This window comes from Pseudomonas sp. GW821-FHT02B10, from assembly GCF_059421865.1.
On sequence record NZ_JBWKVU010000002.1, the window covers coordinates 166829 to 616368 of the forward strand.

The window sequence follows — 449540 nt, forward strand, 5'->3', positions numbered from 1 at the left end:
CGCGCTGGACGCCGTGGTCGCCAAGAGCCAGGTCATCATTGCCCGCAAGCCGGCCTGAACCGGCCCCTGTAGCCGCTGCCGAAGGCTGCGCAAGGCCGCAGGGCCTCCCGCGATCTTGCGACCTTGCGCGCCCTTCGGTCGCGATCGCAGCCTTCGGCAGCGGCTACAGAGCCTCAGGCCTGTTGCACGAAAGTCAGGCGCACGGCGAAGCCGATCAGCAGGCTGCCGAACAGCCATTGCTGGACCCGCTGGGCGGCGCGGTTGTGCGCCAGCCAGCGGCCGATCCAGGTGCCGGCCAGGGCGTAGGCGCTGTCGAACAGTAACCCCACCAATACCAGCAGCAGACCGAGGCTGGCGAACTGCGCGGCCACGGGGCCGGCCTGCGGGTCGATGAACTGTGGCAGCAGCACCGAGCAGAACAGCAGCGCCTTGGGGTTGAGCAGGTTGGTCAGCAGGCCGCGGCGGATCGCTTCGCGCCAGCGCAGGGCGCTCGCGGTCTCGCCATCCTGCAGGCTGGGCAGCAAGTTGGCCCGCAGGCACTGCACGCCGAGCCACAACAGGTACGCGGCCCCGCCCAGGCGCACCACCTCGAAGGCCCAGGGCGCGGCCTTGAACAGGGTGGCCAGGCCCAATGCCGCCAGTGCCACATGACAGCCCCGGGCAATCGCCAGGCCCACCGCGGTGGCCAGCGCCAGGCTCTTGCCCTGGCGGGCGCCGGTTTGCAGCAGGAGGATCATGTCGGGGCCGGGCAGCAGATAGACCACCGCCAATGCCAGGAAAAACATCCACAGTTGCGCCACCTTGCCACCCCCTTTCGTTGTCGATTCGGTAGGTAGAGTCTAGGGCCGAAGGGCAGGGCAGGTGCTTGCGTAGTCAGCCAGCATGCAGGCGGAAATTGGCATAATCTTCCACCTGGACATGGAGTGACTATCGGAAAATGCCAAAAATGAAACTGGACGCCTACGACCGCAAGATTCTCGCCGCCCTGCAGCGCGACGGCCGCCTGAGCAACGTGCAACTGGCGGAGGAGATCGGCCTGTCTCCTTCACCCTGCCTGCGCCGGGTACGGATGCTGGAAGAAGCCGGGGTGATTCGCGGCTACCAGGCCAACCTCGATCGCGATGAAGTGGGCCTGGGGCTGACGGTGTTCGTCGGGGTCAAGGTCGAGCGGCACACCGACGAGCATTCCGAAGCCTTCCACCGGGCGGTGACGGCGCTGCCGGAGGTGCTTTCGGCGTTCCTGGTGTCCGGCGAGTCGGACTTCCTGCTGCAGGTGGTGGTGCCGGACCTGCGGGCCTATGACCGCTTTCTCACCGGCAGCCTGCTGAAACTGCCGGGCGTCAGCGATATCCGCAGCAACTTCGCGATCCACACGGTGAAAACCCCGGGTGCGCTGCCGCTGGGGCATTTGCCGACCTGACGCGATCATCTGTAGCCGCTGCCGAAGGCCTTCGGCGATCTTGAGAGCTTGCGCGCCCTTCGGTCGCGATCGCAGCCTGCGGCAGCGGCTACAGGGTCTACATCTGCGTCGCCATCCCTTCCACATCCATCGCTGCCTGGCGCAACGCCTCGGAGCGGGTCGGGTGCGGGTGGCAGGTCAGGGCGATGTCTTCGGCCGAGGCGGAAAACTCCATGGCCACGCAGTATTCACCGATCATTTCGCTGACGCTCGGTCCTACTAAATGCACGCCGAGGATTTCATCGGTCTGCGCGTCCGCCAGGACCTTGGCGAAACCTTCGGTCTCGTGGTTGATCTTGGCCCGGCTGTTGGCCGTGAAAGGGAACTTGCCGACCTTGTAGGCCCGGCCCTCGGCCTTGAGCTGCTCTTCGGTCTTGCCGACGCTGGCCAGCTCGGGTTTGGTGTAGATCACACTGGGAATCAGGTCGTAATTCACTTCGCCGGCCTTGCCGACGATCTGCTCGATGCAGGCCATGGCCTCGTCCTCGGCCTTGTGGGCGAGCATCGGACCGGACGTGACGTCGCCAATCACCCACACGCCGGGGGCCTCGGTGCGGTGCTGGCGGTTGGCGAGCATGCCGCGCGGGTCAGTGCTCAGGCCGACGTTCTCCAACCCCAAGCCCTGGGTATAAGGCCGGCGCCCGATGGCTACCAGCACGTAGTCGGCTTCCAGCAGCTCCGCCGTGCCGCCCGCGGCGGGTTCGATACTCAACTGCACGCCATTGGCCGAGGTGCTGGCGCTGCTGACCTTGGTGCCGAGCTTGAAGGCGATCCCCTGCTTGGCCAGGGCCCGTTGCAGGGTCTTGCCGGCTTCGCCATCGACCCCGGGGCAGATGCGGTCCAGGTACTCGACCACGGTCACCTGGGCTCCCAGGCGCCGCCAGACCGAACCCAGCTCCAGGCCGATCACCCCGGCGCCGATCACCACCAGGTGCCGGGGCACTTCGCCGAGGGACAGCGCGCCGGTGGAGTCGAGGATGCGCCGGTTGTCGATCTCCACCCCGGGCAGTGGCGTCGGCTCGGAGCCGGTGGCGATCACGATGTCCTTGGCCTGCAACCGGGTCTTGGCCCCGGCGCTGTCGGTCACCGTGACCTGGCCGGGGCCGTCGATATGGCCCCAGCCCTTGATCCAGTCGACCTTGTTCTTGCGAAACAGGAACTCGATGCCCTTGGTCAGGCCGGCCACGCTGTCGTCCTTCTGCTTCATCATCTGGGCGAGGTTGAGGCGGGGCTTGACCTCGATGCCCAGTTCGGCGAATTCCTTGCCCATGGCCGCGTCGTATAGCTCCGAGGCGTGCAGCAAAGCCTTGGACGGCATGCAGCCGACGTTCAGGCAGGTGCCGCCGAGGGTGGCGCGGCCCTCGACGCAGGCGGCCTTGAGGCCCAGCTGGCCGGCGCGAATGGCGGCGTTGTAGCCACCGGGACCCCCACCGAGGATGACGACGTCGTAGCTGCTCATGGCTGTTCTCCTGCAATCGGAAAAGAAGGCTTTAAAGGTAGTCGAGCGAAAAATTATGGCCGTAATATGAGCGCGTAAAACAACCCCGGTCAAGCACGCAATTGCGTCTTCCTACAGAAGAACCGGGGCGGGGGTGTTCAGGTCCACCAGTAGCGCACGAGATGGAAGAAGATCGGCGCGGCGAAACACACCGAGTCCAGGCGGTCGAGCATGCCGCCGTGGCCTTCGATCATGTGACCCCAGTCCTTCACCCCGCGGTCGCGCTTGATCGCCGACATGACGATGCCGCCGGCGAAGCCCAGCAGGTTGATCAGCAGGGCGATCAGGAACGACTGCCAAATGGTGAAGGGGGTAATCCACCACAGCGCGCCGCCGATCAGCGAGGCCAGGAGGATGCCGCCGACAAAACCTTCCACGGTCTTGGATGGCGACAGCCGCGGGGCGATCTTGCGTTTGCCGAAGAGCTTTCCACAGACGTACTGCAACACGTCCGACATCTGCACCACGATCACCAGATAGGCGATCAGCAACAGGTTGCGCCCTTCGTAGCCGGCGATGTCCAGGGTCAGCAGCGCCGGGACGAACGACACGCAGAACACCGCGATCATCAGCCCCCACTGGACCTTGGAGGCGCGTTCCAGGAAGTGCGTGCTGTCGCCGCCCAGGGACGCGAGGATCGGCAGCAGCAGGAACACATAGACCGGGATGAAGATCGAGAACAGCCCGTACCAGTCGAAGTAGATCAGCAGGTATTGCACCGGCAGGGCCAGGTAGAACGCCGCCACCAGCGCCGGGTAGTCGCTGCGCCGGGTCGGCATCAGGGTCAGGAACTCGCGCAGGGCGTAGAAGGACACCGCGTAGAACAGCAGGATCACCGCGCTGGTGCCGAGCCAGAAGGCGATACCGATCACCAGCACCATCACCCACCAGGCGTTGATGCGCGCATTGAGGTTGTCGATCACCGAGCTCGGCGCGCCACGGCTGCGCAGCTTGAGCAGAAAACCGATCAGCGAGGCCAGCACCAGTACCGCGCCGATCCCGCCGAACAACATCAGGGTTTGCCTATCCATCTCAAGAATGCTCCGGGGCCATGGCCAGCAGCGCTGCGCGGCTGCGTTCGAGGAAGTGCTCTTTGCTTTCGCCGTCCTCGAGGGACAGCGGCGCGCCGAAGCTGGTGGTGCATAGAAGCGGTAGGGGCAGGAAACGACCCTTGGGCATCACGCGGTTGAGGTTGGCGATCCACACCGGAATCACCTGGGCCTGTGGGTAACTTTTCGCCAGGTGGTAGAGGCCGCTCTTGAACGGCAGCAGGCCTTCCTCCTCCAGGTTGCGCGTGCCTTCGGGGAAGATGATCAGCGAATCACCGTTGGCCAGGGCGTCGAGCATTGGCTGCAAGGGGTTATCCACAGGCTCCTTGCGCTCGCGGTCGATCAGCACGCCATTGAACACGCGGTTGATGAGGTAGCGGCGCAGCGGGCGGGTCTGCCAGTAATCGGCGCCGGCCACCGGCCGCGTCACCTTGCGCAGCGCGGGCGGCAGCGAGGCCCAGAGCAGCACGAAGTCGCCGTGGCTGCTGTGGTTGGCGAAGTAGATGCGTTGCACCGCCTGCGGCCCGCAACCGAGCCACAGGCTGCGCGCCCCGGTGATGGTGCGGGCGGCGGAGGTGATGAGGGTGGCGACCAGGGGTTCGAGCATGAGAATTCCTTATCCGGCGACGGCCAGCCAGGGGCTGGCCAGGATGAAGCCCAGTGTCAGCAGTACTTGCGCCGCCAGCAGCCAGGCCTGGCGACGCAACAGGTTGAGGGCGCCGTGGTTGCGTTGTTGCCACGGGCGGCCGCCGGCATTCGCCGGTTGCAGGCCGAGGGCGCTCAATGCCTGGTCCAGGGCGGCGCCGCGTTCGGCCAGGGGCAGCGGGCTGTCCGCCACCCGCTGGAACAGCTCGGCATCGAAGGCCACCCGCAACGCCCAGTACTTTTGCAGCAAGCCCAGCACCAACAGGGCAACACTCAGGACGATGGCCCAGGGGGCGGACACGCCGAGCAACCACTGGCCGAGGCCGAGCAGGGCGCCGAGCAGGCTCAGGCCTGTGGATAACAGGTCCAGCGAATGCCCGCGGCGCAACAGGCTGGCCACCGCATGCAGTTCCATATCAGTGGCCATGGGCGCTCTCCTGGGCTGTGGATAAAGGCTCCAGGGCCTTGCGGTGCGCGGGTTGCAGGACGATCTGCGGGCGCGCGCGGCGGATCTGCACGATGGCCGCATCGACGCTGGCGGCGCGGCCTGTGTACAACAGCCAGGCGGCCACGGCGGTGGCGCTGCGCGAGTAACCCAGGGCGCAGCAGACCAGCAGCGGCGCGTGCTCGCGCAGGCTTTCAATGGCTTGCGCGGCCTCGCGGCATTGCTCGGTGGTGGGCGCGGTCAGGTCGAGCACCGGCACGCAGCGATAGGCCAGGTGGCGACCGTCCACGGACAGTTCGGCACACAGGTCGAGCACCGCGCTGAACGGGCTGTCCTGCAACTCGCCCGGGGTCGGGATGCGCCCCAGCCAGACGTTATCCACAACCTCGTCGGGCTGTGGATGCTGGCGTGTCCACAGCCGGGAATTGATCCAGGCCGCCGCCAGATAAGGTGCCAGCAGCCAGCGCGTGGCGTTGCCCAGGCGGCCGTCCGCGCCCTTCTGGAAACCCTTGGCGTCGAACAGCCCATAGTTCAGCGCCACTAGCAGCAGGGCCAGTGCCGGCCACAACAGCCACAGCCAGGCACCGGAAAAGGCCAAGGCCGGGATGGCAAGCGCCGCGGCGCCCACGGCATAGAACGACGCCAGGCGCCAGCGCTGGCGGTCGCGGGCCAGGCGCAGGTTGTGCAGCATCCCGGGGCGGTCCAGCGGCCACAGCCAGACGCACAGCCAGCCGGCCAGGGCGCCTGTGGGCACGTCGATAAAGTGGTGTTGATAAGTGGTCAGCACCGACACGCCGATCAGCGCGAACCAGCCGTGCACCAGCCAGCGCCAGGCGCCCTGGACATGCCGCGCGTAGCAGACCCACAGCACCACCAGCAGCGCGATGTGCAGCGACGGCGCCTGATTGAATGGCTTGTCGAAGCCGGCCAGCACGTCGAACAGCCAGCCGAACAGGCCATCCAGTTCCGGGCGCTGGAAGGTGAAACGCAGCGGCCAGAGCAGGAAGCAACTGACGGCGATGACTTGCGCGGTCAGCAGTCGCAGGGCGTGGCGCTTGAGTTCTTCGCGGCTGGTGGGCAACAGCAGGGAAAAGCCGTACAGCAGGTCGATCGACCAGTAGGGCACGATGCTCCAGGCCCAGAACGGCATCTGCCGCTCCCAGTCGAACACCAGGCTGCCGACCTCGGCGCGTTGCGCGGTGACCCAGGTGGCGAAGCCGTAGGTGCCGAAAAACAGTGGCGCCAGCAGCAACAGCCAGAGCACCGCGGGTTTCAGCAGGCCGGGCTCGCGGGTGTATGTCGCGGCGACCGTCATCATTGCACCCGCTGCGCCAGCGACACGCTGAAAATGCCCCACTGATCGACGCGCAGGGTGATCCGGCGGAACCCCGCGGCTTCCACCAGTTGGTCCATCTCGGCCTGGGTCCGGCGACGCATGACCCAGGCCTGGCCCGCGCGGTGGCTGGTCAGGGCGCGGGCGATCAGCTCCAGCTGCGGGTGCCACGGTTGCCCGGTGTAGACCAGGTAACCGCCAGGCTCCACGGCGGCGGCCAGGCCCGCCAGGGAATCGCTGACCATCGGGTTGTCGGCGAACAGCTCGTACAGGCCGGAGACCACCGCCAGCGTCGGTTTGGGCGCCAGGGCCGCGAGGTCGTCGCGGTCGAAGGCGTCGGCTTTGACGAAGCGGGCAATCTCGCCCAAGCCTTTCTCGGCGATCAACGCGCTGCCGTTGCGCACGTTGATGTCGCTGTAGTCGCGCAGCAGGATCGACTCCGGCAGCGGGCTGACGCCCTGCAAGGCTTCGAGAATGTAGCGCCCGTGGCCGGCGGCGATGTCGACGATGCGCACTTCGCGCTGCTCGGCGCGCAGTTTTTCCATGGCCAGGCGCAGCAGTTCTTCCACATGCAGCTTGCGTTGGCGAATGCCGCGCCAGCCGATGGAGTCCAGGTAGTTGCGGTCGATCATCCGGCCCAGGGCCGAGGTGCCGGTGGCTTGGTTGCGGTAGACGTAGTCCAGGGTGCTGCCGGAGTCGAAACCGGTGTCGAAACCCAGCTTGACCCCGGCCGAGAGCTGGCTGCCCAGGCGCATGCTGGCGCGGGTCATGCGCCAGTACAGGTCACGCAGGGAGTTGTGCGGCACGGGCGCCGCCAGCGCCTCGGACTCGGCGCAGGTCAGGCCCAGGCGGTCGGCGTCGAGCAGGGCCGGGCGGTTCAGCGGTCGCGCGAAGTTCTGCAGGATGAACCGTCGGGCGCTGGCGACGGCCGGGGCCCGGGCCTTCTCGCCGAGGGTGTCGTGGAAGAAGCCCGGCAGGATGTGTTTTTCCTTGTGCAGGCTGCCCAGGCGCTCGAAGAACTGTTCCTGGGGCCGGCGGTGGACAACGAAGTCGGCGCCGGAGATCAGCAACTGGGTCGGCACCTGGATCGCCTGGGCATCGGCCACCACCCGTTCGGCGGCTTCGTACAGGCCCAGCAGCACGTTCACCGAGATCGCCTTGGTGATCAGCGGGTCGCTGTCATAGGAGGCCACGCGCGCCGGGTCATGGCTGAGGAAGCGCGCCTTGACGTAGCTGTTGACGAAAAAGTTGCCGCGAAAACGCCGCATCAGCGCCAGGCCCGGGCGGGCGAAAGGCACGTAGAGCTTGACCTTGAACGCCGGCGACGCCAGCACCAGGGCGCGGATGCGCGGTGCGTAATCGTGGACCCAGGTGGCAGCAATCACCGCGCCGACGCTTTGGGCCACCACGGCCATGTGTTCTTCGTCGATGCCGTGGCTGGCCCGCAGGTGATCGCAGAAGGTCTGCACGTCGCGCACGCTGGTGGCGAAGCTCGGGCTGTCGCCACGGGCGCCGGGCGACTGGCCGTGGCCGCGGGCATCCCAGGCGAAGAAATCGAAGGCCGGCAGGTCCAGTTCGTCCACCAGGTGGGCGATGCGCGCGGAGTGTTCATGGCCGCGGTGGAACAACAGCACCGCCTGGCGCGGGGCGTCCGAGGGGGCGGCGGTGGCCGGCCAATGGCGGTAGAACAGCTCGACGCCGTCGTGGGTGGTGAAGGTCTGGTGGAGAGCTTCGCGCATGGCAACTTCCTTATTCCGAGGGGGCGTTTTGCTGCACTTCTTGTCGTTGGGTGTCTTGCTGTTGTACGTCGAGCAGGCCCTGGCGAACCCGGTTGATCAAGGTGTAGACCAACAACGCGGCGACCAGCGCCAGCACGCCGTTGATCCAGGCGGCGCTCAGCCAGCCCAGGGCGATGCCGGTGGCCAGCACGCCGAGCACGAACGCCCGGTCGCTCTTGCCCATGGGCCCGTCGTAGCGGCGCGAGGCGCCGATCATCGGCCCCAGCACGCCGGCGTATTCGCTGAATAGCGCCAGCAGCGTGACCAGCAGGACCAGCGGCAGGCTGACGCCGGCAATCAGCGCGAAGGGCAGGATCAGCGCGCTGTCGGCAATCACGTCGCACAATTCGTTGAGGTAGGCGCCCAGGCGCGATTGCTGGCCGAATTCCCGGGCCAGCATGCCGTCGATGGCGTTCAGCGCCATGCGCAGGATCATCCACAGCGGGATCAGGATGAACAGCCAGAGGTGGCTGGCGAAACTGGCGATCAGGGCGCCCACCAGCACCGAAATCACTCCCGCCAGCACGGTGATCTGGTTGGCCGTGGTGCCGTTCTCGTACAGGCGCTGGACCCATGGCCGCAGCAGGTTCTGGAAGCGCGGTTTGAGCTGGTAGATGGAGAGCATGGCTGGACGTTTCCTTGTCACAAAGTGGGCCACGGATTATGGCCCCAGATCTCGCGGGCTGGCATCAGCACAGCAGCGGTTTTCCCTGGGTTTGTGACGCGCCCATGGCAAATAAAGGCATAGGTAAGGGACGAAAATTTCACTACTATCGTTATATCGTAACGATTTGTGACAAATACAGCGGCCTGCCGGAGAGTTATCCACAGGCCGGAATGGATTAACGACCAGCGTTGGGGTGCTATGCAAGTCGATCTTGAGACTGAAGGGGCGGGGGTCGAAGCCTTGCCGAGGTTTCAGCGGGCGGCCTTTCACGAACGCCGTCTGAAGCGTTGGGGCATCGGGCTGGCGGGGCTGGCCGGGGTGGGGCTGGTGTTGGCGTTTTTCGTCGGCCTGTTTGCCCCGCAATCCTTATGGCCGGCGTTGCTGGTCAATCTGGCCGCGGCCTTGCTGGTGCTGATCGGCGGCCTGCAGGCGGCGGGCTGGGTCAGTGCCTGGCGCGCGCGCGCGTTGCGGGCGCCGGAGGTGGCACCGAGCCCAGAGCCGGTTGCGGATGAACCGCTACCCGACGACGGCTGGTACGAGCGGCTGCTGGAGGGCATCAGCCGGCGTTGGTCCAGTTTGTTGGCGCAGATCGGCGCGCCGACCTTGTGGTTGGGCGGTTGGGCCTTGCTGGTGCTGTTGGTGATCGAGCAGGCGTGGAACCTCGGCCTGCCCGCAGCGACCCTGGGCCTGGCGGGCAATGTCGGCGCGGTGCTGGCGCTGTTGCTGGCCTTCGGCTTGCTGGTGTTCGAGCGTCAACTGAGCCAGGAACACCCCGGCGAATGGCCGGAAGCCGCGTCGCTGGCACAGTTGGCGCGAGTGGCGATCATCAGCCTGGTGCTGGCGGCGCTGTGCCTGTTGTTCAGCAGCGACACGGCGCTCTGGCCGGTGCGCCTGGGCGTGCTGATCGGGGTATTGCCGGCGCTGGTGGCGCTGGAGTTCCTGCTGCGTGCGGTGCTTTCTCTGTTCAGCCCGCGTCGCGCGCAACTGGAGCCGCGCATGCTGGCCCACAGCGTGGTCGCCGACCTGTTGCGCTGGCCGCCGCAACCCTTGCTGGCCTTGCAGCACGAATTGCACAACCGCTTCGGCATCGACCTGCGGCAGATCTGGGCCTTCACTTATATGCGCCGCGCGTTCCTGCCGGTGCTGCTGGTGGTGCTCGGGGTGGGCTGGCTGCTCACTGGCCTGCACGAAGTGCCATTGCAGTGGCGGGGCATCTACGAGCGTTTCGGCAAGCCGGTGGCGGTCTTTGGCCCGGGTTTGCACGCGGGCCTGCCCTGGCCGCTGGGCCGGGTGCTGAGTGTCGAGAACGGCGTGGTGCACGAGCTGGCCACCAGCGTCGGCGAAGCGCCCAGCGTGATCGAACCGGCCTCCGCCGAGGGGCCGCCACCGTTGGTGGCCAACCGCTTGTGGGACGCCAGCCATGTCAACGACAAGTCCCAGGTGATTGCCAGCGGCGCTGCCGACAAGCAGAGCTTCCAGATCGTCAACATGGACGTGCGCTTCGTCTATCGCATCGGCCTGAGCGATCAGGCGGCCCTGGCGGCGACTTACAACAGCGCCGACATTCCGATGCTGATCCGCAGCACCGCCAGCCGCATCCTGGTCCACGACTTCGCCTCGCGCACCCTCGACGGCCTGCTGGGCGAAGACCGTACCAATCTGGCCGAGGATATCGGCCGCGCGGTGCAGGCCGACCTGGAGAAACTCGACAGTGGGGTGGAGATCCTCGCCACCGTGGTCGAGGCCATTCACCCGCCGGCTGGCGCCGCCAATGCTTATCACGGCGTCCAGGCCGCGCAGATCGGTGCCCAGGCGCTGATCTCCCGTGAGCGTGGCGCGGCCAGCGAGCAGACCAACCTGGCGCAATTGCAGGCCAGCATCGCCCGCGATCAGGCCCAGGCTACGGCCCATGAAGTGCAGGCCACGGCGCAAGCGGCCGACCTGCGGTTCAGCGCCGAGCAAAAGGCCTATGCCAGCGCCGGCCAGGCATTCGTGCTGGAGCAGTATTTGAGCCAGCTGAGCCAGGGCCTGCGCAACGCCAAGTTGCTGGTGCTCGATCATCGCCTGGGCGGCGCCAACGCACCGACCCTCGACCTGCGTACATTCACTTTGCCGACCGAGCCTTCGGTACCGGGTAACACCGCTCAGCCAGGAGCCGTCCATTGAGCCAGTCCCATTCCCACGATCATCAGGATCACGCCGGCCACGATCACGGCCACGGCGGCCATCACCACGGACACCATCATCACCACCACGGCGCGCCGGAAGAGGCGGGGCCCTTTCCCTGGCGGCGCATGGCCTGGGCGCTGTTGCTGGTGTTGTTCGCCGTCGCCGCGGCAAGCCTGGTGCAAGTGCGCTCCGGCGAAGCCACGGTGATTACCCGTTTCGGCAACCCGGCGCGGGTGCTGCTGGAGCCGGGCCTCGGCTGGCGCTGGCCGGCACTGTTCGAGGCGGCGATCCCGGTGGACCTGCGCCTGCGCACCACTTCCAGCGGTTTGCAGGATGTCGGCACCCGCGACGGTTTGCGCATCATCGTCCAGGCCTATGTGGCGTGGCAGGTGCAGGGCGATGCGGACAACGTGAAACGCTTTATGCGCGCGGTGCAGAACCAGCCGGACGAAGCGGCGCGGCAGATCCGCACCTTTGTCGGCTCGGCCCTGGAAACCACCGCCAGCAGTTTCGACCTGGCCAATCTGGTGAACACCGATGCCAGCAAGGTGCGCATCGCCGACTTCGAAGCCCAGTTGCGCAAACAGATCGAGCAACAGTTGCTGAGTACTTACGGCGTGCGTGTGCTGCAAGTCGGTGTGGAACGCCTGACCCTGCCCTCGGTGACCCTGACCGCCACCGTCGACCGCATGCGCGCCGAGCGTGAAACCATCGCCACCGAACGCACGGCCATCGGCAAGCGCGAAGCGGCGCAAATCCGTTCCGCCGCCGAGCGCGATGCGCGCATCGTCCAGGCCGATGCCACGGTGAAAGCCGCGGACATCGAAGCGCAATCGCGGGTGCAGGCGGCGGAGATCTACGGTCGCGCCTACGCCGGTTCGCCGCAGCTGTACAACCTGCTGCGTTCGCTGGACACCTTGGGCACTGTGGTGACCCCAGGCACCAAGCTGATTCTGCGCACCGACGCCGCGCCGTTCCGGGTGCTGGTGGACGGGCCGCCGACACTCGGCAATAAAGCCGCCGGGTCGCAACCATGAGTTTGGTTCCACGTGGAACACATGAACTTGGCAGCCCATGGATTCAGGCCGGTCGCCTGGCGTTTCTCGCCCTGTATGCGGTGACCGTACTGGCAGCCCTGGCCTGGGCGTTTTCCAATGTGCGGCAGATCGATCCGCAAAATCGCGCGGTGGTCCTGCATTTCGGCGCCCTGGATCGCATCCAGAACGCCGGCTTGTTACTGGCCTGGCCGCAGCCGTTCGAACAGGTGGTGCTGTTGCCCGCTGCAGACCGGGTGATCGAACGCCGGGTGGAAAGCCTGTTGCGTTCCGATGCGGCCTTAAAGGGCGACAAGGTGGCCAGCTTCGCCGTACCGCTGAGCGATGCCCTGGCCGGCTCCGGTTATCTGCTGACCGGCGACGCCGGGGTGGTGCAGCTGGATGTGCGGGTGTTCTACAAGGTCACCGAGCCTTATGCCTTTGTATTGCAGGGCGAGCATGTGTTGCCGGCGCTGGATCGGCTGGTGACCCGCAGCGCCCTGGCCCTGACCGCCGCCCGCGATCTGGACACCATTCTGGTGGCGCGTCCGGAACTGATCGGGGCCGACAACCAGGCCGCCGAGCGTCGCGAACGGCTGCGCGGTGATCTGGTGCAAGGCATCAATCAGCGGCTGGCGGATCTGGCGGCGACCGGGCAGGGGATCGGCATCGAAGTGACTCGGGTCGACGTCCAGTCCAGTTTGCCGGGGCCGGCGGTCAGCGCCTTCAATGCGGTGCTGACCGCCAGCCAGCAAGCCGACAAGGCGGTGGCCAACGCCCGCACCGAAGCCGAAAAGCTCACGCAAACCGCCAACGAACAGGCCGACCGCACCTTGCAGGTGGCGCACGCCCAGGCCGGTGAACGCCTGGCCAAGGCCCAGGCCGATACCGCGACCATCCAGGGTCTGGCCCAGGCGCAACGCAATGGCACCGACCCGGAAATGCTCCTGCGTATCTACCGTGAGCGTTTGCCGAAGATCCTTGGGCAGGCCGGCTCGGTGACCACGGTCAACCCCAAAGACGATTCCCGCCTGATCATTCAGGGAGCCCAACCATGACTGTTCACACCCATGCCGCCGCGCCGGCGAGCATGCTCACCTCTGCCGAACAACGCAGCGCCGCGCGCCAGCTGACCCTGGCCATGCTCGCGTTGGGGCTGCTCGGCCTGGGCCTGGTCTGGCGCTGGCTGGCCCCGGAGCAGACCGGCGTCAGCCAGTTGCTGCTGGGGTTCGCCTCGTTGCTGGTGGCGCTGCCGGTGATGCGTTCGGCCTGGTACAGCCTGCGCTACCCGAGCCTGCATGGCATCACCGACCAGTTGATCGCCCTGGCCATGCTCGGCGCCTGGGCCACGGGCGACCTGCTGACCGCGGCGCTGTTGCCGATCATCATGATCTTCGGCCACGTGCTGGAAGAGCGCAGCGTCATCGGCTCCCAGGAAGCCATTCATGCCCTGGGCCGCTTGACCCGCAGCCATGCGCGACGAGTGCAGGCCGACGGCAGCATTCTGGAAGTGGACAACGCCACGCTCAAGGCCGGCGATATCGTCGAAGTGCGCGCCGGCGACCGGGTGCCCGCCGACGGCCTGGTACTGTCCGGGCAAGCCAGCCTCGACACCGCGCCGATCATTGGCGAGTCAGTGCCGCTGGAGGCCGATGTCGGCATGCAGGTGTTCGGCGGGGCGATCAACCTCGACGGCCTGTTGCGCCTGGAAGTGACCCGCACCGGCCACGAATCGACCCTGGGCAAGGTCATCGCGCTGATGCAAAGCGCCGAGCGTTCCAAGCCGCCGATCACCCGTTTGCTCGAACGTTACGCCGGCAGCTACATGGTGCTGGTGTTGCTGCTGGCGGCGGTGACCTGGTTCATCACCCACGATGCCCAGGCGATGCTCGCGGTGCTGGTGGCGGCCTGCCCCTGTGCCCTGGTGCTGTCCGCGCCGGCCACGGCGATTGCCGGGATCGCCGTGGCGGCGCGGCACGGCATCCTGATTCGCAGCTCGGCGTTCCTTGAGGAACTGGCGGACCTGACCTCGCTGGTGGTGGACAAGACCGGCACCCTGACCTTCGGCACCTTGCGCCTGCAATCGATCGACAGCCCGCGGGAAGATCGCCAGGCCTTGTTGAACCTGGCGGCCAGTCTCGGTTCGGCCAGCAGCCACCCGGTCAGCCGCGCGCTGGCCGGCCTGGTGGCCCAGGAGCATTTCCTGGTGCTGTCGGATATTCGCGAGCGCCAGGGGCTGGGAGTGGTGGCGCAGACCGAGCAGGGCGAGGCCGCCCTGGGGCGTCCCGAGTTGTTCGGCCAGCTCGGCATCGCCACCACGGCGGTGCCCGAACATGACGGACCGATTGCCGGGCTGGCGCTGAACGGCGAATTTCTCGCCTGGCTGTTGCTGGCCGACAGCGTCAAGCCGGAAGCGCGTTTTGCCCTCGACGAGCTGCGCGAACTGGGGCTGGGTCGCCAGTTGTTGCTGACCGGCGACCGCCAGAGCGTGGCCGACAGCCTGGCGCGGGATGTCGGCATCGGCGATGTCGAAGCCCAGGCGTTGCCGGAAGACAAACTCAAGCGCGTGCTGGGGGAAATCGACAGCGGTTTCCGGCCGATGGTGGTGGGCGACGGGATCAATGATTCCCTGGCGCTCAAGGCTGGCGTGGTCGGCGTGGCCATGGGCGCGGGTGGGGCGGACATTGCCCTGGCGTCGGCCGATATCGTGCTGATCGGCAGCGACCTGCGGCGCCTCGGCACCTGTGTGCGCCTGAGCCGCCAGTGCCGCCAGACCCTGCAGGTCAATGTGATCATCGGCCTGGGCTGGACCCTGGCCATAGTCGCCTTTGCCGCGTTCGGCTGGCTCGGCGCGGCCGGGGCGATGATCGCGGCGGTGCTGCATAACCTCAGCACCTTGCTGGTGCTGGGCAATGCCGGGCGCTTGCTGCGTTTCCAGGAGCCATTGCTCAAGTTGTAGGGGCGTGGGCCGGGGCGGAAAAGCGCGGGTTTGAGCGTCTGGAGCTAGAATTAAACCAGGTCGAACTGTGCGCCCGCCTGGCGGTCATCTGTGAAGAGGGCCCTGCTTCCGGGACGGTCGGCTGGCTGTTCAGCAGGGATTGTTGCACTGCCGGCACTGATGAATTTCAGCTATCAGATCGATAGCCTGCTAATTTTTCAGTATGGTCTAACCTCACTCAGACGTCTGAAACAAGGGGGATAATCCATGCTCGCGCAACTTCCACCGGCCTTACAGAATCTGCAACTACCGCTACGCCTGCGACTCTGGGACGGCCATGAGTTCAATCTGGGGCCGGCGCCCAGCGTCACTATTGTGGTCAAGGACCCGCAACTGGTCACCCAGCTCGCCCATCCCACTCTCAACTCGCTGGGAGCGGCGTTCGTCGAGGGCAAACTTGAGCTGGAAGGCTCAATCAGCGAAGTCATCCGGGTTTGCGATGAACTGAGCCAGGCGCTGCTGGACGGCGAGGAAGAAGCGCTGCCGGTACGTTCCCTGCACGACAAGGCCACCGATGCGGCCGCCATCTCCTACCACTACGACCTTTCCAACGACTTCTACCAGCTGTGGCTCGACAGCGACATGGCCTATTCCTGCGCCTATTTCGAGACCGGCAGTGAAAGCCTGGAACAGGCCCAACAGGCCAAATTTCGCCACCTGTGCCGCAAGCTGCGCTTGCAGCCCGGCGAGTACCTGCTGGATGTCGGTTGCGGCTGGGGCGGGCTGGCGCGGTACGCGGCGCGAGAATTCGGGGCCAAGGTCTTCGGTATCACCCTGAGCAAGGAACAGCTGGCGCTGGCCAGGGAGCGGGTGATCGCCGAAGGCTTGCAGGACCAGGTGGAACTGCAACTGCTGGACTACCGCGACCTGCCCCAGGACGGCCGCTTCGACAAGGTGGTGAGCGTCGGTATGTTCGAGCACGTGGGCCACGCCAACCTGGCGCAGTACTGCAAGACGCTGTTCGGTGCGGTGCGCGAGGGCGGCCTGGTGATGAACCACGGAATCACCGCCAAGCACACCGATGGACGTCCCGTGGGCCGTGGAGCCGGCGACTTCATCGAGAAGTATGTGTTCCCCAATGGCGAGCTGCCGCACCTGGCGATGATCTCGGCCGAGATCAGCGAAGCGGGGCTGGAGATCGTCGACGTGGAAAGCCTGCGCCTGCATTACGCCCGTACCCTGGACCACTGGAGCGAGCGCCTGGAAGACAACCTGGAAGCCGCCTCCCGGCTGGTGCCGGAACAGGTCTTGCGCATCTGGCGCCTGTACCTGGCCGGCTGTGCCTACGCCTTCGCCCGCGGCTGGATCAACCTGCACCAGATTCTCGCGGTCAAGGCTCACGCCGATGGCAGTCATGAGCTGCCCTGGACCCGCGACGACCTGTATTACTCATGAAGCGCCGACGCTAGAGGATCGGTGAAATAAGCCGGGCGACCCGCATGCCAAGTTGTTGCAGGCGGTGGGTTTCCCGGCTTTCTTCTTTGGCGATTTCGCGGGAACGCTCGAAGTCGAGGTTGAGCATCTGTTCCACCTCCCTGGCGAAGGCTTCGTCCACGGTCAGCAACATCACCTCGAAATTCAGGCGGAACGAGCGGTTGTCCAGGTTGGCGCTGCCGATCGCGCTGATTTCGCTGTCGATCAGCACCACTTTCTGGTGCAGGAAACCCGGCTGGTAACGGAACACCCGCACCCCGGCGCGTACGGCTTCGAAGGCGTACAGGCTGGATGCCGCGTAGACGATCCGGTGGTCCGCGCGCGACGGCAGCAGGATCCGCACATCCACCCCGCGCAGGGCAGCCAGGCGCAAGGCGGCGAACACGGCCTCGTCGGGAACGAAATAGGGGCTGGTGATCCACACCCGTTCGGTCGCCGCGTGGATGGCTTCGACGAAGAACAGCGAGCAGGTTTCATAAGGGTCCGCCGGGCCGCTGGCCAGCACCTGGCACAGCACGCCGTCATCGGGGTAGGTGTCCGGCAGGATCAACGGCGGCAATTGCCGCGAGGCCCAGAACCAGTCTTCGGCGAAGGACTCCTGCAGGCAGGCCACCACCGGACCGCTGACCGAAACATGGGTATCGCGCCAAGGCGCCAACGGCGGTTTTTTCCCCAGGTATTCGTCGCCTACGTTATGCCCGCCGACAAACCCCAGCAGGCCATCCACCACCACTATCTTGCGGTGATTGCGAAAGTTGATCTGGAAGCGGTTGAGCCAGCCGCTGCGGGTGGCGAAGGCATGCACCTGGATGCCGGCGTCGCGCAGGGGCTGCACATAGGCGTGGGGCAGGGAATGGCTGCCGATGCGGTCGTAGAGCAGGTGGATCGCCACGCCTTCGCCAGCCTTTTTCAGCAGCAGCGCTTGCAGGCGTCGGCCAAGGTCGTCGTCGTGGATGATGAAGAACTGGATCAGCACCGCCGTGCGGGCGCGTTCGATGGCCGCGAAAATCGCGGCGAAGGTGGCATCGCCGTTGACCAGCAGTTGTACATGGTTGCTGGCCAGGCAGGGCATGCGGCCCAGCTTGGGCATGGCCCGCAGCGAGGTGTAGGCGGCGGAGGCGCGGGCGCTCAGGGCCTCCTCGATCCAGGGGCGCCAGTTCAGCTCGTTGATCGCCTTGCGCATCTCCAGGTTGGCCTGGCGCCGGGCCTTGATATAGGCATCGAAGGTGCTGCGGCCGAACACCAGATAAGGAATAAGGGTCAGGTACGGCATGAACAACAGCGACAGGGCCCAGGCGATGGAGCCTTGGGCGGTCCTGACGGTCAGCACGGCGTGGATGGCGGCGATCAGGCCGAGAAAGTGCAGGGTGGCAATCAGATAGCCAAAAATATGTGGGCCAAAATAATCCATGGGGACAGCCTTGCTCCTGAAGATTCAATGCTGGGGTCCGTATGAAAAGCGGCGTGCCGGGAGCCTTCGGCGCTGCGTGCAAACAGGCGCGACCTTGCTCGCCAACTCTTCGTTGCAGACCCTAACAGACCATGTTCGAGCATGATTGTCGCTAATTAATTCGCCATGCAACGCCGCTGCATTTTTGGCGTCTAACGGCCACTACTGTCTAGGAGTCATTCGATGAAGCTTCGTCTACTGGGTTTGGCCATGGCCGCCGTTGTCTCGCTTCCGCTGGCCGCGCAGGCCCAGATGCTGCAACCGGGCCTGTGGGAACTGACCACCAGCAACATGAAAGTTGATGACCAGAGCCTGCCGGACCTGTCGTTGATTCTCGGTCAGTTGCAACAACAGCTGACGCCCGAGCAACGGGCGCAGTTGGAGAAGCAGGGCGTGACCATGGGCGGCAAGGGCATCCGCGTGTGCCTGACGCCGGAGCAGGTGAAGTCCGACACCATCCCGCTGCAGGACCCGCAATCGGGTTGCCGCCAGGAGGTCACCGACCGCACCTCCAACCAGTGGAAATTCCGCTTCAGCTGCCCGAAAGCCCAGGGCTCGGGCGTGGCGAAATTCCTCAGCGATCGTGAGTTCACCACCAACGTCATCGGTACCTTCAATGCCACCGGCTTCCAGCAGAAGGGCAGCATGGACACCCGTGCGGTGTGGCTGGGGCAGGATTGCGGGACGGTCAAGCCAAGAGCCTAAGAGCATCGCGAGCAAGCTCGCTCCTACAGGGGATCGTATTAAACCTGTAGGCGCAAGCTTGCTCGCGATGGCGTCTGTCGCTACAACTCTATCCGCAAGCGCTCCACCACCTCGCTCACCGCCCACCGCCCCAGGTCCTCGCCATTGCGGCTGCGCAAGCTGACAAATCCCCCGTCCTTTTCCTTGTCGCCCACCACCAGCAGGTACGGCACCTTTTGCAGGCAGTGCTCGCGGATCTTGTAGCTGATCTTCTCGTTGCGCAGGTCGGCGCTGGCTCGCAGGCCCTGGCGCGACAGGCTGTCGGCCACCGACTGGGCATAGTCCGCCTGACCTTCGCTGATGTTGATCACCACCGCCTGCCGCGGCGCCAGCCAGCAGGGCAGGGCGCCGCTGTAATGCTCGATGAGGATGCCGATAAAACGCTCCAGGGAACCGAACAGCGCGCGATGCAGCATCACCGGGCGCTGGCGTTCACCGTGCTCGTCGATGTAGCTGATCTCGAAGCGTTCCGGCAGGTTGAGATCGACCTGCAGGGTGCCGCATTGCCAGTCGCGGCCGATGGCGTCGCGCAGCACGAACTCCAGTTTCGGACCGTAGAACGCGCCTTCGCCGGGGTTGATCCGGTAGTCGATCGCCATCGTCTCCAGGGCGCCGGACAAGGCACCTTCCAGCTGGTCCCACAGCGCGTCGCTGCCGATGCGATGGGCCGGCCGGGTGGAGAGCTTGACCGCGACGTCGTGGAAGCCGAAGTCGCGATAGATGTCGAACACCAGGGCGATGGTGCTCGCGCATTCCGCCTGCATCTGCGCCGGGGTGCAGAAGATGTGCGCGTCGTCCTGGGTGAAGTGGCGCACCCGCAGCAACCCGTGCAACGCGCCGGAGGGCTCGTAGCGATGCACCTTGCCGAACTCGGCGATGCGCAGCGGCAGGTCGCGGTAGCTTTTCAGGCCACGGCTGAAGATCGACACCGCGCCAGGGCAGTTCATCGGCTTGAGGGCGAACACCCGCTGGTCTTCGGTGGTGGTGCTGAACATGTGGTCGCGGTAGTTCTGCCAGTGCCCGGAGGTTTCCCAGAGGCCGCGGTCCATCACGTCGGGGGTGTTCACTTCCTGATAGCCGGCCTGGTCCTGGCGCTGGCGCATGTAGCCGATCAGTTGCTGGAACAGGGTCCAGCCCTTGGCATGCCAGAATACCGAGCCCGGTGCGCAGTCGTCGAAGTGGAACAGGTCCAGTTGCTGTCCGAGCTTGCGGTGGTCGCGCTTGCCGGCTTCTTCCAGGCGGGTCAGGTAATCCTTGAGGTCTTTCTGGGTGGCCCAGCAGGTGCCGTAGATCCGTTGCAGCGGGGCGTTCCTGGCGTCGCCGCGCCAGTAGGCGCCGGCGACCTTGGTCAGTTTGAACGCCTGGAGGATTCCAGTGAATGGCACGTGGGGGCCTCGGCACAGGTCTTCGAAATCGCCCTGGCGGTACAGCGACAGCACCTGGTCCTGCGGGATGTCGTGGATCAGCTCGGCCTTGTAGTGCTCGCCCAGGCTGGCGAAGTATTCCAGGGCGTCGTCACGGCTCAGCTCGCGCCGGCGCACCGCATGGTTGGTCGCGGCCAGGCGGGTCATGCGCGCTTCGATGCGCTGCAGGTCGTCGGGGGTAAAGGGCCGTTCGTAGGCGAAGTCGTAAAAGAAGCCGTCCTCGATCACCGGGCCGATGGTGACCTGGGCCGAGGGGTACAACTCCTTCACCGCCATGGCCAAAAGGTGCGCGCAGGAGTGACGCAGGATCTCCAGGCCCTCGGGCTCGCGGGCGGTGACGATGCTGACCCGGGCATCGCCCTCAAGCATAAAGGAGCAATCCACCAGTCGATCGTTCACCCGGCCGGCGACGGCCGCCCTGGCCAGGCCGAGGCCGATGCTCGCGGCCACCTCGTGCACGGAAAGCGGCTGGTCGTACTCACGTTGTGAGCCGTCGGGCAGGGTGATGTGAATCATCGGGTGTTCCTTGGTGTTCCAGGGGAGGGGGTCAGGGAAGGGATCAGCGGGTAAAACGCAGCGGCAGGCCCTGGCAGTTGTCGTACAGGCACCCGGCGTGCCAGGCCAGTTGCCCCGATACCAGGGTGGTGTCGACGCTGTGCCGGAAACGCTGTTCGGCGAAGGGCGTCCAGCCGCACTGGGCGAGGATCGGCTGCTGGGCCACGGCGAGGCCCTCGGGCTCGGGCCTGATCAGCACCAGGTCGGCCCAGTAGCCTTCGCGCAGGTAGCCGCGATCGGGAATGGCGAACAGGTCGGCGACCCGGTGGCTGGTTTTCTCCACCAGGGTGGTGATGGGCAGCACGCCGTCGGCCACCAGTTCCAGCAGGGCGGGCAGGGCGTGTTGCACCAGCGGCAGCCCGGCAGGCGCCTGGCGGTAGGGCTGCTGTTTCTGTGCCCAGGTGTGCGGCGCGTGATCGCTGCCGATCACATCCAGGCGGTTGCCGAGCAAGGCCTGGCGCAGGGCGTCGCGGTCGGCGCGGGTCTTGATCGCCGGGTTGCATTTGATCAGGTGCTTGAGGCGCGCGTAATCACGATCGTCGAACAGCAGGTGGTGCAGGCAGACTTCGGCGGTGATGCGCTTTTGCGCCAGGGGCTGGTCTTCGAACAGTTCCAGTTCGCGGGCAGTGGTCAGGTGCAAGACATGCAGGCGAGTGCCGTGACGCTTGGCCAGATCCACGGCCAGCGACGAGGAGCGATAGCAGGCTTCGGCATCGCGGATCAGGGAATGGGCCACGGCGGGAATCGCTTCGCCGAAACGCTCCTGCATGCGCCGTTCGTTGGCCTGGATGCTGGGCGTGTGTTCGCAGTGCGCCAGGAGAATGGTCGGCACCTCGGCGAACAACCGCTCGAGGACCTGCGGATCGTCCACCAGCATGTTGCCGGTGGAGGCGCCCATGAACACTTTGACCCCGGCCACCAGGCACGGATCGAGGGCAGCGACCGTGTCGAGGTTGTCGCGGCTGACGCCGAAGTGAAAGCCATAGTTGGCCACCGAGTGGATCGCCGCTCGGCGCTTCTTGTTCTCCAGCGCGGCCAGGGTCAGGGTCGCGGGCTGGGTGTTGGGCATGTCCATGAAACTGGTGATGCCACCCGCCACGGCAGCCCGCGACTCGCTGTGGAAGCTACCTTTCTCCGGCGCGCCGGGATCACGGAAATGCACCTGGTCGTCGATCATGCCCGGCAGCAGCCACTGGCCCTGGGCGTCGATCTCGGTGCGGGCGTTCTCGCCTTCGATGCTGCTGGCGATCTTGACGATGCGCCCATGGTCCACCAGCAGGTCGGCGTCGAACTCGCGTCCTTCATTGACCAGCCGGGCGTTGCGAATCAGCACGCTGTGCATGTTCAGAACTCGTTCTGCAGGGCTTTGTAACCGCGCACCAGATCGACGTTGGTGCGCGCCACGTCTTCGGAAAACTCCGAGGCGCTGACGCTGACCGGCGGGAACTGCGAGAGGTCGGTGTTGGGCCCGATACGGGTGGTGGAGGGCACGTAGAAGCCTTGCGGCAGGTCGCGGCCATCGACCACCGAGTTGTGTCGCACTACGCTGCCGTTGCCGACCGCGCAGTTGAACAGCACGCTGTTGAAGCCGATGAAGACCCGGTCGCCGACCGTGCACGGGCCATGGACGATCGAGCGGTGGGCGATGGAGGTGAACTCGCCGATGGTCACCGCCGCGCCGGATTTGGAATGGATCACCACGCCGTCCTGGATGTTCGAATTGGCGCCGATGACGATCGGGTCCATGGCGCCTTGCTCGTTGACTTCGTCGGCACGGATCACCGCATAGGGGCCGACGAAGACGTTCTCGCCGATCACCACCTTGCCGCAGATGATGGCGGTCTTGTCGACATAGGCCGACTCGGCGATGACCGGCAGATCGCCGGAGGGGTTCTTGCGAATCATGCTGGGGTTTCCTGTAGCGGCGCGCTGATGACCTGCACCGCGCCGTCGCGAATGGCGTTGTAAAAACAGTTGGGGCGCCCGGTGTGGCAGGCCGGACCTTGCTGGTCCACCAGCAGCAGGACGGCGTCGCCGTCGCAGTCCAGGCGCGCTTCGAGCAGACGTTGGCGATGCCCCGAGCTTTCGCCTTTGCGCCACAGTTGCCGGCGCGAGCGCGACCAGTAGCAGACCTGCCCGCTGGCCAGGGTCTCGGCCAGCGCCTTGCGGTTCATCCAGGCCAGCATCAGCACCTCGCCGCTGTCGTGCTGTTGGGCGATGGCGGCGATCAGGCCGTCGGCGTTCCATGGCAGGGCATCGAGAACGCTGGTGAGCGGCCAACGGCTGCCCAGGGGCGCGCTTTCCAGGTCGAGCATCGACAGTGGAGGGCGCTTGTTCATGGCTGGCTCAGGGCGTCGTACAGGGTGTTCAGGTTGTATTCGAACAGCCCGGTGAAAGTGCTGGCTGGCCCCTTGGCGGCGAGGGCGTCGGAGTACAGGGTGCCGCCGATATGGGCGCCGCTTTCGTCGGCGATCTGCTTGAGCAGGCGCGCGTCCTTGATGTTCTCCATGAACACCGCCTTGACCTTGGCGTTGCGGATCTGGGTGATCAGCGCCGCGACTTCGGCGGCCGAGGGTTCGCGCTCGGTGGACAGGCCTTGCGGGGCCATGAAGTCGATGCCATAGGCCTGCCCCAGGTAACCGAAGGCGTCGTGGGAGGTGACGATCTTGCGGTTGCCCGGCGGCAGCGCGCCGAACTTGGCCTTGGCTTCGGCCAGCAGCGCGTAGATCCGTTTCAGGTAGGCCTGGCTGTTGCGTTCGTAATCAGCCTTGTTCGTCGGGTCGGCGGCCACCAGCGCCTTGGTGATGTTGCCCACATAGAGTTCGGCGTTCGCCAGGTTGTGCCAGGCGTGCGGGTCGGGAACGGTCTCGCCGTCCTCATCCAGCGAGCGCGGGATCACTCCGCGACTGGCGGTGATCACCGGGGCCCGGGTGCCGGTACTGGCCACCAGGCGATCCAGCCAGGGCTCGAAACCCAGGCCGTTCTTGATGATCAATCGGGCCTTGAGCAGGGCCTTGGCATCGTCCGGTGTCGGTTCGTAGGTATGGGCGTCGGCGTCCGGGCCGACCATGTCGGTGATCTGGATGTGCTCGCCGCCGACCTGGCGGGTGATGTCGGCGAGGATGCTGAAGCTGGTGACCACAGCGAGTTTGTCCGCGGCCTGGGCGGGCGACAGCGACAACGGCAGCAACAGACTGAAGAGTACGAGTAGGGCGCGCATCGGGGAACACCTCATGGGGATGTGAGCAAAGGCGGGCGGCGCAGCAGGCCGTGCACCGGACCGAACACCACGGACAGCAGGTACAGGCCGCCCGCCACCAGGACGATGGCCGGGCCGCTGGGCAGCGAGTAGTGGAACGACAGCAACAGGCCGAGCCATACCGAGAGGCAACCGAGCAGCGCGGCAATGCCGATCAGCACCGGCAGGCGCCGACTCCAGAAGCGCGAGGCGGCGGCCGGCAGCATCATCAGGCCGACCACCATCAAGGCACCGATGGCCTGGAAACCGATCACCAGGTTCAGCACCACCAGGGTCAGGAACAGGCCGTGGGCGAGGGGGCCGAGGCGGCTGACGCTGTTGAGGAACAGTGGGTCGAGGGTGTCCAGCAGCAGTGCCTTGTAGATCAGCGCCATGGCCAGCAGGCTGAACCCGGAGACCCAGAGCATGCCCTCCAGGGTCGGCCCGTCCACCGCCAGGGCCGAGCCGAACAGCAGGTGCAGCAGGTCCAGGCGTTTGCCGGCGAGGCCGAGAATCAGCACGCCGCTGGCCAGGGAAATCGGGTAGATCGCGGCCAGGCTGGCGTCCTCGCGCAAGCCGGTGCGTCGGGTAATCCAGGCGGCCAGGCCGGCCATGCCGAGTCCGGCGCCAAGGCCGCCAAGCGTCAGTGCCGGCAGGCTCAGCCCGGCGAACCAGAAGCCCAGCGCCGCGCCGGGGAGGATGCCGTGGGCCACGGCGTCGCCGATCAGGCTCATGCGCCGCAGGATCAGGAACACCCCCAACGGTGCGGTGCTGCATGCCAGCGCCAGGCCGCCGAGCAATGCCCGGCGCATGAACACGAACTCGTGGAAGGGCTGCCAGAGCTGGGCGGCGGCGAGCATCAGGCCACCTGCATCTGAATGGGCTGGACGATCAGTTCTTCGCTGCTGCCGAACCGGCAACCGCTGGCCTTGATCAGCAGGGCCTGGGGGATGTGCTGGCGCACGGCGGCGAGGTCATGGCAGACCACGATTTGCGTGCGACCTTGCTGCTGCCAGGTGTGGATGTGTTTCCACAGCAGGGCCTGGCCCAGTTCGTCCAGGGCGGCGTGGGGTTCGTCCAGCAGCAACAGCGGGGAATCGGCGAGGCTCAGGCGGGCGAGCAGGGCACGCTGCAATTCGCCGCCGGACAAGGCCATCAACGCGCGTTGTTCCAGGCCGCTCAGGCACCAGTCTGCGAGCACCTGCTGCAAACGTCCGGCACGCTGTTGCGCGCTTTGCCGATCGCCCCAGAAACCGGCGGCCACCAATTCCTGCAGGGTGATGGGGAACTGCCGGTCGAGGTACTGCTGCTGCGGCAGAAAGGACAGGCCGCCACGGTGCGGGACCTGCAACTTGATCTTCCCGGCCAAGGGCTTTTGCAGGCCGGCGATGACTTTCAGCAGACTGCTTTTGCCCGAGCCGTTGGCGCCGATGATGGCGGTCAGGCTGCCGGGCTCCAGCTCAAGGTCGAGTGCCGGCGTCAGCGGTTGGCCGGGCGCGCCCCAACGTAGCGATTGCAGGCTGATCATGCGAGCTCCCAGTTCCAGCGGCTTTCCGCTACGGCGTCGTGGGCGTGCAGGCTTTCGGCGTGAACCACGCGCACCTGGAAGGCGCGGATGCCTGGCGAACGTTGCAAGGCGAGGTTCAGGCGGCGCGCGGCGTCTTCGCAGAACATCAGATTCTGCCCGTTGGCCAGGGCGAAGGCTTGTTCGTCGGCGCGTTTCACCGCGGTTTGCACGGCGGTGCCGAGGGCGGCTTCGGCGTCGTTGATCGCCGCCATCAACGGCAACTCGTCGAGAAAGTCATCCAGGCGCAACTGCAATTGCGCGGTGCTGCGCTGGCTGTGAGGTGTGGCGACTATGCCTTTCGAGGAGCCGAGCCAGGTCAGGATGTCTTCATGGTGCAGCGCCCGGTTGGCGAAATCATCGATGAATTGTTGCTGAATCAGCTGCCTGGAAAGCGCGGCTGAACAGGGGCACGTCGAGGAATAAGGCACCTCGATTTTTAGTTCCACGTGGAACATTGCGTTTTTCAGGTGCGCTTCGATGCTCACCGGATAGGTTTTCCAGCCGGCCAACGGGCTGATCAAGGCGGGGCGTTTCAGTAGCAGATCGGCATGAATTCGCAGGTAGGCACTGCTGGACAGCCCGTCGTGGCTGTCGAGAAAACGTTGTAGTACCTGGCGCATCAGGGCCGGGGTGAGATTTTCCTGTTCGAGCATTTCCAGCGCCAGATACAGGCGCGACATATGAATGCCGCGGGCTTCGCCGTCGTCGAGGCTGACGCCGGCATCCGCTGTTGCGCCAATCCGCTGGCCATCAAACAACACAGGTAAGGCAATGCCACACATGCCCACCCACTCAAGGGGCAGGGCCTGGCGTGCGGCCTGCGCGGCGATATCCGGCAGAGTCAGCGCATTCATGAGCAGGTCCATCGTTGGAAACAATTTGCCATGTTATATTATAACAATGCAGTCGATGAAACCTTTTTCCTGAACGTTTTTTTCACCAAGCCTTATCGAGTACGGATGCTCCTCAATCTGCGGTGTAAGTCATGCACAGACGTCAGTTGCTCAACCTGCTGTTGGCCAGCGCGGCCTTGGTTCTGCCTTTGGGGGTATCCGCCACCCAGATTCGCAACCTGCGTTTATGGAACTCGGCCGACAAGCTGCGCCTGGTGCTCGATCTGAGTGGGCCGGTGCACTACAAGACCTTCTCTCTCAGCGCGCCGGAACGGCTGATCATCGACCTTCGCGGCGCGCAGCTCAGTGGCGATTTCAGCCAACTGGCCCTGGCCAACACGCCGATTCGCTCAATCCGTTCCGGGCACTTTGGCCAGGGCGATACGCGGATCGTCCTCGACCTGGCCGAACCGCAGCGGCTCGACAGCTTTTTGCTGCCACCCCAGGACGGCCAGGGCCACCGCCTGGTGCTCGATCTGAGCAACGCCAGCCGCGTCCCGCAGCAGATCGCGGTGGTCGCTGCTCCCGCTTTGCCGCGTGAAACACCGGCGGACCGAGCGCATCCCAAGCGCGACATCATTGTTGTGGTCGACCCGGGTCACGGCGGCAAGGACCCGGGGGCGGTCGGCGCCCGTGGCGAACGGGAGAAGGATGTGGTACTGGCGATCGCCCAGCTGCTGGCCAAGCGGCTGAAGCGTGAGAAGGGCTTCGATGTGAAGCTGGTGCGCAACGACGATTTCTTCGTGCCGCTGCGCAAGCGGGTGGAGATCGCCCGCAAGCACAAGGCCGACATGTTTATCTCGGTGCATGCCGATGCGGCGCCACGCCTGACGGCGTCCGGGGCTTCGGTTTACGCGCTGTCGGAAGGTGGTGCGACGTCGGCCACGGCGCGCTTCATGGCGCAGCGGGAGAACGGCGCCGACCTGCTGGGCGCCACCAGCCTGCTCAACCTGAAAGACAAGGACCCGATGCTCGCCGGGGTGATTCTCGACATGTCGATGAACGCCACCATCGCCGCCAGCCTGCAGTTGGGCGGTACCGTATTGGGCAGCCTGGCGGGCATCACCACCCTGCACCAGAAGCGCGTGGAACAGGCCGGTTTCGCGGTGCTCAAGTCCCCCGACGTGCCCTCGATCCTGGTGGAGACCGGCTTCATCTCCAACAGTCGCGACAGCCAGCGCCTGGTCACCGCGCGGCACCAGCAGGCGATTGCCGATGGGCTGTTCGCGGGCTTGCAGAGCTACTTCCAGAAGAATCCGCCGGTGAACAGCTACATGGCCTGGTTGCAGGAACAGAAAAGAGCCCAGGCCTGACGCGGCCCAGGCTTCTGTAGGAGCGAAGCTTGCGTGCGATGAAGACGCTGCGGTGTATCAGCTATACGACGTAAGCGTCCATCGCGGGCAAGCCTCGCTCCTACAAAATGCTTTGCTTAGCAGCCAGTGATCCGGCTGCAAGTGAACTTGCCGCTGCTGCCGCCGGAGCTGGAAAAGCGGTTGCGGGTGGTCCAGCCGACGCGCTGGCTGTAGCCGACCCAGGCTTCGCCGTCGGAGGCCAGGCCGGTAAAGAAGGTCAGTTGGCCGTAGCGGCTGTTGGTCTGCGCCCAATAACGTTTGCCGGTGACCTCGAAACCCCGCAGATAGGTAGTACTGCCTGCGGCCGCGACGCTGTAGGCGTTGCCTTCGGCATCCACGCAGGCCAGCAGGTTGGCGCTGCGGGTGCAGGTGGCCAGGGCGCTGGGCACTTGCGCGATGGCGGTGTCCGCGACCAGCAGGGACAGGCTCAGCAGCGTGTATTTCAAGGCGTGGCGCATGGGGTTTCTCGGCTGGGGAGGCTCAAGCATCCCGCCCTTCGTCGCGGGCGGCAAGAGAGGGTTGGCTTATTTGTATTGTTATACTATAACATTAAATAAAGCCTGACCCGTGACCCACCATGACTGAACGCCCGATGACCGAAGCGCAACTTCTCGCCCAGCCCGAGGCGGACTACATGAACGATGTCCAGCAGGCTTATTTCCGTGAGCTGCTGCTGGCCCAGCGCGTCGAGCTGCAAGAGCGTATCGATGGCGAGTTCGAGGTGCTGCGCGAGCAGGAACCCCACAGCGACCCCGCCGATATCGGCAGCGCCGAAGAGCAGCGTCAGTGGCAACTGCGCCTGCTGGAGCGGGAAAAGAAGCTGCTGGACAAGATCGACGAAGCCCTCGAACGCCTGGCCCGTGGCGAGTACGGCTGGTGCCGCGAAACCGGCGAGGCCATTGGCCTCAGGCGCCTGCTGCTGCGGCCCACCGCCACCCTGTGTATCGAAGCCAAAGAACGCCAAGAGCTGCGCGAACGCCATCAACGGGCGATCTGACCCAGCCACCCAGCCCCCGATGAGGATCACCTGATGACCGACCGTCTTCCCGTTACCGTGCTGTCCGGCTTTCTCGGCGCCGGCAAAAGCACGCTGCTCAACTACGTTCTGCGCAACCGCGACAACCTGCGGGTGGCGGTGATCGTCAACGACATGAGCGAAATCAACATCGACGGCAGCGAAGTGCAGCGCGATGTCAGCCTCAACCGCGCCGAAGAAAAACTGGTCGAAATGAGCAACGGCTGCATCTGCTGCACCCTGCGCGAAGACCTGCTGGAAGAGGTCGGCAAGCTGGCCAGGGACGGGCGTTTCGATTACCTGCTGATCGAATCCACCGGCATTTCCGAGCCGCTGCCGGTGGCCGAGACTTTCACCTTTCGCGACGAAGCGGGGCAGAGCCTGGCCGATATCGCGCGGCTGGACACCATGGTCACCGTGGTCGACGGCATGAACTTCCTGCTCGATTACCAGGCCGCGGAAAGCCTGGCGTCCCGCGGCGAAACCCTGGGCGAGGAAGATGAGCGTTCGATCACCGATCTGTTGATCGAGCAGATCGAGTTCGCCGACGTGATCCTGATCAGCAAGATCGACCTGATCGGCAGCGACGAGCGCCAGGAACTGATCGCCATCCTCGAACGCCTCAATTCCCAGGCGGAAATCATCCCCATGGTGATGGGCGAAGTGCCGCTGGCGAAGATCCTCAACACCGGTCGTTTCGACTTCGAGCGCGCTGCCCAGGCGCCGGGCTGGTTGCAGGAGCTGCGCGGCGAGCATGTGCCGGAAACCGAAGAATACGGCATCGCCTCCAGCGCCTATCGGGCGCGCCGACCCTTTCATCCACAGCGCTTTTTCGATTTCATCAACCGCCCCTGGAGCAACGGCAAACTGCTGCGTTCCAAGGGCTTTTTCTGGCTTGCCAGCAAGCACCAGGAGGCCGGCAGCTGGTCCCAGGCGGGGGGGCTGATGCGTCATGGTTTCGCCGGACGCTGGTGGCGTTTCGTGCCGAAGCAGCACTGGCCGCAGGATGCGGAAAGCACCGCGGCGATCATGCAGAACTGGACCGCTGCCACCGGCGACTGCCGCCAGGAACTGGTGTTCATCGGCCAGAACATCGACTTCGCCCGGCTCACCGTCGAACTCGACGATTGCCTGCTGACGGACGACGAAATGGCCTTGGGCGCGGAGGGCTGGCGCCTGATGCGCGATCCGTTCGGCCCCTGGCATGAAGAGGTCGCCGCCTGATGCTCTACCAACCACTGTCCCCTGTGGGAGCGCACCTGCTTGCGAAGCCGCTCCTGCGGCCAATCCTGCACAAACCGATACGCCGCGAGGCTTGCGGCCCGGCCCCTATCGTCCTGGCCGAGGTGCTGGACGACGAGGTCAACCTGGCCCTGTGGCAGCGCCAGTTGCCGGCGCATATCGCCGATTTTGGTGCCTTGCTGCTGTCGCTGAACGAGCCGCTGGCCGAGTCGCTGTCGCTGGAACTCGACACCGAGGACGCCGAGCCGAACCTGCGCGGCCTGGCTTCTGGCTTCAGCGATCTGCAGGGCTACGATGGCTTTATCGCCGATGTCGCCTGGCTGGTCAGCGCCTTTGCCTGCCTGCTGGGCGCCAAGCGCGTCGGCCTGCGCCTGCGGGTGCTGGATAAGGCCATGTGTCCGCGCTTTCATGTCGACCATGTGCCGGTACGGCTGATCACCACCTATGCCGGCGCCGGTAGCCAATGGCTGCGCGAGGGCGCGATGGATCGTCGGCAACTGGGCCAGGCCGAGGCCGAACCCACGGATGCCGCGCTGATCCAGCAGATGGCCAGCGGCGAGGTGGCCCTGTTCAAGGGTGAGAAATGGCTGGGCAACGAGGGTTTCGGCCTGATCCACCGCTCGCCGCAACCGGCCCCCGGCGAGCGCCGGCTGATCCTCACCCTGGACTGGCTCGGCTGACCCTGTAGCCGCTGCCGCAGGCTGCGATCGGCTCCGCAGGAGACGTGCTCTTGAGGCCCTCGGAAGGCGCTGCGCGCCTTATCGCAGCCTGCGGCAGCGGCTACGGGAATTTCGCTGCCGCGGGTTAGCGCGTAGGATCAATCACCTCCTTTCCGAGCGTTCCCCCCATGCTGCACAACATCCCCACCCACGTCATCGCCGGTCCCCTCGGCGCGGGCAAGACCAGCCTGATCCAGCACCTGTTGGCGCAGCGTCCGGCCAATGAGCGCTGGGCGGTGCTGATCAACGAGTTCGGCCAGATCGGCCTGGATGCGGCGCTGCTGGCCCGGGACGAGGACGGTATCGCCCTGGGCGAAGTGGCTGGCGGCTGCCTGTGCTGCGTCAACGGCGCGCCGTTCCAGATAGGCCTGGGGCGCCTGCTGCGCAAGGCCCGACCCGATCGTCTGTTTATCGAACCTTCCGGCCTGGGGCACCCGGCGCAACTGCTACAGCAATTGCGCGAGGCGCCCTGGCAAAAGGTCCTGGCCGTGCAACCTTGCGTGCTGGTCCTCGATGCCCAGGCGCTGGCGGCCGGCAAGCCGCTGCCGCAGGCCCAACAGGAGGCGCTGCCCAGTGCCGGCCTGTTGCTGCTGAACAAGGACGAAGGGCTCGACGCGGCGCAGCGTCAGGGCATTCTCGAGCAGTTGCCGGCCTGTCCGCTGCTCTGGACTACCCGCGGGACCTTGGCGCTGGAGCGCTTGCCTGGCGTGGAGGCTCGCGCGGGGGCTGCCATTGAGGGCTTCGAAGTACCCAAGGGATTGGCACAGCTGCCGGCGATCTGGACCGATCCGGCCCGGCCCATCTGCCTGAGCCAGGCCCAGGAGGGCGGCTGGAGCATCGGTTGGCGCTGGCACCCGAGCCGGGTGTTCGATATTCGGTGCCTCGAGCAATGGCTGGCGAGCCTTGATTGGCGCCGGGCCAAGCTGGTGATCCACGCTGCGCAGGGCTGGGTCTCGGGCAACGCCCTGGATAACGCCGCGCTGCACTGGCAAGCCAGCGAGTGGCGCCGCGATTCACGTATCGAGCTGATCTTCAGCGAGCCGCAGGACGTGGCCACCCTGCAACAGTCCCTGGCTGAGTGCTGCCAATAATCCAACCCCTGCTTCTGTAGGAGCGGCCGGTCGACGCTCGATTGCCCGCGAAAAACTCGTCAACGATGACGCGTTTTGCCAGGAAAAATCGCCGCTTCGCGGCTATCGCGGGCAAGCCTCGCTCCTACAGGAGTGCATAGGCGGTTGGCCTTACTTGCTGCGTCCTTCGCGCCATTGGCTCAGTTCGATCACTTCGGCGCTGTGTGTCGGCACGGGTGGCGGCGCGGGCGTTGCAATCGGGTAGGGCGCCAGTTCGATCTGCGCGCTGTGGGCGCCGAACTGGGTGATGGTCCCCGCATGGCGGGTTTCGCCGGTGACGGTGAATTCGAAGGTGTAGATCCGGGCCAGGCGCCGGCGACCACTGGCGTCCCTGACGAAACCGATGCGCTTCAACGCCACGTTGCCGTCCAGCAGCTCGATATCGAGCCGCGCACAATGCTGCTTGACCCTCTCCAGCGCCCGCTCGCGCAGGCCGTGGTTGTGCCATAGCCAGGCGACGCCGGTCGCCAGCAGCATCAGCACGAAAATGTTTCCAAGGGTCAGCATGAGGTGCGCTCCAACGAAGTCGCACCAGCTTAACTGCGTCTTCGGTCTGTCGTACAGGTTGCGTTTAGTCGCATACTGCGCGGCTCGAATTTCAATCGTTTTACGGAATGACCCGAATGAAACGTACGCCTCATCTGCTTGCGATCCAGTCCCATGTGGTCTTCGGCCATGCCGGCAACAGCGCCGCGGTGTTTCCCATGCAGCGGGTCGGGGTGAATGTCTGGCCGCTCAATACGGTGCAGTTCTCCAACCACACGCAATACGGCCAGTGGGCCGGCGAGGTGCTGTCGCCGCACCAGATCCCGGAGCTGGTGGAAGGCATTGCCGCCATCGGCGAACTGGGTAACTGCGACGCGGTGCTGTCCGGCTACCTGGGCAGCGCGGCGCAGGGGCGGGCGATCCTCGGTGGTGTGGCGCGGATCAAGGCGACCAACCCCAAGGCCCTGTACCTGTGCGACCCGGTGATGGGCCACCCGGAAAAGGGTTGCAGCGTGCCCCAGGAGGTCAGCGACTTCCTGTTGGAAGAGGCGGCGGCTGTGGCGGATTTCCTCTGCCCCAACCAACTGGAGCTGGACAGCTTCGCCGGGCGCAAGCCGCAGTCGCTGTTCGACTGCCTGGCCATGGCCCGGGCGCTGCTGGCGCGTGGTCCGAAAGCGGTGCTGGTCAAGCATCTGGATTACCCGGGCAAGCTGCCGGACGGCTTCGAGATGTTGCTGGTGACCGCCGAAGGCAGCTGGCACCTGCGTCGTCCGCTGCTGGCATTCCCGCGTCAGCCGGTGGGTGTGGGCGACCTGACTTCGGGGCTGTTCCTGGCCCGGGTGCTGCTGGGCGACAGCCTGGTGGCGGCGTTCGAGTTCACCGCCGCGGCGGTGCATGAAGTGCTGCTGGAAACCCAGGCCTGCGCCAGTTACGAACTGCAACTGATACGGGCCCAGGACCGGATCACCCATCCACGGGTGCGGTTCGAGGCGGTACCGATCGATCTGTAACTAACGGGTTGCGCGGGGGCTTATCGCCAACAGGCTCGCTCGGTAAAAGCGAGCCTGTCTCGGACGATCAGGCGTCGGCCTTGATTTCCTGATAGCGCTTTTCCAGCTCCTGGCGGATCTGCCGGCGTTGCTGGGCCTGCATGAAGCGGCGCTTGTCTTCGCTGGTTTGCGGTTGCAGTGGCGGCACGGCGGCGGGTTTGCGCTGGTCGTCCACGGCTACCATGGTGAAGAAGCAACTGTTGGTGTGGCGCACCGAGCGCTCGCGGATGTTCTCGGTGACCACCTTGATACCGACCTCCATCGAGGTGTTGCCGGTGTAGTTGACCGAGGCCAGGAAGGTCACCAGTTCGCCGACGTGGATCGGCTCGCGGAAGATCACCTGGTCCACCGACAGGGTCACCACATAACGGCCGGCATAACGGCTGGCGCAGGCGTAGGCGACTTCATCGAGGTACTTGAGCAGGGTGCCGCCGTGGACATTGCCTGAGAAGTTGGCCATGTCAGGGGTCATCAATACCGTCATCGACAGCTGGGCGTTTCCGGGTTCCATAGCACACTCACGGGTTAAGGCAGGGGTTGCGGGGCGCACCTCTGCGGGTGCTTGGTCAGCGTTTCAAACCATCGATAACGGGACGCTGCGCCCGCGATCGCCGTCACGCGGCGATCTATCTGTTTCCATATATTGCACCGCCTTTCTGGCACAAGTCGCGATGTTAACCTTCAAAAGCCCGTCCCAAGGGCTTTTCCCGCTGGCCGGCAGGCTGCGCAACGCCCCCGCGCCGCCCGCAAGAACACGACCCCAAGGAGCCCCACGCCATGCATGCCATCAGCTTTATTCAGGACCTGGCAGTGATCATGCTGGTCGCAGGCGTGGTGACCATTCTCTTCCACCGGCTCAAGCAGCCGGTGGTCCTCGGCTATATCGTCGCCGGCTTCATCATCGGCCCGCACACCCCGCCGTTCGGCCTGATCCACGACGAAGACACGATCAAGACCCTGGCCGAGCTGGGGGTGATTTTCCTGATGTTCTGCCTGGGCCTGGAGTTCAGCCTGCGCAAGCTGTTCAAGGTCGGCGCCACGGCCTTTATCGCGGCGTTCATGGAAATCGTGCTGATGATCTGGATCGGCTACGAGATCGGCCGCTGGTTCGGCTGGAACACCATGGACTCGCTGTTCCTCGGCGCGATCCTGGCGATTTCCTCGACCACCATCATCGTCAAGGCGCTCAACGACCTGAAGATGAAGAACCAGCGCTTCGCCCAGCTGATCTTCGGCGTGCTGATCGTCGAAGACATCCTCGGCATCGGCATCATCGCCTTGCTCTCGAGCATCGCGGTCAGCGGCACTGTCAGTTCCGGGGAAGTGTTCTCCACCGTCGGCAAACTCTCGCTGTTCATGATCGTCGCCCTGGTCATCGGCATCCTGCTGGTCCCGCGGCTGCTGGCCTACGTGGCCAGGTTCGAAAGCAACGAGATGCTGCTGATTACCGTGCTGGGGCTGTGCTTCGGCTTCTGCCTGCTGGTGGTCAAGCTGGAGTACAGCATGGTGCTCGGCGCCTTCCTGATCGGCGCGATCATGGCCGAGTCGCGGCAATTGCTGAAGATCGAGCGCCTGATCGAGCCGGTACGCGACATGTTCAGCGCCATCTTCTTCGTCGCCATCGGCCTGATGATCGACCCGCAGATCCTCCTGCAATACGCCTGGCCGATCGCGGTGATCACCGTCGCGGTGGTGCTGGGCAAGATGCTGTCCTGCGGCCTGGGCGCCTTTATCGCCGGCAACGATGGCCGCACCTCGCTACGGGTCGGCATGGGCCTGTCGCAGATCGGCGAGTTCTCCTTCATCATCGCGGCGCTGGGCATGACCCTGCAGGTCACCAGCGACTTTCTCTACCCGGTGGCGGTCGCCGTATCGGCCATTACCACCTTGCTCACACCTTATCTGATCCGCGCCGCCGACCCGCTGTCGCTGAAGCTCGCCGCCGTGATGCCGACCCGCCTGAGCCGGGTGCTGGGCATGTACGGCGAATGGTTGCGCAGTATCCAGCCCCATGGCGAGGGGGCGCTGCTGGCGTCGATGATCCGGCGGATCTTGTTGCAGGTCGGGGTCAATCTGGCGCTGGTGGTGGCGATCTTCTTCTCCGGCGGTTATTTCGCCGCGCGCATCGGCGAATACCTGCAGGACTGGATCAGTGATCCGAGCTGGCAGAAGGCGCTGATCTGGGGCGGGGCGCTGCTGCTGTCTCTACCGTTCCTGATCGCCGCCTATCGCAAGCTCAAGGCCCTGTCGATGCTGCTGGCGGAGATGGGGGTGAAGCCGGAAATGGCCGGGCGTCACACCCAGCGCGTGCGCCGGGTGATCGCCGAGGTGATTCCGGTGCTGTCGCTGTTGGTGATCTTCCTGCTGCTGGCGGCGCTGTCTTCGAGCATCCTGCCGACCACCGAGCTGCTGGTACTGATCGCGGTGGTGACGGCGGCGGTGGCCGCGCTGCTGTGGCGCTGGTTCATCCGCGTGCACACCCGCATGCAGGTGGCCTTGCTGGATACCCTGGATAACCACAAGGAAGACAATGGGCACTAATTGCCCGGTGATACACAACTCAGCGGTCGGTCACGCCAGCGTCGCCAGGCTTCGACCCAGCCCTGGTCGTGGGTGACCCCGGGCAGGCTGACGGATTGTACGCAGAAGGCTTGCGTCCCCAGTGCCTGCCGATAGGCGGGGTAGAGGCTGGCAGGCACGCTGCGGTCGGCCTGGCCGAGCAAATGCCGTTGCGCCACCAGGGCCAGCTTGGGTGCCTGGTCCAGTGGCTCGAGGGAGCCGTGCAACGGGCTCAGCCCCAGCGCACTGACCCATAGCCGAGGGCTCAGGTTGCCAGCCAGGGTTTGCACCTGGGCAATATCGTCTCGCCGCGCGGCCAGCAACAGGGCCAGTGCCGCGCCACCGGAATAGCCGATCAGCTCGAAATCCTGATTGCCATAACGCCGCTTGAGGCGGTTGAGGGCCTGGTCGAGGCTGCGCAGTACCGCTGGGGAAAAGCGCTGGTCGGTCCAGATGGCCGCCGTGCAGTCGGCCGCGCTGACGAATTGGCAGGGGCGGGCCAGATAGACGCTGGGACGGGGATCGCTCAGCGCCAGTTGTACCATCAGCAGGTGCTGCGGACTGGGGTCGAGGCTGGGTTGGCGGGCTGTCGCCCAGGCATGGCCATCGCCTTCAAGGTAGACGCGCAGGCGGGGTTGTTTGGGTAAGTGCAGGGGCAGGCTGCTGGCGAGCGGGAAGGGTGAAGTGGGCAGGACTTCGACCTGATGGGCGTACTGCGTGCTCAGGTTTTGCAACTGAGCCATGGGCGACTGACAACCCGCCAGCAGGCTGCTGGCGAGTAGTGTCAATGCGGCGATCAACGGGGTGGCGCGACCGCTTGTGAACGTCATGCAACGGGTGGCAGTCGATCCATGCGCCTGCGCCCGCGGGGCGAAACCGCGCAAGGCCGATCAGCTTTCCAGCCAGACGTCCCGCGCCCAGTGCCACACCGATTCCCAGGATTCTTCGGTGATCAGCTCTTCTTCGCCGGACCACAGCACCACGGTGCCGTCTTCCTCGACGCAGTAGTAGTCGTCACCGTCCTGGCAGATCGGGATCAGTTCGCGCGGCACGCCCATGTCCCAGGCGGTGGCGGCCACTTCCGGCAGGTAGGTGTGGGATTGCGGGTCGGTCACGGTGACCGGCTCCAGGCTGCCGTAGACGACATCGCTCACGGTCAACAGGAACTCTTTGAAGACGAACGGGATATTGATGAACAGCTGTTCTTCGATTTCCACCAGCAGGTCTTCATCCGGCAGTTCCAGGGGAACGGGTACCGGTTCGTTTGCTTCACGGAGTTGCTCGATGACTTCTTCCACGGCCTGGGTCCTCTTAGCTCTATGGCGCGGTTTAATAGACGGCGGTTTATACAGTAGCTCGCTATAAGTGCAATCGTGAAATGCAAAACCCCGACCTGAGCCGGGGTTTTGCGATTACCGATGTGACACTGGAGAGAATCAGCCGTTCTGGCGGATACCTGCAACCAGCCAAGGCTGATTTTCGCCCTGGGCGCGCTCCATGTTCCAGCTTTCGCTGAACACTTCGCCCTGGTCGAAACGCGAGGTCTTCGACACGCCGGTGAAGGTCAGGGTTGCGATGGTCTTGTCGGCGCGGTCGTCGACGCCTTCCAGTTGCACATTGAGGTTGTCGATGTAGGTCGACTGGAAGCCGTCGCCCAGATCGGCACGTTCCTGCTTCAGGAATTGCAGCATCTGCGGGGTCACGAACTCGGCAATCTTGTCCATTTCGTTGGCGTCCCAGTGTTGCTGCAGGGACTGGAAGTGGTTGCGCGCGGCTTCGACGAAACGCTCTTCGTTGAACCAGGCTGGCGCGTTGATTACCGGACGGGCCGCGGCGGCAGGTGCAGCCGAACCACCGAAGATCGAACCGGAGGCAGGTTTTGGCTCGAAGGCTTCACGCTGCATCGGTGCGTGGCCGGCTGGAGCGTACTGCTCCTGCTGCTTGCGACGACGGGCGGCGATAAAGCGGAAGACCAGGAAGGCGATGACCGCCATGATCAGGATGTCGAAGATCTGCATGCCCTGGAAGCCGTCGCCCATGAACATGGAGGCCAGCAGACCGCCTGCGGCGATACCGGCCAATGGGCCGAGCCAGCGCGAGGCGCCGCTGGCCTTGGTGGCAGCGCCCGCGGCACCGGCAGCGCCGGCGGTCGCGGCAGTGGAACCCATGCCGGAAGAGGACGGAGCCATCTGGCTGGTCTGGTGGGTCGGCGCGGCGCCAGCGCTTTTGCCGCCACCGAAGCGCTTGGCGTTGGCGTCGAGGCTCATCGTCAGGCCGATGCACAACGCCATGGCGATGCTAAGAAAACGTTTCATAAAGGGAATTCCCATTTGTGGATGGCACGCGCGCCATGTTGCACAGGTGAAGTGTCACTGGCTAGCAGCAGAGTGTTTCGGGCTTTTGCCTGACAGCCACGGTTCAGCTTGGGTCGAGGCAAGTGGGCCCTGTACAGGTTTGTCCGTCGGGCGGATGCAACGGCTCAGTGGCCGGTCAGCCCGATTTCGCCCCATGCTGCGGGGCATGCTTCTGGTTCAGAAGCATCGCCCCGGCATGGCGAAGGAGGTCAAGGCGTCAGATGGCTTCGAGCTTGGCGTAGCCGAGCATCAGCCACTTGCTGCCTTCGCTGAAGTTCACCTGGACCCGGGCCTGGGCGCCGGCGCCTTCGAAGTTGAGGATCACACCGTCGCCGAATACCGAGTGGCGTACCGCCTGGCCGAGGCTGAGGCCGGTGTCCGGGATCTCGCTGCCGCCGAACAGGCTGCTGGTGCTCTGCGACTGGCCACCGCCGAACGGACGGCTGACGCTGTTGGACAGGCGCACTTCCTGGATCAGGCCCTTCGGTACTTCCCGTACGAAACGCGACACCTTGTTGTAGGTCTCGCTCCCATACAGGCGTCGGGTTTCGGCGTAGGTCATCACCAGGTTCTGCATCGCCCGGGTGATGCCGACGTAGGCCAGGCGACGTTCCTCTTCAAGGCGGCCGGGCTCTTCCAGGCTCATCTTGTGCGGGAACAGGCCTTCTTCCATGCCCACCAGGAACACGTAAGGGAATTCCAGGCCCTTGGCGCTGTGCAGGGTCATCAGCTGGATGCTGTCTTCGTGCTCGTCGGCCTGGGTGTCGCCGGCTTCCAGCGAAGCGTGGCCGAGGAAGGCCGCCAGCGGCGTCAGCTCCTGATCTTCTTCGGTGTGCTCGAAGTTGCGCGCGGCGCTGACCAGTTCCTCGAGGTTTTCTACCCGGGCCTGGCCTTTCTCGCCTTTTTCCGCTTCGTGGTAGGCGATCAGGCCGGACTGCTCGATAACGGTCTGGGTCATCAGGTGCAACGGCATCTCGGCGGTTTTCAGCGCCAGGTGCTCGATCAGCTCCATGAAGGCGCCAAGGGCACCGGCGGCGCGCCCGGTCACGCCTTTATTGGCCACCAGCTGGCGCATCGCTTCCCACATCGACACATGGCTGTGGCGCGCGTGTTCGCGAATCGCTTCGACGGTCTTTTCGCCAATGCCGCGGGTCGGCACGTTGATCACCCGCTCCAGGGCCGCGTCGTTGCCGCGACCTTCGAGCAGGCGCAGGTAGGCCATGGCGTTCTTGATTTCGGCGCGTTCGAAGAAGCGCTGGCCGCCGTAGATGCGGTACGGAATGCGCTCGCGCAGCAGCGCTTCTTCCAGCACCCGCGACTGGGCGTTGGAGCGATAGAGAATGGCGATATCGCTACGGGCCAGGCCGGTCTTCAGGGCGCTTTCGATGGTTTCCACCACGTAGCGCGCTTCATCGTGTTCGTTGAAGGCGGCGTACAGGTTGATCGCTTCGCCTTCGCCGCCGTCGGTCCACAACTCCTTGCCCAGGCGCCCGGTGTTATTGGCGATCAGGGCGTTGGCGGCCTTGAGGATGCCGGCGGTGGAGCGGTAGTTCTGCTCCAGGCGGATCACTTCGGTGTCCGGGAAGTCTTCGGAATACTGGTGAATGTTCTCGATCTTCGCCCCGCGCCAGCCGTAGATCGACTGGTCGTCGTCGCCCACCACCATCAGGCTGTCGCCGCCCTTGGCCAGCAGGCGCAACCAGGCGTACTGCACGGCGTTGGTGTCCTGGAATTCGTCCACCAGCACGTGGCGGAAACGCTTCTGGTAGTGCGCCAGCAGGCCCGGGTGGTCGCGCCACAGGTCCAGGGCACGCAGCAGCAGCTCGGAGAAGTCGATGACCCCGGCGCGCTGGCAGGCGGCCTCGTAGGCTTCGTAGATGCCGCGCATGGTGGCCAGGAACAGGTCGCCGCTGGCTTGAATGTGTTGCGGACGCAGGCCTTCGTCCTTCTGCCCGTTGATGAACCACTGGGCCTGCCGGGCCGGCCAGCGCTGCTCGTCCAGGCCGAGGTCGCGGATCACCCGCTTGACCAGGCGTTGCTGGTCGTCGCTGTCGAGGATCTGGAAGGTCTGGCTCAGGCCGGCCTCTTGCCAGTGCGCCCGCAGCAGGCGGTGCGCCAGGCCGTGGAAGGTGCCGACCCACATGCCGGCCGGGTTGATACCCATCAACTGCTCGATGCGCTGGCGCATCTCGGCAGCGGCCTTGTTGGTGAAGGTCACCGACAGGATGGAGTGGGGCGAGGCGTTCTCGACCTGGATCAACCAGGCGATACGGTGCACCAGCACTCGGGTTTTACCGGAGCCAGCACCGGCCAGGACCAACTGACGACCCAAGGAGGCGGCTACGGCCTGGCGTTGGGCATCGTTGAGGGAGTTCAGCAGAAGGGAGAGATCATCGCGCATCGGGGCATTCTAGGGGGCTGGCGCACACCGGGCAAACCAAGCTTTGGTTTAGCCGATAAAAGAACGCCGGGGACGACCGGTCGGTCACGGGCTGCAGCCGTTGGCCGGGCTTGGCTGGAGGAATTTCGCAGGGATCGGCGCTCGCGCGGATTTGCCGATTTTATGATTCCAGGCAGTTTGGTCCGGGCGGTTGCTTGTGTATGCTCCGGCGACGTTTCGGGCTCAATCATTATAAGAACACTGCCTATGACACTCAGCACTGGCCCGTCCGGACCCTTCGTGGAGCCTCGGGTTGTTCGCAAGCAATACGCCATGGAGATGGCGGTAGAGCGCACGCGCCTGCTTTATCAGGGCTCCCTGTTGCCCACCCTGTTCATGCTGCTCAACGGCCTGGTCTGCGCCTGGCTGCTGTGGAGCCCCGAGCGTTATTGGCTGGTCAGCGTGTGGATGGTCTGGTTGCTGGCCCTGGTCGCCCTGCGGGTGATCCAGGTGGCGGCGTTCGACTCGGCGATTCCCAGCCGCCAGGCGCAGCCGGTCTGGCGCCGCATGTTCCTGCTCGGCTCCGCCGTCAGCGGCCTGACCCTGGCCTGCGCCGGCATCGCCCTGATGCCCACCGACAATTTCCTGCAGCAGGCCTGGGTCTTCGGCCTGATCGGCGCGGCGATCCTCTCGGCCAGCGTGGCCTACGCGGTCAGCCTGCCGGCCTTCCTGTCCTTTACCTTGCCCTGTTTGCTACCGGCGATCGGCTACCTGTTCTGGGGCGGCGACGAGCAGCAGCGCGGCTGGGGCTGGCTGGGGTTGATCCTGCTGGTGTCGCTGAGCGTGGTGGCCTGGCAGGTCAACCGCCTGATCCAGATGGGCTTGCTGCGGCGTTTCCAGAACCAGGCCCTGATCGAGCATCTGCAACAGGCGCAGAGCCGCAGCGAGCAGCTCAACAGCGAGCTGTTGCGGGAAGTCGAGCAGCGTCGCCGCGCCGAAGAGCAATTGCGCGAAGCTCAGGTCGGCCTGGAAAGCCGAGTGGCCCAGCGCAGCCTCGAGCTGGACGCGGCCAACCAGGCCCTGAGCAAGAGCGAGGCACGCCTGGCCCTGGCCCTCAAGGCCAGCCAGCTGGGGCTGTGGGACTGGAACCTGCAGACCGACGAGGTCCATCACAGCCATATCAAGGAACTGTTCGGCCTGGAGCCGGAGTTCGTGCGGGCGATGCTCAGCCACCTCAAGCCGCTGCTGCATCCCGAAGACCTGCCGCTGCTCAAGCGCGCGCTGGTGGAGCACCTGAAGGGGCGCACCGAGGATTACCTGGTGGAATATCGCGTGCGGCATGCCGATGGCCGCTGGGTCTGGATCGAGGACCGTGGGCGCGCCGTGGAGCGCGGCCCAGGCGGGCGGGTGCTGCGCATGGTCGGCACCCGGCGCGATATCAGCGCCAGCAAGCAACAGGAAGAGCAGCGCCGCCTGGCGGCGATGGTGTTCGAGGCGGCCAGCGAGGGCATCGTGATCCTCGACCCCGATTACGTGCTGCTGGCGGTCAATCAGGCGTTCAGCCGGGTTACCGGTTACCAGATCGAGGACATGCTCGGGCGCAATATGGTCGACCTGCCGGGCAGCCGCGACGCACGGCGGCACTTTCCGGTGATTCATCAAGCCCTCGAACAGCACGGCAGCTGGCAGGGCGAACTGGTGGAGGCGCGCAAAAACGGCGAGCTGTACCCGCAGTGGCTGCAATTGAACGTGGTGCGCGATACGCGGGGAAAGGTCAGCCATATTGTGGGCTTCTTCGCCGATCTGTCGGCGCGGCGCGAATCCGAAGAGCGCATGCGCTACCTGACCCATTACGACGAGCTCACCGGCCTGGCCAACCGTTCGCTGTTTCGCGAACGCTTGCGCGAAGCCCATCAACGGATGCGCCAGGGCGGCCGCAGCCTGGCCCTGGTGCATATCAACCTGGACCGTTTCAAGCTGCTCAACGACAGCCTGGGCCACGACATCGCCGACCAGCTGTTGCAGAAAATGGCGCGGCGACTGGTCAACGCACTGCCGGAAGCAGACACCATTGCCCGCCTGTCCGGCGATGAGTTCGCGGTGCTGTTCGATGCCTACGGCAGCCTGTCGAGCCTGACCCGGGTGGCCACCCGCTTGTCGGCGAAGCTGCGCCTGCCGATCACCGTGGAAGGCCATGAGCTGGTGGTCAGCGCTTCCATGGGCATCAGCATGTTGCCTGACAGCGCGCGGGAAATTCCGGCGCTGATCAGCCAGTCGAACATCGCCATGCAACACGCCAAGCACCTGGGCGGCAACAACTTCCAGTTCTATACCGCCAGCCTGCAAGCCAGCACCCTGGAGCGCCTGCAACTGGAGAACCAGCTGCGCAAGGCGGTCGAGGAGCGCCAACTGAAGGTGTTCTACCAGCCGAAACTGTGCCTCGCCACCGGCCGCATGAACGCCGCCGAAGCCCTGGTGCGCTGGGACCATCCCGACCTGGGGCGGGTGCCGCCGGGGGACTTTATCGGCCTGGCGGAAGAGATCGGGCTGATCGGCCCGATCGGCGAATTCGTCTTGCGCCAGGCCTGCTGGCAAGCCTGCGAGTGGCAGCGCCAGGGGCTGCCGGCGATTCGGGTTTCGGTGAACCTGTCGGTGCATCAACTGCGCCAGGGCAAGCTGGTCAGCCAGGTGCGCAGCGTGCTGGAAGAGACCGGGCTGGCGCCGCATTTCCTCGAGCTGGAGCTGACCGAAAGCCATCTGCTCGACAGCGTCGAACACATCGTTTCCACCTTCCAGCAGCTGCGTGACCTGGGGGTGAAGCTGGCCATCGACGACTTCGGCACCGGTTATTCCTCGCTGAGCTACCTCAAGCGGATTCCGGTGGACTACGTGAAGATCGACCAGGCATTCATCCGCGGCCTGAGCGAAGGCAGCGCCGACGCGGCGATCACCCGGGCGATCATCGCCATGGCCCATGGGCTGTCGCTGAAGGTGGTGGCCGAAGGGGTGGAGCGTCCGGAGCAGCTGGCATTTCTCAAGGAGCAGAAATGCGATGAGGTGCAGGGCTACCTGATCAGCCGGCCGGTGGAAGCCGAGGGGCTTGCGGCGCTGTTGCGGGCCGAGACCCTGTAGCCGCTGCCGCAGGCTGCGATCGGCTGCGCAGCGGCCGCAAAAGGCCAGGAATATCTGAAGTTTTTACGAATACCGGCTGCCCGGCTCCAGCAGCTACAAAGAGCAGGCGAGGCTAAAACAGTGGGGCGCAAAGGTGATTCAGTTACGCATTGAGCAGGCAAAAAGCGAATTCATGTAGTATAACTACAAAATTGCTACATCCTTGGGCGTCTGCCCCATAACAATGAGTCCAGCCCTTTGAATCTGTTGCAGCACATTGCCCAATCACGCCATCTCTTGCGCAAGTCGGAGCTCAAGGTCGCCGATCATGTGCTGCTCGACCCTGCGGCTGTGATGCACAGTTCCATGGCCGACCTGGCCCACAGCGTGGGTATCAGCGAGCCGACCATCGTGCGCTTCTGCCGCGCCATCGGTTGCTCGGGGTTCCAGGACCTGAAGCTCAAGCTGGCCCAGAGCCTGGCCGCCGGGGCGAGCTTCGGCCAGTTCGCGATTCACGAAGACGATTCGGTCGCCGACTACAGCCTGAAAATCTTCGACACCACCCTGCACACGCTGATGGAGGTTCGCGAGAAGCTCGATCCGGTGGAGCTGCAACGGGCTGTGACCCTCATGTCCCAGGCCCAGCGCGTGGAGTTCTACGGCTTCGGCGCTTCCGGCGCGGTGGCGGCGGATGCCCAGCACAAGTTCTTCCGTTTGCTGCTGACCGCGGCGGCCTATTCCGACCCGCATATGCAGGCGATGTCGGCGGTGACCCTCAAGCCCACCGACGTGGCGATCTGCATTTCCCAGTCCGGGCGTTCCAAGGACCTGCTGATCACCGCCAACCTGGTGCGTGAAAGCGGCGCCTCGCTGATTACCCTGTGCCCGAGCCAGACGCCGCTGGCCGAGCTGTCGACGGTCAACCTGGCGATCGACGTGCACGAAGACACCGAAATCTACACCCCGCTGACCTCGCGCATCGCCCACCTGGTGGTGATCGACGTGCTGGCGATGGGCGTGGCCATGGCCCGCGGCCCGAGCCTGGTCAACCACCTCAAGAGCGTCAAGCGCAGCCTTCGCAGCCTGCGCCTGTCGCCCAAGTCGGTAAAAGCCCTGGACGACTAGCCCGGCCTTCCGTAGGAGCGAGGCTTGCCCGCGAAGAACGATGACGCGGTGGGCCAGAAGCCCAGCGGCGGGGCCTTCGCGGGCAAGCCTCGCTCCTCAGGCGGTGGGGGCAACTTTCATCATCCTGTAACCGACCCGCAGCCAAATCGTCATTGGCAGGCGTCATCGTGAAGCTCCCGTACTCGCATTGGGAGACTCGAAATGGCCCGGCCTTACGAAGAGAGCAGCAGCGCAGTCAAGACCCGTCGTCAACAGGAAGACCAGCGCCGCATGGAATTTCGCCGCGCGATCGAACATCGCTGTGAGCTGCGCCGTCTGCAGCAGGAAATCAACGACTACCCCGAGCTGGACGCCGTCAATTACTGGCAGGCAGCCTCGGCAGCTTCCCGTCAAAACGTTCAACAAGCCCGCTGATCTGCACCCGTTCGCTGCGGATAAACCCCAGGAACGCATGCGCTACCGGTGACAGGCGTTTTGCCTTTGCCTGCACCAGGCACCAGCTGCGATACAACGGCAGCTCTTCGACCGGCAACTCGACGAGTCCTCCGGTTGCCAACTCAAGGTTCAGGGCGTGGCGCGTCAACAGCGCCACGCCCAGACCCGCCAGCACACACTCGCGCTGCGCTTCGGCCGACGACACTTCCAGGGTCTGGGTGAAGTGCACGCGTTTTTCCTTGAAATACTCCTCGCAGGCCAGGCGCGTGCCCGAACCCTGTTCGCGCACCAGCAGGTTGTAGGGCTCCAAGTCCTGCAGGCGCAGCGGCCCGAGGTGGCACAGCGGATGGTCGGGCGGCGCCACGGCGACGATCGGGTTATTGAGAAACGGCAGGAATTCCAGGCCCATGTCCTGCGGGACCATGGACATGATCACCAGGTCGTCGCGGTTGTCCGAGAGGCGGCGGATCACCTGGCCCCGATTGACCACCGTCAGTTGCAGGTTGACCTCCGGGTGCTGGCGCTTGAAGGCGGCGAACAGGTGCGGCACGAAGTACTTGGCGCTGGATTCCACCGCCAGTTTCAGCTGGCCCTGCAAGGAGCCCTGCATGTCCGACAGTTGCATGTCGAGGTTTTCCAGGCGCCCGAAGATGTCGCGGCTGGCCCGTTGCAGCGCCTCGGCGGCCTCGGTCATATAGAGCTTCTTGCCGACGTAATCGAACAGGGGCTGGCCGATCAGCTCTTCCAGCTGGCGAATCTGCAGGCTGACGGCGGGCTGGGTCAGGGACATTTCGTCGGCCGCCCGGCTGTAGGAGCGCAGATCGCAGACCTCATTGAAAATCTGCAATTGGCGTAATGTCATACGCATCAAGGACTTACGCATTATCTAAGGTCTCGCGCCGAGGGCTGTCGGATCAACTATAAGTCTTTGCTTATGAGCGACCCAATAATTATTGATTTTTGTTAATTCATCGACAGGAATAGTGTGGGCCTGCGACTGGCTTGAAACATTTGGTCACGCGCCGACCCGGTCGAGGGTCTGTACGAAAAGTAGGCGAGCGAAGGTCAGGCAAGGCAAAAACAGGCGAGGAAGCGGAGTTTAGGGGCCTAAATGAGCATTCCGAGCCTGTTTTTAACGCAGCATGGCCTGCGTAGCGCCGAAGGCGCCCAGCGCGCAGCCACTTTTCGTACAGACCCAGCGGGTTGTTTGTTCCAACGGCTCAAGGGTACCTCCAAGTGATAAAAAAGATCCTGATCGCCAACCGTGGTGAGATTGCCGTACGAATCGTGCGTGCCTGCGCCGAGATGGGCATTCGCTCGGTCGCGATCTTCTCCGACGCCGATCGCCATGCCCTGCATGTGAAGCGCGCGGATGAAGCCCACAGCATCGGTGCCGAACCCCTGGCCGGCTACCTGAACCCGCGCAAGCTGGTGAACCTGGCCGTGGAAACCGGCTGCGACGCGCTGCACCCCGGCTACGGCTTCCTTTCGGAAAACGCCGAGCTGGCGGACATCTGCGCCGAACGTGGGATCAAATTCATCGGCCCATCGGCTGAAGTGATTCGCCGCATGGGCGACAAGACCGAAGCCCGCCGCAGCATGATCAAGGCAGGCGTGCCGGTCACCCCGGGCACCGAAGGCAACGTCGCCGATATCCATGAAGCCCTGAGCGAAGGCGACCGCATCGGTTACCCGGTGATGCTCAAGGCCACTTCCGGCGGTGGCGGCCGCGGCATTCGTCGCTGCAACAGCCGGGACGAACTGGAACAGGCGTTCCCACGGGTGATTTCCGAGGCGACCAAGGCGTTCGGTTCCGCCGAAGTATTCCTGGAAAAATGCATCGTCAATCCCAAGCACATCGAGGCGCAGATCCTCGGCGACAGCTTCGGCAACGTGGTGCACCTGTTCGAGCGCGACTGCTCGATCCAGCGCCGCAACCAGAAGCTGATCGAGATTGCCCCCAGCCCGCAACTGACCCCGGAACAGCGCGCCTACATCGGCGACCTGTCGGTGCGCGCGGCCAAGGCCGTGGGCTACGAGAACGCCGGTACCGTGGAGTTCCTGCTCGCCGACGGCGAGGTGTACTTCATGGAGATGAACACCCGGGTGCAGGTGGAACACACCATCACCGAAGAAATCACCGGCATCGACATCGTTCGCGAGCAGATCCGCATCGCTTCCGGCCTGCCGCTGTCGGTGAAGCAGGAAGACATCCACCACCGTGGTTTCGCCCTGCAGTTCCGGATCAACGCCGAAGACCCGAAGAACAACTTCCTGCCGAGCTTCGGCAAGATCACCCGTTACTACGCGCCCGGGGGGCCCGGCGTGCGGACCGACACGGCGATCTACACCGGCTACACCATTCCGCCGTTCTACGACTCCATGTGCCTGAAGCTGGTGGTCTGGGCCCTGACCTGGGAGGAGGCGATGGACCGTGGCTTGCGCGCCCTGGACGACATGCGTCTGCAAGGGGTCAAGACCACCGCCGCCTATTACCAGGAAATCCTGCGTAACCCGGAATTCCGTAGCGGCCAGTTCAACACCAGTTTTGTGGAAAGCCACCCTGAGCTGACCAACTACTCGATCAAGCGCAAACCCGAAGAGCTGGCCCTGGCCATCGCCGCCGCCATCGCCGCCCACGCAGGCCTGTGAGGAAAAGAACAATGAGCAAGAAGATTTTCGTTACCGACACCATCCTGCGCGACGCCCACCAATCGCTGCTGGCGACCCGCATGCGCACCGAAGACATGCTGCCGATCTGCGACAAGCTCGACAAGGTCGGCTACTGGTCGCTGGAGGTCTGGGGCGGCGCGACCTTCGACGCCTGCGTGCGCTTCCTCAAGGAAGACCCGTGGGAGCGCCTGCGCAAACTGCGCGCCGCGCTGCCCAACACCCGCCTGCAAATGCTCCTGCGCGGGCAGAACCTGCTGGGCTACCGCCATTACAGCGACGACGTGGTCAAGGCCTTCGTCGCCAAGGCGGCGGTCAACGGCATCGACGTGTTCCGCATCTTCGACGCCATGAACGACGTGCGTAACCTGCGGGTGGCCATCGAAGCGGTGAAAGCCGCCGGCAAGCACGCCCAGGGCACCATTGCCTACACCACCAGCCCGGTACACACCATCGAGGCGTTCGTGGCCCAGGCCAAGCAAATGGAATCCATGGGTTGCGACTCGGTGGCGATCAAGGACATGGCCGGCCTGCTGACCCCTTACGCCACCGGCGAGCTGGTCAAGGCGCTGAAGGCCGAGCAATCGCTGCCGGTGTTCGTCCACTCCCATGACACCGCCGGCCTGGCCGCGATGTGCCAGCTCAAGGCCATCGAGAACGGCGCCGACCACATCGACACCGCGATCTCCAGCTTCGCCTGGGGCACCAGCCACCCGGGCACCGAGTCGATGGTCGCCGCCCTTAAAGGCAGCGAATTCGACACCGGCCTGGACCTGGAACTGCTGCAGGAGATCGGCCTGTACTTCTACGCCGTGCGCAAGAAGTACCACCAGTTCGAAAGCGAATTCACCGCGGTCGACACCCGGGTGCAGGTCAACCAAGTGCCGGGCGGGATGATTTCCAACCTGGCCAACCAGCTCAAGGAGCAGGGCGCCCTGAACCGCATGAACGAAGTGCTGGCGGAGATCCCGCGGGTGCGTCACGACCTCGGCTACCCGCCGCTGGTGACCCCGACTTCGCAGATCGTCGGCACCCAGGCGTTCTTCAACGTACTGGCCGGCGAGCGCTACAAGACCATCACCAACGAGGTGAAGCTGTACCTGCAAGGTGGCTACGGCAAGGCACCGGGCGAGGTGGACGAGAAGCTGCGGCGCCAGGCCATCGGCAGCGAAGAGGTGATCGACGTGCGCCCGGCCGACCTGCTGAAACCGGAGATGACCAAGCTGCGCAATGACATCGGCGCCCTGGCCAAATCCGAAGAAGACGTGCTGACCTACGCCATGTTCCCGGACATCGGGCGCAAGTTCCTCGAAGAACGCGAAGCCGGCACCCTGACGCCGGAAGTGCTGCTGCCGATTCCGGAAGCGGGCGGCGTGAGCTCGGCCGGCGGCGAAGGCGTACCGACCGAGTTCGTCATCGACGTGCACGGCGAGACCTACCGCGTCGACATCACCGGTGTCGGCGTGAAGGCCGAAGGCAAGCGCCACTTCTACTTGTCCATCGACGGCATGCCGGAAGAAGTGGTGTTCGAGCCGCTCAACGAGTTCGTCGGCGGTGGCAGCAGCAAGCGCAAGCAGGCCAGCGCGCCGGGCCATGTCAGCACCACCATGCCGGGCAACATCGTCGACGTGCTGGTCAAGGAAGGCGACACCGTCAAGGCCGGCCAGGCGGTGCTGATCACCGAAGCCATGAAGATGGAAACCGAAGTCCAGGCGGCCATCGCCGGCAAGGTCACCGCCATCCACGTGGCCAAGGGCGACCGGGTCAACCCGGGCGAAATCCTGATCGAGATCGAAGGCTGAATTTCAATCCTTCATCGGTAACGTTTTACCTCGGGGGGGCTACGGCCTCCCTTTTTTTTGCCTGTTGCCCGGGGCGGCGGGGAGCGATGCGCGTGCCGCTACAGGCGGCTTGAGGGATATTTCCAGGCTGGAACGAACATCATGTAAGTGTATTTTAATGCACTTATTTCGTTCTGAATTTTATATATCTGTATTACAATGCACTTGAATGCCTTATGGTTCATTAAAAGTGCACTAAAATGCAGGTAACAAAGTGCTTCGGCTGACTTTGCAGCTCTACTGCGCAGGGGCATGGAGCGACGCCATGACCCTGACCTTCGACAGGCCCGAAGAGGGCTTCGCCAGCCCCTGCCGTTTTGGTTATGTCCAGCAGTACCTGGTGGATAACCTGGAGGCTGTCGCCAGCCCGCTGGCCAGGTCGGTCAGTGCGCAGATCCCATTGGGCTGGGAATCGTGGCGGGAAGAACGAGCCCCGGCCTTTCTCTATGACCTTGCCCCGGCGGCAGCGACCGGGCGCTTCCTGCTGCGCCAGATTGGCCATGAGCGGCCGGACGGCATGGGCGTCGAGTTGTTCCTCTTGAGTCGGTCCACCGCGGCGCCCATCGGCAACCTGCGGATCAGGGAGTCGCTGGCGGGCTTGCACAGGCGTCCGGCGCTGGGGTTTTCCCGGGACCAGGTGATTGCCCTTGATAATCGCTTTCTCGAGTACGCCCACGAGCAGGGCGCGGCGTTCGGCGGTACTGCGAGCATCGGCGGTGAGGCGCCCAAGCTGATGCTGACTCAAAACCGCGAGGGCCTGCTGTCCCCCGATGCGCTGCTCGACGATGCCTCGGCGGCGTGCCACTGGTGGGTGAAGTTTCCCCGTAACCCGGCCACGCAGAATGACGGCGACATCCTCAGGAGCGAATTCCACTATTACCGGGCGCTGCAACAGTTGGGCATCGATACGCTGCCGGCCGAGGGCCTGGCCCTGGAAGAAGGCCCCAGGCCCAGCCTGTGGATGCAGCGCTTCGACCGTCGGGTAACGCCGACGGGGGTGGAGCGCCTGGCGGTGGAGTCGATCTATTCCCTGGCGGGGCTGGTGGGCCATGGCCAGGGCATGCGGCACACCGAGGTGCTGGGGATCCTCGCCGAACTGTGGCGAGCCACGGGCCAGGAATCGGCGATCCCCGAGCTGGTGGCGGATTACCTGCGCCGGGACCTGCTCAACAAGATCCTCGGCAACTCGGACAACCATGGACGCAACCTCTCGATCATCCGCACCGACAGTCGGGTGCAGCTGGCGCCGATCTACGATCTGGCACCCACGGTCATGGACGATGAGGGCATTACCCGGACCATCAAATGGCCCGGGCGCATGGAAGTGGCGGGTGACGTGGACTGGCGCCTGGTATGCGCGAGCCTGAAGCCGCTGCTCGACCCCGAAGCCGCCCTGACGCGCCTGCGGGAGGATGCCGAACGGCTGCGGGCCTTGCCGGACCTGTTGCACGCCAGCGGCTTGCCCGACGCTACCCTGAATCACCCGCGCATTCACTTGCGCCACTTGGACCGACGCCTGCAGGAGTGGGGACTGCGATGAGTACAACCCTGGAAGAACGCGGCGCGCTGATCGACAACATCCAGCAGGAGCTGGCGGCCGGCCGCTTGCCGCTTGGCGATGCGGTCAGGCGCCTGCGAAGCGAAGTCACGGGGCTGCACCAGAGCCAGTTCGCCAGGATGTGCCGGATTTCCCTGCGCACCCTGATCCACATCGAACACGGTGACGGTAACCCGACCCTCAAGTCGTTGAACGCGGTGTTCAAGCCCTTCGGTTTGCAGATGGGGGTGCTGGCCGTGCAGAAAACCAGTCGCGCCCGCTCGCTGCTCAGTGATCTCGAGCGCCTGGAAAAAGGCCCGGGTACGCCCGGGCCCTCGGCCCCCCTCTGAGCCTCAGTCGCGCTGGGCGTAAGCCTTGCCGTAATGCCGCTCCATCCGCGCCTGGATCAGTTCCAGGCTGATCGACAGCAGCCAGTAGATGATCGCCGCGGCGCTGAGCATTTCGATGTAGCGGTAGCTGGAGCGGCCGTAGGACTGGGCCAGGAACATCACTTCCCAGACGCCCATCACCGAGATCAGCGACGAGTCCTTGAGCATCGAGATGAACTGGTTGGTGGCCGGCGGGATGATGGTGCGCATGGCCTGGGGCAGGGTCACCTGCCAGAAGATCACGCTGTCACTCATGCCCAGGGCCAGGGCCGCCTGACGTTGGCCGTGGGGCACGCCGAGGATGCCGGCGCGGAAGATCTCGCTGAGGTAGGCGCCGTAGTTCAGCGACAGGGCGATGATCCCCGCGGCGATGGCGCCCGGCACCACGCCCAGTTGCGGCAGGCCGAGGTAGATCAGCAGGATCTGGATCAGCAGCGGCGTGCCGCGAAAGAACGAGGCGTAGAAGCTGGCGATGCCAAAGGCCACGGCGCTTTTCGACAACCGGGCCAGCGCGGTGACGAAGCCCAGCAGCGACGACAGCACGATCGAGCAGAGGCAGAGGAACAGGGTCAGCGCCGCGCCTTGCAGAAACCCGTTGGGGGCCAGGGTGATGCCGAGCAGGTTGGGCAGCTTGTCGAGGATGATCGAGAACTTCAGGTCGAAGCTCAGGAAGAAACTGGCGAACAGGCCGAACAGCACCGCCCAGGTCAGGTACAGGCGGGCGCGGAAACCGAAGAGGCGTTTGACCCGTGGCCCGGCCAGCGTTTGCGGTGGCCGGGGCGGTTGCGAAAGAGAAGTCATTGGCTGATGTCGGCGCCGATCCATTTCTGCGAGAGCTTGCTCAGGGTGCCGTCCTGCTTCAGCTGGGCGAACACTTCACGGACCTTGGCATGCCACTGGGCGTCGCCTTTTTCGATGGCCACTGAGTTGGGTTCGGCGTACAGCGGCTCGCCGGCGAGCTTGAAGCGCGGGTCCTGGGCCAGGCGCGGCTGGGCCGTTACCAGGTTGGTGAGGATCGCGTCCAGGCGCACGCCAGCGCCCAGGCCGAGGTCCTGGAAGGCCACGTTGTCGGTGTCGTACGGGGCGATCTGCACGTTGTCGAACGGGTACTGCAACCGGGTGTCCTCGGCACCCTCGATCACCAGGTTCTTGTTCAGGTAGCTCTCGTAGCTGGACGCGCTGGTCAGGCCGACCTTCTTGTCGCTCAGGTCCTTGGCGCCGTGGATACGATCGTCCTTGGCGTTGACCACGATCACCGCTGGCGAGGCGTAGTACTGCACCGGAAAGTCGAAGACTTCGGCGCGGGCCTTGCTCGGGGTCATGGAGCAGATGCAGATGTCGTAGCGGCCGCTCCAGCGGCCGGCGGCGATCACGTCCCAGGACGGCGTTTCCAGGCGCAGCTTCACCCCCAGTTTGTCGGCCACGGCCTTGGCCACGTCGACGTCGAAGCCATCGAGCTGGTTCTGATCGTTGAGGAAGGAGAAGGGCGGGTAGCTTTCCATCAGCACGCCGACCAACTCTTTTTTCTGTTCGATACGGTCCAGGGTGGCACCGGCAAAAGCCTGGCTGGAGGCAGCAAGAATCGTCAGGCCCAGGGCCAGCAGCGGTTTGAATTTCATTGGAATCCCGGGCAGAAAAAAGGTTGTTATTAACTGAACGGTGCGTATTAAATAGTTATAAGAACGACTCAGATAGTGAGTTATTTTCATAAGCATATGAGAAAAAAGCATATGGGCGCAGAGAGCAGGGTAATTCTGGATGGCGGCATGGGTCGTGAACTGCAGCGCCGCGGGGCGCCCTTCCGGCAGCCCGAGTGGTCGGCGCTGGCCCTGAGCGAAGCACCGCAGGCAGTGGAAGCGGTGCATGCGGCTTATATCGAAAGCGGTGCCAACGTCATCACCAGCAACAGCTACGCGGTGGTGCCGTTCCACATCGGCGAAGCGCGTTTTGCCGCCGAAGGCCAGGCGCTGGCGGCCTTGGCCGGTGAACTGGCGCGGCGCGCGGTCCAGGCTTCCGGCAAGCCGGTGCGGGTAGCCGGTTCGCTGCCGCCGCTGTTCGGCTCCTATCGCCCGGACCTGTTCGAGGCCGATCGCGCCGCCGAGTTGCTGGCGCCGCTGGTCAACGGCCTGGCCCCGCATGTCGACCTGTGGCTGGCGGAAACCCAGAGCTCCACGGTCGAGGCGCGGGCGATCCACGCCGGCCTGCCCAAGGACGGCAAACCCTTCTGGCTATCGTTCACCTTGCACGATGAGAACCCTGACCAGGTGCCACGCCTGCGCTCCGGCGAGCCGGTGGCGGACGCGGCGGCGGTGGCCGCCGAGCTGGGGGTGGAAACCCTGCTGTTCAACTGCAGCCAGCCGGAAGTGATAGGCGCGGCGATCGACGCGGCGCGGGCAACCTTCGAGCGGCTGGGGGTGAAGATCCATATCGGCGCCTACGCCAACGCCTTCCCGCCGCAACCGAAAGAAGCCACGGCCAACGATGGCCTCGACCCGCTGCGCGACGACCTCGACCCGCCGGGTTACCTGCAATGGGCGGCCGACTGGCGGCAACGTGGCGCCACCCATCTGGGAGGTTGCTGCGGTATCGGGCCGGAGCACATTGCGGTGCTGGCGCAGCAGCTGGCCTAAACCGTGCGACTCCTTGATCTCCCGGCCACGCTCGATGCTCTATGTAGCCGCTGCCGAAGGCTGCGATCGAGCGGCACGCTCGCGGGGATCTTGCAACCGCCAAAGACCCTGCGGGTCTATCGCAGGCTGCGCCAGCGGCTACAGGGCAGTGCCAGGCACGATAATGCAGCCATTCCATGCTTTGTGTAGCCGCTGCCGAAGGCTGCGATCGAGCGGCACGCTCGCGGGGATCTTGCGACCGCCGGAGACCCTGCGGGTCTATCGCAGGCTGCGCCAGCGGCTACAGCGGCTTACCCCCGGCACTCCGCCAACCCTTTCAACTGCCCCGAGCCGCTCTGGTTGTCCTCGCTCAACCAGCGCTCGAACCCGGCGCCGACCTTCGGCCATTCGGAATCGAGGATCGAATACCAGGCGGTATCGCGGTTCTGGCCCTTGACCACCATGTGCTGGCGGAACACCCCTTCGAAACTGAAACCCAGGCGTTCGGCCGCATAACGCGAGCGGGCGTTGGCGTTGTTGCACTTCCACTCCAGGCGGCGATAGCCCAGGGCGAAGGCTTCCTTGGCCAGCAGGTACACCGCTTCGGTGCTCTTGGGCGAGCGTTGCATGGGTGCGCCGAAGGTGACGTGGCCGATCTCGATGCGGCCCTGGGCCGGGACGATCGACATCAGGCTGAGTAGGCCCTGCACCTGGCCGCTGGCCCGGTCGACCACGCTGAAGAAATACGGGTCGCTGTTGGCCGCGTGGTTGTTCAGCCAGTCATTGAAGGCGCTGCGTTCGGTAAAGGGCCCGTAGGGCAGGTAGTCCCACAGCTTGGGATCGGCGCCCGGGCCCTGGAAGGCGTGCCACAGGTCGTCGGCGTGGCGCGCCGGGTCGAGTTTTTCCAGGCGGATAAAGCGCCCTTCGAGCAGGGTGGTGGACGGCGGCGGCACGCCTTTCCAGTCGGCGAGTGAGGTCGGCATGGGGTTCTCCTTGAACGCTTAAAGGGCTTTGCGAAATTGAATGAAACCCGGGCGTTCGGCGATCCGCTCGTAGAGCTGGATGGCAGTGGCGTTGGTTTCGTGGGTCAGCCAGTGGACCTTGCAGCAGCCGTCGACCTTGGCGGTGGCGTAGACGAATTCGATCAGTTGGCGACCGACGCCGGTGCCGCGTTGCTCCGGGACCACCAGCAAGTCCTGCAGGTAGCAGGAGTTCTCGATGCTCCAGTTGGAGCGATGGTAGATGAAATGCACCATGCCCACCGCCTGCTCGCCGTCCCAGGCCAGGGCGGCGTGGGTCGGCTCGGCGGGATCGAGGAAGCGCTGCCAGGTGCTGCGGGTGACCGCGTCGGCCAGCTCGGTCTCGTAGAAACGCAGGTAGGCCTGCCACAGCGGCAGCCAGGCTGCGTGGTCAGCGGCGGTGACGGGACGAATCTGGATCTGGCTCATGGCTGCTCCTGGCGCATCAGTTGGGAAATGCTCTGGTCATGGGGATCGGCGCTGGCGGCCAACCCTTCGCGCACGCCGGCGATGTCGGCGGCGGTGCGGTTCTGGCTGAGTTTGCGCTTGCCCTCCAGGCGCTGGATCGGCAGGGCGAAGCCGACGATGGCGCGCAGCATGCTGTCCATGAACTCGGCGGGGGCGTCCTCGAATTTCCAGGGGCTGGCGCGGCCGGCTTCATGCTGGTCGGTCAGGGCGCTGACCACTTCGCGGATGCGCTGCGGATCGTGGAACACCTCGGCCACGCCGTAGGCATGCACGCTCACGTAGTTCCAGGTCGGCACCACTTTGCCGTGCTCGGCCTTGCTCGGGTACAGCGACGGACTGACGTAGGCTTCGGCGCCCTGGAAGATCAGCAGCGCCTCGGCGCCGCTGGCCAGTTCCTGCCATTGCGGGTTGGCCCTGGCCAGGTGGCCGTAGAGGGTGCCGTACGGGCCCTGGTCCGGGGCGAACGACAGCGGCAGGTGATTGGCCTGCAGGCCGCGCTCCCCGTAGGTCACCAGGGTGGCTAGGCGGGTTTCCCCGATCAGCTGGTGCAGGGTGGGCAGGTCTTCTTCGGCGAAAGCGCGGGGTAGGTACATGGAAAAATATCCTTGGCGAATGGCTGCATCCTAGGCAGGCTATTGGTCTGTTGTAAGAGCCATCTTCAGTCATTTTCATAGGTCCATTGGCGGGTCCATTCAGCCGGCCGGGGGGAGTCCATGAACAGCCCGACATTGCCGCTTTCCTTCAACCCCGCCGGTATCGAGCTGGACCGCGACCAGGGGCTCAGCCGCCAGCTGTACCAGGCGCTGCGCCAGCGGGTGCTGGACGGTCGGCTGGCCAGCGGCACGCGCCTGCCGGCCAGCCGCGACCTGGCGGCGGCCCTGGAGATTTCCCGCAACAGCGTGGTGCGCGCCTACGACCAGCTGTACGCCGAAGGTTTTATCGAAGGCCGGGTGGGCGATGGCACCTATGTGGCGCAATTGCCCGAGAGCCGGCTGCCGATCAAAAAGTCGGCGAAAAATTTATCCACAAAAGTATCCACAGGGTTATCACCAGGCTTACCCACAGGGTTATCCACAAAATGCGCGGATTTACCTGGGATTACATCCAGTAACGTTATCCATAGCGAGGCGTTGGAGCGGGTCGAACAGCACCATTTGGCGACTCCGCAAAGTGGTCCGCCACGGGCTTTTCGGGTGGGGATTCCGGCCTTCGATCTGTTTCCGTTCGAGGTCTGGGTCAAGCTGAATGCGGCTTTCTGGCGCAAACCGGATCTGGGCCAGCTGTGTTATGGCGATTCGGCCGGCGAGGAGCGCTTGCGTGGATTGATCGCGGCCTACTTGCGCAGTTCGCGCGGCATGCAATGCACGGCTGAACAAATTGTGATCACCAGTGGTGCACAACAGGGCATAAGCCTTTGTGCACAGTTGCTGGTGAACCCTGGCGACGGCGTGGCTGTGGAAAACCCCGGCTATCGGGCGGCGGGGCATGCCTTTGCGATTGCCGGCGCGCGCCTGCACGGGGTGGCGGTGGATAACGAGGGCTTCGACTGCGGGGCGCTGGCAGCCCTGAGCGATTGCCGGCTGGCCTACGTTACGCCGTCCCATCAGTACCCCACTGGGGTCACCCTGAGCCTGGCCCGGCGCCTGGAACTGCTGGCCTGGGCCGAGCGCACCAACGGCTGGATAGTCGAGGACGACTATGACGGCGAGTACCGCTACAGCGGCGCGCCTCTGGCCCCCTTGGCGGCGCTCGACCGGCAGGGCCGGGTGCTGTACGTCGGCACCTTCGGCAAGGTCGCGTTCCCGGCCTTGCGCCTGGGTTACCTGGTGCTGCCGCCGGCACTGGTGCAACCCTTCGCTCAGCGCCGGGCGGTGGATGTGCGCCATTCCGAGGTCAGCACCCAGGCGGTGATGGCCGAGTTCATGGCCGCCGGGCATTTCCAGCGGCATATCCGGCGCATGCGCCGCGCCGCCCTGAGTCGGCGCAACGCCTTGCTGGCCGGCTGGCCTGTGGATATCCCCGGGGTGGGCAAGTTACCGAATGTGGCGGCGGGCCTGCACCTGACGATCCCGGTGCAGAGCCTGGCGCGGGAGCGCGAACTGGTGGAAAAGGCCGCCGCCGTGGATGTCGAGATCAACGGCCTGAGCAACTACTGGCTGCCGGACTCGCCCCAGCCGGCGGACCAGCGCGCTGGCCTGGTGCTGGGCTTCGCCGCGGTGCCCGAGGCCGATATCGTCTGTGCTCTGGAGCGTCTGCGCCGGGCCTGGGGCGTGTGACGGCTATACTCGCGGCCATTGTCTTTGTCGAGAACCCTTATGAGCCTGACTCTTTCCGCAACGCCCGAACGCAAGTTCGGCGCGCCTTTGTTCGCTTTGATCGTGCTGCTGGCTGGCGCTGTATTCCTGCAGGCCCAGGCTGGCTCGCGCCAGGTGTGGCTGTTGCTGCTGGGCGCGGCCCTGGGCCTGACCCTGTATCACGCCGCCTTTGGTTTCACTTCAGCCTGGCGGGTGTTTATCCGCGATCGTCGCGGCGCCGGCCTGCGGGCGCAGATGGTCATGCTGGCGCTGGCGGTGCTGCTGTTCTTTCCGGCCCTGGGCGCGGGCAGCCTGTTCGGTTCGCCGGTCACGGGGCTGGTGGCGCCGGCCGGGGTCTCGGTGATTGCCGGTGCGTTCATCTTTGGCATCGGCATGCAACTGGGCGGTGGTTGCGCGTCCGGCACGCTGTTCACCGTGGGTGGCGGCAACGCGCGGATGCTGGTGACCTTGCTGTTTTTCATCTGCGGTTCGCTGATCGCCACCCACCATGTGGACTGGTGGTTCGCCTTGCCGTCGCTGCCGCCGGTGTCCATCGTGCAGCGCTTCGGCGTGGCGCCGGCATTGGGGCTCAGCCTCGGTCTGTTCGCCCTGATCGCCCTGGTTACGGTACGCCTGGAGAAGAGCCGCCACGGCACGCTGGAAGCGCCGGTCGACAGCGCGCACCAGGGCTGGCGCCGCCTGCTGCGCGGGCCCTGGCCATTGGTGTGGGGCGCGGTCGCCCTGGCCCTGTTGAACTTCGCCACCCTGGCGCTGGCCGGACGGCCCTGGGGCATCACCTCGGCGTTTGCCCTATGGGGCGCCAAGGTCGCCAGCGGGCTGGGGGTGGATGTCGGCAGCTGGGTGTTCTGGCAGGGCGCGGCGAACGCCAAGGCCCTGGCCGCGCCGGTGTGGCAGGACATCACCAGCGTGATGGATATCGGCATCGTCTTCGGCGCCTTGCTGGCGGCGGGCCTGGCCGGGCGTTTCGCGCCAAGCCTGAAGATTCCCGCGCGCTCGCTGGTGGCGGCGGTGATCGGTGGTTTGCTGCTGGGTTACGGTTCGCGCCTGGCCTACGGTTGCAACATCGGCGCCTACTTCAGCGGCATCGCTTCCGGCAGCCTGCACGGCTGGCTGTGGCTGGTGGCGGCCTTTATCGGCAACGGCGTAGGCGTGCGCCTGCGGCCGTGGTTCTTTGCCGAGGAGCGTCAGCCGCAAGGGATGACGGGATGTTGAAACGCCGTGTATCCAAGCTTTTGTAGGAGCGAGGCTTGCCCGCGAAGGGCGTAAACGATGGTGCGGTATAGCGGCCAGATCGCCGCTGCGCGGCTATCGCGAGCAAGCTTCGCTCCTACGCAAGAACCGGGTAATCAGGTCCCGGCCTTGATCTTGGTCCAGGCCCGGGTCCGTGCCCGTTCCGCGTCGCGAGGTAGCGGCCGCAGGGTGTACAGCGTGCTCATTGCCGCGTCGGTCGGGTACAGGTTGGGGTTGTTGCGGATCGACGGATCGACCCGCTCAGTGGCGTCCCTGTTCGGGTTCGGGTAGCCGACGAAGTCGCTGACCGGGGCGATCACCTTGGGTTGCAGCAGGTAGTTGATGAAGGTGTAGGCATCGTCCGGGTTCTTCGCGCCTTTGGGAATCGCCAGCATGTCGAACCAGATCGGCGCCCCTTCCTTGGGCAGGCGCATGTCTACCACCACGCCGTTCTTGGCTTCCTTGGCGCGGTTGGCGGCCTGGGAGAAGCTGCCGGAATACCCCACCGCCACGCAGATATCGCCATTGGCGATGTCGGCCATGTACTTGGACGAGTGGAAGTAGGTGACGTAGGGGCGGATCTTCAGCAGCAGCGCTTCGGCCTTGGCGTAGTCCGCCGGCTGCTTGCTGTTGGGGTCCAGGCCCAGGTGCTGCAGGGCCAGCGGCAGGATCTCCGACGGCGAGTCGAGCAGGGCTACGCCGCACTGCTTGAGCTTGCTGATGTTCTCTTCCTTGAAGATCAGGTCCCAGCTGTCCACCGGCGCGTTCTCGCCGAGGGCGGCCTTGACCTTGGCTGGGTTGAAGCCGATCAGGATGGTGCCGTACATGTAGGGCACGGCGAACTTATTGCCCGGGTCGTTGGCCTCGATCAGCTGCATCAGCTTGGGATCGAGGTGGTTCCAGTTCGGTAGTTTGCTGCGGTCCAGCGGCTGGAACACCCCGGCTTCGATCTGCTTGGCGAGGAACACGTTGGACGGCACCACCACGTCGTAGCCGGAGTTGCCGGTCAGCAGCTTGGCTTCCAGTGCCTCGTTGGTGTCGAAGATGTCGTAGACCAGCTTGACCTGGCTGTTCTCGGCCTTGAAGTCTTCCAGGGCCTTGGGGGTGATGTAGTCGAACCAGTTGTAGACGCGCAGGGTGCGTTCTTCAGCCTGTGCGGCACCGCCCAGCAGCGCCGCGCAGAGCGCGGGCAAGAGGTAGCTTTTGAGCCTGTTCATGTGGCGGGTTTCCTTCACTGGGCGTTTTGAAAGCCTTCGAGAACGTTGACGGCATTGATGCCGATCTCTTCCACCGCGTAGCCGCCTTCCATGACGAACAGCGTCGGCGTGCCCAGGGCGGCAATGCGTTGCCCCATGGCCAGGTAGTCCGGGCTGTCGAGCTTGAACTGTGAGATCGGGTCGTCCTTGAAGGTGTCCACGCCCAGCGATACGACCACTATGTCGGCGCCATAACGGCGGATTTCCTCGCAGGCCTGTTCCAGCGCCGCGCTCCAGCTGTCCCAGCCGCTGCCGGCGGGCAGTGGGTAGTTGAAGTTGAAGCCCTCGCCGGCACCTTCGCCGAGTTCGTCCGCATACCCCAGGAAGAACGGGAATTCGGCTTCCGGGTGGCCGTGGATCGAGGTGAACAGCACGTCGTTGCGTTCGTAGAAAATCGACTGGGTGCCGTTGCCATGGTGATAGTCGACGTCGAGGATCGCGACCTTCTTGTGGCCCTGGTCAAGGAAGGCCTGGGCGGCGATGGCCGCGTTGTTCAGGTAGCAGTAGCCGCCCATCAGGTCGCCGGCGGCATGGTGTCCCGGTGGCCGGCACAGGGCGAAGGCACTGCGCGCGCCGCGCTGGATCACCGCCTGGGCGGTCAGGGCGACTTGCGCGGCGCTGTAGGCCGCCTGCCAGGTGCCGGCGGTGATCGGCGCGCCGCCGTCGAAGCTGTAGTAGCCGAGCTGGCCGTGCAGGCTGGTGGGGATCACGCTGCGCAGGGTGCGCGCCGGCCAGGTGTAGGGCAGCAGGTCGCCGTCGATGCCCTGGGCGGCCCAGCGGTCCCAGGCGCCCTTGAAGAAGTCCAGGTAGGCGCGGCTGTGGATGCGTTCGATGGGCCCCAGGCCGAAGTCCCTGGGCGCCTCGACCGGGCCCAGGTTGCGATACTTCACGCGGTCCAGCACGTGGTCGGCGCGCGACGGCATTTCGAAGCAGGGCATCAGTTGCCCGTCGATCAGTTCGCAGCGGCCGTGGTGCAGGTGGTGATCGTCCGAGTAGATCGTCAGCATTTCTTGTTCTCCGCAGGCTGGTTCGGTGCTCACAGTCTTGCGGCGCCGGGGCTTTTGGAGAACGACAGGAGCGGCCAAAAGGGGATCGATATGGCCAAAACCTGTGTCCGCAATTCGCCCCTTGAAACAACACGGCGCCCCATTGCGGGGCGCCAGCGGGGTCAGCTTGCGGGCGGCGCTTGATCGAAGCGCTGCAGCACCTGGAGCATGTCCTCGCGTTTTTTCCGGGTGAGAATACCCAGCAGCAGGGCGCGGCCGTTTTTCTCGCAGCGCTGGCCGGCATTCGGATCGGCGCCTTTCTCCAGCAGCAGGGTGAACATGTCCAGGGTCTCCTGCTGGCTGACAGTGGGGGACTTGTCGTCGGCGGAGGTCTTGTCGGCGACGAACGTCAGCAGGCTCTGGCCGCCGGGTTGCTGGTTGGAGCAGGTGCCACGGCCGTAGTTCAGGTTGAGATTGGCCCCGGCTTCGATCAACTGCCTCATGGCCGTGTAGTTGTTTCCCCAGAACGCCCGGTACAGTGCGGTTTCGTTGTCATCCACGGTGCGCAGTTCGAGGTTCTGCGGGTGTTGCAGCAGCCAGGTGAAACCTTCGAGGTTGCGCTTCTGCTCGGCCAGTTGCATCAGCGGGGTGTAGCCCCGGCTGTTTTGCTCGTCGATGGCGACGCCGGCTTCCAGCAGGAACTTCAGGCGCCCGCCCTGGTTCAGGTCGGGGCTGTCCTTGAGGTCGCGCTCCATGGCCTGCAGGGCCAGGGTGGTCCATTTGTACTGGCCGCTGGTATGGGCGCCGTGGGCCAGCAGCAGTCGAGCGATCTCCAGGTTTGGCGCGTCCAGGGCGTGCAGCAGGGCACTGCGCCCGTCGTCGGCCATGACTTCGCCACTGACGCCACTGGCCAGCAAGCGCCGGACCTCGGTCGCGTCGCCGGCATCCACAGCGGCCACCAGCGGCCAGAAGCCCTGGCACGCCTGCGGGTTGGCGGATTTCAGGCCCAGGCGCTGCAATACGCGCGGCGGCACGCTCAACTGGCGTTGCAGGCGCAGGCCGCAATACAGCCGATAGCGCTCGATGGCGCGGCCCTGGTGGATGTTGTCCAGCGGCCGTTGTTCGAACTGGGCCCAGTCCAGGTCGGCCAGGTTGAGGTAGGTCGGCATGCGCCCGGGCTCCCGGCGCAGCACCTCCAACAGCCAGGGGCGGGCGGTTTTCAGCTGGCCGGCCTCGCTGGTCCAGTAGGCGATGTCGTTGAGCAGGCCCGGGTATTCGCTGCGGTCCTGGGCCATGGTGCGAAAGTCATGGGCGGCGAAGAAGTCTTCCACCTGGCGGATGCCCGGCCCCTTGTCCTTGGCTTTGCGCAGTTGCTCGTGGAGTTCGCGGAACCGCGCCCAGACGTCGTCCGCCGTGGCCGCTGGCGCATAGGCATTGAAGGTGATCGGGCCCGTGCCGCTGCTGAAGGGCCGGAACCACGCAGGAAAGCGCTGCAGGGCGTACAACCACTGTTGCTCGATCTCGGTGCCGATCGGTTGCAGCGGCGTGAAGTCCATTTGGGTCAGGTCGCGGCGGTGACTGACGGCCAGCATCGGCTGCTTCGGATAGCGCTGGTCGATCAGCAGATAACGCTGGCTGAGCTGCCAGTCCGGGCTGATGCAATTGAAGCTCAAGGGCGTCAGGCTCAGCCCGACTTCGAGCTGATTGCTCGGCGGCCAGTTGTCCGAGACCTGGATCGGGTCGTCCGGCGAGACGCAGGCCCGCAGTTCCTCGGGGCTGAACAGCGGCAAGGGCGGCGACTTGTAGATGCGCTGCTGGTACTGCGCGTCCTGGTAGGCGTTGAGATAAAACAGCCCGCGGTACTGGCTGAGCACGATCCGCGCCGGCAGCTGCTCAAGGCCTGGCAGGGGGAACGGCTTGATCTGCAGGGTGGCGGTTTCCGGCTCGTCCAGGACGATACCGCGGGAGACTTGCCACCATTTGATCTTGGCCAGGTCCAGGTCGAATGCCTGGACGGCGGGGGCGATGGCGAGCATCAGCAGCACCAGGCCGCTCGCGCAAAAGCGGATGTGCCTGGCAACGATGCCTGTAAAGAAGTTCACGTTTGCAGTCCCTTGCCGGTATGAAAGGCCGGCAATGTAATGCAATCGGCGGTTTTATGCCGGGGTTTGTGTCAGGGCCGGAACTGGCTCGGGGCGACGCCGCTCCAGCGCACGAAGGCATGGCGGAAGCTCGCGGTTTCGCTGAAGCCCAGGGCTTCGGCGATGCGGTAGATCGGCAGGTCGTCCTCGCAGAGCATCTGCTTGGCCCGCTCGAAGCGCAGCTCGTCGAGCAGTTCCTGATAGCTGCACCCCAGGTCCTTGAGGTGCCGGCGCAGGGTGCGGGCCGAGCAGTTCATCTGTTCGGCCAGACCTTCCAGGCCCGGCGCGGCGTCCAGTTGCGCCGCCAGCAGCTGGCGGATGCGCCCCAGCCAGGCCTGGCGCCCGGTGAATTCGGTGTTCTGCTTGCGGCAGCGTTCGGCCATGGCCTGGTGGGTGATGGCGTCCGCCAGGGGCAGCGGCTGTTCGAGCCAGCGCCGGTCGAAGGCGAAGGCATTGCAGGTTGCATCGAATTGCAGCGGGCAGTCGAAGCGCTCGGCATAGCGGCGCTGGTAATCGGGGGCAGGGTAGTCGAAGCGGGCACCGCGCAAGGGCAGCGGATGGCCCAGCAGGTCGTCGCAGATGACCTTCATCGACACCAGGCAGAACTCGATATTGAAGGTCGCCAGCGCCGGGTTCTCGCGGTAATCCGCGGCGGTCAGCCAGATCAGCTCGCCGTCCGCCTCCAGGCTCAGCTCGAAAAGTGTTCCCAACAGCGCCGGATAACGCAGCGCCAGGCGCAAAGCGTCACCTAAGGTGGCACTGGTGAGCAGGGCATAACCGAGCATGCCGTAGCTGGAGACGTGCATGCGCCGGCCCAGCTCCAGGCCGATATCCCGTTGCAGGGCCACGGCGTTGGCGCACACCAGCATTTCCTGGTTGGTGGTGATGCGGGTGTCGGCGCGGCTCAGGTCGGCGGCGTTGATGCCGCTGCCGGCCAGCAGCGCGTCGCTGGGCAGCCCTTGGTCCTTGAAGGTGTTGAGCACCAGCGAGACGGCGTTGAGGGTGGTGAGGTGGGAATGCAGCATGTCCGTTTCCAGCTCGGGGGATGCTGAAAACGGAGCAATTTGTATGCCGCGCTACGTTTCTGCAGGAGCGGCCGGTCGACGTTCGATTGCTCGCAATAGCCGCGCAGCGGCGGTCTATCAGCTACACCGCATCATCGTTGACGTCCTTCGCGGGCAAGCCTCGCTCCTACAGGGGAATTCGGCAGGAGCGAGGGGAGGGATCAGCTCAGCTCGCCGCACAGGTCCAGTTCCACCAGGCGCCGCACTTCGGCGCTGTCCAGGCCGGCGCCCAGCAGGGCGTTGAGCTTGCCGAAGGCCGCTTCGCGGGTCATGCCGCCACCGGACAGTACGCCGACGCCGCGCAGGCGGCTGCCGGCCTCGTAGATGTCCAGCTCCACGCCGCCTTCATGGCATTGGGTGATGGCCACGATCACGATGCCCTGTTCCCGGGCGCGTTGCAGGCTGGCCAGGAACTGCGGGTTATCGCTCGGCCCGGTGCCGCTGCCGAAGCACTCCAGCACCAGCGCCTGGATGCCGCTGCCCAGCAGGGCGTCGAGTTGTTCGGCGGCGATCCCCGGCACCAGCGGCAATACACCGACCCTGGCCAGTTGCTTGGCCTGGCGGTAATCCAGCTGCGCTGGAATCGAGGTCGCCTTGGCTGCGCCACCCTGGCGCTGCAACGCCGCGAACGGATGACGGCCGAAGCTGCGGATCTTCGCGCAGCGGGTCGGCGCCAGCAGTTCACCGTGGAAGTACAGGTGCACGCCCGGCGCCAGGCCCTGGCCGAGGGCGACCAGGGCGCCGCCGAGGTTTTCCCAGGCATCGCTGTCGGTCACCCCGGCCGGCAGCATCGAGCCGGTGAACACCACGCGGGCGGGCAGGCCCAGCAGCTGGAAGCTCATGGCCGCGGCGCTGTAGGCCAGGGTGTCGGTGCCGTGCAGGATCAGCACGCTGTCGCAGCCTTGCACGTCGACCGCATCGACCACGACTTCGCGCAGGCGCTGCCAGTAGGCGGGGGTCATGTTGGCGCTGTCGATCAGCGGCGCCATCTCGCGAAAGCGCCAGTCGGGCACCACCAGATCGGGCTGGCTGTGCAGGTAGTCGCGCATCCGCGCCTCGAAACCCGAGGCCGGGGCCAGGCCGTGGGCGCTGGCCTGCATGCCGATGGTGCCGCCGGTGTAGAGCACCATGACGTTCTGCGCGGCAGGATAGGTGTTGGCATTCATTGGGGAGTCTCCGGAACGATGACAGCGTGCGGTCGAGCATGACGCCGACCGCAGGGAGTGTCACGTCGGGCGCAAGACATGCGCCCGGTTTTTACCCGATCAGCGTTGCGCTGCGGGAATACCTTGCGGCTGAACGTCGGCCTCGGCAGCAACCGACGGGCTGGTCGGCCAGGCCTTCAGGTCCAGGTCCAGATCGGTAAATTTGCTGGAGTCGAACACTGGCTGGCTGATGCCGGCGCGGCGCTGCTCGTCGTAGTCGCGCATCACGCGCAGGCCGACCTTGAACAGCATGGCCAGGGCCACCAGGTTGACGAAGGCCAGGCAGGTCATGGTGATGTCGGCGAAGGCGAACACGGTCGACAGGTCCTGCATCGAACCCCAGACCACCAGCGCCAGCACCAGGCCGCGGAAAGTCATCAGCGCAGCGCGGTTGCGGGTGAGGAACTGCAGGCTGTTCTCGCCCAGGTAGTAGTTGTAGAGGATGCAGGTGAAGACGAACAGCGACAGCGCGACGCTGACGAACATGCGGCCCCAGTCACCGACGACGGCGGCCAGCGAGTTCTGGGTCAGGACGATGCCGTCACCTTCAAAGCCCGGGGTGTAGAAGCCCGACAGCAGGATCAGCAGCGCGGTGCAGGTGCAGATCACGAAGGTGTCGAGGAACACGCTGAAAGCCTGGACCACGCCTTGGGCGCCCGGGTGCTTCACGGCGGCCACGGCGGCGACGTTCGGCGCACTGCCCAGGCCCGCTTCGTTGGCGAATACGCCACGCTTCACGCCCATGACAATTGCGCTGCCGAGCAAGCCGCCGAAGGCCGGGTCGAGACCGAAGGCGCTCTTGAAGATGGTTTCCAGCATGGCTGGGACCTGTTCGATCTGGGTGCCGATCACGTACAGGGTCACGCCGATATAGGCCAGAGTCTTGATCGGTACCAGCAGGTCGGACACCGAGGCGATGCGCTTGATACCGCCGATGAAGGTGATGGCCAGCAGCACCGCCAGGACGATACCGGTGTGTTGTGGGTCGAAGGCAAAGGCGTTCTGCAGCGAGTGGGTCACGGTGTAGGACTGCAGGCCGATGAAGGCGAAGCCGTAGGTGACCAGCAGCAGGATCGAGAACACCACCGCCATGCCTTTGAGCTTCAGGCCGTGCTGGATGTAGTAAGCCGGACCTCCACGGTACAGGCCGTCGCCATCGGCGCGCTTGTAGACCTGGGCCAGGGTACATTCGAAGAAGCTGCTGGACATGCCGACCAGTGCGGTCACCCACATCCAGAACACCGCACCCGGACCACCAAGGGTCACGGCGATGCCGACACCGGCGATGTTGCCTGCACCGACGCGGCCGGCAAGGCTGAGCATCAGGGCCTGGAACGAGCTGAGTTGCCCGGCGCTGCCTTTGAGGCTGTCGCGGAACACCGCGAACATGTGGAAGAAGTGGCGCAATTGAACGAAACGCGAGCGGATCGTGAAGTAGCTACCGAGCCCGACAATGAGCACGATCAGTACTTTCCCTGAGAGGAAGTCGTTGATGACTTCGAGCATGGAGTATTCCTCGCTGTTTTTTGTAAAGGCAGAAGCTGGGCGGTCCGAAACATCGAGTTACACACCGTCGCGCGGGCAGCACGACAGGTGGGCCGAGTGTTCGTCCCGGTTCCAATTCGCGGGTTGTTATTAGTTCGGGTTTCCCGTGAGGTTGAGCCTCGTTACCGACGGCTGCCTACGTGAAGAGGGGGCGCACTATACCGGTGCGCGCGCCCGCCGTCTGCATGTAGCGCGTCGAGCCGAGGAACGGCAGGCGGGGAAAGGGGCTGAATCGGTTCTTGCGCGAGCGCCTCGGCACGCTTTATCGCCTCCGTAGGAGCGAAGCTTGCTCGCGATGAACGTCAACGAAAATGCGGCGCGGTCCGGCAGGCCTCAGAAGTAGTAGCCGATATTGACGCTGGTCCGGTAGTACCACTGGTTGCTGCCCACCGAGCTGGTGCTGGTGAAGCCGCTGCCGTTCTCCGCGCCGCCGTAGGGGTTGGCGTTCCGGGCCCAGGAACTGCGCGCCCACGGTGTACATCTGCGAGTCGTCCCAGCCTCTTTGGTTTTTCATCATCCGGCTGTAGCCGCTGCCGAGCTGGCGAGGCTGCGAACGGCACCGCAGGGGCCGCCATCCGGGCGCTGCGGTGCATCAATGGAAGCGCGGTTGGCAGGTTTTGCGGCTGCTGCGCAACCGATCGCAGCCTCGCAGGCTCGGCAGCGGCTACAACAGCCGTTTTGCAGCCTCTCAGCGGTTTTGTGGGTTTGGCAACTGCCGTACAGCCTTTGCCTCGCAACGATTACGTAGCAATTACGTAACCGTTACGTAGTAATTACATAGCGCGCTAGAGATCCAGCACCAGGCGCCGGCTCTTGCAGCCGGAAACGCAGACCATCATCGATCGGTTGGCTGCCCGTTCGGCCTTGGTCAGCACGCCGTCGCGGTGGTCGATCTCGCCTTCCACCACCCGCGTTTCACAGGAGCCGCAGACCCCTTCGCGACAGCTGTGGTCGATGTCGCAGCCGGCTTCGAGCAGCACATCCAGCAGGCTCAGGCCGGGTTCCACGGACAGGGGCTTGCCGGACTTTTTCAGCTCGACGCTGTAACTGCTCTGGGCGGGCATTTGCTCAAGAACTGTTGCAGTCCTTGTTGATATGCCTGGGGCTGCATGAGGTCACTGTGTTTGGCGATGTGATAGGCCAGGCCCTTATGTTCCAGTTCGGCGCAGGCCACGGCGTAGAAGTCGGGCGTTTCCCGCAGGTGCGCGATCTGCTCCCAGGCCAGCGTGCTCTTGCCGCCCTTGGCGTTGCTCAACGTAAAGCCCCGGTCGTCGAACGCCAGGCAATAAATGCCTTCGGCGGCCTTCAGGGGCGCGCGCAACCTGGATTCGATCAAGCGTTGGTTCAGCCCGCGCAACGGTGGGTGGGGCTTGGCAGGCTTGGCGGCGATACGGGCTTGCAGGTGCTGGAGCCAGCGCTCGCAATAGCGCCACCAGAGCGGGATGAAGACCAGCGCGAACAGCGCCAGGGCGATGAGCTTCTCTGGCGTGAAGCGCTGCTCGGGGAAATAGATCGCCAGGGCGCCGCCGACCAGGCACAGGACGAGCAGCAGGGGCCCGAGCAGGCGGCTCTGCCAATGGGCGACGCTGCCCATGATCCGCGCCTGCTGCTGATCATGCTCGAGCATTGCCTGCCGCAGTTTTTCGGCGAGCCTGGTTTCGGTGTGTGCGGGGGTGATGCTGAACTGCAGTTCCATGGGGGCTGATTCCGATGTCCATGTTCGGTTGAGGGCGGCAGTCTAGCGGTTTGGGCAACGCCCGGCCGCTCGCCGCTCAGGCTGGAAACTGCTGTATATGTTGTTCCACCCACTGGAACAGGCGCTCGTCGAGCAGCGCTCGGTAGCGGTTGTAGGCGTCCTGATGGCTGTGGAAGAGCGGGTCCTGATTGATCCACGCGGCCAGCGCGGCAGGGCTGTCGCTCCCGGCATGGCTCGCCCTCAGGTGTTTCTGTCGCTGATTGGCCTGTTCCAGGGTGTCCGCCAGGGCGTCCAGTTGCAGGTGCCTGAATTGGGCGATGACCTGGGGCAGGTGAAAGTGCAGGGCACTGTCAAAGCCTTCCCAGTCCTCAAAGGTCAGCCACTCGTGGAGCACCATGAAGCAGCGCGGCGCCGGTGCCAGTTGTTCCAGTGGCTCGAAGGCCAGCCAGTACTGGCGCGGCAGTTGCTCCTCGGTTTCGATGGCCTGGGCGATCAGGTCCAGGGCCCGGCCCTTGTCTCGGTGATGTTTGCGCAGGATGCGCTGGGTCAGGGTGAAGCGTGCTTCTTCTATAGCGTGCAGGGCACGGTTCAGGTCGTAGCCGGCGTTGTGCAGGTGTTCGCGGGCTTGCTCGCGAGGCAGGCCGGACTTGTCCACCAGTAACTGCAACAGCTCGGACTTGTAGAGCTCGGCGGCTTGCTGGGGATTGCCCGCGCAACGGGCCAGCAGGGTTTGGGCGTGGTGCAGGCCGATGGGGATCAGGTTGCGCAGTTGTTGAAGGGCCTGGATGTGCGTCGGGTCCATCGACGGGATGCCTTGGTATTCATTGCCGGTCGCGGCGGGAGGTCGATTATCTACCCTGATGGCCGGTTGTGCTTGGCCAAAGCCTGGGCGAAGTATCGCGAAGGCCTGGATCTGTAGCCGCTGCCGCAGGCTGCGATCGACCGCGAAGCGGGCGCGGCGGTTTCAAGGGCAGGTAAAGGAGCAGGCAAAAAAAAGGGCTTGGAGAAGAATCTCCAAGCCCTCAAAAGGTGAGAGGTGTCTAGTCCCTCGACCTGGTGAGCGGTGCCCTGTGGCCAGGGCGGGCGTTGGTCAGGCTTTGAGCGGGACCAGACGCGGGGCAATCATGTTTTCCGGGCGCAGGATGTCGGCGAGCATGGCGTCGTCGAGCAAGCCTTCTTCGCGCACCAGTTCCAGTACGCCGCGGCCGCTTTCCAGGGCGATGCGGGCGATACGGGTGGCGTTTTCATAGCCGATGTACGGGTTCAGCGCGGTGACCAGGCCGATCGAGTGCTCGACCAGTTCGCGGCAGCGCTGCTCGTTGGCGGTGATGCCGGTGATGCAGTGCTCGCGCAGCATGTCCATGGCGCGTTGCAGCAGGCGGATCGAGTCGAAGATCTTGAAGGCGATCAGCGGCTCCATCACGTTCAGTTGCAGCTGGCCGCCTTCGGCCGCGATGGTCAGGGCCAGGTCGTTGCCGATGATCTGGAACGCCACCTGGTTGACCGCTTCCGGGATCACCGGGTTGACCTTGCCGGGCATGATCGAGCTGCCTGGCTGACGCGCTGGCAGGTTGATCTCGTTGATCCCGGTACGCGGGCCGCTGGACAGCAGGCGCAGGTCGTTGCAGATCTTCGACAGCTTGACTGCGGTGCGCTTGAGCATGCCGGAGAACAGCACGAAGGCGCCCATGTCGGAGGTGGCTTCGATCAGGTCGGCGGCCGGTACCAGCGGCTGGCCGCTGATGGTGGCCAGGCGCTGGACGGCCAGGGCCTGGTAACGCGGGTCGGCGTTGATGCCGGTACCGATGGCGGTACCGCCCAGGTTCACTTCGGTCAGCACTTCCGGCGCCAGGGTCTTCAGGCGGGCCAGGTCTTCGCTCAGGGTGGTGGCGAAGGCGCGGAACTCCTGGCCCAGGGTCATCGGCACGGCGTCTTGCAGCTGGGTACGGCCCATCTTCAGGACGTGGCTGAATTCTTCACCCTTGGCGGCGAACGACTGGATCAGGCTGTCGAGGCTGGCCAGCAGCGCGTCGTGGCCCAGCAGCAGACCCAGGCGGATCGCGGTCGGGTAGGCGTCGTTGGTCGACTGCGCCATGTTCACGTCGTTGTTCGGGTGCAGGTACTGGTATTCGCCCTTGCTGTGGCCCATGGCCTCCAGCGCGATGTTGGCGATGACTTCGTTGGCATTCATGTTGGTCGAAGTGCCAGCGCCGCCTTGAATCATGTCCACCACGAATTCTTCGTGGAAGTCGCCGCGGATCAGACGGGCACAGGCTTCGCTGATGGCAGCGTGCTTGGCTTCGCTCAGGTGACCCAGCTCGCGGTTGGCGTCAGCAGCTGCCTGCTTGACCATTGCCAGGGCCACGACCAGTTTTGGGTAGTGCGAAATCGGAACGCCGGAGAGGCGGAAGTTGTTCACCGCTCGCAGGGTCTGGATGCCGTAATACGCTTGAGCAGGTACTTCGAGTACGCCAAGCAGGTCTTTTTCTGTGCGGAAAGATGCAGCGGAGGACATGATAGAAATCATCTCGATATGGACCCGGTCTGTGCCGGAACGCTGCGAATCCTAGGCCTGCGGGAAAATTTGGGCCAATGCTGTTAAACACTGGCCTATGCATAAACGGCATAATGCCCATGTGACGCCGCTTGCGCGGCAAGCGTGTGACCTAAAATGGTGCGTTCCCCGGGAGGACGTGATGAATCTGGAAAGCAAATGGCTCGAGGACTTCAGTGCCCTGGCCGCCACCCGCAGCTTCTCGCAGGCCGCCGAACGGCGCTTCGTGACCCAGCCGGCTTTCAGCCGGCGGATCCGCAGCCTGGAAGCGGCGCTGGGGCTGACCCTGGTCAATCGCTCGCGCACGCCGATCGAACTGACGGCGGCGGGGCAGCTGTTCCTGGTGACCGCGCGCACGGTGGTCGAGCAACTGGGCGAGGTGCTGCGGCACTTGCATCACCTCGAAGGCGGGCAGGGCGAAGTGATGCAGGTCGCCGCGGCGCACTCCCTGGCCCTGGGTTTCTTCCCGCGCTGGATCGCCCAGTTGCGTAACGAAGGCCTGAACATCGCCACGCGGCTGGTGGCGACCAACGTCGGCGACGCCGTGCATGCCCTGCGCGAAGGCGGCTGCGACCTGATGCTGGCCTTCTATGACCCGGACTCGGCCATGCAGATGGACCCGGAAATCTTTCCTTCGCTGCACCTGGGCCAGACCGAGATGCTGCCGGTGTGTGCGGCGGATGCTGCCGGCAAGCCGCTGTTCGACCTGGAAGGCGAGGCCAGCGTGCCGCTGCTGGCGTACAGCGCCGGGGCGTTCCTCGGGCGTTCGGTGAACCAGCTGCTGCGCCAGCGCAACCTGCGGTTCACCACGGTCTATGAAACCGCCATGGCCGACAGCCTCAAGAGCATGGCCCTGGAAGGCCTGGGGATTGCCTGGGTGCCGCACCTGAGTGTGCGCGCCGAACTGGCCCGCGGTGAACTGGTGGTCTGCGGCGGCGCGCAATGGCATGTGCCGCTGGAGATCCGCCTGTACCGCTGCGCCCTGGTGCGCAAGGCCAACGTCCGGTTGCTGTGGCGCAAACTCGAAGGTGGCGCGGCGCAGGGCACAGGCAACACCTGACCTGTAGCCGCTGCCGAAGGCTACGCTCGCTCTGGGCGGCACTCCGTCGCAGGGGCCGCAAAACCTGGCGACGCGGTCTGTCTGAAGGCGTGGGATTACCCCCTTTGCGCCGGCTTCGCCGTCGATCGCAGCCTGCGGCAGCGGCTACAGGAATCTGGCAACGATCCTGGCCCATGCTGACTGACCCCGAAGTCAATAAAACCGCCGCTTTGCGCCTGAAACATGGTGTATGACAGATGGTCGGCAAAAGTGCGTTTAATGCACCTTTTTCGGTATACTGCGCGGCCTTCGGCCGGTTCGTCCGGCCATAATTCGTACATTCAAGCCACGCATTCTGCGTGGCTTGTTGTTTTTGACGCGCCCGCGGGCGCCCAGAGAGAAGAGGCACGACGATGAGTGCATTGGTTGGCGTGATCATGGGCTCCAAGTCCGATTGGTCCACCCTTAGCCACACCGCCGATATGCTGGAAAAGCTCGGCATCCCTTACGAGGTGAAAGTGGTCTCTGCCCACCGCACCCCGGACCTGCTGTTCCAGTACGCCACCGATGCCGAAGCGCGTGGCATCGAGGTGATCATCGCCGGTGCCGGTGGCGCGGCCCACCTGCCAGGCATGTGCGCGGCCAAGACCCACCTGCCGGTGCTGGGCGTTCCGGTGCAGTCGTCGATGCTCTCGGGCGTCGACTCGCTGCTCTCCATCGTGCAGATGCCCGCGGGCATTCCGGTCGCCACCCTGGCCATCGGCAAGGCCGGCGCGATCAACGCCGCGCTGCTGTCGGCGAGCATCCTTGGCGCCAAGCATCCGCAATTTCATACTGTGCTGAAAAAATTCCGCGCTGAGCAGACAGACAGCGTCCTGGACAATCCAGACCCACGCATCGCCTGAGGTTTTTGACGATGAAGATCGGTGTAATCGGTGGCGGCCAACTGGGTCGCATGTTGGCTCTGGCGGGCACTCCGCTGGGGATGAACTTCGCTTTCCTCGACCCGGCTCCGGACGCCTGTGCCGCTGCCCTGGGCGAACACCTGCGAGCCGATTACGGCGATCAGGATCACCTGCGCCAGCTGGCTGACGAAGTGGACCTGGTGACCTTCGAGTTCGAAAGCGTGCCGGCGGAAACCGTGGCCTTCCTGTCGCAGTTCGTCCCGGTCTACCCGAGCGCCGAAGCCCTGCGCATCGCCCGCGATCGCTGGTTCGAGAAGAGCATGTTCAAGGACCTGGGGATTCCGACCCCGGCGTTCGCCGACATCCAGTCGCAAGCCGACCTGGAGGCCGCCGTGGCCAGCATCGGCCTGCCGGCCGTGCTGAAAACCCGCACCCTGGGTTACGACGGCAAGGGCCAGAAAGTCCTGCGCAGCCCTGAAGACGTGGTCGGCACTTTCGCCGAGCTGGGCAGCGTGGGGTGCCTGCTGGAGGGCTTCGTGCCGTTCACCGGCGAAGTCTCGCTGATCGCCGTGCGCGCCCGCGATGGCGAAACCCGCTTCTACCCGCTGGTGCACAACACTCACCACAGCGGCATCCTCAAGCTGTCCGTGGCCAGCAGCGATCACCCGCTGCAGGCCCTGGCCGAAGACTACTCCAGCCGCGTGCTCAAGCAGCTGGACTACGTCGGCGTGATGGCGTTCGAGTTCTTTGAAGTCGACGGTGGCCTCAAGGCCAACGAGATCGCGCCACGGGTGCACAACTCCGGGCACTGGACCACCGAAGGCGCCGAGTGCAGCCAGTTCGAGAACCACCTGCGGGCTGTCGCCGGCCTGCCGCTGGGTTCGACCGCCAAGGTCGGCGAGAGCGCGATGATCAACTTCATCGGCGAAGTGCCGGCGGTGGAGAAAGTCATCGCCATCGACGATTGCCACCTGCATCACTACGGCAAGGCCTTCAAGGTCGGGCGCAAGGTCGGTCACGCCAACCTGCGCTGCAAGGACAAGGCAACCCTCGAGGCGCAGATCCTCAAGGTCGAAGCGCTGATCGCCGAATAACTTCCTTAGGCCGCGGTGGAACCAATCGGGGCCGCCGTTCTCTGATGGCAGGATGCCAATGCGCTAACTAGGCTTTGGCATACCTAACTCATACAGAGGGAAATGCCATGGGAATTATTGGAACCATCTTTATCGGCTTGATCGTTGGCCTGTTGGCTCGCTTCCTGAAACCGGGCGATGACAGCATGGGCTGGATCATGACCATCCTGCTCGGTATCGGCGGTTCGCTGGCAGCCACCTACGGCGGCCAGGCCCTGGGCATCTACCAGGCGGGTCAGGGCGCGGGCTTCATCGGCGCGCTGGTTGGCGCGGTCGTGCTGCTGGTGATCTACGGCCTGGTCAAAAAGAACTGATTTAGCGACAAAGCCCTCTCTGCTGCGCAGGTAGAGAGGGCTAGAATGCCCGGCGTTGTCTTGTCCCTTTCTTGCCGAGCTCCTCCATGCGCCGTCTTCTGTTGACTCTTGTTCTGCTGGGCCCGGGCCTGGCTCATGCCGGCGAACTGCCGGAAACCGACTGGCTCGAACTGATGCCCAAGTCGGACCAGAAAGCCCTCGAGCAAATGCCGGAAATCGATCACAACTCCCCCGAAGCCAATGGCACCTTTACCGAAAAGGGCGGCCTGAAGCAGAGCAAGGGGTTGCCGGCGGTGATGTATTCGACCAAGACCGTGCCGGCCATGAACGGCAAGGACATCCGCATCGGCGGTTATCCGGTGCCGCTGGAGTCCGATGCCAAGGGGCGCAGCACCCTGTTTTTCCTCGTGCCTTACCCGGGCGCCTGCATCCATGTGCCGCCACCGCCGCCCAATCAACTGGTGCTGGTGCGTTTCCCCAAGGGCGTGAAGCTGGACGATATCTACACGCCGCTGTGGGTCACCGGCCACCTGAATATCGAGACGGTCAGCAACGACCTGGCCGACGCAGCCTATGCGCTGGATGCGCAGAAAGTGCGGGTGGTGCAGGAGTCGGATCTGTAAGACGTGATGCCTTCCCCGTAGGAGCGAAGCTTGCTCGCGATGGACCTCAACGATTACGCGGTTTCACTGAAATCTTGCGGTGTGTTGGCCACGTATCGCGAGCAGGCTTCGCTCCTGCAGAAGAATCCGGCGGTTACAGCGCTACGCTGGTAACGCTCACGCCCAGGGTATGACTGGCACCCGGCGCCAGGGTCACCACGTCATCCATCACGTTGGCGGTCTCGATGCACAGCATGCGTTGCCAGCCATCGTCGGCCATGTCGCTGAACTGCTCGGCGCGAGCGATCCACGGGTTCCAGATCACCGCCGAGCGCGAGCCGCTGCTGGTCAGCTGGATGCGCCGCTCCCAGGCCGGGTCGACGATGCTCAGCTGTGGCGGAGGGTCGAGGTAGATACGGTCGGTCTCGCCGGTGAAATGCAGGTCGCCGGACTGCTGTGCAGTTTTCCAGTCATCCAGGGTCTCGATGTAATTCAGGCCGTCCAACCCTTCGACATGCACCTTGCGCACATCGCTGACCGCGAAGTAGCTGTGCAGCGCCTGGCTGATGGTGACCGTGTCGTCGCCCAGGTTGTGGCTGGTGAGGTTGATGTGCAGTTGGTCGTCGAGGCGGATGCTCAGCTTCAGCTCGACCTGGTGCGGCCAGCCTGGCAGCCCGCCTTCGGGGATCGGCAGTTGCAGCTCCACCAGCAGGCTTTCGCCTTCGGCCTGGATGCCCAGCAGTTCCCAGTCGGTGGCGCGGACCAGGCCGTGGGCGCCGGCCGGCTCGCTGCCCTGGCGCATGGCCTGGACGCTTTGCGGGTTGCGCGCGAAGTTGCCGAACCACGGCCAGCACACCGGAACGCCGGCGCGGATGCTTTTGCCGGTCTTGAACACGGCCTCGTCGTTGAGCCAGATCAGCGGCGGTTGCCCGGCCAATTGATAGCTGAGGATGTGCGCGCCTTGCTGGGCCACCAGCAGTTCGGCCTGACCGTGGCGGATGCGCCAGCAGTTCAGTTCATCCAGTTTCACCGTTTCAACGTGAGGGGTAGGCATGGTGCTGTTCTCGTTCAAAAGCAGGGCTGCTATGGACCACGTAACAGCCGCCGGGTTTAACCCACGCCGAATTTAACGGGCCCTGGGTGGAACCGAGCGGGTGCGGCCACTGCCGTCGATGGCAACGAACACGAACACCGCCTCGGTGACCTTGCGCCATTCGCTGGACAGCGGATCGTCGCTCCAGACCTCGACCATCATCTGGATCGAGCTGCGACCGATTTCCAGGGTCTGGGTATAAAAGGAAAGCTGCGCGCCGACCGCGACCGGCACCAGGAATGCCATGCGGTCGATAGCGACCGTGGCGACACGCCCGCCGGCCACGCGACTGGCCATGGCGGTACCCGCCAGGTCCATCTGGGCCACCAGCCAGCCGCCGAAAATATCGCCAAAGCCGTTGGTTTCGCGGGGAAGCGCGGTGATTTGCAAGGCCAGGTCGCCTTGCGGGATCGGATCTTCTTGTTCGAGCTCTATCATGCCGGGGGTGCCTCTGACCCGTGACTCTTCATTGGTACTTCAGGTGAATAGCCGTCTTGAGGAAAAACGATTCAGCCCGAACATACTACGTTCGTCACGTTCTTCGTAAGGCGTACTAAAGGGAAACTCTGCGAAACCGGCTGGCCCAGTCGGCGCCTGGGGCGCCCAGCGGCGTTTTCGCACAGCAACCCTTGCCGGGGCGGCGTTGCTCCAATGCCTGCGAGTATATCGGTCGACAGGCTCGGCGACGACCATCCGGTTCTGATTTTGATTGTCAATTGTGCCCGTCTATGTGCTTTTTCGAACAATTTGCTATCGTGCCGAACCTGCCAGGCCACAACCAGCGCTGTTGCGGCTTCCAGAACCGACTATAAGAGAAGCCCTTGCCATGACCACTGTGCCTTCGAGCGTCGCGCAGCCCGCGCAACCTGCTCGTCCGTTGACCCGCAATGACTACAAGACCCTGTCGCTGTCCGCCCTGGGCGGCGCGCTGGAGTTCTACGACTTCATCATTTTCGTGTTCTTCGCCACGGTGGTCGGCAAGCTGTTCTTCCCGGCGGATATGCCCGAGTGGCTGCGCCTGATGCAGACCTTCGGCATCTTCGCCGCCGGCTATCTGGCCCGGCCCCTGGGCGGGATCGTCATGGCGCACTTCGGCGACCTGCTCGGGCGCAAGAAGATGTTCACCCTGAGCATTTTCATGATGGCGGTGCCGACCCTGATCATGGGCCTGCTGCCGACCTACGCGCAGATCGGCATGTGGGCGCCGATCCTGTTGCTGCTGATGCGGGTGATCCAGGGCGCGGCCATCGGCGGTGAAGTACCGGGCGCCTGGGTGTTCGTTTCCGAGCATGTGCCGCAGCGGCATATCGGCTACGCCTGCGGCACCCTGACCTCGGGCCTGACGGCCGGCATTCTCTTGGGCTCGCTGGTGGCCACCGCGATCAACAGCATCTATACCCCGGGCGAAGTCGCTGATTACGCCTGGCGGATTCCATTCCTGCTCGGCGGCGTGTTCGGCCTGTTCTCGGTGTACCTGCGCCGCTGGCTGCACGAAACCCCGGTGTTCGCCGAGCTGCAGCTGCGCAAGGCCCTGGCCGAGGAAGTGCCTCTGCGCGCGGTGCTGCGCGACCACCGCAGCGCGATCATTCTTTCGATGCTGCTGACCTGGCTGCTGTCCGCCGGGATCATCGTGGTGATCCTGATGACCCCGACCGTGCTGCAGACGGTCTATCACTTCACCCCGACCACCGCCTTGCAGGCCAACAGCCTGGCGATCGTGTTCCTGAGCCTGGGGTGCGTGATGTCCGGCGCGCTGGCCGACCGTTTTGGCGCCGGCCGGGTATTCGTGTTCGGCAGCGCGTTGCTGCTGGCGACTTCCTGGACCTTCTACCACAGCCTGCTGGATCACCCGGACTGGCTGTTCCCGTTGTACGCGCTGACCGGCCTGCTGGTGGGCACCATCGGCGCGGTGCCGTATGTGATGGTCAAGGCCTTCCCGGCGGTGGTGCGCTTCAGCGGCCTGTCGTTCTCCTACAACCTGGCCTACGCGATCTTCGGTGGCCTGACGCCGATGGTGGTGACCGCGCTGCTCAAGGAGAGCCCGATGGGCCCGGCCTATTATGTTGCAATTATTTGCAGCATCGGGATCCTGGTCGGCCTGTACCTGTGGAAAAAGGGTCGCTGATCCCGGCCTTGCGCACGCCCCTGTAGCCGCTGCCGCAGGCTGCGATCGACCCGAAGGGGCGCGTCGGTCTTCTACGCGCAGAAGGGCCTGCGGCCCTATCGCAGCCTTCGGCGGCGGCTACAAAACGCTCTATAAAGAAAGGCCAGCCTTCCATCGCGAATGCTGGCCTTTCATCTAATTGTCATATTTCAGCCATAGAGTGTTCACACGGCCTACAGATACTTGGCCCGACTTAACACACCCTATCTGCTAGGAGTAAGGCATGAAACTGAAGCGTTTGATGGCGGCAATGACTTTTGTCGCTGCTGGCGTTGCGACTGCCCACGCGGTTGCCGCTGTTGACCCTGCTATCCCGAGCTACACCAAGACCACTGGTGTGTCGGGCAACCTGTCCAGCGTCGGCTCCGATACCCTGGCCAACCTCATGACCCTGTGGGCCGAGCACTACAAAAAAGAATACCCGAACGTAAACATCCAGATTCAGGCCGCTGGCTCCGCCACCGCGCCACCTGCGCTGACCGAAGGCACCTCGAACCTGGGCCCGATGAGCCGCAAGATGAAGGACACCGAACTGGCTGCCTTCGAGCAGAAGTACGGCTACAAGCCAACCGCCATCCCGGTTGCCGTGGACGCCCTGGCGGTGTTCGTGCACAAGGACAACCCGATCCAGCACCTGACCATGGAACAGGTTGATGCGATCTTCTCGTCGACCCGCCTGTGCGGCGCCAAGGCCGACGTCAAGACCTGGGGCGACCTGGGCGTGACCGGCGACCTGGCCAACAAGCCGGTCCAGCTGTTCGGTCGTAACTCGGTATCCGGCACCTACGGCTACTTCAAGGAAGAAGCCCTGTGCAAAGGCGACTACAAGCCTAACGTCAACGAACAGCCTGGTTCGGCTTCGGTGGTCCAGTCCATCAGCTCCTCGCTGAACGGCATCGGCTACTCGGGCATTGGCTACAAGACCGCCAGCGTGAAGACCGTGGCCCTGGCCAAGAAAGGCAGCAGCGACTTCATCGAAGACACCGAAGAAAACGCCCTGAACGGCAAGTACCCGCTGTCCCGCTTCCTGTACGTGTACATCAACAAGGCCCCGAACAAGCCTCTGGCCCCGCTGGAAGCCGAGTTCGTGAAACTGGTTCTGTCGAAACAGGGCCAGGAAGTGGTAGTGAAAGACGGCTACATCCCACTGCCAGCCAAAGTCGCCGCCAAGGCACTGGCTGACCTGGGTCTGCAGGAAGGCGCTGCAGTCGTAAAGAAGTAACACCCTAGGTCCGGGCCTGTCCCGGACCTTGTAGGAGCGAGCTTGCTCGCGACATGATGGCGAGGCCAACGCAGCATCTGTGTCTGGCGGCTCCCATCGCGAGCAAGCTCGCTCCTACACCCCTCAATTTTCGATCCGCTGCCAGCTCTGCTCCGCGGCGGATTTGTTGCGTCACTGCATTGTCATCTTTTTGTCATACAGGATCGCTAGGGTGTGCGCATGAATGATCTGGCCAACTCCACCATGACTCCGACTTCTCCCCCCAAGCGCATTGACTTCAATACGCCTGAGCTGCAACGCAAGCGCCGCATCCGCGCGCTGAAAGATCGCCTGACCCGCTGGTACGTCCTCGTTGGCGGTCTGGCCGTGCTGGCCGCGATCACCCTGATCTTCTTCTTCCTCGCCTATGTCGTGCTGCCCCTGTTCCAGGGCGCCGACCTGACCGCCAAGGACCCGCTGACGCCAGCCTGGATGCAGGACGCCGGCAAGCCGCTGATGTTCTCCCTGGAAGAGCAGAACCAGGTCGGTATGCGGGTTTCCGACAAGGGCCAGGCGCTGTTCTTCGACATCGACAACGGTGCCGAGCTGCGCCGCGTCGACCTGCCGATCCCGGCCGGCACCACTGTGACCGCTATCGGCAAGGATCAGCCGGGCAGCCCGCTGGTGGTGGTTGGCCTGTCCAACGGCCAGGCGCTGGTGTTCCGTCACACCTATAAGGTCAGCTATCCGGAAGGCAAGAAAACCATCTCGCCGGCCATCGAATACCCCTACGGCGAAACCCCGATCGTGCTGAACGAGCAGGGCGGTGCCCTGGAGCACGTCAACCTCAACGCCACCGATTCGGCGCTGGTGGTGGCCGGTTCCAGCGGCGCGCAACTGCACGTGCTGCAGCTGACCCGCGAAGAAAACATGATGACCGGCGAGGTCACCAGCGAGCAGAACCGCATCGAGCTGCCGCAGATGACCGAACCGGTCAAGGCCATGTACATCGACCCGCGCCAGCAGTGGCTGTACGTGATCAACGGGCGTGCCCAGGCCGACGTGTTCAGCCTGCGCGACAAGAGCCTCAACGGTCGCTACAAACTGCTGGAGGATGCCGATGCCGAAGTGACGGCCAGCACCCAGCTGGTGGGCGGTATCTCGCTGATCATCGGTACTTCCAAGGGCGGCCTGGCCCAGTGGTTCATGGCCCGCGACCCGGACGGCGAACTGCGCCTGAAGCAGATCCGTACCTTCCAGATGGGCACCACGCCGATCATCGAAATCACCGCCGAAGAGCGCCGCAAGGGCTTCGTCGCCCTGGACGCCTCGGGCAAGCTCGGCGTGTTCCACAGCACCGCGCACCGCACCCTGCTGGTGGACCAGGTGGTCGAGGGCGAAGGCCTGTTCGGCCTGTCGCCACGGGCCAACCGGGTGATCGTCGAAGCCGGCGGCAAGCTGCAACCGCTGGTGCTCGACAACCCTCACCCGGAAGTGTCCTGGAGCGCGCTGTGGAGCAAGGTCTGGTACGAGAACTACGACGAGCCTAAATACGTCTGGCAATCGACCGCGGCCAACACCGACTTCGAACCCAAGCTGAGCCTTTCGCCGCTGACCTTCGGTACGTTGAAGGCAGCGTTCTACGCGATGCTGCTGGCAGCCCCGCTGGCGGTGGCCGCGGCGATCTACACCGCTTACTTCATGGCTCCGGGCATGCGCCGCAAGGTCAAGCCGGTGATCGAGCTGATGGAAGCGATGCCGACGGTGATCCTCGGCTTCTTCGCCGGCCTGTTCCTCGCGCCTTACGTCGAAGGTCATCTGCCGGGCATCTTCAGCCTGCTGATGCTGCTGCCGATCGGCATCCTGGTGGCCGGTTTCGTCTTCAGCCGCCTGCCTGAGTCGGTGCGCCTCAAGGTGCCGGATGGCTGGGAAAGCGCGATCCTGATCCCGGTGATCATCTTGGTGGGCTGGTTCTCGCTGTACATGAGCCCGTTCATGGAGAACTGGTTCTTCGGCGGCGACATGCGCATGTGGATCTCCCATGACCTGGGCATCACCTACGACCAGCGCAACGCCCTGGTGGTCGGCCTGGCCATGGGTTTTGCGGTGATCCCGAACATCTACTCGATCGCCGAAGACGCCGTATTCAGCGTGCCGCGCGGCCTGACCCTGGGTTCCCTGGCCCTGGGCGCCACGCCGTGGCAGACCATGACCCGCGTGGTGATCCTCACCGCCAGCCCGGGCATCTTCTCGGCGCTGATGATCGGCATGGGCCGCGCGGTCGGCGAAACCATGATCGTGCTGATGGCCACCGGCAACACCCCGGTCATGGAAATGAACCTGTTCGAAGGCCTGCGCACCCTGGCGGCCAACGTCGCGGTGGAAATGCCGGAGTCGGAAGTCGGCGGCAGCCACTACCGCGTGCTGTTCCTCTCGGCGCTGGTGCTGCTGCTGTTCACCTTCGTCATGAACACCCTCGCCGAGCTGATCCGTCAGCGTCTGCGCAAGAAATACTCGTCGCTTTAAGAAAGGTAGAAGTCTGTGAAACAGAACTCCCTGAATGGATGGTTCAAGAGCGGCGCCCCGGGCGTCTGGATCAGCGGTGGCGCGGTGTCCATCGCGGTCATCATGACTATCGGCCTGTTGGCGGTGATCGCCGTGCGCGGTCTGGGCCACTTCTGGCCGGCGGACCTGGTGCATGCCCACTACGACGTGCCGGGCCAGGCCAACCACCTGGTCATCGGCGAAGTGGTGCAGAAAGAAGAAGTGCCGCGGGCACGCCTCAAGAGCGCCGGCCTGCCGGTGCCGGACGAAGGCCCCGAGTTCATGACCCGCGAGCTGATCAAGGTCGGCAACCGTGACCTGAACGGCAACGACTTCACCTGGATCGTCGGCGACTGGCTGACCAACCAGACCACGCCGCCGGAGCTGATGGCCATCGAGCGGCGCGAGTGGGGCAACTTCTACGGCTACCTGGTCAACGTCAAGCAGGATGGCAAGGTCATCGCCGAAGGCGAAGCGGCCTGGCCGGAACTGCAGGCGCGGATCGAGCGAGTGAACAAGCTGGCGGCCCAGCTCAAGACCCTGGAGAAAGTCGACATCGGCGCGATCAACGCCGGCCTCGAGCGCATCCGCCTGCACGGTCGCAAGCTGGAACTGGACGGCAAGCTCGATGCGGCCGCCCAGGCCGACATGGAAAGCGAACGCGCCGAGCTGAACGCCCGTTACCAGGACGTCGAGGCCCGCCTGAGCGACCTGCACGCGCAGTTCAACCGTGACAGCCTCACCGCCCGCGACGCCAACGGCAAAGAGATCGAGATCAGCCTGGGCAAGGTGGTGCACGCCTACCAGCCGAACGCCATGGGCACCTTCACCAAGCTGGGTTTCTACTTCAGCAAGGTCTGGGAATTCCTCAGCGACGACCCGCGTGAAGCCAACACCGAGGGCGGTATCTTCCCGGCGATCTTCGGTACCGTGATGATGACCCTGATCATGGCGATGATCGTCACCCCGTTCGGCGTGCTGGCCGCGGTGTACCTGCGTGAATACGCCAAGCAGAACACCCTGACCCGGGTGATCCGCATCGCGGTGAACAACCTGGCGGGCGTGCCGGCCATCGTCTACGGTGTGTTCGGCCTGGGCTTCTTCGTCTATGTGCTGGGCGGTTCCCTCGACCGCTTGTTCTTCCCCGAAGCGCTGCCGGCGCCGACCTTCGGCACCCCGGGCCTGCTCTGGGCTTCCCTGACCCTGGCGCTGCTGGCGGTGCCGGTGGTGATCGTGGCCACCGAGGAAGGCCTGGCGCGGATTCCCCGCACCGTGCGTGAAGGTTCCCTGGCCCTGGGCGCGACCAAGGCGGAAACCCTGTGGAAGATCGTGCTGCCAATGGCCAGCCCGGCGATGATGACCGGCATGATCCTCGCGGTGGCCCGCGCCGCCGGTGAAGTGGCGCCGCTGATGCTGGTGGGTGTGGTGAAACTGGCGCCGTCGCTGCCGGTGGACGGCAACTACCCGTACCTGCACCTGGACCAGAAGATCATGCACCTGGGCTTCCATATCTATGACGTCGGCTTCCAGAGCCCCAACGTCGAGGCCGCGCGGCCGCTGGTGTACGCCACGGCGCTGCTGCTGGTGCTGGTGATCGCGACGCTCAACCTGTCGGCAGTGTGGATTCGTAACCACCTGCGCGAGAAATATAAGGCGCTGGATAGTTAATACCGCTCCTACAGAACGGCAACACCGCTGGCCCATTTTGTGAGGCCAGCGGCTCATTGAAATGAATTTGTTAGCGTAGGGAGTGACCCATGCAGCAAGAAGCACATACCCACGGCATCAACATGTCGGCCCTGGGCCGCGACAAGCAGAGCCTGAACCTGGACCAGGAAACCGTGGCCATCGAAGTCCCGGGCCTGAGCCTGTTCTACGGTGAGAAACAGGCGCTGTTCGACGTCAGCATGAACATTCCGAAGCAGCGCGTGACCGCCTTCATCGGCCCGTCCGGCTGCGGCAAGTCGACCCTGCTGCGTACCTTCAACCGGATGAACGACCTGGTGGACGGCTGCCGCGTGGAAGGCGAGATCAACCTCTACGGCAACAACATCTACCGCAAGGGCGAAGACGTGGCCGAGCTGCGCCGCCGCGTGGGCATGGTGTTCCAGAAGCCCAACCCGTTCCCGAAAACCATCTACGAGAACGTGGTCTACGGCCTGCGCATCCAGGGCATCAACAAGAAGCGCATCCTCGACGAAGCCGTCGAGTGGGCCCTCAAGGGCGCGGCGCTGTGGGACGAGGTCAAGGATCGCCTGCATGAATCGGCACTCGGCCTGTCCGGTGGTCAGCAGCAGCGTCTGGTGATCGCCCGCACCATCGCCGTGGAACCGGAAGTGCTGCTGCTCGACGAACCGTGCTCGGCGCTCGATCCGATCTCCACCTTGAAGGTCGAAGAGCTGATCTACGAACTGAAATCGAAGTTCACCATCGTGATCGTGACCCACAACATGCAACAGGCCGCGCGTGTCTCCGACTACACGGCGTTCATGTACATGGGCAAACTGGTGGAATTCGGCGACACCGATACGCTGTTCACCAATCCGGCGAAGAAGCAGACCGAAGACTACATCACCGGTCGTTACGGCTAGGAAGCTGTTGTTGCTCACTGAACTGACGCTGCGGTCCACCGCACCTTACCGGACGCTCCAAGGACGCCAACCATGATTAGTAAAGAAGGCCTCACGCATCACATCTCCCAGCAGTTCAACGCCGAGCTCGAGGAGGTGCGCAGCCACCTCCTGGCGATGGGCGGGCTGGTCGAGAAACAAGTCAACGACGCCGTCACCGCGCTGATCGAAGCCGACTCGGGGCTCGCCCAGCAGGTGCGCGAGATCGACGACCAGATCAACCAGATGGAGCGCAACATCGACGAAGAGTGCCTGCGCATTCTCGCCCGTCGCCAGCCGGCGGCTTCCGACCTGCGCCTGATCATCAGCATCTCCAAGTCGGTGATCGACCTGGAGCGCATCGGCGACGAATCGACCAAGATCGCCCGTCGCGCCATCCAGCTGTGCGAAGAAGGCGAAGCCCCGCGCGGCTATGTGGAAGTGCGGCATATCGGCGACCAGGTGCGCAACATGGTCCGCGATGCGCTGGATGCTTTTGCCCGCTTCGACGCCGACCTGGCGCTGTCGGTGGCCCAGTACGACAAGGTCATCGACCGCGAGTACAAGACCGCGCTGCGCGAGCTGGCCACCTACATGATGGAAGATCCGCGCTCGATCTCGCGCGTTCTGAGCATCATCTGGGTCCTGCGCTCCCTGGAGCGGATCGGCGACCACGCGCGCAACATCTCGGAACTGGTGATTTACCTGGTGCGCGGCACCGATGTGCGCCATCTGGGCCTGAAGCGGATGAAGGAAGAAGTTGAAGGCACCAGTGCCGAAACCGCTAATGTTCCGGGTGAAGCTGACGATAAGTAAGGTTGCCCGAGAGAAGCGCCCGGCCCTTTGGCCGGGCGTTTTTGTTTATGGGGATTTAACTTGAAAAGCAGCGCCCGCGAACGAAAAGTCCCGGCGTGACTGAAGAGTTTTGGCAAAGTGCCATCAGTAAAGCGTTATGCTAGCCGGGATTTTTAAAGGGGTGGTCGATGAGTAAGGTAAGTGTGTTGGTGGTGGATGACGCTTCGTTCATTCGTGACCTGGTGAAGAAATGTCTGCGCAACTACTTCCCTGGCATCAAGATCGAGGACGCCATCAACGGCCGTAAAGCCCAGGCCCTGCTGGCCCGTGAAGCCTTCGACCTGGTCCTGTGCGACTGGGAAATGCCGGAAATGTCCGGCCTGGAGCTGTTGACCTGGTGCCGCGGCCAGGAGGCGATGAAGGCCATGCCGTTCATCATGGTCACCAGTCGCGGCGACAAGGAGAACGTGGTGCAGGCGATCCAGGCCGGCGTCTCCGGCTACGTCAGCAAGCCGTTCACCAACGAGCAGTTGCTGACCAAGGTCAAACAGGCGCTGAACAAGGTCGGCAAGCTCGACACCCTGATGAACAGCGCGCCGACCAAGATGAACTCGGCGTTCGGCAATGACTCCCTGAGTGCCCTGACCGGCGGCAAGGCCGAAGTCATCGGCGCCGCGCCGGCGGCTGCGGCGGTCAATCCGTTTGCCAAGCCTGCCGTGGTGTCCGCTCCTGCTCCCGCTGCAGCCCCGTCTCGTGGGTTGCTCAACAGTCCGCCGGTGAAGGCGCCGGCTCCTGCCGCCGCTGCGTCTGCTGGGGGGCGTGGCCAGGGGCAATTGCGTCTGCCCAGCGGTACCCAGCAGTGCGTGATCAAGGCGCTGAGCATCAAGGAGGCGCTGTTGGTGGTGAAACGCACCGACACGCTGCCGCAGGTGCTCGACAGCGCCGTGCTGGACCTGGAGCAGGGCGACAATGCCGAAGTGGCGCGCCTGAACGGCTACCTGCATGCGGTGGTGGCCTATGAGCCAAAGCCGGACAGCGAGTGGTTGCAACTGACCTTCCGCTTCGTCGACCAGGATGCGCAGAAGCTCGACTACATCTCCCGTCTGATCGCCCGCGGCACGGCGCAGAAGCACTTCGTCCCCGGCGCCTGACGGGTTCCTGCCCCCCTGTTTCACGGGCAGCCACGCTTGCGTAGGAGCGAGGCTTGCCCGCGATAGCGTCCGCTCTGACGCTGCATTCTCGGGACCGCTGGCCCGACCCCTGTAGCCGCTGCCACAGGCTGCGATAAGGCCGAAGGCCTTCAACGATCTCAAACCTCAGCGCCCGTTTCGTCGGAGTGCTGTCCCACTCCAGCATCAGTCCGCGTTTGAATGTGGCGCGAAACCTGCTGCAAACACTTTCCTGTACCACGCTTTTGCATGCTGACGAGGGTGATCTGGGGCGTGTCACTCAGGCGCTGTATCTGTTGCTGGATGATGGTTGTGATGTGTTGCAGGCGGCGCAGTGCAAGGCGTTGGGGGAGGGGGCAGTGGTTTGATGCCGTGTGTCCGATTCTCGGTTTTTCAGGTTGATTTATATCTGTACTGATATAGGTTGTGATCTGTGCTTTTGGCTTTTCTTGTGCCTGGCCACGCTTTGAAACAACCCGGTCGCGCGCTGTGGCGGTCGGGTTGTTTAACCTCTCTGGGTCAGTAACGGGAGAGGTTCGATGCCTAGGCACAAGGATGTGGTGTTTGTCGGGAGCGCGCTCCGGGACCTCCGGGCTTTTCCGCTGGATGCGCGAAGGGCCGCGGGTTTTCAGCTGGATCTGTTGCAGCAGGGCGAGCCGCCCTATGACTGTCGGTCGATGAAAACCGTGGGGCCGGGGGTGTTCGAGATCAGGATCAGTGAGGATTCAGGAGCGTTTCGGGTGTTTTACGTGGCCAACCGGCCCGCGGCCATTTATGTGCTGCACGCCATGCGCAAGACCACCCGCAAGACCGAAGCGCGGGACATCGAGCTGGCTCGGGCCAGACTTCAGGAGATAAGTGCACGCCATGACCGATCACATGCATACCGAGCGTTTCGCCAGTGTCTGGGACGCGCTCGAAGGTTCGCCTCAGGAAGCCGCCAATATGCGCCTGCGCTCCAAGCTCATGCTGGAGCTGGGCAAGACCATCAAGGCCTGGGGTGTTTCGCAGAAGGAGGCCGCCAGGCGGCTCAATATCACCCAGCCGCGGCTCAACGACGTGCTCAGCGGCAAGATCAACAAGTTTTCCCTGGATGCGCTGGTCAACCTCTCCGACGCCGCGCACCTGGGCGTCGATATCAGTTTCAGTCCGTCGGCAATGGAACCTCTGGTGCAGGGTTGATTCATACAAAGTCCACGTCGGGCTGCTAGCCTGACTTCAGGCTTTCCTCAGAATCTTGCCCATGTTCATGCACCTGCTGTTTTCCTGCGGTCTGTTGCTGGCTGCCACCTCGGCCATGGCCATGACCATCTACAAGTCCACCGACGCCAACGGCGTGGTGTCCTACAGCGACCGTCCGTCGCCGGGCGCCCAGGTGTTCGTGTTTCGCGATCGCATGGTCGAGCACCTGGAACGCCAGGTGCGTCTGGACGTCGAGAAGAGCTGGGGCGTGGACAGCGTCTTTGTGCGTAACGACCTGTATGCGCCGGTGGAGATCGAGCTGGGGTTTACCGGCCTGAAGAACATCCGCAGTGCCCCCAGGCAGCCGATTCGCCGGGTGCTGCCGGCCCGCAGCCGACAGCGCCTGGCGCAGCTCACGGCCATGCAGGCGGGCAAGCCGCTGATCTATGTCCCGCAGTTTCGTTACTCCCTGGGCGACCCTGCGGGCGCCGCCCAGGCTTATCGTTACCCGCTGCCCTGGCGTGGCGGCCCCTTTCGCCTGACCCAGGGCGCCAACGGCCGGTACAGCCATTTCGGCCCCAAGAGCCGCTATGCCATGGACATCGCCATGCCCGAGGGCACGCCGATCATCGCGGCGCGTGGCGGGGTGGTGGTGAAGACCGAGAACCGCCAGAGCGGGCGCGGCACCGACCCTTCCGGCAATTTCGTGCGGGTGTTGCACAACGACGGCACCATGGGGGTGTACCTGCACCTCAAGCGCGGCTCGGTAAGCGTGCGTGAAGGCCAGCGGGTCGTGGTGGGCAGCCCGCTGGCGTTGTCGGGCAACACCGGCAACAGCAGCGGCCCGCACCTGCACTTCGTGGTGCAGCGCAATACGGGGCTGGGGCTGGTGTCGATTCCCTATCAGTTCAACCAGCCCATCGGCAGCCTGCCGAACTTCGCGCTGGGCAAAAAGTAGTCATGTAGCCGCTGCCGAAGGCTGCGATAAGGCCGAAGGCCTTCAGCGATCTCAAGATCCTGCGCCCGCTTCGTCGGAGTGCCGCCCAGGTGATCGCAGCCTTCGGCAGCGGCTACAGGGTGATCGGCGGAACAGGTGATAATCGGGGGAGGGGATCGCGAGCAATCGAGCCTCGACCGGCTGCTCCTACAGATGAACGCGGTTCATTTGTAGGAGTGAGCTTGCTCGCGATGAGGTGTCAGACCGTGCTCAATCGAGCATCAACACCTTGGCCAGGACGATTTTCGGGCCTTTCATCTTCTTGATGATGATGCGCAGGCCTTCGACCTCCATGACCTCTTCTTCTTCCGGTACCCGTTTCAGGGTCTCGTAGACCAGGCCGGCGAGGGTTTCGGCCTCGATATGGTCCAGGTCGATGCCCAGCAGGCGTTCCACCTTGAACAGCGGGGTATCGCCGCGCACCAGCAACTTGCCGGGCTGGTAGGCGAGGATGCCGCGCTCGGCCTTGCGGTGTTCGTCCTGGATATCGCCGACCAGTACTTCCAGCACGTCTTCCATGGTCAGGTAGCCGATGATCTTGCCGTCGGCTTCTTCCACCAGGGCGAAGTGCGAACCGCCTTTACGGAACTGTTCCAGCAGCTGCGACAGCGGCATGTGCCGGGAAACGCGCTCCAGCGGGCGGGTCAGCTCGGCCAGGTTGAACGATTCGGGGATGTGGTCCAGCGCCGCCAGTTCCAGCAGCAGGTCCTTGATGTGCAGCAGGCCGACGAACTCGTTGCGCTCGCTGTCGTAGACCGGGTAGCGGCTGAACTTGTGGCGGCGGAACAGGGCGAGGATCTGCTTCAGCGGCGCGTTGAATTCCACGCTGATCAGGTCTTCCCGGGAGTTGGCCCAGTCCACCACTTCCAGCTCGCCCATTTCCACGGCCGAGGCCAGTACGCGCATGCCCTGGTCGCTGGGGTCCTGGCCCCGGCTGGAGTGCAGGATCAGCTTCAGTTCTTCGCGGCTGTAGTGGTGCTCGTGATGCGGGCCGGGCTCGCCCTGGCCGGCGATGCGCAGGATGGTGTTGGCGCTGGCGTTGAGCAGGTAGATCGCCGGGTACATCAACCAATAGAACAGGTACAGCGGCACAGCGGTCCATAGCGACAGCAGCTCGGGCTTGCGGATGGCCCAGGACTTGGGCGCCAGTTCGCCGACCACGATGTGCAGGTAGGAAATGATGAAGAAGGCGGTAAAGAACGACACGCCCTTGACCACTTCCGCCGAATCCACGCCCACGGCGCTGAGCAGCGGCGCCAGCAAATGCGCGAAGGCCGGCTCACCGACCCAGCCCAGGCCGAGGGAGGCCAGGGTGATCCCCAGCTGGCACGCGGAAAGGTAGGCATCCAGCTGGCTGTGTACGGTGCGCAGGATCTGCCCGCGCCAGCCGTTCTTGTGGGCGATGGCCTCGACCCGGGTCGAGCGCAGTTTGACCATGGCGAACTCGGCGGCTACGAAAAAGCCGTTGAGCAGAACCAGGAGCAGTGCAAAAAGAATCATGCCGAAGTCGGCGAAAAGAGACGCGAGGGTAAAACCAGGGGAAGGGTCCATGATGGAGTTTTGCGGGTTCCGTGTATTCGAAAAAGAGAGAAATGCGCGGCGCAATGGCCGGCGCAAGCCAGCCAATGTAGCGGCTGGCAGGGCGATTGCCTAGTGGTGCGTGGCTGTCACCGCTGGTCGGTCAGGGTGTTGGCACGCAATCTTTTCACCTGGGCCGGGGCGAAATGGCAGGTAAAAGTGCTGCCGTGGCCCGGTACGCTGCTGATCTCCAGGCGCGCCCGATGGCGCAGCAGCACATGCTTGACGATGGCCAGGCCCAGGCCGGTGCCGCCGGTGTTGGAGTTGCGGCTGGAGTCGACCCGGTAGAAGCGTTCGGTCAGGCGTGGCAAGTGCTTGCTGTCGATGCCGATCCCCGAATCCTGCACGCTCAGGTGCGCGCCTTGCTCGTCGCCCCACCAGCGGATGCGGATGTTGCCCTCGGCCGGGGTGTATTTCACAGCGTTGAACACCAGGTTGGAAAAGGCGCTGCGCAGTTCCGCCTCGCTACCCTTGAGCTGGATCTGCGCGTCGGCTTCCAGGGTGATGCGCTGGTTGCGCTCCCCGGACAGCGCCTGGGCATCGCTCTTGATCGACTGCAGCAGCACGTCGATCGGCACCGGCTGGTTGTCCGACGGGTAGTCGGTGGCTTCCAGCTTGGCCAACAGCAGCAGGTCGTTGAGCAGGGTCTGCATGCGCCCGCCTTGCTGCTGCATCTGCTGCAGGGCGCGGCTCCAGCGCGGATTCACTTCCTCGACGTTATCGAGCAGGGTTTCCAGGTAGCCGCAGATCACCGTCAGCGGCGTGCGCAGCTCGTGGGAGACGTTGGCGATGAAGTCTTTGCGCATCTGTTCCAGTTGGTGGATGCGGGTCACGTCGCGCACCAGCATCAGGTGTTCGTTGTTGCCGTAGCGGGTGATGTACAGCTGGATGCGTACCCGGTCGTTGGTCGGCGAGGGGATTTCCAGCGGCTCGTTGTAATTGTCCTGCTCGAAATATTCCTTGAAGCGCGGATGGCGCACCAGGTTGGTCACCGGTTGGCCGCTGTCCTGCGGGGTCTTCAGGCCCAGCAGGGTTTCCGCGGCGCGGTTCCACCATTCCAGGTTGCCGTCGCTGTCGAGCATGATCACCGCGTCTTTCAGGGCCGCGGTGGACTCCTGGACCCGGTCGATCACCGCTTGCAGGCGCCCGCGCACCCGTTGGTCGCGGCGTTGCAGGTGGTAGATGCTGTCGAACACCTCGCCCCACAGACCGTAGCCATCGGGCGGTGCTTCATCGGGTTGGTGCAGGCGCAGCCATTCGTGCAGGCGCAGCAGTTGCTTGAGGGTCCAGGCCAGGTAGATCCCCAGGCCGATGGCCAGGCTCCAGCCGTAGTAACCGCTGATTAGGCCCACCAGCAGGCAGCCGGTGACCAACAGCAGCATGTGGCGAATCAGGGTGCCATGCCAGTTCTGGTTCACTTAACACGCGTCCTTGTAAGCGTCTGGCGAATAAGGGGCCGGCTTCAGGCCTTGGTGGAAAAACGGTAGCCGGTGCCGCGCACGGTTTGTACCAGATTCTCGTAGGCATCGCCCAAGGCTTTGCGCAGGCGGCGGATATGCACGTCGACGGTACGCTCTTCGACATAGACGTTGCCGCCCCAGACCTGGTCCAGCAACTGGCCACGGGTGTAGGCGCGTTCCTGGTGGGTCATGAAAAATTGCAGCAGGCGGTATTCGGTCGGGCCCATCTCGGCCGGTTTGCCGTCGATGGTCACGCGGTGGCTGATCGGGTCCAGCAGCAGGCCGCCGACTTCGATCGGTGCCTCGCCGTCGGTCGGGCCAGCGCGGCGCAGCACGGCCTTGAGGCGCGCGACCAGCTCGCGAGGGGAGAATGGCTTGGTGATGTAGTCGTCGGCGCCGACTTCCAGGCCCTGGATCTTGTTGTCCTCTTCGCCCTTGGCGGTGAGCATGATGATCGGGATGTCACCGGTCAGCTCATCGCGTTTCAGGCGCCGCGCCAGCTCGATGCCGGAGGTGCCGGGCAGCATCCAGTCGAGCAGGATCAGGTCGGGCTTGCGGTCGACGATGATGGCATGGGCCTGCTGGGAGTTCTCCGCCTCCAGGCAGTCGTAGCCGGCCATTTCCAACGCAACGGCGATCATTTCGCGAATGGGCGCTTCGTCGTCAACGATCAGAATGCTCCTGCCAACCATGCTTAATCCTCTTGTCATTTAACTGTCTTGCGCCGCATTAGATAACGGAATTATTGCAGTCGTGTGACAGTATTTTAGGTGCTGGTGCGAGGGCTGCATTCGTGGACTAAGCTTTGGGTCCGAATCCTGACAACCACCAAAGAAGGTTTCCATGACTCAACACACGCAATCCTGGAAAGCCCTGTTGCTGAGCGCTGCGCTGGCCCTGCCGGGGCTGGCGTTCGCTGCGGAACCGGCGATGACCAAAGACGGTATGTTCGTCGACCACAAGGGCATGACCTTGTACACCTTTGCCAAGGACAGCGGCGGCAAGTCCATGTGCAACGACAAGTGCGCCGCCAACTGGCCGCCGCTGATGGCCGCCAGCGGCGACAAGGCGATGGGCGAGTGGACCGTCATCAAGCGTGACGACGGCTCCATGCAGTGGGCCTACGACGGCAAGCCGCTGTACACCTTCGTGATGGACAAGAAAGCCGGTGACATGACCGGCGACGGCAAGATGGATGGCGCCTGGAAAGTGGCCAAGCCTGATTGATCGTAGTGTTTCTTCGCGGGCCAGCCTCGCTCCTACAGAAACGGTAGGTATGAGGCTGGCCTGCGATAACGGTCCTCAGCGAACGGCGTAATCCACGACTATCCCCAGGAAAATCGCCAACCCCGCCCAGTGGTTATGCAGGAAGGCCTTGAAGCACTTCATCCGGTCGCGATCGCGGGTGTACCAGAACTCCCAGGCAAAACACCCGGCCGCCACCAGCAAACCCAGGTGGAACCAGATACCCAACTCGAAACGCGCGCCCGCCAGCAGCAGGCACACCAGCGCCAGGCCCTGCAGGGTCAGAATGATCACCCGGTCGGCTTCGCCGAACAGGATCGCGGTGGATTTCACCCCGATCTTCAGGTCGTCGTCGCGGTCGGTCATCGCGTAATAGGTGTCATAAGCCACGGTCCACAGCAGGTTGGCGATGTACAACAGCCAGGCGGTGGCCGGCAGCTCGCCGGTTTCGGCAGTGAAGGCCATCGGGATGCCCCAGGAGAACGCCGCGCCCAGCACCACTTGCGGGTAATAGGTGTAGCGCTTCATGAAGGGGTAGCTGGCCGCCAGGGCCAGGCCGCCCAGCGACAGCCAGATGGTCGTCGCGTTGGTGCACAGCACCAGCAGGAAGCTGATGAACATCAGCACGGCGAAGAACACCAGGGCTTCCCTGGAACTGATCTTGCCGCTGACCAGCGGGCGCTGTTCGGTGCGTTTCACGTGGCCGTCGACCTTGCGGTCGGCCCAGTCGTTGATCACGCAGCCGCCAGCGCGGGTGAGGGTCACGCCGAGGACGAAAATCACGATATTGGCCAGCGATGGCGAGCCTTCGCCGGCAATCCACAGGGCCCAGAGGGTCGGCCAGAGCAGCAGGTAGATGCCGATCGGCTTGTCCATGCGGGTCAGCTGGATAAAGTCCCAGGCGCGTGGATTCAGGTGGTTGAGGGATTTGAGCAGGCTCTGATACATCAGCGGTTCTCCGGCTGGGCGCCGACGGCGCTCCACAGGGACGGCAGGAAGATTTCGGCGACCAGCACGCTCAGGGCTGCGCGATCGAAGCGCGAACGGCGGGCCCAGAGGTCATCGGCCTGCACCTCGTCGGGCAGCCACGGGCGTGGGTAATGGCAGACCTCGATGGGGCGGCGCTGAAAGGCCTGGTCACAGAACAGCAGCTCGCCCAGGGAGCGGCTGCCCAACTCGTCCATGTTCAGCCCGCCATCTTGCAGGGCACTGCGGGCCGCCACGCTGCGGGCGAATACCCAGGCCTGGCCGTGACCGCGCAGATACACCTCGCGTACCCAGCCCTGGCTGCCTGGCTGCAGGTCCAGCGCGGCGCATTCGTCGGCGCGCAGGGGCTGCCAGCCCTCGACCAGCGGCGTCACGCTGAAGCCGTCGTTGGAGAGACGGGTCAGGCGCCGGGTCAGCGAACCTTCATCGAACAGCCAGTCGAGGGTCTGTACGTCGGGGAGGGGTGTCAGCCGGCTTTGCGAGAGCCAGTCCGGGGTGGAAAATGCAGAGATTGAGTGCGGCACAGTGGGTCATTATTGGCAGCAAATGAGGCCGCGAGCTTAGCATGGTGCCAGGCGATTTTTCCGCAATGGAGCGGCCGCCTGCAGCGAACGTGCTTGCATCCGTCGGTGCTCATCAGTACAAAACGCGCTGGGCCGGACACGCCCCCTGGCGTCATCCAGAGTCGATTCATCGACCATCCCGCCGGCAACAGCCTGAGAACCTGAGGAAACGCGTAAATGAAAAAGTGGCAATGTGTGGTCTGCGGCCTGATCTACAACGAAGCCGATGGCTGGCCGGACGACGGAATCTTGCCCGGTACCCGCTGGGAAGACGTGCCTGAAGACTGGCTCTGCCCGGATTGCGGCGTCGGCAAAATGGATTTCGAAATGATCGAAATCGGCTGATCACACCCTGTGATCCCCTGAACCTGAAGGAGTAAGGAATGAACGCACCTGTCGTCATCGTGGGCACCGGGCTGGCCGGCTACAACCTGGCCCGGGAGTTTCGCAAGCTCGATAGCGAAACGCCGCTGCTGCTGATCACCGCCGATGACGGGCGTTCCTATTCCAAGCCGATGCTGTCCACCGGCTTCGGCAAGAACAAGGAAGCCGACGGCCTGAGTATGGCCGAGCCCGGCGCCATGGCCGAGCAATTGAAGGCCGAGGTGCGCACCCATACCCGCATCAGCGGCATCGACCCTGGCCACAAGCGCCTGTGGATGGGTGAAGAGGCGGTGAACTACCGCGACCTGATCCTGGCCTGGGGCGCGGAAACCGTGCGCGTACCGGTGGAGGGCGATGCTGGCGACCTGATCTTCCCGATCAACGACCTGGAAGACTACGCGCGCTTTCGCGCGGCTGCGGCCGGCAAGCGCCGGGTGCTGCTGCTGGGCGCCGGCCTGATCGGTTGCGAGTTCGCCAACGACCTGATCCTCGGCGGTTATGCAGTGGACCTGGTGGCGCCTTGCGAGCAGGTCATGCCGACGTTGCTGCACCCTGCGGCCGCCGCCGCGGTGCAGGCCGGGCTGGAAAGCCTGGGCGCGCGCTTCCACCTGGGGCCGGTACTCAATCGCTTGCAGCGCACGGCGGATGGCCTCGAGGCACATCTGTCCGACGGTGAAGTGATTGCCTGCGATCTGGTGGTGTCGGCGATCGGCCTGCGTCCGCGCATTGACCTGGCCGCCGCCGCGGGGGTGATGGTCAACCGTGGGGTGGTGGTCGACCGGCATCTCAAGACGTCCCACGCCAACATTTATGCCTTGGGCGACTGCGCCGAGGTCGATGGGCTGAATCTGTTGTACGTCATGCCCCTCATGAGTTGTGCGCGAGCGCTGGCGCAGACCCTGGCGGGTAACCCGACGGCAGTCAGCTATGGCCCGATGCCGATCACCGTGAAAACCCCGGTTTGCCCGCTGGTGGTTTCGCCACCGCCACGCGGCCTGGAGGGCGTGTGGACGGTCGAAGGGCAGGGCGCCGACATCAAGGCGCTGTGCCGCGATGCCAGCGGCAAACTGCTGGGCTATGCGCTGACCGGGGCCGCGGTCATGGACAAACTGGCCCTGAACAAAGAGCTTCCCGGCTTGTTGGCCTAAATACCGGTCGTTCTGTCGGAATAATCATGTGTTTGCCACTACAAAGGTCGCGCAGAGACTGGCGCCACTCCTAACTGCGTGCCATCCTCACACCCGTCTGCCGCAGAGTAGAGCCTGCGGCGCCTTGGGCGCTGTTCTGGAAGAACAGCACGGACATAACAACAAAAAACCGTCAAAGAGGCTTCACTATGCGTAAACCAGAACTCGCCGCTGCAATTGCTGAAAAAGCGGATCTGACCAAAGAACAAGCCAACCGCGTTCTCAATGCCGTTCTCGAAGAAATCACTGGCGCCCTGCATCGCAAAGACAGCGTCACCCTGGTAGGTTTTGGAACCTTCCTGCAGCGTCACCGTGGCGCCCGTACCGGCAAGAACCCGCAAACCGGTGAGCCGGTGAAGATCAAGGCCAGCAACACGGTAGCTTTCAAGCCAGGCAAATCGCTGAAAGACAGCGTCAATCCATAACTGTTGCGAACTCCCTCGATAGCAGGGAGAACCGTATTGAAAAATGGGCAAGCCGATAACTCGGATGCCCATTTTTTATGGATGGTTGTTCGGCATATAAAGAACGGGAATGCATGCAGCAAGTTTCGCGGGAACTACATCTGTATTGCTCAAAAAACATACAGACTGTTTGATGGCAAACTATCGTCTTGAGTGACATCATATTGGTGGCACTTTACAAAGTTAGAGGCGTCCACGACTGCACTCTTTCATAAAAGTTCAGGATTAGGATTTATTTCCGTACCCGGCACTTTCGATTCTGCCTGGCATTACCCCTTAATCATTGAATCGCTCTCTGGTTTATATCGCGCAAGGCTCTGGCCCGCGGCTTCTGGCGTTGCTGGTTGGAATAGGGATTCAACTGGTTGTCTAGGGGGAAACCCTGCCATATATAAGGCAATCTCTTACGAACAGCCGATGACAGTTCGTCTTGTTGTTTGAGGGGATGCTTGCTAGTGGCCATCATACTGATTACGATGCGCGCTCTTGAAAGAGCAGGACTCAATTGGATGAGTACCAGCAATTGCTCTTCGATACTGTCCAGCCCGCGAAAAAAGTCTCGCGTGCGTATAGACCGTAATCTCAAAAAAGGCCATGGATGTCCTACTCAAGTAAACTTTCTGCCCATTACCTCGAACTCGCCAAAGCCTCTGTTTCCAAAGAGAGTTTTGCGGGCGAGGACGTTCGCTTCTCCAGCGAATACGAGGCACTGGAAAGTGAGCTGGGCAAAGCCCAATCCATGCACGAAAGCGGTCAAATCGACTGGCTGAAAATCCTCGAAAACAGTGAAGCGCTGCTGCGTACCCAGTCCAAGGATCTGCGGGTGGCCGCCTGGCTCACCTGGGCGCTGTATCAGCGTGAATCCTTCCCTGGCCTGCTGGCCGGCCTTGGTCTTCTGCAGCACCTGTGCGAACAGCATTGGGCGCAGATCCACCCCGCCAAGCTGCGTACCCGGGCTGCCGCTGTCGGCTGGCTGGTGCCGCGTCTCGAGCAGGTGCTGGGCGAAAACATCGCGATCAAGGAGCAGTTGCCGCTGTTCCGCCGCCTGGTGGAACACCTGGAAGGGCTCGATGCCGCGCTCACCGAGCATCTGGGTGACAATGCGCCCTTGCTGCTGCCGATCTGCCGGCGGCTGTCGACCATGGTCCAGCGCGCCGCCGACAACCAGCCAGAACCCGGCGCCGTGGGCGCGGTGGTGGCGCAGGTCAAGCAGGCCGCGACCCAGCTGTTCACGCCTGGCGCGCCGATCGACAACGAGAAGGAAGCGCAGAAGGCCCTGCGTGCGATGCAGGAAAACGCCCGCCCACTGAGCGCCTGGTGGCTCAAGCAGAAGGCCACTGACGTACGCGCCCTGCGCCTGAACCGCACCATGCTGTGGTTGCCCATCGATGCCGTCCCGGAACGCAACGCCGAGCAGATCACTGCGTTGCGCGGGCTGCCGGCCGACAAGCTCAAGACCTACCAGGAGCGTTTTGCCAATGGGCAATACGCCGACCTGTTGGTGGAGCTCGAAGCCAGCCTGGCCAGGGCGCCGTTCTGGTTCGACGGCCAGCGCATGGTCTGGGAATGCCTGCAGGGGCTGAACGCCGACCAGGCGATGCGCGAAGTGGAGTTTCACTTCGCACTCCTGTTGCAGCGCCTGCCGGGGGTGGTCGAGTTGCGTTTCCACGACGGCGCGCCTTTCGCCGACCCGGCCACCCGCGGCTGGATCAGCGCCCATGTCATGCCCCATCTGCAAAGCGCCAGCGCGCCGCGCAAGGTCGAAGCGACCGCCATCCAGCCAGCCTGGGAAGAAGCCCTCGAAGAGGTCTTGCCGATCCTGCGCAAGGACGGCCTCAAGGCCGCCGTGCAGGTCCTCAAGCAAGGCCTGCAGAACGCCCATGGCGGGCGGGTGAGATTTTTCTGGCAGTTCAGCCTGGCGCGGCTGTGCTTCATGGCCAAGAAATACGAGCTGGCCAAGACCCAGCTCGAAACCCTCGATCAAGAATTACTGAGCTCGGGCCTGCATGCCTGGGAGCCGGATCTTGCGTTGGAAGTGCTGCACCTCCTGCATAGCTGCTGTGAGTTGTTGCCGCAGAACCACGCAGTGCGAGAACGCAAGGAAGAGATTTATCGCAGGCTGTGCCACCTCGACCTCGAAGTGGTACTCGAATAGGCCCCAGGGCCAACAACCGCAAGGAGAAAAGCCATGGCCAAAGAAGGCTCGGTAGCCCCCAAGGAACGCATCAACGTCACCTTCAAACCCGCCACCGGCGGTGCTCAGGAAGAGATTGAACTGCCGTTGAAGCTACTGGCAATCGGTGATTACACCCAGCGCGTGGACGAGCGCAAAGTGGAAGACCGCAAGCCGATCAGCATCGACAAAATGACGTTCGACGAAGTGCTGGCCAAGCAGGAGCTGAGCCTGACGCTGAGCGTGCCTAACCGTCTTCAGGAAGAGGGCGACACCGAAGAGCTGGCGGTCAAGCTGCGCGTCAACTCGATGAAGGACTTCAACCCGGCCAGCCTGGTCGAGCAAGTGCCTGAGCTGAAAAAACTGATGGAACTGCGCGACGCGCTGGTGGCCCTCAAGGGTCCGCTGGGTAACGCCCCTGCATTCCGTAAAGCCATCGAAGGCGTACTCGCCGACGACGAATCGCGCGGTCGTGTACTCGGTGAGCTGGGCCTGAACGCCGCAGCCACCGAAGCCTGAGTCTCTATCAGTCAAGGAAGCCAAACACTATGAGCACTAGTGCAGCACAACAGAAAAGCAACGAGAACGGCGAGTACAGCATTCTCGACAGCATCATCGCCGAAACCCGCCTGACTCCGGACGACGAAGCCTACGACATCGCCAAGCGCGGCGTGTCGGCCTTCATCGAAGAGCTGCTCAAGCCTCAGAACAATGGCGAGCCAGTCAAGAAGGCCATGGTTGACCGCATGATCGCCGAGATCGATGCCAAGCTCAGCCGCCAGATGGACGAAATCCTGCACCACGAAGACTTCCAGTCCCTGGAATCGGCCTGGCGTGGCCTGCAGTTGCTGGTCGACCGCACCAACTTCCGCGAAAACATCAAGATCGAAATCCTCAACGTCTCCAAGCAGGACCTGCTGGACGACTTCGAAGATTCGCCGGAAGTGATGCAGGCCGGCCTGTACAAGCACATCTACACCGCTGAATACGGCCAGTTCGGTGGCCAGCCGGTGGGCGCGATCATCGCCAACTACTTCATGTCGCCAAGCTCGCCTGACGTGAAGCTGATGCAGTACGTGTCCAGCGTTGCCTGCATGTCCCACGCGCCGTTCATCGCCGCGGCCGGTCCGAAATTCTTCGGTCTGGAAAGCTTCACCGGCCTGCCGGACCTCAAGGATCTGAAGGATCACTTCGAAGGCCCGCAATTCGCCAAATGGCAGAGCTTCCGCCAGTCGGAAGACTCGCGCTACATCGGCCTGACCGTACCGCGCTTCCTGCTGCGCAACCCGTACGATCCGGAAGAGAACCCGGTCAAATCCTTCGTCTACAAGGAAACCGTTGCCAACAGCCACGAGCATTACCTGTGGGGCAACACCGCGTACGCGTTCGGTACCAAATTGACCGACAGCTTCGCCAAGTTCCGCTGGTGCCCGAACATCATCGGCCCGCAGAGCGGAGGCGCGGTGGAAGACCTGCCGCTGCACCACTTCGAAAGCATGGGCGAGATCGAAACCAAGATCCCGACCGAGGTACTGGTCAGCGACCGTCGTGAATACGAACTGGCCGAGGAAGGCTTCATCTCCCTGACCATGCGCAAAGGCAGCGACAACGCGGCGTTCTTCTCCGCAAGCTCGGTGCAGAAGCCGAAGTTCTTCGGCATCAGCGCCGAAGGCAAGGCCGCGGAGCTGAACTACAAGCTCGGCACCCAGCTGCCGTACATGATGATCGTCAACCGCCTGGCTCACTACCTCAAAGTGCTGCAGCGCGAGCAACTCGGTTCGTGGAAAGAACGTACCGACCTCGAGCTGGAACTCAACAAGTGGATCCGCCAGTACGTCGCCGACCAGGAAAACCCGAGCGCCGAAGTGCGTGGCCGTCGTCCGCTGCGCGCCGCGCAGATCATCGTCAGCGATGTGGAAGGTGAGCCGGGCTGGTACCGCGTCAGCCTGAACGTGCGCCCGCACTTCAAGTACATGGGTGCCGATTTCACCCTGTCGCTGGTTGGCAAGCTGGACAAAGAGTAACCAGGAGCTAGGTCATGACCGGATACGGCAGCCTTTTCGAACGCCTGAGTGGCGAGGCCGACAAACGTGTCGGCTGGAGCCGCGAGGTTTCCGCCATGGCGTCGGTGGCTGCCCATCTGGGCAAGATGCTCAGCACCCGTGCGGGCAGCGTGCAGACGCTGTCCGATTACGGGTTGCCCGATCTCAACGACATGCGCCTGAGCCTGCACGACGCCCTGAGCCAGGCCCGCCTGGCCATCGAAAGCTTCATCGAAGCCTACGAGCCGCGTCTGAGCAACGTGCGTGTCGTTTCCCTGCCGCGTGATCACGACCAGCTCAAGCTGGCTTTCAATATCGAAGGCCTGCTTGAGGTGGACGGGTTCAAGCGCCAGGTCAGTTTTTCCGCGCGCCTGGATGGCAGCGGTCAGGTCAAGGTCAGTTAAGGAGACGAGGATGTCAGGTAAACCCGCAGCACGCGTCAGCGACCCTACCGCCTGCCCGCTCCCCGGCCACGCAACCAATCCGATCGCCGCCGGTTCCGGCGATGTATTCTTCGACGGCCTTGCGGCCGCCCGCCAGGGCGATGCCTCGGCCTGTGGCGGAGCGATGTCCGGCGGCCTGGCGACCACGGTGCTGATCAACGGCAAGCCGGCGGCGACTGTCGGCTCGGTGGGCACCCACGGCAACACGGTCACGGCCGGCTCGGGGACGGTGATTATCGGCAATTCGCATTCGGCGGCGCCGTTTGTTCCACCGACTCCATTGATGCTTTTCTCGCATTGCCAGCATGTTGTGATGGAGGACCAGGATGGAAATCCACTTCAGGATATTCCTTACCTGATTACAACTGCCAAAGGCGAAGTTATTTCCGGGCAAAGTGATGCTATGGGTAGAACTCAGCTTATAGGAGGTAAGGAAGGAGAAACCTTCGACTTCCACGCAGCCATTGATGGAGTATCGGCGTGAGTGCGGAAGTGCTATCTACTTTAATGGCTCGATCTATTGCCTTGACTCCAAAGGCAGAGCCAACACCAAAGAAAGTTACCTACAAGGTGTTTTGGAAAACGACAGCTCTTTGGACTGACGTGGATATTGCTGCTTATCATGATGAAGCACCATTGATTGCAGAGAAACTAATCAGTGAACAGTATTGGGATAAGAACGGGGCGATAAGCAATAATAAATTCACATGTGAAGACTTTGCTCTAAGGATGCTCTGCGAGTTTTCAGCTAAGAGAGGGCTTCCCGTAAAACTGAAAACGGGTGTCAGAGTCTATAGAGATATGGAGAATTATAACGCTGCTGAACATGATCGCTATGCTTCAAATATGTATGGCTTCTCAGAAATGGTCATGTTGACTTACGGCGCTCCAGATATGCAAAAGACGGGTGAGAATACCTTGCCCGTAGTAGCGGCAGAAAACTTGATGCCAGGCGATATTCTTGCTCAGGCTCTAGATCGCCCAGGAGATATTGCGCACCATATTCAAGTCGTGGTCGGAGTAAGTGCCACAAGAATTGATATAAGGCAGGGAGATACAGGTGGTTGGAGCACCCGCCCTTATACAACCTTCAAAAGAATGATTGGTTCTAATATGGCTGATCCTCAGAATGATGGATATGCAGGCCTGGCGATTGGAAAAGGATTTTACGAAAAAAAGCCGGTTGGGTGGAGCTTTCATAATTTGGTTAGAAACTCGACGCGTGAAGATTTTCTGAAAATCTTCCAACTCTACCGCTGGAATTTCATGGGGTTCAATAAGTGATGGATCTTAAAGGTTATTTGGCGGTGTTGGCGGATAGTGACCTGTTTGGTGTTTTGGCAATAGTCTGTTTTTTTGTGGCGATTAGTGGCCTGTTTGCTGATGTTAGAAATTCTAAGTGGCATAGGGTTTTAGCTTTTTTGTGTCTGATGTCTATTCCGTTGCTTGAGGTGGTTGGTAGCTACTTCGCTAATTTGCCCCCGGCCTGAATGCTGATTTTGGGTGGGCTGAATGAATATGGAAGGCTACTTTACAGGGTTGTTTGATAATGACTGTTTCGGGATTCTGGCGCTTATTTGTTTTGTGGTTAGCGGACAGGCCAAGGTCAGTTAAGGAGGCGACGATGTCAGGTAAATCCGCAGCAGGTGTCGGCGACCCGACACCTGCCTGCTCTGGACGGTCAATTATCGGGAGCTTGCAAATCGGCTTTATGACGAAGGGCTTCGTTGAAATGATGCGATATTTCGTTATCTTCATTTCTCTTGTCATGCTGTCTCTGAGCTTTATCGAACCCAAAGCCCCGTGGAGAATTAGTTTCAACTTTATGGGCTTGTTGCTCCCTCAGGTGGCGTATACATTTTTTTTCGTGGTTTGTATTTTTCTTTATTTTCCGATGATAGTTGTCGGTCTTTATTATTTTGTAAAAAGTGCAGTTCGTTTGGTCAGGTTTCGAGATCTCAGGGGTGGGTTCGAGCCGTTTACTTTGTTTGCGCTCATCGTGGTGAGTTTGAGCCGGTTCGGTGATTGGGTTGTTTATGAGATTTTCTAAATTCCAACCTTGTCGCTGCAATCAATGGGTGTCCCGTGAATTGTTCTAACGGGCCAATGCCAGCCATTGCTGCACCCTCGATGAAGGGTAAGGCGTTCAGGTTGCTCAACGCATTCCTTTGCTCAGTCGGCTTGCTGGCGATTCTGCTGCTGTTTGCGCTGCTGTTTACCTGGCAGCGGGATACCCCGCCAAAACTGTTCGCTCATCCCAATGCATTGTGGGTTGGCGCTGAGGATGGTGGCGTGTTCGTCGAAATCGCCAAGGCCGAGGCACCGGATTATTACGTCGAGATCCGGCACGAGAATGGGGACATCTGGACTGAAGGTTGGATCCGGTACGACGGCAAAGATGGCTTTCCGCTGAGTGCCGCGGCCATTACCGGGTTTGGTGGTGAGGCGCTTTATCTACAGACCAGCGTTGCGATTACCTCTGAAAAAGCGGGGGCGCAGTAATCATGGGAGAAAGGGATCGCATGCTCAGTGCAGGCCGCCGTCGCTTGCTTGTCACAGCCCTCTGGATTCCGCTGGCCGTTCTCCTGCTTATGCTGCTGGACGAGTGGCTGAGTGGCGTTCCCTTGAACGTCGAGATGTTCGAGGCCCATGCGTTGAGCATGGGCATTGTGGCGTACATCGCCTTTGCCCTTCTGGAAATGCGCCTGCTGCGTGGCAAGAGCGAGCAACAAATACTCGCGCGGGTCTGGCTCGGGCCGTTGGTGTTTCTCCCTTTCTATGCTGTTCCGTGGATGCTTTTCCAGTTGGGAAAAATGCTTAGCGGTGCTGCCAGTGACGTAGCAATGATGTTCGGTTGGCTGGTGTTCATTCCGTGTGTGCTCATCGTGGGCTACGTGGTTTCCGGGCTGACGGTTGCGCTCTACAGGACGGTTTATTCATGAGATTCAATACCAGGCAGGTAACCCGTGTCCTTTAACCACTACTACCAAAGCGAACTCACCGCGCTGCGCCAACTGGGTCGCCGTTTCGCCGAGCGTAGTCCGGCCCTGGCGCCGTTCCTGGGCCAGGCCGGGCGGGACCCGGATGTGGAGCGCCTGCTCGAAGGTTTCGCCTTCCTCACCGGTCGCCTGCGACAGAAGCTCGACGACGAGCTGCCGGAGCTCAGCCACTCGTTGATGCACTTGCTGTGGCCGAACTACATGCGGCCGTTGCCGGCGTTCAGCATTTTGCAGTTCGACCCGCTGAAGCAGTCCGGGCCGGCCCTGCGCGTGGAGCGTGATACGCCGGTGGAGAGCAAGCCCATCGATGACGTGCGCTGCCGCTTCCGCACCTGCTACCCGACCGAAGTCCTGCCGCTGGACCTGACGGCGCTGAATTACTCGGTGAAAGGCGACGGCGCGCTGCTCAGCCTGCGCCTGGAGATGAGCTGTGACGGCCACCTCGGCGAGCTGAACCTCAGCCGCCTGCGCCTGCACCTGGCGGGCGAGCGCTACATCAGCCAGATGCTCTACCTGAGCCTGCTGCGCAACCTCGAAGGCATCGAGCTGGTGCCGCTGGGCATGGACGGCAAGCCGTTCCCGGGTGTCAGTGGCAATGCCATGTCGTTCAAGATGCCCGGCAACCGCGTGCAGCCGGTGGGCTTCGCCGAGGAAGAGGCGTTGATCCCGTATCCGCTGAATACCTTCCGCGGCTATCGCTACCTGCAGGAGTATTTCGCCTTCCAGGACAAGTTCCTGTTCGTCGACCTGAACGGCCTGGACCTGCTCAAATCGCTGCCGGAGGACACCCTCAAGCAGTTGCACGGCCTGGAAGTGCGCTTCGACATTCGCAAGAGCGGCATCCAGCGCCTGCGGCCGACCCTGGACAACGTGAAGCTGTATTGCACGCCGATCGCCAACCTGTTCAAGCACGACGCCCTGCCGATCCGCCTCGACGGCAAGCAGGACGAGTACCTGCTGCTGCCGGCCGAATACGACCTGGAAAACTGCGGCGTGTTCTCGGTGGAGACCGTGACCGGCTGGAAGCCCGGCGGCCTGGGCTACCAGGAATACGTGCCGTTCGAATCCTTCGAGCACGACCCGAGTTTCGACGTCCCGCAAAGCCGCCCGCACTACAGCATCCGCCAGCGTTCCTCGCTGCTGCACGACGGTCTGGACACTTACCTGAGCTTCGGCATCCGCCACACCGAGGCCCACGAAACCCTGTCCATCGAGCTGACCTGCACCAACCAGAACCTGCCGCGCCGGCTCAAGCTCGGCGAGATCAACCAGGCGTGCGAGGAAACCCCGGAGTTCCTCAGTTTCCGCAATATCACCCCGGCCACCTCGAGTTACGCGCCACCGCTGAACCGCGACTTCCTGTGGAAGCTGATCAGCAACATGTCGCTCAACTATCTGTCGCTGGCCAACGTCGATGCGCTCAAGGTGATTCTCGAAACCTACGACTTGCCGCGCTACTACGACCAGCACCTGGAAAAGGTCAGCAAGCGCCTGCTGGGCGGGCTCAAGTCGATCCGCCACGAGCATGTCGACCGGCTGCATCGGGGCCTGCCGCTGCGCGGTTTGCGCACCGAGCTGACCATCGATCCGGAAGGCTATATCGGTGAAGGCGACATGTTCGTCTTCGCCTCGGTTCTCAACGAGTTTTTCGCTCTTTACGCCAGTCTCAACTCGTACCACGAGCTGCGGGTAAAAAGTACACAGGGAGAGGTGTACCAATGGACACCACGCATGGGTCTACAGCCCCTGCTTTAAGTGGGCTGACCCGGGTCATTCGCGAGTACTCGCTGTTTCAGGCCGTGCTGCTGGTGGTGGACCGGCTGCGCGATTCCCACCCGGGCCTGAGCGAAGAGGATCTCTACGACCAGCTGGAATTCCAGGCCAATCCGAGCCTGGGTTTCCCTGGCAGCGACGTCGATCGCGTGGAGTTTTTCGAAGAGCACGGGCAGATGCGCGCGCGCCTGCGGTTCAACCTGATCGGGCTGTTCGGCTCCGGCTCGCCGCTGCCGGCGTTCTACGGTGAACAGGCCCTGGGCGACAGCGAAGACGGCAACCCGACCCGCAACTTCCTCGACCTGTTCCACCATCGCCTGCAACGGCTGATGCTGCCGATCTGGCGCAAGTACCGCTACCGCGCCAGCTTCAAGAGCGGCGCGCTCGACCCGTTTTCCGCCCAGCTGTTCGCCCTGATCGGCCTCGGCGGCGAGGACATCCGCAAGGCCAAGGAGCTGAACTGGAAGCGCCTGCTGCCGTACCTTGGCCTGCTCAGCCTGCGGGCCCACTCGGCGGCGCTGATCGAGGCCGTGCTGCGCTACTACTTCAAGCATGCGGACCTGGTGATCGAGCAGTGCATCGAGCGCCGGGTGGAGATTCTCGAAGAGCAACGCAACCGCCTGGGCCGCGCCAACAGCCAGCTCGGCGAAGACCTGGTGCTGGGCGAACGGGTGCGCGACCGCAGCGGCAAGTTCCGCATCCATATCCGCCAGCTCGACTGGCAACGCTTCCACGAATTCCTGCCGATCGGTTTCGGCTACCAGCCGCTGTGCGCGCTGGTGCGGTTCACCCTGCGTGACCCGCTGGACTACGACATTCGCCTGGTCCTGCGCCAGGAAGAAATCCGCGAACTGCGCATCGGTGAGCAGAACGCCTGTCGCCTGGGGTGGACCAGTTGGCTCGGCCGCGAACGCGCGGACGGCGTGGTGACCCTGGGCAGCAAAATTCATTAAGGACAGATGACATGATCAACGTAGACCTGCAGCAACTGATCCAGGCGCTGGACGCCGAAACCCGCCGTGACCTGGAAAGCTCCGCCGAACGCTGTGTTGCCCGGGGCGGCAGCAAGATCCTGGTCGAAGACCTGCTGCTGGGCTTGCTGGAGCGCCCGCAAGGCCTGCTCGCACGCGCGTTGCAGGACGCCGAAGTGGACGCCGGCGAGCTGAGCGCGGCGCTGCAATCGCGGGTCGAGCACAGCGCCTCGCGCAACCCGGTGTTCGCTCCGGAGCTGGTGCAGTGGCTGCAGGACGCCTTGCTGGTGGCCAACCTCGAACTGGGCCAGAGCCAGGTCGAGCAGGCGGCGCTGATCCTCGCGCTGCTGCGCAACCCGATGCGTTACGCCGGTAGCCGCTACCAGCCATTGCTGGCCAAGCTGAACATCGAACGGCTGAAGGATTTCGCCCTGTCGCAGAAGGAAGAGCCGGCCAGCGGCAAGCCGGCGGCGCCGGGCGAATCGCTGTTGCAGCGCTTCACCCACAACCTGACCCAGCAGGCGCGCGAGGGCAAGCTCGACCCGGTGCTGTGCCGCGATGGCGCGATCCGCCAGATGGTCGACATCCTTGCCCGTCGCCGCAAGAACAACCCGATCGTGGTCGGCGAGGCCGGTGTCGGTAAGACCGCGGTGGTCGAAGGCCTGGCCTCGCGCATCGCCGCCGGTGAAGTGCCGCAAGTGCTCAAGGGCGTCGAGCTGCTGTCGCTGGACATGGGCCTGCTGCAAGCGGGCGCCAGCGTGAAGGGCGAGTTCGAGCGCCGCCTCAAGGGCGTGATCGACGAGGTCAAGGCTTCGCCTAAGCCGATCATTCTGTTTATCGACGAAGCCCACACCCTGATCGGCGCCGGTGGCAACGCCGGCGGTTCCGACGCGGCCAACCTGCTCAAGCCAGCCCTGGCCCGTGGCGAGCTGCGCACCATCGCCGCCACCACCTGGGCCGAGTACAAAAAGTACTTCGAGAAAGACCCGGCCCTGGCCCGTCGCTTCCAGCCGGTGCAGTTGCACGAGCCGACCGTCAGCGAGGCGGTGACCATCCTGCGTGGCCTGGCCCAGGTCTACGAGAAAAGCCACGGTATCTACCTGCGCGACGACGCGGTGGTGGCCGCGGCCGAACTGTCGGCCCGCTACCTGGCCGGCCGCCAGCTGCCGGACAAGGCGGTGGACGTGCTCGACACCGCCTGTGCCCGGGTGCGCATCAGCCTGGCGGCGGCGCCGGAGAGCCTGGAGCGCCTGCGTGGCGAGCTGGCCGAAGGTGGCCGTCAGCGTCAGGCGCTGCGCCGCGATGCCGAGGCCGGCCTGGTGATCGACCAGGAAGCCCTGGACGCGCTGGAGGCCCGCCTGGCCGAGGCCGAGGCCGAGCAGCAAGCCCTGGAAACCCTGTGGAGCGAACAGCGCACCCTGGCCGAGCGCCTGCTCGAACTGCGCCAGCAACTGGCCAAGGCCCGCGAGGCCGCGGCGGTCGAGCCGACCGTCAGCGTTGAAGAAGATGCCGAAGGCACGGTGATCGAAACCCTTGCCGCTGAAGTGGAAGAAGGACAGAGCGTCGAGGCGCTGGAAGCCGCGCTCAACGAAACCCATCGCGCCCTGAGCGATGCCCAGAGCCAGGAGCGTCTGGTCAGCTTCGAAGTCTGCCCGCGCCTGGTGGCCGAAGTGATCAGTGCCTGGACCGGCGTGCCGCTGACGCAACTGGCCCGCGAGCACAACGCCAAGGTGGCGAGTTTCGCCACCGACCTGCGCGCGCGCATTCGTGGTCAGGAGCAGGCGGTGCATGCGCTGGATCGTTCGATGCGCGCCACCGCCGCCGGCCTGAACAAGCCGGACGCGCCGGTGGGCGTGTTCCTGCTGGTGGGCCCGAGCGGCGTCGGCAAGACCGAAACCGCCCTGGCCCTGGCCGACCTGCTGTATGGCGGCGACCGCTTTATCACCACCATCAACATGTCCGAGTTCCAGGAGAAGCACACCGTGTCGCGCCTGATCGGCGCGCCTCCAGGCTACGTCGGCTACGGCGAGGGCGGCATGCTCACCGAGGCGGTGCGGCAGAAACCCTATTCGGTGATTCTGCTCGACGAGGTCGAGAAAGCCGACCCGGACGTGCTCAACCTGTTCTATCAGATCTTCGATAAAGGCGTGGCCAACGACGGCGAAGGGCGCGAGATCGACTTCCGCAACACGCTGATCCTGATGACCTCCAACCTGGCCAGCGACCGCATCAGCGCCCTGTGCGAGAACGGCGAGCGGCCGAGTGCCGAGACCCTGGAAGAGACCATCCGCCCGGTGCTCAGCAAGCACTTCAAGCCGGCGCTGCTGGCGCGCATGCGCGTGGTGCCGTACTACCCGGTGGGCGGCCCGGTGCTGCGCGAGCTGATCGAAATCAAGCTGGGCCGTTTAGGTGAGCGCCTGAACCGTCGCCAGCTGGATTTCACTCACTGCCAGAACCTGGTCGACCACTTGGCCGAGCGCTGCACCCAGAGCGAAAGCGGCGCGCGCCTGATCGACCATCTGCTCGATCTGCACGTACTGCCGCTGGTAGCCGACCGCCTGCTGGACGCCATGGCCACCGGCGAGAACCTCAAGCGCGTGCACGCGACGCTCGACAGCAGCGGCGGCGTGACCTGCGAGTTCGCCTGAGGTGGGTGTGATGTTCACTCGTGTACCGCAACCGCTGATCTACGCCGAGGCGCTGCTGGCGCAGTTCGCCAGCCTGTCGCGGGCGGCCGACGGTGGCGCGCTGCTGGGCGATTTCGTGCGCGGCGTGGCCGGGCTCAGCGGTTGCGAGCTGAGCCAGCTGTACCTGCTCGATGCCACCCATACCCGGCTCGGCCTCAGCGCCGAATGCCTGGGCGGCATCCTGCAACCGCGGGAAGCGGCAAGCCTGCCGGCGGACTACAACGGTGAGCAGCTGCTGCAGTTCGCCCTGTGCCAGAACCGCGTGGTGAGCCTGGTGGGGCTGAGCGGCAGCCTGCACGAAACCAGTTTCCTGCCGGCCCGGGACACGCCCTGGCAGTCGCTGTTGTGCGTGCCGCTGGTGAACACGCAAAAGGCTGTCGAGGGCCTGCTGCTGTGCGCCAGTCGCGAACATGTCGACCTGCAGGGCTTCGCCGACTCCATGGGCCAGCTGGGCTCGTTTGTGCTCGGGCAATTGCACCTGCTGCAACGCCTGCGGCGTCCGGTGGGCGACGCGGCGCCGGTGGCCAGCACCCCGGTCAGCGCCAGCGGCTACGGCTTGATCGGCAACAGCACGGCCATGCGCCAGACCTACCAGTTGATCAGCAAGGTGCTGCACAGCCCCTACACCGTATTGCTGCGTGGCGAGACCGGTACCGGCAAGGAAGTGGTGGCGCGGGCCATCCACGACTACGGCCCGCGGCGCTCCCAGGCGTTCATCGTGCAGAACTGCGCGGCGTTCCCGGAGAACCTGCTGGAGAGCGAACTGTTCGGCTACCGCAAGGGCGCCTTCACTGGCGCCGATCGCGACCGTCCGGGGCTGTTCGACGCGGCCAATGGCGGCACCCTGTTGCTGGACGAAATCGGCGACATGCCGCTGTCCCTGCAGGCCAAGCTGCTGCGCGTGCTGCAGGAGGGCGAGATCCGTCCGCTGGGTTCCAACGACACCCACAAGATCGACGTGCGCATCATCGCCGCGACCCACCGCGACCTGGCGGTGCTGGTCAGCGAGGGCAAGTTCCGCGAGGACCTGTACTACCGCCTGGCGCAATTCCCGATCGAGCTGCCGGCCCTGCGCCAGCGCGAAGGCGACATCCTCGACCTGGCCCGGCACTTCGCCGACAAGGCCTGCGCCTTCCTCCAGCGCGACCCGGTGAGCTGGTCGGAAACCGCCCTCAATCACCTCTCGGGCTACACCTTCCCGGGCAACGTGCGCGAGCTCAAGGGCCTGGTGGAGCGGGCGGTGCTGCTGTGCGAAGGCGGCGAGCTGCTGGCCGAGCATTTCTCCCTGAGCATCGAAGCGTTGCCGGAGGAACCCGGGCTGAACCTGCGCGAACGCCTGGAGAAGGTCGAGCGTCATCTGCTGCTCGATTGCCTGCGCAAGAACGATGGCAACCAGACCCTGGCGGCCCGCGAGCTGGGGTTGCCCAGGCGCACGCTGCTGTACCGCCTCGGGCGGCTGAACATCAATCTTGGCGACTTCGAGGGGTAGCGCGACATGACTTTCCCCAGCGCCTTTTTCGTTTCGCCAAGCGTCGCCCGCAAGGGTCGGCGCTTTGTGCATTGTCTACCCATGGAGATCCTCTGATGTCTGTTCGTCACTGGCAAGCCGCCCTGCTGGCTCTGATCGTTCTCAGCGGCCTCGGCGGCTGTAGCGGCAATTACAAATTCAACGACAACACCTATCGCCCATTGGGTGATCCGCAGGCGGTCAATCGCGGCAAGTGACCGCAAGGAGCATCATCATGGAACTGGTTTTCGAAATGCTGAACACCAAGCAGTTCGTGCCCACGGAGTTGAGCAGCAAAACCTTCAAGCAGGCCGGCGGGGTGATCGGGCGGGGCGAGGATTGCGACTGGATCATTCCGGACCGCAAGCGTCACCTGTCCAATCACCACGCGATCGTCAGCTACCGCGACGGTACGTTCTTCCTCACCGATACCAGCAGCAACGGTATCCAGGCCAGTGACAGCGGCGCGCGCCTGCGCAAGGGCGAGCCGCAGCGTATCGAGCACGGCAGCGTCTATGTGCTGGGGGATTTCGAGATCCGTGCGCGCCTGGTGCGCGATCCGGCGACCTTCGACGCTGAAGTCGGGCGTCCGCAGGCCGCTGGCAGCATCATTCCCGATGACGCATTCCTCGACCTCGACCCGCTCAACGCGCTGGACCAGCAGGAGCGGGTGTATTCGGAAATCGACGAGCTGACCGCGCTCAACACGCCGCGCCAGGAACCACGCCAGCGCGCGGACTATGCGCGCATCGACATGGAAAGCCTGCTGGTGCCGGAACTGGTGGCGCAGCCCGAGGCGCCGGTCGCCGTCGAGCCGGCCCCGGTGGAACGCCAGAGCGAAGGCTTCTGGGAGCATTTCGGCGCGGCGCTGGGGGTGGACCTCAAAGGCCTCGATCACGACGCCCGCGAAGCCCTGGCAATCGATGCCGCGCGCCTGCTCAAGCAAAGCATCGGTGGCCTGCAGCAGAGCCTGCGCACCCGCAGCGAGCTGAAAAACGAACTGCGCCTGGCCCTGACCACCGCCCAGGGCGGCAGCAAGAACCCACTGAAGTTCGCCGTGGACGCCAGCGAAGCGCTAGGAATCCTGCTGCAAGGTAACAAGCCCGGCCAGCTGCCGGCCGAGCAGGCGATCTCCCGCGCCTTCCGCGATTTGCAGGCGCACCAGGTGGCGCTGCTGACCGCCAGCCGCGCGGCCGTGCGCGGCACCCTCGAGCATTTCTCGCCGCAGCAGCTGACCCTGCGTTTCGAACGCGACAACAAGCCGTTGCTGGCCACCTCCGGCAGCCGCTGGAGAGCCTACAACCGCTATCACCAGGCCCTGCGTCAGGACGATGACTGGAGCGAACGCCTGCTGGCCCGTGACTTCGCCCAGGCCTACGAAGAACAGATCCGCCTGATCTCCACCCTTCACACCGAACACCAAGGATGATGCGCATGTCTCGCTGCTCGACCCTGTTACTCAAGACGCTGGCCATGCTGACCGCCCTGGCGTTGCTGGCCGGCTGCTCGTCGCTGTCGCCGTACTCGACCATGACCAAGCTCAACCTCAAGCTGACCGCCAGCGACCAGCTCAACCCGGACCTCAACGGTCGCCCGTCGCCGATCGTGGTGCGGCTGATCGAGCTCAAGCATCCGGTGGCCTTCGAGAACGCCGACTTCTTCAGCCTCTACGAGCGCGCCAAGGAGTCCCTGGCGCCGGACATGGTGGCCAGCGAAGAACTGGAACTGCGTCCGGGTGAAACCGTGGAACTCAAGCTCAGCGTCGAAGAAAGCAGCCGCTACGTCGGTGTGCTGGCAGCCTACCGCGATATCTCCGAAGCCCAGTGGCGCTACGTGGTGCAGCTCACTCCGGTGGAGCTGACCGAAGCCGATCTGACCCTCGACCAGGCCGGTATCCGCACCAGCAACGCAACGCTCGCCAAGGCGGACAAGTAATCATGAACGTGCATAAAGTCATTTGGCAGGAAGGCATGTTGCTGCGCCCGCAGCACTTCCAGCACAACGATCGCTACTACGACTACCAGATGAAAACCCGCACCCAGTTGCTGGGCAGTTATTCCTGGGGTTTCCTGAGCCTGGAGATCGACCTGCAGTTCCTCAACATGGGCAAGCTGGTGATCAGCCAGGCCTCCGGCATCCTGCCCGACGGCAGCCTGTTCGAGCTGGGGGGCAACACCGAGCCGCTGGCCCTCGACGTGCCGCCGAACACCGGCAACACCCCGGTCTACCTGGCCTTGCCGCTGGTGACCGGCAACCACATCGAGTCGCGCCGTCCGGAGCAGTCCGATGTGCTGGCGCGCTACACCGCCTACGAGGCGGAAGTGGCCGACTCCAACGCCGGCGACGATTCCAGCAGCCAGGTCAGCTGCGCCCGGCCGGACTTCCGCCTGCTGCTGGGCGAGCAACAGAGCGACCAGGCCTATGTGAAGCTCAAGCTCTGCGAAGTCCTCGACACCACCCCCGACGGGGTGATCAGCCTCGACCCGGACTTCGTGCCGACCTTCATCCACGCCCATGCCTCGAGCTACCTGCTGTCGTGCCTGAAAGAAGTGATCAGCATGCTCAGCCACCGCGGCGACACCATCGCCGACCGGATCCGCTCCAACGGCAAGGTCGGCGGTGCCGAAGTCGGCGACTTCATGATGCTACAACTGATCAACCGCACCGAACTGCTGCTGCGCCACTACCTGGGCCTGGAGCAGGTGCACCCGGAAGAGCTGTATCGCACGCTGCTGACCATGCTCGGCGATCTGGCGACCTTTGCCAGCGACAGCAAGCGCCCGCGCCTGGACAGCCGCTACCAGCACAGCGATCAGGGCGCGAGCTTTCGCAAGTTGATGGACGCGATCCGCCAGGTGCTGTCGATGGTGCTCGAACAGCACGCCATCGAGCTGGTGCTGCAGGCGCGTCAGTACGGGATCATCGTGTCGCCGTTGCACGACCACAAGCTGCTGGGCTCGGCCTCGTTCGTCCTGGCCGCCAGTGCCAACTGCGACTCCGAAGAACTGCGCCATCGCTTGCCGGCGCACCTCAAGGTCGGCCCGGTGGAGCGGATTCGCCAGCTGGTCAACCTGCACCTGCCGGGGATCAAGGTCAAACCCTTGCCGGTGGCGCCACGGCAGATCGCGTTCCACTCCAACAAAACCTATTTCATCCTCGAACTCAGTTCCGAAGACCTGGCGCAACTGGAGCGTTCCGGCGGTTTCGCCTTCCACGTGTCCGGCGAATTCGCCGAGCTTGAACTGAAATTCTGGGCCATCAGGAACTGACCGACATGATCAAGGACATGGAACACAACCAGGACGATAAGACCGTCCTGCTCGATCGCCAGGGCCATGGCCCGGCGCAGAGTCCGCTGACCGATTTCGCCGCGCCGCCGCGCTTCGAGCAACTGGAAGAACGGATGATCTACGCCGCGCGCCTGCGCCCGGCCGAGGCCTTCAACATCAGCCTGAACGCGCTGGTGGCGGCGGCCTCGGACCTGTTGTCGGAAGTGGTGCGCCTCAAGCACAGTGACACCCGCGAAGACCTGTACGCGCTCAACGAGCGCCTGACCTCGGCCCTGAAGCTGTTCGAGGTGCGCGCCCTGCACAACGGCGCCGAAAGCAGCCAGGTCATGGCCGCCCGCTACGTACTGTGCACCGTGGTCGACGAGGCGGTGGTCACCACCCCGTGGGGCAATGAAAGCGAGTGGTCGCAGATGAGCCTGCTCAGCAGCTTCCACAACGAGACCTTTGGTGGCGAGAAGTTCTTCCAGCTGCTGGACCGGCTGTCGAAGAACCCGGTCAAGCACCTGCCGATGCTGGAGCTGATGTACCTGTGCCTGTCGCTGGGCTTCGAGGGCAAGTACCGGGTCATGGCCCGCGGCATGCTCGAACTCGAAGGCATTCGCGATGCGCTGTACCGGCAGATCCGCCAGCTGCGTGGCGACGTGCCGCGCGAGCTGTCGCCACACTGGGAAGGCTTGCGCGACAAGCGCCGCAGTCTGGTGCGCATCGTGCCGTGGTGGATGGTCGCGCTGTTCACGGTGGTCTGCCTGGTGGTGATGTATTCGGGGTTCGCCTGGGTTCTGGGCGAGCAGCGCGAGACCGTTCTGCAACCTTATCAGCAGCTTGACCCGGCCGTGGTCCAGCCCCAGCCGTAATACAGGGATGTGTGATGAAAAACTTCTTCAAGAAAGTCGGCGCCTTCCTGCGCAAGACGTGGGTCTGGACGCTGTTGCTGGTGCTGTTTGTGGCACTGCTGGTGTGGTTCGTCGGGCCGCTGCTGGCGGTCAACGACTACAAGTTCTGGGAAAGCGCGACCTCGCGCCTGCTGACCATCAGCGTGCTGTTCCTGATCTGGGGCCTGACCATGGTCTTCGTCAGCTGGCGCGCCGGGGTCCGCAAGAAAGAAATGGAAGACAGCGAAGACGGCCAGGAACGCCTGCGCCGCGAAGAGCTGATCGACGAGGAACAGAAAGAGCTGCGCAGCCGCTTCAAGGAAGCCATGCGCACCCTCAAGACCTCCAGCCTGTACCGCGGGCGCAGCGAGCGCTGGCGCAACGACCTGCCCTGGTACCTGCTGATCGGTCCGCAGAGCAGCGGCAAGACCAGCCTGCTGGACTTCTCGGGCCTTGAGTTCCCGATCAACAAGATCGACCGCAAGCTGACCCGCGATACCGTCGGCACCCGGCATTGCGACTGGTACTTCGCTGACCATGGCGTGCTGATCGACACCGCCGGCCGCTACCTGACCCAGCCTGATGCGGAAGTCGATGGCAGCGCCTGGAGCACCTTGCTCAACCTGCTGCGCAAGCGCCGTCGCGGGCGTCCGCTCAATGGCGTGCTGGTGACCATTCCGGTGGAGCTGCTGCTGAGCGGCAACGAGCAGGATCTCGAGACCCTGGCGCGCCAGGTCCGCGCGCGCCTGCAGGACGTGCATCAGAAACTGCATGTCGATGTGCCGGTGTACCTGGTGCTGAGCAAGGCCGACCAGTTGCTGGGCTTCGACGAGTTCTTCGACCAGCTGAGCCGCGAGGAAAGCGACCAGGTGCTCGGCACCAGCTTCCGCAAGGAACAGAACGGCACCGACGTCGCCGTGCTGCGCCAGGAGTTCGAAGAACTGCTGCGGCGCCTGAACAGCCAGGTGATCATGCGCATGCACCAGGAGCGCGACACCCAGCGCCGTGGCCGCATCCTCGACTTCCCCCACCAGTTGGGCCAGATCGGCGAGCGCCTGTGCCTGTTCGTCGACATGGCGTTCACCGGCAACCGCTACCAGCGGGCCAGCCAGCTGCGCGGTTTCTACCTGACCAGCGCGCCGCACCTGACCGAAAAGCTCGATCCCGACACCGCCAGCATTGGCGCCAGCCTGGGCATGGCGGCCGGCGTGCTGCCGACCCTGCGCAGCGGCCGTTCGCGCTTCATTCACCACCTGCTGAGCCGGGTGATTTTCCCCGAGGCCGACCTGGCTGGCCTGGACAAGCGCGAGCGTAATCGCATCCATTGGGGCCAGCGTGCGCTGTACGTTGGCGCGCTGGTGGCCCTGGCCTTGTTCGGCCTGCTCTGGGCCGGCGGTTTTTCCGCCAACTACGAGCGCCTGGAAAACCTGCGCTCCCTGGCGCAGAACTGGAACCAGCAGCGCACGGCCCTGACCGCCCGTGACGATGCGATGGCGGCGCTCAAGACCCTCGACACCAGCTTCGAAGCCACCAAGGTGTTCCCGGCCAAGGGCGACGTCTCGCTGCACGAGCGGGTCGGCCTGTACCAGGGCGAGGAAAGCAACCCGGTGGTGCTCAGCGCCTACGAGCGTGAGCTGCAAGCGCAGCTGTTGCCACGGGTGGCGCAGATGCTCGAAGGGCAGATCCGCGGCAACATGCGCGACCGCGACCGTCTGCTCAACAGCCTGCGGGCGTACCTGATGCTGAACATGCAGGACCGTCGCGATCCGTCCTGGCTCAAGGACTGGGTGGCCAGCGACTGGTCGACGCGCTATGCCGGCAACACCGCGGTGCAGAACGGTCTGAACGCGCATTTCGAACGCCTGCTCAAGCTGCCGTTCAGCTACCCGCTCAACGACACGCTGGTGGCCCAGGCGCGCCAGGTGCTGCGCAGCGAGTCGCTGGCCAATGTGGTCTACCGCGTGCTGCGCGAACAGGCGCGGAGCCTGCCGGAGTACCGCCTGAGCCAGCATCTGGGGCCGCAGGGCAGCCTGTTCGTCGGCACCGACTACGCGATCCCGGGCTTCTACACCCAGCAGGGTTACCAGCAGTATTTCTCGGTCCAGGGCACGGCGCTGGTCACCGATATCCTGCGTGACAACTGGGTGCTGGGCGAAGGCAGCGGCATCAGCGGCATGGACCTGCGCCGCCTGATGGTGGAGCTGGAGCAGCTGTACTTTCGCGACTACGCCAACTTCTGGAGCGAAGCGGTGGGCCAGGTCGGCCTGCAGCCGTTTAACGATGCCGGCGAAGGCGCCGATCAGGTCGCCGGCCTGACTTCAGCCAACTCGCCGGTGCTGCAACTGCTGGTGGAAGTGCGTGAGAACACCCGCTTCCAGGCCATCGCCGAAAGCGCCGAAGACGTGACCGCCGCGGCGGACAAGGCCGCCGAGAAAGGCGGGGCGCTGGGCAAGGTCGCGGCGGCTGCCGCGGGCAAGGCCCAGGAAGCTTTGGCCAAGAACCTGCCGGACACCGCGAAGAAGTCGCTGCAACGTCGCTTCGAACCGCTGCACCGCCTGCTGGATGACAACAACGGCCCGGCGGCGGACCTGACGCCAGCGCTGCAAGCGTTGAACGACCTGCAACTGCAACTGGCCGGCCTGGCCCGTGCCAGCGCGCCCGAGCAGGCGGCGTTCGAAATGGCCAAGACCCGCATGAGCGGCCAGCGCGATGCCCTGAGCAACCTGCGCAACGCCTCGGTGCGCCTGCCGCGTCCGGTGAGCGTGTGGTTCAACGTGCTGGCGGAAGACACCTGGCGCCTGGTGCTCAACGACTCCTACCAGTACCTGAACCAGCGTTATCAGAGCGAGCTGTACAGCTTCTATGGCAAGGCCATCAGCAAGCGTTATCCGTTCAGCGCCCACAGCACCAGCGATGTCGCCATCAGCGATTTCCGCGAGTTCTTCAAGGCCCAGGGCATCGCCGATCGTTTCTTCGAAACCTACATGCGGCCTTTCGTCAGCGGCGATCCGGGCAACTACCGCCTGCGCAGCATCGACGGCCACAGCCTGCCGATGTCCAAGGTCTACCTCGACCAGATGGCCGCGGCCCAGGTGATCCGCCAGAGCTTCTTCTCGGAGAACCCGGCGGAGCCGCAGGTGCAGTTCAAGCTGGAGCCCTACACCCTGGACCCGGCGGTGAGCCGTTCCGAGTTCCGTTTCGGCGACAAGACCATGGAATACCGCCACGGCCCGATCGTGCCGGTGTCCTTCAAGTGGCCGACCGATGCCGAAGACGGCCGCACCAGCCTGGTGCTGGACAAGATGGCCGGGCGCCCGGTGGGTATCGAAAAGAACACCGGCCCCTGGTCGCTGTTCCGTCTGTTCGACCTGATGCAGACCGAGTACCTGACCGGCCGTGACGTGCTGGTGCTCAAGGCCGACCTGGGCGGCCTGCGCGCCAACTATCTGCTGATGAGCCAGCGCACGCCGAACCCGTTCGACATGGGTGTGCTGCGTACCTTCCGCATGCCGGTGCAGCTCTGATGCTGGTTGCCAGTACCTGGCGCAGCGCTGCGCGCACCGACCCGGGCAAGGTTCGGGCGCGCAACGAAGATGCCTTCCTCGACTGTCCGGAGCAGGGGCTCTGGGTGGTCGCGGACGGCATGGGCGGGCATCAGGGTGGCGACATCGCCAGCCAGTTGATCGTCGCCAGCCTGGCCGAGTTGCCGGCGCAAGACAGCTTCGACGAGCGGCTCAAGGGCCTGCGCCAGTGCCTGCACTGGCTCAACCGGCGCCTGGGCCAGGAGTTGACTGTCACCGCCGAGCGCCACGACAGCATCATGGGCAGCACCGTGGTCGCGCTGTTGCTGGAAGGCGACCGCGCGGCGTGCATCTGGGCCGGCGACAGCCGCTGTTACCTGTGGCGCGGGCAGCGTCTGTACCAGCTGTCCAAGGACCATTCGCTGCAGCAGCAACTGATCGACGAGCAACAAATGAGCGTCGAGCAGGCGCGGGCCCATCCGGCGGCCAATGCCCTGACCCGGGCGGTGGGCGCCAGCGAGCAGCTGACCCTGGATGTGCTGGAGCTGCAGGTCTACCCCGGCGATGCCTTCCTGCTGTGCAGCGACGGCCTGTACCAGGGCCTGACCAGCGACGCGCTGGGCAATGCCTTGAGCCTGGCTTCGCCGCAGGTGGCGCTGGAGCGTCTGTTCGACGGCGCCCTGCGCGGCTCGGCGCGGGACAATCTGACAGCCGTGGTGATCCGCCAATGAGTGATCTCAAATCCGGTCTGGATAACATCCTGATGAGCGAGGAAGAGGCCAGCAACCTGACCTATTTCGCCTTCGCCAAGGCCAATGAGGCGCCGCGTCCCGTGGCGCCCAAGGCCAAGGGCAAAGGCCGCAACCGCTCGAGGAACCGCCCCCGTTCCAAGGCCCAGGCCGTGGCGCCTGTGGGCGGGTTGCCGGACGTATTGGCCGGACGTTACCGCCTCGAGCGCCTGCTCGGGGCCGGTGGCATGGGCGCGGTCTACCGCGCGCGGGACCTGCTGCATGAGCAGTTCGGCGATCCCGACCCTTACATAGCGCTCAAAGTCATGAGCGAAGAATTTTCCGAGACGCCGGATGCCAGCGCCTTGCTCTACAGCGAGTTCGCCCTGACCCGACGCCTGCGCCACCCGAACGTCGTGCGCCTGCACAGCTTCGAGGTGGACACCCAGTGCCAGCGCGCCTTCATCACCATGGAGCTGATGCGCGGCCTGACCCTGGACAAACTGCTCTGCGAGCGGCCGTTGGGGCTGCCGTGGGAAGAGCTGCGCGATGTGGTGCGGCCACTGCTCGATGCCCTGGCGTACAGCCACGCTCGCGGTGTGCTGCACGGCGACCTGAAGCCGAGCAACGTGATGCTCTGCGAAGACGGCGTGCGGCTGTTCGACTTCGGCCTGAGCCAGGCCGAGGAGGGCATCCTTCCCGGCCTGCCGCAACTGAGCCGCAGCCGCTTCAACGCCTGGACGCCCGGCTATGCCGCCCCCGAATTGCTGGAGGGTGGCGCCTTGTCGGCCAGCGCCGACCTGTACGCGGTGGCCTGTGTGATCTATGAACTGGCCTGCGGCAAGCACCCGTATCGCCGGTTGCCGTCGACCCAGGCCCGCGACGAACGCCTGGACCGCTCGCTGCAGGCGCCCAGGCATCTCCCCAGACACTGTTGGCCAGCCCTGCGCGCGGCGCTGGCCCTCGACGCGGCGGAGCGCACCATTTCCGCCCAAGCATTGCGCGACGCCATGCGCGCGGATTCGTCCTGGCTGCAACGCTGGTTCCATCGGCGTAACGGATGACCATCGAACAGGGAGCAAGCTATGTTCAATCCTTCCAATGAAACCCACTTCAGCCTGACAGTCGACGACTTCCAGGGTGACTTGCAGGTGCTGTCTTTCGAGGGGATCGAAGGCATCAGCCAGCCGTTCCGTTTCGATCTGGAACTGGTCAGCGAGAACCCCGACCTGGACCTGGAAACGCTGCTGCACAAGCAGGCTTTTCTGGCGTTTGATCCGCAAGGTAGTGGCATCCACGGCCAGATCTACCGCGTGGCCCAGGGCGATGCCGGCAAGCGCCTGACCCGCTACAAGGTGTCGCTGGTGCCGCAGTTGGCTTATCTCGAACACCGCACCAACCAGCGCATCTACCAGCAGCTGTCGGCGCCGAAGATCATCGCGCTGATCCTCGAAGAGCACGGCATCCAGGGCAACGCCTACCAGTTCCAGCTCGGCACCCCGTGCCCGGACCGCGACTACTGCGTGCAGTACGACGAAACCGATCTGCACTTCATCCAGCGCCTGTGCGAAGAGGAAGGCCTGCATTACCACTTCCAGCACAGCCCGCAGGGCCATCTGCTGGTGTTCGGCGACGACCAGACCGTGTTCCCCAAGCTCGGCCAGCCCACCGCCTATATCCAGGGCAGCGGCATGGTCGCCGACGAGCCGGTGATCAAGGGTTTCAACCTGCGCCTGGAAACCCGCACCCGCCGCACCACCCGCCGCGACTACGACTTCGAGAAGCCGCGCCTGCAACTGGAAGCGGCCTATAAACCCGAGACCGACAGTGAAGAGCCGGACCTGGAAGACTACGACTACCCGGGCCGTTTCACCGACCGCGCGCGCGGCAAGTTCCTGAGTCAGCGCGCCCTTGAACGGCACCGTGCTGACTACCAGCAGGCCGAAGGCTGGGGCGACCAGACGCGCCTGGTCAGCGGCCATTTCCTGGAACTGTCCGAGCACCCGCGCAGCGAGTGGAACGACCTCTGGCTGCTGACCCACATCGTTCATGAAGGCAAGCAGCCGCAGGTGCTGGAAGAGTCGGTGACCAGCGACACCACCGACAACAAGGATGACTTCCACCAGGGCTATCGCAACCGCTTCCTCGCCACGCCCTGGCAGGTGTTCTACCGTCCGGCCCTGAACCACCCGAAACCGCGGGTGCTGGGCAGTCAGACCGCGGTGGTCACCGGGCCCAAGGGCGAAGAAATCCACTGCGACCAGTACGGCCGGGTCAAGGTGCAGTTCCACTGGGACCGCGAAGGCAAAGCCGACGACAAGACCAGCTGCTGGCTGCGCGTGTCCTCCAGCTGGGCCGGCGATCGCTACGGCGCCCTCGTCATCCCGCGCATCGGCATGGAAGTGCTGGTGACCTTCCTCGAAGGCGACCCCGACCAGCCGCTGATCACCGGCTGCCTGTACCACAAGGAACACCCGGTACCGTACGCCCTGCCGGCGAACAAGACCCGCACGGTATTCAAGTCCATGAGCTCGCCGGGCGGCGCCGGCTACAACGAACTGCGCATCGAAGACAAAAAAGGCGCCGAACAGATCTTCATCCACGCCCAGCGCGACTGGGACGAAAACATCGAGCACGACCAGAAAATCCGCATCGGCCACGAACGCCACGACACCGTGGAAAAGAACACCTACACCGAACTCAAGGCCGAAGAACATCGCATCACCCACGCCGACCGCAAGACTGAAACCCGCGTCGACGACCACCTGACCGTGGGCAAAAACCAGCACATCAAACTCGGCACCGCCCAGCTGACCAAAGCCGGCCAGGAAATCCACCTCAAGGCCGGCGCCAAGATGGTGATCGAGGCCGGCAGCGAACTGACGATCAAGGCCGGGGGCAGCTTTATCAAACTCGATGCCGGCGGCGTCACGGTGGTGGGGCCGGTGGTGAAGATCAACGCGGGGGGAGCGCCGGGGAGTGGGACCGGGATTGGGATCAAGATACCCGGTCTGCCAGGGGCGGCGGATAGGGATAAGGCGGGGAGTTTGATGGATGAGGCGTTGGTGAATGCGGTGGCAGAGCAGGCTAAGCGCAAGCCGAAACGGATGCTCAATTTTTCTGGTTAACAGGCCTTGAAAAGCGCCCAAGCCACCAAGGATCAGGATTCAGGTAAGTAGTTATGGCAGAGACAACAACCAGCAAGGTTGAAAAGTGGGCATACCCTCTGAAAGCCGAGGCTTCAGAGGTCACAGACCTAATGCAGTATTACAAGGCTTTGGCCAAGGCCAAGGATGGGTATTACCCGCTCGGCTCCAATGGCTTATGGCACGGCGGTATTCACTTCGATGAGGACACCGGATTAGTTGCAGACAAGGCCGAAGTCCGTTGCATTGCCGATGGCGAGGTGGTGGCTTATCGAATCGACGAAAAGTACCCGACCTCGAATTACGGTTCGACGCCGTCGGTGTTCTCAACCGGTTTCGTGTTGGTAAAACATCGTCTTGAGTTGCCTGCGCCTCCCGCTCCAGCGGGCAGCCCACCACCACCAGCAGCCGGTCCAAGTCTGACCTTCTTCAGCCTGTACATGCATTTGCTGGACTGGGAGGGCTACAAGGCCAACCCTACCCTTAAGAGGCCTGCCTTTTGGGGTAAAGACACTTATCAAGTCAAAGCAAATGCGCCAGACAAGTCATTAGGGCTGCGAGTTCGTAGCGGCAACTCAGGACAGACCTCGGTATTGACGGTTCTACCCCGTGGCACCACGGTGAACACTAAACCTGCTCCAGCAACACAAAAGTGGCTCGAAATCGTCAGCGTGACCCCTGAAGTCGCAGCTCTGCCAGCGAATACAGGTTGGGTGTTCAAAGGTGAAATGCAGCATCTTTCCGGAGATATTTATTTTGTAGGAGAACAGGCCAAGGACGCCCCTCCAGAGCAGAAAACCGGGGCGAACATCCGCAGTGCCACGGCAAGAGGGCTACCTATAGGTTTTTTACCTACAGGCACGCAAATCAAAATCAGCAATGAACAAGCTTCTGGCAAATATCGCAAGCTACTGGAAATTGTCACCGGCGAATCCATCCCTGCGTTAACACCGGGTGCAGATGGAACATTGCCTGGGTATGTCTGGCTTGACTCTCTTGAGGCAAAAAGCGAACCCAAAACCCCTGGGGTGATTGTCCCATTGACGCCAGTTCATAAAATCAGAGCTGGTGAACTTATAGGGCATGTGGGCAAGTATCAAAACCATTCGGACCCGGCCCCGAAAAACTTGCTGCACCTGGAAGTGTTTAGTTGTGAGGACATCAAGGCTTTCATCGACCAGACCAAAGAGCAGGCCGTCAGACTGCCAGCAACAGAAAAGACACTGGTCAAAATCCTGCCACACACCCCGCTGATTACTCATGTGCCGGGTATGAATGCTACCAACCCCCCCAAAGCGAACGATGCTAGCAAAGAGGTCGGTTATGGTCTGCTCATTCCTGTGAGCGTATTGGAAGCCCTGCCAGCAGAGAAAAAAATCAAAGCTCCGGTGGTGATGGATGGAGTCACTACCTATACGCAGTGGTGGCACCTGGAAGGGCTACTCGCCGATGCTCAAGGAGAGAGCATCGACGGTTGGTTTGCCGAGCCTAATACCACGTTGTACCGCCACTCGCCTTTTGAATGGGAAGGTTTCACCTTCATCGAAGAGACTGGGAGCAATGTCGATCACTATGCGGCTTTCCTTCATGCACAAGAAAATATGACGGATGAAGAGCGCAAAACTTACCAACCTAATATTGTGACGGCCGGAGGAGGGCCGACAACACAGGCTCTTTACACCACCCTTGACCGAAATGGCGACAAGAAACTTCCACCAGAAGAGATAAGTGATGCCCTGAGTAAGCCTTGGTTCGCCCAGCCGATTTCGCAGATGGTTGTCAAATATGAGAGTGAGTGGGACTACAAGCCGGAGAAGTGGGACTCTTTAGATGAGTTGATAGGGCATAGCGAATCGGCTCCGCATAAGGAGTGGGTTGCCGAGAAGGCGCGGATTGAGAAGCTGAGCTGGTGGAAAGAAGTGGCAGGAAAGGAAGCGCTAAGTCCAGATGGCAAGGTTCTGCATATACACCCCTTAGGACTAATAGGAAGTTTTGATCGTAAAAAACGATGTGTTTGTAATGCTGTGGTGAAGGTGACGAGATGGAAAACCCATTTCGGTCCTGTGGTCTGGGGAGAAGGGAAGTTGGGTGATGCTTCTCAGTGGAGTGCTATAGAGGCTGCTGGTGAAGTAACTGCGTTTGAGAAAAAAGTAATTACTGTTATGTGTGAGAATGAAGGGAAGATAAATGCTGTTCAGTCATATGATAGTGAACTCATAACTGCAGGAGCGATGCAAAAAACGATTAATCCACAGGGCGCTGGCGAACTTCCGGCTCAAGTGGCAAGGTTCAAAAGTTTATACCCTGATGAATATGTAGAGCTATTTGAGAATCAAGGCTGGCATCTGGATCTAAGTTCGGATGATCCGAAAATGTACTATCAAGACTCTGCATTTTCGAACGGGGAGAAGCTTGAGGGTGCCCAACTTAAAAGTAAGTTAAGGGTTGGCTGCGAAGAAGCAACTTATGGGAATGTAATTCAGTGTAAGCCAGTGTCGGTTATGGCTTGTGCTATAGGCTCTCCGTCATATGTTAAGCTTCAGATTTTGGACTTTATAAAACGCTTGAGAGAGGTCCTGCTCAAAACTCCGAGTACATATAATTTTACGGTTGGGCAACTATTTTTGTCAGCGCTTGGACAAGCTACAGCTTTGGACGAAAATGTGAATCGACCTAGCAACGTTGTAAAGAATCTGAAAAAAGCGTTGGATAAGTTTTTCCTGGAAAACCCGAATGTTAGCAAGGACATAACAACTTGGGGGAGTAATCATGCAGACTATGAGCGAAAAATTACCGAGATTTATGGGCCTGGCCGTCCTGGAATGACCGAGCCAGCGGATAGATATAACAAGATAAAGGCGGCATTGAATGTTTAATAAATATCATACAGTAACGTTGCTGGTTTTACTGTTCGCCCGCTTGAGCCATGCAGATACGGAACCTTTGGATATTAATGGGGGAAACGATAGTGCGCTGAGGTTCAGAAATTTTGACGAAAAATACGGAGGTTGGAGGGACATAGAATATAAAGGTGTTGCAGGTGCATTCAATATATATATGGTTCCTAGCAAGATGGCACCTTCAGAAGAAGGTATCGTAGCCAACTCAGACATAGATATGGTTTCCCCCGACAAAAAGTATGTGATAGTTCAACGAACAAATGCCGGAGAGGTAATCGACGAAGAGGGTAATAAAATAATGTCCTCGCAGGCGTACTGTGATGCAGTATCGCTGGAAACTGGTTGTGTCAAAAATGTAGGGTCAGCCCTTCAATGTGATGGGGCGTGGCAAGGACAGAAATGGAAAATTACAACAGGAGAGACTTTTGATTTTTCTAAAGGAGGCATGTCTCCACAATATTTACTATCTGAAGTAGCTAATGTGTCTTCGAATGAGTCTCGCTCGGATTCATTAAGAGATTCGCTTTTTATGGGGGTGCCTTCTTATATGGCGTGCTATCCGCCAGAAAAAAGCATCTCTGAATATAACGATATAGGATTCTATTTTGCGCAGGGCGGCGAGCATTTGTTGGCGATGCAGATTTACAGTCGGTTATTGAGCTTGGCTCCTGATAGAGTGCCATTGAAGCTTAATGTTGCTGACTCTCTTTGGGCGTTGGGTAAGCATGATGAGGCGAAGCCATATTATATTGCCTATAGGGAGGCGATGTTAAAAAAAGGAGGGGTAAGTAAAATTCCTAAGCGAGTTGTAGAGCGCCTGAATTAGTGTTGATGGATGTTTTTGTGGGGCTTATGTTTCGTAGTTACATGTTAGGGGCGGCAGAGAGGTTGATTTGATGAGGTGTTTACTCTCTATATTTGTATTGTTCTTTTGCAGTCCGGCTTTCTGTGGCTCCACAGAGAGCCAATTGGATTGTAAGGCTGAGAGTTCGGAGGAGGTTCGGATTACGCTCTCCTCTGACAGAGATATCTTTTCTATAAAGAACTCAGAAAGAGGGTGCGGCTCAGAATATACATATAGAGAATGTTCAGATGGAACGAAAGGGTTTCTTGTGATTTCCTCTCCAGGTAGTGACGACCTTGGTCTTAATGCTCAAAATATGATTTATTTTGTTTTGCCTGGAAGTAAAGAGGCAAACTACATTGGCGATATCCCAGCCAGTGCAACGGAACTTGAGGATGGGACTTATCAAAATATTGTTCAGTCCGGTGGATCTGTATTTGAAAGTGTTTACAAGCTCGGTAGTGAAAAGATCACTATTTTGTCGCCGAGTAGAGAGTTGATAATTTCTGACACGCAATGTGTTTATCAGAAAAAAGATAGTAAAGTCTGCAAGGAAATGTCGGGGAGCTTTAAGAAGCCTTTATGTGTAATAAATTATGGGGGGCGTAAGCTCGTTTCTGATATTAATGAGTGTTCTGGTATGAATTAAGGTTAATAGGTTGTCTGGAATTGTACTAGGCAAGCCATTAGCGTTAATGACTTGCCTTCTATGTGTTAAATACCCAGCGAGTACTATTTTATCGATCTGGCGAAATGGAGTTTGAAATGTCATCCACTACGGCTTTACCCATTTCGCACAAGTAAAAAGCCGGCCAAGCATAGCGTTCTCCCTGCGGCTCCATCGCGGCATCGAGCATGAGCTTTTTGGCGTAGTAGAGCAGGTTGGAAGCATGCTCCAGAGCTTCCTGAACTGGAATATCCGGATTGACGCGGAACAAGCTTTGTTCTTTTTCGCCGCAGTCGGCGAAGGTGACGATACCGATGGTTTTGATGGAGGACGTCATTGCGCACCTCCAATTTTCGGCAGGGAATGGGTTTTGAATGGGGTGGTGATGTACATGGCAGTAACTCCGTTTACTGGGTTATAGCCGCCACTTCGTTACCAAGCGAATGGGTGGCAGCTGTACGCAGGTTGGTAAACCGGGGTAAACGAGCCCGGCAGACCCGAAGGTCTCCCGCGCACAGCTGCCATAACGAAAATGCAGGCGCAAAAAAAAGCGCCAGCATTCGTTATGGAGGGCGCTTACGCGCCGTTTACTCGTCGGGTTACCAAGCCCGGCCGCTGATTTTGCAGCGACGGCGGAAGGATAGCGGGGAGGCTGGGCAGCTGCAATGACAGGATTACCGCATTTTATGACGATGTATTTTCGACGTGTTCAGTGGGCTTTGGCGGCAGTGTCAGGCAGATCTTTGTGAGTCGCGTATCAAATTAGGAATCATCCTGCCGATGCTCGGTGTTTTCCTACAATCGTTATGCGTTCTACTTGATAGCGTCTGTATTCTGAGGACCACCTTTTCATAGCGCCACCGATGTCATGGATGATCACCAAGCAGGGAGCAAGCTATGTTCAATCCTTCCAATGAAACCCACTTCAGCCTGACGGTCGACGACTTCCAGGGTGACTTGCAGGTGCTGTCTTTCGAGGGGATCGAAGGCATCAGCCAGCCGTTCCGTTTCGATCTGGAGCTGGTCAGCGAGAACCCCGACCTGGACCTGGAAACCCTGCTGCACAAGCAGGCTTTTCTAGCGTTTGATCCGCAAGGCAGTGGCATCCACGGGCAGATCTACCGCGTGGCCCAGGGTGATGCCGGCAAGCGCCTGACCCGCTACAAGGTGTCGCTGGTGCCGCAGCTGGCCTACCTCGAACACCGCACCAACCAGCGCATCTATCAGCAGTTGTCGGCGCCGAAGATCATCGCGCTGATCCTCGAAGAGCACGGCATCCAGGGCAACGCCTACCGGTTCCAGCTCGGCACCCCGTGCCCGGAGCGCGATTACTGCGTGCAGTATGACGAGACCGACCTGCATTTCATCCAGCGCCTGTGCGAAGAGGAAGGCCTGCATTACCACTTCCAGCACAGCCCGCAGGGCCACTTGCTGGTGTTCGGCGACGACCAGACCGTGTTTCCCAAACTCGGCCAGCCCACCGCCTATATCCAGGGCAGCGGCATGGTCGCCGACGAGCCGGTGATCAAGGGGTTCAACCTGCGCCTGGAGACCCGCACCCGCCGTACTACTCGACGCGATTACGACTTCGAGAAGCCGCGCCTGCAACTGGAAGCGGCCTATAAACCCGAGACTGACAGTGAAGAACCGGACCTGGAAGACTACGACTACCCGGGCCGTTTCACCGACCGCGCGCGCGGCAAGTTCCTCAGCCAGCGCGCCCTCGAACGCCACAGCGCCGACTACCAGCAGGCCGAAGGCTGGGGCGACCAGACCCGGCTGGTCAGCGGCCACTTCCTGGAACTGTCCGAGCACCCGCGCAGCGAGTGGAACGACCTGTGGCTGCTGACCCACATCGTTCATGAAGGCAAGCAGCCGCAGGTGCTGGAAGAGTCGGTGACCAGCGACACCACCGACAACAAGGATGACTTCCATCAGGGCTACCGTAACCGCTTTCTCGCCACGCCCTGGCAGGTGTTCTACCGTCCGGCCCTGAACCACCCGAAACCGCGCGTCCTCGGCAGCCAGACCGCGGTGGTCACCGGGCCCAAGGGCGAAGAAATCCACTGCGACCAGTACGGCCGGGTCAAGGTGCAGTTCCACTGGGACCGCGAAGGCAAAGCCGACGACAAGACCAGCTGCTGGCTGCGCGTGTCCAGCAGCTGGGCCGGCGACCGCTACGGCGCCCTGGTCATCCCGCGGATCGGCATGGAAGTGCTGGTGACCTTCCTCGAAGGTGACCCCGACCAGCCGCTGATCACTGGCTGCCTGTACCACAAGGAACACCCGGTGCCTTACGCCCTGCCGGCGAACAAGACCCGCACGGTATTCAAGTCCATGAGCTCGCCGGGCGGCGCCGGCTACAACGAACTGCGCATCGAAGACAAAAAAGGCGCCGAACAGATCTTCATCCACGCCCAGCGCGACTGGGACGAAAACATCGAGCACGACCAGAAAATCCGCATCGGCCACGAACGCCACGACACCGTGGAAAAGAACACCTACACCGAACTCAAGGCCGAAGAACATCGCATCACCCACGCCGACCGCAAGACTGAAACCCGCGTCGACGACCACCTGACCGTGGGCAAAAACCAGCACATCAAACTCGGTACCGCCCAGCTGACCAAAGCCGGCCAGGAAATCCACCTCAAGGCCGGCGCCAAGATGGTGATCGAGGCCGGCAGCGAACTGACCATCAAGGCCGGAGGCAGTTTTATCAAACTCGATGCCGGCGGCGTCACGGTGGTGGGGCCGGTGGTGAAGATCAATGCGGGGGGCTCGCCGGGGAGTGGGACCGGGATTGGGATCAAGATACCGGGTCTGCCAGGGGCGGCCGATGCGGACAAGGCTGGCAGCCTGATGGAGGAGGCGTTGGCCAACCCGGCGAAAGAAACCGTACCGGGTCAGCTGTGCATTCGTATTTCCCCGTTGCCCAACATGCCGGGGTATCCGGATGAGCCCTATCAGCTCTACGCCGATGGCGCACTGATCGACAAAGGCTTCAGCGACGAGAAGGGCAATGTGCTTTTCCAGCATATTCCCGGTACCCGCAACTATTCGGTGGAAACGGTGAACGGACACCGTTTCAACCTGGACATGAGCGAAACCTCGACCGAACAGACGCGCCAACGCAGTGAGCGCCTGGGGCGTGAGGGATATCGCGACTTCCCGGGCGCGGCGGCCTCTCTGGAGGCGTTGAGCAGCAGTGAGGCGTTCCGCCAATTGTGGGCGGATCAAAGCGAGCAGAAAGAGTAAAGGAAGCACTCCATGACATACCTCGATCAGAAACTGTCGATCTCGCTTGAAGAAAGCGCCGCAACCCTGACTTCGGATTGGTTCGCCCACAAGAACAATCCGCTAAGCCCGCCACGTCCGGCAGGCAACGTGGTGACGCCGCTGGTGTGTGGCGAGGAAGCCTTCAAGAAGGTCTATGAATGCATCCAGGCAGCTACGAAAAGCATTGACCTTATCAGTTGGGGCTTCGACCCGGGATTGCGTCTCGACCGGGCCTCGACCGACAGCCCCAGTCTGGGAAAACTGCTCAGGCAGAAGGCCGAAAGTGGTGTCGAGGTACGGGTACTGATCTGGAACAACCGGCTGGCCCAGCTCGGTGAAAACTCGGTGATCGGTGAGGGCTGGAGCGGCGCCGGCGGAACATCGATGGGTTCTGGAATGACCGCGGGCAAGCCGGCTGACACCAGCGCCCTGGGTGAAAAACGGAAAAAGCTCCTGGAAAAACAGCAGCAGGAGCAGGCACGCCTGGAAAAACTTCCGGCAAACGACGAGGCCGGCCGACGAGCCACGCGCGACCGTCTGATCGACATCCAGCAAAGCCTGGATGCCCTGGACAGCGGCTACACCAAGGGCCGTGATTCGGGAGGGACGGTTCAAGCCCCGAACGAACAGGTCGAGACCCGAGATTGGTATCGCTGGGTACACAGCCGCGAAGCCCGCAATATCGAGTTTCGTACGCGGGACTTCAAACTCGTAGGAGAGTTGACCTACGACGATCAAAATGGCCTGCGCATGCATTGGGGGCGCCTTGCCATCCTGTGGCGACTGCTCAAGGACGAGTCTCACGATGTGCCCTTCATGCAGATGCTGGCCCTGAGCCTATTTCCCAGCCATCACCAGAAAACCCTGGTGGTCGACTACATGGACCCGCAAAAGGCGAAAGGTCTCGTAATGGGCCACAACCTGCAGCGCAACTACTGGGACACCACCGCCCACGCCTACGACGATGCAGCCGGCAAGCGCGATCTGGGCTTCGGCCCCTGGCAGGACCTTTCCCTATTTGTACGCGGCCCGGTGCTATTCGACCTCAATCACAACTTCTGCAATGCCTGGGACAAGAGCAGCAGCTGGATACGCCGGGTCTTCAAGGGCACCCTGAATCACGAGCGCTCGTCGGTCAAACCACTGAGCCTGATCCTCGATGGTGGAGAGCCCGCGCAGATTTGCCGGACTCAACCGGAAGAAGGCCCGGAAAAAACCATTCTCGAGGTATATGAAAAGGCCCTGGGCAATGTGCATCAGTACGCCTATATCGAGAACCAATACTTCCGCTACAAACCGCTGGCCGAACGCCTGAAGAAAGTTGCCGCCGACTACGTCGCTGCCGGCAAACAACAGGACTTGCACCTGTTCGTGGTCACCAACAACCCGGAGAGTGGGCATTTCTCCAGTTCCACCTACGAGATGCTCGACACCCTTGGCCAGGGCGAACTGATGCCCCTGGCCCACCGCGACCTGCTCTACGATCAACGTCAGCTTGCCTATCGCCAGCGCGAACTGAAGGCCCGCGACGAATCGCCGACACGCGATCAGGAGCTGGCCAAGGTACAGACGCAAATGCATGAGCAGGGTATCGATCCGAGTCGCGCCGATGAACTCCTGGCCATGGACCCCAACAAACACTACAACCAGGCCGCGGCTCGCGAACTGGAGCCGGAGATGCTGCCGCCCAAGGGGTTGAAAATCATTGTCGCGACTCTGGTCAGTTGCAAGGACGGCGGCGAAACCGCTACTCCCAAGACGCGCGAGCAGCGCCAGACCGAACGCGATATCACCGAACATCTCGGCCCGGAACAAGGAATGGCGCAGTACAAGTCCATCTATGTACACAGCAAGCTGCTGCTGGTAGACGACCTGTTCTTCACCCTGGGCTCCGCCAACATCAACGAGCGCAGCCTGAACTCCGACTCCGAACTGAATATCGCCATGCCAAGCCCGCAAACCACCCGGACCTGGCGGGAGCGGTTGTGGGGGATGCATTCGGGGATGGGTATTAGTAAGAAGACCCCTTTTTTAATCGATAATATTCAGGATGACTTTGAAGCCTGGGAACAGGTGGTAAATAAGAACTGGAAAAACCAGAAGGAAAATTTACCACTTAAAGGAAATTTAGTTAGGTTCTGGGACTTGGTGACGCCTTATGCGACAGCTGTTGATTAATTTAATAATTGTATTTTTTACCTTTCTTTTTGGGGGCGTTGCCATGGCTTATGATTTCAAATGTGCTCATGAAAAAGACACTGCTCCACCTCTGGATCAACAGGCAGATCAGTGGTTTAAACAGGCTCGTTCTATAAGTAAAGAGCGTTTGCCTGATTGGCCTAAAGTAGCGCAGCTCTATCAACAGGCTGTCGAAAAAAACCATTGGAAAGCCATGCATAATCTTGCTGAGTTGTATCTGCGTGGGGATGGTGTACCCAAAGATACAAATAAAGCTATTGATTTATACCTAGATATGGTCAAGCTTGAAGTTCCGCTAGGTTATTACGATATGAGTGTAATGACTCAGAGAGGTGTTGGAGTTGTGCGGTCTGAGAAAGACGCAATGATGTATTTGCTGAAAGCGGGGGATATAGGTAGTCCATTAGCCCAGGTTAGACTGGGAAATATTTATATCTATGATCTAAAAAAGAGAGATCTAGGTGTTTCTTATTTGCGCTGCGCTGCGCATCAAAACGATGCAAGCGCAAATTACGAATTGGCTGAGTATTATGAAATTGTAGATAAAAACTATCCTGTGGCAATGCACTATTACCAACAAGCGGCTGCTTTGGGTGAGCGTAAAGGAGCTATGGCAATAGAGCGAGTGTTTAAAGATGGAGAGTTCTCCTATCAGCAAGATAAAAAGACAGAAGATGCCTATTACAAAATATCCAGAGAACTCGCCAAGAATCCAGATTTACGTTTCCCAAATCTAGCCAAAGACTACCCACTACCACCGAATCCTGTACAGGGCTATCACGCGGACAAAGACATCAACTGGAAGCCGGCCGGACGTGATGACGATTATTAAAGCACTGCTGGCTGTTGTGCTATTGGGCAGCAGTGGTTTTTCCATGGCATACGATTTCAAGTGTGTTCATGAAAAAGACACTGCTCCACCCTTGGACCAGCAAGCAGACCAATGGTTTAAACAAGCTCGGGTACTTAGTAAAGAGCGTCCGGCCGACTGGAGCAAAGTGGCCAGCCTGTATCAGCAGGCTGTAGAAAAGAACCATTGGAAAGCAATGCACAATCTTGCAGAGCTATATTTACGCGGTGATGGTGTCTCGAAAGATACAAATAAAGCTATCGATCTTTATATGCGAATGGTCGAACTTGAGGCTCCGTTGGGTTACTACGATATGGGTGTGATGGTACAGCGGGGTATAGGGGTTACTCAGTCCGATAAGAATGCAATGCAGTATTTAATCAAGGCAGGAAATTTAGGTAGCCCTCAAGCTTTAACTCACATTGGATATTTGTATGTATACGAAAAAAATAATGATCAGCTAGGGTTGAAGTTTCTTAAGTGTGCTGAAAAACAAAATCATGCAGATGCTGCCTACAAACTGGCATCTTACAATAGTAATATTGATAAAAATTATCCGGTTGCAATGCATTATTATCAGCGGGCTACTGCGTTGGGCATGCGGAAGGCAGCATTGGTAATTGAAAGCACTTTTGCAGATGGCGACCTTGGTTATATAAAAGATGAAAAAATAGCACTTGCGTACAGTGATATTTCCAGTCAGCTGTACAAAAAGCCCGAACTTCGCTTTCCTGATCTAGCTAAAGAGCACCCACTTCCAGCGCATCCTATTCAGGGTTATCACGCGGACAAAGACATCAACTGGAGACCAACCGGACGTGATGACGACTATTAAGAGAAAGCCAATAGCGAGAAACATCCCGAAAAAATAGCTTCAACGAGCCTATGCGAAGTATCAACGCGCGACTTATGGGCCATCCCGATGAAGGAGCCGCACAATGCATAAAATATTCACGGTACTGGCGATCGTGCTGCTAGCGATCTCGATACTCAGCGCTTTGCTCGGGCTGGCTGGCATTGCTAGTGGGGCAAGCGGCAGTGGGGGCATTTCCGATTCCGTTGACGTTGCGTTCCTGATTGCCAAAGTGCTGCTCGCCTTGAGCCTGTTGTCTGGAGTGCTGGCTATTGCCTGGCCGAGGAGTGGATGAGGATCAGGTTTCAGGATTCACAGGGCTATAAGCGGACCGCTTCTCGCCCGATTTGTAAGGTTGCTGGTAAACGAGGGTGACTTGGCAGTCATAATCCCCAATAACGCACTCATCTTCCCTTAACATTGCATAACTGTGGCGTTCCCCTCCGAAGCCGCTACACTGCGCCAGCCGTTCATTTTTCCTTTGGGGCTTTGCGCATGAAATTTCGTTTTCTTCTGTGGATGCTGGGGCTGTTGATGGGCAAGGCCAGCCGGACCAATCCGGCGTTCCAGCAGCAGTTGGGTGACAAGGAATTGGTGTTCCAGCTGCAGACACTGGATGGCAAGGTGGCGCGGCATTTCCGGGTGAAGGACCAGCGGATTACCAGCAAGTCCGGGGTGTACCCCGAGCCGGCGTTCGCCATTGCCTTCAAGGATGCGGCCTATGGTTTTGCCACGATGCAGGCGAAGAACAAGCAATTGGCCTTTATGACCGGGATTCAGGACAAGTCGATCCAGATCAAGGGCAACCCGGCGCTGGTGATCTGGTTCCAGGGGCTGACCAAGTACCTGAAGCCGAAGAAGGCCAAGCCGAAGGCTTGAAGGCGAGCGGTATACACGCCGCAAGATGATCGCGGGCAAGCCTCGCTCCTACAGGAGCGGGGCTTTTTTCTGGGGTCAGTGCTGGCTGAACTGCGAGGCCAGTTCGCGCAGCAGCACTTCGGCTTCGAGGACTTTGCTGACCACGTCTTCGGCTTTGTCGCGGGACAGGCCGAGGCGTTCGAGCAGGGCGTCAGGGATGTCTTCGACGGGGCCGGAGCCGATGCCGCGGCTGCGCAGCAGGCGCACGGCCAGGCACACCAGGTTCGGGTATTCGGCGTAGGCGCCGTCGTAGCTTGGGTCGTGCTGGAAGCGCAGGGCGGTGGATAACTCGTCCGGCATGTCCCAGTAGCGCATCAGCCAGGCGCCGATCTGTTCGCGGCTGATGCCCAGCAGGTGCTGTTCGACGTAGCTGTGGCACAGGTGCGGGTTGACCTCCAGGTGGCGGCAGATCAGCGAGAAGTGCGGCGGGAAGACGTGGGCCAGCAGCAGGTAGCCGAAGTTGTGCAGCAGGCCTGCGAGGTAGGTCAGGCCGGCTTCCGGGCGCTGGGCACGCGGCATGGCGCGGGTCAGGCCTTCGATGACGGCGGCGGTATAGATCGACTGCTGCCAGTACGGCGTGCTGTGTTGCGGGTGGTCCTTGGGCAGGCTCAGGGTCTTGCCCAGGGCCAGGCCCAGCGCCAGGTTGATCACCAAGTCGAAGCCCAGCACGCGGACGATGGCGTCTTCCACCGAGCGTATTTTGCCCGGCGAGGCGTAGTAGGGTGAAGCCGCCCAGCTCACCACTTGCGCGGCCAGGGCCGGGTCGGTTTCCACCACGCCGGTGATGTCGTCGATGGTGGCGTTGGGGTCGACCCGCAGCTTGATGATCTTCTGCGCGGTTTCGGCCAGCGGCGGAATCTCGATGGTCGCTTCCAGGCGTTGCTGGATGCGCCGGGCGGTGAAGGCCTGCATCGCCTGGGTGATTTCCTCGCGGTCGTCGTCCGGACGGTCGAGGTTCGGGCGGATGCTGCTCAGGGCCTCGCCGAAGTTGCCGGCGCTGGCCTTGCTCAGCATGCTCTTGAAGGCGTCGCTGGTGATTTCCAGCAGCAGGCCCGGCTCGCCGGAGTTGATCAGCAGGGTCGGCTCGCGCAGCAGGCTTTCTTCATACAGGCAGGGCGAGCTGGTGAGCGCCGGCAGGCCGGGCAGCAGGCTCAGGTTGTGTTTGCCGAGCATGCGCTCCAGGCGTTCCGTGGAGACGGCGGTCAGGCGGCGGCCGGTCAGTTCGGCGAGGCGATTGAGGTCCAGCAACTGGCTCTGTGGGAACAGCACCATCAGCGCACCGACGGCGTCGTCCAGCAGGACGGCTTGTACCTTGCGCGCGGCCGGCAGGCCAGGATGGTCGAGGACTTCCGTGAAGCCGATGTTCAGCTTGCCGAGCAGCAGCCGGATTACAGACGGAGCGTGCGGGGCTGCGGTGGCGAGGGCAACTTCTGTCATGGTCTGTATCCGTTTTCAAACAATTTCAGGAGTATAACCAGCTTGATCGGGGCATTCGCCCCTTAACTGAGACGCTGCTCACACTTGGCCGTATTGCTGTCCGTGGCGCAGCCAGCGCTCCAGCAGCGGGCTGACGTGGTGCGGCCAGCGCTCGAGCAAGGCCTGGGCGGCATCGCGCACGGCCGGCAGCAGGTCGGCATCGCGCATCAGGTCGGCGACCTTGAATTGCAGCAGGCCAGTCTGGCGGGTGCCGAGCATCTCGCCGGGGCCGCGCAGTTCCAGGTCCTTTTCGGCGATGACAAAACCATCGTTGGTTTCGCGCATGATGCCCAGGCGCTGGCGGCCGATCTGCGACAAGGGAGGATGGTAGAGCATGACGCAATGGCTGGCGGCGCTGCCCCGACCAACGCGACCGCGCAACTGGTGCAGCTGGGCCAGGCCCAGGCGCTCGGGGTTCTCGATGATCATCAGGCTGGCGTTGGGCACATCGACGCCGACTTCGATCACGGTGGTGGCCACCAGCAGCTGCAATTCACCGGTTTTGAACTGGCCCATGACCTCGGCCTTTTCCGTCGGCTTCATGCGCCCGTGGATCAAGCCGACCCGCAGTTCGCCCAGGGCGCTGCTCAGGTCTTCGTAAGTGGTTTGCGCGGCCTGGCAGGTCAGCTCTTCGGATTCCTCGATCAGCGTGCACACCCAATAGGCCTGGCGCCCTTCGGCGCAGGCGGCGCGCACCCGCTCGATGACTTCGACGCGCCGCGAGTCGGTCACCAGCACGGTGTTCACCGGCGTACGGCCAGGGGGCAGCTCGTCGAGGATCGAGGTGTCCAGGTCGGCGTAGGCGCTCATCGCCAGGGTCCGTGGGATCGGCGTGGCGGTCATGATCAGCTGGTGCGGGCACAGGCGTCCGCCCACGCCTTTCTGGCGCAGGGCCAGGCGCTGCTGCACGCCGAAGCGGTGTTGTTCGTCGATGATCACCAGCGCCAGGTTCTTGAACTGCACTTCGTCCTGGAACAGCGCGTGGGTGCCGACCACCATTGGTGCTCCGGCGGCGATCTGTTCCAGGGCGGCTGTGCGGTTCTTGCCCTTGAGCTTGCCGGCCAGCCAGGCGACTTCCAGCCCCAGCGGTTCGAGCCAGCGCTTGAAGGTGATGAAGTGCTGCTCGGCGAGGATCTCGGTGGGTGCCATCAGGGCCACCTGATAGCCAGCCTCCAGCGCCTGCAGGGCGGCGAGGGCGGCGACCACGGTCTTGCCGGCCCCTACGTCGCCCTGGATCAGCCGCAGCATCGGCTCGGGTTGGCTGAGGTCGTAGGCGATCTCGTTGCCGACCCGTTGCTGCGCGCCGGTGGGTGGAAAGCCGAGGTTCTTCAGGTACAGCGCCGGCAGCCGGGTGGCCTTGGGCAGCGCCGGGGCGAGTTGCGAGCGCAGGCTTTCGCGTAGGCGCTGCTGGGACAGCTGATGGGTCAGCAGCTCTTCGAACGCCAGGCGATGCTGGGCCCAATGGTGACCCAGGGCCAGTTCGTCGACATCGGCGTCGGCCGGCGGGTGATGCAGGTAACGAATCGCATCGTCCAGCGGCGCCAGCTGGTAATCCCGCGCCAGCTCTTGCGGCAGCCAGTCCGGCAGGCTGCGCGGGCCGAGCAGGGCCAGGCTCTGCTGGCACAGCATGCGCAGGCGCTGCTGGGTCAGGCCTTCGGTGAGCGGGTAAATGGGGGTCAGGGTCTGGTCCACGGGCGGCGGTTCATCGCCGCTGATGGCACGGTATTCCGGGTGGTAGATTTCCAGCCCCGAGGCGCCTGGGCGGGCTTCGCCATAACAGCGCACGCGGGTGCCACGCTTGAGGCCTTCCTTCTGCGCGTTGCTGAAATGGTAGAAGCGCAGGCTGAGCCCGCCGGTGCCGTCCTGCAGGCGCACCAGCAGGCTGCGGCGCTTGCCCATCACCACGTCGGCGCCGCTGACGGTGCCTTCGATCACCGCGTCCTGCCCGGGGCGCAGCGCGCCGATCGGCACCACGCGGGTACGGTCCTGATAACGCAGGGGCAGGTGGAACAGTACGTCCTGCAGGTTCTCCAGGCCGACCTTGGCCAGCTTCTCGGCCATGGCTTCGCCGACGCCCTTGAGTGCCGTGACCGGCACATTCGACAGCTCAGTCATCGCGACGGCTTAGCTCGCGGCAGGCGGCTTGGCCACCGAACACAGGCGGATCGAGTCGGCGAGGATCTCGATGGCTTTCGGCCGCGGGAAGCTGGCGCGCCAGGCGATCGCCACGGTGCGGAAGGGCACGGGCGCGGTCAGCGGCCGCACTTCGATCACGCCTGGAGCGTAGTGATGGCTGTCCACCGCCGAGAGCGGCAGGATCGAGACGCCAAGGCCGGAAGCGACCATATGACGGATGGTTTCCAGGGAGCTGGATTCCACCGTGGTGTGCTTGGCGCCGTCGTTGCCCTTGGTCAGGGTCGGGCAGGCTTCCAGGACCTGATCGCGGAAGCAGTGGCCTTCGCCCAGCAGCAACAGGCTCTTGTCGTTGAGCAGGTTGGCGTCGATGGTCTCTTTCTGGGTCCAGGGGTGGGTGCTGGGCATCAGCACGTAGAACGGTTCGTCGTACAGCGGCAGGGTCAGCACGTCGGCTTCGTTGAACGGCAGGGCGATGATGATCGCGTCCAGTTCGCCGTTGCGCAGCTTGTCGCGCAGCACATGGGTGAAGTTCTCTTCGATATACAACGGCATCTGCGGGGCGACCCGGTGCAGTTGCGGGATCAGGTGCGGGAACAGGTACGGGCCGACGGTGTAGATCGCGCCGACCTTCAGCGGGGCGGTCAGCTGGTTCTTGCCGGCCTGGGCCAGTTCGCGAATGCCCTGGGCCTGTTCGAGGACCTTTTGCGCCTGGGCGACAATGCCTTCGCCGACCGGCGTCAGACGTACCGCACTCTTGCTGCGCTCGAAAATCAGCACACCGAGTTCGTCTTCAAGCTTCTTCACGCCCACCGACAGGGTCGGCTGGCTGACATGGCAACGCTCGGCCGCGTGGCCGAAGTGCTGCTCTTGGGCGAGGGTAACGATGTAGCGTAATTCAGTAAGAGTCATAGCGGACGTCCATGAGGTTGCGGGCCAAGCATACCGGCTGCAATCGATAGACGCACGTTATCAGACTCAATGCTCGCTGTGACACCGGGCAATGCATGCCGGTCATGCCTGGAAAAGCAAAAAGGCACCTTTGGGTGCCTTTTTGCTGGGGATTGCCTGGGCGTCATGCTCAGCGGCGACGTTTCTCCAGGGAGTAAACGAAGGGCGCGACGATCTCGATCGAGCCGTTGTTGAGCATGTCCGCCGGTGGCTTGGGCAGCGGCTGGGCGCGGCGGATCATTTCCAGGGTGGCCCGGTCCAGATCGGCGTTGCCCGAGCGTCCTACCAGTTCATAGGACAGCACGTTGCCTTGCGCGTCGACCACGAAGCGCAGCCGGTTCAGGCCTTCCTTGCCGCGCGCCTGGGCACCCGGCGGGTACTTCTTGTACTTGGCCAGGTGCGCCAGCAGCGTGCCTTGCCAGCTTTCCTTGGCGGCGATCTGGGCCGGCGACGGGCCCGGAGCAGGTGCCGAGGACGGTGCCGCGGTGGGCGTCGGCGGAGCGTCGCTAGGCTTCTCTTCGCTCGGCTTTTCCTTCGGCGGTTCCGGCTTTTTCTCCACCGGCTTGGGCGGTTGAGGCTTGGGCTTGGGTTTGACCGGCTTGGGCACGGAAATCGTCGGTTTCGGCGCTTCCGCGAGTTTGGGCAGCGGCAACTCTTCGACCGGAGCCGGCGGCTGCGGTGGCGTCACGACCTTGGGCGGCGCGGGAGGAGGCGGTGCCGGAAGCGGCGCCAGCTCGACCATCATCGCCTGCGGTGGCAGCTCGACCGGCATGGGGGAGCTCCAGTTGAGCGCGAGCAGGATCGCGACCGCATGGACCCCCAGTACGATGGCCAGGCTACCGCTGTAACGCGTCAGTTTTTGGCGCGTCGTGATCATTTCTTGGTAGCCGTCTCAAGTCCGACCAGGCCGACCTTCAGGTATCCGGCGGCCCGCAGGGCATCCATCACGCTCATCAGGTCACCGTAATCCACGCCTTTGTCGGCCTGGAAGAAGATCGTCGTGTCTTTCTTGCCCTGGGTCTTGGCGTCGAGGGTGGCGCCGAGGGCTTCGGCCTTCACTTCGTTGTCGCCGAGGTACAGGCGTTGGTCGGCCTTGACGCTGAGAAACACCGGTTTCTCGGGGCGTGGTGCCGGTTTGGCCGTCGAGGCCGGGAGATCGACCTTGATGTCCACGGTCGCCAGCGGCGCGGCGACCATGAAGATGATCAACAGCACCAGCATCACGTCGATAAACGGCGTGACGTTGATTTCGTGGTTTTCGGCGAGATCGTCTTCTGCGCCTTCTTTCAAATGCAGGCCCATGGCGGATTACCCTACTTTGGCCACATGAGGTTGCGCAGAGCGCTCGGCGGTCGGCAGGTGATCGAGATCACGGCTGACCAGCAGCAGGACTTCTGCGGAAGCGTCGGAGACCTGGGCCTTGTAGCCGGCGATGGAGCGGGCGAAGACGTTGTAGATGACCACCGCCGGAATGGCCGCGACCAGACCCAGGGCGGTTGCCAGCAGGGCTTCAGCGATGCCGGGGGCGACGACGGCGAGGTTGGTGGTCTGGGTTTTGGCGATGCCGATGAAGCTGTTCATGATGCCCCACACGGTACCGAACAGGCCGACGAAGGGCGCGGTGGAACCGATGGTGGCGAGCACGCCGGTGCCGCTGCTCATGTTGCGGCCGCAGGCGGCTACCAGGCGCTCGAGGCGGAAGCTGACGCGTTCCTTGATGCCTTCTTTCTCGCGGCTGTTGGCCGACAGGCGCATTTCTTCCAGGGCGTCGTGGACCAGCAGGTTGGCCAGGGTGCCTTCTTTGGCGGCGGTGACGCTGGCTTCCTTGAGGGTGGTGGCTTTTTTCAGGTTGAGGATTTCACCGCGCAGACGACGCTTGGCGCCCATCAGCTCGAAGCCTTTGGCGATCCAGATGGTCCAGGTGATGATCGAGGCGATGGCCAGGCCGATCATCACGAGCTTCACGATGATGTCGGCGTTCTGGTACATGCCCCACGGGGACAGGTCGTGGGCCATGCCCAGGGAGTTGTCCGCTTCGAGGACTTCAGGTGCATCAACGGCTGCTTCGCCTTCGGCAGGTGCCGGCGCTGCAGCGACCGGAGTGGCTACCGGCGCCGTGGCGTCGGCCGGCGCGTGGGCTGCCGCAGGTGTCGCGGCGCCAGCCGGGGCCTGCTCATCGGCGAAGGCCGCGGTCGGTGCCAGCAGCAGGCTGAACAGCAACGCTGCGGCCGCGCTCATGGCGCGCAGCGGGCTTGGGCGTTGGGTTGGCGAAGCGGAGAATTGATTGCGTGTCATGCTGGCCGGACCTGAGAGGGAAAAGGGTAAGTGTCCTTCTAGGCCTCGCAGGGCCGAGAACAAATGGGTCGTCATTATTGCAACTAATTCTTGTTAACAGAAGTAATAGAGTATCTTTTTTTCTTTGATTGCTAGCCGCTCGTCCATTGCCGACGCTAGTCTGTGCCTTTCTGATAGGAGTTTTCTGATGTCCGCCCCTTCTGTTCTGATCGCTGGCTGCGGTGATGTCGGCAGCCGTCTGGCGAAGCAACTGCTGGCTGAAAACTGGCGGGTCTACGGCCTGCGGCGCACGGTTTCGCAATTGCCGGAAGGGGTGATCGGCGTGGCGGGCGATCTTTTCAGTGAGCAGTGTCCGCCAGCCTGGCCCACCTCGTCGCTGGATTACCTGGTGTACAGCGCGGCCGCCACCGAGCATGACGAGGCGGGCTATCGTGCGGCCTATGTCGAGGGGCTGACCCATGTCCTGGGCTGGCTCAAGCAGAACGGGCAGTCGCCAAAACGCTTGCTGTTCGTTTCCAGCAGCAGCGTATACGGGCAGAAAAATGGCGAGTGGATCGACGAGACCTCGCCGGCCCAGGCCGACGGCTATTCCGGGCGGCTGATGCTCGAGGCCGAGCAAGTGGCCTTGCAGAGTGGCATTCCAGCCAGTCTGGTGCGGTTGACCGGGATTTACGGCCCGGGGCGGGAGTGGCTGTTGAATCAGGTGCGCCAGGGTTATCGCGTCGCCATCGATCCACCGCTGTATGGCAACCGCATTCATGCCGACGATGCCGCGGGGTTGCAGGCCTTCCTGTTGCAGGCCGATCGGCGCGGCGTGGTGCTTGAGGATTGCTATATCGGGGTCGACGATGCACCGGTGCCTTTGGCCGAGGTGGTGGGCTGGCTACGGGAGTACCTGGGCGTGACCGAGTGGGCGGACAGCTCGAGCGTGCGGCGTTCCGGCAGCAAGCGCTGCAGCAATGCCCGCGCCAGGGCCCTGGGCTGGGCGCCGCGTTATCCGAGTTTTCGCGAGGGGTATGCGCAGATTATCGAAGGGTAGGGCTGAGCCGCATCATGGATAAAGAAAAAGGAGCCTTTCGGCTCCTTTTGCTGGATCACTGTTTTTCCAGTAGCCACTGGCGCGTACCCGGGGTGAGGGAAGGTACCTCGTTCGCCTGGGAGGCGTTGATGGGCTGGAAGATCTCCAGTTGCTTGCCGTTGCGCGCAAAGATCCACGGGTTGCCCTGGCCGTTGAGCTGCAGCCACAGGTTGTCGTAGCCGCCGCTCATCGAGGCGCAGTCGCCGGCGAGGCACAGTGCGTATCGATCGGCGCCCGGCAGGCCCATGACCTGGCCGTTGGACTGGAACAGCACGGTGCCGCCTTCGCCCGGGCCGTTGACGATTTTCCATTCGCCGCCCAGGTAAGCCGAGTACAGCGCGCGCTCGAAGTTGGCGCCCAGTGGCGCGCCTTCCGGGGCCGGGTCCTTGGGACGATCGAAGACCTGTTCCGGCTCGTTGTCGTTGGCTTCTTGCAGCAGTTGTTTGCCGTCGCGTTTCAATTCGCTGGCGGAGCTGCCGTAGAAATCGATTTTCCAGGCGCCGGATTCTTCAGCCAGCACCTTGCCTTCGACGTTTTCGAAGCCGTTGGTGTAGCGCGCCTGGCTGGCCTTGGTGTTGACGTCCCATTCAAGGTTCGGGCCGTAGCCTTGCAGGGCTTCGCGCAGCGGTCCGCCTTTGGCGGCGGCGTCGATGGCGACCTGGTTGATCCAGGTACCACTGATGTCACGGTCGGCGGGATCGCTGGCGCAGCCACCGAGGAACAGGGCGCACAACGAGAGGGCTAGCGCTTTGCGCATGAGGAAATCCTTTCAGAACGGAGACGGCGCGGCCTGGGTAGCCGCGCCGGACGTGTTACTCGATGACCAGGATGGCATCCATTTCAACCTGCGCGCCTTTTGGCAGGGCGGCAACGCCGATGGCGGCGCGGGCAGGGTAAGGCTGCTGGAAGTACTTGCCCATGATCTCGTTGACCTTGGCGAAGTGGCTCAGGTCGGTGAGGAAGATGTTGAGTTTGACGATGTCCTTGAACGAACCACCGGCGGCCTCGGCCACGGACTTGAGGTTCTCGAATACCTGGACGGTCTGGGCTTCGAAGCCTTCCACCAGTTCCATGGTCTTTGGATCGAGCGGGATCTGGCCGGACATGTAGACGGTGTTGCCTGCCTTGATCGCCTGGGAATAGGTGCCGATCGCGGCGGGTGCCTTGTCGCTGGTGATAACGGTCTTGGTCATGAATGACTCCTTGTAATGGGCGGGCTATATAGCGAGCTATGCACGCATGCGAGTGATGCGAATGACCCCGGTCAGGGCGCGCAGTTTCTTGATCACGCGAGCCAGGTGCACGCGGTCGTGCACGCTGACCACCAGTTGGACCACGCTGATGCGACCATCCCGTTCGTCCATGCTGATTTTCTCGATATTGCCGTCGGCCGCGTTGACGCTGCTGGCCAGCAGGGCGATCAGGCCGCGCTGGTGCTCCAGCTCGACGCGCAGTTCGACGTTGAATTCGCCGGTGACATCCTTGGCCCACGAAAGCTGGATGCATTTTTCCGGGTTGTGGCGGATTTCGCTGATGTTGCGGCAGTTGTCCAGGTGCACCACCATCCCTTTGCCCGCGGACAGGTGGCCGACAATCGGGTCACCCGGGATCGGCGTGCAGCACTTGGCATAGCTCAGGACCAGGCCTTCGGTACCGCGAATGGCCAGCGGACCTTCCGGGCTTGGCAGCTGTTCGCCTTCGCCGAGCAGGCGGCGGGCGACCACATAAGCCATGCGATTGCCCAGGCCGATGTCTTCCAGCAGGTCTTCGATCAGCTCCAGGCGGTACTCGGTGAGCATTGCTTGCACGCGTTCGGCGGGGATCTTTTCCAGCGAGCTGTCAAAACCGTTGAGCACCTTGTTCAGCAGGCGTTCGCCCAGGCTGATGGACTCGGAGCGGCGTTGCAGTTTCAGTGCGTGGCGGATGTGGGTGCGAGCCTTGCCGGTGACCACGAAGTTGAGCCAGGCCGGGTTGGGGCGTGCGCCCGGGGCACTGACGATTTCCACGGTGGAGCCGCTTTGCAGCGGTTCGGACAGCGGCGCCAGGCGGCGATTGATCCGACAGGCGATGCAGCTGTTGCCGACGTCAGTGTGTACCGCATAGGCGAAGTCCACTGCGGTGGAGCCTTTGGGCAGCTCCATGATCCGGCCTTTCGGCGTGAACACGTAGACCTCGTCCGGGAACAGGTCGATCTTCACGCTTTCGATGAATTCCAGGGAGTTGCCGGCGCGTTGCTGCATCTCCAGCACGCCCTTGACCCATTGGCGAGCCCGGGCGTGGGTGCCCTTCGGCTGCTCGTCGCCGCTGGATTTGTACAGCCAGTGGGCGGCGATGCCGTTGTTGGCCATCTCTTCCATTTCGCGGGTGCGGATCTGGATCTCGATCGGCACGCCGTGCATGCCGAACAGCGTGGTGTGCAGCGACTGGTAGCCGTTGGCCTTGGGAATCGCGATGTAATCCTTGAAGCGACCCGGCAGTGGCTTGTACAGGTTGTGTACGGCGCCGAGCACGCGGTAGCAGGTGTCGACCTTGTCGACGATGATCCGGAACGCGTAGACGTCCATGATCTCGTTGAAGGCCCGGCGTTTGCCACGCATCTTTTTATAGATGCCATACAGGTGCTTCTGGCGGCCGCTGACCTCGCCCTGGATGCCGTCGATGGCCAGGCAGTGGCTCAGGGATTCTTCGATCTTGTTGACGATTTCCTTGCGGTTGCCCCGGGCGCGCTTGACCGCCTGGTAGATCCGCGCGGAACGCATCGGATGCATGGCCTTGAAACCGAGGTCTTCGAATTCGATGCGGATGCTGTGCATGCCCAGGCGGTTGGCGATGGGCGCGTAGATCTCCAGGGTTTCCTTGGCGATCCGCCGGCGTTTTTCGCCGGACAGCACTTCCAGGGTGCGCATGTTGTGCAGGCGGTCGGCCAGCTTGACCAGGATCACGCGAATGTCGCGCGCCATGGCCATGGCCATCTTCTGGAAGTTTTCCGCTTGGGCTTCGGCCTTGGTCTCGAAATTCATCTGGGTCAGTTTGCTGACCCCGTCGACCAGTTCGGCCACGGTTTCACCAAACTGCGCTTGCAGCGCTTCCTTGGCGATACCGGTGTCTTCGATCACGTCATGCAGCATGGCCGCCATCAGGCTCTGATGGTCCATATGCATGTCGGCGAGAATGTTTGCGACCGCTAACGGGTGCGTGACGTACGCCTCGCCGCTGCGACGGCGCTGACCGTCATGGGCTTGTTCGGCGTAGAAATACGCTCGGCGGACCAGATTGACCTGGTCCGTGCCGAGATAGGTCGATAAGCGATCGGCGAGGGCGTCTATGCTCGGCATGATGACTCCTGCCGTAAGCTGTGATCCCGCGCCGTGCTACGTCGACCAGGCATAGGCTTAGACGGCCTCGTTGGACTCGTCCTCGAATGCAGCAAAAAGCGGTTCATCTTCAACGATTTCGGCTTCGGCGATAGCTGCGTAGTCGATCAGGCCTTCAGCGATTTCGCGCAGGGCGACGACGGTAGGCTTGTCGTTTTCCCATGCTACTTTCGGCTCTTTGCCGCCGGTTGCCAGTTGACGGGCACGCTTGGTAGAGAGCATGACCAGCTCAAAGCGGTTATCCACGTGTTCTAGACAGTCTTCAACGGTTACGCGGGCCATGGTCTTCCTCGTAGCAAATGCAATATGCGCGCTGCCCGGATGGGCGAGCGGACTCAACAGTTTAAAAAATCACCAGCGATTAGGGAAGCGCTGATTTTTTAACCAAGCTTTCCGGCCCGCTACAAGTGCCAATGTAAAGCCCTTGCAGCGGTTTTGGGAAGTGCTATTCAGCCCAGCAATTCGGCGAGCAATTTGCCGAAACGCTGCTGCTGGCGCTTCTGCTGCAGCTGGTTGGTGCGGAAAATCGCCTTCAGATCGTCCAGCGCATGGGCGAAATCGTCGTTGATGATCAGGTAGTCGTAGTCGACGTAGTGGCTCATCTCGCTGACCGCTTCGCGCATCCGGCCTTCGATGATCTCGTCGCTGTCCTGGCCGCGGTTGGTCAGGCGCTGGCGCAAGGCCTGCTGGGACGGCGGCAGGATGAAGATCGAACGAGCCTGGGGCATCAACTTGCGCACCTGCTCGGCGCCTTGCCAGTCGATCTCCAGGATCAGGTCGTGACCTTCGTCCAGGGTCTGCTGCAAGTGGCTTTGGGAGGTGCCATAGAGATTGCCGAAGACTTCGGCGCGCTCGAGGAAGTCGCCGTGTTCACCCATCTTCACGAACGCTTCGCGCGAGACGAAGTGGTAGTTCACGCCGTCCACTTCGCCCGGGCGCATGGCGCGGGTGGTGTGGGACACGGAAACGCGGATCGACGGATCGGCGTCGATCAGGGCCTTGACCAGGCTGGTCTTGCCCGCGCCCGAAGGGGCGGAAATGATGTAGAGGGTGCCGGTGCTGTGGTTCATGTCGGGGTAGCCTTACTCAATATTCTGTACTTGTTCGCGCATCTGCTCGATCAACACCTTGAGGTTGACCGCAGCCTGAGTGCTGCGCGGGTCGAAGGCCTTGGAGCCCAGTGTGTTGGCTTCGCGGTTGAGTTCCTGCATCAGGAAGTCCAGGCGCCGGCCGGCGGCGCCGCCGGACTTGAGCACGCGGCGAACTTCGATGATGTGGGTGCTCAGGCGGTCCAGTTCTTCGGCGACGTCGCTCTTCTGGGCGAGCAGCACCATTTCCTGTTCCAGGCGCGTGGGGTCCAGCTCGGCCTGCATGTCGGCGAAGCGGTCGAGAACCTTCTGGCGCTGGGTGGCGAGCATCTGCGGGACCAACTCGCGCAGGGTCACGACGTCTTCCTCGATGGAGGTCAGGCGGTCGTTGATCAGGCGGGCCAGCTCCGCGCCTTCGCGCTCGCGGCCGCTCTTCAACTCTTTCAGCCCCTGGTTGAACAGGCTCAGGGCTTCGTTGTTCAGCGCCTGCGGGTCGCTGGCATCAGCCACCAGGACTCCGGGCCAGGCCAGCACTTCCAGTGGGTTCAGCGCCGCCGGTTGTTTGATCAGGCTGGCAACGGACTCGGCTGCCGCCACCAGTTGCGCGGCGCGCTCCCGGTCGACCTGCAGTGGTTTGCCGGTGGTTTCTTCGGTGAAGCGCAAGGTGCATTCGAGCTTGCCGCGCGACAGTCCCTGGCGCAGCGCCTCACGGACCGCGCCTTCCAGGTCGCGAAAGGATTCCGGCAGGCGCAGGTGCGGTTCCAGGTAACGGCTGTTGACCGAGCGCAGTTCCCAACTCAGGGTGCCCTGGGTGCCGGCCCGTTCTACCCGGGCGAAGGCGGTCATGCTGTGCACCATGGAGGTACCTCCGATACAGGTCCGCCGCCAACCGCGGAGGGTTGCACGGGCCCGATATGAATGAATTGAAGCCGACAGGCTGCGAAGGCGCAGGATTGTAGCGCAGTGCGGTGGATGCTCCCAAACTGCGGGTGTGACAAAGCGCTGCGGGGCGACCGGAGGGCCGTTCCAGAGGCGTCGCCGACGGGCCGGGGTTTTTAGAACTGCCCAGGCAGGGCCGCGGGCTCTATAATGGTCGGCAGTTTTCCGTCCCCGTACAGGTATTTCCCTATGAAACGTCCAAGTGGTCGCGCTGCCGATCAGCTCCGCTCGATCCGCATCACCCGCAACTACACCAAACACGCCGAGGGATCTGTACTGGTCGAGTTCGGTGATACCAAAGTGATCTGCACGGTCAGCGTCGAGAACGGCGTGCCCCGCTTCCTCAAGGGCCAGGGCCAGGGCTGGTTGACCGCCGAATACGGCATGCTGCCGCGCGCCACCGGTGAGCGTAACCAGCGTGAAGCCAGTCGCGGCAAGCAAGGCGGCCGCACCCTGGAGATCCAGCGTCTGATCGGTCGTTCCCTGCGCGCTGCGCTGGACATGACCAAGCTGGGCGACGTCACCCTGTATGTCGACTGCGATGTGATCCAGGCCGATGGCGGTACCCGTACCGCGTCGATCACCGGTGCCATGGTGGCTCTGGTGGATGCGCTGAAAGTGATCAAGAAGCGTGGCGGCCTGAAGGGCGGCGACCCGATCAAGCAAATGATCGCAGCGGTGTCCGTGGGCATGTACCAGGGCGAGCCGGTGCTGGATCTGGATTACCTGGAAGACTCGGCGGCCGAGACCGACCTCAACGTGGTCATGACCAGCACTGGCGGTTTCATCGAAGTCCAGGGCACTGCCGAAGGCGCGCCGTTCCAGCCGGAAGAACTGAACGCCATGCTGGCGCTGGCCAAGAAAGGCATGAGCGAGATCTTTGAATTGCAACAGGCAGCCCTGGCTGACTGATTGCCCGGTAGCTTTCAGCAAGGAGAGCCGCATGAACGACGACCAGCTTCCGCAACCTGTCCCGAGCCATGAGGTGCGTCAGTGGGCGATGTTCTGTCACCTGTCGGCCTTGCTGGGCATCTGGATTCCGTTCGGCACCCTGATCGGTCCGTTGGTGCTCTGGCAGATGAAGCGCGAGACCGATCCGTTCATCGATGCCCAGGGCAAGGAAGCGCTGAACTTTCAGATCACCGTGGCCCTTGCCTCGCTGGTCTGCTTCCTGCTGATGGTGGTGCTGGTGGGTTTCCTGCTTTTTGGTCTGCTGGCGATCGGCGCCCTGGTGCTGACCATCATCGCCGGGGTCAAGGCCAATGAAGGGGTGGCGTACCGTTACCCGTTTACCTGGCGATTGATCAAATAGGCCGAGCGCCCACAAAAAAGCCGACACTGATGTCGGCTTTTTTGTGGCTGCGAAAAGACGCTTAGATGGTCAGCGTCCAGTCGTAGTCCACGATCAGCGGCGCGTGCTGCGAGAAGCGCGGCTGGCGTGGCAGGCGTGCGCTGCGCACGAAGCGACGCAGGCCCGGGGTCAGCAGCTGATAGTCGAAGCGCCAGCCCAGGTTGAGCATCTCGGCCTGTTCGTTGTCCGGCCACCAGCTGTATTGATCGCCTTCGCGGCTGACTTCGCGCAGGGCGTCGACATAACCCATGTTGCCGACAATCTCGTCCATCCAGGCACGCTCAGGCGCCAGGAACCCCGGAGATTGTTGGCTGTCACGCCAGTTCTTGATATCCAGCTTCTGTTGCGCCACGTACAGCGAGCCACAATAAATGTACTCGCGACGTTTGCGCCGCTGTTTATCCAGGTAACGGGCGAAGTCGTCCATAAGCTTGAACTTCTGGTTCAAGTCTTCATCGCCGTTCTGCCCGGAAGGAAGCAGCAAGGTCGCGATGCTGACCTTGTCGAAATCGGCTTGCAGGTAGCGCCCGTAGCGGTCGGCCGTCTCGAAGCCGAGACCGCTGATGACAGCCTTCGGTTGCAACCGCGAATACAAAGCCACACCGCCTTGGGCGGGAACTTCGGCATCGCAGGCATAAAGGAAGTAGCCATCCAGTTGGAAGGCTGGATCGTCCAGTTCAAAGGCGGAGGCGCGGGTGTCCTGCAGGCAGATGACGTCGGCATTCTGTGCTTGCAGCCAACTGAGCAAACCTCGCTCCACTGCAGCCTGAATACCATTGACGTTCACACTGATGATCCGCATAAATGGCCCCAAAAATCACGTGCGTGTATGATACCCGAGGTCTACCTAATTAGCTAAATCCGTGGTATTTGGGGCTTTTTCATGCAGGCGTATCAGCGCGATTTCATTCGTTTTGCCATCGATCGCGGGGTTTTGCGCTTCGGTGAGTTCACCCTGAAGTCCGGGCGTACCAGTCCTTACTTCTTCAATGCCGGCCTGTTCAACAGCGGCTCGGCCCTGGCGCAGCTGGGGCGTTTTTATGCCGCGGCGATCGTCGACAGCGGTATTCCCTTCGATGTGCTTTTCGGCCCGGCGTACAAAGGTATTCCTTTGGCTGCGGCGACGGCCGTGGCCCTGGCCGAGCATCATCAGCGCGATCTGCCATGGTGTTTCAACCGCAAGGAAGCCAAGGCTCACGGCGAAGGCGGCAGCCTGGTCGGCGCGCCATTGACTGGCGATGTGCTGATCATCGACGACGTGATCACCGCGGGCACCGCGATTCGCGAAGTGATGCAGATCATCGAATCCCAGGAAGGCGCCAAGGCGGCGGGTGTGTTGATCGCCCTGAACCGTCAGGAGCGTGGCAATGGTGATTTGTCGGCGATCCAGGAAGTCGAGCGCGACTTCGGCATTCCGGTGGTGAGCATCGTTTCCCTGACCCAGGTCCTGCAGTTCCTGGCGGACGATCCGGCGCTCAAGCAGCATCTGCCGGCGGTGGAAGCCTACCGTGCGCAATTCGGCGTCTGAGTATTGTAGGAGCGAGGCTTGCCCGCGATAGCGGTCTGACCTGATGCATCGCTATCGCGGGTAAGCTCCGCTCCTACAGAAGGCGCAATAAAAAGCCCCCGCCTGGCTTGCCCAGGCGGGGGCTTTTTATTGCAGCGCTTAAGGACGCTTGCGATTGCTGATCAGGGTGCCGACACCGGTATCGGTGAAGATCTCCAGCAGAATCGCATTGGGTACGCGACCGTCGATGATCAACGAGCTGCCCACGCCACCCTGTACCGCTTCCAGCGCGCAGCGAATCTTCGGCAGCATGCCGCCGTAGATGGTGCCGTCTTCGATCAGGGCGTCGACCTGCTGGGTGGTCAGGCCGGTCAGGACCTTGCCCGACTTGTCCATCAGGCCGGCGATGTTGGTCAGCAGCATCAGCTTCTCGGCTTTCAGCGCCTCGGCCACCTTGCCGGCCACCAGGTCGGCGTTGATGTTGTACGACTCGCCGTTGGCACCGACGCCGATCGGCGCGATCACCGGGATGAAATCACCTTTGACCAGCAGGTTCAGCAGGTCGGTGTTGATGCCGACCACTTCGCCTACGTGGCCGATGTCGATGATTTCCGGGGTGGTCATTTCCGGCGTCTTGCGGGTGACGGTGAGCTTCTTCGCGCGAATCAGCTCCGCGTCCTTGCCGGTCAGGCCGATGGCGCTGCCGCCATGGCGGTTGATCAGGTTGACGATGTCCTTGTTCACCTGGCCGCCGAGGACCATCTCCACCACGTCCATGGTCGCCGCGTCGGTGACGCGCATGCCATCGATGAAGTGGCTTTCGATGGACAAGCGCTTGAGCAGGTCACCGATTTGCGGGCCGCCGCCATGCACGACCACCGGGTTGATCCCGACAGCCTTCATCAGCACGATGTCGCGGGCGAAGCCGGTCTTCAGCTCCTCGCTTTCCATCGCGTTGCCGCCGTATTTGATCACCAGGGTCTTGCCGACATAGCGGCGAATATAAGGCAGCGCTTCGGACAGGACCTTGGCGGTATTGGCGGCGGCATCGCGTTCGAGGGTCATTCAGGGCTCCGGCACTTCAATAAAGGCGCTTGAAGAAAATCAAAACGGTAGTTGGAGGTCAGGTGCAACACGTTTCAGCTGGGTGTGGAACACATCCTTGATGCGCTGCAGTTCGGCTTCGTCATCGGCTTCGAAGCGCAGTACCAGCACCGGTGTGGTGTTGGAGGCGCGAACCAGGCCCCAGCCTTTGGGGTAGTCGACTCGTACGCCGTCGATGGTGGTCAGGTCGGCGCCTTCGCCCCATTGCGCGTCGTGCAGCGCATCAATGATGCTGAATTTGCTCTCTTCGGTCACATGGATATTGATTTCCGGCGTAGAAATATCGTTCGGGAAGGTGGCGAACAGCTCTTCCGCGTTGGATTTTTCCTTGCTGAGGATCTCCAGCAGCCGCGCGGCGCTGTAGATACCGTCGTCGAAACCGAACCAGCGTTCCTTGAAGAACACATGTCCGCTCATTTCACCGGCCAGCAACGCGCCGGTCTGCTTCATTTTCTTTTTGATCAGCGAGTGACCGGTCTTCCACATGAGTGGGCGACCGCCATATTCCTTGATCAGCGGGATCAGGCGGCGGGTGCATTTGACGTCGAAGATGATTTCCGCGCCCGGGTTGCGCGCTACGACATCCTTGGCGAACAGCATCAACAGGCGATCGGGGAAGACGATGCTGCCGGTGTTGGTCACGACGCCAACGCGGTCGCCGTCACCGTCGAAGGCCAGGCCGATATCGGCGTTGGTCTCGGCGACCTTGGCGATCAGGTCTTCCAGGTTCTCGGGCTTGCCCGGGTCCGGGTGGTGGTTGGGGAAGTTGCCGTCCACTTCGCAGAACAGCGGGATGACTTCGCAATTCAGCGCTTCGATCAGCTGAGGCGCGATGACGCCGGCCGCGCCGTTGCCGCAATCGACCACCACTTTCAGGCGACGGGCGAGTTTGACGTCGGCAGTGATTTCCTTGCCGTAGCGATCGAGGATGTCGACCTTGGTGATGCTGCCCTGGCCGCTGCTCAGGTTGTTGGTCTTGAGGCGATCGTGCAGGGCCTGGATCTGTTCGTTGGCCAGGGTGTCGCCGGCAATGACGATCTTGAAGCCGTTGTAGTTCGACGGGTTGTGGCTACCGGTCAGCATCACCCCGGATTTGCCAGCCAGCACATTGGCCGCGTAATACAGCGCCGGTGTCGGTACCAGGCCGACATCGCTGACGTGGCAACCACTGTCGTGCAGGCCCTGGATCAGTTGCGCCACCAGCTCGGGGCCGGACAGGCGACCGTCACGGCCTACGCAAACGTTGGGTTCGCCCTGGGCCAGGCTCTCGGAGCCAATGGCGCGACCGATCCAGTAGGCGGTTTCAGCGTTCAGGGTTTCCGGAACGGTTCCGCGAATGTCGTAAGCGCGAAAGATGCTTTCAGGGAACTTGGGTACGACTTGGGCTGCATTGCTCATCACTGGGGGTGCTCCGTCTAAAAGGGGGCAGGACAGGCCGGAATACTGACCGGAAGGCTCAAACTGAAGGGTATGACGGCGTTTTTGCCCTTGGGTTCATGGTGCAAAAATGCCATCTGATGAGCGTCAGCTCTTTTCAATCACCTTGTACCGTGATTCCGGGTGCTTGAGTCCGCGAATAAATCTGCTGAGTTTTTTGTGCTGAAACACAACCCACCAATCTTAGGCGAGCCGCTGGCGCGGCCCGGTTTTTTTGCTCAATGGCTGCCGGAGTGACCGAAACCGCCCGCGCCGCGCTGGCTTTCGTCGAAGGCTTCGACCACTTCGAAGTGCGCCTGGACCACGGGTACCAGTACCAACTGGGCAATGCGTTCGCCCACCGCGATGTTGAAGGCGGTCTGGCCACGGTTCCAGCAGGAGACCATGAGTTCGCCCTGGTAATCGGAGTCGATCAGGCCGACCAGGTTGCCCAGGACGATGCCGTGCTTGTGACCCAGGCCGGAGCGCGGCAGGATCAGCGCGGCGAGGCCTGGGTCGCCGATGTAGACGGATAGGCCGGTAGGAATCAGCAGGGTCTGGCCCGGTTCCAGGAGGGTGTCCTGCTTGAGCATGGCGCGCAGATCGAGGCCGGCGGAGCCTGGCGTGGCGTACTGCGGCAGGGGGAATTCGTTGCCGATGCGTGGGTCGAGGATCTTGGCTTGTAAAGCGTGCATGCGAGTTAAACCTGGTTCAGCCGTTCGGCGATGAAAGAGATCAGTTGGCGGGCAATCTTGCCCTTGCTGGTCTGGGCGAAGAGAGTTGCGTGCAACTCCCGGTCAATCACGCTGCAGGCATTTTCCTCGCTGTTGAAGCCAATGCTCGGGTTGGCCACGTCGTTGGCGACGATCAGGTCGAGGTTCTTGTCTTTGAGTTTGCGTGCAGCGTAGTCGAGCAAGTGTTCGGTTTCAGCGGCGAAGCCGACGCTGAACGGACGGTCGGGGCGGGTGGCGATGGTGGCCAGGATGTCCGGGTTGCGCACCATCTGCAATAGCAGGCCGTCACCGTTCGTAGGGTCTTTCTTCAACTTCTGTGGGGCGACGACTTCCGGGCGGTAGTCCGCGACCGCGGCCGAGGCGATGAACAGGTCGCACGGGATAGCGGCTTCACAGGCAGCGAGCATGTCGCGGGCGCTGACTACGTCGATCCGGGTCACGCGATCCGGGGTCGGCAGATGCACGGGACCGGTGATCAGGGTCACCCGGGCACCGGCTTCGACCGCGGCTTCGGCCAGGGCAAAGCCCATTTTCCCTGAGCTGTGGTTGGTGATGTAGCGCACCGGGTCGATATTTTCCTGGGTCGGGCCGGCGGTGATCAGCACGTGTTTGCCGGTCAGCGCCAGGTGCTGGAAGCAGTCGGCGGCGCACAGCGCCAGATCGTTGGCTTCGAGCATGCGGCCCAGGCCGACGTCGCCACAGGCCTGGCTGCCGGAAGCCGGGCCGAAGACCTTCAGGCCACGGCTTTGCAGCAGCTGGGTGTTGGCCTGGGTGGCAGGGTCGCGCCACATGGCCTGGTTCATGGCCGGGGCGATGGCGACGGTGGCGTCGGTGGCCAGGACCAGGGTGGTCAGCAGGTCGTCGGCGATGCCTTGGGCCAGGCGGGCGATCAGGTCGGCGGTGGCCGGGGCGATCAGCACCAGGTCGGCCCATTTGGCCAGTTCGATATGGCCCATGGCGGCTTCGGCCGCGGGGTCGAGCAGGTCCAGGTGGACCGGGTGCCCGGACAGGGCCTGCATGGTCAGCGGGGTGATGAATTCACTGCCGCCACGGGTCATGACCACACGTACTTCCGCGCCGTGGTCGAGGAGTCGGCGAACCAGCTCGGCGCTCTTATAGGCAGCGATGCCGCCGCCGACGCCGAGAACGATGCGTTTCCGATACAGCCGCTGCATAGGCCTGCCTTTCAGTTCAATGATTGCTGCGTGTAACACCCCCTCCCCAGGGGAAATTCCACGCAAAAAGATGGGCTAAGATAGCACAGCGACCGCTATGGAACAGCGGCGCCCACACACATGGAGGTGCTATGAGCATTCGCGACTGGCCTGCGGCGGAGCGCCCGCGGGAGAAGCTTCTCGAGCAGGGCGCGCTGGCCCTTTCCGACGCTGAATTGCTGGCGATTTTCCTGCGCACCGGGGTCGCCGGAAAAAGCGCGGTCGACCTGGCGCGACACCTGTTGCATCAGTTTGGCAGCCTGCGTGGTCTGCTCGAGGCGGACCAATTGACCTTCAGTCGGCAGCTTGGCCTGGGCCCGGCCAAGTTCGCGCAATTGCAGGCGGTGCTGGAAATGGCGCGCCGGCATCTGGCGGAAAAACTCAGTCGCAATTCGGTGCTGGAAAGCCCGGTGGCGGTCCGCGACTACCTCAAGGCGATGTTGCGCCATGAACCGCATGAGGTCTTCGGTTGCCTGTTTCTCGACTCCAAGCACCGGGTGCTGGCGTTCGAGGCGTTGTTCCAGGGTTCCATCAACACCACCAGCGTCTATCCGCGGCAAGTGGTCAAGCGTGCCCTGGCGCACAACGCGGCCGCGCTAATCCTGTGCCACAACCATCCTTCGGGCGTTTCCGAGCCGAGCCAGGCGGATCGGGTGCTGACCCGCAGGCTCACGGAGGCGCTGGACCTGGTGGATGTGCGCGTACTCGACCATTTCATCGTCGGCGAGGGCGAGCCGCTGTCGATGGCCGAGTACGGCTGGATGTAGCTCGCGGCTCAGGGCTTGAGGCTGACCTTCGAGTAGTCCTGGCGACCGAACGGGCTGACCTGATACCCATGGACATCCTTGCGCGTCAGGGCGAAGGCGGTCGGGTGGGCAAGCGGTAGCCACAGGGCCTGCTGCTGGATCTGGGTTTGCGCCTGCTGGTAAAGCTTGCTGCGCACGCCCTGCTCGGTGGTGGTCTTGCCGGCGGTGATCAGCTTGTCCAGGCCGGGGTCGCAGTAGCGGGCGAAGTTGGTCCCGGACTTCACCGCCGCGCAGGTGAACTGCGGGGTGAGGAAGTTATCCGGATCGCCGTTGTCGCCGGCCCAGCCCATGAACAGCAGGTCGTGCTCGCCGGCCTTGGCCCGACGGATCAGCTCGCCCCATTCGATCACGCGGATCTCCGCCTGGATCCCGACTTGTGCCAAGTCTGCTTGCAGCTGTTGCGCGCCCAGGCTCGGGTTGGGGTTCAACAAACTACCGGAAGGGCGGGTCCAGATCGTGGTCTGGAAGCCGTCTTTCAGGCCGGCCTTGGCCAGCAATTGGCGGGCCTTCGCCGGATCATGGGCGTAACCCGGCAGCTCCTTGGCGTAGCTCCAGGTGTTGGGCGGGAAGGGGCCGTTGGCGGGTTCGGCGGTATTTTCGAAGACCGCTTTCAGGTAGTTGGCCTTGTCGAAGGCGAGGTTGATGGCCTGGCGTACTTCAGGTTTGTCCAGCGGTGGGTGCTGGCTGTTGATGGCGACGAACGCGGTCATGAAGGCCGCGGTTTTCTCGACCTTGAGCGCAGGCTCCTCAAGCGCGGCGGTCACGTCCAGCGGCTTGGGCGACAGGGCGATCTGGCATTCGTTGCGGCGCAGCTTCTGCAGGCGCACGTTGGCGTCCGGGGTGATGGCGAAGATCAGCGAATCCACCGCCGGCTTGCCGGCAAAATAGTCGGGGTTGGCCTTGTAGCGGATCGATGCGTCCTTCTGGAAGCGGCCGAACACGAAGGGGCCGGTGCCGATCGGCTGGCTGTTGAGCTTGTCCTGGGTGCCGGCTTTGAGCAACTGGTCGGCGTATTCGGCGGAGTAGATCGACGCAAACCCCATGCTCAGGGTGGCGAGGAAGGTCGAATCGGCGTGGTCGAGGGTGAAGCGCAGGGTCAGCGGATCCAGGGCGTCGATCTTCTTGATCAGCGCCGGCAGCTGCAGCGACTGGGCATGGGGATAGCCGCTCTGCGCCACTTTATGCCAGGGGTTGGCCGGGTCGAGCATGCGGTCGAAGCTGAACTTCACGTCTTCGGCGGTCAGCTCGCGGCTCGGATTGAAATACGCGGTGCGATGAAACTTCACTTTCGGGTGCAGCTTGAACACGTAGGTCAGGCCGTCGGCCGAGACTTCCCAGCTGTCGGCCAGGCTCGGTACCACCTTGCCGCTGCTGGCGTCGAACTCCACCAGGCGATTCATCAGCACGTCGGCCGAGGCGTTGGTGGTGGTCAGCGAGTTGTACTGCACTACGTCGAAACCTTCCGGGCTGGCCTCGGTGCACACGCTTAATGCGGCGGCGTGGGCCAGCGGGCTCAGAAGAAGAGGGGCGAACAGGAGCGGGAGGGCAGCGAGGCGCATGTTTGGCTTCCTTTGCAGATCGAAGGCCCATCTGCGAGTGCAGTCTGGAAAAAGGCTTACCCTAGTGGCCCCGTTGAAAAATGACTATCCCCTTTTTTCGCTCGTGGGCCGGATACGTTGGCATTTATTGCGGCGTCGAGCCTGTTGGCGGTCGGCAGTCATGGGCACATTAGGCATAAATTGACAGAGGTTTTTTCCATATATTGACGTGGAACGAGCGGGGCGGCGGCTGTGCTGGGTGATTTTGCCGCCTGTTTCATCCTCGGAGAATTTATTCTGCGACGAGTGGTCAGCCATGGCGCCAGCCTTTGGTGCAGGCATCCGGAGCAAGAAAACAGGGACTTTTCGAAATCCAAAGCACACCGGCTGTTGTTGCTACGGGGTCTTTCTGGTATAAAGCAGCGCTCTTTTCTAGGGGCCCGGTTCCTTCGCTTGTAGGTGTAGCCGGTAAGACCCTAAAGAAACGCGGCGCCTGGCGCCAAATGACTGAGAGATTAAGCGGCCAACCCATGCCGGGTTGGGCATGTGGTTTTAGAGGGCTGAGGCATGTCGAGAGTCTGTCAAGTTACCGGTAAGGGTCCGGTGACTGGGAATAACATTTCCCACGCAAACAACAAAACCCGTCGTCGTTTCCTGCCGAACCTGCAGCATCACCGCTTCTGGGTTGAGTCCGAGAAACGTTTTGTGCGTCTGCGCGTATCTGCCAAAGGCATGCGTATCATCGACAAGCGTGGCATTGATGTCGTGCTGGCCGAACTTCGTCGCGATGGCAAGGTTTAAGGGAGCTAATCATGCGTGAATTGATTCGTTTGATTTCGAGCGCCGGTACTGGTCACTTCTACACTACCGACAAGAACAAGCGCACTACTCCGGACAAAATCGAGATCAAGAAATATGATCCGGTTGTTCGTAAGCACGTGATCTACAAGGAAGGCAAAATCAAGTAATTGATTTTTCTTCTGACAAAAAAACCCGCCTTCAAGCGGGTTTTTTTGTGCCTGCGATTCAGGCTTTCGGTTCGAAGATCACATAGATCTTGCGGCACGGTTCCAGCACCTCCCAGGTGCCGCGAAAGCCTGCGGGAATGACGAAGCGATCACCGGCGCGCAAGGTCTTGGCATTGCCTTCGCCGTCACGCAGGACCGAAACCCCCTGCACGATCTCGCAGTACTCGTGCTCGGTGTAGTTCACCGTCCACTGGCCGATCGCGCCTTCCCACACCCCGGCGTTCATCTGGCCGCACGGGCTGTTGTAGTGGTTGAAGACGGTCTGCTCGGGGTCGCCCTTGAGGACTTTTTCCTGGGCAGGGCGATACCGCTCGGCCGCAGTGTTGGCCTGATTGAAGTCGACGATGTCCTGGATGCTCATGCTGGTATTCCCCCCTGATTGCGCTGCGAATGGCTGGAAAGCCCAAAGTCTATGTTTATTAAAATGAACATAGCAATGGCGTTTGCCTGGCCACTGTCAAATATATTGAAACTTCGGGTGCCGCTGGTTTAGGGTGGTGAATGCCATGGGCCGAAGCAGGCTGGCCGGGCAGAATTCCTGAAGGTGCCGACATCGATCGCGTGGCGCCTGTATCCAACAAGAGGAGGACACTCGCATGACCACCCTGACTCGAGCCGATTGCGAACAACGCGCCCGCGAGCTGAAAATCGAAGGCCGTGCCTACATCAATGGCGAATACACCGCCGCCGTTTCCAACGAAACCTTCGAATGCATCAGCCCGGTCGATGGCCGTCTGCTGGCGAGTATTGCCAGCTGTGACGCCGCCGACGCGCAACGCGCCGTGGAAAACGCCCGCGCCACTTTCAATTCCGGCGTCTGGTCGCGCCTGGCGCCGGCCAAGCGCAAAGCCACTATGATTCGTTTTGCCGGCCTGCTGAAGAAGCATGCCGAAGAACTGGCCCTGCTCGAAACCCTGGACATGGGCAAGCCGATCAGCGACTCCCTGGGTATCGACGTTCCCGGCGCGGCGCAAGCGCTGAGCTGGAGCGGCGAAGCCATCGACAAGATCTACGACGAAGTCGCCGCCACGCCCCACGACCAACTGGGCCTGGTGACTCGCGAGCCGGTGGGCGTGGTCGGCGCTATCGTGCCGTGGAACTTCCCGTTGATGATGGCATGCTGGAAACTCGGGCCGGCGCTGTCCACCGGTAACTCGGTGATCCTCAAACCGTCGGAAAAATCGCCGCTGACCGCTATTCGCATCGCCGCGCTGGCCGTCGAGGCTGGGATCCCGGCCGGGGTGCTCAACGTGCTGCCAGGTTATGGCCACACCGTGGGCAAGGCCCTGGCCCTGCACATGGACGTCGATACCCTGGTGTTCACCGGTTCGACCAAGATCGCCAAGCAGTTGATGGTCTACTCCGGCGAATCGAACATGAAGCGCGTCTGGCTGGAGGCGGGCGGCAAGAGCCCGAACATCGTGTTCGCCGATGCCCCGGACCTGCAGGCCGCGGCCGAATCCGCGGCCAGCGCCATTGCCTTCAACCAGGGCGAAGTCTGCACCGCCGGTTCGCGCCTGCTGGTGGAGCGTTCGATCAAGGATAAATTCCTGCCGCTGGTGATCGAGGCCCTCAAGGCCTGGAAACCGGGCAACCCGCTGGACCCGGCCACCAACGTCGGCGCGCTGGTAGATACCCAGCAGATGAACACCGTGCTGTCGTACATCGAGTCCGGTCATGCCGACGGCGCCAAGCTGGTGGTGGGCGGCAAGCGCACCCTGCAGGAAACCGGCGGGACCTACGTTGAGCCGACCATCTTCGATGGTGTCAGCAACGCAATGAAGATCGCCCAGGAAGAGATCTTTGGCCCGGTGCTCTCGGTCATCGCCTTCGACACTGTGGAAGAAGCCATCCAGATTGCCAACGACACGCCTTATGGCCTGGCCGCGGCGGTATGGACGGCCAATATCTCCAAGGCTCACCTGACCGCCAAGGCGCTGCGGGCCGGCAGTGTCTGGGTCAACCAATATGACGGCGGTGACATGACCGCGCCGTTCGGCGGCTTCAAGCAGTCGGGCAACGGTCGTGACAAGTCGCTGCATGCGTTCGACAAGTACACCGAACTGAAGGCGACCTGGATCAAGCTGTAATTCAAGGGGCGCGGATATCGGGCGTCTGAACAGACGCCACCCCGCGCACCGTTAGCCGATCCATATCGCAGCCGGACTTTCCGCAGGGGAGGTCCGGCTGCGTTGTCTCTGTATTAAAAAAACCATCCACAGGAGCGTGGAAATGCGCTGGGCAACTTATTTCGCCGTTTTGGCGGCTGTCCTGAGTGTGGGGCTGGCCTTGGGCGTGAGCATGCCGCTGGTGTCGTTCCGCCTGGAGAGCTGGGGGTATGGGCCCTTTGCAATCGGCGTGATGGCCTCGATGCCGGCGATTGGCGTCTTGCTCGGGGCGAAGGTGTCCAGCCGCCTGGCGGCACGCTTCGGCACGGCGGGGCTGATGCGCCTGTGCCTGTGGGGCGGGGCGATCTCCATTGGCCTGCTGGCGCTGTTGCCGAGTTATCCCCTGTGGCTGGTGCTGCGGCTGATGATCGGCGTGGTGCTGACCATCGTCTTCATCCTCGGCGAAAGCTGGATCAACCAGTTGGTGGTGGAGCAGTGGCGCGGTCGCCTGGTGGCGCTGTATGGCAGTAGCTATGCCTTGAGCCAATTGGCTGGCCCGCTGCTGCTGGGCGCCTTGGGCACCGAGCATGACTACGGTTTCTGGGTGGGCGTCGTGCTGCTGGTGGTGTCGCCTCTGTTGCTGATGGGCCGCAGCGGTGCGCCGAGCAGCGAGTCTTGCAGCGTGACCTTCGGTGATCTGTGGCGCTTCTGTCGTGGCCTGCCGGCCATTGGCTGGGCGGTGGCGCTGTTCGCCGCGTTCGAGGCGATGATCCTGACCCTGTTGCCGGTCTATTGCCTGCGCCAGGGGTTTACCGAGGACATCGCCCTGGCGATGGTCAGCACCGTGGTGGTGGGCGATGCCTTGTTGCAGCTGCCAATCGGTGCCCTGGCCGACCGCGTATCGCGGCGCGCCTTGTTCGCCGGCTGCGCGGTAATCCTGCTGCTGTCGAGCCTGGCCATTCCGTTGCTGCTCGATACCCTGCTGATCTGGCCGCTGTGGGTGTTGTTCGGCGCCAGCGCCGGGGGCCTGTTCACCTTGTCGTTGATTCTGATCGGCGAGCGCTACCGCGACGATGCGCTGGTGCGCGCCAATGCCCACGTCGCTCAGCTGTGGGGCATCGGCTGCCTGATCGGGCCGCTGGTGGCGGGGGCGGGCAGCCAGTGGGTCAGCGGGCATGCCTTGCTGTTGCTGATGGCGGCCGGGGCCCTGGGGCTGATTGTGCTGTTGTTGCGCGAAGGCGCGTTTGGCGCGGCCCAGCCACAAACCCTGTAGCAGCGAGGTTTGCCCGCGACAAGGGGCTGACAGTCAACCGCCTGGCTGAGTGTGATTCCGCTATCGCGAGCCAGCTCGCTCCGGCGGGCGCTCAGAGCATCCGTTCGAGGCCGATGGTATTGCTCATCCAGGCATTGAAGCGCCGCCACCAGTTGCCTGGCTCGCGGGTCAGGGTGTGCAGTTGCTGGTTGTCTTCGGTGACCCAGACCAGCTTGCCGTCCTGCAGTTTCGCCTCGTAGCTCAGGGCCGGCGCCATGCCTTGCAGCGCCAGGCTGCGAACGCGCTCGGCCAGCTCGGGGCTGTCCACCAGCACCCCGACCTCGGTGTTCCACAGCACCGAGCGCGGGTCGAAGTTGAAGGAGCCGATAAAGGACTTCTGGCGGTCGAAGATGATCGCCTTGCTGTGCAGGCTGGAGTCCGAGCCAGGATACGACGCACTGTGGAACAGGTGAGGACCGCTGCCGCCGCCGTTACCGGGTTGGCGCCGCAGTTCGTAGAGTTTCACGCCGTGTTGCAGCAGCGCCTTGCGATACGGCGCGTAGCCGCCGTGGACCGCCGGTACGTCGGTGGCTTCCAGGGAGTTGGTCAGCAGGCTCACCGCAACCCCGGCGTCGGCGCGTCCGGTGAGGTAGACCAGGCCTGGCTGGCCGGGGACGAAATAGGCCGAAACCATCATCAACTCTTTACTGACGCTCTGTAGCTCCGGCGCCAACTGGGTGGTCAACAGCAGGTGCGGGTCGGGTTCACCCTTGGACAGGACCTTGCTCGGGGCGTCCCACAGCGCCTGGTTCCAGGCCCAGATCAGCTCTTTGCGCCAGACGTCCATGCGCGGCTGGGTCCGATAGGCCTTGAGCTCCTGGAACAGGGCATGCTCCTGCTGCTGGGCGTCGTCCAGCGATTGCTGCAGGCGCAACCGGGTGTTGGCCAGCTCCCTGGCCGATGGCAGGCGCGACATAAACTCGCCGATGGGTTTGCTCAGGGCGCTGTTCCAGTACTGGTCGAAGCTGTGCCCGAGCTGTTCGGCCACCGGGCCGATACCGAGGATGTCGATGTCGGTGAAGTTCAGGTTGGGTTCGGCGTCGAAGTACTCGTCCCCCAGGTTGCGCCCGCCGACGATGGCCGCGCTGTTGTCCGCCAGCCACAGCTTGTTGTGCATGCGTCGATGTTGCAGCGACAGGTTGAACAGACGCCCCATGGCACGGGTCACGCCAGTGCTGCGCCCCAGGTGCAGGGGGTTGAACAGGCGGATCTGTATCCGCGGATGGGCGGCGAGGGTGGCCATGATCTGGTCCAGGCCGTCGCTGGTGGTGTCATCCAGCAGAATGCGGATGCGCACGCCGCGGTCGGCGGCCTTGAGCAGTTCGTCCACCAGCATCCGGGTGCTGATGCCGTCATGGACGATGTAGTACTGCAGGTCGAGGCTGCTTTGGGCGTTGCGGATCAGTTCGGCGCGGGCCATGAAGGCTTCGCTGCTGTCGGACAGCAGGCGAAAGCCCGAACGTCCCTGATAGGGGGCGGCCTGGGCCTGGATCAAGCGACCGAAGGCCGAGTCGGCGGCCGGCAGAGCCTGGCTGGGCTCGCGAGGCACATCGAGGCTGACGCAGCCGCTCAGGCACAGCGCGATCAGCATAAGGAAGGCCAGGGCCTGTCTGGATCTCAAGTCAGCTCATCTCGAATCGCTGCGATGGTCTAGCTGTGACGCCGGTTTCACAGGAAAAGGTCAGTCCGTTGCGCAATCTTCAGCCAGCAGCTTGATGGCGGCTGCGCCGACTTTGCGCACGGCTTCCTCGATCTGTGCCGTTGGCTTGGCAGCGTAGTTCATCCGCAGGCAGTTGCGGTACTTGCCCGAGGCCGAAAAGATGCTGCCCACGGCAATCTGCACGCCCTGGCCGAGCAGCGCGCGGTTCAGGCGCAGGGTATCGAAACCTTCCGGCAGTTCGACCCACAGCATGAACCCGCCCTGCGGCCGGCTGGCGCGGGTACCCGTGGGGAAATAGCGGCTGACCCAGTCGATCATCAGGTCGCGATTGCGCTGGTACTGGGTGCGCATGCGCCGCAGGTGCGGCTCGAAATTGCCGCTCTTGAGGAACTCGGCGATGGCGATCTGCGGCTGCGGCGCGGTGGAGCCGGTACTGATGTATTTCATGTGCAGCACTCGTTCCAGATAGCGCCCGGGGGCGACCCAGCCGATGCGCAGGCCCGGCGCCAGGGTCTTGGAGAAGGAGCTGCACAGCAGCACCCGGCCATCGTCGTCGAACGACTTGATGGTCCGCGGGCGCGGGTAGGTGTAGGACAGCTCGCCATACACATCGTCTTCGATGATCGCCACGTCAAAGCGCTGGGCCAGGGTCAGCAGGGCCCGCTTGCGCGACTCCGGCATGATATAGCCCAGCGGGTTGTTGCAGTTGGGGGTCAACTGTATGGCCTTGATCGGCCATTGCTCCAGGGCCAGTTCCAGGGCGTCGAGGCTGATGCCGGTGAGTGGGTCGGTGGGGATTTCCAGGGCCTTCATGCCCAGGCCCTTGAGGGTCTGCATGGCGCCATGGAAGCTCGGCGAGTCGACGGCGACGATATCCCCGGGCTCGCAGGTGGCACGGATGCTGGTGGACAAGGCTTCGTGGCAGCCGGTGGTGATCACCAGGTCGTTGGCGCCGAGCTGGCAGCCGGAATCGAGCATCAGCCGCGCCAGCTGTTCACGCAGTTCGTGCACGCCGTAGATGGTGTCGTAATACAGACCGGGCATGTCCTGGCGCCGGCTGATGCGGGCGAGCCCGCGCAGCAGGGGCTTGAGGGTCGGGCTGGTGACGTCGGGCATGCCGCGGCCCAGCTGGACGATATCCTTGCGCGGCACGCTGCGGATCAGTTCCAGCACCTGGTCCCACTGCGAAATCTCCACTGGCCGCTGCGCCGGGCGACCCACCGCGGGCAGTGCCGGCAGTTCGCGGCTGACCGGCACGAAGTAGCCGGACTTGGGCTTGGGCGTCGCCAGGCCGCTGTCTTCCAGCACCCGATAAGCCTGCTGCACGGTACTCAGGCTGACCCCGTGTTCGACACTCAAGGCCCGTACTGACGGCAGTCGGTCACCGGGGCGATAGAAGCCTTGTTCGATACGTGTGCCCAGCAGTTCGGCGAGATTGACATACAGGGTCATGGCGCAGCCTCGGGGTGATTGAATCGGGTAACCAGTACAGATGGCGCAAAATTACAGGATTCAGCCCGGATAGGGGAAATTCTGTATGGAAATAATAGCAGTGCTTTGAATCTGTAATGGTTTCTGGCGCCCGCGCATGATGTCTGCTCATAGCGACCCAAGTAAACAGGAGCAGCAAAAATGAACGGCTTGAGCGATGTGCGTTTGTCGTTACACAGTCAGGAACTGGCGGCTGGGCAGGAGCGGGCAGCAGGGGCGATGTCCGTCCACAATGCGCCGTCCGGCCTCGGTCTCTGGGGCCTGTACTGGCACCGACTGCGTACACGCAAGGCGCTGCTCGAGCTGACCACCGAACAGTTGCGCGATATCGGCCTGAGTCGCGAACAGGCGCGGCAGGAAGGGCTCAAGCCGTTCTGGCGGCTGTGAAAATCCCGCTGGCTTGTAGCCGCTGGCGCAGCCTGCGATCGGTTGCGCAGCAACCGCAAAGGGCCGCAACCGATTTCACAGGAAACCGGATGCGGCCTTTTTTCGCCTGCTGCGCAGTCGATCGCAGCCTGGCGGCAGCGGCTACAGGTTTCAGATCAGTTCTTTCAACCGATGCCAGAGCATCCCCAGCGCCAGCAGCGGCGAACGCAGGTGCTTGCCGCCTGGGAAGGTGATGTGCGGGACCTGGGCGAACAGATCGAAACCACCGCCCTGCTGGCCGCTGATGGCTTCGGCCAGCAACTTGCCGGCCAGGTGCGTGGCATTCACGCCGTGGCCCGAGTAGGCCTGGGCGTAATACACATTGGGCTGGTCTTTTAGACGGCCGATCTGTGGCAGGCGGTTGGCGCCGATGCCGATCATGCCGCCCCATTGATAGTCGATCTTCACCGCCGCCAGTTGCGGGAACACCTGCAGCATCTTCGGCCGCATATAAGCGGCAATGTCCCGCGGGTCGCGGCCGGAATAGTGGCAGGCGCCGCCGAACAGCAAGCGCCGATCGGCCGAAAGGCGGTAATAGTCCAGGGCCACCCGCTGGTCGCAGACCGCCATGTTCTGCGGCAACAGGGCGTGGGCCAGCTCTTCGCTCAAGGGTTCGGTGGCGATGATGTAACTGCCGGCGGGCAGCACCTTGCCACCCAGTTGCGGGTTGAGATCGTTGAGGTAGGCGTTGCAGCCCAGCACCAGGGTGCTGGCGCGCACCGAGCCCTGGGCGGTATGGACCTTGACCTGCGGCCCGTAATCGATGCGGGTCACGGCCGAGTGTTCGAACAGGCGCACGCCCAGTTGCTGCGCGACCGCGGCTTCGCCCAGGGCCAGGTTCAGCGGGTGCAGGTGCCCCGAGCCCATGTCGATCAGGCCGCCGACGTAACGGTCGGAACCCACCACGCTGTGCATCTCGTTGGCTTGCAGCAGCCGGGTTGCATGGCGATAGCCCAGGTCGCGCAACTCCTGGGCATCTTCGGCGAAACCTTCGAGGTCGCGCGGTTTGTTGGCCAGGTCGCAATAACCCCAGGTCAGGTCGCAGGGAATCTGGAAATGCTCGATACGCTGGCGGACGATTTCCACCGCTTCCAGGCCCATCAGTTTCATCTGGCGTACGCCGTCTTCGCCGATTATTGAGGCGAACTGCTCGAGGCCGTGACCCACTCCGCGAATCAGTTGCCCGCCGTTGCGCCCGCTGGCGCCCCAGCCGATCTTGCGCGCTTCCAGCAGAATGACGCTGAGCCCGCACTCGGCCAGCTCGATCGCGGTGTTGAGCCCGGAGAAGCCGCCGCCGACCACGCATACGTCCGCCTGGTGCTCGCCGGCCAGCGCCGGATAATCGGGCTGGTGCAGGCTGCTGGCGGCGTAGTAGGAGGCGGGGTGCGAATGGCCTGGCCCCGACGGCTGAACACGGGTGTTCATGTGGATCATCCTGATTCGTGTGTTTGGAAAATTTGACGGAGCATAAGCCGGACCTTTCCGGTGCGGCAACATTGGTCGGCCAGTGCTGTCTGCCACAAGGCTTTTAAGGCAAAATCGCGGCCTCTCCAGACTCCCGGTAAACGCTTCGATGAGCTGCAACAGCCAGAAAATCCGCACGCTCCGACAGCAGATCCCTTCGTTCGAGTGCGTGCCCGGCTGTCACGACTGCTGTGGTCCGGTCACCACTTCGACCGAAGAGATGTCGCGCCTGCCGCGCAAGACCCGGGCCGAGCAGGACGCGGCGATGGAAGAGCTGAACTGTGTGCACCTGGGGCCCAATGGCTGCACGGTGTATGACGAGCGGCCGCTGATCTGTCGCCTGTTCGGCACCACGCCGAGCCTGCCATGCCCCAATGGCCGGCGCCCGGTGGAGCTGATCCACCCGCGGGTGGAGAAGCAGATCCATGAATACATGGCGAGCACCCGGCAGGTGCTGGTCTGACCCGAGGCCATCGCGGGCATGTAGGCGCGAGGCTTGCCCGCGACAGCGATTGCCCTGACGACAGGGCCTGCGGGCCGTTGTGATCAATCCGGAATCGGCAGGCTCAGGCTCTCTTTCACCTCTTCCATCACGATATAGCTCTTGGATTCACGTACGTGGGGCAGCTTGAGCAGGATGTCGCCCAGCAGTTTGCGGTACGAGGCCATTTCGGAAATCCGCGCCTTCACCAGGTAGTCGAAGTCCCCCGACACCAGGTGGCATTCCAGTACATGCGGCAGTTTCAGCACGGCGCGGCGGAACTCCTCGAAGGTGTCGCCGGACTTGTAGTCCAGGCTGATTTCGACGAATACCAGCAGGCTACCCTTGAGGTGCTGCGGGTTGAGCCGGGCGTTGTAGCCCATGATGATGCCTTCGCGCTCCAGGCGGCGGACCCGCTCGGTGCACGGCGTGGTCGACAGCCCGACCTTTTCCCCCAGCTCGGTAAAGGAGATGCGCCCATCGGCTTGCAGGATGCGCAGGATATTGCGATCTATCTTGTCCAGCTCACGCTTTGTCTGGTGGTTGGTACGCATAGGGGATGCGCCTCCGTGAAAAGGGTTTTTGCCGAGAATTCTCGCCAAATATAGGCGTTTATATAGTGAAAAGCACTGGTCGTTGCTTTTTATACTGCGCGCATCTTCGCTCTGAATAACAAACGTCAGCGGTTATCCGCGATGAGGGATATGAAAATGCGCGTTCTGGTCTTGGGTAGCGGCGTGATCGGTACCACCAGTGCCTACTATCTGGCCCGTGCCGGTTTCGAAGTGACCGTCGTCGACCGTCAGCCGGCCGTTGCCATGGAAACCAGTTTCGCCAACGCCGGCCAGGTTTCGCCGGGTTATGCCTCGCCCTGGGCCGCGCCGGGCGTGCCGCTCAAGGCCATCAAGTGGCTGCTGCAGCGTCACGCGCCGCTGGCGATCAAGGCCACCGCCGACATCGATCAATACCTGTGGATGGCGCAGATGCTGCGCAACTGCACCGCTGCCCGCTATGCGGTGAACAAGGAGCGCATGGTCCGCCTGTCCGAGTACAGCCGCGACTGCCTCGACGAACTGCGCGCGGAAACCGGCATCGCCTATGAAGGCCGCAGCCTGGGGACCACCCAGCTGTTCCGCACCCAGGCGCAACTGGATGGCGCGGCCAAGGATATCGCCGTGCTCAAGGAGTCCGGCGTGCCTTTCGAACTGCTGGACCGCGAGGGCATCGCCCGCGTCGAGCCGGCCCTGGCCAGCGTGACCGACATCCTGGCCGGCGCCCTGCGCCTGCCGAACGACCAGACTGGCGACTGCCAGATGTTCACCACGCGCCTGGCGCAAATGTGCACCAAGCTGGGTGTGGAATTCCGCTTCGACCAGGACATCCAGCGCCTGGACTTCGCCGGTGACCGCATCAACGGCGTCTGGATCGACGGCAAGCTGGAAACCGCCGACCGCTACGTGCTGGCCCTGGGCAGCTACTCGCCACAACTGCTCAAGCCACTGGGCATCAAGGCCCCGGTGTATCCGCTCAAGGGGTACTCGCTGACCGTGCCGATCACCAACCCGGCCATGGCCCCGACTTCGACCATCCTCGACGAAACCTACAAGGTCGCGATCACTCGTTTCGACAACCGTATCCGCGTTGGCGGCATGGCGGAAATCGCCGGTTTTGACCTCTCGCTCAACCCGCGTCGGCGCGAAACGCTGGAGATGATCGTCAACGATCTTTATCCTCAGGGCGGCGATCTGTCCCAGGCCAGTTTCTGGACCGGCCTGCGTCCTACCACTCCGGACGGTACGCCGATCGTTGGCGCCACGCCCATGCGCAACCTGTTCTTGAACACCGGTCATGGCACGCTTGGCTGGACCATGGCCTGTGGTTCCGGTCGTCTGCTGGCCGATCTGATGGCGAAGAAAAAGCCGCAGATCAGCGCCGAAGGTCTCGATATTTCTCGTTACGGTAATCCTCAGGAGCCTGCAAAACATGCCAATCCAGCGCCAGCTCACCAATGAGCGCATGAGCCAGATCGTCGTCCACAGCGGTACCGTGTATCTGGCCGGGCAAGTCGGCGACGACCTGAACGCGGGGATTGAGCAGCAGACCCGTGAAACCCTCGCCAACATCGAGCGTTTGCTGGACCTGGCCGGCACCGACAAGTCGCGCCTGCTGTCGGTGACCATCTACCTGAAGGACATCGATGCGCACTTCGCCGGGATGAACAGCGTATGGGACCAGTGGCTGCCGAAAGGCGTCGCCCCGGCCCGCGCAACCGTCGAAGCCAAGCTCTGCGAACCGGAAATCCTGGTCGAGTTGTCCGTCGTGGCCGCTCTGCCTTAAGCAAGATCCCTCTCCCGGTGCTGTTAATGGATGGCTCACGCCATCCGCCAGCGCCGGTTTTTTCTTCCCACATGACCGCCTAGAAGTCTGCCGCCATGCGTCCTGCCCGTGCCCTGATCGATCTTCAAGCCCTGCGTCACAACTACCAACTGGCCCGCGAAGCCTCACCGGGCGCCCGTGCGCTCGCGGTGATCAAGGCCGATGCCTATGGCCATGGCGCGGTGCGCTGTGCCCAGGCGCTGGAAGCCGAGGCCGACGGCTTTGCCGTGGCCTGTATCGAAGAAGCCCTGGAGCTGCGTGCGGCGGGGATTCGCGCGCCGATATTGCTGCTTGAAGGCTTTTTCGAGGCCGATGAGCTGGACCTGATCGTCGAACATGATTTCTGGTGCGTGGTGCATTCGCTGTGGCAGCTGGAGGCCATCGAGCAGGCCACCGTCGCCAAGCCGCTGACGGTATGGCTCAAGCTGGATTCGGGCATGCACCGCGTCGGCCTGCATCCCAAGGATTACCAGCCGGCCTATCAGCGGCTGCTGGCCAGCGGCAAGGTGGCGAAGATCGTATTGATGAGCCATTTCGCCCGCGCCGACGAGCTCAGCTGCAGCAGCAGCGACGAGCAGGTTGCGGTGTTCGAGGCGGCGCGCCAGGGTTTGTCCGCCGAGATCAGCCTGCGCAACTCGCCGGCCGTGCTCGGCTGGCCGCACATCCCCAGCGACTGGGTGCGCCCCGGCATCATGCTGTATGGCTCGACCCCGTTCGAAGAACCGCATCCACTGGCCGCGCGCCTGCAACCGGTGATGACCCTGGAGTCGAAGGTGATCTGCGTGCGCGAACTGCCGGCCGGCGAGCCGGTGGGGTACGGCGCCAAATTCGTCACGCCACGGCCAATGCGGATCGGCGTGGTGGCCATGGGGTACGCCGACGGTTATCCGCGGCATGCGCCGACCGGTGCGCCAGTGCTGGTGGCGGGGCAGCGTACCCAGCTGCTCGGCCGGGTTTCCATGGACATGCTGTGCATCGACCTGACCGACGTGCCAGAAGCCGGGCTGGGTTCTACCGTCGAGCTGTGGGGCAAGAACATCCTCGCCAGCGAGCTGGCGGCCGCGGCCGACACCATCCCTTATCAGCTGTTCTGCAACCTGCGCCGGGTGCCACGCGTCTATTCTGGGGACTGAGCGGCACAGCGCATTGCCGAAAGTCGCCTTGCCCCCTGGGATTGGGGCCCAAGTGTTGTAAATACTGAACGCTATCGCCATGATAACGCTCAACTACAACAACGCCTGATCCCTAGGAGGCTGCCGCATTGGACGTCGGTGAACGACTGCAATCCATCCGTAAACTCAAAGGCCTTTCCCAGCGTGAACTCGCCAAGCGCGCGGGCGTCACCAACAGCACCATTTCGATGATCGAGAAGAACAGCGTCAGCCCCTCGATCAGTTCGCTGAGAAAGGTTCTTGGCGGCATTCCCATGTCGATGGTCGAGTTTTTCTCGGAAGAAATCCTCCAGGAAAAACCCACCCAGATCGTCTACAAAGCCAACGAGTTGATCGATATTTCCGATGGCGCGGTGACCATGAAGCTGGTGGGCCGGGCGCATCCGAGCCGGGCGATCGCTTTTCTCAACGAGATCTATCCGCCGGGCGCCGATACTGGTGAAGAGATGCTCACCCATGAAGGCGAGGAAACCGGGATTCTCGTGGAAGGACGCCTGGAGCTGGTGGTGGGTCTTGAGACATTCGTGCTTGAAGCCGGTGACAGCTACTATTTCGAAAGCACCAAGCCGCACCGTTTCCGTAATCCTTTCGATGCACCCGCGCGACTAATCAGCGCAGCCACGCCCGCGAACTTCTAGTAGAAGAGGCGTCCTGCAAGGATTGCAGCGGTGCCCGAAGCAGCATTTCGCCTCTCTCTAATCCCCCTTTGAATCTAGGGTTGTTTCAGAGTGGCGGGCTAACCGCTATACTTGCGCCCGCCCGCGAAACCGTGGCCGTGGGCGTGACTAGCCACCATTGAGGGTGTACGCGTGAACCTAATTATGAAAATGCTGGCTGCACCAGCAACCGTATTGGCCCTCTGGGCTGTCAGCGCTCAAGCTGCGACCAACGACGACATTGCCAAGCGCCTCGAGCCGGTTGGCCAGGTCTGCGTCCAGGGGCAGGAATGCAAGGGTATGGAAGTCGCTGTTGCCGCCGGTGGCGGTGGTGCGAAGACTCCAGACGAAGTGATTGCCAAGCATTGCAATGCTTGCCACGGCTCCGGCCTGCTGGGCGCGCCGAAAATCGGCGACGCCGCTGCCTGGAAAGAGCGCGCGGATCACCAGGGTGGCCTCGACGGCATCCTGGCCAAGGCCATTACCGGTATCAACGCGATGCCGCCTAAAGGCACCTGCGCCGACTGCTCCGATGAAGAGCTCAAAGGCGCCATCCAGAAGATGTCCGGTTTGAAATAAGCACGGATCTTGCGCAAAAAAGCCGCTCACGAGCGGCTTTTTTCATGCCTGCGATTCGGCCGCTACTGTTCATTGCAGCAAAGACCCGGCAAGCTCGGTCCAACCTCAAATTCATGGAAGGTTCTGGAGGATCGGATGGTGCAGTCATGTTCTATCGAGCTGGCGGTCGATGAGGTCCTGGCACGCTTGCCGGCGCATATTCACCTGGGCATGCCCCTGGGGCTGGGCAAACCCAACCGCTTGGCCAATGCCCTGTATCGTCGCATCGCACAGCTGCCCGAACGCCAACTGACCATTTACACCGCCCTGAGCCTGGGCCGCCCGCCGCTGGGCGATGGCCTGCAACGGCGCTTCCTCGAGCCTTTCATCGAGCAGGTCTTCGGCGACTACCCCGAGCTGGAATTCCTCGCCGACCTGCACCGCAACCAGGTGCCGGCCAATATCCATATCGAACAGTTCTTCATGCAGCCCGGCAGCCTGCTCAACAGCCCGGCGGCGCAGCAGGATTATGTCTACAGCAACTACAGCCACGCCGCGCGCGACATCAATGCCGCGGGCCTGAACCTGGTCGCGCAACTGGTGGCCCGGGACCCGCAACAGGCCGACCGCCTGAGCCTGAGTTGCAACCCGGACATCACCCTCGACCTGTTGCCGATGATCGCCGAGCGGCGTGCCGCCGGCGAAACCATCCTGCTGCTGGGCCAGGTGCATCGCGACCTGCCTTATATGCCGGGCGACGCCGAAATCGACGCCACCACCTTCGACCTGTTGATCGACGAAGAGGAGGGCAGCACGCTGTTTTCCACGCCGAACATGCCGGTGGGGTTCCAGGATCACTTTATCGGCCTGCACGCCAGCACCCTGGTGCGCGACGGCGGCACCCTGCAGATCGGCATCGGCTCCATGGGCGATGCATTGACGGCGGCGTTGCTGGCACGCCAGGCGGACAACGACGGTTATCGGGCGCTGCTGGCGGACCTGGAGATCCAGGGCTGGAAGCCGCTGATCGAGCGCGAAGGCGGGGTGGAGCCTTTCGCCAAGGGCCTGTATGGCTGCAGCGAGATGTTCGTCAACGGCCTGCTGGCCCTGGCCGATGCCGGCATCGTACGGCGCAAGGTCTACCCTTCGGTGGCCCTGCAGCAGCAGGCCAACGCCGGGACCCTGGATGAAAACCAGGCGCTGGGCGGGGTATCGGTACATGGCGGTTTTTTCCTCGGGCCGCGCAGTTTCTACCAGCGCCTCAGGGATCTGCCCAAGAGCAAGCTCGGCGAGTTCAACATGACCGCCATCAGCTACATCAACGAGCTGTACGGCCACGAAGAACTCAAGCGCCTGCAGCGCCTGGACGCGCGCTTTATCAACAGCTCGATCATGGTCACCCTGCTGGGCGCCGGGGTGGCGGATCAGCTGGAAGACGGCCGGGTGCTCAGTGGCGTCGGCGGACAATACAACTTCGTCGCCCAGGGCCATGCGCTGCGAGGCGCGCGCTCGATCCTGATCCTGCGCAGCTGGCGCGAATCCGCGGGCCTGGTCAGCTCCAACATCGTCTGGGAATACGGCCACTGCACCATCCCGCGGCACCTGCGGGACATTGTGGTCACCGAGTACGGCATCGCCGATCTGCGCGGCAAGACCGATGCGAAGGTCATCGAAGCGCTGCTCAATATCAGCGACTCGCGTTTCCAGCCGGGCCTGATCGAACAGGCGCAGAAGGCCGGCAAGCTGCCCAGGGATTTCCGCCTCGATCCGCGTTTTACCGACAACCACCCGCAACGCCTGCTGGCGATCCAGGCGCGGCACCGGCACCTGTTCCCGGAATATCCGTTGGGCAGCGACTTCAGCGCAGAGGAGCGGGATTTGCTGCGGGCGCTGAACTGGCTGAAGAGCAAGTTCAAGCTCAGCGAGATTCTCGAATTGGGCAAGGCGGCGCTGGATGCCCCACCGCCCGAGGCGTTTCCGGCGCATCTGCAGCGGATGCAGCTGGTGAAGCCCGATGGTTGGCGCGAGGAGATCTATCAGCGTTTGCTGCTGGCGGCGCTGCGGGAGACGGCGCAGGCATGAGGTAGACGCCTGGCGGCGTCATCGCGGGCAATCGAGCGTCGACCGGCTGCTCCTACAGAAGCGGGTGGTCTCTGTAGGAGCGAGGCTTGCCCGCGATCAAGAGGCGAAGCCTCTTAGATAAAGGTCACCACGCCATCGGCCAGGGACTTGACCCGGGCCAGGGATTCCACGCGGTAGCCTTGCGCGTCCAGTTCGGCGCGGCCGCCCTGGAACGACTTCTCGATCACGATGCCCAGGCCGGCCACGGTGGCGCCCGCCTGCTTGATGATCGAAATCAGCGCCTGGGACGCCTTACCGTTGGCCAGGAAGTCATCGATGATCAGCACGCGGTCGCTGCTGGTCAGGTGGCGCGGGGAAATCGCCACGGTGCTTTCGGTCTGCTTGGTGAACGAGTACACGGTCGCCGACAGCAGATTCTCGGTCAGGGTCAGGGACTGGTGCTTGCGCGCGAAGATCACCGGTACGCCCAGGTTCAGGCCGGTCATGATCGCCGGGGCGATGCCCGAGGCTTCGATGGTGACGATCTTGGTGATGCCCGAGTCCTTGAACAGCGTGGCGAATTCGTCGCCGATCAGCTTCATCAAGGCCGGGTCGATCTGGTGGTTCAGAAAGGCGTCGACTTTCAGGACCTGGTCGGAAAGCACGATGCCTTCTTCGCGGATTTTCTTGTGCAGTGCTTCCATGAAGCTTTCCTCTGTTGACGCCTTGTGCGCCTGAGCTCTGATAAAAGGTGTTCGGTTAAAAATGCTGCGGTTAAAAAATGGCCAATTCTAGCGCTTTAACATCGCCCGTATATCCGCCAGTGCGTTATTGCCGCGAACGGCTTTGACTTCGGTCGGGGTGTCGTCGTTGCCTTCCCACGCCAGGTCGTCCGGCGGCAGTTCGTCGAGGAAGCGGCTGGGCGCGCAGTCGATGACTTCACCGTACTGCTTGCGCTTGGCGGCGAAGGTGAAGGCCAGGGTCTGGCGCGCGCGGGTGATGCCCACGTAGGCCAGGCGGCGTTCTTCCTCGATGGTGTCGGCTTCGATACTGGAGCGGTGGGGAAGGATTTCCTCCTCCATGCCCATGATGAACACATAGGGGAATTCCAGGCCCTTGGAGGCATGCAGGGTCATCATCTGCACGCCTTCGGCGCCGTCTTCCTCTTCCTGCTGACGCTCCAGCATGTCGCGCAGCACCAGTTTGCCGATGGCGTCTTCGACGGTCATTTCGCCGTCTTCGTCTTTTTCCAGGGTGTTCTTCAGCGCTTCGATCAGAAACCACACGTTACCCATGCGGTAGTCGGCGGCCTTGTCGCTGGAGCTGTTGGTGCGCAGCCAGTTCTCGTAGTCGATGTCCATGACCATGCTGCGCAGGGCGGAAATCGGGTCTTCGCCGGCGCACTGCTCGCGCACCTTGTCCATGAAGCGCTTGAAGCGCGCCAGGCGGTCGGTGAAGCGGCTGTCCAGGTGCTCGCCCAGGCCGATTTCGTCGGTGGCGGCGTACATCGAGATCTTGCGTTCGGTGGCGTAGTTGCCGAGTTTTTCCAGGGTGGTGGAGCCGATTTCCCGGCGCGGCACGTTGATCACCCGCAGGAAGGCGTTGTCGTCGTCCGGGTTCACGATCAGGCGGAAGTAGGCCATCAGGTCCTTCACTTCCTGGCGCCCGAAGAAGCTGTTGCCGCCCGACAGGCGATAGGGAATCTGGTGATGCTGCAGCTTCAGCTCGATCAGCTTGGCCTGGTAGTTGCCGCGATAGAGGATCGCGAAATCGCTGTAGGGCCGGTCGGTGCGCAGGTGCAGGCTGAGGATTTCCATGGCCACGCGCTCGGCCTCGGCGTCCTCGTTGCGGCAGCGGATCACGCGGATCTCGTCGCCATGGCCCATCTCGCTCCACAGCTGTTTCTCGAACTCGTGGGGGTTGTTGGAGATCAGCACGTTGGCGCAGCGCAGGATGCGGCTGGTGGAGCGGTAGTTCTGTTCGAGCATCACCACCTTCAAGGACGGGTAGTCTTCCTTGAGCAGCATCAGGTTTTCCGGGCGGGCGCCGCGCCAGGCGTAGATCGACTGGTCGTCGTCGCCCACCACGGTGAACTGGTTGCGCTTGCCGATGAGCATTTTCACCAGCAGGTACTGGCTGGCGTTGGTGTCCTGGTATTCGTCCACCAGCAGGTAGCGCACTTTGTTCTGCCACTTCTCCAGGATGTCGGCGTGTTCCTCGAACAGCTTCACCGGCAGCAGGATCAGGTCGTCGAAGTCCACCGCGTTGAACGCCTTGAGCGTGCGCTGGTAGTGGGTGTAGACGATGGCCGCGGTCTGCTCCTTGGGGTTGCGCGCGTTTTCCAGGGCCTGGGCCGGCAGGATCAGGTCGTTCTTCCAGGCGCCGATCATGTTCTTGATCTCGTCGACGCCGTCGTCGCCCGAGTATTCCTTTTGCATGATGTCGGTCATCAGGGCCTTGACGTCGGTCTCGTCGAAGATCGAGAAGCCCGGCTTGTAGCCCAGCCGCACATGCTCCTTGCGGATGATGTTCAGCCCCAGGTTGTGGAAGGTCGACACGGTCAGGCCGCGGCCCTCGCCACTGCGCAGCAGGGTGCCGACCCGTTCCTTCATCTCCCGCGCGGCCTTGTTGGTGAAGGTCATGGCGACGATGTACTGCGCGCGAATGCCGCAGTTCTGGATCAGGTGGGCGATCTTGCGCGTGATTACACTGGTCTTGCCGGAGCCAGCACCGGCGAGCACCAAAAGAGGGCCGCCGACGTAGTTCACGGCTTCTTGCTGCCGGGGATTGAGTCGGGACATGACGAAAAAAGGGGTCTGTAGCGAAATGGGCGGGCATTTTAACAGGATGGACGGATTCTGCTGCTCTCTCCGACTTGTGACGCAGCACGCTATCTAAATTTGCCGGTTTTGATACTTTCCCTCAGGATGCGCGCTGAATATGCGTCTAATGTTCGAGTTAGAGCGGTACAAGAAATTGCGTTTGATAATCAATATCATTTGTCATTGTTTATCTACGCGTCATAATGCCCGCCGCCAACTTCTATTACAGAGTCTAGGGAGCTAGCTTGTCCAAGCCTGTCGAACCCTTGCGCTTGCTGCTGCTGGCCGAAGAGCCGGCGTGGGCAGCGTTGTTGCGCGAGTGTCTCGCTCCGTTGGGAGACTCGGTGGTGCTGATCAGTGCGCCGACCTGGGAATCTGTCAGCCGTCTGTTCGATGAAGACCGCTCCGCGATTCTGTTAACCGTTCCCCAACTGCAACCGGCTCCCGGTCGTTGCAGCCTGCCCACGGTATTGCTGCTGGAACAGGAGCCGCTGAACACGCCCGCCGGCGCCAGCGACTGGCTGGTGAATAAAAACCTCACTGCCGATACGGTGCGCCGTTGCCTGCGCCATGTGCGCGAGCGCGGGGTGCTGGAAAACACCCTGTTGCGCCTGGCCGAGCAGGACCCGCTGACCGGCATCGCCAACCGTCAGGGCTTCCAGACCCTGCTGGCGGCGCGCCTGGCGGAAAACGAAGGACGCGGGCTGGCGCTGGGGCACCTGGACCTGGACAACTTCCGCCATGCCAACGATGCGCTGGGCCACCAGGCCGGCGACCGGTTGATCCTGCAAGTGGTCTCGCGGCTCAAGAGCCAGCTTGAGGCCGGCGACCAGCTGGCGCGCCTGGGCAGCGACGAATTCGCCCTGCTGATCGATACCCGCCGGGCGCCGCAGCGCGCCGAGTGGATGGCCGAACGCATCGCCGAAGTCATGGCCGAGCCGTACTGGATCGATGGCGAAAGCCTGCTGATCGGCTGCAGCCTGGGCATCGCCCACGCGAGGGCGAATGCCGGCGCCGACCCGCTGATGTGGCACGCGCACATCGCCATGCAGCAGGCCAAAAGCACCCAGGGCTGTACCTTTCATATCTTCAACGAACGCATCAATCGCAATGCCCGCAGCCTCGCCGACCTGGAAAGCGAACTGCGCCGGGCCTTGCGCCGCGACGAGCTGGAGTTGCACTACCAGCCGCGCCTGAACCTGCATGACGGGCAGATCGTCGGTCTGGAGGCCCTGGTGCGCTGGCGCCACGGCGAGCGCGGGCTGTTGCCGCCGAGCGAGTTCGTGCCCCTGGCCGAGCAGAGCGGCCTGATCGTGCCGCTGGGCTACTGGGTGATTTCCCGGGCGCTGCGCGACATGCAGGCCCTGCGCGAACGCGGCCTGGCGCCGCTGCACATGGCGGTCAACCTGTCGTTCCGCCAGTTCCAGGACAGCCAGCTGCTGTCGACCCTCAGCCGGCTGATTGCCGAGCGTGGTGTCGAGGCGCAATGGCTGGAATTCGAGTTGACCGAAACCGCGGTGATGCGCCGCAGCGACCTGGTCAAGCAGACCATGGACGCGCTGGGGCGGCTGGGGGTGCGGTTTTCCCTGGACGATTTCGGCACCGGGTTCTCGTCCTTCGTGCACCTCAACAGCCTGCCGATTGCCTTGTTGAAGATCGACAAAAGCTTTGTCGGCGGCATGGAGCAGCGCGAAGAGAACCGCAAGCTGGTGCACGCCATGATCAACCTGGCCCACAACCTCCATCTCGAGGTGGTGGCCGAAGGCGTGGAAACCCCCGAGCAACTGGCCTTGCTGCGCAGCTTCGGTTGCGACCAGGCGCAGGGCTACCTGATCAGCAAGCCGCTGCCGCTGACGGAACTGGTGGAGTATCTGACCTTCGGCAGGAGTCAGCAGGTCCTGGTCGGCGAGGTCATCTGACGGCACCCTGCCGTAGTGGCAGGAGAACCTGCCGCTACAGGGAATCCCGGGCGGCCTGGAAGTTATCCCGAGCGGCAGGCTCCGCACCTTCCCGGCGAATCATCCGGCGCATCTTCCATTCGAAAGCCAGGGTCAGGCTGATGGCGGCGCACGCCAGCCCCGATGCCAGGCCCCACCACACACCGGTCGCGCCCCAGCCCAGGGTGAATGCCATCAGCCAGGCCGCCGGCGCACCGATCAGCCAATAGCAGCCCAGACCCACGAGGAAGGTGGTCTTGGCGTCCTTGAGCCCGCGAATCGCGCCCATGGCGATGGTCTGCGTGCCATCGAACAGCTCGAACCAGGCCGCGACCGCCAGCAGGCTGACCGCGAGGTTGATCACGTCGCGAAAGGCTGGGTCGTTATGGTCGAGGAACAGCCCGATCAACTGGTTCGGCAGCAGCCAGAAGACCATGGCGAAACCCAGCATGGCCGCGCCGCCAAAGGCGATCCCGACCCGGCCGGCCATACGCGCGTGCAACAGCTGCCCGGCACCGTAGTGCTGGCCGATGCGCATGGTGATCGCGTAGGAGATCCCGGCCGGCACCATGAAGGCCACGGAAACGATCTGCAGGGCGATCTGGTGCGCCGCCAGCTGGGTGCTGCCCATGGTGCCCATGCATAGCGCGGCGAAGGCGAACAGCCCGACTTCCACCGCGTAGGTGCCGCCGATGGGCAGGCCCAGCCGCCAGAGTTCCCGCAGGTAGTGGCGATTGGGCCGCGCCAGGCCCTGGCGCAGCGGGTAGGCGGCATAGGCCGGGTGGCGCTTGATGTGCCAGGCCAGCGCCAGGGCCATGCAGTTGGCGACGATCGCGGTGACCAGGCCGATCCCCACCAGGCCCAGCTTCGGCAGGCCGAACATGCCGGTGATCAAGGCGTAGTTGAGCAGGAAGTTGGCCACGGTGCCGGCCAGGCTGATGACCATCACCGGCGTGGCGCGGCCGATGGCGCTGGTGAAGCCGCGTAGGGCCATGAAGCTCAGGTAGCCGGGCAGGGCGAACGGCAGGATCAGCAGGAACTGGCCGGCGGACTGCACGTTGGTTTCGGTCTGGCCGAACAGCAGCAACACCGGCTTGAGGTTCCACAGCAGCAGGCCGGCGACCAGCGCCATCAGCCACGCCAGCCAGAGGCCGGCCTGGGTCAGGCGCGCGGCGCCTTCGATGTCGCCGGCGCCCTGGCGAATCGCGACCAGGGTGCCGACCGCTGCGATCACGCCGATGCAGAAGATCGACACGAACGAATAGGTGGCCGCGCCCAGGCCACCGCCGGCCAGGGCTTCCGGGCTGAGGCGGGCCATCATCAGGGTGTCGGTCAGCACCATCAGCATATGCGCCAACTGTGAGGCGATCAGCGGCCCGGCCAGCCGCAGGATGGCCCAGAGTTCGGTGCGTGCTGGATGCTGCATGGTCATCGGTCTCGATACGGGGGAGGCAGTTAAGAGGGTTGATTCTCGGCGCTCTGGGCGACTTTCACAAAGGGATAAAAACGATTGGTGGCATGATTAAAACTCATGCTTGCGGATTCTGGTAAGTTGGCGCCATTGCGCCTGTGGAGTGCTGCCATGCCCCGTCGTCTTCCGCCCCTGTATGCCTTGCGCGCCTTTGAAGCCGCGGCGCGATACAGCTCGTTCACCCGCGCGGCCGAGGAGCTGTCGATCACCCAGAGTGCGGTCAGCCGGCATATCCGCACCCTGGAAGACCACTTCGCCTGCCGGCTGTTCCAGCGCAGCGGGCGCAACCTGCAACTGACCGAAGCCGCGCGCCTGCTGCTGCCAGGCATCCGTGAAGGCTTCACCGCCCTCGAGCGCGCCTGCGATACCTTGCGCGCCGAAGACGGCATTCTGCGCATGAAGGCGCCCTCGACCCTGACCATGCGCTGGCTGCTGGCGCGCCTGAGCCGCTTCCGCCATCTGCAACCGGGCAACGAAGTGCAACTGACCAGCGCCTGGATGGACGTCGACTCGGTGGACTTCAACCAGGAGCCCTTCGACTGCGCGGTGCTGCTGAGCAATGGCCACTTTCCGCCGGACTGGGAGGCCAGCTACCTGTTTCCGGAACTGCTGATCCCGGTGGGCGCGCCGAACCTGCTCAACGACCAGCCGTGGGATGTAGCGCGGCTGGCGGCCACCGAGCTGCTGCACCCGACCCCGGATCGCCGCGACTGGCGCAACTGGCTGGAGCGCATGGGCCTGTCCGAGCAGGTCTCGCTCAAGGGCGGGCAGGTCTTCGACACCTTGGAACTGGGCATGATCGCCGCGGCCCGCGGCTATGGGGTTTCCATGGGCGACTTGCTGATGGTGGCCGAGGATGTGGCCCAGGGACGCCTGAGCCTGCCCTGGCCGACGGCGGTGGCCAGTGGCGAGAATTACTACCTGGTCTGGCCCAAGACCCGGCCTGGAGGTGAACGTTTGCGCCGCCTCAGCGATTTTCTCCAGAACGAGGTCCGCGCCATGCAATTGCCCGACGTAGAGCGTCTCGGCTGAAACGATGAAGGCCCCGTGACCAGGGGCCTGCGCGATACCCATCCAACGCGCTCAAGTATTGATCGGCGCCGCCGAATCCTTGGAAGTGGAACCTTCGTTCTGAAAGGTTTCGACATCTCATTCTTATTAGAACCATTGCCGAGCGTGTGACGCGATCAGGACGATCCGGTCTCTCGGCCAGGAGCTGTCATGCCTCAACCTCGTGCCCGGATCGCCTCGCAGCTTGGTCTCGCACTCGCCGTGGTACTGGCGATCGTGATCAGCGGCAGTACTGTCTTCGCCCTGCGCTCGCTGGACGCCGCCAACCTCGCCACCCGGGAAGAACACCTGGCCAGTGAGGCACGGCTGCTGGCCGACCAGCTCAATACCTTCCACGGCACCCTGCGCGAAAGTACCCAGCGCCTGAGCGGGCTGTTCGAAAAGCGTTTCAGCGGCGGCCTGAGCCTGCACCCGGACCAGCCGGTGACCGTGGCCGGTACCCAGACCCCGGGCCTGCACCTGGGTGATGTTGTGCTGAACAACAATTTCGAGGAGGTCGACGAGTTCAAGCAGATGACCGCCGGCGTGGCGACGGTGTTCGTGCGCAGCGGTGACGACTTCATCCGCGTCAGCACCTCGCTGAGTAAGCAGGACGGCAGCCGCGCCATCGGCACCCTGCTGGACCACGCGCACCCGGCTTACCAGAAACTCATGGCGGGGCAGAGCTATGTCGGCCGCGCGCTGCTCTTCGAGCGCCTGTACATGACCCAATACACGCCGGTGAGGGACAGCGCCGGCCAGGTGATTGCGGTGCTGTTCGTCGGCTTCGACTACACCGACGCGCAGAACGCCCAGTTCGACAACCTCAAGCGCTTCCGCATCGGCCAGACCGGTTCCCTGGCGTTGCTCGACGAACAGCAGAAGTGGCTGGTGCCGCCGGCCGGCGTGCAGGCCCTGGAACCGGCGGGGGCGACCATCGCTGAACTGGCCAGGCAGCCGGGCAAGGGCCACTTCTGGAGCGACAAGAACGAGGACTTCTACAGTGTCGCCGTCCCTTTCGAAGGCGGGCCCTGGTCGGTGGTGGCGAGCATGCCGAAGGCCGAGATTCGCGCGGTGACCTGGAGCGTCGGTCTGCGGCTGGTCATCGGCAGCCTGTTGGCAATGCTGCTGGCGGTGGGCGCCACGGTCTGGCTGCTGCGCAGCAAGCTTGCGCCGCTGGGCGACCTGGTGCGCCAGGCCGATGCCTTGGGTAAAGGCGACCTGAGTGCGCGCCTGAATGTCTCCAGCCAGGATGAGATCGGCCAGTTGGCAGGCAGCTTCAACCAGATGGGCCAGGCCCTGTCGACCATGGTCGAGCACATCCGCAAGGCTGCCGCGGAGGTCAATGGCCGGGCCCAGGCGTTGTCCGGGTTGTCGGGCGGGGCGTACGAGGGTATGGAACAGCAGTCGGGCGAGATCAGCAGCATGGCCGGGGCGGTGGAGGAGTTCAGCGCCACCTCGCTGAATATCGCCGACAACATGGGCAACACCGAGCGCCTGGCCCAGGAAAATGCCCAGCAGACCCGGATCGGCCGCACCTCGATGGAGGAAGCCTCGGCGTCGCTGGAGCAGATCGCCGGCGCCTTGAACAGCACGGCCACGGTGATCAACACCCTGGGCCAGCGCTCCGAGGAAATCGGCGGCATCGTCGGGGTGATCACCGCGATTGCCGACCAGACCAACCTGCTGGCGCTCAACGCCGCCATCGAAGCCGCGCGCGCCGGCGAACAAGGCCGCGGCTTTGCCGTGGTCGCCGACGAGGTACGCAACCTGGCTTCGCGCACCCGCGAAGCCACCGACGAAATCTCGGGGATGATCAACAGCATCCAGCAGGAAACCGGCAACGCCATCGCCACCATGGAGCAGGGCAATGTGTTGATGCAGGAAGGCCTGTCGCGCAACGCCAATGTCGCCTCGGCCCTGGCGCGCATCGACGAGCAGAGCCGCTCGGCCGGCCAGCAGTTCGCCGCGATCACCACCGCGACCCAGGAGCAGAGCAGCACGGCGACCCTGCTCAGCAGCAACCTGCAGAGCATTGCCCTGGCCAACAGCGAACAGCGCGAAGTGGTATCGAACCTGGCGATCACCGCCAAGGAGCTGGAGAAGCTGGCGGCGGACTTGCGCCAGGAGGTCGACCGCTTCCGTTGATAGCGGTTGCGTGGCCGTTGGCCACGGCTGGGGAGGTAGATTGCAAATGCGCGGGGCTGGGCTAAACCATAGGGGCGATTTCCCTACAGGATGCCTTCCCGGCAGGAGCTGACATGTCCCGTCTCACTGGTTTTGCCCTCCGTACCGCCGTGCTGCCCCTGGCATTGGCCAGCCAGATGGCATCCAGCCAGGAGGCCGTGGGATTCATTTCCCCGGCTTCCTGGTACACCGCCTTCAACGCTATCGCCCAGGTGGCATGCCATAACTGCTACGAAAAACAGTACGCTGGCACCTTCACCAGCGTGCTCGACAGCGTGCGCACCCTGGAGCTGGACTTCTGGGACCAACGCGATGCGGTCACCGGAGGTTCGCCCCGCCACTGGTTCGTACGGCACAACCCCGGCAGCCTGTTCCAGTCCGGCAATGACAACAATTGCACCGGCGACGGCAACGGCACCAACGACCTCGAGGCCTGCCTCAACGACATCAAGCTCTGGAGCGACAGCCATCCCGGGCACTTCCCGATTACCCTGATCCTCGACAAGAAACAGGGCTGGTCGAAGGAAAGCTCCGGGCGTACGCCGAAAGACTTCGATGACCTGGTCAGCCGGATTTTCCAGGGCAAGCTCTACACCCCGGGCGACCTGGCCCAGCATCTGGGTGTCAGCAGCAGTGCCTTGCAGGGCTCGCTCAAGGGCAAGTCCTGGCCGACCGCCAGCCAACTGCAGGGCAAGGTGCTGCTGGTGCTCAACCACTCGGAGAACCAGAAACTCTCGCAATACGCCGAGGCCCGCACCACGAGCGCCAAGGTGTTCATTTCCCCGGTCACCAACGGCCAGAACGATGTCAGTGGCGAGGTCAGCGGCATGTCCAGGACGTCGTCCGGCTACGTGGCCATGAACAACATGGGCAAGGGCGACAAGCAGTGGGCCGCGCAAGCCTTTGTCTACAGCCACATCGGTCGGGTGTGGGGTGATGACGGCGTGTCGTTCACCCAGCACATCGCCGAGAAGGTCAATCTGTCAGCGTATTACAAATTCGCCGAGGCCAAGGATGGCAACGGCTATCGCATCCGGCCGTTCTGAGGTTTCAGCGGGGCTCGGCCGGTTCGGCAAGCCCCGGGTCCACCCGCTTGCCGATATCCCGCAGGCGCGCCAGTTGGTCGACCATGGTCGGCGCTTCATCCAGGCTGCTGACAAAGGTCCACAGGTAGGTCATCACCGCATACACATGCCCGGCCTTGACCCTCTCGGTCAGGGCCAGCTGGCTGATGGCGATCACGAACAGCAGCGCGGCCGCCGAGCCAAGCAGCAGATAGGCCGCCGCCTCGCGGTCCGACAGCCAGATCCGCAGCCGCGACAGTACCCGGTAGTGCCGTTGCAGGGACGTGGCGCCGACCTTGGCCACCAGGCCGATTTCCTTTTCCAGCCGGTCGTTCAGGCGCTCATGCAGCTCCTGATTGCGCCGGGCAAAACGCGGCAGCAGGGTGACGCATAGCAGCAAGGCCACCAGGCAGGCCAGGCCGACCCAGGGTTCGATCACCAGCAGCATCACCGCCGCGCCGACAATCGAGACCAGCGCGGTGGCGATGGTCGGAACGTGTTTCTCGAAGAAGTCGACGAACTCCCGGGCCAGCACCACCCGCGCCGCGGCGGTGGAGGTGCTCTGGTTCTGCAGGCGCTGGTTGAGGATCACCGGCACCGCGAGGTCGGCGTAGATCCGCGTGAAGGTGCGGGTATCCACCGCCCGCCGCGCGGCCCCGACCACCCAGAACGCCAGCACCACCAGGGCATAGACCAACGCGCTGCCGGCATCGCCGCGAATGATCGAGTCCACGGCGAACCCGGCAAACAACGGGTAGGCCAGCAGCAATGCGTTCTCTAGTGCCACCAGCGACAAGGTGCAGAACAGCTTGCCGGGGTAGGCGCGGGCGATGGCTTTCAGGGTCTGGCTGGCGGATTGCTGGCCGATTTTCTTGCTTTCATCGATCAGGATTTGTGGGGTAACGGCTGGCATGAGTGCACCGGAGGGAAGATAAGCGCTATTATTGAGCGACTGCTCAATAATATTTGAGCAGTCGCTCAAAACGCAAGCGCCGTCCATCTACCGGCGCCCAGAGGTAATGCCCGAATGTCCCGTACCGACCGCAAAGACCAGATCATCGCCGCTGCCCTGGAGCTGTTCCACAGCAAGGGTTTCGCCGATGTTTCCACCCGCGACCTGGCGGACCACGCCGGCTTGTCCCGCAGCCACATCTATCACTACTTCAGCGACTGGAATGAATTGCGTCACGAAGCTTTCGTGCGTTTTGCCAACGAGCAACTGGACGCTGTAGGCGCGCCCCTGGTTGGCTTGCCGCCGCTGGAGGCCCTGCATGGATTCCTGCGCGATTGCCTGCCGGTTTCTGCCGAAGACAGCTGGGCGCTGTGGCTCGATGCCTGGGATGAAGCCATGCACGACACCGCGCTGGCCGAGGCCTACCAGAGGGTGGATGAGCAGTGGCAGGCCCTGCTCGCCAGCATCATCGAAGCCGGCGTGCAGGCCCAGGTTTTCCGATGCGCATCACCCGCACGCGCAGCCCGGCAGATCTTCGCCCAGATCATGGGCTATGCCGACGGCCTGTTGCTGCGACCCTCGGCCGAGGCCGCCGCAGCGGCGATGGACGAGGTGATGGAAGTGGTTGAGCTGTTATTGAAGATTCGCTGAGCCCTGGAGAGGCGTTCGAGTGTGCCGGCCTGTTGCGGAAATTAGGTTGCTGAAACGATTCATCAGCGCTATAAAAATCCCACAACTCCAATAAAGGCATACGCCCATGACTCCGCTCCGACTGCTGGTCGTTCTTTCCGCGTTCACCGCTGCTTCCCACGCCATGGCCTGGGACTATGTCCTGCTCGATACCGACAAGGCCGCCCAGGATTTCCATATCACCAGCCAACAGCTGGGAGTAAAGACCGAACAACCCTTTTCCGTGACCCTGCGCACCCTGCATGGCGGGCGGCAGGAAGGGGTGAGCATTGTCGACATCGACAACGGTGCGATGAAGCTCTCGGTGGTGCCGACCCGTGGCATGAACGTACTGCAGGCCTCCGTCGGCAAGGTGCGCATGGGCTGGGATTCGCCGGTCAAGGAAGTGGTCAACCCGGCGTTCATCGAGCTTAACGGTCGCGGCGGCCTGGGCTGGCTGGAAGGTTTCAACGAACTGGTGACCCGCTGCGGCTATGAGTGGGTCGGGCATCCGGGGATGGATAACGGTGAGCTGCTGACCCTGCACGGTCGCGCGGCGAACATCCCGGCGAACAAGATCACCCTGCATATCGACGAGAAGCCGCCGTACGCCATCAGCCTGCGCGGCGAGCTCAAGGAACAGGCGTTCAAGAAAGTCGATTTCTCGGTGGCCACCGAGCTGGTGACCGAGCCGGGCAGCGTCAGTTTCGCCCTCAACGACACCCTGACCAACAACGGCGACTATCCGAAGGAATACCAGGCGCTGTATCACAGCAACTTCAGCACGCCGTTCCTCGAAGAGGGGGCGAAGTTCGCCGCTGCGGTGAAGCAGGTGTCGCCGTTCAATGACAAGGCCAAGGGCGACCTTGCCGATTGGCAGACCTACCGCGGCCCGACCCGGGATTACGACGAGACCGTCTACAACGTGGTGCCGTACGCCGATGCCCAGGGCGACACCCTGACGGTGCTGCACAACAAGGCCGGCAGCCTCGGTGTGGCGGTGGGCTTCAATACCCGGCAGTTGCCGGTGTTCTCCCTGTGGAAAAACACCGATACCCAGGGCCAGGGCTACGTGACCGGCCTGGAACCGGGCACCAGTTTCTCCTACAACCGTCGCTACCAGCGCCCGTTGGGCCTGGTGCCGACCATCGAGGCCAGGCAGAGCAAGCAATTCCAGATCCGCTACAGCCTGCTGGCCGACAAGGCGGCTGTGGATAAGTCCCTGGCCGAGATCAGCCAGATCCAGAACGGTCGGCAGACCGAAGTACGGCCGACGCCGCTGGTGGACCTGAGCAAGGAGTGATTCTCCTCAACTCGCGGCCGGCCGGTATTGCAGCGCTTCGGCCAGGTGCTCGCGGCTGATCTGCTCGGCCTGCTCGAGGTCCGCCAGGGTACGGGCGACCTTGAGCAGGCGGTGGGCGGCGCGCAGGGACAGGGTCAGGCGTTCGCAGGCGGTTTCCAGCCAGCGCTCGTCGGTTGTGGATAACTGGCAATGCCGGCGCAGGCCCGGCAGGTCGAGAAAAGCATTGGCGCAACCCTGGCGCCGTTGTTGCCGCTCCCTGGCGCGGGCCACCAGGGCCGCGGCTTGCGCGGTGTTATCCCCAGCCTGGGGCTTGGGGTTGAGGGCGGTGCTTTCCCGGGCCACGGTCAGGTGCAGGTCGATGCGGTCGAGCAGCGGCCCGGAGAGTTTGTTGCGATAACGCTGGATCTGCTCCGGGGTGCAGCGGCAGCGGCCACTGGGCTCGCCAAGATATCCACAGGGGCAAGGGTTCATCGCCGCCACCAGCTGGAAACGCGCCGGAAAATGCACCCGGTCGCGAGCCCGGGCGATGACGATCTGCCCAGACTCCAGCGGTTCGCGCAGCACCTCCAATACCTTGCGATCGAATTCCGGCAACTCATCGAGAAACAGCACACCGTGGTGGGCCAGGGTAATTTCCCCGGGTTGTGGTTTCGAGCCTCCGCCCACCAGGGCTGGCCCTGACGCAGAGTGGTGCGGCTGGCGAAACGGCCGCTGCGGCCAATGGCTCAGCGGAGTGTGGCTGGTGACCGACTGGATGGCGGCCACTTCCAGGGCTTCCTGCTCCTCCAGCGGCGGCAACAGGCCGGGCAGGCGGCTGGCCAGCAAGGTCTTGCCGGTGCCCGGCGGACCACTGAACAGCAGGTTGTGCGCACCGGCCGCGGCTACCAGCAGCGCGCGTTTGGCGGCCAGCTGGCCCTGTACTTCATTCAGGTCGGGGTAGGGGCGGTTCTGGTAGAGCAGACCGTCCGAAACATAGGGTTCGATCGGTGTATGGCCGTTGAAATGCGCAACGGCTTGCAGCAAGTGCTCGACGGCGATCACCTTCAGTCCTGACGCCAGGCAGGCTTCCTCGGCATTCGCGCGCGGCACCATCAGCGTGCGTCCGGCCTGGCGCGCGGCCAGGGCTGCCGGCAGCACACCGCGCACTGGACGCACCGCGCCGGAAAGCGCCAGCTCGCCCAGGCATTCGACGTCCTCCAGGGCCAGGGTCGGCACCTGCACGCTGGCGGCGAGAATGCCCAGGGCAATGGCCAAATCGAAGCGCCCGCCGTCCTTGGGCAGGTCGGCCGGGGCGAGGTTGAGGGTGATGCGCCGGGCTGGAAAATCGAAGCCGGCATTGAGAATGGCGCTGCGCACCCGGTCCTTGCTTTCCTTGACCGCCGCTTCAGGCAGGCCCACCAGGGTCAGGGCCGGCAGGCCGTTGGCCAGATGGACTTCGACCGACACGGCCGGCGCTTGCACGCCGGTCTGGGCACGGCTGTGGACAATGGCCAGAGACATGACTCGTTCCTTGAGGCTGGGAAACCGCGTCCTGCGGTTGTGCAAGCCTAGCCCCGGCCGGAGCATCGCCGCGCCGGAAAATCGGCTCAGGATGTTGCGGCGAGTGGCTCAGCCGCGCCAGTCGTGGGACCAGCCCGGTTGGGCGATGCGCTGTTCGTACAGGGCGATGTCCGACTGATTGTCGACTTCCACCCAACCGCCGCGAATGGCCACGGTGGCGATAGCGGTGCCGGCCTGGAGCAGGGCGCGCAGCAGGCTGGTCATGTCCAGTTTGTCGATCTGCTGCTCGCTCATGCCGGCCAGCAGCGCCTGGACCTGGCTCCAGCCCGCGGGGGTGAATTTCAGCAGGCCCATGTACTGGCCTTCGATTTCCTCGTGGCTGGCGACCCTTTCACCGATACCCAGCAGTTGGCCGGCCTGTTGGCGGAAGCTTTCGGCATCGCTGAGGGGGTCGTCGAAGCGCGTCGACCACAAGTCCCACCACTCGAGGTCGTAGGTGATGCTCAGGGGCGCCTGGGAGGCCATCAGGTCACGGACGATGTCCGGGCGATAGACGATGTCGCCGTAGCACACCAGGGTCGGTTCGCTGGACAGCAGGGCGTCGGCACGTATCAGGCTGCGCACCATGTTGCTGCTGGCCCAATACGGGTTGTACAGCCGGCTCTGGCCGTAGCCTTCAAGGGCTTCGCTGCAATAACCGCTGACCAGATGCACCTCGTCGACCCCGGCGTTTTCCAGGGCTTGCAGCTGCCATTCGAGCAGCGGCTTGCCAGCCAGGCGGGCCAGGGGCTTGGGTTGCGCGGCGGTCAGGTGTTTCAGGCGGGAGCCGCGGCCGGCGGCGAGAATTACGGCTTTCATGTCAGGTCACTCAAAGAGCCATTGGCACAGTTGTCGATCGGCTTCGTCCAGCGCTGCTTCGCGCTCGGGATGCCACATGATGCCGGCCACCTTGAGGTGGGTATGCACCAGGGCCTCGCAGGTTCCGGAAGCGTCCAGGGCCCAGGGGCGCAGGGCGGCGGGCAACGGGTCGAGCAACTGTTTACCGTGGAAGGAATTGACCGAGCGCGAAGCGGCCTGGCCTTGTAGCCAGGGCAGCTCGTCGGCGGCCAGCAAGGTGATGAGGTGGCGTTGCGCGACGTGCACGTCGCGATCGGCATCGGCCAGCCGGCCGCCGAAAAAGCTGTGGATCAGTTGCAACCCGCGGCAGACCCCCAGCACCGGCAGCCGCTCGGCCACGCAGTGGGCCAGCAGCGCCTGCTCGCTCTGATCGCGCAACGGGTCGCTGCCGAGATCATCGCCGCCGCTGAAGATCACGCCTTGCACGCCCTGGGCCCGGGCATAGGCCACGGTGTCTTCGCCCAGGTTGGGCAGCAGCAGCCATTGGTGGCCGCAGCCGAGCTCGGCGAAAAAGCGGTACCAGTCCCTGGCCAGGCCATCGCGCGGTTCGTCGTAGGCCTGCGGGTTGCAGGTTCTCAGGGTGATGCCGAGACGTTTCATGGTTGCACCGGGCTCAGGGTCTTGTCGCGACAATTGAGGGCGATGCGCGGGCTGCGCAGGATCCGGTTGAACAGCTGTTCGCCGCAGCCGATGGCCGCCGGAATACCGAACTCGGCGCAGCGGATGGCCATGTGCGAGTTGGCCCCGCCGTACTGGGTGACCAGCCCGGCGATGCCGCGGGTGAAGACCCAGTCGTAGCCGGGGTCGGCATTCTCGATGCAGACGATCTTGCCCTTGAGCGGCGCCGAGGCCGGGGTGTCCTGGCGCAGTTCCATGCCGATGGCTTCGACGTTCTGCCGGGTGATGAAGTTGGGCAGGCTGCGATGCAGCGGCGCGACGAACACATCGTCGACCGCGCTGATCAGGTGCCCGAGCTTCAGCGAGATGCCCTGTTCATAACTGCGCCGCGCCTGGCTGGCCGACTCCAGCAGAACCCGGTCGGTGTCATCCATCAGTGGCGCGGTGAGGCTGTCGAGCAGCGGGTGGATATCGAGAAAGGACAAGTCTTCTCTGGCCAGGCCGACGTCGGCGCCCCAGCTCACCAGCAATTGCAGGGCATCGGACAGGTCCCGGGTGAACACCAGCTTGGCGTATTCCCGGGCCTGGATGGCCTGGCTGGCATAGTCCAGCAGGTGTTCGGTCGACAGCGGCCAGCCCTGCTCGTCGATCAGCCGTTGCAGGGCCTGGCGTTCTTCGGGTTGCAGTTGGAATGCCGTCTGCGGGCTCTCGCCGTGACCCAGCTCGACGGTCGCGGCAGCGAACAGGTCGTGGCGCTCGTCGTAGCGCAGTGAGGTGATGTCGTAGGTGCCGGGGCGCAGATGACCGAACTTGGCGACGAACGCCGGCAGGGTACGGGCATCGGCGCAGACCTGGGCGTATTCGCGCGTCAATTCGGTGGTGACGGTGTGGATCGACTGCTTCCAGGCCAGCAGGCGCTCGTTGCTCAGGGCGCCTCGGCGGCAGGCCGAGCGCAGCAGAGCCTCGGCGATGAACGCATGCCGGGCGAGCATGGCGAACGGCAGCGTGCCTTGCTCGCGACAGTCCAGCAGCAGGCGGTGGATGCTGTCGAGGTCGGCCGGCAGGGCGTCGAGGCGCCGGCTTTGCTGCCGGCGCTCATGGGTGCGCACCCGATCGAGCAAGGGCGGCAGCGCGCCGGTTCCCTCACCGCTCAGCGCCCGCAGCGTCAGTTGGTCGAGGGCCGTGCGATAGGCCCGTTGTTCGACGGCGCTGAGGCTGTCGCCATAACGCTCGGCGAAGTCGGCATCGAAGGTGAAGTCCAGGCAGGTCTGGACGATTTCGAACTCGACCTTGTCGTGCCATTGCGGATGGGCCTGCAGGCGCTGCAGCCAGGCATTGACCAGGCGAGTGCACAACCCCGGTTCCAGGCCCGCGGGCAGGAATGAGTTGAAGCTGCAGCGCACGTCGATATACGGGTGATGGCCGAGCATCACCATCAGGGCCTGGTGTCGCGGGTGGTGGTAACCCATCAGGGCGCGGGCTTCGCGCCAGGTCGAATCCGTCACCAGGCGCCGATACAACGAGGCCGCCAGCGGGCGCGGGGTGGTGCCGATGATTTCCGCCGGATTCCAGTCAGGCATCACCCCCAGCAGGGTGCTATCGCCATACAGGCCGGCCTGGGGCGCCAGGCGTTTGGCCAGGAAGCGCTGGATGTGCTCCAACTGGCGCGCCACCCGCCGTTCGGTGACCGGGTGCCAGGTGTTGCACAGGGTGATGCGCCGCACCTGCAGGACATAGACCTGCTGGTGGTGGTCGACGGCGAACTCGATGTCCAGCGGCACGTTACCGCAGAGCGTTTCCAGCTCCCGGCAGGCATCGATCACTGCCTGCAAGCGCGGGGAACGCAGCTGGGCGCTCTCGGTGTCGCGGTACACCAGCACGGTTTTCTGGATGCCCTGGCCGCCGGTAATGGTATCGGTCAGGCCGCTCTCGTCGTCGTAGTTCACCACGTAATAAGGGGCGCCATGCTCCAGGTCGTGGGTCATCACCACGCCGCTCATCTGGATCGAGGTCAGCATCGGCTGGATCAGGATCTGGTTGTCCTCGCAGCGGTGCTCGGCAAAAGACGCGATCACCTGTTCGATGGCGACGCTCAAGGCCCGAGGGTTGGTGATACTGACATTCAGGCAACTGGTAAACAGGCCGGCCATGGAACTGTTGACGCTGTCTTCGTTCTGCGCGCTGCTGCGCACGATCACGAAAAAGCCGTCAGGCTCCAGCCGGGCAATGTTCTGCAGCACGTCAGCGGGATCGTCCCGCCACTGCCGGGCGGTGAAAAAGTACAGCGGCAGGATCTGCGAACGGGTGACCCGCGGCTGCAGGCGCTCCAGGGTTTCGGACTTGGTCCCGAAACGAACGATGTTTTCGGCGACCGGGTTCATGGCGCGTCCTTGTGTTTGTCCACCGCCAGCAGGGCCAGGTGTTTGAGCAACGGGTGAATGATGAAGTAAGGCGGCTTTTCGGCTTCGGCCGGCAGGGGCCACAGGGCTCGGGCGCCTTCGCGCCGCCAGTGGCCGAGGACTTCCACCAGCAGGTCGGCGCGGATCGCATTGTCATACAGGTAGTCGACATCCATGCCCGGTGGGGGCAGGGGATAGGTCTTGCGCGCCAGCACCGGGCCGGTGTCGATCTGCTCGTCGAGCAGCAGGGCGCTGGCGGCGCATTCACGCTGCTCGATGATCTGGTAGTACAGGGTGGTGCTGCCACGATAGTCCGGCAGCCAGCCGGAGTGGATATGCAGCACCGGGTAGCGACTCAGCAGGGCCGCCGGCACCAGTTGCCCGCCGTAGCCGGAGTAGACGACCAGGTCCGGCGCCTGGCGGTCGATCAGCGCGAGCAGTTGTGGATCGTCGAGGGCCTGGGCCGGGCACACCTCGTGGGGCCAGTCCAGGGCCGCCAGGCAGGTGTCGAGGTCCTGGCTCAGGTCCGGGCAGAACAGCTCTGCGAGAGGCTGTACCTGCAGCTCGCGGGTGGTCTGTAACGAGCCGCCGCCCTGGCCGTAGACAATCACCGCTTCAGGTTCGATACCGGCTGCCGCCAAGCCTTGCAGGTAGGCGACCGAGCGTGCGGTGCGGGCGCAGAGGATCAGCAGGCGAGCGCGGCTCATAGGCCGGCCTCCCGGGCGACTGTGGCCAGCACCTGTTGTTCCTGGGTCAGCAGCCAGGCCAGGTAGGCGCCCTGGTCCGGGGCGAGGCGGCCCTGCTGCGACACCAGGGTATCCGTCAGCTTGAGCAGGCCGCTGAGGTAGTAGGCCGCGCCGCTCGCCTGCCAGCCGTGCAGCATGCACTCGGCCAGCAGCAGGTAAGGCTGTACGGACCCATAGCTGCCATGGGGCAGCGGACGGTGCGGAGCCGCGGCTTCATAGCCGGTATACAGGCGTTTGCTCACTTCGAATTTCTTCAGCAGGCGCGGCAGCCAGTAGGTCGCCAGCGGGCCGGAGACGCCCGCGCCCGCGCGCATTTCCAGGCACAGGTGGCCCAGCAGCGCCGTGCTGTCCCCGGCGTGCGCCGGGCCTTGCGGATACAGCGCAGGCAAGGCTGGCGCCGGCAGGTGGGCGCATGCAGCCAGGCGCGAGGCGCGCCAGGCGTCGACGAAAGCTTCACCCTGGAAACTGCTGTAGCGATAGGTCTGCGGGGTTTCCAGCAGGTCCCCGTCGCTGTAGGCGTAGTTCAGCATGATGGTGGATACCCACAGAGCTGGCGAATGCGTTCCACATAGCCCGGGATGTCGTCGGGTTCGTGACGGTTATGCAGCACCAGGTCCGGGCGTTGCGGCGGCGGGTACTCGATGTCCACGCCCACCACGTTGCTCTGTTCGCCTCGCAGGGCGGACTGGTAAAGCCCCTTGTTGTCACGGCTGATCAGGGTGCTCAGCGGCACATCGACGAACACTTCACGGTAGCTGGAGAAACGCTGGCGGTTGTCGTCGCTGATGTCCTGGAACATCGACAGGATGCAGCAGACCACATCGATGCCCTGGCTATCGAGCCAGCCGCACAGGGCCTGGATCCGCTCGGCGTTGACCCGGCGTCCGGCGACGCTGTAGGCGTCCGCCTGCTGGTCATGGCGGAACAGCGCGCGAATCTCGTCGCCGTCGACGAACACGGTCTGCGGCCGTTGCGCTTTCAGGCTGGCATACAGGGCCCGGCCAATCGTGGTTTTGCCCGCGCCCGACATGCCGACCAGCCAGATCACCATGCTTTCACCCCTGCTTGAGTATGTTTTCGATGTTGCGCAGCGCCAGTACCGCCAGCTCCGCCGAGAAACCATAGCTGGGGGCGAAGTAATGGCGACGCAGGCGCTGACGGACCGCGGCCTGCCGTTGCCAGAGGCTCTCGTCCCCCAGCAGGTCGGCCAGTTGCCAGCGCGCCTCGGGGTCGAGGTTGACGATGTCGTTGCGCAGCAGTACATCGGGCGATTCCTCGCCGGTCAGCGCGTCCTGCTCGGCGTCCGGTACGTTCAACAGCAGCAGGTTCTTGTCCAGGTACAGGGCGCCGAACGCGGTTCCGCCGTAGTCCGAAACCACATAGTCGGCGCAACGGAACAGGCTGAGGTTGTCGTAGACGCGGGTAATCACCGCGGTGAACGCGTATTGCTCGAGCAGTTTCAGCGCCCCGGGATCGGTTTCAACCGACAGCGGATGGGTCTTCACGATGACGTTGTAGCGATCGCACAACCCGGCCATGGCGTCGGCGAAGCGGCTGATCGACGACAGCTCCAGCCAGGTCGGCAGCCACAGCACGGTCTTTTTCGTCGGGTCCAGGGCCAGGTCCGCCGGATGCTGGCCTTGCAGCGAGGTTTCGCGGAAATAAGCGTCGTAGCGCGGGTAGCCCATCTGGAAGGTCACGGCATCGCAGCATTCGCGCAGGCGCTCGGCCTGCCAGGGGCCGAAGCACAGGATCAGGTCGTAATGCCGGTTCCAGCTGGAGAAGTTGTGTTTGTACTTGCCCAGGGCGTACATGAAGCGCACCTGTCGATGGCCCAGCGCCTTGATCATCGGCTGCGAGCCGTGGTCGTACATGCTGTGGTTGGAGACCACCACGTCATAGCGGTGATTGGACTTGATCACATCCAGGCTGCCGTGACAGCTGTAACCGAGGCCGCCGATCAGTTCGCGGCTTTGCGCGCGCTCTTCATGGGTGCCATGCAGGACCACATCGAAAGCATCGGCCCCCAACAGGCTCCAGACCGCCTGATAGTGATTGAGCATCTCGGCGGTATGAACGAAGAAGGCCAAGCGGCTGAAGGGTTTTGGCGCGGTCATAGGGCTACCTGGTGCACAACAAAGAATAAGTCGAGGCAAGCGTTGGCGTTGCTTGGCGGTGTCGTAGGGCATGGCTCGCCCAGAGGGTGGCCAGGATCGCAAACGCTGGACATGTTATCGGCGGAGCAGGCGGGAAATGAACGGGCAGGGCGGAAAATCTTTACTGGCGGGGCCGGCTCGACCGGCGGCAGGCACTGCACGGTCGAGCCTATGCACAAGGGCGCGGTCGAGGTGGTTATTGCTCGCTCGGGTTGAGCTTGGCTTCCAGCTCGGCGACCTTCGCCTCCAGGCTTTCCAGGCGGGCCCGGGTACGGGCCAGGACGACCATCTGGCTGTCGAATTCTTCCCGGCTGACCAGGTCCAGCTTGCTGAAGCCGCTTTGCAGCAGGGCCTTGAACTGGCTTTCGATTTCGGCGCGGGGCAGTGGGGTATCGCCGCTGAACAGGCGGGCGGCATGGCCGCTCAGGGCATCGAGGAGGTCTTTGGGCGCGAGCATGGGAAGTGTCCTGAAAACAATGGCGGGCAGTGTATCACGCACTGTCTATAGTCAATTGGCAGGCGGGGATGCACGCTTTTCGCGCATCGCGCCGGGCAGTGGCGCACTGTTGTTGTGCGTATCCGTGGCGATGATGGCGAAGTGGTTTCTGTCGTGGCGGCCAAGGGACTGAAATCAGTGGGTTTTCGCGAGATGGCAAGGTTTCTGCTTAGTCCCCGATGACCCATGCACTGATGCAGTCGCTGTGACGAATGCAGTGCGGCAGGCGGAGCGGGGAAGTGTTTCGTCAGCAGCGGTTAGCTGGCGTCGGTCTGGTCGAGGAAGGCCGACGATGCGTTACAAAGCCAGGCACTGCGCTTAGACTTGAGTCGGGTTTGTTTTCCTGGGGCAAGTCCACCAATTCGGGAGAAAGTTTCATGAAGCTAGTCACTGCCATCATCAAGCCGTTCAAGTTGGACGACGTGCGCGAGTCGCTGTCCGAGATCGGCGTGCAGGGCATTACCGTTACTGAGGTCAAAGGCTTCGGCCGGCAGAAGGGGCACACCGAGCTGTATCGCGGCGCGGAGTACGTAGTCGACTTCCTGCCCAAGGTGAAGATCGACGTCGCCATCGACGACAAGGATCTTGATCGGGTCATCGAGGCGATAACCAAGGCCGCCAACACCGGCAAGATCGGTGACGGCAAGATCTTCGTGGTCAATCTGGAACAGGCTATTCGCATCCGTACCGGCGAAACCGATACCGACGCCATCTAAGCCGCCCCAAACCCAACGCCCCAGGAGAAAACAATATGACTCTGCGTAAAATCGCAGGGCTAGGAGCCCTGTTGTCCCTCGTAATGCCTGGCCTGGCCATGGCGGCGGACGAAGTGGCAGCCCCAGTCCTCAACTCCGGCGACACTGCCTGGATGCTGACCTCGACGGCCTTGGTGCTGTTCATGACCATTCCCGGCCTGGCGCTGTTCTACGGCGGCATGGTGCGCTCGAAAAACATTCTTTCCGTGATGATGCAGTGCTTCGCCATTACCGGCCTGATCAGCATCCTGTGGGTCATTTATGGCTACAGCATTGCGTTCGACACCACCGGCATGGAGCAGGGCGTCGTCAACTTCAACTCCTTCGTCGGCGGCCTGGGCAAGGCCTTCCTGGCCGGCGTCACCCCGGCGAGCCTGACCGGCCCGGCGGCGCTGTTCCCCGAGGCGGTGTTCATCACCTTCCAGATGACCTTCGCCATCATCACCCCGGCGCTGATCGTCGGTGCCTTCGCCGAGCGGATGAAGTTCTCCGCCATGCTGATCTTCATGGCCATCTGGTTCACCCTGGTCTACGCGCCGATCGCGCACATGGTCTGGTCCGGCAACGGCGGCCTGATGTGGGACTGGGGCGTGCTGGACTTCGCCGGCGGCACCGTGGTGCACATCAACGCCGGTATCGCCGGCCTGGTGGCCTGCCTGGTGCTGGGCAAGCGTAAAGGCTTCCCGACCACCCCGATGGCGCCGCACAACCTGGGTTACACCCTGATGGGCGCGGCCATGCTGTGGATCGGCTGGTTCGGCTTCAACGCCGGTTCCGCCGCCGCCGCCAACGGCACCGCCGGCATGGCGATGCTGGTAACCCAGATCGCCACCGCCGCCGCGGCGTTGGGCTGGATGTTCGCCGAATGGCTGACCCACGGTAAGCCAAGCGCCCTGGGCATCGCCTCGGGTGTGGTTGCCGGCCTGGTGGCGATCACGCCTGCCGCTGGCACCGTAGGCCCGATGGGCGCCCTGGTGATCGGCCTGGCAGCGGGCGTGGTGTGCTTCTTCTGCGCCACCACCCTGAAACGCAAGCTGGGCTACGACGACTCCCTGGACGCCTTCGGCGTGCACGGTATCGGCGGTATTCTCGGCGCGATCCTCACCGGCGTGTTCGCCGCGCCATCGCTGGGCGGCTTCGGCACCGTGACCGACATCGCCGCGCAAGTGTGGATCCAGTGCAAAGGCGTGGGCTTCACGGTGATCTACACCGCGATCGTGACCTTCATCATCCTCAAGGTGCTGGATGTGGTCATCGGGCTGCGTGTCACCGAGGAAGAAGAGTCGGTCGGCCTCGACCTGGCGCAACACAACGAGCGCGGTTACAACCTGTAATCTCGCCAGAAAAAATGCCCGGCTTGCCGGGCATTTTTTTGTCTGCGTTTTGTCATTGAGAGACGGCTGAAAGGTTTTTTCCAGAGCTTGTCAGCCAGTTTGATGACTGCTTTTTTTTCGGGTCAATGACTTACAGCATTGGAGGAATATTCGGCACTTTGTTTTTTCCCAGAGCGCGCTAGAATGCGCGCCGAATGTGCGGAGAACTGTATGTGGCAACAGACTCTGATTACCCTGCGGGCAAGGCCCCGGGGCTTTCATCTGGTAACGGACGAGTTGCTCGCCGGCCTGCCTGAACTGAAGGCATGTCGGGTCGGTCTGTTGCATTTGTGGCTGCAGCATACCTCGGCCTCGTTGACCATCAACGAGAATGCCGACCCTGCGGTTCGTCGTGACTTCGAGCGTTTCTTCAACTCCCTGGTGCCTCAAGGCATGGCCGGGTATGAACATGACGACGAAGGGCCCGATGATCTGCCGGCGCACTTCAAGGCCAGTTTGCTAGGCTGTCAATTGAGCTTGCCGGTCTCGGCGGGTCGCTTGGCGTTAGGCAGCTGGCAAGGCGTTTATCTGGGCGAGCATCGCGATCATGGCGGTGCCCGCAAAGTCCTTGCCACCTTGCACGGTGATAAGGCATAAGCCGCTGGTTATCAGTGGATGTTGATTTTTTTCCAGCGGCCTTCGACAGTCGGCTCAGCTGGGCTATAACTAATCTGCTTTTCGCAAGTCATGAGGTAGAACATGAGCGACGATGATCTGGAAAACGACGACCTCGAAGTAGGCGACGAAGACGAAACCGAAGAAGGTCTTGAAGCGGCCGCCGACGATGTGGCGGAAGACGATGGCAGTGATGTTCCTGCCCCGACCGCCAAAGGCAAGGCCAAGGCTGCCGTCTCGGTAGACGAGCTGCCGAGTGTCGAAGCCAAGAACAAAGAGCGTGATGCACTGGCGCGCGCCATGGAGGAGTTCCTGGCCCGTGGCGGTAAAGTGCAGGAAGTCGAGGCCAATGTGGTTGCCGATCCGCCCAAGAAGCCTGATAACAAGTACGGTAGCCGGCCTATCTGAGCGCCTGCCACTTGCTTGCTGAAAAAGCCCGCCGTCGCTGCGGGCTTTTTCATGGGCGCTTGTTGGCGAGAGTGCGGTGTTGCAGTGATTGCGACAGCGTCCGATCAGGCGCCGTTGTGCCAGTGCGCCAGCAGTTTCGGCAGCTCGGTCAGGCTGCGGATTTCCGCATCCGGTAACCGGTCCGCCTCCCAGGCCTTGCCGGCCGGGTTGAACCAGATGGCCCGCAAGCCGGCCTGCTGCGCCCCGGCGATGTCGTCGCCCGGGTGGTCGCCGATGTGCACGGCGGTGTCCGGTGTCGCCTCGCCCCGTTGCAGGGCTTCGTGAAACAGCCGTGCATCGGGTTTGGCGATGCCGATGTCTTCGGCGCACAGGGCGAACTTGAAGTAATCCGCCAGCCCCAGGCGGCGCACGTCGGCGTTGCCATTGGTGACCACGCCCAGCGCGAAGTGGTTGGCCAGCGCTTCCAGGGTCGGCTGCACCTCGGGAAAGATATCCAGCTGATGCCGCGCATGCAGGAACACTTCAAAGCTCTGGTCGGCCAGGGCATTGGCCTGGCCCTGGTCGTAGCCGGCTTCCTCCAGCGCATGAAACAGCACCCGTCGGCGCAGCGCGCTGATGCGGTACTTGAGCCCCGGCTCGTTGCTCAGCACCCGCTCACGGATGGTCCAGAGATGCTCCACCGGTACGCCGCCCAGTTGCGGAGCGTGGTCGGTCAGCCACTGGCGCAGCACGGCTTCGGCGCTGACGATCACGGGCGCGGTATCCCACAGCGTGTCGTCGAGGTCGAAGGTGATCAGCTTGATCGTCATTACTCACCGCCTTTGTTGCGTTTGGCCCGTGGGTGGGCGCTGTCGTAGACCGCTGCCAGGTGCTGGAAGTCCAGGTGGGTATAGATCTGGGTGGTCTTGATATCCGAGTGCCCCAGCAGTTCCTGTACCGCGCGCAGGTCCTGGGAGGATTCCAGCATGTGGCTGGCGAAGGAGTGTCGCAGCATGTGCGGATGCAGGTTCTGTCCCAGCTCGCGCTCGCCGGCGGCCTTGACCCGCAGCTGGATCGCCCGGGGGCCCAGGCGCCGGCCCTGCTGGCTGACGAACACCGCGTCGTCCGGCGGATTGCTCAGCGCCCGCAGCGGTAGCCACAGCTGCAGTGCCTCGCGGGCCTTCTTGCCAATCGGCAGGACCCGGGTCTTGCTGCCTTTGCCGTGGACCTGCACCAGGCCATCGGCCAGGTCCAATTGTTCGAGGTCGAGGCTGGTCAGCTCCGACAGGCGCAGGCCGGAGGAATAGAATAGCTCGAGAATTGCCTGGTCGCGGTGCGCGAGGAAATCATCCTCCACCGCGCCATCGAGCAATTGCAGTGCGCGATCGGTGTCCAGGGTCTTGGGCAGGCGGCGCTCGCCCTTGGGTGGCGCCAGGCCGTTGGCCGGGTCGTGATTACACAGGCCTTCGCGGTTCAGGTAGTGGTACAGGCCGCGTACGGCGGAGAGCAGGCGCGCCAGGCTGCGAGAGGATTGGCCCTGCTGGTGCAGGCGCGCAATCATGCTGCGCAGGCCCTGGATGTCCAGGTCGGACCAGCTGCAAACCTGCTGCTTGGCACAGAAGGCCAGCACTTTTTCCAGGTCGCGGCGGTAGGCTTGCAGCGTATGGGGCGACACTTGGCGCTCACTGCGCAGGTGCTCGCAGTAGGCGTCCAGTTGTCGTTCCATGGTCAGCGAACCGAGCGTAGCGAGTGAGTGAAGCGCGGCAGCACGCGGCCCATGACTTCGGCGATATAGCTGAGGAACAGCGTCCCCACCGAGCTTTTGTAGTGCTGCGGGTCGCGGCTGGCGATGGCCAGCACGCCGTGAATGCCCTGATGGGCGATAGCGACCACGGCGCTCGAGCCGATCTGCTGGCGCTGCTCTTCGCCGAACAGGAAGTCCAGCTCATGCTCGCGCAGGCTGCCGCTGATGCTCTTGCCTTCGGTCAGCAAGCCGCCGATGGCGGTCTGGGCATCGGCCGCGGTGACCCAGCGGCCCACCGGCATGGCACTGTCACTGAACAGGATCAGGCTCACGAAAGGCACCTGGAAGTCCTGGCGCAGGCTGTCTTCGACGCTCATCACCACGTCTTCCAGGCTGTTGGCATCCATCAGCGCGAGAATCAGGCGCCGGGTCTTCTCGAAGAGCCGGTCGTTGTCCCGGGCCACGTCCATCAACTGCGAAAGCCGGTGACGCATCTCGATGTTGCGCTCGCGCAGGATCTTCATCTGCCGCTCCACCAGCGAGATGGTGTCACCGCGCTGATGGGGAATGCGCAACGCCGGGAGCAGTTCTTCATGCTCGACGAAGAAGTCCGGATGAGCCTCCAGGTACGCGGCGATCGCCGCCGCCTCGAGGTTTTCGGCAGGAGATTCGTCGGGCTGTTCGGCTGGAACCTGAGGCTGATCAGTCATGGTTTTCGCTCATTCAAAGACGCACCTGTCCTTCGTATACGCGCACTGCCGGGCCGGTCATCTTCACCGGTTGGCCAGGGCCTGCCCATTCGATGGACAGGCGCCCGCCCGGCAGGTCGATCAATAGCGGCGAATCCATCCACCCCTGGCTGATCGCGGCCACTGCGGCGGCGCAGGCGCCGGTACCGCAGGCCTGGGTTTCCCCGGCGCCACGTTCCCAGACCCGCAACTGCGCGCGCTGACGGTCGATGACCTGGATGAAGCCGACATTGACCCGGGCCGGGAAGCGCGGGTGATGTTCGATCTTCGGTCCCAGCTCATGCACCGGCGCGCTGTTGATGTCGTTGACCCGCAGCACCGCATGAGGGTTGCCCATGGACACCGCGGCCAATTCGACGGTCTGGCCATCGACTTCGACCTGGTAACTCAGGGCCTGGGCCGGCGCCACGAATGGAATCTGCTCGGGTACCAGGCGCGGCGCGCCCATGTCGACGCTGATCTGACCGTCGTTGCGCACATCCAGTTCGATGATGCCGCTTTTGGTCTCGACGCGGATCTGGCGTTTGGTGGTCAGGCGCTTGTCCAGCACGAAACGGGCGAAACAGCGCGCACCGTTGCCGCATTGCTCCACTTCGGAGCCGTCGGAATTGAAGATCCGGTAGCGGAAATCCACATCCGGATTACTCGGCGCCTCGACGATCAGCAACTGGTCGAAACCGACTCCGGTGTTGCGATCGCCCCATTGCTTGGCATGTTTGGGCAGGATGTGCGCGTGCTGGCTGACCAGGTCGAGGACCATGAAGTCATTGCCCAGGCCGTGCATCTTGGTAAAACGCAGCAGCATGGTTTTACTCCGGCAGCAGGCTTTCGCCAGCAAACAACTCGGCTACCGTCTCGCGGCGACGCACTTCAACAGCCTGTTCACCATCGACCAGCACTTCAGCAGCGCGACCGCGGGTGTTGTAGTTGGAGCTCATGACGAAACCGTAGGCACCGGCCGAATGCACGGCCAGCAGGTCGCCCTCTTCCAGGGCCAGCTGACGTTCCTTGGCCAGGAAGTCGCCGGTTTCGCAGATCGGGCCGACGATGTCGTAGGTACGTGCCTGGCCATCGCGCGGGCGTACGGCGCTGACGTCCATCCAGGCCTGGTACAGGGCCGGACGGATCAGGTCGTTCATCGCCGCGTCGACGATGGCGAAGTCCTTGTGTTCGGTGTGCTTGAGGTACTCGACCCGGGTCAGCAGTACCCCGGCGTTGGCGACGATGAAACGGCCGGGTTCGAAGAGCAGTTCCAGGTCGCGGCCATCGAGGCGTTCGCGCACGGCCTTGACGTAGTCGGCGGCCAGCGGTGGCTCTTCATCGCGATAACGCACGCCCAGGCCGCCACCGAGGTCGATGTGGCGCAGGTAGATGCCGCACTCGCCCAAGCGGTCGACCAGGTCCAGCAGACGGTCGAGGGCATCGATGAAGGGCGCCAGGGTGGTCAGTTGCGAGCCGATATGGCAATCGACGCCGACCACTTCCAGGTTCGGCAGCTGTGCCGCGCGGATGTACACGTCTTCGGCATCGGCGATGGCGATACCGAACTTGTTTTCCTTCAGGCCGGTGGAAATGTACGGGTGGGTGCCAGCATCGACATCCGGGTTGACCCGCAGCGAAACCGGCGCGCGAACCTTGAGTTCGGCGGCAACCTGTTGCAGGCGTTCCAGCTCGTCGCTGGACTCGACGTTGAAGCAGTGCACGCCGACTTCCAGGGCGCGACGCATGTCGTCACGGGTCTTGCCGACACCGGAGAAGACAATCTTGTCGGCCGCGCCGCCAGCGGCCAGGACGCGTTCCAGCTCGCCCCGGGAGACGATGTCGAAACCGGCGCCCAGACGCGCCAGGACATTCAGTACACCCAGGTTGGAGTTGGCCTTTACCGCGAAGCAGACCAGGTGCGGCATGCCGGCGAGGGCATCGGCGTACGCGCGGTACTGCGCTTCGATATGCGCTCGGGAATAGACGTAGGTCGGCGTGCCAAAGCGCTCGGCAATGGCGGACAACGCTACACCTTCCGCGAACAGCTGCCCGTCGCGGTAGTTAAAAGCGTCCATGGGGTTCCCTTAGTTGGTGTCGTGCTTGTGCGACTGCGAGTGACCTTGGTCTTCAGGGGATTTGCTGTCATCGGGAAGATACAGCGGGCCTTTTTGACCGCAGGCAGTGACAAGGCAGGCAACCGCGACGAGCGCAGCAAGGGAAGAGATCAGGCGCTTCATGGCGAAATCCTTGAGAATGCGTTAATTGCGCCCGAGTATACCGGCCACCCGACGGCTTGCCTATGCGCTGGAACACCCGTCCGGCGGGCCTTTGCCCCGGGCACGGGCGCTGGGCGCGGCGGTTGCGGGGATATTTTCTCTGCCGCCCGCGCCCTTGATCGGTATCCTTTGCATTCGCCCGGATGCGCCCGTATCTTGCGGCGCTTGAGCGTGAGTAGACACTTTTCGAGGTTCCCGCAATGAGTTTGACTGAAGCCCGTTTCCACGACCTGGTCGATGCCACCCAGCAGACGCTGGAGGACATTTTCGAGGAGAGTGACCTGGATATCGATCTGGAGAGCTCCGCCGGTGTGCTCACCGTCAAGTTCGAAAACGGCAGCCAGGTGATCTTCAGCCGCCAGGAGCCGCTGCGTCAGCTGTGGCTGGCCGCGCGCTCCGGTGGTTTCCACTTCGACTACGACGAAGAAAGCGAGCGCTGGATGTGCGACAAGAGCGAAGAGCAGCTGGGCGAAATGCTCGAGCGCATCGTCCTCGAGCAGGCCGATATCAAGCTTGAGTTCGAAGGGCTCTGAGACTGTGACGCCAACCGCCCCGGCGCGCCCGCCCAAGCCGCTGTACAGCAATGTCAGCCCGGCCGTGGCCTCGCCCTGCATCAGCCTGTGCCGGCTGGATGAGGAAAAAGTCTGCAAGGGCTGTTTCCGGCATGTGGAAGACATTCGCGAATGGCGCTCGGCGGACGATGAGCGACGGCGAGTCATCTGTCGTCAGGCGCTGGAGCGCAAGCGGGCTGCGGCGCCCGGTATGGGCTAGCCCGGGCACAAAAGCCCGGCGGCTTGTTTATTTGTGCTGCTGTGGTAGTGTCCGGTTACGCCTCGCCACATCGAGGCCAGTGAAAACCCCGTCTTATCTGGACGGGGTTTTGCTTTTTTGTGCCGAAAAAAGGAGTCTGCCTGGATCATGAGCACCGCACCTTCCATCATTCTCACCCGCCTCGACGTGCAGCGTCTGGAGCGCCTGATCGACAGCCTGGACGACACGCTGCCTGGCGTCATTGCGTTGCAGACCGAGCTGGATCGCGCCGAAACCCTGGTGGGCCACGATGAAGTCCCGCCTGGTGTCGTGACCATGAATTCGCGTGTGCATTGCCGCGAAGAGGGCAGCGGCAAGGACTATCACCTGACCCTGGTGTATCCGCAGGACGCCAACGCCGACGAGGGCCGGATCTCTATCCTGGCGCCGGTGGGCAGCGCCTTGCTCGGTTTGCAGGTCGGGCAGTACATCGACTGGCCGGCGCCCGGCGGCAAGACCCTGAAGCTGACCCTGCTGGAAGTGGAATACCAACCCGAAGCGGCTGGCGACTTTCACCTCTGAAGGGCGCCGCTGACCGGCTAGACCTGCTCGAGCGCGTCGTTCAAGGCGCGCTCCAGGTCGGCCTTGTAGCGCAGGTAGAGATTGCTTGAGCCGTGGTGCTCACCGAGCAGGCCGGACAGGTCCAGGTCGGTGATATAGCAGCGATAGCGCTCGGTTTCGCGACGCTGGCCGACAATCTCCTGGGCGACCGCGGCGAACAGCTGGTCGCCATGCTCCAGCTCGGAAAACTCCCGTTGATTGCAATACAGAGTGACCTGCACCTGCCCCGGTGCGGCTTTGCCGATGATGCCCTGCACGTCATAAAAGGCTTTGTTCGCTGGTGTCTGGGGTGCCGGGCGTGGCTCGATTCGACGGGCCCTTGTGCTGCCTGAGGGCAATATCTGGTAATACAAAATATCCAGCGGCACCAGAGCCTGGGAGGCCTCCATCGGCAGTTGGGCATCGCGCCGGTAGAGAATCGACTGCAGGAAGCGTTGCAGGGGGACCAGCAGGCTCTGTTCGTCGTGGTAGGGCAGGCGTTGCTGCCAGAGCGCATCGAATTCATCCAGCACGTATAGCTCGGCCTGAGCCTCGACGACACGGTAGAACACCTGGATGCAATCAGGCTGGCCCATCGGCAGGATCAGCGCCAGGTCGTGTTCTTCCAGGGCCATCGGGTCCAGGTGCAGCGGGCTGTAGCTCGACTGCTCTTCGCCGAGGTAGTTGATCAGCGCCGGCAGGCTTGCCAGCGCCACATGATTGACCTGGCCCGGCACCAACTCCAGCACGTGGTAATGCTGCTGGACCTGGATCAGGTAGCGGTGGTTGAGCTGGCTGAGCAACAGGTTCTGCGCCGTGTCGAACAGCTCTTCGACCCGTTGGGCGATGAACTGCGCGCGGTTGTGGCAGAAGCAGCGCACTCGCAGCTTCGGTTGCTCAGGGCCGCGCGGCAGGTTGTTGAGGTAGTCGCGCAGGCAGTCGAGCAGGGCATGGGCGCCGTCGTAACGGCCGACTAATACCTCGTTCCAGCTGTTGAGCGTCACCTGGTCGAGGGTCAGCACCAGGTTCTCCCGCACCCCGGCGTAGCTCAAAGAGTCGGTGCGCTCGGTGGTCATCAGGATGTTCAGGTCGCGGTGATGCTTGAGCGGGTCGCGGCCGACATTCACCAGGATCAGCACTTCGCTGGGCACGCTGCTGTGCAGCAGGCGCTCTTCGCTGACGGTGCCCAGGGGCAGGGCGATGGTCTGTTGCAGGCTGCCCAGCAGATTGAACAGTTCGAACTCGCTCAAGTCGCTGCTGCCCGGGTGCAGCGCCAGGCGCGTGCTGCTGTCGATCACGCCGTTGCGATGGCACCAGGTCAGTAGCTCCAGCAGTTCGCGGCTGCGCTTGATCGGCGCGAAGTGTTCCCACTCCAGGGCATTCAGGCTGCCGTTGTACAGGCCCCAGTGGGTTTGCCCCGGTTCTTTCTTGTTGGGCGACTGCACCAGCGTCAGGGTGTCTTCGGCCAGGTCCGGGGCGATGCCGGGGTTGATGAATTCGATCTTGCCGGCCTTGCGTTCAAAGGCCGCGTACAGGCGGCGGCCGAGGATATTCAGGTCGCGCTTGTTGACCAGGCCGAGGGTCTGCTCGCTACGGGCGAACTGGGTCAGGAAGCGGTAGCTGTAGTTCAGTTCGTTGACCAGGGCCCGGCGTTCGGCGCTGACCTGGCGGACTTTCCACTGGCTGCGGCTGTCGAGCATTGCCAGCTGGCGTTGATCCCAGCCCCATTCGTGGGCCAGCCGTTCGAGCAGCGAGCGCTGCCAGCTCGGGTTGCGCGCGCCGTTGTTGCCGGTGAGCTTGCGGTTGACCTTCAGATACAGGCTGCGCCGTACCAGCTCCAGGCGCTCCGGTTCGCCACGGGCCTTGAGGTATTCCTCGATGCGCCGGTAGACCACGATGTACGGGTCCAGCTCGTCGAGGTCCAGGCGATTGGCGAACACCGCCTGCTTGAAGCGCAGGCTCAGGCATTCCACCCGCGGGTGTTCGCTGGCGTAGACCTCGGTCAGCAGCAGCTTGAGCACCGACTTGTACGGCGACTCGATGCCCTTGAACAACTGCCAGAGCCCGGCGCCGATGAATTCGCCCGGCGGAATATGGGCCAGATGGCCAAGGTCGAGGTTTTCGTCGGCAGGGATGAAACGCTTGGACAGCAGTGTATGGGTGTACTGCTGGTAGCGGGCTTCTTCGTACACCGGCACCAGCCACCACAGTGGCGTACGCCCGGCCAGCCAGATGGCCGTGCGATAGAACTCGTCCAGCAGCAGATAGTGCTGAGTGGTGCCGCAATCGTCCGAGCTCAGCTGGGTGTCGCGATCGCCACGGACGAAGCGGCTGGGGTCGATCAGGAAGAAGTGCGCCTCGGCGCCCTGGCTGGCAGCCCAGGTTTCCAGCAGCAGGCATTTCTTGCGCAGTTCGGCGAGTTCGTTTTCGCCGAGGTCGGGCGCATGGCAGACCCACACATCCATATCGCTCTGGTCAGCCTGGGCCAGGGTGCCCAGGCTGCCCATCAGGAACAGGCCATGGATAGGTCGCGGTGCATTGCCGGGCCGGACCTTGTAGGAAAACGAGCGAGTCAGGCGCTGGGCTTCGTTGAGCGTTGAGGTGTCGGGTTCGTAGTTCGACAGCCCGGCGGGTGTGCCGCCCGACACATAACCCGGCAATAACGGGTGGTTGACGTGAAAGAACAGCGGCAACAGGTTGAGCACCAGTTGCTGGCGCGGCGATAACCCCTCCATGGCCCGATCCAGACGCCCTTCGTTGAGCTTCAGAAAGCGCGCACGCAGCTGGCTGAGAACCTTGCGATCGATTCCCTCGTCCAGATCTGGGCGGATTTCATGGGTGCGGGTCATTCAAACAGGCTCGCGAAGCTTGAACGTGGGAGGTCTTATAGGTGGAGGAGTTTACAGCCAGTCGAGGGCGAGCTTTAAGCTGAATTTTATTTTTGACGTCAGATTTCCAGCGGGCAACTGGAGCTTGCCCGCGGAATCCGACAGGCGGGGATTCCGAGGGCCGTAGGGGAAAGCGTTCAGGCGGCTTCTTTGACCGTCAGAATGGTCAGCAGGCCTTGGGCATGCTCGGCGGCATCGCGGCCCAGGCTGGTCAGGTAACCACCATCGGGCTGGGTAATGAGCTCTTTTTCGAACAGGCGTCGTGCGGCGGCGATAGCTTGGGGGGCAGCGGTCTGATGGATTTTCAGGCCTTCCTGGGAACTGTCCAGGTTGAAGAGTGCAAGGATTTCCAGTTCGGCAACCAACTCAGGGGTATACGACATAAGGACTCCAGACTTTCTAGGAATTAGACGACAGCGTCCTTAAGGTGACCGCAGTTGGGCAGCCTGTCCAGTGTCCGCTGCGGACTTTTACGCCTCTGGGCGGCGGTATTTGGCCGCAGGGCGCGTACCAGTGTAGTCAAGGCTCGCCATCGCGCCGGCCAGGGGCGGACGCGAGGCGTGGCGGGCTTATTTCTTCTCGGGCGGCAGCTCGGGCAGGGCGCGCAGCGCGGCTTCGTACCATTGGGTGTCGAACGCGCGGTCTTCTTCGAGGATCGCGTCGATTTCCACTGCCAGGACGTGAGCCATGAGGTTGAGGATTTCGTCACGCTCATAGCCGACCAGGGTCAGCTTGTTGAAGGTGGCCTTGGCCGCGGGCGGGTTGTCGCTTTCGATCTGGTTTTCGATCGCTTCGATCAGGGTGTTTTCGGTGAACGCTTCTTCGTCGCTGTCGTCGTTGCTGGTACCGGGGGTTGGCTCGCTCATGGCAGGCTCCTCAAGGAAAGGTCGCCAGTTTACCCGTATTCAGGAGCCTGATGCTGCTGGCCAGTCGGCTGTCGAGGTTCTATAAGAGTGGCTGCCAACCCCGCACCCGGCCTGGAGGCTATGTGATGCTCAAGCTTTATGGATTCGCCGTCAGCAATTACTACAACATGGTGAAACTGGCATTGCTGGAAAAAGATCTGCCTTTCGAAGAAGTGCCGTTCTACGCCGGGCAAAGCCCTGAGGCGTTGGCCATCAGCCCGCGCGGTAAGGTGCCGGTGCTAAGGGTGGAGCAGGGCTTTATCAATGAAACCAGCGTGATCCTCGAATACCTTGAAAGCCAGCCTGGGCCGGCGCTGCTGCCCAGTGACCCGTTCGCGCGTGCCCAGGTGCTGGCGCTGGCCAAGGAGATCGAGCTTTACATCGAGTTGCCGGCGCGGGCCTGTTATGGCGAGGCGTTCTTCGGGATGGCGGTCCCCGAGGCTATCAAGGAGAAGTCCCGCAACGAGCTGGTGCAGGGGTTCGCCTCGCTGGCCAGGCACGGCAAGTTCGCCCCTTATGTTGCGGGCAGCAGCCTGAGCGTGGCGGACCTGTATTTCCTGTACAGCGTGAGCCTGGCCTGCGCGGTAGGGCAGAAGCTGTTCGGTGTGGATTATCTGGCCGAGATACCGGCAGCCAAGGCCTTGATGGCACGCCTGGAGCAGATGCCCAATGTGCAGCGGGTCGCGGCGGACAAGGACGCGGCGATGCCGCAGTTCCTGGCGATGATCGCCAGCAAGAAGTAGGAAGGTTTCAGGTCGCTGACTGCGGGCAAGCCATGCTCTTAGCAGGAGCGTGGCTTGCCCGCGCTAGCTTTTAGCGGCTGCTCAGCAACGCCTGGCCGCGAACCGCCGCCGCCTTGACTTGAGCCGGGGCCGTGCCGCCGATGTGGTCACGGGCGTTGACCGAGCCTTCCAGGGTCAGCACGGCAAACACGTCCTGGTCGATCTGGTCGCTGAACTTGCGCAGCTCCTCCAGGCTCATTTCCGCCAGGTCCTTGCCGGTCTCCACGCCATACTTCACGGCGTGGCCGACGATCTCGTGGCAATCGCGGAATGGCAGGCCACGGCGCACCAGGTAGTCCGCCAGGTCGGTGGCGGTGGAGAAACCGCGCAGTGCCGCTTCGCGCATCATCGCGTGCTTGGGCTTGATCGCCGGGATCATGTCGGCGAAGGCCCGCAGCGAGTCGCGCAGGGTGTCGGCGGCGTCGAACAGCGGTTCCTTGTCTTCCTGGTTGTCCTTGTTGTAGGCCAGGGGCTGGCCCTTCATCAGGGTCAGCAGGCCCATCAGGGCGCCGAACACGCGGCCGCTCTTGCCACGAACCAGCTCCGGAACGTCCGGGTTTTTCTTTTGCGGCATGATCGAGCTGCCGGTGCAGAAACGGTCGGGCAGATCGATGAACTGGAACTGCGCGCTGGTCCACAGCACCAGCTCTTCGGAGAAGCGCGACAGGTGCATCATGGCCACGCTGGCGGCGGCGCAGAACTCAATGGCGAAATCGCGATCAGACACATTGTCCAGCGAGTTGCCGCCGACGGCGTCGAATCCCAGCAGCTGGCAGGTCAGCTCGCGGTCGATCGGATAGGTGGTGCCGGCCAGCGCGGCGCTACCCAGAGGCATGCGGTTGGTGCGCTTGCGGCAATCGACCAGGCGCTCGTAGTCGCGGCTGAGCATCTCGAACCAGGCCAGCATGTGATGACCGAAGGTCACAGGCTGCGCGGTTTGCAGGTGAGTGAAGCCCGGCATGATGGTGCCGGCTTCGCGCTCGGCCTGTTCCAGCAGGCCTTTTTGCAAGCGGGTGATTTCCGCCAGGATCAGATCGATTTCGTCGCGCAGCCATAGACGGATATCGGTGGCCACCTGGTCGTTGCGGCTGCGGCCGGTGTGCAGCTTCTTGCCTGTGACGCCGATGCGGTCGGTCAGGCGTGCTTCGATGTTCATGTGCACGTCTTCCAAGTCGACGCGCCAGTCGAAGGTGCCGGCCTCGATTTCGCCCTGGATGGTTTTCAGGCCGTCGATGATGCTGTCGCGTTCGGCATCGGTCAGTACGCCGACCTTGGCCAGCATGGTGGCGTGGGCGATCGAGCCCATGATGTCGTGACGATAGAGGCGCTGGTCGAAGGTGACGGAGGCGGTGAAGCGGGCGACGAAGGCGTCGACGGGCTCACTGAAGCGGCCGCCCCAGGACTGATTGGTCTTGTCAGTGCTCATGAATTCGCTCGTGATCGGCTGGAAGGGAAATGAGGTGAAAAGTTGCCGCGGATAATAACAGGGTTGCCAATCCTGTAGCTGGCACCGGTCGGCAGGTTTTTATTTCTGCCATGGGGGCCGTGGGCGCTTGTCGCCGACCTCGGGCGCGCAGAGACTAGGCGAGCGAAGGTGGGGTGCGAGGAGTGATGTAACGATATTTATCGATAGAGCAATATCGTCTTGGCAACCGTCTACAGTTGGACTGAAGGAACAGCGCAATCCCGGATGTTTCATCGAGTCTGGTCGCTGATCACACAACCGTTGTCGCATGCGCTCCGGTCCCGCCGCCATCTCGCGATTCGCGAGGGAGGCGGTCGGGGTGGAAGCCGACTATAAGAGAGGGGGTGTTTGTGTCCTGTATCAGCAGTCCCCATGACCATGTCGTGCAGTGGCGGGCCTTGAACGGTATCGAGCAGGCCCGGGTAAATAATGGTGCCCGTCGTGGGGCACTTTTTGGCCCTCGCACTAGTCTTAGCGTGGATCGCCGTGACGGACGTCACTTCACCTGTCTACGCTATCCTTGTGCGAGACTCACGCAGGAATCCAGCGCAATATGAATGTCCTGATCGTTGATGACGAACCCCTAGCCCGCGAGCGACTGAGCCGCATGGTCAGTGAGCTTGAGGGATACAGTGTCCTGGAGCCCAGCGCCACCAATGGCGAAGAGGCATTGGCCCTGATCGACAGCCTGAAGCCGGATATCGTGCTTCTCGACATCCGCATGCCGGGTCTCGATGGCCTGCAGGTTGCCGCCCGTTTGTGTGAGCGCGAAGCGCCGCCAGCCGTGGTGTTTTGTGCCGCCCCTGATGAATTCGCCCTCGAGGCTTTTGATGTCAGCGAGGTAGGTCACCTGCTCAAACCGGTGCGTTCCGAGCATCTGCTCGAGGCGCTGAAAAAGGCCGACCGCCCCAACCGGGTCCAGCTGGCGGCCCTGACCCGGCCCGCCGCGGAAAGCGGCAGCGGCCCTCGCAGCCATATCAGTGCGCGGACCCGCAAAGGCATCGAGCTGATCCCGCTGGATCAGGTCGTCTATTTCATTGCCGACCACAAATACGTGACCTTGCGCCATGAAAGCGGCGAAGTCCTGCTGGACGAACCCCTGAAGGCGCTGGAGGACGAGTTTGGCGAGCGCTTCGTGCGCATCCATCGCAACGCCCTGGTGGCCCGTGAACGCATCGAACGTCTGCAGCGTACGCCGCTGGGGCATTTCCAGCTGTTCCTCAAAGGTCTCAATGGTGATGCGTTGATCGTCAGCCGACGGCATGTGGCCGGCGTGCGCAAGATGATGCAGCAGCTCTAGATCCGGGCGGCCGGGCGGGTCATGCGCCCCGCCCGCAATGTTCCTGCAGCCAGGGAGGGGCTGTAGTTCCTGATACAAGTCAAAGCTGATTTGGCTGAGCTGTTATCATCTGCCGTATTTTCATCAGTACGGATTGATTCATGTCCTCTCGCGAAATCCGCATCGCTACCCGCAAAAGTGCCTTGGCCTTGTGGCAAGCCGAATACGTCAAAGCTCGTCTGGAAGCCGCTCACCCGGGGTTGATCGTGACGCTGGTGCCCATGGTCAGTCGCGGCGACAAGCTGCTCGACTCGCCGTTGTCGAAAATCGGCGGCAAGGGACTGTTCGTCAAGGAGCTGGAAACCGCGCTGCTGGAAAACGAAGCGGATATCGCCGTGCATTCGATGAAAGACGTGCCCATGGACTTCCCTGAAGGCCTGGGCCTGTTCTGCATCTGCGAGCGTGAAGACCCGCGCGATGCCTTTGTCTCCAATACCTATTCCAGTCTCGACGACCTGCCCGTGGGCAGCGTGGTGGGCACCTCCAGCCTGCGTCGCCAGGCGCAGTTGCTGGCTCGTCGTCCGGACCTGCAGATCCGCTTCCTGCGCGGCAACGTCAATACTCGCCTGACCAAGCTCGACGCCGGTGAGTACGACGCCATCATCCTGGCCGCTGCGGGCTTGATCCGTCTTGGCTTCGAAGATCGCATCAGCTCTTCGATCAGCGTCGACGACAGCCTTCCGGCTGGCGGCCAGGGCGCGGTGGGCATCGAATGCCGCACGGCCGACAGCGAGATCCATAAGCTGCTGGCGCCACTGCATCATGTCGATACCGCGGATCGAGTCACCGCCGAGCGGGCCCTCAACAAGCATCTGAATGGCGGCTGCCAGGTACCGATCGCCTGCTATGCGGTACTCGAAGGCGATCAGCTGTGGCTGCGTGGCCTGGTCGGCGAACCGAGCGGCGGTGTGCTGCTCAGCGCCGAGGCCCGTGCTCCACGTAGCGCTGCGGCGGCGCTCGGCGTGCAGGTCGCGGAGGATCTGCTGGCCCAGGGCGCCGACGATATTCTGCGCGCGGTCTATGGCGAGGCTGGCGAAGAGTGAGCGACTGGCGTGTGCTGCTGACCCGGCCCACGGACGAGTCGGCGCTGCTGGCTGAGGTTCTGGGCGAAGCGGGGGTGTTCAGCAGCAGCCTGCCATTGCTGGAAATCCAAGCCCTGCCTTTTGGCGATACCCAACGCGCCAGGATGCTTGAGTTGCACCGGTACTGCGCGGTGATCGTGGTCAGCAAGCCGGCCGCGCGAATGGCCGTGCAACTGCTCGAGCAGTTCTGGCCGCAGCCGCCGAGCCAGCGCTGGTTCAGTGTGGGCGCCGGCACGGCGCAGATTCTGGCCGATCACGGCCTGGATGTTTTTTTTCCCGAGCAAGGCGATGACAGCGAAGCCTTGCTTGAACTTCCCCAGTTGCGCGAGGCTATTGCACGGCCCGACCCGCGGGCGCTGATCGTGCGCGGGGAGGGTGGCCGAGAGCTGCTGGCTGAGCGTTTGCGCGGCCAAGGTGCTAGTGTCGATTATCTGGAGCTGTACCGCCGCGACCTGCCGCGCTATGCCGACGGGGTCCTGATACAACGCATCCGAGCTGAACGCTTGAATGGGCTGGTGGTCAGCAGTGGGCAGGGTTTCGAGCACTTGCAGCAGTTGGCCGGCGAGGCCTGGCCACAGGTGGCGCGGCTGCCGTTGTTTGTACCGAGCCCCCGAGTTGCCGAGATGGCGCGTGCCGCCGGGGCCGAGAAAGTTGTGGATTGTCGTGGCGCCAGCGCCGCGGCCTTGCTAACGGCGCTACGGGAGCAACCCGTGCCCGTTCTCTAAACGCAAAGGATGGATACGTGAGCGAAACAGCCTTGCCTAAAGATGATGTCCAGCCGGTAATCGATGCACCGGCTGAACCCGCAACCCCTGCTCCGCAGCGCCGTGGCAACGGGTTGGCGATCCTCGCCCTGCTGCTGGGGGCGGCCGGCGTCGCTGCCGGCGGCTGGGGTGTCTGGCAGGTGCGCAGCCTGCAGGCCAACAATCAACAGCAGCTGGGGCAGTTGCAGGCCCTGGGTGACGAGGCGCAGAGCCTGAAGCTCAACGAGCAGCGCCTGACGGCGCGTCTGGAGCAGTTGCCGGCGGCCGATGAGCTGGAAGAGCGCCGCCGTCTGGTCGCGCAGTTGCAGGGCGACCAGCAGCGACTCAGTCAGAAGCTGGAGAGCGTGCTGGGTGCCAGCCGTAAGGACTGGCGTCTGGCCGAGGCGGAACATCTGTTGCGTCTGGCCAGCCTGCGTCTTTCGGCCTTGCAGGACATCAGCAGCGCCCAGGCCCTGGTGCAGGGGGCCGACGAGATCCTGCGCGAGCAGAACGATCCCGGTTCTTTCGCCGCGCGCGAACAGCTGGCCAAGAGCCTCGCGGCCCTGCGCAGTACCGAACAACCGGATCGCACCGGGCTGTTCCTGCAACTGGGCGCACTGCGCGATCAGGTGACCGAGCTCACCGAGCTGGCCCCCGAGTACCGCGACCGTGGCGATTCGTTGCTGGGCCTGACCGCCGACGGCGACGGCGCCAGCCGCTGGGCGCAATGGTGGGACCAGATCTCGCGTTACATTCGTATCGACTTCAACGCGGACAAGAATGTGCGGCCGTTGCTCGCCGGGCAAAGCCTGACGCAGGTGCGCCTGGCCTTGAGCCTGGCCCTGGAGCAGGCGCAATGGGCGGCCCTGAACGGCCAGGCGCCGGTGTACACCCAGGCCCTGGCGGAAGCTCGCGACGTGTTGAAGGGCAACTTCAATCAGGACAATCCGCAGAGCAAACTCATGCTCGAGCGCGTGTCCGAACTGAGCAAACAGCCGGTCACCGTGCAGACGCCGGACTTGGCCAAGACCCTGAGCGCCGTTCAGGCCTACCTGGAGCGACGCAACCTGAGCGCTGAAGAGTCGGTGAAACCACTGGCCAAACCTGCTGCGAATGCCCCGCAGGAGACCAGCCCATGAAGCGCCTGTACGTGATTCTGTTCCTGGTGATCGCCGCCTCGGGATTGCTGGGGTTGGCGATCGCCGAGCATTCCGGGTACATCCTGATTGCCTATGACAGCTTCCGTTATGAGTCGAGCCTGTGGGCGACCCTGGCGCTGGTCGCTGTGATCTGGCTGGTGATCTGGGGTATCAAGGCACTGATCGAACTGGTGATGGCCTCCAGCGGCGTGGTCAATCCCTGGTCGCGGCGCAACCGCAGCCGTCGCGTGCAGATTGCCATCGAACAAGGCCAGATGGATCTTGCCGAAGGCCGCTGGGCCAGCGCCCAGAAGCACTTGCATCGTGCCGCAGAAGCCGAGCGCCAGCCTCTTTTGTACTACCTCGGCGCGGCGCGGGCGGCGAACGAGCTGGGAAATTACGAGCAGTGCGACAGCCTGCTGGAGCGTGCCCTCGAGCGCCAGCCCCAGGCTGAGTTGGCGGTGGCCTTGAGTCATGCCCAACTGCAGACCGATCGCGGTGATACCGAAGGCGCTCTGAGTACCCTGCAAGCCATGCGCGAGCGTCATCCGCACAGTGTCCAGGTGCTGCGGCAGTTGCAGCGTCTGCACCAGCAGCGGGGCGATTGGTCGGCGGTGATCCGCCTGCTGCCCGAGCTGCGCAAGGACAAGGTCCTGCCCGCCAACGAACTGGCCGAGCTGGAACGTCGGGCCTGGGGCGAGAACCTGACCCTCGCGGCACATCGCGAAGAGGACGGTACGGTCGGCCTGCAATCGCTCAACCGCGCTTGGCAGCAACTGACCGCGGCTCAGCGTCAGGAACCGCAGCTGGTGCTGGCCTACGCCGAGCAACTGCGGCAATTGGGCGCCGGGGCCGAGGCCGAAGAAGTGCTGCGCGTCGCTCTCAAGCGCAAGTACGACAGCCATCTGGCGCGGCTTTACGGCTTGCTGCGGGGCAGTGACCCGGCGCGGCAACTGCAGTTCGCCGAGCAGTGCCTCAAAGACCACCCGAACGACCCGAGCCTGCTGCTGACCCTGGGCCGCCTGTGCCTGCAAACCAGTCTCTGGGGCAAGGCGCGGGACTACCTGGAAAGCAGCCTGCGCCTGCAGCGCAACCCTGAAGCCTGTGCTGAGCTGGCCCGGTTGCTGGCGCAGCTGGGCGATACCGAGCGCAGCAACCAGCTGTTCCAGGAAGGTCTGGGGCTGTTGGACGAGCGCCTCCTGGCATCGCCGCTGCCGGTGCCCGCCAGGGTATAAACCCGCAAGGCTGGGCCGTCCCCGGAGGGGCGGCCCGTCCCGCGACGCCCCCCCGATCTGGCCTCTGTACCGGTTTGCCGCGCTCGATCTTGTCATGGCGCGCCTTGAAAGGGCCGAGCGCTTTCTCTACCGTGGCAGCCTGTTTCTTCCGTTGTGGATACACCATGTCGCTGGCCGGCTCACGCTTGCTGTTCTCCCTTGTGTTTTTTACCGGTGCCTTGGCCCTGTGGGCTTCGTTTCACCTGGAGTTCGGGGTTGGGCTCGAGCCTTGCCTGTTGTGGGTGGCGCAACGTTTCTTTGCGTTGCTGTTGACCTCGATCAGCCTGGTCGCGGCCCTGCAGGGGCCACAATACCCGACGAGTGCCCTGTACTGGCTGCTTGAACTGTTCTGCAGCCTGGCGGGTGTCGTTACGGCAGGGCGCCATGTGTTATTGCAGAACATTCCTTCGGATCAGTTGCTGGCGTGCTTGCCGGACATGCCGTTCATGCTCGGCAACCTGTCCTGGGGGCGTGCCTTGCAGCTGGTTTTCACCGGGACCGCGCAGTGCGCGGAGGTCACCTGGACGTTGCTGGACATGAGTGCCGCGGAGTGGAGCCTGCTGTTTTTCATCGCTGTGATGATTTTGAGCGCCTATCGTCTGGCGCGGCTTCTACCATGGGGCCGGCGCAGGGCGGCCGCGACCTGAGTCGTCGATTTGCGATGGGGCGCAAGATTAAACACTTGTATGAACTTTATCTCCTGCGTACCTTGAAGCGGCTGTCGAGCGGGCATAATCTGGCCCGCACGTGTCACCGCAATTACGTTGCTCGATGCTGTTCTGCCTGGCCGGATGCTGATGTTCAGTCCAGTGGCGGATTCAGAGCGGCATGACCCATAAGGGAAGAGAGATCGCCATGCTCGAAAGTTGTCAGAATGCTCAGGAACGCTGGGGTGGAGTGCATCTGCTGATCGATCGCTGGTTGCAGGAGCGTCACGAACTGGTTCGGGCCTATGATGCTCTCGGCGCGGAGCCTGAGACGCTGGCTGAAAATCGACAGCCGCTGCAGGAGTTCTGCGCAATCCTGGTGGACTACGTCTCCGCCGGCCACTTTGAAATCTACGAGCAGTTGACTGGCGAGGCCAAGGCCTTCAATGACCAGCGCGGGCTCGAGCTGGCCGAAACCATTTATCCACGGATCGATGTCATCACTGAAAAGCTGCTGGCGTTCAACGATCTGTGCGACGAAGGAAAATGCGTGGCGGAGAAGTTCAAGGAGCTGGGTGGTCTGCTGCATGAACGCTTCGAGCTGGAAGATTGCCTGATCGAAGTGCTGCACAACGCTCACAAGGAAGAGGCCGCCGTTCAGGCCTGACTTGCCGCGAAAGCTTTACCGAAACGGTGCGCATTGCGCACCGTTTTTCGTTTCTGCGCCCCCTAACCGGTAGCCCCCAGCAGCTCGATTTCAAACACCAGTGGCGTGTAAGGCGCGATCAGGTCGCCCGCGCCATCGGCGCCGTAAGCCTGGCCCGAAGGAATCACCAGGCGCCACTTCGCCCCTGTCGGCATCTGTTGCAAGGCGCTGCGCCATCCGGCAATCACACTGTCCAGGCGAAACCACTGCGGCTGCTGATTCTGATCGAACACTGTGCCGTCAGGCAGGCGTCCGGTGTAGCGAACCTGTACCGAACCATTGGCTCCCGGCCGTACTCCGTTGCCGGGTGCCAGCTCGGTCAGCAGGATGCCGTTCTCCAGTTCGCGTACGCCCGGCTTGGCCTTTTCGGCCGAGAGAAAACGCTGTTCGTTTTCCAGCGCCACTTCGATTCGCGGCTTGTCCGCTTGCTCGCCGACCTGTGCTTCATGCTGGGCGAGGATCTGTTCGATACGCTCGTCCTTGAGTGCCAGGGGCTTGCCTTGGTAGGCCTGTTTCAAGCCCTCCACCAATGCCTGGATCTGCAGGTCCGGCACCTCCTGGCGCAGGCGCTCACCGAGGCTGGCGCCCAGGCTGTAGGCGAGATCGTGAGCATCGTTTTTCTGCGAATCTTCGGCGGCCTGAGCCAGTGGCAACAACACACACAAGGATAAAAAAAGGTAACGCGACATGGGCGTTCTCCGGCCTGAGACAAGGTGGATTATGCCAGCGTGGATGTGGCGGCTGGTGAGTAACTTTCTTGTGCGCGAAGAACATTTTCGATCCTCTGCAACGCATGGCATTCGATACTGTCAACATGCCCTAGCGGCGGTAGCAGCAGAGGTCTAGTATGAGCCGCAACTCACGTCAGCCAGGAGGTAAACCATGTCGGCCAATAAGAAGCCTGTAAATACTCCGTTGCATTTGCTCCAACAGCTTTCGAGCAGCCTGCTCGAACATTTGGAAAACGCTTGTTCCCAAGCCTTGGCTGATGCTGAAAAACTGCTCGCCAAACTGGAAAAGCAACGCGGTAAGGCACAGGAAAAACTGCACAAATCGCGCACCAAATTGCAGGACGCCGCGGCGGCCGGCAAGGCCAAGGCACAAGCCAAAGCCAAGGACGCAGTGAAAGAACTTGAAGACCTGCTCGATGCACTCAAGGCACGTCAATCCGAAACCCGCGCCTACATTCTGCAACTCAAGCGCGACGCTCAGGAAAGCCTGAAACTGGCCCAGGGCGTCGGTCGTGTGAAAGAAGCCGCAGCCAAGGTGCTGAGCACTCGCTCCGCCAAACCGGCCGCCGCTCCAGCACAGAAAGCCGCAGCCAAGCCGGCGGCAAAAGCACCGGCCAAACCTGCCGCTAAAGCACCGGCAAAAGCTGCCAGCAAACCGGCTGCCAAACCTGCCGCCAAGCCAGTGGCAAAAACCGCCGCAGCCAAACCTGCAGCTGCCAAGCCAGCGGCTAAACCGGCTGCTGCAAAAGCACCTGCGAAACCTGCTGCCAAACCTGTTGCGAAAACGGCGGCTGCCAAACCGGCTGCAGCGAAACCCGCTGCCAAGCCAGCAACAAAACCAGCGGCCAAACCCGCCGCCAAGCCAGCGGCTAAAACCGCAGCGGCCAAGCCTGCTGCTGCCAAGCCAGCGGCTAAACCGGTAGCGGCAAAAACGGCTGCGAAGCCGGCCGCCAAACCGGCTGCGGCCAAAGCTCCGGTGAAGGCAGCAGCGAAACCCGCGGCCAAACCTGCAGCTAAACCTGCAGCAGCCAAGCCAGCGGCTTCCACTGCCGCCAAGCCAGCAGCCGCTAAACCGGCTGCAGCCAAACCAGCCGCCAAGCCTGCGGTGAAACCTGCTGCCAAGCCGGCTGCAAAACCAGCCGCGAAGAAGCCAGTCGCCGCCAAGCCTGCTGCTGCCAAACCGGCCACCGCTCCAGCGGCCGCCAAACCAGCCACCCCGGCAACTCCGGCAGCCAAGCCTGCGGCACCGGTCTCTTCGCCAGCTCCAGCGGCGACTGCTGCGCCAGCTCCGGCTCCGACTGCCGCTCCCGCCAGCACCACGCCAACCAGCGCTTCCTAAGCGTCGGTCACCGCGACGCGCAGCGCCTGCAGCGCGTCGCGGTTGAGGTTGGCGGCTTCGGCCGCCAGTCCTTCCAGCCAGTCCGTCAGATCCTGCGCTTCACCCTCCGACCATTCTCCCGCCAGCGCCTCCAGGCGCAGCAGCAGTTGCCGCTCGGCCTCCAGTTCCAATGCCTTGACCTGTTCGCGCAAGATCGCCAGTTCCGGATCCGCGCTCGCGGCCGGGCGCCATTGCGTGCGCAGCTGGCGCAGCGGCCTGACGACTTCGTCGTGCCAGGGCTGGCCCAGGGTTCGCAGCTGTTGCAGGCGCTGCGAAGTGCAGGCCACCCCGCGTGCGCCGAGCCAGGCCGCGCAGAGTAGAAGGCAGACATTGGCCCCGGCCGCCTGAAGGTTCAGGCAGGCTTCTTCGACGCCCGGGCGGGCGTAGGTCTTGAGGGTGAAGCTCCACAGGTCAGAGGACATAGTGCTACTCGCGCCAGTTGCGAACGAAGCTGGTAGACTCCGCCGCCATTATGATTCGACTTCAGAACCTGACTTTACAGCGTGGTCCGCAACGTCTGCTAGAAGACGCCGAGCTGACCCTGCACGCCGGCCAGAAAGCCGGCCTGATCGGTGCCAACGGCGCCGGCAAATCCAGCCTGTTCGCCTTGCTGCGTGGCGAGTTGCACCCGGATTCGGGCGACTGCTTCCTGCCCGCCGACTGGCGCATCGCCCATATGCGCCAGGAGGTCGATACCCTCGAGCGGCTGGCGGTCGACTACGTGCTCGATGGCGACCTGCGCCTGCGCCAGGTGCAGCGTGAGCTGGCCGCCGCCGAAGCGGCCCATGACGGTGCGGCCCTGGCGCGCCTGCATGCCGAGCTGGACAGCGCCGACGGTTATACCGCCGACGCCCGGGCGCGCAAGCTGCTGGCCGGCCTGGGTTTCAGCAACGAGCAGATGGACCGCCAGGTCGGCGACTTCTCCGGTGGCTGGCGGATGCGCCTGAACCTGGCGCAGGCGCTGATGTGCCCGTCGGATCTGCTGTTGCTCGACGAACCGACCAACCACTTGGACCTCGATGCGATCCTCTGGCTGGAGGACTGGCTCAAGGGCTACCCCGGCACTTTGCTGCTGATTTCCCACGACCGCGATTTCCTCGATGCCGTGGTCGACCATGTGGCTCATGTCGATCAGCGCAAGATCACCCTTTATCGCGGTGGCTACAGCGCCTTCGAGCGCGCCCGTGCCGAACGTCTGGCGCAACAGCAGCAAGCCTACGAGAAGCAGCAGGCGCAGCGTGCGCATATGGAAAAGTACATTGCGCGCTTCAAGGCCCAGGCCACCAAGGCCCGCCAGGCCCAGAGCCGGATCAAGGCCCTGGAGCGGATGGAAGAGCTGTCCGCCGCCCACGTCGACTCGCCGTTCGACTTCGTTTTCCGCGAGTCGGAAAAGATCTCCAGCCCGCTGCTCGACCTGTCCGATGCCCGTCTGGGTTACGGCGAGAAGACCGTGCTGGAGAAGGTCAAGCTGCAACTGACCCCGGGTGCGCGCATCGGTCTGCTCGGCCCCAACGGTGCGGGCAAGTCGACCCTGATCAAGAACCTCTCCGGCGAGCTGTCGCCGCTGGGCGGTCGCCTGACCCGCGGCGAGAATACCGTGGTCGGCTACTTCGCCCAGCACCAGCTGGACTCGCTCGATGCCAAGGCCAGCCCGTTGCTGCATTTGCAGCGCCTGGCGCCGACCGAGCGCGAGCAGACCCTGCGCGACTTCCTCGGCGGTTTCGACTTCCGCGGCGCGCGTATCGACGAGCCGGTGCTGAATTTCTCCGGTGGCGAAAAGGCGCGCCTGGCCCTGGCCCTGATTGCCTGGGACCGCCCGAACCTGCTGCTGCTCGACGAACCGACCAACCACCTGGACCTGGAGATGCGCCTGGCCCTGACCATGGCCCTGCAAGAGTTCAGCGGCGCGGTGCTGGTGGTCTCCCACGACCGTCACCTGCTGAAAAGCACCACCGACAACTTCTACCTGGTGGCCGACGGCAAGGTCGAAGAGTTCGACGGCGACCTGGACGATTACGCGCGCTGGCTGGTGGATTACCGCCAGCGCAACGCGCCGGTCAGCACGACCACGGTCAACCCGGACAAAACCGACAAGAAGGCCCAGCGCCAGGCTGCCGCGGCCCTGCGCCAGCAGCTGGCCCCGCACAAGCGCGAAGCCGACAAGCTGGAAACCGAGCTGGGCAAGGTCCACGAGCGGCTGGCGAAAATCGAAGCCAGCCTCGGCGACAGTGGTATCTACGAAGCCGCGCGCAAGGACGAGTTGCGTGATCTGCTGGCCGAGCAGGCCAGGCTGAAGGTGCGCGAAGGCGAACTGGAAGAGGCCTGGATGGAAGCCCTGGAACTGCTGGAAAGCATGCAGGCGGAACTGGAAGCCTTGTCCTGATGGAAGCGTTCAAGTTGCCTGTGCCTATCACGTGGGTCGAGCCGCTGTGGGTCACCGTGCAAATCCTGCTGATCCTGCTGGCTGGCTACGTCACCCAGCGGTTTGTCGCGCGCTGCCTGACCCGCCTGGGTGAACGTTATCCGTTCCCGCCGCAGTTGCTGATGCCACTGCGCGGCGGCTTGCGCTGGCTGATCATGGGCAGCGCGCTGATCTTTGTCCTGGAGCGGCTCGGGGTGTCGGCGACGGTGCTCTGGACTGCCCTGTCCGGTTTTGTCGCTGTGGCTGCGGTGGCCTTCTTCGCCATGTGGAGCGTGCTGTCCAATCTGCTCTGCGCCATCCTGATCTTCACCGTGGGCCCGTTCCGCATCGGCGATGTGGTCGAACTGGTGGACACCCTCGACAAACCGGGCATCAAGGGCCGGGTGGTGGCAATCAACCTGCTGTACACCTCGTTGATCGAGGCCGAGGAAGCCGGCACCGGCGGCGTCATGGTGCAAGTGCCCAACAGCCTGTTCTTCCAGCGTTCGGTGCGCCGCTGGCGCGGTAGCGATGCGCTGTCGATAGGCTCCGGCGAGAAATAGTCCTCCTGCGCCGTCTCTGTAGCCGCTGCCGAGCATCGCGAGGCTGCGATCGGCTGCGACGCAGACATGCTCTTGAGATCGCAGGAAGCTCCTGCGGACCTTAGCGCAGCCTTCGGCAGCGGCTACAGTTGGCCGGCGATGTCTGTCCGACAAAAATCTATGGTCATCCGCCCGCCGGCGCATTAGCTTAGGCGTCTACGACGAATTCGAGCCGAGGTGTGCGATGGTTCTTGAGACATGGCTGGCGTTTTTTGCCGCCTGCTGGGTGATCAGCCTTTCCCCGGGGGCCGGCGCGATTGCGTCGATGTCCTGCGGTTTGCAATACGGTTTCTGGCGCGGTTACTGGAACGCCCTGGGCCTGCAACTGGGCCTGGCCATGCAGATTGCGATTGTCGCCGCCGGCGTGGGGGCGATTCTCGCGGCATCCTCGACCGCCTTTTACGCGATCAAATGGTTCGGCGTGGCTTACCTGGTCTACCTCGCGGTCAAACAGTGGCGCGCGCTGCCCAGCGACCTGAGCGACGACTCCGCGATCCGACCGATCGGCAAACCGCTGGCGCTGGTGTTCCGTGGGTTCCTGGTCAACATCAGCAACCCCAAGGCTCTGGTGTTCATGCTGGCGGTCCTGCCGCAGTTCATCGATCCCCACGCACCGCTGGTGAAGCAATACCTGATTCTCGGTGCGACCATGATTGCCGTCGACCTGATCGTCATGGCCGGCTACACCGGCCTGGCCTCCAAGGTCCTGCGCCTGCTGCGCACGCCTACCCAGCAACGGCGCATGAACCGCACCTTCGCCGGTCTGTTCCTCGGCGCCGCCGGGTTGCTGGCGACCATTCGCAAAGCGCCGGTCTAAGAGGCTGGTCACATAAAAAAGGCGCCCATCGAGGGCGCCTTTTTTGTGCGTGCGCCTCAGGGGATCCGAGAGCATGGGCTAGTCCCGGCCACGCCCGGATTTATTTCATCTTTGTTCAGGAAACCCCGGACCCCAGGCGATTCAAGGCTTTGGCCCTGTACGAGGTACGACTGCGCCTGGGTATCGCGTGTGACAACGCTTGAGTGAAACTCATTGGAAGTGAACAATGTGTTACTTCGTATTTCCATTTGAGATTCGTTCATGACTGCCCCCTCCCGTTTCCTGGCGTGGCTCGTGCTGCCGGTATTGGCCCTGTGCAGCGCCAACCTGCTGGCGGACACCGTAGAAGGCGCGCCCAAGGCGCTGCACCTGCTCGACTACATTGGCGCGGACTACCCTCCGACGGTCGAGGCGGGCAAGGTCATTGACGACTCCGAGTACCGTGAACAGGTCGAGTTTCTCGGTGTGTTGCAGGGGCTGGTCGCCGATTTGCCGGCCAAGCCGGAGAAGGCCGAGCTGGAGCAGGGCATCGCCAGCCTGAACGATGCGGTCAAGGCCAAAGCGGACGGCGCCCTCGTCGCCCGCCAGGCGCGGCAGCTGGGCGCCAAGCTGGCGGTGGCCTATGAGGTCAGCCAGGCGCCGATCATCACCCCGGATCCGAGCCGTGGCGCGCCTTTGTATGCCCAGCATTGCTCGGTGTGTCACGGCGACACCGGTGCCGGCGATGGCCCGGCTGGGGTCGGCCTGACGCCGCCACCGGCCAACCTGCGGGATGCGGCGCGCACGGATCACCTGAGCCTCTACGCGATCTACAACACCCTCGGCCTGGGCGTCGAAGGCACCGACATGCCGTCGTTCGCCGATCAGCTGGATGACCGCCAGCGCTGGGACTTGGCGACCTATATCGCCGGCTTCACTGCCGACCCGGCCGCGGCGAAGGGCGACAAGAGCTACAACCTCGCCGACCTGGCCCGCCAGACCCCAAGCGAAGTGCAGGCCGCCGAAGGCCCGCAGGCCGCGGCCACCTTCCGTGCCCAGCGCGCCCAGCCGCCACAGGTCAAGCGTGGCCCGGCGCAACTGCTCGACTACACCGCCTCGACCCTGGACAAGAGCCTGGCCGCCTACCGCGCCGGTGACCGCGAACAGGCCTACGACCTGTCAGTGGCGGCGTACCTGGAAGGCTTCGAGCTGGTGGAAAGCTCCCTCGACAACGTCGATGCCAATGTGCGCAAGGACACCGAGAAAGCCCTGATGGCCTACCGTCAGGCGCTGCAGGACGGCTTGCCGGCAGAGCAGGCCGAGCAGCGCCTGGCTGCCGCCAAGGCCAAGCTGAAAGAGTCGGCGGGCCTGCTGGGCAGCGACGGCCTGAGCTGGTCCCTGAGCTACATTTCCGGCCTGCTGATCCTGCTGCGCGAAGGCCTGGAAGCGATCCTGGTGCTGGCGGCGATCCTGGCCTTCCTGCGCAATACCGGCCAGCAATCGGCGGTACGCAGCGTCAACGTCGGCTGGGGGCTGGCGTTGCTGGCCGGCCTGGCGACCTGGGCGCTGGCGGCGTATGTGATCGATGTCAGCGGCTCCCAGCGCGAGTTGCTGGAAGGCGCCACGGCCTTGTTCGCCAGTGTCATGGTGCTGTGGCTCGGCGTGTGGATGCACGACCGCCGGCACGCCGCGGCCTGGCAGGACTACATCAAGAGCAGCCTGGTGGGCGGTGGCGGCCGTTTTGGTTTTGCGGTGCTGGCGTTCTTCTCGGTCTATCGCGAGCTGTTCGAAGTGATCCTGTTCTACGAAACTCTGTGGCTGCAGGCCGGCCCGGCGGGCCATAACGCAGTGCTGGCCGGCGGCGCCACGGCGCTGGTGCTGCTGGTCGGCCTGGCCTGGGTGATCCTGCGCGGTTCGGCCAAGCTGCCGCTGACGCTGTTCTTCGGCATCAACGCGGCGTTGCTGTGCGCCTTGTCGGTGGTGTTTGCCGGGCATGGCGTCAAGGCGCTGCAGGAGGCTGGAATCTTCGGTACGCGGCCGGTGGCGTTCTTCGACTTCGACTGGCTGGGCATTCACGCCGATGCCTACTCGCTGACGGCCCAGGCGGTGGCGATCGTGGCGATCATCGTGCTCTACAGTCGCAGCCGCATCGCCGAGAAACGGCGGACCCAGGTTTCCTGAGGCATCCGCTTCGCTCATTATCGCGGGCAAGCCTTGTTCCTACGGTTCATCGAGAACCGTAGGCGCGAGGCTTGCCCGCGATGCTTTTCAGGAGGAGTCACGCAATGCGTGTGTGGATCGATGCCGACGCCTGCCCCAAGGCGGCGAAGGATCAGGTGGTGAGGTTTGCCCTCAAGCGCCAGTTCGAGCTGGTGCTGGTGGCGGGGCAGCCACAGATCAAGCCGGCCTTTGCCTGCGTCAAGCTGATCGTGGTGCCCAGCGGCCCGGATGCGGCTGACGATTATGTGGTGGAACACGCGGTGCCGGGCGAACTGGTGATCTGCAGCGATGTGCCCCTGGCCGACCGGCTGGTGAAGAAGGGCGTCGCCGCTCTCGACCCGCGGGGCAAGGAGTTCGATGCGCAGAACATGGGCGAGCGGCTGGCGGTGCGTAACCTGTTTACCGATCTGCGCGAGCAGGGGCAGGTCGGTGGCGGGCAAGGCGCTTATGGGGATCGCGAGAAGCAGGCCTTCGCCAATGCCCTGGACCGGATCCTGACGCGGCTGGCGCGTCAGGCCTGACAATTCCCGCGAGGGCGCTTGCCGCTCGCCACGGCTTTTGGGTTACTCGTCGTTTTCGTGGGTCAGTTCCAGCACCCGATCCACCAGCTTATTGATGCCGGCCGCGGCTTCGCTGATGGACTGCGCGAGCATGTAGGCCGGGGTGCTGACCAGCTTGCGCGCCTTGTCCTCGATGATGTCGCCGACGGTGCACTCTGCATGGGTCGCGCCCATCTTGCTGACGGCGGCCGCGGTGTCGGCGTCGTTGCCGATGGTGCAGGTGACGCCCGGGCCATAGATCTTCGCCGCCAATGCCGGCGAGATGCAGATCAGGCCCACCGGCTTGCCGGCTTCGGCGAAGGCTTCGGTCAGCGCCAGGACATCCGGCTGGACCGTGCAGCCGGCCCCTTCCACGGCGAAGTTGGAAAGGTTTTTCGCCGCGCCAAAACCGCCAGGCACGATCAGCGCGTCGAAGTCTTCGGCGTTGGCCTCGCGGATGTCTTTGACCTGGCCGCGGGCGATGCGCGCCGATTCCACCAGGACATTGCGCGACTCGGGCATCTCTTCGCCGGTCAGGTGGTTGATCACATGCAGCTGGGCGATGTTCGGGGCGAAGCACTGCACCTGGGCGCCACGCTGGTCCAGGCGCAGCAGGGTGATGACGCTTTCATGGATCTCGGCACCGTCATAGACGCCACAGCCGGAAAGGATCACTGCAACTTTTTTGCTCATGGTTTTTTCTCCAGATTCATGGCGTTAAATGTCCACTAATTTGTTGCCCGTTGCCATAGGGTTATCCCGTCGCCCGACCTAATCTTCGATCAGGATTGCGATCAGGTCGTGTGATGAATTTCATTCTGTATGCGGTGCCGTTCTTCTTCGTGCTGATAGTCCTCGAGCTGCTGGCCGACCGCTGGCGGGGGGAACAACTATCGGGTCGCGGACGCTCTCTACATGGATCGCAACTACGGCGGCGTGTTCATTATTTGGGACCGGCTGTTCGGCACCTTTCAGGAGGAGGACGACAACGAGCCGGTGGTCTTCGGCGTCACCACGCCCCTGGCCAGCTGGAACCCGGTGTGGGCCAATCTGCAGTTCTATGCCCGGTTGCTGACGATGCGCGGTGTACGCGGCTCTTGGCAGCTACCTGATGAACCTGGGCGACAGCCTGCCGGTCGCGGCCCTGGTGCTGGGCTGGAGCGCCGTGGCCTTTGGTCTGTTCGTATTGGGGTGGTGCTGGAGAATCGCCCGTGGGCGCTGAAGAGGGAGCTGCTGCGGCTGGCGTCGGACCTGCCGCTGGTGTGGCTGGCGCCTCTGGTCGGGCTGTGGCCGGCCAGCGCCTTGGGCTGGGTCGGCCTGATCAGTTACAGCCTGCTCAGTGGCATTGCGTTTTACTGCTGCCGGGGTCGTCTTACTCGACTGGCGTCTTAGACTTGCAGCAATCGCTCTGCTCGTTCTGCTTGACCTGTTCGGCTTCGTAGATCGCCTTGGCCAGTCGCGCATTCTTGAAGCGGCGGCGCAGCCACAGGGCAAAACCCAGGACCAGCAAGGCGCCGAGTACCCACAGTTCGTACTTCTTGATGCTGCCCAGCATGCCTTCGAGCACGGCGCCGAAGTGATAGGCCGCGGCGGCCAGGGCGGCGGCCCAGATCGCCGCACCGATGCCGTTGAGCAACAGATAACGTCCCGGCGGATATCCCGACAGGCCGATGGCCACCGGCATCACGGTGCGCAGGCCGTAGACGAAGCGGAAGCTCAGCACCCAGATGTCCGGATGCTTGCGGATATGCTCTAGCGCCCGATCGCCCATCAATTGCCAGCGCGGTTTGCGCGCCAGTAGCTTGCGCCCGTGCTTGCGTCCCAGGAAGTACCACAGCTGGTCGCCGGCATAGCTGCCGAAGAACGCCACGACCACCACCAGGTTGATGTCCATGTATCCGCGAAACGCGAGGAAGCCGGCCAGGACCAGGATGGTCTCGCCTTCGAAGAATGTGCCGAGAAAGAGGGCGAAGTAGCCGAATTCCTGAAGAAATTGTTGGAGCATTGTCTGGATGCTGGCGAAATGAACGCGCAGCCTAACCCTTCGGGCCCATGGAGGAAAGTATCCAAATGTGTCTCGACGTGAACAAATGCTGGCTGGACAATAGCTGCGACTACCGGTCACAGGGTTAAGCACAACTGTCATCCGTTCGTCATAATGGGCGCTTATAACTGTCACGCTCGCCCGCCTGTGCGGGCTCAGGAGTCTGTCGTGAGCTTTACCCCAGCCAACCGTTTGTTTCCCGCCACTCGCCTGCGTCGCAATCGCCGTGATGATTTTTCTCGTCGCCTGGTGCGTGAAAACGTCCTGACCACCGATGACCTGATCCTGCCGGTATTCGTGCTCGACGGTGAGAATCGTCGGGAAGCGGTGGCCTCGATGCCGGGCGTCGAACGCCTGACCATTGACCTGTTGCTGGAGGAAGCGGCGAAGTGGGTCGAGCTGGGGATTCCCGCGCTGGCGTTGTTCCCGGTGACCCCGGCGGATCTCAAGTCGCTGGACGCCGCCGAAGCCTGGAACCCGGAAGGCATTGCCCAGCGCGCCACCCGCGCGCTGCGTGAGCGTTTCCCTGAACTGGGGGTGATCACCGACGTGGCGCTCGACCCGTTCACCACCCACGGTCAGGACGGCATCCTCGACGAAGAAGGCTATGTGCAGAACGACATCACCGTCGATGCACTGGTCAAGCAAGCCCTGTCCCATGCCGAAGCCGGCGCCCAGGTGGTCGCGCCTTCGGACATGATGGACGGCCGCATCCAGGCGATCCGCGAAGCCCTGGAGCTGGCCGGGCATGTCAACGTGCGGATCATGGCCTATTCGGCCAAGTACGCCAGCGCCTATTACGGCCCGTTCCGCGACGCGGTCGGCTCGGCGCTGAACCTGGGCAAGGCCAACAAGGCCTCCTACCAGATGGACCCGGCCAACAGCCACGAAGCCCTGCATGAAGTGGCCGCCGACCTCGCCGAAGGCGCGGACATGGTCATGGTCAAGCCGGGCATGCCGTACCTGGACATCCTTTGGCGGGTCAAGGATGAATTCAAGGTGCCAACCTTTGTCTATCAGGTCAGCGGCGAATACGCCATGCACATGGCGGCGATCCAGAATGGCTGGTTGAGCGAAGGGGTTATTCTCGAATCCTTGACTGCCTTTAAACGCGCGGGTGCCGATGGCATCCTGACTTACTTTGCCGTTCGTGCTGCTCAATTGTTACGAGAGCAAAAATAGCCCTCCCAGGAACACGCGATGAATACCGAAGGACTCACTGAAGTTGCCGTAAAAGAAGCTCAACCCGTGGTCGAGCAGGTCGTTGAAACACCACCGGAGCTGGAAGCCCCGCCGGTGCAAGCGGACGCACCGCATGTGGCGATGCCGACCCTGGTCATCCCGAGCCTGGATGACAGCAGCCTGTATATCCATCGCGAGCTGTCGCAACTGCAGTTCAACATCCGCGTGCTGGAACAGGCGCTGGATGAGTCCTATCCGTTGCTGGAGCGCCTGAAGTTCCTGCTGATCTTCTCCAGCAACCTGGACGAGTTCTTCGAGATCCGCGTCGCCGGCCTGAAGAAGCAGATCACCTTCGCCCGTGAGCAGGCCGGTGCCGATGGCCTGCAGCCGCATCAGGCCCTGGCGCGCATCAGCGACCTGGTGCACGGTCACGTCGACCGCCAGTACGCGATCCTCAACGACATCCTGTTGCCGGAGCTGGAGAAACATCAGGTCCGCTTCATCCGTCGCCGTTACTGGACCACCAAGCTCAAGACCTGGGTTCGTCGTTACTTCCGCGACGAGATCGCGCCGATCATCACCCCGATCGGCCTCGACCCGACGCACCCGTTCCCGCTGCTGGTGAACAAGAGCCTGAACTTCATCGTCGAACTCGAAGGGATCGACGCCTTTGGTCGCGATTCCGGCCTGGCGATCATCCCGGCGCCGCGCCTGCTGCCGCGGATCATCAAGGTGCCGGAAGAAGTCGGCGGCCCTGGCGACAACTATGTGTTCCTCTCGTCGATGATCCACGCCCACGCCGATGACCTGTTCCAGGGCATGAAGGTAAAGGGCTGCTATCAGTTCCGCCTGACCCGCAACGCCGACCTGGCGGTGGACACCGAGGACGTCGAAGACCTGGCCCGCGCCCTGCGCGGCGAGCTGTTCTCCCGTCGTTACGGCGATGCGGTGCGTCTGGAAGTGGCCGACACCTGCCCGAAACACCTGTCCGACTACCTGCTCAAGCAGTTCAACCTGAGCGAGACCGAGCTGTACCAGGTCAACGGTCCGGTGAACCTGACGCGCCTGTTCAGCATCACCGGCCTGGACAGCCACCCGGAGCTGCAATACACGCCGTTCACCCCGCAGATTCCCAAGCTGTTGCAGAACAGCGAGAACATCTTCAGCGTGATCAGCAAGCAGGACATCCTGCTGCTGCACCCGTTCGAGTCCTTCACCCCGGTGGTCGACCTGCTGCGTCAGGCGGCCAAGGACCCGCACGTACTGGCGGTGCGCCAAACCCTGTACCGCTCCGGCGCCAACTCGGAAATCGTCGATGCGCTGGTGGATGCGGCGCGTAACGGCAAGGAAGTCACCGCGGTGATCGAGCTGCGCGCGCGCTTCGACGAAGAGTCCAACCTGCAACTGGCCAGCCGCCTGCAAGCGGCCGGCGCGGTGGTGATCTACGGCGTGGTCGGCTTCAAGACCCACGCCAAGATGATGTTGATCCTGCGGCGCGAAGCCGGCGAGATCGTACGCTACGCCCATCTGGGCACCGGCAATTACCACGCCGGCAACGCCCGCCTGTATACCGACTACAGCCTGCTGACTTCCGACGACGCCTTGTGCGAGGACGTCGGCAAGCTCTTCAGCCAGTTGATCGGCATGGGCAAGACCCTGCGCATGAAGAAGTTGCTGCACGCGCCCTTCACCCTGAAGAAGGGCATGCTCGACATGATTGCCCGGGAGACCCAGTTCGCCCTGGACGGCAAGCCGGCGCACATCATCGCCAAGTTCAACTCGCTGACCGATCCGAAGATCATCCGCGCGCTGTACAAGGCCAGCCAGTCGGGCGTGCGCATCGACCTGGTGGTGCGTGGCATGTGCTGCCTGCGTCCGGGGATCGCCGGGGTGTCGCACAACATCCATGTGCGCTCGATCATCGGCCGCTTCCTGGAGCACACCCGGGTGTTCTACTTCCTCAATGGCGGCGAGGAGCAGATGTTCCTGTCCAGCGCCGACTGGATGGAGCGCAACCTCGACAAGCGCGTCGAGACTTGCTTCCCGGTCGAGGGCAAGAAGCTGATCCTGCGGGTCAAGAAGGAGCTGGAAAGTTATCTCACCGATAACACCCACAGCTGGAGCCTGCAGTCGGACGGTCGCTACATCCGCAACACCCCGACCGGCAACCAGAACCCGCGCAGCGCCCAGGCCACATTGCTGGAGCGCCTGAGCAACCCGGTGCTGGCGGTGCGCTGAGCCCGGGGCTTATTCAGCCCATGAAAAAGCCGGCTTGCCGGCGATGGTGCCCTTTAGAAGGAGCCCATCGCCGGCAAGCCGGCTTTTTTGTGCGGGGCGTTTCAGTGCACGTTGAGGGTGATCCCGACCCGGGTCAGCCATTCCGCTTCCAGGGCGAAGTCGGCCTGGGTCAGCTGGTTCTCGTCCAGCCAGTTTGCCGGGAACATCACCTCCAGGCTGTCGCCGGCGGCGTGCAGCTTCACCTGGGGCATTTCCTGGGTGCCGCGGATATGGTGGAACAGGATGGCGAAACGCAGCAGCACGCACAGGCGGATCAGCTTGCTGCCTTCCTCGCCGAATTCGGCGAACTTGTCCTTGGGAATGTTGCGACGGTGGCCGCGTACCAGTAGCGCGAGCATTTGCTGGTCTTCGCGGGAGAAACCGGCGAGGTCGGAGTGCTCGATCAGGTAGGCGCCGTGCTTGTGGTAATGGTAGTGGGCGATATCCAGGCCCACTTCATGGACCTTGGCGGCCCAGCCCAGCAGTTCGCGCCAGACGCCGTCCTCCAGATCCCAGTCCTCGGCCACCTGGTCGAAGGCGTGGAGCGCCTTGCGCTCGACCCGGGCGGCCTGTTCCAGGTCGACGTGATAACGCTCCATCAGCGAGCCCAGGGTGCGCTCGCGCACGTCTTCGTGGTGATGACGGCCCAGCAGGTCGTAGAGCACGCCTTCGCGCAGGGCGCCTTCGCAATGGTCCATGCGCTGCAGTTCGAGGGCGTCGAAGATGGCTTCGAGAATCGCCAGGCCGGCGGGGAAGATCGCCCGACGATCCGGCTTGATGCCTTCGAAGTCGATTTTCTCGGCATCGCCCAGCTTGAACAGCCGACGCTTGAGCCAGGCCAGGCCTTCGGCGTTGACTTCGCCACTGCCGTGGCCGCCGGCCTTGAGCGCCAGGCCGATGGCGCGGATGGTACCCGAGGAGCCGATGGCTTCATCCCAGGTCAGGCGATGCAGGGCGTGTTCGATGCTCATGATTTCCAGGCGCGCTGCGGTGTAGGCCTGGGCGTAGCGCGCCGGGGTGATCTTGCCGTCGCGGAAATAGCGCTGGGTGAAGCTGACGCAGCCCATCTGTAGGCTTTCGCGCAGCAGCGGCTCGAAGCGCTGGCCGATGATGAATTCGGTACTGCCGCCGCCGATGTCGGCGACCAGGCGCTTGCCCGGGGTATCGGCGAGGGTATGGGACACGCCCAGGTAGATGAGGCGGGCTTCTTCACGACCGGAGATGACTTCCACCGGGTGGCCGAGGATTTCCTCGGCGCGGCGGATGAATTCGCCGCGGTTGCGGGCTTCGCGCAGGGCGTTGGTGCCGACGATGCGTACCGCGCCTAGGGGCATGCCGTTGATCAGTTGGGCGAAGCGCTTCAGGCAATCGAGCCCGCGTTGCATGGATTCTTCGTTGAGTTGACGGTCTTCGTCGATCCCGGCGGCCAGCTGAACCTTTTCACCGAGCCGCTCGAGAATGCGGATTTCATTATGGTGAGCCTTGGCCACGACCATGTGAAAGCTGTTGGAGCCCAGGTCGATGGCGGCGATCAGGGACAGATTCTTGGCTTGGGTTTGCGGCATGGTTTGGGGGTCTCGGTCGATAACCTTGCCATCCTGCCACGATCAATCGCTCGCGCCAACGCGCAGTGTCCAATGCGTTGATTCAACGCATGAATCCTTGCGCCACAGCTCCCTGTAGCCGCTGCCGCAGGCTACGACCGCCTGCGCAGCAGGCGCTGTTCTTGAGGGTCCAGGAAGGCCCTGCGGGCCTTGTCGCAGCCTGCGGCAGTGGCTACAGGTAGCATCAAGCGCTTTCATTGGTCCCGATGAAATTCGCCAGTTCCGGCGTCTGCGGGTTGGCGAACAGCACTTTCGGGTCGCCCACTTCATGCACCTTGCCCTGGTGCATGAACACCAGCTTGTCGCCCACTTCCCGGGCGAAACGCATCTCGTGGGTCACCATGATCAGGGTCATGCCGTCCTTGGCCAGCTGGCGCACCACGCTCAGGACTTCGTTGACCAGCTCCGGGTCCAGGGCCGAGGTGATCTCGTCGCACAGCAGCACCTTGGGCGACATGGCCAGCGCCCGGGCGATCGCCACCCGCTGTTGCTGGCCGCCGGACAAACGGTCGGGGAAGGCGTCGAACTTCTCCTCCAGGCCGACCCGTTTCAGCATCTCGCGCGCCAGTTCGGCGGCCCTGGCCTTGGGCACCTTTTGCACCACTTGCGGGGCGAGCATGACGTTCTCGCCGACGGTCAGGTGCGGGAACAGGTTGAACTGCTGGAACACCATGCCGACCTTCTGCCGCAGGCTGCGCAGGTCGGCGCGGGCGGCGTCGAGGTATTCGCCGTCGACTTCGATGACCCCGTCGTTGATCGATTCCAGGCCGTTGAGGGTGCGCAGCAAGGTGCTCTTGCCCGAGCCGCTGCGGCCGATGATCGCCACCACCTGGCCTTCCTCGATACTGAGGTCGATGCCCTTGAGCACATGATGGTCGCCGTAATATTTATGCAGGGCGGAAATTCTAAGCAGAGGCATGCAGTCTCCTTTCCAGGTAGCGCGCACTGAGGGACAGGGGGTAGCACAGCAGGAAGTAACCGAGCGCTACCAGGCCGTAGACCATGAAGGGCTCGAAGGTGGCGTTGGCGAGCATGCCGCCGGTCTTGGTCAGCTCGGTGAAGCCAATGATCGAGGTCACCGCGGTGCCTTTGACCACCTGCACCGAGAAGCCCACGGTAGGCGCCACGGCAATCCGCAGCGCCTGCGGCAGGATCACATGGCGCAGCTGTTCATAAGGGTTGAGCGCCAGGCTGGAGGAGGCTTCCCACTGGCCGTTGGGGATCGAGTCGACGCAGCCGCGCCAGATCTCCGCCAGGTAGGCGCTGGTGAACAGCGTCAGGGCGATGGCCGCCGCCAGCCAGGGCGAGATATCCACCCCCAGCAGGGCGATGCCGAAGAACACCAGGAACAGCTGCATCAACAGCGGCGTGCCCTGGAACAGCTCGATGTACAGGCGGGCGAAACCGCTGGGGAAAGCCTTCTTGGAAATGCGCAGGGTCATGATCAGCAAACCGATCAGCCCGCCGCCGACAAAGGCCACCAGCGACAGCAGCAGGGTCCATTGCAGGCCGGTCAGCAGGTTGCGCACGATGTCCCAGAAGCTGAAATCACTCATTGGCTGCTCCTCGCGATATAGCGGCGCCCGACCCAGTTCAGCAGCTGCCGGATCAGCAGGGCCATGCACAGGTAGATCAGCGTGGTCAGGGCGTAGGTTTCAAAGGCGCGGAAGTTGCGCGACTGAATGAAGTTGGCGGCGAAGCTCAGCTCCTCGGTGGCGATCTGCGAACACACCGCCGAACCGAGCATGACGATGATGATCTGGCTGCTCAGGGCCGGCCACACCTTGCCCAGCGCCGGCAGCAATACCACATGGCGGAAGGCTTCCAGGCGCGTCATGGCCAGGGCCGCCGCGGCCTCCAGTTGGCCGCGGGGGATGGCCTGGATGCCGGCGCGAATGATTTCAGTGGAGTAGGCGCCCAGGTTGATCACCATCGCCAGCACCGCCGCCTGCCACTCGGATATCTGCAGCCCCAGGGACGGCAAGCCGAAGAAGATGAAGAACAGCTGCACCAGGAACGGGGTGTTGCGGATCAGCTCGACGTAGACGCCGAAGAGGGCCGAGAAGGGCTGGATCTTCCAGGCCCGCACCACCGCGCCGACTATGCCCAGGCCGACCCCGAGCAACGCGCCGATGGCGGTCAGCTCAAGGGTGAACAGGGCGCCGCGCAGCAGCAGGCTGGTGTTTTCCAGCACCGGTAGAAAGTCGAACTGATAAGCCATGGATAACCTCCGCGACCGCGATCAGAGGCCAGCCGGCAATGGCTGCTTGAGCCACAGCTGGGCGTTCTTTTCCAGGCTGCCGTCGGCCTTGGCGGTGGTGAGGATCTGGTTGACCTTGTCCAGCAGCTCCGGCTGGTTCTTGTTCACGCCGACATAGACCGGGGAATCCTTGAGCTTGACCTTCATCGCCGGGATGCGTTTCGGGTTGCGTTCGCTGATGGCGACCATCACCACGTTGCCGCTGGCGATCAGGTCGACCTGGCCGGCCAGGTAGGCGGCGATGGTCGAGTTGTTGTCCTCGAAGCGCTTGATGGTCACGCCTTGCGGGGCCACGGCGGTCAATTCGATGTCTTCGATGGCGCCACGGGTGACGCTGATGGTCTTGCCCTTGAGATCGTCGAGGGTGGCGACTGGTGCTTCGGGTGGGCCGAATACTGCCAGGTAGAAGGGCGCGTAGGCCTGGGAGAAGTCGATGACCTTCTCGCGCTCCGGGTTTTTGCCGAGGCTGGAGATCACCAGGTCGACCTTGCCGGTGGTCAGGAACGGAATGCGGTTGGTGCTGTTGACCGGGGTCAGTTCGAGTTTGACCTTGAGCTGGTCGGCCAGCAGTTTCGCGGTGTCGATATCCAGGCCGCGGGGTTTCATGTCCGGACCGACCGAGCCGAAGGGTGGGAAATCCTGGGGCACGGCCACCTTGAGGGTGCCACGGGCGACGACATCGTCCAGGCCGCTGGCGTGGGCGGGCGTCTGACTCAGCAGCAGGCTGGCAAACAGGGCAGAGAGCAGGGCGCTGAAACGCTTGGTCATGGCAAATCTCCGGATTCACGGGAAGTGATTTCTGCGCAGCGACACAGCACAGCCCGTGCCAAACGCCGGAAAAAGCCCTGGAGCGCCGGGTTTTGCTGGCGTCCTTCGGTCTTACTGGTCTGAACAGTTGATGGCGTTTCTGCCCCCTTATCGAGCGTCCGGAGAGGCGCCCGAACCCCCTTGGGGCACGACTTGCCGGGCTCGGCGAATAGCTTTACAACTAGCCTTTTCCTGGACCGGCCAGCCTGCATTCTATGAACTCGATCTCCCGCGCCGTACCCGAGGTGGCGCTGCAAGCCATCCGCCAATTGATCAACGAGCGCGGCTTCGGCCCGGGCGATGCACTGCCGTCGCAGCGCGATCTGGCTGTGCAACTGGGGGTCAGTCGGGCTTCATTGCGCGAGGCGCTGTCGTCCTTGAGCGCCTTGGGGGTGATCAGCGTGCAGCCCGGCAAAGGTGTGTTCGTGCAGGCCGCGGAATCGCCGGTCAATGGCGCGGGGCTGAGCTGGCCGTTCGCGGCCCAGGCGTCGCCGACGGATATCTTCCAATTGCGCTACGCCCTGGAAGGCTTCGCCGCGGGGCTGGCGGCCGTGACACTGACCGCCGATGAGCTGGATGCGTTGCAGGATAATGTCGAGGCCATGCGCAACGAGCTGCGGGGGGCGGATTTCGAGGCGGCGGCGCGGCTGGATTTCGAGTTTCACCAGAAGATCCTGCAAGCCAGCGGCAATCAGGCAATGGTGAGCATTCTCAGCACCAGCGCCGAGATCTTCCTGGAGAGCCAGAAACTACCGTTCATCCGGCCCGAGCGGGCCATGGAAACCTGGCAGGAGCACCGCAAGATCCTCCGCGGGCTGGCCCGGCATGCCTCTGGGGCGGCGCAGAAGGCCATGCAGGAGCATGTGCGTGGCGCGGCGTTGCGCACCGGAATCGCCTTTGTTACCCCCGCATAGTTTCCAGTTGAGCTATACCCAAATTCATCGGGCACCATAGCGAGAGTCAATCAACTCCGGCTTCCTGAACGCGGGAAGGGCGGCTATGATGGGCCACGTTTTTTTGCTTACAACCTGGAGACTTCCATGAGCAGCGATCTTATCAAACACGTTAGCGACGCTAGCTTCGAGGCTGACGTACTCAAGGCCGAAGGCGCTGTACTGGTCGACTACTGGGCTGAGTGGTGCGGCCCATGCAAAATGATCGCTCCGGTCCTGGACGAAATCGCTGAAACCTACAAAGGCAAGCTGACCGTTGCCAAGCTGAACATCGACGAAAACCAGGAAACCCCGGCCAAGCATGGCGTGCGTGGTATCCCGACGCTGATGCTGTTCAAGAACGGCAACGTCGAAGCCACCAAGGTCGGCGCACTGTCCAAGTCGCAACTGGCTGCTTTCCTCGACGCCAACATCTAAGCGTCGTTGTAAATCGCATCAAAAAAGCCCCGTAAATAGCGGGGCTTTTTCATTATTCAGGGCTAGACGCTCAGAAACTCAGGTGTTACATTCGGCCCCGCACTGGTTTCTCCTCTGCCCCCTGCAAGCCGTCGCCGACGCTCTCCTTTTCGAATAAGTACGCGATCCTGTCGCCTTCTCCGCGGCGCGGCATCATTAAGCCAAAAGCTTAATTTCCCCCCTCCATAAATGATTACGTCATTCCTATATGAATCTGACTGAACTCAAGCAAAAGCCGATTACCGAACTGCTCGAATTGGCCGAACAGATGGGCATAGAAAATATGGCCCGTTCGCGCAAGCAGGACGTGATTTTCTCCCTGCTGAAAAAGCACGCTAAAAGCGGCGAGGAAATCTCCGGTGATGGCGTGCTGGAGATCCTCCAGGACGGCTTCGGCTTTCTTCGCTCCTCCGACGCCTCCTATCTGGCCGGCCCAGACGATATCTACGTCTCCCCGAGCCAGATCCGTCGTTTCAACTTGCGCACCGGTGACACCATCGTTGGCAAGATCCGCCCTCCAAAGGAAGGCGAGCGTTACTTCGCACTGCTGAAGGTCGACACGATCAACTACGATCGTCCCGAGAACGCGAAGAACAAGATCCTGTTCGAAAACCTGACGCCGCTGTTCCCGACCGTGCGCATGAAGATGGAAGCCGGCAACGGTTCCACCGAAGACCTGACCGGTCGTGTCATCGACCTGTGCGCCCCGATCGGTAAAGGCCAGCGCGGTCTGATCGTTGCTCCGCCGAAAGCGGGCAAGACCATCATGCTGCAGAACATCGCGTCGAACATCACCCGTAACAACCCTGAAGTTCATCTGATCGTGCTGCTGATCGACGAACGTCCGGAAGAAGTGACCGAGATGCAGCGCACCGTGCGCGGCGAAGTGGTCGCCTCCACCTTCGACGAACCGCCAACCCGCCACGTGCAGGTTGCCGAGATGGTGATCGAGAAGGCCAAGCGCCTGGTCGAACACAAGAAGGACGTGGTGATCCTGCTCGACTCCATCACCCGTCTGGCCCGTGCCTACAACACCGTGATCCCGAGCTCCGGCAAGGTGCTGACCGGTGGTGTCGATGCCCACGCCCTGGAAAAACCGAAGCGTTTCTTCGGTGCCGCGCGGAACATCGAAGAAGGCGGCTCGCTGACCATCATCGCCACTGCGCTGGTCGAGACCGGCTCGAAGATGGACGAAGTGATCTACGAAGAGTTCAAGGGTACCGGCAACATGGAGCTGCCCCTGGACCGCAAGATCGCCGAGAAGCGTGTCTTCCCGGCCATCAACATCAACCGTTCCGGCACCCGCCGCGAAGAGTTGCTGACCGCCGACGACGAGCTGCAGCGCATGTGGATCCTGCGCAAGCTGCTGCATCCGATGGATGAAGTCGCCGCCATCGAGTTCCTGGTCGACAAGCTGAAACAGACCAAGACCAACGATGAGTTCTTCCTGTCGATGAAACGCAAGTAAGTCGAGCGGGACCGCAAAAGCCGGGGAAACCCGGCTTTTTGCTATCTGATTATTGAGGAACGGCAGTTCACTGTTCTGAACAGTCGGGTTCGGCGCTAAACTGCCAGCCCCGAACGCCACGGCCAAAACGAGGCTCACGCATGCAGTATCGCGACTTGCGCGACTTTATCAGCGGTCTGGAACAGCGCGGCGAACTCAAGCGCATCCAGGTTCCGGTGTCCCCAGTGCTGGAAATGACCGAGGTCTGCGATCGCACCTTGCGTGCCAAAGGTCCGGCCCTGCTGTTTGAAAACCCCACCGGCTACGACATTCCGGTGCTGGGCAACCTGTTCGGCACCCCGGAGCGCGTGGCGCTGGGCATGGGCGCCGAGGCGGTCAGCGAACTGCGGGAAATCGGCAAGCTGCTGGCGTTCCTCAAGGAGCCCGAGCCGCCCAAGGGGTTCAAGGATGCCTGGTCCAAGCTGCCGATCTTTCGCAAGATCATTTCCATGGCGCCAAAAGTCGTCAAGGATGCCATCTGCCAGGAAGTGGTCATCGAAGGCGATGACGTCGACCTGGCGATGCTGCCGGTGCAGACCTGCTGGCCGGGCGATGTCGGCCCGCTGATCACCTGGGGCCTGACCGTCACCAAGGGGCCGAACAAGGACCGGCAGAACCTCGGTATCTATCGCCAGCAGGTGATCGGCCGCAACAAGGTGATCATGCGCTGGTTGAGCCACCGTGGCGGTGCGCTGGATTACCGCGAATGGTGCGAGAAGCACCCGGGCCAGCCGTTCCCGGTGTCCGTGGCCCTGGGCGCCGATCCGGCGACCATCCTCGGCGCCGTGACGCCGGTGCCGGACAGCCTCTCCGAATACGCCTTCGCCGGCCTGCTGCGGGGCAACCGCACCGAGCTGGTGAAATGCCGCGGCAACGACCTGCAAGTGCCGGCCACCGCGGAAATCATCCTGGAAGGGGTGATCCATCCGGGCGAGATGGCCGACGAAGGCCCGTATGGCGACCACACCGGCTACTACAACGAAGTCGACAGCTTCCCGGTGTTCACCGTCGAGCGCATCACCCACCGGATCAAGCCGATCTACCACAGCACCTACACCGGTCGTCCGCCGGATGAGCCGGCGATTCTCGGCGTGGCGCTGAACGAAGTATTCGTGCCTATCCTGCAGAAACAGTTCCCGGAAATCACCGACTTCTACCTGCCGCCCGAAGGCTGCTCGTACCGCATGGCGGTGGTGACCATGAAGAAGCAGTACCCCGGCCACGCCAAGCGGGTAATGCTCGGTGTCTGGTCGTTTTTGCGACAGTTCATGTACACCAAGTTCGTTATCGTCACTGACGACGATATCAACGCGCGCGACTGGAACGACGTGATCTGGGCCATTACCACGCGCATGGACCCCAAGCGCGATACGGTGATGATCGATAACACGCCGATCGACTACCTCGACTTCGCCTCACCGGTCTCCGGCTTGGGCTCGAAGATGGGGCTCGATGCCACGCATAAATGGCCCGGTGAAACCACCCGCGAGTGGGGCCGGGTGATCGTCAAGGATGAGGCGGTGACCCGCCGGATCGATGCCATCTGGAATCAGTTAGGAATAGATTGATGCGTGTAACCTTGCAGCCCTCCGGAGCGGTGCTTGAGACGCTGCCCGGCGAGCGGATTCTCGATGCGGCGCGGCGCCTGGGCTATGAATGCCCGCAAAGCTGCCGCAATGGCAACTGTCATGTGTGCTGCGCCCTGCTGGTGGAGGGCCGTGTCCTGCAGGCCGGCGATGTGCGCGATCATGGCGAGTTCTACACTTGCATTGCAGAGCCGCTGGAAGACTGCATCGTACTGTGGGATGGCGTCCTTGCGCTGGGAGAACTGCCGGTGCGCAGTCTGTCGTGTCAGGTCACCGAGTGTCTGGAAGTCGGCGGCGATGTCTGGCGGGTCCGTCTGCGGGCGCCGGCCGGCAAACCACCGCGTTATCACGCTGGCCAGTACCTGATGCTCGAGCGGGAGAATGGCGAGAAGTCGGCGTTCTCCCTGGCCTCGGCGCCGCACGCCGGGCGCGAGCTGGAGCTGCACGTACTGGTGCGCGAAAGCAGTGCACAAAGCTTGATCGAACAGTTGCAACGCAACGGCAACGTGCGCGTCGAGCTGCCGTTTGGCGATACCCATCTGGCCGAGCTACCGGACGGGCCGCTGGTGCTGATCGCCGCCGGTACCGGCATGGCGCAGATGCACAGCCTGATCGAGCATTGCCGGGCCAAGGGCTTCAAATACCCGGTGCACCTGTACTGGGGCGTGCGCCGACCGGACGACTTCTACCAGATCGAACACTGGGACGAATGGAAGAAGCTGCCCAACCTGTTCCTGCACAAGGTGGTCAGCGACCTCTGTGGCTGGGAAGGGCGCTGCGGCATGCTGCACGAGGCGGTGAGCGAGGACATTGCCGACCTGTCGGCGGTGCATGTCTACGCCAGCGGCTCGCCAGCGATGATCTACGCGACCCTCGACGCGCTGGTCGACGCGGGCATGGATGCGCATCAGATGCGCGCGGATGTATTTGCCTACGCTCCTCGGTCCTGAGTTCTCGGGGCTGTCCCTCGTTATAACTTCCTATATAGCCCATCGGTATTTATTTAATTAGATAAATGCCGGTAGGTTATATGTCACGCATTATTGAAAGTTAAAACTCTTCGATGGCACTTAACTTGCCTTGAAACATATGTGTCTTGGAGTTACAGCCGTGCGTTCTATTAAGTAATTCTTTATACGCGGGGAGCCGAACGCTATTCGCCATGACAGCCATTGAATCCAGTTTTTTGAATCTGGCTTACCCTCCGCGGCTCGACCTGGGGCCGCAGCTCACCCACGAACAGCTTCTCAGCTCGATGCAATCCACCATGGCGCGCCACAAGGGCGGACCGGTCTGGCTGTTTGCCTACGGTTCGCTGATCTGGCGCCCCGAATGTTCGGCGGTCGAGCGCATGCGCGGGCGGGTGCATGGCTACCATCGCGGTCTGTATCTGTGGTCCCACGAGCACCGTGGCACGCCGGAGAAGCCGGGGCTGGTCTTTGGCCTGGATCGTGGCGGTTCCTGCAGCGGCTTCGCCTACCGCCTGCCGCAAGAGCAGCTGGAAACCTCGCTGTATGCGCTGTGGCAGCGCGAGATGCCATACCCGTCCTATCGCCCGCACTGGCTCAACTGCCGTCTTGAAGACGGTAGCCGGGTTCAGGCCCTGGGGTTCGTTCTGGAGCGACACCTGCCCAGCTATGCCGGCAACCTGCCGGACCATGTGCTGAGCCAGGTATTTGAAAACGCCTGCGGGCGCTACGGCACTACTCGCGATTATGTCGAGCAGACCGTGCACGCCCTGCGTAGCCACGCCATGCCAGACCGTAATCTGGAGGCGCGGCTCAAGCGCTGTAAGTCAGCCACCCACTAAGCAATGGCTTCGCGACTCTGGCTGGCGACCTGTTTGTGCCACAAGGTCGGGGCCAGGAAGGCCATCGACAGCAGGCAGGCGCCTACCAGCAGGACAAAACCGCCGTCCCAGCCGAAATGGTCCACGGTGTAGCCCATCGCCGCGCTGGCCGCGACCGAACCACCCAAATAGCCGAACAGACCGGTGAAGCCCGCGGCGGTGCCGGCGGCTTTCTTCGGCGCCAGTTCCAGGGCCTGCAGGCCGATCAGCATCACCGGGCCATAGATCAGGAAGCCGATGGAGAACAGCGCGATCATGTCGATAGTCGGGTTGCCGGCCGGGTTCAGCCAGTACACCAGGGTCGCCACGGTCACCAGGGCCATGAACACCATGCCGGTCAGGCCACGGTTGCCACGGAAGATCTTGTCCGACATCCAGCCGCACAGCAGCGTACCCGGGATCCCCGCCCACTCGTAGAAGAAGTACGCCCACGAGGTTTTATCCACGGTGAAGTGCTTGGCTTCCTTGAGGTAGGTCGGCGCCCAGTCCAGTACGCCATAGCGCAGCAGGTAGACGAAGACGTTGGCCATGGCGATGTACCAGAGCATTTTGTTGCGCAGCACGTATTTGACGAAGATTTCCTTGGCGCTGAATTCTTCTTCGTGGCTGGCGTCGTAGCCTTCCGGGTAGTCGTTCTTGTACTTCTCGATCGGCGGCAGGCCGACCGATTGCGGGGTATCGCGCATGGTGACGAAGGCGAACAGCGCCACCATCAGGGCCACGGCGGCCGGGACGTAGAACGCCGCGTGCCAGTCGTTGAACCAGCCCATGCCGAGCAGGAACAGTGGGCCGATCAGGCCGCCGCCGACGTTGTGCGCCACGTTCCATACCGAAACCACGCCGCCGCGTTCCTTCTGCGACCACCAGTGCACCATGGTCCGTCCGCTTGGCGGCCAGCCCATGCCCTGGGCCCAGCCGTTGATGAACAGCAGGATGAACATCATGGTCACGCTGGACGTGGCCCAGGGCGCGAAACCGAAAATGAACATCACCCCGGCCGATACCAGCAGGCCGAAGGGCAGGAAGTAGCGCGGGTTGGAGCGGTCGGACACCAGGCCCATGAGGAACTTGGACAGGCCGTAGGCGATGGCGATCGCCGACATGGCCAGGCCCAGCTGACCGCGGGTGTAACCCTCTTCGATCAGGTACGGCATGGCCAGGGAGAAGTTCTTGCGCAGCAAGTAGTAGCCGGCATAGCCGATGAAGATCCCGGCGAAGATCTGCCAGCGCAGGCGGCGGTAGGTACTGTCTATTTTTTCGTCAGGCAGGGGCGCCTGATGTGCGGCAGGTCGAAAGAAAGCAAACATTCAAGAGCTCCAAATTTCTTGTTTTGACTGCGGATGCGAATGTTACAGTTTCGTTACCGAAAATAGCACTGCATCTTATCTGGGAGCACGCAACGCAGGAGCATTTGCATGTTCTTTTACGAACATGTCGCTTAAAGACAAGTAGGGGGCGTTTCTGGTGCCGGCGGCTGCGGTTGGGGAGAAGAGCGCTTGCTCGCGAGTCGCCGTTGCGGCTGACGGTCAGCCCGTTATCGCGAGCAAGCTTCTATAAAGCGGAAGGGATTCAGCGAACCTGGACCACCACCTTGCCCACCGCCTTGCGCTGGCCAAGATCGTTGATGGCGCTGGCGGCGTTGCTCAGCGGGTAGACCTGCGAGACCAGCGGTTTCAACTTGCCTTCGGCGAACCAGCCGAACAGCTGCTGGAAGTTCGCCGCGTTGTCCTGGGGCTGGCGCTGGGCGAATGAACCCCAGAACACGCCGATCACCGCGGCGCCCTTGAGCAGCGCCAGGTTGACCGGCAGCTCGGGAATGCGCCCGCTGGCGAAACCCACCACCAGCAGCCGGCCGTTCCAGGCGATGGCACGGATGGCCTGGTCGAACAGGTCGCCGCCGACCGGGTCGTAGATCACATCGGCGCCCTGGCCGTCGGTCAGGCGCTTGATCTCGTCCTTCAGGCTGGTTTCGCTGTAGTTGATCAATTCGTCGGCGCCGGCGGCCTTGGCCACCGCGAGTTTCTCGGCGCTGCTGGCGGCGGCGATGACCCGGGCGCCCATGGCCTTGCCGATTTCCACCGCCGCCAGGCCGACACCGCCGGAAGCGCCGAGCACCAGCAGGGTTTCACCCGGCTGCAGGTTGCCGCGCTGCTTGAGGGCATGCATCGAGGTGCCGTAGGTCATGCTGAAGGCGGCGGCGGTGTTGAAGTCCATCGACGCTGGAATCGGCAGCACGTTGTAGCCTGGTACCGCCACTTCCTCGGCGAAGCTACCCCAGCCGGTCAGCGCCATGACCCGGTCGCCGACCTTGAGGTGGCTGACCTTCTCGCCGACGGCGCCGACCACCCCCGCGGCTTCGCCACCGGGCGAGAACGGAAAGGGCGGCTTGAACTGGTATTTGCCCTCGATGATCAGCGTGTCCGGGAAGTTCACCCCGGCCGCGTGCACCTGCAGCAGGATCTCGTTCTTCTTCGGCACAGGACTCGCGACGTCTTCCAGCACCAGCGTTTCGGCGGGGCCGAAGGCTTTGCACAGCACGGCTTTCATCAGGGCTATTCCTTTGGGAGTGATGGCCGATAAGTGTAGGTGGGTGAATAACGCGGTCAACGAGCATGCCCCGGCCTGATAGCCAGCCATAAGCTTTGTGCTTGGGCACAGGCGCAGGGGCCTTTATGCTAGACCGCCTACCGGATAAGGAGCGAATTGTGAAAGCGTGGATCATGTTGATGCTGGCCCTGTCTCTGCCGATGGCAGCCATGGCCGAGGAAGCCAAAGAGGGCGAAGCACCGAAAGTCAGTTACATCAGCCTGAACCCGCCGTTCGTGGGCAACTACGGTCTGGATGGTGGCCCGAAGCTCAAGGTCTACAAGGCCGACGTCGCCCTGCGGGTGACCGGCGATGCCGCCGCCCAGGCGGTGAAGGCCAACGAGCCGTTGATCCGCAACCAGCTGGTGGCGCTGTTCGCCCAGCAGACCACGGAAACCATGAACAACGTCGAAGCCAAGGAAAAACTGCGTCAGGAAGCCCTGAAGCAGACCCAGCAGGTGATGAACGACGAAACCGGCAAGCCGGTGGTGGAAGACCTGCTGTTCAACAACCTGATCATCCAGTAATGCTGGATCTGTAGGAGCGAGCTTGCTCGCGATAGCGATATTGCAAGCTCCGCCGCACTTCAGCCTGGCGGCTGATCGCGAGCAAGCTCGCTCCTACAAGTTGGCCCCTGAGGCAACCTCAGGACGCCAGGCTCTTGCGGAACCGCGCCAAGGCGATGCCGAAGAACAGCAGGCCGATCACCGCCAGGGCTAGCAGGTCTGGCCAGACCACTTCAATGCCGGCGTCGCGAAACAGGATCGCGGCGCTGAGGCTGACGAAGTGGGTCGACGGCGAGCCCTGCATCACCCATTGCAGCCACTGGGGCATGCTGTCCAGCGGGGTACTGCCGCCCGATAGCAGCAACATCGGTATGATCACCGGAATCGCCAGCAAGCCGAATTGCGGGGTCGAGCGCGCCAGCGTGGCGAGAAAGATCCCCAGCGCGGTGCTGGCGAACAGGTAAAGCCCGGTCACCGCGAGGAACAGCGCCAGCGAGCCGGCCAGCGGCACGCCCAGTACACCCTTGACGATCACCTCCAGCGACACCCAGGTGCAGAGCACCACCACCAGCATGTTGCTCCAGATCTTCGCCAGCATGATTTCCAGGGCAGTCAGCGGCAACACCAGCAGATGGTCGAGGGTGCCGTGCTCGCGCTCGCGCAGCAGCGCCGTGCCGGTCAGGACAATGGCCAGGATGGTGATGTTGTTGACGATCTGAATCACCGCGAGAAACCAGCCGCCCTGCAGATTGGTGTTGAACAGCGCGCGACTGGTCAACAGTGCGGGCATCCGGCTCGCCGGGTCGGCCTGGTTGTAGTTGAGCAGTTCGCGCTGGAAAATCCGCCCGATATAACCGGCGCCCATGAAGGCCTGGCTCATGGCCGTGGCGTCGACATTCACTTGCACGCTGGGTTGGCGCCCGGCCAGCAGATCGCTCTGGAAGTTGGCCGGCACATTGATGACGAAGGTGAACTGGCCGCTGTCCAGAACCTGGTCCAACTGGTTGTAGGGCAACTGCACCGGGCTCTGGAATTCCGGCGGTTGCAGGGCCTCGGCCAGCTGGCGCGAGAGCTGGCTGTGGTCTTCGTCCACCAGCGCCACGCTGGCGTTGTGCACGCCGATCACCGAACCGGCCGCCGGCATGTAGATGGCCACGGTGAAGGCGTACAGCAGAAACAGCAGCAACACGCTGTCGTGTCGCAGGCTGGTGAGCTCCTTGAGGCCCAGGCGCAGGATGTGGTTGAACCGGTGCATCAGGCCTCCTGTTTTTTCAGCATCGCCAGGCTCAGCCCGGTGAACCCGAGGAAGAACCCGAACAGTACCAGGCACTGCGGCCACAGCTGGCGCAGGTCCAGGGCCTTGGTGAAGGTGCCGACGGCAATGTCGAGGAAGTAACCGGCGGGGAACAGCTGCCCCATCAGCGCCGCGGCGCCGTCCAGCGACGAGCGCGGCACGATCAGCCCGGAGAACTGGATGGTCGGCAGGCTGGTGATGATCATGGTGCCGAGGATCGCCGCGATCTGGGTACGGGTGAACGCGGAAATCAGCAGGCCCAGGCTGGTGGTGGCCAGCACATACAGCAGGCCGCCGAAGGCCAGGGTCAGGCCGCTGCCCTTGAAGGGCACGCCGAACAGCCAGCGGTTCATGGCCACCAGCAGCGCCAGGTTGATCAGGCTCAGGCCCAGGTAGGGCGCCTGCTTACCCAGGAGAAACTCCAGGCGCTTGAGTGGCGTAGCGTAGAAATTGGTGATCGAGCCCAGCTCCTTCTCGCGCACGATGCCCAGCGCCGTGAGCATCGCCGGGATGAACGCCAGGATCAGCGCCATCACGCCAGGGCCGATGGCATTCACGCTGACCACGTCCTGGTTGTAGCGAAAGCGTGTTTCCAGGCGGGCCGCGGGTGCTCGCCCCAGGGCCGGGCTGCTGTGTTCGGCGAGCAATTCGATATTGGCCTGATGCACCGCCTCGACATAGTTGCGGCTGGTCTCGGCGCGAAACGGCATGCCGCCGTCGAGCCAGGCGGCCACCGCGGGCTGGCGCCCGGCGTACAGGTCGCGACCGAAACCGGGGGGAATCTCCAGGGCCAGCTTGATCTCCGAGCGTTGCAGGCGCCGATGCAGTTCGGCGGCATCGCGGATCGGCTGCTGCTCCTTGAAGTAGCGGGAGCTGCGGAAGGCTTCCAGGTAAGCGCGGCTTTGCGGGGTCTGGTCCTGGTCGTAGACGGCGAAGGCGAGGTTTTCCACGTCCAGGGAAATGCCGTAGCCAAAGATCACCATCATGAACAGCGCCCCGAGCAAGGCGAACCCCAGGCGCACCCGGTCGCGCAACAGCTCCTTGCCTTCGCGGGTGGCGACGGCGATCAGGCGCGCCAGGCGCAAGCGCCGACTGTCGCTGTGAATGGCGCTGCTGACTTCGGGCTGGGCGGTCGCCGGGGGAGCAGGTTCCGGCGTGCCCTGGGCGTCTTCCAGGCAGCGGACAAAAGCAGCTTCCAGGGTTTCGCCGGCGAACTGTTGCTGCAGGGCGGCCGGTGTATCGCAGGCCAGTACCTTGCCGGCGTGCATCAGCGAGATGCGGTCGCAGCGCTGGGCTTCGTTCATGAAGTGGGTGGACAGGAAGATCGTTACTCCCTGTTCCCGCGACAGCTCGATCAACAGCCGCCAGAAGTCATCGCGGGCCGCCGGGTCCACGCCCGAGGTCGGCTCGTCGAGAATCAACACTTCCGGGCGGTGCAGCACCGCCACCGCCAAGGACAGGCGTTGGCGCAAGCCCAGGGGCAGGGCGCCGGAGGGTTGATCGGCGATCTCCTGGAGAGTGAAGCGGCGGATCAGCTCTTCGATCCGCGGGCCGCTCTCGGCCTTGGGCAGGTCGAACAGCCGGGCGTGCAGCACCAGGTTCTGGCGCACGCTGAGTTCGCCGTACAGCGAAAAGCTCTGGGACATGAAACCCACGCGCTTGCGGGTGGCCAGGTCCCTGGCGTCCACCGGATTGCCCAGCAGCCTGGCGCTGCCTTCGGTGGCCGGCATCAGCCCGGTCAGGACCTTCATGGTGGTGGTCTTGCCGCAGCCGTTGGAGCCGAGAAAGCCGAAAATCTCGCCCCGGCCAATGGCGAAGCTGACCTTGTTCACGGCCGTGAAGTCGCCGAAACGCAGGGTCAGCTCATGGGCTTCGATAGCAATTTGCTGGTTGTCCGTGGTTCTTGGCGGGATCACCAGCGGCTGGTTGTCGTGCCCGCTGTCGCCTTGAAAGTGGGTGAAGGCATCGTCGAGCTTGCCGCTGGGCGTGGCGATGGCCAGTTCCCGGCTCAAGCCCTGGGCAATCAGCCGGCCGCGGTCGAGCATCAGGCAGTGCTCGAACTGCTCGGCTTCCTCCATATAGGCGGTGGCCACCAGCAGCGTCAGTTGCGGGCGCTGGCGGCGAACCTCGTCCACCAGTTCCCAGAAGCGCCGGCGGGACAGCGGATCGACGCCCGTGGTGGGTTCGTCGAGGATCAGCAGGTCTGGCTCATGGATCAATGCGCAGCACAGCCCGAGCTTCTGCTTCATCCCGCCGGACAGCTTGCCCGCGGGCCGTTCGGCGAAACGCAGCAGGTCGGTGGCCAGCAACAGGTTATGCATGCGCTGTTCGCATTCGGTTTTCGACAGGCCGAACAGGGTGGCGAAGAAGCGAATGTTTTCCTCGATCGACAGCTCGGGATACAGGTTGCCGCCCAGGCCCTGGGGCATGAAGGCGATCCGCGCGTACAGGCTGCTGCGATGGCGGCGTTGTTCGATGGAGCCGCCGAGCACCTGCAGTTGGCCCTGCTGCAGCTTCTTCACCCCGGCGATCAAGCCCAGCAGGCTCGACTTGCCGGCGCCATCCGGGCCGATCAATCCGCAGCGGGTACCGCCGGGCAGGCTGAAGGCGAGGTCGACCAGGGCCTGCTGCGAGCCATAGCGGTGGTTGATGCCCGTGGCCTGCAGCGCCAGTTCGTTCATTGCAGGTTGGCCGGCCAGTCCACGGTCGCGGTGCGCACGTAACCGGCGCCGGGCATACCCGGCTTGGCCTGCGGTACGGCGCTGGGCTGGGTCAGTCGCAGCTTGACGCGAAACACCAGCTTTTGGCGCTCATCGCGGGTTTCCACTTCCTTGGGGGTGAACTGGGACTTGGCCGCGACGAAGCTGATCTTCGCCGGCAGTGGCTGATCGGGCAGGGCGTCGAGCAGGATCCGCGCCTCGCTGCCGACAGCCAGGCGCCCGGTCACCGAGGCGGACAGGTAGAGGTTCATGTACTGGTCGCTCGGGTCGATCAGCAGCAACACCCGGCCGCCGGCGCCCAGCACTTCGCCCGGTTCGGCCAGACGCAATTGGATGATGCCGTCGATGGGCGCGCGCAGGCTGCTGTCGTCGATCTCGCTGGTCAGCTGGGCGACCATGGCCTTGGCCGAGCCAATGGCGGCGCGCACCGCGGCGACCTGGGCCTGGGCTGCCTGGACGGCGGCGTTGCCGGTGTTCAGGCGCGCCTGCTGCTGGTCGATGATCTGCTGGCTGGCGTAACCACGGTTGAACAGTTCCCGGGAGCGCTTGAGTTCCTGGTTGGCCAGCAGCAGTTCGCTCTGGCGCAGCTGCACATTGGCTTCGGCCGCCGCGAGGTTTTCCCGGGTGCGCACCACGTCGGCCTCGGCCTGGGCGCGCTGGGCCTCCAGGGTGCGGGTATCCATGCGGGCCAGCAGCTGGTCCTTGGACACTCTGTCGCCTTCGTCGACGAGCACTTCAGCCAGGCGTCCGGGCGTCTTGCTGGCGATCTGCACTTCGGTGGCTTCAAGCCGGCCGTTGCCGATGCTCAGGCCTTCGGGCAGGCGGTCCAGGGTGGACTTCCAGTAACCAAAGCCGCCCGCGATCAGCAGCAATGCCAGCAAGGCGAAGGCAAAAAGGCGGGAGGAGCGGTGATTCGTCGGCATTGGGGACATCCCTGCGGCAGTAGCGTCCTAGTCTGGCGGCTCAAGCCGTTGGGCGACTTGATGTCCGTCAAATGAACGGGCAAGCCTAGTACGTTGTGCGCGGGATGCCTGCCTGAGTATCGATTGCGGCCTGTTCAGCGCAGCGCGAGTACTGCCGCCCACTGTTCGGCGGTCACTGGCATCACGGACAGCCGGCTGCCTTTCTGCACCAGGGGCAGTTCGGCGAGGGCGGTTTGCTGCTTCAGATAATCCAGGCGCAGCACCTTGGGGAAGGTTTCGACATGGGCGACGTCGACGGCGCTCCAGGCGTTTTTCTCGGCGCTGGCCTTGGGATCGAAATGCGGGTTTTCCGGTTCCAGGGCGGTCGGGTCGGGGTAGGCGGCCTCGATGATCCGGCCGATCCCGGCGATGCCCGGTTCGGGACAGCTGGAGTGATAAAAGAAGAATTGGTCACCCACCGCCATGCTGCGCAGGAAGTTTCGTGCCTGGTAGTTGCGTACGCCGTCCCAGCGCGCCTGTTTCTTGAGCGCCAGACCCTCGATCGAGAGTTCTTCCGGTTCGGATTTCATCAGCCAATAGGCCATTTTCTGTGCTCTCCAGAGGGACATGGGCAAGTTGTCGGGCAATTTTATGACAAACCGACAGTCGGTTGACGCCAGCATTTGCGTGTCGGTTCACGTTATCGCAGAATGCCGGGATTTTAAGCTTGACGCTGCTGCACGGCCTGTTATGGAAACCGTCGCTGTCATCGTGTGGGATTTGCCTGAGGGGGGCAATCGATGCAACGCAAACCGGATTTACTATGGATTTTGGTTATTTTGTTCGGTTTGGGCGTAGTGACAACCGGTTATGCGCAGAGTCTGTGGGCCAACAAGACCGACGCACCGGTCGAGCTCGCGCAACAGCAGCAGCCTTACAAGCGTTGATTCCTTCTACGGCGCCGCTCTCTCCTGGTGGCGCCTATTTCGCGAAATACCATTTCTTGTCAGTCACCGTTGCTTGCAGCGGTACATCCCAGCTCGCCTGATCCAGTTTCGCGACTTTCTGACATTCGTGGGCCAGCCCCAGTAGCGTCGGCTTGCGCCAGCTTTTGCGCCGCGCCAGATAGGCCAGGCTGCGATCATAGAAACCACCGCCCATTCCCAGGCGTCCGCCCGCCTCATCGAAGCCGACCAGCGGCAACAGCACCAGATCCAGGGCCCAGACCTTGCGTTGCCGGGCCAGGCTCACCCGTGGCTCGGGAATGCGGAAGCGGTTGGGGCGCAGCTTTTCGCCGGGGCGAACCCGCTGAAACACCATCTTGGTCCGTGGCCAGGCGCTGAGCACCGGCAGATAAGTCGCCTTGCCCCGGCGTTGCGCGGTCAGCAGCAGCGGGCGCGGGTCGATTTCACCGTCCATGGGCAGGTAAAGAGAGATGTGTTTGGCTCGGCGGAACAACGGATGCTGCGCCAGTTGCCGATACAGCCCACGAGAGGCCTGGCGTTGTTCGCTGGCGGTGAGGGCGCGGCGGGCTTTGCGCAGTATGCGTCGAAGTTGCGGGCGGGAAAGCGGCGCCGGTTCGGTCATGGTCGCTCGGGTCCGGGAGGAGTACGGCAGGACAGCGTACCAAATAACCCCTGATCGAAAAAAACGGAGCCGAAAAAAATGGAACTGAAAAAGCGGAGCCCCAAAAAAACAATGCCAGCTATTTGCATAGCTGGCATTGGCATGGAATTCAGGCTCCCCGGATGAACCGCTGTCGACTTAGCCCTTGAACCCGAAAGTTCAAGGCGGAAGATGCAGTAGGCGTTAAGGCTTTCCGTCTAGCGGACATGCACACCGGCCCAACGTGCAACTTCCAGGGTAGTGCGAATCGGCTCAGGGACATCGCCAACTGGCAAGCACCCCAGGGAGTGGTGGGGATTATACCGCAACCACCCTCAGGAATCAGCCTTGGTTGTATCGGTGTCGGTGGCGAGCACCAGATCCACGCGCTCGAGCAGGTCGCGCACCTGTTCGCGGGTCGAACCGCTGGCTTGCACGTCAGGGCGGTCCTGCTTGTGCAGCAGATCGTGGGTGATATTGAGGGCGGCCATCACCGCGATACGATCGGCGCCAATGACTTTGCCGCTGCTGCGGATCTCGCGCATCTTGCCATCCAGATACCGGGCGGCGCTCACCAGATTGCTACGCTCTTCCTGGGGGCAGATGATCGAATACTCTTTGTCGAGGATCTGCACGGTAACGCTATTGCTTGAACTCATGAGTCTTGCTCCAGGGCCTTGAGGCGCGAAATCATCGATTCGACCTTACGCCGGGCGATTTCGTTTTTTTCAATGAGGTGCGCGCGTTCCTCGCGCCAAGTCTTTTCCTGAGCTAATAAGAGTGCGTTTTGACTCTTTAGTTGCTCGACCCGGCCAATTAGCAGTTCGAGTCTAGCCATCAGCGCTTGCAGATCGGTGTCTTCCATTGGATCCCACTGGATTTGTCTGATGAGTGGCAACTGCCTGGGCAAACGAGTTGACGGCCTCGATGGTCTTGGCGCGTCTGCCGATGCTAGGATACAAGGCCTCCATTCTAGACATTGCGCCGCTTGGCGCCTAGCTGCCCATGCCCATTCAGAATTCCCCGTACAACGCCTTCGCCACCCTGCTCAGCAGCAGCGGTCACCCTGTCTCGCCCGCCGAATTGCATGGCCTGTTGCTGGGGCGCAGCTGCGCCGGCGCCGGCTTCGAAGTCGACGGCTGGCTGATCGACGCCGCCGAGCTGCTCGAAGGCGAGCCGCAGGACAATGTTCGCAACGCCTTGATCGGCCTGCAGGAAATGGTCAAGGGCGAGCTGACCAGCGACGACATGACCGTCGTCCTGCTGTTGCCCACCGACGACGCCCCGCTGGCCGAGCGCGCTGCGGCCCTGGGGCAATGGTGCCAGGGTTTCCTCACCGGCTTCGGCCTGAACTCCCGCGACAGCAGTGCCCTGAGCACCGAGGCCACGGAAGTGCTGCAGGACCTGGCGGCGATCGCCCAGGTACAGGACGCGCTGGAAGAGTCCGACGACGGCGAAAGCGACTACATGGAAGTGATGGAATACCTGCGGGTCGCCCCGCTGCTGCTGTTCACCGAGACCAACAAGACGGTTGAACCGGCCGCCAAGCCTTCTCTGCACTGATCGCTCGATAGGGAAATCCGTCTGCCCATGATCCATATCCCGAAATCGGAATACACCCGCCGCCGCAAGGCGCTCATGGCGCAGATGGAACCCAACAGCATCGCGATCCTGCCGGCTGCCGCGGTGGCGATCCGCAACCGCGACGTCGAGCATGTCTACCGTCAGGACAGCGATTTCCAGTACCTCAGCGGTTTCCCCGAACCCCAGGCGGTGATCGTGCTGATGCCCGGTCGCGAGCATGGCGAGTACATCCTGTTCTGCCGTGAGCGTAATGCCGAGCGCGAACTCTGGGACGGCCTGCGGGCTGGCCAGGAGGGCGCGATCCGCGATTACGGCGCCGACGATGCCTTCCCCATTACCGACATCGACGACATCCTGCCGGGCCTTATCGAAGGCCGCGACCGGGTGTATTCGGCCATGGGCAGCAACCCCGAGTTCGATCGCCACCTGATGGAATGGATCAACGTGATCCGCTCCAAGGCACACCTGGGCGCCCAGCCGCCGAACGAATTCGTTGCCCTGGATCATCTGCTGCACGACATGCGTCTGTATAAATCGGCGGCGGAAGTGAAGGTGATGCGCGAGGCCGCGCGGATTTCCGCCCAGGCCCATATCCGGGCCATGCAGGCCAGCCGCGCCGGCCTGTACGAGTTCAGCCTGGAAGCCGAGCTGGACTACGAGTTCCGCCGGGGCGGGGCGAAGATGCCGGCCTACGGTTCGATCGTCGCCGCCGGGCGCAACAGCTGCATCCTGCATTACCAGCAGAACGACGCGTTGCTCAAGGACGGTGATCTGGTGCTGATCGACGCCGGTTGCGAGATCGATTGTTATGCCAGCGATATCACCCGCACCTGGCCGGTGAATGGCAAGTTTTCCGCCGAGCAGAAGGCGATCTACGAGCTGGTGCTGGCCTCCCAGGAAGCCGCCTTTGCCGAGATCGCGCCGAACAAGCACTGGAACCAGGCCCATGAAGCGACCGTCAGGGTGATCACCTCCGGGCTGGTCAAGCTGGGTCTGCTCGAAGGCGAGGTGGACGAGTTGATCGCCAGCGAAGCCTACAAGGCGTTTTACATGCATCGCGCCGGCCACTGGCTGGGCATGGATGTGCATGATGTCGGCGAGTACAAGGTCGGCGGCGAATGGCGGGTGCTGGAAGTCGGCATGGCCCTGACGGTCGAGCCGGGCATCTACATCGCGCCGGACAATCAGAACGTGGCGAAGAAATGGCGCGGCATTGGCGTGCGCATCGAGGATGACGTGGTGGTAACCAAGCAAGGCTGTGAAATTCTCACCGGTGGCGTGCCCAAGACCGTGGCCGAGATCGAGGCCCTGATGGCCGCCGCCCGGAGCTGCGCAGCATGAACCGGGTCAATCTGGCGATCATCGGCGGTGGCCTGGTCGGTGCCAGCCTGGCCCTGGCCTTGCAGGCCGGCGCCAAGGAGCGCGGCTGGAAGATCGTGCTGATCGAGCCGTTCGCTCCGGGCGATACCTATCAGCCCAGCTACGACGCGCGTTCTTCGGCGCTGTCGTTTGGCGCGCGGCAGATCTATCAACGGCTGGGTGTGTGGCAGGAAATCTCCCGTCGCGCCGAGCCGATCAAACAGATCCATGTCTCCGACCGTGGGCGGTTTTCCACCGCGCGGCTGTCGGCCATGGAGGAGGGCGTTCCCGCCCTCGGTTATGTGGTGGAAAACGCCTGGCTCGGCCAATGCCTGTGGCAGGGGCTGGACAAGGACGTGGTGAGCTGGCGCTGCCCGGCCGAGGTCACGCGCATGGAGCCGCTGGAAGACGGCTACCGCCTGACCCTCAACGATGAAACCAGCCTGGATTGCGAACTGGCGGTACTGGCCGACGGCGGTCGCTCGGGGCTGCGCGAGCAACTGGGGATCGGGGTGAAAAAGCGCCCCTACAACCAGAGCGCGCTGATCGCCAATATCACCCCGAGCGAAGCCCATAACGGCATGGCCTTCGAGCGCTTCACCGACGACGGCCCGATGGCCCTGCTGCCGCTGCCGGACAACCGCTGCGCGCTGGTCTGGACCCGCCTGGGCATGGACGCGCAGCGCCTGGCCGCGCTGGACGAACGCAGCTTCCTCAGCGAATTGCAGGGGGTATTCGGTTATCGCCTGGGAACCCTGAAACAGGTCGGCGCGCGACATCTTTACCCGCTGGCGCTGGTGGAGGCCGAGGAGCAGGTGCGTCCTCACCTGGTGGTGCTGGGCAACGCCGCCCATAGCCTGCACCCGATTGCCGGGCAGGGTTTCAACCTGTCGTTGCGCGACGCCCAGGCGCTGGCCGATGCCTTGCTGGTCAGCCCGACGCCGCCGGGCGATTTCAGTATCTTGCAGGCCTACCGCGAGCGGCAGCGCCTGGACCAGGACCTGACCGTGGGCTTCTCCGACCAGGTCACCCGGCTGTTTGGCAGCAAGCTGCCGCTGGTGTCCCTGGGGCGCAATATCGGGCTGCTGGGCCTGGACCTGCTGCCACCGGCCAAACGCTGGTTCGCGCGGCAAGCCATGGGCCTGGGTACCCGTCCCGATGCGTGAGTGGCTGAGCCCGCGACCGGGCATGGAAATCCAGCACAGTGTCGGCAGCCAGACAGCGCGGTTCGACAAAACCCTTTACGTGCGGCTCAAGCCGCAAGCGAGACAGGCTTAAAGCATGGAAATGCGTGCAGATCTGCTGATTGTCGGGGCCGGAATGGTCGGGAGCGCCCTGGCGCTGGCGTTGCAGGACAGCGGCCTGGAAGTGCTGCTGCTCGATGGCAGCCCGCTGAAGGTCAAGCCCTTCGACGACGAAGCACCGTTCGAGCCGCGGGTGAGCGCATTGTCGGCGGCCAGCCAGCGGATTCTCGAGCGCCTGGGTGTCTGGGAAGGGGTGACCCGGCGGCGCAGCAGCCCGTATGCCGAGATGCAGGTCTGGGATGGCAGCGGCACCGGGCAGATTCACTTTTCGGCCGCCAGCGTGCATGCCGAGGCGCTGGGCCACATTGTGGAAAACCGCGTGGTCCAGGACGCGTTGCTGGAGCGCTTGCATAACTGCGACATCGGCCTGCTGGCCAATGCCCGCCTGGAGCAGATGCGCCGTTCCGGCGACGACTGGCTGCTGACCCTGGCCGATGGCCGCAGTCTGCGCGCCCCGCTGGTAATTGCCGCCGATGGCGCCAATTCGGCGGTGCGGCGCCTGACCGGCTGCGCTACCCGCGAATGGGATTACCTGCATCACGCCATCGTCACCAGCGTGCGTTGCGCCGAGCCGCACCAGAGGACCGCCTGGCAGCGTTTCACCGACAACGGCCCGCTGGCGTTCCTGCCGCTAGAGCGCGACGGGCTGCACGATTGGTGTTCGATCGTCTGGTCGACCACGCCCAGCGAGGCCGAACGCCTGATGGCGCTGGACGACAGCGACTTCTGCCGAGAGCTGGAACGCGCCTTCGAAGGCCGCCTGGGCGCGGTGTTGAGCGCCGATCCGCGACTCTGCGTGCCTTTGCGTCAGCGCCATGCCAAGCGTTACGTGGCGCAAGGCCTGGCCCTGATCGGCGACGCGGCCCATACCATCCATCCGCTGGCCGGGCAGGGGGTCAACCTGGGCTTCCTCGATGCCGCGGTGCTGGCCGAGGTGCTGCTGCAGGCGGCCAGCCGCGGCGAACACCTGGCCGACACCAAGGTGCTCAGCCGTTACGAGCGGCGGCGCATGCCGCACAACCTGGCGTTGATGGCGGCGATGGAAGGCTTCGAACGGTTGTTCCAGGCCGATCCGCTGCCGCTGCGCTGGTTGCGTAATACCGGGTTGAAAATGGTCGACCAGATGCCCGAGGCCAAGGCGCTGTTCGTGCGCCAGGCGTTGGGCCTCAGCGGGGATCTGCCGGAACTGGCCAAGGCCTGACCGTTATCGCGAGTAGTCGAACCGCTCAACCGGCGGCTCCCGCAGGGGCCGCGCGGACATGTGTGGGCGCGCGTCTGCTCTGAACCCCACGCTGGCGATGCATCAGCAACATCTCGTAACGCCTCGGTCTCCGGTTCAGTTTGAGAAGCTAAATAGTAGTCCTTATCATTTACTCCCCTTTGATTTCGAGAGACCGCTCCCATGTTGGCACCGAAGCGTCTACTGACCGCCCTGGCCCTCACCCTCATTGGCGGCACTGTCCAGGCAGCCGACGAAGTGGTGGTCTACTCCTCGCGTATCGACGAGCTGATCAAGCCGGTCTTCGATCTCTACACCCAGAAAACCGGGGTCCAGGTGAAGTTCATCACCGACAAGGAAGCGCCGCTGATGCAGCGGATCAAGGCCGAGGGCGAGAACGCCACCGCCGACCTGCTGCTCACCGTCGATGCCGGCAACCTGTGGCAAGCCGAGCAGATGGGTATCCTGCAGCCGTTCACCTCCAAGGTGATCGACACCAACATCCCCCTGCAATACCGCGCCGCCTCGCACGCCTGGACCGGCCTGAGCCTGCGGGCGCGGACCATCGCCTACTCCACCGCGCGGGTGAAACCGTCCGAACTGACCACCTACGAAGCCCTGGCTGACAAGCAGTGGGAAGGCCGCCTGTGCCTGCGCACGGCGAAGAAGGTCTACAACCAGTCGCTGACCGCGACCCTGATCGAAACCCACGGCGCGGCGAAAACCGAAGAAATCGTCAAGGGCTGGGTCAACAACCTGTCCACCGACGTGTTCTCCGACGACGTCGCGGTGCTCGAGGCGATCAGCGCCGGCCAGTGCGACGTGGGCATCGTCAACACCTACTACTATGGCCGCCTGCACAAGCAGAAGCCGGATCTGCCGGTCAAACTGTTCTGGCCGAACCAGGGTGACCGCGGCGTGCACGTCAACCTGTCGGGCATCGGCCTGACCAAGCACGCACCGCACCCGGAAGCCGCCAAGGCCCTGGTGGAGTGGATGACCACCGAGGAAGCGCAGAAGATCTTCGCCGACGTGAACCAGGAATTCCCGGCCAACCCGAGCGTGCCGCCGTCCGCCGAAGTGGCCGCCTGGGGCAAGTTCGTGGCCGACACCCTGCCGGTGGAAGTCGCCGGCAAGCGCCAGGCCGAGGCCATTCGCCTGATGGACCGTGCTGGCTGGAACTGATCCGCTGGTTATACTGCGCCCCGCCTTTGCGGGGCGTTTTGTTTAACCGGTTCGTAATTGCCTTTTATTGATCCATCTCGTTCGAGAGTCTTTCGTGGCCCATCCCGCCCAACGTCGCTGGTACCCGCTGGTTTTTGCCGTCGCCGCCCTGGTGCTGCTGCCGCTGAGCGTGCTGCTGCTGTCGTGGCAGGTGATCGACCAGCAGATCTGGTCGCACCTGTGGGAGACCCAGATGCCGCGCCTGCTGGGCAACACCCTGACCCTGGTGCTGGGCGTCGGCGTCGGTGTGACGCTGCTGGGTGTGAGCCTGGCCTGGCTGACCAGCCTCTGCGAGTTTCCCGGAAGGCGCTGGCTGGACTGGGCGCTGATGCTGCCCTTTGCGATTCCGGCCTACGTGCTGGCCTTTGTCTTCGTCGGCCTGCTGGACTTTTCCGGCCCGGTGCAGACCCTGCTGCGCGAATGGTTCGGCACGGGCCTGCGCCTGCCGCGGGTGCGTTCCACCGGCGGGGTGATCCTGGTCCTGGTGCTGGTGTTCTATCCCTATGTGTACCTGCTGGCGCGCACTGCGTTCCTGGCCCAGGGCAAAGGCCTGATGGAAGCCGCGCGCGTGCTTGGGCAGACGCCCTGGCAGGCGTTCTGGCGCGTGGCCCTGCCCATGGCGCGGCCGGCCATCGGTGCCGGTGTGGCCCTGGCGCTGATGGAAACCCTGGCCGATTTCGGCGCGGTGGCGGTGTTCAACTTCGACACCTTCACCACCGCCATCTACAAGACCTGGTATGGCTTCTTCAGCCTGTCCAGCGCCGCGCAGCTGGCCAGCCTGTTGCTGCTGGCGGTGATGCTGGTGCTGTACGGCGAGCGTCGCGCCCGTGGCGCCAGTCGCTCCGGCAACGAGCGGCCGCGGGGCAAGGCGCTGTATCACCTGCATGGCATCAAGGCCCTGGCGGCCACCAGTTGGTGCGCGTTGGTGTTTGCCTGCGCCTTTGTCATCCCAGTGCTGCAACTGGTGGTGTGGTTCTGGCAGCGTGGCCGTTTCGACCTCGACGAGCGTTATGCCGGGCTGATCCTGCACACCCTGTACCTGGGCGCCATGGCGGCCCTGATCACGGTCAGCGTGGCCCTGCTGCTGGCGTTCGCCCGACGGCTGGCGCCAACCCGGGCGATCCGCTCCGGCGTCAGCCTGGCCAACCTGGGGTATGCCTTGCCGGGTTCGGTGCTGGCCGTGTCGATCATGCTGGCCTTCAGTTATCTGGACCGCGAACTGGTGATTCCGCTGTCGGGCTGGCTGGGTGGAGCGGGCAAGCCGTTGCTGCTGGGCAGCCTGGCGGCGTTGCTGCTGGCCTATCTGGTGCGGTTTATCGCGGTGGCCTACGGGCCGCTGGAAAGCAGCCTGGCGCGGATCCGCCCCTCGTTACCGGAAGCGGCGCGCAGCCTGGGGGTCAGCGGACCGCGACTGTTTTTCAAAGTGTATCTGCCGCTGTTGCTGCCCGGCACCCTGAGCGCGGCGCTGCTGGTGTTCGTCGATGTGCTCAAGGAAATGCCCGCCACCTTGCTGATGCGCCCGTTCGGCTGGGACACGCTGGCGGTGCGGATCTTCGAGATGACCAGCGAGGGCGAGTGGGCGCGTGCCGCGTTGCCGGCCCTGACCCTGGTCCTGGTGGGATTGCTGCCGGTGATCGGACTGATCCGACGCTCCGCTCATCGAATCGGTTAGGTGCCAGTGTCACACCTTGCGGCTACAATGCGCGGCATTCGGTGTGGTCGATCTTTCTGATCGGGTCTTTTGAATTGTCTGAGAGCCATCTATTTCAAGGCTTCCAGCTCATACAGCGACCGCCCGCACCTTCGCCACGCCCGGAAGGAGAAACCCATGGGACAGCGCACGCCTCTGTATGACCTTCATCTCGCCCTGGGCGCGAAGATGGTCGATTTTGGCGGTTGGGATATGCCTCTGCATTACGGCTCGCAGGTCGAGGAGCACCATCAGGTGCGACGCGATTGCGGGGTTTTCGATGTATCCCACATGACCGTGATCGATGTCGACGGCCCCCAGGCCAAGGCCTGGCTCCAGCACCTGCTGGCCAACGATGTCGAACGCCTGCAAAGCCCCGGCAGGGCCTTGTACAGCGCCATGCTCAACGAGCACGGCGGTATCGTCGACGACATGATCGTCTACCGCACCGAAGCCGGTTACCGGCTGGTGGTCAATGCCGCCACCCGTGACCAGGACATGGCCTGGATGCAGGCGCAGCTGGGCGCTTTCCAGGTGCAACTGCACGAACGCTCCGAGCTGGCGATGCTGGCGATCCAGGGGCCCCACGCCCGCCACAAGATCGCCGAGCTGGTGACCCAGTCGCGCGGCACGCTGATCCAGCAACTCAAGCCCTTCGAAGGCCAGGCCGATGGCGACTGGTTCATCGCGCGCACCGGGTACACCGGTGAGGATGGCCTGGAAATCGTCCTGCCGGCCAACCAGGCCCCGGCGTTCTTCAACGATCTGGTGGGCGCGGGGATCTCGCCGATCGGCCTCGGCGCCCGCGATACCTTGCGCCTGGAGGCCGGCATGAACCTGTACGGCCAGGATATTCACCAGGAGGTTTCACCGCTGGTGGCCAACATGGCCTGGAGCATCGCCTGGGAGCCGGCGTCGCGAAAGTTCATCGGGCGCACCGCGCTGGAGGCCGAGCGCGCGGGTGGGGTGAAGCACAAACTGGTCGGCCTGGTGCTGGAAGAACGCGGCGTGCTGCGTGCCCATCAGGTGGTTCGCATCGCCGATGTTGGCGAAGGAGAGATCACCAGTGGTAGTTTCTCTCCTACGCTTAGCAAATCGATCGCCCTGGCGCGGGTGCCCATGGCTACCGCCGACCGCGCAGAAGTGGAAATCCGTGGCAAGTGGTACCCGGTCCGGGTGGTAAAACCGACCTTCGTGCGTCATGGCAAAACCTTGATCTAACTTATTTTCGGCGGGATCTACCGCTGACATTTCTTCTTGAGGACACAGAACATGAGCGATATCCCTGCTGACCTGCGTTTTGCCGAAAGTCACGAATGGGCCCGTCTGGAAGCCGATGGCACCGTGACCGTGGGCATCAGCGACCACGCTCAGGAAGCCCTGGGCGACGTGGTGTTCGTCGAGCTGACCGAAGTCGGCAATGTCTTCGGCGCTGGCGACCAGGCCGGTGTGGTGGAATCGGTGAAGGCCGCTTCCGACATCTACGCGCCAGTGGCCGGCGAAGTGATCGCGGTCAACGAAGACTTGAGCGGCAGCCCGGAACTGCTCAACAGCGACCCGTACGGCGCCTGGATCTTCAAGCTCAAGCCGGCCAACGCTGCTGATCTTGAGAAGCTGCTCGACGCAGCCGGTTATAAGGCCGCTATCGGCGAATAATCCCTGCCAGACGCGAATCCGCTACAAGAGCGCCGTGTTGCCCTTATCGGGTACGCGGCGTTTTTCGTTTGCAGGCGACCTCTTTGGGGCTGGCCTAGCGGCGGAGTGATCTGGCCCGCAGTACGGCTTTGTTCACCCTGATGTGAAGCGCTTCCACTTCTTCTGCCGTCAAACTCGCCGCGGGTTCGCCGCTAACCCAGGTGCCCTGATTGGTGTAGGTGACGGTTTTGGTTTCTCCGTCGTTCACGCTGATGTTGTAAGGGCTGGACAGGCTGCTGGGGATCAGCGAACCCGCCGCTTGGGCCGGACCGAACCATAGTTGAAACTCGTTTTTGGGGGTCATGGTGGTGATGCCTATATTCATGCCCCCTGAGCGGTTCACCCAGAGACTAAGTCCGGTAGAGTCCAACAATATATTGCTGGGGGTGGCTGGAAGTTCGTTATTTATTGAAACATCTCCTGGCGTTCCAGCATTCCTTGCCGGGCTGAATACACCATATTGATCCAGGGTGGTTATCTGGCCTGTGTTGATGGGTAGGTTCTTTCCGCCTGAAGTAAAATTGATGTCTCCTTCTTGCAGCGGTGTGTTGGTGAAATTCACCATGTAGGAATCATTGGTGATATTAAAGATATTCTTGTATTGATAAGTCGGTTGGTTGGGGGCGGCGAATGGCGGTTTTGAAAGCCAGATGACAGTGAAGGAACTGTTTACTTTCTTGGCCAGGTAGAGGCTGTAGTTATTTACCTTTTGTGCAACAAGTTGCTCTTCTTCAATATAGACAATTATGGTTTGCTTACTCATGGCTAATCTCACGCTCATCCTGTGGATGATTTATATACAGAGTCTCGACCCCACCTGGCCCGTTCAACCATGAGTTCGACATCATCAATAAAAAACCCTGTAGATCTACGATATACAGGGTTTTTCTTGCATGAGCGCAACGTGCGAACGGAAGACTGCCAATGGCATCGCGCAGTGCTCTAAGTCCTTCGCGCAACCGATGCTCGATCCGCCCGGCGGACTATGCCGCGATCCCGAGCCTGGCGTGAAGCGCCCTGACTTCAGAGGCGCTCAGGACTCTGGCCGGTTCGCCGGTCACCCAGGTGCCACTGTCGGTGTAGGTGATGGTGACGCTGCCGCCATCCTGCAGGGTCGCTACATAGGGGTTGGACAGGTTGGTGGCGATCAACGAACCGGTTTCCTGAATGTTGCCGAACCAGAGTTGATATTGGCTCTTTGGGGTCAGTGTCGCAGTGCCGATGTTCATGCCGCTCTGACGGTTCACCCAGATGTTGTTGCCGTTGGAATCCAGGAGGATTTCATGCGGATTGCCTTGCAGCAGGTTGTTGATGAGAACATCTGAGGGTACGCCGCCATTCTTGGCCGGAGTGAACACGCCGTTCGCATCGAGCGTCGTGGTCTGGCCGGTGCTGATGGGCAGGTTTCTCCCGCCGGAGGTGAAGGTGACATCGCCACTGCTGACCGGGTCATTGGTGAAGTTGACCATGAAGGACGGGGTAGCGATATCAAAGGTGTTTCTATATTGGTAACTAGGATTGTTGACTGTCGCAACGGGGCCTTTTGATTGCCAGATGACCGTAAAGTCATTGTTTACTTTCTTGGCCAGATAGAGGCTGTAGTTGTTGTTCTTTTGCGCAATCAACTGCTCTTCTTCGATGTATACGATTATTTGTTGGCTGCTCATTTTTTGAACTCCATTTCGAGTAAATTGAAACATGGATTTTTGTAACGGTCTTTGCAACTGCGTAATGGCCTGTTGTCTCCAGGGCGCAGTCATAAGTAAACATAGCAGGCGGAAAGTTGGCCTATAGAATGATTGGCTATTGCTTTGAAGTCGTCTGTATTTCGGAAATTTTATGTATGGGTTCGTGCTGATTTATCATGTGCTTATGTGTACGGTTAAAGTGAGTGCCGCCGGGAGTCTGGTTTTTGGCGCAAAGGATCAGACAAGTGGGCACTTATATAACTATTGGGAGCTGTATTTATTGCTGAAATAAAAACGCCCAATACGGAATATTGAGCGTCTTGAATAGTGCAGAAACCAGCCGTTCAAGGGCTGGGTATTTATTTATGTCTCTTGCAAGACAGCCTTCACCGTCGCTACCGAGCGTTCGACATCGCCCTTGCTCATGGCCGTGAACATCGGCAACGAGACGATCAGCCGTCCCACCCGTTCCGCCACCGGGAACATCCCCTCCTTGAAACCGCGCTCGCGGTACAGGCTCAGCAAGTGAATCGGCGGGTAGTGATAGCCGATGCCGATCCCGCGCTCCTGCATCTGCTCCATAAAGGTCGCCCGCGCCGGTTTGCCGTCATGCCGCTCCGGCAGTACCAGCTGGAACAGGTGCCAGTTGCTGTTGCCGAAGTCCGCCGGGGGCAGCTGGGCGCCGTAGCGGGTTTCGAAGTCGCTGCCCAGGCATTCGAAGTAATGCCGGGCCAGTTCGCGGCGATGAGCGGTGAGGGTTTCGAGGTGGGCGAACTGGCCCAGGCCGATGGCGGCCGCGACGTCGGTCATATTGAATTTGCCGCCCAGCACGTCCACGTCCAGGCCGTCGAAGCCGTGGCGGGTCACGCCCTGCAGTCGGTACTTCTCCGCCAGGCGAGCCTCTTCGGCGGTGTTCAGCACCAGGGCGCCGCCTTCGCTGCAGGTGACGTTCTTGTTGGCCTGGAAACTGAAAGACACCAGGTCGCCGCCAGCGCCGATGCGCTCGCCATTCCAGCTTGAGCCCAGCGCCTGGGCGGCGTCTTCCACGACCCGCAGGCCGTGCTTGCGCGCCAGGGCGTAGAGGCGCGCCATATCGACCGGCAGGCCGGCGAGAAACACCGGGATGATGGCTTTGGTCCGGGGCGTGATGGCCGCTTCCACCTGGGCCAGGTCGATGTTGCGGGTGATCGGGTCGATGTCGGCGAACACCGGGGTGGCGCCGACTTCGAGAATCACGTTGGCCGTGGCCACCCAGGAGATAGGCGTGGTGATGACTTCATCGCCAGGGCCGATGCCGGCGATACGCAGGGCGATCTCCATGGTGCAGGTGCCGGAATTGAAGGTGCGCACCGGGCGCCCGCCGCAGTACTGCGAGAGTTGCGCCTCGAAGGCCTGGACCTTGGGCCCGCTGGTGATCCAGCCCGAACGCAGCACTTCGCCGACGCTGGCGATGGTGGCTTCATCGATGGTGGGTTTGGAAAACGGCAGGAAAGGCAGCTGGCTCATGACGATGGGATACCCGATAAACAGTGGTCGAGGCAGGGCGGCGGGCCGCGCCGGAGTCGAGCATCATGCTACCGGTTCGCCCGGGGTGCCACACCGTCGGCGTGCGGGATCGGCTGCTATGCTGCTTTGACCGTGTTCCATCGACGCCGAGCGCCGCCTGAGAGAGAGCCCGTCATGTCCCAGTTGCCGTCCTTGAGCCAGTTACGCGAACCCAATGCCTTTCTGCGGCGTCACCTCGGGCCCGACGCCGCCGAGCAGCAAGCGATGCTCGACAGCCTGGGCCTGGGCAGCCGGGTCGAGCTGATCGAACAGACCGTGCCGCCGGGCATCCGTTTCAACCGTCCGCTGGACCTGCCGCCAGCGCTGGACGAGCAGGCCGCCCTGGCCAAACTGCGCGGTTACGCCGAGCAGAACCAGGTCTGGACCAGCCTGATCGGCATGGGTTATCACGGCACCCTGACCCCCACGGTGATCCTGCGCAACGTGCTGGAAAATCCCGGTTGGTACACCGCCTACACGCCCTACCAACCGGAAATCGCCCAGGGCCGGCTCGAAGCCCTGCTCAATTTCCAGCAACTGACCATCGACCTCACCGGCCTGGAGCTGGCCAACGCCTCGCTGCTGGACGAAGCCACGGCCGCCGCCGAAGCCATGGCCCTGGCCAAGCGCGTGGCCAAGTCGAAAAGCAATCTGTTCTTCGTCGACCAGAACTGCCATCCGCAGACCCTCTCGGTGGTGCAGACCCGTGCCGAAGGGTTCGGCTTCGAACTGGTGGTCGACAGCCTGGACAACCTCAAGCGGCACCAGGTGTTCGGCGCTTTGTTGCAATACCCGGACACCCACGGCGAGATTCGTGACCTGCGGCCGCTGATCGATCACCTGCACGCGCAGCAGGCGCTGGCCTGCGTGGCGGCCGATCTGTTGAGCCTGTTGCTGCTGACGCCGCCGGGCGAGCTGGGGGCCGACGTGGTGTTCGGTTCGTCCCAGCGCTTTGGCGTGCCCATGGGCTATGGCGGGCCCCACGCAGCGTTCTTCGCCAGCCGCGAGGAGTACAAACGAGCGATTCCGGGACGGATCATCGGCGTGTCCAAGGATGCCCGGGGCAACGTGGCGCTGCGCATGGCCCTGCAGACCCGCGAGCAGCATATCCGTCGCGAGAAGGCCAACTCGAATATCTGCACCGCCCAGGTGCTGCTGGCCAATATCGCCAGTTTCTACGCGGTCTATCACGGCCCGGAAGGCTTGCGGCGCATCGCCCAGCGCGTCCATCGCCTGACCTGCATCCTCGCCGCCGGCCTTGAGCGCAAGGGCATCGAGCGGCTGAACCGGCAGTTCTTCGACACCCTGACGCTGGAGGTCGGCGGTAGCCAGACGGCCATCATCGAGAGCGCCAAGGCCGCGCAGATCAATCTGCGGATCCTCGGACGCGGGCACCTGGGCCTGAGCCTGGATGAAACCTGCGACGAGAGCACCGTCGCCCGGCTGTTCGATGTGTTCCTCGGCGCCGACCACGGGCTGGACGTCGCGCAACTGGATGCTGAAACCCTGGTCCCGGGCATCCCCCAGGACCTGCTGCGCAGCACGTCTTACCTGAGCCATCCGGTGTTCAACAGCCATCACAGCGAAACCGAGATGCTGCGCTATCTCAAGCAGCTGGAGAACAAGGACCTGGCGCTGAACCAGTCGATGATCCCGCTGGGCTCCTGCACCATGAAGCTCAATGCCAGCAGCGAGATGATCCCCATCACCTGGCCCGGCTTCGCCAACCTGCATCCCTTTGTCCCGCCGGAACAGGCCCTCGGCTATTCGCTGATGATCGAGGAGCTGGAGCGCTGGTTATGCGCCATTACCGGCTTCGATGCGATCTGCATGCAGCCCAACTCTGGGGCCCAGGGCGAGTACGCCGGGTTGCTGGCGATCCGCAAATACCACGAGAGCCGCCAGCAGGGAGAGCGCAATATCTGCCTGATTCCCGCCTCGGCCCACGGCACCAATCCTGCCTCGGCGCAGATGGCCGGCATGCAGGTGGTGATCGTCGATTGCGACGCCGCCGGCAACGTCGACCTGCAAGACCTCAAGGACAAGGCGCAGATTGCGGGCGGACACCTGGCGTGCCTGATGGCCACTTATCCTTCGACCCACGGGGTGTACGAAGAGGGCATCAGTGAGATCTGTGAGGTGATCCACAGTCACGGCGGCCAGGTGTACATGGACGGCGCCAACCTCAATGCTCAGGTCGGGCTGACGCGGCCGGCCGATATCGGCGCCGACGTTTCCCACATGAACCTGCACAAGACCTTCTGCATTCCCCACGGCGGCGGTGGCCCGGGCATGGGGCCGATCGGCGTGCGGGCGCACCTGGCGCCGTTCGTGGCCAACCACCCGGTGGTGGCCATCGACGGGCCGCTGCCGCAGAACGGCGCGGTCAGCGCGGCGCCCTGGGGCAGCGCCAGCATCCTGCCGATCAGTTGGATGTACATCGCCCTGATGGGCCCGCAGCTGGCGGATGCCAGCGAGGTGGCGATCCTCTCGGCGAACTACCTGGCCGAACACCTGAGCGGGGCCTTTGCGGTGCTCTACAGCGGGCGCAACGGCCGGGTCGCCCACGAATGCATTCTCGACCTGCGGCCGCTCAAGGCGCAGACCGGCATCAGCGAAGAGGATGTGGCCAAGCGCCTGATGGACTACGGTTTCCACGCGCCGACCATGTCGTTCCCGGTGCCGGGCACGCTGATGGTGGAACCCACCGAAAGCGAGTCCAAGGCTGAGCTGGACCGTTTTATCGAGGCCATGCTGAGCATTCGCGCCGAAATCGCCCAGGTCCAGGAAGGCAACTGGCCGGCCGAAGACAACCCGCTCAAGCGTTCTCCCCATACCCTGGCGGACATCGCCGGGGTCTGGGAACGGCCCTACAGCATCGAGCAGGCGGTGATCCCCAGCCCCCACGCCAGGGCGCACAAGTACTGGCCGACGGTGAACCGGGTCGACAATGTCTACGGCGACCGCAACCTGTTCTGCGCCTGCGTACCGGTGGATGCCTATCGCTGAGCTCGAACGGCGGGCAAAAAAATGCCGCTCTCGTGAGCGGCATTTTTCGTTGCGTCAACCTGGCTACAGGCTGGCGGTCACTGGGCGACGGCGTTTTTCGCCAGGATCGCGTTGGCCAACTCCATGTCGGTGGCCTGCAGGCCCGGGTTGTCGGCACGGACTTTCTGCATCGCGGCTTCCAGGTACGGACCGCGGATGTTGCCTTCGCTGGCGACGAAGCTGCTGGCGTCGTCCTGGGCGGCGCCGATCAGCTTGTGATCCTTGGAAGTCAGGTAGGTGGACGCGGTGGTGGCGCCGGTGGAAAGGATGTTACGCCAGAAGCTGTCGGCCATTGCCGAACCTACAGGCAGGGAAAGCAGGGCCAGGGTGGCGACAGCTGTTTTGAGACGCATGGTGGGTGACTCCAACTAGGGGGGAAAACTGAGCCCTTTGATAGGCGTTGGCCCGATTGAGTTCCCTGCTGCTCCAACAAGCTTTCGCCTGTGTGGACAGGGGCTGAGCGGTACTTCGGCGTTGAGTCGGCGCACTGGAACGCAGCAGTCGCATTTGTCACCATGGGCGACTTTCTCGACTGCACGGATGCTTGCCTTGATTTTTGGCGCGATGATGTATGGAACCCTGCTGAACCTGGTGTTGCTGTCCTTTATCGGACTTCCCTTACTGTTGATTGCCTTGCTCATTCCGGCCTGCCGACACCGGATGCGTCGGCAGCCCCTGCACTTCGGTGTACTTGCAGGGGTATGCGTAATCATCGTGGTTTGCGTACTGTGGAAAATCCACCGGGACAATCAACTGAATGAGGCGCACCACCCGCAACTTGAGCAGGACGTACAGCTTGATGGCTTGCAATTGCCCGCAGGTGCCAAGCTGAATCTGGGAACGCTTGAACCTCTGGATGCGCAAGGCCGGCCGCAACCCTATGGTCTTCGCAGCCTTGTTTACGCCGAGTTCGCTGCACCACACAGGATCAACGGCGTAGAGGTTACAGAGTTGCAGATGTACGGCAGCGGCCCTCTCTCAAAGATGCTGCTGAGCCGTGACCAGGTCGTTGCGGGCTGGCCCTGCGCCGGCGGCACCTGGGTAACGCTGGACATTGCCGACGCGGACCGCTTGCAGCCCAGTCGCTGGCGCTTCTCTGCCTGCACCCTGGTGACCGGAGCCGATGTGGCAGGAGTGAAGTGGCCGGACTCCAGCGAGGTCAGGCGGTACGACGGCAGGTTCAGCATCGACACCATTGGTCTGGCTTCACCGGCGGTGGTTATCCAGGGGATAGCGCTGTCGGACCTGAGCCTGGACCTCGACGAGCAGCGGCAACCCGGACGTTGGCGTGGGCAACTGGCGCAAGACCTGACCCTGGGCGATTGGCACTACCCCCGCGGCATGAGGGTTCGCCAGGACACGCCGGGGACCCTGATGTTCAGCCCGAGCAAGTCGGACTGCGCGCAGAACCTGCGTACGGGGGAAGCGCTCGACGCCGGGCGCTCGATACAGCAACGCCGTGATAACGGAGCGGTGCTGTGGATCAAGCCCAATGCCGGATTGGGTGTCGCCGACTGGTAGCGGGCCGCTGCGGGCTGTCGTCGGCGGTATCTTTTCACGGGTGGCCCGGGCCCTTCTTACAACTGAAAACGCGTCACCGAGGTCTGCAGGGTGGCGACGGAGCGCTCCATGTGTTCGACCGTCGTCGCCAGTTCATGCATGGCCTGGCTGTTGCGTTGCGCAACCTGATTGATCATCTCCACCTGTTGCGCCACTTCGCTGCTGGCCTTGGACTGCTCGCCGATGGTGTGGGAAATCTCCTCGACCATCAGCGCCGAGCGTTGCGCGCCTTCGCGGATTTCGTTGATCGAGGTGCCGGCCTGCTGGGCCATGCTCACCCCGTCGTTCACCCGGCTGACCCCGGTTTGCATGCTGCGCACCGCCTGGCTGGTGGTTTCGCGGATGCGCTCGATCATGCCGGTGATTTCCCGGGTCGATTGCGCCGTGCGCCCGGCCAGGCTGCGCACTTCGTCGGCGACCACGGCGAACCCGCGCCCGGCCTCGCCGGCGCGGGCTGCCTCGATCGCGGCGTTCAGGGCCAGCAGGTTGGTCTGCTCGGCGATGCTGTTGATCACCTGGATGATCGAGTGGATTTCCTCCGAGGATTGGCCAAGGGCGGTGATGCTTTGCGACGACTGATTGACCGCCTCGGCAATGTGGGCCATGCCATCGACCACCCCAAGGATGACCTGGCCGCCGCTGCCGGCGAGGGATTGCGACTGTGCCGAGATGTCCTGAGCGTTACGCGCATGCTCGGCCACCTGGGCGATATTGCTGATCATCTGCTCCATGGCCGCGGCCATGCTGTTCGCGCCCTGGGCCTGCTCGCTGGCCCCGCTGGCAATGCCCTGGGAGGTCTGGCTCAGGGTGTGGGAGGTGCCTTGCAGGCCTTCGCTTTCGCGGCGAATGGTGGTGATCATGTCCCGCAGGTTGCTCTGCATCTCGCCCAGGGCTTTTTGCAACTGCCCGGCCTCGTCGTCGCTGTCGACGCTGATCGGCAGGCTGAGGTTGCCCTGGGCGATGGCCCGGGCCGTGGCAACCGATTTTTCCAGGGGACGCAGTACCGAGTGTAATAACCGGCGAGTCAGCAGGCAGAGCGCCAATACGGCCAGCAGGCTGCCGCCAACCAGCCACCAGCCGGCCTGGTGCACGGCTTTTTCGCTGGCTTCGCGAGCCTGTGCGGTACTGGTTTCGATCTTGCTGCTCAGGGCCTCGTTGCGGCTTTCCACCTCGCTGAAGCTCTTGGCGAACGCCGGCATTGCCGCGCGGGCGGCGACAGGGTCGCGCAGCGCCTGTTCGGCAATCTGTTGCGCGGCGCCAATGTAGTTTTCCAGCACCGGCTGCAGCTCGCCGATGGCCTGGCGAATGTCCGGCGCCAGGGGCAGCCCGGCATTTTCCGCGAGGGCCTTGCGGAACCACTCGCCATGTTCGCGCAGGTCGCTTCTGATCTGCTCGCCCTCGCTGGTAGCTCCGGACTGGCTGGCGAAGGCAGCCAGCACATCGGCCCGCAGCGCGTCGTGCATCATGTCGGCTTCCAGGTGATTGCGCAGCGCGCTGGCATTGAGCTGGCTGTCCGCCAGCGCTTGCGCCAGTCGCACCTGGCCCCACCAGCCGATGCTGGAGACGAGTGCGATGGCCAGCACACTGACCGCTCCGGAGACGATCATTTTCTGACGGATGTTCATGCCCGTTCCCTGCTTGCTTGGACGTGTGGCTAAGCGTAGTCCAGAGGCACGGGAAGCCACTGGCGAGGGGCCTTATCGCTGCTCGCTTTGTGGCGTGACCCGCAATATTTCCTCGAGGGTGGTCAGCCCGGCCGCGACTTTCTGCGCCCCGGACAGGCGCAGGCTGCGCATGCCTTCCAAGAAGGCCTGGCGGCGTATGGCGAGCAGGTCGGCGTCGGCGCTGATCAGGGCTTTGAGGCTGTCGCTCAACTGCATGATTTCATATACCCCGGCGCGGCCCCGGTAGCCGGTATCGCGGCATTCCAGGCAGCCGGTGGCGCCGTGGGCATGGCTGGGCAGCGGTGCCTGCCAGGGCCGGGTCAGGCTTTGCCAGTCGCCTTCGTCCAGGGTCAGCGGGGTCTTGCAGTGCGGGCACAGGGTGCGCACCAGGCGCTGGGCCATGACTCCCAGCAGCGTGGCCTTGATCAGGTAAGGCGCGACGCCCAGTTCCAGCAGGCGGCTGATGGCGCCGGGCGCGTCGTTGGTGTGCAGGGTCGACAGCACCAGGTGGCCGGTGAGCGCGGCCTGGATCGCCATCTCCGCGGTTTCCAGGTCACGGATCTCGCCGATCATGATGATGTCCGGGTCCTGGCGCATCAGCGCGCGCACGCCGCTGGCGAAGGTCAGCTCGATGTTGTGCTGGACCTGCATCTGGTTGAACGCCGGCTCGACCATCTCGATCGGGTCCTCGATGGTGCAGAGGTTGACCTCCGGCGTCGCCAGTTTCTTCAGGGTGGTGTACAGGGTGGTGGTCTTGCCCGAACCGGTGGGGCCGGTGACCAGGATGATGCCGTTGGGCTGGCGGGTCATTTCCTGCCAGCGCCACAGGTCGTCGCTGGAGAACCCCAACTGGTCGAAGTCCTTGAGCAGCACCTCGGGGTCGAAGATGCGCATGACCATCTTTTCGCCGAAGGCGGTGGGCAGGGTCGACAGGCGCAATTCCACTTCGCCGCCTTCCGGGGTCTTGGTCTTGACCCGGCCGTCCTGGGGTTTGCGTTTTTCCGCGACGTTCATCCGGCCCAGGCTTTTCAGGCGGCTGACTACGGCCATGGTGACCTGGGGCGGGAACTGATAGACGTTGTGCAGCACCCCGTCGATGCGAAAGCGCACGGTGCCTTGTTCGCGGCGCGGCTCGATGTGGATATCGCTGGCCCGTTGCTGGAACGCGTACTGGAACAGCCAGTCGACGATGTTGACGATGTGCGCGTCGTTGGCGTCGGGCTCCTGATCGCTGGCGCCGAGGTTGAGCAGTTGTTCGAAGTTGCCCGGGGCGTGGCTTTTCTGGTCGGCGCTGGCGCCGGTGACCGACTTGGCCAGGCGAAAGAACTCCACGGTCAGGCGCTGGATTTCCACCGGGTTGGCCACCACCCGCTTGATCGGCAGTTTCAACACGTGGGTCAGGTCGGCTTCCCAGGCACTGACATAAGGCTGGGCGCTGGCCACCGTGATCGCCTCGGCGTCGATCGACACCGCGAGGATCTTGTGGCGCTGGGCGAAGGCGTAGGACATCAGCGGCGTCACGGCGGCGACGTCGATTTTCAGCGGGTCGATGCGCAGGTACGGCTGGCCGGCCTGTTGCGCCAGCCACAGGGTCAGGCTTTCCAGATCCAGGCGCCTGCCGGGCCGGCTGAGGTCGTCCAGGTGCTGGCTGGCGAGAAACTCCAGCGGATGCAGCTGGCTGTTGGCGGCATTACGACGGGTGGTCAGGGCGTGTTCGGCCGAGTCCTGGCTGATGAATCCCTGGGCGACCAGGTCGCGCAGCAGGTCGTTGAGATCCAGCCAGTGGTCCTGGGTAACGAGAGGAACGGACATGCGGGCTCCTTGTGAACAATCCGGCAGCAGGCGGGTTAGATGCGCCTCTGACCACGCAATGCCAAGAATAGTCCCGGGATGGCGACCGCCAGTCGCCCAAGCGTTGCAGGGTTTTGCCTGGCGCCCTCAGCCGGCGGCCTGCAACGGCTCGCGCTCGGCCAGTTGCAGCTGTACCGAACACACGCTGATCAGGTTGCGCAGTTTTTCCGCGATGACCTGCGCGCGGTGCCAGCTCAGGCCGTCGAGCAGCACTTCCATCAGCAGCGAGCCGTCCTGCTGTTGCACCTGGACCTGCTGCGGCAGCAGGGACTGCAGGGCGAAATGATTGAGCACCCGGCACAGCACATCGGCTTCGGCGTCGGTGACCAGTTGGTAATGCACCCGGCAATGGGTGTTGGCGACATTCCACACATCGGCGCGGGAACTGACGGCTTCGAGAGAGGGCATGGGGTTCTCCAGATCAATGGAGAAATTTTTACATTCGGTTGTGGGTATTTCTTATCTAAGATGAACGTATTTTCCGGATTATCGAATTGGATAATTCGTCCTTAAAGATTATTGAGGGTTTTCTATGCATAGCGAGCTGGACGCTTACGACCGCCGCATCCTGGCGCTGCTGCAAGAGGACGCTTCGCTGTCCAGCGCGCAGATCGCCGAGCAGGTGGGGCTGTCGCAGTCACCGTGCTGGCGGCGGATCCAGCGGCTCAAGGAGGAGGGGGTGATCCGTGGCCAGGTGACCTTGCTCGACCGCAAGAAGATCGGCCTCAACACGCAGATCTTCGCCGAGGTCAAACTCAACGCCCACGGCCGTTCCAACTTCACCGAATTCACCGAGGCGATCCGCGGTTTTCCGGAGGTGCTGGAATGTTATGTGCTGATGGGGGCGGTGGATTTCCTGTTGCGCATCGTCACGGCGGACATCGAGGCGTATGAGCGTTTCTTCTTCGAGAAACTGTCGATGGTGCCGGGGATCCAGGAAGTGAATTCGATCGTGGCGCTGTCGGAGATCAAGTCCACGACCAGCCTGCCCGTCCTGCGTTGATGCAGTTGGCGCTATCGCGAGCAAGCTCGCTCCTACAAGGGGTTACCGCCAACCTGTAGGAGCGAGCTTGCTCGCGATCAGGACGTTACATACGCAGCAAGGTCTTCCATGCGCGGTTCTGGAACACCGTGATCGCCTGTTGCTTGCGGGCATCCAGGGTTTCGTCGGTGATCGGCTCGTTGGCCAGTTGCGCCAGCTTGTTCAACTCGCCGTACAGGCGATCCAGCTCCGGGATCTCCAGCACGTTGCGTGCGTGATGCAGCCAGGACTGGATGCGTTCGATGCGCGGCAGTTGCTCGGCCAGGTCTTCCGGTTGCTGCTGGTAGCGTGGCAGTTGCAGGGCGCTGGCTTCGTCGGCCAGCAGGCGCGGCAACCAACTGCCCAGTTGCGCCGCACCCTGACGGTTGCCACGGGTATTGCGCTCGGCGGTCCAGCTGCGGGCCAGCAACCAGCGTGAGGTGTTCAGTGAGAACAGGCCCCAGCGCACGTCCTGCAGCTCTTCGATGAACTGCTCGGGCGCGGCCTTGCGCACGTCTTCGTCGTCCAGGCCGGCTTGTACCAGCGGACGCCAGTCTTCCAGCAGGCCGTCCAGCGACGCGCGCAACTCGGCGGTCGCCTGGCGCGGCGCGGCCTGGCCCAGGCTGCTGACCAGAGCGCGCAGTTCCGCCAGGTTCTCGACCCAGTCCTGCAGCAGACGCCAGTGACCGTTGAAGCGATATTGCTCGGCCAGGCGCTGGCTGCTGCCCAGCAGGTGCCAGGTCAGCGCGGCGAAGGCGTCGTCCAGCGGCGTTTGCGCACTCAGCTCCGGAGCGGGCAGGCTCAGGGAGTAGCTGTTGGCGTCGAACAGGCGGTAGCCGCGCTCGGCCTTGCTGATGTCGCAGGGCATCAGCGGCAGGGTGGCGGCCAGCTCGGCGGCCAGCTCCAGCAGGGCGGCCGGTTCGCCTTCGCGCAGTTCCAGTTCCAGCTCGCAGATCTCTTCCTTCTGCTTGCCGGCGATCACATGGCCCAGGTCCAGGGCGGCTTCGATCACCACCTTGGCCTTGCCGCGGCCCCAGGCGATTTCCGCGCGTTCGCGGACGAAATCGGTGGTGAAGATCGGCTTGAGGGTTTTCTTGTCCAGCTCGGCCAGTTGCTCGGGCCAGCACTCGCCGTCGAGTTTCTTCAGGTCGAGCTTGGCTTTGGCCAGGTGCCAGTCGTACTCGTTGCGTTCCGACAGGCCGGCGACGCTCTGGCCGCGGGTCTTGAGGGTCTGGATCACTTCTTCGCCGTCGCGGCGCAGGCGCAGGGCGACCTTGGCGTGGGCCAGGTCGCGCTCGGGCGTGTCGAAGTACTGGTTCATCAGTTCGCGGTGTTCCCAGCCACTTTTGTTGCGTTTTTTCAGGAGCGGGTGCTCACGCAGGGCGGCGAGGGTTTCGCGGCTGACGCGGAGTTTGATTTCGGTTTCTTTCTGCATGGCCGGAAAATCCAGGATCGGGAGCGCAGCCGGGGGAAATGTGTGGCTGCCAAGGCCGTGCAGTGTACAGGACTCGCCGCGTCGAGGTGCCGTGGCGGTTTATTCCTGTCGCAGGATGGCTCTATGATGGACTTCATCTTGGAACCCGGGAGCCAGCGCATGCCATTGCCGTCCATGAAAGAGCAGTTCGCTGCGCTGATTGCCACACCTTCGGTCAGCTGTACCCAGCCGGCGCTGGATCAGTCCAATCGTGCGGTCATAGACCTGTTGGCGAGCTGGCTCGGCGACCTGGGTTTTGCCTGCGACATCCAGCAGGTCAGCCCCGGCAAGTTCAATCTGCTCGCCAGCTTCGGCAGCGGCCCCGGTGGCCTGGTGCTGGCCGGACACAGCGACACCGTGCCCTACGACGGCGCGTTGTGGCAGACCGACCCGCTGAAGCTCACCGAGGTCGACGGACGCTGGGTCGGCCTGGGCAGCTGCGACATGAAAGGCTTTTTCGCCCTGGTCATCGAGGCGGTCCGGCCGCTGCTGGACCAGCCTTTCAAGCAGCCATTGCTGATCCTCGCCACCTGTGACGAGGAAAGCTCCATGGCCGGCGCCCGGGCCCTGGCCGAAGCCGGCCGGCCACTGGGGCGCGCCGCGGTGATCGGCGAGCCGACCGGGCTGCGGCCGATCCGCATGCACAAAGGCGTGATGATGGAGCGCATCGATATTCTCGGGCGCAGCGGCCATTCCTCCGACCCGAGCCTGGGCCATAGCGCCCTGGAAGCCATGCACGATGCCATCGGCGAACTGCGCGGCCTGCGCCTGGCGTGGCAGCGCGAATTCCGCAATCCGCAGTTCAGCGTGCCGCAGCCGACCCTGAACCTTGGGTGTATCCACGGTGGCGACAACCCGAACCGGATCTGCGGTCAGTGCTCGCTGGAGTTCGACCTGCGGCCGTTGCCGGGCATGGACCCGCAGGCGCTGCGCGCGGCCATCCGACAGAAGCTGGTGCCCGTGGCCGAGCGGCATCAGGTGAAGATCGACTATGCGCCGTTGTTCCCCGAAGCGCCGGCCTTCGAGCAGGCCGAAGACTGCGAACTGGTGCGGGTGGCCGAACGCCTGACCGGCCATCGCGCCGAAGCAGTGGCGTTCGGCACCGAAGCGCCTTATCTTCAGCGCCTTGGCTGCGAGACAGTGGTGCTGGGCCCGGGCGACATCGCCTGTGCTCACCAGCCGGGGGAATACCTCGAAATGTCACGCTTGCAGCCTACCGTGCATCTACTACGTGAACTGATTAACCATTACTGCCTGACGCCGGCCTGATTTCTACTAAATCACCGACAGCCAAGCCCGTACCTCAAGGAGAGCGAGCGTGTCGCCAAGCCTGTTCCGACGATAACCACCAGCCCGCTGTGCGTTTTCCCGTTTCGTCCTTTTATAGGCTGCTTCTTATTTACAGGCTCAGGTTATGCCCGATTACGTCAATTGGCTTCGTCACGCTTCTCCTTATATCAATGCCCACCGTGACTGCACCTTCGTGGTCATGCTGCCCGGCGACGGCGTAGAACATCCGAACTTCGGCAATATCGTCCATGACCTGGTGCTGCTGCACAGCATGGGCGTGCGCCTGGTGCTGGTGCACGGCTCGCGTCCACAGATCGAAACCCGCCTGGCCGCGCGCGGCCTGACCCCGCATTACCACCACGGCATGCGCATCACCGATGCGGCGACCCTGGAGTGCGTGATCGACGCCGTCGGCCAGTTGCGCATCGCCATCGAAGCGCGGCTGTCCATGGACATGGCGTCCTCGCCGATGCAGGGTTCGCGGCTGCGGGTCGCCAGCGGCAACCTGGTGACCGCCCGGCCGATCGGCGTGCTCGAAGGCGTCGACTATCACCACACCGGCGAAGTGCGCCGGGTCGATCGCAAGGGCATCAACCGCCTGCTGGACGAGCGCTCGATCGTACTGCTGTCGCCCTTGGGTTACTCGCCGACCGGGGAAATCTTCAACCTCGCCTGCGAAGACGTCGCCACCCGCGCGGCCATCGACCTGGCTGCCGACAAACTGCTGCTGTTCGGCGCCGAGCGTGGCCTGCTGGATGAAAGCGGCAACCTGGTGCGCGAACTGCGTCCGCAGCAGGTGCCGGCGCATTTGCAGCGTCTGGGCGGCAACTATCAGGCGGAACTGCTGGATGCCGCGGCCGAAGCCTGTCGGGGCGGAGTAGGGCGCAGCCATATCGTCAGCTACGCCGAAGACGGCGCGCTGCTGACCGAGCTGTTCACCCGTGACGGTGGCGGTACGCTGGTGGCCCAGGAGCAGTTTGAACTGGTCCGCGAGGCGGCCATCGAGGACGTCGGCGGTCTGCTGGATCTGATCAGCCCGCTGGAAGAGCAGGGGATTCTGGTGCGGCGTTCCCGCGAGGTGCTGGAGCGTGAGATCGAGCAGTTCAGCGTGGTCGAGCGCGAGGGGATGATCATCGCCTGTGCCGCGCTCTACCAGATCGCCGACTCCGACGCCGGGGAGCTGGCCTGCCTGGCGGTGAACCCGGAATACCGCCACGGCGGTCGCGGCGACGAACTGTTGGAAAGGATCGAAACCCGGGCCCGGGCCCAGGGCCTGAAAACCCTGTTTGTCCTCACCACCCGTACCGCCCACTGGTTCCGCGAACGCGGTTTCGCACCTAGCAGTGTCGAGCGCCTGCCTTCTGCGCGGGCCTCGCTGTACAACTACCAGCGCAACTCGAAGATCTTCGAAAAAGCCCTCTGAGCATCACTCCCTTCGGCAACCCGCTCTTGACAGGAGCGGGTTTTTGCTGAGCCCGCGCGCAAGCGATTTGTGTTTCAGAAAAATAAATTCGCGTGACACAAAAACTGTAACAAATTGACGCGACCATCGGCGCGAAGCCATTATTGCGTCGCCTTTTTGATACTGGTTGACGTATCTGGCTTATGTTTTAACTGATCGATCTAAAGATCAGCGGGGAAATACCATTCAGGAATCAGACGGTACGCCGATACCTTGTGCCACGGCTCGAGCAGGCATACCTGGCGATATTCCCGAACGGTATGAAAAAGAATGAAATAATTCTTTTTGGGATTATGAAAAACTCATTACCCTGCAAGGAGCAAATCATCGCGATTAGACCTTGGTCGTAGACACAGTTGGTTACGATTGACTTATGAGTCACGGTCTGGCGCTAATCGCCCACCGATGGACCCGGGGCATCAGACCCTGGGCCTGAGTACACAAGAATTAGAAACGAGAGGAGCGAAACATGAACAAGTCCACCTTGGCCCTGGCTGTGGCCGTTGGGGTTCTGGCGCAGCAGGCAGGCGCCGCCGGTTTCATCGAAGACAGCAAGGCCACTCTGGGTCTGCGTAACTTCTATATCAATACTGATAACCGTGATGCCGATACCAAGGCGTCCGGCGCACAGAACAAGCAGGAAGAGTGGGGCCAAGGCTTCCAGCTCAACTTCATTTCCGGTTACACCGAAGGCACCGTTGGTTTCGGTCTCGACGCCATCGGCCTGCTGGGTATCAAGCTGGACTCGGGCGGCGGCACCAACGGCGCCTCTGCTACTTCTTACGGCGGCACCGTCTTCCCGAGCGAGTCCAACGGCAAAGCAGTCGATAACTACTCCAGCCTGGGCCTGACTGCCAAAGCCAAGATTTCTCAGACTGAGCTGAAGCTCGGTACCCTGCAGCCAAAACTGCCAGTCATCGTGACCAACGATGGCCGTATGCTGCCGCAAACCTTCCAGGGCGGTCAGATCACCTCGAACGACATCAAGGACCTGACACTGGTTGGCGGTCAGATCGAGCATGCCAAGGGTCGTAACTCCAGCAACAACGAAGAACTGTCGATTGCCGGCGCCAACGCGCACACCGCTGCTGGTCGCGACAGCAACAAGTTCATCTACGGTGGTGGTGACTACAAGATCACTAAAGATCTGACCGCTCAGTACTACTACGGCAACCTGAAAGACTTCTACAAGCAGCACTTCGTTGGCCTGCTGCACAACTGGGCTATCGGCCCGGGTGTATTGAAGTCTGACCTGCGCTACTTCAACAGCCGCGACGACGGTGCCAACGGTCATGACTCGGCCTACTACACCACCGGTGACTACGGTACCGGCATCACCAAGGGCAAGGTTGATAACAACCTGATCAGCGGCCTGTTCCTGTACTCGGTTGCCGGTCATACCTTCGGTGGTGGCTACCAGGTCAGTAACGGTGACAGCGATTTCCCTTGGCTGAACCAGGGTGACGGTTCGTCGGCTTACCTGACTACCGACATGCAGATCGCCAAGTTCGCCCGTGCTGGCGAACGTACCTGGCAAGCTCGCTACTCCTACGATTTCGCCAAGGTAGGCGTGCCCGGCTTGACCGCTGGTGTGATCTATCTGCGTGGCGATAACATCGACACTTCCGGCAAAGAGGGTTCCGTTACCCCTCAGCGGACTGTTTCGGCGACCAACGCCAGCGAGTGGGAACGCGACCTGACCGTGGCCTACGTGATTCCGGAAGGTCCACTGAAAAACCTCGGCCTGACCTGGAAAAACGCCATGTGGCGTAACGACATTCCGGGCCAGCGCTCGCAGGACGAAAACCGCCTGATCGTCAGCTACTCGATCCCGCTGTTGTAATCCGACGTTAAAACCTCGCCCGGCGCAATGCCGGGCGAGGTGTTGTCATCCAGGTCGGACCCACCCCCGTAGGTCCTCCCCGAAACCCCTCTTTACAGCTACTCAAGGCCTTCTCGAACCTTGTCGAGGATGGTGTGCCCTGGGCGTGCGCGAATCCAGTGAAGAGATTTTTAATATTCCTTTACAGTCTAAATAAATCGATATTTATTCTTTTTAAATATTCCCAGGCGCAGGCACAGTAGGGCTCATAACGCACTCACAGGAGCAGCAACATGAGCCTCAGACTTGGCGACATCGCCCCCGACTTCGAACAGGATTCCAGTGCCGGCAAGATTCGCTTCCACGAGTGGCTCGGCGACAGTTGGGGCGTGCTGTTTTCCCACCCGGCGGACTTCACCCCGGTGTGCACCACTGAGCTGGGGTTTACCGCCAAGCTCAAGGATCAGTTCGCCGAGCGCGGCGTGAAAGCCATTGCCCTATCGGTGGATCCGGTGGACTCGCACCACAAGTGGATCGAGGACATCAACGAAACCCAGAACACCCTCGTCAACTTCCCGATCCTGGCCGACGCCGACCGCAAGGTCTCGGACCTGTACGACCTGATCCACCCGAATGCCAACGACACCCTGACCGTGCGTTCGCTGTTCGTCATCGACCCGAACAAGAAGGTGCGCCTGACCATCACTTATCCGGCCAGTACCGGGCGCAACTTCCACGAGATCCTGCGGGTGATCGACTCGCTGCAGCTCACCGACAACTACAAGGTGGCCACCCCGGCCAACTGGCAGGACGGTGATGAAGTGGTGATCGTGCCGTCGCTCAAGGACGAAGAGGAAATCAAGAAACGCTTCCCCAAAGGCTATCGCGCGGTCAAACCCTACCTGCGCCTGACTCCACAGCCGAATCGCTGACCCAAGACCGTAGGAGCGAGCGGGCGGCGATCCGGCTTGCCCGCGAAAAGCGCGATTCGGCGCGCTGGGTCAGGGATGACGCTATCGCGGGCAAGCCTCGCTCCTACGGGGCCGTATCCACAAAGCAGGGGTTTTAAGGCCGTTTCGACGGCCTATTTTTTTGCCTGGAAAATGGCTTTTCTTATATTCAATTAAAGAATAAATAAATGAAAAAATAAGATTTATGGATATATAAATAGACTGTTAAGGTCTGCTCAGCTCAGCGAGATCGCAAACCGCGAATCGCTCATTACCGCTAAAGGAAACCTCTGCATGCTGGTCGTCTCACTCGGTGGCAGTCCCAGCCAACGCTCCCGCTCCGGGGTGCTGCTGGAACACGCCAAACGCTGGTTGCAGCAACAAGGTGTGGAAGTGGTCGACTATCAGGTCCGGGATTTCCCGGCCGAGGACCTGCTCCATGCGCGCTTCGACAGCCCGATGGTGATCGACCTGTTGCAACAGATCGAACAGGCCGACGGCTTGCTGATCGCCACCCCGGTCTACAAGGCATCGTTTTCCGGCGCGCTGAAAACCGTGCTCGACCTGCTGCCGGAACGCGCCCTGAACCACAAGGTGGTGCTGCCGATGGCCACGGGCGGCAGCATCGCCCACATGCTGGCGGTGGACTACGCGCTCAAGCCGGTGCTGTCGGCCCTGAAGGCCCAGGAGATGCTCCAGGGCATCTTCGCCGAGGACAGCCAGATCGCCTACGGCGAAGGCAGCGCTCAGGCGCAGCTGGCGCCAGCGCTGGAGCAGCGTCTGCGCGAAGCCCTGGAACAGTTCCACAGCGCCATGGCGCGGCGTCCCAAGCCGCTGGACCCGAATCTGTTGAATGACCGTTTGTTGAGTGCTCGCTGGAGCATTTGAGTCCTACCCGAATCTGAAGTACTGGCCTTACTTAGCCGCCAACGGCCTAGCAGGTGCAGCCAAAACCCAACAGCAAAAAGGAGAGCGCCATGCGCCCTGTGATTTTGCGTCGTGGTCTGGTCGCTCTGTTTGCTGCGGCTGTGTCCTTCGGCGCCATCGTTCAAGCCCAAGCGGCCGAAACCCTGCGTATCGGCTATCAGAAATACGGCACCCTGGTGCTGCTCAAGGCCAAGGGCTCGCTGGAGAAGCGCCTGGCGGAGCAGGGCGTGCAGGTGCAATGGACTGAGTTCCCCGGTGGCCCGCAGCTGCTGGAAGGGCTGAACGTCGGCTCCATCGACTTCGGCGTCACCGGCGAGACCCCGCCCGTATTCGCCCAGGCCGCCGGTGCCGACCTGTTGTACGTGGCCTACGAGCCACCGGCGCCGACCAGCGAAGCGATCCTGGTCCCCAAGGATTCGCCGATCAAGTCGGTGGCGGAGCTCAAGGGCAAGAAGGTGGTCCTCAACAAGGGCTCCAACGTGCACTACCTGCTGGTCCGCGCCCTCGAAGACGCCGGCCTCAAGTACAGCGACATCCAGACCGTGTTCCTGCCGCCCGCCGATGCCCGCGCCGCCTTCGAGCGTGGCAGCGTCGATGCCTGGGTGATCTGGGACCCCTATCAGGCGGCGGCCGAGAAGCAGCTGCAAGCCCGCACCCTGCGTGATGGCAGCGGCATCGTCGACAACCACCAGTTCTACCTGGCGACCAAACCCTACGCGCAACAGCATCCCGAGGTGATCAAGACCCTGGTGGAAGAAGTGCGCGCGGTGGGCGAGTGGTCCAAGGCCAACCCGGACGAAGTGACCCAGCAGGTGGCGCCACTGCTCGGCCTGCCGGCGGACATCACCCTGACCTCGGTGAAGCGCCAGGGCTATGGCGCGCACTTCCTGACCCCGGACGTGGTGGCGGCCCAGCAGAAAATCGCCGACAGCTTCCACCAGCTCAAGCTGATTCCCAAACCCCTGAGTATCAAAGACGTGATCTGGACGCCTCCAGCCGCCGTTGCCAAAGCGCCGTAACTCGATCCCCTTAGGAGACAACTCCATGAGCCTCAATATTTTCTGGTTCCTGCCCACCCACGGCGACGGCCATTACCTTGGCACCGCCGAAGGCGCTCGCGCCGTCGACCACGGCTATCTGCAGCAGATCGCTCAGGCGGCCGACCGCCTCGGTTTCGGCGGCGTGCTGATCCCCACCGGACGCTCCTGCGAGGACTCCTGGCTGGTGGCGGCCTCGCTGATCCCGGTGACCCAGCGCCTGAAGTTCCTGGTCGCCCTGCGCCCCGGGATCATTTCTCCGACGGTGGCGGCGCGCCAGGCGGCGACCCTGGATCGCCTGTCCGGTGGCCGGGCGCTGTTCAATCTGGTGACCGGCGGCGATCCGGACGAACTGGCCGGCGACGGCCTGTTCCTCAGCCATGAAGAGCGCTACCAGGCTTCGGTGGAATTCACCCGCATCTGGCGCCGGGTGCTGGAAGGCGAAACCGTCGACTACGACGGCCAGCACATCAGCGTGAAGGGCGCCAAGCTGCTCTATCCGCCGATCCAGCAACCGCGTCCGCCGTTGTACTTCGGCGGCTCCTCGGAAGCCGCGCAGGACCTGGCCGCCGAGCAGGTGGACATGGTCCTGACCTGGGGCGAACCACCGGCCGCGGTGGCCGAGAAGATCGAGCAGGTCCGGGCCAAGGCCGCCAAGCAGGGGCGCAGCGTGCGCTTTGGCATTCGCCTGCATGTGATCGTGCGTGAAACCAACGCCGAGGCCTGGCAGGCGGCCGAGCGCCTGATCTCCCACCTGGACGACGACACCATCGCCCGCGCCCAGGCGTCCCTGGCGCGCTTCGATTCGGTCGGCCAGCAACGCATGGCGGCCCTGCACGGCGGGCGCCGCGACAAACTGGAAGTCAGCCCCAACCTGTGGGCCGGCGTCGGCCTGGTGCGGGGCGGCGCGGGCACCGCGCTGGTCGGCGATGGCCCTACCGTGGCGGCGCGGATGCAGGAATACGCGGACCTCGGTATCGACACCTTTATCTTCTCCGGTTACCCCCACCTGGAAGAGTCGTACCGGGTGGCCGAGCTGCTGTTCCCGCACCTGGATATTGAACGTCCCGAGCTGCCCAAGGGCGCCGGCTACGTCAGCCCGTTCGGCGAAATGGTCGCCAACGACATTATCCCCAAAGCTGCGTCCCAGAGCTGAGGCGTGGCCATGAACAGACAAACCTTGTTCCATCGCCTGGCGCCCTGGGCCCTGCCGCTGCTGTTACTGGCGGTGTGGCAGTTGTCGGTCTCGGCCGGCTGGCTGTCGACGCGAATCCTGCCGGCACCCAGCGCGGTGATCGAAGCCGGGGTCGGCCTGGTGCGCAGCGGCGAAATCTGGACCCACCTGGCTATCAGCGGCTGGCGCGCGGCGATCGGTTTCCTGATCGGCGGCGGCATCGGCCTGGCCCTGGGCTTTATCACCGGCCTGTCGAAGTGGGGCGAACGCCTGCTGGACAGCTCGGTGCAGATGATCCGCAACGTGCCGCACCTGGCGCTGATTCCCCTGGTGATCCTGTGGTTCGGCATCGATGAGTCGGCGAAGATTTTCCTGGTGGCCCTGGGCACTCTGTTCCCGATCTACCTGAACACTTATCACGGCATCCGCAACGTCGACCCGGCGCTGGTGGAAATGGCGCGCAGCTATGGCCTGTCCGGCTTCGCCCTGTTCCGCCAGGTGATCCTGCCGGGCGCCTTGCCTTCGATCCTGGTGGGCGTGCGTTTCGCCCTGGGCTTTATGTGGCTGACGCTGATCGTCGCGGAAACCATCTCCGCCAGCTCCGGCATCGGTTATCTGGCGATGAACGCCCGGGAGTTCCTGCAGACCGACGTGGTGGTGCTGGCCATCGTCCTGTATGCCGTGCTCGGCAAACTGGCGGACCTCGCCGCGCGCGGCCTGGAGCGTGCCTGGCTGCGTTGGCATCCGGCCTATCAAGTGGCCAAGGGAGGTGCGCAATGACGGCTCAACAACCTCCACGCCTGCTGCGTGGTATTCCGCTGGCGGTGCGCAAGCTGCAAAAGACCTTCGGTTCGCGCCAGGTGCTGCGCGAGATCGACCTGCATATTCCGGCCGGGCAATTCGTTGCGGTGGTCGGCCGTAGCGGCTGCGGCAAGAGCACCTTGCTGCGCTTGCTGGCCGGCCTCGACAAACCCACCGGCGGCGAATTGCTGGCCGGTGCCGCGCCGCTGAGCCAGGCCATCGAGGACACCCGCCTGATGTTCCAGGAGGCGCGCCTGCTGCCCTGGAAGAAGGTCATCGACAACGTCGGCCTGGGCCTCAAGGGCGATTGGCGCCCGCAGGCCCTGGAAGCCCTGGAGGCGGTGGGCCTGGCCGATCGCGCCAACGAGTGGCCGGCCGCCTTGTCCGGTGGCCAGAAGCAGCGGGTGGCCCTGGCCCGGGCGCTGATTCACCAGCCACGCCTGTTGCTGCTGGACGAGCCTCTGGGCGCGCTGGATGCCCTGACCCGGATCGAGATGCAGCAACTGATCGAGCGCCTGTGGCAGCAGCATGGCTTCACTGTCCTGCTGGTGACCCACGACGTCAGCGAAGCGGTGGCGGTGGCCGACCGGGTGATCCTGATCGAAGAAGGCGAGGTCGGTCTCGACCTGCTGGTGGAGCTGCCGCGCCCACGGGTGCGCGGCTCCCATCGATTGGCGGCGCTGGAAGCCGAAGTACTCAACCGCGTGTTGTCGCTGCCCGGGGCGCCGCCCGAGCCGGAACCCGTTTCACCCTTGCCCACGCAATTGCGCTGGGCTCAGTAATAACCTCACACCCTCTACCACGACAGGAATCAACATCATGACTATCAAGGCCATCAACGTTCGCAACCAGTTCAAAGGCACCATCAAGGAAATCGTCGAAGGCGACGTGCTCTCGGAAATCGACGTGCAGACCGCCTCTGGCATCGTCACGTCGGTGATTACCACCCGTTCGGTGCGGGAGCTGGAGCTGGCGATCGGCAGCGAAGTGATCGCGTTCGTGAAATCCACCGAGGTATCGATCGCCAAGTTGTGACCGGTGCGCGACAACCGGCCCCGGATGGCGTGAGCCCTTCGGGGCTTTTTTGTGGGCGCTGACGGCTGTAGCCGCTGCCGAGCCCTGCGAGGCTGCGATCGAGGTGGGCGGCATTCCGACGCAGCCTTTGCAAGCTTGGTATCGGTGGTTTATCCGAGGGCATGCATGGCCTGGTTTTGCGGCCGCGTTGCGGCCGGACGCAGCCTCGCGAGCTCGGCAGCGGCTACAGGGGCGTGCGCTTTGGCAGGTAAGGCGGCAGGTACAGCCCCAGGTAGGCATCGAACACCCGCATGCCTTCCTCGGCCATGCGCTCAGTGATTTGCCCATGCTGCTGGACCGAGCGCGCGTAGACGCGGTCGCCCAGTTCCATGGCCAGGGCGAACACATCGACGTCCGCGGGCAGCGCTGGCAGCTGGAAGTGCTGGTCGAACAGCTTGTGCATCAGGTCGCCCAGTTCGATGTCGTGCTGGCGGTCGGCCTGGGTGACCTCGGTGAGGCCATGCTGGGCCAGGATCAACTGGCGGGCCGCGGCGTCGGCGCTGTAGATGGCGAGCATGCGCTGTTCGACCAGGCGCGACAGGTCGTGCCAGTTGCCCAGGGCTGCGTGGTCGATGGGTTCTTGCAGGCAGGCGCGGAACGCGGCGTGGACGTCGGCGGTCAGGGCTTCGAGCAGGGCGGGAACGCTGGCGAAGAAGTGGTAGACCGAGGAGGGCGGAATCTCCGCGCGCTCGGCCACGCTGTAGATCGACAGGCTGGCCACGCCCTCGGCGGCAAGCAGGGTGCGGGCGGCATCGAGTATCGAGTCGATCCGGGCCTGGCTGCGTGCGCGGGGTTTGCGGGGGGTGGCTACGCGTGTCATGGGAGTCTCCTGCGGGGCAGCGGGCATTGTACGCGAGGTCATGAGGCATGGTCAGGCGCGATCGTTGTAGCCGCTGCCGCAGGCTGCGACAAGGCCCGAAGGGCCTTCCGAGGCCCTCAAGAGCGCGTCTCCTGCGGAGCCGGTCGCAGCCTGCGGCAGCGGCTACAGCGGCCATAAAAAAACGCCACGGGCCTTTGCGGCCGGTGGCGTTTTTTTGCTGTAGCCGCTTACACGGTGTGCAGGTACCAGTTGTACTCGAGGTCGGAGATCGAGTGCTCGAACTCCTCCAGCTCGCTTTCTTTACAGGCCACGAAGATATCGATGTATTTCGGATCGATGTACTTGGCCATGACTTCGCTGTCGTCCAGCTCGCGCAATGCATCGCGCAGGTTGTTCGGCAGGCTCTGCTCGTTCTGCTCGTAGGAGTTGCCTTCGGTTGGCGCGCCCGGTTCCACCTTGTTGACCAGACCGTGGTGCACGCCCGCCAGCACCGAAGCCATCAGCAGGTATGGGTTGGCATCGGCACCGGCGACACGGTGTTCGATGCGCACGGCATCGGAAGAACCGGTCGGTACGCGGATGGCCACGGTACGGTTGTCCAGGCCCCAGCTCGGCGAGTTCGGCACATAGAATTGCGCGCCGAAACGGCGGTAGGAGTTGACGTTCGGGCAGAGGAAAGCCATCTGCGCCGGTAGGGTCTCGAGCACACCGCCGATCGCGTGACGCAGTGCGGCGTTCTGCTCGGGATCCTCGCTGGCAAAAATATTCTTGCCGTCCTTGTCCAGGACCGAAATGTGGACGTGCAGACCATTACCCGCCTGGCCTGGGTAAGGCTTGGCCATGAAGGTGGTGTCCATCTCATGGTCGTAGGCGATGTTCTTGATCAGACGCTTGAGCAGTACCGCATAGTCGCAAGCCTTGATCGGGTCAGCGACGTGGTGCAGGTTCACTTCGAACTGCGCCGGAGCACTTTCCTTGACGATGGCGTCGGCCGGGATGCCTTGTTCTTTCGCGCCTTCGAGAATGTCCTGCAGGCAGTCGACGTACTCGTCGAGGTCGTCGATCAGGTAGACCTGGGTCGAATGCGGGCGCTTGCCGGAGATTGGCGAGCGGGGCGGCTGTGGCCGGCCATTCACGTTCTCCTGGTCGATCAGGTAGAACTCCAGCTCGAAAGCCGCGCAGATGGTCAGGCCCAGCTCGTCGAACTTGGCAACGACTTGACGCAGCACTTCGCGCGGGTCGGCGAAGAAAGGGTCGCCTTCGAGTTCGTGCATGGTCATCAGCAGTTGCGCGGTGGGGCGCTTCTGCCAGGGTTCATTGCACAGGGTATCGGGGATTGGATAGCAGATTCGATCGGCGTCGCCGATGTCCAGGCCCAGGCCGGTGCTTTCCACCGTCGAGCCATTGATATCCAGAGCAAATAAAGAGGCCGGCAGGTTGATGCCTTTCTCGTAAACCTTGTGGAGGCTGGTGCGTTCGATGCGCTTGCCGCGCACCACACCATTCATATCCGCAATCAGAAGGTCAACGTACAGAACCTCAGGATGTTCCTTAAGGAACGCGTTCGCTTCGTTAAGCTGAACGGCACGCGGGGGTACCGACATGATGCAACACCTTTGTTGTTAAAAATATCAATCATTGATCTTTTCAGGTTTCAGTCAACCCGAACGGCATGCCGAAGTCAAGCGAGGCCTTTTTTGCCCTAAAAAAGCGCCTGTGGGGCATTTTTGGGGCGCTTTTCTGGCTTCGGAGGGCTTGGCCGCCGCAGCCTTGAGCGGGCCGTGTTGTATTTTTTACGGGGGTGTTGTGTAAAAAAATGAACAAGGCTAAGCTCGATTTAAACCCATAACAGCAATAATACCGGGGTGTTTCATGTCTCGCCTGCCGTTAATCGGCGTCACCGCCTGCTCCAGGCAGATCGGTCTGCATGCTTATCACATCAGTGGCGACAAGTACGTCCGCGCAGTGGCAGTAGCCGCCAAGGGCGTGCCCATGATCCTCCCGTCCCTGGCCGATATTCTGAGCCCGTCCGATATTCTGGACGGTCTGGATGGCATCCTCTTTACCGGTTCACCCTCCAATATCGAACCTTTTCACTATAGCGGTCCCGCCAGCGCGCCGGGAACCGCGCACGACCCTGCCCGTGATGCCAGCACCCTGCCGCTGATCCGCGCCGCGGTGGCGGCCGGGGTTCCGGTACTGGGGATCTGCCGCGGTTTTCAGGAAATGAACGTGGCCTTCGGCGGCAGCCTGCATCAGCGGGTCCACGAAGCCGGTCCGTTCATGGACCACCGTGAGGACGATAGCCAGCCGGTGGAAGTGCAATACGCTCCGGCCCATGCGCTGCATGTGCAGCCGGGCGGGGTGCTGGCCGGCCTCGGCCTGCCGGCGCAGATTGAAGTCAATTCGATTCATGGCCAAGGCGTTGAACGTCTGGCGCCGGGCCTGAAGATAGAGGCCCTGGCACCCGATGGGTTGATCGAAGCCTTCTCCGTCGAGGGGGCGCCGATCGAGGGAGGCAAGGCTTTTGCTTTGGGGGTGCAATGGCACCCCGAATGGCAGGTAAGCTCTAACCCGCACTACCTCGCCATCTTCCAGGCATTTGGCGATGCCTGTCGCAAGCGGGTCATTCAACGCGACGCCAATGCGTCACAAAAACCTGGCTTATAAGAGCCAGGAAACTCACGCCTAGAGGCATTTATGAGTAACAACCTCGACCAGCTCACCGATTGGTTGAAAGACCACAAGATCACAGAAGTCGAATGCATGATTGGCGACCTGACCGGGATTACCCGGGGCAAGATCTCGCCGACCAACAAGTTCATCGCCGAAAAAGGCATGCGCCTGCCCGAGAGCGTGCTGTTGCAGACGGTGACCGGCGACTATGTCGAAGACGACATCTATTACGAACTGCTGGACCCGGCCGACATCGACATGGTCTGCCGCCCGGACCAGAACGCGGTATTCCTCGTGCCCTGGGCCATCGAGCCGACCGCCCAGGTGATCCACGACACCTACGACAAGCAGGGCAACCCGATCGAGCTGTCGCCGCGCAACGTACTCAAGAAGGTCCTGAAGCTCTACGCCGACCACGGCTGGCAGCCGATCGTGGCGCCGGAGATGGAGTTCTACCTGACCAAGCGCAGCGACGACCCGGACTACCCGTTGCAGCCACCGGTCGGTCGCTCCGGGCGCCCGGAAACCGGTCGCCAGTCGTTCTCCATTGAAGCGGCCAACGAATTCGACCCGCTGTTCGAGGACGTCTACGACTGGTGCGAACTGCAGGAGCTGGACCTCGACACGCTGATCCACGAAGACGGCACGGCGCAGATGGAGATCAACTTCCGTCACGGCGACGCCCTGTCCCTGGCCGACCAGATCCTGGTGTTCAAGCGCACCATGCGCGAAGCCGCGCTCAAGCACGAGGTGGCCGCCACCTTCATGGCCAAGCCGATGACCGGCGAGCCGGGCAGCGCCATGCACCTGCACCAGAGCATCATCGACATCGAGACCGGCAAGAACGTCTTCTCCAATGAAGACGGGACCATGAGCCAGCTGTTCCTCAACCACATCGGCGGCCTGCAGAAGTTCATCCCCGAGCTGCTGCCGCTGTTCGCGCCCAACGTCAACTCGTTCCGCCGCTTCCTGCCGGACACCTCGGCACCGGTGAACGTGGAGTGGGGCGAAGAGAACCGCACCGTGGGCCTGCGTGTGCCGGATGCCGGGCCGCAGAACCGTCGGGTGGAAAACCGCCTGCCGGGCGCCGACGCCAACCCTTACCTGGCCATCGCCGCCAGCCTGCTGTGCGGGTTCATCGGCATGGTCGAAGGCCACAACCCGAGCGCGCCGGTGGTCGGCCGCGGTTACGAGCGCCGCAACCTGCGCCTGCCGTTGACCATCGAGGACGCCCTGGAGCGCATGGAAAACAGCAAGACCATCGAGAAGTACCTGGGCAAGAAATTCATCACTGGCTACGTCGCGGTCAAGCGGGCCGAGCATGAAAACTTCAAGCGCGTCATCAGTTCGTGGGAGCGGGAATTCCTGCTCTTCGCCGTCTGATGCGCGGGGCGCCGCCGTCACTGGCGGCGCCCTCACCGGAAAATCAGGAGAGTTCCAATGACCAGCAACAACCCGCAAACCCGTGAGTGGCAAACCCTCAGCAGCGAGCACCACCTGGCCCCGTTCAGCGACTTCAAGCAATTGAAGGAGAAGGGCCCGCGGATCATCACCAACGCCGAGGGCGTTTATCTCTGGGACAGCGAGGGCAACAAGATCCTCGACGGCATGGCCGGGCTGTGGTGCGTGGCCATCGGTTATGGCCGCGAAGAACTGGCCGACGCCGCCAGCAAGCAGATGCGCGAGCTGCCGTACTACAACCTGTTCTTCCAGACCGCCCACCCGCCGGCGCTGGAACTGGCCAAGGCCATCTCCGATGTGGCCCCCAAGGGCATGAACCATGTGTTTTTCACCGGCTCGGGCTCCGAAGGCAACGACACCATGCTGCGCATGGTTCGCCACTACTGGGCGATCAAGGGCCAGCCGAAGAAGAAAACCATCATCAGCCGCGTCAACGGCTATCACGGCTCCACCGTGGCCGGCGCGAGCCTGGGCGGCATGACCTATATGCACGAACAGGGCGACTTGCCGATCCCGGGCATCGTGCATATCCCGCAGCCTTACTGGTTCGGCGAAGGCGGCGACATGACCCCGGACGAGTTCGGGATCTGGGCGGCCAACCAGCTGGAAGAGAAGATTCTCGAAGTCGGCGTCGATAACGTCGGTGCCTTCATCGCCGAGCCGATCCAGGGCGCGGGCGGCGTAATCGTGCCGCCAGAAAGCTACTGGCCGCGGATCAAGGAAATCCTCGCCAAGTACGACATCCTGTTCGTCGCCGACGAGGTGATCTGTGGGTTCGGGCGGACCGGTGAGTGGTTCGGTAGCGATTTCTACGACCTCAAGCCGGACATGATGACCATCGCCAAGGGCCTGACCTCCGGCTACATCCCCATGGGTGGCCTGATCGTGCGCGACGAAGTGGTGGCGGTGCTCAACGAGGGCGGCGATTTCAACCACGGTTTCACCTATTCCGGGCACCCGGTGGCCGCCGCCGTGGCCCTGGAAAACATCCGCATCATGCGCGACGAAAAAATTATCGAGCGCGTCAAGGCAGAAACGGCACCGTATTTGCAGAAACGCCTGCGGGAACTGAACGATCACCCGCTGGTGGGTGAGGTTCGCGGAGTCGGCCTGTTGGGCGCCATCGAGCTGGTTCAGGACAAGGCCACCCGTGCGCGGTATGTCGGAAGAGGCGTCGGCATGATCTGCCGGCAGTTCTGCTTCGACAATGGCCTGATCATGCGCGCCGTGGGCGACACCATGATCATCGCTCCGCCCCTGGTGATCACCAAGGAGGAGATCGATGAGTTGGTGAGCAAGGCCCGCAAGTGCCTGGACCTGACCTTGAGTGCGTTACAGGGCTAAGTGCTAGGCTCTGAGCGGAGTACCCCGCGGTACTTCGCTCGGGGCGGCCATAAAGGATGGGGTCTTCTGTTGAAAGCCCGCCTTGGAACTTGCCAGACTACCGCCTGTTTTTAGTTGCCTGGCAACCGGTCGCTGAACACAAGGTTAAAAAGAATAATTGGAGCATGACGCATGAAGGCAATAGGTATGAAGAAAGCTGGCAAGACCCTCCTCGCCATGTCCCTGATGGGCGCGATGGCGGCAGTGGCCCAGGCAGACGACAAAGTGCTGCACGTTTACAACTGGTCCGACTACATCGCACCTGACACCATCGCGAACTTCGAGAAAGAGTCCGGGATCAAGGTGGTCTACGACGTTTTCGATAGCAACGAGACCCTGGAAGCGAAACTGCTGGCAGGCAAGTCCGGTTACGACGTGGTCGTGCCGTCGAACAACTTCCTGGCCAAACAGATCAAGGCCGGTGTTTATCAGGAGCTGGACGTCTCCAAGTTGCCCAACTGGAAAAACCTGAACCAGGATCTGCTCAAGGCGGTTTCGGTCAGTGACCCGGGCAACAAGCACGCTTTCCCATACATGTGGGGTTCCATCGGCATCGGCTACAACCCGGAGAAGGTCAAGGCTGCGCTGGGCGTCGACAAGATCGATTCCTGGGACACCCTGCTCAAGCCCGAGAACATCGCCAAGCTCAAGGGCTGCGGCGTGAGCTTCCTCGACTCGCCAACCGAAATGATCCCGGTCGCCCTGCATTACCTGGGCCTGCCGACCGACAGCCAGAAGAAAGACGACATCAAGAAAGCCGAAGAGCTGTTCCTCAAGATCCGTCCTTCGATCACCTACTTCCACTCCTCCAAGTACATCTCGGACCTGGCCAACGGCAACATCTGCGTAGCGGTCGGTTACTCGGGTGACGTGCAGCAGGCCAAGTCCCGCGCCGCCGAAGCCGGCGACAAGGTAAAAGTCAGCTACGTCATTCCGAAAGAAGGCGCCGGCACCTTCTACGACATGGTCGCTATCCCCAAGGATGCGGAAAACGTCGAGGGCGCCTACAAGTTCATGACCTTCCTGCAGAAGCCTGAAGTCATGGCCGGCATCACCAACGCCGTGCGTTTCCCGAACGGCAACGCCGCCGCAACGGCACTGGTAGAAAAAGACATCACCAGCGATCCGGGCATCTACCCGCCAGCCGACGTGCAGGCCAAGCTGTATGCGATCGCCGATCTGCCGGCCGCCACCCAGCGTGAGTTGACCCGCAGCTGGACCAAGATCAAATCCGGCAAATAAACCGGTTTGAGGCAGCAACCGCTGGCTGTCGTCCCCGCGAGGGCGGTCAGCGGTGCAATTAAATGACAGAAAGTTTTGCTGGATCGGTTTATCGAAGGTAAGTTGCGCGCCGGTTTTGTTGCCGGGCAGCTCTTGGCTGTCATGTAGTGCGGGCAACTCAGGCCCAATTGTTGAGAGGACCTCCACTTGCCTATTTCTTTATTTTGCAAAGCCATGCTGGTGGGCGCCGGGCTGACGCTGGCCGTCAGCGCTTATGCCGCGCCGACCGTGCATATTTATAACTGGTCTGACTATATCGGTCAGAGCACATTGGCGGACTTCGAAAAGGCCACCGGCATCAAGCCGCTGTACGACGTGTTCGATTCCAACGAAACCCTGGAAGGCAAGTTGCTCGCCGGTCGTACCGGTTATGACGTGGTCGTGCCGTCCAACCACTTCCTGGGCAAGCAGATCAAGGCCGGGGCGTTCCAGAAGCTCGACAAGGCGCAGTTGCCCAACTATTCCAATCTCGATCCGGTGCTGCTCAAGCGCCTGGAAAAGAACGACCCGGGCAACCAGTACGCCGTGCCTTACCTGTGGGGCACCAACGGCATCGGCTACAACGTCGAGAAGGTCAAGGCCGCGCTGGGCGTGGACAAGATCGACTCCTGGGCCATGCTGTTCGAGCCGGAAAACATCAAGAAACTGTCGAGCTGCGGCGTGGCTTTCCTCGACTCCGCCGATGAAATGCTCCCGGCGGTGCTCAACTACATGGGCCTGGACCCCAACAGCCAGAACCCCGATGACTACAAGAAGGCCGAAGCCAAGTTGCTGGCGGTGCGGCCTTACGTGACCTACTTCAACTCCTCGAAATACATCTCCGACCTGGCCAATGGCGAAATCTGCGTGGCCGCGGGCTTCTCCGGCGATGTGTTCCAGGCCAAGGCGCGCGCCGCCGAAGCCGGCAAGGGCATCGAAATCGCCTATGTGATTCCCAAGGAAGGCGGCAACCTCTGGTTCGACATGCTGGCCATTCCCAAGGACGCCGGTAACGTCAAGCAGGCCCATGCCTTCATCAATTACCTGCTCAAGCCTGAGGTGATCGCCCAGGTCAGCGATTCCGTCGGTTATGCCAACCCGAACCCCAAGGCGGGCGAGCTGATGGACCAGTCGGTCCGCAAGGACGAAGCCGTTTACCCGGCGCAGGAGATTGTCGACAAGCTGTACGTCAACTCAGAGTTGCCGCCCAAGATCCAACGACTCATGACCCGCAGCTGGACCAAGGTCAAGTCGGGCAAATAGCGTCAATCGCTCAAACTATCCAGAGTTCGCCCGCATGGGGTGAACTGCAAATTCTGTTGGGAGTTTCGTAAATGGCAGTTGCCTCCGGCGCCTACAAGAAAGCCCTCGAGGGCGACCAGACACCGAAGCAGGTGTTGGTCAAGATCGACCGGGTCACGAAGAAGTTCGACGAGACGATTGCCGTGGACGACGTGTCCCTGGAAATCAAGAAAGGCGAGATCTTCGCCCTGCTCGGCGGTTCTGGCTCGGGTAAGTCCACCCTGCTGCGGATGCTCGCGGGGTTCGAACGGCCCACGGAGGGGCGCATCTACCTGGACGGTGTGGACATCACCGACATGCCGCCCTACGAGCGGCCGATCAACATGATGTTCCAGTCCTACGCCTTGTTTCCGCACATGACCGTGGCGCAGAACATCGCCTTCGGCCTGCAGCAGGATAAGATTCCCAAGGCCGAGATCGATGCCCGCGTGGCCGAGATGCTCAAGCTGGTGCAGATGAGCCAGTACGCCAAGCGCAAGCCGCATCAACTCTCTGGCGGCCAGCGCCAGCGCGTGGCCCTGGCCCGCTCCCTGGCCAAGCGACCGAAACTGCTGCTGCTCGACGAACCGATGGGCGCCCTGGATAAAAAGCTGCGCTCGCAGATGCAACTGGAGCTGGTGGAGATCATCGAGCGCGTCGGCGTGACCTGCGTGATGGTGACCCACGACCAGGAAGAAGCCATGACCATGGCCGAGCGTATCGCGATCATGCACCTGGGCTGGATCGCCCAGATCGGCAGCCCGATCGACATCTATGAGACCCCGACCAGCCGCCTGGTCTGCGAATTCATCGGCAACGTCAACATCTTCGAAGGTGAAGTGATCGACGACGCCGAAGGCCACGCCACCATCACCTGCAAGGACCTGGACCGCAACATCTACGTGGGCCACGGCATCAGCACCTCGGTGCAGGACAAGTCGGTGACCTACGCCATCCGCCCGGAAAAACTCCTGGTGACCCCGGACATGCCGACCTGCGAATACAACTGGTCGAGCGGCAAGGTGCACGACATCGCCTACCTGGGCGGCCACTCGGTGTTCTACGTCGAGCTGCCGAGCGGCAAGCTGGTGCAGTCGTTCGTGGCCAACGCCGAGCGTCGCGGCGCGCGTCCGACCTGGGGTGACCAGGTGTACGTCTGGTGGGAAGACGACAGCGGCGTGGTACTGCGCTCATGAACATGCGAAAGCTCAAGCGCCGCCTCAATCGAATAATTCCCGGTGGCCGTCAAATGGTCATCGGGGTTCCGTTCCTCTGGCTGTTCCTGTTCTTCATGCTGCCGTTCTTCATCGTCCTGAAGATCAGCTTCGCCGAAGCGGACGTAGCCATTCCGCCGTACACCGAGATCTACAGCTTTATCGACCAGAAGCTGCAGGTGCTGCTCAACCTGGGCAACTACGCGATGCTCGGCGACGACGAGCTGTATATCGCCGCCTACCTCGGCTCGTTGAAGATGGCGTTCTTCAGCACCCTGCTGTGCCTGTTGATCGGCTACCCGATGGCCTATGCCATCGCCAGCGCCCGCAAAGAGCTGCAGACCGTGCTGGTGCTGCTGATCATGATGCCGACCTGGACCGCGATCCTGATCCGCGTCTATGCCTGGATGGGCATCCTCAGCAACAACGGCCTGCTCAACGGCTTCCTGATGAGCATGGGCTTGATCGACGAGCCGCTGCAGATCCTCAACACCAACCTGGCGGTGTATATCGGCGTGGTCTATTCGTACCTGCCGTTCATGATCCTGCCGCTCTACGCCAACCTGGTGAAGCACGATACCAGCCTGCTGGAAGCCGCCTCGGACCTGGGTTCGAGCACTTTCAACAGCTTCTGGAAAATCACCGTGCCGCTGTCGAAGAACGGCATCATCGCCGGCTGCATGCTGGTGTTCATCCCGGTGGTGGGCGAGTTCGTGATCCCGGAGCTGCTCGGCGGTCCAGAAACCCTGATGATCGGTAAAGTGCTCTGGCAAGAGTTCTTCAATAACCGTGACTGGCCGGTGGCTTCGGCCCTGGCAGTGGTGATGCTGGCGATCCTGATTGTGCCGATCATCCTCTTCAACCGCAGTCAGGCCAAAGAAATGGAGGGCAAGGAATGAAGCGCTTCAGTTTCTCGAACCTGATGCTGGTGGTGGGTCTGGTGTTCATCTACCTGCCGATGCTGATCCTGGTGATCTACTCGTTCAACGCCTCCAAGCTGGTGACGGTCTGGGGCGGCTGGTCGGTGAAGTGGTACGTCGGCCTGCTGGACAACTCGCAACTGATGGGCTCGGTGGTGCGCTCCCTGGAGATCGCCTGCTACACCGCGATCGCCGCGGTGGCCCTGGGCACCCTGGCGGCCTTCGTCCTGACCCGTATCACCCACTTCAAGGGCCGCACGCTGTTCGGCGGCCTGGTCACCGCGCCGCTGGTGATGCCGGAAGTGATCACTGGCCTGTCGCTGTTGCTGCTGTTCGTGGCCATGGCGCAGATGATCGGCTGGCCGCAGGAGCGTGGCATCGTCACCATCTGGATCGCTCACACCACGTTCTGCGCGGCCTATGTGGCGGTGGTGGTGTCGGCGCGTCTGCGCGAGCTGGACTTGTCCATCGAAGAGGCGGCCATGGACCTGGGTGCGCGGCCGTGGAAGGTGTTCTTCCTGATCACCATCCCGATGATCGCCCCGTCGCTGGCGGCCGGCGGCATGATGTCCTTCGCCCTGTCCCTGGACGACTTGGTGCTGGCGAGCTTCGTCTCCGGCCCGGGTTCCACCACCTTGCCGATGGAAGTGTTCTCGGCGGTGCGTCTCGGGGTGAAACCGGAGATCAACGCGGTGGCCAGCCTGATCCTGCTGGCGGTGTCGCTGGTGACCTTCCTGGTCTGGTACTTCAGCCGCCAGGCCGAAGAGCGGCGCAAGCGCGCCATCCAGCAAGCCATCGAAGAGGCCGCGGCCGATTCCTGGAAGCAGCCGGACGTGCGCCGCGCACAGGCCCCGGAAGCGGCCTGATACGCGACAGCCGCAAGGCGTTGACCGCAACAAGACATCGCCCCTGTTCAGGGGCGATGTCGTTTTCGGGGGGGGCCCCGGCCTTGAGTGCCGCGTCGACTGGATCGCCAGCCAAGCTGGCTGCTGCGGGTCAGGCGTCGTTCATCACGGGGGTTACTGCGCCGTCCGCGCCGGCAACAGCTTCAGGGTGCTGTGGGTATTGGCCGTGACCTCTTCTTCGTTGAAGTGCGCCTGTTGGTACACCCCTTCGATATAGGCCTCGGCCTGATCCTGATAGTGCTTGTCGAACAGCACGCCGCTTTGCCCGACCGGGTTGATGCTCAGGCTGTGGGCCGGATCGGCGAAGTCGATCAGGCGCCGGGTGGACGGACCATAGGTCACCGGCCAGGGCGCGGGGCCGATCTTGGCCGATTGATTGTTCGGCACTTCGTGGGTGCCCGGCGCGGCGAACGGGCCGACGTTGAACACCCGGTCCAGGGGCTTCTGCAGGCCCAGCGGATGGCCGTGGGTCAGGGTATGCGCCTGGCCCCACAGCCATTTTGTCGAGTCGTCGCCAAAGGTCGCCTTGAGATGAGCGAGGCTGGCGCGCCAGGCGACCCTGACGGTGTCGGCGCGGCTTTCCTGGCCCAGGGTGTTGCGGTTGTCCCACCACGGCGAGTCGGCGGAGGCGGCGAGGCGTGGCAGCGCGGCGTCGATCACCCGGGTGGACAGCAGGGTGTCGAAGAAGGCGTCGCCCAGCTCGTCATGGAAAGCGGCATCGGTGAGGTTGAACAGGAACTGGTTGAACAGGGTGGCGCTGGTGGAGTCCAGCGGGTAGTCGCCTTTCCACTGCGCCAGTTGCTCCACCAGCTTGAGCTCCTGCGGGTCGCTCACTACTTCGCGCAGGACTGGCAGCAGCGGCGCCAGCAGGCGCGGGCCATAGGCGGTGGTGGTGCCCAGCTGGAGTTTCTGGCTGGCGTCGATATCCCATTTCACGCTCTTGTCGCTGAGCTGGCGGTCCAGTTGCTGGCCACGGTCGGCGAGGTTGTAGTAGCCGGGAATCTCCATGCCGGTGGGTGAGACCGGCTGGAAGTTGGCCGAAACGATATAGCCGCGCGCCGGGTTTTCTTCCTGGGGGTTGGCGCTGAACGGGTAGAAGCCCTCTTTGTCCGCCAGCGAAGTGCTGCCGTCGAGGATGAACGTGCCCTTGGCTCCGATCGGGCGTTTCGGCAGCAGTGCCGCGGCCCACCAGCCGATGTCGCCCTTGGCGTTGGCCCAGACGATGTTCAAGCCCGGCGCCTGGACCTTGGACGCGGCACTGCGGGCCTTGGCCAGGGTGTCGGCGCGGTTGAGCTGGTAGAAGCCGTCGAGGATCGGGTTCGGCGTTTCGAGGAAGGCCCACCACATGGCGATTGGCGTCTTGCCGGCATTGGCCCCGAGCACGTCGTTGACGATCGGCCCGTGGGGCGACTGGCGCAGGATCTGGGTGACCGGCGGCTGGCCCTTCACCGCGATCTGCTGCTCGCTGTTGACCAGGTCGACCCACTTGCCGCGGTACCAGACCTGGTTGGCGTTGTTCGGGTTGACCTTCTCGGCGATCAGGTCCAGATCGTCGTTCTGGAACATGGTCAGGCTCCAGCCGAAGTCCAGGTTGTGGCCGAGAAAGGCGAAGGGCACCAGCGCCTGGTGATGACCGTAGAGTTCGAAGCCCGGTGCCGACAGCTGGGCCTCGTACCACACCGACGGCACCGCGAAGCGGATGTGCGGGTCGCCGGCCAGCAACGGTTTGCCGCTCTTGGTGCGGGTGCCCGACACCGCCCAGGCGTTGCTGCCCTCGAATTGCGGCAGGCCGGCGTCGGCCAGGGCCTGCTCGCTCAGCCGGGCGATGGCGCCCAGGTCCTGCCAGTCGCTGGTGGCCAGGCTTGGCGCCAGCAGGCCACGGCCCTTGACCAGGGCGCCCTTGGGCTGCCAGTCGAGGTCGAAGACTTTCAGGTAGTCGCTGCCGAGCTGGTCGCGCACGTAGGTCAGCAGCGGTTCGGTGCGGAAGGCCGCGGCGAAGCTGTAGGCCATGTAGCCGGCGACGCTGATGCTGTCTTCGGCGGTGAAGGAACGCTTGGGAATGCCGAGGACATCAAACTCGATCGGTTGCGGATGGCTGTTCTGATACTGGTTGACCCCGTCCAGGTAGGCTTGCAGGCCCTTCCAGGCAGGGGACTGGCGATCCAGCCCGGCGACGTAGCTGTCGGCGCGCTCGCGGATGCGCAGGCTGCGGAACAGTTTGTCGGTGTCGAGCAGTTTGGGGCCGAGTATCTCGGCCAGCTCGCCGCGGGCCAGGCGCCGCATGACTTCCATCTGGAACAGCCGGTCCTGGGCGTGGACATAACCCAGCGCGCGGTACAGGTCGGTTTCGTTTTCCGCGCGGATATGCGGCACGCCGCGCTCGTCGTAGCGCACCGTGACCGAGCCCTGCAGGCGCTCCAGCTCGACCTGGCCCTGGCGCGACGGCTGCTTGCTGTACAGGTACCAGCCCCCTCCCGCGGCAAGGGTGAGGATCAGGACGACGAGTACGGTCAGGCTGCGTTTCATGGCGACTCCTTGTTCTTTCTGCGATTTGCCTGCCGTGGGGAAGGCAAACATTTAGCACAGGCCTTCTGTGCCGGGCATCCGTTGTCTGCGAAAAGTCAGGAATGCCTTAATCCGTCTGTTTCGGCCATGGACAATAACAGCCCACCGCCAAGGTGTGGGTGGCGCTGACCGCGCGGCCTTCGTGCAGGGCCTGGAGGATAGGTTCGATAAAGCTGTTGCTGGAATTGCAGGTCAGGCCTTCGCTGTAGGGGCCGAAATAGGCCAGGGTGCCATTGCGGTCCCAGATCGCCACGGCCGGGCTGGCGGGGATCTGCTCCGAGCCGGGCAAGCCGTCGAGGATTTTCAGGCGGCTCAGGGTGGCGGGCAACTGGCTGTGGCTGCCGGCCTTCTGTACTGAGTAGAACTCCACGCCCTGCGGGCCGTAGTGTTCGATCAGCTCAGCCAGGTGCTGCTGGTTGCCGACATTGCACGGGCAGGCCGGGTCCCAGAAATGCACCAGGCGGATGGCGCCTTTGCCGGCCAGACCGGGCGGCAGTTGCAGCGGGTCGCCGGAAAACACCGCGGTGTGTTCGCTGAAGGTGCGCAGAAAACGTCCCTGGAACCAGTCGTAGGCGACCCACAGCACCCCGGCGCACAGGAGGGCGAGCAGGCTGGCAAGCAGGGTCGTGCGGTAGGGCAGACGCATACGGATCATTCCTCGAAGGTCGCGTAGCTTGCCATGCTTGCCCCGACAGATGAATATCGCAGGCCGATAAAGCCTGTTTCGCGTTCCGCGCCACCCTGGGAAACCCCTTATGCCTGCGACCTTCGACCCCGACCTTCTGCGCGCCAGCCTGCGGCCCCTGGCCGAGGCGCAGCCGCTCTCGGCCCAGGCGCAGGCCTATCAGCGTTTCTATGGGCTGGATCTGCCGGTCAAGCGTGGGCTGGGGCGTTTCGCGGTCGGCGGTTTTGAGGTGGTCGGCCAGGTCTGGTGGCCCGAGCAGCCGGTGGCGACCTTGTTTCTGTTGCACGGTTTCTACGATCACATGGGCTTGTACCGGCATGTGATCGAGTGGGCGCTGCAGCGGCAGTGGGTGGTGATTGCCTGCGACCTGCCGGGTCATGGCCTGTCCAGCGGCGAGCGCGCCAGCATCGATGATTTCGCGGTGTACCAGGCGGTGCTGCAAGGCCTGTTCGACGAAGCCCGGTCCCTCGATCTGCCCCAGCCCTGGCACCTGTGCGGGCAAAGCACGGGCGGGGCGATCGTGATCGATCACTTGCTCAACCAGGGCACGCGGAGCCCGGCCCAGGGCCAGGTGATCCTGCTCTCGCCGCTGGTGCGCCCGCGTGCCTGGGGCTGGTCGAAGCTCAGCTATTACATGCTCCGGCCTTTCGTCAAAGGCATCGCCCGGCGCTTCAGCGAGAACTCCACCGACCCCGATTTCCTGCCGTTCCTGCAGCGCGACCCGTTGCAACCCCTGCGCCTGCCGACTGCCTGGGTCGGCGCGCTGGCGCAGTGGATCAAGCGCATCGAGCTGGCCCCGCGCAGCAGCCGGCAGCCGCTGATCGTTCAGGGGCAGGCGGACATGACAGTGGATTGGCAGCACAACCTGCAGGTGATCCGGCAGAAGTTCCAGCAGCCGCAGGTGCTGATGCTGCCCGAGGCGCGGCATCACCTGGCGAACGAGGCGGCGCGCATTCGCCAGGAATACTTCGCCTTCCTGAACCAGCATCTTTGAAGGTATTCACGCGCCTGTAGCCGCTGCCGAAGGCTGCGATCGACCGGCACGGTCGCGCCGATCTTGCGACCACTGAGGTCCTACGGACCTATCGCAGCCTGCGGCAGCGGCTACAAGAGGTGTTTAGGGCGCAAGGCTCGAAGTGCTCTGGCCGACGGCCAGCCCGGCGCGGATCGCGGCGAGGGCGGCCTGGTAGTAGGCCTTGCCTTCGGCGGACTCGGCGAAGTTGGCGAACTCTTCCAGCTCGGGGTCGGACAGGTCGCGATAGACGTACAGCAGGGTGTTGTTCAGGTCGTTGCCGATCTGCGCCATCAGCCGCTGGCGCTGGCCGTTGAGCATGTTCTGCGCCTGGCCGGCCCCCAGCAGGCCGGGGATCATCTGGCTCAGGCTGTCGGCAGCCACCCCGGCGATCGCCAGGCTGACTTCCGCGCCGGCTTCACGGGCCGGCAGCGCCTGGGCCAGGTGGCCGATAATCAATTGACGGGTATCGCTGGCCTGCATCTTCGGCAGGCCTTGGGCATTCTTCGCCAGTTGGTCGCGGCGGGTCGCCAGCAGTTCGGCGGCAACGATCTTGCGCCCCAGCGGCGACTGGAAAAACGCCAGGGCCGGTTTCGGGTCGGCGAGATTCTGCCGCAGCTGCGCCTGGGCGCGGCGATCCATGGCCTGCGGCGCGAAGCGCTGGTTGCTGTTATTGACCAGGGCCTGATAGACCGCTGGCGGCAGGCTATTCTGGTAACGCTGCTGGGCGGCGGTAAGAGCATCGTTGAAATGCGCGCGTTGTTCCGGCCAGCCGGCGACCTTGTACAACTGGTCGTGGCCGTCTGCCCAGGCGGGCAACACACAGAACATCAATAGTGAAAAAAGCAAACGGCGCATAAGGACTCCTGTCGGCAGCCCACTATTCTCCGGGGCGAGGCGATGGTTGTCGAGAATTCGTATCAGGTTCAGTACGCAAACTGTCCGATCGAACGACGAACAGAGGCGGCGCCAGGCTGCTTGGTCAGAATTCTCTCGCGGATCTGTCGGATTCATCTGGGTGTGGATACTATGCGCGCCATGCAAATACCCTCTGATCACCCCCTGCTGTTACGCATTGTCGATGACCTGGCCACCCGTGGCTGGTCGCAGCAGAACATCTTCCTGCCAGAAGCCCTGACCCTGGAGCTGGCGGCCGAGTGCCGTAAGCGCGCGGCCGAAGGCGAGCTGGCGCCGGCGGCGGTTGGCCGTGGTCCGGCGCAGGAGATTCGCGAGGGGATCCGTGGCGATCATATCCAGTGGCTCGAGCCCGGCCAGGCCGACTGCTGCGATACCTACCTGGGGTTGATGGACAGCCTGCGCGAGGCGCTGAACCGCGGGCTGTTCCTCGGCCTGGAAGACTTCGAAAGCCATTTCGCCCTGTACCCGCCAGGGGCGTTCTACCTCAAGCACGTCGACCGTTTCCGCGACGATGACCGGCGCATGGTCTCGGCGGTGATCTACCTCAACCAGGACTGGCTGCCGGAGCAGGGCGGCCAACTGCGCATGTACTTCGATGGCGAGAGCGAATACGACGTGGATCCCGCCGGCGGCCGGCTGGTGGTGTTCCTCTCCGGCGAGGTGCCCCACGAAGTCCTGCCCGCGACCCGGGAGCGCCTGTCCTTGACAGGCTGGTTCCGCCGTCGTGGCAACGAGCCGTTCTGATCATGCACAAGATCCTGGTCAGCCGCTGCCTGTTGGGCCACCGCGTGCGTTACGACGGGGCGGCCAGCGGGCCGTTCGATCAATTGGCGCGCTGGCAGGCCGAGGGCCGGGTGGTTGCGCTGTGCCCGGAAGTCGCCGGCGGCTTGCCGACGCCACGGGCGGCCGCGGAAATACCCGGCGGGCAGGGCGGTGAAGTGCTCGATGGCCTGGCGCGGGTCATCACCACCGAGGGCGAGGATGTCAGCGCCGAGTTCCTCAGCGGCGCCCGGCAGGCGCTGGAGCTGGTACGCGAACACGGGATCCGCATCGCCGTGCTCAAGGCCAACAGCCCGTCCTGCGGCAATCTGCTGACCTATGACGGCAGCTTCAGCGGGGTCAAGGTCAGCGGCGAGGGCGTCACCGCCGCCTTGCTCAAGCGCGCCGGGGTGCAAGTGTTCAGCGAGCTGGAACTGGCCGAGGCCGCCGCGGCCCTGGCGGCGCTCTAGCCCCTGTAGCCGCTGCCGCAGGCTGCGAAAGGTCCGCAGGACCTCGGCGATATCAAGTTTTCCGCGGCTGCAGCCTGCGGCAGCGACTACAACATCAAGGCTTGGGCGGCTTGCTCGCATCCATGCCGAACCATTTTTCCGACAACGCCATCAGCCGGCCATCGGCCTTGATGCGCTGCAGCGCGCCGTCGAGGCTCGCCTGGAACGCCGGGTTACCTTTCTGGAACGGGATCGCCAGGCTCAGGGTCGGCCCGACCTTGGCGCCTTCCTTCACCGGCAAGCGGCTGTCGCGAATGGCGTAGGGGATCAGCAGGCGGTCGCTGATGGCCGCGTCGAGCTGCTTGTCGGCCACATCCTTGATGGGTTGCTGGGCGTTCGGGTAGCTGCGCAGGTCGATGCCTTCAACGGTGCGTGCCTGCTCGGCGAACTGGCTGCCCTGGGCCACACCGAGGGCCTGCCCCTGGAGCGCCTGCAGGCTGCCCAACGCGCGCGCTTCTTCCTTGCGTACGATCAATTGTGCACTGGAATAACTGTAAGGCTCGCTGAAGTCGAAACGATCCTTGAGTTCCGGGGTCATTGCTACGTGATTGATGGCGATGTCGTAGCGGCCGCTTTCGACGCCAGGTAGCAGGTCGGCAGCGTCGGCGACCACGAAGTCCGCCCGCACATCCAGTTCCCGGGCGAGCAGTTGGCCCAGCTCGACTTCGAAACCGGTGAGTTTGCCGTCGTCCTTGAAGTTGAAGGGCGGGGTATTGGCCTCCAGCGCGATACGCAGTTCCCCGCGATCGTTCACATCGTCGATCAGTTCGGCTTGAGCGTAAGTGCTCACAAGAGGTAGCAAAAGTATCAGGCCAGGCAGGAAACGCATGGTCACTCCTTGAATTTATATGTGCGATGCGCTGTTCAGGCTCGCTTTGCTATGGTGTTGATTGCCCTTCGACAACGATATGCCACGAAGTTGTCATAACCGTACCGATTTTGCGGAAAAACTGGAGAATAGAATGAAAACCTTTATATCTCGTGCTGCATTGGCCGGCCTGATGCTGGGGGCTTCGATGCTGGCTTCTGCGGATATGCCTCGCACCAAGGCGCCGGAAGGCGCTTCTGTATTTATCGTCACCCCGGTCAATGGCGATACCGTGGCCAAGACCTTCAAGGTCAAGTTCGGCGTCAGCGACATCTCCCTGGCGCCCGCCGGCGACCAGACTCCGCACACCGGGCACCACCACCTGCTGGTCGACGTCGACAAGCTGCCAGCGGAAAACATGCCGATCCCGGCCGACGCCCAGCACATCCACTTCGGCAAGGCCCAGACCGAAACCGAGCTGACCCTGGCCCCGGGCAGGCACACCCTGCAGCTGGAGCTGGGCGACAAGAACCACGTGCCGTTCGACCCGCCAATCGTTTCGGAAAAGATCACCATCACCGTCAAGTAAGCGCGGACGGTAAAAACTGCCTGTAAACGAAACTGCCTGTAAATAAAAAGGGAGGCCCCAGGGCCTCCCTTTTTATTGCCAGCGAGTGCTTAGAACAGCACGCGGCTGCGGATGGTGCCGTTGACGTGTTGCAGCTTCTCCTGCGCCAGCTCCGAGTATTCGGCGTCGACGTCGATCACCACGTAGCCAACCTTCTCGTTGGTCTGCAGGAACTGACCGGAGATGTTGATGCCGTTTTCGGCGAAGACCTTGTTGATCTCGCTCATCACACCCGGGATGTTCTCGTGGATGTGCAGCAGGCGGTGCTTGCCAGGGTGAGCCGGCAGGGCCACTTCCGGGAAGTTCACGGACGATACCGAAGTACCGTTGTCGCTGTACTTGACCAGCTTCTCTGCCACTTCCAGGCCGATGTTGGCCTGGGCTTCGGCGGTCGAGCCGCCGATGTGCGGGGTCAGGATCACGTTGTCCAGGCCGCGCAGCGGGCTTTCGAACTCTTCGTCGTTGGAGCGTGGCTCCACCGGGAACACGTCGATGGCGGCGCCGATCAGGTGCTTGTCCTTGATCGCTGCGGCCAGGTGGTCCAGCTCGACCACGGTGCCGCGGGCGGCGTTGATCAGGATGCCGCCTTTCTTGATGGCGCGGATTTCCTTCTCGCCGATCATCCACTGGGTGGCAGCGGTTTCCGGAACGTGCAGGGTGACGATGTCGGACATGCCCAGCAGCTCGTGCAGGTTGCCGACCTGAGTGGCGTTACCCAGTGGCAGCTTGGTCACGGTGTCGTAGAAGAACACCTGCATGCCCAGGCCTTCGGCCAGGACCGACAGTTGGGTGCCGATCGAGCCGTAGCCGACGATGCCCAGCTTCTTGCCACGGATCTCGAAGGAGTTGGCCGCGCTCTTGATCCAGCCGCCACGGTGGCAGGAGGCGTTCTTCTCCGGGATACCGCGCAGCAGCAGGATCGCTTCGGCCAGCACCAATTCGGCTACGGAACGGGTGTTGGAGTACGGTGCGTTGAACACCGCGATACCGCGCTCGCGAGCCGCGTCGAGGTCGACCTGGTTGGTGCCGATGCAGAAGCAGCCAACAGCGACGAGCTTCTTCGCGTGATCGAAGATTTCTTCAGTCAGTTGGGTGCGGGAGCGAATGCCGATGAAGTGCGCATCGGCGATCTTTTCCTTCAGCTGGGCTTCCGGCAGAGAACCGGTGAGGTACTCGATACTGGTGTAGCCCGCGGCCTTGAGGACGTCGACAGCCGATTGGTGGACGCCTTCGAGAAGAAGGAACTTGATCTTGCTCTTATCGAGAGAAGTCTTGCTCATCTGCGTAAACCTGTGTCCCGGAGAAAAATGGCAGGAAATGGTCAACAGATGCTGACCCGGACGGCAGGAAAGCCGTCGCCGCAGAACGCCCTTCGGCACTATTCTGCGGGGGGTCGTATGCTAGCATACGGACCCCGCGAAACACTCGTTCCTGCGACGTGAAGCGTTCTCAGGATGACCATGAATTGTTCGAGAGTTCTGTCGATGACCAATCCTGCGCTGATTGATGAGCTGAAGACCCTGGTCGAGGCTGGCAAGGTCCTGACCGATGCCGACTCCCTGAATGCTTACGGCAAGGATTGGACCAAACACTTCGCCCCGGCGCCGAGCGCCATCGTCTTTCCCAAGACCATCGAGCAGGTCCAGGCCATCGTGCGCTGGGCCAACCGGCACCAGGTCGCGCTGGTGCCGTCCGGCGGCCGTACCGGCCTGTCGGCTGCCGCGGTGGCGGCCAATGGCGAAGTGGTGGTGTCTTTCGACTACATGAACCAGATCCTCGACCTGAACCTGACCGACCGCACCGCGGTCTGCCAGCCGGGCGTGGTGACCGAGCAGTTGCAGAACCGCGCCGAAGAAAGTGGCCTGTATTACCCGGTGGACTTCGCTTCCGCCGGTTCCAGCCAGATTGGCGGCAATATCAGCACCAATGCCGGCGGGATCAAGGTGATTCGCTACGGCATGACCCGCAACTGGGTGGCTGGCCTGAAAGTGGTCACCGGCAAGGGCGACCTGCTGGAGTTGAACAAGGACCTGGTCAAGAACGCCACCGGCTACGACCTGCGCCAGCTGTTCATCGGCGCCGAGGGCACCCTGGGCTTCGTGGTCGAGGCCACCATGCGCCTGGAACGCGCGCCGAACAACCTCACGGCGATGGTGCTCGGTACGCCGGATTTCGACTCGATCATGCCGGTGCTGCATGCCTTCCAGGGCAAGCTCGACCTGACCGCCTTCGAATTTTTCTCCGACAAGGCCCTGGCCAAGATCCTCGGCCGCGGCGACGTCCCGGCGCCGTTCGAGACCGACTGCCCGTTCTATGTGCTGCTGGAGTTCGAAGCCAGCAACGAGGACGTGGCCAACGACGCCCTGGCCACCTTCGAGCATTGCGTGGAGCAGGGCTGGGTGCTGGACGGCGTGATGAGCCAGAGCGAGCAGCAACTGCAGAACCTGTGGAAATTGCGCGAGTACATCTCCGAGACCATCTCGCACTGGACCCCGTACAAGAACGACATTTCGGTCACGGTGTCGAAGGTGCCGGCTTTCCTGAAGGATATTGACGCGATCGTCGCGCAAAACTACCCGGACTTCGAAGTGGTCTGGTATGGCCACATCGGCGACGGCAACCTGCACCTGAACATCCTCAAGCCGGACGACCTGAGCAAGGACGAGTTCTTCGCCAAGTGCGCCACCGTCAACAAGTGGGTGTTCGAAACCGTCGAGAAGTACAACGGCTCGATTTCCGCCGAGCACGGGGTGGGCATGACCAAGCGCGATTACCTGACCTACAGCCGTTCGCCGGTGGAAATCGACTACATGAAGGCGGTCAAGGCGGTGTTCGACCCGAACGGCATCATGAACCCGGGCAAGATTTTCGCTGTTTGACCTAAGGGTCACTCAAGCAGCGGTACCTGATGAACCAAACGAGCAGGAGTCGGTAATGAGCTATCAGCACCAGTATGTCGACGGTACCCGTATTCATTTCCCGGTCGGCAAGATCGTGTGCATCGGGCGCAACTATGCCGAGCACGCCAAGGAACTGGACAATCCGGTGCCGAGCGAGCCGCTGCTGTTTATCAAGCCGGGCAGTTGCGTGGTGCCGCTGGAAGGCGGTTTTGCCATCCCCACCGAGCGTGGCTCCGTGCATTACGAGGCGGAAATCGCGGTATTGATCGGCAAGCCACTGTCGACGCAGCCCAGCCGCGAAGAAGTGCTGGATGCCATCTCCGGTTTCGCCCCGGCCCTGGACCTGACCCTGCGCGACAAGCAGGCCGAGCTCAAGGCCAAGGGCCTGCCCTGGGAAATCTCCAAGTGCTTCGACGGCGCCTGCGTGCTGGCGCCCTTTGTGGTCGGCAGTACGTTCCCGGACCTGACCGACATCAATATTCGCCTGACCATCAACGGCGAGGTCCGTCAGGACGGCAACAGCAGCATCATGCTCAACCCGATCGTACCGATGATCCAGTACATGGCCGGCTGTTTCTCCCTGCAGGCGGGCGACGTGATCCTGACCGGTACGCCGGTGGGCGTCGGTCCGCTGAACGTGGGCGACGAGCTGGTGCTGGAGCTGCCGGGCGTCAGCCGCTTCGAGAGTCGCGTTAGCTGATCCAGTGGTTTTCGACGCGAGGCCCGCCTGCAATGGGCGGACCTCTTCAGCGAAAGTACCGGCGCTGGGGCATTTCCGACCTTTTGCCGTTTTTTTCACATCCGTTCTGGATAATTTTCCGATTACAGACGTCTGAGTCTGCCCCGATGTGCTATTACCCATAGCTGGTTTTCTGGAACGCGCTCCCATGTCCGTGCCTCACACCCCCGAGCTTCACACTGTTCGCCGCCGCGGATTGTTCGCCATGCGCTGGTATTCCTGGCTGTTGCTGGCGGGCATCGTGAGCTATGGCATCGCGATCGCCATGCACTGGGACGACCGTGGCTTGCTCTGGGTGCTGGAGCGTTTCGAAACCCCGGCCGAGCGTCAGGAAAGTGTCTGGCTGCCGGATTACCGCGCGGTGATCGACGCCAAGGTACTGCCGGGCATGGAGAAGGACGAGGCCTCCGACCTGGCCTACAACCCGCAGACCAAGACCCTGTTTGCGGTGATGGGCAAGAACCCGTTCCTGGTCGAGTTGAACCTGCAGGGCGATGTGCTGCGCAAGATGCCGCTGGTGGGCTGGAGCAACCCGGAAGGGGTGACGGTCATGGGGAACAGCCTGCTGGGGATTGTCGACGAGCGCGATCACCTGCTGACCATCGTCAAGGTGGATGCCAATACCCGCGAGCTGAATATTTCCGACTTCCCGAAATACGACTTGGGGCCTTCGCAGGACCAGAACAAGGCATTCGAGGCCGTGGCCTGGGATGCGCGTAAGCAGCAGTTGCTGCTGGGCGAGGAGCGTCCGCCGGCACTGTTCACCTGGAACAGCGACGGCAGCCAGACCCTCAAGGGGGACAAGCAGAAACTGGAAAGCGATGAGCTGGACCTGCGCAACCTGTCCGCCCTGAGCATCGACCCTCGCACCGGTCATACCCTGGTGCTGTCCGCCGATTCGCACATGTTGCTGGAGCTGGACGAAACCGGCGAGCAAGTCAGCTTCATGACCTTGCTGGGCGGTTTCAATGGCCTCAAAGACACCATTCCGCGGGCCGAGGGCGTGGCCATGGATGAGCAGGGCAACCTGTACATGGTCAGCGAACCCAATCTGTTCTATCGCTTTGAGAAGCACTGATTCAGAGGTTTCTGGCGGCAAAAGGCCATAATCCGGCATACGCCCGCTGCGATTAAGTTTAAATTCATCCGGCCGTGATATTTCATCCGCCTGATTTGTATTTGAGCTTGCCAGCATGCGTCGACTCGCCTATCCCAAACCGCTGTTCCTCCTCCTGTGTTTTATCGTGCTGGTGCTGCTGGGCATTGCCGGGCAGCACCACCGTTACTTCGAGCGCCTGTGGTTCAACTGGCGGGTCATGTCGCAGCCGGCCAACACCGATGCCATTGGCCTTGATGGCTATCGGGTGACTCTCGAAGCACAAAAGATCGAAGGCCTGGATGACGTCTCGGCGCTGACCTACGATCCGGTGCGCAAAAGCCTGTTCACCGTGACCAACAAGAATGCCGAGCTGATCGAGCTGTCGCTCGACGGGCGCATCCTGCGGCGTATCGCCCTGACCGGTTTTGGCGACCCGGAAGCGGTCGAGTTCATCAGCGCCGACACCTATGTGATCACCGACGAGCGCCAGCAGCGGCTGATCAAGATCCATCTGGAGGAGGACACGGTGTTCCTCGACGCGGCGGACGCCGAGCAGATGACCCTGGGTGTGCACATGAGCGGCAACAAGGGCTTCGAGGGCCTGGCCTACGATTCGGTGGGCAAGCGCCTGTTCGTCGCCAAGGAACGCGACCCGATGCTGATCTACGAGGTCAAGGGTTTCCCGCATTACGACCCGGAGAAATCCTACGCGGTGCATGTGGTCAACAACCCCAAGCGCGATGCCGGGTTGTTCGTGCGTGACCTGTCCAGCCTGCAATACGACGAGCGCACCGGGCATCTGCTGGCGCTGTCGGATGAGTCGTGGCTGGTGCTGGAGCTGGACGTGGATGGCCGGCCCCTGAGCACCATGTCGCTGCGCAAGGGCCGGCAAGGCTTGCAGGCCACGGTGCCGCAGGCCGAAGGCATTGCCATGGACGACGACGGCACCCTGTACCTGGTCAGTGAGCCGAACCTGTTCTACGTCTTCAAGAAACCCGCCCCGTAACCCTGTAGCCCTGTAGCCGCTGCCGAGCCCGCGAGGCTGCGCCCGGGCGCGCAGCGGCCGCAAACCAGACAACCCGATCCTCCCAGACAGTCCGCATGCACCGGATCAGCGAGGACTGCGTCCTCGATCGCAGCCTCGCAAGCTCGGCAGCGGCTACAAGGATCGGCTAAAGGCTACCGCTCAAAACTGCCACTGCACGCCGAGGGAGTAGCCGGTCTGGCTGCCTTCGGCATGACCGATCCGGCCGTTGACCTCGGCGTACAGCCCCAGCTGTGGGGTGATCGCCAGCTGGCTGCCGAGCTGGGCGCGGCCGAAGCTCTTGTCCACGCCGCCCAGGCGAGCCACGCGCACTTGACCATCGGCGCGGCTGGTCAGGTCCAGGTCGTCCAGGCGGCCATCCGCCAACTCCTTGACCCAGGCCAGGTCGCCATAAGGCAGCAGGCTCATGCCGTAAGGCAGGGCCACGGCACCGCGAACACGCCAGCCGAGGCTGGCTTCCAGCGAATCGAATGACTGCTCCTCATAACTCAGCGCCGTGCGCAGGTCCTGCTTCTCGTGGAAGCGGTCGATGCGGTAGTGGGTGTAATCGAGGCCGGCGAAGGGGCCGCTCTTGATCGCACCGAAGTCGAAGTCGTAACCGCCGAGCACGCGGGCGCCCAGGGTCAGGGCGTCGGTATCGCCCGTCAGTTTCTGGTTCAGCAGTACCGGGCCGCCGTTGGCCTGGATCACCAGGTTGCGCTTGGATTCGAAGCGGGTGCGACCGACGCTCAGGTCGCCGGCCAGCCATTGCGGGCCGCCATCGTTGAGCAAGGCGTAGACCGCCGCCTGCCAGGTGTCGCTGTCGAGCTTGCCGCGGTGCTCGAGCTTGTCGCGACCGTTCTGGTAGCTGAGGCTGGCGCCGACATTCAGGCTCGAATTGAGCTGGTAGTCGCCCAAGGCATGCACCCCCAGCCGACGCGCCTCGGGATTGGGCGCGCTGTCGAAACCGCTGTCGGGGCTGTATTCGCCGTCGATGCCGATCTCGCCATCGAAACTGCCGACTTCCCGGCCCATCGCCTGCAAGGTCAGCCAGCGCCGGTCGTGCAGCCGGACCATGGCCTGATGCTGGCGTTGCAGATGATCCTGCTGGTTGCGCGCCACAGCGCCGCCGGAGGCGGTGGAGGCCAGCAGGTCGGCGTTGGTCAGCTCCAGGACCAGGCGGCTGAGCAGGCGCGAGTAATCGCGCAGGCGCTGGTCGATGCGTTCCTGGCCGAAGGCGTTGGTCAGCACCGCCTTATTGTCCTCGGCGGGATCGTGCCAGGTGGAGCCGCCGGGGATGGCCGGGTTGGTGGTCTGGGTGTAGCCGTCCAGGTCGCCGATTTCCCAGTTGGTGGCCTCGATGTAGAGAATCGGGATGTTCAGCCCTTCGAAGGCTTCGCCGTCGCTGCAGCAACCGGTGCCCGCGGGGTATGCCGGGTCGAGGCCGGGGTTGGTGAACAGATTGATCTGCAGTTCCCTGGCGATCTGCAGGGTATGTTCGCGCAACGAGGCCAGGGCCGGGTTGGCGCTGCTGTTCTGTCCGGCGTGGGCATACATCATGTCGCCGGTGATCAGGCTGTCGAGGTTGATCATGGCCAGCATGTTGGCGCGCTGGCTGGCGCTGAGGGAATCGACGAACGCCCTGGAGCCGCGCAGGCCTTCCTCCTCGGCGCCGAAGCCGACCACCTGCAAGCCGTTTTCCAGCTGCAGCCCGCCGAGGTTGCGGGCGATTTCGGTCAGCACGCTGGCGCCGGAGCCGTTGTCGTCCAGGCCTTGCAGGGTCGGGCGGCCGAAATAAGTATCGAAGTGCGCGCCGACCACCACGTATTGCGGCTTGGTCCCGGCGGCGTAGGCCACCACGTTTTGCGAGCTGCGGCTGTTGCCGCCGGCGGTCCAGGAAAAGTCCTGGCGGCTGATGCCGTAGGCGCTGCCCATCTGGCTTTGCATCCAGTCGGCGGCACCGGCGAAGTTGGCGGTGCCACGGTAGCGGCCGGGGTAGTCGTTGATCAGTTTGTCGAGGGTGGTGGCGGCGTGTTCGCCGTATTCATAGGCGAAGGCCTGGGTGGACAGCAGAACGCTGGCGAGACTGACGGCAAGCGTGAGGGGCTTGAGCACGGTGATCTTCCTTGAGGGATGAAAAAACGGGGCAGTTGCACAATGCGCGCCTCATTCCTTGGGCGACCTTGTATTGGCGCATTGCTTAAACCGAACGTCGCCTGGCGTTAATTTGTAACGGATTTGATACCGGAAGTCGTGGGCCGCACTGAGACCTGGTGCGCGAATTCGGATATTTCTGCGGCTAAATGCAGCGAAAAGTAGCAGTAGTGGCGAGGTTGGTGCGGGAGGGCAGGGCGGGGCTGGACGGGAGAGCTTTCGCCCCCGCCATTGCGGCGGGGGCGAAATCGGCGGCATCAGGCGGTGAGGGTCTTCACGCCGTCGCGGGTGCCCAGTAGCAGCACGTCGGCCGGGCGGGCGGCGAACAGGCCGTTGGTGACCACGCCGACAATAGCGTTGATCTGCGCTTCCAGCTCCACCGGATTGGTGATCTGCATGTTGTGCACGTCAAGAATGATGTTGCCGTTGTCGGTGATCACGCCTTCGCGGTAGACCGGGTCGCCACCGAGCTTCACCAGCTCGCGGGCCACGTGGCTGCGGGCCATGGGGATCACTTCCACCGGCAGCGGGAAGGCGCCCAGCACCGGCACCAGCTTGCTGGCGTCGGCGATGCAGATAAAGGTCTTGGCTACCGCCGCGACGATTTTCTCGCGGGTCAGGGCCGCGCCGCCGCCCTTGATCAGGTTCAGGTGTTCGTCGCTTTCGTCGGCGCCGTCGATGTAGAACTCCAGGTCGCTGACGGTGTTCAGTTCGTACACCGGGATGCCGTGGCCCTTGAGGCGCGCCGCGGTGGCTTCGGAGCTGGCGACCGCGCCGTCGAAGGCGGCCTTGTGCTGGGCCAGGGCGTCGATGAAGCAGTTGGCGGTGGAGCCGGTGCCGACCCCGACGATGCTCTTGTCATCGAGTTTCGGGAGGATGAGGTCGACGGCAGCCTGGGCCACGGCCTGTTTGAGTTGATCCTGGGTCATGCGGGCTCCGGAAGCGGGCAAGGGGGGGAACGGAAAGGCCGGCATTATAGGCCGGTGTCCTGAGCAGGTCATTGCCCGTTTGGCGAACCGCTTTTTGTAGCCGCTGCCGAAGGCTGCGATCGACCGTCAGGTCGTGACAGACGAGAGTGGCCGGAGGACCTGCAGACCTATCGCAGCCACCGGCAGCGGCTACGGGGCTTTTAAAACCTCTGGATTCGTGTGGTCGCCCGGGTAAACGCTGGGTTAGACTCGCTGGCCCTGCCCAACCCGCTCAGTGATGCTTTCCGATGCTCGAACAGTACGTCAAAAAGATCCTCACCTCGCGCGTTTACGACGTTGCCGTAGAAACCCCGTTGCAGACTGCCCGCCAGCTCTCCGAGCGGCTGGGCAATCAGATCTGGCTCAAGCGCGAAGACTTGCAGCCGGTGTTCTCGTTCAAGATTCGCGGCGCCTACAACAAGCTGACCCAGCTCAGCGATGCCGAGCGCGCCCGTGGCGTGGTCACCGCCTCGGCCGGCAACCATGCCCAGGGCCTGGCCCTGGCGGCCAAGGTGCTGGGGGTGAAGGCGACCATCGTGATGCCCAAGACCACCCCGGAGATCAAGGTCGAAGGCGTGCGCTCGCGCGGCGGCAAAGTGGTGCTGCACGGTGATACTTTCCCGGAAGCCCTGGCCTACTCGCTGAAGCTGGTGGACGAAAAAGGCTACGTCTATATCCACCCGTACGACGATCCGCACACCATTGCCGGGCAGGGCACCGTGGCGATGGAAATTTTGCGCCAGCATCCGGGGCGCCTGGACGCGATCTTCGTGCCGGTCGGCGGTGGTGGCCTGATTGCCGGAATCGCGGCCTACGTCAAATACCTGCGGCCGGAAATCAAGATCATCGGCGTCGAGCCGGACGACTCCAACTGCCTGCAAGCGGCCATGGCCGCCGGCGAACGCGTGGTACTGCCGACCGTGGGCATCTTCGCCGACGGTGTCGCGGTGGCGCAGATCGGCCAGCACACCTTCGATATCTGCAAGGACTACGTGGATGAGGTGATCACCGTCAGCACCGACGAGATCTGCGCGGCGATCAAGGACATCTACGACGACACCCGCTCCATCACCGAGCCGGCTGGCGCCCTGGGCGTGGCCGGGATCAAGAAATACGTCGAGCAGCGCGGTGTCAGCGGGCAGACCCTGGTAGCCATCGACTCCGGCGCCAACGTCAACTTCGACCGCCTGCGCCATGTCGCTGAGCGCGCCGAGCTGGGCGAGGGCCGCGAGGCCATCATCGCCGTGACGATCCCGGAGAAGCCGGGCAGCTTCAAGGCCTTCTGCGAAGCCATCGGCAAGCGCCAGATCACCGAATTCAATTACCGCTACAACACCGGCAGCGAAGCGCACATCTTCGTGGGCGTGCAGACCCACCCGGAAAACGATCCACGCAGCGCGCTGATCGCCAGCCTGTCCGAACAGGGCTTCCCGGTGACCGATCTGACCGACAACGAACTGGCCAAGCTGCATATCCGTCACATGGTCGGTGGCCATGCCGCGCGGGTCAGCGATGAAGTGGTGTTCCGCTTCGAGTTCCCGGAACGCCCGGGCGCGCTGTTCAACTTCCTCAACAAGCTCGGCGGGCGCTGGAACATCTCGATGTTCCACTACCGCAACCATGGCGCGGCCGATGGCCGGGTGGTCGCCGGCCTGCAAGTACCGGCGAGCGAACGCCACCTGGTACCGGCGGCGTTGGCGCAGATCGGTTACCCGTACTGGGACGAGAGTGATAACCCGGCGTATCAGCTGTTCCTCGGCTGAACGGCTACGCTGGTGGGCAAGGCCTCAAGGAGTTAATGACATGGAAACGCTGACCGTCCTCAAAACCGTCCATATCCTGGCCACCGTGTTGCTGCTGGGCAGCGCGCTGGGGCTGGCGATCTGGGTCTGGCGCGCTCGTAGCAAGGGTGACGCAAGCATCTACAGCCGGCTGTTGCGCCGGCCGCTGGTGTTCGTCTGGCTGTTGCTGGTGATCTGCCTGGCCAGCCTGCCGTTCAGCGGCTGGTGGCTGGTGCATCTGCTGGGCTGGTCGCTGGGGCAGACCTGGATCCTGGCCTCCAGCGTGATCTATACCGTGGGTGCCCTGAGCTGTTTCTGGCTGCTGGCGCGGCTCAATCGCGTGCGGATCGCCTCGGGAGTAGGAAGTCCGAAGTTCACCCTGGCGCTGGCGGTGTTCAGCTTCGTGTGTTTCTTCGCCATTGCCGGGTTGATGGGCGCCAAGCCTGTTTGACGGCCTGATCGCGAGCTTGCTCCTATAGGGGCGAGCTCGCGCTAGCTTTCTCAGTCGCGCAGGCTGATCACCGGCCAGCCACGCTGCTGGGCCAGGGCCCGCAGGTTCGGGTCCGGGTCCACGGCGATCGGGTTCGCCACCAGATCCAGCAACGGCAAGTCATTCATCGAATCGCTATAGAAGTAGCTGTCTTCCAGGCTGTGGCCGGTTTCCTCGAGCCAGCGCGTCAGGCGGGTGACCTTGCCTTCGCGAAAGCACGGGACGTCGGTGCTGCGACCGGTGTAGCGGCCATCCTGCATCTCGCACTCGGTGGCGATCAGGGTTTCCACGCCCAGGCGTTCGGCGATCGGCGCGGTGACGAAGCGGTTGGTGGCGGTGATGATCACCAGCTTGTCGCCGGCGGCCTTGTGCTTGGCCAGCAGTTGCGCGGCCTTGGGCAGCAGCAGCGGCTCGATGCAGTCGCGCATGTAGTCGCGGTGCCATTGGTCGAGCACGTCCATCTCGGTGCGGCCGAGAACCTCCAGGCAGAAGTTCAGGTAAGCGGCATTGTCGAGCTTGCCGGCCAGGTAGTCCTGGTAGAACTCGTCGTTGCGGGCCTTGTAGGTGACGGCGTCGAGGAAGCCTCGTTCGCACAGGTAGTCGCCCCAGGCGTGGTCACTGTCGCCGCCCAGAAGGGTGTTGTCCAAGTCGAATAAAGCCAGGCGCATCACGGTTACTCGCTGATAAGTCTGAAAAAAGGCGATCAGAATACGGTCTTTTCACAAGAGTGCACATAAGGTAGGAAGCCTCGTTGCTGCTTTCACAACCTTTGTGGAACAATGCGGCGACATGCGTTTGCGAGGTTGTTGCCGTGATCGACCCCGATGGTTTCCGCCCCAATGTCGGGATCATTCTGACGAATGATGCTGGCCAGGTGCTATGGGCTCGCCGTATCAATCAAGATGCCTGGCAGTTTCCGCAAGGGGGGATCAACCCCGAAGAGACGCCGGAAGACGCTTTGTACCGCGAGTTGAACGAAGAAGTAGGCCTGGAACGCGAAGATGTGCAAATTCTCGCCTGCACCCGGGGCTGGTTGCGCTATCGTTTGCCGCAACGCCTGGTCCGTACCCACAGCCAACCGCTGTGCATCGGCCAGAAGCAGAAATGGTTTCTCCTGCGCCTGATCTCCAACGAGCAGCGGGTGCGGATGGATTTGACCGGTAAACCGGAGTTCGATGGCTGGCGCTGGGTCAGTTATTGGTATCCGTTGGGCCAGGTGGTGACATTCAAGCGCGAGGTTTACCGCCGCGCTCTCAAAGAGCTTGCCCCGCGCCTTCTAGCGCGCGACTGACGACGGAGTTCGACCCCGAGCCATGCTCAATACGCTGCGCAAGATCGTCCAGGAAGTTAACTCCGCCAAGGATCTCAAGGCGGCGTTGGGGATTATTGTGTTGCGCGTCAAAGAGGCCATGGGCAGCCAGGTCTGCTCGGTCTATCTGCTGGATCCGGAGACCAACCGTTTTGTCCTGATGGCCACCGAGGGCTTGAACAAGCGCTCGATCGGCAAGGTCAGCATGGCACCCAACGAAGGTCTGGTCGGCCTGGTCGGTACGCGCGAAGAACCGCTGAACCTCGAAAACGCCGCCGATCACCCGCGTTATCGCTACTTCGCTGAGACCGGCGAGGAGCGTTATGCCTCCTTCCTCGGTGCACCGATCATTCACCACCGCCGGGTCGTCGGCGTCCTGGTCATCCAGCAAAAGGAGCGTCGTCAGTTCGACGAGGGCGAAGAAGCCTTCCTGGTGACCATGAGCGCCCAGTTGGCGGGCGTTATCGCCCATGCCGAAGCCACCGGTTCGATCCGTGGCCTGGGCCGCCAGGGCAAGGGCATCCAGGAAGCCAAGTTCGTCGGCGTGCCCGGCTCGCCTGGCGCGGCGGTCGGTACCGCGGTGGTCATGCTGCCGCCCGCTGACCTGGATGTGGTGCCTGACAAGAGCATTACCGACATCGACGCCGAGCTGGCGTTGTTCAAGACCGCCATCGAAGGCGTGCGCGCCGACATGCGCACCCTCTCGGAAAAACTCGCCACCCAGCTGCGTCCCGAAGAGCGGGCGCTGTTCGACGTCTACCTGATGATGCTCGACGATGCCTCCCTGGGCAGCGAAGTGACCACCGTGATCAAGACCGGCCAATGGGCCCAGGGCGCGTTGCGCCAGGTGGTCACCGATCACGTCAACCGTTTCGAGCTGATGGACGATGCCTACCTGCGCGAGCGGGCGTCGGACGTCAAGGACCTGGGCCGGCGTCTGCTGGCCTATCTGCAGGAAGAACGCCAGCAGACCCTGGTCTACCCCGACAACACCATCCTGGTCAGCGAAGAACTGACGCCGGCCATGCTCGGCGAGGTGCCGGAAGGCAAGCTGGTCGGCCTGGTCTCGGTATTGGGTTCGGGCAACTCCCACGTGGCGATCCTGGCCCGGGCCATGGGCATTCCGACAGTGATGGGCCTGGTCGATCTGCCGTACTCGAAAGTCGACGGCATCCAGATGATCGTCGACGGCTACCACGGCGAGGTCTACACCAACCCCAGCGACGTGCTACGCAAGCAATTCGCCGATGTGGTCGAGGAAGAGCGGCAACTGGCCCAGGGCCTGGATGCACTGCGCGACCTGCCATGCGTGACGCTGGACGGCCACCGTATGCCACTGTGGGTCAACACCGGCCTGCTGGCGGACGTGGCGCGGGCGCAGAAGCGTGGCGCGGAGGGCGTGGGCCTGTACCGCACCGAAGTGCCGTTCATGATCAACCAACGCTTCCCGAGCGAAAAGGAGCAGCTGGCGATCTATCGCGAGCAACTTTCCGCCTTCCACCCGCAACCGGTGACGATGCGCAGCCTGGACATCGGCGGCGACAAGTCACTGTCGTATTTCCCGATCAAGGAAGACAACCCCTTCCTCGGCTGGCGCGGCATTCGCGTCACCCTCGACCATCCCGAGATTTTCCTCGTCCAGACCCGCGCCATGCTCAAGGCCAGCGAAGGCCTGAACAACCTGCGCATTCTCCTGCCGATGATTTCCGGCACCCATGAGCTGGAAGAAGCGTTGCACCTGATCCACCGCGCCTGGGGCGAAGTGCGCGACGAAGGCACCGACGTGCCGATGCCGCCGATCGGGGTGATGATCGAGATCCCGGCCGCGGTGTACCAGACCAAGGAACTGGCGCGCCAGGTGGACTTCCTGTCGGTCGGCTCCAACGACCTGACCCAGTACCTGCTGGCCGTGGACCGCAACAACCCGCGGGTGGCGGACCTCTACGACTACCTGCATCCGGCGGTGCTGCAAGCCTTGCAGACCGTGGTGCGCGACGCCCATGCCGAAGGCAAACCGGTGAGTATCTGCGGCGAGATGGCCGGCGATCCGGCGGCGGCGGTGCTGCTGATGGCGATGGGCTTCGACAGCCTGTCGATGAACGCCACCAACCTGCCGAAAGTGAAGTGGATGCTGCGTCAGATCAATCTCAGCAAGGCCAGGGAACTGCTGGCCGAACTGATGACCATCGACAACCCGCAAGTTATCCACAGCTCGCTGCAACTGGCGCTGAAGAACCTGGGACTGGCGCGGATGATCAATCCGGCGTCGGCCAAGACCCTTTAATTTCCGTTGTTTCCATTGCAAACAAGCCCGCTCCTACAGCAGCAGGAGCGGGCTTGTTCGCGATAGCGTCCGCTAAACCCTCAGCTCCACTTCCCCCAGATGCCCGCCATAGGGCCCAAAGCTGCGCTCGACTATGTGCCTCGAACCATCGGCCCGGACGACCAGCGCCGTGCTGGCCCGCGTGCCGTAGCTGGGGCTGGCGATAAACACGCTCGACAGCAGGCTCTCGGTGGCCAGGCCGACCCCGGTATCGGGAAGGTCGGCAAACGGCGCGGTCTGCGCATCGCTGAGCAGGGCGAGCAGAGCCTGGTGCTGCGGGTCGTGCAGTACTTCCTGTAATGCTGCCTTGGCCTTGAGCAGCTTGGGCCAGGGCGTGTCGAGCCCGGCATTCGACAGGCCGTACACGCCACTGCCCAGTTGCTGCGGCTCACGGGCCTGGGCGTTGTAGTGCCAGAGCTGATCGGGGGTGCCGACCAGCAGGTTGAAGCCGGCATATTCCAGCGATCGGCCGACAACGTCGCTGAAATAGTCGTCTATCGATATCTTGCTGCTGAGAAAACGCGCCACCAGTTCGCCTCGGGAGCGGCGCGCGGGGGGCTGATGGGGATTGCGGATATTGGTCAGGGCGGCGAAGCGTCCGTCGGCGCCCAGGCCGAGCCAGGTGCCGCCCGCTTCCAGATCGCGCCCGGCATAGATATCGGGGGCTTCGGGCCATTGCGCCAACGGCAGGCTGGGGCGGGCGTAGAACTCGTCACGGTTGGCCGCGACGATCAGGGGCAGGGGGTGGCCCGGCCGCCAGGCGAATACGATCAAGCACATCAGGTTGTCCCTTTTGTGTTTTTTGCTCACTTTACGCACAGAACGACTGGGTATCCATCGCCATCCAGTGGAGCCAAGGGCCGTGCATCCGTTACCATGCCGCTCTCTTTTCGGGATGCCTCCATGGAATTTCTGCTCTATCTGCTGCTGGGGGCCTGCGCGGGCATATTGGCCGGTCTGTTTGGCGTAGGTGGCGGCATCATCATCGTTCCCGTGCTGGTGTTTAGCTTCACCCTGCAAGGTTTCGATCCGTCGATCCTGACCCACCTGGCCGTTGGTACGTCGCTGGCGACCATCATTTTTACCTCGGTCAACGCGGTTCGCGAACACCAGCGCAGGGGCGCGGTGCGCTGGTCGATCTTTGCCTGGATGACCCTGGGCATCCTGCTCGGCGCCGGAGTCGGGGCGCTGACGGCCGAAGCGATCTCCGGGCCGAACCTGCAGAAAATCATCGGCGTCTTCGCCCTGGTGGTCGCCCTGCAGATGACCCTGGACCTGCGGCCCAAGGCCAGCCGCGACGTTCCCGGCAAGCTCGGGCTGACCCTGGCCGGTAGTGTGATCGGCTGGGCCTCGGCGATTTTCGGCATCGGTGGCGGCTCGCTGACCGTGCCGTTCCTGACCTGGCGCAGCGTGCCGATGCAGCAGGCGGTGGCCACGTCCTCGGCCTGCGGTTTGCCGATTGCCGTGGCCAGTGCAATAAGTTTCATGATTCTGGGCTGGCATGATCCGTTGCTGCCGGCTCATAGTCTGGGTTTTGTGTATTTGCCGGCACTGCTGGGCATCGCCCTGACCAGCATGGTCTTTGCCCGGTTCGGTGCGCGCCTGGCCCATCGGTTGTCGGCGCGCCTGTTGAAGCGCTTGTTCGCCGGCCTGCTGTTTGTGGTCGGCCTGACGTTCCTGCTCTGACAGGTTCCGCAATCCTGGCTTAATCCGCGCGTGACATGGTCGCGGCGCAATCGAGTTTCACTCTAACGAGGAGTCGCAATGCTGCCTTACCCGCAGATCGACCCGGTGGCCCTGGCCATCGGCCCGCTGAAAATTCACTGGTACGGCCTGATGTACCTGATCGGCATCGGTGGCGCCTGGCTGCTGGCGTCGCGCCGGTTGAACCGCTTCGACCCAACCTGGACCAAGGAGAAGCTCTCCGACATGGTGTTCTGGATGTCGATGGGGGTCATTGTCGGTGGGCGCCTGGGCTATGTGCTGTTCTATGACCTGAGCGCCTACCTGGCCAACCCGACGCTGATCTTCGAGGTCTGGAAAGGCGGCATGTCGTTCCACGGCGGTTTCATCGGGGTGATGCTCGCGGCCTTGTGGTTCGGCAAGAAGAACGGCAAGTCGTTCTTCCAGCTGATGGACTTCGTCGCGCCGATGGTGCCGATCGGCCTGGGCGCCGGGCGCATCGGCAACTTCATCAACGCCGAGCTGTGGGGCAAGCCGACCGACCTGCCGTGGGCGATGATCTTCCCGCCGTTCAGCGACCCGGCCCAGCTGCCGCGCCACCCTTCGCAGCTGTATCAGTTCGCCCTGGAAGGCGTGGCACTGTTCCTCATCCTCTGGCTGTTCTCGCGCAAGCCCCGTCCAACCATGGCGGTTTCCGGGATGTTCGCCCTGTTTTACGGTATTTTCCGTTTTATCGTCGAGTTCGTCCGGGTCCCGGATGCGCAGCTGGGCTATCTGGCGTGGAACTGGCTGACCATGGGCCAGGTGCTGTGCCTGCCGATGATCGTTGGCGGCCTGTTCCTGATCTGGCTGGCCTATCACCGCGCTCCAGCGGCACCGGTGGCGAAAGACGCCGCGCTCTAATTCGGATCGCAGGGCGCGAGCCCTGCCTTCAAGGACACAGGTAATACATGAAGCAATATCTCGATCTGGTCGCCCACGTCATCAAGAACGGCACCAAACAGGCCAACCGCACGGGCGTGAACACCATCAGCTTCCCCGGCGCGATGCTGCGTTACGACCTGAAAGACGGTTTCCCGGCGATCACCACCCGCAAGATGGCCTTCAAGTCGGCCATCGGCGAGATGTGCGGTTTCCTCCGTGGGGTGAACAACGCCGCCGAATTCCGTGCCCTGGGCTGCAAGGTCTGGGACCAGAACGCCAACGAAAACGCCCAGTGGCTGGCCAATCCCTTCCGCCAGGGCGAGGACGACCTGGGTGAGATCTATGGCGTGCAATGGCGCAAGTGGCCGGCGTACAAGCAGATCCCCCTGAGCAATCCGGCCGCCATCGAGCAGACCCTGGCCCAGGGCTACCGGCAGATCGCCGAAGGCGAGGAAAACGGCCAGGCCTATGTGGTGCTGTACAAGGCCATCGACCAGGTGCGCCAGTGCGTGGACACCATCATCAAGGACCCGGGCAGCCGGCGCATCCTGTTCCACGGTTGGAACTGCGCCCAGCTGGATGAAATGGCCCTGCCGCCGTGCCACCTGCTGTACCAGTTCCACCCGAATGTCGAGACCCGGGAAATTTCCCTGACCCTCTACATCCGCTCCAACGACCTGGGCCTGGGCACACCGTTCAACCTCACCGAAGGCGCGGCGCTGCTGAGCCTGATCGGTCGCCTGACCGGCTACACCCCGCGCTGGTTCACCTATTTCATCGGTGATGCCCACGTCTACGAAAACCACCTGGACATGCTCAACGAACAGCTCAAGCGCGAGCCGTTCCCGATGCCGAAGCTGGTGATTTCCGAACGTGTACCGGAGTTCGCCAAGACCGGTGTGTACCAGCCGGAGTGGCTGGAAAAGGTCGAACCGAGCGACTTCTCGCTGGAAGGCTACGAGCACCACGCGCCGATGACCGCGCCGATGGCGGTCTGATCGATACACCCGGCGGCGGCTTCTGTAGCCGCTGCCGCAGGCTGCGATAAGGCCCGCAGGGCCTTCTAGCAATCCCGGAGACCACGCCCACACGTGGTCGATACGGGGCATCTGCCTCTCTGTAGGGGGGTGATGGTTTCAATGCCCGTGGCTACGGCCCACATGAGAGTCCTCGGCTTCGCTGGGGGCCACCGAGCCGCTGACTTCCAGGCGCTGCAAAATCCCGCACTGATCCAGGTCCGGCCCTTCGCTGCAGCGTTGGCGCAGGTCGAGCAACTGTGTCTGCAAGGCCAGCAGCCCGTCGATCCGCGCCTTGACGTGGTGGATGTGTTCGTCGATCAGCGCATTCACGTTCTGGCACTGGTCCTGGGGGCTGTCGCGCAGGTTCAGCAGGCTGCGGATTTCCTCGAGGGTCATGTCCAGGCTGCGGCAGTTGCGGATGAAGGTCAGGCGTTCGGTGTGGGCCTGGGTATACAGACGGTAATTGCCCTCGCTGCGGGCCGGCTCCGGCAGCAGGCCTTCGCGCTCGTAGTAACGGATGGTTTCGACCTGACAGTCGGTCAGTTTCGCCAGCTCGCCAATTTTCATCGCGACAATCTCCGAAAGGGTGCTTGACCCTATAGTGGCTACAGGGTGTTCACTTGGCAACAGGCACCTTTTCGGACGCGACCTTATGAGCGATTCCCTGCACACCCACGGCAAGCCCGGCGCTGACTCCAAGCATGCTGGCCACGATCATGATCATGGCCATGGCGCAAAACTGCATCCGCTGAAAAAACACGACCATGCTGGCCACGGCGCTTCCTGCTGCTCGTCGCCGTCGCTGGTCCAGTTGAGCGAGCCCCAGGCTGCCAGTCATGGCGATTCCTGCTGTTCGTCGGCCGCCGCGCCGTCGCGGGTTGTGCTCAGCGCGGCGTCGAGCGCCAATGCGCGCCTGAGCAGTTTCCGCATCGAGGCCATGGACTGCCCGACCGAGCAGACGCTGATCCAGAACAAGCTGGGCAAGCTGGCGGGCGTGCAGCAACTGGAGTTCAACCTGATCAACCGGGTGCTGGGCGTGACCCATGACCTGCAGGACGTCGCCCCGATCATCGCCGCCATCAAGTCCCTGGGCATGGAGGCCGAGCCCATCGGCCTGGGCGGCGAGTCCGATGCCCCGGTCGCGGCGCCGGTGAAAAAGCACTGGTGGCCGCTGGCGCTGTCCGGCGTCGGCGCGCTGGCCGCGGAGGTAATCCACTTCACCAGCGCCGCGCCGACCTGGGTGGTGGCGGTGATCGCCCTGGTATCGATCCTCAGTGGTGGCCTCGGCACTTACAAGAAGGGCTGGATCGCCCTGAAGAACCGCAACCTCAACATCAACGCCTTGATGAGCATCGCCGTGACCGGCGCCGTGCTGATCGGCCAATGGCCGGAAGCGGCGATGGTGATGTTCCTGTTCACCGTGGCCGAGTTGATCGAGGCCCGGTCCCTGGACCGCGCGCGCAATGCCATCAGTGGCCTGATGCAGATGACCCCGGAACGGGTCACGGTGCAGGAGGCGGACGGCAGTTGGGTCGAACGGGAAGCGAAAAGCATCGAGCTGGGCGCGCTGGTACGGGTACGTCCGGGTGAGCGCATCGGCCTCGACGGCGAGGTGGTGGCCGGCAGCTCGACCATCGACCAGGCGCCGATCACCGGCGAAAGCCTGCCGGTGGAAAAGACCCTGGGTGACAAGGTCTTCGCCGGCACCATCAACCAGGCCGGCTCGCTGGAGTACAAGGTGACCGCGGCGGCCAACAACTCGACCCTGGCGCGGATCATCCATGCCGTGGAACAAGCCCAGGGCGCGCGCGCGCCGACCCAGCGCTTCGTCGACAGCTTCTCGAAAATCTACACCCCCGCGGTGTTTGCCTTTGCCCTGGCCGTGGCGGTGATTCCACCGCTGTTCATGGGCGCCGCCTGGTTCGACTGGATTTACCGCGCCCTGGTGCTGTTGGTGGTGGCGTGCCCGTGCGCGCTGGTGATTTCCACCCCGGTGACCATCGTCAGCGGCCTGGCCGCGGCAGCGCGCAAAGGCATCCTGATCAAGGGCGGGGTCTACCTGGAGGGCGGCTACAAGCTCGACTACCTGGCGCTGGACAAGACCGGCACCATCACCCATGGCAAGCCGGTACAGACCGATTTCCTGTCCCTCGATCCGCTGGCGGACAGCAGCGCCCCGGCCATCGCCGCCAGCCTGGCGTCCCGTTCCGACCACCCGGTGTCTTTGGCCATTGCCAATGCGGCTGTGGATAAACAGCTGAGCCTGCACCTTGTGGATAACTTCGAGGCCCTGGCCGGCCGCGGTGTACGTGGCGAAATCAACGGCCAGCTCTACCACCTGGGCAATCACCGCCTGGTGGAGGAGCTGGGGCTGTGCTCGCCGGAGCTGGAAGAGCAGCTGTTCGCCCTGGAGAAACAAGGCAAGACTGTGGTGCTGTTGCTCGACAGCGCCGGCCCCCTGGCCCTGTTCGCCGTGGCGGACACGGTCAAGGAGTCCAGCCGCGAAGCGATCCAGCAGTTGCACGAACTGGGCATCAAGACCCTGATGCTGACTGGCGACAACCCGCACACCGCCGAAGCCATCGCCGCCCAGGTGGGCATCGATCAGGCCCGCGGCGACCTGCTGCCCACCGATAAACTGCAAGCTATCGAAGACCTGTATGCCCAAGGGCACCGGGTCGGCATGGTCGGCGACGGCATCAACGACGCCCCGGCCCTGGCCCGTGCGGAGATCGGTTTCGCCATGGCCGCGGCAGGCACCGACACCGCCATCGAGACCGCCGATGTCGCCTTGATGGACGACGATCTGCGCAAGATTCCGGCGTTTGTCCGGCTGTCCCGGCAGACCTCGAACATCCTCGTACAAAATATCGCCCTGGCCCTGGTCATCAAGGCGATCTTTCTTGGGGTAACCTTCTTCGGGTTGGCCACCATGTGGATGGCCGTGTTCGCCGACATGGGCGTCAGCCTGTTGGTGGTCTTCAACGGTTTGCGCCTGTTGCGCAAATAGACGATGAGAGGACGCAGTGCTGAGTGCCGAGCTGAAGGCGTTTTACATGGTGGCCCGCCTGGGCAGCATCACCCTGGCGGCGAAAAAGCTCGGCCTGAGCCAGCCCACGGTGACCACCCAGATCCGTCATCTGGAAAGCCAGTATGCGGTCGAGCTGTTCTATCGCGGCGGCCGCCGCCTCAGCGTCAGCGAAGAGGGTGCCCGGCTGTTGCCGATGGTCAAGGCGCTGTTGCAGCAGGAAGCCGATATCGAGTTTTTCCTGCGCAATAGCGGCCAGCTGCAAGGCACCCTGCGGATTGCCGCCACGGCGCCGTATTACATCCTCGATCTGGTGAAGACCTTCCGCGAGCGCCTGCCCCAGGTGGAAGTGTCGGTGGAAATCGGCAACTCGCAGCAGGTCCTGGAGTCGCTGGAGGAATACCGGGTCGACATCGCCGCGTCGTCGCAGCTGCTGGAGGATTCGCGCTTGATCCGCCGGGTGCTCGGCAGCGATCCGCTGGTGCTGGCGGTGCACCGCAATCATCCGTTGGCGGCCCTCGATCACGTGCCCTTGAACGCCCTGGTCGGGCATACCCTGCTGATGCGCGAGCCGGGCTCCACCACCCGGCGCCTGACCGAAGAGCTGCTCGACGGCGCCCGGGTCAGCTTCGGGCCGCTGCTGGAGATCGGCAGCCGCGAGTCGATCCGCGAGGCGGTGCTGCGCAATATCGGCATCAGCATCATTGCCCGCCAGGAAGTCCCCCACGATCCGCAACTGCGGGTGCTGACCATCGAGAACGCGCCGCAGATCGCCGAATACCTGTACTGCCTCAAGGAGCGCAAGGGCGCGCGCCTGCCGGCGGCCTTCCTCGGGCTGGCGCAGGAAATGGCGCCAGCCTGAACCCTGCTCCTTGTAGCCGCTGCCGAGCGCAGCGAGGCTGCGAACGGGTGCGCAGCGCCCGCAAAAGGCGCCCTGCGGTTACCTCGCCAGATCGCGTTGTCGGGCCTGCGGTTGCTGCGCAACCGTTCGCAGCCTCGCGGGCTCGGCAGCGGCTACAAGGCTCTGCGTTCTCTTGAACCCAAATCCGCCAATACCACTATCGGCAGCTTTTGCCTCACTGCCACAGTAACTACGCATTCGTTCCCTAGGATGGCCTGCATCTGCTTGATGAGGCCCGTCCATGAACAACCCGATCGCAACTGCCCTGAGCAACCCCGGCGCGCCGATGAAAGTGCGCGGCATGCAGAAACGCTTTGGCGCTTTCACCGCGCTGGATAACGTCTCCCTGGACGTGGCGGCCGGCGAGCTGGTGTGCCTGCTCGGCCCGTCGGGCTGCGGCAAGACCACCTTGCTGCGTTGCATCGCCGGCCTCGAGCGCCAGGACCGGGGCGAGTTGTACCTGGGCAGCCGCGATGTTTCGCACCTGGCGCCCCAGGCCCGGGACTACGGCATTCTGTTCCAGTCCTATGCGCTGTTCCCCAACCTCAGCGTCGAAGCCAACATTGCCTATGGCCTGGCCGGCAGCGGTCGCGACGAAGTGCGCAAGCGCGTGGCGCAAATGCTGGAACTGGTGGGCCTGACCGGCAGCGAAAAGAAATACCCCGGCCAGCTGTCGGGCGGCCAGCAGCAGCGGGTGGCCCTGGCGCGCGCCCTGGCCCCGGCGCCTTCGTTGCTGTTGCTGGACGAACCGATGTCGGCGCTGGATGCGCGGGTGCGCGAGCACCTGTGCACCGAGCTGCGCCAGCTGCAGCGGCGCCTGGGCATCACCACCCTGATGGTCACCCACAACCAGGACGAGGCCATGTTGATGGCCGACCGCATCGCGGTGATGAACAACGGCAAGGTCGAGCAATACGCCACGCCGCAGGAAATCTACGATCGCCCGGCCACCCCGTTCGTCGCCGAGTTCGTCGGCCAGGGCAACTGGCTGCCGTTCCGCCGCAGCAGCGACAGCCACGCCCAGGTTGGTGGGATGAATGTGCGGCTGGCGGCCGACTCCGGCAAGGCCGCTTCGGGCCGGTTGTTCTGCCGCCCGGAGGCGATCAGCGTCAATCCGCCGGTGCACGAGGAGAACCTGTTCCCGGCCAAGGTCCGGGAGATCACCTTCCTCGGCAACCGCTGCCGCATGAGCTTCGAACTCAACCAATTGCCCGGCCATCCGCTGCTGGCCGAGCTGGCCCCGGAAGCCATGCCGCGCCTCGGTGCCCAGGACATCTGGGTCGCCTTGCCACCGCGCAGCCTGCAGGTGTTTGCCTGAGATGGCCGTTGAACTGAGCCTGCCGCTACCCGCAAAACGGGCGCGCCAGGCGGCCCGTGCGCAAATCGGCGACCGCCTCTTCGTGCTCGGCGGCAAGCTGGTGCTGCTGATGCTGCTGGGCCTGGCGGTGTTGCTGCCGTTGCTGGCGATTTTCTGGCGCGGTTTCAGCGGCGAAGCCGGGCAGGGCGGTGGCCTGGTTGCGGCCCGTGAGCTGGTGACCAGCACCAACTTCCACTGGCTGTTGGGCAACAGCCTGAAAGTCTCCCTCAGCGTGGCCGCCATCGTGGTGCCGCTGGCCTACCTGTTCGCCTATGCCCTGCAACGCACGCTGATTCCCGGCAAGGCGATCTGGCGCGGCCTGTCGCTGCTGCCGCTGATGGCGCCGTCGATGCTGCCGGGGATCGCCCTGGTCTATCTGTTCGGCAACCAGGGCCTGCTCCGTGGCCTGCTCTCGGACAATATCTACGGCTTCTGGGGCATCGTTCTCGGCGAGGTGATCTACACCTTTCCCCACGCCCTGATGATCCTGCTGTCGGCCCTGTCCCTGGCCGATGCGCGGCTGTTCGATGCCGCGTCGAGCATGGGCGCCAGCCCGGCCAAGGCCTTTCGCAGCATCACCTGGCCGGCCACCCGGCAGGCGGTGTTCGCCGCGTTCTGCCTGGTATTCACCCTGACCATCACCGATTTCGGCGTGCCAGTGGTGGTCGGTGGTGACTATCAGGTGCTGGCGCTGGAGGCCTACAAGGCGGTGGTCGGCCAGCAACAGTTCGGCCGTGGCGCCTTGATCGGCATGGTGCTGTTGCTGCCGGCGCTGTTCAGCTTCGGCGTCGATGCCTGGCTGCGCCGTCGCCATGGCGACTCCATGAGCGGCCGGGCCCAGGTCTTCAAACCGGCGCCCTCTCGCGTGAGAGACGGCTGCTACCTGGCGATCGTGCTGCTGATCTGCGCGGCGCTGCTGCTGGTGTTCGGCATGGCGGTGTTCTCGTCGCTGGTGAAGTTCTGGCCCTATAACCTTTCGCTGTCGCTCAACCACTACCAGTTCAACGACACCGCCGGCGGCGGCTGGCTGGCCTACCGCAACAGCCTGACCATGGCCCTGTGCACGGCGCTGATCGGCAGCGCGCTGATCTTCACCGGCGCCTACCTGATGGAGAAGACCCACACCCAGCGCGGCCTCAACCTGGCGCTGCGCATGCTCAGTTTCGTGCCGATGGCGGTGCCGGGCCTGGTGCTGGGCCTGGGTTACGTCTTCTTCTTCAACCTCAGCGGCAACCCGCTGCATGTGTTCTACGGCAGCATGACCCTGCTGGTGGTGTGCACCATTGCTCACTACCTGACCACCGCGCAGATGACCGCCACCACCGCGCTGCGCCAGCTCGACGCCGAGTTCGAGGCTGCGGCGCTGTCGCTCAAGGCACCGCTGTATCGCCACTACCTGCGGGTCACCGTGCCGATCTGCCTGCCGGCGCTGTTGGACATTCTGCGCTACCTGTTCGTCTCGGCCATGACCACCGTCTCGGCGGCGATCTTCCTCTACAGCCCCGACACCATCCTCGCGGCGGTGGCGGTGCTGAACATGGACGACGCCGGCAACGTCGGCGGCGCGGCCGCCATGTCGACCCTGATCCTCTTTACCTCGGCGGGCGTGTCCCTGCTCCTGGCCTGGGCTTCGCGCGGTTTGCTGCGCCGCTCCCAGGCCTGGAGGCAGAGCGCGCCCGGTCACTGACTCTGCCCAACCCCCACTAACAAGCCCCCACTCCAGAAAGGAACCGCACCATGTTCAAGCCCCTGGCTGTTGCCGCTGTTGTCCTCACTGCCTTCAGCATGAACGCCTTTGCCGCGAAGACCGAACTGACGGTCTATACCGCCCTCGAAGCCGAACAGCTCAAGAGCTACAAGCAAGCCTTCGAAGCCGCCAACCCGGATGTGGAAATCAAATGGGTGCGTGATTCCACCGGGATCATCACCGCCAAGTTGCTGGCGGAAAAAGCCCGGCCGCAGGCGGACGCGGTGTGGGGCCTGGCCGCTTCCAGCCTGGCGATCCTCGATCAGCAGGGCATGCTGCAAAGCTATGCACCGAAGGATCTGGGCAAGATCGGCGGCAACTACCGCGACGCCGCCAACCCGCCGGCCTGGGTCGGCATGGACGTCTGGGCCGCGACCATCTGCTTCAACACCGTCGAAGCCGAAAAACAGGGCCTGACCAAGCCGGTGAGCTGGCAGGACCTGACCAAGCCTGAGTACAAGGGCAAGATCGTCATGCCCAACCCGGCCTCGTCCGGCACCGGCTTCCTCGACGTCAGCGCCTGGTTGCAGACCTTCGGCGAGAAGCAGGGCTGGCAGTACATGGACGACCTGCACCAGAACATCGGCCAGTACGTTCACTCCGGTTCCAAGCCGTGCAAGCTGGCGGCGGCCGGCGAATTCCCGATCGGCATCTCCTTCGAATACCCGGCCGTGCAGCTCAAGCGCCAGGGTGCGCCGCTGGACATCGTGCTGCCCAAGGAAGGCCTGGGCTGGGAAATCGAAGCCACCGCGGTGATCAAGGGCACCCCTCATGAAGAAGCGGCGAAGAAGCTCGCCGACTTCTCCGCCAGCCCCGCGGCCATGGAGCTGTACAAGGAAAACTTCGCCGTGCTGGCCCAGCCGGGGATCGCCAAGCCGCAGACCGAACTGCCGGCCGACTACGAGCAGCGCCTGATCAAGAACGACTTCGCCTGGGCCTCGAAGAACCGCGACGAGATCCTCGCCGAGTGGCGCAAGCGTTATGACGGCAAGTCCGAGAAGGTCGCCGCCCAGTAACCAATAGACCGCTATCGCGAGCAATCGAGCGTCGACCGGCTGCTCCTACAGGGTTGGCCTTTGTAGGAGCGAGCTTGCTCGCGATTCACCTCGTAGAGGTCATTTCCCAAGGACCACACCCATGAGCAACCACAACGACCTGCTGATCGTCGGCGCCGGCATCCTCGGGCTGTCCCATGCCTATGCCGCGGCCAAGCGCGGTTTGCGGGTCAAGGTTTTCGAGCGCAGCGCCACGCCCCTGGGCGCGTCGGTGCGCAATTTCGGCCAGGCCCTGGTGACCGGCCAGCCGCCGGGCGTGATGCTCGACCTGGCCAGGGCCAGCCGCGGCATCTGGGGCGACTGGGCGCAATTGGCCGGCCTGCCGCTCAAGCGCAACGGCTCTTACCTGTTCGCCCGCACCGAGGCCGAGGAGCAATTGCTGCAGGCCTTCTGCGCCGGACGTGCGCAGGAGCACGGCTACCGGGTCGAACTGCTACGCGGCGCGGCGTTGAACGATCTGTACGGCGGCCGCTTCCGCCATCATCGCGCGGCGCTGCATGGCCTGGATGACCAACAGCTGTATTCCCGCGAAGCCATGCCGATGCTGATCGACTACCTGCGCCGCGACCTGGGGGTGGAGTTTCATTTCTCCACCCTGGTGCGCGACATCGAGCCCGGCCAGTTGCACAGCACCGCCGGCAGCTTTCGCGCGGGGCAGATCCTGGTCTGTTCCGGGCATGACTACCAGACCCTGCTGGCCGAACCGATTGCCGCGCTGGCGCCGCAGGTCTGCCGCCTGCAAATGCTCCGCGCCCGGCCCGAGGTGCAGCTGGACCTGCAACACGCGTTGCTCACCGGCCTGAGCTGCGTGCATTACGGCGCCTTTGCCGACCTGCCCGAAGCGGCGGCGGTGCAGGCGCAGATCATGCGGGACGCACCGCACCTGCACGAAAACGGCATCCACCTGCTGATCAGCCCGACGCCCTATGGCGAGCTGATCATCGGCGACTCCCACCATTACGGCAGCGACCCGTCGCCGTTCAATGCCGAGCAGGTGGACACCTGGATGCTCGAGCTGGCCGAGCACACCCTGGGCTGCAAGGTGCAGGTGATCGAGCGCTGGCAGGGTGTCTATGGCGCCCGCGGCCCGGGGCCGTTTTCGTTCCTGCGCCCGGCCGCCGGGGTCAGCGTGGCCCTGATGCACAGCGGCGTGGGCATGAGCGTCGGCCCGGCCATGGCCGAGGGCAATATCGCCCGTTTGCTGGAGGAAGCCTGATGGGGCCTGAGCAGCGGATCGCCGAGGTGTTCGGCCTGTACGAGCGCTTTGGCGACAGCGACTACATCGGCGAGCCGGTGTCGCAGATCGAACACATGTCCCAGGCCGCACAACTGGCCATGGCCGAGGGCTTCGACGACGAAGTGGTGCTGGCGGCGTTCTTCCACGATATCGGGCATATCTGTGGGCAGGATGCCGAGAACATGGGCGGTTTCGGCGTGGCCGGCCATGAGCGGCTGGGCGCCGACTACCTGCGCCGCGCCGGTTTCAGCGAGCGCCTGGCGCGGCTGGTGGAGTACCACGTGCAGGCCAAGCGTTACCTGACCTGCAAGGAGCCGGGCTACTACGAGCGGCTCAGCCAAGCCAGCCGGCGCACCCTGGAATACCAGGGCGGGGTGATGAGCGCCGAAGAGGCCCGGACCTTCGAACAGGACCCACTGTGCGCGGTCAGCCTGCGCCTGCGCCATTGGGACGAACAGGCCAAGGAGCTGTGGGTGCCAGTGATGGATTTGCAGGTGCTCAAGGACAAGGCGGTGCGGTTGTTGGCGGTCTGATCCGAGTCCTGCGGTGCCCGGGGGACAGCTATCGCGAGCAAGCTCGCTCCTACAGGGGAACGCATGTTCTGTAGGAGCGAGCTTGCTCGCGATGACGTAGGCGGGGGCGCCGCAGGCTTAACTGTCGACCACCAGCTTCTGCGCCAATACCTCGATCTGCTCCTGGCGCTCGGCCTGGCTCAGGCGCGGCGCCGGGTTCAACGACGACCACTGCGGGTGGGCGCGGGCCTTGTTCAGCGCCTCTGGCAGCTTGCCCTCGCGCCAGCTCTGGTCCTGGGGCGTGGCCAGCTGGATGCTGCCCAGCGCCGCATGCCCGCGCACATTCAACGCCTGCACCAGTTGCCGTTGGCGCAGGGCCAAGAGGCGCAGCACGCTGTCGTCCACGGTCAGTTCGCGCTGGCCCTTGAGCTTGCCCAGCAGGCGGCCGCCGTAGCTGCGGGCGGTTTGCAGCGCGCCACCGGCAATCGCCCCGGCCAGGGCCGCCGCGCCCAGGGTCAGGCCGCCCACCAGCAGATCGACGCCGGCCCCGGCCGCCGCGCCGGCGGCGATCCCGCCACCGACCCGCACGCCCAGTTGCTTGAGGGTTTCCGGGTTGAACAGATCATCGCCCCAGCGTCCGTCGAGCAGCGGCACATCGCTGGCGGCGGCATCCTGCGGGCGGAAGGCGTAGAGCTTGAGCAACGCCTCGACGCAGCGCTGTTCGCGCTGGCGCACGGCCTGGCGCAGTTCGCCGATGGCCTGCTGTTCCTGCTCGACCTCGCTGACCACGCTGCGCCGGCAGGCGGCGCAATCGATCAGCAGTTCGGCGATCAGACGCGCGGCGCTTTGCTGGCGGGCCAGGCGTTGCGCCTGCTGGTCGGCGATCAGGCGTTCCAGCTGCGGCCGCGAGCTTTCCAAAAGCAACGCCAGGCTTTCATACAGCCGCCGCTCGCCATCCTCCGGCGGTGCCACGCTGTCGAAGCGCACCAGCGCGTGCAGGCCCAGGCGGGCCAGGGCTTCGCGCCAGTCCGGCTCACGGTGACTGGCGCTGCTGACGAAGTTCAGCACCGGCAGCAACGGCTTGCCGCAGCTGGCGAGGACTTCCAGCTCGTCGCGGTACTTGGCCAGTACCGGCTCGCGAGCGTCGATCACATACAGCCCGGCGTCGGAGTCCAGCAGCTGGCGCAGCACCTTGGCTTCCTGTTCGAAACGCTGGCGCGCCTCGCTGCCTTCGAGAAACCGCGCCAGGCGGGCCGGGCCATCCAGGCGCTCGCCGGGGTGCTCCAGGCGTTCCAGGTAGTCGAGCAGGGCAATGGCGTCTTCCAGGCCGGGGGTGTCGTAGAGGTCGAGCAGCGGTTCGCCGTCCACCGACAGCCGCGCGCCCTCGACATGGCGGGTGGTACTGGGGCGATGGGAGACCTCGCCGAACCCCACGTCCCGGGTCAGGGTACGCAGCAGGGAGGTCTTGCCGACGTTGGTGTGGCCGACCACCGCCAGCTTCAACGACGGTTTGCGAGGATCAGTCATGCCCGGTCTCCAGCCAGTTCAGCGGTGCGCAATCGGCGAATGGCAGCTCCAGCTGTTGCAGCGCCACATGCCAGTCGCCCAGGCGTTCGGCGTCCAGCGCTTCGCCGGGCGGCGCCTGCAATAGCCAGACCCGGGTGGCAGTGGCGCTGCGGGCCAGCTCGGCGATCAGCGCCAGGCTGCCACGGTCCGGCGAGCGCCGTGGATCGCAGGCGATGGCCAGGCGCGCCGGCGGAAAGCGGCTCATCTGTTCCAGCAGCTTGTGCCGGGATTCGCGGCTGTCGAGGATGCCGGCGTCTTTCACCGTGGCCGGCAATTGCGGTGGCCAGGGGCGCTGGTCGTCCAGTTCGATGGCCACCAGCAGGGCGCCATCGCTGTCCTGCGCGCTGACGCCGCCTTCGATGCGGTGCAGCAGTTCGGGGGCGGCATCGTTGATCCCCAGGCGTTCGCTGCTGGGCATCAGCGCTTCGCGCAGCTGGCTGTAGCCGGGGAGGTTGAGGTCCAGTCGCAGGCGCGCTTGCCCGTGCCTCCAGCGCCAGCGACAGAACAGCATCAACAGCAGGCGCGGCAGCACGCCGTAAATGATCAGCGAGGCCACCAGCCAGACGGCCCACATCTGGCGCACCAGTTCAGTGTTGTAAACATCCCGGGTGCTGGCGTGAATCATCTCTACGGTCGGTACCCCGAAACCTATGGCCCGGGGTATGGCGCTGAGGGCGTTGGTGATCGCCACGAAGGCATCCGCGCCGAGCAGGGTGCTTTCCCAGTAGAACCCGTAGCGCTTGGTGATCAGCAGCATCAGCAGGATCGCCACGGCGCTGAGCAGGGCCAGCAGCCACAGGCCGTTGACCAGGGTGCCGATGGCCCAGCGATTGAGTTTGCGCCGTTGCAGCAACAACAGCAGGGCGGGCGCCAGCTGCGCGGCCTTGGCGTCGCGGGCGAGCTTGGCGCTGAGCCACAGCCACAGGCGGCCGAGGCTGGCGCCGTGTTCGCCGGCGAACAGCAGGCCGATGGCCCAGCTCAGCAGCAGAAGCAGGTTGAGGCCGAGCAGGCTGCCCAGGGCCCAGAACACGTTGACCGGCGCCTGCCCGTTACCCAGGGCGGCGAAGGCCAGGCCGGCACCGCTGACCATGGCCAACACGGCCATCAGCAACAGCGCCAGGCGCGCGCCCTGGACCCAGTGGCGCAGGGCGGCGGCCAGGCCGTCGCGTTCGGCCAGCCACAGCGCGCGGTATTGGAGGCGGCTCGCCAGATCGCCACCTGCGGTGCGCGCCAGGCGATTGGCTTCCTGGTCCTCCAGGGCGCCGGCGTGTTCTTCACGCAGGCGTACGGCTTCGGTGAGCCAGAGTTTTTGCAGTGGGGTCAGTGCTGTCACGCGTCATTCCGTTGCTCAAATGAGCGCTGAGCATAACCGCTGTCACGCTGATCGGGGTACGTTGCGGGGCACCGAGCCTCTGGTATCCTCGCCGGCATGAAAAAATCTCTCCCTCTCAGCCTGATCGCGGCCCTCGGTGAAAACCGCGTGATCGGCGTCGACAACAGCATGCCCTGGCACTTGCCGGGGGATTTCAAATACTTCAAGGCCACCACCCTGGGCAAGCCGATCATCATGGGTCGCAAGACCTGGGATTCGCTGGGGCGTCCGCTGCCGGGGCGGCTGAATATCGTGGTCAGTCGCCAGGCCGACCTGCGGCTCGAAGGCGCCGAGGTGTACCCGTCGCTGGACACCGCGGTGGCGCGTGCCGAGGAGTGGGCGCTGGAACAGGGCGTTACCGAGCTGATGCTGATCGGCGGTGCGCAGCTGTATACCCAGGGCCTGGAGCAGGCCGATCGCCTGTACCTGACGCGCGTGACGCTGAGCCCGGAGGGCGATGCATGGTTTCCGGAGTTCGACCTGAACCAGTGGCAACTGGTGTCGAACGTGCCGAATCCAGCGCAAGGGGACAAGCCGGCCTACAGCTTCGAAGTCTGGGAAAGGGTTTAATCCCGTAGCCCTGTAGCCGCTGCCGAGCCTGCGAGGCTGTGATCGAGGACGAAGTCCTCGCAAAACCCGAGCACGCGGTGTTTCAGGAAGAACAGGTTGTCTGGTTTTACGACTGCTTCGCAGTCGATCGCAGCCTCGCGGGCTCGGCAGCGGCTACAGGTCGCAGCCCCGTTCCGGGCGTGAACCCGGAACGGGGCTGGAAGATCAAGCCTGCGCCAGCTCCGCATGCTCATCGGCATCGAGCTTTTCTTTATCGGTCTGCTGCATGATCTGGCTGGTGATCGCCCCGGCGGTCATCGAACCGCTGACGTTCAGCGCGGTGCGGCCCATGTCGATCAGCGGCTCCACGGAAATCAGCAGCGCCACCAGGGACACCGGCAAGCCCATGGCCGGCAGCACGATCAGCGCGGCGAACGTCGCGCCACCGCCTACCCCGGCCACACCGGCCGAACTCAAGGTCACTATCGCCACCAGGGTTGCGATCCACAGCGGGTCCAGCGGGTCGATGCCCACGGTCGGGGCCACCATGACCGCCAGCATGGCCGGGTACAGGCCGGCGCAGCCGTTCTGGCCGATGGTCGCGCCGAACGAGGCGGCGAAGCTGGCGATGGACTGCGGAATGCCCAGGCGGCTGGTCTGGGCCTCGATGCTCAGCGGGATGCTCGCGGCGCTGGAGCGGCTGGTGAAGGCGAAGGTCAGCACCGGCCAGACCTTGCGGAAGAAGCGCAGCGGGTTGATCCCGGCCAGCGACACCAGCAGGCCGTGAACCACGAACATCAGGCCCAGGCCGATGTACGACACCACCACGAAACTGCCGAGCTTGATGATGTCCTGCAGGTTGGAGCTGGCGACCACCTTGGTCATCAGTGCCAGCACGCCGTAAGGGGTCAGCTTCATCACCAGGCGTACCAGGCGGGTGACCCAGGCTTGCAGGGTGTCGATGGCGTTGACCACTTTCTGGCCCTTGTCGGCGTCGTCCTTGAGCAGCTGCAGGGCGGCGACACCGAGGAAGGCGGCGAAGATCACCACGCTGATGATCGAGGTCGGCTTGGCCCGGGCCAGGTCGGCGAAGGGGTTCTGCGGAATGAACGACAGCAGCAGTTGCGGGATATTCAGGTCGGCGACCTTGCCCGCGTAATCGTTCTGGATCACCTGCAGGCGGGCCATTTCCTGGGTGCCGGCCACCAACCCTTCGGCGGTCAGGCCGAACAGGTTGGTCAGGGCGATGCCGATCAGCGCGGCGATGGCGGTGGTGAACAGCAGGGTGCCGATGGTCAGGAAGCTGATCCTGCCCAGGGACGAGGCGTTGTGCAGGCGCGCCACGGCACTGAGGATCGAGGCGAACACCAGCGGGATCACGATCATCTGCAGCAATTGCACATAACCGTTGCCCACCAGGTCGAACCAACCGATGGAGGTTTTCAGGACGGGGTTGCCGGCACCGTAGATGCCGTGCAGGGCAACACCGAAAACCACGCCCAGCACCAGCGCCAGCAGGACCTTCTTGGCCAGGCTCCAGGTGGTGTGACGGGTTTGTGCCAGGCCCAGCAGCAAGGCGAGGAACACCAGCAGGTTGAGGATCAGCGGCAGGTTCATTAAGGCTCCGATAAGACTTGTGCCAATCGCTTGTGGCTGCGATTGCGAACCGGTAAGCCTAACAGCTTGATATCTAATGAATTAATATCAAAAACGCATTGGGACTGTCGTTTTTGGAATAAGCCGCTGACGCTCAGGCACATGCCGGTGACGGGATCAGGACGCGGGCGGTCGCCCACAGGCGAGGATTGTCACAGCGATTTGTTAGCGTCGATCTCTTTAAATCAGGGAGAAAACGCCGATGAAACTCGCTCCGAAATTTCTGGTTGCCGCACTCTGCCTGGGCCTTGCCGGCCAGGTTCTCGCCACCGACTTGCAGCACTGGCCCGCGGACCAGGCCAAGCAACTGGACGCGATGATCGCGGCCAACGCCAACAAGGGTAACTACGCGGTGTTCGACATGGACAACACCAGTTACCGCTACGACCTGGAAGAGTCGCTGCTGCCGTTCATGGAGAACAAGGGCCTGATCACCCGCGAGACCCTCGACCCCTCCCTGAAGCTGATGCCATTCAAGGACACCGCCGAGCACAAGGAAAGCCTGTTCAGCTATTACTACCGCCTCTGTGAAATCGACGACATGGTCTGCTACCCCTGGGTGGCGCAGGTGTTCTCCGGCTTCACCCTCAAGGAACTCAAGGGCTATGTCGACGAATTGATGGCCTCGGGCAAGCCGGTACCGGCCACCTATTTCGAAGGCGACGTGGTCAAGAACACCGAGATCAATCCGCCGAAAATCTTCACCGGCCAGAAAGAGCTGTACAACAAGCTGATGGAGAACGGCATCGAGGTCTACGTGATGACCGCCGCCTCCGAGGAACTGGTGCGTATGGTCGCGTCCGATCCGAAGTACGGCTACAACGTCAAGCCGCAGAACGTCATCGGCGTGACCACCCTGCTCAAGGACCGCAAGACCGGCGAGCTGACCACCGCGCGCAAGCAGATCACCGCCGGCAAGTATGACGAGAAGGCCAACCTCGGCCTGGAACTGACCCCTTACCTGTGGACCCCGGCGACCTGGATGGCCGGCAAGCACGCGGCGATCCTGACTTACATCGACGAGTGGAAAAAACCGGTACTGGTGGGCGGCGACACCCCGACCAGCGATGGCTACATGCTGTTCCACGGTGTCGACGTGGCCAAGGGCGGCATCCACCTGTGGGTCAACCGCAAGGACAAGTACATGGCCCAGATCAACGGCATGATGGCCAAGCACGCCGCGGCCCAGGCCAAGGAAGGGCTGCCGGTGACGGCGGACAAGAACTGGGTGATCGTCAAGCCGGAGGACATTCAGTAAGAACGGGTTGAATCCATCGCGGGCAAGCCTCGCTCCTACAGGATCAGTGCCGCCTGTAGGAGCGAGCGGGCGGCGATCCGACTTACCCGCGACAGGCCTCGCAGAGGCCGATCTCCAGACAAAAAAATGCCCCGCACTTGGCGGGGCATTTTCATTCAGTGGCTGGCAATCACAGACCGTCGAGCATCGCCTTGTTGCGCACCGCGCCCTTGTCGGCGCTGGTGGCCAGCAGGGCATAGGCCTTCAGGGCGGTGGTCACCTTGCGTGGGCGTTTTTCCGCGGGCTTCCAGCCTTTCTTGTCCTGCTCGACGCGGCGGGCAGCCAGTTCTTCGTCGCTGACCAACAGGTTGATCGAGCGGTTCGGAATGTCGATCAGCACCTTGTCGCCGTCCTGTACCAGGCCGATGGCGCCGCCCGCCGCTGCCTCTGGCGAAGCATGGCCGATGGACAGGCCCGAGGTGCCGCCGGAGAAGCGGCCGTCGGTCAGCAGGGCGCAGGCTTTGCCCAGGCCCTTGGACTTCAGGTAGGAGGTCGGGTAGAGCATTTCCTGCATGCCCGGGCCGCCTTTCGGACCTTCGTAGCGAATGATGACGATGTCGCCTTCCTTCACTTCGTCGGCGAGGATGCCGCGCACCGCGCTGTCCTGGCTTTCGAAGATCTTCGCGTTGCCTTCGAAGACGTGGATCGATTCGTCGACGCCGGCGGTCTTCACCACGCAGCCGTCCAGGGCGATGTTGCCGTACAGCACGGCCAGGCCGCCTTCTTTCGAGTAGGCATGTTCGACGCTGCGGATGCAGCCGTTTTCACGGTCGTCGTCGAGGCTCGGCCAGCGGGTCGACTGGCTGAATGCGGTCTGGGTCGGGATACCGGCCGGGCCTGCCTTGAAGAAGTGGTGCACCGCTTCGTCGCTGGTCTGGGTGATGTCCCACTTGGCGATGGCTTCTTCCATGCTGCGGCTGTGCACGGTCGGCAGGTCGGTGTGCAGCAGGCCGCCGCGCGCCAGGGAGCCGAGGATGCTGAAGATGCCGCCGGCACGGTGCACGTCTTCCATGTGGTACTTCTGGATGTTCGGCGCCACCTTGCACAGTTGCGGCACGCTGCGGGACAGGCGGTCGATGTCGCGCAGGTCGAAATCGATCTCGGCTTCCTGGGCGGCGGCCAGCAGGTGCAGGATGGTGTTGGTCGAACCGCCCATGGCGATGTCGAGCATCATGGCGTTCTCGAACGCCTTGAAGTTGGCGATGTTGCGCGGCAGCACCGACTCGTCGTTCTCGCCGTAGTAGCGCTTGCACAGCTCGACGATGGTGCGGCCGGCCTGCAGGAACAGCTGTTCGCGGTCGCTGTGGGTGGCCAGGGTCGAACCGTTGCCCGGCAGGGCCAGGCCCAGGGCCTCGGTCAGGCAGTTCATCGAGTTGGCGGTGAACATGCCGGAGCAGGAGCCGCAGGTCGGGCAGGCGCTGCGCTCGTACTCGGCAACCTTCTCGTCAGAAGCGCTGGAGTCGGCGGCGATCACCATGGCATCGACCAGGTCGAGGCCGTGGGAAGCGAGTTTGGTCTTGCCGGCTTCCATCGGGCCGCCGGAAACGAAGATCACCGGGATGTTCAGGCGCAGGGCGGCCATCAGCATGCCGGGGGTGATCTTGTCGCAGTTGGAGATGCAGACGATGGCGTCGGCGCAGTGGGCGTTGACCATGTACTCCACGGAGTCGGCGATGATCTCGCGGCTCGGCAGCGAATACAGCATGCCGTCGTGGCCCATGGCGATACCGTCATCCACGGCGATGGTGTTGAATTCCTTGGCCACGCCGCCGGCGCGTTCGATTTCGCGGGCGACCAGCTGGCCCAGGTCCTTGAGGTGCACATGGCCCGGGACGAACTGGGTGAAGGAGTTGGCAATGGCAATGATCGGCTTCTTGAAGTCGTCATCTTTCATCCCCGTGGCGCGCCACAGCGCGCGGGCGCCGGCCATGTTGCGGCCGTGGGTGGATGTTTTCGAGCGGTAATCAGGCATGGAGCACTCCGGGCGGCTAATCAGGTAACAAATGGGGAGTGAGCTTCTATTGACCCCTGGAACACTCAGAAATGGCCGTGTGTCCTGAAGCTGCCGATGACGCCGCGGGATCGCCGCGCGCCTCAGCCTGAGCTCATAAACCCGCCGGGGGATGACTGGCGATGAATCTCGCGATTCTACACCGCTGGCGCCAGGAAGGAATGCCGTGGCCGCTCTACGGCGTCGAATGCCTGGATATGTAAATGGGCAGCCGGCGATCAGGGACTGGTTTAGACTCGCCGGCCTTCGATCACCTTCCAATGGAGCTGGAATGTCCGCGACGCTGCGATCCCTGAGGTTCTACCTTGCCATCGGCCTGGCGCAGGGCCTGCTGCTGATGTGGACCGTCCTCTACAGCGACTTGTCCGGTGTCACCATGGCCGCGCTGGCGGCTGCCCTGTTGGCGGGCGGCGGGCTGCTGCAGCTGCTGGCCGAGCAGCGACGCCAGCCGCGGATCTGGATCGCGATGCTGCTGGTGGCGCTGGGTGCGGCGGGGCTGGTGTGGGCCTGTCGTGGCCTGCCCTTCACCCTTGGCGTGGGGTTGGGTGTGATGGCCGGCCTGCTGCTGATGACCCTGCTCAGTGCCACGCTGCTGCGGGGGCGTGCTGACCTGTGGCGGCGCCTGCTGGCTAACGGTGCCTGGGTGCTGCTGGCTTTGCCGATGCCCTGGCTGGTGCAGTGGCTGTTCAAGCTATGGATCCAGCACCGCCACCTCGACCCGTTCAAGAGCGGGTTGCTGTCCCTGGCGTTTTTTGCCGCACCGACACTCGCGTTCTCCGGCGCCATGTTCCTCGGCAATTTATGGTGCGCGCGCCGTCGGGCACAGGTCGCCTGAGCGCTGAGTCTTGGGTGAGGAGGGGGCAATCGGCTTGGGCGCCCCTTGCCGCGAGGGGCAAGGGGCGTCCAGTCAGGCTCAGCTGTTAGGCAGCAGGCGGCAGGTGATGCTCTTGATGTAGCGGGTTTCCGGGATGGCCGGGTGTACCGGATGGTCCGGGCCCTGGCCGCCGCGCTCCAGCAGTTGGATATTGCGGTCCAGGTGGCGGGCGCTGGTGAGCAGGATGTTCTGCAGGTCGTCTTCGGGCAGGTGCATCGAGCACGACGCGCTGACCAGGATGCCGTCCTTGCTGAGCAGGCGCATGGCCTGTTCGTTCAGGCGGCGGTAGGCGCCTTCGCCGTTCTTCAGGTCTTTCTTGCGTTTGATGAAGGCGGGCGGGTCGGCGACGATCACGTCGAAACGCTCTTCGGCGGCCTTGAGCTCTTTCAGGGCTTCGAACACGTCGCCTTCGATGCAGGTGACTTTCTCGGCGATGCCGTTGAGCGCGGCGTTGCGCTCGACACCGTCAAGGGCGAAACCCGAGGCATCGACGCAGAACACTTCGCTGGCACCGAAGGCGCCGGCCTGCACGCCCCAGCCGCCGATGTAGCTGAACAGGTCCAGTACGCGCTTGCCCTTGGCGTAAGGCGCCAGGCGGGCGCGGTTCATGCGGTGGTCGTAGAACCAGCCGGTTTTCTGGCCTTCCATCACCGGGGCCTCGAACTTCACGCCGTTCTCTTCCAGGGCGACCCACTCCGGCACCAGGCCGAACACGGTTTCCACGTAGCGGTTGAGGCCTTCGGCATCACGCGCGGCGGAGTCGTTCTTGAACAGGATGCCGCTTGGCTTGAGGATCTGGACCAGGGCGGCGATCACGTCGTCCTTGTGCTGTTCCATGGTCGCCGAAGCCAGCTGCACGACGAGGATGTCGCCGAAACGGTCGACCACCAGGCCCGGCAGCAGGTCGGAGTCGCCGTACACCAGGCGGTAGAACGGCTTGTCGAACAGGCGCTCGCGCAGCGACAGCGCCACGTTCAGGCGGTGCACCAGCAGCGACTTGTCCAGCGCCAGCTTGGCGTCGCGCGACAGCAGGCGGGCGCAGATCAGGTTGTTCGGGCTCATGGCGACGACGCCCAGCGGCTTGCCGCCGGCGGCTTCCAGCACTGCCTGGTCGCCTGCCTTGAAGCCGTGGAGTGGGGTGGCGGCTACATCGATTTCGTTGCTGTAGACCCACAGGTGGCCGGCGCGCAGGCGGCGATCGGCGTTGGCTTTGAGGCGCAGGCTTGGCAGGGACATGACGTCGCTCCGGAAAAAAGAGCGGGAGTATAACGTGTTGCGCTCGCCGAGAGGCTGGCGAGTGGATATGCGGTGACAGGGCAAACCCGCCGTGGATATCCCGCGCCGGCCCGGCATTGCCCCGAGGCGCCCGTTGTAAAGTTCCTTTCGGCTGGCCATGGGCGCTATCTAAAGGGTTAGAATCGCCGCCTAGCCCAGAGTGCGTACCTATGTCCCAAGCGATGTCCCAAGAGCTTTCCGCCGAACAGATTCAACAGGCCCTGCAAGGCATCAGTGTGCCGCCCCAACCGCAGATCATGGTGGATTTGCAGATGGAGCAGTACATGCCCGACCCCGACCTGGAAGTGATCGCGCGGCTGATCTCCCAGGACCCGGGCCTTTCCGGCGCCCTGCTGAAAATCGTCAACTCGCCGTATTACGGGCTGAGCAACAAGATCGCCTCGATCCAGCGCGCGGTGAACCTGCTGGGCAGCCGTTCGATCATCAACCTGATCAACGCGCAGTCGATCAAGGGCGAGATGAGCGACGAAACCATCGTCACCCTCAACCGCTTCTGGGACACCGCCCAGGATGTGGCGATGACCTGCCTGACCCTGGCCAAGCGCACCGGCTCGCAAGCGGTCGACGAGGCTTATGCCCTGGGCCTGTTCCACGATTGCGGCGTGCCGCTGATGCTCAAGCGCTTCCCCGACTACATGACGGTGCTGGAAGAGGCCTACGCCAGCGCGGGCCCCGAGAACCGCGTGGTGGATACGGAAAACCGTGTGTTTAATACCAACCACGCGGTGGTCGGTTACTACACGGCCAAGTCCTGGCGCCTGCCGGAGCACGTGACCAATGCCATCGCCAATCACCATAACGCCCTGGCGATCTTCAGCGACGAGTCGTCGCGCAACAGCCAGCTGAAGAACCTGCTGGCGATCCTGAAAATGGCCGAGCATATCTGCGCGTCCTACCGGGTGCTGGGCAATCAGGTCGATGATCATGAATGGAACAGCATCGGCCATCTGATCCTCGATTACGTCGGCCTGTCCGACTACGACTTCGAGAACCTCAAGGAAACTGTGCGCGAACTGGGCGCGCACTGATTCCCGACCACGTTATAGAGAACACGAGGCGCACATGCCTGAATTACCGGAAGTCGAAACCACCCGGCGCGGTATCGCGCCGCACCTGGAAGGGCAACGCGTCAGCCGCGTGATCGTGCGCGAGCGGCGCTTGCGCTGGCCGATTCCGGAGGACCTCGATGTGCGCCTGTCCGGCCAGCAGATCGTCAAGGTCGAGCGCCGCGCCAAGTACCTGCTGATCAATGCCGAAGTCGGCACCCTGATCAGTCACCTGGGCATGTCGGGCAACCTGCGCCTGGTGGAGGTCGGCTTGCCGGCGGCCAAGCACGAGCACGTCGACATCGAGCTGGAGTCCGGCCTGGCCCTGCGCTACACCGACCCGCGGCGCTTTGGCGCGATGCTCTGGAGCCTGGACCCGCTCAACCACGAACTGCTGATCCGCCTGGGGCCGGAGCCGCTGACCGACCTGTTCGACGGCGAGCGCCTGTATCAGCTGTCGCGGGGACGTTCGATGGCGGTCAAGCCGTTCATCATGGACAACGCGGTGGTGGTGGGGGTGGGCAACATCTATGCGACCGAAGCGCTGTTCGCCGCCGGCATCGATCCGCGTCGCGAAGCCAAGGGGATTTCCCGGGCGCGCTACCTGAAGCTGGCGATCGAGATCAAGCGCATCCTGGCCGCGGCCATCGAGCGCGGCGGCACCACCCTGCGCGACTTTATCGGCGGCGACGGGCAGCCGGGCTATTTCCAGCAGGAACTGTTTGTCTACGGGCGCGGCGGGGAACACTGCAAGGTCTGTGGCACGGGGCTGCGAGAGGTCAAGCTGGGGCAGCGTGCGAGCGTGTATTGCCCTAAATGCCAGAGCTGATCGCCTGTAGCCGCTGCCGAAGGCTGCGATAGGTCCGTAGGACCTGTGGCGATCTTACTGGCGTCGCGGCCGTTTCGGCCGATCGCAGCCTTCGGCAGCGGCTACGGTCGCAAGTCTCGATGGCTGTGTTATGCCTTGCCGGTGATCTTCCGGTACTTGGCCATCAACTCTTCTTCGGTTTCCGGGTGGGCCTCGTCCAGCGGGATGCAATCCACCGGGCAGACCTGCTGGCATTGCGGCTCGTCATAGTGGCCGACGCATTGGGTGCACAGGTTCGGGTCGATCACGTAGATCTCTTCGCCTTGAGAAATCGCGGCGTTCGGGCACTCGGGTTCGCAGACGTCGCAGTTGATGCAATCGTCGGTGATGATCAGGGACATGGGGCACTCCGGCCGGGGCGGCGGGCCCAGGCATTTGAAAAACCAATGGCGCAATTGTGCCGCATTGGCGAGCGCAGTGCACGCGGGCGCGATGGGAGGGGCGTTTGCAGGGTGACTGCGCGGGAGCTGGCGCGGGCTGCGCGAGCTCCCGCGGGGGTTATTTCTTGAAGCGCAGGGTCAGGGCGTCGGCCACGGCCGGATGCACGAACTTGCTGATATCGCCGCCCAATGCCGCGATTTCCCGGACCAGGGTCGAGGAAATGAACGAATAACGCTCCGACGGCGTGAGGAACAGGCTTTCCACGTCCGGCGCCAGTTGGCGGTTCATGTTGGCCAGCTGGAATTCGTATTCGAAGTCCGAAACCGCCCGCAGCCCCCGCAGGAAGACATTGGCGTTCTGCTCTTTGGCGAAATGCGCCAGCAGCGTGGAAAAACCGACGACTTCAACGTTCGGCAGGTGCTTGGTGACCTCGCGAGCCAGTTCCACACGCTGTTCCAGGGGAAAAAGCGGGTTTTTCTTCGGGCTGGCGGCGACGGCGATGATCACATGATCGAACAGGCGCGAGGCGCGTTCGACCAGATCGCCATGGCCCTTGGTAATAGGGTCGAAGGTACCTGGGTACAACACTCGGTTCATCGCGTCGTCCTGGCGGGAGTCCGTTGGGGAGTCGGATGGTATCGCAGCCTTTCCGGTCGGCCAAGTCGCCTGTGACGGAAGAAAGCACTATAGACGACGAAAATAAGCGGCGTTTTCACCCGCTTTTCAGCCGTTCGGCCAGGGCCGTGGCCAGTTGCGCGGTCAGGCCGTAGACCGACAGTTGCGGATTGGCGCCGATGCTGGTGGGGAACAGCGAACCGTCGTGGATCGACAGATTGGCCAGCTGGTGATGCCGGCCCAGGCTGTCGGCGACGGCGTTTTTCGGGTCTTCGCCCATGGCGCAACCGCCCATCACATGGGCGCTGCCCAGGCGGGTGCGGTACAGCGCAAGGTTCAGGCCGTCGATCAGTGTCTTGGCCTCGGCCAGGGTCTTCACGTAGCGGGCATCGCTGTGCATTGGCATGACCGCCTTGGCGCCGCCGGCGAACTGGATCTGCGCCATGCTATGAAAGGCCCGGCGCACGCCATCCCAGGCGTAGTCCGAGACCTGATAGTCGAGCACCGGCGAGCCGTCGCCGCGCAGTTCCACGCTGCCGCCGCTGCTGTCCGGGTGAAAACCGTCGCGCAGCAGCGCGAGCATGGCATGGGTATGGGGCAACTGCTGCATGTTCAGGGCGCTCTGCGGGCCGAAACCGCCGAGCAGGGTGGCGGCCAGCGCCGGTTGCAGCGGCGGCACCTCGAGTTTGTAGGACATTTTGCCGGTGGTGCCGTCCAGCCACTGGAAATGATCGGAGTAGATCGACTGCGGCGCCCCGTAAAAGGGGTTGATCACCTGGTCGAACTGCCCGGCGGAAAAATTCACCAGGTGCAGGAAGGTACGTTTGCCCAGGCGCTTGTGCGGGTCGGCCGCGTCGGAGCGCAGCAGCAGGGCCGGGCTGTTGATCCCGCCACCGGCCAGCACATAGTGCCGGGCCTTGACCTTGATGGTGCGCCCGGTGGGCGCCACGCAGCGCTCGTCCATGGCCAGGCAGAGCAGGCTTTCGACCCGATCGTCCTTGATCTGCAGGCGCTCGGCGCGGGCCAGGTACAGCAGTTCGCCGCCTTTCTCCAGGGTCGCGGGAATGGTGGTGACCATCATCGACTGCTTGGCGTTGGTCGGGCAGCCCATGCCGCAATAGCCGAGGTTCCAGCAGCCGCGCACGTTGCGCGGGATCACGTGCCAGCTGTAGCCGAGTTTCTCGCAGCCGATCCTGATCACGTCGTTGTTGGCGTTGGGCGGCATGATCCACGGGGCGATCCCCAGGCGTTGCTCCATCTTCGCGAACCAGGGGGCCATCTCGGCCGGGCTGTGGCCCTTGACGTCGTGCTCCTTGGCCCAGTGCTCCAGGGTCGGCTCAGGGGTACGGAAGCTGGACGTCCAGTTGATCAGGGTGGTGCCGCCGACCGCGCGACCTTGCAGGATAGTGATGGCGCCATCCTTGCTCATGCGGCCGATGCCTTCCTGATAGAGGCTGGCGTAGGCCTGGTCCTCGAGCATCTTGAAGTCGTCGCTGGTCTTGAGTGGCCCTTCCTCGATCAGCAGCACCTTGTAGCCGGCGGCGCTGAGGATCTCGGCGGTGGTGCCGCCGCCCGCGCCGCTGCCGATGATGGCGACATCCGCTTCGAGGGTCAGGTCCTCCTGCAATTGCGCGCCGTTGTAGGTTTTCCAGCCTCGGGCCAGGCCTTCGCGAAACAGATCGGGTACAGGCATATCAGGCACTCTCTAGTTGTTCTGGGGCTTCTGGGTGCTTGTGTAGCCGCTGCCGAAGGCTGCGACAAGGTCCGTAGGATTTAGGAGCGCATCTCCTGCGGAGCCGATCGCAGCCTTCGGCAGCGGCTACAGAGCGAGCAGTCTTCAGATCCTGGGCGGCCCGGGATAACCGCAATGGGCCCAGGATTCGGGGCGGCTGTACCAGGCCATCATCACCAGTTGCAGCAGGGACGCGTGGCCCATGCGCAGCAGGCTGAGAGAGCTGGTTTCCCAGCGCTTGAGGAAGTGCCGGATATCGTCGGCGCTGGCGTTTTCCCAACTGCCCCAGATGCCGGTCAGGGGGCCGCGCGTGATGCCCATGCCCAGCACGTCGAACAGCTGCTGGGTGAGCTTGAGCATTTCCGGCGACAGGTGGTCGAGGCTGTAATCCAGGCTTTTCAGGGTGGCGTCGAGCGCCGCCGGCAGCTTCTCGGCGGCCACGGCACCGTCGAGCATGACCGGGAGCAGCGCCCGCAGAATCGGCAGGTCACTGCTGCGCAATGCGGCAAAGCCGCTGGCAGGGGTGCTGGACGAGCAACCGCTGAGGCTGGCGCCGAGGCCGGCGGTGGTCAGGAACGCGCTGGCACACAGGCCGATTTTCAACAGGCCACGGCGCGACAGTACGGGTGCGGCAGGCAGGCTGGGAGTCATTATTGTTATTACCCGCAATGGTCTGGTTAACGGATGAACAGCTTCTGGATCAGCTTCTGGATCGGTTTGCCATAGGGCGGGTAGATCAGCCGCGCGGCATTCAGGCGCTGCTTGCTCAGCACTCCCTTGGCCTTGCTGAAGGTCAGGAAACCCTCGTGACCGTGGTAATGGCCCATGCCCGAGTGGCCGATGCCGCCGAACGGCATGTCGTCCTGGGCGACGTGCAGCAGGGTATCGTTGAGGCAGACCCCGCCCGAGTGGGTTTCGTTGAGTACCCGGTCCTGCTCGGCCTTGTCGTAGCCGAAGTAATAGAGCGCCAGCGGGCGAGGGCGCTGGTTGATGTAGGCGAAGGCCTGGTCCAGGCCGGTGTAGGGCACGATCGGCAGGATCGGGCCGAAGATCTCATCCTGCATCACCGTCATGTCGTCGCTGACATTCAGCATCAGGCTGTGGCCCATGCGCCGTTCCTGGTTCTCTTCGAACAGCGGGATCAGCAGCGCGCCCTTGCTGGTGGCGTCGCTGATGTAGCTGTTCAGGCGCGCCAGCTGCCGCGGGTTGATGATCGCGGTGTAGTCGGGGTTGTCGACCAGGGTCGGGAAGAAACCACGGACCACCTGGCGATAGGCGTCGACGAAGGCGCCGACGCGGTGTTCCGGGACCAGCACGTAGTCCGGGGCGACGCAGGTCTGGCCGGCGTTCATGGTCTTGCCGAAGGCGATGCGTTCGGCGGCGTCCTTGAGCGGTACGTCGTCGGATACGATGGCCGGAGACTTGCCGCCCAGCTCCAGGGTCACCGGGGTCAGGTTTTCCGCCGCGGCGCGCATCACATGCTTGCCGATGCTGGTGGCGCCGGTGAACAGCAGGTGATCGAAGGGCAGCCGGGAGAAGGCCACGCCCACGTCGGCTTCGCCCAGCACCACGGCGACCAGGTCCTCGGGGAACGCCTTGGCCAGCAGGCGCTTGAGCAGCAGGCCGGTGGCGGGGGTCGATTCGCTAAGCTTGAGCAGCACCCGGTTGCCGGAGGCGAGCGCGCCCACCAGCGGGCCGATGGCCAGGTACAGGGGGTAGTTCCACGGCACGATCACCCCGACCACGCCCAATGGCTGGTAGACGACCTTGGCCGAGGCCGGCTGGAAGGCCACGCCGACCTTGCGCCGCGAAGGTTTCATCCAGCCCTTGAGGTGTTTGCTGGCGTAGTGGATGCCATGCAGGCTGGGCATGATTTCGGCGAGCAGGGTTTCGTCGGCGCTGCGATGGCTGAAATCTTCGCTGATGGCATCGATCAGGGCCTGGCGTTCGCTGTCGAGCAGCTCGCGCAGGCTCTTGAGCCATTGCTGGCGCTGGGCGGCGGGCGGCATGAGGTTGGCCGCGAAGGCCTGGCGCTGGGCGGCGAACAGACGGTGGAGCTCATCCAACTGCTGGTGGGCTTCCGGCAAGTAGGCGATTTCGGCAGACATGGGCGGCTCCGGTTTTTGTGGGTGGGAGATTTTTAGAGTTTATGCTCTAAAATGTCAAATGACATCCCGGGCCGGCTTTGATTTATCCCGTTGGGGATAGGTCGTAAGATGCCGGGCAACGCCTTCTCGATTAAAGCCCACGCTCATGGCCCCACGCATAAAAACCCGCGAACGTATCGTCCAGAACAGCCTGGAGCTGTTCAACCAGCAAGGCGAACGCAGTGTCAGCACCAACCACATTGCGGCCCACATGGAGATTTCGCCGGGCAACCTGTATTACCACTTCCCCAACAAGCAGGCGATCATCGCCGTGCTGTTCTGCGAGTACGAAGCCCTGGTCGACAGCTTCCTGCGCCTGCCCCAGGGCCGTACCGTGACCGTCGAGGACAAGCGCTATTACCTGCAGGAGCTGCTGGCCGCCATGTGGCGCTATCGCTTCTTGCACCGTGACCTGGAACACCTGCTCGACAGCGACGCCGAACTGGCCGCCCGTTATCGGCGCTTCTCCCAGCGCTGCCTGATCCACGGCACGGCGATCTACGAAGGTTTCGTCGAGGCCGGCATCCTGCGGATGGACAAGGTGCAGATCGAATCCCTGACCCTCAATGCCTGGATCATCCTTACCTCCTGGGTGCGTTTTTTGTGCACCACCCGGGAAAACTCCGCGCACCTGAGCGAAGAAGCCATCAAGCGCGGTGTGTACCAGGTGCTGGTGCTGGAGGCCGGATTTGTCACCGACCAGGCCCGGGAGGCGGTCGACGCGCTATACGACGAGTTTTACGTGCCCCTGGGGCAAGCCCTGGAAGAAGTGCAGTAGGATCTGGATCAAGTCATCGTTCAATTACTGGAGCCCGTCATGCCCATCGCGCAACTGATCAGTCCACAGCAATTGGCCGCTCGCCTGGAGCAGCCCGGGCTGGTGATTCTCGATTGTCGTTTTTCTCTGGAAGACCCGGATTACGGCCAGCGCAGTTATGCCGGGGGGCATCTGGCCGGCGCGCATTTTGCCGATCTGGAACGCGACCTCAGTGGCCGGGTGGTCAAGGGCGTGACCGGGCGCCATCCGTTGCCCGAACCGGCGACGTTGATCGCGCGCCTGCAAGCCTGGGGCATCGACGCCGACAGCGACATCGTGCTTTACGACGACGGCCCCGGTGCCTATGCCGCCCGCGCCTGGTGGCTGCTGGCCTGGCTGGGCAAGCGCGACGGCGTATTCATTCTCGACGGCGGCTTGAAAGCCTGGCACGCCGCGGGCCTGCCGTTGAGCCTGGATCCACCGACCAATGTTCTCGGCCATTTCACGGGCCAGCCTGACAAAACTCTGTTGTTGACTGTCGAGCAACTGCAAAAGCGCCTCGGCCAGCCGACCCTGACCCTGCTCGACGCCCGCGGCCAGCCACGTTTTCGCGGCGAGGTGGAGCCGATCGACCCGGTGGCCGGACATATCCCCGGTGCGCAATGCGCGGCTTTCACCGATAACCTGGACAGCGACGGCCGTTTCCTGCCGGCCGATCAGCTCAAGAAGCGCTTTGCCGCGAAGCTGGGCGAGCGTTCGCCGAGCGAGCTGGTGGCGTACTGCGGCTCGGGCGTGACCGCCTGTCACAACCTGTTCGCCCTGTGCCTGGCCGGTTATCCCCTGGGCAGGCTGTATGCCGGCTCCTGGAGCGAATGGATCACCGATCCGCAGCGCGCGGTCGCCACGGGCGACTGAGGCCCCTCACCGTAGGAGCGAAGCTTGCTCGCGATCCAGGCGCTGCGTTGTTTCTGCAGGGCCGCGTCGCCTGAGATGTTTTTCGCGAGCAAGCTTCGCTCCTACAGGGGCAGGCGCTGTTTCAGAGGGACTGGCGGGCGCTGCGATAGGCCGCCGGCCCCACGCCGTAGACCTGCTTGAACTGCCGGCTCAGATGGCTCTGGTCGGCGAACCCCAATTGTGTCGCCACTTCCAGCGGCAGGCAGCCGTCGCGCAGCAGTGCCCGGGCCTGGGCGATGCGCTGTTGCATCAGCCAGGTGTGCGGCGGCATGCCGGTGGCGCGGCGGAACACTCGGGCGAAATGGAACGGCGAGAGATTCACCGCCGCGGCCAGCTCCTCCAGGGAGGGCGGGGCCGCCAGCTGCGCTTGCAGCAACTCCTTGGCCTGGACGATCGCCCGGTGTTCCCGCCCGGGTTTGCCCGGCGCCTTGACTCCGGCGTGACGCCGCAGCAGCAAGAGCATCATTTCCCGCCACAGGGTCTGTTGTTGCAGGGCGGTGGCCGGGCTTTCCAGCAGTTGATGCAACTGGCAGAAACCGCTGACCAGATCGGGGTCGCGATACAGCGTGGCGCCGAAGGCCGGCAGGCTGTCGGTGGGTAGTTCCAGCTCGCCGAGCATGGCGAGGATCTGCGCGTTGTCCGGATAAAACGCCCGGTACAGCCAGCCGTCCTCGGTGCCTTTGTGGCCGGTGTGCAGCTCGTCCGGGTTGATCAGCACCAGGGTGCCACGCCCCGCCAGATGCTCGGCGCCGCGATAACGGTAGCGCTGGGCGCCGTCCATGATCATGCCGATCACATAGCCGTCATGCACATGGGGCACGAAGCGATGCTCGATGTAGCGCGCGGCCAGCAACTCCACGCCGGCCAGGGGCGCGGTCTGCCAGAAACGGATCGACTCGCCCTGGCCGCCATTCATCACAACTCGCCCCCCAGGCTGGACAGCCACTGGGGAATGCGCCGCTCCAGGTAGTAACCCGGAGTCTTCACCGAACCCTCGACAAAACCGACGTGCCCACCCTTGGCCTGCAGCTCGAGGTGGGTGCTGTCGGACAGCTCGCCGGCTTCCGGCAGGCTGTGGGGGAACACGAAAGGATCGTCCGCGGCCTGGATGATCAGGGTTTGTGTGCGGATTTCCCCGAGGAAATAACGGCTGGAGGCGCGCCGGTAATAGTCCTGGGCATCGGCGAAGCCATTCAGCGGCGCGGTGACCCGGCCGTCGAAGTCCCAGAAGGTGCGCATCTTCTCCAGCGGCCCCAGCCGCTCCAGCACGGCCAGGCCCTCATGGCGCCCGTCGTGCTGGAACTGGCGTTGCTTGTCCTTGATGTAGGCCAGCATCTCGCGCATGAAATGCGCCTGGTAGACCTTGGAAAACCCCTGGCCGATGCGGTCGGCGCACTGGTCCAGGCGAAATGGCACCGACACCGCGACGGCGCCTTGCAGCTGGCTGGCGCTGCCGCTTTCCCCCAGGTGCTTGAGCAATACATTGCCGCCCAGCGAGTAGCCCACCGCGAACAGCGGGGCCTGCGGGCGTTTGCTGCGCAGGTGGTCGATGGCGGCGGCCAGGTCTTCGCTGGCCCCCGAGTGATAGCTGCGCGGCAGCAGGTTGGGTTCGCCCGAGCAGCCTCGCCAGTTCAACGCCGCGCTGGCCCAGCCCTGGCTCGCCAGGGCCTTTTGCAGGCCGGCCACGTAAGGCGAGTTGGAAGAGCCGGTCAGGCCGTGCAGCACCAGCACCAGGGGCGCGGTGGCGGAGTGCGGGCCGTGCCAGTCGAGATCGAGAAAGTCGCCGTCGTCGAGCCACAGGCGTTCGCGCTGGCGCTCGAGGTGAGTGGTCTTGCGCCATAGCGGGCCCCACAGGGTCTGCAGGTGCGGGTTGCCGAGGCCGAAGGCGGGAATGAAGCGATCTGACGGAGTAGGCACGGTGATTCTCGTAGCAGCGGTGCGCGTCCCCGGCGGGGTTGCGCACCTTTTCAGGCCAGTGGTTTAACCGGCGATCTCTGCCGTACGTTGCCACAAGGCGTAGTACACCTGCCCGGATTTTTGCTCGCGGTGCAGGCGCCAGTTCGCCGGGAGGCCGAGGGTCGAAGGCGCGGTTTCACTTTCGGTATAGACCCAGGCGTCGTCGGCCAGCCAGTCGCGTTCTTCCAGCAGGGCACAGGTGGCCGGCAGCAGGTTCTGATGGAACGGCGGGTCGAGGAACACCAGGTCGAAACGGCTGGCCGGCTGGGTTTCCAGGTAACGCAGGGCGTCGGCGGTCTGCACCTGGCCGACGGTGCAGCGCAGGGTGCCCAGGTGTTCGCGCAGGCGCGACACGGCCAGGTTGCTGGCATCCAGCGCCTGGCCCATGGCGGCGCCACGGGACAGGGCTTCGAGAAACAGCGCGCCGCTGCCGGCGAATAGGTCGAGCACCTTGGCCCCGGCGACATAGGGCGCCAGCCAGTTGAACAGGGTCTCGCGCACCCGGTCCGGAGTCGGGCGCAGGCCCGGCACATCGGGGAAGCTCAGGCGGCGGCTGCGCCACTCGCCGCCGATGATGCGCAGTTGGCCCACACCGTTGTGCTGGTTATGGACGGGTTTCTTGCTGGGACGCGATGGGCTGGCCATTAGTGCTCCGGAACCCCGAGCGGCTGCTCGGCGGGTTTGTCAGTTGGGGCCGGCAACGGCTTTTGCGGCACGGTCGGGCCGGCGGTGACGATGACCATCTTGTCGGCGCCCAGATGCTTGTTCAGCACGTCCCGGACCTGCTCCACGGTCAGGCTCTGGGACTGCTGCATGAAGTCTTCAAGATAGCTCAGCGGCAGGTTGTAGAAGCCGATGGCGCCCAGTTGGCCGACGATGTCGGCGTTGCTGGCGGTGGACAGCGGGAAGCTGCCGGCCAGTTCGCGCTTGGCGTCGTCGAGTTCCTTCTGGGTCGGGCCGGTCTTGAGGTAGTCGGCGAGCACGTCCTGCACCAGCTTGAGGGTGCCCTCGCTCATTTCGGCACGGGTTTGCAGGTTGATCATGAACGGGCCACGGGCCTGCATCGGGCTGAAGCCGGAATAGACGCCGTAGGTCAGGCCGCGCTTCTCGCGCACTTCGCTCATCAGCCGGGTGCCAAAACCACCACCGCCAAGGATCTGGTTGCCCAGGGACAACGCGGCGTAGTCCGGGTCGTCACGATCGATGCCCAGTTGCGCCAGCAGCAGGCTGGTCTGGCTGGAGGGGTATTCGATATGGCCGATGCTGGCTTGTGGCTCGCTCGGTTGCGGGATTTTCGCCAGCGCCGGGCCTTTGGGCAGGGCGGCGGAGATCTGCGCGGCAATTGCCTCGGCATCGCTGCGCGACAGGTCGCCCACCAATGCGATCACCACGTTGCCGGCGGCATAGGCTTTGGCGTGGAACGCCCGCAGTTGGGCCAGGCTGATCGGCGGCACGCTTTGCGCGGTGCCATCGCTGGAATGGGCATACGGATGGCTGCCGTACAGGCGTTTCATCAGTTCCAGGCTCGCCAGCTTGCCGGGGTTCTGCTTCTGGTACTCGAAGCCGGCGAGCATCTGGTTCTTGATGCGCGCCAGGGAGTCGGCCGGGAAGGTCGGCTTGCCGACGACATCGGCGAACAGCTGCAGGGCCGGCGTGCGTTTGTCCGGCGCGCTGAGGCTGCGCAGGGACGCGATGGCCATGTCCTTGTAGGCACCGTTGCCGAAATCGGCACCCAGGCCCTCGAAACCTTCGGCGATCGCGCCGACATCCTTGCCGGCCACGCCTTCGTTGAGCATGGCGTTGGTCAGCATCGCCAGGCCTGGCGCGTCGCCATCCTGGCTGCTGCCGGCGGCGAAGGTCAGGCGCATGTCGAACATCGGCAGCTCATGGGCTTCGACGAACAGTACCTTGGCGCCTTCGGCGGTGCTCCAGGTCTTGATGTCGAGGCTGCGGCGGCTTGGGGCCTTACCGTCGAGCTCGGTCAAGGATTGCAGCTTCTGGCTGCTCTTGGCCTTGTCCAGCGCCTGGCTGGCGTCGGATGGGTCCGCGCGCAGCAGATAAAGGCCGGCGGCGGTGATCAGGGCCACGAGTGCCAGGCCGAGCAGGACCGGGCTGGCGCTTTTGCGCTTACTCATGAGCGGACTCCTCAGGCAATACGTGGGCAACGCTCAGGCGTTCGCGGGTGAAATAGGTACGAGCGGCCTTCTGGATGTCTTCAGGGGTCACGCTTTGCAGTTCGGCGAGTTCGGTGTCCATGAGTTTCCAGGACAGGCCGACGGTTTCCAGCTGGCCGATGGCGGTGGCCTGGCTGGTGATGGAGTCACGTTCGTAGACCAGGCCGGCGATCACCTGGGCGCGCACGCGTTCCAGTTCTTCGGCGGTCGGCGGGGTGGTTTTCAGCTCTTCGAGCAGGCGCCACAGCCCGGCTTCGGCCTGGGCGATGGTTTTCTTCTTCTGGCTGTTGGGCATGGCCGAAAGCAGGAACAGGCTGTCGCCGCGGGTGTAGGCGTCGAAGCTCGACGAGCCGCCGGACACCAGCTCTTCGCCGCGCTCCAGGCGGGTCGGGATGCGGGCGCTGTAGCCGCCGTCGAGCAGCGCGGCGATCAGGCGCAGGGCGTGCACCGAATGCTTGTCTTCGGCGGTGGCGATGCTCGGCACGTTGAAGGCCAGCATCACGCTCGGGAGCTGGGTCTTCACCCGAAGGGTGATCTGCCGCTCGCCGGGCTCGGCCAGTTCCAGGGGAATCTTCGCCGCGGGCACGGCGCGCTTGGGAATGGCGCCGAAATAACGTTGGGCCAGGGTTTTGACTTCGTCCGGGGTCACGTCGCCGACCACCACCAGGGTGGCATTGTTCGGCACGTACCAGGATTCATACCAGTGGCGCAGTTCCTCGACCTTCATCCGGTTGAGGTCGGCCATCCAGCCGATGGTCGGCGTGTGGTAGCCGCTGGCCGGATAGGCCATCGCCTTGAAGCGCTCGAAGGCCTTGGACATCGGCTTGTCGTCGGTGCGCAGGCGGCGCTCTTCCTTGATCACTTCGATTTCGCGGCTGAACTCGTCGGGCGGCAGGCGCAGGCTGGCCATGCGATCGGCTTCCAGCTCGAAGGCCACGCCCAGGCGGTCACGGGCCAGCACCTGGTAATAGGCGGTGAAATCGTCGCTGGTGAAGGCGTTCTCTTCGGCGCCCAGGTCGCGCAGGATCAGCGAGGCTTCGCCGGGGCCGACCTTTTCGCTGCCTTTGAACATCATGTGTTCCAGGGCGTGGGACAAACCGGTCTGGCCCGGGGTTTCGTAACTGGAGCCGACTTTGTACCAGACCTGGGAGACCACGACCGGAGCCCGATGGTCTTCGCGGACCACGACCTTGAGGCCGTTATCGAGGGTGAATTCGTGGGTGGGTTGTGGATCGGCAGCCAAGGCTGAAAGGGGCAGACAAACCGTACTGAGCAGCAGGCCTGCGGCGCGGCGGGCTAGAGCATTCATTCGTTTTTTAAACCTGTTGGACTGCCCGCTTGGTCTTAGCGTCGGCGGGCGAGGAGATGCTAGGATACTGATCCGTTTTACTGGCGGCCACGCCTATCAGGCTCGCATGGATCAATGTGTGCTTGAGCAGGTTGTATGGGTTCCCGGCAAGAAGTGCTGTTTTATCGACTAGACTTCGACTTTTCGCCGATTTTGCCGTTTCAGTCCTTTAGTAAAATCGATCCTTGAGATGCCATTGGGCACCTCGACAAAATGTTGCGCGTGAACAAGCCGGCGGAAACGCAGTCTGTTCTGCATCGAATATTTATTTGCCGGTGCGCCTTGATGGCGCGTCGCTACCTTGAGATAGCCGTCCTCCATGTTTGGTTCCAACGACGACAAGAAGACCCCAGCCGCGGCTGGCGAAAAGAAAGGCCTGTTCGGATGGCTGCGCAAAAAGCCGCAGGAAACCGTCGTCGAACAGCCACAAGTCCCTGTCGAGCCTGCCCCGGCTCCCGCTCCCGTGATAGAGCAAGCCTCGGTTGCCGAAGTCGCCGCTCCTGTGGTGTCGCCGATCGCCGATCCGATTCGGCAGCCTGAACAGCCCGCACCAGCGGCCGAGCCTGCTCCCGCGCCGGAACTGCCGCTGACCCCCGATCCCGAGCACAAGCCCTGGCTGACCCTGCCGGTGGCGGAAGAACCGGTGGCGTTGGTGGAAGACGAGCAGGCGCCGCACATCACCCCGCCGATTCCGGCCGCGACCGATCTGCAGCAAGCCGCCGAGCTGTTGGTGGCCGAGTTGGCACACAGCAGCGAGCCAGCTGAAGCCCAGGCGCAGATTGAAGAAGAGGATGTGCCACAACCGGTGATCGCGGCTTTCGTGAAGCCCGAACTTGTACCAGAACCGGAGCCTGCCCCGGTTGTCGCTGCTCCAGTTACTCCAGTTACTCCAGTTACTCCAGTTACTCCAGTCGCGGCGGTCGAAGCGCCCGCTGCCGTCGAGCCGCCCCGTGCCGAGGAAAACAAGGTCGGTTTCTTCGCCCGCCTCAAGCAGGGCCTGTCCAAGACCAGCGCCAGCATCGGCGAAGGCATGGCCAGCCTGTTCCTGGGCAAGAAGACCATCGACGACGAACTGCTGGAAGATATCGAAACCCGTCTTCTGACCGCCGACGTGGGCGTGGAAGCCACCGCGGTGATCATTCAGAACCTGACCCAGAAGGTCGCGCGCAAACAACTGACCGACGTCGATGCGCTGTACAAGTCGCTGCAGGCCGAACTGGCGAGCATGCTCAAGCCGGTGGAGCAGCCGCTGCGGATCGCTTCGCAAACCAAGCCGTTCGTGATTCTGGTGGTGGGCGTCAACGGCGCCGGCAAGACCACCACCATCGGCAAGCTGGCCAAGAAGCTGCAGCTCGAAGGCAAGAAGGTCATGCTCGCCGCGGGCGACACCTTCCGCGCCGCGGCGGTGGAACAGCTGCAAGTCTGGGGCGAGCGCAACAAGATCCCGGTCATCGCCCAGCACACCGGCGCCGATTCGGCTTCGGTGATCTTCGACGCCGTGCAGGCCGCCAAGGCTCGTGGCATCGATGTGCTGATCGCCGACACCGCCGGTCGCCTGCACACCAAAGACAACCTGATGGAAGAGTTGAAGAAGGTTCGCCGGGTGATCGGCAAGCTGGACGCTGACGCGCCGCACGAAGTGCTGCTGGTGCTCGATGCCGGTACTGGCCAGAACGCCATCAACCAGGCCAAGCAGTTCAACCAGACGGTCGAGCTGACCGGCCTGGCCCTGACCAAGCTCGATGGCACCGCTAAAGGCGGGGTGATCTTCGCCCTGGCCAAGCAGTTCGGCCTGCCGATCCGCTACATCGGCGTCGGTGAGGGCATCGATGACCTGCGTACCTTTGAAGCCGAACCCTTTGTCCAGGCACTGTTTGCCGAGCGGGAGCGTTCATGATTCGTTTCGAACAGGTCGGTAAGCGTTACTCGAATGGCCATGTCGGCCTGCACGAGCTGAGTTTCCGGGTTCGTCGCGGCGAGTTTCTGTTCGTCACCGGCCACTCCGGCGCCGGCAAGTCCACGCTGCTGCGGTTGCTGCTGGCCATGGAGCGCCCGACCAGCGGCAAGCTGTTGTTGGCCGGTCAGGACCTGAGCACCATCAGCAATGCGCAGATTCCATTCCTGCGGCGGCAGATCGGCGTGGTGTTCCAGAACCACCAACTGCTGTTCGATCGCACCGTTTTCAACAACGTCGCCTTGCCGCTGCAGATCCTCGGCCTGTCCAAGGCTGAAATCGCCAAGCGCGTGGACTCGGCCCTGGAGCGCGTGGCGCTCTCGGACAAGACCGATCTCTACCCGGGCGACCTGTCCACCGGTCAGCAGCAGCGCGTCGGCATTGCCCGCGCCATCGTGCACCGCCCGGCCTTGCTGCTGGCGGACGAACCCACAGGTAACCTCGACCCGCGTCTGGCGGCGGAAATCATGGGCGTATTCGAAGATATCAACCGTCTGGGCACCAGCGTGCTGATCGCCAGTCACGACCTGGCGCTGATCGCGCGCATGCGTCACCGCATGCTGACCCTGCAACGCGGCCGATTGATCGGCGACGGGGAGGCTGGCGTATGAGTGCGACCCGTAGCCCCAAAGTGGCCGAACGCGTGGCTCCGAAAGCCTCGGACCAGCCGCCGCAGAAGAAAAAGCGCGACGAAGACGACGGCCCGGATTTCGGCACCCTGTTGCATGCCTGGATCGAAAGCCACCGCGCCAGCCTGCTGGACAGCCTGCGTCGCCTGGGCAAGCAGCCGATCGGCAGCTTCTTCACCTGCCTGGTGATGGCCGTGGCCTTGAGCCTGCCGATGGGCTTGTCGTTGTTGCTCAACAACGTCGAGCGCCTGGGCGGGTCCTGGCAGCGCGCGGCGCAGATTTCCCTGTACCTGGAACTCGACGCCAGCGCCACCGAGGGCGAAAGCCTGAGCGAGCAGATCAAGGCCATACCGGGCGTGGCGGATGCCGAGTTCATCAGCAAGGACAAGGCCCTGGACGAGTTCCAGCAGCAGTCCGGGCTGGGCGAGGCGCTCAAGGAGTTGCCGCAGAACCCGCTGCCGGGCGTGGTCCTGGTCACGCCGAACGAAGTGGACAAGGCAACCCTGGAAGCCTTGCGTCAGCGCCTGGCAGAAATGCCCAAGGTGCAACAGGCGCAACTGGACCTGGTGTGGGTCGAGCGGCTGGCGGCGATCCTCAAGCTGGGCGACCGGTTTGTCTTCGGTCTGACGGTGTTGCTGGTTTCTGCATTACTTTTGGTGATAGGCAATACCATTCGTCTTCATATTGAAAACCGCCGCACCGAGATAGAAGTGATTAAACTCGTCGGCGGCACGGACAGTTATGTACGGCGTCCCTTCCTTTATATGGGCGCCCTGTATGGTTTCGGTGCGGGGGTTCTGTCCTGGGGTGTTCTGGCGTTCGGCCTCGATTGGCTGAACGATGCGGTAGTGGGGCTGGCCGGTTTGTACGGCAGTGATTTTGCCCTGGCTGGCGTGCCGGTCGCCGATGGTCTATCACTCTTGCTTGGCGCGGTGTTGTTGGGGTATATCGGTGCGTGGATTGCAGTCGCCCGCCACTTGCGGGAGCTGGCGCCGAAATAGTGTCTTTTTGCTTGTATTGACCTTTTAGAATTTTTGGGAACTTGTTTTGCGGTTTCCGGTCAATTTTCAGCAGTGCTGAATAAGCACGAGTTATGTGAGTCGGAGGTTTTTTCGTATGACCACTTCTTTGCAACCTGCTTATGCCTTGGTCCCGGGTGCGAACCTGGAGGCCTATGTGCACACGGTGAACAGCATTCCATTGCTGACGCCCGAGCAGGAGCGTGAACTGGCCGAGAGTCTCTACTATGAGCAGGATCTTGAGGCGGCTCGGCAGATGGTGCTCGCCCACCTGCGTTTTGTCGTACATATCGCCCGTAGCTATTCCGGCTACGGTCTGGCCCAGGCCGACCTGATTCAGGAAGGCAATGTCGGGCTGATGAAGGCTGTAAAACGCTTCAACCCGGAAATGGGTGTGCGTCTGGTTTCGTTCGCCGTGCACTGGATCAAGGCGGAAATCCACGAGTTCATCCTGCGCAACTGGCGCATCGTGAAAGTCGCGACCACCAAGGCCCAGCGCAAGCTGTTCTTCAACCTGCGCAGCCAGAAGAAGCGCCTGGCCTGGTTGAACAACGAAGAAGTCCATCGTGTGGCGGAAAGCCTCGGTGTGGAGCCGCGCGAAGTGCGCGAGATGGAAAGCCGCCTGACCGGCCATGACATGGCCTTCGACCCAGCCGCCGAAGCGGATGACGACAGCGCCTTCCAATCGCCGGCCAACTACCTGGAAGACCACCGGTACGATCCGGCCCGTCAGCTGGAAGATGCCGACTGGACCGACAACTCCACCAGCAACCTGCACGAGGCGCTGGAAGTGCTGGACGACCGCAGTCGCGACATCCTCTACCAGCGCTGGCTGGCGGAAGAGAAAGCCACGCTGCACGACCTGGCGCAGAAGTACAACGTGTCGGCCGAGCGTATTCGTCAGCTCGAGAAGAGCGCGATGAACAAGCTCAAGCTGTCGATTGCCGCGTAATACGCCACGCAATAAAAAACGCCCCGATCCGATCGGGGCGTTTTTGTTTGTGGCGTTGGAGCGGTGGTGTCTGTGGGGATGCTATCGCGAGCAAGCTTCGCTCCTACAGAAGAAGACGCGGGCCTGTAGCGCGATCAGATCCTGGGCATCACTGCGCCCACAGCGCCTTGCGCGAATCGTTCAGGCCCAGCAGGTAGCTGTCGCCACCCAACTGGCTCATCTGCCGGCGGATCCAGCCGGCCCGTTGTGCCACGTAGCTGCTCGGATGGCTGGCGCTCCATACCCGAGGGTTGGGCAGGACCGCGGCCAGCAGGCTGGCCTGTTGCCGCGACAGCGAGCCCGCGCTGACACCGAAGTGGTGCCGCGCCGCGGCCTCGGCGCCAAATACGCCTTCGTCCCACTCAACGCTGTTGAGGTAGACCTCGAGAATCCGTTGCTTGGGCCAGAAGATCTCGATCAGCCCGGTGAACCAGGCTTCCAACCCTTTGCGCAGCCAACTGCGCCCAGCCCACAGGAACAGGTTCTTCGCCACCTGCTGGCTCAGGGTGCTGGCGCCGCGAATCGAGCCGCCGCGCTCGTTGTGGGCGAAGGCGGCCTGGATCGCGCCAATGTCGAACCCCCAGTGTTCAGGGAACTTCTGGTCTTCGCCGGCGATCACCGCCACCTTCAGGTCGTCGGAGATTTCGTCCCAGGGTTTCCAGCTGCGTTGCAGGTCGATGGGCTCGCCGTCGATCCAGGATTCGATCTTGCGTTCGACCATCAAGGCCGTGCCCGGAGGCGGCACGACGCGGAACACCAGCACCAGCAAAACGCTGCCGACGGCGAACCAGAACAGGGCTTTAGAGAAACGACGGAAAAATAAACGCAGCATAGAGATGGCTTGGCCGAACCCGTTGAGCGCGCCATTATACAGGCCCGACCGACGATTCTGACTGGAGTTCCTCATGCTGCGTGGCTTCCTGATGCTGGCCGCCTTTTTCGGCTTTACCGGCGTTGCCCTGGGCGCATTCGCTGCCCATGGCCTGAAAAATCGCCTGAGCGCGGAATACCTGGCGATTTTCCATACCGGCGTCACCTACCAGCTGGTGCACACCCTGGCGCTGCTGGGCGTGGCGCTGCTGGCCACGCAGATCCCCGGCCGCCTGGTGACCTGGGCCGGCGCTTCGTTCGCCATCGGCATCCTGCTGTTTTCCGGCAGCCTCTACCTGCTGACCCTGACCGGTTTCAGCAAGCTGGGCATCGTCACCCCCTTCGGTGGCCTGGCCTTCCTGGTCGGCTGGTTGTGCCTGGGTCTTGCCGCCTGGCGGTTGAGCTGACCGGCAGGTCCATTTCGAGACGAATGGCTTGGGTCGGCCAGACTGATCGGGCTAGAATGCTGGCCCCTAAAAATGATGGCGGCATTCGGCATGCGCATTCAGTTGAACGGCGAATCCTTTGAACTGCCCGACGGCGAAACCGTTGCGGCCCTGCTGACCCGTCTGGACCTGACCGGACGCCGGATCGCGGTCGAACTCAACCTGGATATCGTCCCGCGCAGCCAGCACGCCGAGACCACCCTCAACGAGGGCGATCAGGTCGAAGTGGTACACGCCATCGGCGGCGGCTAGCCACCCGGGCCAGGGCTGGCCCCACCCACGAATTCTGCAAGAACCTCACCCCAACAGAGGATTTCCGATGAGCAACGTTCGCAGCGACAAGCCTTTCGTCCTGGCCGGTCGTACTTACCAGTCGCGTTTGCTGGTAGGCACCGGCAAGTACCGTGACATGGAAGAAACCCGCCTGGCCATCGAAGCCTCGGGGGCCGAGATCGTCACCGTCGCCGTGCGCCGGACCAATATCGGGCAGAACCCGGGCGAACCGAACCTGCTGGATATCCTGCCGCCGGATCGCTACACCATCCTGCCGAACACCGCTGGCTGCTATGACGCGGTCGAAGCCGTGCGCACCTGTCGCCTGGCCCGTGAGCTGCTCGACGGTCACAATCTGGTGAAGCTGGAAGTACTGGCTGACCAGAAAACCCTGTTCCCCAACGTGCTGGAAACCCTCAAGGCCGCCGAAGTGCTGGTCAAGGAAGGTTTCGACGTGATGGTGTACACCAGCGATGACCCGATCATCGCTCGCCAGCTGGCGGAAATGGGCTGCATCGCGGTCATGCCGCTGGCCGGCCTGATCGGTACCGGCCTGGGGATCTGCAACCCGTACAACCTGCAGATTATCCTCGAAGAAGCCAAGGTCCCGGTGCTGGTGGATGCCGGTGTCGGCACTGCCTCCGACGCCACCATCGCCATGGAACTGGGTTGCGAAGCGGTGCTGATGAACTCGGCCATCGCCCATGCGCAACAACCGGTGCTGATGGCCGAAGCCATGAAGCACGCCATTGTGGCAGGCCGCCTGGCGTACCTCGCCGGCCGCATGCCGAAGAAACTCTATGCCAGCGCCTCCTCGCCGCTGGATGGTCTGATCAAGTAAGAGCCATTGATGACTGAATCAAACGACACGCCAATCCAGCCGGAAGCCGGCGACGAGCGCCAACACCGCCGCATCAAGAGTTTCGTGATGCGCGCCGGGCGCATGACCGAAGGCCAGCAGCGCGGCCTGGAGCAGGGCGCGCCGCTGTATGTGCTGCCGCTGGCCAACGCGCCGGTGGATTTCGATCAGGTGTTTGGTCGCTCGGCACCACGCTCCCTGGAAATCGGCTTCGGCATGGGCCACTCGCTGCTGGAAATGGCCGCGGCCGCGCCGGAGCAGGATTTCATTGGTGTGGAAGTGCACCGTCCGGGGGTCGGCGCGTTGCTCAACGGCGTGCTGACCCAGGGCCTGACCAACCTGCGGGTTTACGATTGCGATGCGATCGAAGTGCTCAACCGCTGCATCGCCGATAACAGCCTGGATCGCCTGATGCTGTTTTTCCCCGATCCGTGGCACAAGAGCCGTCACCACAAGCGGCGTATCGTCCAGGCGTCCTTCGCCGAGCTGGTGCGCAGCAAGCTGAGGGTCGGCGGCATCCTGCATATGGCCACCGACTGGGAGCCTTACGCCGAGTACATGCTGGAAGTGATGAATGTCGCGCCGGGTTACCGCAACCTGGCCGAAGACGGCAAGTGCGTGCCACGCCCGGCCGAACGCCCGATCACCAAGTTCGAGCGCCGCGGCGAGCGCCTGGGTCATGGGGTGTGGGACCTGAAGTTCGAAAAGCTGGCGTGAGCCCTGCTGTGTAGGAGCATCCGATCGATGCTCGATTGCTCGCGATCGGCTGCCAGGCTGAAAGATAGCGGCGCTGCGAAGTCCGCTATCGCGAGCAAGCTTCGCTCCTACAGGGGCGAGAGGAAATCGACGGGAACGTGATCGGTCAGCCAGACCCCGTTCTCCGCCTGATAGAACTTGAAGCCCTGCGCCTGCATATCCTGTGCGGCGATCTTGAGTATCACCACCTTCCCGTAACGTTGCCCCACTGCTTCGGCGGTTGCCGGGTCCTGTGACAGGTGCACGTGATGACGTGAGCCTGGGATCAGGCCTTTCTCGTTGATCGCGTCGATGAACCGCGTGGCAGTGCCGTGGTAAAGCACGGCCGGTGGCTGCTGCTCGGCCAGTTGCAGGTTCACGGTCTTGCTGGAATGACCTTGCACGGCGCGGATACGCTGGCTGTCCTCGGACAGGGCAAAGCGCTTCTTGTCGTTGCTGGCAACCACCTCGGCGATCAGTTCGGGCGTCAACTGGCGTCCTTCCCTGCTTGCACCGCCGATCAAGGCCTCGACTTCGGCCCAGCCTTCGCTGTCCAGCTGCAGGCCAATCGCCTGCGGCTCGTGACGCAGCACGTAGCTGAGGAACTTGCTGACTTCTTCGGCGGCTTTCCTGCTCATATTCATCCTTGTGCATAAGTCATGTAGCCGCTGCCGCAGGCTGCGATCGGTTGCGAAGCGACCGCCAAGCCTGTCGATGCGATACGTCAGGTGTAACGCAGTGTCTGGGTTTATGGCTGCTGCGCAGCCAATCGCAGCCTGCGGCAGCGGCTACAGGTCAGCGACGGTCGGCGACCACGCCGATCAGCACCAGCACCACCAGCAGCACCGGCGCCAGGCTGTAGTTGTTGAACTGGCTCAGGCCGCGGACGATCCATGGCGTGGCGTAGATCAGCGCCGCGCCGCTGCCGATCATGCACAGCAGCGCCATCATCGGGACGCGCAGGGCGCCGGCGAGGCCGCCCAGGCGTGCTTCGACCCAGCCCTTGATATCGGCGCCGAACAGCACCAACAGGCAGCCGACGAGGGCCAGGGAGATTTCTGAAAGGTTGCTGCGACTCCAGCGGGACACGGTAGCGAGCAGGTCGAGTATCAAATCCATTCGTTTTCCCTTAGGGCTGAAATCAGCTTAGAAATTTCTGCAGCAAGTCATTGAGGAACAGCTGGCCGCGCGGGGTGGCGGCCAGGCGTGACGGTTCGACCTGTAAGAGGCCGCTTTGTTCGGCGTCGCGGCGACCTTCGGCGAGGCTTTCCAGGGGCAGCCCGGTACGCTGCGGATACAGCCGCGCCTCGACGCCTTCGGTCAGGCGCAGGGCGTTCATCAGGAACTCGAACGGCAGCTCTTCATTGCTCAGGTCCTTTTCGCCGGCCTTGAAGTTTTTCGCCGGGTTGAGGTAGTCCTTGGGCAGGCGGGTCTTCCAGGTGCGCACGATGCGCCCGTCTGGATGGCTGAGCTTGCCGTGTGCCCCGGCGCCGATGCCGATGAAGTCGCCGAAGCTCCAGTAATTGAGGTTGTGCCGGGCCGCCCGACCGGGCTGGGCATAGGCCGAGACTTCGTACTGGACGTAGCCGTGCTCGGCCAAAAGCGCCTGGCCGGCTTCCTGGATGTCCCACAGGGTGTCGTCTTCCGGCAGCGTCGGCGGCTGGTTCCAGAACACCGTATTGGGTTCCAGGGTCAGCTGGTACCAGGACAGGTGGGTCGGCTTCATGGCGATGGCCTGGCGCAGGTCGCCCAGGGCGTCGTCCAGGGACTGGTCGGGCAGGCCGTGCATCAGGTCCAGGTTGAAGTTGTCGAACCCGGCCTGGCGCGCCATGCCGGCGGCGCGCACGGCTTCGTCGCCATTGTGGATGCGGCCCAGGGCCTTGAGCTTGTCTTCCTGGAAACTCTGGATGCCGATCGACAGGCGATTGATGCCCAGGGCGCGATAGGCGGTGAACTTCTCCTGTTCGAAGGTCCCGGGGTTGGCTTCCAGGGTGATCTCGATGTCGCGGGCGAACGGGATGCGTTGCTCCACGCCTTTGAGCAACCGGCCCAGGGCCTGGGCGCTGAACAGGCTCGGCGTGCCGCCGCCGAAGAAGATCGAACTCAGCTCGCGGCCGTAGACGGCGGACAGGTCCTGGTCGAGGTCGGCCAGCAGGGCGTCGACGTACTCTTCTTCCGGCAGCACCGGGCTGGCGGCGTGGGAGTTGAAGTCGCAGTAAGGGCATTTGCGTACACACCACGGGATGTGGATGTACAGCGCCAGGGGCGGCAGCTGGGGCAGGGCCGCCCGGGGCGTTTGCGCACCGCCGAGAATCAGCGGTGGCGCGGACGAATCAATGGTCATTACAGGCTCAGGCGTTGCCGCAGAATGGCCATGGCGCGGGCGCGATGGCTGAGTTGGTTCTTTTGGATCGGGTCCAGCTCGGCGCTGGAGCAGTTGCGCTCCGGCACCCAGAACAGCGGGTCGTAGCCGAAACCGTGTTTGCCGCTGGCGGCCGTGAGGATGCGCCCGTGCCACAGGCCTTCGCAGAGGATCGGCAGCGGATCCTCGGCATGTCGCACCAGCGCCAGGACGCAGACGAACTGCGCGCCGCGCTCGGCCTCGGGAACGTCCTTCAGGGCGTCCAGCAGCTTGGCGTTGTTCGCCGCGTCGCCCTGGCCGTCGGCGTAGCGCGCCGAGTAGATGCCTGGCGCGCCGCCGAGGAAGTCCACCGCCAGGCCGGAATCGTCCGCCAGCGCCGGCAGGCCGGAAATGCGCGAAGCGTTGCGGGCCTTGAGGATGGCGTTCTCGACGAACGACAGGCCGGTTTCTTCCGGTTCGACGCTGCTGAACTCGCCGATCGAGCGCAGGTGCACCGAGTCGCCGAGCATGGCCTGGAGTTCCTTGAGCTTGCCGGCGTTATGGCTGGCCAGTACGAGTTGGGTAAAAGTCATCATTCGCCGGGGAAAAGCTCTTGGTTGAAGTTGATGGTGTTGATCGCGTCACCGGTCTGCACCTTGATTTCGAAGGTGCGGGTTTCCTGCTGTTCCACCGGGTACTGGGCGATGTAGTAGATCGCGCCCTGTTCGGTGACCTGCTTGAATTTCAGCGGCACCGACTGGCTGGTCAGGTCCTTGACGGTCCCGGTGACCTGGGCGATCAGCGGTTTGCCGGCCTTGAGCACGGAAACGTTGATCACGCCCTGGTTCTTGCTGCGCACCAGCTCCGCGGCCTTGGCGATATCCGGTTGCAGGAAGGTGGAGTTGAAGGTGTTGTAGTGCACGGTCACGTCACCGAACACTTCCTGGCGCTCGCCCTTGATGGGCTCGGCGGCCATTGCCGATGCGCTCAGGCACGCTGCCAATAGAAAAGTAACCAAGCGACCCATGATCGTTCTCCTTTTGAACCTGGTTTATACCGCGATCTGGTGATCCTGCAGGCCGGGGCTGCTGACGCGGTAGATGCCGATCTCACCTAACAGATTAGGCCATAGCTTACTGGCCCACCCGTGCCGGTGCTGTTGATCCACCGCAAGGCGATCGATGACCTTGGCTTCACGTTCGCGGCAAAGCTCTTCAAAGTCCTCGAACGTGCAGAAGTGAATGTTCGGCGTGTTGTACCAGGTGTACGGCAGGAATTCGGAGACCGGCATCCGCCCCTTGCTGGCCAGGTACCAGCGGCAGCGCCAGTGGCCGAAGTTGGGGAAGGTGATGATGCACTGGCGGCCGACCCGCAGCATTTCGTCGAGGATCCGGTCCGGGTAGTGCACGGCCTGCAGGGCCTGGGTCATGACCACGATGTCGAAGCTGTTGCTGGCGAAGTTGCCCAGGCCCTTGTCCAGGTCCTGCTCGATGACGTTGATGCCCTTGGCCACGCACTCGGCGATGTTGTCCGGGTCGTTTTCCAGGCCGTAGCCGGTGACTTGCTTGTGATCGCGCAGCCAGCTCAGCAGTTCGCCATTGCCGCAACCGAGGTCGAGCACGCGGCTGCCGGCGGGGATCCATTCCTGGATGATTTCCAGATCAGCTCTCATGGCGTCCTCACAGTGTTATACGGTTCATGTAGTTGCCGAACGCCTGCAGGTAACGCGGGATCGGAATCAGAAAGGCGTCGTGGCCCTGTGGGGCATCGATTTCCAGGTAGCTGACGTCCTTGCGCGCGGCCATCAGGGCATCCACCAGCTCCCGCGAGCGGGCCGGGGAGAAGCGCCAGTCGGTGGTGAAGGACATCACGCAGAACTTGGCCTTGGCGCCTTCGAAGGTTTTCGCCAGGTTATCGTCGAAGTTCGCCGCCGGATCGAAGTAATCCAGGGCCTTGGTCATCAGCAGGTAGGTGTTGGCGTCGAACCGCCCGGAGAACTCCTCGCCCTGATAACGCAGGTAGCTTTCGACCTGGAACTCGACGCTGTGGAAGTCGTAGTTGAGCTTTTCGCTCTTCAGGCCACGGCCGAATTTCTCGCCCATGGAGTCGTCGGACAGGTAGGTGATGTGCCCGACCATCCGCGCCAGCATCAGCCCGCGCTTGGGGATCACGCCCTGTTCCTGGAACGAACCGCCGTGGAATTCGGGGTCGGTGAGGATGGCCTGGCGCGCCACTTCGTTGAAGGCGATGTTCTGCGCCGACAGCTTGGGCGCCGAAGCAATGGCCAGGCAATGGCGCACCCGGTCCGGGTAGGTGATGGTCCATTGCAGGGCCTGCATGCCGCCCAGGCTGCCGCCGATCACGGCGGCCCACTGGTGGATGCCGATGCGGTCGGCCAGGCGCGCCTGGCTGTGCACCCAGTCTTCCACGGTCAGCACCGGGAAATCGGCGCCGAACGGCTTGCCGGTGTCCGGGTTGATGCTGCTCGGGCCGGTGGAGCCATTGCAACCGCCGAGGTTGTTCAGGCTGACGACGAAGAACTTGTTGGTGTCGATCGGCTTGCCCGGGCCGATGCAGCTGTCCCACCAGCCCGGCTTGCGGTCGTCGGGGCTGTGGTAGCCGGCGGCGTGGTGATGGCCGGACAGGGCGTGGCAGATCAGCACGGCATTGCTCGCCGTGGCGTTCAGCTGGCCGTAGGTTTCGTAGATCAGATCATAGGCTGGCAGGGAGCGGCCGCAGGCCAGGGCCAGGGGCTCGCTGAAATGCGCCACTTGCGGCGTCACCAGACCAACGGAATCGGCGGGAAAGGCAGTTGGCATCGACCCTGCTCTCGTTTAAATGAGGCGTAAGTCTAAAGACCGCTGCCCCCAGCGGCAAGCAAAGGCCTGTGTGGGTTGCGCCAATCGTTGTAGCCGCTGCCGAAGGCTGCGATCGACCGCGAAGCGGGCGCTGCTTTTCAGGGCCCAGGAAGGGCCTTCGGCCCTTATCGCAGCCTGCGGCAGCGGCTACAGAGAGTGATCAGGATGGACGCTGCAGTCCGGGCAGATCCGGGAGTTTTTTCGGTGCGTTGATCCGCACCCGTTTCTGCCGGTTCAACTCGCCGCTGATCAGGCTGACCTGGCTCTTGGACACGCCGAAGGCCTTGGCCAGGAACGCCATCAAATAAGCGTTGGCCTTGCCCTCCACCGGCGGCGCGGTGAGGCGGATCTTCAGGCGCTCGCCATGCAGCCCGGCGAAATCATCGCTACGGGCCGCAGGTTGCAGGTGGCACTCCAGGATCAGGTCGTCGCCGTCCCAGCGAAAGTAACTCATCACAGAGGCCGGGTCAGATCAGCAGACGCAGGATTTCCGGCATCATGGTCATGGCCGCCAGGTTGTTGATCACCAGCATGTCGATCAGCTTGAGCACCATGAACGCCAGGATTGGCGAGATATCCAGGCCGCCCATGCTCGGCAGGATGCGACGGAACGGCGCCAGGGCCGGCTCGCAGATCTGGTTGACCAGCTCGGCGCCCGGGTTATGGCTGCCCGGGGCGACCCAGGAAAGGATCACGCTGATGATCAGGGCGAAGAAGAAAATCTTCATGAACAGCGCGGTCACGCCGATGATCGACCAGATCAGCAGTTGCAGCGGGTTGCCGGTGGTGCCGTAAGTCAGCAGCAGGGTCAGGGCCATCAGCAGCAGTTGCACGAGGATCGCCAGGATCAGCGACGACATGTCCAGGCCGAACAGGCTCGGGATGACCCGGCGCATCGGCTTGAGCAGCGGCTGGGTGGCGCGCACGGCGAACTGGCACAGCGGGTTGTAGAAGTCGGCGCGGACCAGTTGCAGCACGAAGCGCAGCAGCACGATCAGCAGGTACAGGCTGCCCAGGGTTTGCAGCACGTACACTGCCGCAGTGTTCAATCCAATCATCATTGGCTCCTTATTGGCCCAGTTGTTCGGCCATCTCGGCCGAGCGGTGCGCGGCGGCACCCAATGCTTTTTCCACCAGGGCTTCGAAGCCACTGGCCTGGAACGACTTGATCGCGGCTTCCGTGGTCCCGGCCGGCGAGGTCACGCGGCGGCGCAGTTCGGCCGCGTCCACGTCGCTGGACACCGCCATGTGCGCCGCGCCCAGCGCGGTTTGCAGGGTCAGTTGGCGGGCGGTTTCCCGTGGCAGGCCGAGTTTTTCGCCGGCGGCGGTCATGGCTTCGATCAGCAGGAAGAAATACGCCGGGCCGCTACCGGACACCGCGGTCACCGCGTCCAGTTGCTGCTCCTGTTCCAGCCACAGGACGATGCCCACGGCCGACAGCAGTTCTTCGGCCTGCTGGCGTTGCGCCGCGCTCACCGCGGCGGTGGCGTACAGGCCGCTGGCGCCCTGGCGCAGCAGGGCTGGGGTGTTGGGCATGCAGCGCACAATCGGCTGCTCGCCGAGCCACTTGTTCATGCTGGCGCAGGTGATGCCGGCGGCGATGGACACGATCAACTGGTGCGGTTTCAGGCTGGGGCGCAGGGCTTCGCACACGGCCTTCATGGCCTGTGGCTTGACCGCCAGCACCACCACGTCGACGCCGTCGATGGCTTCGGCGTTGTCGGCGAACAGTTCAATGCCGTGCTCGGCCTGGACCTTGGCGCGGGTTTCGGCGCCCGGGTCGCTGGCGCGGATCTGGCTGGCGTCCAGGCCCTTGGCGCGCAGGCCGCCGATCAAGCTGGCAGCCATGTTGCCGGCGCCGATAAAGGCGATACGAGTCTTGCTCATGACAGGTCCTTATTCAGAGGTGAGGCCGCCACAGTCATGGCTGGCCATAATCGCGGGCACCAAACAGGGCGGTACCGATACGTACCCAGGTGGCGCCTTGGGCGATGGCCGCTTCGAGGTCGTGGCTCATGCCCATGGAAAGTGTGTCGGTTGGCAGGTCCAGGCTTTCGCGCAGGTTGTCGTTCAGGTTGCGCACGGCCGCGAAGGCAGCGTCCTGGGCGGCACGATCTTCAGTCGGCTCGGGAATCGCCATCAGCCCGCGCAGTTTCAGGCGCGGCAAGGCGCTGATGGCGCTGGCCAGGGCGGGCAGGTCGGCCGGTGTGCAGCCAGATTTGCTGGCCTCGCCACTGACATTGACCTGAATGCAGATGTTCAGCGGCGGCAAGTCGGCCGGGCGTTGCTCGGACAGGCGTTGAGCGATTTTCAAGCGATCCACGGAATGCACCCAGGCGAAGTTCTCGGCGATAGCTCGCGTCTTGTTCGACTGAATGGGGCCGATGAAGTGCCAACTCAAGGGCAGGTCGCCAAGTTCCGCCTGTTTGCCCAGGGCTTCTTGCAGGTAGTTCTCGCCGAAGTCGCGCAGACCGGCCGCGTAGGCTTCACGTAGCGCCGCGGCGGGCTTGGTCTTGCTCACGGCCAGCAGATGGATGCTGCTTTCGTCACGTTGCGAGGCCTGCGCCGCGGCACGGATCCGTGCGCTAACCAGGGCGATGTTGTCTGCTATCGTGGACATTCGATGTACGCCAGCGGGTCTTGGGTTCGCGGCATTCTACTGGAATTGGGGAACGCTATGGATATCACTGAGTTGCTGGCCTTCAGCGTCAAACAGGGCGCTTCGGACCTGCACCTCTCGGCCGGTTTGCCGCCGATGATTCGCATCGACGGCGATATTCGCCGGATCAACCTGCCGGTGCTGGAGGCGCAACAGGTGCATGAGCTGATCCTGGCCAGCATGACTGATCCGCAACGGGCCGAGTTCAAGGCCGCGCTGGAGATCGACTTTTCCTTCGCGGTGCCGGGCCTGGCGCGCTTTCGGGTCAATGCCTTCAACCATCAGCGCGGCGGTGGCGCGGTCTTTCGCAGCATTGCGGCCAAGGTGCCGGGCATGGACGAACTGGGCATGGGCGAGGTGTTTCGCCGCATCAGCGAAGTGCCCCGCGGCCTGGTGCTGGTGACCGGGCCGACCGGTTCGGGCAAGTCGACTACCCTGGCGGCGATGATCGATCACCTGAATCAGCACCGGCACCAGCACATCCTCACCATCGAGGACCCCATCGAGTTCATCCACGAATCGAAGAAGTGCCTGATCAACCAGCGCGAGGTGTATCGCGACACCCGCAGCTTCTCCACGGCCCTGCGCTCGGCCCTGCGCGAAGACCCAGATGTGATTCTGGTGGGGGAAATGCGCGACCTGGAAACCATCCGCCTGGCGCTGACCGCCGCGGAGACTGGGCATCTGGTGTTCGGCACCCTGCACACCACGTCGGCGGCGAAAACCGTGGACCGGGTGGTGGACGTATTCCCGGCCGAGGAGAAGGCGATGGTCCGCTCCATGCTCTCGGAATCGCTGCAGGCGGTGATTTCCCAGACGCTGGTGAAGCGTATCGGCGGAGGCCGGGTAGCGGCTCACGAGATCATGCTGGGCAGTGCGGCGATCCGTAACCTGATCCGCGAGGACAAGGTGGCGCAGATGTACTCGGCGATCCAGGCCGGCGGGGCGCTGGGGATGCAGACCCTGGACATGAGCCTGAAGGCGCTGGTGGATGCGGGGCTGGTCAGCCGGGAGCACGCCCGGGAAAAGGCGCGGGCGCCGGACAGTATTTGAAGAGGTATCGGGACGGCCAATGCAATCGCGAGCCATCGAGCGTGGTGGCTCGATGACTCGCGATCAGGGAGGGCGATCAGCGCTGAACGATGCGCAGGGTGTTCTGCTCTTTTGGCAGGACCCGCTTGGCCACTACGTAGTTCTTGTCCCAGTACGGCTTCTTCAGGGTATCGATGGTCACCGACTTGCCGCGGCGCGGCGCGTGGATGAAGCGATCGTTGCCCAGGTAGATGGCGACGTGGTTGACCCGGCGGCTCTTGAGGTTGAAGAACAGCAGGTCGCCAGGCTTGAGGTCCTTGCGCTCGACTTTCTGCCCGTGACCGCTGGCCATGGCGTTCGAGGTGCGCGGCAGATCGACGGCGGCGACGTCATTGAAGGCGTATTTCACCAGGCCGCTGCAGTCGAAGCCTTTACTTGGGCTGCTGCCGCCCCAACGGTAAGGAGTACCCAGTACGTTGACGGCACGGCTGAGCACGGTGCTGCTCTGCTTGGCCGCCATCTGCGGTACCGGCTTGCTGCTGACGCTGCTCAGGTGAGTCGGGCGTTTGACCGACAGCTTGTTCTTGGAGCTGTTCTTGCTGATTTGGGTGACGTGGGCTTTTGGAGTGAAGCCGTTCACGTTGGGAAGACGTTGCTCACGATTGGTGGCGTGGGCAGCCAGTGGCATCAATAGGCAAATGGTTAGCCATGTCTTGAAAAATGGACGCATTAGGCAAGGCTCATATGGGTTAGCGCGCAACTTTATAACAGCTTTTTTGTCACTTCTCAGGCCGTTGGTCGATTCAACCTGGAGGTCAAATTCGCTGAAGAGGCGGCAAATTGACGCAATTGTCCGACAGAAGTCAGGCAGTACAAGGGTTTCATGGCAGCGACCTTAACATTTGCCACACGTCGGCTGCCTGTAAAAAAGTCACAAAGAATTAAAGAAAATTTATCTATTGCGTGGAGCGAGGTACTCAATGAACACCTATCGCCCGGACGGTTCGACCCATGACACCCACAGCAAGGTGATCGGTTACCTGTTGTGGATTTTCGGTTTTACCGGCTCTCACCGCTTCTATTACGGCAAGCCGGTTACCGGAACCCTCTGGTTTTTCACCCTGGGCTTGCTGGGCATCGGCTGGCTGATCGACCTGTTCCTGATCCCGGCCATGGACCGCGAGGCCGACCTGCGTTTTACCCCGGGACCCATCGAATACAGCGTCGCCTGGATCCTCCTGACCTTTCTCGGGATCTTCGGCGTGCACCGCATGTATCAGGGCAAATGGATCAGCGGCCTGCTGTACTTGCTGACTGGCGGGGTGTTCTTTCTGGGGGTCTTGTATGACTTCTGGACGCTGAATGACCAGGTGTCGTTGCGTAACGCGCAGCGGCGTTGAATACAGGAGCGCCATCGCGAGCAAGCTCGCTCCTACAGAAGAAGTGCGGCGCCAATGGGGTCTGCGCCGTACCTGTAGGAGCGAGCTTGCTCGCGATCATGGCCGTCAGCCCTTGTGGCTGATCCGTCCATCCACCAGGGTGTAACGCACCACGCCCGGCAGGCTATGGCCGAGGAACGGGCAGTTCTCGCCTTTCGACAACCAGTGTTCGCCAGCCACCGTGGACGTGCTCGGGTCGAACAGCACCAGGTCCGCCGGAGCGCCCACCGCCAGCTTGCCGGCTGGCAGGCGCAGGGCGTCGGCCGGGCCGCTGCTCAGGCGGGCCAGCAGGGTCGACAAGTCGAGCAGACCGTCTTCCACCAGGGTCATGGCCAGCGGCAGCAGCAGCTCGACGCTGCTGATGCCCGGCTCGGTGGCGCCGAAAGGCGCCAGCTTGGCGTCGCGTTCGTGGGGCTGGTGATGGCTGGAGATGGCCTGGACCACCCCGGACTTCACGGCCTCGCGCAGGCCTTCGCGGTCGGCGCGTGAGCGCAGCGGCGGCTGGACGTGATAGAGGCTGGAGAAGTCGATCAGCGCGTCGTCGGTGAGGATCAGCTGGTACAGGGCCACGTCGGCGGTCACAGGCAGGCCACGGGCCTGGGCCTGGGCGATCAGGGCCACGCCCCGGGCGCTGGTCAGCTGGCTGAAGTGGGCGCGCACGCCGCTTTGCTCCACCAGCAGCAGGTCACGGGCCAGGGCCACGGTTTCCGCGGTTTCCGGAATGCCCGGCAGGCCGAGGAAGCTGGCGGTGGCGCCTTCGTGGGCCAGGCCGCCTTCGGCCAGGTCGCGGTCCTGGGAGTGGAAAATCACCGTCAGGTCGAAGGTCGCCGCGTACTCCAGCGCCCGGCACAGGGTGCGGGTGCTGCGAAAGCCATCCAGGCCGTTGCCGAAGGCCACGCAACCGGCGTCGCGCAGGGCGATCAGCTCGGCCAGCTGTTCGCCGTCCAGGCCTTTGCTCAGGGCGCCGATCGGGAACACCTTGGTGTTGCCGGCCTCGCGGGCGCGATCGAGGATCAGCTCGGCCACCGCCGAGGTGTCCAGCACCGGCTTGGTGCGCGGCGGGCAGCACAGGCTGGTGACGCCACCGGCCGCGGCGGCGCGGGTTTCGCTGGCGATGGTGCCTTTGCGGCTGTAGCCCGGCTCGCGCAGGGAGACGTTCAGGTCCACCAGCCCGGGCGCGGCCACCAGGCCCTTGGCGTCGAGGCTTTCAACCGCGCTGAAACCGGCGGGCGCGGCGCCGATGGCGACGATCTTGCCGGCTTCCAGATGGATATCGCTGACTTGATCCAGGCCGCTGCTTGGATCGATGACACGGGCGCCGAGAATGCTGAGCTTCACTGGGCGTTCTCCTGCTCGAATTGTCGCTGGGCGGTTTGCCCGCTCATGGCCATGGACAGTACGGCCATGCGTACCGCGATGCCGTAGGTCACCTGGTTGAGGATCACCGAGTGCGGACCGTCGGCCACCGCCGATTCGATCTCCACGCCGCGGTTGATCGGGCCCGGGTGCATGACGATGGCGTCCGGCTTGGCGCCGGCCAGGCGCGCGGTGGTCAGGCCGAACAGGCGGTAGAACTCGCCCTCGCTCGGCAGCAGGCCGCCCTGCATGCGCTCGCGCTGCAGGCGCAGCATGATCACCACGTCGACATCTTTCAGGCCTTCGGCCATGTCGGTGTAGACCTTCACCCCGTATTGCTCGATGCCGATCGGCAGCAGGGTCTTGGGCGCGATCACGCGGATGTCCGGGCAACCCAGGGTTTTCAGGGCCAGCATGTTCGAGCGCGCCACCCGTGAGTGCAGGATGTCGCCGACGATGGCCACCGAGAGGTTTTCGAAACCGCCCTTGTGCCGACGGATGGTGAGCATGTCGAGCATGCCCTGGGTCGGGTGGGCGTGGCGGCCGTCGCCGCCGTTGATGATCGCCACCTGCGGGCACACATGCTCGGCGATGAAGTGCGCAGCGCCGGAGTCGCCGTGGCGCACGACGAACATGTCGGCGGCCATGGCTTCGAGGTTGCGCAGGGTATCGAGCAGGGTTTCACCCTTGCTGGCCGAGGAGGTGGACACGTTGAGCGTGATCACGTCCGCCGACAGGCGCTGGGCCGCCAGTTCGAAGGTGGTACGGGTGCGGGTGGAGTTTTCGAAGAACACGTTGCACACGGTCTTGCCGCGCAGCAGAGGGACTTTCTTCACCGCCCGGGCGCCGACTTCGAGGAAGGAGTCGGCGGTGTCGAGGATTTCCGTCAGCAGCTCGCGACGCAGACCGTCGAGCGAGAGGAAGTGGCGCAGCTGGCCCTGATCGTTGAGCTGCAGCGGGCGCTTGGCGTCTAGAGGCGTCATCGCAATGGACTCTTTAGAGGGGCGAATTAAAGGGCGAGGTCTTGAAGCTCGAGTTGAAGCGGCGCAGGACCGGACAATTTTACCCGCTCGTGGGCGGCCAGCGACAGGGTGGCGCCGACCACGTTCGGACGAATCGGCAGCTCGGCGGCGTCCAGGTCCAGCAGGCAGACCAGGGTCACGCTGGCCGGGCGGCCGTAGTCGAACAGCTCGTTGAGGGCGGCGCGGATGGTGCGGCCGCTCATCAGCACGTCGTCGATCAGGATCAGGTGCTGGCCCTCGATCTCGAACGGCAGCTCGGAAGGGCGCACTTGCGGATGCAGGCCGTTCTGGCTGAAGTCGTCGCGGTAGAAGGACACATCCAGGGTGCCCAGCGGCGCGTCGCTGCCCAGTTCGGCGAGCAGGGCCTGGGCGACCCAGACGCCGCCGGTACGGATGCCGATATAGCGGGGCTCGCTGATGGCGCGTTGTTCCAGGTGGGCGGTGAGACGCACGGCCATCTGGCTGATCAGTTCGGCGGGATTGGGCAGGCTCATGATTGCTCCTTCGTGGGCCCGCGCCTGGTTGCATGCAGCAAGGCGCAGGGTCTTACGGCTGGTGTTGTGGCCAGGAGGCGCGTGGCCGGGGGTTGACCACGCATCTTCAGGATTCGGCGTTTCAGTTGTTCAACAGCGCTGCGTTTTCGTCGAGCCAGCCTTGCAGCAGCAGGGCGGCGGCGATGGCGTCGACCGGGTTGTCGCGGTAACTGCCTTTCTGGCCGCCGCGGGCCAGGCGTTCGCCCTTGGCCTCGAAGGTGGTCAGGCGTTCGTCATGGGTATAGAAGGGCAGGTTGTAGCGGCCATTGAGGCGCCGGGCGAATTTCTCGGCGCGCACGCACATCTCGCTCGGGGTGCCGTCCATGTTCAATGGCAGGCCGACCACCACCGCATCCGGCTTCCATTCCTTGATCAGGGCTTCGACCTGATTCCAGTCCGGCACGCCGTTCTGCGCCTTCAGGGTGCACAGCTCGCGGGCCTGGCCGGTGATGGCCTGGCCGACCGCCACGCCGATCTGCTTGGTGCCGTAGTCGAACCCGAGGATCAGTCGCAGGGTCATCAGGCGTGGCCCGCCTGGCTGGTCAGCAGGGCGAGGTTGATGCCCAGGTGCCTGGCCGCCGCTTCCAGGCGCAGTTCGCTGCTGGTGTTGAACAGGATGTCGGCGTCGAACGGGCAGGTCAGCCAGGCGTTGTCCGCCAGCTCGGCTTCCAGCTGCCCGGCTTCCCAGCCGGCATAACCGAGGGCGATCAGGCTTTTGGCCGGACCGACGCCATCGGCGATGGCGAACAGCACGTCCTGGGACGTCGACAGCGACAGGCCATCAAGCTCGACCGTGGCCTGGAAGGTCGGGCCGCTGGGGTGCAGGACAAAACCGCGATCGGTCTGCACCGGGCCGCCGATGAAGATCGGCACATGCTGGCAGAGCGCTGGCGGGTCGATCTCGGGGCGCAATTGCTCGAGGATATCGGCGAGGTTCAGGTCCTGCGGACGGTTGACCACCAACCCCATGGCGCCATTGGCATTGTGCTCGACGATGTAGGTCAAGGTGTGCGCAAAGTTCGGGTCGGCCATGTGCGGCATGGCGATCAGGAAGTGATGCTTGAGGTAGCTGGGGCTGACGTTTTTCATGAGCGCTAGTGTGGCGGTGGAGGGGCGAACTGACAAGCTGGGGATGCTCTCATTCCCCATGAATCCTGTAGCCACTGTCGAGCCTGCGAGGCTGCGTACGACTGCGCAGCAGGCGCAAATCTGCCCGCACGGTTTGCCTGGCACACTGCATGGACATTTTTTGCCGCCGCTACGCGCCCGTACGCAGCCTCGCAGGCTCGGCAGCGGCTACAAGAGGTAGGGAATCAGTTGCTGGACAGCCGGTCGCCGCGGGCGAACTTCCAGGTGCGGATGATCTCCAGGCGGTCGATATCCGACAGGTCACCGGTAAAGGGCGCGAACGGTGCCGCCAGGCGTACGATGCGTTGCGCCGCCTGGTCCAGCAGCGGCTGGCCGGAGGACTCCAGCACCAGCACCTCGTACAGAGAACCGTCGCGGTTGATCGAGACCATCAGCCGCAGGTTGCCGTAGATCTGCTTGCGCCGGGCTTCTTCCGGGTAGTTGAGGTTGCCGATGCGCTCGACCTTCTTGCGCCACTCGTCCTTGTACCAGGCGCCCTTGTCGCGCATGGTCGAGGCCGCGCTCAGGCGGTGGATGCGCGGGCGCTTGGCGTACAGCTGCTGCTCCTGGGCCAGTTCGGCCTCCAGGCTGGCGATGTCGCTGGACAGCTGCTCGCTGTCGAACGTCGGTACGGGAACCTTGGGTTTGGCCTCGGTCTTGACCTCTTCACGTTTGGTGACGGTCTTTTTCGGCTTCGGCGCGGTAGTGGCGACCGCGGCCTTGGGCGCGGCTTCCTTGACCTCGGTCTTGGCCGGAGGCGGCGGGGTGACCTTATTGACCTTGTTTTCCTGGAACGGCGCCACTTCGGTGGTCTTCGGGATCGCTTTCTTGTCCAGGGTGCCGCTGCCTTGCTGGTTTTCCTGGGCGAGAAAATCGGCCTTCTTCGGCTTGGTCTCGCTCTTGAAGGTGGCCAGGGTGATTTCCAGGGTCTTGCTGATCTGCTTGGGTTCGGCGAAGGAGAAGCCCAGGCCGAGAATCAGCGCGATATGCAGCAGGGCGGCCAGGAACAGGGTAAACCCCAGGCGATCGGCCGGGCGCACGCCGCTGTGAGCCAGCTCGGGGGGCAGATCGGAAGGGAGAGCCATCAGCGGTTCACAAAAGTCATCAGCGGTTCAACATCACAAAAAGCATCACAAGACCAACATCGCGCGTTTCACAGGCGGCGCATGATAACGCAATGTTGGTTTGTGCTTGGCAGTTCTGGATCAACGAGCCTTGAGCTTCTGATCGATGGCATCCATCAGCATTGCGCCGATGTTGGTGCCAAAGGCGTTGTCGATCTCGCGGATGCAGGTCGGGCTGGTGACGTTGATTTCGGTCAGGTGCTCGCCGATCACGTCGAGCCCCACGAACAGCAGGCCTTTCTCGCGCAGGGTCGGGCCGACCTGTGCGGCGATCCAGCGATCTTTCTCGGTCAGCGGCCGGGCTTCGCCACGGCCACCGGCAGCGAGGTTGCCACGGGTTTCACCCTGGGCGGGAATCCGTGCCAGGCAGTAATCCACAGGTTCGCCGTCGATCATCAGGATGCGTTTGTCGCCATCGACGATGGCCGGCAGGTACTCCTGGATCATGATCTGCTGCTTGCCGTGCTGGGTCAGGGTTTCGAGGATCACCGAGAGGTTCGGGTGGCCGGCAGTGTGACGGAAGATCGACGAGCCGCCCATGCCGTCCAGCGGCTTGAGGATCACGTCGCCGTGATGGTCGGCGAATTCGCGCAACACGTCCGGACGACGGCTGACGATGGTCGGCGGCGTGCACTGCGGGAACAGGGTGGCGAACAGCTTTTCATTGCAGTCACGCAGGCTCTGCGGCTTGTTGACCACCAGCACGCCGTCGCGCTCGGCCTGCTCCAGCAGGTAGGTGGAGTAGACGAACTCCATGTCGAACGGCGGGTCCTTGCGCATCAGGATCACGTCCAGCTCGCTCAGGGCGCTGTCGGTCTCGGCTTCCAGTTCGAACCACTTGTGCGGGTCGGCGAACACCTTCAGCGGGCGCATCCGCGCCCGGGCCACGCCACCGGTCGCCTGGTACAGGTCGCGCTGTTCCATATAGAACAGGGTCCAGCCGCGCTCCTGGGCGGCCAGCAGCATGGCCAGCGAGCTGTCCTTCTTATAGGAGATGCTGGCGATAGGGTCCATGACAATCCCGACGCGAACGCTCATGGGCGGTTTCCTCGAAAATTAGTGGGCGCAATGGCTTGCAAAATTGGCGTCAGAGTGGCGTCCGGGCGGTTCCCGGTCAAGGAAAAACCACCGCGCCGGTCGGCCGATAGATTGCATGGGGAGAGTATGCTAAAAAGGCTCGCATGCCGTGCTCAGGCCTTGAACATCAAGGGCTTGAGGCATTGGCCACCAGTACGGGCAGAAAATCGATTCGCTGTGGCGATGGTAGAGCAGATATGGAACAGCAATCCAGCGCCCTCAAGGTGATGGTGATCGATGATTCGAAGACGATTCGCCGCACGGCCGAAACGCTGCTGAAGAATGTGGGCTGTGAAGTCATCACCGCGGTCGACGGTTTCGAGGCCCTGGCCAAGATCGCCGACAACCACCCGGGCATCATTTTCGTCGACATCATGATGCCGCGGCTCGATGGCTATCAGACCTGCGCGTTGATCAAGAACAACAGCGCGTTCAAGTCCACGCCGGTGATTATGCTGTCCTCCAAGGACGGTCTGTTCGACAAGGCCAAGGGTCGCATCGTCGGCTCTGACCAGTTTTTGACCAAGCCTTTCAGCAAGGAAGAGCTGCTGAGCGCGATCAAGGCCCATGTGCCGGGGTTCGCCGCAGTAGAACAAGCACATTGAGGTTCGGCCAGCGGGCCGCACGCCTATTCGTATGGGGAAGACCATGGCTCGTATTCTGATCGTCGATGACTCGCCGACTGAAATGTACAAACTGACCGGCATGCTGGAAAAGCATGGCCATGAAGTCCTGAAGGCCGAAAACGGCGCCGACGGCGTGGCCCTGGCGCGCCAGGAAAAGCCCGACGCGGTCCTGATGGACATCGTCATGCCCGGTCTCAATGGTTTTCAGGCGACCCGTCAGTTGACCAAGGATGCGGAAACCAGCCATATCCCGGTGATTATCATCACCACCAAGGATCAGGAAACCGACAAGGTCTGGGGCACTCGCCAGGGCGCGAAGGATTACCTGACCAAGCCGGTCGACGAAGACACCCTGATCAAGACCCTGAACAGCGTCCTGGCCGGCTGACCGCCCGCGCCATGGCCGAGTCGCAAACCGCCTTCGAACTGCTGCTCGAGATCGACCAGCGCTGCCGCCTGCTGGCAGCCGACCTGCCTTCCCAGGAAACCCGCCAGCACGGCTGGAGCGGTATCGGCTTTCGCATCGGCGAGCATTGGTATGTGGCGCCGATGGGCGAAGTCAGCGAAGTCCTGCACGAGCCCCGTTACACCCTGCTGCCCGGGGTCAAGCCCTGGGTGAAAGGCGTGGCCAACCTGCGCGGACGGCTGCTGCCGATCATGGACCTGTGCGGGTTCTTCGGCCATGAGCTGTCGGCCCTGCGCAAGCAGCGGCGGGTGCTGGTGGTCGAGCACAAAGAGGTGTTCGCCGGCTTGATGGTGGACGAGGTGGCCGGCATGCAGCACTTCGAGCAGAGCAGCCTGGAAACCGCGGCCAACGCTAGCGAGCAGGGCGCCATCACGCCGTACCTGCGGGGGTATTTCCCGTGTGAGCCGGTCTGGTGGGTATTCAGTCCCTTCGCCCTGGCGCAGTCGCCGGGGTTCCTGGATGTGGCGCTGTAGGAGCAGGGGGGCGCCTAGCCCTTGCCCGCGAAACGGATGACGCGGTTTTGCAGGTTCACCGCATGATGCTCATCGCGGGCAACAGAACAACCGGAATTCAGGTGTGCAGATGCTAAAAGCCAACCCAGGCAAGCCAATGGAAGGATCGCGCAGCCGCTCGCAGATCATCGTGCTGTTCATCGCCCTGATCGTGTTCATCATGCTGTTGTTCGCCAACTTCGCTTACCTCAACACCCAGGCCACGTACGACAAGCAGTACATCGGCCACGCCGGCGAGTTGCGGGTGCTGTCCCAGCGCATCGCCAAGAACGCCACGGAAGCCGCGGCGGGCAAGGCCGCGGCATTTAAGCTGCTGGGCGATGCGCGCAACGATTTCGCCCAGCGCTGGGGCTACCTGAAAAAAGGCGACCCGGCCACCGGGCTGCCCGCCGCGCCGGTGGCGGTGCGTCAGGAAATGCGCGCGGTGCAGCAGGACTGGGACAAGCTGCTGCACAACGCCGACGCGATCCTGGCCAGCGAACAGACCGTATTGTCCCTGCATCAGGTGGCCGCGACCCTGGCGGAAACCGTGCCGCAGTTGCAGGTCGAGTATGAAAAGGTCGTGGAAATCCTCCTGCAGCGCGGCGCTCCGGCCGCCCAGGTGGCCATGGCGCAACGCCAGTCGTTGCTCGCCGAGCGCATTCTCGGTGCGGTGAATACTGTGCTGGCCGGCGACGAAAACGCGGTGCAGGCCGCCGATGTCTTCGGCCGTGACGCGGCGCGCTTCGGCCAGGTGCTCAGCGGCATGCTCCAGGGCAACCCGACCCTGAAGATCAGCCAGGTCGAGGACCGCGATGCGCGGGCGCGCCTGACCGAGATCAGCGAGCTGTTCCAGTTCGTCTCCGGCTCGGTGGACGAAATCCTCGAAACCTCCCCCGAGCTGTTCCAGGTCCGCGAGTCGGCGAGCAATATCTTCAGCCTGTCGCAGACCCTGCTCGACGAGGCCTCGCACCTGGCCATCGGCTTCGAGAACCTGGCCGGCGGCCGTTCGCTGGACACCATCGGCGGTTATGTCCTGGGCCTGGCGGCGCTGGCCTCGATCATCCTCATTGGCCTGGTGATGGTCCGCGAAACCAATCGCCAACTGCACGAGACCGCGGAGAAGAACGAACGCAACCAGAACGCGATCATGCGTTTGCTGGACGAGATCGAAGACCTGGCCGACGGCGACCTCACCGTGACCGCCTCGGTGACCGAGGACTTCACCGGCACCATCGCCGACTCGATCAACTATTCCGTGGACCAGCTGCGCGACCTGGTGGCGACCATCAACCTCACCGCCGGCCAGGTCGCCGGCGCGGTGCAGGAAACCCAGGCCACCGCGATGCAACTGGCCGAAGCCTCGGAGCATCAGGCCCAGCAGATTTCCGAAGCCTCCACCGCGATCAACGAAATGGCCCAGTCGATCGATCAGGTGTCGGCCAACGCCGCCGAGTCCTCGGCGGTGGCCGAGCGTTCGGTGGAGATCGCCAACAAGGGCAACGAGGTGGTGCACAACACCATCCACGGCATGGACAACATTCGCGAGCAGATCCAGGATACTGCCAAGCGCATCAAGCGCCTGGGCGAGTCGTCCCAGGAAATTGGCGACATTGTCAGCCTGATCGATGACATTGCCGACCAGACCAATATCCTCGCCCTCAACGCGGCGATCCAGGCCTCCATGGCCGGGGATGCCGGGCGCGGCTTCGCGGTGGTGGCCGATGAGGTGCAGCGCCTGGCGGAACGTTCTTCGGCGGCGACCCGGCAGATCGAGACCCTGGTGCGGGCGATCCAGACCGACACCAACGAGGCGGTGATCTCCATGGAGCAGACCACCTCGGAAGTGGTGCGCGGCGCCCGGCTGGCGCAGGATGCCGGGGTGGCCCTGGAAGAAATCGAAGGCGTCTCCAAGACCCTGGCGGCGCTGATCCAGAGCATCTCCAACGCCGCCCAGCAGCAGACGTCGTCGGCCGGACAGATATCCTTGACCATGAACGTGATCCAGCAGATCACTTCACAGACTTCGTCCGGCTCGACCGCGACGGCCGAGAGCATCGGTAACCTGGCGAAAATGGCCAGCCAGCTGCGGCGCTCGGTGTCCGGTTTCACCTTGCCGGCCAGTCGCGAGCAGACGCCGCGGGACAACCGCTGAGGCCGGAGCACGACTTTGATGGGAATGGTAATGGGTGATCGGCACGACTATGTGGCCCTGGAATGGGTCAAGGGCGAAATTGCCGAAACGCTGAAGCAGGCCCACCAGGCGCTCGATCATCTGGTCGACGAGCCGCAGGCGGTGGAAGCGCTCGAACAGTGCCTGGAGTGCATCCATCAGGTCCACGGCAGCCTGCAGATGGTCGAGTTCTATGGTGCGGCGCTGCTCGCCGAAGAAATGGAAGCCCTGACCCTGGCCCTGCGCGAGCACCGCGTGGCCCAGCGGGACGAGGCGATCTATCTGCTGCGCCAAGCCATCAGCCAGTTGCCGCAGTACCTCGACCGGGTGCAAAGCGCGCGCCGCGACCTGCCGTTGGTGGTGTTGCCGCTGCTCAACGACCTGCGCAGCGCCCGGGGCGAAGGCCTGCTGAGCGAAACCAGCCTGTTCAGCCCGCAGCTGCCGGACCTGCCGGCGCTGGACCAGGCGGCACTGAACCGCCTGGCGCCCCCCGACCTGACCATCCTGCTGCGCAAGTTGCGGCACATGCTGCAAACCGCGTTGGTCGACCTGCTGCGCGAACAGGATGTGAAAAACAGCCTGGGCTATATGGCCAAGGTCTTCGAGCGCCTCCAGGTGTTGTGCCAGAACGCCCCGCTGGGGCCCTTGTGGCAGATCGCCCTGGCCCTGGTGGAAGGCATGGGCAGCGGGGCGATCGCCAACAGCCCGGCGGTGCGCAGCCTGCTCAAGGATGCCGACCGCGAACTCAAGCGTCTCTATGAACAAGGCATCGCCGGGGTCAACCAGGCGGCCCCCGACGAACTGCTGAAAAGCCTGCTGTTTTACATCGCCAAGGCCCGCTACCCCACCGCGCAGATGCAGACCATGAAAGACACCTACGGACTCGATGACGCTTTGCCCGACAATGCGCTGGTCGACCAGGAGCGGGCCCGCATGGCCGGCCCCGACCGGGACGCCATGCGCTCGGTGCTGGCGGCCCTGTGCGAAGAGCTGGTGCGGGTCAAGGAACGCCTGGACCTGTTCGTGCGCAGCGACCGCCAGCACGCGTCGGACCTGGACAGCCTGCTGGCGCCCCTGCGGCAGATCGCCGACACCCTGGCGGTGCTGGGTTTCGGCCAGCCACGCAAGGTCATCATCGACCAGCTGGCGGTGGTGCTGAGCCTGGCCCAGGGCCAGCGCGAACCGAATGACGCGGTGCTGATGGATGTGGCCGGGGCCCTGCTGTATGTCGAGGCAACCCTGGCCGGCATGGTCGGCCCGGCTGAACCCGAGAGCCGCGAAGAAAGCCGCCTGCCGACCACCGACCTGACCCAGATCCACCAACTGGTGATCAAGGAGGCGCGGATCTGCCTGCAACAGGCCAAGGACCTGATCGTCGACTACATCGACGCCGGTTGGGACCGCGAACACTTGCAGGCGCTGCCGGAGCTGCTGACCCAGGTGCGCGGCGCCCTGGCGATGATTCCCCTGGGCCGTGCGGCGGGCCTGCTGCAAGCCTGCATCGGCTTTGTGCGCGAACACCTGCTGCTGGACCCGCGCCAGCCCGGCTGGCAGCAGCTGGACAATCTGGCCGACGTGATCACCAGCATCGAGTATTACCTGGAGCGCCTGAGCGACGATCCCCAGGCGCCGGGGGAAAAGATTCTCGACGTGGCCGAGCAGGGCCTGGCCGCGCTGGGCTATGCGCCACAAAAGCGGGCGCCGGACGAGTGGCTGCCGAACGAACAGGTGCCGCTGCTCAGCGATGTGCTCAGCCCCAACGAAGCCCTGGTGATGCAGGACCTGCAGGAGCTGGACAGCCCGGAAGTGGCGCAGTCCCTGGCCGATGTACTGGCCAGCCCGGTCTCGGCGCTCAACCCGCCAGCGCTGGACACGCCGGGCAGCCTGTTGCCGCCGCCGGGCGATGAAGCGCCGGTGGACGACGAACTGCGCGAAGTCTTCCTCGAAGAGACCGACGAAGTGCTCGACGTGCTGCGCGAGTACCTGCCGCGCTGGGTCGCCGAGCCCCACGGCAAGGCGGCGCTGGGCGAACTGCGCCGGGCCTTCCACACCCTCAAGGGCAGCGGGCGGATGGTGCGCGCGCTGGTGCTGGGCGAGCTGGCCTGGGCCGTGGAGAACCTGCTCAACCGGGTCCTGGAACACAGCGTGGAACCGGGGCCGCAGGTGCGGCAATTGCTTGAAGAGGTCGTGCAGTTGCTGCCGGAGCTGGTCGCCGAGTTCGCCGCCCAGGCCCAGCGCCAGCGCGGCGATGTCGACCGCCTGGCTGCCCGGGCGCATGCCCTGGCCAAGGGCGACACGGCGTCGCTAGACGGCTTGGCAGACGAGCTCGACCCGCAGTTGCTGGAGATCTTCCGCAACGAGGCCGAAACCCATCTGGAGAGCATCAAGCGCTTTCTCGATCAGGCTGCCGAGCATCTGCCGCTGCAGGCCAGCGACGAATTGCAGCGCGCCTTGCACACCCTTAAGGGCAGCGCCTACATGGCCGGCGTGCTGCCGATCGCCGAGCTGGCGGCACCGCTGGACCTGCTGGCCCGGGAATATCGCGCGCACCTGATGGCCCTGGACCTGGACGAGGTCGAACTGCTGCTGGAAGCCGAAGGCCTGTTTCGCCGCGGCCTGCAACAGCTGGGCAGCGATCCGCTGGCGCCCATCGAAGGCGCCGCCGACCTGATCGAACGGGTCAAGGCACTGACCGCCGAGCGCCTGGAAGCCCTGCTCAACGCGCCCAATACCGGGCTGCGGGTCAAGCGCGATGCGCAGTTGATCAGCAGTTTCCTGGCCCAGGGCATGGACATCCTGCTGGATGCCGAAAACCTGCTGCGCCGCTGGCAACAGCACCCCGGCGAGCGCCAGGAGCTCAGCGCGCTGCTCGACGAACTAACCACCCTTGGCGAAGGCGCGCACCTGGCGGACCTGCAGCCGATGGATGAGCTGTGCGAAGCGCTGCTGGACCTGTACGGCGCCGTGGAAGAAAGCAGCCTGGCGGTGGGCGAACGGTTTTTCCATGAGGCGGAAAACGCCCACGAAGCCCTGATCAACATGCTCGACGAACTGGCCGCCGGCCAGGAAGTCAGCCCACAACCGGCCATGGTCCGGGCCTTGCGCGAACTGCTCGAGGAAAGCCTCGACCCGTCGGCCATGGGCCTGATCCGCAGCGACGGCAGCCGCACCCTGAGCATCACCGACCTGGCCAGTGCCACCGCCGAGATGGAGCAGGGGGCGCAGATCGAGGTGGAGGGGCCGGACGATGAAATCGTGGCGATCTTCCTCGAAGAGGCGATGGATATTCTCGAAAGCGCCGACCAGGCCTTGCAGCGCTGGCTGGCCGACCCGGACAACGGTGCGCCGCTGTCTTCCCTGCAGCGCGACCTGCACACCCTCAAGGGCGGCGCGCGCATGGCCGAAGTCGGGCCGGTGGGCGACCTGGCCCAGGAACTGGAGAATCTCTACGAAGGCCTGGTGGATCGCCGGTACCAGCATGGCGAGGCCTTGGTCGACCTGCTGCAACGCAGCCATGCGCAACTGGCGCTGCTGTTGCAGCAATTGCAGGCACAGCAAACGCTGAGCGACCCCAAGGCGCTGATCGAAGCGATTCGCGGTTTTCGCCAGCGCAGCGGGGTCACCAGCGAGGTGCCCGAGGCCGCGGTGACCGACGATTCGGCGGCCCACGATCCGGAGCTGCTGGAGATCTTCCTCGAAGAAGGCTTCGACATCCTCGACAGTTCGGGGGCGGCGCTGACGCGCTGGCAGGCCGAGCCGGCCAGCCGCCAGGAAGTGGAAACCCTGCTGCGTGACCTGCACACCCTCAAGGGCGGTGCGCGCATGGTGGAGATCGTGCCGATCGGCGACCTGGCCCATGAACTGGAGTTTCTCTATGAAGGCCTGTCCGCGGGCCTGCTGCAACCGAGCCCGGCGCTGTTCGGCCTGTTGCAGAAAAGCCAGGACCGCCTGGCGCAGATGCTCGACGCCGCCCGCGCCGAGCAACCGATCAAGCCGGCCGACAGCCTGATCGAGGCGATTCGCGGCTTTACTCATCCGGCCCAGGCCGAAGCGCCGCCTCTGTTGCTGCCCGACCTTAGCCCGCCGAGCAAGCCCGAACCGCCGGTGGCGCAGGCGGAAGCGGCGGTGGCCGGGGATATGGTCAAGGTCTCGGCCGAGCTGTTGGACGACCTGGTCAACCTGGCCGGGGAAACCTCGATCTTCCGCGGGCGCATCGAGCAACAGGTCAACGATGCGCGGGTGGCCCTGAGCGAAATGGAAACCACCATCGAGCGTATCCGTGACCAGTTGCGCCGCCTGGACACCGAAACCCAGGGGCGGATTCTCAGCCGCCAGCAGGTCGAGGCCGAGCGCCTGGGCTACGAGGAATTCGACCCGCTGGAGATGGACCGCCATTCGCAGTTGCAGCAACTGTCGCGGGCCCTGTTCGAGTCGGCGTCCGACCTGCTCGACCTCAAGGAAACCCTGGACCGGCGCAACCAGGACGCGGAAAACCTGTTGCAGCAGCAAGGGCGGGTCAATACCGAATTGCAGGAAGGCCTGATGCGCACACGCATGGTGCCGTTCGAGCGCCTGGTGCCGCGCCTCAAGCGCATCGTCCGCCAGGTGGCCGAGGAGTTGGGCAAGGACGTCTCGTTCAGCGTCGGCAACGCCGAGGGCGAGATGGACCGCAACGTGTTGGAGCGCATGGTTGCGCCCCTGGAGCACATGCTGCGCAACGCCGTCGACCATGGCCTGGAGTCCGCCGAGGTGCGGCGCGCCTCGGGCAAGCCCGAGCAGGGGCGGATCACCCTGGACCTGTCCCACGAAGGCGGCGATATCGTTTTCGACATGCGCGACGACGGCGCCGGGGTGCCGCTGGAGGCGGTGCGGCGCAAGGCGATCAAGCGTGGCCTGCTCGCCCCCAATGCCGAGATCAGCGACCGTGACGTGCTGCAATTCATCATGCAGCCGGGGTTTTCCACGGCGGAGAAAATCACCCAGATTTCCGGGCGCGGGGTGGGCATGGATGTGGTCCATGAAGAGGTGCGCCAGCTCGGCGGCTCGATGACCATCGACTCGATCCCGGGGCAGGGCGTGCATTTCCGCATCCGCCTGCCGTTCACCCTGTCGGTCAACCGCGCGCTGATGGTGCAGTGCCTGGAGGAGCAGTACGCGATCCCGCTGAACACCATCGAAGGCATCGTGCGGGTGCTGCCCAACGAACTGGAAAGCTACTACCAACTCGACTCGCCCCATTACCAGTACGCCGGCCAGCGTTATGAGCTGTGTTACCTCGGCGAGCTGCTGCACACCGTGGCCCGGCCGAAACTGTTGGGGCAGAGCCTGCCGCTGCCGGTGCTGCTGGTGCATTACAACGAACACCGGATCGCCGTGCAGGTGGATGCCATGGCCGGCACCCGGGAAATCGTGGTCAAGAGCCTGGGGCCGCAGTTCGCGGCGGTGCAGGGGCTGTCCGGCGCGACCATCCTCGGCGATGGCCGGGTGGTGCTGATCCTCGATCTGCTGGCGCATATCCGCGCCCTGCAAACGCGCTTGCCGGCGCCGCGCATGGCGGCCGGCGATGAAGTGAGCGTCGAGGTCGAACCATTGCGGCCGAGGCTGGTGCTGGTGGTCGACGATTCGGTGACGGTGCGCAAGGTCACCAGCCGCCTGCTGGAACGCCACGGCATGAACGTGCTGACCGCCAAGGACGGGGTCGACGCCATGGCGCTGCTGCAGGAACACACCCCGGACCTGATGCTGCTGGACATCGAAATGCCGCGCATGGATGGCTTCGAGGTGGCGATGCAGGTGCGCGCCGACCCGCGCCTGCACCAGCTGCCGATCATCATGATCACCTCGCGCACCGGCCAGAAACACCGCGACCGGGCCATGGCCATCGGCGTCAATGACTACCTCGGCAAGCCTTATCAGGAGTCGGTGCTGCTGGAGAGCATCGCCCAGTGGAGCAGACCCCATGCATGACTACCGCGCCAGCTTCCTCACCGGGCTGCTGCTGCCCCTGGCCGACCGCACCCTGATCCTGCCCAACGTCGCGGTGGCCGAATTGATCGACTATCAACGCGGCGAGCCGGCCAGCGACGCGCCACCCTGGTACCTGCGTTCTGTTGCCTGGCGCGACCGCCAACTGCCGCTGATCAGCTTCGAGGCCGCCTGCGGCCAGCCCCTGGCCATCGGCGAGCGCGCCCGCATTGTCGTGCTCAATACCCTGGGCGGCCGCGAGCGCCTGAAGTTCATCGCTCTGGTGATCCAGGGCATCCCGCGCTCCTGCCGGCTCGACAGCCAGCTGAGCTACGTCGATGTGCCGTTGTGCCGGCTGGAAAAGGCGGCGGTGCAGGTGGGGGAGCAGGTGGCGAAGATCCCGGATCTGTTGGGGTTGGAGGAGATGCTGGTGAAGGCGGGGTTGTCCTAGGTCCTGTCGAGCGGCTTGATCGGTCCCTATTTGGGACTGATGGGGGCAACTATGTTGGGCGACGTAGCCTCTGGTTTTTGGTGTGACATCGGACCTGTAGGAGCGAGCTTGCTCGCGATGGCGCCCATCCTGGCGCTGCATTTTTTGGACGGGGTGCATATCCATTCCTGCGGTAACGGCGGCTGGCGGTTTCGCCCTTACGGCGAGTCACTTTTTTTCAAACGCCGGAATGCCGGCCCAGCAAAAAGTAACCAAAAAACGCTTGCCCCTGCGTACGGCCTTCGCTGCGCTCAGGTTCCCTCGCTCCGGATGGGGCGGGTAGATCAAAATCAAAAGCCAAAGCTGCGCCATGCGCGACCTACCGGTCGGCGCTAACTCCTGTAGCCGCTGCCGAGCCTGCGAGGCTGCGATCGACCCCGCAGGGGGCGCAGGGATTTTGAAACCGCTGGAGGACCTTCGGTCCTATCGCAGCCTGCGGCAGCGGCTACAGGTTTGGGGAGGCATCAGGGGGGAGTGGGGCAGATCTGGTTTTGTTGAAGGCAATGGCAACACATTGCGGGTTGTCGCTGGTTTTTTGCATAGCCATAGTGGGTTTGCCGCCGCTGCATCGGTGGCCGATCTTAGCCGGTCGAAACTGTTCACGGACCCATAGATATCTCCGAAGACGGAGTTGTCTTTTCTCACTTACGGTCGTGCGCAGACAAGTATGGAATGGGTGTTTTACCTGTTTCTCGACCGGCCAAGGAGCTAGACCCATGACTGAGTTCACCCCGCTACACAGCAATCTCACCAACACCCCCGTGCTCTACCTCAACCCCAACGCTCCGGCATCCGACCTGCACGGTTGTGCCGTCCAGCGCCTCAAGGCCACCCGCGACCTGATGCACAGCCTCAACTGCCTGAGCCTCAAAGGCGTCCACGACCAGGACTTGCAACACATCGTCAATGCAGCCCATCTGCTGCTGCAGGATGGCTGCGATGCGCTGGATGCGTTGCAGTGGCGGATCGTGGGTTAAGCGCAGCGTTGTTTCCGGGCGTAGGCGAAATGGCTACGCCCTTGATCATTACCCTCACCGTAACGATCCATCACTCTGCTTGATTGATGCCATGCCTCCTGCGCTCCTAAGGTAGCGGCCACGACAGCGAACCCGTGGAGTGAGCATGACAACAACAATATCCCCCGACTCGCGCTGGACGCGGCGGCGCGCTGAAAAGCAGCGGCGTCTCGAGCAGGTGCGGGGTCTCGCCGATGGCGCGGTGTTGCCCACCGACAAGATAGTCGCGGCACTGGAGGCGTTGATTCTGCCCGGCGACCGCGTGGTGCTGGAGGGCAACAACCAGAAGCAGGCGGACTTCCTGTCCCGCTCCCTGGCCAAGGCCGACCCGGGCCGCCTGCACGACCTGCACATGATCATGCCCAGCGTCGGCCGCTCGGAGCACCTGGACCTGTTCGAGCGCGGCATCGCCCGCAAGCTCGACTTCTCCTTCGCCGGCACCCAGAGCCTGCGCATCAGCCAGTTGCTGGAAGACGGCCTGCTGGAAATCGGCGCGATCCATACCTACATCGAGCTCTATGCGCGGCTGGTGGTGGACCTGATCCCCAACGTGGTGCTCTCGGCCGGGTTCATGGCCGACCGCGCGGGCAATATCTACACCGGGCCGAGCACCGAGGACACCCCGGCGCTGATCGAGCCGGCGGCGTTCAGCGATGGCATCGTCATCGTCCAGGTCAACCAGCTGGTGGACGACGTCAGCGAGTTGCCGCGGGTGGATATCCCGGCGTCCTGGGTCGACTTCGTGGTGGTGGCCGACAAGCCGTTCTACATCGAGCCGCTGTTCACCCGCGACCCGCGCCACATCAAGCCGGTGCACGTGCTGATGGCGATGATGGCGATCCGCGGCATCTATGAAAAACACAAGGTCCAGTCGCTCAACCACGGCATCGGCTTCAACACCGCGGCCATCGAGCTGATCCTGCCGACCTACGGCGAATCCCTGGGCCTGAAAGGCAAGATCTGCCGCAACTGGACCCTCAACCCCCACCCGACCCTGATCCCGGCCATCGAAAGCGGCTGGGTGGAAAGCGTGCATTGCTTCGGCACCGAACTGGGCATGGAAAACTACATCGCTGCGCGGCCGGATGTGTTCTTTACCGGGCGCGACGGTTCGTTGCGTTCCAACCGGATGTTCTGCCAGCTGGCCGGGCAGTACGCGGTGGACCTGTTTATCGGTGCGACCCTGCAGGTCGATGGCGACGGCCATTCCTCCACCGTGACCCGCGGCCGCCTGGCCGGCTTCGGTGGTGCGCCGAACATGGGCCACGACCCCCGTGGCCGGCGCCACGGCACCCCGGCCTGGCTGGATATGCGCCACGACGACTCGCAACAACCGATGCTGGAGCGAGGCAAGAAGCTGGTGGTGCAGATGGTCGAGACCTTCCAGGAAGGCGGCAAACCGACCTTCGTCGAAACCCTCGACGCCGTGGAAGTGGCGAAGAAAAGCGGCATGCCCCTGGCGCCGATCATGATCTATGGCGACGACGTCACCCACCTGCTGACCGAGGAGGGCATCGCCTACCTGTACAAGGCGCGTTCCCTGGAAGAGCGCCAGGCGATGATCGCGGCGGTGGCCGGGGTGACTGCCATCGGCCTGCGCCACAACCCGAAAGACACAGCGCGCATGCGCCGCGAAGGCCTGATCGCCTTGCCCGAAGACCTCGGTATCCGCCGCACCGACGCCAGCCGCGAGCTGCTGGCGGCGAAAAGCGTCGCCGATCTGGTGGAGTGGTCGGGTGGCCTGTACAACCCGCCCGCCAAGTTCAGGAGCTGGTAAATGCACGCCTTCAACCTGCAAAGCAAACCCCTGAGCCTGGCCGAGCGCCTGGCGGACCTGGCAGTGGACGCGCTGATCGACGAAGCCGACCTGTCGCCGAAACCGGCCCTGGTCGACCGTCGCGGCAACGGCGCCCATAGCGATCTGCACCTGGGGCTGATGCACGCCTCGGCGCTGTCGCTGTGGCCGGCCTTCAAGGAAATGGCCGACGCCAGCGTGTTCGGCGCGGTTGGTCTGCCCCTGCGCGAAGCCCTGGGCCGCATCGGCCGTGAAGGCGAAACGGCGATGCTCGCTACGACTCACGGGGTGAACACTCATCGTGGCGCGATCTGGGCCCTGGGCCTGTTGGTGGCCGCCGCCGCGCTGCAACCTCAGGCCAACAGCGCCGGCGCCCTGTGCCTGCGGGCCGCGCGCCTGGCGCTGCTGGACGATCGTTACGCGCCGCGGCCCCTCAGCCACGGCGCGCAAGTGGCGCTGCGCTATGGCGTGCGCGGCGCCCGCGAAGAAGCCCAGCTGGGTTTTCCAGCGGTGCTGCAACGGGGCCTGCCGCAACTCGAACGCAGCCGTGCCCAGGGGCATGGTGAACAGAACGCCCGGCTCGATGCGCTGCTGGCGATCATGACCGGCCTGGCCGATACCTGCGTGCTCTATCGCGCTGGCGAGGCGGGCCTGCGGGCCATGCAACAGGGTGCCCAGGCGGTGCTCGACGCCGGCGGCAGCGCCAGCCTGGCCGGGCGTCGCCGCCTGCATGAGCTGGACCAGTGCCTGGTGGCCTTGAACGCCTCGCCCGGTGGCGCCGCGGACTTGCTCGCGGCCTGCCTGCTGATCGACCGGATCGCCTCCGGCGCCGCCTTTATCCAGGGAGCAGCGTGATGGAAACCTTGTCTTTCGAATTTCCCGCCGGGCAACCCGCCCGGGGCCGGGCGCTGGTGGGCTGTGTCGGCTCGGGCGACCTGGAGGTGCTGCTCGAACCCGGGCAGCCCGGCAAGCTGAGCATTCAGGTGCAGACCTCGGTCAACGGCAGCGCGTCGCGCTGGCAGCATCTGTTCGAGCGCATGTTCGACGGCCAGACGCCGCCGGCCCTGAGCATCGATATCCATGATTTTGGCGCCACCCCGGGCGTGGTGCGCCTGCGCCTGGAGCAGGGCTTCGAGGAGATCGGCCATGACTGACAGCGCCCGTTTGCTCAACAAGCACAGTTTCGTCGAACTCGGTGCCCGGCAGCGGGCCAAGGCCTTGCTCGACGCCGGCAGCTTTCGTGAATTGCTTGATCCGTTCCAGCGCGTGATGTCGCCGTGGCTGGCCCGCCAGGGCGTGGTGCCCCAGGCCGATGACGGGGTGGTGATCGCCAAGGGCCGCATCGACGGCCTGCCGGTGGTGATCGCCGCCATCGAAGGCGCGTTCCAGGGCGGCAGCCTCGGCGAGGTCGGCGGGGCGAAGATTGCCGGCGCCCTGGAGCTGGCGGCCGAAGACAACCGCAAGGGCATTGCTACCCGCGCCGTACTGCTGCTGGAAACCGGTGGCGTGCGCCTGCAGGAAGCCAACCTCGGGCTGGCGGCGATTGCCGACATTCACGCGGCCATCGTCGACCTGCGCCAGTACCAGCCGGTGATCGGTGTGGTGGCTGGCAGCGTCGGCTGTTTTGGCGGTATGTCGATTGCTGCCGGGCTGTGCAGCTACCTGCTGGTGACCCAGGAGGCGCGCCTGGGCCTCAACGGCCCGCAGGTGATCGAGCAGGAAGCCGGCCTCGAGGAATACGACTCCCGCGACCGACCCTTTATCTGGAGCCTGACCGGCGGCGAGCAGCGTTTCGCCAGCGGCCTGGCGGACCGCTATGTGGCCGATGACGTGGCGCAGATCCGCCAACAGGTCGGCGAACTGTTGGCCCAGGGCCTGCCCAGCGCGCAACGCAGCCGGCAGGCCGAGCTGTACCTGCAACGCCTGGCCCGGCTGGACAGCCATCCACAGATCGACCCGGCGACGGTTCGCCAGCTGTATCGAGGAGACCGCTCATGAGTGCTTATTCCCTGCGGGGCCTGCATTGGTTCACGGCCCTGAGCGCGGGCGCCGCCCCGGTAGCGGGTTTGCCGGCCTCGTTGAAGGTGGCGGACGCCACGCTGGAGCAGCAACCGGTGCGGTTTATCGCCGTGGTCGCCGACCCGGCCAACCCTTTTGTGCGGGCGCGCAATGGTGAGGTCGGCCTGCTGGAAGGCTGGGGCCTGGCCAAGGCGGTGGACGACGCGATCGAGGCCGACCGCGAGCAGAGCCTCAAGCGTGCGCTGATCGCCATAGTCGATGTGCCGAGCCAGGCCTATGGGCGTCGCGAAGAGGCCCTGGGCATCCATCAGGCCTTGGCCGCGGCCGCCGACAGCTATGCCCGGGCCCGGCTGGCCGGGCATCCGGTGATCGGCCTGCTGGTGGGCAAGGCCATGTCCGGGGCCTTCCTGGCCCACGGTTACCAGGCCAACCGCCTGATCGCCCTGCGCGACCCGGGGGTGATGGTGCACGCCATGGGCAAAGTCTCGGCGGCGCGGGTCACCTTGCGCAGCGTCGAGGAACTGGAGGCCCTGGCCGCCAGCGTGCCGCCCATGGCTTATGACATCGACAGCTATGCCAGCCTCGGCCTGCTCTGGGAGACCTTGTCGGTCAGCCAGATCGAACAGCCGAGCGCCGACGACCTGACCCTGGTACGGCAATGCCTGGGCCAGGCGATTGCCGATGTGCGGGCCCATGGTCGCGATCTGTCAGGGCGCCTGGGGGCCAGCAACCGTGGCGCCTCCAGTCGGGTCCGCCAGCTGTTGCGCGAGCAATGGTGAGCGCCATGACCAGCGCCTTGCTGCCCCATGACCTGCTGTGGGGCCTGTCCCCTCGGCAGTTGCCCGCCGATGCCCCGGCCTGGGCGGTGGCGGCCATGGCCGCCGGGCAACCGGTGGTGGTGCGCCGTGCGTTGACCGCGCCCGGGCAGGTGGCGGTGGGCGTGCGTGGGCGGCTGCGGGAACAGCGCTACGGGACGCTGATGACGGTGACGGCCATCGAGCGCCGGGTGCGGCCGGAAGCGCTGCGTTATATCGAGTCGGATCGGGCCTGGCCAGCACTCCAGGCACTGGCTCGGTTGCGTGAACCTCTGGATGCCCTCGGCCTGGCCTGGGGTGTCAGCGGCAGCGCCGGTTTTGAACTGGCTAGCGGCGTGTCGGCGCTGCATCGACACAGCGACCTGGACCTGATCCTGCGCACTGCGCAGCCCATGGACCGGGCCGAGGCCCGGGCGTTGCTGGCGCTGCTCGACGCCGCCGTCTGCCCGGTGGACCTGCAAATGCAGACACCCAACGGCGCCGTGGCCCTGCGCGAGTGGGCCGGGACATCGGCGCGGGTGCTGCTGAAAAGCGCCAGTGGCGCGCGTCTGGTCGGCGATCCGTGGCAGGCCCTGGAGCAGGTGGCGTGAGCAGCCTGCTGGTGTTTCCGGGCCAGGGCGCGCAGCAGCCGGGGATGTTGCACCGGTTGCCGCCCAGCGCCCTGGCCGAGGCCTGCCTGCAACAGGCGAGCGAGGTCCTGGGCGAGGATGCCCTGGCCCTGGATTCGCCCCAGGCCCTGGCCACCACCCGGGCGGTACAGCTGTGCCTGCTGATCGCCGGCGTGGCCCATGCCCGGGTGCTGCTGGAGAACGGGCCGGGCGCGGATTACGTGGCGGGCTTGTCGATTGGCGCCTACCCCGCCGCGGTGGTGGCCGGCGCCCTGGATTTTGGTGATGCGCTGCGTCTGGTCAGCCTGCGCGGCGAGCTGATGCAGCAGGCCTACCCACAGGGTTATGGCATGACCGCGATCGTCGGCCTGCAACTGGCGACGGTGGAGGCCTTGCTGGCCCGGGTGCACAGCCCGGACAACCCGGTGTACCTGGCCAATATCAATGCCGATAGCCAGGTGGTGATCGCCGGCAGCGATGCCGCCATGGGCCAGGTCGCCGAGCTGGCCCGCGGCTGCGGTGTCGGCGTGGCCAAGCGTCTGGCGGTCAGTGTGCCGTCCCATTGCCCGCTGCTGGAGCAGCCGGCCCAGGCCCTGGCCGAGGCGTTCGCCAGGGTGGCGTTGCAGCCGCCGCGCCTGGGTTACCTGAGCGGTAGCCGCGCGCGGCCGCTGCGTACGCCGGAGCAGTTGCGCGACGACCTGGCGTTCAACATGTGCCGGGTGGTGGATTGGCGCGGCACCGTGCAAAGCGCCTACGAGCGCGGCGTGCGGCTGCAGATCGAACTGCCGCCCGGCGCGGTGCTGACCGCTCTGGCGCGCCGGGTGTTCGAGCAGGGCACCGTGATGGCCTGCGACGGGGCCCGGCTCGACACCCTGCAAGCGCTGTTGCGTGAGGAGGGAAACCGCCAACCCTAGACACCGACTCAAGCTGGCGAAGCACAAGAACAACAACTTCGACGATGCACTTTGAGGACTACAACAATGATTATTTACGGTGTGGCGCTGCTGGCGATCTGTACGCTGGCAGGGGTGATTATCGGTGACATGCTCGGCGTCCTGCTGGGGGTGAAATCCAACGTCGGCGGTGTGGGCATCGCGATGATCCTGCTGATCTGCGCGCGGTTGTGGATGCACAGGCACGGCGGCATGACCAAGGACTGCGAGATGGGCGTCGGCTTCTGGGGCGCCATGTACATCCCGGTGGTGGTGGCCATGGCCGCGCAACAGAACGTGGTGACCGCCCTGCACGGCGGCCCGGTGGCGGTGCTGGCGGCCATTGGTTCGGTGGTGCTCTGTGGTTGCACCATCGCCCTGATCAGCCGCACCAACAAAGGCGAACCGTTGCCGGACGAACCGGACGCTGTCGCCCCTGGTGCTGCTCCGGCAGGGGGACGTTGATATGTGGGATCTGATCGAGAAAGGCCTGGAACACAACGGCCTGGTCACCGCCTTCGCCTTCGTCGGCGTGATCATGTGGGTCTCGGTGCTGCTGTCCAAGCGCCTGACGTTCGGCCGGGTGCACGGCTCGGCCATCGCCATCGTCATCGGCCTGGTGCTGGCCTGGGTTGGTGGCACTGTCACCGGTGGGCAAAAGGGCCTGGCGGACCTGGCGCTGTTCTCCGGCATCGGCCTGATGGGCGGCGCGATGCTGCGCGATTTCGCGATTGTCGCCACGGCCTTCGAGGTCCAGGCCACCGAGGCACGCAAGGCCGGGATGATCGGCGCTATCGCGCTGTTTCTCGGCACGGTGCTGCCGTTCATTGTCGGGGCGAGCATCGCCTGGGCCTTCGGCTATCGCGATGCGGTGAGCATGACCACCATCGGCGCCGGCGCGGTGACCTACATTGTCGGCCCGGTGACCGGGGCGGCGATCGGCGCCAGCTCCGATGTGGTGGCGCTGTCCATCGCCACGGGACTGATCAAGGCGATCCTGGTGATGGTCGGCACGCCCATGGCGGCGCGCTGGATGGGCCTGGACAACCCGCGTTCGGCGATGGTCTTCGGCGGCCTGGCCGGCACCGTCAGCGGGGTGACCGCGGGCCTGGCGGCGACCGATCGGCGCCTGGTGCCCTATGGCGCGCTGACCGCGACCTTCCATACCGGGCTGGGTTGCCTGCTCGGGCCTTCGTTGCTGTTCTTCATCGTGCGCGGGTTGGTGGGGTAGGGCCTCCTGGCCTCATCGCGGGCAAGCCTCGCTCCTGCAGGTGATTGCATACCTCTGTAGGAGCGAGGCTTGCCCGCGATAGCGTCTTTATGACCCCCGCGAATACATCCGGCACTCCGCCAAGAGCGCCAGCAGGTTCGGGTCGCGCTCCTTGGCCTTGAGGAACACCACGCCGATATGCTGTTGCAGCCGGTAGCGCGCCTGCAGCGGAATCAGCTTCACGCGGTTTTCGTACACCGCGGCAATCCTTCCCGGCAGCAGGGCATAGCCCACCCCCGAGCTGACCATGCTCAGCAGGGTGAAGATGTCGTTGACCTGCATCGCCACCTTCGGCTCGAACCCCGCCTGCTTGAACACCCGCACCCCGTCCTGATGGGTGGCGAAGCCCTGGGTCAGGGTGATGAAGGTCGCGTCGCGCACATCGCTGAGGTCGACTTCCGCCTGCCGGGCGAACGGCGAGTCGGCCGGCGTGGCGAGGAAGATATCGTCGGAAAACAGCGGGATCTGCTCGCAGTCCGGGTCGCTGACGCTGTCGTCCAGGGACACCAGGATCGCGTCGACCTCCATGTTCTTCAGCTTGTACAGCAGGTCGATGTTGGAGCCCAGGATCAGGTCGATATTCAGCTCGCTACGGCGCAGCTTCAGGCCCATGATCAGCTGCGGCACGGTCTTCACCGTCAATGAATACAACGAGCCGAGCTTGAAGCGTTCCGCCGAGAAACCAGCGGCTTCGCGGGTCAGGCGCACGCTTTCGAGTACGTCCTGGATCAGCTTCTGCGCCCGTTCTTCTAAGACGAAGGCGCTTTCCAGCGGCGTCAGGTTACGTCCTTCATGCTTGAACAGCGGGCAGCGCAGGGCGCTTTCCAGGGAGTGAATGGCCCGGTGCACGCTGACATTGCTGGTCTGCAACTCGGCGGCGGCGCGTGCCAGATTGCCGGTGCGCATGAACGCCAGAAACACTTCGAGCTTTTTCAGGGTCAACTCTTCATCGATCAGCATGATGGGCGCTCTTATTCGAATGCTTCGATTGTGCCTGCCGGGTCATGACTTGGCTGGAGGTTTTTTCGTCCATGGCTTTATTTGGAAACATTGCGCTTTCAGGCTACAGGCCTGAGCCTTGCGCAGATTTTCGCCTTGGGAGGTGAGTGGCACATGTATCACGGGGAAAGACTCAACGCCTGGACGCATCTGGTGGGCGCGATTGCGGCACTGGTCGGGGGGATCTGGCTGGTGGTGCTGGCCAGCCTCGACGGCAGCCCTTGGAAAATCGTCAGCGTGGCGATCTACGGCTTCACCTTGCTGGTGCTGTACAGCGCCTCGACCGTGTACCACAGCGTGCGCGGGCGGGCGAAAAGCATCATGCAGAAGGTCGATCACTTCTCCATCTACCTGCTGATCGCCGGCAGCTATACGCCGTTCTGCCTGGTGACCCTGCGCGGGCCCTGGGGCTGGACGCTGTTCGGGATCGTCTGGGGGCTGGCGCTGATCGGCATCCTGCAGGAGATCAAGCCGCGCTCCGAGGCGCGCATCCTGTCCATCGTGATCTACGCGGTGATGGGCTGGATCGTGCTGGTGGCGGTCAAGCCGCTGCTGGCGGCCCTGGGCCCCGCCGGCTTCGCCTGGCTGGCCTCGGGCGGGGTGCTCTACACCGTGGGCATCATCTTCTTCGCCCTCGACAGCCGTTTGCGCCATGCTCACGGGATCTGGCACCTGTTCGTGATCGCCGGCAGCCTGCTGCACTTCGTGGCGATCTTGTTCTACGTGCTCTGATCGGCGAGCGCGTTATCGTTTATCGCGAGCAAGCTCGCTCCTACAACGGGTAGCGTACATCCTTGTAGGAGCGAGCTTGCTCGCGATGACGTCCTGACAGGTGTCCTCAATCCCCGGTCATCAACCGATCCAGCTGCTCCTGCGCCCGGCCACCGAAGATCTCCAGCAGGCTGCTCAAGGTGTGCGGCAGGGCCTCCGCCGCGCGGGTCACGGCATACAGGGTGATCGGCAGCGCCGGGGTCAGCGGGCGAATCGCGGTGCTGGCGGGCGAGGCGCCGAGGGCGGTGAAGGGGTCGATCACTGCCAGCCCGGCCCCGGATTCGACCATGGCCCGGGCCAGGGAGTAGGTCTGCACAGCGATGCTGACCCGTGGCGCCGGTTCCACGGCTTTCAGGTAACCGTCGAGTTTCGCCGCCAGCGGGTCGGCGCTGGACAGGCCGATCAAGGGTGCCCCCGCCAGCTCCATCAACGGCAGTGGCGTGCCCCTGGCCGCCTGGGGCCAGTAATCCAGCGGCGCCAGCGCCACCAGCACCCCGCTGGCCAGGGCCTGGGCGGTCAGCCCCGGATGATCCGGGCGTTGCAGGGTCAGGGCCACATCGATCTCGCGCATCAGCAGGTTCTGCACCAGCTCGCGGCTGTGGGCGCTGGACAGCTCGCAGACGATGTCCGGGTAGCGCCGGGTCCACTGGTTGATGGCCGGCGGCAGCAAGGACAAGGCCAGCGCCGGCGTGGCGCCGATCCGCAGGCTGTGGCCCGGCTCGCGACGCAGGCTCTGGGCCAGGCGCCGCACCCCTTGCAGGCTTTCGCTGACCTTGTCGACCTCGCGCTCCAGTTCCAGGGCTTCCGGGGTGGCCTGCAACTTGCCCTTGACCCGCAGGAACAGCGGGAAGCCCAGCTGCTGCTCGGCGTGCTGCAAGACCTTGGTCACCGCCGGCTGGGAGACGTGCAGCAGTTGCGCCGCGCCGCTGATCGAGCCGGTCTGGCGGATGGCCTGGAAAATCTCGATATGGCGCAGTCGCATGATGAGTCCATAACCTTTGTTTATGGGTGGTCCATCTTTATTCATTGTCCAGGGCCTGTCACCTGGTCCTAACCTGAAGCCCGCTCAACAAGGCTTTAAGGACTGACATGGCACAGCGGGTTTGCATCATCGGCGGCGGGGTCATTGGCCTGGCCAGCGCCTACGCCCTGGTTCGCGAGGGGTTCGACGTCAGCCTGGTGGAGGCGCGCGACGCCTTCGCCAGCCAGACCAGCTTCGCCAACGGCGGCCAGCTGTCGTACCGCTACGTGGCGCCGCTGGCCGATGCCGGCGTGCCCTGGCAGGCCCTGGGCTGGATGCTGCGTGGCGACTCGCCGCTGAAGCTGCGCCTGCGCCTGGACCCGGCGCAGTGGCGCTGGATGGCCGGGTTCCTGGCGGCCTGCCGCGGCTCGGTCAACCGCCGCAACGGTGCCCATCTGCTGCGCCTGGCGCTGCTGAGCCAGGCCACCTTGCAGAGCTGGCGCGAGGAGGACCGGCTCGACGGTTTTCACTGGCGGCGCAACGGCAAGCTGGTGACCTTTCGTGAAACCACGAGCTTCGAGCACGCCCGCCACGGCCTGGCCGATCCGCGCCAGCAGCAGGTGCTGTCCGCTGGTGAATGCACGGAACTGGAGCCGACCCTTGGCGGCGCGCCCTTTGTCGGCGGCATCTTCACCCCGGACGAAGAAGTGGCCGACTGCCACGCCTTCTGCCAGCAACTGGTGGCGCGGTTGCAGGCTTCCGGCCGTTGCCAGCTGCTGACCGGGCGCCAGGTCACCGGTATTCGTCAGGCCGGCGGCCAGGTGCAGGCCATCGAGCTGGGCGACGAGGTGCTGGCGGTGGACCAACTGATACTCGCCGCCGGTCATCGCAGTGGCGAACTGGCGTTGCCCGGGCTGAAGCTGCCGCTGTATCCGCTCAAGGGCTACAGCCTCAGCGTGCCGATCGGCGCGGGGCACCGGGCGCCGGAAATCAGCATCACCGACTACAACCGCAAGATCGTCTACGCGCGGATCGGCCAGCAGCTGCGGGTGGCGGCCATGGTCGATATCGTCGGTTTCGACCCGGCCCTGGACCCCAGGCGCCTGGCCCTGATGCAGCGCCAGGCCCGGGAAACCTTCGCCAATGCCGGTGACTACGATGCCGCCATCGAGTGGGCCGGCATGCGCCCGGCGACTCCCAGCGGCGTACCGCTGATCGGCGCCACCGGCTACCGCAACCTGTGGCTCAACCTCGGCCACGGCGCCCTGGGTTTCACCCTGGCCTGTGGCAGCGGGCGCCTGCTGGCCGAGCTGATCGGCCAGCGCCGCACTTCCATCGACATGCAGGGGCTCGCGCCCCATGCCGCCTGATTTCTTTCACGTACAAGGAGCTGTCCCATGACCATCCAGCGTCTCCACAGCAATGACCGCCTTAGCGCTGTCGTGGGTTTTGCCGATCTGCTGTTTCTCTCCGGCCAGGTGCCGGGCCAGGCCACCGATGCCGCCGGCCAGACCCGCGAAGTGCTGGCAAAGATCGACGCCTTGCTGGCCGAGGCCGGCAGCGACAAGGATCATCTGCTCAGTGCGACCCTCTACCTGAAAAACATCCAGCAGGACTTTGCCGCGATGAACGAGGTCTGGTCGGCCTGGCTGTCCCCGGGCCAGGCGCCAAGCCGCACCACGGTGCAGGCCGCCCTGGCGCGCCCGGACATCCTGGTGGAAATCACTGTCATCGCGGTTCGCCGCTAACGCCTTCACCCACAACGGAGAATAACAATGCAAAAAATCACGTTGCTCGGCTGCACCCTGGGCCTGTTGCTCGGCTCCCCGCTGTACGCCAGCGAGGCGCCGCTGACCGGCACCCTGGGCAAGATCGCCACCGCCGGCAGTATTACCCTGGGTTATCGCGATGCCTCGGTGCCGTTTTCCTACGTGGGTGACAACAGTGGCAAACCCATGGGCTATTCGGTGGACCTGGCGAGCAAGGTCGTCGAACGCATCCGCGACAAGCTGGCGCTGCCGCAACTGGCGGTGAAGTACAACCTGGTGACGTCGCAGACGCGCATTCCGCTGGTGCAGAACGGCACCGTGGACCTGGAATGCGGCTCCACCGGGGTGACCGCCGAACGGCAGAAGCAGGTGGCGTTTTCCTACGGCTTCATCTACGTCAAAGGCCAGTTGCTGACCGCCAGGGACAGTGGGATCAAGAGTTTTGCCGACCTGCGCGGCAAGAACGTGGTGACCACCGCCGGCACCACCAACGAGCGCTTCCTCAAGAGCTACAACGTCGAGCACAAGATCGACATGTTCGTGATCAGCGCCAAGGACCACGGCGAAGCCTTCCAGATGCTGCAATCGGGTCGCGCCGCGGCGTTCTACATGGATGACGCGCTGCTCTACGGCGAACGGGCCAAGGCCCGCGATCCGCACAACTGGGTGGTAGTCGGCGAGGAGCAGTCGCGGGAAATCTACAGCTGCATGGTGCGCAAGGACGATCCGCAGTTCCTGGAACTGGTGAACGCCACCCTGGCGGACCTGTACCGCTCAGGGGAAATCAACGGCATCTACCAGCGCTGGTTCGAACAGCCGATTCCGCCCAAGGGCCTGAACCTGGAATTTCCGATGACCAGCGAGCTGAAGGCGATCATCGCCAAACCGGTAAGCGATCCGGTGGAGTAAGCGTTGAGTCGCCTCTGTAGGAGCGAGGCTTGCCCGCGAAGCGTTTTGTCTGACTCACCGCAGCGCCACCATCGCCGGCAAGCCTGGCTCCTACAGAGGCGGGGGCGGGTTAGAAATCGCCCCACAGTTGCTGCGCCACGGCCAGCGCCACTACTGGCGCGGTTTCGGTGCGCAGCACCCGCGGCCCGAGGCGCGCCGGCAGGAAGCCCGCACCCTGGGCCTGGTCCACTTCGGCATCGGACAAACCGCCTTCCGGGCCGATCAGGAACGCCAGGGTCGCAGGCTTGGCGTGGCTTACCAGCGGCTCGGCCACCGGGTGCAGCACCAGCTTGAGGTCGGCCTGGGTCTGCTTGATCCAGTCGGCCAGCAGCACCGGCGGATGAATCACCGGCACCCGCGAGCGCCCGCATTGTTCGCAGGCGCTGACGGCCACCTGGCGCCAGTGGGCCAGGCGCTTGTCGGCGCGCTCGTCCTTGAGCCGCACCTCGCAGCGTTCGCTGAAGATCGGGGTGATTTCATTCACCCCCAGTTCAGTGGCCTTCTGAATCGCCCAGTCCATGCGCTCGCCCCGGGACAGGCCCTGGCCGAGTTGGATCTGCAGCGGCGACTCGACCTGTCCGGCGAAGCTTTCATCGAGCCGGACCACCACGCGCTTCTTGCCGACTTCCAGCAGCGTGCCGCGAAATTCGTTGCCCGAACCGTCGAATAGCTGCAGCGCGTCGCCCTCGGCCATGCGCAGTACGCGCCCGATGTAGTGGGCCTGGGCTTCCGGCAGCTCGTGCTCGCCGAGGCTCAGGGGGGCGTCGATAAAGAAGCGGGACAGTCTCATGGTGGTTCTCTGGGAAAATTCGGTTCGAGGTGGGTCAATGGATCTTTGCGTCAAGCCCGCTTCTGCAAAAGGGCGGGCTTGCCGGCGAGGGGCTCAACCTGGATCGCGGAAGCCTGGGTGGAAGTCCTTGGGCACCGCCACGCTGACCTTGTCGTTGGTAGCAATGTCGATGCCTTCGCTGGCAACGATGGCGAGGAAGTCGATCTGCTCCGGGGTGATCACGTAGGGCGGCAGGAAATACACCACGCTGCCCAGCGGACGCAGCAGGGCGCCACGCTCCAGGGCGTGCTGGAAGACCTTCAGGCCACGGCGTTCCTGCCACGGGTAGGCGGTCTTGCTGGCCTTGTCCTGGACCATCTCGATGGCCAGCACCATGCCGGTCTGGCGCACTTCGGCAACGTGCGGGTGGTCCGCCAGGTGCGCGGTCGAGCTGGCCATGCGCTGGGCCAGCGCCCGGTTGTTCTCGATGACGTTGTCCTGCTCGAAGATATCCAGGGTCGCCAGCGCCGCCGCACAGGCCAGCGGGTTGCCGGTGTAGCTGTGGGAGTGGAGGAAGGCGCGCAGGGTCGGGTAGTCGTCGTAGAAGGCGCTGTAGACTTCGTCGGTGGTCAGGCACGCGGCCAGCGGCAGGTAGCCGCCGGTCAGGGCCTTGGACAGGCAGAGGAAGTCCGGGCGGATGCCGGCCTGTTCGCAGGCGAACATCGTGCCGGTGCGGCCGAAGCCGACGGCGATCTCATCATGGATCAGGTGCACGCCGTAGCGGTCGCAGGCCTCGCGCAGCAGCTTGAGGTACACCGGGTGGTACATGCGCATGCCGCCGGCGCCCTGGATCAGCGGCTCGACTATCACCGCGGCAACGCTGTCGTGGTGTTCCGCCAGGGTCTGCTCCATGGCCGCGAACATGTTGCGCGAGTGTTCTTCCCAGCTCATGCCTTCGGGGCGCAGGTAGCAGTCCGGGCTTGGCACCTTGATAGTGTCCAGCAGCAGGGCCTTGTAGGTCTCGGTGAACAGCGGCACGTCGCCCACCGACATCGCGGCGATGGTTTCGCCGTGGTAGCTGTTGGTCAGGGTGACGAAGCGCTTCTTGTCCTTCTGGCCGCGGTTGAACCAGTAGTGGAAGCTCATCTTCATCGCCACTTCGATGCACGACGAGCCGTTATCGGCATAGAAGCAGCGGGTCAGGCCTTCGGGAGTCATTTTCACCAGGCGCTCGGACAGCTCGATCACCGGCTGATGGCTGAAGCCGGCGAGGATCACGTGCTCCAGTTGATCGACCTGATCCTTGATGCGCTGGTTGATGCGCGGGTTGGCGTGGCCGAACACGTTGACCCACCAGGAACTGACCGCGTCGAGGTAGCGTTTGCCTTCGAAGTCCTCCAGCCACACGCCTTCGCCGCGCTTGATCGGGATCAGCGGCAGCTGCTCGTGGTCTTTCATCTGGGTGCAGGGATGCCATAACACCGCGAGATCGCGTTGCATCCACTGGTTGTTGAGGCCCATGTTCAGTCTCCTGGAGGCGGCTCGAAGTACGCGAGCAAACAATCGCGCAAGCCTATGCAATGCCAGGCCGTGTCACAACCCATTGCATGCCCGGAAGGGCGAATTGGTCGCGGTCGCAGGACGGTCTGTCACGTTTTCCCCACGTAGACCTTAATGCCTGGTTAATTTAGTGTTCGTAGGATCAACATCGTATTTCTCGATATTTCAAAGCGAAAATTTCCGCTTTAATTCGATAGTTAAATCGATAGTCTTGGGCAGCAGTTCTTACAGGATTCAAGTGATGCAGCTAGGTAACTCTTCTTCCCGCTACGGCTGGGTAAGCATTTTTCTGCACTGGAGCGTGGCGCTGGCAGTCTTTGGATTGTTCGCCCTGGGCCTGTGGATGGTCGGCCTGGATTACTACAGTGCCTGGCGCAAAGATGCGCCGGACCTGCACAAGAGCATTGGCTTGACGCTGTTCGCGATCATGTTGCTGCGGGTGCTGTGGCGCTTTGTCAGCCCGCCGCCGCCGGCACCGGCCAACCACGGTCGCCTGACGCGCCTGGGTGCCAAGTTCGGCCATGCCTTCCTTTATCTCAGTCTGTTCGCTGTGATGATTGCCGGTTACCTGATTTCCACCGCAGACGGTGTCGGGATCCCGGTGTTTGGCCTGTTTGAAATTCCTGCCCTGGTTTCCGGTCTACCGGACCAGGCAGATGTGGCTGGCGAGGTGCATCTGTACCTGGCCTGGGCCCTGGTGATCTTCGCCGGAGTGCATGCTCTGGCCGCTTTGAAACACCACTTTATCGATCGTGACGCGACCCTGGCTCGAATGCTGGGGCGCAAAGCCTGATGCTCAACCTCGACTCAAAAGGAATAGAAAGCATGTTGAAAAAGACTCTCGCCGCTCTGGCAATCGGTTCTGCTCTGTTGTCTGCCGGTCAGGCGATGGCCGCGGACTACGTGATCGACAAGGAAGGCCAGCACGCCTTCGTCGACTTCAAGATCAGCCACCTGGGCTACAGCTTCATCACCGGTACTTTCAAGGACCTGGACGGCAAGTTCAGCTTCGACGCGGCCAAGCCTGAAGACGCCAAGATCGAAGTCAACGTGCGCACCGCCAGCGTGTTCACCAACCACGCCGAGCGTGACAAGCACGTCAACAGCAAGGACTTCCTGGAGTCGGGCAAATTCCCTGACGCGAAGTTCGTTTCCACCAGCGTCAAGCCAACCGGCAAGAATGCTGATGGCAAGCAGACCGCCGATGTGGCTGGCGACCTGACTTTCCACGGTGTGACCAAGCCTATCGTGGTCAAGGCCACCTTCCTGGGTGAAGGCAAGGATCCATGGGGCGGCTACCGTGCCGGTTTTGAAGGCACCACCAGCATCAGCCGTAAAGAGTTCAACAAGGACGGGATGGATGTTGGCCCGCAGTCCGACACCGTTCAGCTGTACATCACCTTCGAAGGTGTGAAAGCGAAGTAATGCTTCGCCTGTAGCCGCAGCCTCGCAGGTTCGGCAGCGGCTACAGAGATCATAAAAAAACGCCCCTGATCGCGAGATCAGGGGCGTTTTTATTGTCGCGAAAACTTCAGCGATTGCGGGTCAGCAAGGCTGGTTTCTCGCCACGTGGACGGCTTGGCAGTTGATCGAGCTGCTCGGGTGTCGGGAAGCGGTCGGCTTTCGACTCCTTGTGCATGATCTTCGGCTGGTTGCCGCGCGGGTTCTGCACCGCCGGCTCCTGACGCGCCTGGTCGTCACGGGCCGGACGACGATTGCGCGACTCTTCGCGACGGGCCTGGCCGTCACGTGGAGCGCCGCTGCGTGGGCCGTTGCGCTTGGCAGGCGGGGTGCCGGTGCTGGCACCGTTGCTGGTGCGCGGACCGCCGGAGCGACCCTGGCCGCCGCTGCGTGGCGCGTTGCTGCTGGTTGCACCCTGGGCTGGCGCGCCAGGACGACGGCCGCGGCCCTGGTTGTTCTTGTTCTGGTACGGGCTGACGTAGTCGGCGCGATTGCCGAAGTTATCCACGTCGTCGTCCAGGAACTCATCCGGGGCGCGGTCGGCGCGTGGCGTCGGCTGGCGCTGTTCGCGGGCCGGGGTGCCTTCGCGAGGCTTCTGCTCACGGGCCGGACGGTCGCCGCGAGCGGCCGGTTTGTCCTTGCCCTTGTCCTTGCCTTTGTCTTTACGACCGCCGCCACCGCCGCCATTCGGACCGTCGCCACGCGGGCCACGGGAATTGCGTGGGTTACGCACGTCCGGACGCTCGCGCACTTCCGGTTTCTCGGCTTCCACGGCGCTGGCATCGAAGCCCATCAGATCGCCGTCGGGGATCTTCTGCTTGGTCATGCGCTCGATGCTCTTGAGCAGCTTCTCTTCGTCCGGCGCGACCAGCGAGATCGCTTCGCCCGAACGACCGGCACGGCCGGTACGGCCGATACGGTGCACGTAGTCTTCGTCGACGTTCGGCAGCTCGAAGTTGACCACGTGTGGCAGCTGGTCGATGTCCAGGCCACGGGCGGCGATATCGGTGGCGACCAGGATCCGCACTTCACCGGCCTTGAAGTCGGCCAGGGCCTTGGTACGAGCGTTCTGGCTCTTGTTGCCGTGGATGGCGACGGCGGTCAGGCCGTGCTTGTCCAGGTACTCGGCCAGGCGGTTGGCGCCGTGCTTGGTGCGGGTGAAGACCAGCACCTGTTCCCAGGCGCCGGCGGTGATCAGGTGGGCCAGCAAGGCACGCTTGTGGCTGGCGGCCAGGCGGAACACCCGTTGCTCGATACGCTCGACCGTGGTGTTCGGCGGCGTGACTTCGATGCGCTCGGGGTTGTGCAGCAGCTTACCGGCCAGGTCCGTGATGTCCTTGGAGAAGGTCGCGGAGAACAGCAGGTTCTGGCGCTTGGCGGGCAGGCGCGCGAGGACTTTCTTCACGTCATGGACAAAGCCCATGTCGAGCATGCGGTCGGCTTCGTCGAGCACGAGGATTTCCACGTGGGACAGGTCGACGCTGCCTTGGCCGGCCAGGTCGAGCAGGCGGCCGGGGCAGGCCACCAGCACGTCGACGCCACGGGCCATGGCCTGAACCTGTGGGTTCATGCCGACGCCGCCGAAGATGCAGGCACTGACGAACTTCAGGTCGCGGGCATAGACCTTGAAGCTCTCGTGCACTTGCGCGGCCAGTTCGCGAGTCGGGGTCAGGACCAGTACGCGCGGTTGGCGCGGGCCGTGACGCTGGGATTTGTCCGGGTGACCGTTGGGAAACAACCGTTCCAGGATCGGAAGGGCGAAACCGCCGGTTTTACCAGTACCTGTCTGTGCCGCGACCATCAGGTCGCGACCTTGCAACACGGCGGGAATGGCCCGCTGTTGCACCGGAGTAGGCTGGGTGTAGCCGGCGGCTTCGATGGCGCCGACTAAAGCCTCGGAGAGACCGAGGGAAGCAAAGGACATGAGTAATCCTGTTTTAGTGAGGGCTTGGCCCAGAGGGATAGTCTTGCCTGGCGCGAATGGCGTTTAAGAGGACGCAATCCCGTCCGGTCCTGCTGGCTCCTGAAGGCTCATCGGCGAGGGCTCGCGCGGGCCTTGTGGCTGCGCTGTAGCGGTATCGAGATGCCTTGAACAGGATCGAGCGTCCGGGCGTGAGCCTGGCGGGAAGGCCGGAGTATAACAGAGCAATCAGCGTGCGCTGCTTTCCTGCTGCTCAACGGTTTTGCGCGGTGTGCCGGGCGGCATTGCGCTTGAGTCGGCGATGGCCGGCGCCGCACCATAGCGGGCGCTCAGTTCGGCGTAGGCCGGCTCGCGCTTGAAACGCTTGAGTTCGGCGCCGAAACGCTGCACCAGCAAGTCCATGCCGGCATTGCGCCGCACCGCGAGAAACTGGCTCTGGCGGCTGATGACCACCGGGTTCTCGGTGATCTGCTGGCGAATATTCAGTTGGTCGAGCAGGTGCTGGCCGACCCGCCGATCGGTGATCAGCAGGTCGATACGGCCGCGCAGCAGCTTGCCGAAGTTGGCTTCGTGGGTCGGCGCCGGTTCGTGCTTGAACAGGGTGGATTCCCTGAAGTCCTGGCTGTACAGGTAGCCGGGTGAGGTACCCACGGTCAGCCCGCGCAAGTCTTCCAGGGTACGGAACGGAAAGGGCCGGGCGTTGGCATAGAACATCACGAACTCGACGTCCGACAGCGGCTCGCTGGGGTAGAGCAGGCTGCTTTCGCGTTCGTTGCTGTGAAAGATGTCCAGGGCACCGTCGGCCTGGCCTTGTTCGAGCATGGCCAGGCAACGTTTCCAGGGCAGGAACTGCCATTCGACTTCGATCCCCAGGCGCTGGAAAACGATCGCCGTGGTTTCGTAATCCAGGCCCTGGGCCTTGCCCTGTTCCTCATAGACATAAGGGGCCCAGGGCTCGGTGACAATGCGCAGCTTCTCGCCATGGGCGGCGAGGCTCAGGCAAGCGCAGATAAAGGCTGTCAGCAGCTGGGCAATGACGGGCATCACTGGAGATTACGACGGGAGGTCGTCCAATGCTAGAGGCCGTCTAGCTCAAGCCTCAGTCAGCCTTTGTCTCGATCAGATGCAGGTAGATGGCCTTGCGCCGCTGGCCCAGTACCAGGCGAATCACCGGGTGGTTGAACCAGCGCTCGAGTTGATGGCTGTTGAGCGGTTTTTTCAGGCGGCCTTCGGCGTTTTCCCGGGCTTTCTCCCACCAGACCGGGGCGCAGGCCTGGTCGAATTCGTTGGTGTGGCGGTAGCAGCCGTAGAGGATTTCGCGCATGAACTGCCGCTGGTGCCCGGGCAGGGCCAGGGTCACGATCTTGTAGGCCAGGCGTTGCAACGCCGGCGGGCGTGGCAGGGTCGCGGTGACCAGGCGGGTTTCGTCCAGGGCGACAGTGTGGGTGGGCGCTGCGCCGTGCTTGTCCAGCCAGGCCTTGATCTTGGCGCGAAACAGCTGCTTGCGGCTCCAGTAGTGGTGGATCAGGTCGGGGCATTCGCGGACCTTCTTGGTGCGATAAGCCGCCACCGACAGGCAGAACTCTTCGAGGGTGTAGGCGCCGTTGGCCAGCGGGTACAGCTCGTCCATCAGGGCGATGGAGCGGTCCAGTACGTCGGCGTCCGCGCGGTGCAGGCCGATCACGCCGGAGTTCAGCAATGGCATCTGGTCGTCGGCGAGTTTGCGTTCCTGCAGCAAGCCGGCCAGGGACTGGTAGAGGCCGGACTCCTTGTTGGCGCCGTAGCACATGCCGAATGCGTTACACAGCAGGGTGCCGGGCTGGATGCGGCGAAACAGCTCCAGCGGCGAGCAGTGGAAAAAGGTATCGGTGTCGATCAGCAACGCCAGTTCGGACTCTTGCAGCACCTGCTGCATCACCACGTGCTTGGCGCGAAAGTGGTAGCCGTGTGGGGCGATCCAGGCCTGGCGGGTGTTTTCGTCCAAGGGGCGCACGCGCACAGGCAGGTCGCGGTAAGGCGCGGGATTGTCGGTGAAGACCTGGATATCGAGGGCTTCGCCCGGTGTTTCGCGCAGCCCGGCCAGGGCGCTGGCAATACTGAACGCGGCTTCCTGGTGATAGGTCGCGGCGCCGTAAACCAGATAGATCAATTGTGGGCGTGCTGCGGTGCTGCCTGTGGACATCTACGGCGATCCTTCGGATGTATGGGGGTTAAAAAAAAGGCCCTGGATTTCGCCAAGGCCTTTTTCCGATGCTGTCGGGCGGTTAACGCGGCAGCTTCAGGTTGTTCCAGACGGCCAGGCTTGGCTCGGCTTGGTTCAGAGTATAGAAGTGCAATCCTGGCGCACCGCCTTGCAACAAACGCTCACACATTTCGGTGATGACCTGTTCGCCGAACGCCTGAATGCTTTGGCTGTCGTCGCCGTAGGCTTCCAGTTGCTTGCGGATCCAGCGCGGGATTTCCGCGCCGCAGGCGTCGGAGAAACGCGCCAGCTTGCTGTAGTTGGTGATCGGCATGATGCCGGGCACGATCGGGATGTTCACACCCATTTGTTGCACGCGTTCGACGAAGTAGAAATAACTGTCGGCGTTGAAGAAGTACTGGGTGATCGCACTGTTGGCGCCGGCGTTGGCCTTGCGCACGAAGTTGTTGAGGTCGTCTTCGAAATTGCGCGCCTGTGGGTGCATTTCCGGATACGCCGCCACTTCGATGTGGAAGTGATCGCCAGTCTCTTCACGAATGAAGCTCACCAGGTCGTTGGCGTGACGCAACTCGCCGCTGGCCATGCCCATGCCCGAAGGCAGGTCGCCGCGCAGGGCGACGATACGGTTGATGCCGGCGGCCTTGTACTGGGTCAACAGGCCACGCAGGTCGGCCTTGCTGTCACCCACGCAAGACAGGTGCGGTGCGGCGGGGATTTTCACTTCGCTTTCGAGCTGCAGCACGGTGTTCATCGTGCGGTCGCGGGTCGAGCCACCGGCACCGTAGGTGCAGGAGAAGAAGTCGGGGTTGTAGCTGGCCAGCTGGCGGGCAGTGGCGAGCAGTTTTTCATGCCCAGCATCGGTCTTGGTCGGGAAGAACTCGAAGCTGTAGCGACGGTCTTGGGACATGGAGGGAACCTCCAGCTACAAGCTGCAAGCCACAAGCTGCAAGAGTAGCGGAGGTGCGCTCAGCTCTTGTGCCTGGAACGGGCTGCTTGAAACTGTTTAAGCAAATAGGGACGAAGCCGAAAGCTTCGAGCGGCAAGCACGGCTTGTGGCCTTTGCTTGCCGCTTGAAGCTCAAGGCTTGCAACTGCTCTTAGTACCGGTAAGCGTGCGGCTTGAACGGGCCTTCGACGGTGACGCCGATGTAATCAGCCTGCTGCTTGGTCAGTTGGGTGACCACGCCACCGAAGCCGCGGACCATTTCCAGGGCCACTTCTTCGTCGAGTTTCTTGGGCAGTACTTCAACGGTCAGGCGCTCGGCTTTCTGGGCTGGCGACAGGTCGGCGTACTTCTGGCCGAACAGGAAGATCTGCGCCAGAACCTGGTTGGCGAACGAACCGTCCATGATACGGCTTGGGTGACCGGTGGCGTTGCCCAGGTTCACCAGGCGGCCTTCGGCCAACAGGATCAGGTAGTCGTCGTTCTGGGCGTCGAAAGCGCCTGGGCCGGTGCGGTGAACCTTGTGCACCTGCGGCTTCACTTCTTCCCATGCCCAGTTCTTGCGCATGAAAGCGGTGTCGATTTCGTTGTCGAAGTGACCGATGTTGCAGACAACGGCGCGCTTCTTCAGGGCCTTGAGCATGTTTGCGTCGCAAACATTGACGTTACCGGTGGTGGTCACGATCAGGTCGATCTTGCCCAGCAGAGCCTTGTCGATGCTCGCTTCGGTGCCGGTGTTGATGCCGTCGATGAACGGCGAAACCAGTTCGAAACCGTCCATGCAGGCCTGCATGGCGCAGATCGGGTCGACTTCGGAAACCTTGACGATCATGCCTTCCTGGCGCAGGGACTGGGCCGAGCCCTTGCCCACGTCACCGTAGCCGATGACCAGCGCTTGCTTGCCGGACAGCAGGTGGTCGGTACCGCGCTTGATCGCATCGTTCAGGCTGTGACGGCAGCCGTACTTGTTGTCGTTCTTGCTCTTGGTCACCGAGTCGTTGACGTTGATGGCCGGGATCTTCAGCTCGCCCTTGGCCAGCATGTCCAGCAGACGGTGCACGCCAGTGGTGGTTTCTTCGGTCACGCCGTGGACGCGATCCAGCACCTGCGGGTACTTCTTGTGCAGCAGCTCGGTCAGGTCGCCGCCGTCGTCGAGGATCATGTTGGCGTCCCAAGGCTTGCCGTCCTTGAGGATGGTCTGCTCCAGGCACCACTCGTACTCTTGCTCGGTCTCGCCTTTCCAGGCGAATACCGGGATACCGGCGGCAGCGATGGAGGCAGCGGCCTGGTCCTGGGTCGAGAAGATGTTGCAGGACGACCAGCGTACTTCGGCACCCAGGGCAACCAGGGTTTCGATCAGCACGGCAGTCTGGATGGTCATGTGGATGCAGCCGAGAATCTTCGCGCCCTTGAGCGGTTGTTCAGCAGCGTACTTGCGACGCAGACCCATCAGGGCCGGCATCTCCGATTCGGCGATGATGGTTTCGCGACGGCCCCAGGCGGCCAGGGACATGTCGGCGACTTTGTAGTCGGTAAAATCTGCAGGCGTGATGACAGCGCTCATGAAGAGCCTCCATTCGTAAGTATGCGAATGGGCGCCGTTGTGCGTTTAGTGACTGACCGAACCCTCACGGCCAGACAACGCCCCATCCGAGCCTGACAGGTCGAACCTGCTGCAGCGCCCCTCGGACAGGTGGCGGGAAAACGGTATCAGGTGATCGTTACCGTTTTGAAACGGAGGCGATTATAGCCGTCTGCCAGCGACTTCCCAAGGATTTCTGTCGGACGATGATCGAACGGTTATCGCGACCATAGTAGAAGCTCAATAGAGCTCTGCGCCGGGGTCTGCCATGATGCCGGCATCAATCGGCAAGACGGTCAGGAGTGAGTATGAATTTCCACACCCGCAAATGGGTAAAACCCGAAGACCTCAACCCCAACGGCACGCTGTTCGGCGGCAGCCTGTTGCGCTGGATCGACGAAGAGGCGGCGATCTACGCCATCGTCCAGCTGGGCAACCAGCGCGTGGTCACCAAGTACATTTCCGAAATCAACTTCGTCAGTGCCTCGCGCCAGGGCGACATCATCGAGCTGGGCATCACCGCCACCGAGTTCGGCAGGACCTCGATCACCCTGACCTGTGAAGTGCGCAACAAGATCACCCGCAAGAGCATCCTCACCGTCGAGAAGATGGTCTTCGTCAACCTGGGCGAGGACGGCTTGCCGGCTCCTCACGGTCGTACCGAGATCCGGTACGTGAAAGACCAGTTCAAGGACGACGAACCCATCGCCTGACCGCTGTGGGCGTGAGTCTGTCTGCTCCTGCATGAGGGCACTGAACGAGCCCTGAACCCCGGATGTCGTACCTGACAAGGTACCCACAGGTTCAGGAGCCATTAACGTGCAGACAGACGGCAAGACCCCGGGCCTTTCTCCCGAAGAGCAGCACGACGTAGACAAGAACCAGCCGCCCCGCGCGGCGGTCTTGCACGAGATCATCCGCACCCAGGGCGACAAGGAGCTGGAGCGCAGCGTCGCGGCGCTCTGGTGGTCGGCCCTGGCCGCCGGCCTGACCATGGGCCTGTCGCTGATGGGCATGGGCCTGCTCGACTCGCGCCTGCCCGACGGCGAAGGGTTCAAGGTGATTGCCAGTTTCGGTTACTGCGCGGGTTTCCTGGCGGTGATCCTGGCGCGCCAGCAACTGTTCACCGAAAACACCCTGACGGCTGTGCTGCCGATCATGAGCAAACCCACCCTGGGCAATTTCGCGCGCCTGTGCCGCTTGTGGGGCGTGGTCCTGGTGGGCAACCTGTGCGGCACGCTGCTGGTGGCCTACGTGATGCTGCACCTGCCGATTTTCGACGCCAGGACCGACCTGGCCTTCCTCGATATCGGGCGCAAGGTCATGGAGAACGATGCTGGACAGATGTTCGCCAAGGGCATCGTCTCCGGCTGGATGATCGCCACCATGGTCTGGATGATCCCGTCCATGGAGAGCGCCAAGATGTGGATCATCATCCTGATCACCTACCTGATGGCCCTGGGGGACTTCACCCATATCGTGGTCGGTTCGGTGGAGGTCTCGTACCTGGTATTTGCCGGCGAGTTGCCGTGGCGGGATTTCTGGTGGGTGTTCGCCGGGCCGACGCTGGCGGGGAACATCATCGGCGGCAGCTTCATCTTCGCCCTGATCAGCCATGCCCAGGTGCGCAGTGAAAGTGGCCTGCCAAAAACGACTGCGGACCCTGGGCGGGTCCGCGATCGATCAAAAAACGATCAGTGAGCGTCCTGGGTGACCGTCGGTGCATCCTGGGTGACATGGCGCACCAGTTTGCCGATGGTCAGGCCCTGCAGGAGGATCGACGACAGCACCACGATGTAGGTGATGCTCAGCACCAGGTCGCGCTCCGGGCCCAATGGCAGGGCCAGGGCCAGCGCCACCGAAACCCCGCCGCGCAGGCCGCCCCAGGTCAGTACCCGGATAGTGCCGCGCGGCACGCTGCGCCAGCGGCGTAGCAGGACGATGGCTGGAGCCACGGTGAGCAGGCGCGACAGCACGATCGCCACCGCCAGCAGACTCGCGGCCAGCAGGTGCAGCCAGTTGAACGGCAGCAGCAACAGCTCCATGCCGATCAGGGCGAACAGCAGGGCGTTGAGCATGTCGTCGAGCAGTTCCCAGAAACCGTCCAGGTAACGCCGGGTCATGTCGTTCATCGCCAGGTTGCGCCCCAGGTTGCCGATGATCAGGCCCGCCACCACCATCGCGATCGGTGCCGAGACGTGCAGTTCGCTGGCCATCGCCGAGCCGCCGATCACCAGGGCCAGGGTCAGCATCACCTCGATCTGGTGTTGCTCGATGCTCTTGATCATCAGGTACACCAGGTAGCCGATCAGTCCGCCGAACACCACGCCGCCGATGGCCTCATGGGCAAACAGCAGGGCGGTGGCGCCGACGGTCGGGGTTTCGCCGAGCTGGGCGATACCCAGCAGCACGGTGAACACCACCACCGCGGTGCCGTCATTGAACAGCGACTCGCCGACGATGGTGGTTTTCAGCGGCTTGGAGGCGTTGGCGGTACGCAGCACGCCGAGCACCGCGATCGGGTCGGTCGGCGAGATCAGGGCGCCGAACAGCAGGCAATAGAGGAAGCTCACGTGCCAGCCGAACAGGCCGAAGATCCAGTAGGCCAGGCTGCCGATGACGAACGTGGCGATCAGCACGCCGACCGTGGCCAACAGGCCGATGGGCCAGCGATAGCTGCGCAGGTCGTTGAGGTTGACGTGCAAGGCGCCGGCGAACAGCAGGAACGACAGCATCCAGTTCATCAGCAGGTCGCCGAAGTCGATCTGGCCGATCAGCTGTTGCACATGCTCTTCCAGGCCGGGATAGCCGAGGAAGCTCAAGCCTTGCAGCAGCAGGGAAAACAGCAGGGCTGTGACCATTACCCCGATGGTCGGCGGCAGGCCGATGAAGCGGAAGTTGACGTAGGTGAGCAGGGTGGTCAGGCAGATGAAGGCGGCAACGAGTTCAAGCATCCGGAGTCCCTTGGATAGAAACGTGAAAAGAAAGCCCGAAAGCCATCGGGCAAGGGTTTGATGGGCCACTGGCGGCCCGGGGCACACCGACAAGGAAAGTTCAGATTCTTCTGTCGGTGAGCCGGTCGGTCAGTGCGCGGTTCTGCAGGCGACCGTGGGTCAGTCGCGCGCTCGTCGGGGCTCAGCCGGATACATTGATCGCGGCCGCCTGGCGACGTTGCAGGTGAATGAACAGCAGTGCGGTCAGCACCGTCAGCCCACCGACCAGTGCGCCGGTCCACGGCAGGTCGGCCAGGTCGGCACCGCTGGCGACGACCAGCCCGCCGATCCAGGCGCCGGCGGCGTTACCCAGGTTGAAGGCGCTCTGGTTCAGGGTCGAGCCCAGGTTGGGCGCTTCATGGGCCTGGTCGATGATCAGCAATTGCAGGATCGGGCACAGGGCGAAGGCGAAGATTCCCCACAGCAGCAAAGTGATCGCCGCCGGGATCAGCATGTGGCTGGTCTGGCTGAACGCAGCCAGCACCAACACCACGGCCAGCGCCATGGCCACCAGCGACGGCAGCAGGCGGCTGTCGGCCAGGCGGCCGCCGAGCATGCTGCCGGCCGTCAGGCCGACGCCGAACAGCAGCAACATGATGGTTACGCCATGTGGGCTGACGCCGGTGACGTCCTGCAGGATCGGCGCGATATAGGTGAAGACGCTGAACAGGCTGGTGGAGGCCAGCACGCTCATGCCCAGGGCCAGCAGCACGTTGGTCTTGCCCAGGACCTTGAACTCGCTGGCCAGGTTGGCCTTGTCCATGGCGATGTGCCGGGGCAGCCAGAACCACTGGGCAATGGCGGCGAGCACCCCGATCACCGACACCGCCCAGAAGGTCGAGCGCCAGCCGGCGTATTGCCCCAGTGCCGTACCCAGCGGCACGCCGAGCACATTGGCCAGGGTCAGGCCGGTGAACATCATGGCGATCGCCTGGGCGCGTTTGTTCGGCGCCACCAGGCTGGCGGCGACCACCGAACCGATGCCGAAAAACGCACCGTGGCACAGCGCGGTGATCACCCGCGCGGCCATCAGCGTGGCGTAGTTCGGCGCCAGCGCGCAGAGCACGTTGCCGAGGATGAACATCAGGGTCATGCCCAGCAACGTGGCCTTGCGCGGCATGTTGGCGGTGCCGACGGCGAGGATCGGCGCGCCGAACACCACGCCCAGGGCGTAACCGGTAATCAGCAGGCCGGCATGGGGAATGCTGACGGACAGGTCGCGGGCGACATCGGGCAGCAGGCCCATGATGACGAATTCAGTGGTACCGATGCCGAAGGCGGCAACAGCCAGTGCGAGCAAGGCGAGTGGCATGCGAGGATTCTCTGTCTGTAGTCTTGACGCCCTGATCAGGCATACGCATGCCGGCATTGCGCCTCCATCGGATCAGGTCCGGCGGATCGGGCAGCGGCAGGAATTATTGGAATGGATATGCGCAACTGAGTGCGGCGTGGTCGGCGTCAGTATAGACAGCCGAGGCACTTAGGTGAATCGATTCTCTTTTAGTAAACAGGGAGTGTGAGGTGCTGGCGACAACTCTGGTTCTGGTGGCGGCGCTGCTGCATGCGGCGTGGAATACCCTGATCAAGTTCAGCGGCGAGCGGTTATTGGTGGTGGCCTGCATGGACAGCGTCGCCTTGTTGTTCGTGGCATTGATGCTGGGGTTCGTCGAGTGGCCGCCGTTACAGGTCTGGCCGTGGATCCTGGCGTCGGCGGTTTTCGAGTTGCTCTACCGCTACCTGCTGATCCAGGCCTATCGAGTCGGCGACCTGGGCCTGGTTTATCCACTGATGCGCGGCCTTTCGCCCCTGGTGGTGCTGGCCCTGACCCTGATCTTCGCGGGCGAGGTGCTCAGCCCCCAGCAGATCCTCGGCATCCTGTTGATCCCTTTCGGCATGCTGTGCCTGCTGTGGCAGGGCGGTGGCGGCGACCGCCTGCCATGGTCGATGTTGCCGGTGGTGGCGCTGATCGGCCTGTGCATCGGTTGCTACACCTTTATCGACGGCCAGGCATTGCGCCGCTGGTCCCATCCGCTGGATTACCTGGTGTGGGTGACGCTGCTCAGCGCCTGGCCCTTTCCGTTGCTGGCGCTGTTGCGCAAGCGTGCGGCCTTCAGCCTGTTCTGGCGCGAACAATGGAGGCTGGGGTTGAGCGTCGGGTTCTGCGTATTGTTCAGCTACGCTCTGGTGCTGTGGGCCATGCAGCTGGGATCGATCGCCGAGGCGGCGGCGCTGCGGGAAATCAGCGTGATCCTGGTGGTGTTGTTCGGTATGCGTTACCTGAAAGAACCTTTCGGCCGACCTCGGCTCTTAGCTTGTGGGCTGGTGCTGATCGGCATGCTGGTGATGAAGTTCTGACCCCGCTCCCCTCATGACTTTAAAAAGGACTCTGCCATGACCGTCGCTTTCTGGTGTGTATTGATCGCCATCTTCCTGCCGTACCTGTGCAACAGCATCGCCAAGTTCAGCGGGGGCAACTTTGGCCTGCGGCAGAACCATGACCCGCGGGCCTACCTCGAAACCCTCGAGGGTTTTGCCCGGCGGGCGCAAGCGGCGCAGCTCAACAGTTTTGAAGTGACCCCGGCCTTTGCCGCGGGGGTGATCATTGCCCACATCGCCAACGTCGCCGAACTGGTGACCATCGATGTGCTGGCGGTGCTGTTCATCACCAGCCGCCTGCTGTACATCATCTGCTACCTGGCGGACTGGGCGATCCTGCGGTCGCTGGTGTGGTTCGTCGGCATGGCGCTGATTGCCAGCTTCTTTTTCGTTTCGATCTGACCTTCGTCACTGCCGCCGCCTCTCGAAGAGGCGGCAGCGGTGCCAGGGCTATTTGCTGTCGGTGACTTCAGGCACTTTCGGCAGCGTGGCGCCCTTGGGCCAGAGCATCCAGATCTGGCCCTGCTGTTTCATGTCTCCCGCCAGTTGCCCGGCCGCGTCGCCGGTGCCCCAGAACAGGTCGGCGCGAACTTCGCCGGCGATCGCGCCACCGGTGTCTTGCGCCGCCACCGGGCGGATCAGGCTGCTGCCATCGGGCCGGGTGGTGGAAAGCCACAACAGGCTGCCCAGGGGGATCACCTTGCGGTCCACCGCCACGCTGTAGCCGGACGTCAGCGGTACGTTCAGCGAGCCGCGCGGGCCTTCGTTGCTATCCGGGTTGCGGTTGAAGAACACATAGCTGGGGTTGCTGCCCAGCAGTTCCGGGATGCGATTGGGGTTGGCCTTGGCCCAGGCCGCGATGGTGCCCATGGTCACGTCTTCTTTCTTCAGCTCGCCCTGATCCACCAGCCAGCGGCCGATGGGGCGGTAGGGGTGGCCGTTCTGGTCGGCATAACCGATGCGCAACTGGCGCCCGTCTTCCAGCTGGATGCGGCCCGAGCCCTGGATCTGCAGGAATTGCAGGTTCATCGGGTCGGTCAACCAGGCGATCACCGGCGCCTTGACCCCCTTGGTCTCGATGGTCGCGGCATCGTCGTAGGGTTTCAGCACCCGGCCTTCGAGGCGGCCGCGCAGGCGCTTGCCCTTGAGTTCGGGATAAATGCTGTCGAGGGCGACGATGATCATGTCTTCCGGCACGCCATAGACCGGTACTGACGCGGCCTGGGTCTGGGTCAGGCTGCCCGGATAGACCGGCTCGTAGTAGCCGGTGATCAGGCCATTGCTGCTGCCACTGGCCGAGCGCAGGCCGTAGACGTCCAGGTGCTGCTTGAGAAAGCTGCGGACATCGAGGGCGGTGAGCGGCACATTGGCCGCCGTCGCGCAGGTCGGGCCCCACACCGGGTCGGCTTTCAGCCGGGTGCAGGCGCTGCGCCAGGAACCGAAGCCGGCCAGCAGGTCGTCGTCGGACACAGTGGGCAAGGCTTCCCAACTGGCGCTGGTATAGGTGGCGATGGCATGGGGCTGGGGTGGCTTGCCGACTTCGCCGCCATTGCATCCGGCCAGCAGGATCGCGGTCGGCAAGGCCCAGGCCAGGTGTCGACGCCACAGCTTGAAACGGGTGTTCATTGGGTACTTCCTTTGCGGCTTGACTGGGCGCATGGCAGCGTCAGGCAATCCATATTGTTAATAGGGCTATTGGTCTTTGCCGGACAGGCGAGGATACTGGCGGCCGTTTCCCGTGACCCGAAGCCACCATGACGCTTAAAAGACTCTCTGTTGTATTGCTGGCCTGCCTGACGCTGTCCGCCTGCGGCGGTGTCGATCCGAACTCCCCGCTGGGTCAGCGCAAGGCGATCTTCAAACAGATGCTCAAGACCGGTGAAGACCTGGGCGGCATGCTCCGTGGGCGTATCCCGTTCGACGGCCCGCGCTTTACCGAAGGCGCGATCAAGCTGGACAACCTGTCCCACGAACCCTGGAAGCACTTCCCGCAGGTCAAGGAACAGGAGCACAGCAGCGCGACTGACGATGTCTGGCAGAAGCAGGCACGTTTCCAGGAACTGGCCCGCACCCTCGAGGCGGCCACCGGTGAACTGGTGATCGCCAGCAAGGTCCAGCCGTACAAGGCCAGCAACCTGGGGCCGGCGGTACAGAAAGTCGAAGATGCCTGCAGCGCCTGCCATAAAGAGTTTCGCAATCACTGATCCTGTCGCCTGAGGTGTCTGCGGCGGGCACATCTGCCGCAGCGGCTCGAACTTACTTGTCCAGTTCGTCGAGGGCTTCCTGCAATTCCTTGCGGGACTCGGCCAGCTTGTCCTTGCGCTTGTTGATCTTCTCGGCGTCGCCTTTTTTCATGGCCTTGTCCAGGTCGGTCTGGCGCCGGCTGACTTCGTGCTTGGCGTCCAGCACCTTGTTTTCGCGTTCCTTTTTCAGCGAGGCGTCGGTGCAGTTCGCGGTGGCTTCGCTCAGGGCCTTTTCCAGGCCGGCCTGTTGTTCGCTGTTGCCGTGGGCCTTGGCCTGTTCGAGCTGGGTGCTGATGGCCTGGCGCTTGGCGGCGCAGCCGGTGAGTTCCGGGGCCTGCTCGGCGGCCATCAGGGCTGGGGTTGTCAGGGCGAATGCGGCGAAGAGGGTGAGCGGTGCAAGAAATTTCATAAAGGCTCCATGTGAAAAGATGAATAGCAGGAGTGGGGCGATGGGCTGTTTGAGCCATCTGCGTCCCCGGGGTTCAACGCCGCCGGCTGTAAAAGCCTCAGAAGCCTTCGATTCCGGCGGCACGTAATTCTTCACTCAAGGCCAGGACCTGCGGATCGCGGAAAAAGGCGCTCAACTGAGCGGCGCGTCCCGGGCCGATAGCGCTTTGGGCCTGCCATTGTTCGGTGGTTCTGGCCGCCAGCGCCGTCCAGCCATCTTCGAGCCTGGCGTCGCCGGTCGGTGGCAGTCCAAGGGCTTTGAGCCAGCGATGAAACGGCTGCCGGCGGGCGCTGTGCAGGCTGTTCAGCAAACGCGCGATGCTGCGTTCGCCAAGGCCGGTAATGTTAGCAAGCTCTGCAGGCTCAAGGGTCAACCAATCGACCAAGCCGTTGATCAGTCCGGCGTCCACCAGCTTCTCCCAGGTGCCGGCGCCGACATGGGGCAGGTCCAGCCCGGATTTTCCGCTCAGCCAGGTCAAGCGTGCGAGGAACTGGCTCTCACAGCCGGGCAGGGGGTGCCAGCAACTGAGCGCATGGAAGGCCGAGGCATCCGGAACCTGCAGCGGAACACGCTGGGGCGTGCGCAGTATCACCGCGTTCAGGCGCGGGATGGTCAGGCCGGCGAGGCTGATCGACACCTGGTCGCCAGGGCGGATATCCAGCTTTTGCCAGCGCGGCAGCGAGCCGACGCTGACCCGCCTGATCTGCCGGTCGTCGAGCAGGACCGGCTCCAGCTCGAGCATCGGGGTGATCCGGCCAGTGCGGCCGATCTTGAAGTCGACCTTGCGCACCCTGGCCAGGGCCTGGGCGAACGGGTATTTCCACGCGGCGATCCAGTAGGGCGCCTTGGCCTGCCAGCGTTGCGCCTCTGGACGTCGGCTCTGGCGCAGGACGATGCCATCGCTGGCGAAGGGCAGGGCCGAGCGATACCAGTGCTCTCGCCAGTGCCGGACCTCGGCGAACGTACTGACGCGCTGGCTGTACTCGCTGCTGTGGGCGAACCCCAGGGCCTTGAGGCCGGCCAGGCGCTGCGCCAGGGTGCTCGGGCCTTGGGGCCAGTCCCAGACGAACAGGCCGATCCGGCTGGCTTGCCGAGGGTCCAGCTGGTTGCGCGCCAATAGGCCGGCGACCTGGCCGCGGGCATTCAGGCTGCCGGCCTTGGCCTGTATGTGATCGCTCTGGCGCCAATAGAGCTCGCCCTGTAGCAGCAGGTCTCGCGGTTCGGGCAGGCGTTTGGGGATGGCGCTTATCAGTTGCGCGGGCCCGGTCCAGTCCTGGCCCTGAAGGCCATCCCCGCGGCTGATGGCTTGCTGGAAGCGTCCCTGGCGATAGACCAGGGTCACGGCCACGCCGTCGATCTTGGGCTGTACCCAGACCTCCTCGCGCCCGGCGAGCCACTGGCGTACGGCACTTTCATCGGCCAGTTTCTCCACGCCGGTATGGGGAATGGGGTGCGGGACAGCACCGCGTGCGGTGCGTAGCGGGTTGGCGCGGTCTGCGCTGACGGTGGGGAAACAGCTTTGCCAATGTTCGAGCCGGGCGCGGGACTGGTCGTAGAGCTCGTCAGTCACCGGCGACAGGCCTTCACGGTGGTAGCTGTCGTCCCAGCGATTGATTTGCTGTTGCAGGGTGGCCGTTTCGGTTTGCGCCTGGGCAGGTGTCCAGTCGGGGCATGGGCTGGCGGCGCTCGGCAGGGCGATGGCGCTCAGGAGGATTGCGGCCAATAGCGTTGCTCTGTAGGGCATGGGGAGCATCCTTGCTCGGGGGAGTCAGGCTGCAGGCTAGAGGGGTGGGCGGGAGGGAGAAAGGGCGTATGGATTGCCGGGTATTTCGCGGGCTGGTTGGACGATGCGCCGGTTTTTCGCGATCCGGCTTATACCCGCAGGAATCAGGCTGACCCCGTAGGAGCGCCCTGCAAATCATGAAACCTTCAGCCACAAAAAAGCCCCGCAAGGCGAGCCGTGCGGGGCTTGGGTAAGCGCTGCCGGGATTACAGGTTGGCAGCGGCGCGCAGGGTTTCGGCGCGGTCGGTCTTTTCCCAGGTGAAGGTGGTGAAGGTGTCATCACCCACGGTCTTGGTTTGCGGGGTACGGCCGAAGTGGCCGTAGGCCGCGGTCTCGCGGTACATCGGGTGCAGCAGGTCGAGCATGGTGGTGATCGCGTACGGACGCAGGTCGAACACTTCGCGCACCAGCTTGATGATCTTGTCGTCGCTGATCTTGCCGGTGCCGAAGGTGTTCAGCGAGATCGAAGTCGGTTGCGCCACGCCGATGGCGTAGGACACCTGGATCTCGCAGCGCTCGGCCAGGCCGGCGGCGACGATGTTCTTGGCCACGTAACGACCGGCATAGGCGGCCGAACGGTCGACCTTCGATGGGTCCTTGCCGGAGAACGCGCCGCCGCCGTGACGGGCCATGCCGCCGTAGCTGTCGACGATGATCTTGCGACCGGTCAGGCCGCAGTCGCCGACCGGGCCGCCGATGATGAACTGGCCAGTCGGGTTGATGTGGAACTGGGTGTCCTTGGACAGCAGCTCGGCCGGCAGCACGTGCTTGACGATCAGTTCCATCACGCCTTCGCGCAGGTCTTTGTACGACACGTCAGGGTTGTGCTGGGTCGACAGGACCACGGCGTCGATGCCGACCACCTTGCCGCCTTCGTAGCGGCAGGTGACCTGGGACTTGGCATCCGGACGCAGCCACGGCAGCAGGCCGGACTTGCGGGCTTCGGCCTGGCGCTGCACCAGTTGGTGCGAGAAGGTGATCGGGGCCGGCATCAGCACGTCGGTTTCGTTGCTGGCGTAGCCAAACATCAGGCCCTGGTCGCCGGCGCCCTGGTCTTCAGGCTTGGCACGGTCGACACCCTGGTTGATGTCGGGGGACTGCTTGCCGATGATGTTCAGCACGCCGCAGGTCGCGCCGTCGAAACCGACGTCGGAACTGGTGTAGCCGATGTCGGTGATGACGTCACGAACGATCTGCTCCAGGTCAACCCAGGCCGAGGTGGTGACTTCGCCGGCGACGATGGCCACACCGGTCTTGACCAGGGTTTCCACCGCTACGCGGGCGTGCTTGTCCTGGGCAATGATGGCGTCCAGCACCGCATCGGAAATCTGGTCGGCGATTTTGTCCGGATGCCCTTCAGACACGGACTCGGAGGTGAAAAGGGAGTATTCGCTCATCTCGACGGTTTCCTAAAATTTACCGATGGTGAGTGTCGCCAGCCGGTCGCTGAAAGTGGCGGACCTGGATCTGGAAACCATTACGTAAACCTACATACAGACTTTCTCCGGGAACCAGTCCCGCAGCGGTGGCCCAGCGGGCCAGATCATCCTGGTCAAACCCCAGCCAGAGATCACCGCAGGCCTCCCTGGCCCAACTCTGGTTGTGGCTGCACAACTCTGTCACTAACAGGCTGCCGCCCGGTTGCAGCAAGCCGGCCAGGCGTTTCAGCGCATCGGCCGGCGCGGCGAAATGGTGCAGGACCATGTTCAGCACCACGCAATCGGCCGCCAGGCTCACGCCATTCAGTGCATCGGCCAATTGCAGGCTGACGTTAGCCAGCGTTTCGCGTTCACAGACCTGGCGTGCCAGTTCGAGCATGGCCGGGCTGTTGTCCAACGCGGTCACCCGGGCGAAACGACGGGCCAGTTCCGGCAGGAAACTGCCATCCCCGGGGCCGACTTCGATGGCCGTGGCGGTGTCCGTGAAGTGCAGCTTGTCGAGCAGCGCCAGCACGCTTTCGCGGTACTGGGGCAGTCCTGCGATCAGGTCCTGCTGGGCGCGAAACTTCTCCGCGACCCGTGAGAAAAAGTCCTGGCTGGCGGCCGCCCGCTGGCGGTGCACCAGGCCGATACGCGATTGCACTTCGCCGGGCAGCGTCAGGTTGTCCACTTCATCCAGCAGGGCGGCGTGCAGCCTGCCGCCCAGCAGTTCGGTGTGGGGCAGGGCGCGCCGGTAGAAGATCGCGTTGCCTTCGCGGCGGGTTGCCACCAGGTCGGCCTGGGCCAGGACCTTCAGGTGGTGGCTCATGCCGGATTGGCCGATGGCGAAGATCTGTGCCAGTTCCAGTACGCCGAACGAGTCGTTGGCCAGCGCGCGCAATACATTCAGCCGCAGCGGATCGCCGCCGGCCTTGCACAGGGCCGCCAGCTCGTCGCAGTCGTCATGGTTCATGGAGGGCGCGCGTAAATTCATAAGGCCAGCAGTCTAGTGACGCACCCCCAACCTCGCAAGACCAATATCAAAAAGTTTTGATATTGGTAGATAGATGGCACTTAACGCAGGTCCCTGTGTTCTACAAACGAACTGCGGAATGGTTTCATCAGGCGATTGCCCCTTTATCGACCGGAAAAACGCGCCAGAGTCATTATCTGTCATTGCCCCCGCCTACCGGCTGAGGGAAAATGCACGCCTTTTTCCGATTCGTTTTTATTCAACCCGACTTAGATAACCCCCAGGAGATCAGCGATGCCAAGCCGTCGTGAGCGTGCCAACGCCATTCGTGCCCTCAGCATGGATGCCGTGCAAAAAGCCAACAGCGGCCATCCCGGCGCCCCCATGGGGATGGCGGATATCGCCGAAGTACTTTGGCGTGACTATCTGAAGCACAACCCGAGCAATCCATCCTTCGCCGACCGTGACCGCTTCGTGCTGTCCAACGGCCACGGCTCGATGCTGATCTACTCGCTGCTGCACCTGACCGGCTACGACGTCACCATCGACGACCTGAAGAGCTTCCGCCAGCTGCACAGCCGCACTCCGGGCCACCCGGAATTCGGCTACACCCCGGGCGTCGAGACCACCACCGGCCCGCTGGGCCAAGGTCTGGCCAATGCCGTGGGCTTCGCCCTGGCGGAAAAGGTCCTGGCGGCGCAGTTCAACCGTCCCGGCCACAACGTCGTCGACCACCACACCTACGTGTTCCTGGGTGATGGCTGCATGATGGAAGGCATTTCCCATGAAGTCGCTTCCCTGGCCGGCACCCTGGGCCTGGGCAAGCTGATTGCCTTCTACGATGACAACGGCATCTCCATCGACGGCGAAGTCGAAGGCTGGTTCACTGACGACACGCCAAAGCGTTTCGAAGCCTACAACTGGCAGGTGATCCGCAACGTCGACGGTCATGACCCGGAAGAGATCAAGACCGCGATCGACACCGCGCGTAAAAGCGAGCAGCCGACCCTGATCTGCTGCAAGACCACCATCGGCTTCGGTTCGCCGAACAAGCAAGGCAAAGAAGACTGCCACGGCGCGCCACTGGGCGCCGAGGAAATCGCCCTGACCCGCGCCGCGCTGAAGTGGAACCACGGTCCGTTCGAAATCCCGGCCGACATCTATGCCGAATGGGATGCCAAGGAAGCCGGTCGCGCCGTCGAGGCCGAGTGGGACCAGCGTTTCTCCGCCTACTCCGCCGAATTCCCTGAGCTGGCCAACGAACTGGTGCGTCGCCTGAGCGGCGACCTGCCGGCCGATTTCTCCGAGAAGGCCGATGCCTACATCGCCGAAGTCGCGGCCAAGGGCGAAACCATCGCCAGCCGTAAGGCCAGCCAGAACGCCCTGAACGCGTTCGGCCCGCTGCTGCCGGAATTCCTCGGCGGTTCGGCCGACCTGGCCGGTTCCAACCTGACCCTGTGGAAAGGCTGCAAGGGCGTCAGCGCCGAAGACGCCAGCGGCAACTACATGTACTACGGCGTTCGCGAGTTCGGCATGACCGCCATCATGAACGGCGTGGCCCTGCACGGCGGCCTGGTGCCTTACGGCGCGACCTTCCTGATGTTCATGGAATACGCGCGCAACGCGGTACGCATGTCGGCCCTGATGAAGCAGCGCGTGATCCATGTCTACACCCACGACTCCATCGGTCTGGGCGAAGACGGCCCGACGCACCAGCCGATCGAACAGATCGCCAGCCTGCGCTGCACCCCGAACCTCGACACCTGGCGTCCAGCCGATGCCGTGGAATCGGCGGTGGCCTGGAAAAACGCGATCGAGCGCAAGGACGGCCCTTCGGCGCTGATCTTCTCCCGCCAGAACCTGCAGCATCAGACCCGCAATGCCGTGCAGATCGCCGAAATCAGCCGTGGCGGCTACGTGCTCAAGGACTGCGCAGGCGAGCCTGAGCTGATCCTGATCGCCACCGGTTCCGAAGTCGGCCTGGCGGTGCAGGCTTTCGACAAGCTGACCGAGCAGGGCCGCAAGGTGCGCGTGGTGTCCATGCCATGCACCAGCGTGTTCGATGCCCAGGACGCCGGCTACAAGCAGTCGGTCCTGCCGCTGCAGGTCAGCGCGCGTATCGCCATCGAGGCCGCTCACGCGGACTACTGGTACAAGTACGTCGGCCTGGAAGGTCGCGTCATCGGCATGACCACCTACGGCGAGTCGGCGCCTGCGCCGGCCTTGTTCGAAGAGTTCGGTTTCACCCTGGAAAACATCCTGGGTCAGGCCGAAGAGCTGCTGGAAGACTAAAAAAGCGCGAATGCGGTGGCCTCTGGTCGCCGCATCACTTTGTAGGAGCGAGCTTGCTCGCGATGGTCGTCAACGATAACGCTAGCTATCTGGATAACCGCGTCGTCCTGAAGTCCATCGCGAGCAAGCTCGCTCCTACAATGGTTTTGTATCGCTCATGAAGTTGTCGGCTAACGAGAACCCCATGCCTCAACCGCGTCCCTACAAAGTTGCACTCAACGGCTACGGCCGGATCGGTCGTTGTGTCTTGCGTGCCCTGCTCGAACGGGGGGCTGCGGCCGGGTTCGAGATTGTCGCGATCAACGATCTGGCCGACATGGCCAGCGTGGAATACCTGACACGCTTCGACTCCACCCACGGCCGGTTTCCCGGCGAAGTGAAGGTCGACGGCGACTGTCTGCATATCAATGGCAACTGCGTGAAGGTCCTGCGCAGTGCCACCCCCGAAGGCATCGATTGGGCGTCCCTGGGCGTCGATCTGGTGCTCGAATGCTCCGGCGCCTATCACACCCGTGAAGACGGCCAGCGTTTCCTCGACGCCGGTGCGCCGCGGGTGCTGTTTTCCCAGCCGATGGCCAGCGAGGCGGATGTCGACGCCACCATCGTCTACGGTGTCAACCAGGACTGCCTGACCGGCGCCGAGCTGCTGGTGTCCAACGCGTCCTGCACCACCAACTGCGGCGTGCCGCTGTTGCGCCTGCTGGACCAGGCCATTGGCCTGGAATACGTGTCGATCACCACCATCCACTCGGCGATGAACGACCAGCCGGTGATCGACGCCTATCACCATGAAGACCTGCGCCGCACCCGTTCGGCGTTCCAGTCGGTGATCCCGGTGTCCACTGGTCTGGCGCGCGGTATCGAACGGCTGCTGCCGGAACTTGCCGGGCGAATTCAGGCCAAAGCTGTGCGCGTGCCGACCGTCAACGTGTCCTGCCTCGACATCACGATGCAGACCGTGAGCGATACCGACACCGGCGAAGTCAACCGGATCCTGCGCGAGGCCGCCACCAGCGGTCCGCTCAAGGGCCTGTTGGCCTATACCGAGTTGCCGCACGCCAGTTGTGATTTCAACCATGATCCGCATTCGGCCATCGTCGATGCCAGCCAGACCCGTGTTTCCGGCCCGCGGCTGGTGAACATCCTGGCCTGGTTCGACAACGAATGGGGTTTTGCCAACCGAATGCTGGACGTTGCAGGACACTATCTGCAAACAGCCGCACCCAAAGCTGTCTCTTAACTTCCCGTTTCCAAAAAAACAGTAACCCAGGAATTGCGACCCATGACCGTGTTGAAGATGTCCGACCTCGATCTGCAAGGTAAGCGCGTACTGATCCGCGAAGACCTCAACGTCCCAGTCAAGGACGGTGTTGTCACCAGCGATGCGCGTATCCTGGCTTCGCTGCCGACCATCAAGCTGGCCCTGGAAAAAGGCGCGGCCGTGATGGTCTGCTCGCACCTCGGCCGTCCGACCGAAGGCGAGTTCTCCGCCGAGAACAGCCTCAAGCCAGTGGCCGACTACCTGAGCCGTGCCCTGGGTCGTGAAGTGCCGCTGGTGGCCGACTACCTGGGCGGCGTCGACGTCAAGGCCGGCGACATCGTGCTGTTCGAGAACGTGCGCTTCAACAAGGGCGAGAAAAAGAACGCCGACGAACTGGCCCGGCAATACGCCGCCCTGTGCGACGTGTTCGTGATGGACGCCTTCGGCACCGCGCACCGCGCCGAGGGTTCGACCCACGGCGTGGCCAAGTTCGCCAAGGTCGCGGCTGCCGGCCCACTGCTGGCTGCCGAGCTGGACGCGCTGGGCAAGGCCCTGGGCGCCCCGGCCAAGCCGATGGCGGCCATCGTCGCCGGCTCCAAGGTGTCGACCAAGCTCGACGTGCTCAATAGCCTGAGCCAGATCTGCGACCAACTGATCGTCGGCGGCGGCATCGCCAACACCTTCCTCGCCGCTGCCGGTCACCCGGTCGGCAAGTCGCTGTACGAGCCGGACCTGCTGGATACCGCGCGCGCCATCGCCGCCAAGGTCAGCGTGCCGCTGCCGGTGGACGTGGTGGTGGCCAAGGAATTCGCCGAAAGCGCGACCGCTACCGTCAAGCTGATTGCCGAGGTGGCGGCCGACGACATGATCCTGGACATCGGCCCGCAAACCGCGGCGAACTTCGCCGAGCTGCTGAAGTCGTCGAAGACCATCCTGTGGAACGGTCCGGTCGGCGTGTTCGAGTTCGACCAGTTCGGTAATGGCACCAAGGTGCTGGCCCAGGCCATCGCGGAAAGCGCGGCGTTCTCCATCGCCGGCGGCGGCGACACCCTGGCGGCCATCGATAAATATGGCGTGGCCGAGCAAATCTCCTACATTTCTACCGGCGGTGGCGCTTTCCTCGAATTCGTCGAGGGCAAGGTGCTGCCGGCGGTCGAAGTCCTGGAAAGCCGGGCCAAAGCCTGAAGTCCCGATGGCCAGGCAAAGGAGTGTTCATATGGTCAAGACGTTACCGCTGTTGATCGTCGCGGGCTTGCTGGCCGGTTGCGGTAGTCAGCCTGCCCAGTCGGAGCCCGAGTCGGGAGAGCCTGAGAGAGGTTGCTATCAGGCCGACTGGCAGGCCGAGACTGCGCCTGTGATCAACAAGCGCATGGGGCCCGATGGTCTGGACAAGTACGAGACTCCAGCCAAGGCCAAGGAACATGGTTGCCCTTGACGGGTCTGATTCGATAACGCGTTGTGCTGGCGGCCGTGGGCCGTCAGCCGAGGAACACCGATGAAAGGCTTTATCGCCGTGGCTGCGCTGGGATTGCTGGCAGGTTGCGCCAACTTCGACCTGTTCAAGTCGGCCGAGACGGACAACTGGACGACCTGGGTGTGCGACAGCCAGGCGCAAGTGGTCTGGCGCTATACCGACAGCAGCCGCAAGGAAGTCGATGTGCGGTTGGGCGGGGCCGATCAGGTCTATCGCCTGAAGCTGGAGCCGAGCGGTTCCGGTTCGCTGTACAGCAACGACATGCTGGCGTTTCACGAAAAAGGTGACGAAGGCCTGGTTTACTGGGTCGCCACCAACGATTTGATCGGCCGCGGCTGTAAAGCGCCGTAGGCCTGTAGGAGCGAGCTTGCTCGCGATGATCGTCAACGATAACGCCATCCGTCTGGATGATCGCGTTGTCCCGAAGCCCATCGCGAGCAAGCTCGCTCCTACAGTAGTAATAATGCCGGCAGGCCGGGTTGACCCCCGATCTGCAATCACTTGAATAGCAGCCGCCGCTACGGCAGGCTTGCACGATTAACGACCCTCGACCGGGAGAGATACACACAATGGCACTCATCAGCATGCGCCAGATGTTGGACCACGCAGCCGAATTCGGCTACGGCGTTCCAGCCTTCAACGTCAACAACCTTGAACAGATGCGCGCCATCATGGAAGCCGCTGACAAGACTGACTCTCCGGTGATCGTCCAGGCTTCGGCCGGTGCCCGCAAATACGCCGGCGCGCCTTTCCTGCGCCACCTGATCCTGGCGGCGATCGAAGAATTCCCGCATATCCCGGTGTGCATGCACCAGGACCACGGCACCAGCCCTGACGTCTGCCAGCGTTCGATCCAGCTGGGCTTCTCCTCGGTCATGATGGACGGTTCCCTCGGCGAAGACGGCAAGACCCCGACCGACTACGAGTACAACGTTCGCGTGACCCAGCAGACCGTGGCCATGGCTCACGCCTGCGGCGTTTCGGTGGAAGGCGAGCTGGGCTGCCTGGGTTCCCTGGAAACCGGCATGGCCGGTGAAGAAGACGGCATCGGCGCCGAAGGCGTGCTGGACCACAGCCAGATGCTGACCGACCCGGAAGAAGCCGCGGACTTCGTCAAGAAGACCCAGGTCGACGCCCTGGCCATCGCCATCGGTACCAGCCACGGTGCCTACAAGTTCACCAAGCCGCCTACCGGCGACGTGCTGGCCATCGACCGCATCAAAGAGATCCACAAGCGCATCCCCAACACCCACCTGGTGATGCACGGTTCGTCTTCGGTTCCGCAAGAGTGGCTGGCGATCATCAACCAGTACGGCGGCGACATCAAAGAAACCTACGGCGTGCCGGTTGAAGAAATCGTCGAAGGCATCAAGTACGGCGTGCGCAAGGTCAACATCGACACCGACCTGCGCCTGGCGTCCACCGGTGCGATGCGTCGCCTGATGGCCACCAACCCGAGCGAGTTCGACCCGCGCAAGTTCTTCGGCGCCACCGTAACCGCCATGCGCGACGTGTGCATCGCCCGTTACGAAGCCTTCGGCACCGCTGGCAACGCCTCGAAGATCAAGCCGATCTCCCTGGAAGCGATGTTCCAGCGTTACCTCAAAGGTGAGCTGAACGCCAAGGTCAACTAAGCCTTTGTGTTGAACGAAAAAGCCCGCAGCGATGCGGGCTTTTTTGTGCCTGTGGCAAACACCTCATCGTGCAGGAGCGAGGCTTGCCCGCGACGAGGGCCTGACATTCGCCATGGATGTCGCCAGGCAGACCGCTATCGCGGGCAAGCCTCGCTCCTACAGAAGGTCAGGTTTCGTTGTGATCGATATCCAGCTTGTAGAAGGTCACCTTGCCGCCTTCGGTGGTGTAGCCGGTGTTGTCCTGCACATACACCCCGGCCTTGAAGTACAGCGGTTTGTCGCGCCAGGTGCTGCTGAGCTGGGTGTCCCATTGATAGCCCGCGGCGCTGACGCCCAGGGCGCCGCCCGGGCTCAGGTGGATCAGGTAGGAGAACTCGCGATCCAGCGGCACGTTTTCGGCGACGATGATTACCCGGCTATCGGTATCGTCCGGATGCATGCGGACCTTGGCGACTATGTTGCCGCTCTGGGTGGTGGTTTTGTACTGGTACTCGACCTTCACCAGGGGCTTGGTGCTGTTGTAGGCGTGGATCTGGCCGATGACGATCTTGCCCGTGGACGGCACCTGATTCACCGCCAGGGTGGCGTAAAGCAGGTTGTCGGCTTCCGGGTAGGTCCAGTTCTTCAGGGTGCCGTTGGAATAGGTTTCACGCAGCTCGCTGCGTGGGTAGATGGCGTTGGCGGTGCGGGAGCCGGTGACAGGCGACCAGAAGAACAGGGTGCCGGTGTCGGAATGGAAATATTGATCCTTGAAGCCCTCCACCAGTCGGGGGGTGTCGATAGTCGCCGGTGGACTGCCTTCGGGAATGCTCAGATTCCAGGTTGCGAGGTCGATCATAGTCAAAGCTTCCCGATGTGATGCCGGATAAAAAACCGACAAAGGCTTTAGCCTGCGCTTTTGAAGGCGATCTTTATAAGCGTAGAAGGGACTTTTGTTAATGCCCGTCCGGCGGATAATTGGCGTCAACCATCTGTCGAAAAAACGCCTCCAGCGGTTTCAGCAGCTATGGGGCTGACCGTTAGTCGGGTGCCTCGGGCTTTGGCTAAATGATGGCGCTGTGACAGCTTCTGCTTTATTGGATCCAGGTCTAGAGTGAAGTCTCAGTATTTGTCCGGTCTTGTTCGCAGGCCGACCCTACACAGACAAGAGAAGCAGCATGGAATGCGCGCAAACTCGGCCAGGTGAAGCCCGCTCGGTCTTACTGATTGTTGATGATTACCCCGAAAATCTGCTCAGCATGCGTGCACTCCTGCAGCGCCACGACTGGCAGGTCATGACTGCCGCCTCGGGTGTCGAGGCCCTGGGTCTGTTACTGGAACACGACATCGATCTGGTGTTGCTGGATGTACAGATGCCGGAAATGGACGGTTTCGAAGTCGCCCGCCTGATGCGCGGCAGCCAGCGAACCCGGCTGACCCCGATCATTTTCCTGACCGCCAACGAGCAGTCCAAGGACGCGGTGATCAAGGGCTACGCCAGCGGCGCGGTGGATTATCTGTTCAAGCCGTTCGATCCGCAGATCCTCAAGCCCAAGGTGCAGGCGCTACTGGAGCAGCAGCGCAATCGCCGCGCGCTGCAGCGCCTGAGTCATGACCTGGAGAGCGCCAGGGCCTTCAATGCCTCGGTGCTGGAGAACGCCGCGGAGGGGATTCTGGTGGTGGATGAGGGCGGAGTCATCCGCTTTGCCAATCCGGCGATTTCCCGCTTGCTCAACGCTCCGGTGAATGAGCTGGAGGGGGCGTGGCTGCTCGACTATCTGCAAAAGCCCCATGTGCCGCAGTGGGCCGAATCCGAGCTGTATGCCAGCTATCGCAAGGGCGAGACCTACCGCCTGCACGACGCCACGTTGCGTACGGCTCCGGGCCAGCAGGTGTCGGTGGCGTTGTCCTGCGCGCCACTGCCGAGCGAGCAGAAGGCGATGGTGGTGACCCTGCTCGACATGTCGGAAGTCCGTCATCTGCACCAGCAACTGGAATACCAGGCAGTGACCGATCCGCTGACCGGCCTGCTCAACCGTCGTGGCTTCTACCAGACCGTGGAAAGCCTGTTGTTGCGCAGCGAGCGCTCCGACAAGTCGCTGGTGCTGCTGTACCTGGACCTGGACGGCTTCAAGCGGGTCAACGACTCCCTGGGGCATGATGCGGGGGACCGGGTGCTGCGCTGGGTGTCCGAACAGATAAAGGCCTGCCTGCGTTCCTTCGACATCCTGGCGCGCATAGGCGGCGATGAGTTCACCGCCTTGCTGGAGCTGGAGTTTCCAGAACAGGCGGCGAAGATTTCCGAGAAGCTCATCGAGCGCATATCGATCTGTCAGCAGTTCGATGGCCTGGAGGTCGCGCTGGGGGCCAGTATCGGTATCGCCATCTACCCCGATTGCGGTTCCAATCTGGATGGCCTGATGCGCGCGGCGGACATCGCCATGTACGAGTCCAAGCGTGCCGGGCGCCAGCAATATCGTTATTACGACCACGAAATGAACGGCCGTGCCCGCTCGCGGCTGATGCTCGAGGAAAGCGTGCGCAGCGCGGTCGAGCACAAGGAGTTCAACCTGGTGTACCAGCCCCAGGTGGCGATTGCCGATGGGCGCCTGCGCGGTTTTGAAGCCCTGTTGCGTTGGCGGCATCCGAGCGTCGGCGATGTGCCGCCGGGGTTGTTTCTGCCGCTGCTGGAGGAGGCGCGGCTGATCAGCCGCCTGGGGAGCTGGATCTATCAGCAGAGTGCGAGCCAGCGGGCGTCCTGGAAAACGCTGTTCGCCGAGCAGACCGTGCTGGGTGTGAGTTTGAGCGGCAACCAGTTCGCCATGCCGAACCTCGCCACCGAACTGCGCCAGGTCCTGGAGCGTCATGGCCTGGAACCTCGGCAGTTGGAGGTCGAGATCACCGAAGACGCCCTGACCCAGGACCTCGACGAGTCGCGCAAGCAGCTGCGCCTGTTGCGCAGTCTCGGGGTGCGGGTGGCGCTGGATGACTTCGGTTCGGGCGCCTGTTCGCTGGCCCACCTGCGGGATCTGCAGCTCGATACCCTCAAGCTCGACCGTCACCTGATCGCCAGGTTGCCGGATTCGGCACGGGATGCGGCGCTGGCGCGCTGCGTGATCGACCTGTGCAAGGCGTTCGGCGTGCTGGTGATCGCCGAGGGCGTGGAGACCCTGGAGCAGTACCGCTGGCTGCAGGCCAACGGCTGCGAGTACGTGCAGGGCTTCCTGGTGGCCCGGCCGTTGATCGCCGCGGATGCCGAGCGCTTTGCCGAGCCTTTCGACTGGAGCGCGTTGCCGGGTTGAATTCGCTACACTGGCGGCCTTTCGTGATTGCATTGGCGCCCCATGACCGCGTTGAAATACCTCCAGGCCTATCCCGCCACCCTGCAAGAGCAAGTGCGCCAGCTGATTGCGCAAGGGCGGCTGGGCGATTACCTGAGCCAGCGGTACCCCGGCAAACACGGGGTGCAGAGTGACAAGGCGCTGTACGGCTATGCCCTGGAGTTGAAGCAGGAGTACCTGCGCAACGCCCCGGCCATCGACAAGGTGCTATTCGACAACCGCCTGGACCTGACGCACCGCGCCCTGGGCCTGCACACCACGATCTCGCGGGTCCAGGGCGGCAAGCTCAAGGCCAAGAAGGAAATCCGCATCGCTTCGCTGTTCAAGGAGGCGGCACCGGAGTTCCTGCGCATGATCGTTGTCCACGAGCTGGCGCACTTCAAGGAAAGCGAGCACAACAAGGCGTTCTACAAGCTCTGCGAGCACATGCTGCCGGGCTATCACCAACTGGAATTCGACCTGCGGGTCTACCTGACCTGGCGCGACCTGCAAGCCAGGGCAGGTGGTTCCGAGTAACCCTGTACAAGGAACGGGCGATGGACGTGAGTAAGACCAAGAGCAGCTTTTACCGCCGGCTGTATGTGGCGTACCTGATCGACAGCGACCTGGCCAGCAATGTCCCGGCCCTGACCGAGGCCACCGGCATGCCGCGGCGCACGGCGCAGGACACCATCGCCGCCCTGGCGGATCTGGATATCGTCTGTGAGTTCGAGCAGCAGGACGGCGCGCGCAATCATGCCGGCAGCTATCGGATCAAAAGCTGGGGCGCGATCGACAAGGGCTGGATCGAGGCGAACCTGTCGCGGATCAAGACGGTGCTGGAGTATCCCTGAGGGATTCGATCTGAATGCAAGCCCGCTGGCGCCAGCAGGCTTGCGATTGTCCTGTCAGGCCCGGCGCATGCCGATATGCGGGATATCGTCTTCCAGGTACTCCTCGCCCACGACGTTGAAGCCGTAGCGCCCGTAATACCCCTGCAAATGCGCCTGGGCCGACAGATAGATCGGCATCTGCGGCCAGCGTTTTTGCGCCTGTTTCAGGGCGTGCTCCATCAGTTCATGGCCCAGTCCCTTGCCCCGCGCTTGCGGGGCGATCACCACGCGGCCGATGACCACGTCGCCGCCCTGGGAGGTCGGGTCGAGCAGGCGCAGATAAGCCACCAGCTGGTCATCATCCCAGGCCATCAGGTGGCAGGTGTCGCCTTCCAGGTCCTGGCCATCGACTTCCTGGTAGGCGCATTTCTGCTCGACCACGAAGACTTCGGTACGCAACTGCAGGATCGCGTACAGCTGCTCCTTGCCCAGATCGGTGTGGTGTTTGCAGACCCATTCGATTGTCATCGTTTCATCCTTTGGAAAGCGGTGCCCGGATGTTAAGCGCCTGGCGGGTGGCTTGTCTTGTCTGGCGCTGGAGTGGCGTTTCTGTGAGGTAGGTCAAAATGCCATCATCGCATTGGTTCGTGGCGGTCTTCTTTGTGTAATCTGCGCTGAAGCGCTGTGCAGTGGCGCCCATAAGCTACTGTTAGGAGCTGGGTCGCGGCCGTCCACCGGCCGGAGAACCTCGAGTCTGGGCAAAAAACACGCAGGGCTGTCCGCCCGCTAAGGATCTTTTAGCATGCCGCGATTGCATCGAGCCTTTGCTTTGATCGGATTGCTGTTGCTGGGCCAGAGCGCTTATGCGGAAAAATTGCGATTGGTCGCCGACGCCTGGCCGCCCTTCACGGATGCGACCCTGGTCAACGGCGGGCTGGCCACCGACATCGTCAGCACCGCGCTGGCGCGGGCCGGTTATGCCAGCGAGTTCGAACAGGTGCCCTGGGCGCGGGCCTTGCTTGGCGTCGGCGAGGGGCGTTACGACGTGCTGGTGAATGCCTGGTTCAATGAGGCCCGCACCCAGCTGGGGCAATTCTCCTCGGAGTACCTGGTCAATCGGGTGCGTTTCATCCGGCGCAAGGATGCCCCCATCGAATACACCACCCTCAAGCAACTGCACCAGTACCCCATCGCGGTGGTGCGCGGTTATGCCTACTCCCCCGATTTCGACAACGATCCAGAGCTGCAGAAGGTCCTGGTGCACAACTTCGCGATGGCGGTGCGCATGCTGGCAGCCAACCGGGTCAAGCTGACCCTGGAGGACGAGTACGTTGCCCGCTATTACCTGGCGCGGGAGTCGCCGCGGGTGCGTAACGCGGTGGAGTTCCTGCCCAATTCCCTGAGCGAGAACGGCCTGCATATCCTGGTCAGCCTGAAGAACCCCGCGCATGCGCAGATCGTGGCGGGGTTCGATCGAGAGATCGAGGCGATGAAAGCCGACGGCAGCTACGACCGCTTGCTGCGCCAGCACGGGATGTGAAACGGCGCCATTAAAGCTGCTGCAGGCTGGGCGCCGAGGCTGAAACCTCTGTGGCGTTCTTGAAAGCTTGCGCCTCCTGCGGAGGCGATCGCAGCCTGCGGCAGCGGCTACGCGGCCTGTTCTTCGCCGGTGTCCTTGATCAGATGCGCCGCCAGGGTCCGCAAGGGGCCCAGTTGGCGGCAGATCAGCGCCAGTTGGGTCTGCACCAGCCGCTGGCCTTCATCGATCTCGTCCGGCATCTGCTCCAGCTCGTTGGCCAGGGCCTCTTCGGCATCGCTCTGGATCGCCACCGGCTGCTTGCTCGCCAGGCCCTGGGCGATTTCATCGATGCTGCTGGCCAGGTTGACCCCGGCCCCGCCGATCAGGTGCTCGCGGACTTCCGCCGGCAGCTGGGTTTCCCGATGCGCGCCGAGGCCGGAGAGGTAACTGAGCAGGGTGTGCGAGAGCACCAGGAAGCGAAAGCCCACGTCCGCTTCCTTACGGAAATGCCCGGGCTCCATCAGCATGTTGGCCAGGGTGGTGGACAGCGCCGCGTCGGCGTTGTGGGCGTTGCGCCGGGCCAGGCGGTAAGCCAGGTCGTCGCTCTTGCCGGCCGCGTACTGCTGCATGATCTGCCGCAGGTAGATGCTGTTGCAGGTCAGGGTATTGGCCAGCACCTTGTTCAGGCGTCGGCCCTGCCAGTCCGGCAGGAACAGGAACACCGCCAGGCCGGCGATCAGGCTGCCCAGCAGGGTATCGAACAGGCGTGGCAGCAACAGCCCGTAGCCGTCGCCCACCTGGTTGAAGCAGAACAGCACCATGATGGTGATGGCGCCGGTGGCCAGGGTGTAGCGGGTAGTGCGGTTGGTAAAGAACACCACCCCGGCGGCAATCGCGAACAGCGACTGCACCAGCGGGCTGGGGAACAGGTCGAACAGCGCCCAGGCGACCACCAGGCCGATGGCGGTGCCGATGATCCGCTGGCCCAGCTTGCGCCGCGTGGCGCCATAGTTCGGCTGGCAGACGAACAGGGTGGTGAGGATGATCCAGTAACCCTGGGAGGGGTGGATCAGGTGCACCATGCCGTAGCCGATGCTCAGGGCCAGGGGCAGGCGCAGGGCGTGGCGAAACAGCAGCGACGTCGGGGTCAGCTGGGTGCGCAGGCGGGTCCAGACGTCCTTGAGGTTGCGCGGCGAACGGTCCAGCAGGCTGCTGTCGGTGGCGTCGGCGAGGGCGTCGGGGTTGCTGGCGTCACTGAGCAGGCGGTCGAGGGTGCCGAGGTTGGCGGCCAGCGCCCGCAGCGAGCGCAGCAGGCCGCGCCAGGCCGGGTTGCTCTGGATGCGCAGGTGTTCCAGGGAGGCGTGCAGGTCGCTCAGGGCCTCGGCGAAGCTGGCGTCGTAGACGAAGGGCTGGCGCAGCTGGATGGATTCGCCCAGGGCCCGGCAAGCCTTGCCCTGCTGGCGCAGCAGGCGCTGGCAGCGGAACAGTACGTCGCTGTGGAAGAACGCATCGGCCAGGGCGTTGTAGGGATAGTGGGACGAGCTGGCGCGTTCGTGGATGTCCTGGGCGAGGAAGTACAGCTTCAGGTAGCGGCTGACTTTGGAGCCCGGCCGGCCGTTGCCGACCCGGTGCAGGATGATTTCCTTGGCGGCGTTCAGGGCCGCCACTACCCGGCCGTTCTGCTGCGCCAGTTCCAGCCGGCGTGCTTCCACGTCCAGCTGGCGGATCGGCTCGAACAGCGACGACTTGAGCTTGAGGTAATAGCCCAGCTCGCGGAACAGGCGCGCCAGGCTCTGCTGCACCGGTTGGTTGGAAAACATCGCCTGCCAGAGTACCGACAGCAGGCCGTACCAGGCGGCGCCGGCCACCAACAGCAGCGGTTCGTGCCAGAAGTCGGTGACGGCGCCGCCGCGCTGGTCCACGCCGATCATGGTGTAGACCGACAGGATCAGGGTTGCGGAGGCAATCGCCCCGTAACGTTCGCCCAGGGCGCCGAGCATGGTCAGGCCAAAGCTGGCCAGCGCCAGGGCGATGACGAAGATCCAGGGGTAGGGGAACAACAGTTCGACGGAAAGGGCGGCGACGCTGAAACACACCAGGGTCACGGCTAGGGCATTGATCCGGCCTTGCCAGCTGTCGTCGGTCTCGGCCAGGGCGCTGGCGATAATCCCCAGGAACAAGGGGATCAGCAAGGCCATTTCGTCCTGGTACCAGCACAGCGCCATGCTCCCGGTCAGAGCGATGAACACCCGCACGCTGTAGCTGAATTTATCCAGCGCCCAAAGGCGCCGCAGTGACTGACGAAAGCTGGTCGATGACATGAAGTGAGAAAGCCTTCCGGGGCGATGCCGCTAAATTGAGCCAGTATTGACGACCGCGCAATGGGGTCGTCACATCCGACAGCAAATTCTGTTCGCGCTGATGTTCATCGGTACCTGTAGCCGCTGCCGAAGGCTGCGATCGACCCGAAGGGGCGCAGCGATCTGGCGCCCCCCGAGGTCCTGCGGACCTATCGCAGCCTGCGGCAGCGGCTACAGGATACGGGGAAGCCTTGTAGCCGCTGCCGAGCCCCGCGAGGCTGCGATCGGGCGCGCAGCGGCCGCATAACAGGCGACAGTGTTCGGCCTGTCCCACCGCAGTGGCCGGTTCTGCGGCCCCTGGGGCAGCGGCTACAGGCCAGGTGAACGGCGGATCAGACGTACTGCGCGGCCGCGTAGCCGGAGGCCCAGGCCCACTGGAAGTTGAAGCCGCCCAGGTGGCCGGTGACGTCCAGCACCTCGCCGATGAAATACAGCCCCGGGCTCTTCAGCGACTCCATGGTCTTGGACGACACCTCGCGAGTGTCGACGCCGCCCAGGGTCACTTCGGCGGTGCGATAACCCTCGGTGCCGGCCGGGACCACTTTCCAGCACGCCAGTTGCTCGGCGATCTGCGCCAGTTCGGCGTGGGTGTATTGCTTCATCGGCTTGGAGACGAACCAGTTGTCCGCCAGCAGGCCGGCCATCTTCTTGGTGAATATCTCGCCAAGCAGGGTCTTCAGCTCGCTGTTCGGGCGTTCGGCCTGTTGCTGCTGCAGCCAGCTTGCGGCGTCGTGGTCCGGCAGCAGATTGATCTCCACCGTGTCGCCGGATTCCCAGAACGAGGAAATCTGCAGGATCGCCGGACCGCTCAGGCCACGGTGGGTGAACAGGATGTTCTCGCGGAAACTCATGTCGTTGCAGCTCACCAGGCAGTCCACCGAGGTACCGGACAGCTCGCCGCACAGCTCCTTGAGCTGGTCGGTGATGGTGAACGGCACCAGGCCCGCGCGGGTCGGCAGCAGCTCGTGGCCGAACTGCCTGGCCACCTGATAGCCGAAGCCGGTGGCGCCCAGGGTCGGAATCGACAGACCGCCGGTGGCGATCACCAGGGATTGGCACTGGAGCTGGCCGAGGGTGGTTTCCAGCAGGTAGCCGCTGTCGAGCTTCTCGATCTGCTGGATCGAGGTGTCCAGGTGCAGCTGGACGCCGACCTGGTCGCACTCGTCGAGCAGCATGCCGAGGATGTCGCTGGACTTGTTGTCGCAGAACAGCTGGCCGAGTTTTTTCTCGTGGTACGGCACGCCGTGCTTGGCCACCAGGCCGATGAAATCCCACTGGGTGTAGCGGGCCAGGGCCGACTTGCAGAAGTGCGGGTTGTGCGAGAGGAAATTGCCCGGCTCGGTGTACATATTGGTGAAGTTGCAGCGCCCGCCGCCGGACATGAGGATCTTCTTGCCGGCCTTGTTGGCGTGG

At 63.5% G+C, this 449540-nt stretch carries 418 protein-coding genes, 1 other RNA gene, 7 pseudogenes and 1 riboswitch (2 of these 427 running past the window's edge); of the genes and pseudogenes, 237 read left to right on the top strand and 189 right to left on the bottom strand.

The window, feature by feature from the left end; genetic code table 11:
• Window positions 1-58, top strand: the end of a protein-coding gene (locus tag AC07VU_RS04590; RefSeq protein ID WP_274305068.1) for a class I SAM-dependent methyltransferase. The gene continues 767 nt to the left of window position 1, outside the view; the window shows 58 of its 825 coding nt (coding positions 768-825); its start codon lies beyond the left edge, outside the window; it ends in the stop codon at window positions 56-58.
• A gap of 115 nt (window positions 59-173) precedes the next feature.
• Here AC07VU_RS04590 and AC07VU_RS04595 read toward each other — a convergent pair whose 3' ends face one another.
• Complete coding sequence (locus AC07VU_RS04595; RefSeq protein WP_274305067.1) at window positions 174-800, bottom strand: LysE family translocator; 627 nt, start codon at window positions 798-800, stop codon at window positions 174-176.
• A gap of 146 nt (window positions 801-946) precedes the next feature.
• Here AC07VU_RS04595 and AC07VU_RS04600 point away from each other — a divergent pair, with 146 nt between their 5' ends.
• Window positions 947-1420, top strand: coding sequence for an Lrp/AsnC family transcriptional regulator (locus tag AC07VU_RS04600; protein WP_123363617.1), 474 nt, complete (start codon window positions 947-949; stop codon window positions 1418-1420).
• A gap of 97 nt (window positions 1421-1517) precedes the next feature.
• On the opposite strand, the gene lpdA is transcribed toward AC07VU_RS04600, so the two are convergent.
• The 7 genes from lpdA to AC07VU_RS04635 form a co-directional block, all read right to left on the bottom strand.
• Window positions 1518-2918, bottom strand: a complete 1401-nt coding sequence (gene lpdA / locus AC07VU_RS04605) for a dihydrolipoyl dehydrogenase (RefSeq protein WP_457275288.1) — start codon at window positions 2916-2918, stop codon at window positions 1518-1520.
• Window positions 2919-3055: 137 nt separating this feature from the next.
• Window positions 3056-3988 (bottom strand): phosphatidate cytidylyltransferase, encoded by a 933-nt coding sequence (locus tag AC07VU_RS04610; RefSeq protein WP_007927638.1) that lies wholly within the window; start codon window positions 3986-3988, stop codon window positions 3056-3058.
• 1 nt (window position 3989) lies between these two features.
• Window positions 3990-4613, bottom strand: a complete 624-nt coding sequence (locus tag AC07VU_RS04615; protein WP_087087392.1) for a lysophospholipid acyltransferase family protein — start codon at window positions 4611-4613, stop codon at window positions 3990-3992.
• A gap of 9 nt (window positions 4614-4622) precedes the next feature.
• Complete coding sequence (locus tag AC07VU_RS04620) at window positions 4623-5078, bottom strand: hypothetical protein (RefSeq protein WP_495029559.1); 456 nt, start codon at window positions 5076-5078, stop codon at window positions 4623-4625.
• Window positions 5068-6411 (bottom strand): phosphatase PAP2/dual specificity phosphatase family protein, encoded by a 1344-nt coding sequence (locus tag AC07VU_RS04625; RefSeq protein WP_457275285.1) that lies wholly within the window; start codon window positions 6409-6411, stop codon window positions 5068-5070. Before AC07VU_RS04625 ends, AC07VU_RS04620 begins: the two co-directional genes overlap by 11 nt.
• Window positions 6411-8168: a bifunctional alpha/beta hydrolase/class I SAM-dependent methyltransferase gene (locus tag AC07VU_RS04630; RefSeq protein ID WP_495029560.1), complete on the bottom strand. Its 1758-nt coding sequence runs from the start codon at window positions 8166-8168 to the stop codon at window positions 6411-6413. The genes AC07VU_RS04625 and AC07VU_RS04630 overlap by 1 nt, the downstream gene beginning before the upstream one ends.
• Before the next feature lie 10 nt (window positions 8169-8178).
• On the bottom strand, window positions 8179-8832 hold the full coding sequence (locus AC07VU_RS04635; RefSeq protein ID WP_053263172.1) for a CDP-alcohol phosphatidyltransferase family protein: 654 nt from the start codon (window positions 8830-8832) through the stop codon (window positions 8179-8181).
• A 240-nt stretch (window positions 8833-9072) separates the two neighbouring features.
• Here AC07VU_RS04635 and hflK (AC07VU_RS04640) point away from each other — a divergent pair, with 240 nt between their 5' ends.
• From hflK (AC07VU_RS04640) to cfaB, 5 genes are all read left to right on the top strand, one after another.
• Window positions 9073-11040, top strand: a complete 1968-nt coding sequence (gene hflK / locus AC07VU_RS04640) for a protease modulator HflK (RefSeq protein ID WP_495029561.1) — start codon at window positions 9073-9075, stop codon at window positions 11038-11040.
• Window positions 11037-12080: a protease modulator HflC gene (gene hflC / locus AC07VU_RS04645; RefSeq protein WP_495029562.1), complete on the top strand. Its 1044-nt coding sequence runs from the start codon at window positions 11037-11039 to the stop codon at window positions 12078-12080. Before hflK (AC07VU_RS04640) ends, hflC begins: the two co-directional genes overlap by 4 nt.
• A complete protein-coding gene (hflK, locus tag AC07VU_RS04650) occupies window positions 12077-13135 on the top strand; it encodes a protease modulator HflK (protein WP_062824176.1) in 1059 nt (352 codons plus the stop codon). The genes hflC and hflK (AC07VU_RS04650) overlap by 4 nt, the downstream gene beginning before the upstream one ends.
• Window positions 13132-15036, top strand: coding sequence for a cation-translocating P-type ATPase (locus AC07VU_RS04655; RefSeq protein ID WP_495029563.1), 1905 nt, complete (start codon window positions 13132-13134; stop codon window positions 15034-15036). The genes hflK (AC07VU_RS04650) and AC07VU_RS04655 overlap by 4 nt, the downstream gene beginning before the upstream one ends.
• Window positions 15037-15282: 246 nt before the next feature.
• On the top strand, window positions 15283-16470 hold the full coding sequence (cfaB, locus tag AC07VU_RS04660) for a C17 cyclopropane fatty acid synthase CfaB (RefSeq protein ID WP_053263167.1): 1188 nt from the start codon (window positions 15283-15285) through the stop codon (window positions 16468-16470).
• A 10-nt stretch (window positions 16471-16480) separates the two neighbouring features.
• Here the strand turns inward: cfaB and cls are convergent, their stop codons facing one another.
• Window positions 16481-17920: a cardiolipin synthase gene (gene cls, locus AC07VU_RS04665; RefSeq protein WP_277589876.1), complete on the bottom strand. Its 1440-nt coding sequence runs from the start codon at window positions 17918-17920 to the stop codon at window positions 16481-16483.
• Between the two features lie 222 nt (window positions 17921-18142).
• On the opposite strand from cls, the gene AC07VU_RS04670 reads away from it, so the two are divergent.
• Entirely contained in the window at window positions 18143-18664 is a 522-nt protein-coding gene (locus AC07VU_RS04670; RefSeq protein ID WP_007927620.1) for a DUF3617 domain-containing protein, read from the top strand.
• Window positions 18665-18744: 80 nt separating this feature from the next.
• On the opposite strand, the gene thrS is transcribed toward AC07VU_RS04670, so the two are convergent.
• From thrS to folE2, 8 genes are read right to left on the bottom strand one after another with little or no spacing between them, the layout of a single operon-like run.
• Window positions 18745-20643, bottom strand: coding sequence for a threonine--tRNA ligase (gene thrS / locus AC07VU_RS04675; protein WP_495029564.1), 1899 nt, complete (start codon window positions 20641-20643; stop codon window positions 18745-18747).
• A 43-nt stretch (window positions 20644-20686) separates the two neighbouring features.
• Window positions 20687-22024, bottom strand: coding sequence for a dihydroorotase (locus AC07VU_RS04680; RefSeq protein WP_274305057.1), 1338 nt, complete (start codon window positions 22022-22024; stop codon window positions 20687-20689).
• A 2-nt stretch (window positions 22025-22026) separates the two neighbouring features.
• Window positions 22027-22587, bottom strand: coding sequence for a gamma carbonic anhydrase family protein (locus tag AC07VU_RS04685; protein ID WP_053263163.1), 561 nt, complete (start codon window positions 22585-22587; stop codon window positions 22027-22029).
• Window positions 22584-23021, bottom strand: coding sequence for a phosphoribosyl-AMP cyclohydrolase (gene hisI, locus AC07VU_RS04690; RefSeq protein ID WP_007927616.1), 438 nt, complete (start codon window positions 23019-23021; stop codon window positions 22584-22586). The genes AC07VU_RS04685 and hisI overlap by 4 nt, the downstream gene beginning before the upstream one ends.
• On the bottom strand, window positions 23018-23902 hold the full coding sequence (locus AC07VU_RS04695; protein WP_495029565.1) for a metal ABC transporter substrate-binding protein: 885 nt from the start codon (window positions 23900-23902) through the stop codon (window positions 23018-23020). The genes hisI and AC07VU_RS04695 overlap by 4 nt, the downstream gene beginning before the upstream one ends.
• Window positions 23903-23913: 11 nt before the next feature.
• Window positions 23914-24780: a metal ABC transporter permease gene (locus AC07VU_RS04700; protein ID WP_053263161.1), complete on the bottom strand. Its 867-nt coding sequence runs from the start codon at window positions 24778-24780 to the stop codon at window positions 23914-23916.
• Window positions 24780-25448, bottom strand: coding sequence for a metal ABC transporter ATP-binding protein (locus tag AC07VU_RS04705; protein WP_495029566.1), 669 nt, complete (start codon window positions 25446-25448; stop codon window positions 24780-24782). The genes AC07VU_RS04700 and AC07VU_RS04705 overlap by 1 nt, the downstream gene beginning before the upstream one ends.
• Window positions 25445-26341, bottom strand: coding sequence for a GTP cyclohydrolase FolE2 (folE2, locus tag AC07VU_RS04710; protein WP_007927611.1), 897 nt, complete (start codon window positions 26339-26341; stop codon window positions 25445-25447). Before folE2 ends, AC07VU_RS04705 begins: the two co-directional genes overlap by 4 nt.
• Window positions 26342-26472: 131 nt before the next feature.
• Between folE2 and AC07VU_RS04715 the strand changes: the two genes are divergently transcribed.
• Window positions 26473-27693, top strand: a complete 1221-nt coding sequence (locus AC07VU_RS04715) for an N-acetylmuramoyl-L-alanine amidase (protein ID WP_495029567.1) — start codon at window positions 26473-26475, stop codon at window positions 27691-27693.
• A 116-nt stretch (window positions 27694-27809) separates the two neighbouring features.
• On the opposite strand, the gene AC07VU_RS04720 is transcribed toward AC07VU_RS04715, so the two are convergent.
• A complete protein-coding gene (locus AC07VU_RS04720; protein ID WP_053263159.1) occupies window positions 27810-28190 on the bottom strand; it encodes a hypothetical protein in 381 nt (126 codons plus the stop codon).
• Window positions 28191-28324: 134 nt separating this feature from the next.
• Between AC07VU_RS04720 and dksA the strand changes: the two genes are divergently transcribed.
• From dksA to AC07VU_RS04740, 4 genes are all read left to right on the top strand, one after another.
• Entirely contained in the window at window positions 28325-28729 is a 405-nt protein-coding gene (gene dksA, locus AC07VU_RS04725; protein WP_009051641.1) for an RNA polymerase-binding protein DksA, read from the top strand.
• A 33-nt stretch (window positions 28730-28762) separates the two neighbouring features.
• A complete protein-coding gene (gene zigA / locus AC07VU_RS04730) occupies window positions 28763-29971 on the top strand; it encodes a zinc metallochaperone GTPase ZigA (RefSeq protein ID WP_053263158.1) in 1209 nt (402 codons plus the stop codon).
• Window positions 29971-30669: a DUF1826 domain-containing protein gene (locus tag AC07VU_RS04735; RefSeq protein WP_274305049.1), complete on the top strand. Its 699-nt coding sequence runs from the start codon at window positions 29971-29973 to the stop codon at window positions 30667-30669. Before zigA ends, AC07VU_RS04735 begins: the two co-directional genes overlap by 1 nt.
• A 167-nt stretch (window positions 30670-30836) precedes the next feature.
• Entirely contained in the window at window positions 30837-31799 is a 963-nt protein-coding gene (locus AC07VU_RS04740) for a CobW family GTP-binding protein (RefSeq protein WP_457275270.1), read from the top strand.
• Between the two features lie 150 nt (window positions 31800-31949).
• Here the strand turns inward: AC07VU_RS04740 and AC07VU_RS04745 are convergent, their stop codons facing one another.
• Window positions 31950-32345 (bottom strand): DUF3301 domain-containing protein, encoded by a 396-nt coding sequence (locus tag AC07VU_RS04745; RefSeq protein ID WP_495029568.1) that lies wholly within the window; start codon window positions 32343-32345, stop codon window positions 31950-31952.
• 116 nt (window positions 32346-32461) lie between these two features.
• Between AC07VU_RS04745 and pdxY the strand changes: the two genes are divergently transcribed.
• Window positions 32462-33334, top strand: a complete 873-nt coding sequence (pdxY, locus tag AC07VU_RS04750) for a pyridoxal kinase PdxY (RefSeq protein WP_053263155.1) — start codon at window positions 32462-32464, stop codon at window positions 33332-33334.
• Between the two features lie 67 nt (window positions 33335-33401).
• Here pdxY and AC07VU_RS04755 read toward each other — a convergent pair whose 3' ends face one another.
• Window positions 33402-33884, bottom strand: a complete 483-nt coding sequence (locus AC07VU_RS04755) for an acyl-CoA thioesterase (RefSeq protein WP_007927601.1) — start codon at window positions 33882-33884, stop codon at window positions 33402-33404.
• Window positions 33885-34150: 266 nt separating this feature from the next.
• Here AC07VU_RS04755 and AC07VU_RS04760 point away from each other — a divergent pair, with 266 nt between their 5' ends.
• Window positions 34151-35914 carry a cation:proton antiporter gene (locus AC07VU_RS04760; RefSeq protein WP_009041400.1) on the top strand — a complete coding sequence of 588 codons (1764 nt, stop codon included), beginning with the start codon at window positions 34151-34153 and terminating at the stop codon, window positions 35912-35914.
• On the opposite strand, the gene AC07VU_RS04765 is transcribed toward AC07VU_RS04760, so the two are convergent.
• The 4 genes from AC07VU_RS04765 to uvrD all read right to left on the bottom strand — a co-directional run bounded on the left by AC07VU_RS04765 (window position 35911) and on the right by uvrD (window position 40687).
• A complete protein-coding gene (locus tag AC07VU_RS04765) occupies window positions 35911-36762 on the bottom strand; it encodes an alpha/beta hydrolase (RefSeq protein WP_277589867.1) in 852 nt (283 codons plus the stop codon). The two genes, AC07VU_RS04760 and AC07VU_RS04765, sit on opposite strands and share 4 nt — an antisense overlap.
• A gap of 60 nt (window positions 36763-36822) precedes the next feature.
• Window positions 36823-37230 (bottom strand): SMI1/KNR4 family protein, encoded by a 408-nt coding sequence (locus AC07VU_RS04770; protein ID WP_007927598.1) that lies wholly within the window; start codon window positions 37228-37230, stop codon window positions 36823-36825.
• A 138-nt stretch (window positions 37231-37368) separates the two neighbouring features.
• The gene (locus AC07VU_RS04775; protein WP_007927597.1) at window positions 37369-38247 is read right to left on the bottom strand and encodes a Tim44 domain-containing protein; all 879 of its coding nucleotides are present in this window, start codon (window positions 38245-38247) and stop codon (window positions 37369-37371) included.
• A gap of 256 nt (window positions 38248-38503) precedes the next feature.
• On the bottom strand, window positions 38504-40687 hold the full coding sequence (gene uvrD, locus AC07VU_RS04780; protein ID WP_210689021.1) for a DNA helicase II: 2184 nt from the start codon (window positions 40685-40687) through the stop codon (window positions 38504-38506).
• 246 nt (window positions 40688-40933) lie between these two features.
• On the opposite strand from uvrD, the gene AC07VU_RS04785 reads away from it, so the two are divergent.
• From AC07VU_RS04785 to AC07VU_RS04795, 3 genes are all read left to right on the top strand, one after another.
• The gene (locus AC07VU_RS04785; protein ID WP_274305046.1) at window positions 40934-43798 is read left to right on the top strand and encodes an EAL domain-containing protein; all 2865 of its coding nucleotides are present in this window, start codon (window positions 40934-40936) and stop codon (window positions 43796-43798) included.
• A gap of 237 nt (window positions 43799-44035) precedes the next feature.
• A complete protein-coding gene (gene hexR / locus AC07VU_RS04790; RefSeq protein WP_007927594.1) occupies window positions 44036-44902 on the top strand; it encodes a transcriptional regulator HexR in 867 nt (288 codons plus the stop codon).
• A 201-nt stretch (window positions 44903-45103) separates the two neighbouring features.
• Entirely contained in the window at window positions 45104-45316 is a 213-nt protein-coding gene (locus AC07VU_RS04795; RefSeq protein WP_007927592.1) for a PA3496 family putative envelope integrity protein, read from the top strand.
• Here AC07VU_RS04795 and AC07VU_RS04800 read toward each other — a convergent pair.
• The gene (locus tag AC07VU_RS04800) at window positions 45258-46220 is read right to left on the bottom strand and encodes a LysR family transcriptional regulator (RefSeq protein ID WP_028683627.1); all 963 of its coding nucleotides are present in this window, start codon (window positions 46218-46220) and stop codon (window positions 45258-45260) included. The genes AC07VU_RS04795 and AC07VU_RS04800 overlap by 59 nt on opposite strands.
• A gap of 353 nt (window positions 46221-46573) precedes the next feature.
• On the opposite strand from AC07VU_RS04800, the gene AC07VU_RS04805 reads away from it, so the two are divergent.
• The 4 genes and pseudogenes from AC07VU_RS04805 to AC07VU_RS04820 all read left to right on the top strand — a co-directional run.
• Window positions 46574-47989, top strand: coding sequence for an acetyl-CoA carboxylase biotin carboxylase subunit (locus AC07VU_RS04805; RefSeq protein WP_007927582.1), 1416 nt, complete (start codon window positions 46574-46576; stop codon window positions 47987-47989).
• A gap of 11 nt (window positions 47990-48000) precedes the next feature.
• Window positions 48001-49809, top strand: coding sequence for a sodium-extruding oxaloacetate decarboxylase subunit alpha (oadA, locus tag AC07VU_RS04810; RefSeq protein ID WP_009041393.1), 1809 nt, complete (start codon window positions 48001-48003; stop codon window positions 49807-49809).
• A gap of 304 nt (window positions 49810-50113) precedes the next feature.
• On the top strand, window positions 50114-51388 hold the full coding sequence (locus tag AC07VU_RS04815; RefSeq protein WP_495029569.1) for a type II toxin-antitoxin system HipA family toxin: 1275 nt from the start codon (window positions 50114-50116) through the stop codon (window positions 51386-51388).
• Window positions 51385-51651: pseudogene (locus tag AC07VU_RS04820) on the top strand (helix-turn-helix domain-containing protein); the annotation flags it as partial. The gene AC07VU_RS04815 and the pseudogene AC07VU_RS04820, both read left to right, overlap by 4 nt.
• Window positions 51652-51738: 87 nt before the next feature.
• Here the strand turns inward: AC07VU_RS04820 and AC07VU_RS04825 are convergent.
• Both AC07VU_RS04825 and AC07VU_RS04830 read right to left on the bottom strand, forming a co-directional pair.
• The gene (locus AC07VU_RS04825; RefSeq protein WP_495029570.1) at window positions 51739-52575 is read right to left on the bottom strand and encodes an amino acid ABC transporter permease; all 837 of its coding nucleotides are present in this window, start codon (window positions 52573-52575) and stop codon (window positions 51739-51741) included.
• Window positions 52572-53393, bottom strand: a complete 822-nt coding sequence (locus AC07VU_RS04830; protein ID WP_053263149.1) for an ABC transporter substrate-binding protein — start codon at window positions 53391-53393, stop codon at window positions 52572-52574. Before AC07VU_RS04830 ends, AC07VU_RS04825 begins: the two co-directional genes overlap by 4 nt.
• Before the next feature lie 111 nt (window positions 53394-53504).
• Here AC07VU_RS04830 and AC07VU_RS04835 point away from each other — a divergent pair, with 111 nt between their 5' ends.
• Window positions 53505-54404, top strand: coding sequence for a homocysteine S-methyltransferase family protein (locus AC07VU_RS04835; protein ID WP_274305042.1), 900 nt, complete (start codon window positions 53505-53507; stop codon window positions 54402-54404).
• A gap of 290 nt (window positions 54405-54694) precedes the next feature.
• Here the strand turns inward: AC07VU_RS04835 and AC07VU_RS04840 are convergent, their stop codons facing one another.
• Genes AC07VU_RS04840 through AC07VU_RS04850 form a run of 3 tightly spaced genes read right to left on the bottom strand, consistent with a single transcriptional unit; the run spans window position 54695 to window position 56463 of the window.
• Window positions 54695-55366, bottom strand: a complete 672-nt coding sequence (locus AC07VU_RS04840; protein ID WP_085532737.1) for a GNAT family N-acetyltransferase — start codon at window positions 55364-55366, stop codon at window positions 54695-54697.
• An 18-nt stretch (window positions 55367-55384) separates the two neighbouring features.
• Complete coding sequence (locus tag AC07VU_RS04845) at window positions 55385-55831, bottom strand: GNAT family N-acetyltransferase (protein WP_495029571.1); 447 nt, start codon at window positions 55829-55831, stop codon at window positions 55385-55387.
• Complete coding sequence (locus AC07VU_RS04850) at window positions 55828-56463, bottom strand: FMN-binding negative transcriptional regulator (protein WP_007927566.1); 636 nt, start codon at window positions 56461-56463, stop codon at window positions 55828-55830. The genes AC07VU_RS04845 and AC07VU_RS04850 overlap by 4 nt, the downstream gene beginning before the upstream one ends.
• A gap of 120 nt (window positions 56464-56583) precedes the next feature.
• Here AC07VU_RS04850 and pdxR point away from each other — a divergent pair, with 120 nt between their 5' ends.
• Window positions 56584-58146: a MocR-like pyridoxine biosynthesis transcription factor PdxR gene (pdxR, locus tag AC07VU_RS04855; RefSeq protein ID WP_495029572.1), complete on the top strand. Its 1563-nt coding sequence runs from the start codon at window positions 56584-56586 to the stop codon at window positions 58144-58146.
• Between the two features lie 39 nt (window positions 58147-58185).
• Window positions 58186-59397, top strand: coding sequence for a YeeE/YedE family protein (locus tag AC07VU_RS04860; RefSeq protein WP_495029573.1), 1212 nt, complete (start codon window positions 58186-58188; stop codon window positions 59395-59397).
• A gap of 134 nt (window positions 59398-59531) precedes the next feature.
• Here the strand turns inward: AC07VU_RS04860 and AC07VU_RS04865 are convergent, their stop codons facing one another.
• The 11 genes and pseudogenes from AC07VU_RS04865 to aspA form a co-directional block, all read right to left on the bottom strand.
• Entirely contained in the window at window positions 59532-60632 is a 1101-nt protein-coding gene (locus AC07VU_RS04865) for a polyamine ABC transporter substrate-binding protein (RefSeq protein ID WP_495029574.1), read from the bottom strand.
• A 14-nt stretch (window positions 60633-60646) separates the two neighbouring features.
• On the bottom strand, window positions 60647-61678 hold the full coding sequence (locus tag AC07VU_RS04870; RefSeq protein ID WP_495029575.1) for a histone deacetylase family protein: 1032 nt from the start codon (window positions 61676-61678) through the stop codon (window positions 60647-60649).
• 161 nt (window positions 61679-61839) lie between these two features.
• Window positions 61840-63759 (bottom strand): ankyrin repeat domain-containing protein, encoded by a 1920-nt coding sequence (locus AC07VU_RS04875; RefSeq protein ID WP_495029576.1) that lies wholly within the window; start codon window positions 63757-63759, stop codon window positions 61840-61842.
• A 71-nt stretch (window positions 63760-63830) separates the two neighbouring features.
• On the bottom strand, window positions 63831-64823 hold the full coding sequence (locus AC07VU_RS04880) for an AraC family transcriptional regulator (protein ID WP_101336309.1): 993 nt from the start codon (window positions 64821-64823) through the stop codon (window positions 63831-63833).
• A 200-nt stretch (window positions 64824-65023) separates the two neighbouring features.
• Entirely contained in the window at window positions 65024-66028 is a 1005-nt protein-coding gene (locus AC07VU_RS04885; protein ID WP_495029577.1) for an asparaginase, read from the bottom strand.
• A 99-nt stretch (window positions 66029-66127) separates the two neighbouring features.
• Complete coding sequence (locus tag AC07VU_RS04890; protein WP_495029578.1) at window positions 66128-67573, bottom strand: alanine/glycine:cation symporter family protein; 1446 nt, start codon at window positions 67571-67573, stop codon at window positions 66128-66130.
• Window positions 67574-67945: 372 nt separating this feature from the next.
• Window positions 67946-68153, bottom strand: a pseudogene (locus AC07VU_RS04895) (hypothetical protein); the annotation flags it as partial.
• A 244-nt stretch (window positions 68154-68397) separates the two neighbouring features.
• Window positions 68398-68670: pseudogene (locus AC07VU_RS04900) on the bottom strand (2Fe-2S iron-sulfur cluster-binding protein); the annotation flags it as partial.
• A complete protein-coding gene (locus tag AC07VU_RS04905) occupies window positions 68643-69308 on the bottom strand; it encodes a YcxB family protein (protein WP_274305031.1) in 666 nt (221 codons plus the stop codon). The gene AC07VU_RS04905 and the pseudogene AC07VU_RS04900, both read right to left, overlap by 28 nt.
• Before the next feature lie 76 nt (window positions 69309-69384).
• Window positions 69385-70110, bottom strand: a complete 726-nt coding sequence (locus tag AC07VU_RS04910) for a hypothetical protein (protein ID WP_495029579.1) — start codon at window positions 70108-70110, stop codon at window positions 69385-69387.
• 288 nt (window positions 70111-70398) lie between these two features.
• Window positions 70399-71823 (bottom strand): aspartate ammonia-lyase, encoded by a 1425-nt coding sequence (gene aspA / locus AC07VU_RS04915; RefSeq protein ID WP_007928510.1) that lies wholly within the window; start codon window positions 71821-71823, stop codon window positions 70399-70401.
• A 181-nt stretch (window positions 71824-72004) separates the two neighbouring features.
• Between aspA and AC07VU_RS04920 the strand changes: the two genes are divergently transcribed.
• The 5 genes from AC07VU_RS04920 (at window position 72005) to AC07VU_RS04940 (ending at window position 75876) form a co-directional block, all read left to right on the top strand.
• Window positions 72005-72922 carry a LysR substrate-binding domain-containing protein gene (locus tag AC07VU_RS04920; protein ID WP_009041373.1) on the top strand — a complete coding sequence of 306 codons (918 nt, stop codon included), beginning with the start codon at window positions 72005-72007 and terminating at the stop codon, window positions 72920-72922.
• 392 nt (window positions 72923-73314) lie between these two features.
• Window positions 73315-73806 (top strand): 5-(carboxyamino)imidazole ribonucleotide mutase, encoded by a 492-nt coding sequence (gene purE, locus AC07VU_RS04925; protein WP_007928512.1) that lies wholly within the window; start codon window positions 73315-73317, stop codon window positions 73804-73806.
• 11 nt (window positions 73807-73817) lie between these two features.
• Window positions 73818-74900, top strand: coding sequence for a 5-(carboxyamino)imidazole ribonucleotide synthase (locus AC07VU_RS04930; RefSeq protein WP_007928513.1), 1083 nt, complete (start codon window positions 73818-73820; stop codon window positions 74898-74900).
• Between the two features lie 107 nt (window positions 74901-75007).
• Entirely contained in the window at window positions 75008-75253 is a 246-nt protein-coding gene (locus AC07VU_RS04935) for a GlsB/YeaQ/YmgE family stress response membrane protein (protein WP_007928514.1), read from the top strand.
• Window positions 75254-75339: 86 nt separating this feature from the next.
• Window positions 75340-75876, top strand: a complete 537-nt coding sequence (locus tag AC07VU_RS04940) for a DUF3299 domain-containing protein (RefSeq protein ID WP_102680255.1) — start codon at window positions 75340-75342, stop codon at window positions 75874-75876.
• Window positions 75877-76009: 133 nt separating this feature from the next.
• On the opposite strand, the gene AC07VU_RS04945 is transcribed toward AC07VU_RS04940, so the two are convergent.
• Window positions 76010-76909 carry a D-hexose-6-phosphate mutarotase gene (locus AC07VU_RS04945; RefSeq protein WP_495029580.1) on the bottom strand — a complete coding sequence of 300 codons (900 nt, stop codon included), beginning with the start codon at window positions 76907-76909 and terminating at the stop codon, window positions 76010-76012.
• 72 nt (window positions 76910-76981) lie between these two features.
• A complete protein-coding gene (locus tag AC07VU_RS04950) occupies window positions 76982-77386 on the bottom strand; it encodes an acyl-CoA thioesterase (RefSeq protein ID WP_003229628.1) in 405 nt (134 codons plus the stop codon).
• A 388-nt stretch (window positions 77387-77774) separates the two neighbouring features.
• Here AC07VU_RS04950 and AC07VU_RS04955 point away from each other — a divergent pair, with 388 nt between their 5' ends.
• The 10 genes and pseudogenes from AC07VU_RS04955 to AC07VU_RS05000 all read left to right on the top strand — a co-directional run bounded on the left by AC07VU_RS04955 (window position 77775) and on the right by AC07VU_RS05000 (window position 89570).
• Window positions 77775-79073: an MFS transporter gene (locus tag AC07VU_RS04955; RefSeq protein WP_420801041.1), complete on the top strand. Its 1299-nt coding sequence runs from the start codon at window positions 77775-77777 to the stop codon at window positions 79071-79073.
• 262 nt (window positions 79074-79335) lie between these two features.
• Window positions 79336-80334 (top strand): phosphate ABC transporter substrate-binding protein PstS family protein, encoded by a 999-nt coding sequence (locus AC07VU_RS04960; RefSeq protein WP_007928520.1) that lies wholly within the window; start codon window positions 79336-79338, stop codon window positions 80332-80334.
• 219 nt (window positions 80335-80553) lie between these two features.
• The gene (locus AC07VU_RS04965; protein WP_009041368.1) at window positions 80554-82839 is read left to right on the top strand and encodes an ABC transporter permease subunit; all 2286 of its coding nucleotides are present in this window, start codon (window positions 80554-80556) and stop codon (window positions 82837-82839) included.
• Window positions 82840-82854: 15 nt separating this feature from the next.
• Window positions 82855-84525 (top strand): phosphate ABC transporter permease PstA, encoded by a 1671-nt coding sequence (pstA, locus tag AC07VU_RS04970; RefSeq protein WP_007928524.1) that lies wholly within the window; start codon window positions 82855-82857, stop codon window positions 84523-84525.
• 89 nt (window positions 84526-84614) lie between these two features.
• Window positions 84615-85448, top strand: coding sequence for a phosphate ABC transporter ATP-binding protein PstB (gene pstB, locus AC07VU_RS04975; RefSeq protein WP_007928526.1), 834 nt, complete (start codon window positions 84615-84617; stop codon window positions 85446-85448).
• Window positions 85449-85520: 72 nt separating this feature from the next.
• Window positions 85521-86282 carry a phosphate signaling complex protein PhoU gene (gene phoU, locus AC07VU_RS04980; protein WP_457275250.1) on the top strand — a complete coding sequence of 254 codons (762 nt, stop codon included), beginning with the start codon at window positions 85521-85523 and terminating at the stop codon, window positions 86280-86282.
• A gap of 167 nt (window positions 86283-86449) precedes the next feature.
• Window positions 86450-87412, top strand: a complete 963-nt coding sequence (locus tag AC07VU_RS04985; protein WP_053263131.1) for a response regulator — start codon at window positions 86450-86452, stop codon at window positions 87410-87412.
• Between the two features lie 557 nt (window positions 87413-87969).
• Window positions 87970-88290, top strand: a pseudogene (locus AC07VU_RS04990) (type II toxin-antitoxin system RelE/ParE family toxin); the annotation flags it as partial.
• A 7-nt stretch (window positions 88291-88297) separates the two neighbouring features.
• Complete coding sequence (locus AC07VU_RS04995; protein ID WP_037004383.1) at window positions 88298-88612, top strand: helix-turn-helix domain-containing protein; 315 nt, start codon at window positions 88298-88300, stop codon at window positions 88610-88612.
• 61 nt (window positions 88613-88673) lie between these two features.
• Entirely contained in the window at window positions 88674-89570 is an 897-nt protein-coding gene (locus tag AC07VU_RS05000) for a peptidoglycan DD-metalloendopeptidase family protein (RefSeq protein WP_007928535.1), read from the top strand.
• Window positions 89571-89819: 249 nt separating this feature from the next.
• Here the strand turns inward: AC07VU_RS05000 and AC07VU_RS05005 are convergent, their stop codons facing one another.
• From AC07VU_RS05005 to phoB, 3 genes are all read right to left on the bottom strand, one after another.
• Window positions 89820-91160 (bottom strand): hemolysin family protein, encoded by a 1341-nt coding sequence (locus AC07VU_RS05005; RefSeq protein ID WP_007930300.1) that lies wholly within the window; start codon window positions 91158-91160, stop codon window positions 89820-89822.
• 116 nt (window positions 91161-91276) lie between these two features.
• Entirely contained in the window at window positions 91277-92569 is a 1293-nt protein-coding gene (phoR, locus tag AC07VU_RS05010; protein ID WP_238437595.1) for a phosphate regulon sensor histidine kinase PhoR, read from the bottom strand.
• Between the two features lie 80 nt (window positions 92570-92649).
• Window positions 92650-93339, bottom strand: coding sequence for a phosphate regulon transcriptional regulator PhoB (gene phoB, locus AC07VU_RS05015; protein WP_007896474.1), 690 nt, complete (start codon window positions 93337-93339; stop codon window positions 92650-92652).
• Between the two features lie 151 nt (window positions 93340-93490).
• On the opposite strand from phoB, the gene AC07VU_RS05020 reads away from it, so the two are divergent.
• On the top strand, window positions 93491-93874 hold the full coding sequence (locus AC07VU_RS05020) for a COG4315 family predicted lipoprotein (protein ID WP_007930297.1): 384 nt from the start codon (window positions 93491-93493) through the stop codon (window positions 93872-93874).
• Window positions 93875-93949: 75 nt separating this feature from the next.
• Here AC07VU_RS05020 and ubiA read toward each other — a convergent pair whose 3' ends face one another.
• Both ubiA and AC07VU_RS05030 read right to left on the bottom strand, forming a co-directional pair.
• A complete protein-coding gene (gene ubiA, locus AC07VU_RS05025; RefSeq protein ID WP_495029581.1) occupies window positions 93950-94840 on the bottom strand; it encodes a 4-hydroxybenzoate octaprenyltransferase in 891 nt (296 codons plus the stop codon).
• Window positions 94840-95403, bottom strand: a complete 564-nt coding sequence (locus tag AC07VU_RS05030) for a chorismate--pyruvate lyase family protein (RefSeq protein ID WP_274305026.1) — start codon at window positions 95401-95403, stop codon at window positions 94840-94842. Before AC07VU_RS05030 ends, ubiA begins: the two co-directional genes overlap by 1 nt.
• 216 nt (window positions 95404-95619) lie before the next feature.
• Between AC07VU_RS05030 and AC07VU_RS05035 the strand changes: the two genes are divergently transcribed.
• The 29 genes from AC07VU_RS05035 to AC07VU_RS05175 all read left to right on the top strand — a co-directional run bounded on the left by AC07VU_RS05035 (window position 95620) and on the right by AC07VU_RS05175 (window position 128022).
• Window positions 95620-95787, top strand: coding sequence for a rubredoxin (locus tag AC07VU_RS05035; protein ID WP_007930291.1), 168 nt, complete (start codon window positions 95620-95622; stop codon window positions 95785-95787).
• A gap of 38 nt (window positions 95788-95825) precedes the next feature.
• Window positions 95826-96974 (top strand): NAD(P)/FAD-dependent oxidoreductase, encoded by a 1149-nt coding sequence (locus AC07VU_RS05040; RefSeq protein ID WP_007930289.1) that lies wholly within the window; start codon window positions 95826-95828, stop codon window positions 96972-96974.
• Window positions 96975-97162: 188 nt separating this feature from the next.
• Entirely contained in the window at window positions 97163-97438 is a 276-nt protein-coding gene (locus AC07VU_RS05045; protein WP_003213368.1) for an HU family DNA-binding protein, read from the top strand.
• A gap of 637 nt (window positions 97439-98075) precedes the next feature.
• The gene (gene tssA, locus AC07VU_RS05050) at window positions 98076-99632 is read left to right on the top strand and encodes a type VI secretion system protein TssA (RefSeq protein ID WP_495029582.1); all 1557 of its coding nucleotides are present in this window, start codon (window positions 98076-98078) and stop codon (window positions 99630-99632) included.
• A 33-nt stretch (window positions 99633-99665) separates the two neighbouring features.
• Entirely contained in the window at window positions 99666-100169 is a 504-nt protein-coding gene (gene tssB, locus AC07VU_RS05055) for a type VI secretion system contractile sheath small subunit (RefSeq protein WP_007930286.1), read from the top strand.
• Window positions 100170-100198: 29 nt separating this feature from the next.
• Window positions 100199-101674 (top strand): type VI secretion system contractile sheath large subunit, encoded by a 1476-nt coding sequence (gene tssC, locus AC07VU_RS05060; RefSeq protein WP_053263125.1) that lies wholly within the window; start codon window positions 100199-100201, stop codon window positions 101672-101674.
• A 14-nt stretch (window positions 101675-101688) separates the two neighbouring features.
• A complete protein-coding gene (gene tssE, locus AC07VU_RS05065) occupies window positions 101689-102096 on the top strand; it encodes a type VI secretion system baseplate subunit TssE (RefSeq protein WP_007930282.1) in 408 nt (135 codons plus the stop codon).
• Window positions 102097-102106: 10 nt separating this feature from the next.
• Window positions 102107-102619, top strand: coding sequence for a PAAR domain-containing protein (locus AC07VU_RS05070; RefSeq protein ID WP_274305023.1), 513 nt, complete (start codon window positions 102107-102109; stop codon window positions 102617-102619).
• Window positions 102616-103419: a hypothetical protein gene (locus AC07VU_RS05075; RefSeq protein ID WP_495029583.1), complete on the top strand. Its 804-nt coding sequence runs from the start codon at window positions 102616-102618 to the stop codon at window positions 103417-103419. The genes AC07VU_RS05070 and AC07VU_RS05075 overlap by 4 nt, the downstream gene beginning before the upstream one ends.
• Window positions 103419-103625, top strand: coding sequence for a hypothetical protein (locus AC07VU_RS05080; protein WP_277590050.1), 207 nt, complete (start codon window positions 103419-103421; stop codon window positions 103623-103625). Before AC07VU_RS05075 ends, AC07VU_RS05080 begins: the two co-directional genes overlap by 1 nt.
• 134 nt (window positions 103626-103759) lie before the next feature.
• Window positions 103760-104185 carry a hypothetical protein gene (locus AC07VU_RS05085; RefSeq protein WP_274305021.1) on the top strand — a complete coding sequence of 142 codons (426 nt, stop codon included), beginning with the start codon at window positions 103760-103762 and terminating at the stop codon, window positions 104183-104185.
• 101 nt (window positions 104186-104286) lie between these two features.
• Window positions 104287-104637 (top strand): hypothetical protein, encoded by a 351-nt coding sequence (locus AC07VU_RS05090; RefSeq protein WP_274305020.1) that lies wholly within the window; start codon window positions 104287-104289, stop codon window positions 104635-104637.
• Window positions 104638-104657: 20 nt separating this feature from the next.
• Entirely contained in the window at window positions 104658-105077 is a 420-nt protein-coding gene (locus AC07VU_RS05095; protein ID WP_495029584.1) for an endosialidase catalytic beta-propeller domain-containing protein, read from the top strand.
• Window positions 105078-105101: 24 nt separating this feature from the next.
• Complete coding sequence (gene tssF / locus AC07VU_RS05100) at window positions 105102-106889, top strand: type VI secretion system baseplate subunit TssF (protein WP_007930278.1); 1788 nt, start codon at window positions 105102-105104, stop codon at window positions 106887-106889.
• Window positions 106853-107860, top strand: coding sequence for a type VI secretion system baseplate subunit TssG (gene tssG, locus AC07VU_RS05105; RefSeq protein WP_495029585.1), 1008 nt, complete (start codon window positions 106853-106855; stop codon window positions 107858-107860). Before tssF ends, tssG begins: the two co-directional genes overlap by 37 nt.
• Window positions 107861-107871: 11 nt before the next feature.
• Window positions 107872-110526, top strand: a complete 2655-nt coding sequence (gene tssH / locus AC07VU_RS05110) for a type VI secretion system ATPase TssH (protein WP_007930275.1) — start codon at window positions 107872-107874, stop codon at window positions 110524-110526.
• Window positions 110527-110536: 10 nt separating this feature from the next.
• On the top strand, window positions 110537-112054 hold the full coding sequence (locus tag AC07VU_RS05115; RefSeq protein WP_062824223.1) for a sigma-54 interaction domain-containing protein: 1518 nt from the start codon (window positions 110537-110539) through the stop codon (window positions 112052-112054).
• Window positions 112055-112149: 95 nt separating this feature from the next.
• Window positions 112150-112290 (top strand): hypothetical protein, encoded by a 141-nt coding sequence (locus tag AC07VU_RS05120; RefSeq protein ID WP_007930271.1) that lies wholly within the window; start codon window positions 112150-112152, stop codon window positions 112288-112290.
• A 17-nt stretch (window positions 112291-112307) separates the two neighbouring features.
• Window positions 112308-113501, top strand: coding sequence for a type VI secretion system-associated FHA domain protein TagH (gene tagH / locus AC07VU_RS05125; protein WP_087087509.1), 1194 nt, complete (start codon window positions 112308-112310; stop codon window positions 113499-113501).
• A gap of 5 nt (window positions 113502-113506) precedes the next feature.
• Entirely contained in the window at window positions 113507-114007 is a 501-nt protein-coding gene (tssJ, locus tag AC07VU_RS05130; RefSeq protein ID WP_457275240.1) for a type VI secretion system lipoprotein TssJ, read from the top strand.
• A gap of 2 nt (window positions 114008-114009) precedes the next feature.
• Complete coding sequence (gene tssK, locus AC07VU_RS05135; protein WP_007930267.1) at window positions 114010-115341, top strand: type VI secretion system baseplate subunit TssK; 1332 nt, start codon at window positions 114010-114012, stop codon at window positions 115339-115341.
• Between the two features lie 5 nt (window positions 115342-115346).
• Window positions 115347-116216 (top strand): type IVB secretion system protein IcmH/DotU, encoded by an 870-nt coding sequence (icmH, locus tag AC07VU_RS05140; RefSeq protein WP_274305017.1) that lies wholly within the window; start codon window positions 115347-115349, stop codon window positions 116214-116216.
• A gap of 14 nt (window positions 116217-116230) precedes the next feature.
• Window positions 116231-119758 (top strand): type VI secretion system membrane subunit TssM, encoded by a 3528-nt coding sequence (gene tssM / locus AC07VU_RS05145; RefSeq protein ID WP_495029586.1) that lies wholly within the window; start codon window positions 116231-116233, stop codon window positions 119756-119758.
• Entirely contained in the window at window positions 119758-120486 is a 729-nt protein-coding gene (locus AC07VU_RS05150; RefSeq protein WP_007930264.1) for a PP2C family protein-serine/threonine phosphatase, read from the top strand. Before tssM ends, AC07VU_RS05150 begins: the two co-directional genes overlap by 1 nt.
• Window positions 120483-121547, top strand: coding sequence for a serine/threonine-protein kinase (locus AC07VU_RS05155; protein WP_277589853.1), 1065 nt, complete (start codon window positions 120483-120485; stop codon window positions 121545-121547). The genes AC07VU_RS05150 and AC07VU_RS05155 overlap by 4 nt, the downstream gene beginning before the upstream one ends.
• 21 nt (window positions 121548-121568) lie before the next feature.
• Entirely contained in the window at window positions 121569-123611 is a 2043-nt protein-coding gene (locus tag AC07VU_RS05160) for a type VI secretion system Vgr family protein (protein ID WP_495029587.1), read from the top strand.
• Window positions 123612-123664: 53 nt separating this feature from the next.
• Window positions 123665-126505 carry a hypothetical protein gene (locus tag AC07VU_RS05165; RefSeq protein WP_495029588.1) on the top strand — a complete coding sequence of 947 codons (2841 nt, stop codon included), beginning with the start codon at window positions 123665-123667 and terminating at the stop codon, window positions 126503-126505.
• Window positions 126498-127355, top strand: coding sequence for a tetratricopeptide repeat protein (locus AC07VU_RS05170; RefSeq protein ID WP_457275236.1), 858 nt, complete (start codon window positions 126498-126500; stop codon window positions 127353-127355). The genes AC07VU_RS05165 and AC07VU_RS05170 overlap by 8 nt, the downstream gene beginning before the upstream one ends.
• Before the next feature lie 286 nt (window positions 127356-127641).
• Entirely contained in the window at window positions 127642-128022 is a 381-nt protein-coding gene (locus AC07VU_RS05175; RefSeq protein WP_124322863.1) for a hypothetical protein, read from the top strand.
• An 88-nt stretch (window positions 128023-128110) separates the two neighbouring features.
• Here the strand turns inward: AC07VU_RS05175 and AC07VU_RS05180 are convergent, their stop codons facing one another.
• Entirely contained in the window at window positions 128111-128377 is a 267-nt protein-coding gene (locus tag AC07VU_RS05180; protein WP_495029589.1) for a DUF3077 domain-containing protein, read from the bottom strand.
• Between the two features lie 560 nt (window positions 128378-128937).
• On the opposite strand from AC07VU_RS05180, the gene AC07VU_RS05185 reads away from it, so the two are divergent.
• The 6 genes from AC07VU_RS05185 (at window position 128938) to AC07VU_RS05210 (ending at window position 136100) form a co-directional block, all read left to right on the top strand.
• A complete protein-coding gene (locus tag AC07VU_RS05185) occupies window positions 128938-131298 on the top strand; it encodes a type VI secretion system Vgr family protein (protein WP_495029590.1) in 2361 nt (786 codons plus the stop codon).
• A gap of 12 nt (window positions 131299-131310) precedes the next feature.
• A complete protein-coding gene (locus AC07VU_RS05190; protein WP_495029591.1) occupies window positions 131311-133497 on the top strand; it encodes a phospholipase D-like domain-containing protein in 2187 nt (728 codons plus the stop codon).
• Window positions 133478-134350 carry a tetratricopeptide repeat protein gene (locus AC07VU_RS05195; RefSeq protein ID WP_210476385.1) on the top strand — a complete coding sequence of 291 codons (873 nt, stop codon included), beginning with the start codon at window positions 133478-133480 and terminating at the stop codon, window positions 134348-134350. The genes AC07VU_RS05190 and AC07VU_RS05195 overlap by 20 nt, the downstream gene beginning before the upstream one ends.
• Entirely contained in the window at window positions 134337-135203 is an 867-nt protein-coding gene (locus AC07VU_RS05200; RefSeq protein WP_495029666.1) for a tetratricopeptide repeat protein, read from the top strand. Before AC07VU_RS05195 ends, AC07VU_RS05200 begins: the two co-directional genes overlap by 14 nt.
• A 103-nt stretch (window positions 135204-135306) precedes the next feature.
• Window positions 135307-135516 (top strand): hypothetical protein, encoded by a 210-nt coding sequence (locus tag AC07VU_RS05205; protein ID WP_062824231.1) that lies wholly within the window; start codon window positions 135307-135309, stop codon window positions 135514-135516.
• A gap of 200 nt (window positions 135517-135716) precedes the next feature.
• Window positions 135717-136100 (top strand): hypothetical protein, encoded by a 384-nt coding sequence (locus AC07VU_RS05210; protein WP_025807007.1) that lies wholly within the window; start codon window positions 135717-135719, stop codon window positions 136098-136100.
• 75 nt (window positions 136101-136175) lie between these two features.
• Here the strand turns inward: AC07VU_RS05210 and AC07VU_RS05215 are convergent, their stop codons facing one another.
• The 6 genes from AC07VU_RS05215 to exbB all read right to left on the bottom strand — a co-directional run bounded on the left by AC07VU_RS05215 (window position 136176) and on the right by exbB (window position 142994).
• A complete protein-coding gene (locus AC07VU_RS05215) occupies window positions 136176-137576 on the bottom strand; it encodes an aminoacyl-tRNA deacylase and HDOD domain-containing protein (protein ID WP_009046192.1) in 1401 nt (466 codons plus the stop codon).
• A gap of 78 nt (window positions 137577-137654) precedes the next feature.
• The gene (gene recG, locus AC07VU_RS05220; protein WP_150053179.1) at window positions 137655-139730 is read right to left on the bottom strand and encodes an ATP-dependent DNA helicase RecG; all 2076 of its coding nucleotides are present in this window, start codon (window positions 139728-139730) and stop codon (window positions 137655-137657) included.
• A 9-nt stretch (window positions 139731-139739) separates the two neighbouring features.
• Entirely contained in the window at window positions 139740-140660 is a 921-nt protein-coding gene (locus tag AC07VU_RS05225; protein WP_007921147.1) for a hydrogen peroxide-inducible genes activator, read from the bottom strand.
• Window positions 140661-140829: 169 nt separating this feature from the next.
• Window positions 140830-141576, bottom strand: a complete 747-nt coding sequence (locus tag AC07VU_RS05230) for an energy transducer TonB family protein (RefSeq protein WP_007921144.1) — start codon at window positions 141574-141576, stop codon at window positions 140830-140832.
• A complete protein-coding gene (gene exbD, locus AC07VU_RS05235; protein ID WP_495029592.1) occupies window positions 141573-142001 on the bottom strand; it encodes a TonB system transport protein ExbD in 429 nt (142 codons plus the stop codon). The genes AC07VU_RS05230 and exbD overlap by 4 nt, the downstream gene beginning before the upstream one ends.
• A gap of 6 nt (window positions 142002-142007) precedes the next feature.
• Window positions 142008-142994, bottom strand: a complete 987-nt coding sequence (gene exbB, locus AC07VU_RS05240; RefSeq protein WP_087087536.1) for a tonB-system energizer ExbB — start codon at window positions 142992-142994, stop codon at window positions 142008-142010.
• A 187-nt stretch (window positions 142995-143181) separates the two neighbouring features.
• On the opposite strand from exbB, the gene AC07VU_RS05245 reads away from it, so the two are divergent.
• Entirely contained in the window at window positions 143182-144033 is an 852-nt protein-coding gene (locus AC07VU_RS05245; RefSeq protein ID WP_495029593.1) for an SDR family oxidoreductase, read from the top strand.
• A gap of 55 nt (window positions 144034-144088) precedes the next feature.
• Here the strand turns inward: AC07VU_RS05245 and AC07VU_RS05250 are convergent, their stop codons facing one another.
• From AC07VU_RS05250 to AC07VU_RS05275, 6 genes are all read right to left on the bottom strand, one after another.
• Complete coding sequence (locus AC07VU_RS05250) at window positions 144089-144829, bottom strand: putative periplasmic lipoprotein (protein WP_007921135.1); 741 nt, start codon at window positions 144827-144829, stop codon at window positions 144089-144091.
• A gap of 55 nt (window positions 144830-144884) precedes the next feature.
• A complete protein-coding gene (locus AC07VU_RS05255; protein ID WP_007921133.1) occupies window positions 144885-145265 on the bottom strand; it encodes a RidA family protein in 381 nt (126 codons plus the stop codon).
• A 36-nt stretch (window positions 145266-145301) separates the two neighbouring features.
• Complete coding sequence (gene spoT, locus AC07VU_RS05260; RefSeq protein WP_123572277.1) at window positions 145302-147407, bottom strand: bifunctional GTP diphosphokinase/guanosine-3',5'-bis pyrophosphate 3'-pyrophosphohydrolase; 2106 nt, start codon at window positions 147405-147407, stop codon at window positions 145302-145304.
• 57 nt (window positions 147408-147464) lie between these two features.
• Complete coding sequence (rpoZ, locus tag AC07VU_RS05265) at window positions 147465-147728, bottom strand: DNA-directed RNA polymerase subunit omega (protein ID WP_007921129.1); 264 nt, start codon at window positions 147726-147728, stop codon at window positions 147465-147467.
• Between the two features lie 167 nt (window positions 147729-147895).
• Window positions 147896-148516: a guanylate kinase gene (gene gmk / locus AC07VU_RS05270; RefSeq protein ID WP_053263107.1), complete on the bottom strand. Its 621-nt coding sequence runs from the start codon at window positions 148514-148516 to the stop codon at window positions 147896-147898.
• 12 nt (window positions 148517-148528) lie between these two features.
• Entirely contained in the window at window positions 148529-149392 is an 864-nt protein-coding gene (locus tag AC07VU_RS05275; RefSeq protein WP_009046187.1) for a YicC/YloC family endoribonuclease, read from the bottom strand.
• 270 nt (window positions 149393-149662) lie between these two features.
• Between AC07VU_RS05275 and rph the strand changes: the two genes are divergently transcribed.
• Together rph and AC07VU_RS05285 are read left to right on the top strand one after the other, a co-directional pair.
• Window positions 149663-150385: a ribonuclease PH gene (gene rph / locus AC07VU_RS05280; protein WP_007921124.1), complete on the top strand. Its 723-nt coding sequence runs from the start codon at window positions 149663-149665 to the stop codon at window positions 150383-150385.
• A 31-nt stretch (window positions 150386-150416) separates the two neighbouring features.
• The gene (locus AC07VU_RS05285; RefSeq protein ID WP_007921123.1) at window positions 150417-150785 is read left to right on the top strand and encodes a DUF4870 domain-containing protein; all 369 of its coding nucleotides are present in this window, start codon (window positions 150417-150419) and stop codon (window positions 150783-150785) included.
• Window positions 150786-150846: 61 nt separating this feature from the next.
• On the opposite strand, the gene crc is transcribed toward AC07VU_RS05285, so the two are convergent.
• A complete protein-coding gene (gene crc, locus AC07VU_RS05290) occupies window positions 150847-151626 on the bottom strand; it encodes a catabolite repression control protein Crc (RefSeq protein WP_003176915.1) in 780 nt (259 codons plus the stop codon).
• Between the two features lie 81 nt (window positions 151627-151707).
• Between crc and pyrE the strand changes: the two genes are divergently transcribed.
• Window positions 151708-152352 carry an orotate phosphoribosyltransferase gene (gene pyrE / locus AC07VU_RS05295; RefSeq protein ID WP_457275230.1) on the top strand — a complete coding sequence of 215 codons (645 nt, stop codon included), beginning with the start codon at window positions 151708-151710 and terminating at the stop codon, window positions 152350-152352.
• A 138-nt stretch (window positions 152353-152490) separates the two neighbouring features.
• On the opposite strand, the gene argB is transcribed toward pyrE, so the two are convergent.
• From argB to coaBC, 4 genes and pseudogenes are all read right to left on the bottom strand, one after another.
• Complete coding sequence (gene argB / locus AC07VU_RS05300; RefSeq protein ID WP_007921120.1) at window positions 152491-153396, bottom strand: acetylglutamate kinase; 906 nt, start codon at window positions 153394-153396, stop codon at window positions 152491-152493.
• Window positions 153397-153435: 39 nt separating this feature from the next.
• Window positions 153436-154839: pseudogene (locus tag AC07VU_RS05305) on the bottom strand (phosphomannomutase/phosphoglucomutase); the annotation flags it as partial.
• A gap of 251 nt (window positions 154840-155090) precedes the next feature.
• Window positions 155091-155546: a dUTP diphosphatase gene (gene dut, locus AC07VU_RS05310; protein WP_009046184.1), complete on the bottom strand. Its 456-nt coding sequence runs from the start codon at window positions 155544-155546 to the stop codon at window positions 155091-155093.
• A 5-nt stretch (window positions 155547-155551) separates the two neighbouring features.
• Window positions 155552-156760: a bifunctional phosphopantothenoylcysteine decarboxylase/phosphopantothenate--cysteine ligase CoaBC gene (gene coaBC / locus AC07VU_RS05315; RefSeq protein WP_007921117.1), complete on the bottom strand. Its 1209-nt coding sequence runs from the start codon at window positions 156758-156760 to the stop codon at window positions 155552-155554.
• Window positions 156761-156891: 131 nt separating this feature from the next.
• Between coaBC and radC the strand changes: the two genes are divergently transcribed.
• Window positions 156892-157566, top strand: a complete 675-nt coding sequence (gene radC / locus AC07VU_RS05320) for a RadC family protein (RefSeq protein ID WP_007921116.1) — start codon at window positions 156892-156894, stop codon at window positions 157564-157566.
• Window positions 157567-157574: 8 nt separating this feature from the next.
• Here radC and AC07VU_RS05325 read toward each other — a convergent pair whose 3' ends face one another.
• A complete protein-coding gene (locus tag AC07VU_RS05325; protein ID WP_007921115.1) occupies window positions 157575-159164 on the bottom strand; it encodes an ABC transporter substrate-binding protein in 1590 nt (529 codons plus the stop codon).
• Between the two features lie 546 nt (window positions 159165-159710).
• On the opposite strand from AC07VU_RS05325, the gene rpmB reads away from it, so the two are divergent.
• Window positions 159711-159944, top strand: coding sequence for a 50S ribosomal protein L28 (gene rpmB / locus AC07VU_RS05330; protein WP_007921114.1), 234 nt, complete (start codon window positions 159711-159713; stop codon window positions 159942-159944).
• 11 nt (window positions 159945-159955) lie between these two features.
• Window positions 159956-160111, top strand: coding sequence for a 50S ribosomal protein L33 (gene rpmG / locus AC07VU_RS05335; RefSeq protein ID WP_003177274.1), 156 nt, complete (start codon window positions 159956-159958; stop codon window positions 160109-160111).
• Window positions 160112-160169: 58 nt separating this feature from the next.
• Here the strand turns inward: rpmG and AC07VU_RS05340 are convergent, their stop codons facing one another.
• Entirely contained in the window at window positions 160170-160532 is a 363-nt protein-coding gene (locus AC07VU_RS05340) for a cupin domain-containing protein (RefSeq protein ID WP_007921102.1), read from the bottom strand.
• Between the two features lie 235 nt (window positions 160533-160767).
• Between AC07VU_RS05340 and AC07VU_RS05345 the strand changes: the two genes are divergently transcribed.
• Entirely contained in the window at window positions 160768-162261 is a 1494-nt protein-coding gene (locus AC07VU_RS05345; RefSeq protein WP_495029594.1) for an aldehyde dehydrogenase, read from the top strand.
• Window positions 162262-162403: 142 nt separating this feature from the next.
• Window positions 162404-163552: an MFS transporter gene (locus AC07VU_RS05350; protein WP_053263102.1), complete on the top strand. Its 1149-nt coding sequence runs from the start codon at window positions 162404-162406 to the stop codon at window positions 163550-163552.
• 91 nt (window positions 163553-163643) lie between these two features.
• On the opposite strand, the gene AC07VU_RS05355 is transcribed toward AC07VU_RS05350, so the two are convergent.
• A complete protein-coding gene (locus tag AC07VU_RS05355; RefSeq protein WP_420801081.1) occupies window positions 163644-165182 on the bottom strand; it encodes a phospholipase D family protein in 1539 nt (512 codons plus the stop codon).
• A 90-nt stretch (window positions 165183-165272) separates the two neighbouring features.
• A complete protein-coding gene (locus AC07VU_RS05360; protein WP_007921095.1) occupies window positions 165273-166703 on the bottom strand; it encodes an aminotransferase-like domain-containing protein in 1431 nt (476 codons plus the stop codon).
• A gap of 180 nt (window positions 166704-166883) precedes the next feature.
• On the opposite strand from AC07VU_RS05360, the gene AC07VU_RS05365 reads away from it, so the two are divergent.
• Complete coding sequence (locus AC07VU_RS05365; RefSeq protein WP_009046179.1) at window positions 166884-167129, top strand: DUF1127 domain-containing protein; 246 nt, start codon at window positions 166884-166886, stop codon at window positions 167127-167129.
• A 150-nt stretch (window positions 167130-167279) separates the two neighbouring features.
• Here AC07VU_RS05365 and AC07VU_RS05370 read toward each other — a convergent pair whose 3' ends face one another.
• Window positions 167280-168593 carry an NAD(P)/FAD-dependent oxidoreductase gene (locus tag AC07VU_RS05370; RefSeq protein ID WP_274305000.1) on the bottom strand — a complete coding sequence of 438 codons (1314 nt, stop codon included), beginning with the start codon at window positions 168591-168593 and terminating at the stop codon, window positions 167280-167282.
• 148 nt (window positions 168594-168741) lie between these two features.
• Between AC07VU_RS05370 and AC07VU_RS05375 the strand changes: the two genes are divergently transcribed.
• On the top strand, window positions 168742-169095 hold the full coding sequence (locus tag AC07VU_RS05375; RefSeq protein ID WP_007932445.1) for a YkgJ family cysteine cluster protein: 354 nt from the start codon (window positions 168742-168744) through the stop codon (window positions 169093-169095).
• Window positions 169096-169178: 83 nt separating this feature from the next.
• Here AC07VU_RS05375 and AC07VU_RS05380 read toward each other — a convergent pair whose 3' ends face one another.
• A complete protein-coding gene (locus AC07VU_RS05380) occupies window positions 169179-169667 on the bottom strand; it encodes an Lrp/AsnC ligand binding domain-containing protein (protein WP_007932443.1) in 489 nt (162 codons plus the stop codon).
• A 156-nt stretch (window positions 169668-169823) separates the two neighbouring features.
• Here AC07VU_RS05380 and dadA point away from each other — a divergent pair, with 156 nt between their 5' ends.
• From dadA to AC07VU_RS05410, 6 genes are all read left to right on the top strand, one after another.
• On the top strand, window positions 169824-171125 hold the full coding sequence (dadA, locus tag AC07VU_RS05385) for a D-amino acid dehydrogenase (protein WP_274304999.1): 1302 nt from the start codon (window positions 169824-169826) through the stop codon (window positions 171123-171125).
• Window positions 171097-171450: a RidA family protein gene (locus AC07VU_RS05390; protein WP_007932432.1), complete on the top strand. Its 354-nt coding sequence runs from the start codon at window positions 171097-171099 to the stop codon at window positions 171448-171450. Before dadA ends, AC07VU_RS05390 begins: the two co-directional genes overlap by 29 nt.
• A 95-nt stretch (window positions 171451-171545) precedes the next feature.
• On the top strand, window positions 171546-172622 hold the full coding sequence (alr, locus tag AC07VU_RS05395) for an alanine racemase (protein ID WP_053263099.1): 1077 nt from the start codon (window positions 171546-171548) through the stop codon (window positions 172620-172622).
• Window positions 172623-172750: 128 nt separating this feature from the next.
• Window positions 172751-173299: a cupin domain-containing protein gene (locus AC07VU_RS05400; RefSeq protein ID WP_007932420.1), complete on the top strand. Its 549-nt coding sequence runs from the start codon at window positions 172751-172753 to the stop codon at window positions 173297-173299.
• Window positions 173300-173482: 183 nt separating this feature from the next.
• Entirely contained in the window at window positions 173483-173896 is a 414-nt protein-coding gene (locus AC07VU_RS05405) for a c-type cytochrome (RefSeq protein ID WP_009046174.1), read from the top strand.
• Window positions 173897-174031: 135 nt separating this feature from the next.
• The gene (locus AC07VU_RS05410) at window positions 174032-175957 is read left to right on the top strand and encodes an acetyl-CoA hydrolase/transferase C-terminal domain-containing protein (RefSeq protein ID WP_274304998.1); all 1926 of its coding nucleotides are present in this window, start codon (window positions 174032-174034) and stop codon (window positions 175955-175957) included.
• A 113-nt stretch (window positions 175958-176070) separates the two neighbouring features.
• On the opposite strand, the gene AC07VU_RS05415 is transcribed toward AC07VU_RS05410, so the two are convergent.
• Both AC07VU_RS05415 and rep read right to left on the bottom strand, forming a co-directional pair.
• The gene (locus tag AC07VU_RS05415) at window positions 176071-176640 is read right to left on the bottom strand and encodes a xanthine phosphoribosyltransferase (RefSeq protein WP_007932417.1); all 570 of its coding nucleotides are present in this window, start codon (window positions 176638-176640) and stop codon (window positions 176071-176073) included.
• An 87-nt stretch (window positions 176641-176727) separates the two neighbouring features.
• Window positions 176728-178737, bottom strand: coding sequence for a DNA helicase Rep (rep, locus tag AC07VU_RS05420; RefSeq protein ID WP_007932416.1), 2010 nt, complete (start codon window positions 178735-178737; stop codon window positions 176728-176730).
• Window positions 178738-179003: 266 nt separating this feature from the next.
• Here rep and AC07VU_RS05425 point away from each other — a divergent pair, with 266 nt between their 5' ends.
• On the top strand, window positions 179004-180677 hold the full coding sequence (locus tag AC07VU_RS05425) for a putative bifunctional diguanylate cyclase/phosphodiesterase (RefSeq protein WP_007932415.1): 1674 nt from the start codon (window positions 179004-179006) through the stop codon (window positions 180675-180677).
• A 34-nt stretch (window positions 180678-180711) separates the two neighbouring features.
• Here AC07VU_RS05425 and AC07VU_RS05430 read toward each other — a convergent pair whose 3' ends face one another.
• The gene (locus AC07VU_RS05430) at window positions 180712-182121 is read right to left on the bottom strand and encodes a NorM family multidrug efflux MATE transporter (protein WP_457275223.1); all 1410 of its coding nucleotides are present in this window, start codon (window positions 182119-182121) and stop codon (window positions 180712-180714) included.
• 156 nt (window positions 182122-182277) lie between these two features.
• Here AC07VU_RS05430 and AC07VU_RS05435 point away from each other — a divergent pair, with 156 nt between their 5' ends.
• The 3 genes from AC07VU_RS05435 (at window position 182278) to AC07VU_RS05445 (ending at window position 186449) form a co-directional block, all read left to right on the top strand.
• Window positions 182278-183198: a LysR substrate-binding domain-containing protein gene (locus AC07VU_RS05435; protein WP_007926627.1), complete on the top strand. Its 921-nt coding sequence runs from the start codon at window positions 182278-182280 to the stop codon at window positions 183196-183198.
• A 189-nt stretch (window positions 183199-183387) separates the two neighbouring features.
• On the top strand, window positions 183388-185364 hold the full coding sequence (locus AC07VU_RS05440; protein ID WP_087087558.1) for a methyl-accepting chemotaxis protein: 1977 nt from the start codon (window positions 183388-183390) through the stop codon (window positions 185362-185364).
• A 113-nt stretch (window positions 185365-185477) separates the two neighbouring features.
• Window positions 185478-186449, top strand: coding sequence for a Ca2+-dependent phosphoinositide-specific phospholipase C (locus tag AC07VU_RS05445; protein ID WP_007926632.1), 972 nt, complete (start codon window positions 185478-185480; stop codon window positions 186447-186449).
• A 4-nt stretch (window positions 186450-186453) separates the two neighbouring features.
• On the opposite strand, the gene AC07VU_RS05450 is transcribed toward AC07VU_RS05445, so the two are convergent.
• A complete protein-coding gene (locus tag AC07VU_RS05450; protein WP_277589834.1) occupies window positions 186454-187380 on the bottom strand; it encodes an ABC transporter six-transmembrane domain-containing protein in 927 nt (308 codons plus the stop codon).
• 114 nt (window positions 187381-187494) lie between these two features.
• Here AC07VU_RS05450 and AC07VU_RS05455 point away from each other — a divergent pair, with 114 nt between their 5' ends.
• Window positions 187495-188070 (top strand): TetR/AcrR family transcriptional regulator, encoded by a 576-nt coding sequence (locus AC07VU_RS05455; RefSeq protein ID WP_495029595.1) that lies wholly within the window; start codon window positions 187495-187497, stop codon window positions 188068-188070.
• A gap of 106 nt (window positions 188071-188176) precedes the next feature.
• Complete coding sequence (locus AC07VU_RS05460; protein WP_457275214.1) at window positions 188177-189391, top strand: aldose 1-epimerase family protein; 1215 nt, start codon at window positions 188177-188179, stop codon at window positions 189389-189391.
• Window positions 189392-189397: 6 nt separating this feature from the next.
• Here the strand turns inward: AC07VU_RS05460 and AC07VU_RS05465 are convergent, their stop codons facing one another.
• From AC07VU_RS05465 to AC07VU_RS05505, 9 genes are all read right to left on the bottom strand, one after another.
• On the bottom strand, window positions 189398-190891 hold the full coding sequence (locus AC07VU_RS05465; protein ID WP_277589831.1) for a YifB family Mg chelatase-like AAA ATPase: 1494 nt from the start codon (window positions 190889-190891) through the stop codon (window positions 189398-189400).
• Between the two features lie 108 nt (window positions 190892-190999).
• Window positions 191000-191749, bottom strand: a complete 750-nt coding sequence (locus tag AC07VU_RS05470) for a phosphocholine cytidylyltransferase family protein (protein ID WP_274304994.1) — start codon at window positions 191747-191749, stop codon at window positions 191000-191002.
• A gap of 6 nt (window positions 191750-191755) precedes the next feature.
• Window positions 191756-192388, bottom strand: a complete 633-nt coding sequence (locus tag AC07VU_RS05475; protein WP_274304993.1) for a gamma-glutamyl-gamma-aminobutyrate hydrolase family protein — start codon at window positions 192386-192388, stop codon at window positions 191756-191758.
• Window positions 192385-194787 (bottom strand): PEP/pyruvate-binding domain-containing protein, encoded by a 2403-nt coding sequence (locus AC07VU_RS05480; protein ID WP_495029596.1) that lies wholly within the window; start codon window positions 194785-194787, stop codon window positions 192385-192387. The genes AC07VU_RS05475 and AC07VU_RS05480 overlap by 4 nt, the downstream gene beginning before the upstream one ends.
• Window positions 194784-195512, bottom strand: coding sequence for a formyltransferase family protein (locus tag AC07VU_RS05485; RefSeq protein ID WP_457275210.1), 729 nt, complete (start codon window positions 195510-195512; stop codon window positions 194784-194786). Before AC07VU_RS05485 ends, AC07VU_RS05480 begins: the two co-directional genes overlap by 4 nt.
• Window positions 195509-196081, bottom strand: a complete 573-nt coding sequence (locus AC07VU_RS05490; protein ID WP_457275208.1) for a hypothetical protein — start codon at window positions 196079-196081, stop codon at window positions 195509-195511. Before AC07VU_RS05490 ends, AC07VU_RS05485 begins: the two co-directional genes overlap by 4 nt.
• Window positions 196075-196602, bottom strand: a complete 528-nt coding sequence (locus AC07VU_RS05495) for an adenylyl-sulfate kinase (protein ID WP_009046159.1) — start codon at window positions 196600-196602, stop codon at window positions 196075-196077. The genes AC07VU_RS05490 and AC07VU_RS05495 overlap by 7 nt, the downstream gene beginning before the upstream one ends.
• A gap of 4 nt (window positions 196603-196606) precedes the next feature.
• The gene (locus tag AC07VU_RS05500; protein ID WP_277589825.1) at window positions 196607-197668 is read right to left on the bottom strand and encodes a CDP-glycerol glycerophosphotransferase family protein; all 1062 of its coding nucleotides are present in this window, start codon (window positions 197666-197668) and stop codon (window positions 196607-196609) included.
• A 235-nt stretch (window positions 197669-197903) separates the two neighbouring features.
• The gene (locus AC07VU_RS05505) at window positions 197904-198164 is read right to left on the bottom strand and encodes an accessory factor UbiK family protein (protein WP_007926648.1); all 261 of its coding nucleotides are present in this window, start codon (window positions 198162-198164) and stop codon (window positions 197904-197906) included.
• 416 nt (window positions 198165-198580) lie between these two features.
• Here AC07VU_RS05505 and glnK point away from each other — a divergent pair, with 416 nt between their 5' ends.
• The 4 genes from glnK to sutA all read left to right on the top strand — a co-directional run bounded on the left by glnK (window position 198581) and on the right by sutA (window position 201354).
• Window positions 198581-198919, top strand: coding sequence for a P-II family nitrogen regulator (glnK, locus tag AC07VU_RS05510; RefSeq protein ID WP_002555808.1), 339 nt, complete (start codon window positions 198581-198583; stop codon window positions 198917-198919).
• Between the two features lie 35 nt (window positions 198920-198954).
• On the top strand, window positions 198955-200292 hold the full coding sequence (locus AC07VU_RS05515) for an ammonium transporter (protein ID WP_007926649.1): 1338 nt from the start codon (window positions 198955-198957) through the stop codon (window positions 200290-200292).
• A 210-nt stretch (window positions 200293-200502) separates the two neighbouring features.
• Entirely contained in the window at window positions 200503-200928 is a 426-nt protein-coding gene (locus tag AC07VU_RS05520) for a secondary thiamine-phosphate synthase enzyme YjbQ (protein ID WP_007926650.1), read from the top strand.
• Window positions 200929-201030: 102 nt separating this feature from the next.
• A complete protein-coding gene (gene sutA, locus AC07VU_RS05525) occupies window positions 201031-201354 on the top strand; it encodes a dormancy-specific transcriptional regulator SutA (RefSeq protein WP_007926654.1) in 324 nt (107 codons plus the stop codon).
• A 104-nt stretch (window positions 201355-201458) separates the two neighbouring features.
• Here the strand turns inward: sutA and AC07VU_RS05530 are convergent, their stop codons facing one another.
• Genes AC07VU_RS05530 through lptM form a run of 6 tightly spaced genes read right to left on the bottom strand, consistent with a single transcriptional unit; the run spans window position 201459 to window position 206045 of the window.
• The gene (locus tag AC07VU_RS05530) at window positions 201459-202163 is read right to left on the bottom strand and encodes an HAD family hydrolase (RefSeq protein WP_274304988.1); all 705 of its coding nucleotides are present in this window, start codon (window positions 202161-202163) and stop codon (window positions 201459-201461) included.
• Complete coding sequence (gene xerC, locus AC07VU_RS05535) at window positions 202163-203059, bottom strand: tyrosine recombinase XerC (protein ID WP_007926657.1); 897 nt, start codon at window positions 203057-203059, stop codon at window positions 202163-202165. The genes AC07VU_RS05530 and xerC overlap by 1 nt, the downstream gene beginning before the upstream one ends.
• 2 nt (window positions 203060-203061) lie before the next feature.
• Window positions 203062-203787 (bottom strand): DUF484 family protein, encoded by a 726-nt coding sequence (locus AC07VU_RS05540; protein WP_150053211.1) that lies wholly within the window; start codon window positions 203785-203787, stop codon window positions 203062-203064.
• A 13-nt stretch (window positions 203788-203800) separates the two neighbouring features.
• On the bottom strand, window positions 203801-204631 hold the full coding sequence (dapF, locus tag AC07VU_RS05545; protein ID WP_007926659.1) for a diaminopimelate epimerase: 831 nt from the start codon (window positions 204629-204631) through the stop codon (window positions 203801-203803).
• A 4-nt stretch (window positions 204632-204635) separates the two neighbouring features.
• The gene (gene lysA / locus AC07VU_RS05550; protein WP_150053214.1) at window positions 204636-205883 is read right to left on the bottom strand and encodes a diaminopimelate decarboxylase; all 1248 of its coding nucleotides are present in this window, start codon (window positions 205881-205883) and stop codon (window positions 204636-204638) included.
• A 9-nt stretch (window positions 205884-205892) separates the two neighbouring features.
• Window positions 205893-206045, bottom strand: a complete 153-nt coding sequence (lptM, locus tag AC07VU_RS05555; RefSeq protein ID WP_007926668.1) for an LPS translocon maturation chaperone LptM — start codon at window positions 206043-206045, stop codon at window positions 205893-205895.
• A 239-nt stretch (window positions 206046-206284) separates the two neighbouring features.
• On the opposite strand from lptM, the gene cyaY reads away from it, so the two are divergent.
• The 3 genes from cyaY to rnk all read left to right on the top strand — a co-directional run bounded on the left by cyaY (window position 206285) and on the right by rnk (window position 207416).
• Complete coding sequence (gene cyaY / locus AC07VU_RS05560; RefSeq protein WP_007926670.1) at window positions 206285-206617, top strand: iron donor protein CyaY; 333 nt, start codon at window positions 206285-206287, stop codon at window positions 206615-206617.
• A gap of 4 nt (window positions 206618-206621) precedes the next feature.
• The gene (locus AC07VU_RS05565) at window positions 206622-206855 is read left to right on the top strand and encodes a DUF1289 domain-containing protein (RefSeq protein ID WP_053263079.1); all 234 of its coding nucleotides are present in this window, start codon (window positions 206622-206624) and stop codon (window positions 206853-206855) included.
• Window positions 206856-207002: 147 nt separating this feature from the next.
• Window positions 207003-207416 (top strand): nucleoside diphosphate kinase regulator, encoded by a 414-nt coding sequence (gene rnk / locus AC07VU_RS05570; protein ID WP_007926672.1) that lies wholly within the window; start codon window positions 207003-207005, stop codon window positions 207414-207416.
• Between the two features lie 17 nt (window positions 207417-207433).
• On the opposite strand, the gene AC07VU_RS05575 is transcribed toward rnk, so the two are convergent.
• The 3 genes from AC07VU_RS05575 to AC07VU_RS05585 all read right to left on the bottom strand — a co-directional run bounded on the left by AC07VU_RS05575 (window position 207434) and on the right by AC07VU_RS05585 (window position 211188).
• Window positions 207434-210283, bottom strand: coding sequence for a class I adenylate cyclase (locus AC07VU_RS05575; RefSeq protein WP_495029597.1), 2850 nt, complete (start codon window positions 210281-210283; stop codon window positions 207434-207436).
• Window positions 210284-210459: 176 nt separating this feature from the next.
• Entirely contained in the window at window positions 210460-210705 is a 246-nt protein-coding gene (locus tag AC07VU_RS05580) for a TIGR02647 family protein (RefSeq protein WP_007926676.1), read from the bottom strand.
• A gap of 186 nt (window positions 210706-210891) precedes the next feature.
• Complete coding sequence (locus tag AC07VU_RS05585; RefSeq protein WP_123572257.1) at window positions 210892-211188, bottom strand: hypothetical protein; 297 nt, start codon at window positions 211186-211188, stop codon at window positions 210892-210894.
• 125 nt (window positions 211189-211313) lie between these two features.
• On the opposite strand from AC07VU_RS05585, the gene AC07VU_RS05590 reads away from it, so the two are divergent.
• Window positions 211314-211970: a glutathione S-transferase family protein gene (locus tag AC07VU_RS05590; RefSeq protein WP_053263076.1), complete on the top strand. Its 657-nt coding sequence runs from the start codon at window positions 211314-211316 to the stop codon at window positions 211968-211970.
• 70 nt (window positions 211971-212040) lie between these two features.
• Here AC07VU_RS05590 and argH read toward each other — a convergent pair whose 3' ends face one another.
• Window positions 212041-213435, bottom strand: a complete 1395-nt coding sequence (argH, locus tag AC07VU_RS05595) for an argininosuccinate lyase (protein ID WP_274304985.1) — start codon at window positions 213433-213435, stop codon at window positions 212041-212043.
• 191 nt (window positions 213436-213626) lie between these two features.
• Here argH and AC07VU_RS05600 point away from each other — a divergent pair.
• From AC07VU_RS05600 to AC07VU_RS05635, 8 genes and pseudogenes are all read left to right on the top strand, one after another.
• Window positions 213627-214031 (top strand): annotated as a pseudogene (locus AC07VU_RS05600) (sensor histidine kinase); the annotation flags it as partial.
• A complete protein-coding gene (locus tag AC07VU_RS05605; RefSeq protein WP_016703190.1) occupies window positions 214028-214774 on the top strand; it encodes a LytR/AlgR family response regulator transcription factor in 747 nt (248 codons plus the stop codon). The pseudogene AC07VU_RS05600 and the gene AC07VU_RS05605, both read left to right, overlap by 4 nt.
• A 140-nt stretch (window positions 214775-214914) precedes the next feature.
• Window positions 214915-215856: a hydroxymethylbilane synthase gene (gene hemC, locus AC07VU_RS05610; protein ID WP_457275205.1), complete on the top strand. Its 942-nt coding sequence runs from the start codon at window positions 214915-214917 to the stop codon at window positions 215854-215856.
• On the top strand, window positions 215853-216620 hold the full coding sequence (locus AC07VU_RS05615) for a uroporphyrinogen-III synthase (protein WP_457275204.1): 768 nt from the start codon (window positions 215853-215855) through the stop codon (window positions 216618-216620). The genes hemC and AC07VU_RS05615 overlap by 4 nt, the downstream gene beginning before the upstream one ends.
• Before the next feature lie 17 nt (window positions 216621-216637).
• A complete protein-coding gene (locus AC07VU_RS05620) occupies window positions 216638-217777 on the top strand; it encodes a uroporphyrinogen-III C-methyltransferase (RefSeq protein ID WP_457275203.1) in 1140 nt (379 codons plus the stop codon).
• Entirely contained in the window at window positions 217774-219012 is a 1239-nt protein-coding gene (locus AC07VU_RS05625) for a heme biosynthesis protein HemY (protein WP_495029598.1), read from the top strand. The genes AC07VU_RS05620 and AC07VU_RS05625 overlap by 4 nt, the downstream gene beginning before the upstream one ends.
• Window positions 219013-219176: 164 nt before the next feature.
• A complete protein-coding gene (locus tag AC07VU_RS05630; protein WP_274304983.1) occupies window positions 219177-219698 on the top strand; it encodes a disulfide bond formation protein B in 522 nt (173 codons plus the stop codon).
• 208 nt (window positions 219699-219906) lie between these two features.
• Window positions 219907-220365: an Rsd/AlgQ family anti-sigma factor gene (locus AC07VU_RS05635; protein WP_007926697.1), complete on the top strand. Its 459-nt coding sequence runs from the start codon at window positions 219907-219909 to the stop codon at window positions 220363-220365.
• A gap of 62 nt (window positions 220366-220427) precedes the next feature.
• Here the strand turns inward: AC07VU_RS05635 and AC07VU_RS05640 are convergent, their stop codons facing one another.
• Window positions 220428-221093, bottom strand: coding sequence for an FKBP-type peptidyl-prolyl cis-trans isomerase (locus AC07VU_RS05640; RefSeq protein WP_495029599.1), 666 nt, complete (start codon window positions 221091-221093; stop codon window positions 220428-220430).
• A 193-nt stretch (window positions 221094-221286) separates the two neighbouring features.
• Here AC07VU_RS05640 and AC07VU_RS05645 point away from each other — a divergent pair, with 193 nt between their 5' ends.
• Entirely contained in the window at window positions 221287-222474 is a 1188-nt protein-coding gene (locus tag AC07VU_RS05645; protein WP_495029600.1) for an AlgP family protein, read from the top strand.
• On the opposite strand, the gene AC07VU_RS05650 is transcribed toward AC07VU_RS05645, so the two are convergent.
• A complete protein-coding gene (locus tag AC07VU_RS05650) occupies window positions 222471-222935 on the bottom strand; it encodes a TIGR02444 family protein (RefSeq protein ID WP_009046139.1) in 465 nt (154 codons plus the stop codon). The two genes, AC07VU_RS05645 and AC07VU_RS05650, sit on opposite strands and share 4 nt — an antisense overlap.
• Before the next feature lie 50 nt (window positions 222936-222985).
• On the opposite strand from AC07VU_RS05650, the gene AC07VU_RS05655 reads away from it, so the two are divergent.
• The 5 genes from AC07VU_RS05655 (at window position 222986) to AC07VU_RS05675 (ending at window position 229053) form a co-directional block, all read left to right on the top strand.
• Window positions 222986-224896 carry an ATP-binding cassette domain-containing protein gene (locus tag AC07VU_RS05655; protein ID WP_053263068.1) on the top strand — a complete coding sequence of 637 codons (1911 nt, stop codon included), beginning with the start codon at window positions 222986-222988 and terminating at the stop codon, window positions 224894-224896.
• Window positions 224896-225477 (top strand): mechanosensitive ion channel family protein, encoded by a 582-nt coding sequence (locus tag AC07VU_RS05660; RefSeq protein ID WP_007926705.1) that lies wholly within the window; start codon window positions 224896-224898, stop codon window positions 225475-225477. The genes AC07VU_RS05655 and AC07VU_RS05660 overlap by 1 nt, the downstream gene beginning before the upstream one ends.
• 223 nt (window positions 225478-225700) lie before the next feature.
• Window positions 225701-226333, top strand: a complete 633-nt coding sequence (locus AC07VU_RS05665) for a LysE family transporter (RefSeq protein WP_457275199.1) — start codon at window positions 225701-225703, stop codon at window positions 226331-226333.
• A 261-nt stretch (window positions 226334-226594) separates the two neighbouring features.
• A complete protein-coding gene (locus AC07VU_RS05670) occupies window positions 226595-228493 on the top strand; it encodes an FTR1 family protein (RefSeq protein WP_495029601.1) in 1899 nt (632 codons plus the stop codon).
• A 104-nt stretch (window positions 228494-228597) separates the two neighbouring features.
• Window positions 228598-229053, top strand: a complete 456-nt coding sequence (locus tag AC07VU_RS05675; protein ID WP_495029602.1) for a YaiI/YqxD family protein — start codon at window positions 228598-228600, stop codon at window positions 229051-229053.
• A 42-nt stretch (window positions 229054-229095) separates the two neighbouring features.
• Here AC07VU_RS05675 and elbB read toward each other — a convergent pair whose 3' ends face one another.
• Window positions 229096-229764 (bottom strand): isoprenoid biosynthesis glyoxalase ElbB, encoded by a 669-nt coding sequence (gene elbB / locus AC07VU_RS05680; protein ID WP_007926709.1) that lies wholly within the window; start codon window positions 229762-229764, stop codon window positions 229096-229098.
• 198 nt (window positions 229765-229962) lie between these two features.
• Between elbB and AC07VU_RS05685 the strand changes: the two are divergent.
• Window positions 229963-230463 (top strand): annotated as a pseudogene (locus AC07VU_RS05685) (sterol desaturase family protein); the annotation flags it as partial.
• On the opposite strand, the gene AC07VU_RS05690 reads toward AC07VU_RS05685, so the two are convergent.
• On the bottom strand, window positions 230444-231076 hold the full coding sequence (locus tag AC07VU_RS05690) for a DedA family protein (protein ID WP_007926712.1): 633 nt from the start codon (window positions 231074-231076) through the stop codon (window positions 230444-230446). The pseudogene AC07VU_RS05685 and the gene AC07VU_RS05690 sit on opposite strands and share 20 nt — an antisense overlap.
• Before the next feature lie 207 nt (window positions 231077-231283).
• On the opposite strand from AC07VU_RS05690, the gene hemB reads away from it, so the two are divergent.
• Window positions 231284-232297, top strand: a complete 1014-nt coding sequence (gene hemB, locus AC07VU_RS05695; RefSeq protein ID WP_274304978.1) for a porphobilinogen synthase — start codon at window positions 231284-231286, stop codon at window positions 232295-232297.
• An 18-nt stretch (window positions 232298-232315) separates the two neighbouring features.
• On the top strand, window positions 232316-234535 hold the full coding sequence (ppk1, locus tag AC07VU_RS05700; protein WP_009046131.1) for a polyphosphate kinase 1: 2220 nt from the start codon (window positions 232316-232318) through the stop codon (window positions 234533-234535).
• A gap of 101 nt (window positions 234536-234636) precedes the next feature.
• Here ppk1 and ppx read toward each other — a convergent pair whose 3' ends face one another.
• The 5 genes from ppx to AC07VU_RS05725 form a co-directional block, all read right to left on the bottom strand.
• Window positions 234637-236139, bottom strand: coding sequence for an exopolyphosphatase (gene ppx, locus AC07VU_RS05705; RefSeq protein WP_009046130.1), 1503 nt, complete (start codon window positions 236137-236139; stop codon window positions 234637-234639).
• Between the two features lie 223 nt (window positions 236140-236362).
• The gene (locus tag AC07VU_RS05710) at window positions 236363-237097 is read right to left on the bottom strand and encodes an amino acid ABC transporter ATP-binding protein (RefSeq protein ID WP_007926719.1); all 735 of its coding nucleotides are present in this window, start codon (window positions 237095-237097) and stop codon (window positions 236363-236365) included.
• Window positions 237084-237734 (bottom strand): amino acid ABC transporter permease, encoded by a 651-nt coding sequence (locus AC07VU_RS05715; protein WP_007926721.1) that lies wholly within the window; start codon window positions 237732-237734, stop codon window positions 237084-237086. The genes AC07VU_RS05710 and AC07VU_RS05715 overlap by 14 nt, the downstream gene beginning before the upstream one ends.
• The gene (locus AC07VU_RS05720; RefSeq protein ID WP_053263061.1) at window positions 237731-238399 is read right to left on the bottom strand and encodes an amino acid ABC transporter permease; all 669 of its coding nucleotides are present in this window, start codon (window positions 238397-238399) and stop codon (window positions 237731-237733) included. Before AC07VU_RS05720 ends, AC07VU_RS05715 begins: the two co-directional genes overlap by 4 nt.
• A gap of 21 nt (window positions 238400-238420) precedes the next feature.
• Entirely contained in the window at window positions 238421-239206 is a 786-nt protein-coding gene (locus tag AC07VU_RS05725) for a transporter substrate-binding domain-containing protein (protein ID WP_087092512.1), read from the bottom strand.
• 254 nt (window positions 239207-239460) lie between these two features.
• Between AC07VU_RS05725 and AC07VU_RS05730 the strand changes: the two genes are divergently transcribed.
• The 6 genes from AC07VU_RS05730 to AC07VU_RS05755 all read left to right on the top strand — a co-directional run bounded on the left by AC07VU_RS05730 (window position 239461) and on the right by AC07VU_RS05755 (window position 245557).
• Window positions 239461-240159 (top strand): FadR/GntR family transcriptional regulator, encoded by a 699-nt coding sequence (locus AC07VU_RS05730; protein WP_274304976.1) that lies wholly within the window; start codon window positions 239461-239463, stop codon window positions 240157-240159.
• A 126-nt stretch (window positions 240160-240285) separates the two neighbouring features.
• Window positions 240286-240615: a thioredoxin TrxA gene (gene trxA / locus AC07VU_RS05735; protein ID WP_003206727.1), complete on the top strand. Its 330-nt coding sequence runs from the start codon at window positions 240286-240288 to the stop codon at window positions 240613-240615.
• Window positions 240616-240862: 247 nt separating this feature from the next.
• Window positions 240863-242122 (top strand): transcription termination factor Rho, encoded by a 1260-nt coding sequence (gene rho, locus AC07VU_RS05740; RefSeq protein ID WP_007926725.1) that lies wholly within the window; start codon window positions 240863-240865, stop codon window positions 242120-242122.
• 140 nt (window positions 242123-242262) lie between these two features.
• Window positions 242263-243729 (top strand): 4-hydroxy-3-polyprenylbenzoate decarboxylase, encoded by a 1467-nt coding sequence (gene ubiD / locus AC07VU_RS05745; RefSeq protein ID WP_495029603.1) that lies wholly within the window; start codon window positions 242263-242265, stop codon window positions 243727-243729.
• Complete coding sequence (locus AC07VU_RS05750) at window positions 243729-244697, top strand: CDP-6-deoxy-delta-3,4-glucoseen reductase (protein WP_274304974.1); 969 nt, start codon at window positions 243729-243731, stop codon at window positions 244695-244697. The genes ubiD and AC07VU_RS05750 overlap by 1 nt, the downstream gene beginning before the upstream one ends.
• 212 nt (window positions 244698-244909) lie before the next feature.
• The gene (locus AC07VU_RS05755) at window positions 244910-245557 is read left to right on the top strand and encodes a gamma-glutamylcyclotransferase (protein ID WP_007926730.1); all 648 of its coding nucleotides are present in this window, start codon (window positions 244910-244912) and stop codon (window positions 245555-245557) included.
• On the opposite strand, the gene glpT is transcribed toward AC07VU_RS05755, so the two are convergent.
• Together glpT and AC07VU_RS05765 are read right to left on the bottom strand one after the other, a co-directional pair.
• On the bottom strand, window positions 245554-246903 hold the full coding sequence (glpT, locus tag AC07VU_RS05760) for a glycerol-3-phosphate transporter (protein ID WP_007926732.1): 1350 nt from the start codon (window positions 246901-246903) through the stop codon (window positions 245554-245556). The two genes, AC07VU_RS05755 and glpT, sit on opposite strands and share 4 nt — an antisense overlap.
• Window positions 246904-247165: 262 nt before the next feature.
• A complete protein-coding gene (locus AC07VU_RS05765) occupies window positions 247166-248143 on the bottom strand; it encodes an NADPH:quinone oxidoreductase family protein (RefSeq protein ID WP_253366291.1) in 978 nt (325 codons plus the stop codon).
• 158 nt (window positions 248144-248301) lie between these two features.
• On the opposite strand from AC07VU_RS05765, the gene AC07VU_RS05770 reads away from it, so the two are divergent.
• On the top strand, window positions 248302-248709 hold the full coding sequence (locus tag AC07VU_RS05770) for a flagellar basal body-associated protein FliL (RefSeq protein ID WP_007926735.1): 408 nt from the start codon (window positions 248302-248304) through the stop codon (window positions 248707-248709).
• Window positions 248710-248827: 118 nt separating this feature from the next.
• Here AC07VU_RS05770 and AC07VU_RS05775 read toward each other — a convergent pair whose 3' ends face one another.
• The 4 genes from AC07VU_RS05775 to AC07VU_RS05790 form a co-directional block, all read right to left on the bottom strand.
• Window positions 248828-249943 carry an ABC transporter permease gene (locus tag AC07VU_RS05775; protein ID WP_495029604.1) on the bottom strand — a complete coding sequence of 372 codons (1116 nt, stop codon included), beginning with the start codon at window positions 249941-249943 and terminating at the stop codon, window positions 248828-248830.
• Complete coding sequence (rbbA, locus tag AC07VU_RS05780) at window positions 249943-252663, bottom strand: ribosome-associated ATPase/putative transporter RbbA (protein ID WP_495029605.1); 2721 nt, start codon at window positions 252661-252663, stop codon at window positions 249943-249945. Before rbbA ends, AC07VU_RS05775 begins: the two co-directional genes overlap by 1 nt.
• Entirely contained in the window at window positions 252660-253625 is a 966-nt protein-coding gene (locus AC07VU_RS05785; protein WP_495029606.1) for an HlyD family secretion protein, read from the bottom strand. The genes rbbA and AC07VU_RS05785 overlap by 4 nt, the downstream gene beginning before the upstream one ends.
• Before the next feature lie 134 nt (window positions 253626-253759).
• On the bottom strand, window positions 253760-254209 hold the full coding sequence (locus AC07VU_RS05790; RefSeq protein ID WP_114761713.1) for an EVE domain-containing protein: 450 nt from the start codon (window positions 254207-254209) through the stop codon (window positions 253760-253762).
• 195 nt (window positions 254210-254404) lie between these two features.
• On the opposite strand from AC07VU_RS05790, the gene AC07VU_RS05795 reads away from it, so the two are divergent.
• Window positions 254405-254551: a hypothetical protein gene (locus AC07VU_RS05795; RefSeq protein ID WP_007926740.1), complete on the top strand. Its 147-nt coding sequence runs from the start codon at window positions 254405-254407 to the stop codon at window positions 254549-254551.
• Window positions 254552-254585: 34 nt separating this feature from the next.
• Here the strand turns inward: AC07VU_RS05795 and AC07VU_RS05800 are convergent, their stop codons facing one another.
• The 4 genes from AC07VU_RS05800 to AC07VU_RS05815 form a co-directional block, all read right to left on the bottom strand.
• The gene (locus AC07VU_RS05800; protein ID WP_274304971.1) at window positions 254586-255191 is read right to left on the bottom strand and encodes a 5-formyltetrahydrofolate cyclo-ligase; all 606 of its coding nucleotides are present in this window, start codon (window positions 255189-255191) and stop codon (window positions 254586-254588) included.
• Between the two features lie 150 nt (window positions 255192-255341).
• A non-coding RNA gene (ssrS, locus tag AC07VU_RS05805) (6S RNA) lies at window positions 255342-255520 on the bottom strand.
• 24 nt (window positions 255521-255544) lie between these two features.
• Window positions 255545-255868, bottom strand: a complete 324-nt coding sequence (locus AC07VU_RS05810) for a cell division protein ZapA (RefSeq protein WP_007926742.1) — start codon at window positions 255866-255868, stop codon at window positions 255545-255547.
• Window positions 255865-256074 (bottom strand): TIGR02449 family protein, encoded by a 210-nt coding sequence (locus AC07VU_RS05815; RefSeq protein WP_007911197.1) that lies wholly within the window; start codon window positions 256072-256074, stop codon window positions 255865-255867. The genes AC07VU_RS05810 and AC07VU_RS05815 overlap by 4 nt, the downstream gene beginning before the upstream one ends.
• A gap of 140 nt (window positions 256075-256214) precedes the next feature.
• Here AC07VU_RS05815 and AC07VU_RS05820 point away from each other — a divergent pair, with 140 nt between their 5' ends.
• The 8 genes from AC07VU_RS05820 (at window position 256215) to gcvH (ending at window position 265245) form a co-directional block, all read left to right on the top strand.
• Entirely contained in the window at window positions 256215-256772 is a 558-nt protein-coding gene (locus tag AC07VU_RS05820; RefSeq protein ID WP_007926743.1) for a YecA/YgfB family protein, read from the top strand.
• A gap of 27 nt (window positions 256773-256799) precedes the next feature.
• A complete protein-coding gene (gene pepP / locus AC07VU_RS05825) occupies window positions 256800-258134 on the top strand; it encodes a Xaa-Pro aminopeptidase (protein WP_007926745.1) in 1335 nt (444 codons plus the stop codon).
• The gene (gene ubiH / locus AC07VU_RS05830; protein ID WP_007926748.1) at window positions 258131-259318 is read left to right on the top strand and encodes a 2-octaprenyl-6-methoxyphenyl hydroxylase; all 1188 of its coding nucleotides are present in this window, start codon (window positions 258131-258133) and stop codon (window positions 259316-259318) included. Before pepP ends, ubiH begins: the two co-directional genes overlap by 4 nt.
• Before the next feature lie 121 nt (window positions 259319-259439).
• The gene (locus AC07VU_RS05835; protein WP_274306851.1) at window positions 259440-260657 is read left to right on the top strand and encodes a 2-octaprenyl-3-methyl-6-methoxy-1,4-benzoquinol hydroxylase; all 1218 of its coding nucleotides are present in this window, start codon (window positions 259440-259442) and stop codon (window positions 260655-260657) included.
• A 201-nt stretch (window positions 260658-260858) separates the two neighbouring features.
• Entirely contained in the window at window positions 260859-261860 is a 1002-nt protein-coding gene (locus AC07VU_RS05840) for an extracellular solute-binding protein (protein ID WP_053263050.1), read from the top strand.
• A 94-nt stretch (window positions 261861-261954) separates the two neighbouring features.
• Window positions 261955-263571, top strand: coding sequence for an ABC transporter permease (locus tag AC07VU_RS05845; RefSeq protein WP_007926754.1), 1617 nt, complete (start codon window positions 261955-261957; stop codon window positions 263569-263571).
• Between the two features lie 156 nt (window positions 263572-263727).
• Window positions 263728-264810: a glycine cleavage system aminomethyltransferase GcvT gene (gcvT, locus tag AC07VU_RS05850; RefSeq protein ID WP_087092502.1), complete on the top strand. Its 1083-nt coding sequence runs from the start codon at window positions 263728-263730 to the stop codon at window positions 264808-264810.
• A 51-nt stretch (window positions 264811-264861) separates the two neighbouring features.
• Window positions 264862-265245, top strand: coding sequence for a glycine cleavage system protein GcvH (gene gcvH / locus AC07VU_RS05855; RefSeq protein ID WP_009046109.1), 384 nt, complete (start codon window positions 264862-264864; stop codon window positions 265243-265245).
• Window positions 265246-265339: 94 nt separating this feature from the next.
• On the opposite strand, the gene AC07VU_RS05860 is transcribed toward gcvH, so the two are convergent.
• The 3 genes from AC07VU_RS05860 to AC07VU_RS05870 form a co-directional block, all read right to left on the bottom strand.
• A complete protein-coding gene (locus AC07VU_RS05860) occupies window positions 265340-266047 on the bottom strand; it encodes a hypothetical protein (RefSeq protein ID WP_277589812.1) in 708 nt (235 codons plus the stop codon).
• 220 nt (window positions 266048-266267) lie between these two features.
• Window positions 266268-266951 (bottom strand): hypothetical protein, encoded by a 684-nt coding sequence (locus tag AC07VU_RS05865; RefSeq protein ID WP_274304969.1) that lies wholly within the window; start codon window positions 266949-266951, stop codon window positions 266268-266270.
• A gap of 384 nt (window positions 266952-267335) precedes the next feature.
• Entirely contained in the window at window positions 267336-268478 is a 1143-nt protein-coding gene (locus AC07VU_RS05870) for a DegT/DnrJ/EryC1/StrS family aminotransferase (protein ID WP_457275191.1), read from the bottom strand.
• 174 nt (window positions 268479-268652) lie between these two features.
• Between AC07VU_RS05870 and gcvP the strand changes: the two genes are divergently transcribed.
• On the top strand, window positions 268653-271526 hold the full coding sequence (gene gcvP / locus AC07VU_RS05875; protein ID WP_274304967.1) for an aminomethyl-transferring glycine dehydrogenase: 2874 nt from the start codon (window positions 268653-268655) through the stop codon (window positions 271524-271526).
• A gap of 77 nt (window positions 271527-271603) precedes the next feature.
• On the opposite strand, the gene AC07VU_RS05880 is transcribed toward gcvP, so the two are convergent.
• Window positions 271604-271918: a DUF2388 domain-containing protein gene (locus tag AC07VU_RS05880; protein ID WP_007928261.1), complete on the bottom strand. Its 315-nt coding sequence runs from the start codon at window positions 271916-271918 to the stop codon at window positions 271604-271606.
• Between the two features lie 187 nt (window positions 271919-272105).
• Here AC07VU_RS05880 and AC07VU_RS05885 point away from each other — a divergent pair, with 187 nt between their 5' ends.
• Window positions 272106-273086 (top strand): hypothetical protein, encoded by a 981-nt coding sequence (locus AC07VU_RS05885; RefSeq protein WP_277589809.1) that lies wholly within the window; start codon window positions 272106-272108, stop codon window positions 273084-273086.
• A gap of 56 nt (window positions 273087-273142) precedes the next feature.
• On the opposite strand, the gene AC07VU_RS05890 is transcribed toward AC07VU_RS05885, so the two are convergent.
• The 3 genes from AC07VU_RS05890 to AC07VU_RS05900 all read right to left on the bottom strand — a co-directional run bounded on the left by AC07VU_RS05890 (window position 273143) and on the right by AC07VU_RS05900 (window position 277048).
• Window positions 273143-274750 (bottom strand): methyl-accepting chemotaxis protein, encoded by a 1608-nt coding sequence (locus tag AC07VU_RS05890; RefSeq protein ID WP_495029607.1) that lies wholly within the window; start codon window positions 274748-274750, stop codon window positions 273143-273145.
• Window positions 274751-274822: 72 nt separating this feature from the next.
• Window positions 274823-276601, bottom strand: coding sequence for a type IV pilus assembly ATPase TfpB (gene tfpB / locus AC07VU_RS05895; RefSeq protein ID WP_495029608.1), 1779 nt, complete (start codon window positions 276599-276601; stop codon window positions 274823-274825).
• 126 nt (window positions 276602-276727) lie between these two features.
• Entirely contained in the window at window positions 276728-277048 is a 321-nt protein-coding gene (locus tag AC07VU_RS05900; RefSeq protein WP_009046101.1) for an ACT-like domain-containing protein, read from the bottom strand.
• Between the two features lie 124 nt (window positions 277049-277172).
• Between AC07VU_RS05900 and AC07VU_RS05905 the strand changes: the two genes are divergently transcribed.
• The gene (locus tag AC07VU_RS05905) at window positions 277173-277643 is read left to right on the top strand and encodes an Lrp/AsnC family transcriptional regulator (RefSeq protein ID WP_007928270.1); all 471 of its coding nucleotides are present in this window, start codon (window positions 277173-277175) and stop codon (window positions 277641-277643) included.
• Between the two features lie 85 nt (window positions 277644-277728).
• Here AC07VU_RS05905 and AC07VU_RS05910 read toward each other — a convergent pair whose 3' ends face one another.
• Complete coding sequence (locus AC07VU_RS05910; protein WP_053263042.1) at window positions 277729-279096, bottom strand: CYTH domain-containing protein; 1368 nt, start codon at window positions 279094-279096, stop codon at window positions 277729-277731.
• A 159-nt stretch (window positions 279097-279255) separates the two neighbouring features.
• Here AC07VU_RS05910 and argE point away from each other — a divergent pair, with 159 nt between their 5' ends.
• The 10 genes from argE to AC07VU_RS05960 all read left to right on the top strand — a co-directional run bounded on the left by argE (window position 279256) and on the right by AC07VU_RS05960 (window position 289633).
• Entirely contained in the window at window positions 279256-280404 is a 1149-nt protein-coding gene (gene argE / locus AC07VU_RS05915) for an acetylornithine deacetylase (RefSeq protein ID WP_037035237.1), read from the top strand.
• Window positions 280405-280549: 145 nt separating this feature from the next.
• Window positions 280550-281848, top strand: a complete 1299-nt coding sequence (argA, locus tag AC07VU_RS05920) for an amino-acid N-acetyltransferase (protein ID WP_007928273.1) — start codon at window positions 280550-280552, stop codon at window positions 281846-281848.
• Between the two features lie 508 nt (window positions 281849-282356).
• Window positions 282357-283730, top strand: a complete 1374-nt coding sequence (locus AC07VU_RS05925; protein ID WP_007928274.1) for an OprD family porin — start codon at window positions 282357-282359, stop codon at window positions 283728-283730.
• Window positions 283731-284002: 272 nt separating this feature from the next.
• The gene (locus AC07VU_RS05930; RefSeq protein WP_009051386.1) at window positions 284003-284641 is read left to right on the top strand and encodes a peroxiredoxin; all 639 of its coding nucleotides are present in this window, start codon (window positions 284003-284005) and stop codon (window positions 284639-284641) included.
• Window positions 284642-284953: 312 nt separating this feature from the next.
• Window positions 284954-285547, top strand: a complete 594-nt coding sequence (gene ssuE, locus AC07VU_RS05935; protein ID WP_007928287.1) for an NADPH-dependent FMN reductase — start codon at window positions 284954-284956, stop codon at window positions 285545-285547.
• Window positions 285548-285636: 89 nt separating this feature from the next.
• Window positions 285637-286605 (top strand): sulfonate ABC transporter substrate-binding protein, encoded by a 969-nt coding sequence (locus tag AC07VU_RS05940; protein ID WP_009046094.1) that lies wholly within the window; start codon window positions 285637-285639, stop codon window positions 286603-286605.
• A gap of 25 nt (window positions 286606-286630) precedes the next feature.
• Window positions 286631-287779 carry an FMNH2-dependent alkanesulfonate monooxygenase gene (gene ssuD / locus AC07VU_RS05945; RefSeq protein ID WP_087092492.1) on the top strand — a complete coding sequence of 383 codons (1149 nt, stop codon included), beginning with the start codon at window positions 286631-286633 and terminating at the stop codon, window positions 287777-287779.
• Between the two features lie 9 nt (window positions 287780-287788).
• The gene (ssuC, locus tag AC07VU_RS05950; RefSeq protein WP_053263039.1) at window positions 287789-288577 is read left to right on the top strand and encodes an aliphatic sulfonate ABC transporter permease SsuC; all 789 of its coding nucleotides are present in this window, start codon (window positions 287789-287791) and stop codon (window positions 288575-288577) included.
• Window positions 288574-289380, top strand: a complete 807-nt coding sequence (gene ssuB, locus AC07VU_RS05955) for an aliphatic sulfonates ABC transporter ATP-binding protein (protein WP_495029609.1) — start codon at window positions 288574-288576, stop codon at window positions 289378-289380. The genes ssuC and ssuB overlap by 4 nt, the downstream gene beginning before the upstream one ends.
• Before the next feature lie 37 nt (window positions 289381-289417).
• Window positions 289418-289633, top strand: coding sequence for a TOBE domain-containing protein (locus AC07VU_RS05960; RefSeq protein WP_007928303.1), 216 nt, complete (start codon window positions 289418-289420; stop codon window positions 289631-289633).
• Between the two features lie 223 nt (window positions 289634-289856).
• Here AC07VU_RS05960 and AC07VU_RS05965 read toward each other — a convergent pair whose 3' ends face one another.
• Complete coding sequence (locus AC07VU_RS05965) at window positions 289857-290492, bottom strand: TetR/AcrR family transcriptional regulator (protein ID WP_053263037.1); 636 nt, start codon at window positions 290490-290492, stop codon at window positions 289857-289859.
• Window positions 290493-290719: 227 nt separating this feature from the next.
• Complete coding sequence (locus AC07VU_RS05970) at window positions 290720-292096, bottom strand: glutamine synthetase family protein (protein ID WP_007928314.1); 1377 nt, start codon at window positions 292094-292096, stop codon at window positions 290720-290722.
• Between the two features lie 268 nt (window positions 292097-292364).
• Between AC07VU_RS05970 and AC07VU_RS05975 the strand changes: the two genes are divergently transcribed.
• From AC07VU_RS05975 to AC07VU_RS06010, 8 genes are all read left to right on the top strand, one after another.
• Complete coding sequence (locus tag AC07VU_RS05975) at window positions 292365-293162, top strand: gamma-glutamyl-gamma-aminobutyrate hydrolase family protein (RefSeq protein ID WP_053263036.1); 798 nt, start codon at window positions 292365-292367, stop codon at window positions 293160-293162.
• 30 nt (window positions 293163-293192) lie between these two features.
• Window positions 293193-294551, top strand: a complete 1359-nt coding sequence (locus tag AC07VU_RS05980; RefSeq protein WP_007928318.1) for a glutamine synthetase family protein — start codon at window positions 293193-293195, stop codon at window positions 294549-294551.
• A gap of 57 nt (window positions 294552-294608) precedes the next feature.
• Window positions 294609-295973, top strand: coding sequence for an aspartate aminotransferase family protein (locus tag AC07VU_RS05985; protein WP_087092489.1), 1365 nt, complete (start codon window positions 294609-294611; stop codon window positions 295971-295973).
• Between the two features lie 186 nt (window positions 295974-296159).
• Entirely contained in the window at window positions 296160-297254 is a 1095-nt protein-coding gene (locus AC07VU_RS05990) for a polyamine ABC transporter substrate-binding protein (protein WP_053263034.1), read from the top strand.
• 186 nt (window positions 297255-297440) lie between these two features.
• Window positions 297441-298535: a polyamine ABC transporter substrate-binding protein gene (locus tag AC07VU_RS05995; protein ID WP_495029610.1), complete on the top strand. Its 1095-nt coding sequence runs from the start codon at window positions 297441-297443 to the stop codon at window positions 298533-298535.
• A gap of 71 nt (window positions 298536-298606) precedes the next feature.
• Entirely contained in the window at window positions 298607-299749 is a 1143-nt protein-coding gene (locus AC07VU_RS06000) for an ABC transporter ATP-binding protein (RefSeq protein ID WP_007928322.1), read from the top strand.
• Window positions 299750-299784: 35 nt separating this feature from the next.
• Window positions 299785-300666, top strand: coding sequence for an ABC transporter permease subunit (locus tag AC07VU_RS06005; RefSeq protein WP_169916015.1), 882 nt, complete (start codon window positions 299785-299787; stop codon window positions 300664-300666).
• Window positions 300663-301553 (top strand): ABC transporter permease subunit, encoded by an 891-nt coding sequence (locus AC07VU_RS06010; protein WP_009046085.1) that lies wholly within the window; start codon window positions 300663-300665, stop codon window positions 301551-301553. Before AC07VU_RS06005 ends, AC07VU_RS06010 begins: the two co-directional genes overlap by 4 nt.
• A gap of 153 nt (window positions 301554-301706) precedes the next feature.
• Here the strand turns inward: AC07VU_RS06010 and AC07VU_RS06015 are convergent, their stop codons facing one another.
• Window positions 301707-304118, bottom strand: coding sequence for a penicillin acylase family protein (locus AC07VU_RS06015; RefSeq protein WP_495029611.1), 2412 nt, complete (start codon window positions 304116-304118; stop codon window positions 301707-301709).
• 106 nt (window positions 304119-304224) lie between these two features.
• A complete protein-coding gene (locus tag AC07VU_RS06020; RefSeq protein ID WP_495029612.1) occupies window positions 304225-304803 on the bottom strand; it encodes a DUF6436 domain-containing protein in 579 nt (192 codons plus the stop codon).
• Window positions 304804-304912: 109 nt separating this feature from the next.
• Between AC07VU_RS06020 and bipL the strand changes: the two genes are divergently transcribed.
• The gene (gene bipL / locus AC07VU_RS06025; protein WP_274304958.1) at window positions 304913-305836 is read left to right on the top strand and encodes a phospholipase BipL; all 924 of its coding nucleotides are present in this window, start codon (window positions 304913-304915) and stop codon (window positions 305834-305836) included.
• A 123-nt stretch (window positions 305837-305959) separates the two neighbouring features.
• Here bipL and AC07VU_RS06030 read toward each other — a convergent pair whose 3' ends face one another.
• On the bottom strand, window positions 305960-306712 hold the full coding sequence (locus AC07VU_RS06030) for a DUF2059 domain-containing protein (protein WP_016702898.1): 753 nt from the start codon (window positions 306710-306712) through the stop codon (window positions 305960-305962).
• Window positions 306713-306883: 171 nt separating this feature from the next.
• On the opposite strand from AC07VU_RS06030, the gene AC07VU_RS06035 reads away from it, so the two are divergent.
• Both AC07VU_RS06035 and AC07VU_RS06040 read left to right on the top strand, forming a co-directional pair.
• The gene (locus AC07VU_RS06035; protein WP_009051368.1) at window positions 306884-307516 is read left to right on the top strand and encodes a 2OG-Fe(II) oxygenase; all 633 of its coding nucleotides are present in this window, start codon (window positions 306884-306886) and stop codon (window positions 307514-307516) included.
• Between the two features lie 2 nt (window positions 307517-307518).
• Window positions 307519-308001, top strand: a complete 483-nt coding sequence (locus AC07VU_RS06040; RefSeq protein ID WP_124353013.1) for a 2-thiouracil desulfurase family protein — start codon at window positions 307519-307521, stop codon at window positions 307999-308001.
• 94 nt (window positions 308002-308095) lie between these two features.
• On the opposite strand, the gene AC07VU_RS06045 is transcribed toward AC07VU_RS06040, so the two are convergent.
• Window positions 308096-308869: a transporter substrate-binding domain-containing protein gene (locus AC07VU_RS06045; RefSeq protein ID WP_053263027.1), complete on the bottom strand. Its 774-nt coding sequence runs from the start codon at window positions 308867-308869 to the stop codon at window positions 308096-308098.
• A gap of 133 nt (window positions 308870-309002) precedes the next feature.
• Between AC07VU_RS06045 and AC07VU_RS06050 the strand changes: the two genes are divergently transcribed.
• A complete protein-coding gene (locus AC07VU_RS06050) occupies window positions 309003-309437 on the top strand; it encodes a DUF4399 domain-containing protein (RefSeq protein ID WP_495029613.1) in 435 nt (144 codons plus the stop codon).
• Window positions 309438-309526: 89 nt separating this feature from the next.
• On the opposite strand, the gene serA is transcribed toward AC07VU_RS06050, so the two are convergent.
• Entirely contained in the window at window positions 309527-310756 is a 1230-nt protein-coding gene (gene serA, locus AC07VU_RS06055) for a phosphoglycerate dehydrogenase (protein WP_007932850.1), read from the bottom strand.
• Between the two features lie 204 nt (window positions 310757-310960).
• Here serA and AC07VU_RS06060 point away from each other — a divergent pair, with 204 nt between their 5' ends.
• The 4 genes from AC07VU_RS06060 to AC07VU_RS06075 all read left to right on the top strand — a co-directional run bounded on the left by AC07VU_RS06060 (window position 310961) and on the right by AC07VU_RS06075 (window position 315220).
• Window positions 310961-312355: an FAD-binding oxidoreductase gene (locus AC07VU_RS06060; RefSeq protein ID WP_092419328.1), complete on the top strand. Its 1395-nt coding sequence runs from the start codon at window positions 310961-310963 to the stop codon at window positions 312353-312355.
• Between the two features lie 55 nt (window positions 312356-312410).
• Complete coding sequence (locus AC07VU_RS06065) at window positions 312411-313076, top strand: fumarylacetoacetate hydrolase family protein (protein WP_053263025.1); 666 nt, start codon at window positions 312411-312413, stop codon at window positions 313074-313076.
• Between the two features lie 187 nt (window positions 313077-313263).
• Window positions 313264-314193 carry an SdiA-regulated domain-containing protein gene (locus AC07VU_RS06070; protein WP_274304955.1) on the top strand — a complete coding sequence of 310 codons (930 nt, stop codon included), beginning with the start codon at window positions 313264-313266 and terminating at the stop codon, window positions 314191-314193.
• A 115-nt stretch (window positions 314194-314308) separates the two neighbouring features.
• Window positions 314309-315220 carry an SdiA-regulated domain-containing protein gene (locus AC07VU_RS06075; protein ID WP_053263023.1) on the top strand — a complete coding sequence of 304 codons (912 nt, stop codon included), beginning with the start codon at window positions 314309-314311 and terminating at the stop codon, window positions 315218-315220.
• Window positions 315221-315400: 180 nt separating this feature from the next.
• Here AC07VU_RS06075 and AC07VU_RS06080 read toward each other — a convergent pair whose 3' ends face one another.
• Together AC07VU_RS06080 and rpiA are read right to left on the bottom strand one after the other, a co-directional pair.
• Window positions 315401-317353 carry an autotransporter domain-containing protein gene (locus AC07VU_RS06080; protein WP_495029614.1) on the bottom strand — a complete coding sequence of 651 codons (1953 nt, stop codon included), beginning with the start codon at window positions 317351-317353 and terminating at the stop codon, window positions 315401-315403.
• A gap of 296 nt (window positions 317354-317649) precedes the next feature.
• Window positions 317650-318321, bottom strand: coding sequence for a ribose-5-phosphate isomerase RpiA (rpiA, locus tag AC07VU_RS06085; RefSeq protein ID WP_007927332.1), 672 nt, complete (start codon window positions 318319-318321; stop codon window positions 317650-317652).
• A 287-nt stretch (window positions 318322-318608) separates the two neighbouring features.
• Here rpiA and ilvA point away from each other — a divergent pair, with 287 nt between their 5' ends.
• Both ilvA and AC07VU_RS06095 read left to right on the top strand, forming a co-directional pair.
• Window positions 318609-320123 carry a threonine ammonia-lyase, biosynthetic gene (gene ilvA, locus AC07VU_RS06090; RefSeq protein WP_007927333.1) on the top strand — a complete coding sequence of 505 codons (1515 nt, stop codon included), beginning with the start codon at window positions 318609-318611 and terminating at the stop codon, window positions 320121-320123.
• 40 nt (window positions 320124-320163) lie between these two features.
• On the top strand, window positions 320164-320592 hold the full coding sequence (locus tag AC07VU_RS06095; RefSeq protein ID WP_087092477.1) for a DUF2269 family protein: 429 nt from the start codon (window positions 320164-320166) through the stop codon (window positions 320590-320592).
• Between the two features lie 50 nt (window positions 320593-320642).
• Here the strand turns inward: AC07VU_RS06095 and AC07VU_RS06100 are convergent, their stop codons facing one another.
• On the bottom strand, window positions 320643-321299 hold the full coding sequence (locus AC07VU_RS06100) for a histidinol-phosphatase (RefSeq protein WP_007927343.1): 657 nt from the start codon (window positions 321297-321299) through the stop codon (window positions 320643-320645).
• 143 nt (window positions 321300-321442) lie between these two features.
• Here AC07VU_RS06100 and AC07VU_RS06105 point away from each other — a divergent pair, with 143 nt between their 5' ends.
• Window positions 321443-321922, top strand: a complete 480-nt coding sequence (locus AC07VU_RS06105) for an RNA pyrophosphohydrolase (protein WP_007927344.1) — start codon at window positions 321443-321445, stop codon at window positions 321920-321922.
• A gap of 22 nt (window positions 321923-321944) precedes the next feature.
• A complete protein-coding gene (gene ptsP / locus AC07VU_RS06110) occupies window positions 321945-324224 on the top strand; it encodes a phosphoenolpyruvate--protein phosphotransferase (RefSeq protein WP_007927345.1) in 2280 nt (759 codons plus the stop codon).
• Between the two features lie 72 nt (window positions 324225-324296).
• Here ptsP and AC07VU_RS06115 read toward each other — a convergent pair whose 3' ends face one another.
• Entirely contained in the window at window positions 324297-325043 is a 747-nt protein-coding gene (locus AC07VU_RS06115) for an NRDE family protein (protein ID WP_457275177.1), read from the bottom strand.
• Between the two features lie 123 nt (window positions 325044-325166).
• On the opposite strand from AC07VU_RS06115, the gene AC07VU_RS06120 reads away from it, so the two are divergent.
• From AC07VU_RS06120 to AC07VU_RS06130, 3 genes are all read left to right on the top strand, one after another.
• Complete coding sequence (locus tag AC07VU_RS06120; RefSeq protein ID WP_274304952.1) at window positions 325167-325949, top strand: sulfite exporter TauE/SafE family protein; 783 nt, start codon at window positions 325167-325169, stop codon at window positions 325947-325949.
• Between the two features lie 78 nt (window positions 325950-326027).
• A complete protein-coding gene (gene lgt / locus AC07VU_RS06125; protein WP_009046066.1) occupies window positions 326028-326849 on the top strand; it encodes a prolipoprotein diacylglyceryl transferase in 822 nt (273 codons plus the stop codon).
• A gap of 47 nt (window positions 326850-326896) precedes the next feature.
• Window positions 326897-327868, top strand: coding sequence for a thymidylate synthase (locus AC07VU_RS06130; protein WP_053263016.1), 972 nt, complete (start codon window positions 326897-326899; stop codon window positions 327866-327868).
• A gap of 138 nt (window positions 327869-328006) precedes the next feature.
• Here the strand turns inward: AC07VU_RS06130 and cadR are convergent, their stop codons facing one another.
• Window positions 328007-328456 carry a Cd(II)/Pb(II)-responsive transcriptional regulator gene (gene cadR, locus AC07VU_RS06135; protein WP_007930346.1) on the bottom strand — a complete coding sequence of 150 codons (450 nt, stop codon included), beginning with the start codon at window positions 328454-328456 and terminating at the stop codon, window positions 328007-328009.
• An 85-nt stretch (window positions 328457-328541) separates the two neighbouring features.
• On the opposite strand from cadR, the gene AC07VU_RS06140 reads away from it, so the two are divergent.
• The 7 genes from AC07VU_RS06140 (at window position 328542) to AC07VU_RS06170 (ending at window position 337747) form a co-directional block, all read left to right on the top strand.
• Window positions 328542-330899 carry a heavy metal translocating P-type ATPase gene (locus AC07VU_RS06140; protein WP_495029615.1) on the top strand — a complete coding sequence of 786 codons (2358 nt, stop codon included), beginning with the start codon at window positions 328542-328544 and terminating at the stop codon, window positions 330897-330899.
• A 16-nt stretch (window positions 330900-330915) separates the two neighbouring features.
• A complete protein-coding gene (locus AC07VU_RS06145; RefSeq protein ID WP_457275173.1) occupies window positions 330916-331779 on the top strand; it encodes a LysR family transcriptional regulator in 864 nt (287 codons plus the stop codon).
• Window positions 331780-332059: 280 nt separating this feature from the next.
• A complete protein-coding gene (locus AC07VU_RS06150; RefSeq protein ID WP_007921288.1) occupies window positions 332060-333136 on the top strand; it encodes a putative 2-aminoethylphosphonate ABC transporter ATP-binding protein in 1077 nt (358 codons plus the stop codon).
• Between the two features lies 1 nt (window position 333137).
• Complete coding sequence (locus tag AC07VU_RS06155) at window positions 333138-334862, top strand: putative 2-aminoethylphosphonate ABC transporter permease subunit (RefSeq protein WP_495029616.1); 1725 nt, start codon at window positions 333138-333140, stop codon at window positions 334860-334862.
• Window positions 334863-334912: 50 nt separating this feature from the next.
• Window positions 334913-335938, top strand: coding sequence for a putative 2-aminoethylphosphonate ABC transporter substrate-binding protein (locus tag AC07VU_RS06160; protein ID WP_274304948.1), 1026 nt, complete (start codon window positions 334913-334915; stop codon window positions 335936-335938).
• 121 nt (window positions 335939-336059) lie between these two features.
• Complete coding sequence (locus AC07VU_RS06165; protein WP_274304947.1) at window positions 336060-337193, top strand: TIGR03364 family FAD-dependent oxidoreductase; 1134 nt, start codon at window positions 336060-336062, stop codon at window positions 337191-337193.
• On the top strand, window positions 337193-337747 hold the full coding sequence (locus tag AC07VU_RS06170; protein WP_274304946.1) for a phosphonate degradation HD-domain oxygenase: 555 nt from the start codon (window positions 337193-337195) through the stop codon (window positions 337745-337747). Before AC07VU_RS06165 ends, AC07VU_RS06170 begins: the two co-directional genes overlap by 1 nt.
• A 117-nt stretch (window positions 337748-337864) precedes the next feature.
• Here the strand turns inward: AC07VU_RS06170 and AC07VU_RS06175 are convergent, their stop codons facing one another.
• Window positions 337865-339253 (bottom strand): GTPase/DUF3482 domain-containing protein, encoded by a 1389-nt coding sequence (locus tag AC07VU_RS06175; protein ID WP_274304945.1) that lies wholly within the window; start codon window positions 339251-339253, stop codon window positions 337865-337867.
• Window positions 339246-340625: a DUF2868 domain-containing protein gene (locus AC07VU_RS06180; protein ID WP_495029617.1), complete on the bottom strand. Its 1380-nt coding sequence runs from the start codon at window positions 340623-340625 to the stop codon at window positions 339246-339248. Before AC07VU_RS06180 ends, AC07VU_RS06175 begins: the two co-directional genes overlap by 8 nt.
• 96 nt (window positions 340626-340721) lie before the next feature.
• Between AC07VU_RS06180 and AC07VU_RS06185 the strand changes: the two genes are divergently transcribed.
• On the top strand, window positions 340722-341234 hold the full coding sequence (locus AC07VU_RS06185) for a dihydrofolate reductase (protein WP_274304943.1): 513 nt from the start codon (window positions 340722-340724) through the stop codon (window positions 341232-341234).
• Window positions 341235-341438: 204 nt separating this feature from the next.
• On the opposite strand, the gene AC07VU_RS06190 is transcribed toward AC07VU_RS06185, so the two are convergent.
• Window positions 341439-342830, bottom strand: a complete 1392-nt coding sequence (locus AC07VU_RS06190; protein WP_457275166.1) for an L-cystine transporter — start codon at window positions 342828-342830, stop codon at window positions 341439-341441.
• A 241-nt stretch (window positions 342831-343071) separates the two neighbouring features.
• Between AC07VU_RS06190 and AC07VU_RS06195 the strand changes: the two genes are divergently transcribed.
• Window positions 343072-344127, top strand: coding sequence for an HAD family hydrolase (locus AC07VU_RS06195; protein WP_087092467.1), 1056 nt, complete (start codon window positions 343072-343074; stop codon window positions 344125-344127).
• Between the two features lie 169 nt (window positions 344128-344296).
• Here AC07VU_RS06195 and ilvD read toward each other — a convergent pair whose 3' ends face one another.
• Complete coding sequence (gene ilvD / locus AC07VU_RS06200) at window positions 344297-346138, bottom strand: dihydroxy-acid dehydratase (protein ID WP_457275165.1); 1842 nt, start codon at window positions 346136-346138, stop codon at window positions 344297-344299.
• Window positions 346139-346448: 310 nt separating this feature from the next.
• Here ilvD and AC07VU_RS06205 point away from each other — a divergent pair, with 310 nt between their 5' ends.
• The gene (locus tag AC07VU_RS06205; protein ID WP_457275163.1) at window positions 346449-347012 is read left to right on the top strand and encodes a hypothetical protein; all 564 of its coding nucleotides are present in this window, start codon (window positions 346449-346451) and stop codon (window positions 347010-347012) included.
• Between the two features lie 78 nt (window positions 347013-347090).
• On the opposite strand, the gene AC07VU_RS06210 is transcribed toward AC07VU_RS06205, so the two are convergent.
• A complete protein-coding gene (locus AC07VU_RS06210; RefSeq protein WP_495029618.1) occupies window positions 347091-348287 on the bottom strand; it encodes a class I SAM-dependent rRNA methyltransferase in 1197 nt (398 codons plus the stop codon).
• A gap of 275 nt (window positions 348288-348562) precedes the next feature.
• Between AC07VU_RS06210 and AC07VU_RS06215 the strand changes: the two genes are divergently transcribed.
• Window positions 348563-349375 carry an HDOD domain-containing protein gene (locus tag AC07VU_RS06215; RefSeq protein ID WP_164485217.1) on the top strand — a complete coding sequence of 271 codons (813 nt, stop codon included), beginning with the start codon at window positions 348563-348565 and terminating at the stop codon, window positions 349373-349375.
• Between the two features lie 34 nt (window positions 349376-349409).
• A complete protein-coding gene (gene mutM / locus AC07VU_RS06220) occupies window positions 349410-350222 on the top strand; it encodes a bifunctional DNA-formamidopyrimidine glycosylase/DNA-(apurinic or apyrimidinic site) lyase (RefSeq protein ID WP_457275161.1) in 813 nt (270 codons plus the stop codon).
• Between the two features lie 128 nt (window positions 350223-350350).
• Here mutM and AC07VU_RS06225 read toward each other — a convergent pair whose 3' ends face one another.
• From AC07VU_RS06225 to AC07VU_RS06245, 5 genes are all read right to left on the bottom strand, one after another.
• Entirely contained in the window at window positions 350351-350602 is a 252-nt protein-coding gene (locus AC07VU_RS06225) for a YfhL family 4Fe-4S dicluster ferredoxin (protein ID WP_007921257.1), read from the bottom strand.
• 157 nt (window positions 350603-350759) lie between these two features.
• Window positions 350760-351239, bottom strand: coding sequence for a pantetheine-phosphate adenylyltransferase (gene coaD / locus AC07VU_RS06230; protein ID WP_003229157.1), 480 nt, complete (start codon window positions 351237-351239; stop codon window positions 350760-350762).
• A gap of 115 nt (window positions 351240-351354) precedes the next feature.
• Window positions 351355-352950: a GMC family oxidoreductase gene (locus AC07VU_RS06235; RefSeq protein WP_457275160.1), complete on the bottom strand. Its 1596-nt coding sequence runs from the start codon at window positions 352948-352950 to the stop codon at window positions 351355-351357.
• Between the two features lie 144 nt (window positions 352951-353094).
• Window positions 353095-353640, bottom strand: coding sequence for a twin-arginine translocation pathway signal protein (locus tag AC07VU_RS06240; protein WP_277589790.1), 546 nt, complete (start codon window positions 353638-353640; stop codon window positions 353095-353097).
• A gap of 26 nt (window positions 353641-353666) precedes the next feature.
• The gene (locus AC07VU_RS06245; RefSeq protein WP_457275159.1) at window positions 353667-355097 is read right to left on the bottom strand and encodes a coniferyl aldehyde dehydrogenase; all 1431 of its coding nucleotides are present in this window, start codon (window positions 355095-355097) and stop codon (window positions 353667-353669) included.
• A 145-nt stretch (window positions 355098-355242) separates the two neighbouring features.
• On the opposite strand from AC07VU_RS06245, the gene AC07VU_RS06250 reads away from it, so the two are divergent.
• Window positions 355243-355914 carry a TetR/AcrR family transcriptional regulator gene (locus AC07VU_RS06250; RefSeq protein ID WP_274304936.1) on the top strand — a complete coding sequence of 224 codons (672 nt, stop codon included), beginning with the start codon at window positions 355243-355245 and terminating at the stop codon, window positions 355912-355914.
• Window positions 355915-355953: 39 nt separating this feature from the next.
• Entirely contained in the window at window positions 355954-356808 is an 855-nt protein-coding gene (locus AC07VU_RS06255) for a sulfurtransferase (RefSeq protein ID WP_495029619.1), read from the top strand.
• 121 nt (window positions 356809-356929) lie between these two features.
• On the opposite strand, the gene AC07VU_RS06260 is transcribed toward AC07VU_RS06255, so the two are convergent.
• From AC07VU_RS06260 to AC07VU_RS06280, 5 genes are all read right to left on the bottom strand, one after another.
• Complete coding sequence (locus tag AC07VU_RS06260; protein WP_053262997.1) at window positions 356930-357763, bottom strand: AraC family transcriptional regulator; 834 nt, start codon at window positions 357761-357763, stop codon at window positions 356930-356932.
• Complete coding sequence (locus AC07VU_RS06265; RefSeq protein WP_274304933.1) at window positions 357763-358764, bottom strand: hydrolase; 1002 nt, start codon at window positions 358762-358764, stop codon at window positions 357763-357765. Before AC07VU_RS06265 ends, AC07VU_RS06260 begins: the two co-directional genes overlap by 1 nt.
• Before the next feature lie 63 nt (window positions 358765-358827).
• Window positions 358828-359448: a 16S rRNA (guanine(966)-N(2))-methyltransferase RsmD gene (rsmD, locus tag AC07VU_RS06270; RefSeq protein ID WP_053262995.1), complete on the bottom strand. Its 621-nt coding sequence runs from the start codon at window positions 359446-359448 to the stop codon at window positions 358828-358830.
• Window positions 359448-360938 (bottom strand): M16 family metallopeptidase, encoded by a 1491-nt coding sequence (locus AC07VU_RS06275; RefSeq protein ID WP_277589788.1) that lies wholly within the window; start codon window positions 360936-360938, stop codon window positions 359448-359450. Before AC07VU_RS06275 ends, rsmD begins: the two co-directional genes overlap by 1 nt.
• Window positions 360931-362286 carry a M16 family metallopeptidase gene (locus AC07VU_RS06280; RefSeq protein WP_007921220.1) on the bottom strand — a complete coding sequence of 452 codons (1356 nt, stop codon included), beginning with the start codon at window positions 362284-362286 and terminating at the stop codon, window positions 360931-360933. The genes AC07VU_RS06275 and AC07VU_RS06280 overlap by 8 nt, the downstream gene beginning before the upstream one ends.
• 358 nt (window positions 362287-362644) lie before the next feature.
• Here AC07VU_RS06280 and ftsY point away from each other — a divergent pair, with 358 nt between their 5' ends.
• From ftsY to rpoH, 4 genes are all read left to right on the top strand, one after another.
• Window positions 362645-364222 carry a signal recognition particle-docking protein FtsY gene (gene ftsY, locus AC07VU_RS06285; protein WP_495029620.1) on the top strand — a complete coding sequence of 526 codons (1578 nt, stop codon included), beginning with the start codon at window positions 362645-362647 and terminating at the stop codon, window positions 364220-364222.
• Window positions 364219-364890 (top strand): cell division ATP-binding protein FtsE, encoded by a 672-nt coding sequence (gene ftsE, locus AC07VU_RS06290; RefSeq protein WP_007921216.1) that lies wholly within the window; start codon window positions 364219-364221, stop codon window positions 364888-364890. The genes ftsY and ftsE overlap by 4 nt, the downstream gene beginning before the upstream one ends.
• Window positions 364887-365909, top strand: coding sequence for a permease-like cell division protein FtsX (ftsX, locus tag AC07VU_RS06295; RefSeq protein ID WP_495029621.1), 1023 nt, complete (start codon window positions 364887-364889; stop codon window positions 365907-365909). Before ftsE ends, ftsX begins: the two co-directional genes overlap by 4 nt.
• A gap of 115 nt (window positions 365910-366024) precedes the next feature.
• On the top strand, window positions 366025-366879 hold the full coding sequence (gene rpoH, locus AC07VU_RS06300) for an RNA polymerase sigma factor RpoH (RefSeq protein ID WP_007921212.1): 855 nt from the start codon (window positions 366025-366027) through the stop codon (window positions 366877-366879).
• Between the two features lie 148 nt (window positions 366880-367027).
• On the opposite strand, the gene mtgA is transcribed toward rpoH, so the two are convergent.
• Entirely contained in the window at window positions 367028-367750 is a 723-nt protein-coding gene (gene mtgA / locus AC07VU_RS06305; RefSeq protein WP_150053300.1) for a monofunctional biosynthetic peptidoglycan transglycosylase, read from the bottom strand.
• Between the two features lie 73 nt (window positions 367751-367823).
• On the opposite strand from mtgA, the gene AC07VU_RS06310 reads away from it, so the two are divergent.
• From AC07VU_RS06310 to trmB, 4 genes are all read left to right on the top strand, one after another.
• On the top strand, window positions 367824-368195 hold the full coding sequence (locus tag AC07VU_RS06310; RefSeq protein ID WP_102680478.1) for a DUF423 domain-containing protein: 372 nt from the start codon (window positions 367824-367826) through the stop codon (window positions 368193-368195).
• Window positions 368196-368285: 90 nt separating this feature from the next.
• Window positions 368286-368486 carry a sulfur carrier protein ThiS gene (thiS, locus tag AC07VU_RS06315; protein WP_007921206.1) on the top strand — a complete coding sequence of 67 codons (201 nt, stop codon included), beginning with the start codon at window positions 368286-368288 and terminating at the stop codon, window positions 368484-368486.
• Between the two features lie 67 nt (window positions 368487-368553).
• Window positions 368554-369348, top strand: a complete 795-nt coding sequence (locus AC07VU_RS06320) for a thiazole synthase (protein ID WP_007921204.1) — start codon at window positions 368554-368556, stop codon at window positions 369346-369348.
• Between the two features lie 9 nt (window positions 369349-369357).
• Window positions 369358-370083: a tRNA (guanosine(46)-N7)-methyltransferase TrmB gene (gene trmB / locus AC07VU_RS06325; protein WP_495029622.1), complete on the top strand. Its 726-nt coding sequence runs from the start codon at window positions 369358-369360 to the stop codon at window positions 370081-370083.
• Window positions 370084-370190: 107 nt separating this feature from the next.
• Here trmB and AC07VU_RS06330 read toward each other — a convergent pair whose 3' ends face one another.
• The 11 genes from AC07VU_RS06330 to AC07VU_RS06380 all read right to left on the bottom strand — a co-directional run bounded on the left by AC07VU_RS06330 (window position 370191) and on the right by AC07VU_RS06380 (window position 377920).
• Window positions 370191-370739 carry an RNA 2'-phosphotransferase gene (locus tag AC07VU_RS06330; protein ID WP_274304928.1) on the bottom strand — a complete coding sequence of 183 codons (549 nt, stop codon included), beginning with the start codon at window positions 370737-370739 and terminating at the stop codon, window positions 370191-370193.
• A gap of 157 nt (window positions 370740-370896) precedes the next feature.
• On the bottom strand, window positions 370897-371220 hold the full coding sequence (locus AC07VU_RS06335) for a DUF3392 domain-containing protein (RefSeq protein ID WP_007921199.1): 324 nt from the start codon (window positions 371218-371220) through the stop codon (window positions 370897-370899).
• Window positions 371221-371242: 22 nt separating this feature from the next.
• A complete protein-coding gene (hemW, locus tag AC07VU_RS06340) occupies window positions 371243-372445 on the bottom strand; it encodes a radical SAM family heme chaperone HemW (RefSeq protein WP_495029623.1) in 1203 nt (400 codons plus the stop codon).
• Window positions 372445-373038 carry an RdgB/HAM1 family non-canonical purine NTP pyrophosphatase gene (gene rdgB, locus AC07VU_RS06345; protein WP_277589783.1) on the bottom strand — a complete coding sequence of 198 codons (594 nt, stop codon included), beginning with the start codon at window positions 373036-373038 and terminating at the stop codon, window positions 372445-372447. The genes hemW and rdgB overlap by 1 nt, the downstream gene beginning before the upstream one ends.
• Window positions 373035-373469, bottom strand: a complete 435-nt coding sequence (locus AC07VU_RS06350) for a DUF4426 domain-containing protein (RefSeq protein ID WP_277589782.1) — start codon at window positions 373467-373469, stop codon at window positions 373035-373037. Before AC07VU_RS06350 ends, rdgB begins: the two co-directional genes overlap by 4 nt.
• Before the next feature lie 24 nt (window positions 373470-373493).
• Window positions 373494-374114 carry a methionine biosynthesis protein MetW gene (gene metW / locus AC07VU_RS06355; protein WP_007921185.1) on the bottom strand — a complete coding sequence of 207 codons (621 nt, stop codon included), beginning with the start codon at window positions 374112-374114 and terminating at the stop codon, window positions 373494-373496.
• A gap of 7 nt (window positions 374115-374121) precedes the next feature.
• Window positions 374122-375261, bottom strand: coding sequence for a homoserine O-succinyltransferase MetX (gene metX, locus AC07VU_RS06360; RefSeq protein ID WP_009046028.1), 1140 nt, complete (start codon window positions 375259-375261; stop codon window positions 374122-374124).
• Between the two features lie 199 nt (window positions 375262-375460).
• Window positions 375461-375754, bottom strand: a complete 294-nt coding sequence (locus AC07VU_RS06365) for a DUF167 domain-containing protein (RefSeq protein WP_009046027.1) — start codon at window positions 375752-375754, stop codon at window positions 375461-375463.
• A gap of 13 nt (window positions 375755-375767) precedes the next feature.
• On the bottom strand, window positions 375768-376358 hold the full coding sequence (locus AC07VU_RS06370; protein WP_009046026.1) for a YggT family protein: 591 nt from the start codon (window positions 376356-376358) through the stop codon (window positions 375768-375770).
• Window positions 376359-376368: 10 nt separating this feature from the next.
• Entirely contained in the window at window positions 376369-377187 is an 819-nt protein-coding gene (gene proC / locus AC07VU_RS06375; RefSeq protein ID WP_007929984.1) for a pyrroline-5-carboxylate reductase, read from the bottom strand.
• 34 nt (window positions 377188-377221) lie between these two features.
• Complete coding sequence (locus AC07VU_RS06380; protein ID WP_274304926.1) at window positions 377222-377920, bottom strand: YggS family pyridoxal phosphate-dependent enzyme; 699 nt, start codon at window positions 377918-377920, stop codon at window positions 377222-377224.
• A gap of 57 nt (window positions 377921-377977) precedes the next feature.
• Here AC07VU_RS06380 and AC07VU_RS06385 point away from each other — a divergent pair, with 57 nt between their 5' ends.
• Window positions 377978-379012 carry a type IV pilus twitching motility protein PilT gene (locus AC07VU_RS06385; protein WP_277589781.1) on the top strand — a complete coding sequence of 345 codons (1035 nt, stop codon included), beginning with the start codon at window positions 377978-377980 and terminating at the stop codon, window positions 379010-379012.
• Window positions 379013-379088: 76 nt separating this feature from the next.
• Here the strand turns inward: AC07VU_RS06385 and AC07VU_RS06390 are convergent, their stop codons facing one another.
• On the bottom strand, window positions 379089-379721 hold the full coding sequence (locus tag AC07VU_RS06390; RefSeq protein ID WP_007929981.1) for a C40 family peptidase: 633 nt from the start codon (window positions 379719-379721) through the stop codon (window positions 379089-379091).
• A 250-nt stretch (window positions 379722-379971) separates the two neighbouring features.
• On the opposite strand from AC07VU_RS06390, the gene AC07VU_RS06395 reads away from it, so the two are divergent.
• Window positions 379972-380391: an NINE protein gene (locus tag AC07VU_RS06395; RefSeq protein WP_085532999.1), complete on the top strand. Its 420-nt coding sequence runs from the start codon at window positions 379972-379974 to the stop codon at window positions 380389-380391.
• A gap of 105 nt (window positions 380392-380496) precedes the next feature.
• On the opposite strand, the gene AC07VU_RS06400 is transcribed toward AC07VU_RS06395, so the two are convergent.
• From AC07VU_RS06400 to gshB, 7 genes are all read right to left on the bottom strand, one after another.
• Window positions 380497-381768 carry a dihydroorotase gene (locus tag AC07VU_RS06400; protein WP_087092454.1) on the bottom strand — a complete coding sequence of 424 codons (1272 nt, stop codon included), beginning with the start codon at window positions 381766-381768 and terminating at the stop codon, window positions 380497-380499.
• Window positions 381765-382769: an aspartate carbamoyltransferase catalytic subunit gene (locus AC07VU_RS06405; RefSeq protein ID WP_007929978.1), complete on the bottom strand. Its 1005-nt coding sequence runs from the start codon at window positions 382767-382769 to the stop codon at window positions 381765-381767. The genes AC07VU_RS06400 and AC07VU_RS06405 overlap by 4 nt, the downstream gene beginning before the upstream one ends.
• A gap of 26 nt (window positions 382770-382795) precedes the next feature.
• On the bottom strand, window positions 382796-383302 hold the full coding sequence (gene pyrR, locus AC07VU_RS06410; protein ID WP_007929976.1) for a bifunctional pyr operon transcriptional regulator/uracil phosphoribosyltransferase PyrR: 507 nt from the start codon (window positions 383300-383302) through the stop codon (window positions 382796-382798).
• Window positions 383303-383423: 121 nt separating this feature from the next.
• Window positions 383424-383861, bottom strand: a complete 438-nt coding sequence (ruvX, locus tag AC07VU_RS06415; protein WP_495029624.1) for a Holliday junction resolvase RuvX — start codon at window positions 383859-383861, stop codon at window positions 383424-383426.
• Complete coding sequence (locus AC07VU_RS06420) at window positions 383861-384430, bottom strand: YqgE/AlgH family protein (protein WP_053262979.1); 570 nt, start codon at window positions 384428-384430, stop codon at window positions 383861-383863. Before AC07VU_RS06420 ends, ruvX begins: the two co-directional genes overlap by 1 nt.
• A gap of 224 nt (window positions 384431-384654) precedes the next feature.
• Window positions 384655-385554 (bottom strand): energy transducer TonB, encoded by a 900-nt coding sequence (locus AC07VU_RS06425; RefSeq protein ID WP_007929970.1) that lies wholly within the window; start codon window positions 385552-385554, stop codon window positions 384655-384657.
• A gap of 120 nt (window positions 385555-385674) precedes the next feature.
• Window positions 385675-386631 (bottom strand): glutathione synthase, encoded by a 957-nt coding sequence (gene gshB, locus AC07VU_RS06430; RefSeq protein ID WP_053262978.1) that lies wholly within the window; start codon window positions 386629-386631, stop codon window positions 385675-385677.
• 236 nt (window positions 386632-386867) lie between these two features.
• Between gshB and pilG the strand changes: the two genes are divergently transcribed.
• From pilG to madM, 16 genes are all read left to right on the top strand, one after another.
• Complete coding sequence (gene pilG, locus AC07VU_RS06435; protein WP_007929962.1) at window positions 386868-387275, top strand: twitching motility response regulator PilG; 408 nt, start codon at window positions 386868-386870, stop codon at window positions 387273-387275.
• Between the two features lie 43 nt (window positions 387276-387318).
• Window positions 387319-387684: a twitching motility response regulator PilH gene (pilH, locus tag AC07VU_RS06440; protein WP_007929961.1), complete on the top strand. Its 366-nt coding sequence runs from the start codon at window positions 387319-387321 to the stop codon at window positions 387682-387684.
• Window positions 387685-387695: 11 nt separating this feature from the next.
• Window positions 387696-388235, top strand: a complete 540-nt coding sequence (locus tag AC07VU_RS06445) for a chemotaxis protein CheW (protein ID WP_062824341.1) — start codon at window positions 387696-387698, stop codon at window positions 388233-388235.
• 109 nt (window positions 388236-388344) lie between these two features.
• Window positions 388345-390408 (top strand): methyl-accepting chemotaxis protein, encoded by a 2064-nt coding sequence (locus AC07VU_RS06450; RefSeq protein ID WP_420801040.1) that lies wholly within the window; start codon window positions 388345-388347, stop codon window positions 390406-390408.
• 30 nt (window positions 390409-390438) lie between these two features.
• Complete coding sequence (locus AC07VU_RS06455) at window positions 390439-396393, top strand: hybrid sensor histidine kinase/response regulator (protein WP_495029625.1); 5955 nt, start codon at window positions 390439-390441, stop codon at window positions 396391-396393.
• On the top strand, window positions 396386-396841 hold the full coding sequence (locus AC07VU_RS06460) for a chemotaxis protein CheW (protein ID WP_009046013.1): 456 nt from the start codon (window positions 396386-396388) through the stop codon (window positions 396839-396841). Before AC07VU_RS06455 ends, AC07VU_RS06460 begins: the two co-directional genes overlap by 8 nt.
• 755 nt (window positions 396842-397596) lie before the next feature.
• Complete coding sequence (locus AC07VU_RS06465; protein WP_495029626.1) at window positions 397597-397857, top strand: hypothetical protein; 261 nt, start codon at window positions 397597-397599, stop codon at window positions 397855-397857.
• A gap of 145 nt (window positions 397858-398002) precedes the next feature.
• The gene (mdcA, locus tag AC07VU_RS06470) at window positions 398003-399673 is read left to right on the top strand and encodes a malonate decarboxylase subunit alpha (RefSeq protein WP_495029627.1); all 1671 of its coding nucleotides are present in this window, start codon (window positions 398003-398005) and stop codon (window positions 399671-399673) included.
• The gene (locus AC07VU_RS06475) at window positions 399674-400546 is read left to right on the top strand and encodes a triphosphoribosyl-dephospho-CoA synthase (protein ID WP_495029628.1); all 873 of its coding nucleotides are present in this window, start codon (window positions 399674-399676) and stop codon (window positions 400544-400546) included.
• Entirely contained in the window at window positions 400546-400845 is a 300-nt protein-coding gene (locus AC07VU_RS06480) for a malonate decarboxylase subunit delta (RefSeq protein ID WP_007932573.1), read from the top strand. The genes AC07VU_RS06475 and AC07VU_RS06480 overlap by 1 nt, the downstream gene beginning before the upstream one ends.
• On the top strand, window positions 400838-401689 hold the full coding sequence (locus AC07VU_RS06485; protein ID WP_007932572.1) for a biotin-independent malonate decarboxylase subunit beta: 852 nt from the start codon (window positions 400838-400840) through the stop codon (window positions 401687-401689). The genes AC07VU_RS06480 and AC07VU_RS06485 overlap by 8 nt, the downstream gene beginning before the upstream one ends.
• Entirely contained in the window at window positions 401686-402489 is an 804-nt protein-coding gene (gene mdcE, locus AC07VU_RS06490; protein WP_457275139.1) for a biotin-independent malonate decarboxylase subunit gamma, read from the top strand. Before AC07VU_RS06485 ends, mdcE begins: the two co-directional genes overlap by 4 nt.
• A gap of 5 nt (window positions 402490-402494) precedes the next feature.
• Window positions 402495-403115 carry a malonate decarboxylase holo-ACP synthase gene (locus tag AC07VU_RS06495; protein WP_495029629.1) on the top strand — a complete coding sequence of 207 codons (621 nt, stop codon included), beginning with the start codon at window positions 402495-402497 and terminating at the stop codon, window positions 403113-403115.
• The gene (gene mdcH, locus AC07VU_RS06500) at window positions 403112-404047 is read left to right on the top strand and encodes a malonate decarboxylase subunit epsilon (RefSeq protein WP_495029630.1); all 936 of its coding nucleotides are present in this window, start codon (window positions 403112-403114) and stop codon (window positions 404045-404047) included. Before AC07VU_RS06495 ends, mdcH begins: the two co-directional genes overlap by 4 nt.
• A gap of 66 nt (window positions 404048-404113) precedes the next feature.
• Window positions 404114-404530, top strand: coding sequence for a malonate transporter subunit MadL (madL, locus tag AC07VU_RS06505; protein ID WP_053262968.1), 417 nt, complete (start codon window positions 404114-404116; stop codon window positions 404528-404530).
• A 1-nt stretch (window position 404531) separates the two neighbouring features.
• Complete coding sequence (gene madM, locus AC07VU_RS06510; RefSeq protein WP_150053318.1) at window positions 404532-405296, top strand: malonate transporter subunit MadM; 765 nt, start codon at window positions 404532-404534, stop codon at window positions 405294-405296.
• A gap of 87 nt (window positions 405297-405383) precedes the next feature.
• Here the strand turns inward: madM and AC07VU_RS06515 are convergent, their stop codons facing one another.
• Window positions 405384-406295: a LysR family transcriptional regulator gene (locus AC07VU_RS06515; protein ID WP_053262967.1), complete on the bottom strand. Its 912-nt coding sequence runs from the start codon at window positions 406293-406295 to the stop codon at window positions 405384-405386.
• A gap of 153 nt (window positions 406296-406448) precedes the next feature.
• On the opposite strand from AC07VU_RS06515, the gene trhA reads away from it, so the two are divergent.
• Window positions 406449-407066, top strand: a complete 618-nt coding sequence (trhA, locus tag AC07VU_RS06520; RefSeq protein ID WP_274304912.1) for a PAQR family membrane homeostasis protein TrhA — start codon at window positions 406449-406451, stop codon at window positions 407064-407066.
• Window positions 407067-407172: 106 nt separating this feature from the next.
• Here the strand turns inward: trhA and AC07VU_RS06525 are convergent, their stop codons facing one another.
• Window positions 407173-408087, bottom strand: coding sequence for a LysR family transcriptional regulator (locus tag AC07VU_RS06525; protein ID WP_009051293.1), 915 nt, complete (start codon window positions 408085-408087; stop codon window positions 407173-407175).
• Between the two features lie 107 nt (window positions 408088-408194).
• On the opposite strand from AC07VU_RS06525, the gene AC07VU_RS06530 reads away from it, so the two are divergent.
• Genes AC07VU_RS06530 through AC07VU_RS06540 form a run of 3 tightly spaced genes read left to right on the top strand, consistent with a single transcriptional unit; the run spans window position 408195 to window position 410744 of the window.
• Window positions 408195-409436 (top strand): D-amino acid dehydrogenase, encoded by a 1242-nt coding sequence (locus AC07VU_RS06530; protein ID WP_277589769.1) that lies wholly within the window; start codon window positions 408195-408197, stop codon window positions 409434-409436.
• 27 nt (window positions 409437-409463) lie between these two features.
• On the top strand, window positions 409464-409814 hold the full coding sequence (locus AC07VU_RS06535) for a RidA family protein (protein WP_007932539.1): 351 nt from the start codon (window positions 409464-409466) through the stop codon (window positions 409812-409814).
• 27 nt (window positions 409815-409841) lie between these two features.
• A complete protein-coding gene (locus AC07VU_RS06540; RefSeq protein ID WP_007932538.1) occupies window positions 409842-410744 on the top strand; it encodes a transporter substrate-binding domain-containing protein in 903 nt (300 codons plus the stop codon).
• A gap of 109 nt (window positions 410745-410853) precedes the next feature.
• Here AC07VU_RS06540 and AC07VU_RS06545 read toward each other — a convergent pair whose 3' ends face one another.
• Together AC07VU_RS06545 and AC07VU_RS06550 are read right to left on the bottom strand one after the other, a co-directional pair.
• Window positions 410854-411573, bottom strand: a complete 720-nt coding sequence (locus AC07VU_RS06545) for a 16S rRNA (uracil(1498)-N(3))-methyltransferase (RefSeq protein ID WP_277589768.1) — start codon at window positions 411571-411573, stop codon at window positions 410854-410856.
• Between the two features lie 93 nt (window positions 411574-411666).
• The gene (locus tag AC07VU_RS06550) at window positions 411667-413073 is read right to left on the bottom strand and encodes an adenosylmethionine--8-amino-7-oxononanoate transaminase (RefSeq protein WP_150053320.1); all 1407 of its coding nucleotides are present in this window, start codon (window positions 413071-413073) and stop codon (window positions 411667-411669) included.
• A 280-nt stretch (window positions 413074-413353) separates the two neighbouring features.
• Here AC07VU_RS06550 and AC07VU_RS06555 point away from each other — a divergent pair, with 280 nt between their 5' ends.
• A complete protein-coding gene (locus AC07VU_RS06555) occupies window positions 413354-413905 on the top strand; it encodes a cytochrome b (protein ID WP_274304908.1) in 552 nt (183 codons plus the stop codon).
• Between the two features lie 32 nt (window positions 413906-413937).
• Entirely contained in the window at window positions 413938-414537 is a 600-nt protein-coding gene (locus AC07VU_RS06560; protein WP_007932534.1) for a YceI family protein, read from the top strand.
• 106 nt (window positions 414538-414643) lie between these two features.
• Here the strand turns inward: AC07VU_RS06560 and rhlE2 are convergent, their stop codons facing one another.
• The 5 genes from rhlE2 to ahcY form a co-directional block, all read right to left on the bottom strand.
• Window positions 414644-416497, bottom strand: coding sequence for an RNA helicase RhlE2 (gene rhlE2 / locus AC07VU_RS06565; RefSeq protein ID WP_277589767.1), 1854 nt, complete (start codon window positions 416495-416497; stop codon window positions 414644-414646).
• 225 nt (window positions 416498-416722) lie between these two features.
• Window positions 416723-417538 (bottom strand): substrate-binding periplasmic protein, encoded by an 816-nt coding sequence (locus AC07VU_RS06570; RefSeq protein ID WP_087089529.1) that lies wholly within the window; start codon window positions 417536-417538, stop codon window positions 416723-416725.
• 55 nt (window positions 417539-417593) lie between these two features.
• Window positions 417594-418676, bottom strand: a complete 1083-nt coding sequence (locus tag AC07VU_RS06575; RefSeq protein ID WP_457275131.1) for a hypothetical protein — start codon at window positions 418674-418676, stop codon at window positions 417594-417596.
• 82 nt (window positions 418677-418758) lie between these two features.
• On the bottom strand, window positions 418759-419604 hold the full coding sequence (gene metF, locus AC07VU_RS06580; RefSeq protein ID WP_007932530.1) for a methylenetetrahydrofolate reductase [NAD(P)H]: 846 nt from the start codon (window positions 419602-419604) through the stop codon (window positions 418759-418761).
• Window positions 419605-419793: 189 nt separating this feature from the next.
• Window positions 419794-421203, bottom strand: coding sequence for an adenosylhomocysteinase (ahcY, locus tag AC07VU_RS06585; RefSeq protein ID WP_009045993.1), 1410 nt, complete (start codon window positions 421201-421203; stop codon window positions 419794-419796).
• 22 nt (window positions 421204-421225) lie between these two features.
• A riboswitch (S-adenosyl-L-homocysteine riboswitch) is annotated at window positions 421226-421332 on the bottom strand.
• Window positions 421333-421529: 197 nt separating this feature from the next.
• Here ahcY and AC07VU_RS06590 point away from each other — a divergent pair.
• Together AC07VU_RS06590 and AC07VU_RS06595 are read left to right on the top strand one after the other, a co-directional pair.
• On the top strand, window positions 421530-421934 hold the full coding sequence (locus AC07VU_RS06590; RefSeq protein WP_007932525.1) for an acyl-CoA thioesterase: 405 nt from the start codon (window positions 421530-421532) through the stop codon (window positions 421932-421934).
• Between the two features lie 100 nt (window positions 421935-422034).
• Window positions 422035-422922, top strand: coding sequence for a formate/nitrite transporter family protein (locus tag AC07VU_RS06595; RefSeq protein ID WP_037036221.1), 888 nt, complete (start codon window positions 422035-422037; stop codon window positions 422920-422922).
• Here AC07VU_RS06595 and AC07VU_RS06600 read toward each other — a convergent pair.
• Both AC07VU_RS06600 and AC07VU_RS06605 read right to left on the bottom strand, forming a co-directional pair.
• A complete protein-coding gene (locus AC07VU_RS06600; protein ID WP_495029631.1) occupies window positions 422916-424175 on the bottom strand; it encodes a cation:proton antiporter in 1260 nt (419 codons plus the stop codon). The two genes, AC07VU_RS06595 and AC07VU_RS06600, sit on opposite strands and share 7 nt — an antisense overlap.
• Before the next feature lie 181 nt (window positions 424176-424356).
• Window positions 424357-425526 carry an MFS transporter gene (locus AC07VU_RS06605; RefSeq protein ID WP_053262956.1) on the bottom strand — a complete coding sequence of 390 codons (1170 nt, stop codon included), beginning with the start codon at window positions 425524-425526 and terminating at the stop codon, window positions 424357-424359.
• Between the two features lie 209 nt (window positions 425527-425735).
• Here AC07VU_RS06605 and AC07VU_RS06610 point away from each other — a divergent pair, with 209 nt between their 5' ends.
• Both AC07VU_RS06610 and AC07VU_RS06615 read left to right on the top strand, forming a co-directional pair.
• Complete coding sequence (locus tag AC07VU_RS06610; protein WP_457275128.1) at window positions 425736-426569, top strand: EamA family transporter; 834 nt, start codon at window positions 425736-425738, stop codon at window positions 426567-426569.
• A gap of 36 nt (window positions 426570-426605) precedes the next feature.
• Complete coding sequence (locus AC07VU_RS06615) at window positions 426606-426992, top strand: MAPEG family protein (protein WP_007922347.1); 387 nt, start codon at window positions 426606-426608, stop codon at window positions 426990-426992.
• 48 nt (window positions 426993-427040) lie between these two features.
• Here the strand turns inward: AC07VU_RS06615 and mltA are convergent, their stop codons facing one another.
• A complete protein-coding gene (gene mltA, locus AC07VU_RS06620; protein WP_007922346.1) occupies window positions 427041-428216 on the bottom strand; it encodes a murein transglycosylase A in 1176 nt (391 codons plus the stop codon).
• Window positions 428217-428344: 128 nt separating this feature from the next.
• Here mltA and AC07VU_RS06625 point away from each other — a divergent pair, with 128 nt between their 5' ends.
• Window positions 428345-428794 (top strand): c-type cytochrome, encoded by a 450-nt coding sequence (locus AC07VU_RS06625; protein WP_274304904.1) that lies wholly within the window; start codon window positions 428345-428347, stop codon window positions 428792-428794.
• Window positions 428795-428846: 52 nt separating this feature from the next.
• Here the strand turns inward: AC07VU_RS06625 and AC07VU_RS06630 are convergent, their stop codons facing one another.
• The 4 genes from AC07VU_RS06630 to AC07VU_RS06645 form a co-directional block, all read right to left on the bottom strand.
• Window positions 428847-429242, bottom strand: a complete 396-nt coding sequence (locus AC07VU_RS06630; protein WP_062824362.1) for a DUF1090 domain-containing protein — start codon at window positions 429240-429242, stop codon at window positions 428847-428849.
• Between the two features lie 97 nt (window positions 429243-429339).
• Complete coding sequence (gene ligB / locus AC07VU_RS06635) at window positions 429340-431025, bottom strand: NAD-dependent DNA ligase LigB (RefSeq protein WP_495029632.1); 1686 nt, start codon at window positions 431023-431025, stop codon at window positions 429340-429342.
• Between the two features lie 245 nt (window positions 431026-431270).
• Entirely contained in the window at window positions 431271-432461 is a 1191-nt protein-coding gene (metK, locus tag AC07VU_RS06640; RefSeq protein WP_053262952.1) for a methionine adenosyltransferase, read from the bottom strand.
• A 19-nt stretch (window positions 432462-432480) separates the two neighbouring features.
• Window positions 432481-433476, bottom strand: coding sequence for an ArsR/SmtB family transcription factor (locus AC07VU_RS06645; RefSeq protein WP_274304902.1), 996 nt, complete (start codon window positions 433474-433476; stop codon window positions 432481-432483).
• Window positions 433477-433749: 273 nt separating this feature from the next.
• Here AC07VU_RS06645 and tkt point away from each other — a divergent pair, with 273 nt between their 5' ends.
• From tkt to fba, 6 genes are all read left to right on the top strand, one after another.
• A complete protein-coding gene (gene tkt / locus AC07VU_RS06650) occupies window positions 433750-435747 on the top strand; it encodes a transketolase (RefSeq protein ID WP_007922335.1) in 1998 nt (665 codons plus the stop codon).
• Window positions 435748-435931: 184 nt separating this feature from the next.
• On the top strand, window positions 435932-436987 hold the full coding sequence (epd, locus tag AC07VU_RS06655) for an erythrose-4-phosphate dehydrogenase (protein WP_495029633.1): 1056 nt from the start codon (window positions 435932-435934) through the stop codon (window positions 436985-436987).
• 42 nt (window positions 436988-437029) lie between these two features.
• Window positions 437030-438193 (top strand): phosphoglycerate kinase, encoded by a 1164-nt coding sequence (locus tag AC07VU_RS06660; protein ID WP_062824365.1) that lies wholly within the window; start codon window positions 437030-437032, stop codon window positions 438191-438193.
• 31 nt (window positions 438194-438224) lie between these two features.
• On the top strand, window positions 438225-438443 hold the full coding sequence (locus tag AC07VU_RS06665; protein WP_007922316.1) for a hypothetical protein: 219 nt from the start codon (window positions 438225-438227) through the stop codon (window positions 438441-438443).
• Between the two features lie 60 nt (window positions 438444-438503).
• Window positions 438504-438833: an MliC family protein gene (locus AC07VU_RS06670; RefSeq protein WP_277589761.1), complete on the top strand. Its 330-nt coding sequence runs from the start codon at window positions 438504-438506 to the stop codon at window positions 438831-438833.
• Between the two features lie 218 nt (window positions 438834-439051).
• Window positions 439052-440116 (top strand): class II fructose-bisphosphate aldolase, encoded by a 1065-nt coding sequence (gene fba / locus AC07VU_RS06675; protein ID WP_003229012.1) that lies wholly within the window; start codon window positions 439052-439054, stop codon window positions 440114-440116.
• Between the two features lie 166 nt (window positions 440117-440282).
• On the opposite strand, the gene AC07VU_RS06680 is transcribed toward fba, so the two are convergent.
• The gene (locus AC07VU_RS06680; RefSeq protein ID WP_114761318.1) at window positions 440283-440954 is read right to left on the bottom strand and encodes a polysaccharide lyase family 7 protein; all 672 of its coding nucleotides are present in this window, start codon (window positions 440952-440954) and stop codon (window positions 440283-440285) included.
• Window positions 440955-441273: 319 nt separating this feature from the next.
• On the opposite strand from AC07VU_RS06680, the gene AC07VU_RS06685 reads away from it, so the two are divergent.
• The 3 genes from AC07VU_RS06685 to AC07VU_RS06695 are packed head-to-tail and all read left to right on the top strand — an operon-like array spanning window position 441274 to window position 444269.
• A complete protein-coding gene (locus AC07VU_RS06685) occupies window positions 441274-443397 on the top strand; it encodes a putative bifunctional diguanylate cyclase/phosphodiesterase (protein ID WP_495029634.1) in 2124 nt (707 codons plus the stop codon).
• 42 nt (window positions 443398-443439) lie between these two features.
• On the top strand, window positions 443440-443952 hold the full coding sequence (locus AC07VU_RS06690) for a M48 metallopeptidase family protein (RefSeq protein WP_007922309.1): 513 nt from the start codon (window positions 443440-443442) through the stop codon (window positions 443950-443952).
• A gap of 20 nt (window positions 443953-443972) precedes the next feature.
• Window positions 443973-444269: a winged helix-turn-helix domain-containing protein gene (locus AC07VU_RS06695; protein WP_053262945.1), complete on the top strand. Its 297-nt coding sequence runs from the start codon at window positions 443973-443975 to the stop codon at window positions 444267-444269.
• Between the two features lie 54 nt (window positions 444270-444323).
• Here the strand turns inward: AC07VU_RS06695 and AC07VU_RS06700 are convergent, their stop codons facing one another.
• On the bottom strand, window positions 444324-444776 hold the full coding sequence (locus AC07VU_RS06700) for a GNAT family N-acetyltransferase (protein ID WP_087089510.1): 453 nt from the start codon (window positions 444774-444776) through the stop codon (window positions 444324-444326).
• Window positions 444777-445050: 274 nt separating this feature from the next.
• Between AC07VU_RS06700 and AC07VU_RS06705 the strand changes: the two genes are divergently transcribed.
• Window positions 445051-445788, top strand: coding sequence for a substrate-binding periplasmic protein (locus tag AC07VU_RS06705; RefSeq protein ID WP_053262943.1), 738 nt, complete (start codon window positions 445051-445053; stop codon window positions 445786-445788).
• Between the two features lie 107 nt (window positions 445789-445895).
• Here the strand turns inward: AC07VU_RS06705 and yccS are convergent, their stop codons facing one another.
• Both yccS and AC07VU_RS06715 read right to left on the bottom strand, forming a co-directional pair.
• Window positions 445896-448088, bottom strand: coding sequence for a YccS family putative transporter (gene yccS / locus AC07VU_RS06710; protein ID WP_277592022.1), 2193 nt, complete (start codon window positions 448086-448088; stop codon window positions 445896-445898).
• Between the two features lie 371 nt (window positions 448089-448459).
• Window positions 448460-449540 carry the 3' portion of a BaiN/RdsA family NAD(P)/FAD-dependent oxidoreductase gene (locus AC07VU_RS06715; protein WP_007922295.1) on the bottom strand. Its footprint extends 98 nt past the window's final position, so 1081 of the gene's 1179 nt are visible here — the last part of the coding sequence; the start codon falls outside the window, past its right edge; its stop codon occupies window positions 448460-448462.

Excerpts from the sequence above, each read along its gene's own strand:
- AC07VU_RS06405 (WP_007929978.1), bottom strand. The coding sequence starts at position 382,769 with ATGACGCCTCTAGACGCCAAGCGCCCGCTGCAGCTCAACGATCAGGGC.
- AC07VU_RS06365 (WP_009046027.1), bottom strand. The coding sequence starts at position 375,754 with ATGAGTTACTTTCGCTGGGACGGCGACGACCTGATCCTGGAGTGCCAC.
- AC07VU_RS04815 (WP_495029569.1), top strand. The coding sequence starts at position 50,114 with ATGACCCTGACCTTCGACAGGCCCGAAGAGGGCTTCGCCAGCCCCTGC.
- AC07VU_RS04905 (WP_274305031.1), bottom strand. The coding sequence starts at position 69,308 with ATGGAACTGCAGTTCAGCATCACCCCCGCACACACCGAAACCAGGCTC.
- ssuB (WP_495029609.1), top strand. The coding sequence starts at position 288,574 with ATGACGGCTCAACAACCTCCACGCCTGCTGCGTGGTATTCCGCTGGCG.
- AC07VU_RS05810 (WP_007926742.1), bottom strand. The coding sequence starts at position 255,868 with ATGAGTTCAAGCAATAGCGTTACCGTGCAGATCCTCGACAAAGAGTAT.
- AC07VU_RS05340 (WP_007921102.1), bottom strand. The coding sequence starts at position 160,532 with ATGAGCATCCAGGACATCGTCGACTTCAATCAGGCCAACACTGCGGCC.
- AC07VU_RS06680 (WP_114761318.1), bottom strand. The coding sequence starts at position 440,954 with ATGATCGACCTCGCAACCTGGAATCTGAGCATTCCCGAAGGCAGTCCA.
- AC07VU_RS06070 (WP_274304955.1), top strand. The coding sequence starts at position 313,264 with ATGTCCGTGCCTCACACCCCCGAGCTTCACACTGTTCGCCGCCGCGGA.
- AC07VU_RS04985 (WP_053263131.1), top strand. The coding sequence starts at position 86,450 with ATGAGTAAGGTAAGTGTGTTGGTGGTGGATGACGCTTCGTTCATTCGT.
- AC07VU_RS06320 (WP_007921204.1), top strand. The coding sequence starts at position 368,554 with ATGAGCAACGTTCGCAGCGACAAGCCTTTCGTCCTGGCCGGTCGTACT.
- tssJ (WP_457275240.1), top strand. The coding sequence starts at position 113,507 with ATGTCTCGCTGCTCGACCCTGTTACTCAAGACGCTGGCCATGCTGACC.
- AC07VU_RS06045 (WP_053263027.1), bottom strand. The coding sequence starts at position 308,869 with ATGCGTTTCCTGCCTGGCCTGATACTTTTGCTACCTCTTGTGAGCACT.
- ilvD (WP_457275165.1), bottom strand. The coding sequence starts at position 346,138 with ATGCCTGATTACCGCTCGAAAACATCCACCCACGGCCGCAACATGGCC.
- AC07VU_RS05865 (WP_274304969.1), bottom strand. The coding sequence starts at position 266,951 with ATGAGCAGCCAACAAATAATCGTATACATCGAAGAAGAGCAGTTGATT.
- rph (WP_007921124.1), top strand. The coding sequence starts at position 149,663 with ATGAAACGTCCAAGTGGTCGCGCTGCCGATCAGCTCCGCTCGATCCGC.
- radC (WP_007921116.1), top strand. The coding sequence starts at position 156,892 with ATGAGCATTCGCGACTGGCCTGCGGCGGAGCGCCCGCGGGAGAAGCTT.
- AC07VU_RS06690 (WP_007922309.1), top strand. The coding sequence starts at position 443,440 with ATGACCGCGTTGAAATACCTCCAGGCCTATCCCGCCACCCTGCAAGAG.
- AC07VU_RS06140 (WP_495029615.1), top strand. The coding sequence starts at position 328,542 with ATGAGCGATTCCCTGCACACCCACGGCAAGCCCGGCGCTGACTCCAAG.
- AC07VU_RS04955 (WP_420801041.1), top strand. The coding sequence starts at position 77,775 with ATGACCACTGTGCCTTCGAGCGTCGCGCAGCCCGCGCAACCTGCTCGT.
- AC07VU_RS04760 (WP_009041400.1), top strand. The coding sequence starts at position 34,151 with ATGCATGCCATCAGCTTTATTCAGGACCTGGCAGTGATCATGCTGGTC.
- ubiD (WP_495029603.1), top strand. The coding sequence starts at position 242,263 with ATGCAGTATCGCGACTTGCGCGACTTTATCAGCGGTCTGGAACAGCGC.
- AC07VU_RS05890 (WP_495029607.1), bottom strand. The coding sequence starts at position 274,750 with ATGAACATCCGTCAGAAAATGATCGTCTCCGGAGCGGTCAGTGTGCTG.
- ppx (WP_009046130.1), bottom strand. The coding sequence starts at position 236,139 with ATGCCGCAAACCCAAGCCAAGAATCTGTCCCTGATCGCCGCCATCGAC.
- AC07VU_RS04740 (WP_457275270.1), top strand. The coding sequence starts at position 30,837 with ATGCTGCACAACATCCCCACCCACGTCATCGCCGGTCCCCTCGGCGCG.
- ruvX (WP_495029624.1), bottom strand. The coding sequence starts at position 383,861 with ATGACCCTGCGACTGATCCTCGGGTTCGACTACGGCACCAAGCAGATC.
- xerC (WP_007926657.1), bottom strand. The coding sequence starts at position 203,059 with ATGGAACGACAACTGGACGCCTACTGCGAGCACCTGCGCAGTGAGCGC.
- AC07VU_RS05440 (WP_087087558.1), top strand. The coding sequence starts at position 183,388 with ATGCCTCAACCTCGTGCCCGGATCGCCTCGCAGCTTGGTCTCGCACTC.
- ubiH (WP_007926748.1), top strand. The coding sequence starts at position 258,131 with ATGAACCGGGTCAATCTGGCGATCATCGGCGGTGGCCTGGTCGGTGCC.
- AC07VU_RS05095 (WP_495029584.1), top strand. The coding sequence starts at position 104,658 with ATGCTCAGTGCAGGCCGCCGTCGCTTGCTTGTCACAGCCCTCTGGATT.
- AC07VU_RS05380 (WP_007932443.1), bottom strand. The coding sequence starts at position 169,667 with ATGCGTACCAACCACCAGACAAAGCGTGAGCTGGACAAGATAGATCGC.
- gcvT (WP_087092502.1), top strand. The coding sequence starts at position 263,728 with ATGGGACAGCGCACGCCTCTGTATGACCTTCATCTCGCCCTGGGCGCG.
- AC07VU_RS05940 (WP_009046094.1), top strand. The coding sequence starts at position 285,637 with ATGCGCCCTGTGATTTTGCGTCGTGGTCTGGTCGCTCTGTTTGCTGCG.
- AC07VU_RS06380 (WP_274304926.1), bottom strand. The coding sequence starts at position 377,920 with ATGTCCACGATAGCAGACAACATCGCCCTGGTTAGCGCACGGATCCGT.
- AC07VU_RS05660 (WP_007926705.1), top strand. The coding sequence starts at position 224,896 with ATGGAAGCGTTCAAGTTGCCTGTGCCTATCACGTGGGTCGAGCCGCTG.
- AC07VU_RS06050 (WP_495029613.1), top strand. The coding sequence starts at position 309,003 with ATGAAAACCTTTATATCTCGTGCTGCATTGGCCGGCCTGATGCTGGGG.
- AC07VU_RS05650 (WP_009046139.1), bottom strand. The coding sequence starts at position 222,935 with ATGTCCTCTGACCTGTGGAGCTTCACCCTCAAGACCTACGCCCGCCCG.
- AC07VU_RS05080 (WP_277590050.1), top strand. The coding sequence starts at position 103,419 with ATGGATCTTAAAGGTTATTTGGCGGTGTTGGCGGATAGTGACCTGTTT.
- metX (WP_009046028.1), bottom strand. The coding sequence starts at position 375,261 with ATGCCAACTGCCTTTCCCGCCGATTCCGTTGGTCTGGTGACGCCGCAA.
- dksA (WP_009051641.1), top strand. The coding sequence starts at position 28,325 with ATGACCGAAGCGCAACTTCTCGCCCAGCCCGAGGCGGACTACATGAAC.
- AC07VU_RS04735 (WP_274305049.1), top strand. The coding sequence starts at position 29,971 with ATGCTCTACCAACCACTGTCCCCTGTGGGAGCGCACCTGCTTGCGAAG.
- folE2 (WP_007927611.1), bottom strand. The coding sequence starts at position 26,341 with ATGAATGCGCTGACTCTGCCGGATATCGCCGCGCAGGCCGCACGCCAG.
- AC07VU_RS06350 (WP_277589782.1), bottom strand. The coding sequence starts at position 373,469 with ATGGGTCGCTTGGTTACTTTTCTATTGGCAGCGTGCCTGAGCGCATCG.
- AC07VU_RS06195 (WP_087092467.1), top strand. The coding sequence starts at position 343,072 with ATGAAACTCGCTCCGAAATTTCTGGTTGCCGCACTCTGCCTGGGCCTT.
- mltA (WP_007922346.1), bottom strand. The coding sequence starts at position 428,216 with ATGAACACCCGTTTCAAGCTGTGGCGTCGACACCTGGCCTGGGCCTTG.
- rpmB (WP_007921114.1), top strand. The coding sequence starts at position 159,711 with ATGTCGAGAGTCTGTCAAGTTACCGGTAAGGGTCCGGTGACTGGGAAT.
- exbD (WP_495029592.1), bottom strand. The coding sequence starts at position 142,001 with ATGGGCCTGCATTTGAAAGAAGGCGCAGAAGACGATCTCGCCGAAAAC.
- AC07VU_RS04625 (WP_457275285.1), bottom strand. The coding sequence starts at position 6,411 with ATGACGGTCGCCGCGACATACACCCGCGAGCCCGGCCTGCTGAAACCC.
- AC07VU_RS05040 (WP_007930289.1), top strand. The coding sequence starts at position 95,826 with ATGAACGCACCTGTCGTCATCGTGGGCACCGGGCTGGCCGGCTACAAC.
- tkt (WP_007922335.1), top strand. The coding sequence starts at position 433,750 with ATGCCAAGCCGTCGTGAGCGTGCCAACGCCATTCGTGCCCTCAGCATG.
- AC07VU_RS06395 (WP_085532999.1), top strand. The coding sequence starts at position 379,972 with ATGAACACCTATCGCCCGGACGGTTCGACCCATGACACCCACAGCAAG.
- AC07VU_RS05530 (WP_274304988.1), bottom strand. The coding sequence starts at position 202,163 with ATGACGATCAAGCTGATCACCTTCGACCTCGACGACACGCTGTGGGAT.
- rdgB (WP_277589783.1), bottom strand. The coding sequence starts at position 373,038 with ATGATGACTTTTACCCAACTCGTACTGGCCAGCCATAACGCCGGCAAG.
- AC07VU_RS05225 (WP_007921147.1), bottom strand. The coding sequence starts at position 140,660 with ATGACTCTTACTGAATTACGCTACATCGTTACCCTCGCCCAAGAGCAG.
- AC07VU_RS05185 (WP_495029590.1), top strand. The coding sequence starts at position 128,938 with ATGTTCAATCCTTCCAATGAAACCCACTTCAGCCTGACGGTCGACGAC.
- AC07VU_RS05275 (WP_009046187.1), bottom strand. The coding sequence starts at position 149,392 with ATGGTGCACAGCATGACCGCCTTCGCCCGGGTAGAACGGGCCGGCACC.
- AC07VU_RS05005 (WP_007930300.1), bottom strand. The coding sequence starts at position 91,160 with ATGGACCCTTCCCCTGGTTTTACCCTCGCGTCTCTTTTCGCCGACTTC.
- AC07VU_RS05435 (WP_007926627.1), top strand. The coding sequence starts at position 182,278 with ATGCCCCGTCGTCTTCCGCCCCTGTATGCCTTGCGCGCCTTTGAAGCC.
- AC07VU_RS05880 (WP_007928261.1), bottom strand. The coding sequence starts at position 271,918 with ATGCGTCTCAAAACAGCTGTCGCCACCCTGGCCCTGCTTTCCCTGCCT.
- mdcE (WP_457275139.1), top strand. The coding sequence starts at position 401,686 with ATGAGTGCTTATTCCCTGCGGGGCCTGCATTGGTTCACGGCCCTGAGC.
- AC07VU_RS05800 (WP_274304971.1), bottom strand. The coding sequence starts at position 255,191 with ATGACCGAACCGGCGCCGCTTTCCCGCCCGCAACTTCGACGCATACTG.
- AC07VU_RS06450 (WP_420801040.1), top strand. The coding sequence starts at position 388,345 with ATGCTAAAAGCCAACCCAGGCAAGCCAATGGAAGGATCGCGCAGCCGC.
- phoR (WP_238437595.1), bottom strand. The coding sequence starts at position 92,569 with ATGCTGCTGTTGGTCACCGGCTGCCTGCTGGTGGGCCTAATCAGCGGT.
- AC07VU_RS05670 (WP_495029601.1), top strand. The coding sequence starts at position 226,595 with ATGACTGCCCCCTCCCGTTTCCTGGCGTGGCTCGTGCTGCCGGTATTG.
- spoT (WP_123572277.1), bottom strand. The coding sequence starts at position 147,407 with ATGCCGAGCATAGACGCCCTCGCCGATCGCTTATCGACCTATCTCGGC.
- AC07VU_RS05870 (WP_457275191.1), bottom strand. The coding sequence starts at position 268,478 with ATGAGCCAGCTGCCTTTCCTGCCGTTTTCCAAACCCACCATCGATGAA.
- AC07VU_RS05445 (WP_007926632.1), top strand. The coding sequence starts at position 185,478 with ATGTCCCGTCTCACTGGTTTTGCCCTCCGTACCGCCGTGCTGCCCCTG.
- AC07VU_RS04995 (WP_037004383.1), top strand. The coding sequence starts at position 88,298 with ATGACCGATCACATGCATACCGAGCGTTTCGCCAGTGTCTGGGACGCG.
- AC07VU_RS06120 (WP_274304952.1), top strand. The coding sequence starts at position 325,167 with ATGGAATTTCTGCTCTATCTGCTGCTGGGGGCCTGCGCGGGCATATTG.
- AC07VU_RS05840 (WP_053263050.1), top strand. The coding sequence starts at position 260,859 with ATGTTGGCACCGAAGCGTCTACTGACCGCCCTGGCCCTCACCCTCATT.
- AC07VU_RS04910 (WP_495029579.1), bottom strand. The coding sequence starts at position 70,110 with ATGGACCCGACGCACATCCAGGCCCTTCAACAACTGCGCAACCTGATC.
- purE (WP_007928512.1), top strand. The coding sequence starts at position 73,315 with ATGAGTGCATTGGTTGGCGTGATCATGGGCTCCAAGTCCGATTGGTCC.
- madM (WP_150053318.1), top strand. The coding sequence starts at position 404,532 with ATGTGGGATCTGATCGAGAAAGGCCTGGAACACAACGGCCTGGTCACC.
- AC07VU_RS05605 (WP_016703190.1), top strand. The coding sequence starts at position 214,028 with ATGAATGTCCTGATCGTTGATGACGAACCCCTAGCCCGCGAGCGACTG.
- AC07VU_RS05150 (WP_007930264.1), top strand. The coding sequence starts at position 119,758 with ATGCTGGTTGCCAGTACCTGGCGCAGCGCTGCGCGCACCGACCCGGGC.
- pyrE (WP_457275230.1), top strand. The coding sequence starts at position 151,708 with ATGCAGGCGTATCAGCGCGATTTCATTCGTTTTGCCATCGATCGCGGG.
- tssC (WP_053263125.1), top strand. The coding sequence starts at position 100,199 with ATGAGCACTAGTGCAGCACAACAGAAAAGCAACGAGAACGGCGAGTAC.
- AC07VU_RS04885 (WP_495029577.1), bottom strand. The coding sequence starts at position 66,028 with ATGAATGCCAACACCTATCCTGCCGCGCAGAACGTCATGGTGCTCTAC.
- AC07VU_RS04945 (WP_495029580.1), bottom strand. The coding sequence starts at position 76,909 with ATGCCTACCCCTCACGTTGAAACGGTGAAACTGGATGAACTGAACTGC.
- AC07VU_RS06570 (WP_087089529.1), bottom strand. The coding sequence starts at position 417,538 with ATGCCCGTCATTGCCCAGCTGCTGACAGCCTTTATCTGCGCTTGCCTG.
- AC07VU_RS05625 (WP_495029598.1), top strand. The coding sequence starts at position 217,774 with ATGAAGCGCCTGTACGTGATTCTGTTCCTGGTGATCGCCGCCTCGGGA.
- argB (WP_007921120.1), bottom strand. The coding sequence starts at position 153,396 with ATGACCCTCGAACGCGATGCCGCCGCCAATACCGCCAAGGTCCTGTCC.
- ftsY (WP_495029620.1), top strand. The coding sequence starts at position 362,645 with ATGTTTGGTTCCAACGACGACAAGAAGACCCCAGCCGCGGCTGGCGAA.
- AC07VU_RS05490 (WP_457275208.1), bottom strand. The coding sequence starts at position 196,081 with ATGCTGAACTACGCCTACAGCGACGGGGACCTGCTGGAAACCCCGCAG.
- AC07VU_RS05495 (WP_009046159.1), bottom strand. The coding sequence starts at position 196,602 with ATGGTGATCTGGCTGGTCGGCATGTCGGGCGCGGGCAAAACCACGATT.
- hemC (WP_457275205.1), top strand. The coding sequence starts at position 214,915 with ATGTCCTCTCGCGAAATCCGCATCGCTACCCGCAAAAGTGCCTTGGCC.
- AC07VU_RS04960 (WP_007928520.1), top strand. The coding sequence starts at position 79,336 with ATGAAACTGAAGCGTTTGATGGCGGCAATGACTTTTGTCGCTGCTGGC.
- AC07VU_RS05350 (WP_053263102.1), top strand. The coding sequence starts at position 162,404 with ATGCGCTGGGCAACTTATTTCGCCGTTTTGGCGGCTGTCCTGAGTGTG.
- AC07VU_RS05415 (WP_007932417.1), bottom strand. The coding sequence starts at position 176,640 with ATGGAAGCACTGCACAAGAAAATCCGCGAAGAAGGCATCGTGCTTTCC.
- AC07VU_RS06165 (WP_274304947.1), top strand. The coding sequence starts at position 336,060 with ATGAGCAACCACAACGACCTGCTGATCGTCGGCGCCGGCATCCTCGGG.
- AC07VU_RS04615 (WP_087087392.1), bottom strand. The coding sequence starts at position 4,613 with ATGCTCGAACCCCTGGTCGCCACCCTCATCACCTCCGCCGCCCGCACC.
- AC07VU_RS06160 (WP_274304948.1), top strand. The coding sequence starts at position 334,913 with ATGTTCAAGCCCCTGGCTGTTGCCGCTGTTGTCCTCACTGCCTTCAGC.
- metK (WP_053262952.1), bottom strand. The coding sequence starts at position 432,461 with ATGAGCGAATACTCCCTTTTCACCTCCGAGTCCGTGTCTGAAGGGCAT.
- AC07VU_RS05900 (WP_009046101.1), bottom strand. The coding sequence starts at position 277,048 with ATGCCCTCTCTCGAAGCCGTCAGTTCCCGCGCCGATGTGTGGAATGTC.
- AC07VU_RS06060 (WP_092419328.1), top strand. The coding sequence starts at position 310,961 with ATGACCAATCCTGCGCTGATTGATGAGCTGAAGACCCTGGTCGAGGCT.
- gcvH (WP_009046109.1), top strand. The coding sequence starts at position 264,862 with ATGAGCGATATCCCTGCTGACCTGCGTTTTGCCGAAAGTCACGAATGG.
- AC07VU_RS06390 (WP_007929981.1), bottom strand. The coding sequence starts at position 379,721 with ATGCGTCCATTTTTCAAGACATGGCTAACCATTTGCCTATTGATGCCA.
- AC07VU_RS04755 (WP_007927601.1), bottom strand. The coding sequence starts at position 33,884 with ATGGAACCCGGAAACGCCCAGCTGTCGATGACGGTATTGATGACCCCT.
- AC07VU_RS05345 (WP_495029594.1), top strand. The coding sequence starts at position 160,768 with ATGACCACCCTGACTCGAGCCGATTGCGAACAACGCGCCCGCGAGCTG.
- AC07VU_RS06000 (WP_007928322.1), top strand. The coding sequence starts at position 298,607 with ATGGCAGTTGCCTCCGGCGCCTACAAGAAAGCCCTCGAGGGCGACCAG.
- AC07VU_RS06310 (WP_102680478.1), top strand. The coding sequence starts at position 367,824 with ATGCTGCGTGGCTTCCTGATGCTGGCCGCCTTTTTCGGCTTTACCGGC.
- AC07VU_RS05860 (WP_277589812.1), bottom strand. The coding sequence starts at position 266,047 with ATGAGTAAGCAAACCATAATTGTCTATATTGAAGAAGAGCAACTTGTT.
- AC07VU_RS06605 (WP_053262956.1), bottom strand. The coding sequence starts at position 425,526 with ATGCCACTCGCCTTGCTCGCACTGGCTGTTGCCGCCTTCGGCATCGGT.
- AC07VU_RS05035 (WP_007930291.1), top strand. The coding sequence starts at position 95,620 with ATGAAAAAGTGGCAATGTGTGGTCTGCGGCCTGATCTACAACGAAGCC.
- AC07VU_RS05930 (WP_009051386.1), top strand. The coding sequence starts at position 284,003 with ATGAGCCTCAGACTTGGCGACATCGCCCCCGACTTCGAACAGGATTCC.
- tfpB (WP_495029608.1), bottom strand. The coding sequence starts at position 276,601 with ATGTCCGTTCCTCTCGTTACCCAGGACCACTGGCTGGATCTCAACGAC.
- AC07VU_RS05245 (WP_495029593.1), top strand. The coding sequence starts at position 143,182 with ATGTCCGCCCCTTCTGTTCTGATCGCTGGCTGCGGTGATGTCGGCAGC.
- AC07VU_RS05325 (WP_007921115.1), bottom strand. The coding sequence starts at position 159,164 with ATGCGCCTCGCTGCCCTCCCGCTCCTGTTCGCCCCTCTTCTTCTGAGC.
- ssuD (WP_087092492.1), top strand. The coding sequence starts at position 286,631 with ATGAGCCTCAATATTTTCTGGTTCCTGCCCACCCACGGCGACGGCCAT.
- AC07VU_RS05475 (WP_274304993.1), bottom strand. The coding sequence starts at position 192,388 with ATGAAACGTCTCGGCATCACCCTGAGAACCTGCAACCCGCAGGCCTAC.
- AC07VU_RS05715 (WP_007926721.1), bottom strand. The coding sequence starts at position 237,734 with ATGAGTGATTTCAGCTTCTGGGACATCGTGCGCAACCTGCTGACCGGC.
- ilvA (WP_007927333.1), top strand. The coding sequence starts at position 318,609 with ATGCTCGAACAGTACGTCAAAAAGATCCTCACCTCGCGCGTTTACGAC.
- AC07VU_RS06625 (WP_274304904.1), top strand. The coding sequence starts at position 428,345 with ATGACGCTTAAAAGACTCTCTGTTGTATTGCTGGCCTGCCTGACGCTG.
- AC07VU_RS06130 (WP_053263016.1), top strand. The coding sequence starts at position 326,897 with ATGAAGCAATATCTCGATCTGGTCGCCCACGTCATCAAGAACGGCACC.
- dut (WP_009046184.1), bottom strand. The coding sequence starts at position 155,546 with ATGCACGCTTTACAAGCCAAGATCCTCGACCCACGCATCGGCAACGAA.
- AC07VU_RS06555 (WP_274304908.1), top strand. The coding sequence starts at position 413,354 with ATGCAGCTAGGTAACTCTTCTTCCCGCTACGGCTGGGTAAGCATTTTT.
- AC07VU_RS05905 (WP_007928270.1), top strand. The coding sequence starts at position 277,173 with ATGCATAGCGAGCTGGACGCTTACGACCGCCGCATCCTGGCGCTGCTG.
- AC07VU_RS05635 (WP_007926697.1), top strand. The coding sequence starts at position 219,907 with ATGCTCGAAAGTTGTCAGAATGCTCAGGAACGCTGGGGTGGAGTGCAT.
- AC07VU_RS05405 (WP_009046174.1), top strand. The coding sequence starts at position 173,483 with ATGAAAATGCTGGCTGCACCAGCAACCGTATTGGCCCTCTGGGCTGTC.
- AC07VU_RS04920 (WP_009041373.1), top strand. The coding sequence starts at position 72,005 with ATGAATCTGGAAAGCAAATGGCTCGAGGACTTCAGTGCCCTGGCCGCC.
- trhA (WP_274304912.1), top strand. The coding sequence starts at position 406,449 with ATGTATCACGGGGAAAGACTCAACGCCTGGACGCATCTGGTGGGCGCG.
- AC07VU_RS05885 (WP_277589809.1), top strand. The coding sequence starts at position 272,106 with ATGCTTGCCTTGATTTTTGGCGCGATGATGTATGGAACCCTGCTGAAC.
- alr (WP_053263099.1), top strand. The coding sequence starts at position 171,546 with ATGCGTCCTGCCCGTGCCCTGATCGATCTTCAAGCCCTGCGTCACAAC.
- AC07VU_RS06515 (WP_053262967.1), bottom strand. The coding sequence starts at position 406,295 with ATGCTGATCGATGAAGAGTTGACCCTGAAAAAGCTCGAAGTGTTTCTG.
- AC07VU_RS04930 (WP_007928513.1), top strand. The coding sequence starts at position 73,818 with ATGAAGATCGGTGTAATCGGTGGCGGCCAACTGGGTCGCATGTTGGCT.
- AC07VU_RS05360 (WP_007921095.1), bottom strand. The coding sequence starts at position 166,703 with ATGACCCTGTATGTCAATCTCGCCGAACTGCTGGGCACACGTATCGAA.
- ssuE (WP_007928287.1), top strand. The coding sequence starts at position 284,954 with ATGCTGGTCGTCTCACTCGGTGGCAGTCCCAGCCAACGCTCCCGCTCC.
- AC07VU_RS06425 (WP_007929970.1), bottom strand. The coding sequence starts at position 385,554 with ATGGCTCTCCCTTCCGATCTGCCCCCCGAGCTGGCTCACAGCGGCGTG.
- fba (WP_003229012.1), top strand. The coding sequence starts at position 439,052 with ATGGCACTCATCAGCATGCGCCAGATGTTGGACCACGCAGCCGAATTC.
- mutM (WP_457275161.1), top strand. The coding sequence starts at position 349,410 with ATGCCTGAATTACCGGAAGTCGAAACCACCCGGCGCGGTATCGCGCCG.
- pdxY (WP_053263155.1), top strand. The coding sequence starts at position 32,462 with ATGAAACGTACGCCTCATCTGCTTGCGATCCAGTCCCATGTGGTCTTC.
- AC07VU_RS05000 (WP_007928535.1), top strand. The coding sequence starts at position 88,674 with ATGTTCATGCACCTGCTGTTTTCCTGCGGTCTGTTGCTGGCTGCCACC.
- AC07VU_RS06575 (WP_457275131.1), bottom strand. The coding sequence starts at position 418,676 with ATGTCCACAGGCAGCACCGCAGCACGCCCACAATTGATCTATCTGGTT.
- AC07VU_RS06535 (WP_007932539.1), top strand. The coding sequence starts at position 409,464 with ATGACCATCCAGCGTCTCCACAGCAATGACCGCCTTAGCGCTGTCGTG.
- AC07VU_RS05230 (WP_007921144.1), bottom strand. The coding sequence starts at position 141,576 with ATGATCACGACGCGCCAAAAACTGACGCGTTACAGCGGTAGCCTGGCC.
- rpoZ (WP_007921129.1), bottom strand. The coding sequence starts at position 147,728 with ATGGCCCGCGTAACCGTTGAAGACTGTCTAGAACACGTGGATAACCGC.
- AC07VU_RS06210 (WP_495029618.1), bottom strand. The coding sequence starts at position 348,287 with ATGTCCCTGCCAAGCCTGCGCCTCAAAGCCAACGCCGATCGCCGCCTG.
- AC07VU_RS05590 (WP_053263076.1), top strand. The coding sequence starts at position 211,314 with ATGCTCAAGCTTTATGGATTCGCCGTCAGCAATTACTACAACATGGTG.
- hflK (WP_062824176.1), top strand. The coding sequence starts at position 12,077 with ATGAGTTTGGTTCCACGTGGAACACATGAACTTGGCAGCCCATGGATT.
- serA (WP_007932850.1), bottom strand. The coding sequence starts at position 310,756 with ATGAGCAAGACTTCTCTCGATAAGAGCAAGATCAAGTTCCTTCTTCTC.
- AC07VU_RS06540 (WP_007932538.1), top strand. The coding sequence starts at position 409,842 with ATGCAAAAAATCACGTTGCTCGGCTGCACCCTGGGCCTGTTGCTCGGC.
- AC07VU_RS05750 (WP_274304974.1), top strand. The coding sequence starts at position 243,729 with ATGCGTGTAACCTTGCAGCCCTCCGGAGCGGTGCTTGAGACGCTGCCC.
- AC07VU_RS06235 (WP_457275160.1), bottom strand. The coding sequence starts at position 352,950 with ATGCCTGTACCCGATCTGTTTCGCGAAGGCCTGGCCCGAGGCTGGAAA.
- AC07VU_RS06100 (WP_007927343.1), bottom strand. The coding sequence starts at position 321,299 with ATGCGCCTGGCTTTATTCGACTTGGACAACACCCTTCTGGGCGGCGAC.
- AC07VU_RS05465 (WP_277589831.1), bottom strand. The coding sequence starts at position 190,891 with ATGTCTCTGGCCATTGTCCACAGCCGTGCCCAGACCGGCGTGCAAGCG.
- AC07VU_RS05170 (WP_457275236.1), top strand. The coding sequence starts at position 126,498 with ATGTTTAATAAATATCATACAGTAACGTTGCTGGTTTTACTGTTCGCC.
- AC07VU_RS05485 (WP_457275210.1), bottom strand. The coding sequence starts at position 195,512 with ATGAGCCGCGCTCGCCTGCTGATCCTCTGCGCCCGCACCGCACGCTCG.
- AC07VU_RS06385 (WP_277589781.1), top strand. The coding sequence starts at position 377,978 with ATGGATATCACTGAGTTGCTGGCCTTCAGCGTCAAACAGGGCGCTTCG.
- AC07VU_RS06255 (WP_495029619.1), top strand. The coding sequence starts at position 355,954 with ATGCCCATCGCGCAACTGATCAGTCCACAGCAATTGGCCGCTCGCCTG.
- AC07VU_RS04745 (WP_495029568.1), bottom strand. The coding sequence starts at position 32,345 with ATGCTGACCCTTGGAAACATTTTCGTGCTGATGCTGCTGGCGACCGGC.
- elbB (WP_007926709.1), bottom strand. The coding sequence starts at position 229,764 with ATGAGCAAAAAAGTTGCAGTGATCCTTTCCGGCTGTGGCGTCTATGAC.
- AC07VU_RS06275 (WP_277589788.1), bottom strand. The coding sequence starts at position 360,938 with ATGAGTAAGCGCAAAAGCGCCAGCCCGGTCCTGCTCGGCCTGGCACTC.
- phoU (WP_457275250.1), top strand. The coding sequence starts at position 85,521 with ATGATTAGTAAAGAAGGCCTCACGCATCACATCTCCCAGCAGTTCAAC.
- AC07VU_RS06205 (WP_457275163.1), top strand. The coding sequence starts at position 346,449 with ATGTCCGCGACGCTGCGATCCCTGAGGTTCTACCTTGCCATCGGCCTG.
- ubiA (WP_495029581.1), bottom strand. The coding sequence starts at position 94,840 with ATGTATCAGAGCCTGCTCAAATCCCTCAACCACCTGAATCCACGCGCC.
- tssA (WP_495029582.1), top strand. The coding sequence starts at position 98,076 with ATGTCCTACTCAAGTAAACTTTCTGCCCATTACCTCGAACTCGCCAAA.
- AC07VU_RS04935 (WP_007928514.1), top strand. The coding sequence starts at position 75,008 with ATGGGAATTATTGGAACCATCTTTATCGGCTTGATCGTTGGCCTGTTG.
- AC07VU_RS05355 (WP_420801081.1), bottom strand. The coding sequence starts at position 165,182 with ATGCTGATCGCGCTGTGCCTGAGCGGCTGCGTCAGCCTCGATGTGCCT.
- AC07VU_RS04845 (WP_495029571.1), bottom strand. The coding sequence starts at position 55,831 with ATGAGCCAGATCCAGATTCGTCCCGTCACCGCCGCTGACCACGCAGCC.
- AC07VU_RS06280 (WP_007921220.1), bottom strand. The coding sequence starts at position 362,286 with ATGAATGCTCTAGCCCGCCGCGCCGCAGGCCTGCTGCTCAGTACGGTT.
- AC07VU_RS05790 (WP_114761713.1), bottom strand. The coding sequence starts at position 254,209 with ATGGCCTATTGGCTGATGAAATCCGAACCGGAAGAACTCTCGATCGAG.
- AC07VU_RS05795 (WP_007926740.1), top strand. The coding sequence starts at position 254,405 with ATGCAACGCAAACCGGATTTACTATGGATTTTGGTTATTTTGTTCGGT.
- AC07VU_RS05430 (WP_457275223.1), bottom strand. The coding sequence starts at position 182,121 with ATGCAGCATCCAGCACGCACCGAACTCTGGGCCATCCTGCGGCTGGCC.
- AC07VU_RS04825 (WP_495029570.1), bottom strand. The coding sequence starts at position 52,575 with ATGACTTCTCTTTCGCAACCGCCCCGGCCACCGCAAACGCTGGCCGGG.
- AC07VU_RS05460 (WP_457275214.1), top strand. The coding sequence starts at position 188,177 with ATGACTCCGCTCCGACTGCTGGTCGTTCTTTCCGCGTTCACCGCTGCT.
- AC07VU_RS05285 (WP_007921123.1), top strand. The coding sequence starts at position 150,417 with ATGAACGACGACCAGCTTCCGCAACCTGTCCCGAGCCATGAGGTGCGT.
- AC07VU_RS06420 (WP_053262979.1), bottom strand. The coding sequence starts at position 384,430 with ATGAAAAACGTCAGCCCCAGCTACCTCAAGCATCACTTCCTGATCGCC.
- AC07VU_RS04835 (WP_274305042.1), top strand. The coding sequence starts at position 53,505 with ATGGGCGCAGAGAGCAGGGTAATTCTGGATGGCGGCATGGGTCGTGAA.
- AC07VU_RS06225 (WP_007921257.1), bottom strand. The coding sequence starts at position 350,602 with ATGTCCCTGATCATCACCGACGATTGCATCAACTGCGACGTCTGCGAA.
- AC07VU_RS05470 (WP_274304994.1), bottom strand. The coding sequence starts at position 191,749 with ATGAAAGCCGTAATTCTCGCCGCCGGCCGCGGCTCCCGCCTGAAACAC.
- AC07VU_RS05540 (WP_150053211.1), bottom strand. The coding sequence starts at position 203,787 with ATGACTGATCAGCCTCAGGTTCCAGCCGAACAGCCCGACGAATCTCCT.
- cls (WP_277589876.1), bottom strand. The coding sequence starts at position 17,920 with ATGGATTATTTTGGCCCACATATTTTTGGCTATCTGATTGCCACCCTG.
- glpT (WP_007926732.1), bottom strand. The coding sequence starts at position 246,903 with ATGTTTGCTTTCTTTCGACCTGCCGCACATCAGGCGCCCCTGCCTGAC.
- AC07VU_RS04630 (WP_495029560.1), bottom strand. The coding sequence starts at position 8,168 with ATGCGCGAAGCTCTCCACCAGACCTTCACCACCCACGACGGCGTCGAG.
- AC07VU_RS05725 (WP_087092512.1), bottom strand. The coding sequence starts at position 239,206 with ATGACCAAGCGTTTCAGCGCCCTGCTCTCTGCCCTGTTTGCCAGCCTG.
- AC07VU_RS05045 (WP_003213368.1), top strand. The coding sequence starts at position 97,163 with ATGCGTAAACCAGAACTCGCCGCTGCAATTGCTGAAAAAGCGGATCTG.
- AC07VU_RS05655 (WP_053263068.1), top strand. The coding sequence starts at position 222,986 with ATGATTCGACTTCAGAACCTGACTTTACAGCGTGGTCCGCAACGTCTG.
- AC07VU_RS05205 (WP_062824231.1), top strand. The coding sequence starts at position 135,307 with ATGCATAAAATATTCACGGTACTGGCGATCGTGCTGCTAGCGATCTCG.
- AC07VU_RS05910 (WP_053263042.1), bottom strand. The coding sequence starts at position 279,096 with ATGCAGAAAGAAACCGAAATCAAACTCCGCGTCAGCCGCGAAACCCTC.
- AC07VU_RS05710 (WP_007926719.1), bottom strand. The coding sequence starts at position 237,097 with ATGCCTCTGCTTAGAATTTCCGCCCTGCATAAATATTACGGCGACCAT.
- trxA (WP_003206727.1), top strand. The coding sequence starts at position 240,286 with ATGAGCAGCGATCTTATCAAACACGTTAGCGACGCTAGCTTCGAGGCT.
- AC07VU_RS05665 (WP_457275199.1), top strand. The coding sequence starts at position 225,701 with ATGGTTCTTGAGACATGGCTGGCGTTTTTTGCCGCCTGCTGGGTGATC.
- AC07VU_RS05645 (WP_495029600.1), top strand. The coding sequence starts at position 221,287 with ATGTCGGCCAATAAGAAGCCTGTAAATACTCCGTTGCATTTGCTCCAA.
- AC07VU_RS05200 (WP_495029666.1), top strand. The coding sequence starts at position 134,337 with ATGACGATTATTAAAGCACTGCTGGCTGTTGTGCTATTGGGCAGCAGT.
- AC07VU_RS04860 (WP_495029573.1), top strand. The coding sequence starts at position 58,186 with ATGAGCCTGACTCTTTCCGCAACGCCCGAACGCAAGTTCGGCGCGCCT.
- proC (WP_007929984.1), bottom strand. The coding sequence starts at position 377,187 with ATGAGCAAGACTCGTATCGCCTTTATCGGCGCCGGCAACATGGCTGCC.
- hemW (WP_495029623.1), bottom strand. The coding sequence starts at position 372,445 with ATGACCATTGATTCGTCCGCGCCACCGCTGATTCTCGGCGGTGCGCAA.
- AC07VU_RS04685 (WP_053263163.1), bottom strand. The coding sequence starts at position 22,587 with ATGATTCGCAAGAACCCCTCCGGCGATCTGCCGGTCATCGCCGAGTCG.
- coaD (WP_003229157.1), bottom strand. The coding sequence starts at position 351,239 with ATGAACCGAGTGTTGTACCCAGGTACCTTCGACCCTATTACCAAGGGC.
- AC07VU_RS05960 (WP_007928303.1), top strand. The coding sequence starts at position 289,418 with ATGACTATCAAGGCCATCAACGTTCGCAACCAGTTCAAAGGCACCATC.
- AC07VU_RS05815 (WP_007911197.1), bottom strand. The coding sequence starts at position 256,074 with ATGGAAGACACCGATCTGCAAGCGCTGATGGCTAGACTCGAACTGCTA.
- AC07VU_RS05190 (WP_495029591.1), top strand. The coding sequence starts at position 131,311 with ATGACATACCTCGATCAGAAACTGTCGATCTCGCTTGAAGAAAGCGCC.
- AC07VU_RS05450 (WP_277589834.1), bottom strand. The coding sequence starts at position 187,380 with ATGCCAGCCGTTACCCCACAAATCCTGATCGATGAAAGCAAGAAAATC.
- tssH (WP_007930275.1), top strand. The coding sequence starts at position 107,872 with ATGATCAACGTAGACCTGCAGCAACTGATCCAGGCGCTGGACGCCGAA.
- gmk (WP_053263107.1), bottom strand. The coding sequence starts at position 148,516 with ATGAACCACAGCACCGGCACCCTCTACATCATTTCCGCCCCTTCGGGC.
- AC07VU_RS04700 (WP_053263161.1), bottom strand. The coding sequence starts at position 24,780 with ATGCTCGCCGCCGCCCAGCTCTGGCAGCCCTTCCACGAGTTCGTGTTC.
- AC07VU_RS06485 (WP_007932572.1), top strand. The coding sequence starts at position 400,838 with ATGACTGACAGCGCCCGTTTGCTCAACAAGCACAGTTTCGTCGAACTC.
- AC07VU_RS05835 (WP_274306851.1), top strand. The coding sequence starts at position 259,440 with ATGCGTGCAGATCTGCTGATTGTCGGGGCCGGAATGGTCGGGAGCGCC.
- AC07VU_RS05370 (WP_274305000.1), bottom strand. The coding sequence starts at position 168,593 with ATGAACACCCGTGTTCAGCCGTCGGGGCCAGGCCATTCGCACCCCGCC.
- AC07VU_RS06175 (WP_274304945.1), bottom strand. The coding sequence starts at position 339,253 with ATGACTGATCCTCGCAAACCGTCGTTGAAGCTGGCGGTGGTCGGCCAC.
- phoB (WP_007896474.1), bottom strand. The coding sequence starts at position 93,339 with ATGGTTGGCAGGAGCATTCTGATCGTTGACGACGAAGCGCCCATTCGC.
- AC07VU_RS05505 (WP_007926648.1), bottom strand. The coding sequence starts at position 198,164 with ATGCTCGCGCCCAAAGACCTCCTCGATGCCCTGAGCGGCCATGCCGCC.
- metF (WP_007932530.1), bottom strand. The coding sequence starts at position 419,604 with ATGTCCCAAGACCGTCGCTACAGCTTCGAGTTCTTCCCGACCAAGACC.
- AC07VU_RS05410 (WP_274304998.1), top strand. The coding sequence starts at position 174,032 with ATGGTGCAGTCATGTTCTATCGAGCTGGCGGTCGATGAGGTCCTGGCA.
- AC07VU_RS05390 (WP_007932432.1), top strand. The coding sequence starts at position 171,097 with ATGCCAATCCAGCGCCAGCTCACCAATGAGCGCATGAGCCAGATCGTC.
- AC07VU_RS06065 (WP_053263025.1), top strand. The coding sequence starts at position 312,411 with ATGAGCTATCAGCACCAGTATGTCGACGGTACCCGTATTCATTTCCCG.
- AC07VU_RS04705 (WP_495029566.1), bottom strand. The coding sequence starts at position 25,448 with ATGATCAGCCTGCAATCGCTACGTTGGGGCGCGCCCGGCCAACCGCTG.
- AC07VU_RS04840 (WP_085532737.1), bottom strand. The coding sequence starts at position 55,366 with ATGCCGACCTCACTCGCCGACTGGAAAGGCGTGCCGCCGCCGTCCACC.
- AC07VU_RS05250 (WP_007921135.1), bottom strand. The coding sequence starts at position 144,829 with ATGCGCAAAGCGCTAGCCCTCTCGTTGTGCGCCCTGTTCCTCGGTGGC.
- AC07VU_RS05675 (WP_495029602.1), top strand. The coding sequence starts at position 228,598 with ATGCGTGTGTGGATCGATGCCGACGCCTGCCCCAAGGCGGCGAAGGAT.
- AC07VU_RS06170 (WP_274304946.1), top strand. The coding sequence starts at position 337,193 with ATGGGGCCTGAGCAGCGGATCGCCGAGGTGTTCGGCCTGTACGAGCGC.
- pstB (WP_007928526.1), top strand. The coding sequence starts at position 84,615 with ATGCAGCAAGAAGCACATACCCACGGCATCAACATGTCGGCCCTGGGC.
- AC07VU_RS05975 (WP_053263036.1), top strand. The coding sequence starts at position 292,365 with ATGTCTCGCCTGCCGTTAATCGGCGTCACCGCCTGCTCCAGGCAGATC.
- AC07VU_RS05455 (WP_495029595.1), top strand. The coding sequence starts at position 187,495 with ATGTCCCGTACCGACCGCAAAGACCAGATCATCGCCGCTGCCCTGGAG.
- rpiA (WP_007927332.1), bottom strand. The coding sequence starts at position 318,321 with ATGACCCAGGATCAACTCAAACAGGCCGTGGCCCAGGCTGCCGTCGAC.
- glnK (WP_002555808.1), top strand. The coding sequence starts at position 198,581 with ATGAAGCTAGTCACTGCCATCATCAAGCCGTTCAAGTTGGACGACGTG.
- AC07VU_RS05965 (WP_053263037.1), bottom strand. The coding sequence starts at position 290,492 with ATGACACGCGTAGCCACCCCCCGCAAACCCCGCGCACGCAGCCAGGCC.
- argE (WP_037035237.1), top strand. The coding sequence starts at position 279,256 with ATGCCATTGCCGTCCATGAAAGAGCAGTTCGCTGCGCTGATTGCCACA.
- AC07VU_RS06705 (WP_053262943.1), top strand. The coding sequence starts at position 445,051 with ATGCCGCGATTGCATCGAGCCTTTGCTTTGATCGGATTGCTGTTGCTG.
- AC07VU_RS06185 (WP_274304943.1), top strand. The coding sequence starts at position 340,722 with ATGAAAAAATCTCTCCCTCTCAGCCTGATCGCGGCCCTCGGTGAAAAC.
- ptsP (WP_007927345.1), top strand. The coding sequence starts at position 321,945 with ATGCTCAATACGCTGCGCAAGATCGTCCAGGAAGTTAACTCCGCCAAG.
- AC07VU_RS06495 (WP_495029629.1), top strand. The coding sequence starts at position 402,495 with ATGACCAGCGCCTTGCTGCCCCATGACCTGCTGTGGGGCCTGTCCCCT.
- AC07VU_RS06525 (WP_009051293.1), bottom strand. The coding sequence starts at position 408,087 with ATGCGACTGCGCCATATCGAGATTTTCCAGGCCATCCGCCAGACCGGC.
- AC07VU_RS05980 (WP_007928318.1), top strand. The coding sequence starts at position 293,193 with ATGAGTAACAACCTCGACCAGCTCACCGATTGGTTGAAAGACCACAAG.
- epd (WP_495029633.1), top strand. The coding sequence starts at position 435,932 with ATGCCTCAACCGCGTCCCTACAAAGTTGCACTCAACGGCTACGGCCGG.
- AC07VU_RS04715 (WP_495029567.1), top strand. The coding sequence starts at position 26,473 with ATGCACAGACGTCAGTTGCTCAACCTGCTGTTGGCCAGCGCGGCCTTG.
- cadR (WP_007930346.1), bottom strand. The coding sequence starts at position 328,456 with ATGAAAATTGGCGAGCTGGCGAAACTGACCGACTGTCAGGTCGAAACC.
- rpoH (WP_007921212.1), top strand. The coding sequence starts at position 366,025 with ATGACCACTTCTTTGCAACCTGCTTATGCCTTGGTCCCGGGTGCGAAC.
- AC07VU_RS05775 (WP_495029604.1), bottom strand. The coding sequence starts at position 249,943 with ATGCACCGGTTCAACCACATCCTGCGCCTGGGCCTCAAGGAGCTCACC.
- tssE (WP_007930282.1), top strand. The coding sequence starts at position 101,689 with ATGACCGGATACGGCAGCCTTTTCGAACGCCTGAGTGGCGAGGCCGAC.
- AC07VU_RS06075 (WP_053263023.1), top strand. The coding sequence starts at position 314,309 with ATGCGTCGACTCGCCTATCCCAAACCGCTGTTCCTCCTCCTGTGTTTT.
- AC07VU_RS06590 (WP_007932525.1), top strand. The coding sequence starts at position 421,530 with ATGAATTTCCACACCCGCAAATGGGTAAAACCCGAAGACCTCAACCCC.
- AC07VU_RS04850 (WP_007927566.1), bottom strand. The coding sequence starts at position 56,463 with ATGTACCTACCCCGCGCTTTCGCCGAAGAAGACCTGCCCACCCTGCAC.
- AC07VU_RS05990 (WP_053263034.1), top strand. The coding sequence starts at position 296,160 with ATGAAGAAAGCTGGCAAGACCCTCCTCGCCATGTCCCTGATGGGCGCG.
- AC07VU_RS05515 (WP_007926649.1), top strand. The coding sequence starts at position 198,955 with ATGACTCTGCGTAAAATCGCAGGGCTAGGAGCCCTGTTGTCCCTCGTA.
- AC07VU_RS05165 (WP_495029588.1), top strand. The coding sequence starts at position 123,665 with ATGGCAGAGACAACAACCAGCAAGGTTGAAAAGTGGGCATACCCTCTG.
- AC07VU_RS06660 (WP_062824365.1), top strand. The coding sequence starts at position 437,030 with ATGACCGTGTTGAAGATGTCCGACCTCGATCTGCAAGGTAAGCGCGTA.
- AC07VU_RS06615 (WP_007922347.1), top strand. The coding sequence starts at position 426,606 with ATGACCGTCGCTTTCTGGTGTGTATTGATCGCCATCTTCCTGCCGTAC.
- AC07VU_RS06260 (WP_053262997.1), bottom strand. The coding sequence starts at position 357,763 with ATGAATGGCGGCCAGGGCGAGTCGATCCGTTTCTGGCAGACCGCGCCC.
- hisI (WP_007927616.1), bottom strand. The coding sequence starts at position 23,021 with ATGAACAAGCGCCCTCCACTGTCGATGCTCGACCTGGAAAGCGCGCCC.
- lysA (WP_150053214.1), bottom strand. The coding sequence starts at position 205,883 with ATGGACGCTTTTAACTACCGCGACGGGCAGCTGTTCGCGGAAGGTGTA.
- AC07VU_RS06685 (WP_495029634.1), top strand. The coding sequence starts at position 441,274 with ATGGAATGCGCGCAAACTCGGCCAGGTGAAGCCCGCTCGGTCTTACTG.
- mdcA (WP_495029627.1), top strand. The coding sequence starts at position 398,003 with ATGACAACAACAATATCCCCCGACTCGCGCTGGACGCGGCGGCGCGCT.
- AC07VU_RS05720 (WP_053263061.1), bottom strand. The coding sequence starts at position 238,399 with ATGGCTTATCAGTTCGACTTTCTACCGGTGCTGGAAAACACCAGCCTG.
- AC07VU_RS06335 (WP_007921199.1), bottom strand. The coding sequence starts at position 371,220 with ATGGATTTGATACTCGACCTGCTCGCTACCGTGTCCCGCTGGAGTCGC.
- AC07VU_RS06020 (WP_495029612.1), bottom strand. The coding sequence starts at position 304,803 with ATGCGTCTGCCCTACCGCACGACCCTGCTTGCCAGCCTGCTCGCCCTC.
- recG (WP_150053179.1), bottom strand. The coding sequence starts at position 139,730 with ATGACTGAGCTGTCGAATGTGCCGGTCACGGCACTCAAGGGCGTCGGC.
- AC07VU_RS04610 (WP_007927638.1), bottom strand. The coding sequence starts at position 3,988 with ATGGATAGGCAAACCCTGATGTTGTTCGGCGGGATCGGCGCGGTACTG.
- tssG (WP_495029585.1), top strand. The coding sequence starts at position 106,853 with ATGGACACCACGCATGGGTCTACAGCCCCTGCTTTAAGTGGGCTGACC.
- rho (WP_007926725.1), top strand. The coding sequence starts at position 240,863 with ATGAATCTGACTGAACTCAAGCAAAAGCCGATTACCGAACTGCTCGAA.
- gcvP (WP_274304967.1), top strand. The coding sequence starts at position 268,653 with ATGTCCCAGTTGCCGTCCTTGAGCCAGTTACGCGAACCCAATGCCTTT.
- AC07VU_RS06330 (WP_274304928.1), bottom strand. The coding sequence starts at position 370,739 with ATGAGCAGGAAAGCCGCCGAAGAAGTCAGCAAGTTCCTCAGCTACGTG.
- AC07VU_RS06010 (WP_009046085.1), top strand. The coding sequence starts at position 300,663 with ATGAAGCGCTTCAGTTTCTCGAACCTGATGCTGGTGGTGGGTCTGGTG.
- AC07VU_RS04800 (WP_028683627.1), bottom strand. The coding sequence starts at position 46,220 with ATGCGTAAGTCCTTGATGCGTATGACATTACGCCAATTGCAGATTTTC.
- trmB (WP_495029622.1), top strand. The coding sequence starts at position 369,358 with ATGACTGAATCAAACGACACGCCAATCCAGCCGGAAGCCGGCGACGAG.
- ligB (WP_495029632.1), bottom strand. The coding sequence starts at position 431,025 with ATGCCCTACAGAGCAACGCTATTGGCCGCAATCCTCCTGAGCGCCATC.
- ssuC (WP_053263039.1), top strand. The coding sequence starts at position 287,789 with ATGAACAGACAAACCTTGTTCCATCGCCTGGCGCCCTGGGCCCTGCCG.
- AC07VU_RS05480 (WP_495029596.1), bottom strand. The coding sequence starts at position 194,787 with ATGAACCCGGTCGCCGAAAACATCGTTCGTTTCGGGACCAAGTCCGAA.
- pepP (WP_007926745.1), top strand. The coding sequence starts at position 256,800 with ATGATCCATATCCCGAAATCGGAATACACCCGCCGCCGCAAGGCGCTC.
- AC07VU_RS06460 (WP_009046013.1), top strand. The coding sequence starts at position 396,386 with ATGCATGACTACCGCGCCAGCTTCCTCACCGGGCTGCTGCTGCCCCTG.
- cyaY (WP_007926670.1), top strand. The coding sequence starts at position 206,285 with ATGAGTTTGACTGAAGCCCGTTTCCACGACCTGGTCGATGCCACCCAG.
- rsmD (WP_053262995.1), bottom strand. The coding sequence starts at position 359,448 with ATGGCCAGCCCATCGCGTCCCAGCAAGAAACCCGTCCATAACCAGCAC.
- pyrR (WP_007929976.1), bottom strand. The coding sequence starts at position 383,302 with ATGAGCCTGCCCAATCCCGCCGAACTGATCAGCCAGATGGCCGTGCGT.
- AC07VU_RS05785 (WP_495029606.1), bottom strand. The coding sequence starts at position 253,625 with ATGCCGACGAATCACCGCTCCTCCCGCCTTTTTGCCTTCGCCTTGCTG.
- AC07VU_RS04785 (WP_274305046.1), top strand. The coding sequence starts at position 40,934 with ATGACACTCAGCACTGGCCCGTCCGGACCCTTCGTGGAGCCTCGGGTT.
- sutA (WP_007926654.1), top strand. The coding sequence starts at position 201,031 with ATGAGCGACGATGATCTGGAAAACGACGACCTCGAAGTAGGCGACGAA.
- AC07VU_RS04720 (WP_053263159.1), bottom strand. The coding sequence starts at position 28,190 with ATGCGCCACGCCTTGAAATACACGCTGCTGAGCCTGTCCCTGCTGGTC.
- AC07VU_RS05020 (WP_007930297.1), top strand. The coding sequence starts at position 93,491 with ATGACTCAACACACGCAATCCTGGAAAGCCCTGTTGCTGAGCGCTGCG.
- AC07VU_RS04695 (WP_495029565.1), bottom strand. The coding sequence starts at position 23,902 with ATGCGCGCCCTACTCGTACTCTTCAGTCTGTTGCTGCCGTTGTCGCTG.
- AC07VU_RS05575 (WP_495029597.1), bottom strand. The coding sequence starts at position 210,283 with ATGACCCGCACCCATGAAATCCGCCCAGATCTGGACGAGGGAATCGAT.
- AC07VU_RS06645 (WP_274304902.1), bottom strand. The coding sequence starts at position 433,476 with ATGAATTTACGCGCGCCCTCCATGAACCATGACGACTGCGACGAGCTG.
- AC07VU_RS06545 (WP_277589768.1), bottom strand. The coding sequence starts at position 411,573 with ATGAGACTGTCCCGCTTCTTTATCGACGCCCCCCTGAGCCTCGGCGAG.
- AC07VU_RS05640 (WP_495029599.1), bottom strand. The coding sequence starts at position 221,093 with ATGTCGCGTTACCTTTTTTTATCCTTGTGTGTGTTGTTGCCACTGGCT.
- AC07VU_RS05730 (WP_274304976.1), top strand. The coding sequence starts at position 239,461 with ATGAACTCGATCTCCCGCGCCGTACCCGAGGTGGCGCTGCAAGCCATC.
- AC07VU_RS04965 (WP_009041368.1), top strand. The coding sequence starts at position 80,554 with ATGAATGATCTGGCCAACTCCACCATGACTCCGACTTCTCCCCCCAAG.
- tssM (WP_495029586.1), top strand. The coding sequence starts at position 116,231 with ATGAAAAACTTCTTCAAGAAAGTCGGCGCCTTCCTGCGCAAGACGTGG.
- rnk (WP_007926672.1), top strand. The coding sequence starts at position 207,003 with ATGAGCACCGCACCTTCCATCATTCTCACCCGCCTCGACGTGCAGCGT.
- hflK (WP_495029561.1), top strand. The coding sequence starts at position 9,073 with ATGCAAGTCGATCTTGAGACTGAAGGGGCGGGGGTCGAAGCCTTGCCG.
- AC07VU_RS05120 (WP_007930271.1), top strand. The coding sequence starts at position 112,150 with ATGTCTGTTCGTCACTGGCAAGCCGCCCTGCTGGCTCTGATCGTTCTC.
- AC07VU_RS05970 (WP_007928314.1), bottom strand. The coding sequence starts at position 292,096 with ATGTCGGTACCCCCGCGTGCCGTTCAGCTTAACGAAGCGAACGCGTTC.
- AC07VU_RS06150 (WP_007921288.1), top strand. The coding sequence starts at position 332,060 with ATGAACAACCCGATCGCAACTGCCCTGAGCAACCCCGGCGCGCCGATG.
- thrS (WP_495029564.1), bottom strand. The coding sequence starts at position 20,643 with ATGATTCACATCACCCTGCCCGACGGCTCACAACGTGAGTACGACCAG.
- AC07VU_RS06630 (WP_062824362.1), bottom strand. The coding sequence starts at position 429,242 with ATGAAATTTCTTGCACCGCTCACCCTCTTCGCCGCATTCGCCCTGACA.
- ahcY (WP_009045993.1), bottom strand. The coding sequence starts at position 421,203 with ATGAGCGCTGTCATCACGCCTGCAGATTTTACCGACTACAAAGTCGCC.
- aspA (WP_007928510.1), bottom strand. The coding sequence starts at position 71,823 with ATGTCCTCCGCTGCATCTTTCCGCACAGAAAAAGACCTGCTTGGCGTA.
- AC07VU_RS05690 (WP_007926712.1), bottom strand. The coding sequence starts at position 231,076 with ATGCTCCAACAATTTCTTCAGGAATTCGGCTACTTCGCCCTCTTTCTC.
- thiS (WP_007921206.1), top strand. The coding sequence starts at position 368,286 with ATGCGCATTCAGTTGAACGGCGAATCCTTTGAACTGCCCGACGGCGAA.
- tssK (WP_007930267.1), top strand. The coding sequence starts at position 114,010 with ATGAACGTGCATAAAGTCATTTGGCAGGAAGGCATGTTGCTGCGCCCG.
- dapF (WP_007926659.1), bottom strand. The coding sequence starts at position 204,631 with ATGCTGCTGCGTTTTACCAAGATGCACGGCCTGGGCAATGACTTCATG.
- AC07VU_RS06600 (WP_495029631.1), bottom strand. The coding sequence starts at position 424,175 with ATGCTTGAACTCGTTGCCGCCTTCATCTGCCTGACCACCCTGCTCACC.
- AC07VU_RS04635 (WP_053263172.1), bottom strand. The coding sequence starts at position 8,832 with ATGCTCTCCATCTACCAGCTCAAACCGCGCTTCCAGAACCTGCTGCGG.
- lptM (WP_007926668.1), bottom strand. The coding sequence starts at position 206,045 with ATGAAGCGCCTGATCTCTTCCCTTGCTGCGCTCGTCGCGGTTGCCTGC.
- AC07VU_RS04655 (WP_495029563.1), top strand. The coding sequence starts at position 13,132 with ATGACTGTTCACACCCATGCCGCCGCGCCGGCGAGCATGCTCACCTCT.
- AC07VU_RS06190 (WP_457275166.1), bottom strand. The coding sequence starts at position 342,830 with ATGAACCTGCCGCTGATCCTCAACCTGCTGGTGTTCCTCGCCTTGCTG.
- AC07VU_RS05765 (WP_253366291.1), bottom strand. The coding sequence starts at position 248,143 with ATGAAAGCCGTGCTGTGCAAAGCCTTCGGCCCCGCCGAAACGCTGGTG.
- AC07VU_RS06155 (WP_495029616.1), top strand. The coding sequence starts at position 333,138 with ATGGCCGTTGAACTGAGCCTGCCGCTACCCGCAAAACGGGCGCGCCAG.
- AC07VU_RS06445 (WP_062824341.1), top strand. The coding sequence starts at position 387,696 with ATGGCCGAGTCGCAAACCGCCTTCGAACTGCTGCTCGAGATCGACCAG.
- AC07VU_RS04870 (WP_495029575.1), bottom strand. The coding sequence starts at position 61,678 with ATGCTGACGATCTACTCGGACGATCACCACCTGCACCACGGCCGCTGC.
- AC07VU_RS05365 (WP_009046179.1), top strand. The coding sequence starts at position 166,884 with ATGAACGGCTTGAGCGATGTGCGTTTGTCGTTACACAGTCAGGAACTG.
- AC07VU_RS05500 (WP_277589825.1), bottom strand. The coding sequence starts at position 197,668 with ATGACCGCGCCAAAACCCTTCAGCCGCTTGGCCTTCTTCGTTCATACC.
- icmH (WP_274305017.1), top strand. The coding sequence starts at position 115,347 with ATGATCAAGGACATGGAACACAACCAGGACGATAAGACCGTCCTGCTC.
- AC07VU_RS04680 (WP_274305057.1), bottom strand. The coding sequence starts at position 22,024 with ATGCACAGCGTGCTGATTCGCAACGCCCGGCTGGTCAATGAAGGACGC.
- AC07VU_RS04880 (WP_101336309.1), bottom strand. The coding sequence starts at position 64,823 with ATGCTGCATTCCCACCTCACCACCCTCAACGCCGTCTCGCTGGTGCTC.
- AC07VU_RS06480 (WP_007932573.1), top strand. The coding sequence starts at position 400,546 with ATGGAAACCTTGTCTTTCGAATTTCCCGCCGGGCAACCCGCCCGGGGC.
- ftsE (WP_007921216.1), top strand. The coding sequence starts at position 364,219 with ATGATTCGTTTCGAACAGGTCGGTAAGCGTTACTCGAATGGCCATGTC.
- AC07VU_RS06015 (WP_495029611.1), bottom strand. The coding sequence starts at position 304,118 with ATGAAACGCAGCCTGACCGTACTCGTCGTCCTGATCCTCACCCTTGCC.
- AC07VU_RS04620 (WP_495029559.1), bottom strand. The coding sequence starts at position 5,078 with ATGGCCACTGATATGGAACTGCATGCGGTGGCCAGCCTGTTGCGCCGC.
- tssB (WP_007930286.1), top strand. The coding sequence starts at position 99,666 with ATGGCCAAAGAAGGCTCGGTAGCCCCCAAGGAACGCATCAACGTCACC.
- pilH (WP_007929961.1), top strand. The coding sequence starts at position 387,319 with ATGGCTCGTATTCTGATCGTCGATGACTCGCCGACTGAAATGTACAAA.
- AC07VU_RS04890 (WP_495029578.1), bottom strand. The coding sequence starts at position 67,573 with ATGCTCGAAGTCATCAACGACTTCCTCTCAGGGAAAGTACTGATCGTG.
- lpdA (WP_457275288.1), bottom strand. The coding sequence starts at position 2,918 with ATGAGCAGCTACGACGTCGTCATCCTCGGTGGGGGTCCCGGTGGCTAC.
- AC07VU_RS06245 (WP_457275159.1), bottom strand. The coding sequence starts at position 355,097 with ATGTCTGCCGAAATCGCCTACTTGCCGGAAGCCCACCAGCAGTTGGAT.
- AC07VU_RS05155 (WP_277589853.1), top strand. The coding sequence starts at position 120,483 with ATGAGTGATCTCAAATCCGGTCTGGATAACATCCTGATGAGCGAGGAA.
- AC07VU_RS04830 (WP_053263149.1), bottom strand. The coding sequence starts at position 53,393 with ATGAAATTCAAACCGCTGCTGGCCCTGGGCCTGACGATTCTTGCTGCC.
- pilG (WP_007929962.1), top strand. The coding sequence starts at position 386,868 with ATGGAACAGCAATCCAGCGCCCTCAAGGTGATGGTGATCGATGATTCG.
- AC07VU_RS04670 (WP_007927620.1), top strand. The coding sequence starts at position 18,143 with ATGAAGCTTCGTCTACTGGGTTTGGCCATGGCCGCCGTTGTCTCGCTT.
- AC07VU_RS06370 (WP_009046026.1), bottom strand. The coding sequence starts at position 376,358 with ATGATTGGATTGAACACTGCGGCAGTGTACGTGCTGCAAACCCTGGGC.
- gshB (WP_053262978.1), bottom strand. The coding sequence starts at position 386,631 with ATGAGCGTTCGCGTCGGGATTGTCATGGACCCTATCGCCAGCATCTCC.
- pdxR (WP_495029572.1), top strand. The coding sequence starts at position 56,584 with ATGAACAGCCCGACATTGCCGCTTTCCTTCAACCCCGCCGGTATCGAG.
- rhlE2 (WP_277589767.1), bottom strand. The coding sequence starts at position 416,497 with ATGTCCTTTGCTTCCCTCGGTCTCTCCGAGGCTTTAGTCGGCGCCATC.
- AC07VU_RS04940 (WP_102680255.1), top strand. The coding sequence starts at position 75,340 with ATGCGCCGTCTTCTGTTGACTCTTGTTCTGCTGGGCCCGGGCCTGGCT.
- AC07VU_RS06115 (WP_457275177.1), bottom strand. The coding sequence starts at position 325,043 with ATGTGCTTGATCGTATTCGCCTGGCGGCCGGGCCACCCCCTGCCCCTG.
- AC07VU_RS06550 (WP_150053320.1), bottom strand. The coding sequence starts at position 413,073 with ATGGGCCTCAACAACCAGTGGATGCAACGCGATCTCGCGGTGTTATGG.
- AC07VU_RS06530 (WP_277589769.1), top strand. The coding sequence starts at position 408,195 with ATGGCACAGCGGGTTTGCATCATCGGCGGCGGGGTCATTGGCCTGGCC.
- AC07VU_RS05180 (WP_495029589.1), bottom strand. The coding sequence starts at position 128,377 with ATGACGTCCTCCATCAAAACCATCGGTATCGTCACCTTCGCCGACTGC.
- AC07VU_RS05820 (WP_007926743.1), top strand. The coding sequence starts at position 256,215 with ATGCCCATTCAGAATTCCCCGTACAACGCCTTCGCCACCCTGCTCAGC.
- exbB (WP_087087536.1), bottom strand. The coding sequence starts at position 142,994 with ATGACACGCAATCAATTCTCCGCTTCGCCAACCCAACGCCCAAGCCCG.
- AC07VU_RS04950 (WP_003229628.1), bottom strand. The coding sequence starts at position 77,386 with ATGATAGAGCTCGAACAAGAAGATCCGATCCCGCAAGGCGACCTGGCC.
- coaBC (WP_007921117.1), bottom strand. The coding sequence starts at position 156,760 with ATGCAGCGGCTGTATCGGAAACGCATCGTTCTCGGCGTCGGCGGCGGC.
- AC07VU_RS04765 (WP_277589867.1), bottom strand. The coding sequence starts at position 36,762 with ATGACGTTCACAAGCGGTCGCGCCACCCCGTTGATCGCCGCATTGACA.
- AC07VU_RS05520 (WP_007926650.1), top strand. The coding sequence starts at position 200,503 with ATGTGGCAACAGACTCTGATTACCCTGCGGGCAAGGCCCCGGGGCTTT.
- AC07VU_RS05215 (WP_009046192.1), bottom strand. The coding sequence starts at position 137,576 with ATGACAGAAGTTGCCCTCGCCACCGCAGCCCCGCACGCTCCGTCTGTA.
- tagH (WP_087087509.1), top strand. The coding sequence starts at position 112,308 with ATGGAACTGGTTTTCGAAATGCTGAACACCAAGCAGTTCGTGCCCACG.
- madL (WP_053262968.1), top strand. The coding sequence starts at position 404,114 with ATGATTATTTACGGTGTGGCGCTGCTGGCGATCTGTACGCTGGCAGGG.
- AC07VU_RS06040 (WP_124353013.1), top strand. The coding sequence starts at position 307,519 with ATGCACAAGATCCTGGTCAGCCGCTGCCTGTTGGGCCACCGCGTGCGT.
- argA (WP_007928273.1), top strand. The coding sequence starts at position 280,550 with ATGCCCGATTACGTCAATTGGCTTCGTCACGCTTCTCCTTATATCAAT.
- cfaB (WP_053263167.1), top strand. The coding sequence starts at position 15,283 with ATGCTCGCGCAACTTCCACCGGCCTTACAGAATCTGCAACTACCGCTA.
- rpmG (WP_003177274.1), top strand. The coding sequence starts at position 159,956 with ATGCGTGAATTGATTCGTTTGATTTCGAGCGCCGGTACTGGTCACTTC.
- AC07VU_RS06030 (WP_016702898.1), bottom strand. The coding sequence starts at position 306,712 with ATGCGCCGTTTGCTTTTTTCACTATTGATGTTCTGTGTGTTGCCCGCC.
- AC07VU_RS04795 (WP_007927592.1), top strand. The coding sequence starts at position 45,104 with ATGGCCCGGCCTTACGAAGAGAGCAGCAGCGCAGTCAAGACCCGTCGT.
- AC07VU_RS06250 (WP_274304936.1), top strand. The coding sequence starts at position 355,243 with ATGGCCCCACGCATAAAAACCCGCGAACGTATCGTCCAGAACAGCCTG.
- uvrD (WP_210689021.1), bottom strand. The coding sequence starts at position 40,687 with ATGCGCGATGATCTCTCCCTTCTGCTGAACTCCCTCAACGATGCCCAA.
- AC07VU_RS05160 (WP_495029587.1), top strand. The coding sequence starts at position 121,569 with ATGTTCAATCCTTCCAATGAAACCCACTTCAGCCTGACAGTCGACGAC.
- AC07VU_RS05755 (WP_007926730.1), top strand. The coding sequence starts at position 244,910 with ATGACAGCCATTGAATCCAGTTTTTTGAATCTGGCTTACCCTCCGCGG.
- AC07VU_RS05585 (WP_123572257.1), bottom strand. The coding sequence starts at position 211,188 with ATGAGCGAGCCAACCCCCGGTACCAGCAACGACGACAGCGACGAAGAA.
- AC07VU_RS05630 (WP_274304983.1), top strand. The coding sequence starts at position 219,177 with ATGTCGCTGGCCGGCTCACGCTTGCTGTTCTCCCTTGTGTTTTTTACC.
- AC07VU_RS06095 (WP_087092477.1), top strand. The coding sequence starts at position 320,164 with ATGGAAACGCTGACCGTCCTCAAAACCGTCCATATCCTGGCCACCGTG.
- AC07VU_RS05115 (WP_062824223.1), top strand. The coding sequence starts at position 110,537 with ATGTTCACTCGTGTACCGCAACCGCTGATCTACGCCGAGGCGCTGCTG.
- ftsX (WP_495029621.1), top strand. The coding sequence starts at position 364,887 with ATGAGTGCGACCCGTAGCCCCAAAGTGGCCGAACGCGTGGCTCCGAAA.
- metW (WP_007921185.1), bottom strand. The coding sequence starts at position 374,114 with ATGAGAGCTGATCTGGAAATCATCCAGGAATGGATCCCCGCCGGCAGC.
- AC07VU_RS06035 (WP_009051368.1), top strand. The coding sequence starts at position 306,884 with ATGCGCGCCATGCAAATACCCTCTGATCACCCCCTGCTGTTACGCATT.
- AC07VU_RS05085 (WP_274305021.1), top strand. The coding sequence starts at position 103,760 with ATGTCAGGTAAATCCGCAGCAGGTGTCGGCGACCCGACACCTGCCTGC.
- rbbA (WP_495029605.1), bottom strand. The coding sequence starts at position 252,663 with ATGAACGAACTGGCGCTGCAGGCCACGGGCATCAACCACCGCTATGGC.
- bipL (WP_274304958.1), top strand. The coding sequence starts at position 304,913 with ATGCCTGCGACCTTCGACCCCGACCTTCTGCGCGCCAGCCTGCGGCCC.
- AC07VU_RS05580 (WP_007926676.1), bottom strand. The coding sequence starts at position 210,705 with ATGTCGTATACCCCTGAGTTGGTTGCCGAACTGGAAATCCTTGCACTC.
- lgt (WP_009046066.1), top strand. The coding sequence starts at position 326,028 with ATGCTGCCTTACCCGCAGATCGACCCGGTGGCCCTGGCCATCGGCCCG.
- dadA (WP_274304999.1), top strand. The coding sequence starts at position 169,824 with ATGCGCGTTCTGGTCTTGGGTAGCGGCGTGATCGGTACCACCAGTGCC.
- zigA (WP_053263158.1), top strand. The coding sequence starts at position 28,763 with ATGACCGACCGTCTTCCCGTTACCGTGCTGTCCGGCTTTCTCGGCGCC.
- AC07VU_RS05375 (WP_007932445.1), top strand. The coding sequence starts at position 168,742 with ATGAGCTGCAACAGCCAGAAAATCCGCACGCTCCGACAGCAGATCCCT.
- AC07VU_RS04865 (WP_495029574.1), bottom strand. The coding sequence starts at position 60,632 with ATGAACAGGCTCAAAAGCTACCTCTTGCCCGCGCTCTGCGCGGCGCTG.
- AC07VU_RS06695 (WP_053262945.1), top strand. The coding sequence starts at position 443,973 with ATGGACGTGAGTAAGACCAAGAGCAGCTTTTACCGCCGGCTGTATGTG.
- AC07VU_RS06455 (WP_495029625.1), top strand. The coding sequence starts at position 390,439 with ATGGGTGATCGGCACGACTATGTGGCCCTGGAATGGGTCAAGGGCGAA.
- AC07VU_RS06240 (WP_277589790.1), bottom strand. The coding sequence starts at position 353,640 with ATGACTCCCAGCCTGCCTGCCGCACCCGTACTGTCGCGCCGTGGCCTG.
- AC07VU_RS06700 (WP_087089510.1), bottom strand. The coding sequence starts at position 444,776 with ATGACAATCGAATGGGTCTGCAAACACCACACCGATCTGGGCAAGGAG.
- ppk1 (WP_009046131.1), top strand. The coding sequence starts at position 232,316 with ATGAATACCGAAGGACTCACTGAAGTTGCCGTAAAAGAAGCTCAACCC.
- AC07VU_RS05210 (WP_025807007.1), top strand. The coding sequence starts at position 135,717 with ATGAAATTTCGTTTTCTTCTGTGGATGCTGGGGCTGTTGATGGGCAAG.
- AC07VU_RS06560 (WP_007932534.1), top strand. The coding sequence starts at position 413,938 with ATGTTGAAAAAGACTCTCGCCGCTCTGGCAATCGGTTCTGCTCTGTTG.
- AC07VU_RS05925 (WP_007928274.1), top strand. The coding sequence starts at position 282,357 with ATGAACAAGTCCACCTTGGCCCTGGCTGTGGCCGTTGGGGTTCTGGCG.
- AC07VU_RS06475 (WP_495029628.1), top strand. The coding sequence starts at position 399,674 with ATGCACGCCTTCAACCTGCAAAGCAAACCCCTGAGCCTGGCCGAGCGC.
- argH (WP_274304985.1), bottom strand. The coding sequence starts at position 213,435 with ATGAGCACTGACAAGACCAATCAGTCCTGGGGCGGCCGCTTCAGTGAG.
- oadA (WP_009041393.1), top strand. The coding sequence starts at position 48,001 with ATGAGCAAGAAGATTTTCGTTACCGACACCATCCTGCGCGACGCCCAC.
- AC07VU_RS05195 (WP_210476385.1), top strand. The coding sequence starts at position 133,478 with ATGCGACAGCTGTTGATTAATTTAATAATTGTATTTTTTACCTTTCTT.
- AC07VU_RS04600 (WP_123363617.1), top strand. The coding sequence starts at position 947 with ATGAAACTGGACGCCTACGACCGCAAGATTCTCGCCGCCCTGCAGCGC.
- crc (WP_003176915.1), bottom strand. The coding sequence starts at position 151,626 with ATGCGGATCATCAGTGTGAACGTCAATGGTATTCAGGCTGCAGTGGAG.
- mtgA (WP_150053300.1), bottom strand. The coding sequence starts at position 367,750 with ATGCTGCGTTTATTTTTCCGTCGTTTCTCTAAAGCCCTGTTCTGGTTC.
- yccS (WP_277592022.1), bottom strand. The coding sequence starts at position 448,088 with ATGTCATCGACCAGCTTTCGTCAGTCACTGCGGCGCCTTTGGGCGCTG.
- AC07VU_RS06665 (WP_007922316.1), top strand. The coding sequence starts at position 438,225 with ATGGTCAAGACGTTACCGCTGTTGATCGTCGCGGGCTTGCTGGCCGGT.
- AC07VU_RS06465 (WP_495029626.1), top strand. The coding sequence starts at position 397,597 with ATGACTGAGTTCACCCCGCTACACAGCAATCTCACCAACACCCCCGTG.
- AC07VU_RS04775 (WP_007927597.1), bottom strand. The coding sequence starts at position 38,247 with ATGAAACGTTTTCTTAGCATCGCCATGGCGTTGTGCATCGGCCTGACG.
- AC07VU_RS05255 (WP_007921133.1), bottom strand. The coding sequence starts at position 145,265 with ATGACCAAGACCGTTATCACCAGCGACAAGGCACCCGCCGCGATCGGC.
- AC07VU_RS06670 (WP_277589761.1), top strand. The coding sequence starts at position 438,504 with ATGAAAGGCTTTATCGCCGTGGCTGCGCTGGGATTGCTGGCAGGTTGC.
- AC07VU_RS05985 (WP_087092489.1), top strand. The coding sequence starts at position 294,609 with ATGACCAGCAACAACCCGCAAACCCGTGAGTGGCAAACCCTCAGCAGC.
- rep (WP_007932416.1), bottom strand. The coding sequence starts at position 178,737 with ATGTCCCGACTCAATCCCCGGCAGCAAGAAGCCGTGAACTACGTCGGC.
- AC07VU_RS05070 (WP_274305023.1), top strand. The coding sequence starts at position 102,107 with ATGTCAGGTAAACCCGCAGCACGCGTCAGCGACCCTACCGCCTGCCCG.